The sequence below is a fragment of the Pseudomonas sp. WC2401 genome (assembly GCF_041200115.1).
Taxonomy (GTDB): Bacteria; Pseudomonadota; Gammaproteobacteria; order Pseudomonadales; family Pseudomonadaceae; genus Aquipseudomonas; species Aquipseudomonas fragi.
In genome coordinates this window covers 180372-641744 of record NZ_CP165623.1, presented here as the reverse complement: position 1 = coordinate 641744, position 461373 = coordinate 180372, and the positions used below count along the sequence as shown (strand labels likewise).

General features: G+C 59.8%; 388 protein-coding genes, 6 tRNA genes, 7 rRNA genes, 1 other RNA gene, 6 pseudogenes and 1 riboswitch (2 of these 409 running past the window's edge). Of the genes and pseudogenes, 223 read left to right on the top strand and 185 right to left on the bottom strand.

Annotated features, from left to right (window positions below; translation table 11 throughout):
* A protein-coding gene (gene cls / locus AB3G35_RS02795; RefSeq protein WP_016782903.1) for a cardiolipin synthase crosses the window boundary here: on the bottom strand, nt 1-336 show its beginning. The gene continues 1104 nt to the left of window position 1, outside the view; only the first 336 of its 1440 coding nucleotides appear in the window; it begins with the start codon at nt 334-336; its stop codon lies beyond the left edge, outside the window.
* 134 nt (nt 337-470) lie between these two features.
* Here cls and AB3G35_RS02790 point away from each other — a divergent pair, with 134 nt between their 5' ends.
* Nucleotides 471-989: a DUF3617 domain-containing protein gene (locus AB3G35_RS02790; protein ID WP_016782904.1), complete on the top strand. Its 519-nt coding sequence runs from the start codon at nt 471-473 to the stop codon at nt 987-989.
* On the opposite strand, the gene AB3G35_RS02785 is transcribed toward AB3G35_RS02790, so the two are convergent.
* From AB3G35_RS02785 to folE2, 5 genes are read right to left on the bottom strand one after another with little or no spacing between them, the layout of a single operon-like run.
* The gene (locus AB3G35_RS02785; RefSeq protein ID WP_016782905.1) at nt 990-1550 is read right to left on the bottom strand and encodes a DapH/DapD/GlmU-related protein; all 561 of its coding nucleotides are present in this window, start codon (nt 1548-1550) and stop codon (nt 990-992) included. It abuts the gene before it with no gap.
* Nucleotides 1547-2437: a metal ABC transporter substrate-binding protein gene (locus tag AB3G35_RS02780; RefSeq protein ID WP_106116849.1), complete on the bottom strand. Its 891-nt coding sequence runs from the start codon at nt 2435-2437 to the stop codon at nt 1547-1549. The genes AB3G35_RS02785 and AB3G35_RS02780 overlap by 4 nt, the downstream gene beginning before the upstream one ends.
* A gap of 11 nt (nt 2438-2448) precedes the next feature.
* Complete coding sequence (locus tag AB3G35_RS02775) at nt 2449-3315, bottom strand: metal ABC transporter permease (RefSeq protein ID WP_369782289.1); 867 nt, start codon at nt 3313-3315, stop codon at nt 2449-2451.
* Entirely contained in the window at nt 3315-3974 is a 660-nt protein-coding gene (locus AB3G35_RS02770) for a metal ABC transporter ATP-binding protein (RefSeq protein WP_086799478.1), read from the bottom strand. Before AB3G35_RS02770 ends, AB3G35_RS02775 begins: the two co-directional genes overlap by 1 nt.
* The gene (folE2, locus tag AB3G35_RS02765; RefSeq protein ID WP_106116850.1) at nt 3971-4867 is read right to left on the bottom strand and encodes a GTP cyclohydrolase FolE2; all 897 of its coding nucleotides are present in this window, start codon (nt 4865-4867) and stop codon (nt 3971-3973) included. The genes AB3G35_RS02770 and folE2 overlap by 4 nt, the downstream gene beginning before the upstream one ends.
* A gap of 127 nt (nt 4868-4994) precedes the next feature.
* Between folE2 and AB3G35_RS02760 the strand changes: the two genes are divergently transcribed.
* From AB3G35_RS02760 to AB3G35_RS02745, 4 genes are all read left to right on the top strand, one after another.
* Nucleotides 4995-6206, top strand: a complete 1212-nt coding sequence (locus tag AB3G35_RS02760; RefSeq protein WP_369782288.1) for an N-acetylmuramoyl-L-alanine amidase — start codon at nt 4995-4997, stop codon at nt 6204-6206.
* Nucleotides 6207-6299: 93 nt separating this feature from the next.
* The gene (gene zigA, locus AB3G35_RS02755; RefSeq protein ID WP_016782911.1) at nt 6300-7508 is read left to right on the top strand and encodes a zinc metallochaperone GTPase ZigA; all 1209 of its coding nucleotides are present in this window, start codon (nt 6300-6302) and stop codon (nt 7506-7508) included.
* Nucleotides 7505-8158: a DUF1826 domain-containing protein gene (locus AB3G35_RS02750; protein WP_369782287.1), complete on the top strand. Its 654-nt coding sequence runs from the start codon at nt 7505-7507 to the stop codon at nt 8156-8158. Before zigA ends, AB3G35_RS02750 begins: the two co-directional genes overlap by 4 nt.
* 39 nt (nt 8159-8197) lie before the next feature.
* The gene (locus AB3G35_RS02745) at nt 8198-9172 is read left to right on the top strand and encodes a GTP-binding protein (protein WP_169844907.1); all 975 of its coding nucleotides are present in this window, start codon (nt 8198-8200) and stop codon (nt 9170-9172) included.
* A gap of 375 nt (nt 9173-9547) precedes the next feature.
* Here the strand turns inward: AB3G35_RS02745 and AB3G35_RS02740 are convergent, their stop codons facing one another.
* Complete coding sequence (locus AB3G35_RS02740) at nt 9548-9949, bottom strand: DUF3301 domain-containing protein (protein ID WP_016782914.1); 402 nt, start codon at nt 9947-9949, stop codon at nt 9548-9550.
* Nucleotides 9950-10062: 113 nt separating this feature from the next.
* Here AB3G35_RS02740 and pdxY point away from each other — a divergent pair, with 113 nt between their 5' ends.
* The gene (pdxY, locus tag AB3G35_RS02735; RefSeq protein ID WP_016782915.1) at nt 10063-10935 is read left to right on the top strand and encodes a pyridoxal kinase PdxY; all 873 of its coding nucleotides are present in this window, start codon (nt 10063-10065) and stop codon (nt 10933-10935) included.
* A 110-nt stretch (nt 10936-11045) separates the two neighbouring features.
* Here pdxY and AB3G35_RS02730 read toward each other — a convergent pair whose 3' ends face one another.
* Nucleotides 11046-11531 carry an acyl-CoA thioesterase gene (locus tag AB3G35_RS02730; protein ID WP_029611658.1) on the bottom strand — a complete coding sequence of 162 codons (486 nt, stop codon included), beginning with the start codon at nt 11529-11531 and terminating at the stop codon, nt 11046-11048.
* 287 nt (nt 11532-11818) lie between these two features.
* Between AB3G35_RS02730 and AB3G35_RS02725 the strand changes: the two genes are divergently transcribed.
* Entirely contained in the window at nt 11819-13579 is a 1761-nt protein-coding gene (locus AB3G35_RS02725; protein WP_016782917.1) for a cation:proton antiporter, read from the top strand.
* Nucleotides 13580-13628: 49 nt separating this feature from the next.
* On the opposite strand, the gene AB3G35_RS02720 is transcribed toward AB3G35_RS02725, so the two are convergent.
* From AB3G35_RS02720 to uvrD, 3 genes are all read right to left on the bottom strand, one after another.
* Nucleotides 13629-14036, bottom strand: a complete 408-nt coding sequence (locus AB3G35_RS02720; protein ID WP_369782286.1) for an SMI1/KNR4 family protein — start codon at nt 14034-14036, stop codon at nt 13629-13631.
* Between the two features lie 133 nt (nt 14037-14169).
* The gene (locus AB3G35_RS02715; protein ID WP_369782285.1) at nt 14170-15015 is read right to left on the bottom strand and encodes a Tim44 domain-containing protein; all 846 of its coding nucleotides are present in this window, start codon (nt 15013-15015) and stop codon (nt 14170-14172) included.
* Nucleotides 15016-15281: 266 nt separating this feature from the next.
* Nucleotides 15282-17465: a DNA helicase II gene (uvrD, locus tag AB3G35_RS02710; protein ID WP_088378564.1), complete on the bottom strand. Its 2184-nt coding sequence runs from the start codon at nt 17463-17465 to the stop codon at nt 15282-15284.
* Between the two features lie 404 nt (nt 17466-17869).
* On the opposite strand from uvrD, the pseudogene AB3G35_RS02705 reads away from it, so the two are divergent.
* The 3 genes and pseudogenes from AB3G35_RS02705 to AB3G35_RS02695 all read left to right on the top strand — a co-directional run.
* Nucleotides 17870-19195: pseudogene (locus tag AB3G35_RS02705) on the top strand (putative bifunctional diguanylate cyclase/phosphodiesterase); the annotation flags it as partial.
* 157 nt (nt 19196-19352) lie between these two features.
* On the top strand, nt 19353-20219 hold the full coding sequence (gene hexR / locus AB3G35_RS02700; protein ID WP_016782922.1) for a transcriptional regulator HexR: 867 nt from the start codon (nt 19353-19355) through the stop codon (nt 20217-20219).
* 253 nt (nt 20220-20472) lie between these two features.
* Nucleotides 20473-20685 carry a PA3496 family putative envelope integrity protein gene (locus tag AB3G35_RS02695; RefSeq protein ID WP_029611660.1) on the top strand — a complete coding sequence of 71 codons (213 nt, stop codon included), beginning with the start codon at nt 20473-20475 and terminating at the stop codon, nt 20683-20685.
* On the opposite strand, the gene AB3G35_RS02690 is transcribed toward AB3G35_RS02695, so the two are convergent.
* Complete coding sequence (locus AB3G35_RS02690; protein ID WP_029611661.1) at nt 20627-21589, bottom strand: LysR family transcriptional regulator; 963 nt, start codon at nt 21587-21589, stop codon at nt 20627-20629. The genes AB3G35_RS02695 and AB3G35_RS02690 overlap by 59 nt on opposite strands.
* Nucleotides 21590-21779: 190 nt before the next feature.
* Here AB3G35_RS02690 and AB3G35_RS02685 point away from each other — a divergent pair, with 190 nt between their 5' ends.
* The 4 genes from AB3G35_RS02685 to AB3G35_RS02670 all read left to right on the top strand — a co-directional run bounded on the left by AB3G35_RS02685 (nt 21780) and on the right by AB3G35_RS02670 (nt 26822).
* Nucleotides 21780-23195, top strand: a complete 1416-nt coding sequence (locus AB3G35_RS02685) for an acetyl-CoA carboxylase biotin carboxylase subunit (RefSeq protein WP_016782925.1) — start codon at nt 21780-21782, stop codon at nt 23193-23195.
* Between the two features lie 11 nt (nt 23196-23206).
* Nucleotides 23207-25015: a sodium-extruding oxaloacetate decarboxylase subunit alpha gene (oadA, locus tag AB3G35_RS02680; protein ID WP_016782926.1), complete on the top strand. Its 1809-nt coding sequence runs from the start codon at nt 23207-23209 to the stop codon at nt 25013-25015.
* Between the two features lie 209 nt (nt 25016-25224).
* Nucleotides 25225-26550, top strand: coding sequence for a HipA domain-containing protein (locus tag AB3G35_RS02675; RefSeq protein WP_369782284.1), 1326 nt, complete (start codon nt 25225-25227; stop codon nt 26548-26550).
* A complete protein-coding gene (locus tag AB3G35_RS02670) occupies nt 26547-26822 on the top strand; it encodes a helix-turn-helix domain-containing protein (protein ID WP_095005390.1) in 276 nt (91 codons plus the stop codon). Before AB3G35_RS02675 ends, AB3G35_RS02670 begins: the two co-directional genes overlap by 4 nt.
* A gap of 56 nt (nt 26823-26878) precedes the next feature.
* Here AB3G35_RS02670 and AB3G35_RS02665 read toward each other — a convergent pair whose 3' ends face one another.
* The 3 genes from AB3G35_RS02665 to AB3G35_RS02655 are packed head-to-tail and all read right to left on the bottom strand — an operon-like array spanning nt 26879 to nt 28659.
* Complete coding sequence (locus AB3G35_RS02665) at nt 26879-27559, bottom strand: GNAT family N-acetyltransferase (protein ID WP_369782283.1); 681 nt, start codon at nt 27557-27559, stop codon at nt 26879-26881.
* A gap of 14 nt (nt 27560-27573) precedes the next feature.
* A complete protein-coding gene (locus AB3G35_RS02660; protein ID WP_369782282.1) occupies nt 27574-28023 on the bottom strand; it encodes an N-acetyltransferase family protein in 450 nt (149 codons plus the stop codon).
* Nucleotides 28024-28029: 6 nt separating this feature from the next.
* Nucleotides 28030-28659, bottom strand: a complete 630-nt coding sequence (locus tag AB3G35_RS02655) for an FMN-binding negative transcriptional regulator (RefSeq protein WP_369782281.1) — start codon at nt 28657-28659, stop codon at nt 28030-28032.
* 89 nt (nt 28660-28748) lie between these two features.
* On the opposite strand from AB3G35_RS02655, the gene AB3G35_RS02650 reads away from it, so the two are divergent.
* Nucleotides 28749-30305 (top strand): PLP-dependent aminotransferase family protein, encoded by a 1557-nt coding sequence (locus tag AB3G35_RS02650; protein WP_369782280.1) that lies wholly within the window; start codon nt 28749-28751, stop codon nt 30303-30305.
* A gap of 102 nt (nt 30306-30407) precedes the next feature.
* On the opposite strand, the gene AB3G35_RS02645 is transcribed toward AB3G35_RS02650, so the two are convergent.
* The 5 genes from AB3G35_RS02645 to aspA all read right to left on the bottom strand — a co-directional run bounded on the left by AB3G35_RS02645 (nt 30408) and on the right by aspA (nt 37059).
* Nucleotides 30408-31439 (bottom strand): histone deacetylase family protein, encoded by a 1032-nt coding sequence (locus AB3G35_RS02645; RefSeq protein WP_016782931.1) that lies wholly within the window; start codon nt 31437-31439, stop codon nt 30408-30410.
* A 128-nt stretch (nt 31440-31567) separates the two neighbouring features.
* A complete protein-coding gene (locus tag AB3G35_RS02640) occupies nt 31568-32560 on the bottom strand; it encodes an AraC family transcriptional regulator (protein ID WP_169870269.1) in 993 nt (330 codons plus the stop codon).
* A 180-nt stretch (nt 32561-32740) separates the two neighbouring features.
* The gene (locus AB3G35_RS02635) at nt 32741-33745 is read right to left on the bottom strand and encodes an asparaginase (protein WP_134050397.1); all 1005 of its coding nucleotides are present in this window, start codon (nt 33743-33745) and stop codon (nt 32741-32743) included.
* A 56-nt stretch (nt 33746-33801) separates the two neighbouring features.
* Nucleotides 33802-35223, bottom strand: coding sequence for a sodium:alanine symporter family protein (locus AB3G35_RS02630; protein ID WP_088378555.1), 1422 nt, complete (start codon nt 35221-35223; stop codon nt 33802-33804).
* A 411-nt stretch (nt 35224-35634) separates the two neighbouring features.
* A complete protein-coding gene (gene aspA / locus AB3G35_RS02625) occupies nt 35635-37059 on the bottom strand; it encodes an aspartate ammonia-lyase (RefSeq protein ID WP_016782935.1) in 1425 nt (474 codons plus the stop codon).
* 180 nt (nt 37060-37239) lie between these two features.
* Between aspA and AB3G35_RS02620 the strand changes: the two genes are divergently transcribed.
* From AB3G35_RS02620 to AB3G35_RS02600, 5 genes are all read left to right on the top strand, one after another.
* Nucleotides 37240-38157, top strand: coding sequence for a LysR substrate-binding domain-containing protein (locus AB3G35_RS02620; protein WP_016782936.1), 918 nt, complete (start codon nt 37240-37242; stop codon nt 38155-38157).
* A gap of 231 nt (nt 38158-38388) precedes the next feature.
* Nucleotides 38389-38880, top strand: a complete 492-nt coding sequence (purE, locus tag AB3G35_RS02615) for a 5-(carboxyamino)imidazole ribonucleotide mutase (RefSeq protein WP_016782937.1) — start codon at nt 38389-38391, stop codon at nt 38878-38880.
* A gap of 11 nt (nt 38881-38891) precedes the next feature.
* Nucleotides 38892-39977 (top strand): 5-(carboxyamino)imidazole ribonucleotide synthase, encoded by a 1086-nt coding sequence (locus AB3G35_RS02610; RefSeq protein ID WP_169845769.1) that lies wholly within the window; start codon nt 38892-38894, stop codon nt 39975-39977.
* Between the two features lie 104 nt (nt 39978-40081).
* A complete protein-coding gene (locus AB3G35_RS02605) occupies nt 40082-40330 on the top strand; it encodes a GlsB/YeaQ/YmgE family stress response membrane protein (RefSeq protein ID WP_016782939.1) in 249 nt (82 codons plus the stop codon).
* Nucleotides 40331-40410: 80 nt separating this feature from the next.
* Nucleotides 40411-40947: a DUF3299 domain-containing protein gene (locus AB3G35_RS02600; RefSeq protein ID WP_106116861.1), complete on the top strand. Its 537-nt coding sequence runs from the start codon at nt 40411-40413 to the stop codon at nt 40945-40947.
* 112 nt (nt 40948-41059) lie between these two features.
* Here AB3G35_RS02600 and AB3G35_RS02595 read toward each other — a convergent pair whose 3' ends face one another.
* Together AB3G35_RS02595 and AB3G35_RS02590 are read right to left on the bottom strand one after the other, a co-directional pair.
* Nucleotides 41060-41959 (bottom strand): D-hexose-6-phosphate mutarotase, encoded by a 900-nt coding sequence (locus AB3G35_RS02595; protein WP_134050399.1) that lies wholly within the window; start codon nt 41957-41959, stop codon nt 41060-41062.
* A 22-nt stretch (nt 41960-41981) separates the two neighbouring features.
* Nucleotides 41982-42383, bottom strand: a complete 402-nt coding sequence (locus AB3G35_RS02590) for an acyl-CoA thioesterase (protein ID WP_003438129.1) — start codon at nt 42381-42383, stop codon at nt 41982-41984.
* 373 nt (nt 42384-42756) lie between these two features.
* Between AB3G35_RS02590 and AB3G35_RS02585 the strand changes: the two genes are divergently transcribed.
* The 7 genes from AB3G35_RS02585 to AB3G35_RS02555 all read left to right on the top strand — a co-directional run bounded on the left by AB3G35_RS02585 (nt 42757) and on the right by AB3G35_RS02555 (nt 52193).
* A complete protein-coding gene (locus tag AB3G35_RS02585; RefSeq protein ID WP_016782942.1) occupies nt 42757-44046 on the top strand; it encodes an MFS transporter in 1290 nt (429 codons plus the stop codon).
* Between the two features lie 167 nt (nt 44047-44213).
* Nucleotides 44214-45200: a phosphate ABC transporter substrate-binding protein PstS gene (locus AB3G35_RS02580; RefSeq protein WP_016782943.1), complete on the top strand. Its 987-nt coding sequence runs from the start codon at nt 44214-44216 to the stop codon at nt 45198-45200.
* A 217-nt stretch (nt 45201-45417) separates the two neighbouring features.
* Nucleotides 45418-47703: an ABC transporter permease subunit gene (locus AB3G35_RS02575; protein ID WP_016782944.1), complete on the top strand. Its 2286-nt coding sequence runs from the start codon at nt 45418-45420 to the stop codon at nt 47701-47703.
* Nucleotides 47704-47718: 15 nt separating this feature from the next.
* Nucleotides 47719-49389 carry a phosphate ABC transporter permease PstA gene (gene pstA, locus AB3G35_RS02570; RefSeq protein WP_016782945.1) on the top strand — a complete coding sequence of 557 codons (1671 nt, stop codon included), beginning with the start codon at nt 47719-47721 and terminating at the stop codon, nt 49387-49389.
* A 155-nt stretch (nt 49390-49544) separates the two neighbouring features.
* Nucleotides 49545-50378, top strand: coding sequence for a phosphate ABC transporter ATP-binding protein PstB (gene pstB, locus AB3G35_RS02565; RefSeq protein ID WP_016782946.1), 834 nt, complete (start codon nt 49545-49547; stop codon nt 50376-50378).
* An 85-nt stretch (nt 50379-50463) separates the two neighbouring features.
* Entirely contained in the window at nt 50464-51225 is a 762-nt protein-coding gene (gene phoU, locus AB3G35_RS02560; RefSeq protein WP_016782947.1) for a phosphate signaling complex protein PhoU, read from the top strand.
* A 77-nt stretch (nt 51226-51302) separates the two neighbouring features.
* On the top strand, nt 51303-52193 hold the full coding sequence (locus AB3G35_RS02555; RefSeq protein WP_369782279.1) for a response regulator: 891 nt from the start codon (nt 51303-51305) through the stop codon (nt 52191-52193).
* A gap of 108 nt (nt 52194-52301) precedes the next feature.
* Here the strand turns inward: AB3G35_RS02555 and AB3G35_RS02550 are convergent, their stop codons facing one another.
* From AB3G35_RS02550 to AB3G35_RS02505, 10 genes are all read right to left on the bottom strand, one after another.
* Nucleotides 52302-54263 (bottom strand): DUF4105 domain-containing protein, encoded by a 1962-nt coding sequence (locus AB3G35_RS02550; protein ID WP_095040804.1) that lies wholly within the window; start codon nt 54261-54263, stop codon nt 52302-52304.
* The gene (locus tag AB3G35_RS02545) at nt 54260-54580 is read right to left on the bottom strand and encodes a DUF2388 domain-containing protein (RefSeq protein ID WP_016782951.1); all 321 of its coding nucleotides are present in this window, start codon (nt 54578-54580) and stop codon (nt 54260-54262) included. Before AB3G35_RS02545 ends, AB3G35_RS02550 begins: the two co-directional genes overlap by 4 nt.
* Before the next feature lie 26 nt (nt 54581-54606).
* Nucleotides 54607-54900: a DUF2388 domain-containing protein gene (locus AB3G35_RS02540; RefSeq protein WP_016782952.1), complete on the bottom strand. Its 294-nt coding sequence runs from the start codon at nt 54898-54900 to the stop codon at nt 54607-54609.
* A 200-nt stretch (nt 54901-55100) separates the two neighbouring features.
* Nucleotides 55101-55418 (bottom strand): DUF2388 domain-containing protein, encoded by a 318-nt coding sequence (locus AB3G35_RS02535; RefSeq protein WP_016782953.1) that lies wholly within the window; start codon nt 55416-55418, stop codon nt 55101-55103.
* A gap of 301 nt (nt 55419-55719) precedes the next feature.
* On the bottom strand, nt 55720-55935 hold the full coding sequence (locus AB3G35_RS02530) for a DUF1127 domain-containing protein (RefSeq protein WP_086799449.1): 216 nt from the start codon (nt 55933-55935) through the stop codon (nt 55720-55722).
* A 318-nt stretch (nt 55936-56253) separates the two neighbouring features.
* Nucleotides 56254-57744: an acetyl-CoA hydrolase/transferase family protein gene (locus AB3G35_RS02525; protein WP_016782955.1), complete on the bottom strand. Its 1491-nt coding sequence runs from the start codon at nt 57742-57744 to the stop codon at nt 56254-56256.
* A gap of 181 nt (nt 57745-57925) precedes the next feature.
* Nucleotides 57926-59362 (bottom strand): NAD(P)(+) transhydrogenase (Re/Si-specific) subunit beta, encoded by a 1437-nt coding sequence (locus AB3G35_RS02520; protein WP_095040802.1) that lies wholly within the window; start codon nt 59360-59362, stop codon nt 57926-57928.
* Nucleotides 59359-59682, bottom strand: a complete 324-nt coding sequence (locus AB3G35_RS02515; RefSeq protein ID WP_003438157.1) for an NAD(P) transhydrogenase subunit alpha — start codon at nt 59680-59682, stop codon at nt 59359-59361. Before AB3G35_RS02515 ends, AB3G35_RS02520 begins: the two co-directional genes overlap by 4 nt.
* A gap of 11 nt (nt 59683-59693) precedes the next feature.
* Nucleotides 59694-60815 carry a Re/Si-specific NAD(P)(+) transhydrogenase subunit alpha gene (locus AB3G35_RS02510; protein WP_016782957.1) on the bottom strand — a complete coding sequence of 374 codons (1122 nt, stop codon included), beginning with the start codon at nt 60813-60815 and terminating at the stop codon, nt 59694-59696.
* A 436-nt stretch (nt 60816-61251) separates the two neighbouring features.
* Nucleotides 61252-62148: a LysR family transcriptional regulator gene (locus tag AB3G35_RS02505; protein ID WP_095040801.1), complete on the bottom strand. Its 897-nt coding sequence runs from the start codon at nt 62146-62148 to the stop codon at nt 61252-61254.
* Nucleotides 62149-62306: 158 nt separating this feature from the next.
* Between AB3G35_RS02505 and AB3G35_RS02500 the strand changes: the two genes are divergently transcribed.
* The 13 genes and pseudogenes from AB3G35_RS02500 to AB3G35_RS02440 all read left to right on the top strand — a co-directional run bounded on the left by AB3G35_RS02500 (nt 62307) and on the right by AB3G35_RS02440 (nt 78316).
* A complete protein-coding gene (locus AB3G35_RS02500) occupies nt 62307-63488 on the top strand; it encodes an acyl-CoA dehydrogenase (RefSeq protein WP_086799446.1) in 1182 nt (393 codons plus the stop codon).
* A 14-nt stretch (nt 63489-63502) separates the two neighbouring features.
* Entirely contained in the window at nt 63503-64723 is a 1221-nt protein-coding gene (locus AB3G35_RS02495) for a CaiB/BaiF CoA-transferase family protein (RefSeq protein ID WP_016782960.1), read from the top strand.
* Nucleotides 64724-65273: 550 nt separating this feature from the next.
* Nucleotides 65274-66810, top strand: a 16S ribosomal RNA gene (locus AB3G35_RS02490).
* A 312-nt stretch (nt 66811-67122) separates the two neighbouring features.
* Nucleotides 67123-70016 (top strand): 23S ribosomal RNA (locus AB3G35_RS02485).
* 148 nt (nt 70017-70164) lie between these two features.
* A 5S ribosomal RNA gene (gene rrf, locus AB3G35_RS02480) occupies nt 70165-70280 on the top strand.
* Between the two features lie 470 nt (nt 70281-70750).
* Nucleotides 70751-72287, top strand: a 16S ribosomal RNA gene (locus AB3G35_RS02475).
* 81 nt (nt 72288-72368) lie between these two features.
* Nucleotides 72369-72445, top strand: a tRNA-Ile gene (locus AB3G35_RS02470).
* Between the two features lie 29 nt (nt 72446-72474).
* Nucleotides 72475-72550 (top strand) — tRNA-Ala (locus tag AB3G35_RS02465).
* A gap of 233 nt (nt 72551-72783) precedes the next feature.
* Nucleotides 72784-75677: ribosomal RNA gene (locus AB3G35_RS02460) — 23S ribosomal RNA — on the top strand.
* Between the two features lie 148 nt (nt 75678-75825).
* Nucleotides 75826-75941 (top strand): 5S ribosomal RNA (gene rrf, locus AB3G35_RS02455).
* A 105-nt stretch (nt 75942-76046) separates the two neighbouring features.
* A 5S ribosomal RNA gene (gene rrf / locus AB3G35_RS02450) occupies nt 76047-76162 on the top strand.
* The 16S, 23S and 5S rRNA genes sit together here with 2 tRNA genes alongside, the layout of an rRNA operon.
* A 273-nt stretch (nt 76163-76435) precedes the next feature.
* Nucleotides 76436-77461, top strand: a pseudogene (locus AB3G35_RS02445) (cache domain-containing protein); the annotation flags it as partial.
* Between the two features lie 69 nt (nt 77462-77530).
* Nucleotides 77531-78316 carry a methyl-accepting chemotaxis protein gene (locus AB3G35_RS02440; protein ID WP_369782720.1) on the top strand — a complete coding sequence of 262 codons (786 nt, stop codon included), beginning with the start codon at nt 77531-77533 and terminating at the stop codon, nt 78314-78316.
* A gap of 48 nt (nt 78317-78364) precedes the next feature.
* Here the strand turns inward: AB3G35_RS02440 and AB3G35_RS02435 are convergent, their stop codons facing one another.
* Complete coding sequence (locus AB3G35_RS02435) at nt 78365-79063, bottom strand: GntR family transcriptional regulator (RefSeq protein WP_086799442.1); 699 nt, start codon at nt 79061-79063, stop codon at nt 78365-78367.
* 247 nt (nt 79064-79310) lie between these two features.
* Here AB3G35_RS02435 and AB3G35_RS02430 point away from each other — a divergent pair, with 247 nt between their 5' ends.
* The 9 genes from AB3G35_RS02430 (at nt 79311) to AB3G35_RS02390 (ending at nt 88692) form a co-directional block, all read left to right on the top strand.
* Nucleotides 79311-80927, top strand: a complete 1617-nt coding sequence (locus AB3G35_RS02430; RefSeq protein ID WP_369782278.1) for a glycosyltransferase family 39 protein — start codon at nt 79311-79313, stop codon at nt 80925-80927.
* A complete protein-coding gene (locus tag AB3G35_RS02425; RefSeq protein WP_016782968.1) occupies nt 80908-81165 on the top strand; it encodes a DUF2789 domain-containing protein in 258 nt (85 codons plus the stop codon). Before AB3G35_RS02430 ends, AB3G35_RS02425 begins: the two co-directional genes overlap by 20 nt.
* 100 nt (nt 81166-81265) lie before the next feature.
* The gene (locus tag AB3G35_RS02420; RefSeq protein WP_016782970.1) at nt 81266-81697 is read left to right on the top strand and encodes a MarR family winged helix-turn-helix transcriptional regulator; all 432 of its coding nucleotides are present in this window, start codon (nt 81266-81268) and stop codon (nt 81695-81697) included.
* Nucleotides 81694-83784 carry an FUSC family protein gene (locus tag AB3G35_RS02415; RefSeq protein ID WP_016782971.1) on the top strand — a complete coding sequence of 697 codons (2091 nt, stop codon included), beginning with the start codon at nt 81694-81696 and terminating at the stop codon, nt 83782-83784. The genes AB3G35_RS02420 and AB3G35_RS02415 overlap by 4 nt, the downstream gene beginning before the upstream one ends.
* Nucleotides 83781-83990 (top strand): DUF1656 domain-containing protein, encoded by a 210-nt coding sequence (locus tag AB3G35_RS02410; RefSeq protein ID WP_016782973.1) that lies wholly within the window; start codon nt 83781-83783, stop codon nt 83988-83990. The genes AB3G35_RS02415 and AB3G35_RS02410 overlap by 4 nt, the downstream gene beginning before the upstream one ends.
* A complete protein-coding gene (locus AB3G35_RS02405; protein ID WP_016782974.1) occupies nt 83987-84889 on the top strand; it encodes an HlyD family secretion protein in 903 nt (300 codons plus the stop codon). The genes AB3G35_RS02410 and AB3G35_RS02405 overlap by 4 nt, the downstream gene beginning before the upstream one ends.
* On the top strand, nt 84886-86331 hold the full coding sequence (locus AB3G35_RS02400) for an efflux transporter outer membrane subunit (RefSeq protein ID WP_083369691.1): 1446 nt from the start codon (nt 84886-84888) through the stop codon (nt 86329-86331). Before AB3G35_RS02405 ends, AB3G35_RS02400 begins: the two co-directional genes overlap by 4 nt.
* Before the next feature lie 106 nt (nt 86332-86437).
* On the top strand, nt 86438-87082 hold the full coding sequence (locus AB3G35_RS02395; protein ID WP_029611664.1) for a hypothetical protein: 645 nt from the start codon (nt 86438-86440) through the stop codon (nt 87080-87082).
* Nucleotides 87083-87210: 128 nt separating this feature from the next.
* Nucleotides 87211-88692 (top strand): YdgA family protein, encoded by a 1482-nt coding sequence (locus AB3G35_RS02390; RefSeq protein WP_086799438.1) that lies wholly within the window; start codon nt 87211-87213, stop codon nt 88690-88692.
* A gap of 98 nt (nt 88693-88790) precedes the next feature.
* Here AB3G35_RS02390 and AB3G35_RS02385 read toward each other — a convergent pair whose 3' ends face one another.
* The 5 genes from AB3G35_RS02385 to AB3G35_RS02365 form a co-directional block, all read right to left on the bottom strand.
* Nucleotides 88791-91244, bottom strand: a complete 2454-nt coding sequence (locus tag AB3G35_RS02385; RefSeq protein WP_016782978.1) for a TonB-dependent receptor — start codon at nt 91242-91244, stop codon at nt 88791-88793.
* A gap of 114 nt (nt 91245-91358) precedes the next feature.
* Complete coding sequence (locus AB3G35_RS02380) at nt 91359-92303, bottom strand: FecR family protein (RefSeq protein ID WP_106115562.1); 945 nt, start codon at nt 92301-92303, stop codon at nt 91359-91361.
* Nucleotides 92296-92814 carry an RNA polymerase sigma factor gene (locus tag AB3G35_RS02375; protein ID WP_029611667.1) on the bottom strand — a complete coding sequence of 173 codons (519 nt, stop codon included), beginning with the start codon at nt 92812-92814 and terminating at the stop codon, nt 92296-92298. Before AB3G35_RS02375 ends, AB3G35_RS02380 begins: the two co-directional genes overlap by 8 nt.
* 295 nt (nt 92815-93109) lie before the next feature.
* Nucleotides 93110-93200: transfer RNA gene (locus AB3G35_RS02370), tRNA-Ser, on the bottom strand.
* Nucleotides 93201-93386: 186 nt separating this feature from the next.
* A tRNA-Arg gene (locus AB3G35_RS02365) sits at nt 93387-93463 on the bottom strand.
* Nucleotides 93464-93809: 346 nt separating this feature from the next.
* Between AB3G35_RS02365 and gabD the strand changes: the two genes are divergently transcribed.
* From gabD to AB3G35_RS02350, 3 genes are all read left to right on the top strand, one after another.
* Entirely contained in the window at nt 93810-95252 is a 1443-nt protein-coding gene (gabD, locus tag AB3G35_RS02360; protein ID WP_016782989.1) for an NADP-dependent succinate-semialdehyde dehydrogenase, read from the top strand.
* Nucleotides 95253-95429: 177 nt separating this feature from the next.
* Nucleotides 95430-96713, top strand: a complete 1284-nt coding sequence (gabT, locus tag AB3G35_RS02355; protein WP_016782991.1) for a 4-aminobutyrate--2-oxoglutarate transaminase — start codon at nt 95430-95432, stop codon at nt 96711-96713.
* Nucleotides 96714-96858: 145 nt separating this feature from the next.
* A complete protein-coding gene (locus AB3G35_RS02350) occupies nt 96859-98073 on the top strand; it encodes an HDOD domain-containing protein (protein ID WP_369782277.1) in 1215 nt (404 codons plus the stop codon).
* A gap of 113 nt (nt 98074-98186) precedes the next feature.
* Here the strand turns inward: AB3G35_RS02350 and desA are convergent, their stop codons facing one another.
* Nucleotides 98187-99371, bottom strand: a complete 1185-nt coding sequence (gene desA, locus AB3G35_RS02345) for a delta-9 fatty acid desaturase DesA (protein ID WP_167380483.1) — start codon at nt 99369-99371, stop codon at nt 98187-98189.
* Between the two features lie 149 nt (nt 99372-99520).
* Here desA and dibA point away from each other — a divergent pair, with 149 nt between their 5' ends.
* Nucleotides 99521-101443 carry a phosphodiesterase DibA gene (gene dibA, locus AB3G35_RS02340; RefSeq protein WP_134050766.1) on the top strand — a complete coding sequence of 641 codons (1923 nt, stop codon included), beginning with the start codon at nt 99521-99523 and terminating at the stop codon, nt 101441-101443.
* A gap of 7 nt (nt 101444-101450) precedes the next feature.
* Here the strand turns inward: dibA and AB3G35_RS02335 are convergent, their stop codons facing one another.
* Entirely contained in the window at nt 101451-101735 is a 285-nt protein-coding gene (locus tag AB3G35_RS02335; protein WP_016782995.1) for a hypothetical protein, read from the bottom strand.
* A 124-nt stretch (nt 101736-101859) separates the two neighbouring features.
* Here AB3G35_RS02335 and AB3G35_RS02330 point away from each other — a divergent pair, with 124 nt between their 5' ends.
* The gene (locus AB3G35_RS02330) at nt 101860-102519 is read left to right on the top strand and encodes a glutathione S-transferase family protein (protein ID WP_016782996.1); all 660 of its coding nucleotides are present in this window, start codon (nt 101860-101862) and stop codon (nt 102517-102519) included.
* Between the two features lie 67 nt (nt 102520-102586).
* Here the strand turns inward: AB3G35_RS02330 and argH are convergent, their stop codons facing one another.
* Nucleotides 102587-103981: an argininosuccinate lyase gene (argH, locus tag AB3G35_RS02325; protein WP_083369690.1), complete on the bottom strand. Its 1395-nt coding sequence runs from the start codon at nt 103979-103981 to the stop codon at nt 102587-102589.
* Nucleotides 103982-104238: 257 nt separating this feature from the next.
* On the opposite strand from argH, the pseudogene AB3G35_RS02320 reads away from it, so the two are divergent.
* The 8 genes and pseudogenes from AB3G35_RS02320 to AB3G35_RS02285 all read left to right on the top strand — a co-directional run.
* Nucleotides 104239-104370, top strand: a pseudogene (locus AB3G35_RS02320) (sensor histidine kinase); the annotation flags it as partial.
* A complete protein-coding gene (locus tag AB3G35_RS02315; protein ID WP_016782997.1) occupies nt 104367-105113 on the top strand; it encodes a LytTR family DNA-binding domain-containing protein in 747 nt (248 codons plus the stop codon). The pseudogene AB3G35_RS02320 and the gene AB3G35_RS02315, both read left to right, overlap by 4 nt.
* Nucleotides 105114-105240: 127 nt before the next feature.
* On the top strand, nt 105241-106182 hold the full coding sequence (gene hemC, locus AB3G35_RS02310) for a hydroxymethylbilane synthase (RefSeq protein ID WP_086799427.1): 942 nt from the start codon (nt 105241-105243) through the stop codon (nt 106180-106182).
* Entirely contained in the window at nt 106179-106946 is a 768-nt protein-coding gene (locus tag AB3G35_RS02305; protein WP_095040640.1) for a uroporphyrinogen-III synthase, read from the top strand. The genes hemC and AB3G35_RS02305 overlap by 4 nt, the downstream gene beginning before the upstream one ends.
* Before the next feature lie 16 nt (nt 106947-106962).
* Entirely contained in the window at nt 106963-108090 is a 1128-nt protein-coding gene (locus tag AB3G35_RS02300; RefSeq protein ID WP_095040639.1) for a uroporphyrinogen-III C-methyltransferase, read from the top strand.
* A complete protein-coding gene (locus AB3G35_RS02295; RefSeq protein WP_106115559.1) occupies nt 108087-109328 on the top strand; it encodes a heme biosynthesis protein HemY in 1242 nt (413 codons plus the stop codon). The genes AB3G35_RS02300 and AB3G35_RS02295 overlap by 4 nt, the downstream gene beginning before the upstream one ends.
* Before the next feature lie 220 nt (nt 109329-109548).
* Entirely contained in the window at nt 109549-110076 is a 528-nt protein-coding gene (locus AB3G35_RS02290; protein WP_106115558.1) for a disulfide bond formation protein B, read from the top strand.
* Nucleotides 110077-110266: 190 nt separating this feature from the next.
* Entirely contained in the window at nt 110267-110737 is a 471-nt protein-coding gene (locus AB3G35_RS02285; RefSeq protein WP_016783003.1) for an Rsd/AlgQ family anti-sigma factor, read from the top strand.
* A gap of 60 nt (nt 110738-110797) precedes the next feature.
* Here the strand turns inward: AB3G35_RS02285 and AB3G35_RS02280 are convergent, their stop codons facing one another.
* Nucleotides 110798-111463, bottom strand: coding sequence for an FKBP-type peptidyl-prolyl cis-trans isomerase (locus AB3G35_RS02280; protein ID WP_016783004.1), 666 nt, complete (start codon nt 111461-111463; stop codon nt 110798-110800).
* A gap of 247 nt (nt 111464-111710) precedes the next feature.
* On the opposite strand from AB3G35_RS02280, the gene AB3G35_RS02275 reads away from it, so the two are divergent.
* The gene (locus tag AB3G35_RS02275) at nt 111711-112640 is read left to right on the top strand and encodes an AlgP family protein (protein WP_340079486.1); all 930 of its coding nucleotides are present in this window, start codon (nt 111711-111713) and stop codon (nt 112638-112640) included.
* Here AB3G35_RS02275 and AB3G35_RS02270 read toward each other — a convergent pair.
* Nucleotides 112637-113095 (bottom strand): TIGR02444 family protein, encoded by a 459-nt coding sequence (locus tag AB3G35_RS02270; protein WP_016783006.1) that lies wholly within the window; start codon nt 113093-113095, stop codon nt 112637-112639. The genes AB3G35_RS02275 and AB3G35_RS02270 overlap by 4 nt on opposite strands.
* 50 nt (nt 113096-113145) lie before the next feature.
* Here AB3G35_RS02270 and AB3G35_RS02265 point away from each other — a divergent pair, with 50 nt between their 5' ends.
* The 5 genes from AB3G35_RS02265 to AB3G35_RS02245 all read left to right on the top strand — a co-directional run bounded on the left by AB3G35_RS02265 (nt 113146) and on the right by AB3G35_RS02245 (nt 119018).
* Nucleotides 113146-115056 (top strand): ATP-binding cassette domain-containing protein, encoded by a 1911-nt coding sequence (locus AB3G35_RS02265; protein ID WP_016783007.1) that lies wholly within the window; start codon nt 113146-113148, stop codon nt 115054-115056.
* Complete coding sequence (locus tag AB3G35_RS02260) at nt 115056-115613, top strand: mechanosensitive ion channel family protein (protein ID WP_016783008.1); 558 nt, start codon at nt 115056-115058, stop codon at nt 115611-115613. Before AB3G35_RS02265 ends, AB3G35_RS02260 begins: the two co-directional genes overlap by 1 nt.
* Nucleotides 115614-115831: 218 nt before the next feature.
* Nucleotides 115832-116464 carry a LysE family transporter gene (locus AB3G35_RS02255; protein ID WP_324708401.1) on the top strand — a complete coding sequence of 211 codons (633 nt, stop codon included), beginning with the start codon at nt 115832-115834 and terminating at the stop codon, nt 116462-116464.
* A 66-nt stretch (nt 116465-116530) separates the two neighbouring features.
* Nucleotides 116531-118429 (top strand): cytochrome c/FTR1 family iron permease, encoded by a 1899-nt coding sequence (locus tag AB3G35_RS02250; protein WP_169910574.1) that lies wholly within the window; start codon nt 116531-116533, stop codon nt 118427-118429.
* 136 nt (nt 118430-118565) lie between these two features.
* Nucleotides 118566-119018, top strand: a complete 453-nt coding sequence (locus tag AB3G35_RS02245) for a YaiI/YqxD family protein (protein WP_369782276.1) — start codon at nt 118566-118568, stop codon at nt 119016-119018.
* Here the strand turns inward: AB3G35_RS02245 and elbB are convergent, their stop codons facing one another.
* Nucleotides 119019-119684 (bottom strand): isoprenoid biosynthesis glyoxalase ElbB, encoded by a 666-nt coding sequence (elbB, locus tag AB3G35_RS02240; protein ID WP_016783012.1) that lies wholly within the window; start codon nt 119682-119684, stop codon nt 119019-119021.
* A gap of 108 nt (nt 119685-119792) precedes the next feature.
* On the opposite strand from elbB, the gene AB3G35_RS02235 reads away from it, so the two are divergent.
* The gene (locus AB3G35_RS02235; RefSeq protein ID WP_324708402.1) at nt 119793-121031 is read left to right on the top strand and encodes a sterol desaturase family protein; all 1239 of its coding nucleotides are present in this window, start codon (nt 119793-119795) and stop codon (nt 121029-121031) included.
* On the opposite strand, the gene AB3G35_RS02230 is transcribed toward AB3G35_RS02235, so the two are convergent.
* Nucleotides 121009-121629, bottom strand: a complete 621-nt coding sequence (locus tag AB3G35_RS02230; RefSeq protein WP_016783014.1) for a DedA family protein — start codon at nt 121627-121629, stop codon at nt 121009-121011. The genes AB3G35_RS02235 and AB3G35_RS02230 overlap by 23 nt on opposite strands.
* 446 nt (nt 121630-122075) lie before the next feature.
* Between AB3G35_RS02230 and ppk1 the strand changes: the two genes are divergently transcribed.
* Nucleotides 122076-124313 (top strand): polyphosphate kinase 1, encoded by a 2238-nt coding sequence (gene ppk1, locus AB3G35_RS02225; RefSeq protein ID WP_106115553.1) that lies wholly within the window; start codon nt 122076-122078, stop codon nt 124311-124313.
* A 120-nt stretch (nt 124314-124433) separates the two neighbouring features.
* Here ppk1 and ppx read toward each other — a convergent pair whose 3' ends face one another.
* On the bottom strand, nt 124434-125936 hold the full coding sequence (ppx, locus tag AB3G35_RS02220) for an exopolyphosphatase (protein WP_083369687.1): 1503 nt from the start codon (nt 125934-125936) through the stop codon (nt 124434-124436).
* Nucleotides 125937-126200: 264 nt separating this feature from the next.
* Here ppx and trxA point away from each other — a divergent pair, with 264 nt between their 5' ends.
* The 5 genes from trxA (at nt 126201) to AB3G35_RS02195 (ending at nt 132645) form a co-directional block, all read left to right on the top strand.
* Nucleotides 126201-126530, top strand: a complete 330-nt coding sequence (gene trxA, locus AB3G35_RS02215; RefSeq protein WP_016783018.1) for a thioredoxin TrxA — start codon at nt 126201-126203, stop codon at nt 126528-126530.
* A 233-nt stretch (nt 126531-126763) separates the two neighbouring features.
* Nucleotides 126764-128023 carry a transcription termination factor Rho gene (gene rho, locus AB3G35_RS02210; RefSeq protein ID WP_016783019.1) on the top strand — a complete coding sequence of 420 codons (1260 nt, stop codon included), beginning with the start codon at nt 126764-126766 and terminating at the stop codon, nt 128021-128023.
* 123 nt (nt 128024-128146) lie between these two features.
* A complete protein-coding gene (locus tag AB3G35_RS02205; RefSeq protein ID WP_369782275.1) occupies nt 128147-130141 on the top strand; it encodes an acyltransferase family protein in 1995 nt (664 codons plus the stop codon).
* Between the two features lie 69 nt (nt 130142-130210).
* Nucleotides 130211-131677 carry a 4-hydroxy-3-polyprenylbenzoate decarboxylase gene (ubiD, locus tag AB3G35_RS02200; RefSeq protein WP_029611671.1) on the top strand — a complete coding sequence of 489 codons (1467 nt, stop codon included), beginning with the start codon at nt 130211-130213 and terminating at the stop codon, nt 131675-131677.
* A complete protein-coding gene (locus tag AB3G35_RS02195) occupies nt 131677-132645 on the top strand; it encodes a CDP-6-deoxy-delta-3,4-glucoseen reductase (protein ID WP_016783022.1) in 969 nt (322 codons plus the stop codon). Before ubiD ends, AB3G35_RS02195 begins: the two co-directional genes overlap by 1 nt.
* Nucleotides 132646-132755: 110 nt before the next feature.
* Here the strand turns inward: AB3G35_RS02195 and AB3G35_RS02190 are convergent, their stop codons facing one another.
* Nucleotides 132756-133235, bottom strand: a complete 480-nt coding sequence (locus tag AB3G35_RS02190; protein ID WP_369782274.1) for a sn-glycerol-3-phosphate transporter — start codon at nt 133233-133235, stop codon at nt 132756-132758.
* Nucleotides 133236-133436: 201 nt separating this feature from the next.
* Here AB3G35_RS02190 and AB3G35_RS02185 point away from each other — a divergent pair, with 201 nt between their 5' ends.
* The 3 genes from AB3G35_RS02185 to AB3G35_RS02175 all read left to right on the top strand — a co-directional run bounded on the left by AB3G35_RS02185 (nt 133437) and on the right by AB3G35_RS02175 (nt 135081).
* Nucleotides 133437-134102 carry a gamma-glutamylcyclotransferase gene (locus AB3G35_RS02185; protein ID WP_369782273.1) on the top strand — a complete coding sequence of 222 codons (666 nt, stop codon included), beginning with the start codon at nt 133437-133439 and terminating at the stop codon, nt 134100-134102.
* Between the two features lie 156 nt (nt 134103-134258).
* On the top strand, nt 134259-134585 hold the full coding sequence (locus AB3G35_RS02180; RefSeq protein ID WP_369782272.1) for a hypothetical protein: 327 nt from the start codon (nt 134259-134261) through the stop codon (nt 134583-134585).
* Nucleotides 134586-134676: 91 nt separating this feature from the next.
* Nucleotides 134677-135081, top strand: coding sequence for a flagellar basal body-associated protein FliL (locus AB3G35_RS02175; protein ID WP_016783026.1), 405 nt, complete (start codon nt 134677-134679; stop codon nt 135079-135081).
* Between the two features lie 135 nt (nt 135082-135216).
* On the opposite strand, the gene AB3G35_RS02170 is transcribed toward AB3G35_RS02175, so the two are convergent.
* The 4 genes from AB3G35_RS02170 to AB3G35_RS02155 all read right to left on the bottom strand — a co-directional run bounded on the left by AB3G35_RS02170 (nt 135217) and on the right by AB3G35_RS02155 (nt 140724).
* A complete protein-coding gene (locus tag AB3G35_RS02170) occupies nt 135217-136335 on the bottom strand; it encodes an ABC transporter permease (RefSeq protein ID WP_203304430.1) in 1119 nt (372 codons plus the stop codon).
* Nucleotides 136335-139067 carry a ribosome-associated ATPase/putative transporter RbbA gene (gene rbbA / locus AB3G35_RS02165; protein ID WP_016783028.1) on the bottom strand — a complete coding sequence of 911 codons (2733 nt, stop codon included), beginning with the start codon at nt 139065-139067 and terminating at the stop codon, nt 136335-136337. The genes AB3G35_RS02170 and rbbA overlap by 1 nt, the downstream gene beginning before the upstream one ends.
* A complete protein-coding gene (locus tag AB3G35_RS02160) occupies nt 139064-140029 on the bottom strand; it encodes an HlyD family secretion protein (RefSeq protein WP_016783029.1) in 966 nt (321 codons plus the stop codon). Before AB3G35_RS02160 ends, rbbA begins: the two co-directional genes overlap by 4 nt.
* 245 nt (nt 140030-140274) lie before the next feature.
* Nucleotides 140275-140724: an EVE domain-containing protein gene (locus AB3G35_RS02155; protein WP_016783030.1), complete on the bottom strand. Its 450-nt coding sequence runs from the start codon at nt 140722-140724 to the stop codon at nt 140275-140277.
* A 194-nt stretch (nt 140725-140918) separates the two neighbouring features.
* On the opposite strand from AB3G35_RS02155, the gene AB3G35_RS02150 reads away from it, so the two are divergent.
* Complete coding sequence (locus AB3G35_RS02150; RefSeq protein WP_016783031.1) at nt 140919-141068, top strand: hypothetical protein; 150 nt, start codon at nt 140919-140921, stop codon at nt 141066-141068.
* A gap of 18 nt (nt 141069-141086) precedes the next feature.
* On the opposite strand, the gene AB3G35_RS02145 is transcribed toward AB3G35_RS02150, so the two are convergent.
* The 4 genes from AB3G35_RS02145 to AB3G35_RS02130 form a co-directional block, all read right to left on the bottom strand.
* Nucleotides 141087-141692 (bottom strand): 5-formyltetrahydrofolate cyclo-ligase, encoded by a 606-nt coding sequence (locus AB3G35_RS02145; protein WP_029611674.1) that lies wholly within the window; start codon nt 141690-141692, stop codon nt 141087-141089.
* Nucleotides 141693-141777: 85 nt separating this feature from the next.
* A non-coding RNA gene (gene ssrS, locus AB3G35_RS02140) (6S RNA) lies at nt 141778-141955 on the bottom strand.
* Between the two features lie 31 nt (nt 141956-141986).
* Entirely contained in the window at nt 141987-142304 is a 318-nt protein-coding gene (locus AB3G35_RS02135) for a cell division protein ZapA (protein WP_369782271.1), read from the bottom strand.
* On the bottom strand, nt 142301-142510 hold the full coding sequence (locus AB3G35_RS02130; protein ID WP_016783034.1) for a TIGR02449 family protein: 210 nt from the start codon (nt 142508-142510) through the stop codon (nt 142301-142303). Before AB3G35_RS02130 ends, AB3G35_RS02135 begins: the two co-directional genes overlap by 4 nt.
* A gap of 122 nt (nt 142511-142632) precedes the next feature.
* Here AB3G35_RS02130 and AB3G35_RS02125 point away from each other — a divergent pair, with 122 nt between their 5' ends.
* The 8 genes from AB3G35_RS02125 (at nt 142633) to gcvH (ending at nt 151733) form a co-directional block, all read left to right on the top strand.
* Nucleotides 142633-143190, top strand: coding sequence for a YecA family protein (locus AB3G35_RS02125; protein WP_016783035.1), 558 nt, complete (start codon nt 142633-142635; stop codon nt 143188-143190).
* A 29-nt stretch (nt 143191-143219) separates the two neighbouring features.
* Nucleotides 143220-144542 (top strand): Xaa-Pro aminopeptidase, encoded by a 1323-nt coding sequence (pepP, locus tag AB3G35_RS02120; RefSeq protein WP_106115549.1) that lies wholly within the window; start codon nt 143220-143222, stop codon nt 144540-144542.
* The gene (gene ubiH, locus AB3G35_RS02115) at nt 144539-145726 is read left to right on the top strand and encodes a 2-octaprenyl-6-methoxyphenyl hydroxylase (RefSeq protein WP_369782270.1); all 1188 of its coding nucleotides are present in this window, start codon (nt 144539-144541) and stop codon (nt 145724-145726) included. Before pepP ends, ubiH begins: the two co-directional genes overlap by 4 nt.
* An 86-nt stretch (nt 145727-145812) precedes the next feature.
* The gene (locus AB3G35_RS02110; protein WP_169873202.1) at nt 145813-147030 is read left to right on the top strand and encodes a 2-octaprenyl-3-methyl-6-methoxy-1,4-benzoquinol hydroxylase; all 1218 of its coding nucleotides are present in this window, start codon (nt 145813-145815) and stop codon (nt 147028-147030) included.
* A gap of 255 nt (nt 147031-147285) precedes the next feature.
* Nucleotides 147286-148287, top strand: coding sequence for an extracellular solute-binding protein (locus AB3G35_RS02105; RefSeq protein WP_016783039.1), 1002 nt, complete (start codon nt 147286-147288; stop codon nt 148285-148287).
* Between the two features lie 146 nt (nt 148288-148433).
* Entirely contained in the window at nt 148434-150050 is a 1617-nt protein-coding gene (locus AB3G35_RS02100) for an ABC transporter permease (protein WP_369782269.1), read from the top strand.
* A gap of 154 nt (nt 150051-150204) precedes the next feature.
* Nucleotides 150205-151287 (top strand): glycine cleavage system aminomethyltransferase GcvT, encoded by a 1083-nt coding sequence (gene gcvT / locus AB3G35_RS02095; protein ID WP_086799384.1) that lies wholly within the window; start codon nt 150205-150207, stop codon nt 151285-151287.
* A gap of 62 nt (nt 151288-151349) precedes the next feature.
* Nucleotides 151350-151733, top strand: a complete 384-nt coding sequence (gene gcvH / locus AB3G35_RS02090; protein ID WP_016783042.1) for a glycine cleavage system protein GcvH — start codon at nt 151350-151352, stop codon at nt 151731-151733.
* 109 nt (nt 151734-151842) lie between these two features.
* On the opposite strand, the gene AB3G35_RS02085 is transcribed toward gcvH, so the two are convergent.
* The 6 genes from AB3G35_RS02085 to AB3G35_RS02060 all read right to left on the bottom strand — a co-directional run bounded on the left by AB3G35_RS02085 (nt 151843) and on the right by AB3G35_RS02060 (nt 157338).
* Nucleotides 151843-152985, bottom strand: a complete 1143-nt coding sequence (locus AB3G35_RS02085; protein ID WP_095040622.1) for a DegT/DnrJ/EryC1/StrS aminotransferase family protein — start codon at nt 152983-152985, stop codon at nt 151843-151845.
* A 291-nt stretch (nt 152986-153276) separates the two neighbouring features.
* Complete coding sequence (locus tag AB3G35_RS02080) at nt 153277-153591, bottom strand: DUF2388 domain-containing protein (protein ID WP_016783044.1); 315 nt, start codon at nt 153589-153591, stop codon at nt 153277-153279.
* A 66-nt stretch (nt 153592-153657) separates the two neighbouring features.
* Complete coding sequence (locus AB3G35_RS02075; protein WP_016783045.1) at nt 153658-154107, bottom strand: NfeD family protein; 450 nt, start codon at nt 154105-154107, stop codon at nt 153658-153660.
* A 3-nt stretch (nt 154108-154110) separates the two neighbouring features.
* Nucleotides 154111-155031, bottom strand: coding sequence for an SPFH domain-containing protein (locus AB3G35_RS02070; RefSeq protein ID WP_095027895.1), 921 nt, complete (start codon nt 155029-155031; stop codon nt 154111-154113).
* Nucleotides 155032-155130: 99 nt separating this feature from the next.
* Nucleotides 155131-156897 (bottom strand): GspE/PulE family protein, encoded by a 1767-nt coding sequence (locus AB3G35_RS02065; protein WP_369782268.1) that lies wholly within the window; start codon nt 156895-156897, stop codon nt 155131-155133.
* 105 nt (nt 156898-157002) lie between these two features.
* Entirely contained in the window at nt 157003-157338 is a 336-nt protein-coding gene (locus AB3G35_RS02060; protein WP_324708408.1) for a hypothetical protein, read from the bottom strand.
* Between the two features lie 127 nt (nt 157339-157465).
* On the opposite strand from AB3G35_RS02060, the gene AB3G35_RS02055 reads away from it, so the two are divergent.
* The gene (locus AB3G35_RS02055; RefSeq protein ID WP_016783049.1) at nt 157466-157930 is read left to right on the top strand and encodes an Lrp/AsnC family transcriptional regulator; all 465 of its coding nucleotides are present in this window, start codon (nt 157466-157468) and stop codon (nt 157928-157930) included.
* A gap of 164 nt (nt 157931-158094) precedes the next feature.
* On the opposite strand, the gene AB3G35_RS02050 is transcribed toward AB3G35_RS02055, so the two are convergent.
* From AB3G35_RS02050 to AB3G35_RS02030, 5 genes are all read right to left on the bottom strand, one after another.
* Nucleotides 158095-159018, bottom strand: coding sequence for a hypothetical protein (locus AB3G35_RS02050; protein ID WP_134050798.1), 924 nt, complete (start codon nt 159016-159018; stop codon nt 158095-158097).
* 242 nt (nt 159019-159260) lie between these two features.
* The gene (locus AB3G35_RS02045) at nt 159261-159737 is read right to left on the bottom strand and encodes a glycine zipper domain-containing protein (protein WP_016783051.1); all 477 of its coding nucleotides are present in this window, start codon (nt 159735-159737) and stop codon (nt 159261-159263) included.
* A 326-nt stretch (nt 159738-160063) separates the two neighbouring features.
* Nucleotides 160064-162412: an FdhF/YdeP family oxidoreductase gene (locus AB3G35_RS02040; RefSeq protein ID WP_106115542.1), complete on the bottom strand. Its 2349-nt coding sequence runs from the start codon at nt 162410-162412 to the stop codon at nt 160064-160066.
* On the bottom strand, nt 162409-163248 hold the full coding sequence (gene fdhD / locus AB3G35_RS02035; RefSeq protein ID WP_369782267.1) for a formate dehydrogenase accessory sulfurtransferase FdhD: 840 nt from the start codon (nt 163246-163248) through the stop codon (nt 162409-162411). Before fdhD ends, AB3G35_RS02040 begins: the two co-directional genes overlap by 4 nt.
* Nucleotides 163249-163342: 94 nt before the next feature.
* Entirely contained in the window at nt 163343-164230 is an 888-nt protein-coding gene (locus AB3G35_RS02030) for a LysR family transcriptional regulator (RefSeq protein WP_016783054.1), read from the bottom strand.
* 104 nt (nt 164231-164334) lie between these two features.
* Here AB3G35_RS02030 and lysM point away from each other — a divergent pair, with 104 nt between their 5' ends.
* Entirely contained in the window at nt 164335-164775 is a 441-nt protein-coding gene (lysM, locus tag AB3G35_RS02025; protein ID WP_016783055.1) for a peptidoglycan-binding protein LysM, read from the top strand.
* A 110-nt stretch (nt 164776-164885) separates the two neighbouring features.
* On the opposite strand, the gene yrfG is transcribed toward lysM, so the two are convergent.
* Complete coding sequence (gene yrfG, locus AB3G35_RS02020) at nt 164886-165548, bottom strand: GMP/IMP nucleotidase (RefSeq protein WP_106115541.1); 663 nt, start codon at nt 165546-165548, stop codon at nt 164886-164888.
* Nucleotides 165549-165635: 87 nt separating this feature from the next.
* Here yrfG and nudE point away from each other — a divergent pair, with 87 nt between their 5' ends.
* Nucleotides 165636-166202 (top strand): ADP compounds hydrolase NudE, encoded by a 567-nt coding sequence (gene nudE, locus AB3G35_RS02015; protein ID WP_016783057.1) that lies wholly within the window; start codon nt 165636-165638, stop codon nt 166200-166202.
* Nucleotides 166199-167041 (top strand): 3'(2'),5'-bisphosphate nucleotidase CysQ, encoded by an 843-nt coding sequence (gene cysQ / locus AB3G35_RS02010; protein ID WP_086799366.1) that lies wholly within the window; start codon nt 166199-166201, stop codon nt 167039-167041. Before nudE ends, cysQ begins: the two co-directional genes overlap by 4 nt.
* Nucleotides 167042-167146: 105 nt before the next feature.
* Here the strand turns inward: cysQ and AB3G35_RS02005 are convergent, their stop codons facing one another.
* The 5 genes from AB3G35_RS02005 to rfbB all read right to left on the bottom strand — a co-directional run bounded on the left by AB3G35_RS02005 (nt 167147) and on the right by rfbB (nt 172936).
* Nucleotides 167147-167602, bottom strand: coding sequence for a YiiD C-terminal domain-containing protein (locus tag AB3G35_RS02005; protein ID WP_088378496.1), 456 nt, complete (start codon nt 167600-167602; stop codon nt 167147-167149).
* Between the two features lie 12 nt (nt 167603-167614).
* The gene (locus AB3G35_RS02000; protein WP_095040616.1) at nt 167615-169006 is read right to left on the bottom strand and encodes a sigma-54 dependent transcriptional regulator; all 1392 of its coding nucleotides are present in this window, start codon (nt 169004-169006) and stop codon (nt 167615-167617) included.
* Entirely contained in the window at nt 169003-170817 is a 1815-nt protein-coding gene (locus AB3G35_RS01995) for a cache domain-containing protein (RefSeq protein WP_016783061.1), read from the bottom strand. Before AB3G35_RS01995 ends, AB3G35_RS02000 begins: the two co-directional genes overlap by 4 nt.
* A gap of 146 nt (nt 170818-170963) precedes the next feature.
* Nucleotides 170964-171836 carry a dTDP-4-dehydrorhamnose reductase gene (rfbD, locus tag AB3G35_RS01990; RefSeq protein WP_369782717.1) on the bottom strand — a complete coding sequence of 291 codons (873 nt, stop codon included), beginning with the start codon at nt 171834-171836 and terminating at the stop codon, nt 170964-170966.
* 17 nt (nt 171837-171853) lie between these two features.
* Complete coding sequence (gene rfbB / locus AB3G35_RS01985; RefSeq protein ID WP_016783063.1) at nt 171854-172936, bottom strand: dTDP-glucose 4,6-dehydratase; 1083 nt, start codon at nt 172934-172936, stop codon at nt 171854-171856.
* Between the two features lie 281 nt (nt 172937-173217).
* Here rfbB and aguA point away from each other — a divergent pair, with 281 nt between their 5' ends.
* Entirely contained in the window at nt 173218-174324 is a 1107-nt protein-coding gene (gene aguA / locus AB3G35_RS01980) for an agmatine deiminase (RefSeq protein ID WP_016783064.1), read from the top strand.
* A gap of 105 nt (nt 174325-174429) precedes the next feature.
* Here aguA and AB3G35_RS01975 read toward each other — a convergent pair whose 3' ends face one another.
* On the bottom strand, nt 174430-176508 hold the full coding sequence (locus AB3G35_RS01975; protein WP_369782266.1) for a TonB-dependent receptor: 2079 nt from the start codon (nt 176506-176508) through the stop codon (nt 174430-174432).
* A 257-nt stretch (nt 176509-176765) separates the two neighbouring features.
* Between AB3G35_RS01975 and AB3G35_RS01970 the strand changes: the two genes are divergently transcribed.
* The 4 genes from AB3G35_RS01970 to AB3G35_RS01955 all read left to right on the top strand — a co-directional run bounded on the left by AB3G35_RS01970 (nt 176766) and on the right by AB3G35_RS01955 (nt 179873).
* The gene (locus AB3G35_RS01970) at nt 176766-177461 is read left to right on the top strand and encodes a DsbA family protein (protein ID WP_086799354.1); all 696 of its coding nucleotides are present in this window, start codon (nt 176766-176768) and stop codon (nt 177459-177461) included.
* A gap of 249 nt (nt 177462-177710) precedes the next feature.
* Nucleotides 177711-178994: an OprD family porin gene (locus AB3G35_RS01965; RefSeq protein WP_086799352.1), complete on the top strand. Its 1284-nt coding sequence runs from the start codon at nt 177711-177713 to the stop codon at nt 178992-178994.
* Nucleotides 178995-179209: 215 nt separating this feature from the next.
* Nucleotides 179210-179575 carry a type II toxin-antitoxin system RelE/ParE family toxin gene (locus tag AB3G35_RS01960; protein WP_016783068.1) on the top strand — a complete coding sequence of 122 codons (366 nt, stop codon included), beginning with the start codon at nt 179210-179212 and terminating at the stop codon, nt 179573-179575.
* Nucleotides 179568-179873, top strand: a complete 306-nt coding sequence (locus AB3G35_RS01955) for an XRE family transcriptional regulator (protein WP_016783069.1) — start codon at nt 179568-179570, stop codon at nt 179871-179873. The genes AB3G35_RS01960 and AB3G35_RS01955 overlap by 8 nt, the downstream gene beginning before the upstream one ends.
* Before the next feature lie 6 nt (nt 179874-179879).
* Here AB3G35_RS01955 and dsdC read toward each other — a convergent pair whose 3' ends face one another.
* The 6 genes from dsdC to AB3G35_RS01925 form a co-directional block, all read right to left on the bottom strand.
* Nucleotides 179880-180833: a DNA-binding transcriptional regulator DsdC gene (dsdC, locus tag AB3G35_RS01950; protein ID WP_369782265.1), complete on the bottom strand. Its 954-nt coding sequence runs from the start codon at nt 180831-180833 to the stop codon at nt 179880-179882.
* An 83-nt stretch (nt 180834-180916) separates the two neighbouring features.
* Entirely contained in the window at nt 180917-182263 is a 1347-nt protein-coding gene (dsdA, locus tag AB3G35_RS01945; protein ID WP_106115534.1) for a D-serine ammonia-lyase, read from the bottom strand.
* A gap of 43 nt (nt 182264-182306) precedes the next feature.
* Nucleotides 182307-183647 carry a gluconate:H+ symporter gene (locus tag AB3G35_RS01940; RefSeq protein WP_016783072.1) on the bottom strand — a complete coding sequence of 447 codons (1341 nt, stop codon included), beginning with the start codon at nt 183645-183647 and terminating at the stop codon, nt 182307-182309.
* A 186-nt stretch (nt 183648-183833) separates the two neighbouring features.
* Complete coding sequence (locus tag AB3G35_RS01935) at nt 183834-186272, bottom strand: TonB-dependent siderophore receptor (RefSeq protein ID WP_369782264.1); 2439 nt, start codon at nt 186270-186272, stop codon at nt 183834-183836.
* 112 nt (nt 186273-186384) lie between these two features.
* Nucleotides 186385-187332: a FecR domain-containing protein gene (locus AB3G35_RS01930; RefSeq protein WP_016783074.1), complete on the bottom strand. Its 948-nt coding sequence runs from the start codon at nt 187330-187332 to the stop codon at nt 186385-186387.
* The gene (locus tag AB3G35_RS01925) at nt 187332-187832 is read right to left on the bottom strand and encodes a sigma-70 family RNA polymerase sigma factor (RefSeq protein WP_088378485.1); all 501 of its coding nucleotides are present in this window, start codon (nt 187830-187832) and stop codon (nt 187332-187334) included. The genes AB3G35_RS01930 and AB3G35_RS01925 overlap by 1 nt, the downstream gene beginning before the upstream one ends.
* A gap of 238 nt (nt 187833-188070) precedes the next feature.
* Between AB3G35_RS01925 and AB3G35_RS01920 the strand changes: the two genes are divergently transcribed.
* Nucleotides 188071-188268 carry a type II toxin-antitoxin system HicA family toxin gene (locus tag AB3G35_RS01920; protein WP_169910537.1) on the top strand — a complete coding sequence of 66 codons (198 nt, stop codon included), beginning with the start codon at nt 188071-188073 and terminating at the stop codon, nt 188266-188268.
* Nucleotides 188265-188675, top strand: a complete 411-nt coding sequence (locus AB3G35_RS01915) for a type II toxin-antitoxin system HicB family antitoxin (RefSeq protein ID WP_016783077.1) — start codon at nt 188265-188267, stop codon at nt 188673-188675. Before AB3G35_RS01920 ends, AB3G35_RS01915 begins: the two co-directional genes overlap by 4 nt.
* Before the next feature lie 99 nt (nt 188676-188774).
* On the opposite strand, the gene AB3G35_RS01910 is transcribed toward AB3G35_RS01915, so the two are convergent.
* Together AB3G35_RS01910 and AB3G35_RS01905 are read right to left on the bottom strand one after the other, a co-directional pair.
* Nucleotides 188775-188850 (bottom strand) — tRNA-Thr (locus AB3G35_RS01910).
* A 61-nt stretch (nt 188851-188911) separates the two neighbouring features.
* A complete protein-coding gene (locus AB3G35_RS01905) occupies nt 188912-189838 on the bottom strand; it encodes a LysR substrate-binding domain-containing protein (protein ID WP_369782263.1) in 927 nt (308 codons plus the stop codon).
* A 75-nt stretch (nt 189839-189913) separates the two neighbouring features.
* Here AB3G35_RS01905 and AB3G35_RS01900 point away from each other — a divergent pair, with 75 nt between their 5' ends.
* The 6 genes from AB3G35_RS01900 to AB3G35_RS01875 all read left to right on the top strand — a co-directional run bounded on the left by AB3G35_RS01900 (nt 189914) and on the right by AB3G35_RS01875 (nt 197939).
* Nucleotides 189914-191011, top strand: coding sequence for a tartrate dehydrogenase (locus AB3G35_RS01900; protein ID WP_169910535.1), 1098 nt, complete (start codon nt 189914-189916; stop codon nt 191009-191011).
* Nucleotides 191012-191292: 281 nt separating this feature from the next.
* Nucleotides 191293-192930, top strand: coding sequence for a BCCT family transporter (locus AB3G35_RS01895; RefSeq protein ID WP_369782262.1), 1638 nt, complete (start codon nt 191293-191295; stop codon nt 192928-192930).
* Nucleotides 192931-193104: 174 nt separating this feature from the next.
* The gene (locus tag AB3G35_RS01890) at nt 193105-194226 is read left to right on the top strand and encodes an aromatic ring-hydroxylating dioxygenase subunit alpha (protein ID WP_169910531.1); all 1122 of its coding nucleotides are present in this window, start codon (nt 193105-193107) and stop codon (nt 194224-194226) included.
* A 58-nt stretch (nt 194227-194284) separates the two neighbouring features.
* Nucleotides 194285-195733, top strand: coding sequence for an NAD-dependent succinate-semialdehyde dehydrogenase (locus AB3G35_RS01885; protein WP_169910529.1), 1449 nt, complete (start codon nt 194285-194287; stop codon nt 195731-195733).
* Between the two features lie 69 nt (nt 195734-195802).
* Complete coding sequence (locus tag AB3G35_RS01880) at nt 195803-196771, top strand: PDR/VanB family oxidoreductase (protein ID WP_169910527.1); 969 nt, start codon at nt 195803-195805, stop codon at nt 196769-196771.
* An 85-nt stretch (nt 196772-196856) separates the two neighbouring features.
* Complete coding sequence (locus AB3G35_RS01875; protein WP_088378480.1) at nt 196857-197939, top strand: PAS domain-containing protein; 1083 nt, start codon at nt 196857-196859, stop codon at nt 197937-197939.
* 126 nt (nt 197940-198065) lie between these two features.
* Here AB3G35_RS01875 and AB3G35_RS01870 read toward each other — a convergent pair whose 3' ends face one another.
* On the bottom strand, nt 198066-199430 hold the full coding sequence (locus AB3G35_RS01870) for a heavy metal sensor histidine kinase (RefSeq protein ID WP_106115528.1): 1365 nt from the start codon (nt 199428-199430) through the stop codon (nt 198066-198068).
* Complete coding sequence (locus AB3G35_RS01865; protein WP_016783086.1) at nt 199423-200097, bottom strand: heavy metal response regulator transcription factor; 675 nt, start codon at nt 200095-200097, stop codon at nt 199423-199425. The genes AB3G35_RS01870 and AB3G35_RS01865 overlap by 8 nt, the downstream gene beginning before the upstream one ends.
* A 135-nt stretch (nt 200098-200232) precedes the next feature.
* On the opposite strand from AB3G35_RS01865, the gene AB3G35_RS01860 reads away from it, so the two are divergent.
* Nucleotides 200233-200712: a heme-binding protein gene (locus AB3G35_RS01860; protein WP_095039704.1), complete on the top strand. Its 480-nt coding sequence runs from the start codon at nt 200233-200235 to the stop codon at nt 200710-200712.
* A gap of 27 nt (nt 200713-200739) precedes the next feature.
* Nucleotides 200740-201150, top strand: coding sequence for a hydroxyisourate hydrolase (gene uraH, locus AB3G35_RS01855; protein ID WP_016783089.1), 411 nt, complete (start codon nt 200740-200742; stop codon nt 201148-201150).
* 122 nt (nt 201151-201272) lie between these two features.
* Here the strand turns inward: uraH and AB3G35_RS01850 are convergent, their stop codons facing one another.
* Genes AB3G35_RS01850 through AB3G35_RS01830 form a run of 5 tightly spaced genes read right to left on the bottom strand, consistent with a single transcriptional unit; the run spans nt 201273 to nt 205443 of the window.
* Nucleotides 201273-202481, bottom strand: coding sequence for a methyltransferase (locus tag AB3G35_RS01850; RefSeq protein ID WP_106115527.1), 1209 nt, complete (start codon nt 202479-202481; stop codon nt 201273-201275).
* Nucleotides 202462-203151: an ABC transporter permease gene (locus AB3G35_RS01845; protein WP_016783091.1), complete on the bottom strand. Its 690-nt coding sequence runs from the start codon at nt 203149-203151 to the stop codon at nt 202462-202464. Before AB3G35_RS01845 ends, AB3G35_RS01850 begins: the two co-directional genes overlap by 20 nt.
* Nucleotides 203151-203843, bottom strand: coding sequence for an ABC transporter permease (locus AB3G35_RS01840; protein ID WP_029611681.1), 693 nt, complete (start codon nt 203841-203843; stop codon nt 203151-203153). The genes AB3G35_RS01845 and AB3G35_RS01840 overlap by 1 nt, the downstream gene beginning before the upstream one ends.
* Nucleotides 203844-203900: 57 nt before the next feature.
* Nucleotides 203901-204656: an ABC transporter substrate-binding protein gene (locus tag AB3G35_RS01835; RefSeq protein ID WP_016783093.1), complete on the bottom strand. Its 756-nt coding sequence runs from the start codon at nt 204654-204656 to the stop codon at nt 203901-203903.
* A 13-nt stretch (nt 204657-204669) separates the two neighbouring features.
* Nucleotides 204670-205443, bottom strand: a complete 774-nt coding sequence (locus AB3G35_RS01830; protein WP_016783094.1) for an ABC transporter ATP-binding protein — start codon at nt 205441-205443, stop codon at nt 204670-204672.
* A gap of 543 nt (nt 205444-205986) precedes the next feature.
* Between AB3G35_RS01830 and gabP the strand changes: the two genes are divergently transcribed.
* The 4 genes from gabP (at nt 205987) to gltS (ending at nt 210522) form a co-directional block, all read left to right on the top strand.
* Nucleotides 205987-207378, top strand: coding sequence for a GABA permease (gabP, locus tag AB3G35_RS01825; RefSeq protein WP_016783095.1), 1392 nt, complete (start codon nt 205987-205989; stop codon nt 207376-207378).
* 193 nt (nt 207379-207571) lie between these two features.
* Nucleotides 207572-208297 carry an IclR family transcriptional regulator gene (locus tag AB3G35_RS01820; RefSeq protein WP_016783096.1) on the top strand — a complete coding sequence of 242 codons (726 nt, stop codon included), beginning with the start codon at nt 207572-207574 and terminating at the stop codon, nt 208295-208297.
* Between the two features lie 20 nt (nt 208298-208317).
* Complete coding sequence (gene hutG, locus AB3G35_RS01815) at nt 208318-209256, top strand: formimidoylglutamase (RefSeq protein WP_369782261.1); 939 nt, start codon at nt 208318-208320, stop codon at nt 209254-209256.
* Between the two features lie 57 nt (nt 209257-209313).
* On the top strand, nt 209314-210522 hold the full coding sequence (gene gltS / locus AB3G35_RS01810) for a sodium/glutamate symporter (protein ID WP_016783098.1): 1209 nt from the start codon (nt 209314-209316) through the stop codon (nt 210520-210522).
* A 97-nt stretch (nt 210523-210619) separates the two neighbouring features.
* Here gltS and AB3G35_RS01805 read toward each other — a convergent pair whose 3' ends face one another.
* The 3 genes and pseudogenes from AB3G35_RS01805 to AB3G35_RS01795 form a co-directional block, all read right to left on the bottom strand.
* On the bottom strand, nt 210620-212857 hold the full coding sequence (locus tag AB3G35_RS01805; protein ID WP_369782260.1) for an ATP-binding protein: 2238 nt from the start codon (nt 212855-212857) through the stop codon (nt 210620-210622).
* Complete coding sequence (locus AB3G35_RS01800) at nt 212854-213459, bottom strand: biliverdin-producing heme oxygenase (protein WP_369782259.1); 606 nt, start codon at nt 213457-213459, stop codon at nt 212854-212856. Before AB3G35_RS01800 ends, AB3G35_RS01805 begins: the two co-directional genes overlap by 4 nt.
* Before the next feature lie 124 nt (nt 213460-213583).
* Nucleotides 213584-213871, bottom strand: a pseudogene (locus AB3G35_RS01795) (DUF1016 N-terminal domain-containing protein); the annotation flags it as partial.
* A 128-nt stretch (nt 213872-213999) separates the two neighbouring features.
* On the opposite strand from AB3G35_RS01795, the gene AB3G35_RS01790 reads away from it, so the two are divergent.
* Entirely contained in the window at nt 214000-214245 is a 246-nt protein-coding gene (locus AB3G35_RS01790; RefSeq protein ID WP_081481089.1) for a DUF1272 domain-containing protein, read from the top strand.
* 148 nt (nt 214246-214393) lie between these two features.
* On the opposite strand, the gene AB3G35_RS01785 is transcribed toward AB3G35_RS01790, so the two are convergent.
* The 6 genes from AB3G35_RS01785 to AB3G35_RS01760 all read right to left on the bottom strand — a co-directional run bounded on the left by AB3G35_RS01785 (nt 214394) and on the right by AB3G35_RS01760 (nt 219672).
* Complete coding sequence (locus AB3G35_RS01785; protein WP_029611682.1) at nt 214394-215254, bottom strand: alpha/beta fold hydrolase; 861 nt, start codon at nt 215252-215254, stop codon at nt 214394-214396.
* Nucleotides 215255-215313: 59 nt separating this feature from the next.
* Nucleotides 215314-215784 carry a hypothetical protein gene (locus tag AB3G35_RS01780; protein WP_016783103.1) on the bottom strand — a complete coding sequence of 157 codons (471 nt, stop codon included), beginning with the start codon at nt 215782-215784 and terminating at the stop codon, nt 215314-215316.
* Nucleotides 215785-215948: 164 nt separating this feature from the next.
* Nucleotides 215949-216024 (bottom strand) — tRNA-Phe (locus AB3G35_RS01775).
* Nucleotides 216025-216128: 104 nt separating this feature from the next.
* On the bottom strand, nt 216129-216401 hold the full coding sequence (locus AB3G35_RS01770) for an oxidative damage protection protein (RefSeq protein WP_016783104.1): 273 nt from the start codon (nt 216399-216401) through the stop codon (nt 216129-216131).
* The gene (mutY, locus tag AB3G35_RS01765) at nt 216398-217465 is read right to left on the bottom strand and encodes an A/G-specific adenine glycosylase (protein WP_086799317.1); all 1068 of its coding nucleotides are present in this window, start codon (nt 217463-217465) and stop codon (nt 216398-216400) included. Before mutY ends, AB3G35_RS01770 begins: the two co-directional genes overlap by 4 nt.
* On the bottom strand, nt 217462-219672 hold the full coding sequence (locus tag AB3G35_RS01760) for an AsmA family protein (protein ID WP_369782258.1): 2211 nt from the start codon (nt 219670-219672) through the stop codon (nt 217462-217464). The genes mutY and AB3G35_RS01760 overlap by 4 nt, the downstream gene beginning before the upstream one ends.
* 291 nt (nt 219673-219963) lie before the next feature.
* Between AB3G35_RS01760 and AB3G35_RS01755 the strand changes: the two genes are divergently transcribed.
* From AB3G35_RS01755 to AB3G35_RS01725, 7 genes are all read left to right on the top strand, one after another.
* Nucleotides 219964-221625, top strand: a complete 1662-nt coding sequence (locus AB3G35_RS01755; protein WP_086799315.1) for an OFA family MFS transporter — start codon at nt 219964-219966, stop codon at nt 221623-221625.
* 214 nt (nt 221626-221839) lie between these two features.
* Nucleotides 221840-222433, top strand: coding sequence for an imidazoleglycerol-phosphate dehydratase HisB (gene hisB / locus AB3G35_RS01750; protein WP_016783108.1), 594 nt, complete (start codon nt 221840-221842; stop codon nt 222431-222433).
* A complete protein-coding gene (gene hisH / locus AB3G35_RS01745) occupies nt 222433-223071 on the top strand; it encodes an imidazole glycerol phosphate synthase subunit HisH (RefSeq protein ID WP_016783109.1) in 639 nt (212 codons plus the stop codon). Before hisB ends, hisH begins: the two co-directional genes overlap by 1 nt.
* Entirely contained in the window at nt 223071-223328 is a 258-nt protein-coding gene (locus tag AB3G35_RS01740) for a DUF2164 domain-containing protein (protein ID WP_016783110.1), read from the top strand. The genes hisH and AB3G35_RS01740 overlap by 1 nt, the downstream gene beginning before the upstream one ends.
* Before the next feature lie 39 nt (nt 223329-223367).
* Entirely contained in the window at nt 223368-224105 is a 738-nt protein-coding gene (gene hisA, locus AB3G35_RS01735; protein ID WP_088378464.1) for a 1-(5-phosphoribosyl)-5-[(5-phosphoribosylamino)methylideneamino]imidazole-4-carboxamide isomerase, read from the top strand.
* A 10-nt stretch (nt 224106-224115) separates the two neighbouring features.
* Nucleotides 224116-224886 carry an imidazole glycerol phosphate synthase subunit HisF gene (hisF, locus tag AB3G35_RS01730; protein ID WP_003438568.1) on the top strand — a complete coding sequence of 257 codons (771 nt, stop codon included), beginning with the start codon at nt 224116-224118 and terminating at the stop codon, nt 224884-224886.
* A gap of 72 nt (nt 224887-224958) precedes the next feature.
* Complete coding sequence (locus tag AB3G35_RS01725; RefSeq protein WP_083369680.1) at nt 224959-225714, top strand: ABC transporter substrate-binding protein; 756 nt, start codon at nt 224959-224961, stop codon at nt 225712-225714.
* Nucleotides 225715-225845: 131 nt separating this feature from the next.
* Here the strand turns inward: AB3G35_RS01725 and AB3G35_RS01720 are convergent, their stop codons facing one another.
* The 4 genes and pseudogenes from AB3G35_RS01720 to gpmI form a co-directional block, all read right to left on the bottom strand.
* Nucleotides 225846-226628: a divergent polysaccharide deacetylase family protein gene (locus AB3G35_RS01720; RefSeq protein WP_106115519.1), complete on the bottom strand. Its 783-nt coding sequence runs from the start codon at nt 226626-226628 to the stop codon at nt 225846-225848.
* A gap of 1 nt (nt 226629) precedes the next feature.
* Nucleotides 226630-227946 (bottom strand): S41 family peptidase, encoded by a 1317-nt coding sequence (locus AB3G35_RS01715; protein ID WP_016783114.1) that lies wholly within the window; start codon nt 227944-227946, stop codon nt 226630-226632.
* Nucleotides 227947-227981: 35 nt separating this feature from the next.
* Nucleotides 227982-229267, bottom strand: a pseudogene (locus tag AB3G35_RS01710) (murein hydrolase activator EnvC).
* 195 nt (nt 229268-229462) lie between these two features.
* The gene (gene gpmI, locus AB3G35_RS01705) at nt 229463-230998 is read right to left on the bottom strand and encodes a 2,3-bisphosphoglycerate-independent phosphoglycerate mutase (RefSeq protein ID WP_016783116.1); all 1536 of its coding nucleotides are present in this window, start codon (nt 230996-230998) and stop codon (nt 229463-229465) included.
* A gap of 148 nt (nt 230999-231146) precedes the next feature.
* Between gpmI and AB3G35_RS01700 the strand changes: the two genes are divergently transcribed.
* From AB3G35_RS01700 to secB, 3 genes are read left to right on the top strand one after another with little or no spacing between them, the layout of a single operon-like run.
* On the top strand, nt 231147-231560 hold the full coding sequence (locus AB3G35_RS01700; RefSeq protein ID WP_086799305.1) for a rhodanese-like domain-containing protein: 414 nt from the start codon (nt 231147-231149) through the stop codon (nt 231558-231560).
* A 2-nt stretch (nt 231561-231562) separates the two neighbouring features.
* Nucleotides 231563-231817: a glutaredoxin 3 gene (grxC, locus tag AB3G35_RS01695; protein WP_086799303.1), complete on the top strand. Its 255-nt coding sequence runs from the start codon at nt 231563-231565 to the stop codon at nt 231815-231817.
* Between the two features lie 41 nt (nt 231818-231858).
* Nucleotides 231859-232344, top strand: a complete 486-nt coding sequence (secB, locus tag AB3G35_RS01690; RefSeq protein WP_003438592.1) for a protein-export chaperone SecB — start codon at nt 231859-231861, stop codon at nt 232342-232344.
* Between the two features lie 145 nt (nt 232345-232489).
* On the opposite strand, the gene trmL is transcribed toward secB, so the two are convergent.
* A complete protein-coding gene (gene trmL, locus AB3G35_RS01685) occupies nt 232490-232945 on the bottom strand; it encodes a tRNA (uridine(34)/cytosine(34)/5-carboxymethylaminomethyluridine(34)-2'-O)-methyltransferase TrmL (protein WP_016783119.1) in 456 nt (151 codons plus the stop codon).
* On the opposite strand from trmL, the gene AB3G35_RS01680 reads away from it, so the two are divergent.
* A complete protein-coding gene (locus AB3G35_RS01680) occupies nt 232944-233381 on the top strand; it encodes a hypothetical protein (RefSeq protein ID WP_086799299.1) in 438 nt (145 codons plus the stop codon). The genes trmL and AB3G35_RS01680 overlap by 2 nt on opposite strands.
* Before the next feature lie 460 nt (nt 233382-233841).
* Here the strand turns inward: AB3G35_RS01680 and ntrC are convergent, their stop codons facing one another.
* The 4 genes from ntrC to glnA all read right to left on the bottom strand — a co-directional run bounded on the left by ntrC (nt 233842) and on the right by glnA (nt 238776).
* Nucleotides 233842-235275, bottom strand: coding sequence for a nitrogen regulation protein NR(I) (gene ntrC, locus AB3G35_RS01675; protein ID WP_016783121.1), 1434 nt, complete (start codon nt 235273-235275; stop codon nt 233842-233844).
* A complete protein-coding gene (gene glnL, locus AB3G35_RS01670; protein WP_369782257.1) occupies nt 235272-236357 on the bottom strand; it encodes a nitrogen regulation protein NR(II) in 1086 nt (361 codons plus the stop codon). Before glnL ends, ntrC begins: the two co-directional genes overlap by 4 nt.
* Before the next feature lie 422 nt (nt 236358-236779).
* Entirely contained in the window at nt 236780-237196 is a 417-nt protein-coding gene (locus AB3G35_RS01665; RefSeq protein ID WP_169906200.1) for a cupin domain-containing protein, read from the bottom strand.
* A 173-nt stretch (nt 237197-237369) separates the two neighbouring features.
* Nucleotides 237370-238776, bottom strand: a complete 1407-nt coding sequence (gene glnA, locus AB3G35_RS01660; protein ID WP_016783124.1) for a glutamate--ammonia ligase — start codon at nt 238774-238776, stop codon at nt 237370-237372.
* 332 nt (nt 238777-239108) lie between these two features.
* On the opposite strand from glnA, the gene thiI reads away from it, so the two are divergent.
* Nucleotides 239109-240563: a tRNA uracil 4-sulfurtransferase ThiI gene (gene thiI, locus AB3G35_RS01655; protein WP_029611684.1), complete on the top strand. Its 1455-nt coding sequence runs from the start codon at nt 239109-239111 to the stop codon at nt 240561-240563.
* A gap of 140 nt (nt 240564-240703) precedes the next feature.
* Nucleotides 240704-242524, top strand: coding sequence for a translational GTPase TypA (typA, locus tag AB3G35_RS01650; protein WP_016783126.1), 1821 nt, complete (start codon nt 240704-240706; stop codon nt 242522-242524).
* 228 nt (nt 242525-242752) lie between these two features.
* Here typA and AB3G35_RS01645 read toward each other — a convergent pair whose 3' ends face one another.
* Entirely contained in the window at nt 242753-243190 is a 438-nt protein-coding gene (locus tag AB3G35_RS01645; RefSeq protein ID WP_029611685.1) for a YkgJ family cysteine cluster protein, read from the bottom strand.
* 264 nt (nt 243191-243454) lie between these two features.
* Between AB3G35_RS01645 and AB3G35_RS01640 the strand changes: the two genes are divergently transcribed.
* From AB3G35_RS01640 to AB3G35_RS01625, 4 genes are all read left to right on the top strand, one after another.
* On the top strand, nt 243455-245902 hold the full coding sequence (locus AB3G35_RS01640; RefSeq protein WP_016783128.1) for a glycogen/starch/alpha-glucan phosphorylase: 2448 nt from the start codon (nt 243455-243457) through the stop codon (nt 245900-245902).
* A gap of 165 nt (nt 245903-246067) precedes the next feature.
* Nucleotides 246068-247078 (top strand): class 1 fructose-bisphosphatase, encoded by a 1011-nt coding sequence (locus tag AB3G35_RS01635; RefSeq protein WP_016783129.1) that lies wholly within the window; start codon nt 246068-246070, stop codon nt 247076-247078.
* A 204-nt stretch (nt 247079-247282) separates the two neighbouring features.
* Nucleotides 247283-247537 carry an outer membrane protein assembly factor BamE gene (gene bamE / locus AB3G35_RS01630; protein WP_016783130.1) on the top strand — a complete coding sequence of 85 codons (255 nt, stop codon included), beginning with the start codon at nt 247283-247285 and terminating at the stop codon, nt 247535-247537.
* Between the two features lie 21 nt (nt 247538-247558).
* Complete coding sequence (locus tag AB3G35_RS01625) at nt 247559-248128, top strand: lipocalin family protein (protein ID WP_016783131.1); 570 nt, start codon at nt 247559-247561, stop codon at nt 248126-248128.
* Between the two features lie 46 nt (nt 248129-248174).
* On the opposite strand, the gene AB3G35_RS01620 is transcribed toward AB3G35_RS01625, so the two are convergent.
* Nucleotides 248175-249563 (bottom strand): inorganic triphosphatase, encoded by a 1389-nt coding sequence (locus tag AB3G35_RS01620; RefSeq protein ID WP_016783132.1) that lies wholly within the window; start codon nt 249561-249563, stop codon nt 248175-248177.
* Between the two features lie 156 nt (nt 249564-249719).
* On the opposite strand from AB3G35_RS01620, the gene argE reads away from it, so the two are divergent.
* A complete protein-coding gene (gene argE / locus AB3G35_RS01615) occupies nt 249720-250862 on the top strand; it encodes an acetylornithine deacetylase (protein WP_083369679.1) in 1143 nt (380 codons plus the stop codon).
* A gap of 113 nt (nt 250863-250975) precedes the next feature.
* On the top strand, nt 250976-252274 hold the full coding sequence (gene argA, locus AB3G35_RS01610; RefSeq protein ID WP_016783133.1) for an amino-acid N-acetyltransferase: 1299 nt from the start codon (nt 250976-250978) through the stop codon (nt 252272-252274).
* 297 nt (nt 252275-252571) lie between these two features.
* On the opposite strand, the gene gshA is transcribed toward argA, so the two are convergent.
* The 3 genes from gshA to AB3G35_RS01595 form a co-directional block, all read right to left on the bottom strand.
* Nucleotides 252572-254155: a glutamate--cysteine ligase gene (gene gshA, locus AB3G35_RS01605; protein WP_369782256.1), complete on the bottom strand. Its 1584-nt coding sequence runs from the start codon at nt 254153-254155 to the stop codon at nt 252572-252574.
* Between the two features lie 198 nt (nt 254156-254353).
* Complete coding sequence (locus AB3G35_RS01600; RefSeq protein WP_016783136.1) at nt 254354-254737, bottom strand: PaaI family thioesterase; 384 nt, start codon at nt 254735-254737, stop codon at nt 254354-254356.
* On the bottom strand, nt 254737-257058 hold the full coding sequence (locus tag AB3G35_RS01595) for a Tex family protein (protein ID WP_369782255.1): 2322 nt from the start codon (nt 257056-257058) through the stop codon (nt 254737-254739). The genes AB3G35_RS01600 and AB3G35_RS01595 overlap by 1 nt, the downstream gene beginning before the upstream one ends.
* A gap of 359 nt (nt 257059-257417) precedes the next feature.
* On the opposite strand from AB3G35_RS01595, the gene ompR reads away from it, so the two are divergent.
* Together ompR and AB3G35_RS01585 are read left to right on the top strand one after the other, a co-directional pair.
* Nucleotides 257418-258158 (top strand): two-component system response regulator OmpR, encoded by a 741-nt coding sequence (gene ompR, locus AB3G35_RS01590; RefSeq protein WP_016783138.1) that lies wholly within the window; start codon nt 257418-257420, stop codon nt 258156-258158.
* Nucleotides 258159-258253: 95 nt separating this feature from the next.
* The gene (locus AB3G35_RS01585; RefSeq protein WP_016783139.1) at nt 258254-259567 is read left to right on the top strand and encodes an ATP-binding protein; all 1314 of its coding nucleotides are present in this window, start codon (nt 258254-258256) and stop codon (nt 259565-259567) included.
* Nucleotides 259568-259698: 131 nt separating this feature from the next.
* Here the strand turns inward: AB3G35_RS01585 and rimK are convergent, their stop codons facing one another.
* Nucleotides 259699-260604 (bottom strand): 30S ribosomal protein S6--L-glutamate ligase, encoded by a 906-nt coding sequence (gene rimK, locus AB3G35_RS01580; RefSeq protein WP_016783140.1) that lies wholly within the window; start codon nt 260602-260604, stop codon nt 259699-259701.
* Nucleotides 260601-261083 carry an ATP-dependent zinc protease gene (locus AB3G35_RS01575; protein ID WP_016783141.1) on the bottom strand — a complete coding sequence of 161 codons (483 nt, stop codon included), beginning with the start codon at nt 261081-261083 and terminating at the stop codon, nt 260601-260603. The genes rimK and AB3G35_RS01575 overlap by 4 nt, the downstream gene beginning before the upstream one ends.
* A 235-nt stretch (nt 261084-261318) precedes the next feature.
* On the opposite strand from AB3G35_RS01575, the gene AB3G35_RS01570 reads away from it, so the two are divergent.
* The 3 genes from AB3G35_RS01570 (at nt 261319) to AB3G35_RS01560 (ending at nt 264495) form a co-directional block, all read left to right on the top strand.
* Nucleotides 261319-261726 (top strand): RNA-binding S4 domain-containing protein, encoded by a 408-nt coding sequence (locus AB3G35_RS01570; protein ID WP_016783142.1) that lies wholly within the window; start codon nt 261319-261321, stop codon nt 261724-261726.
* 145 nt (nt 261727-261871) lie between these two features.
* Nucleotides 261872-262774 (top strand): Hsp33 family molecular chaperone HslO, encoded by a 903-nt coding sequence (gene hslO / locus AB3G35_RS01565; RefSeq protein WP_016783143.1) that lies wholly within the window; start codon nt 261872-261874, stop codon nt 262772-262774.
* A 179-nt stretch (nt 262775-262953) separates the two neighbouring features.
* A complete protein-coding gene (locus AB3G35_RS01560) occupies nt 262954-264495 on the top strand; it encodes a phosphoenolpyruvate carboxykinase (RefSeq protein ID WP_106115513.1) in 1542 nt (513 codons plus the stop codon).
* A 197-nt stretch (nt 264496-264692) separates the two neighbouring features.
* Here AB3G35_RS01560 and AB3G35_RS01555 read toward each other — a convergent pair whose 3' ends face one another.
* Genes AB3G35_RS01555 through AB3G35_RS01545 form a run of 3 tightly spaced genes read right to left on the bottom strand, consistent with a single transcriptional unit; the run spans nt 264693 to nt 265576 of the window.
* Nucleotides 264693-265043, bottom strand: a complete 351-nt coding sequence (locus tag AB3G35_RS01555) for a DUF1493 family protein (protein ID WP_106115512.1) — start codon at nt 265041-265043, stop codon at nt 264693-264695.
* A gap of 22 nt (nt 265044-265065) precedes the next feature.
* On the bottom strand, nt 265066-265344 hold the full coding sequence (locus AB3G35_RS01550; RefSeq protein ID WP_029611686.1) for a BrnA antitoxin family protein: 279 nt from the start codon (nt 265342-265344) through the stop codon (nt 265066-265068).
* Entirely contained in the window at nt 265304-265576 is a 273-nt protein-coding gene (locus AB3G35_RS01545) for a BrnT family toxin (protein ID WP_016783146.1), read from the bottom strand. Before AB3G35_RS01545 ends, AB3G35_RS01550 begins: the two co-directional genes overlap by 41 nt.
* Before the next feature lie 204 nt (nt 265577-265780).
* On the opposite strand from AB3G35_RS01545, the gene AB3G35_RS01540 reads away from it, so the two are divergent.
* Complete coding sequence (locus AB3G35_RS01540) at nt 265781-267718, top strand: ATP-dependent DNA helicase RecQ (RefSeq protein WP_106115509.1); 1938 nt, start codon at nt 265781-265783, stop codon at nt 267716-267718.
* 119 nt (nt 267719-267837) lie between these two features.
* On the opposite strand, the gene AB3G35_RS01535 is transcribed toward AB3G35_RS01540, so the two are convergent.
* Nucleotides 267838-269202 carry a formimidoylglutamate deiminase gene (locus AB3G35_RS01535; protein ID WP_106115508.1) on the bottom strand — a complete coding sequence of 455 codons (1365 nt, stop codon included), beginning with the start codon at nt 269200-269202 and terminating at the stop codon, nt 267838-267840.
* Between the two features lie 145 nt (nt 269203-269347).
* Here AB3G35_RS01535 and hutC point away from each other — a divergent pair, with 145 nt between their 5' ends.
* The 14 genes from hutC to AB3G35_RS01465 all read left to right on the top strand — a co-directional run bounded on the left by hutC (nt 269348) and on the right by AB3G35_RS01465 (nt 286916).
* Nucleotides 269348-270058 (top strand): histidine utilization repressor, encoded by a 711-nt coding sequence (gene hutC / locus AB3G35_RS01530; RefSeq protein WP_169845141.1) that lies wholly within the window; start codon nt 269348-269350, stop codon nt 270056-270058.
* Nucleotides 270055-270630, top strand: coding sequence for a HutD family protein (locus AB3G35_RS01525; RefSeq protein ID WP_086799277.1), 576 nt, complete (start codon nt 270055-270057; stop codon nt 270628-270630). Before hutC ends, AB3G35_RS01525 begins: the two co-directional genes overlap by 4 nt.
* Before the next feature lie 358 nt (nt 270631-270988).
* Entirely contained in the window at nt 270989-272686 is a 1698-nt protein-coding gene (hutU, locus tag AB3G35_RS01520) for a urocanate hydratase (protein ID WP_369782254.1), read from the top strand.
* A gap of 157 nt (nt 272687-272843) precedes the next feature.
* A complete protein-coding gene (hutH, locus tag AB3G35_RS01515; RefSeq protein WP_086799275.1) occupies nt 272844-274376 on the top strand; it encodes a histidine ammonia-lyase in 1533 nt (510 codons plus the stop codon).
* A gap of 73 nt (nt 274377-274449) precedes the next feature.
* Nucleotides 274450-275853, top strand: a complete 1404-nt coding sequence (locus tag AB3G35_RS01510) for an amino acid permease (RefSeq protein ID WP_016783153.1) — start codon at nt 274450-274452, stop codon at nt 275851-275853.
* Between the two features lie 27 nt (nt 275854-275880).
* Complete coding sequence (gene hutI, locus AB3G35_RS01505) at nt 275881-277086, top strand: imidazolonepropionase (protein WP_016783154.1); 1206 nt, start codon at nt 275881-275883, stop codon at nt 277084-277086.
* A 10-nt stretch (nt 277087-277096) separates the two neighbouring features.
* Nucleotides 277097-277897, top strand: coding sequence for an N-formylglutamate deformylase (gene hutG, locus AB3G35_RS01500; protein ID WP_369782253.1), 801 nt, complete (start codon nt 277097-277099; stop codon nt 277895-277897).
* Nucleotides 277898-278118: 221 nt separating this feature from the next.
* The gene (gene pip, locus AB3G35_RS01495) at nt 278119-279090 is read left to right on the top strand and encodes a prolyl aminopeptidase (protein WP_083369678.1); all 972 of its coding nucleotides are present in this window, start codon (nt 278119-278121) and stop codon (nt 279088-279090) included.
* Nucleotides 279087-279524 carry a D-aminoacyl-tRNA deacylase gene (dtd, locus tag AB3G35_RS01490; protein WP_134050851.1) on the top strand — a complete coding sequence of 146 codons (438 nt, stop codon included), beginning with the start codon at nt 279087-279089 and terminating at the stop codon, nt 279522-279524. Before pip ends, dtd begins: the two co-directional genes overlap by 4 nt.
* Before the next feature lie 231 nt (nt 279525-279755).
* Nucleotides 279756-281486, top strand: a complete 1731-nt coding sequence (locus AB3G35_RS01485; RefSeq protein ID WP_369782252.1) for a glucan biosynthesis protein G — start codon at nt 279756-279758, stop codon at nt 281484-281486.
* Nucleotides 281479-284031 carry a glucans biosynthesis glucosyltransferase MdoH gene (mdoH, locus tag AB3G35_RS01480; protein WP_016783159.1) on the top strand — a complete coding sequence of 851 codons (2553 nt, stop codon included), beginning with the start codon at nt 281479-281481 and terminating at the stop codon, nt 284029-284031. Before AB3G35_RS01485 ends, mdoH begins: the two co-directional genes overlap by 8 nt.
* Nucleotides 284032-284324: 293 nt before the next feature.
* Nucleotides 284325-285122, top strand: a complete 798-nt coding sequence (locus AB3G35_RS01475) for a transporter substrate-binding domain-containing protein (RefSeq protein ID WP_016783160.1) — start codon at nt 284325-284327, stop codon at nt 285120-285122.
* A gap of 107 nt (nt 285123-285229) precedes the next feature.
* Complete coding sequence (locus AB3G35_RS01470; protein WP_369782716.1) at nt 285230-286189, top strand: amino acid ABC transporter permease; 960 nt, start codon at nt 285230-285232, stop codon at nt 286187-286189.
* Nucleotides 286182-286916: an amino acid ABC transporter ATP-binding protein gene (locus AB3G35_RS01465; RefSeq protein WP_086799267.1), complete on the top strand. Its 735-nt coding sequence runs from the start codon at nt 286182-286184 to the stop codon at nt 286914-286916. The genes AB3G35_RS01470 and AB3G35_RS01465 overlap by 8 nt, the downstream gene beginning before the upstream one ends.
* A 120-nt stretch (nt 286917-287036) precedes the next feature.
* On the opposite strand, the gene AB3G35_RS01460 is transcribed toward AB3G35_RS01465, so the two are convergent.
* The 10 genes from AB3G35_RS01460 to ubiE form a co-directional block, all read right to left on the bottom strand.
* The gene (locus tag AB3G35_RS01460) at nt 287037-288605 is read right to left on the bottom strand and encodes a methyl-accepting chemotaxis protein (protein WP_369782251.1); all 1569 of its coding nucleotides are present in this window, start codon (nt 288603-288605) and stop codon (nt 287037-287039) included.
* Nucleotides 288606-288758: 153 nt separating this feature from the next.
* Nucleotides 288759-289469, bottom strand: a complete 711-nt coding sequence (locus AB3G35_RS01455) for a 16S rRNA (uracil(1498)-N(3))-methyltransferase (RefSeq protein ID WP_086799263.1) — start codon at nt 289467-289469, stop codon at nt 288759-288761.
* Nucleotides 289466-290263: a twin-arginine translocase subunit TatC gene (gene tatC, locus AB3G35_RS01450; protein ID WP_029611690.1), complete on the bottom strand. Its 798-nt coding sequence runs from the start codon at nt 290261-290263 to the stop codon at nt 289466-289468. The genes AB3G35_RS01455 and tatC overlap by 4 nt, the downstream gene beginning before the upstream one ends.
* Before the next feature lie 4 nt (nt 290264-290267).
* Nucleotides 290268-290666 (bottom strand): Sec-independent protein translocase protein TatB, encoded by a 399-nt coding sequence (tatB, locus tag AB3G35_RS01445; RefSeq protein ID WP_016783166.1) that lies wholly within the window; start codon nt 290664-290666, stop codon nt 290268-290270.
* Between the two features lie 10 nt (nt 290667-290676).
* Nucleotides 290677-290955 (bottom strand): twin-arginine translocase TatA/TatE family subunit, encoded by a 279-nt coding sequence (locus tag AB3G35_RS01440; RefSeq protein ID WP_019825245.1) that lies wholly within the window; start codon nt 290953-290955, stop codon nt 290677-290679.
* A gap of 24 nt (nt 290956-290979) precedes the next feature.
* Complete coding sequence (locus AB3G35_RS01435; RefSeq protein ID WP_016783168.1) at nt 290980-291312, bottom strand: phosphoribosyl-ATP diphosphatase; 333 nt, start codon at nt 291310-291312, stop codon at nt 290980-290982.
* Entirely contained in the window at nt 291305-291706 is a 402-nt protein-coding gene (gene hisI, locus AB3G35_RS01430; protein WP_016783169.1) for a phosphoribosyl-AMP cyclohydrolase, read from the bottom strand. Before hisI ends, AB3G35_RS01435 begins: the two co-directional genes overlap by 8 nt.
* Before the next feature lie 79 nt (nt 291707-291785).
* Nucleotides 291786-293390 carry a ubiquinone biosynthesis regulatory protein kinase UbiB gene (ubiB, locus tag AB3G35_RS01425; protein WP_016783170.1) on the bottom strand — a complete coding sequence of 535 codons (1605 nt, stop codon included), beginning with the start codon at nt 293388-293390 and terminating at the stop codon, nt 291786-291788.
* Nucleotides 293387-294010, bottom strand: a complete 624-nt coding sequence (locus AB3G35_RS01420; protein ID WP_016783171.1) for an SCP2 domain-containing protein — start codon at nt 294008-294010, stop codon at nt 293387-293389. Before AB3G35_RS01420 ends, ubiB begins: the two co-directional genes overlap by 4 nt.
* A complete protein-coding gene (gene ubiE, locus AB3G35_RS01415; protein WP_016783172.1) occupies nt 294010-294780 on the bottom strand; it encodes a bifunctional demethylmenaquinone methyltransferase/2-methoxy-6-polyprenyl-1,4-benzoquinol methylase UbiE in 771 nt (256 codons plus the stop codon). Before ubiE ends, AB3G35_RS01420 begins: the two co-directional genes overlap by 1 nt.
* Nucleotides 294781-294886: 106 nt before the next feature.
* Between ubiE and AB3G35_RS01410 the strand changes: the two genes are divergently transcribed.
* On the top strand, nt 294887-295162 hold the full coding sequence (locus AB3G35_RS01410; protein ID WP_016783173.1) for a polyhydroxyalkanoic acid system family protein: 276 nt from the start codon (nt 294887-294889) through the stop codon (nt 295160-295162).
* A gap of 144 nt (nt 295163-295306) precedes the next feature.
* On the top strand, nt 295307-296020 hold the full coding sequence (locus AB3G35_RS01405) for a phasin family protein (RefSeq protein WP_106115499.1): 714 nt from the start codon (nt 295307-295309) through the stop codon (nt 296018-296020).
* Nucleotides 296021-296205: 185 nt separating this feature from the next.
* On the opposite strand, the gene AB3G35_RS01400 is transcribed toward AB3G35_RS01405, so the two are convergent.
* The 6 genes from AB3G35_RS01400 to AB3G35_RS01375 all read right to left on the bottom strand — a co-directional run bounded on the left by AB3G35_RS01400 (nt 296206) and on the right by AB3G35_RS01375 (nt 303789).
* Nucleotides 296206-296577 carry a gamma-butyrobetaine hydroxylase-like domain-containing protein gene (locus AB3G35_RS01400; RefSeq protein WP_169845140.1) on the bottom strand — a complete coding sequence of 124 codons (372 nt, stop codon included), beginning with the start codon at nt 296575-296577 and terminating at the stop codon, nt 296206-296208.
* Nucleotides 296578-296717: 140 nt separating this feature from the next.
* A complete protein-coding gene (gene hslU, locus AB3G35_RS01395; RefSeq protein WP_083369675.1) occupies nt 296718-298052 on the bottom strand; it encodes an ATP-dependent protease ATPase subunit HslU in 1335 nt (444 codons plus the stop codon).
* Nucleotides 298053-298120: 68 nt separating this feature from the next.
* Nucleotides 298121-298651: an ATP-dependent protease subunit HslV gene (gene hslV / locus AB3G35_RS01390; RefSeq protein ID WP_016783176.1), complete on the bottom strand. Its 531-nt coding sequence runs from the start codon at nt 298649-298651 to the stop codon at nt 298121-298123.
* Nucleotides 298652-298896: 245 nt separating this feature from the next.
* Nucleotides 298897-299589, bottom strand: coding sequence for an SPOR domain-containing protein (locus tag AB3G35_RS01385; RefSeq protein ID WP_016783177.1), 693 nt, complete (start codon nt 299587-299589; stop codon nt 298897-298899).
* A gap of 1 nt (nt 299590) precedes the next feature.
* Nucleotides 299591-301327, bottom strand: coding sequence for an arginine--tRNA ligase (gene argS / locus AB3G35_RS01380; RefSeq protein ID WP_016783178.1), 1737 nt, complete (start codon nt 301325-301327; stop codon nt 299591-299593).
* 242 nt (nt 301328-301569) lie between these two features.
* Nucleotides 301570-303789 (bottom strand): primosomal protein N', encoded by a 2220-nt coding sequence (locus AB3G35_RS01375; RefSeq protein ID WP_016783179.1) that lies wholly within the window; start codon nt 303787-303789, stop codon nt 301570-301572.
* A 215-nt stretch (nt 303790-304004) separates the two neighbouring features.
* Here AB3G35_RS01375 and rpmE point away from each other — a divergent pair, with 215 nt between their 5' ends.
* From rpmE to AB3G35_RS01355, 4 genes are all read left to right on the top strand, one after another.
* Entirely contained in the window at nt 304005-304232 is a 228-nt protein-coding gene (gene rpmE, locus AB3G35_RS01370; protein WP_016783180.1) for a 50S ribosomal protein L31, read from the top strand.
* A gap of 5 nt (nt 304233-304237) precedes the next feature.
* Nucleotides 304238-305065: a thermonuclease family protein gene (locus AB3G35_RS01365; protein WP_086799254.1), complete on the top strand. Its 828-nt coding sequence runs from the start codon at nt 304238-304240 to the stop codon at nt 305063-305065.
* A 182-nt stretch (nt 305066-305247) separates the two neighbouring features.
* On the top strand, nt 305248-306516 hold the full coding sequence (locus AB3G35_RS01360) for a malic enzyme-like NAD(P)-binding protein (protein WP_016783182.1): 1269 nt from the start codon (nt 305248-305250) through the stop codon (nt 306514-306516).
* A gap of 208 nt (nt 306517-306724) precedes the next feature.
* Nucleotides 306725-308755, top strand: coding sequence for a lipase family protein (locus tag AB3G35_RS01355; RefSeq protein WP_369782250.1), 2031 nt, complete (start codon nt 306725-306727; stop codon nt 308753-308755).
* Between the two features lie 42 nt (nt 308756-308797).
* Here the strand turns inward: AB3G35_RS01355 and AB3G35_RS01350 are convergent, their stop codons facing one another.
* Nucleotides 308798-311221 carry a penicillin-binding protein 1A gene (locus tag AB3G35_RS01350; protein WP_369782715.1) on the bottom strand — a complete coding sequence of 808 codons (2424 nt, stop codon included), beginning with the start codon at nt 311219-311221 and terminating at the stop codon, nt 308798-308800.
* A 205-nt stretch (nt 311222-311426) separates the two neighbouring features.
* Here AB3G35_RS01350 and pilM point away from each other — a divergent pair, with 205 nt between their 5' ends.
* The 11 genes from pilM (at nt 311427) to hemE (ending at nt 326322) form a co-directional block, all read left to right on the top strand.
* Nucleotides 311427-312353, top strand: a complete 927-nt coding sequence (gene pilM / locus AB3G35_RS01345) for a type IV pilus assembly protein PilM (protein WP_369782249.1) — start codon at nt 311427-311429, stop codon at nt 312351-312353.
* Nucleotides 312353-312919 (top strand): PilN domain-containing protein, encoded by a 567-nt coding sequence (locus tag AB3G35_RS01340; RefSeq protein WP_016783186.1) that lies wholly within the window; start codon nt 312353-312355, stop codon nt 312917-312919. The genes pilM and AB3G35_RS01340 overlap by 1 nt, the downstream gene beginning before the upstream one ends.
* On the top strand, nt 312919-313539 hold the full coding sequence (locus tag AB3G35_RS01335) for a type 4a pilus biogenesis protein PilO (RefSeq protein WP_369782248.1): 621 nt from the start codon (nt 312919-312921) through the stop codon (nt 313537-313539). The genes AB3G35_RS01340 and AB3G35_RS01335 overlap by 1 nt, the downstream gene beginning before the upstream one ends.
* Nucleotides 313536-314063 carry a pilus assembly protein PilP gene (locus AB3G35_RS01330; protein WP_169845085.1) on the top strand — a complete coding sequence of 176 codons (528 nt, stop codon included), beginning with the start codon at nt 313536-313538 and terminating at the stop codon, nt 314061-314063. The genes AB3G35_RS01335 and AB3G35_RS01330 overlap by 4 nt, the downstream gene beginning before the upstream one ends.
* Nucleotides 314064-314074: 11 nt before the next feature.
* Nucleotides 314075-315406 carry a type IV pilus secretin PilQ gene (locus tag AB3G35_RS01325; protein WP_095039669.1) on the top strand — a complete coding sequence of 444 codons (1332 nt, stop codon included), beginning with the start codon at nt 314075-314077 and terminating at the stop codon, nt 315404-315406.
* Between the two features lie 4 nt (nt 315407-315410).
* Complete coding sequence (aroK, locus tag AB3G35_RS01320; RefSeq protein ID WP_029611693.1) at nt 315411-315929, top strand: shikimate kinase AroK; 519 nt, start codon at nt 315411-315413, stop codon at nt 315927-315929.
* A 156-nt stretch (nt 315930-316085) separates the two neighbouring features.
* Nucleotides 316086-317186 (top strand): 3-dehydroquinate synthase, encoded by a 1101-nt coding sequence (aroB, locus tag AB3G35_RS01315; protein WP_016783191.1) that lies wholly within the window; start codon nt 316086-316088, stop codon nt 317184-317186.
* A 10-nt stretch (nt 317187-317196) separates the two neighbouring features.
* The gene (locus tag AB3G35_RS01310) at nt 317197-318768 is read left to right on the top strand and encodes an AAA family ATPase (protein ID WP_016783192.1); all 1572 of its coding nucleotides are present in this window, start codon (nt 317197-317199) and stop codon (nt 318766-318768) included.
* A gap of 332 nt (nt 318769-319100) precedes the next feature.
* Nucleotides 319101-323549, top strand: a complete 4449-nt coding sequence (gltB, locus tag AB3G35_RS01305; RefSeq protein WP_134050860.1) for a glutamate synthase large subunit — start codon at nt 319101-319103, stop codon at nt 323547-323549.
* Nucleotides 323550-323582: 33 nt separating this feature from the next.
* Nucleotides 323583-325001 (top strand): FAD-dependent oxidoreductase, encoded by a 1419-nt coding sequence (locus tag AB3G35_RS01300; RefSeq protein ID WP_016783194.1) that lies wholly within the window; start codon nt 323583-323585, stop codon nt 324999-325001.
* A 253-nt stretch (nt 325002-325254) separates the two neighbouring features.
* The gene (gene hemE, locus AB3G35_RS01295) at nt 325255-326322 is read left to right on the top strand and encodes a uroporphyrinogen decarboxylase (protein WP_016783195.1); all 1068 of its coding nucleotides are present in this window, start codon (nt 325255-325257) and stop codon (nt 326320-326322) included.
* 66 nt (nt 326323-326388) lie between these two features.
* Here the strand turns inward: hemE and AB3G35_RS01290 are convergent, their stop codons facing one another.
* Nucleotides 326389-327567 (bottom strand): MFS transporter, encoded by a 1179-nt coding sequence (locus tag AB3G35_RS01290; RefSeq protein ID WP_369782714.1) that lies wholly within the window; start codon nt 327565-327567, stop codon nt 326389-326391.
* A 221-nt stretch (nt 327568-327788) separates the two neighbouring features.
* Between AB3G35_RS01290 and AB3G35_RS01285 the strand changes: the two genes are divergently transcribed.
* Together AB3G35_RS01285 and AB3G35_RS01280 are read left to right on the top strand one after the other, a co-directional pair.
* A complete protein-coding gene (locus tag AB3G35_RS01285) occupies nt 327789-328685 on the top strand; it encodes a LysR family transcriptional regulator (protein ID WP_106115491.1) in 897 nt (298 codons plus the stop codon).
* Nucleotides 328686-328796: 111 nt separating this feature from the next.
* Nucleotides 328797-329180 (top strand): type II toxin-antitoxin system PemK/MazF family toxin, encoded by a 384-nt coding sequence (locus tag AB3G35_RS01280; protein WP_086799203.1) that lies wholly within the window; start codon nt 328797-328799, stop codon nt 329178-329180.
* 226 nt (nt 329181-329406) lie between these two features.
* Here the strand turns inward: AB3G35_RS01280 and AB3G35_RS01275 are convergent, their stop codons facing one another.
* The 22 genes from AB3G35_RS01275 to AB3G35_RS01170 all read right to left on the bottom strand — a co-directional run bounded on the left by AB3G35_RS01275 (nt 329407) and on the right by AB3G35_RS01170 (nt 348621).
* Nucleotides 329407-329853, bottom strand: a complete 447-nt coding sequence (locus tag AB3G35_RS01275; RefSeq protein WP_134050863.1) for an excinuclease — start codon at nt 329851-329853, stop codon at nt 329407-329409.
* Nucleotides 329854-329887: 34 nt separating this feature from the next.
* Entirely contained in the window at nt 329888-330328 is a 441-nt protein-coding gene (locus AB3G35_RS01270; RefSeq protein ID WP_106115489.1) for a hypothetical protein, read from the bottom strand.
* A 19-nt stretch (nt 330329-330347) separates the two neighbouring features.
* Nucleotides 330348-331574, bottom strand: a complete 1227-nt coding sequence (locus AB3G35_RS01265; protein ID WP_106115488.1) for a beta-ketoacyl-ACP synthase — start codon at nt 331572-331574, stop codon at nt 330348-330350.
* Nucleotides 331574-332302 carry a 3-oxoacyl-ACP reductase FabG gene (gene fabG / locus AB3G35_RS01260; protein WP_369782247.1) on the bottom strand — a complete coding sequence of 243 codons (729 nt, stop codon included), beginning with the start codon at nt 332300-332302 and terminating at the stop codon, nt 331574-331576. Before fabG ends, AB3G35_RS01265 begins: the two co-directional genes overlap by 1 nt.
* Entirely contained in the window at nt 332295-332762 is a 468-nt protein-coding gene (locus tag AB3G35_RS01255) for a 3-hydroxylacyl-ACP dehydratase (protein ID WP_369782246.1), read from the bottom strand. Before AB3G35_RS01255 ends, fabG begins: the two co-directional genes overlap by 8 nt.
* Complete coding sequence (locus AB3G35_RS01250; RefSeq protein ID WP_369782245.1) at nt 332759-333946, bottom strand: beta-ketoacyl-[acyl-carrier-protein] synthase family protein; 1188 nt, start codon at nt 333944-333946, stop codon at nt 332759-332761. The genes AB3G35_RS01255 and AB3G35_RS01250 overlap by 4 nt, the downstream gene beginning before the upstream one ends.
* Nucleotides 333943-334395, bottom strand: coding sequence for a DUF3261 domain-containing protein (locus AB3G35_RS01245; protein ID WP_086799696.1), 453 nt, complete (start codon nt 334393-334395; stop codon nt 333943-333945). Before AB3G35_RS01245 ends, AB3G35_RS01250 begins: the two co-directional genes overlap by 4 nt.
* Before the next feature lie 128 nt (nt 334396-334523).
* Nucleotides 334524-335252 carry a class I SAM-dependent methyltransferase gene (locus AB3G35_RS01240; protein ID WP_106115486.1) on the bottom strand — a complete coding sequence of 243 codons (729 nt, stop codon included), beginning with the start codon at nt 335250-335252 and terminating at the stop codon, nt 334524-334526.
* Nucleotides 335249-336496 carry a tryptophan 7-halogenase gene (locus AB3G35_RS01235; protein WP_169846146.1) on the bottom strand — a complete coding sequence of 416 codons (1248 nt, stop codon included), beginning with the start codon at nt 336494-336496 and terminating at the stop codon, nt 335249-335251. Before AB3G35_RS01235 ends, AB3G35_RS01240 begins: the two co-directional genes overlap by 4 nt.
* Nucleotides 336487-337647 carry a sodium:proton antiporter gene (locus AB3G35_RS01230; RefSeq protein WP_095039659.1) on the bottom strand — a complete coding sequence of 387 codons (1161 nt, stop codon included), beginning with the start codon at nt 337645-337647 and terminating at the stop codon, nt 336487-336489. Before AB3G35_RS01230 ends, AB3G35_RS01235 begins: the two co-directional genes overlap by 10 nt.
* A complete protein-coding gene (locus AB3G35_RS01225) occupies nt 337644-339956 on the bottom strand; it encodes an MMPL family transporter (protein WP_369782244.1) in 2313 nt (770 codons plus the stop codon). Before AB3G35_RS01225 ends, AB3G35_RS01230 begins: the two co-directional genes overlap by 4 nt.
* Nucleotides 339946-340629 carry an outer membrane lipoprotein carrier protein LolA gene (locus tag AB3G35_RS01220; protein WP_106115482.1) on the bottom strand — a complete coding sequence of 228 codons (684 nt, stop codon included), beginning with the start codon at nt 340627-340629 and terminating at the stop codon, nt 339946-339948. Before AB3G35_RS01220 ends, AB3G35_RS01225 begins: the two co-directional genes overlap by 11 nt.
* Complete coding sequence (locus tag AB3G35_RS01215; protein WP_106115481.1) at nt 340626-341051, bottom strand: thioesterase family protein; 426 nt, start codon at nt 341049-341051, stop codon at nt 340626-340628. The genes AB3G35_RS01220 and AB3G35_RS01215 overlap by 4 nt, the downstream gene beginning before the upstream one ends.
* Nucleotides 341044-342588 carry a histidine ammonia-lyase gene (gene hutH, locus AB3G35_RS01210; protein WP_369782243.1) on the bottom strand — a complete coding sequence of 515 codons (1545 nt, stop codon included), beginning with the start codon at nt 342586-342588 and terminating at the stop codon, nt 341044-341046. Before hutH (AB3G35_RS01210) ends, AB3G35_RS01215 begins: the two co-directional genes overlap by 8 nt.
* Nucleotides 342569-343507 (bottom strand): glycosyl transferase, encoded by a 939-nt coding sequence (locus AB3G35_RS01205; protein ID WP_369782242.1) that lies wholly within the window; start codon nt 343505-343507, stop codon nt 342569-342571. The genes hutH (AB3G35_RS01210) and AB3G35_RS01205 overlap by 20 nt, the downstream gene beginning before the upstream one ends.
* On the bottom strand, nt 343504-344238 hold the full coding sequence (locus AB3G35_RS01200; RefSeq protein ID WP_369782241.1) for a glycosyltransferase family 2 protein: 735 nt from the start codon (nt 344236-344238) through the stop codon (nt 343504-343506). The genes AB3G35_RS01205 and AB3G35_RS01200 overlap by 4 nt, the downstream gene beginning before the upstream one ends.
* A 167-nt stretch (nt 344239-344405) precedes the next feature.
* Entirely contained in the window at nt 344406-346076 is a 1671-nt protein-coding gene (locus AB3G35_RS01195; RefSeq protein WP_369782240.1) for an AMP-binding protein, read from the bottom strand.
* Nucleotides 346073-346618, bottom strand: coding sequence for a hypothetical protein (locus tag AB3G35_RS01190; protein ID WP_083369668.1), 546 nt, complete (start codon nt 346616-346618; stop codon nt 346073-346075). Before AB3G35_RS01190 ends, AB3G35_RS01195 begins: the two co-directional genes overlap by 4 nt.
* Nucleotides 346615-346869 carry an acyl carrier protein gene (locus AB3G35_RS01185; protein WP_086799180.1) on the bottom strand — a complete coding sequence of 85 codons (255 nt, stop codon included), beginning with the start codon at nt 346867-346869 and terminating at the stop codon, nt 346615-346617. The genes AB3G35_RS01190 and AB3G35_RS01185 overlap by 4 nt, the downstream gene beginning before the upstream one ends.
* Nucleotides 346870-346878: 9 nt before the next feature.
* Nucleotides 346879-347139 carry a phosphopantetheine-binding protein gene (locus tag AB3G35_RS01180; protein ID WP_016783227.1) on the bottom strand — a complete coding sequence of 87 codons (261 nt, stop codon included), beginning with the start codon at nt 347137-347139 and terminating at the stop codon, nt 346879-346881.
* The gene (locus AB3G35_RS01175; RefSeq protein ID WP_016783228.1) at nt 347114-347926 is read right to left on the bottom strand and encodes a 1-acyl-sn-glycerol-3-phosphate acyltransferase; all 813 of its coding nucleotides are present in this window, start codon (nt 347924-347926) and stop codon (nt 347114-347116) included. Before AB3G35_RS01175 ends, AB3G35_RS01180 begins: the two co-directional genes overlap by 26 nt.
* Nucleotides 347902-348621 (bottom strand): beta-ketoacyl synthase chain length factor, encoded by a 720-nt coding sequence (locus AB3G35_RS01170; protein WP_086799177.1) that lies wholly within the window; start codon nt 348619-348621, stop codon nt 347902-347904. The genes AB3G35_RS01175 and AB3G35_RS01170 overlap by 25 nt, the downstream gene beginning before the upstream one ends.
* A 304-nt stretch (nt 348622-348925) precedes the next feature.
* Here AB3G35_RS01170 and AB3G35_RS01165 point away from each other — a divergent pair, with 304 nt between their 5' ends.
* Complete coding sequence (locus AB3G35_RS01165; protein WP_016783230.1) at nt 348926-349699, top strand: ParA family protein; 774 nt, start codon at nt 348926-348928, stop codon at nt 349697-349699.
* Here AB3G35_RS01165 and trxC read toward each other — a convergent pair.
* Nucleotides 349696-350136, bottom strand: a complete 441-nt coding sequence (gene trxC, locus AB3G35_RS01160) for a thioredoxin TrxC (protein WP_016783231.1) — start codon at nt 350134-350136, stop codon at nt 349696-349698. The genes AB3G35_RS01165 and trxC overlap by 4 nt on opposite strands.
* A gap of 262 nt (nt 350137-350398) precedes the next feature.
* On the opposite strand from trxC, the gene AB3G35_RS01155 reads away from it, so the two are divergent.
* On the top strand, nt 350399-350686 hold the full coding sequence (locus tag AB3G35_RS01155) for a type II toxin-antitoxin system HigB family toxin (RefSeq protein ID WP_134050879.1): 288 nt from the start codon (nt 350399-350401) through the stop codon (nt 350684-350686).
* A 5-nt stretch (nt 350687-350691) separates the two neighbouring features.
* On the top strand, nt 350692-351093 hold the full coding sequence (locus AB3G35_RS01150) for a type II toxin-antitoxin system HigA family antitoxin (protein WP_016783233.1): 402 nt from the start codon (nt 350692-350694) through the stop codon (nt 351091-351093).
* Nucleotides 351094-351280: 187 nt separating this feature from the next.
* Here AB3G35_RS01150 and selO read toward each other — a convergent pair whose 3' ends face one another.
* The 3 genes from selO to AB3G35_RS01135 all read right to left on the bottom strand — a co-directional run bounded on the left by selO (nt 351281) and on the right by AB3G35_RS01135 (nt 357981).
* Nucleotides 351281-352744, bottom strand: coding sequence for a protein adenylyltransferase SelO (selO, locus tag AB3G35_RS01145; RefSeq protein ID WP_203304415.1), 1464 nt, complete (start codon nt 352742-352744; stop codon nt 351281-351283).
* A gap of 111 nt (nt 352745-352855) precedes the next feature.
* Nucleotides 352856-356203, bottom strand: a complete 3348-nt coding sequence (mscK, locus tag AB3G35_RS01140) for a mechanosensitive channel MscK (protein ID WP_016783235.1) — start codon at nt 356201-356203, stop codon at nt 352856-352858.
* 35 nt (nt 356204-356238) lie between these two features.
* Nucleotides 356239-357981: a potassium/proton antiporter gene (locus AB3G35_RS01135; protein ID WP_315247114.1), complete on the bottom strand. Its 1743-nt coding sequence runs from the start codon at nt 357979-357981 to the stop codon at nt 356239-356241.
* Between the two features lie 245 nt (nt 357982-358226).
* On the opposite strand from AB3G35_RS01135, the gene AB3G35_RS01130 reads away from it, so the two are divergent.
* Nucleotides 358227-358808 (top strand): hypothetical protein, encoded by a 582-nt coding sequence (locus tag AB3G35_RS01130; protein WP_196883679.1) that lies wholly within the window; start codon nt 358227-358229, stop codon nt 358806-358808.
* A 66-nt stretch (nt 358809-358874) separates the two neighbouring features.
* On the opposite strand, the gene putA is transcribed toward AB3G35_RS01130, so the two are convergent.
* Nucleotides 358875-362828: a trifunctional transcriptional regulator/proline dehydrogenase/L-glutamate gamma-semialdehyde dehydrogenase gene (putA, locus tag AB3G35_RS01125; protein ID WP_086799168.1), complete on the bottom strand. Its 3954-nt coding sequence runs from the start codon at nt 362826-362828 to the stop codon at nt 358875-358877.
* A 460-nt stretch (nt 362829-363288) separates the two neighbouring features.
* Here putA and putP point away from each other — a divergent pair, with 460 nt between their 5' ends.
* Both putP and AB3G35_RS01115 read left to right on the top strand, forming a co-directional pair.
* Nucleotides 363289-364776 carry a sodium/proline symporter PutP gene (putP, locus tag AB3G35_RS01120; protein ID WP_016783238.1) on the top strand — a complete coding sequence of 496 codons (1488 nt, stop codon included), beginning with the start codon at nt 363289-363291 and terminating at the stop codon, nt 364774-364776.
* Between the two features lie 169 nt (nt 364777-364945).
* The gene (locus AB3G35_RS01115) at nt 364946-365782 is read left to right on the top strand and encodes a 23S rRNA (adenine(2030)-N(6))-methyltransferase RlmJ (protein ID WP_016783239.1); all 837 of its coding nucleotides are present in this window, start codon (nt 364946-364948) and stop codon (nt 365780-365782) included.
* 118 nt (nt 365783-365900) lie between these two features.
* Here the strand turns inward: AB3G35_RS01115 and msrA are convergent, their stop codons facing one another.
* From msrA to aceE, 5 genes are all read right to left on the bottom strand, one after another.
* Nucleotides 365901-366548: a peptide-methionine (S)-S-oxide reductase MsrA gene (gene msrA / locus AB3G35_RS01110; protein WP_016783240.1), complete on the bottom strand. Its 648-nt coding sequence runs from the start codon at nt 366546-366548 to the stop codon at nt 365901-365903.
* 67 nt (nt 366549-366615) lie between these two features.
* Entirely contained in the window at nt 366616-369309 is a 2694-nt protein-coding gene (locus AB3G35_RS01105) for an EAL domain-containing protein (RefSeq protein ID WP_086799167.1), read from the bottom strand.
* A 175-nt stretch (nt 369310-369484) separates the two neighbouring features.
* Nucleotides 369485-370870, bottom strand: a complete 1386-nt coding sequence (locus AB3G35_RS01100) for an alkaline phosphatase D family protein (RefSeq protein ID WP_369782239.1) — start codon at nt 370868-370870, stop codon at nt 369485-369487.
* 547 nt (nt 370871-371417) lie between these two features.
* Nucleotides 371418-373046 carry a dihydrolipoyllysine-residue acetyltransferase gene (gene aceF, locus AB3G35_RS01095; protein WP_169845069.1) on the bottom strand — a complete coding sequence of 543 codons (1629 nt, stop codon included), beginning with the start codon at nt 373044-373046 and terminating at the stop codon, nt 371418-371420.
* 11 nt (nt 373047-373057) lie between these two features.
* Entirely contained in the window at nt 373058-375700 is a 2643-nt protein-coding gene (gene aceE, locus AB3G35_RS01090; RefSeq protein ID WP_016783245.1) for a pyruvate dehydrogenase (acetyl-transferring), homodimeric type, read from the bottom strand.
* 383 nt (nt 375701-376083) lie between these two features.
* Between aceE and glnE the strand changes: the two genes are divergently transcribed.
* The 9 genes from glnE to AB3G35_RS01045 all read left to right on the top strand — a co-directional run bounded on the left by glnE (nt 376084) and on the right by AB3G35_RS01045 (nt 387076).
* Nucleotides 376084-379026, top strand: a complete 2943-nt coding sequence (gene glnE / locus AB3G35_RS01085) for a bifunctional [glutamate--ammonia ligase]-adenylyl-L-tyrosine phosphorylase/[glutamate--ammonia-ligase] adenylyltransferase (protein ID WP_369782238.1) — start codon at nt 376084-376086, stop codon at nt 379024-379026.
* A gap of 118 nt (nt 379027-379144) precedes the next feature.
* Complete coding sequence (locus AB3G35_RS01080) at nt 379145-380068, top strand: branched-chain amino acid transaminase (protein WP_086799156.1); 924 nt, start codon at nt 379145-379147, stop codon at nt 380066-380068.
* A 59-nt stretch (nt 380069-380127) separates the two neighbouring features.
* Entirely contained in the window at nt 380128-381162 is a 1035-nt protein-coding gene (gene waaF, locus AB3G35_RS01075) for a lipopolysaccharide heptosyltransferase II (protein WP_369782237.1), read from the top strand.
* Nucleotides 381163-382224 carry a lipopolysaccharide heptosyltransferase I gene (waaC, locus tag AB3G35_RS01070; RefSeq protein WP_106115465.1) on the top strand — a complete coding sequence of 354 codons (1062 nt, stop codon included), beginning with the start codon at nt 381163-381165 and terminating at the stop codon, nt 382222-382224. It begins immediately after the preceding gene.
* On the top strand, nt 382224-383345 hold the full coding sequence (locus AB3G35_RS01065; RefSeq protein ID WP_086799152.1) for a glycosyltransferase family 4 protein: 1122 nt from the start codon (nt 382224-382226) through the stop codon (nt 383343-383345). The genes waaC and AB3G35_RS01065 overlap by 1 nt, the downstream gene beginning before the upstream one ends.
* Nucleotides 383345-384151, top strand: coding sequence for a lipopolysaccharide core heptose(I) kinase RfaP (rfaP, locus tag AB3G35_RS01060; protein ID WP_016783251.1), 807 nt, complete (start codon nt 383345-383347; stop codon nt 384149-384151). Before AB3G35_RS01065 ends, rfaP begins: the two co-directional genes overlap by 1 nt.
* Nucleotides 384151-384885 carry a lipopolysaccharide kinase InaA family protein gene (locus tag AB3G35_RS01055; RefSeq protein ID WP_095039641.1) on the top strand — a complete coding sequence of 245 codons (735 nt, stop codon included), beginning with the start codon at nt 384151-384153 and terminating at the stop codon, nt 384883-384885. Before rfaP ends, AB3G35_RS01055 begins: the two co-directional genes overlap by 1 nt.
* Nucleotides 384882-385634: a lipopolysaccharide kinase InaA family protein gene (locus AB3G35_RS01050; RefSeq protein ID WP_016783253.1), complete on the top strand. Its 753-nt coding sequence runs from the start codon at nt 384882-384884 to the stop codon at nt 385632-385634. The genes AB3G35_RS01055 and AB3G35_RS01050 overlap by 4 nt, the downstream gene beginning before the upstream one ends.
* Nucleotides 385634-387076 (top strand): lipopolysaccharide kinase InaA family protein, encoded by a 1443-nt coding sequence (locus tag AB3G35_RS01045; protein ID WP_106115462.1) that lies wholly within the window; start codon nt 385634-385636, stop codon nt 387074-387076. The genes AB3G35_RS01050 and AB3G35_RS01045 overlap by 1 nt, the downstream gene beginning before the upstream one ends.
* Nucleotides 387077-387187: 111 nt before the next feature.
* Here the strand turns inward: AB3G35_RS01045 and AB3G35_RS01040 are convergent, their stop codons facing one another.
* Both AB3G35_RS01040 and AB3G35_RS01035 read right to left on the bottom strand, forming a co-directional pair.
* Nucleotides 387188-389302 (bottom strand): TonB-dependent receptor family protein, encoded by a 2115-nt coding sequence (locus AB3G35_RS01040; protein WP_369782236.1) that lies wholly within the window; start codon nt 389300-389302, stop codon nt 387188-387190.
* 151 nt (nt 389303-389453) lie between these two features.
* Entirely contained in the window at nt 389454-393740 is a 4287-nt protein-coding gene (locus tag AB3G35_RS01035; protein WP_369782235.1) for a dermonecrotic toxin domain-containing protein, read from the bottom strand.
* Between the two features lie 259 nt (nt 393741-393999).
* Between AB3G35_RS01035 and AB3G35_RS01030 the strand changes: the two genes are divergently transcribed.
* The 7 genes from AB3G35_RS01030 (at nt 394000) to AB3G35_RS01000 (ending at nt 402280) form a co-directional block, all read left to right on the top strand.
* Nucleotides 394000-395757, top strand: a complete 1758-nt coding sequence (locus AB3G35_RS01030) for a carbamoyltransferase (RefSeq protein WP_083369663.1) — start codon at nt 394000-394002, stop codon at nt 395755-395757.
* The gene (locus AB3G35_RS01025) at nt 395741-396871 is read left to right on the top strand and encodes a glycosyltransferase (RefSeq protein ID WP_106115460.1); all 1131 of its coding nucleotides are present in this window, start codon (nt 395741-395743) and stop codon (nt 396869-396871) included. The genes AB3G35_RS01030 and AB3G35_RS01025 overlap by 17 nt, the downstream gene beginning before the upstream one ends.
* Entirely contained in the window at nt 396871-397767 is an 897-nt protein-coding gene (locus AB3G35_RS01020; RefSeq protein WP_106115459.1) for an antimicrobial resistance protein Mig-14, read from the top strand. The genes AB3G35_RS01025 and AB3G35_RS01020 overlap by 1 nt, the downstream gene beginning before the upstream one ends.
* Before the next feature lie 117 nt (nt 397768-397884).
* Nucleotides 397885-399303: a PIG-L family deacetylase gene (locus AB3G35_RS01015; RefSeq protein ID WP_134050894.1), complete on the top strand. Its 1419-nt coding sequence runs from the start codon at nt 397885-397887 to the stop codon at nt 399301-399303.
* A 63-nt stretch (nt 399304-399366) separates the two neighbouring features.
* A complete protein-coding gene (locus AB3G35_RS01010) occupies nt 399367-400251 on the top strand; it encodes a DUF6625 family protein (protein ID WP_340079444.1) in 885 nt (294 codons plus the stop codon).
* Nucleotides 400248-401399 (top strand): glycosyltransferase, encoded by a 1152-nt coding sequence (locus AB3G35_RS01005; protein WP_016783263.1) that lies wholly within the window; start codon nt 400248-400250, stop codon nt 401397-401399. Before AB3G35_RS01010 ends, AB3G35_RS01005 begins: the two co-directional genes overlap by 4 nt.
* A complete protein-coding gene (locus AB3G35_RS01000; RefSeq protein WP_169869401.1) occupies nt 401396-402280 on the top strand; it encodes a glycosyltransferase in 885 nt (294 codons plus the stop codon). Before AB3G35_RS01005 ends, AB3G35_RS01000 begins: the two co-directional genes overlap by 4 nt.
* A 14-nt stretch (nt 402281-402294) precedes the next feature.
* On the opposite strand, the gene AB3G35_RS00995 is transcribed toward AB3G35_RS01000, so the two are convergent.
* Both AB3G35_RS00995 and AB3G35_RS00990 read right to left on the bottom strand, forming a co-directional pair.
* Complete coding sequence (locus AB3G35_RS00995) at nt 402295-403503, bottom strand: acyltransferase (protein WP_238930737.1); 1209 nt, start codon at nt 403501-403503, stop codon at nt 402295-402297.
* A gap of 2 nt (nt 403504-403505) precedes the next feature.
* Complete coding sequence (locus AB3G35_RS00990; protein WP_106115454.1) at nt 403506-405371, bottom strand: bifunctional O-antigen ligase/aminoglycoside phosphotransferase family protein; 1866 nt, start codon at nt 405369-405371, stop codon at nt 403506-403508.
* Between the two features lie 157 nt (nt 405372-405528).
* Here AB3G35_RS00990 and msbA point away from each other — a divergent pair, with 157 nt between their 5' ends.
* Both msbA and hldE read left to right on the top strand, forming a co-directional pair.
* On the top strand, nt 405529-407334 hold the full coding sequence (msbA, locus tag AB3G35_RS00985; RefSeq protein WP_016783267.1) for a lipid A export permease/ATP-binding protein MsbA: 1806 nt from the start codon (nt 405529-405531) through the stop codon (nt 407332-407334).
* A 237-nt stretch (nt 407335-407571) separates the two neighbouring features.
* Nucleotides 407572-408993 carry a bifunctional D-glycero-beta-D-manno-heptose-7-phosphate kinase/D-glycero-beta-D-manno-heptose 1-phosphate adenylyltransferase HldE gene (gene hldE / locus AB3G35_RS00980; protein ID WP_029611702.1) on the top strand — a complete coding sequence of 474 codons (1422 nt, stop codon included), beginning with the start codon at nt 407572-407574 and terminating at the stop codon, nt 408991-408993.
* Nucleotides 408994-409103: 110 nt separating this feature from the next.
* Here the strand turns inward: hldE and AB3G35_RS00975 are convergent, their stop codons facing one another.
* The 4 genes from AB3G35_RS00975 to AB3G35_RS00960 form a co-directional block, all read right to left on the bottom strand.
* Nucleotides 409104-410060, bottom strand: a complete 957-nt coding sequence (locus AB3G35_RS00975; RefSeq protein ID WP_106115453.1) for a metal ABC transporter ATPase — start codon at nt 410058-410060, stop codon at nt 409104-409106.
* A gap of 42 nt (nt 410061-410102) precedes the next feature.
* The gene (locus tag AB3G35_RS00970; protein WP_016783270.1) at nt 410103-410915 is read right to left on the bottom strand and encodes an aldo/keto reductase; all 813 of its coding nucleotides are present in this window, start codon (nt 410913-410915) and stop codon (nt 410103-410105) included.
* Nucleotides 410912-412087, bottom strand: a complete 1176-nt coding sequence (locus AB3G35_RS00965; RefSeq protein ID WP_106115452.1) for an FAD-binding oxidoreductase — start codon at nt 412085-412087, stop codon at nt 410912-410914. Before AB3G35_RS00965 ends, AB3G35_RS00970 begins: the two co-directional genes overlap by 4 nt.
* Before the next feature lie 187 nt (nt 412088-412274).
* Nucleotides 412275-412607, bottom strand: a complete 333-nt coding sequence (locus AB3G35_RS00960; protein WP_016783272.1) for a multidrug efflux SMR transporter — start codon at nt 412605-412607, stop codon at nt 412275-412277.
* A 145-nt stretch (nt 412608-412752) separates the two neighbouring features.
* Between AB3G35_RS00960 and waaA the strand changes: the two genes are divergently transcribed.
* A complete protein-coding gene (gene waaA / locus AB3G35_RS00955; protein WP_169910450.1) occupies nt 412753-414030 on the top strand; it encodes a lipid IV(A) 3-deoxy-D-manno-octulosonic acid transferase in 1278 nt (425 codons plus the stop codon).
* Here waaA and AB3G35_RS00950 read toward each other — a convergent pair.
* Both AB3G35_RS00950 and AB3G35_RS00945 read right to left on the bottom strand, forming a co-directional pair.
* Complete coding sequence (locus tag AB3G35_RS00950) at nt 414027-418715, bottom strand: dermonecrotic toxin domain-containing protein (RefSeq protein WP_369782234.1); 4689 nt, start codon at nt 418713-418715, stop codon at nt 414027-414029. The genes waaA and AB3G35_RS00950 overlap by 4 nt on opposite strands.
* A 158-nt stretch (nt 418716-418873) precedes the next feature.
* Nucleotides 418874-420310: a TolC family outer membrane protein gene (locus tag AB3G35_RS00945; RefSeq protein ID WP_016783275.1), complete on the bottom strand. Its 1437-nt coding sequence runs from the start codon at nt 420308-420310 to the stop codon at nt 418874-418876.
* Nucleotides 420311-420466: 156 nt separating this feature from the next.
* A riboswitch (TPP riboswitch) is annotated at nt 420467-420572 on the top strand.
* A gap of 154 nt (nt 420573-420726) precedes the next feature.
* Between AB3G35_RS00945 and thiC the strand changes: the two genes are divergently transcribed.
* The gene (gene thiC, locus AB3G35_RS00940) at nt 420727-422616 is read left to right on the top strand and encodes a phosphomethylpyrimidine synthase ThiC (RefSeq protein ID WP_095039629.1); all 1890 of its coding nucleotides are present in this window, start codon (nt 420727-420729) and stop codon (nt 422614-422616) included.
* Nucleotides 422617-422757: 141 nt separating this feature from the next.
* Nucleotides 422758-424077 (top strand): putative hydroxymethylpyrimidine transporter CytX, encoded by a 1320-nt coding sequence (gene cytX, locus AB3G35_RS00935; RefSeq protein ID WP_369782233.1) that lies wholly within the window; start codon nt 422758-422760, stop codon nt 424075-424077.
* 13 nt (nt 424078-424090) lie between these two features.
* On the opposite strand, the gene AB3G35_RS00930 is transcribed toward cytX, so the two are convergent.
* Complete coding sequence (locus tag AB3G35_RS00930) at nt 424091-424885, bottom strand: RsiV family protein (protein ID WP_369782232.1); 795 nt, start codon at nt 424883-424885, stop codon at nt 424091-424093.
* Between the two features lie 223 nt (nt 424886-425108).
* Here AB3G35_RS00930 and AB3G35_RS00925 point away from each other — a divergent pair, with 223 nt between their 5' ends.
* The 9 genes from AB3G35_RS00925 (at nt 425109) to AB3G35_RS00885 (ending at nt 434335) form a co-directional block, all read left to right on the top strand.
* Nucleotides 425109-425726 carry an NUDIX domain-containing protein gene (locus tag AB3G35_RS00925; protein WP_029611704.1) on the top strand — a complete coding sequence of 206 codons (618 nt, stop codon included), beginning with the start codon at nt 425109-425111 and terminating at the stop codon, nt 425724-425726.
* The gene (locus AB3G35_RS00920) at nt 425717-426169 is read left to right on the top strand and encodes a DUF1249 domain-containing protein (protein WP_086799110.1); all 453 of its coding nucleotides are present in this window, start codon (nt 425717-425719) and stop codon (nt 426167-426169) included. The genes AB3G35_RS00925 and AB3G35_RS00920 overlap by 10 nt, the downstream gene beginning before the upstream one ends.
* Before the next feature lie 32 nt (nt 426170-426201).
* Nucleotides 426202-427017 carry a 3',5'-cyclic-AMP phosphodiesterase gene (cpdA, locus tag AB3G35_RS00915; protein WP_134050914.1) on the top strand — a complete coding sequence of 272 codons (816 nt, stop codon included), beginning with the start codon at nt 426202-426204 and terminating at the stop codon, nt 427015-427017.
* A 95-nt stretch (nt 427018-427112) separates the two neighbouring features.
* Nucleotides 427113-427721 (top strand): YqiA/YcfP family alpha/beta fold hydrolase, encoded by a 609-nt coding sequence (locus AB3G35_RS00910; RefSeq protein ID WP_169846128.1) that lies wholly within the window; start codon nt 427113-427115, stop codon nt 427719-427721.
* 51 nt (nt 427722-427772) lie between these two features.
* On the top strand, nt 427773-429677 hold the full coding sequence (gene parE / locus AB3G35_RS00905; protein WP_016783283.1) for a DNA topoisomerase IV subunit B: 1905 nt from the start codon (nt 427773-427775) through the stop codon (nt 429675-429677).
* Nucleotides 429677-430657 carry an esterase-like activity of phytase family protein gene (locus tag AB3G35_RS00900; protein ID WP_203304404.1) on the top strand — a complete coding sequence of 327 codons (981 nt, stop codon included), beginning with the start codon at nt 429677-429679 and terminating at the stop codon, nt 430655-430657. Before parE ends, AB3G35_RS00900 begins: the two co-directional genes overlap by 1 nt.
* Nucleotides 430654-431175 carry a TIGR02281 family clan AA aspartic protease gene (locus AB3G35_RS00895; protein ID WP_016783285.1) on the top strand — a complete coding sequence of 174 codons (522 nt, stop codon included), beginning with the start codon at nt 430654-430656 and terminating at the stop codon, nt 431173-431175. Before AB3G35_RS00900 ends, AB3G35_RS00895 begins: the two co-directional genes overlap by 4 nt.
* 11 nt (nt 431176-431186) lie before the next feature.
* Nucleotides 431187-433451 (top strand): DNA topoisomerase IV subunit A, encoded by a 2265-nt coding sequence (gene parC, locus AB3G35_RS00890; RefSeq protein WP_083369659.1) that lies wholly within the window; start codon nt 431187-431189, stop codon nt 433449-433451.
* A 179-nt stretch (nt 433452-433630) separates the two neighbouring features.
* Nucleotides 433631-434335 carry a membrane integrity-associated transporter subunit PqiC gene (locus AB3G35_RS00885; protein ID WP_369782231.1) on the top strand — a complete coding sequence of 235 codons (705 nt, stop codon included), beginning with the start codon at nt 433631-433633 and terminating at the stop codon, nt 434333-434335.
* A gap of 177 nt (nt 434336-434512) precedes the next feature.
* Here AB3G35_RS00885 and AB3G35_RS00880 read toward each other — a convergent pair whose 3' ends face one another.
* Nucleotides 434513-436060, bottom strand: a complete 1548-nt coding sequence (locus tag AB3G35_RS00880; RefSeq protein WP_016783288.1) for an AhpA/YtjB family protein — start codon at nt 436058-436060, stop codon at nt 434513-434515.
* A 132-nt stretch (nt 436061-436192) separates the two neighbouring features.
* Here AB3G35_RS00880 and serB point away from each other — a divergent pair, with 132 nt between their 5' ends.
* The gene (gene serB / locus AB3G35_RS00875) at nt 436193-437407 is read left to right on the top strand and encodes a phosphoserine phosphatase SerB (RefSeq protein WP_086799102.1); all 1215 of its coding nucleotides are present in this window, start codon (nt 436193-436195) and stop codon (nt 437405-437407) included.
* 116 nt (nt 437408-437523) lie between these two features.
* Here serB and asd read toward each other — a convergent pair whose 3' ends face one another.
* The 3 genes from asd to AB3G35_RS00860 are packed head-to-tail and all read right to left on the bottom strand — an operon-like array spanning nt 437524 to nt 440804.
* A complete protein-coding gene (gene asd, locus AB3G35_RS00870) occupies nt 437524-438390 on the bottom strand; it encodes an archaetidylserine decarboxylase (RefSeq protein WP_016783290.1) in 867 nt (288 codons plus the stop codon).
* 9 nt (nt 438391-438399) lie between these two features.
* Nucleotides 438400-439227 carry a rhodanese-like domain-containing protein gene (locus AB3G35_RS00865; protein WP_086799097.1) on the bottom strand — a complete coding sequence of 276 codons (828 nt, stop codon included), beginning with the start codon at nt 439225-439227 and terminating at the stop codon, nt 438400-438402.
* 38 nt (nt 439228-439265) lie between these two features.
* Entirely contained in the window at nt 439266-440804 is a 1539-nt protein-coding gene (locus AB3G35_RS00860; protein ID WP_369782230.1) for an HDOD domain-containing protein, read from the bottom strand.
* Between the two features lie 152 nt (nt 440805-440956).
* Here AB3G35_RS00860 and motA point away from each other — a divergent pair, with 152 nt between their 5' ends.
* Together motA and motB are read left to right on the top strand one after the other, a co-directional pair.
* Nucleotides 440957-441808 carry a flagellar motor stator protein MotA gene (gene motA / locus AB3G35_RS00855; RefSeq protein ID WP_095039620.1) on the top strand — a complete coding sequence of 284 codons (852 nt, stop codon included), beginning with the start codon at nt 440957-440959 and terminating at the stop codon, nt 441806-441808.
* Nucleotides 441809-441811: 3 nt separating this feature from the next.
* On the top strand, nt 441812-442792 hold the full coding sequence (gene motB, locus AB3G35_RS00850; RefSeq protein ID WP_086799092.1) for a flagellar motor protein MotB: 981 nt from the start codon (nt 441812-441814) through the stop codon (nt 442790-442792).
* A 107-nt stretch (nt 442793-442899) separates the two neighbouring features.
* On the opposite strand, the gene rsgA is transcribed toward motB, so the two are convergent.
* Nucleotides 442900-443931, bottom strand: a complete 1032-nt coding sequence (rsgA, locus tag AB3G35_RS00845; protein WP_016783295.1) for a small ribosomal subunit biogenesis GTPase RsgA — start codon at nt 443929-443931, stop codon at nt 442900-442902.
* Nucleotides 443932-444037: 106 nt separating this feature from the next.
* Here rsgA and orn point away from each other — a divergent pair, with 106 nt between their 5' ends.
* Nucleotides 444038-444580 (top strand): oligoribonuclease, encoded by a 543-nt coding sequence (gene orn / locus AB3G35_RS00840; protein ID WP_086799078.1) that lies wholly within the window; start codon nt 444038-444040, stop codon nt 444578-444580.
* A 184-nt stretch (nt 444581-444764) separates the two neighbouring features.
* Nucleotides 444765-445376 (top strand): trimeric intracellular cation channel family protein, encoded by a 612-nt coding sequence (locus AB3G35_RS00835; RefSeq protein ID WP_016783297.1) that lies wholly within the window; start codon nt 444765-444767, stop codon nt 445374-445376.
* An 83-nt stretch (nt 445377-445459) separates the two neighbouring features.
* Here the strand turns inward: AB3G35_RS00835 and queG are convergent, their stop codons facing one another.
* On the bottom strand, nt 445460-446542 hold the full coding sequence (gene queG, locus AB3G35_RS00830; protein ID WP_369782229.1) for a tRNA epoxyqueuosine(34) reductase QueG: 1083 nt from the start codon (nt 446540-446542) through the stop codon (nt 445460-445462).
* A 62-nt stretch (nt 446543-446604) separates the two neighbouring features.
* On the opposite strand from queG, the gene AB3G35_RS00825 reads away from it, so the two are divergent.
* From AB3G35_RS00825 to AB3G35_RS00765, 13 genes and pseudogenes are all read left to right on the top strand, one after another.
* Nucleotides 446605-447465 carry an NAD(P)H-hydrate dehydratase gene (locus tag AB3G35_RS00825; protein ID WP_369782228.1) on the top strand — a complete coding sequence of 287 codons (861 nt, stop codon included), beginning with the start codon at nt 446605-446607 and terminating at the stop codon, nt 447463-447465.
* On the top strand, nt 447453-447923 hold the full coding sequence (tsaE, locus tag AB3G35_RS00820) for a tRNA (adenosine(37)-N6)-threonylcarbamoyltransferase complex ATPase subunit type 1 TsaE (RefSeq protein ID WP_016783300.1): 471 nt from the start codon (nt 447453-447455) through the stop codon (nt 447921-447923). The genes AB3G35_RS00825 and tsaE overlap by 13 nt, the downstream gene beginning before the upstream one ends.
* A 2-nt stretch (nt 447924-447925) precedes the next feature.
* Nucleotides 447926-449347, top strand: coding sequence for an N-acetylmuramoyl-L-alanine amidase (locus AB3G35_RS00815; protein WP_196884553.1), 1422 nt, complete (start codon nt 447926-447928; stop codon nt 449345-449347).
* A 14-nt stretch (nt 449348-449361) separates the two neighbouring features.
* Nucleotides 449362-451260 carry a DNA mismatch repair endonuclease MutL gene (gene mutL, locus AB3G35_RS00810; protein WP_369782712.1) on the top strand — a complete coding sequence of 633 codons (1899 nt, stop codon included), beginning with the start codon at nt 449362-449364 and terminating at the stop codon, nt 451258-451260.
* Complete coding sequence (miaA, locus tag AB3G35_RS00805) at nt 451260-452240, top strand: tRNA (adenosine(37)-N6)-dimethylallyltransferase MiaA (protein ID WP_095039616.1); 981 nt, start codon at nt 451260-451262, stop codon at nt 452238-452240. The genes mutL and miaA overlap by 1 nt, the downstream gene beginning before the upstream one ends.
* 91 nt (nt 452241-452331) lie before the next feature.
* Nucleotides 452332-452592, top strand: a complete 261-nt coding sequence (gene hfq / locus AB3G35_RS00800; RefSeq protein ID WP_016783304.1) for an RNA chaperone Hfq — start codon at nt 452332-452334, stop codon at nt 452590-452592.
* 14 nt (nt 452593-452606) lie between these two features.
* The gene (gene hflX / locus AB3G35_RS00795) at nt 452607-453908 is read left to right on the top strand and encodes a ribosome rescue GTPase HflX (protein ID WP_029611707.1); all 1302 of its coding nucleotides are present in this window, start codon (nt 452607-452609) and stop codon (nt 453906-453908) included.
* 96 nt (nt 453909-454004) lie between these two features.
* Nucleotides 454005-455186: an FtsH protease activity modulator HflK gene (gene hflK / locus AB3G35_RS00790; RefSeq protein ID WP_083369658.1), complete on the top strand. Its 1182-nt coding sequence runs from the start codon at nt 454005-454007 to the stop codon at nt 455184-455186.
* Nucleotides 455186-456064 carry a protease modulator HflC gene (gene hflC / locus AB3G35_RS00785; RefSeq protein ID WP_016783307.1) on the top strand — a complete coding sequence of 293 codons (879 nt, stop codon included), beginning with the start codon at nt 455186-455188 and terminating at the stop codon, nt 456062-456064. Before hflK ends, hflC begins: the two co-directional genes overlap by 1 nt.
* Before the next feature lie 407 nt (nt 456065-456471).
* Nucleotides 456472-457659 (top strand): ATP phosphoribosyltransferase regulatory subunit, encoded by a 1188-nt coding sequence (locus AB3G35_RS00780; protein ID WP_016783308.1) that lies wholly within the window; start codon nt 456472-456474, stop codon nt 457657-457659.
* Between the two features lie 54 nt (nt 457660-457713).
* A complete protein-coding gene (locus AB3G35_RS00775) occupies nt 457714-459003 on the top strand; it encodes an adenylosuccinate synthase (RefSeq protein WP_016783309.1) in 1290 nt (429 codons plus the stop codon).
* Nucleotides 459004-459473: 470 nt separating this feature from the next.
* Nucleotides 459474-460166: pseudogene (locus tag AB3G35_RS00770) on the top strand (methyl-accepting chemotaxis protein); the annotation flags it as partial.
* 21 nt (nt 460167-460187) lie between these two features.
* Nucleotides 460188-461072 (top strand): methyl-accepting chemotaxis protein, encoded by an 885-nt coding sequence (locus tag AB3G35_RS00765; RefSeq protein WP_369782711.1) that lies wholly within the window; start codon nt 460188-460190, stop codon nt 461070-461072.
* Between the two features lie 120 nt (nt 461073-461192).
* Here AB3G35_RS00765 and AB3G35_RS00760 read toward each other — a convergent pair whose 3' ends face one another.
* A protein-coding gene (locus AB3G35_RS00760) for an iron ABC transporter permease (RefSeq protein WP_169845051.1) crosses the window boundary here: on the bottom strand, nt 461193-461373 show its final stretch. 1373 nt of this gene lie beyond the right edge of the window; the window shows 181 of its 1554 coding nt (coding positions 1374-1554); its start codon lies beyond the right edge, outside the window; it ends in the stop codon at nt 461193-461195.

The following is a 461373-nucleotide window of genomic DNA, read 5'->3' as shown; positions in this document are numbered from 1 at the left end:
CCCCAGCCTGGGCATCGCGCGCAGTGAGGCGTATGCCTTGGAGCTGCGTGCCGCGAGAGCTTCTTCGACCCACGGGCGCCAGCTCAAATGGGTGATGGCTTCACGCATTTCCTGGTTGGCATCGCGTCGGGCGCGAATGTAATCGTCAAAAGTGCTACGGCCAAAAATCAGATACGGGATCAGCGTGAAGTAAGGAATAAAGAACAGCGACATGGCCCAGGCAATCGAGCCCTGCGCAGTCCTGACCGTCAGCACCGCATGCACGGCGGCAATCAGGCCTAAGCTGTGGATTAATAGAATCAGATAACCAAGTACGTGCGGGCCTAGATAATCCATGCGTCTCCTTACTCCAAAATGTCTAATGCCAGTACTAACAGACCAGGATCTGTTATGAATGTCCTATTTGTTTGTGGGCGCAACACTTGCCCTTTTTTGACGTCTAACGCTGACAATCGCGTAGGAGTTGCTTGATGAATGTTCGTCTGCTTGGGCTGTTCATGGCTTGTGGTTTGTCGATTCCTGTGGCTCAGGCCCAAATGCTGCAACCGGGGCTTTGGGAGCTCAGCTCCAGCAATATGCAGGTAGATGGCCAACAGTTGCCTGAACTGCAGGTAATGTTAGGCCAATTACAGAATATGCTGACCCCGGAACAAAAAGCCCAACTGGAAAGCCAAGGGCTGACCATGGCGGGTAAAGGGGTGCGAGTGTGCCTGACGCCCGAGCAAGTGAAGTCAGACAACATTCCGCTGACAGACCCCAAGTCAGGGTGCAATCAGCAGATCACTGAGCGTAGTGGAAATCAGTGGAAGTTTCGCTTTAGTTGTCCAAAAGCCCAGGGCGCAGGTGTGGCAACGTTTGCCAGTGATCGTGAATTCACCACCCAAGTAAATGGCACCTTTAATGCGACCGGGATTCAGCAGAAGGGCAGCATGGATACCCGTGCTGTGTGGTTGGGGCAAAACTGTGGAACAGTTAAACCGCGCACCTGATCAAAACTCGTTTTGCAGCGCTTTATAGCCGCGTACCAAATCCACATTGGTGCGCGCTACATCTTCTGAAAACTCCGATGCGCTGACACTGACCGGCGCAAACTGGCTCAGGTCAGTGTTGGGTCCGATGCGGGTCGTGGACGGCACATAGAAGTTGTCCGGCAGGTCGCGGCCATCGACCACCGAGTTATGCCGCACCACGCAGCCGTCACCCAGCTCGCAATTGAACAGCACACTGTTGAAACCGATAAACACTCGATCGCCCACACGGCATGGCCCGTGAACGATGGAGCGGTGCGCAATCGAAGTGCTTTCACCGATAGTGACCGCGGCGCCGGACTTTGAGTGAATCACTACGCCGTCCTGAATATTTGAATTGGCGCCGATGCTGATCGGTTGCATGCCGCCGTCCTGGTCGACTTCATCGGCACGGATCACGGCATAGGGCCCGACAAACACATTCTCGCCAATCACCACCTTGCCGCAGATGATTGCGGTGCGGTCTACATAGGCGGACTCGGCAATCACGGGTAAATCCCCGGAAGGGTTTTTTCTGATCATGGTTTGCTCAATGCAGCGTTCAGGGTGTCGAGGTTGTATTCGAAGAGTCCCAGGAAGGTGCTGGCCGGGCCTTTACTCGCCAGGGCATCGGAGTACAGGGTGCCGCCAATCTGTGCGCCACTTTCATCGGCAATTTGCTGCAACAGGCGCGAGTCCTTGATGTTTTCCATAAACACGGCTTTGACCTTGTCGTCGCGGATCTGGCGAATCAGCGCAGCGACTTCAGCGGCAGAGGGTTCCCGTTCAGTCGACAGACCTTGAGGCGCCATAAAGTCGATGCCATAAGCCTGGCCCAAATAACCGAAGGCATCGTGGGACGTCACGATACGGCGGTTGCCAGCGGGCAGGTTGCCGAGTTTGGTTTTGGCCTGGGCTTGCAGATGATCCAGCGCCTTGAGGTAGGCCTGGCTGTTACGGGTGTAGTCGGCCTGGTCGGCAGGGTCAGCCTCTATCAAGGCCCGGGTGATGTTGTTTACATACAACTTGGCATTCGCCAGATCGTGCCAGGCATGGGGGTCGGGGATGATCGCGCCATCCTCCTCCATTGAATGTGCAGTTACCCCTTCACTGGCGGTGACCAACGTTGCCCTGGTTTCGGTACTGGTTACCAGACGATCAAGCCAGGGCTCAAAGCCCAATCCATTTTTAATAATCAGCCTGGCATTGAGCAAAGCCTTGGCGTCGTCGGGTGAAGGCTCGTAGGTGTGAGCGTCTTCATCTGGACCGACCAGGGCCATGACTTGAATATGTTCACCGCCTATTTTACGGGTGATGTCCCCCAGAATACTGAAGCTGGTGACGACCGGGATTTTCGGGTTTTCGGCGGCGAACGACAGTGAAGAACCCATTACCAGAAACACACTGAACAACACGGGTAGAGCGCGCATCGTGTAGCACCTCATTGGGATGACAGCAAAGGCGGTCGGCGCAGCAAGCCGTGTACCGGACCGAAAATGACAGACAGCGCATAGCCACAACCCGCCATCAACACAATGGCCGGGCCGCTGGGCAGTGAGTAATAGAACGACAGCAGCAGGCCCAGCCAAACTGAAACGCAGCCAATCACCGCCGAGATCAGGATCAGCACAGGCAGCCGACGGCTCCAGAACCGTGAGGCAATGGCGGGCAGCATCATCAGGCCCACGACCATTAATGCGCCGATGGCCTGAAAGCCGATCACCAGGTTCAATACCACCAGGGTCAGGAACAGCCCGTGAGCCAATGGCCCCAGTCGGCTGACGCTGCGCAGGAACAGCGGGTCCAGGGTATCCAGCAACAATGGGCGGTAGATGGCTGCCATCAGCAGCATGCTGAAGGTGGTTACCCAGAACATGCCCGTCAGTGTCTGGCTGTCGACGGCCAAAGCCGAACCGAACAGCAGATGGAGAAGGTCCAGACGTTTACCGGCGATGCCCAGAATCAATATGCCGCTGGCCAGTGAGATCGGATAAAGCGCCGCGAGGCTGGCATCTTCACGCAAACCGGTGCGCCGGGTGATCCACGCTGACAGCCCGGCCATGCTCAAGCCCGCCCCCAATCCGCCCATGGTTAGAGCTGGCAAGCTCAAACCGGCGAACCAAAAACCCAGAGCCGCACCCGGCAAAATGCCGTGTGCGACGGCATCACCAATCAGGCTCATTCGCCGCAAGATCAAAAAAACACCCAGTGGTGCCGTGCTACACGCCAGAAGCAAACCGCCGAACAAGGCGCGGCGCATAAACACAAACTCTTGAAAGGGTAGCCATAACTGGCTGGCGATAACCATCAGGCGACCTGCGGCGGTTTTATCAGTTGGGTACTCGCCGCCAGAACGCTGCCGCTGCTTTTGATCAATAGCGTTTGGGGCATGTGTTTGCGCACTGCGGCCAGGTCATGGCACACCACCAGCAATGTTCGGCCCTCGGCCTGCCAAGTGTTGATGTGCTGCCAGAGCAGTTCCTGCCCCAGTTCATCTAATGCTGCATGAGGCTCATCGAGTAATAACAACGGGGCATCGGCCAGGCATAAGCGCGCCAATAAAGCGCGTTGCAATTCACCACCCGACAAGGCCATTAGTGGGCGATGTTCCAGGCCGCTCAAATGCCAGTTCGCCAATACCGTATTCAACCGAGCACTTCGTTGCTGCGCTGTTTGCTTCTTGCCCCAGAAACCTGCGGCCACCAACGCTTGCAAACTGATGGGGAATTGCCGATCCATAAACTGCTGTTGCGGCATATACGCCACGTTGCCACGCCGTGGAACATCCAGCAGGACTTTGCCGGTAAGTGGTTTTTGCAGCCCTGCAATGACTTTAAGCAAGCTGCTTTTGCCGCAACCGTTGGCTCCAATAACGGCAGTCAAACTGCCCTTGGCCATCGCGACATCAAGTGCCGGCGTGAGCGGCTGACCGGGCGCACCCCAGGTCAGGTTCTGGCAGCGGATCATGGGGCCTCCCAGTTCCAAAAACTTTCAGCGACGGCGTCATGACTATGCAAACTTTCCGCGTGGGTCACTTTCAGTTTGAAGGCGTTTACGCCCGTTGTTTTCTGCAGTGCCGTATTCAGCCGTCGCGCAGCATCTTCACAGAACATCAGGTTTTGACCGTTGGCCAAAGCGAAAGCCTGCTCGTCTGCGCGCTTGACTGCGGTTTGTACAGCAGTGCCAAGCGAGCTTTCAGCGTTGTCGATAATGTTTTTCAGGGGTAGGCAGGGGTACTGATGATCCAGAATGATCGACAAATCTGCCGAACTGCGCTGGCTGTGGGGTGTGGCGACAATGCCTTTAGGGTTGCCGAGCCATGCCAAAACATCGGCGTGTTGCAGGGCCTGGTTGGCAAAGTCATCGATAAATTGTTGCTGAATTAATTGCCGGGCCAGTGCTGCTGAGCAGGGGCAAGTGGACGAGTAACTCACGAGAATTTTTAGTTCCACGTGGAACATTCCGTTTTTCAAACTCGCTTCGAGGGTGACCGGATAGCTTTTCCAGCCCGCCAATGGGCTGACCAACGCCGGGCGTTTGAGCAGTAAATCACTGTGAATCCGCACATAGGCTTTATCAGATAGACCTTGGTGGCTATCGAGAAAACGCTGCAGAAGTCGTCTTAGCAGGGCGGGTGTGAGGTTTTCTGTTTCCAGCATATCCAGCGCTAGATACAGGCGAGACATATGAATCCCCCGAGCAGTGGCATCTTTCAGGTTCACCCCGGCGTCGATTTTTGCGCTGAGACGTTGGCCGTCAATCAGCACGGGAGAAGCAATGCCACACATGCCCACCCACTCAAGCGCAATCGCTTGTTGGGATGACTGCGCGGCAATATCCGGCAAGGTCAGCGCATTCATATGAGAGATCCGTTACAGAGTATTTCGACATGTTATATTATAACGATTAGGTCGACGATGCTTTTTTTGCTGGGGCAAACACACAGCAATGTTGAGTACGGATGCTCCCTTATCTGCGGTACAGGCCATGCACAGACGTCAATTGCTCCACTGGCTGCTTGCCAGTTCCGTCTTCACATTACCGCTGGGCGTTTCAGCCGCCCAAATCCAGCACGCCAGGCTATGGTGCACCGGCAAGACCTCGCGTCTGGTTCTGGACCTGAGTGGGCCGGTGCAGTACAAAACCTTCTCTTTGACGGCTCCCGAGCGACTGATTATTGATGTGAGCGGTGCCAGCTTGAGGGGTGATTTCAGCGAGTTGGTACTGGCCAATACAGGCCTGCGTGCCATTCGCTCCGGGCATTTTGGCCAGGGCATTACGCGCATCGTGCTGGATCTGGATGAGCCGGTGCAGCTCAGCAGTTTTCTGCTGCCGCCCAAGGACGGACAAGGTCACAGGCTGGTGCTTGATCTGACCAAAAGCGCGGTCCCACAACTGAACGCCGCAGTGGCAACGCCCAGCCAGGTACACCCTAAACGCGACATTATTGTGGTGATTGACCCCGGTCACGGGGGCAAGGATCCGGGCGCGACCAGTGCCAAAGGTCATCGCGAAAAAGATGTTGTGTTGTCTATCGCCCAGCTGCTGGCCAAGCGGCTCAAGCGTGAGAAAGGCTTTGATGCGCGACTGGTGCGCAATGATGATTTTTTTGTACCCCTGCGCAAGCGGGTAGAAGTGGCCCACAAGCACAATGCCGACCTGTTTATTTCGGTGCATGCTGACGCCGCGCCGCGTCTTACGGCGTCTGGAGCGTCGGTGTACGCGCTTTCGGAGGGTGGGGCTACATCGGCCACAGCGCGCTACATGGCACAGCGTGAAAACGGCGTGGATTTACTTGGTGCCACCAGCCTTTTGAACCTCAAAGACAAAGATCCGATGCTCGCTGGCGTGATCCTCGATATGTCCATGAATGCCACCATCGCGGCCAGTTTGCAGTTGGGCAATACCATTCTGGGCAGCCTTTCGGGCATCACCTCACTGCATCAAAAACGTGTGGAACAGGCCGGTTTTGCCGTGCTCAAGTCGCCGGATATTCCGTCGATTCTGGTAGAAACCGGCTTTATGTCCAACCCCCGCGACAGCGAGCGCTTGATCACGGCGCGTCATCAACAGGCGGTAGCCGACGGTTTATTTAACGGATTAATCGCTTATTTTCAGAAAAATCCGCCCACCAACAGCCATATGGCGTGGGTAAACGAACAGAAAAACAGCACGTTCGTCACTTCAGGGTTGTCTTGAATGCATTGTTATAATGTATCATTTGTCGATCCGGTATCGGATTGACTGCCAAGCGGGCGTTTTGACCTGCAGCCCTGATGAGGAAATATCCAGATGTCGAATCGTCTTCCTGTAACTGTTCTCTCAGGCTTTTTAGGTGCAGGTAAAAGCACGCTGCTTAATTATATTTTGCGCAACCGCGACAACTTGCGCGTGGCCGTGATCGTTAACGACATGAGCGAAATAAATATTGATGGCGGTGAAGTTCAGCGCGATGTGACCTTGAACCGGGCTGAAGAAAAACTGGTCGAAATGAGCAACGGCTGCATCTGTTGCACCCTGCGTGAAGACTTGCTTGAAGAGGTCAGCGCACTGGCCAGGGAGGGTCGATTTGATTATTTATTGATCGAATCGACCGGTATTTCAGAACCGCTGCCTGTGGCAGAAACTTTTACGTTTCGCGATGAATCAGGACAAAGCCTGGCCGATATTGCCCGCCTGGATACGATGGTTACGGTGGTCGACGGGTTGAATTTTCTGCAGGATTATCAAGCCGCAGAGAGCCTGGATTCACGGGGTGAAACCCTTGGAGAATCCGACGAACGGTCAATTACTGATTTATTGATCGAACAAGTCGAGTTCGCGGACGTCATTTTAATCAGCAAAATTGACCTGATAAGTTCCGACGAACGGCAAGAATTAATTGCCATTCTGCAACGCCTGAACGCTCAGGCCGAAATAATTCCGATGGTCATGGGGGCAGTTGCGCTCAATAAAATTCTCGATACCGGGCGTTTTGATTTTGAACGGGCAGCGCAAGCACCTGGCTGGTTGCAAGAATTGCGCGGCGAGCATGTGCCTGAGACCGAAGAATATGGCATCGCTTCCAGTGCCTATCGCGCGCGCCGACCTTTTCACCCGCAACGTTTTTTTGATTTTATCGAGCGCCCCTGGACCAACGGCAAGCTGCTGCGCTCCAAGGGTTTTTTCTGGCTGGCCAGTAAATTTCAGGAGGCGGGCAGCTGGTCCCAGGCGGGCGGGTTGATGCGCTATGGGTTTGCCGGGCGCTGGTGGCGCTTTGTGCCCCGCGACCAATGGCCGCAGGAGCCGCAAGCCACAGCTGAAATTCTGCACAAATGGCTGCCAGAGACTGCCGATTGCCGCCAGGAGCTGGTGTTCATCGGTCAGCACATCGATTTTTCTTTGCTGGCGGATGAACTCGATGCCTGTTTGCTGACCGATGCCGAAATGGCCTTGGGCGAAGCGGGATGGAAGCTGCTGAACGATCCCTTTGGCGATTGGCATGAAGAGGTGGCGGCATGACCAATGCGCTTGCCTGTACCGCTGAACCCCTGATCCAACAGGTGCGCGGGGAAACGCCAGAGGTCATGACCCGAATTCTGGATGAAGACGTCAACCTGGCCATCTGGCAGCGTCAATTGCCTGTGCATATCGCCGATTTCGGCGCCTTGTTGCTCTCGCTCGACGAGCCTCTGGCTGACGCCATTGTTATTGACATGAGCGATGAAACGACGCCACCCAACCTTCGGGGCCTGGCTTGCAGATTCAACGACCTGGAAGGCTACACAGGCTTTATTGCCGATGTTTCCTGGCTGGTGAGCGCCTATGCGTGTCTATTGGGCGCCAAACGCATTGGGCTGCGTCTCAGGGCCTTGGACAAGGCCATGTGCCCACGCTTTCATGTGGATCACGTTCCTGTACGACTTATTACCACTTATGCGGGAATGGGCAGTCAGTGGCTGGAGGAAGGCGTGATGGAGCGTCGTCAGCTCGGGCAACCACACGCAGAGCCCACCCGGGCGGCCTTGATTCAGCAAATCAGTGCCGGGCAAGTTGCCCTACTCAAAGGCGAGAAGTGGCAGGGTAACGAGGGGGCGGGCTTGATCCACCGTTCACCTGCACTGGCGGCGGGCGAACGACGGCTGATTTTGACCCTCGATTGGCTGGCCTGAGGCATATTGCTTGCTTTGACCCTACAGAAGCTGGCGATCATGTTGCAGAACATTCCCACCCATGTGATTGCCGGGCCGCTTGGCGCCGGCAAAACCAGTCTGATTCAGCACCTGATGGCGCACAAACCACCACACGAACGCTGGGCGGTGCTGGTCAATGAGTTCGGTCAAATCGGCCTGGATGCAGCCCTGATGAGCCAGGGAAGCGATGACATTGCTATCACCGAAGTGGCGGGTGGCTGTGTGTGCTGCGTCAATGGCGCGCCTTTTCAGATCGGTTTGAGTCGCCTTTTGCGCAAGTCCAGGCCCGACCGCCTGTTTATCGAGCCTTCTGGCTTGGGTCATCCCGCACAGATTTTAAAACAGCTCGGCGAAGCGCCCTGGCTGGGTGTTTTGGCGCTCCAGCCCTGTGTCATGGTGCTTGATGCGCAAGCGATGGCCCAGGGCAAACCGTTACCCAAAACCCAGCAAGAAGCCCTGAAAAGTGCCGGTTTACTGGTCATGAATAAATCTAATAGTGTCCCAAATGAGCAACGTGAGCAGATTGCATGCAGCCTGCCAAAGTGCCCTGTTTTATGGGTCGAGCATGGCCGCATCCCTTTAAATACGCTGCCTGTAGCCCATATGAATATCTCTCATGCTGTGGATAACTCATTGATTTATAAGGATTTTAATCATATCGGCAGTGTCTTTTTCGACCCGCGAACGCCGATGGTGATGACTCAACATCAGCCCGAAGGATGGAGCGCAGGTTGGCGCTGGCACCCCTCCCGGCAATTTGACCTGGACTTGCTGCAACAATGGCTCGAAAGCCTGGATTGGCAGCGTGCGAAGCTGGTTATTCATGGTTCGGCGGGCTGGTTTTCGAACAATTCTGTGGATAACTCGATCGCGCAGTGGAAATCGAGTGAGTGGCGCAAGGATTCACGTCTCGAATTGATTTTTGCTCAGCCCCAGGATCTGGATGCTCTTCAATCGGGACTGGAAAACTGTCTGCTCAAGGAGGTTTTTTAGGTGGCAGGCCTGTGCTGCGAGGCGTAAAACCCGGGGCTTTAGTGGGTTCTGTGCTGGTAAAATTGTCCTACAACTTGAAGTGTGCGCATGGGATTTTCACCGTCTAAATTCTGTAGAGGTGTCTATATCAAGGGTTTTGGCGAGGTTTTGCGAAAAGTTATCCACAGGCGCCCGGCTTGCAGGCGCTGAAAGGCGGGCTCAGTGGCGCAATGTTGTTTACTTAAGCGATTTCTGCCTCTGTGGGAGCGGGCTTGCTCGCGATGGTCTTCAGAGCACAGCATTTACTCAGTAAATACGCGTCATCGTTAACGACCATCGCGAGCAAGCCCGCTCCCACACTTGAACTGCGTTGCTTTTAAGTGAACAGCATTGGGCTCAGTGGCGGGTCTTGCTGTGTTCCTGGCGCCACTGGCTGAGTTCGATCACCTGAGCGCTGGGAATGACGCTTGGCTCGGCTTCGCTCTGGAACGGGTAGGGCGGCAGCTCGATTTTTACGCTGTGGGCGCCGAACTGGGTAATGGTTCCGGTATGACGCTGATCACCGGTCACCGTGAATTCAAAGTTATACACGCGGGCGAGGCGTTTATTACCGTTGGCGTCGGGGATCAGGCCGATTTTTTTTAGCGCCACGTTTTCATCGAGCAGCTCGATATCGAGGTTTTTGCAGTGTTGCTTGACCCGCTCCAGCGCCCGCTCGCGCAACCCGTGGTTGTGCCACAGCCAGGCAGCGCCTGCAGCCAGCAGCATGAGGACGAACATATTTCCCAGGGTCAGCATTACATGTGCTCCAACAGATTGTGCTCAGCTTAACTGCGTCTTCAACCTGTCGTACAGGCCGCGTTTGGTCGCATACTGCGTGGCTTGAATCCACCCGTAGTCTGGAATCCGGCATGAAACGTACACCTCATTTACTCGCCATCCAATCCCACGTGGTTTTCGGCCATGCCGGCAACAGCGCAGCGGTTTTTCCTATGCAGCGCGTCGGGGTGAATGTATGGCCTCTGAACACGGTGCAGTTCTCCAACCACACTCAGTATGGCCAGTGGACGGGGGAAGTGTTGGCTCCCGAGCAAATTCCTTCGCTGGTCGACGGAATCGCCGCCATCGGCGAGCTGGGCAACTGTGATGCGGTTTTATCCGGTTACCTGGGCAGTGCGGCGCAGGGCCGGGCCATTTTGAGTGGCGTGGCCCGTATCAAGGCCGTCAACCCCCATGCGCTGTACCTGTGTGACCCGGTCATGGGCCACCCGGAGAAAGGCTGCATCGTGCCCCAGGAGGTCAGTGACTTCCTGCTGGAAGAGGCGGCGGCGATGGCTGATTTCCTGTGCCCCAACCAGCTGGAGCTGGACAGTTTTTGCGGGCGTCACCCGCAATCGTTGCTCGACTGCCTGGCGATGGCCCGCAGCCTGCTGGCCCGCGGCCCGAAAGCGGTGTTGGTGAAGCATTTGTCGTATCCGGGCAAACCGGCTGAAAGCTTCGAGATGCTGCTGGTTACGGCAGAGGGTAACTGGCACTTGCGCCGGCCGCTGCTGGCCTTCCCGCGTCAGCCTGTGGGCGTGGGTGATCTGACCTCAGGGCTGTTTCTGGCGCGGGTACTGCTGGGGGACAGCCTGGTGGCTGCATTTGAATTTACTGCGGCGGCGGTTCATGAGGTGTTGCTGGAAACCCAGGCCTGCACCAGCTATGAATTGCAACTGGTGCGCGCCCAGGACCGCATTGCCCATCCGCGCGTGCGGTTTGAGGCCGTGCCGATCAGTTTGTAAGCAAACTGAACAAAACCTGTGGGAGCGGGCTTGCTCGCGATTCAGGCAGCTCGGTTTATGTGTAAGACCGAGTTGATTTCATCGCGGGCAAGCCCGCTCCCACAAGTCGCTTACAGTGTTTCGTCTTTCAGTTCGCGGTAACGCTGCTCCAGTTCCTGACGGATCTGGCGGCGTTGCTTGCCCTGGATAAAGCGGCGCTTGTCTTCGCTGTTCAATGGCTGCAACGGCGGAACAGCGGCCGGTTTACGGTCGTCGTCCACGGCTACCATGGTGAAGAAACAGCTGTTGGTGTGGCGCACCGAGCGCTCACGGATATTTTCGGTAACGACCTTGATGCCAACTTCCATCGAGGTGTTGCCGGTGTAGTTCACCGAGGCGAGGAAGGTCACCAGCTCACCGACATGAATCGGCTCGCGGAAAATAACCTGGTCCACCGACAAGGTGACCACATAACGCCCCGCATAGCGGCTGGCGCAGGCATAGGCGACTTCATCGAGGTACTTGAGCAGGGTTCCGCCGTGAACATTGCCAGAAAAATTGGCCATGTCCGGGGTCATCAAGACCGTCATCGACAGTTGGGCGTTTCCGGGTTCCATAGCAGCAGGCTCGCGGTTGTGTTGCAGCAGTGAAATGGGTATCTCTGTGGATACTTGTCGATTTTTGAAACAGTTATTAACGGGACGTTGCCGTTTTGACTGCCGTCACGCTTATCTCTATCTGTTTCCATATATTGCACCGCCTTTCTGTCGCAAGTCGCGGTGTTAACCTGCAAAAGTCCGTTAGTCGGATACTTCCTACATTTAAAACAGTCGATGCGTGCGGCCTGACAGGCTGTGTCTGTCGTCATGTTGCCTGGTGAATATCAAACAAGGAGTGCCACGCCATGCATGCCATCAGTTTTATTCAGGATCTGGCAGTCATCATGCTGGTTGCAGGTGTGGTGACGATTCTTTTCCACCGTTTCAAACAACCGGTGGTGCTGGGTTATATCGTTGCCGGTTTTATCATTGGCCCGCACACCCCGCCGTTTGGCTTGATCCACGATGAAGAAACGATCAAGACCCTGGCCGAGTTGGGGGTGATCTTCTTGATGTTTTGCCTGGGGCTGGAGTTCAGCCTGCGCAAATTGTTCAAGGTCGGGGCAACAGCCTTTATCGCAGCGTTTATGGAAATTACGCTGATGATCTGGATCGGCTATGAAATTGGCCGATGGTTCGACTGGAACACGATGGATTCGCTGTTTTTGGGCGCGATCCTGGCTATTTCCTCGACCACCATCATCGTCAAGGCGCTCAACGACCTGAAGATGAAAAACGAGCGCTTCGCTCAGCTGATTTTTGGCGTGTTGATCGTTGAAGATATTTTGGGCATCGGGATTATTGCGCTGTTGTCGAGCATCGCGGTCAGCGGCAGCGTCAGCCCCGAAGAAGTGTTTTCGACGGTCGGTAAATTATCGCTGTTCATGATTGTGGCCCTGGTGATCGGCATTCTGCTGGTGCCGCGGGTACTGGCGTATGTGGCCCGATTCGAAAGCAATGAAATGCTGCTGATTACCGTGTTGGGGCTGTGTTTTGGCTTCTGCCTGCTGGTGGTCAAGCTGGAATACAGCATGGTGCTCGGGGCGTTTTTGATCGGTGCGATCATGGCCGAGTCGCGCCAGTTGCTGAAAATCGAACGGCTGATCGAGCCGGTGCGTGACTTGTTCAGTGCGATTTTCTTTGTGGCCATCGGGCTGATGCTCGACCCGGCCATTCTGCTGGAATATGCGCTGCCCATCGTGGTGATTACCGTTGCCGTGGTACTGGGCAAGATGCTGTCCTGCGGGTTGGGGGCGTTTATCGCAGGCAATGACGGCCGCACCTCGCTGCGGGTCGGGATGGGGCTGTCCCAGATTGGGGAGTTTTCTTTCATTATCGCGGCGCTGGGTATGACACTGCAGGTCACCAGCAGCTTCCTGTACCCCGTAGCGGTGGCCGTATCCGTATTGACCACCCTGATGACCCCTTACCTGATACGCGCCGCAGACCCGCTTTCGCTCAAGCTGGCGCAGGTGGTGCCGGGGCGCCTGTCACGGGTGTTGGGGCTCTATGGCGAATGGCTGCGCAGTATTCAGCCGCAAGGTGAGGGGGCGCTGCTGGCGGCCATGATCCGCAAGATCCTGCTGCAGGTTGGCGTTAATCTGGCTTTGGTTATCGCTATTTTCTTTGCCGGCGGTTATTTCGCACCGCGCATCGGGCGTTATCTACAGGGCTGGATTCTGGAGCCGAGCTGGCAAAAGGGGATGATCTGGGGCGCAGCCTTGCTGCTGTCGCTGCCGTTCTTGATTGCGGCGTATCGCAAGCTCAAGGCGCTGTCGATGCTCCTGGCGGAGATGGGGGTCAAGCCGGAAATGGCCGGGCGCCATACGCAGCGTGTGCGTCGGGTGATCTCGGAAGTGATCCCGATTTTATCGTTGCTGGTGATTTTTTTGCTGCTGTCAGCCTTGTCGGCGAGCATCTTGCCTACCAACGAGTTGCTCATGGTGATTGCCGTCGTGGCAGCGGGCGTGGCGGCGCTGTTGTGGCGCTGGTTTATCCGGATTCATACGCGCATGCAGGTTGCACTGCTGGAGACGCTGGATAACCACAAGGAGGGGGGGCACTGACAGCCCGCTGACCAATGGCTGGAAAGCGGGCCGGGCTTACTGGCAGATATCAGCTTTCCAGCCAGACGTCGCGCGCCCAGTGCCAGACCGACTCCCAGGTTTCTTCGGTGACGAGTTCTTCTTCGCCGGACCACAGCACCACGGTGCCGTCTTCTTCCACGCAGTAGTAGTCGTAGCCGTCCTGGCAAATAGGGATCAGGCTGCGGTCTACGCCGGCATCCCAGGCGTTTGCCGCCACTTCCGGCAGGTAGGTGTGCGATTGCGGGTCGGTCACGGTGACCGGCTCCAGGCTGCCATACACCACGTCACTGACGGTCAGCAGAAATTCTCTGAAGACAAATGGAATATCGATGAACAGCTGTTCTTCGATTTCCACCAACTGGTCTTCTTCAGGCAGTTCCAGGGGAACCGGTACAGGCTCGTTTTTTTCGCGTAGCTCTTCAATAATTTCTTCCACGACCTCATCCTCATGCTCTATGGCGCGGTTTATATGACGCGCTTTATACAGTAGCTCGTTATAAGTGCAATCGTGAAATGCAAAGCCCCGGACAAGTCCGGGGCTTTGGTTAACGCATGTTTCGCTCGCGGGATCAGCCGTTCTGGCGGATACCTGCCACCAGCCAAGGCTGGTTGTCGCCTTGCTGGCGCTCCATGTTCCAGCTTTCGCTGAAGGCTTCGCCCTGGTCAAAGCGCGAGTTTTTCGACACGCCGCTGAAGGTCAGGGTGGCGATGGTCTTGTCTGCACGATCATCCAGGCCGTCCAGTTGCACGGTCAGGTTGTCGATGTAGGTGGACTGGAAGCCATCACCCAGCTCAGCGCGTTCACGCTTGAGGAAGTCGAGCATCTGCGGCGTCACGAACTCGGCGATTTTATCCATTTCGTTGGCATCCCAGTGCTGTTGCAGGGACTGGAAATGGTTACGCGCAGCTTCCAGGAAGTTCTGCTCGTTGAACCAGGCCGGCGCATTGATCACCGGGCGGGCTGCAGGGGCAGCCGAGCCGCCGAAGATCGAACCTGCTGGCTTGGCGTCGAACGCTTCGCGTTGCATGGGTGCGTGGCCAGCAGGGGCCATCATGTCAGCCTGCTTGCGACGACGGGCCGCGATAAAGCGGAAGATCAGGAAGGCGATAATCGCCATGATCAGGATGTCGAAGAACTGCATGCCCTGGAAGCCGCCGCCCATGAACATGGACGCCAACAGGCCACCGGCAGCGAGGCCGGCCAGAGGGCCAAGCCAGCGCGAAGCACCGCCGGCTTTTGCGGCGGCGCCTGCAGCACCGGCAGCCGCAGGGGCTGCAGCTGGAGCGGCTTGACGCGTTTGGTGGCTAGGCGCTGCACCCGCGCTTTTGCCGCCGCCGAAGCGCTTGGCGTTCGCGTCGATGCTCATCGTCAAGCCGATGCACAACGCCATGGCGATGCTAAGAAAACGTTTCATAAGGGGTTCCCATTTGTGGATATCACGCGCGCCATGTTGCACAGGTGAGCTGTGACTGGCTAGCGGTGAAGTGTTTCGGGCTTTTGCTTATTTATCTGTAAGAGACAGATTTTTTTACTGTAGGACGCATTGATGTGGGAGCGGGCTTGCTCGAGATTCCCTGCACTCGGTGCATTTGATACACCGAGGTGCCGCCATCGCGAGCAAGCCTGCTCCCACCGTTATCTATCAATCCAGATTATTCCCGCAAAGCTGTCGGATTGCTGTCAGACCGCTTCAAGTTTGGCGTAGCCCATCATCAGCCATTTGCTGCCTTCGCTGAAGTTGACCTGTACCCGTGCCTGGGCTCCGGCGCCCTCGAAGTTGAGAATGACGCCTTCGCCGAAGACCGCATGCTTGACCATCTGGCCGAGCTTGAATTCGGTTTCCGGGATTTCCGAGCCGCCAAACAGGGTGCTGGCACTCTGTTTTTGACCACCGCCGAAAGGGCGACTGACACTGTTGGACAGTCGAACTTCCTGGATCAGGCCTTTCGGTACTTCACGAACGAAGCGCGAAACCTTGTTGTAGGTTTCGCTGCCGTACAGGCGTCGGGTTTCGGCGTAGGTCATCACCAGGTTTTGCATGGCGCGGGTAATGCCCACATAGGCCAGGCGCCGTTCTTCTTCAAGGCGGCCGGGTTCTTCCAGGCTCATCTTGTGCGGGAACAAGCCTTCTTCCATGCCCACCAGGAACACATACGGGAACTCCAGGCCTTTGGCGCTGTGCAGCGTCATCAGCTGGATACCGTCTTCGTGCTCTTCGGCCTGGGTATCGCCGGCCTCCAGCGAGGCATGGCCGAGGAAGGCGGCCAATGGCGACAGCTCTTCGTCTTCGTCATTGTTTTCGAAGTTGCGTGCTGCGCTGACCAGTTCCTCAAGGTTTTCTACCCGGGCCTGGCCTTTTTCGCCTTTTTCCGCCTGATGGTAGGCAATCAGCCCACTCTGCTCGATCACAGTTTGGGTCATCAGATGCAAAGGCATCTCCATGACTTTTGCCGCGAGGTTATCGATCAGCTCCATAAAGCCGGCAATAGCGCCCGAAGCACGGCCGGGGAGGGCTTTATTGGCGATCAGCTGGCGCATCGCTTCCCACATCGACACATCGCTGTGGCGTGCGTGTTCACGGATGGCCTCGACGGTTTTTTCGCCAATGCCGCGGGCTGGTACGTTAATCACCCGCTCCAGCGCCGCATCATTGCCACGGCCTTCGAGCAGGCGCATATAAGCCATCGCATTCTTGATTTCCGCGCGTTCGAAGAAGCGCTGGCCACCATAGATGCGGTAGGGGATGCGTTCGCGCAGCAAGGCTTCTTCAAGCACCCGCGATTGGGCGTTGGAGCGATACAAAATGGCGATATCGCTGTGGGCAATGCCGGTTTTCAGTGCGCTCTCGATGGTCTCGACCACATAGCGCGCTTCGTCGTGTTCGTTGAACGCGGCGTACAGATTGATGGCTTCGCCTTCGCCGCCGTCAGTCCACAGCTCTTTGCCCATGCGCCCGGTGTTGTTGGCAATCAGGGCGTTGGCCGCTTTGAGGATGCCGGCCGTGGAGCGATAGTTCTGCTCCAGGCGGATGGTTTCGGCGTCCGGGAAGTCGGTTGAGTACTGGTAGATGTTTTCGATTTTCGCGCCGCGCCAGCCGTAGATCGACTGGTCGTCATCGCCCACCACCATCAGGCTGTCGCCGCCCTGGGCCAGCAATCGTAGCCAGGCATATTGAACGGCGTTGGTGTCCTGGAATTCGTCTACCAGGATGTGCCGGAAGCGTTTCTGGTAGTGCGCCAGCAAGCCCGGGTTGTCGCGCCACAGGTCCAGGGCACGCAGCAGCAGTTCGGAAAAATCGATCACACCGGCGCGCTGGCACGCGACCTCATAGGCCTCGTAAATATTGCGCATGGTGGCCAGGAACAAATCGCCGCTGGCCTGGATATGTTTGGGGCGCAGGCCTTCGTCTTTCTGGCCGTTGATAAACCACTGTGCCTGACGCACCGGCCAGCGCTGTTCATCCAGCCCCAGTTCACGGATCACACGCTTGACCAAGCGTTGCTGGTCGTCGCTGTCGAGGATCTGGAACGTCTGGCTCAGGCCGGCTTCTTGCCAGTGAGCCCGCAGCAGGCGGTGAGCCAGGCCGTGGAAGGTGCCCACCCACATACCGGCGGGGTTGATCCCCATCAGCTGCTCGATGCGATGGCGCATCTCGGCGGCAGCCTTGTTGGTGAAGGTCACCGACAGCACGGAGTGTGGGGACGCGTTTTCGACCTGGATCAACCAGGCGATACGGTGCACCAGCACACGGGTTTTGCCGGAACCTGCGCCGGCCAGAACCAACTGACGCCCGACACTGGCCGTGACGGCCTGACGTTGGGCATCGTTGAGAGAATTTAACAAGAGAGAGAGATCATCGCGCATCGGGGCATTTTAGGGGCTGTTGGCCTTTGATTGCTAGCCGCGTGGCGGTCTTGGGCCGAGCGGTCGAAAAGGCTGGCAGTAAAAGAGCCCGGCGTGTTTCATCCAATTTAATGGCACCCGTGCGTTTGGTCGTGGGTATTGCTTGTGTATGCTCGGATGACTTTTTGGCTCATCTACTGATAAGAATCTTGCCGATGGTTCAGAGTTTAAATTCGCCGGGTGTTTTTTTCGGCATGGGTATCGGCCTTTTTTTGCTGGCGGGTGGTTTGGGTTGGCAGTTCAACCGGATCAAACAACGGCGCAAGGCGAGGCGCTTGCAGCAACAAGGCCTGTTCGCCGACTTGCAGCAGGCCAATGACCGTAGCGAGCAACTGCACACCGAACTGGCCCGCGAAGTGGAGCAGCGGCGGGTGGTGGAGGCGCGGGTGCGCCACCTTAGCCAGTTTGATGAGTTGACCGGCCTGGCCAATCGTTCCCTGTTCAAGGAGCGCCTGGAGGAGGCCAGCCAGCGAGTGCGCCAGGGTTCGTGCAATCTGACCTTGCTGCACATCAACCTCGATCGTTTCAAGCTGCTCAATGACAACTTTGGTCATGAACTGGCCGATCATGTGTTGCAAAAAATGGCTGAGCGTATCACCAAGGCCTTGCCTGAGGCCGACACCCTTGCGCGCCTGTCGGGTGATGAATTTGCCGTGTTGTTTGATGCCTATAACAGCCTGACCAGCCTGGCGCGGGTAGCCACCCGGCTTCTGGAAAAACTCAGTCGGCCGCTGATGGTGGACGGCCATGAGTTAGTGATCAGTGTATCCATTGGCATCAGTTTGTTACCGGGTAGCGCACGGGACATTGCGAGCCTGGTCCATCAGGCCAACAAGGCCATGCATCAGGCCAAGCACCTGGGTGGTGGCACTTTTCAGTTCTACAGTCACAGCCTGCAACGCAGCACCCTGGAGCGCCTGCAGTTGGAGAACCAGTTGCGCAAGGCCATTGCCGAGCGCCAGCTCGATGTGTTCTATCAACCCAAGCTGTGCCTGGCTACCGGCCGCCTGCACGCCGCCGAAGCGCTGGTGCGCTGGGATCACCCGCAATTGGGCAGCGTGCCGCCGAGCGACTTTATCGCCCTGGCCGAGGAGACTGGCCTGATCAGCGCCATCGGTGAATTTGTGCTGCGTGAAGCCTGCCGCCAGGCCTGCGAATGGCAACATGAAGGGCTGGCGCCGATACGGGTGTCGGTGAACCTGTCGGGGCATCAACTGCGCCAGGGCAAGCTGGTCAGCCTGGTGCGCCAGGTGCTCGAAGACACAGGGCTGGCACCGCATTGCCTTGAGCTGGAACTGACAGAGAGTCAGTTGCTCGACAATGTTGAATACATCATCGCCACCTTTGAGCAATTGCATGCGCTGGGGGTGAAGCTGGCGATTGATGATTTTGGCACCGGTTATTCATCGCTCAGTTACCTCAAGCGGTTTGCGGTGGATTACGTCAAGATCGATAAAACCTTTATTCACGGCGTGGGGCGCTGTAGCGAAGACGAGGCCATCACCCTGGCGATTATCGACATGGCCCACAGCCTGGCCCTCAAGGTCGTGGCAGAGGGCGTTGAAAACGAGGCGCAACTGGCCTTTCTCAAGGCTCGCCAGTGCGATGAAGTGCAGGGTTACTTGATCAGCCGTCCAGTCAGTGCACAGCAATTGGGCGACTTGTTGCGCGCAGGTGCCGCTGGCTTGTAGTGCGAAAAAGGGCTACACACGCCTGATCCTGCTTGATTAAAGGGTGATAACAGCAACCGATAGGGCGTATTGGGTGGGCAGAAAACGAATTCTTGTAGTATAACTACAAGATTGCTACATCCCCGGCACCCGCCGCTTACAGACCGAGTCCTGCCCTTTGAACCTGCTGCAACATATTGCCCAGTCACGCCACCTGTTACGTAAATCGGAACTCAAGGTCGCCGATCACGTGCTGCTTGATCCTGCGGCTGTAATGCACAGTTCCATGGCCGACCTTGCCCACAGCGTCGGTATCAGCGAGCCCACCATTGTGCGTTTTTGTCGTGCGATAGGCTGCTCGGGGTTCCAGGACTTGAAGCTCAAGCTGGCGCAAAGCCTGGCGGCAGGGGCCAGTTTTGGTCAGTTCGCGATCCACGAAGACGATTCGGTTGCGGACTACAGCCTGAAGATTTTCGACACGACGCTGCACACCCTGATGGACGTGCGCGAGAAGCTCGACCCGGTCGCCTTGCAGCGTGCGGTAACGGCCATGTCGCAAGCACAGCGGGTCGAGTTCTACGGTTTTGGTGCGTCGGGTGCAGTAGCGGCAGATGCCCAGCACAAGTTTTTCCGTTTGTTGCTGACCGCTGCGGCGTATTCCGACCCGCATATGCAAGCGATGTCGGCGGTGACCTTGAAGCCCACCGACGTGGCAATCTGCATTTCCCAGTCGGGCCGCTCCAAAGACTTGCTGATCACCGCCAACCTGGTGCGTGAAAGCGGCGCGACCTTGATCACCTTGTGTCCGAGCCAGACGCCGCTGGCAGAACTGGCGACCGTCAACCTGGCGATCGATGTGCATGAAGACACCGAAATCTACACCCCGCTGACCTCGCGCATTGCCCACCTGGTGGTGATTGACGTGCTGGCGATGGGTGTTGCGATGGCCCGCGGCCCGAGCCTGGTCAACCACCTCAAGAGCGTCAAGCGCAGCCTGCGCAGCTTGCGCCTGTCGCCCAAGTCGCTGAAAAGCCACGAAGATTAAAAGCGCCCTCACCCTAACCCTCTCCCAGAGGGAGAGGGGACTGATTGGGGGGTGTTGCAGTTTTATGGCCGTCTGAAGTGGCTGCGTTGAATCCGAAATTTACCCGGTTAGCTCCCTCTCCCTCCGGGAGAGGGTTGGGGTGAGGGTGCTCTTGATCGCCAAGCAATTTCATCCCCCTGTCATCCAGGCTTCGCAAAGCCGTCACAAACATAGTCCATCGTGAAACTCCCGTACACGCCTTGGGAGACTCGAAATGGCTCAGCCTTACGAAGAACGCAATAGCGCCGTCAAAACCCGCCGTCAGCAAGAAGACCAGCGCCGCATGGCCTTCCGTCGTGCGATTGAAGACCATACGAGCCAGCGCCAACTGCGCCTGGAAACCTCTGACTACCCCGACCTGGGATCGATCAACTATTGGCAGGCTGCGTCGGCAAGTGGCCGTCGAAGCGCTCAACCAGCGCGCTGATCTGCAGGCGCTCACTGCGAATAAACCCCAGAAATGCATGCGCCACCGGCGACAGTCGCTTGGCCTTGGCCTGCACCACGCACCAGCTGCGGTACAACGGCAATTCTTCGACCGGCAGCTCGCGCAGCAGGCCGGTCGCCAGCTCCAGGCTGACGGCGTGGCGTGTTAACAGCGCCACGCCCAACCCGGCCACCGCACATTCGCGCTGAGACTCGTTGGACGAGACCTCCAGCGTCTGATTGAAGTGCACGCGCTTCTCCTTGAAATACTCCTCACACGCCATGCGCGTGCCCGAACCCTGTTCGCGCATCAGCAGGGTATACGGCTCAAGATCCTGCAACCGCAGCGGCCCTTGCATGCACAGCGGGTGTTCGGCAGGTGCAACGGCCACAATCGGGTTATTCAAAAACGGCAAAAACTCCAGGCCCATGTCCTGGGGCACCATCGACATGATCACCAGATCGTCGCGGTTATCGGATAGCCGACGAACGGCCTGCGCCCGGTTGACCACGGTCAGTTGCAAATTGACTTCCGGGTGCTGGCGCTTGAAGGCAGCAAACAGATGCGGCACAAAATATTTCGCACTCGACTCCACCGCCAGTTTTAGCTGCCCCTGCAATGACCCGAGCATGTCGGAAAGCTGCATGTCGAGGTTTTCCAGGCGGCCGAAAATATCCCGGCTGGCCAACTGAAGCGCTTCAGCGGCCTCGGTCATGTACAGCTTTTTGCCAACGTAGTCGAACAAAGGCTGGCCAATCAGCTCTTCAAGCTGACGAATTTGTAGACTTACGGCGGGTTGCGTCAGCGACATTTCTTCTGCGGCGCGGCTGTAAGAGCGCAAATCACAGACTTCGTTAAACACCTGCAATTGGCGAAAAGTGATACGCATCAATGACTTACGCATTTTTATAAAATTATCCGAAGCGGCAAGTGCTCTGACTATAAGTTGTTACTTATGAACGACCCAAGAATTATTGATTTTTGTTTATCGCTGCGCAGGTCTAGTGTGACAACACAACGGTTCAGACACATTTGGACACGTCCCGACCTGGTCTAGCAGGTCGTTTGTTCCATGGGCTTTAGGAAGATTCCAAGTGATAAAAAAGATCCTGATCGCCAACCGCGGAGAAATCGCCGTCCGCATCGTGCGTGCCTGCGCCGAGATGGGGATTCGCTCTGTAGCGGTCTATTCCGAAGCTGATCGGCATGCCTTGCACGTCAAGCGCGCTGACGAAGCACACAATATCGGCGAAGACCCGCTGGCCGGTTATTTGAACCCGCGCAAGCTGGTTAACCTGGCCGTTGAAACCGGTTGTGATGCCTTGCATCCCGGTTACGGTTTTCTGTCAGAAAATGCTGAATTGGCTGATATCTGCGCCGAGCGCGGGATCAAGTTCATCGGCCCTGCCGCTGAAGTCATTCGCCGCATGGGCGACAAGACTGAAGCGCGCCGCAGCATGATCAAGGCTGGTGTTCCGGTTACGCCGGGCACTGAAGGCAACGTTGCCGACATCCACGAAGCCTTGATTGAAGGCGAGCGCATTGGTTACCCGGTGATGCTCAAGGCCACCTCGGGTGGTGGCGGTCGCGGCATTCGTCGCTGCAACAGCCGTGAAGAGCTGGAGCAAGCCTTCCCGCGGGTGATCTCGGAAGCTACCAAGGCTTTTGGTTCGGCCGAAGTGTTTCTGGAAAAATGCATCGTAAACCCCAAGCACATCGAAGCGCAGATCCTCGGTGACAGCTTTGGCAATGTGGTGCACCTGTTTGAGCGCGACTGCTCGATCCAGCGTCGCAACCAGAAGCTGATCGAAATCGCCCCAAGCCCTCAGCTGACCCCTGAACAGCGCGCCTATATCGGCGACCTGTCGGTGCGTGCAGCCAAGGCCGTGGGTTACGAGAACGCCGGTACCGTGGAGTTCCTGCTCGCCGAAGGCGAGGTGTACTTCATGGAGATGAACACCCGGGTGCAGGTGGAACACACCATCACCGAAGAAATCACCGGCATCGACATTGTCCGTGAGCAAATCCGTATCGCCTCCGGCCTGCCGCTGTCGATCAAGCAGGAAGACGTGCAACACCGCGGCTTTGCCCTGCAGTTCCGGATCAATGCCGAAGACCCGAAAAACAACTTCCTGCCAAGTTTCGGCAAGATCACCCGTTACTACGCGCCCGGCGGCCCTGGTGTGCGTACCGACACGGCGATCTACACCGGCTATACCATCCCGCCGTATTACGACTCCATGTGTCTGAAACTGGTGGTGTGGGCCCTGACCTGGGAAGAAGCGATGGACCGTGGTTTGCGCGCCCTCGACGACATGCGTCTGCAAGGGGTCAAAACCACCGCCGCGTATTACCAGGAAATCCTGCGTAACCCGGAATTCCGTAGTGGCCAGTTCAACACCAGCTTCGTAGAAAGCCACCCTGAGCTGACCAACTACTCGATCAAGCGCAAACCCGAAGAGCTGGCCCTGGCCATCGCCGCCGCCATCGCCGCCCACGCAGGCCTGTGAGGAAAAGAATAATGAGCAAGAAGATTTTCGTAACTGACACCATCCTGCGTGACGCCCACCAGTCGCTGCTGGCCACCCGCATGCGCACCGAAGACATGCTGCCGATCTGCGACAAGCTCGACAAGGTCGGCTACTGGTCGCTGGAAGTCTGGGGCGGCGCCACCTTTGACGCCTGCGTGCGCTTCCTCAAGGAAGACCCGTGGGAGCGTCTGCGCCAACTGCGTGCCGCCTTGCCCAACACCCGCCTGCAAATGCTGCTGCGCGGTCAGAACCTGCTGGGCTATCGCCATTACAGCGACGACGTGGTCAAGGCGTTCGTGGCCAAGGCGGCGGTTAACGGTATCGACGTGTTCCGCATCTTTGACGCCATGAACGACGTGCGTAACCTGCGCGTGGCCATCGAGGCCGTCAAGGCCGCTGGCAAGCATGCCCAGGGCACCATCGCCTACACCACCAGCCCGGTACACACCACCGAGGCGTTTGTGGCCCAGGCCAAGCAAATGGAAGCGATGGGCTGCGACTCGGTCGCCATCAAGGACATGGCCGGCCTGCTGACCCCGTACGCCACTGGCGAACTGGTCAAGGCGCTGAAAGCCGAAATCACCCTGCCGATCTTTATTCACTCCCACGACACTGCGGGTCTGGCTGCCATGTGCCAGCTCAAGGCGATCGAAAACGGCGCCGATCATATCGACACCGCGATCTCCAGCTTCGCGTGGGGCACCAGCCACCCGGGCACCGAGTCGATGGTTGCCGCCCTCAAGGGCAGCGAATACGACACTGGCCTCGACCTGTCGCTGTTGCAGGAAATCGGCATGTACTTCTACGCCGTGCGTAAGAAGTATCACCAGTTTGAAAGCGAATTCACCGCCGTCGACACCCGCGTGCAAGTCAACCAGGTGCCGGGCGGGATGATTTCCAACCTTGCCAACCAGCTCAAAGAGCAGGGCGCGCTGAACCGCATGAGCGAAGTGCTGGCCGAAATCCCGCGTGTGCGCGAAGACCTCGGTTATCCGCCGCTGGTAACGCCGACCTCGCAAATTGTCGGTACCCAGGCGTTCTTTAACGTGCTGGCCGGCGAGCGTTACAAAACCATCACCAACGAAGTGAAGCTTTACCTGCAAGGCGGCTACGGCAAGGCGCCGGGGGTGGTCAACGAGCAACTGCGTCGTCAGGCCATTGGCAACGAAGAATTGATCGACGTACGTCCTGCAGACCTGCTCAAGCCAGAAATGGTCAAGTTGCGTGCTGAAATTGGTGCCCTGGCCAAGTCGGAAGAAGACGTGCTGACCTTCGCCATGTTCCCGGACATCGGTCGTAAATTCCTTGAGGAGCGTGCTGCCGGCACCCTGACTCCGGAAGTGTTGCTGCCTATCCCTGAGGCGGGCGGTGTGACCAAGGCGAGCGGTGAAGGCGTGCCGACCGAGTTCGTGATCGACGTGCACGGCGAGAGCTATCGCGTTGACATCACCGGTGTGGGCGTCAAGGCTGAGGGCAAGCGTCACTTCTACCTGTCCATCGATGGCATGCCGGAAGAAGTGGTGTTCGAACCGCTCAACGAATTTGTTGGCGGCACCTCAAGCAAGCGCAAGCAGGCCAGCGAGCCAGGCCATGTGAGCACGGCAATGCCGGGCAACATCGTTGATGTACTGGTCGCTGTAGGCGATGTGGTCAAGGCTGGCCAGTCGGTACTGATCACTGAAGCCATGAAAATGGAAACTGAAGTCCAGGCCGGCATCGCAGGCAAAATCGTCACCATCCACGTTATCAAGGGCGACCGTGTTAACCCGGGCGAAATTCTGATCGAAATCGAAGCCTGATAGTGCCTTTGATGTAAACGCTTTAAACCTCGGGGGAGCATGTGCTCCCCTTTTTTTTGCCTGCAATTTAATACAGCTGGTGAAGTTTCATTGATCCTGAATCTGCATTTAAATACATTTTATCGACTGGAAAAACTATTAAACTGCACTATATTGCACTTATATAATCATTTTATGTCTATGAAGTGCATTAAAATGCAGGTGCAAGCATGTTTCAGCTAACCCTTCAGCTCTACAGCGCCGGCCAATGGCAGGACGCAATGACGCTGGTTTTTCCTGCGCCGGATAAAGACCTGGATGGCCCCTGCCGCTTGGGGTACAAGCAGGATTACCTTGTGCAAAACCTGGAGGCCATCGAAAGCCCCTTTCTCTGCTCGGTGAGTGCTCGCTTGCCGCTTGGGTGGGATGCACAAGTCTTGAAAAAGGCCCCGGCTTTTCTGCACGATATCGCGCCAGCAGGCGCGGCAAAAAAAATCCTGATTAAGCAAATAGGGCGGGAAAAGCCTGAGGGCCTGAGCATTGATTTATTTTTGCTCGGCCACAGCACGCCTGCGCCAATAGGTCACCTGCGTATAAAAGAGTCGTTTCAGCGGCTGGATATGTTTGCCCCGCTGGGCTTCTCCCGTCAGGACGTGATTGAACGCGACAACAGCTTCCTTGAATACGCTCACGAGCAGGGCGCTGCAATTGGCGGTGCCACAGGGGCGGGTGGCGAGGCGCCCAAGTTGTTGATGGCTGAGGGCGCAGACGGTCTGTTGTACCCCGATGCCACTTTGGCAGACGCTGGTGTCAGGCAGCACTGGTTTATCAAGTTTGCGCGTAACCAGGCACTGGAGCTGGATGGCACCATCCTGCGCAGCGAATTCATGTACTACAAGGCCCTGCAAAAGTTGGGTATCGAGACTGTTCCTGTCCAGGGGCTGGCGCTGGAGGAAGGGCGCAAGCCAAGCCTGTGGATGCAGCGCTTTGATCGCAAGGTCACAGCGCAAGGCGTCGAGAGGCTTGCTGTGGAATCTGTATATTCCCTCGCGCAAGTCACTGAGCCTGGCAGCGACATGACGCACCTTGAGGTGCTTGAGCTGTTGGTTGCGCTCTGGAAGCAGGCCGGCCAGCAAGACCAGATTGCAGATCTGGTGGCCGAATACCTGCGCCGCGACCTGCTCAACAAAATCCTCGGCAATAGCGATAACCATGGTCGCAACACTGCGCTCATCCGTGGCGTTGATTCATTTCGCCTCGCGCCAATCTATGACTTGGCCCCAATGGTGATGGATAGCGAAGGCATTACGCGCACGACCAAGTGGTCGCGGGATGTAGAGCGTGCAGGGCAAGTTGATTGGCGTGCCGCCTGTGAGTCGATAGGCGGGCTTATTGAGCCGCAAGCGGCTTTTGAGCGCCTGCGTGCCGATGCCGAGCAGTTACGGGCACTGCCTGATTTGCTTCGCGCCGAGGGTTTGCCGGAGCTGACAATGAATCATCCGCAAATTGCCCTCAAAAACCTCGACCAACGCCTGCGCCAGTGGGGTTTGAAATGACGCTCAGCATTGATGCACGCCAGTTGATGATTGAAAGTATCGAGGCTGCGCTGGCCCAGGGCAGCATCACCCTGGGCGAGGCGGTAAAGCGATTTCGCGTAAACGTGACCGGATTGCAGCAAACGCAGTTTGCCCGCATGTGCAAAATCTCGGTGCGGACCCTGATTCAAATCGAGCACGACGAAGGCAACCCCACGCTTAAATCCATGAACGCAGTCTTCAAGCCCTTCGGCCTGCAAATGGGCGTGGTTCGCTTGCCGCGAAAATTTTAAACCCTCTTCTCACGCAAAAACGCCCAACAGTCCTTGTTGGGCGCACTGATCAAATTTTATACAGCTTTGCCCCGGCATTCTTCCAGGGTCTTTATTTGGCCGCTTTCTGGTTGGTTATCCAGTGCCAGCCATTTTTCGAACCCTACCGCTACTGCGGGCCATTCCGTACTAATGATACTGTACCATGTGGTATCACGATTCTTGCCTTTGACCAACATGTGCTGTCGGAATACGCCTTCGTATGTGTACCCCAATCGTACTGCTGTACGCTTTGAGCGAGTGTTGTCGTTGTTGCACTTCCACTCCAGACGACGGTTGCCCAGGGCGAAGGCTTCCCTGGCCAGCAGGTAGACGGCCTCGGTGCTTTTGGGCGAGCGCTGCATGGGGGCGCCAAAGGCAACGTGGCCGATCTCGATGCGCCCGTGTTCCGGGACGATGCACATCAGGCTGAGCAGGCCTTGTGCCTCACCGCTCGACTTGTCGATAACGGCATAAAAATGTGGGTCGCGGCTGGCAGCATGGTTTTGCAGCCAGGCATCAAATGCCGGCCGCTCATTGAAGGGGCCGTAGGGCAAGTAGTCCCAAAGCTTGGGATCGGCCTTTGGCCCTTGTAAGGCTAGCCATAGTTCATCGCCATGACGTGCGGGGTCGAGCTTTTCCAGACGAATGAATCGTCCTTCAAGGGTGCGGGTATCCGGTGTTCTGGCCGCCAGCCAGTGTTCTAGAGAGTCGGGCATTGCGCGTTCCTTATTTATGACAAGGTTTTGCGAAACTGAATAAAGCCGGGGCGCTCGCCAATGCGCTCATACAACTGAATGGCCGTGGTGTTGGTTTCCTGGGTAAGCCAATGAACTTTGCAGCAATCCTTGTCGTGGGCGGCGCCATATACGTGTTCGATCAGCTGGCGCCCAACGCCCTTGCCGCGCACCTCGGGGCTGACAAACAGGTCTTGAAGATAGCAGGCGTTTTTGATGCTCCAGTTGGTGCGGTGATAAACGCACTGCACCATGCCCACTGCTTTATCACCTTGCCAGGCCAGAGCCAGGGTGGTCGGTTCTGCCGGATCGAGGAACCGCGACCAGGTGGACTGGGTGATGTCATCGGACAGTTCGGTCTTGTAAAAGCGCAGGTAGGCCTGCCACAGCGGTAGCCACTGTTCGCGATCGGCGGCGGTGGCGGGTTTGATCTGGATTTGAGTCATTTTCAGTTATTCCTTAACCATTAAATGAGCGAGTGCGTGGTCTTGCGGGTTGCTGTTGGCCAGCAGGCCCTGGCGCACGCCGGCCTGGTCGGCGGCGTCGCGGTTCTGGCTGAGTTTGCGTTTGCCTTGCAGGCGAGTGATGGGCAGGCGAAAACCCACAATGGCCTTGAGCATGCTGTCGATATAGTCGTCTGGTGCATCGCTGACCGCCCAAGGGGCGGGGCGCCCGGCTTCGTGTTGGCTGCTCAGGCGGCTGACCAGCGCCAGCAAGCGCTCGGCATCCTCGAATACCTCGGCCGTGCCATAGGCATGTACGGCCAGGTAATTCCAGGTGGGCACGGCTTTGCCGTGGTCGGCCTTGCTCGGGTAAAAGGACGGGCTGATATAGGCCTGCTCGCCGGCGAAGATCACCAGGCTCTCGCTGCCTTGCGCCAGTGCCTTGCCGTGCGGGTTGGCGCGGGCAAGGTGCCCGTACAACGTGCCGTACGCGCCTTCGTCCGGCGCCAACAGCAAAGGCACATGGCTGGCGAGCAAGCCCTGGCTGGTGTGTGTGACCAGGACGGGCAGGGGGCAGGCCTGCATCTGCTGGTGCAGGCTTTCGATGTTGTCTACGGCGAAGGCACGGGGTACGTACATGGAAATTATCCTTGGCGAATGGCTTCATCCTAGGCAGGCTATTGGTTGGTTGTAAGAGCCATTAATGGTCATTTTCATAGGTCCAATCCATGAGTGATTCAGCGCTGTCCATTGCCTTCAACCCTGCCGGCATCGAGCTTGATCCGAAAAAGGGCCTGAGCCGCCAGCTGTATCAGGCATTGCGCCAGCGCGTGCTGGATGGCCGCTTGAGTGGCGGCTCGCGCTTGCCTGCCAGTCGTGACATGGCGAGCGCCCTGGGGATTTCCCGCAATAGCGTGGTGCGGGCCTATGACCAGTTGTATGCCGAAGGTTTTATTGAGGGGAGGGTTGGGGACGGCACCTATGTCGCAAAATTGCCAGCCAAAGCCCTGCCCCTGAAAAAGTTGTCCACCAACTTATCCACAGGGTTTTCAACAAGCTTATCCCCAGGGTTATCCACAAAATCAGCCGAAATACCTGTAATTACATCCAGTAAAGTTATCCACAGTACAGCGCTAAGCAGGGTTGCCGAGCACGCGCTTGACCTGCCTCCAAGCGGCGTTCCGCGTGCTTTTCGAGTGGGAGTTCCGGCGTTCGACTTATTCCCTTTCGAGGTATGGAGCAAGCTGCAGGCGGCTTTTTGGCGTAAGCCGGACTTGCAACAGCTGTGTTATGGCGACCCGGCTGGCGATGAGCGACTGCGTGGGTTGATCGCGGCCTATTTGCGTACTTCGCGGGGTTTATCGTGCTCGGCTGAACAAATTTTGATCACCAGTGGCGCGCAGCAAGGAATTAGCCTTTGTGCACAGCTGCTGGTGGAGCCCGGCGAGGGGGTGGCTGTGGAAAACCCCGGCTATCGCGCAGCGGCCTATGCCTTTGCGATTGCCGGGGCGAATGTGCAGGGCGTGGCGGTGGATCAGGACGGTATGGACTGTTCAGCGCTGGCGCACTTGAACAACTGTCGGCTGGCCTATGTAACGCCTTCTCATCAATACCCCATTGGAGTCACCCTGAGCCTGGCCCGGCGCCTGGAGCTGCTGGCCTGGGCCGAGCGCACGCAAGGCTGGATTGTCGAGGACGACTACGATGGCGAGTACCGCTACAGCGGCGCGCCGCTGGCCCCGTTGGCGGCTTTGGACCGCAGCGGGCGGGTGATTTATGTGGGTACCTTCGGCAAGGTGGCGTTTCCGGCGTTGCGCCTGGGGTACCTGGTACTGCCCAAGGGGCTGACAGAGCCTTTTGCCCGGCGCCGCTCGCTGGATATGCGTCATTCGGAGGTCAGCACCCAGGCGGTAATGGCCGAATTTATGGCGGCGGGGCATTTTCAACGGCATATCCGCCGGATGCGTCGTGCGGCGTTGAGCCGCCGCGATGTGTTGCTGGCCAACTGGCCACGGGATGTCGCGGGGGTTGGGGCGATGCCGGCGATTGCTGCCGGGTTGCATGTGGCTGTGCCGGTTGCGGGGTTGGCCCGTGAGCAGGAACTGCTGGCGCAGGCCCGGGCGGTGGACGTGGAAATCAACGGGCTGAGCAGTTATTGGCAGCAAGACTCGGTCGAGCCTGTGGATAACCGCGCCGGTTTGGTGCTGGGATTTGCAGCAGTGCCGGAGGTGGAAATCAAGGCGGCGCTGGAGCGGCTGGGCAAGGTGTGGAATGGCGGGCATTGAACTTGTGGGAGCGGGTTTGCCCGCGATGGCATCAGCGCATCAATCCGGGCAAACCCCGCCGCCTGAAGCGCGACCAAGCCCGTTCCCACAGGGCGGGCTTGCTCATTGCGCGCGTTCAAACCCCTCCAGCACATTCACCGCATTCACGCCGATTTCTTCAACCGCGTAACCGCCTTCCATCACAAATAAGGTCGGTTTACCCAGCCGCGCAATACGCTCGCCCATGCGCAGGTAGTCCGGGCTGTCGAGCTTGAACTGGGAGATCGGGTCGTTCTTGAATGTATCCACACCCAGGGAAACCACAATCACATCAGCGTCGTAACGCTCAATCTCGGCGCAGGCCAATTCCAGCGCTGCGCTCCAGCGGTCCCAGGCCGAGCCTGCGGGCAGTGGGTAATTAAAATTGAAGCCTTCACCCGGCCCTTCACCCAGCTCGTCTTCATAGCCCAAAAAGAACGGAAACTCGGCTTCAGGATGGCCGTGGATTGAGGTAAACAGGACGTCATTACGGTCATAGAAAATCGACTGCGTGCCATTGCCGTGATGGTAGTCCACGTCGAGGATCGCCACCTTGCTGCGGCCCTGATCGAGAAAGGCCTGGGCGGCAATGGCGGCGTTGTTCAGGTAGCAGTAACCACCCATCAGGTCGCTGGCGGCGTGATGACCCGGCGGGCGGCAAAGTGCGAAAGCGCTGTGGGCGCCGTTTTGAATTTCAGCTTGAGCCGTCAGGGCTACTTGCGCAGCACTGTAGGCCGCTTGCCAAGTGCCTGCGGTAATAGGTGCGCCGCCGTCGAAGCTGTAATAACCCAACTGGCCGTGCAGGCTGGTGGGCAGTACGGCGCGCAAGGTTCGGGCGGGCCAGGTGTAGGGCAGCAAGTCGCCATCGCGGCCATGTTCGGTCCAGCGATCCCACGCACCCTGGAAAAAATCCAGATAAGCACTGCTGTGAATTCGCTCGACAGGCCCACGGCCAAAATCTTGAGGCGCACGCACGGGGCCGAGTTCACGAGTCTGGACACGTTGCAGAATATGGTCGGCGCGAGAGGGCATTTCAAAGCAGGGCATCAGTTGCCCGTCCATCAACTCACAACGGCCATGATGCAGGTGATGATCGTCCGAATAGATCGTCAGCATGTTCTTGTTCTCCCAAGGCTTGAGCGCTGGCTTACAGTTTTGCGGCGCAGGGCGTTTGAGAGAACGGCAGGAGCGGCCAAAACGAGATGGATACGGCCAAAATAGCTGACCGCAATTGGCCCCCTGAATCAGGCTCGAAACTGGCTGGGTGCGACCCCGCTCCAGCGCACAAACGCATGGCGAAAGCTGGCGGTTTCACTGAAGCCCAGGGCTTCGGCAATCTGGTAGATGGGCCATTCGGTGTCGTTGAGCAGCAGCTTGGCTCGCTCAAAGCGCAGGTCGTCGAGCAGTGTCTGGTAGCTGCAGCCCACATCGTGCAAATGCCGGCGCAGTGTGCGTGGCGAGCAGTTCATTTGTTCGGCCAGGCCTTCAAGCCCGGGGGCGGCATGCAGTTGTGCAGCCAGTAACTGACGAATACGCTCCAGCCAGGTTTGCCGCCCGGTGAATTCCAGATTCTGTTTGCGACAGCGCTCGGCCATCGCCTGATGGGTGACGGTGTCGGCCAGTGGCAAAGGCTGGTCGAGCCAGCTTTTGGCAAAGGCAAAACCATTGCCGTGGGCCTCGAACTGGCGTGGGCAATCGAAACTTAGCCCGTAGCGGGCGTGGTAGTCCGGTGCGCTGTGGGCAAAGCGTGCCCCTGATAGTGGCAACCGTTGGCCCAGCAGGTCTTCACAAATGACCTTGAGCGAGGCCAGGCACAGCTCGGTATTGAACACCGCCATTTGCGGGTTCTCGGCATAACCATTGGCGCAGAACCAGACCTGTTCGCCTTCGACCTCCAGGCTCAGCTCAAAAAGTGTTCCCAGCAGCGCCGGGTAGCGTAAAGCCAGACGCAATGCGTCACCTAAGGTGGCACTGGTGAGTAAGGCGTAACCGAGCATGCCGTAGGACGACACATGCATACGTCGCCCCAGTTCCAGGCCGATTTCGCGGCGCAGGGCTACGGCATTGGCGCATACGCGCATTTCCTGGTTGGTGGTGATGCGCGTGTCTGCACGGCTCAAGTCCGCTGCGCGGATACCGCTACCGGCCAACAGCGCTTCGCTGGGCAGGCCTTCGGCGTTGAAGGTGCTAAGCACCAGCGAGACGGCGTTGAGCGTGGTGAGATGAGAGTGGAGCATGCCCGTTTCCTGCCTGAGAGGTGCAGGAAACGAGCAAGTTGTGTGCCGGGGGATGTACATCAAACCTGTAGCCGCTGCCGCAGGCTGCGATAAGGGCCGCAGGACCTTCAATCAAGGCGGGCCTGCTGCGCAGTCCATCGCAGCCTGCGGCAGCGGCTACACAGGGTGAGGTATGGGCCTTTACGCCAGCTCCCCGCACACATCCAGTTCGACCAGCCGGCGCACTTCAGCCAGGAGCAGGTCGGCGCCCAGCAACGCATGCAGCTTGCCGAACACGGCCTCGCGGGTCATGCCGCCGCCCGAGAGTACGCCCGCCCCACGCAAGCGGCTGCCTGCTTCGTACACGTCCAGTTCCACACCGCCTTCATGGCATTGGGTGATAGCCACAACCACGATGCCGTTTTCCTGCGCCCGTTGCAGGCTGGCGAGAAAGTCCGGGTTGTCACTGGGGCCGGTGCCGCTGCCGAAGCACTCCAGTACCAGGGCCTCGATTCCGCTGTTGAGCAGGGCGTCGAGCTGGGCCGCGCCAATGCCCGGCACCAGCGGCAACACGCCCACGTTGGCCTCATGTTTGGGGTGGCTGTAGGCCAGTTCGGCCGGGAGGGAAGTCGCCCTGGCTCCGCCGCCGTTGCGTGTCAGTGTCACAAATGGGTTTCGGCCAAAGCTGCGCACTTTGGCGCAGCGTGTGGGTGCCATCAGCTTGCCGTGAAAGTACAGCTGCACACCATGCGGCTGGCCCTGGCCCAGCGCCTGCAAGGCACCACTGACGTTTTCCCAAGCATCGCTGTCGGGTACGCCGGCTGGCAGCATGGAGCCGGTAAACAGCACCGGCGCCGGCAAGCCCAGCAGTTGAAAGCACATGGCCGCAGCGCTGTAGGCCAACGTGTCAGTGCCATGCAGGACCAGGACGCCATCGCAGCCATCCTTGTCCACGGCTTCGATGATCGCGGCCCGCAGGCGCAGCCAGTAGGCCGGGGTCATGTTGGCGCTGTCGATCAGCGGGCTCATTTCGCGAAAGGACCACTGTGGTACTTGTAACTGCGGTTGGCTGGCCAGGTGCTCGCTCATGCGCGCTTCAAAACCCGAGGCTGGCGCCAGGCCGCTGGCGCTGGCCTGCATGCCGATGGTGCCGCCGGTGTAGAGCACCCTGACGCGTTGGGCGGTGTGATGAGTGGCTGCGGTCATTGTTGAGTCCCCATAAGCAAAAACGCGGCGGTTCTGGAGAACCGCCGCGTCAAGTATCAGCGTTGTGTGTCTTCGGCCTTGGTGGCCGGCTTTGGCGGCCAGGCCTTCAGATCGAGATCCAGGTCCGGAAATTTACTGGAATCGAACACGGGTGTCTTGATCCCCGCGCGGCGCTGGTCATCGTAATCCTTGAGCACGCGCATGCAAATCTTGAACAGCATCGCCAGGGCAACCAGGTTGACGAAGGCCAGCATGGTCATGGCAATGTCGGCAAAGGCGAAGACCGTTTGCAGGTTCTCGATCGAGCCCCAAAAGATCAGCACCAGTACCAGGGCGCGATAACCCATCAGCGCCTTGCGGCTTTCGCCAACCAAAAAGCGCAGGTTGTTCTCGCCCAGATAGTAGTTGTAGAGCATCGAGGTGAACACGAACAGGGCCAGGGCCACGCTGATAAACACACGACCCCATTCACCCACTACGGCTGCCAGGGAGTTCTGGGTCAGGGCAATGCCGTCGCCTTCAAAGCCCGGGGTGTAGAAACCCGACAACAGAATCAGCAAGGCCGTACAGGTGCAGATCACGAAGGTGTCGAGGAATACGCTGAACGCCTGCACCACGCCTTGGGCGATCGGGTGTTCAACATCGGCCACGGCGGCCACGTTCGGGGCACTGCCCAGACCGGCTTCGTTGGCGAACACGCCACGTTTGACGCCCATCACGATTGCACTGCCGATCAGACCACCGAACACCGGGTCCAGGCCGAAGGCGCTTTTAACGATATGACCCAGCATGGCGGGCACATGGTCGAATTGCAGCACGATCACATACAGGGTGACCGCGATATAGGCTAGGGTCTTGACCGGTACCAGCAGGTCAGCCACCGAAGCGATACGTTTGATACCGCCGATGAACACCAGACCCAGCAGGATGGCGATGGCCAGGCCCGAGTAGTTGACCTTGAAGCCGAAGGCGTCTTGCAACGAGTGGGTCACGGCATGAGCTTGCAGGCCCATGAAGGCAAAACCGAAGGTGATCAGCAGCAAAACTGCCATCAGTTTACCCATCCAGGCTTTGCCCAGGCCGTACTTCATATAGAAGGAAGGGCCGCCGCGCAGTTGACCTTCCGAGTCCCGACGCTTGTACAGCTGGCCCAGGGAGCATTCGATCAGGCTGCTGGACATGCCGACCAGTGCGGTCACCCACATCCAGAACACGGCACCGGGGCCGCCCAGGGTCACGGCAATACCGACGCCGGCAATGTTGCCCGCGCCCACACGGCCGGCCAGGCTCAGCATCAATGCCTGAAACGAGCTCAACTCACCGGCGCTGCTGCGCAGGCTGTCCTTGAATACCGAAAACATGTGCAGGAAGTAACGAAACTGAACGAAACGCGAGCGGATCGTGAAGTAGCCACCGAGCCCGACCATGAGCACGATTAGCACTTTCCCTGAGAGGAAGTCATTGATGACTTCAAGCATGGATTATTCCTCGCTGTTTTTATCTGATGGCAACACGGGCGGGTCGAAATATCGCGTTACACCTGCTTGAGCAAGGCATAAACGTAGGCGATCAAGGCGACCCTGGCCATGTTGCTGCTTGGTTTACGATGCTGTTTCCGTGCTGACGATGGCCGCTGGTGCTGGGGCCGGGCACAGGAAGAGGGCCGGCACTATACCTAGGAGTGTGGGAAGCGTCTGCATAAGTGACTGAATTTTCATGTGTGAGTTGTCAGATATGACCTCTAAATATGCCTGATTTGGCTTCATTTCTTGTGGGAGCAGGCATCGAATAACAGGCAAAAAAAAGGGCCTGCAGACGTGTCTGCAAGCCCTCAAAAGGTGAGAGGTGTCTAGTCCCTCGACCTGGTGAGCGTTGAGCGTGTTACAGCATCAGGCCTTGAGAGGCACCAGACGCGGAGCAATCATGTTTTCCGGGCGCAGGATGTCGTCGAGCATGGCGTCGTCGAGCAAGCCTTCTTCGCGCACCAGTTCCAGCACGCCGCGGCCGCTTTCAAGAGCGATACGGGCGATGCGGGTGGCGTTTTCATAGCCGATGTACGGGTTAAGTGCAGTCACCAGACCAATCGAGTGCTCGACCAGTTCACGGCAGCGCGCTTCGTTGGCCGTGATGCCGGTGATGCAGTGCTCGCGCAGCATGTCCATGGCGCGTTGCAGCAGGCGGATCGAGTCGAAGATCTTGAATGCGATCAACGGCTCCATCACGTTCAGTTGCAGCTGGCCACCTTCGGCGGCGATGGTCAGGGCCAGGTCGTTACCGATGATCTGGAACGCCACCTGGTTGACGGCTTCCGGGATAACCGGGTTGACCTTGCCTGGCATGATCGAGCTGCCTGGCTGACGTGCTGGCAGGTTGATTTCGTTGATGCCAGTGCGTGGGCCGCTGGACAGCAGGCGCAAGTCGTTGCAGATCTTCGACAGCTTGACCGCGGTACGCTTGAGCATGCCGGAGAACAGTACGAAGGCGCCCATGTCGGAAGTGGCTTCGATCAGGTCGGCAGCCGGTACCAGCGGGTGACCGCTGATGGTCGCCAGGCGGTTCACGGCCAGCATCTGGTAGCGCGGGTCGGCGTTGATGCCGGTACCGATGGCGGTGCCACCCAGGTTCACTTCAGTCAGCAGCTCTGGCGCCAGGGTTTTCAGGCGGGCCAGGTCTTCACTCAATGTCGTGGCGAAGGCGCGGAACTCTTGACCCAGGGTCATCGGCACGGCGTCTTGCAGCTGGGTACGGCCCATTTTCAGGACGTGGCTGAACTCGACGCCTTTGGCCGCGAACGACTGGATCAGGCTGTCGAGGCTGGCCAGCAGTGCGTCGTGACCCAGCAACAGGCCCAGACGGATGGCCGTCGGGTAGGCGTCGTTGGTCGACTGCGCCATGTTGACGTCGTTGTTCGGGTGCAGGTATTGGTATTCGCCCTTCTGATGGCCCATGGCCTCCAGCGCGATGTTGGCGATGACTTCGTTGGCATTCATGTTGGTTGAAGTGCCAGCGCCGCCTTGAATCATGTCCACCACGAACTCTTCGTGGAAATCGCCGCGGATCAGACGTGCACAGGCTTCGCTGATGGCAGCGTGCTTGGCATCGCTGAGATGACCCAACTCACGGTTGGCGTCAGCAGCGGCCTGTTTCACCATGGCCAGGCCCACAACCAGCTTCGGGTAATGCGAAATCGGAACGCCCGAGAGACGGAAGTTGTTCACCGCTCGCAGGGTCTGGATGCCGTAATACGCTTGAGCGGGTACTTCGAGTACGCCAAGCAGGTCTTTTTCGGTACGGAAAGATGCAGCGGAGGACATGATAGAAATCATCTCGATATGAACCCGGTCTGGGCCGGAACGCTGCGAATCCTAGGCCTGCAGTCTATTTTGGGCCAATGCCTTTAAACACTATCCTATGCATAAACGGCATAATAGCGACGTGACGCGGCAGGCGCGTCGAGCGTGTGACCCATTTTGGTGCGCGTCCGGGAGGACTCGATGAATCTCGAAAGTAAATGGTTGGAGGACTTCAGTGCCTTGGCTGCGACCCGCAGTTTTTCCCAGGCAGCAGAGCGCCGCTTCGTCACTCAGCCGGCTTTCAGCCGGCGTATTCGCAGCCTGGAAGCGGCGCTGGGGCTGACCTTGGTGAATCGTTCCCGCACCCCGGTGGAGTTGACTGCGGCCGGTCAGCTGTTTTTGGTCACGGCGCGCACCGTGGTCGAGCAGTTGGGTGAGGTGTTGCGTCACCTGCATCACCTCGAAGGCGGGCAGGGCGAGGTCATGCAAGTGGCTGCGGCGCACTCCCTGGCACTGGGATTTTTCCCGCGCTGGATCGCCCAATTGCGCAATGAAGGGCTGAACATCGCCACACGGCTGGTTGCGACTAACGTCGGAGACGCCGTGCATGCTTTGCGCGAAGGCGGCTGCGATTTGATGCTGGCTTTTTACGATCCTGATGCGGCCTTGCAGATGGATCCGGAAATTTTCCCGTCCCTGCACCTGGGTAATACCGAAATGCTCCCGGTGTGCGCGGCCGATGCCGACGGCAAGCCGTTGTTCGACCTGGAAGGCGATGCCAGTGTGCCGTTGCTGGCCTATAGCGCCGGGGCGTTTTTGGGCCGCTCGGTGAATTTGCTGCTGCGCCAGCGTAGCCTGCGTTTTACCACTATCTATGAGACCGCGATGGCCGACAGCCTTAAAAGCATGGCGCTCGAAGGGTTGGGTATTGCCTGGGTGCCACATTTGAGCGTGCGTGCCGAGCTGGCGCGGGGCGAGCTGGTGGTGTGCGGTGGCCCGCAATGGCATGTGCCGCTGGAGATTCGCCTGTACCGCTGTGCCCTGGTGCGCAAGGCCAACGTGCGGTTGTTGTGGCGCAAGCTGGAGAACCCGACCGGCCAGGCACCAGTGCCCACCTGAACCGATTTTTTACCCTGACCTAAGAGTCAATAAAACCGGGCGTCCGGGCGGTTTTTGCCGGTCAAGACAGATGGTCGCCAAAGGTGCTTTCAAGGCACATGTTTGGGGTATACTGCGCGGCCTTCGGCTGGCTTGACCGGCCTTAATTCCTATAACAAGCCACGTCGGATCCTCCACGTGGCTTGTTGTTTTTTGACGCGCCTGCGGGCGCCCAAGAGAAGAGGCGCGACGATGAGTGCACTGGTAGGCGTGATCATGGGCTCCAAGTCCGATTGGTCCACCCTCAGCCACACCGCCGATATGCTGGAAAAACTCGGCATTCCCTACGAAGTGAAAGTGGTCTCTGCCCACCGCACTCCGGATCTGCTGTTCCAGTATGCCGAAGAGGCCGAAGGCCGCGGGATCGAGGTCATCATCGCCGGTGCCGGTGGCGCAGCCCACCTGCCAGGCATGTGTGCCGCCAAGACCCATTTGCCAGTACTGGGCGTGCCAGTGCAATCGGCCATGCTGTCGGGCGTCGACTCGCTGCTGTCGATCGTGCAGATGCCTGCGGGCATTCCGGTCGCCACCCTGGCCATCGGCAAGGCGGGCGCGATCAACGCGGCGCTGCTGTCGGCGAGCATCCTGGGCGCCAAGCACCCGCAGTTCCATACCGTTTTGAAAGCATTCCGTGCTGAACAGACAGACAGCGTGCTGGACAATCCAGACCCGCGCGTAGCCTGAGGTTTCTGACGATGAAAATCGGTGTAATCGGTGGCGGCCAACTGGGCCGCATGCTGGCCCTGGCGGGTACTCCGCTGGGCATGAACTTCGCTTTCCTGGACCCGGCACCCGATGCCTGCGCCGCCTCGTTGGGCGAGCACTTGCGTGCGGACTACAGCGACCCGGACCATTTGCGCCAGTTGGCTGACGAAGTCGACCTGGTAACATTCGAGTTCGAAAGCGTTCCGGCTGAAACCGTGGCTTTCCTGTCGCAATTCGTCCCGGTGTACCCGAGTGCCGAAGCGCTGCGCATTGCTCGCGACCGCTGGTTCGAAAAAAGCATGTTCAAGGACCTGGGCATTCCGACGCCGGCATTTGCCGACATCCAGTCCCAGGCAGACCTGGACGCAGCAGTGGCCAGCATCGGCCTGCCTGCCGTGCTCAAGACCCGCACCCTGGGCTATGACGGCAAGGGCCAGAAAGTGCTGCGCACCGCTGCTGATGTAGTGGATACGTTTGCCGAGCTGGGCAGTGTGGCGTGCCTGCTGGAAGGTTTTGTACCTTTCACTGGCGAAGTGTCGTTGATTGCCGTGCGCGGTCGCGATGGCGAAACGCAGTTCTACCCGTTGGTACACAACACCCACGACAGCGGCATTCTCAAGCTGTCGGTTGCCAGCACCAATCACCCGCTGCAGGCCCTGGCTGAAGATTACTCCAGCCGTGTGCTCAAGCAGCTGGATTATGTCGGCGTGATGGCGTTCGAGTTCTTTGAAGTCGACGGTGGCCTCAAGGCCAACGAAATCGCCCCGCGTGTGCATAACTCCGGGCACTGGACCACTGAAGGCGCCGAGTGCAGCCAGTTCGAAAACCACTTGCGCGCCATTGCTGGCCTGCCGCTGGGTTCGACGGCCAAGGTGGGCGAAAGCGCCATGCTCAACTTTATCGGCAGCGTGCCGCCGGTTGAGAAGGTGATTGCCATTGCCGACTGCCATCTGCATCACTACGGCAAGGCGTTCAAGGTCGGCCGCAAGGTCGGTCATGCCAACCTGCGCTGCGCCGACATGGCGACGCTGCAAGCGCAAATCCTCAAGGTTGAAGCCCTGATCGACGAAGCGTAAATCGCTTTGCACGGAACCATTGGGTTGCCGCTACCCTCTGATGGCGTGATGCCAAAGTGCTGACTAGGCTTTGGTAAAACGCCATCAATCAAGAGGACGCGTCCATGGGCATCATCGGAACCATTTTTATCGGCTTGATCGTTGGCCTGCTGGCTCGTTTCCTGAAACCGGGTGACGACAGCATGGGCTGGATCATGACCATCCTGCTGGGTATCGGCGGCTCGCTGGCGGCGACCTATGGTGGTCAGGCGATTGGTATCTACAAGGCAGGCGAGGGTGCCGGCTTTATCGGTGCTGTAGTTGGCGCCGTGATCTTGCTGGTGATCTACGGCCTGGTGTCGAAAAAGTCCTGATTAAACGCTTTGGTTCTCTCTGCGCCAGCCGCAGAGAGAGCTAAGATGTGCGCGTTGATTTCTCACCTGTCGAGTTTTGCATGCGCCGTCTTCTCCTGACTATTCTTTTGCTGGGCTCAGGCCTGGCACACGCGGCAGAATTGCCCGAAACCGACTGGCTGGAACTGATGCCCAAGTCGGATCAAGTGGCCCTTGAGCAAATGCCCGAAATTGACCATGACTCGCCCGAGGCAAACGGTACGTTTACCGACAAGGGCGGATTGAAGCAGAGCAAGGGCCTGCCCGCGGTGATGTATTCGAGCAAGACAGTGGCCAGCATGAACGGCAAGAATATCCGTTTGGGTGGCTACCCTGTGCCTCTGGAAACAGACGCCAAGGGGCGCAGCACGCTGTTTTTCCTGGTGCCGTACCCGGGCGCCTGCATTCATGTACCGCCTCCGCCGCCCAATCAGTTGGTGTTGGTGCGCTACCCCAAAGGCCTGAAGCTGGACGACATCTACACGCCGCTGTGGGTGATGGGCACGCTGAAGGTCGAGAAGGTTAGCAATGACCTGGCCGATGCGGCCTATGCGCTCGATGCCAGCAAGGTGCGGGTGGTGGTTGAGGAAGACCTGTAGCGCCCTGAACGATGTGGGAGCGGGCTTGCTCGCGATGGCAGCAGCGCGGTTCACCTGACAGACCGCAGCGCCAGCATCGCAGGCAAGCCTGCTTGCAGAGGTTTAGTGCGTATCAGGCGCTCAGGCGCTTGCTTGCAATACTCACACCCAACGTATGGCTGGCGCCCGGCGCCAGGGTGATGATGTCTTCCATCACATTGGCGGTTTCGATGCACAGCATGCGCTGCCAGCCATCTGCGGCCATATCGCCGAGCGTGGCGGTCTTGTCGATCCACGGATTCCAGATCACTGCCGAGCGCGACCCACGGCTGGTCAGCTCAAGGGTGCGCGACCAGTCTGGGTCGACAATGCTCAGCTGTTGCGGGGTATCGAGGTAGATACGGTCGGTTTCGCCACTGAAGGTCAACTCGCCCGCTTGCTCAACCCGTTTCCAGTCTTCGAGGGTGTCGATATAGGTCAGGCCCTCGACGCCTTTGACCTGGACCTTGCGCACATCACTGACCGCGAAATAGCTGTGCAGGGCCTGGCTGATACTGACCGGGATATCACTGCGGTTATGGCTGGTGAGGCTGATATGCAGCTGGGTGTCGAGGCGGATGCTCAGGGTCAGCGCCACGTCGTGGGGCCAGCCGGGAAGGCCGCCTTCGATGTGGGGCAAGCCCAGCTCAATATGCAGCGCTTCACCGGCGTCATCGATCTCCAGCATTTCCCATTCGCGTGTACGCACCAAGCCGTGGGCCGTGGCAGGCTCATCGCTGTGGCGCATGGCCTGCACGCTCTGCGGGTTCATCGCCAGGTTGCCGAACCAGGGCCAACACACCGGTACGCCGGTGCGGATGCCGTGGCCTTGCTTGAACTGGGCTTTTTCGTTGAGCCAGATGATTGGCGGCTCATCACCCACCTGATAACTGAGAACCTGCGCGCCTTGCTTGGCGACCAGCAGTTGTGCCTGGCCATGCTGGAAGTGCCAGCACTCCAGTTCATCCAGGGTGACTGACTCAATGTGGTGCATGGCAGGTTCTCTATTGATAGGTTTAACGGCGTGGCGGAACGGAGCGGGTGCGGCCGCTGCCATCGATGGCGACAAATACAAAGACCGCTTCGGTCACTTTGCGCCATTCGCTGGACAACGGATCGTCACTCCACACTTCAACCATCATCTGGATCGAGCTGCGGCCGATCTCCAGTGCCTGGGTATAGAACGACAATTGTGCGCCCACCGCCACCGGTACCAGAAACGCCATACGATCAATCGCGACAGTGGCTACGCGGCCACCGGCAACCTTGCTGGCCATTGCGGTACCGGCCAGGTCCATTTGGGAGACCAGCCAGCCGCCAAAAATATCGCCGAAACCATTGGTCTCGCGCGGCAGGGCGGTGATTTGCAAGGCCAGGTCGCCTTGCGGGATTGGATCTTCTTGTTCGAGCTCTAGCATGCCTAAGGGCCTCTGACCCGTGATTCATCATAAGTACTGCGGGTGAAAAAGCGTCTTTAGAAAAACGATTCAGCCCGAACATACTACGTTCGTCACGTTCTTCATAAGCCGCACCAAGGGAAAACTCTGCGAAATCGGCTGAAGTGTCCAGCGGGCGTTTTCGCACAGCAACCTCAGAAGTTACCAAGTGTTTCTTACAGCGTGAGTATATCGGGCGACAGCCTGGCCGACGACCTCCGGATTCTGCTTTTTGGGTGCGCTGCACGTCTAGCTCTGTGCTTTTGCAAACAATTTGTTATCTTTCAAAACCTGCCCAGCCCTTGCCGGCGAAGTTGCAGCTTTTTGCCGCGCCTAATAAGAGAAGCAATACCCCATGATCACAGAGCCTTCCAGTGCTGCACCGCCTTCGCGGCCGTTAACCCGTAATGACTATAAAACCTTGTCGCTGTCTGCCTTGGGTGGTGCGCTGGAGTTTTACGATTTCATTATTTTTGTGTTTTTCGCCACCGTGGTCGGGAAACTGTTCTTCCCGGCAGATATGCCCGAGTGGCTACGCCTGATGCAAACCTTCGGCATTTTTGCCGCGGGTTACCTGGCGCGTCCTTTGGGCGGCATTGTCATGGCGCACTTTGGCGATCTGCTGGGGCGCAAAAAGATGTTCACCCTGAGCATCTTCATGATGGCCGTACCGACCTTGATCATGGGCTTGCTGCCTACCTATGCGCAGATTGGTATGTGGGCACCGATTCTGTTGCTGCTGATGCGCGTGATCCAGGGCGCGGCCATTGGCGGTGAGGTGCCCGGGGCCTGGGTGTTCGTGGCCGAGCATGTACCGCCACGGCATGTGGGCTACGCCTGTGGCACCCTGACTTGCGGGCTGACGGCGGGCATCTTGCTGGGTTCGTTGATGGCCACGGCAATCAACACGATCTATACACCGGCTGAAGTGTCTGACTTTGCCTGGCGGATTCCATTCCTGATGGGCGGTGTGTTCGGCCTGTTCTCGGTGTACCTGCGTCGCTGGTTGCACGAGACACCGGTCTTTGCCGAGTTGCAGCTGCGCAAGGCGCTGGCGGCAGAAGTCCCGCTCAAGACCGTGCTGCGCGACCATCGCGGGGCGATTGTGGTCTCCATGCTGCTGACCTGGCTGCTGTCTGCCGGGATCATCGTGGTCATTCTGATGACGCCCACGGTGCTGCAAACCATTTATGGTTTTTCAGCGACCACCTCGTTGCAGGCCAACAGCCTGGCGATCGTCTTCCTGAGCCTGGGTTGCATCGCCTCGGGCGCACTGGCTGACCGCTTTGGGGCGGGCAAGGTGTTTGTGATCGGTTGTGCCGGGTTGCTGATTACATCGTGGACCTTCTACCACAGCCTGCTGCAACACCCGGACTGGCTGTTCCCGCTGTACGCCTTGAGCGGCCTGTTTGTCGGCACCATCGGCGCCGTGCCTTATGTAATGGTTAAAGCCTTCCCGCCCGTGGTGCGTTTCAGCGGTCTGTCGTTTTCCTACAACCTGGCCTACGCCATTTTTGGCGGCCTGACCCCGATGGCCGTGACCCTGTTGCTCAAGGAAAGCCCGATGGGCCCGGCGTATTACGTGGCAATCATTTGCACGATGGGCCTGGTGGTCGGCGCTTATCTGTGGAAAAAGGGCCGCTGATCCAGGCCTGATCCGCCGCAACACCTCGTCCGCCTCTCCCCCGAAGGCCATCATTTGTAACGAATGATGGCCTTTCATCTAATTGTCACAATCGGTTCATAGAGTAGTCACATGGCCTGCAGATACTGGCCCCCGATTCATCTAACCCCGTTTGCTAGGAGTAAGGCATGAAACTGAAGCGTGTGATGGCGGCCCTGACTTTTGTCGCCGCAGGCGTTGCAACTGCCAATGCGGTTGCCGCTGGTGTTGACCCGGCTATTCAGCCCTACGTGAAGACCACTGGTGTGTCGGGCAACCTGTCCAGCGTTGGTTCTGACACCCTGGCGAACCTGATGACCTTGTGGGCCGAGGCGTACAAAAAAGAATATCCAAACGTAAACATCCAGATTCAAGCTGCCGGTTCTTCGACTGCGCCGCCTGCGATTACTGAAGGCACCGCTAACCTGGGCCCGATGAGCCGCAAAATGAAAGACAACGAACTGGCTGCCTTCGAGCAGAAGTACGGCTACAAGCCTACCGCTATCCCGGTAGCCGTGGATGCCCTGGCCGTGTTCGTGCACAAGGACAACCCGATCAAGCACCTGACCATGGAACAGGTTGATGCGATCTTCTCTTCGACCCGTCTGTGCGGCGCCAAAGCCGACGTTAAAACCTGGGGCGACCTGGGTGTGACCGGCGACCTGGCCAACAAGCCGGTTCAACTGTTCGGTCGTAACTCGGTATCCGGCACTTACGGCTACTTCAAGGAAGAAGCCCTGTGCAAAGGCGACTACAAGCCTAACGTGAACGAACAGCCAGGTTCGGCTTCGGTTGTGCAGTCGATCAGCAGCTCGCTCAACGGCGTCGGTTACTCGGGCATCGGTTACAAAACCGCCAGCGTGAAGACCGTGCCTTTGGCTAAAAAAGGCAGCACCGAGTTCATCGAAGACACCGAAGAAAACGCACTGAACGGCAAATACCCGCTGTCGCGTTTCCTCTACGTGTACGTGAACAAGGCGCCGAACAAGCCGCTGAACCCGCTGGAAGCCGAGTTCATCAAGCTGGTGCTGTCCAAGCAAGGTCAGGAAGTGGTCGTGAAGGATGGCTACATCCCGCTGCCAGCCAAGGTCGCTGCCAAAGCATTGGCTGACCTGGGTCTGAAAGAAGGCGCATAAGTAGACGCCATGTGGGAGCGGGCTTGCTCGCGATTCAGGCAACGCGGTACATCAGGCCTGTTGAGTTGATGCCATCGCGAGCAAGCCCGCTCCCACAGGGTTGCCACGCAACCGCTTCACCAAATTTTCCATTCCGCTGCCAGCACCGTCGGGCGGCGGATTTTTTGCGTCACTGCTTTGTCATCTTTCTGTCATACAGGACCGCTAGGGTGTGCGCATGAATGATCTGGCCAATTCCCCAATGACTACGACATCCGCTCCCAAGCGCATTGATTTCAATACGCCTGAACTGCAGCGCAAGCGCCGTATCCGCGCGCTTAAAGACCACCTGACCCGCTGGTATGTATTTATCGGCGGGCTTGCCGTGCTCGGCGCAATTACCCTGATTTTCTTCTTCCTGGGCTATGTGGTTTACCCGCTGTTCCAGGGCGCCGACCTGAACGCCAAGCAGGCGATCACGCCCGTATGGATGCAGGACGCCGGCAAGCCGCTGATGATCTCCGTCGAGGAGCAAAACCAGGTCGGCATGCGGGTCTCCGACAAGGGCATGGTGTTGTTCTTCAACGCGAAGAACGGCGAAGAGTTGTCGCGGGTCAACCTGCCGTTGCCGGCCGGTACGCAAGTGACTTCGCTGGGCGAAGACCAGCCGGGTAACCCGGTGGTGGTACTGGGCCTGTCCAACGGTCAGGCGCTGGTGTTCCGTCACAGCTATAAAGTCAGCTACCCCGATGGCAAGAAGACCATCACCCCGGCGATTGAGTACCCGTATGGCGAAACGCCAATCGTGCTCGACCCGCAGGGTGGTGCACTGGATCACGTCAACCTCAGCGTCAACGATTCAACGCTGGTGCTGGCCGGCTCCACGGGCTCGAAACTGAATGTGCTGTCACTGGCCCGCGAAGAAAACATGATGACCGATGAGGTCACCAACACCGAGACTCGTATCGACCTGCCGCAGATGACCGCGAAGGTCAAAGCGCTGTATATCGACCCGCGTCAGCAGTGGTTGTATGTGATCAATGATCGCGCCCAGGCCGATGTGTTCAGCCTGCGCGACAAAAGCCTCAACGGTCGCTACAAGCTGGTGGATGACGCAACCACCGAGATCACCGCCAGCACCCAGCTGGTGGGCGGTATCTCGCTGATCTTTGGCGATTCCAAGGGTGGCCTGAGCCAGTGGTTCATGGCCCGCGACCCGGATGGCGAGCAGCGCTTCAAGCATATCCGCAGCTTCCAGATGGGCACTTCGCCGATTGTTGAAATCACCGCCGAGCAACGCCGCAAGGGCTTCCTGGCCCTGGATGCGGCCGGCGAAATCGGTGTGTTCCACAGCACTGCACACCGCACCCTGCTGGTCGAGAAGGTTGCCGAAGGCCCTGGCATCATGGCGTTGTCGCCGCGTGCCAACCGCATCATCGTGGAAGAGGGCGGCAAGCTGCTGCCACTGACCTTGAAAAACCCGCACCCGGAAGTGTCCTGGAGCGCGCTGTGGAGCAAGGTCTGGTACGAGAACTACGACGAGCCTAAATACGTCTGGCAATCGACCGCCGCCAACACTGACTTCGAACCGAAGATGAGCCTTGCGCCATTGACCTTCGGTACCTTGAAAGCTGCGTTCTACGCGATGTTGCTGGCGGCTCCGCTGGCCGTTGCTGCAGCGATCTACACCGCTTACTTCATGGCACCGACCCTGCGCCGCAAGGTCAAGCCGGTGATCGAACTGATGGAAGCGATGCCGACGGTGATCCTCGGTTTCTTCGCCGGCCTGTTTCTGGCGCCGTATGTGGAAGGCCACTTGCCGGGTATTTTCAGCCTGCTGGTGCTGATGCCGATCGGCATTCTGGTGGCGGGCTTCAGCTGGAGCCGCCTGCCCGAGTCGATCCGCCTGCGTGTGCCGGAGGGCTGGGAAAGCCTGATCCTGATCCCGGTGATCCTGTTTGTGTGTGGCCTGTCGCTGTACATGAGCCCGTTTATGGAAGCCTGGTTCTTCGGTGGCGACATGCGCCTGTGGATCTCCCACGACCTGGGCATCACCTACGATCAGCGCAACGCCCTGGTGGTCGGCCTGGCGATGGGTTTCGCGGTGATCCCCAACATCTACTCCATTGCTGAAGACGCCGTGTTCAGCGTGCCTCGCGGCCTGACCCTGGGTTCGCTGGCGCTGGGTGCCACGCCGTGGCAGACCATGACCCGCGTGGTCATCCTGACCGCCAGCCCGGGGATCTTCTCGGCACTGATGATCGGTATGGGCCGTGCGGTCGGCGAGACGATGATTGTGTTGATGGCCACCGGTAACACCCCGGTCATGGAAATGAACCTGTTCGAAGGCCTGCGTACCCTGGCGGCGAACGTGGCGGTGGAAATGCCGGAGTCGGAAGTGGGCGGCAGTCATTACCGTGTGCTGTTCCTCTCGGCGTTGGTGCTGCTGCTGTTCACCTTCATCATGAACACTCTTGCCGAGCTGATCCGTCAGCGTCTGCGCAAGAAATATTCGTCGCTTTAAGGAAGGTAGAAGTCTGTGAAACAGAATTCCCTCAAAGGCTGGTTCAAGAGCGGCGCGCCAGGCGTCTGGATCAGCGGTGGTGCAGTGTCCATCGCCGTCATCATGACCATCGGCCTGCTGTCGGTGATCGCCGTGCGTGGCCTGGGTCACTTCTGGCCGGCCGATCTGATCCACGCTGAATACAACGTGCCGGGTGATGCCAATCACCTGGTCATCGGCGAAGTGGTGCAAAAGGAAGAAGTGCCCCGCGAGCGTCTGAAAAGCGCGGGCCTGCCGGTACCGGAACAAGGCCCGGAGTTCATGACCCGTGAGCTGATCAAGGTCGGCAACCGTGACTTGAACGGCAATGACTTTACCTGGGTGGTCGGCGAGTGGCTGACCAACCAGAGCACGCCACCCGAGTTGATGGCCATTGAGCGCCGCGAGTGGGGCAACTTCTACGGCTACCTGGTCAACGTCAAGGAAAACGGCAAGGTGGTGGCAGAAGGCGCTGCGGCCTGGCCGGAGCTGCAAGCGCGGGTCAAGCGGGTCAATGACCTGGCCTCGCAACTGAGCCAGCTTGAGAAGAAAGATATCGGTGCGATCAACTACGGGCTGGAGCGCATCCGCCTGCACGGTCGCAAGCTGGAACTGGAAGGCAAGCTGACGCCGCAGGCACAGGCCGACATGGAAGCCGAGCGCGCCGAGCTGAACGCACGCTACAAGGCCATCGAAGACCGGCTGGGCGAGTTGCATGCACAGTTCAACCGCGACAGCCTCACGGCCCGCGATGCCAACGGTAAAGAGCTGGAAATCGGCATTGGCAAAGTGGTCAAGGTCTACCAGCCGAACGCCATGAACAGCTGGCAGAAACTGGCGATGTACTTCAGCAATATCTGGGAATTCCTGAGCCAGGACCCGCGTGAAGCCAACACCGAGGGCGGGATCTTCCCGGCTATTTTCGGTACCGTGATGATGACCCTGATCATGGCGGTGATCGTGACGCCGTTTGGCGTGCTGGCGGCGGTTTACCTGCGTGAATATGCCAAGCAAAACACCCTGACCCGGGTTATCCGGATCGCGGTGAACAACCTGGCGGGTGTACCGGCCATTGTGTACGGCGTATTTGGTCTGGGTTTCTTTGTGTATGTGCTGGGCGGCTCGGTTGACCGTCTGTTCTTCGCTGAAGCATTGCCGGCGCCGACCTTTGGTACGCCGGGCCTGATGTGGGCTTCGCTGACTCTGGCGTTGCTGGCTGTGCCGGTGGTGATTGTGGCCACCGAAGAAGGGCTGGCGCGGATCCCGCGTACAGTGCGCGAAGGCTCGCTGGCGCTGGGTGCAACCAAATCGGAAACCCTGTGGAAAATCGTGTTGCCGATGGCCAGCCCGGCCATGATGACCGGCATGATCCTCGCCGTGGCCCGTGCTGCGGGTGAAGTGGCACCGCTGATGCTGGTCGGTGTGGTCAAGCTGGCGCCGTCGCTGCCGCTGGACGGCAACTATCCGTACCTGCACCTTGACCAGAAGATCATGCACCTGGGCTTCCATATTTATGACGTCGGCTTCCAGAGCCCCAACGTCGAAGCGGCCCGACCGCTGGTATACGCCACGGCGCTGCTGCTGGTACTGGTGATCGCGACCCTGAACCTGTCGGCCGTATGGATTCGTAACCACCTGCGCGAGAAGTACAAGGCGCTGGATAGCTGATAGACACAAGACCTGTGGGAGCGGGCTTGCCCGCGATGGTATCGGTAAGGTTTCAACGTGAAACCGAGGTGCCTGAATCGCGAGCAAGCCCGCTCCCACAGAAGAAACCCGGTGACTGAAAAACCGAAACGAATTTTTAGCGTATGGAGCAACCCATGCAGCATGAATCCTCAGCCCACGGCATCAACATGTCCGCCTTGGGTCGCACCAAACAAAGCTTGAACCTGGCCAACGAAGAAGTGGCCATTGAAGTACCCGGCCTGAATCTTTTCTACGGTGAAAAACAGGCACTGTACGACGTCAGCCTGAATATCCCGAAGCAACGGGTAACGGCGTTTATCGGTCCGTCCGGCTGTGGCAAGTCCACGCTGCTGCGCACCTTCAACCGCATGAACGACCTGGTGGACGGCTGCCGCGTCGAAGGCGAGATCAACCTGTACGGCAACAACATCTACCGCAAGGGCGAGGATGTGGCCGAGCTGCGTCGTCGCGTCGGCATGGTGTTCCAGAAGCCCAACCCGTTTCCAAAGACCATCTACGAAAACGTGGTGTATGGCCTGCGCATTCAGGGCATCAACAAAAAACGCGTGCTCGACGAAGCGGTCGAATGGGCCCTCAAGGGCGCGGCGTTGTGGGACGAAGTCAAAGACCGCCTGCACGACTCGGCACTGGGCCTGTCCGGCGGCCAGCAACAGCGTCTGGTGATTGCGCGTACCATCGCGGTCGAGCCCGAAGTGTTGCTGCTCGATGAACCGTGCTCGGCACTCGACCCGATCTCGACGCTGAAAGTCGAAGAGCTGATCTACGAACTCAAGTCCAAGTTCACCATCGTCATCGTGACCCACAACATGCAACAGGCGGCCCGGGTTTCGGATTACACGGCGTTCATGTACATGGGCAAGATGGTCGAGTACGGCGACACTGACACGCTGTTCACCAACCCGGCCAAAAAGCAGACCGAAGACTACATCACCGGGCGCTATGGCTAGTCTGAGCGGCATTGCCCGTTCGATGTCACGATAATTCGGCTGGCCGCTTACAGCGCGCAGCTCACAGCTTTTGCGGAGCAGAACCATGATTTCAAAGGATGGCCTCACCCATCACATTTCCGCGCAGTTCAACGCGGAACTCGAAGACGTGCGCAGCCACCTGCTGGCGATGGGCGGCCTGGTCGAGAAGCAGGTCAACGATGCAGTCACCGCACTGATCGAGGCTGACTCGGGGCTGGCGCAACAGGTGCGCGAGATCGATGAACAGATCAACCAGATGGAGCGCAATATCGACGAGGAATGCCTGCGCATTCTGGCCCGTCGTCAGCCAGCGGCCTCTGACCTGCGCTTGATCATCAGCATCTCCAAGTCGGTGATCGACCTTGAACGCATCGGTGACGAAGCGACCAAGATCGCCCGCCGGGCCATCCAGTTGTGCGAAGAGGGTGAGGCGCCGCGCGGCTACGTTGAGGTGCGTCACATTGGCGACCAGGTACGCAACATGGTGCGTGATGCACTGGATGCGTTTGCCCGCTTCGACGCCGACCTGGCCCTGTCGGTGGCGCAATACGACAAAATCATCGACCGCGAGTACAAGACCGCGCTGCGCGAACTGGCCACTTACATGATGGAAGATCCGCGTTCTATCTCACGCGTGCTGAGCATTATCTGGGTACTGCGTTCGCTGGAACGAATCGGCGACCACGCCCGCAATATCTCGGAACTGGTGATTTATCTGGTGCGCGGCACGGACGTGCGGCACATGGGCCTCAAGCGCATGCGCGAAGAAGTTCAGGGTACGGGTGGCGATAACGCTAATGTTGCGCCGTCGCCTGACGATAAATAGGACAGCCCGATCTAAAAAACGCCCGGCTCAATGCCGGGCGTTTTGGTTTTCGGGCGTTCATATCCAAGGAGCAGTCGATGAGCAAGGTTAGTGTGCTGGTGGTAGATGACGCGTCGTTTATTCGTGATCTGGTTAAAAATTGCCTGCGGAACTACTTCCCGGGCATCAGGATCGAAGACGCGGTCAACGGCCGTAAAGCCCAGGCCTTGCTGTCGCGTGAAGCCTTCGATCTGGTGCTGTGCGACTGGGAAATGCCGGAGATGTCCGGTCTTGAGCTGTTGACCTGGTGCCGTGAGCAAGACCGGCTGAAAACGCTGCCGTTTATCATGGTCACCAGCCGCGGTGACAAAGAGAACGTGATCCAGGCCATCCAGGCCGGGGTTTCGGATTTCGTCAGCAAGCCCTTCACCAATGAGCAGTTGCTGTCGAAGGTGAAGAAGGCGTTCACCAAGGCGGGATTGTTGAGCGCCGTGATGGCCAGCACCCCGGCGCGGGCTAGCTCGGCGTTTGGCAATGATTCACTGAATGCGTTGACCGGCGGCAAGGCCCAGGTCGTGACGGCCACGGCGGCAGCCCCCGCGCCTGTTGCCCCGACTCCGCGCCCGGCCCCTGCGGCGGCGCCGGCACTGACCAGCCGTGGCCAGGGGCAACTGCGTTTGCCCAGCGGCACCCAGGCGTGCGTGATCAAGGCGCTGAGCCTCAAGGAAGCGCTGCTGGTGGTGCGTCGCAGTGAAGTGCTTCCTCAGGTACTGGACAGTGCCGTACTGGACCTTGAGCAGGGCGAGAACGCCGAGGTGGCGCGCTTGAACGGTTACCTGCATGCCATCGTGGCATTCGAGCCAAAACCGGACAGCGCCTGGTTGCAACTGACCTTCCGCTTTGTCGACCAGGATGCCGACAAAATGAATTACCTGTCGCGGCTGATCGCCCACGGCACGGCGCAAAAGCATTTTGTGCCGGGTGCGTGAGCTGCTCTTGTGGGAGCGGGCTTGCTCGCGATGGAATCGATGCGGTTTGACCGAGCGACCGCGCCGTCTGCATCGCGAGCAAGCCCGCTCCCACAGGTCATGTGTGCATCAAGGCAACTGCAACCCACCCGAGGCCTTGTGAATGGCCCGCAAACGTTCACCGATCTGTTTGACGTTGGCTTCGGTAGCGGCAATCTCGGCCGCTCGCGCCGGTTCCAGCAGGCTGCGCACTTCCTTGTCCAGGTCGGTGGTCAGGCGCAGTAGTTGCTGCTGGCGCTGGCTGCTTTCGGACTCGAGCATTTCCCATTCCTTGGTTTGCGGCAGGCCGTAGCCGCCGCTACCGAGCAATTCAGCCGGGCGGCTCAGGAAGCCGCTGCTGGCGAGAATCTCTTGCAGGGTCTTGTTGGCCTTGTCCATGCCGCCATCCTTGAGCGCGCGCGCGCCCAGGTACTTCTGTTTGACCTCATCCTGGGCCAGCAACAGTTGCCGGCGAAAGCTGGCCTGCTCCAGCAGCAACAAAGCAGCGCTGGCGCGCAGGTCGGCCTGCTCGATCCACGGCCGGCGTTGCACGGCATCAAGGGCCAGCCAGTCTTCGACTGTGGTTTGCTTGATCGGCAAGCGGGTTTTGAGAACATCAAACATCGCCTGGTAGCGATCACGGTAGGAGTCGAAGCGATAACCCAGGCGCAACGCTTCCTTGGGGTCGTCCAGCACGCTGGTATCGGCCAGCCCGCGAGCCTTGAGCACGTCCAGCAGGCCGTTGGGCATGATGCTGTCCAGGCCCTTGAGCCGGGCATTGTCGCTGCCGCTGCGCAGCAGCTTCAGGGTTTCGACCGCGCAGTTATTGGAGATGAAATAGTAGTTGCCGTCATAGCTCCAGTGCATTTCGGCGGCATGCTCGACCACTTCCTCGATTTCCGCTCGGCTGAGCTTGAGCGGCACCGACGCCAGGCTGCGCAGTTCGGTCTTGGTGTATTCGTCGATCACCTGGGCCAGCGGCAATACAAACAGTCGTGAAGGGTAGGCGCCAGTCAGGCCGTCCCAACTGGAGAGTTGTACGTCATTGACGAACGCCCGGTAGGACAACACCAGATGCTCCTGCAGGTCGAGCCGGCAGTCTGGCCCGCGTGGGCGACCGGGCGCACAGATCACCAGGCGCAGCATGCTGTGCCCCCAGCGGCTGGCCCATTCCTGGTTGGCCTCGGCCAGCAGGTAGTCGACGGCGTACACCCGCTCCGGGTCCACGGTCCCCAGCGGCTGCTTGGCGAAATCGTTGCCGGCATTGAGAAAGGCAAAGCCCTTGGGGCATTCATCCTTGGCGGCAGGCGCCCAGCCGAAATGTTGCTGGTAGTAGCGATACAGCGCCGGGCGGCGGCAGGCGTAGGCCGGATCGAGGAGGAAGTACTCCATATTGACCGCGACAAATTCCTTGGGGCTGCTGACTTCGTACAGATCCGGGCTGCGCACGATCTGGTGGTTGTCTTGCTCGCGTTCACCCCGGCGGCCCACATATTGCTGCCAGCCAGCGAGGTCGAGCAGGCGCGGGTCATCGCTAAGGGTAAAGCGGCGCTCGGTCTGCCCGCGGCACTGATCGGGCAGGCCAATCAGCCCTGCGTTGCTGCTTTGCCGGGCGCAGCGACGGATCAGTGTGCGTTCGGCGGCGGGCCAGAGGCGGGCGCGGTCGTAAATGTGCGTCAGCTCGTGCAGCACGGTGGCGAGCATTTCCCGGCGTACAGTGCCGTGGGGGCGGTGGGTCTGTTGGGTGGCCGCCGAGCCGTCGGTGAGTGCGGCCAGCAGCTTGCGGTTGAGGTCCAGCTCGGAGGTCAGCGACGCCTGGCCGTAGGCGTTGGCGGGCATGTCATCGGTCCAGCCCACCAGAATCTGCCGGTCCAGTTGTTCAATAAAACGCGGTGGCAGGCTCTGCATGGCTTCATCAAGCAGGGCTTGGCTGGCCTGTTGTTCAGCCGGGCTCAGGCCTTCGGTCTTGAGTTGCAGATGCAGCGCAGCCTGGGCGCTGCTGGCGAGTAGCAGCAGGCCACAGGTGGCAAGCCAGCGCGTGAGTGGCTTCACAGTGCGAGGATGGCTTCAGCGAGGTCATGATCGCTGGCGTTGCGCGCTTCAGGCACGCGATCGCGCAGGGTGCTGAAAGCGGCTTCCAGCTGCACACCGCGAATGTCGCCCTGGCTGGCGACGAAAGTGGCGGCGTCGTCGTGGGCTTCGCGCACGACTTTGGAGTCACGGATCGAGGTAGTGGTGTCGGACGTAAAGTCGATGGTGCGGCCAAAAGCACGCACGATGATGTTACTGGTTTGCACGACGGTTTGTGCCTGAGCCACATCGGCCAGCAGCAACAGGCCAAGGGTGGCGACAATCAGGGGGCTACGCATGAAACTTCTCCAGATAAAGCGGGTATTTATTGGACGAGAATTGACTGCGCCAGTTCAAGGTCGCTGGCATTCAATTTTGGCGAGTGTTGGCGCAAATAACCCAGGGCAGACTCCAGCTGTACGCCTCTCGTCTGGCCATCACTGGCAATAAAGACGGCGGCATCATCCCGGGCGGCACGTATGAGTTTGTGATCGAACGGCGCAGACGTCACTTTACTGGTGACGTAACCACTGAGCACCACATTTTGGGTGGTCAGGTCGAAGGCGTTGGCTGATTGAGTCCAGCAGAGTGCAAGCAGGGCTAATAAGGAAAAACGCATGGGTCTCGAGGCTGTTTGAATGAGCGCCAAGGCTAGCGTAATGGCCGGGGTAGGGCCAGCGTGGGGGCGTTGCTGAAAGATTTCTTCATGCAGGCACCGTACTTGTGGGAGCGGGCTTGCTCGCGATTGTATCGGCGCGGTTTACCTGAGAAACCAGGGCGCCTGAATCGCGAGCAAGCCCGCTCCCACAGAATCCCCGATCAGATCGTCAGGATGGCCTGAGCCAGTTGTGCATCAGTTGCCTGCAGCTGTGGCGCTTGCTGGCGGATGGCCTCGAAGGCACTTTCCAGTTTCACGCCACGGATGGCGCCTTCGCTGGCCACGAAGCTGGCTGCGTCGTCGCGGGCTGCACGCACGATCTTGTTATCGCGAAACGAACCGGTGGCATCCGATGTCAGGTCTGTGGTGGCCTTGAGGGTGCCCACGATGCCATCGGTGGTCGCGATGAAGCTTGTGGCGTTGGCGCTGGCAGCAACGGCCAGCAAAGCCGCTGCACTAAGTAGGCGAAGTGTGGACATGGTAATACTCCTGAACATGAACTTATGAAAGTAGACGGTTATGGGCCGAATAGTAGGCTCAGGGTGGCATCAGGCAAAGGATGTTTTACCTGTTGTCACCGCCAGGATGCTCTGGATCAGGTATTTGCTTAACTGTACTTATATGTTTTAGGTAAATTTAGAACTGTACCTGTCGCTTTGCAAGTGGGTAAAACCCGCTGCCATAAACGACAAAACCCGTCAGCGGTTACCCGCGACGGGTTCTGTTTTTACAATTCGGGTTGCTGGCGGTGGACCGGTGGTCAGGGCCAGCGAGCGCTAATCAGCGCCAGAACGGCTTGCTCAGCTCTTCGTAACGCTGTGCTTCGCTAATCCCGGCATCAGCCAGAAGACGCGAGTCCAGGCGAGCCAGTTGATGGCGGCTGGAGATGCGGCGCTGCCACAACATCAGGTTGGCCAGTACGCGCAAAGGCATGGAAGCCTGGGTGTTTACAGTGTTGCTTTCGCTGAACAGTTCGGAACTGAGTGTACGTTCCATGGTGACATCCTTCCGCTTGTGGCGGCATTGGCTAGTGGTTTAACTGATGCCAATGATCCTCCTCTTTGTCGAGGGTCTCTAGATACAGTTCATCTGTATTGCAATGGGCCAGTTAACTGTTTATGCCCGCTGTACGGGCATTAATGCGCACAACTGTACCTGTCCGCACTTAAATGGTGCGAAATTGGCCAAATCGGTAGGGAGAGTGGGTGTTGCAGGTGGGAAATGACCAGTACAGTAGTACAGTTTTTTAAAATACAGTCATAAAAAAGCCGCTGACGAAACAGTGTTTACGTCAGCGGCTGTCTAGCGTGCGGGTTACGGCAGCATTTTCCCGGTTTCTTCCAGGTTGATATGCCAGCTCAACGCTTCGCGCAGGATGTGCGGCGTGTGGCCGCCAATCGCACAGGCCCTGGCGTAATAGTCATTGAGGGCGTCACGGAAGTCCGGGTGTACACAGTTGTCGATGATCACGCGTGCACGCTCACGCGGGGCCAGGCCGCGCAGGTCGGCCAGGCCTTGCTCGGTCACGAGGATGTCGACGTCGTGCTCGGTGTGGTCAACGTGGCTGACCATTGGCACGACGCTGGAAATCGCGCCCGCCTTGGCAATCGACTTGGTCACGAAAATCGCCAGGTGTGCGTTGCGGGCGAAGTCGCCCGAACCGCCGATACCGTTCATCATCCGCGTGCCGCACACGTGGGTGGAGTTGACGTTGCCGTAGATGTCGAATTCCAGGGCGGTGTTGATCCCGATGATGCCCAGGCGACGAACCACTTCAGGGTGGTTGGAGATCTCTTGCGGGCGCAGCACCAGTTTGTCCTTGTAGCGCTCCAGGTTGCCGAACACGTCCGAATTGCGACGTTCCGACAACGTAATGGAGCTGCCCGACGCGAAGCTCATCTTGCCTGCGTCGATCAGGTCGAAGGTCGAATCCTGCAGTACTTCGGAGTACATGGTCAGGTCTTCGAACGGCGAGTCGATCAGGCCGCACATCACCGCGTTGGCGATGTTGCCGATACCGGCTTGCAGCGGGCCGAGCTTGTTGGTCATGCGGCCTGCTTCAACTTCGGCTTTCAGGAAGTTGATCAGGTGGAAGGCGATACCGTCGGTTTCGCTGTCCGGCTCGGACACGGTGGACGGCGAGTCCGGCTTGTTGGTGATCACGATGGCGACGATTTTTTCCGCCGGAATCGGGATCGCGGTGCTGCCGATACGGTCATCGACTTTCACCAGCGGGATCGGCGTACGCGTCGGACGGTAGGTCGGGATATAGATGTCGTGCAGGCCTTCCAGGTTCGGGTTGTGCGCCAGGTTGATCTCGACGATCACTTGCTTGGCGAAAATCGCGAAGCTGGCGGAGTTGCCCACGGAGGTCGTCGGAACGATATGACCTTGCTCGGTAATGGCCACTGCTTCAATAACTGCAATGTCCGGCAGCTTGAGCTGGTTGTTGCGCAGTTGCTCAACGGTTTCGGACAAATGCTGGTCGATAAACATCACTTCGCCGGCGTTGATCGCCTTGCGCAGGGTGCTGTCTACCTGAAACGGCATGCGACGAGCCAGTACGCCGGCTTCGGTCAATTGCTTGTCCAGATCGTTGCCCAGGCTTGCGCCGGTCATCAGGGTGATTTTCAGCGGCGACTTCTTGGCCCGCTCGGCCAGGGCCTGGGGCACGGCTTTGGCTTCACCGGCACGGGTAAAACCGCTCATGCCGACGGTCATGCCGTCTTGGATAAGGGCGGCGGCTTCTTCGGCGCTCATGACCTTATCGTGCAGGGAGTTCAGGCGAATACGTTCACGGTACATGGATTGTTATCTCGGGCAACGGAAGCAAGAGGCGCAGTCTATTCATTTTCAGAGCCTTTCGTCCCGCTACCATGGTCGAATGCCAGCGGCCGATTTAGAGCCTTTGGTCGGGTTCCTTGGAAAAAGAAAAACCCCGGCCAATACAGCGCCGGGGTTCTCGTTATTGCTGTGGGGCAGGATGTTACTCGACCGCTTTAACCATATCTTCAATAACTTTCTTGGCGTCGCCGAAGACCATCATGGTTTTATCCAGATAAAACAATTCGTTATCCAGGCCGGCATAGCCGCTGGCCATTGAGCGCTTGTTCACGATGACAGTCTTGGCTTTATAGGCTTCGAGGATCGGCATGCCGGCAATCGGCGATTTTGGATCGTTCTTGGCCGCCGGGTTGACCACGTCGTTGGCGCCCAGTACGAGCACCACGTCGGCCTGGCCGAACTCGGAGTTGATGTCTTCCATCTCGAACACCTGGTCGTAAGGCACTTCGGCCTCGGCGAGCAGTACGTTCATATGGCCTGGCATGCGGCCAGCCACCGGGTGGATCGCATACTTCACGGTCACGCCGCGGTGAGTCAGCTTTTCAGTCAGCTCTTTAAGTGCGTGCTGCGCCCGTGCCACCGCCAGGCCGTAACCCGGAACGATGATCACGGTATCGGCGTTCATCAACAGGAACGTGGCATCGTCGGCCGAACCGGATTTAACCGGGCGAGCTTCTTGCGCACCTGCCGGGCCACCCGCGTCTACCGCACCGCCAAAGCCGCCGAGGATCACGTTGAAGAACGAACGGTTCATCGCCTTGCACATGATGTACGACAGGATCGCACCCGAAGAACCTACCAGCGAACCGGCAATGATCAGCATCGAGTTGTTCAGCGAGAAACCGATACCGGCTGCCGCCCAGCCCGAATAGCTATTAAGCATCGACACCACCACCGGCATGTCGGCGCCGCCAATCGGGATGATGATCAGCACACCCAGCACGAATGCCAGAGCCAGCATCAGCGCGAAGGCATTGAGGTTGCCGGTGAGCATAAAGGTGATGCCCAGGCCCAGTGTGGCCAGGCCCAGCACCAGGTTCAGCTTGTGCTGGCCGCCGAACTGTACCGGCGCGCCCTGGAACAGACGGAACTTGTACTTGCCCGAGAGTTTGCCGAAGGCGATTACCGAACCGGAGAAGGTGATTGCACCAATGGCCGCGCCAAGGAACAGCTCCAGACGGTTGCCCGCAGGAATGGCGTCGCCCAGGTGTTTGACGATGCCCAGCGATTGCGGCTCAACGACGGCGGCAATGGCAATGAACACGGCTGCGAGGCCGATCATGCTGTGCATGAAGGCGACCAGCTCAGGCATTTTGGTCATTTCGACGCGCTTGGCCATGATCGAGCCAGCTGTGCCACCGACCAGCAGGCCGACAATGACATAGCCGATACCGGCGGTGGCAATTTCGGCGCCCAGTTTATAAATCAGGCCGACCGTAGTAATGATCGCCAGGCCCATGCCGAGCATGCCGAACAGGTTGCCGCGACGCGAAGTGGTGGGGTGCGACAGGCCCTTGAGGGCTTGAATGAAGCAGATTGACGCAACCAGATACAGAACAGTGACCAGGTTCATGCTCATGGCTTGCGCACCTCTTCTTTGGCTTTAGGTGCTTTCTTCTTGAACATTTCCAGCATGCGCCGGGTGACCAAAAAACCACCGAATACGTTTACGGCGGCCAGCGCGACTGCCAGGGTGCCCATGGTTTTACCCAGCGGGGTGACAGTCAGTGCGGCTGCGAGCATGGCGCCCACAATCACGATCGCGGAAATGGCGTTGGTGACGGCCATCAACGGAGTGTGCAGTGCCGGGGTTACGTTCCATACCACGTGATAGCCCACATAAATGGCCAGCACGAAGATGATCAGGTTGTAGATACCGGGGGAGATGAGTTCTTCCATTGTTTTTATCCTCAGCCGTTTTTGCGCACGACTTGACCGTCGCGGCACATCAGGCACGCGGCGACGATGTCGTCTTCAAGGTTGATCTGGAACTGCCCTTCGGGGGTGAAGACCAGCTTGAGGAAGTCCAGCAGGTTGCGGGCGTAGAGCGCCGAAGCGTCTGCGGCAACCATTGCAGGCAGATTGGTGTGGCCAACGATGGTGACACCATGCTCGACCACGACCTGGTCGGCAACGGTCAGCGGGCAGTTGCCGCCCTGGGCTGCAGCCAGGTCGATGACCACCGAGCCCGGTTTCATCTGCGCTACGGTTTCTGCGCTGAGCAGAACGGGCGCTTTACGGCCGGGAATCAGGGCTGTGGTGATCACGATATCCGCCTGCTTGGCGCGCTCATGAACGGCCAGGGCCTGGCGCTGCATCCAGCTGGCAGGCATCGGGCGTGCATAGCCGCCTACGCCAACGGCGCATTCGCGCTCTTCGTCGGTTTCGTAAGGCACGTCGACAAACTTGGCACCCAGCGATTCGATCTGCTCTTTAACCGCAGGGCGCACATCGGACGCCTCGATTACCGCACCCAGACGCTTGGCAGTGGCAATGGCCTGCAAACCGGCAACACCGGCACCCAGAATCAGTACCCGAGCGGCCTTAACGGTCCCGGCGGCGGTCATCAGCATCGGCATAAAGCGCGGATAGTGGTGAGCAGCAATCAGGACGGCTTTATAACCGGCAATGTTGGCCTGGGATGACAGCACATCAAGACTTTGCGCACGAGAAGTGCGGGGGGCGGCTTCAAGAGAGAAGGCGGTGATCCCACGCTCGGCCAGTTTGGCAATGGTTTCATTGCTGAACGGGTTGAGCATGCCAATGAGCACGGTGCCGGTTTTGATCAGGGCCAGTTCGCTGTCGCTGGGGGCGACAACCTTGAGAATCAGCTCTGCGCCGAAAGCATCTGTAGCGTTGCCAATAGTTGCGCCGGCGGCTTCATAAGCACTGTCGATAACGCTGGCATTAACGCCGGCGCCGCTTTGGACAGTCACTTTATGGCCTTGGCCGATCAGCTTCTTGATGGTTTCCGGGGTTGCAGCAACCCGCGTTTCACCCGTATGGGTCTCGAGAGGAACACCAATGTGCACGTCATATCTCCTGCGTGATCTTTTATAAGAAAGCCAGCGCACTACGGATGGTGCGACTGGGGCGGCCGATCAGCACGATCCCACCAAAGTATGGGTGGGGCGGGGCATTCTGCTGGCAATTTTTTTGCCCTTCAAGGACTTATGGAGGATGACGAGATACAAACTACAAGTCATGCAGTGACCGAATGTCGCAACGCTCGGCTGCATCCCTTTAAACACATGGCTTTCAGGGGGTTTGCAGGTTTTTTGAGTTTTTTTCAGATTTCTTTTGGTTATCGCTGCATAACTTTGAGAAATACCCTGTAGCCCGCGTGGTTACTGGCTTGCAGGTTTGTCCAGCTAGACCAAAGTACAGGGTATTTAAACGCGACATTTACTTATATATGTAGTGCTTTTTTGTAGTGCGCTACATAGTTTGTACGGACGATGCGGTCCTTTAAATCAGGCTGTAGCCCTCGGCCTGCTTGATCAGCCAGTCGCGGAAGGCCTGCAGTGAGGCAGACTCAATTTTGCGTTCGGGGATCATCAGGTAGTAAGCCTTGGTACTGGGCAGGCTGCGGTCATTGGCGATCACCAGGCGCTTTTCGGCCAATTCGCGCTGAATCAGGAACGGTGGGATCAGCGCAACGCCCATTTCATGCATGGCGGCCTGGGCCAGCATCGAAAACAGCTCGTAGCGTGGGCCGGTCATGTCGCGGGGCACATTCATGTCCTGGGCGTTGAACCATTGGCGCCAGGCGTAGGGGCGAGTGGTTTGCTGCAGCAGGGGCAGTTCGGCAAGGGTGTGCGGGGAGAGGCATTTGTGCGAACCCAGTAGTGCAGGGCTGCACACGGGGACCGGGTTTTCGCCCATCAGGCGGTAGGACGACGTGCCGGACCAGTCAGCATCCCCGAAGTAGATGGCTGCATCGAAGTCGGTATCTGCGAACAGGAAAGGGCGCGTGCGGTTGGTCAGGTTGACCGTGACGTCCGGGTGCAGTTGCTGGAAGTCCTTGAGGCGGGGCAGTAGCCATTGCGTGCCGAAGGTGGGCACTACGGCCAGCTCGATCACATTGGCGCCTTGTTGGCCCATGACGGACAACGTGTCCCGTTCTACAGCATCCAGTTGGGTCGCAATGCGCCGGCTGTAAGAGATGCCTGCTTCGGTCAGCTTTACCCCGCGCTTGGAGCGTCGGAACAGTTCTACACTCAAAAACTCTTCCAGGCTGGCGATCTGTCGGCAAATGGCCCCTTGAGTGAGGGAAAGCTCTTGTGCGGCCTTGGTGAAGCTTTCATGGCGCGCAGCCGCTTCAAAGCTGATCAGGGCGGTTGTGCTGGGGATCTTGCGGCGCATGTACGGCTTCCTCACTAAATACAGTCAGAAATGGCTTTCTTGCGGTTCACGGAGTGAGAAATTATCACAACATGGTGCCGAATCCTCGTTTGTCCTTCTATATAGAAGGGGCCTAGGATCGGCTCACGACATTTGATCTATTACGCGAGGGTTCTCTCATGGCGGGTAAGGCAAGCTTCAACTGGATTGATCCACTGTTGCTGGATCAACAGCTCACTGAAGAAGAGCGCATGGTGCGCGACAGTGCCGAGCAATTTGCTCAGGACAAGCTGGCGCCGCGTGTGCTTGAGGCTTTCCGCAATGAGAAGACCGACCCTGCGATTTTTCGTGAGATGGGTGAGACCGGTTTGCTGGGCGCGATGATCCCTGAGCAGTACGGTGGCAGTGGCCTCAATTACGTCAGCTACGGGCTGATTGCCCGCGAAGTGGAGCGGGTGGACTCGGGCTACCGCTCGATGATGAGTGTGCAGTCTTCCCTGGTCATGGTGCCGATCAATGAGTTCGGTACCGAAGCGCAGAAACAGAAGTACCTGCCCAAGCTGGCGTCGGGCGAATGGATTGGCTGCTTCGGTCTTACCGAGCCTAACCACGGCTCCGACCCTGGCGCGATGATTACCCGTGCGCGGACGGTGGATGGCGGCTACAGCCTGACGGGCAGCAAAATGTGGATCACCAACAGCCCCATCGCCGATGTGTTTGTGGTCTGGGCGAAGGACGATGAGGGTGACATTCGTGGCTTTGTTCTGGAAAAAGGCTGGAAGGGTCTGACTACGCCTGCGATTCACGGCAAGGTCGGCTTGCGTGCGTCCATTACCGGCGAAATCGTCATGGACAACGTATTTGTGCCGCAAGAGAACATCTTCCCGGATGTGCGCGGCTTGAAAGGCCCTTTTACCTGCCTTAACTCTGCGCGCTATGGCATCTCCTGGGGGGCATTGGGTGCGGCCGAGTTCTGCTGGCATACCGCGCGCCAGTACACCCTGGATCGTCACCAGTTTGGTCGGCCTTTGGCGGCGACTCAGTTGATCCAGAAAAAACTCGCAGATATGCAGACCGAAATTACATTGGCCCTGCAGGGTTGCTTGCGTCTGGGGCGGATGAAGGATGAAGGCACTGCGGCCGTTGAAATTACCTCGATCATGAAGCGCAACTCGTGTGGCAAGTCACTGGATATCGCACGCATGGCGCGCGACATGCTGGGTGGCAACGGGATCTCCGATGAATTCGGCGTGGCGCGTCATCTGGTCAACCTGGAAGTGGTGAACACCTATGAAGGCACGCATGACGTGCATGCCTTGATCCTTGGGCGTGCGCAAACCGGCCTGCAGGCATTCTATTAACAGGAGCTCGGCTCATGGGTGCTTTATCGCATTTGCGGGTGCTGGATTTGTCTCGTGTGCTGGCGGGGCCGTGGGCGGGGCAGATACTGGCTGACCTGGGTGCCGAGGTGATCAAGGTTGAGCGCCCGGGCAATGGTGATGATACCCGGGCCTGGGGGCCGCCCTTCCTTAAGGATGCTTATGGTGAGAGCACGGGGGAGGCGGCTTACTATTTGTCGGCCAACCGCAACAAACAATCGGTCACTATCGATTTCACCAAGCCGCAAGGCCAGCAACTGGTTCGAGCGCTGGCCGCCAAGTCCGACATCCTGATCGAGAACTTCAAGGTGGGTGGTCTGGAGGCGTATGGCCTGGACTATGCGTCGCTCAAGGCGTTGAACCCTGATCTGATCTATTGCTCGATCACGGGGTTCGGTCAAACCGGTCCCTATGCCAAGCGGGCGGGCTATGACTTTATGGTCCAGGGGCTGGGTGGGCTGATGAGCCTTACCGGGCGGCCTGAAGGTGAGGAGGGTGCGGGGCCGGTAAAGGTGGGCGTGGCGCTGACCGACATACTGACCGGGCTCTACTCGACGGTCGCGATTCTGGCAGCACTTGCTCATCGTCAGCATGATGGCGGTGGTCAGCATATTGATATGGCGTTGCTGGACGTGCAGGTTGCTTGTCTGGCAAATCAGGCGATGAACTACCTGACCACGGGTGTGGCTCCGCAACGCTTGGGTAATGCACATCCGAATATCGTGCCTTATCAGGATTTTCCGACGGCAGATGGTGACTTCATCCTGACTGTGGGAAATGACAGCCAGTTCCGCAAGTTTGCTGAAGTGGCTGGAAGGCCCGAGTGGGCGGACGATCCGCGCTTTGCTACCAACACGCTGCGTGTTGCAAACCGGTCAGTGTTGGTGCCGCTTCTGCGGCAGGCAACGGTGTTCAAGACGACAGCCGAGTGGGTGACCCAGCTGGAGGCGGTTGGTGTGCCCTGTGGGCCGATCAATGACTTGGCGCAGGTGTTTGCTGATCCGCAGGTTCAGGCTCGAGGCTTGGCGATGCAGTTGCCCCATGCCCTGGCGGGGTTGGTGCCGCAAGTGGCGAGCCCTATCCGGTTGTCCGAAACCCCGGTGGAGTACCGTAATGCCCCTCCTTTGCTGGGTGAGCATACCCGGCAGGTGTTGGAGCAGGTGCTGGGGTTGCACGCGGATGCGGTAGAGGCTTTGCGGCAGTCGGGTGTGCTGTAGCTATATAGAGGGGGCGTCAGCCCCCTCTATATAGCTGTGTTAAAGGCGTTTTCGGGTTAAGTGATAGAGCAGCTCAATTAGTCCTTGACTCAGGTTTGTAACTGTCTATAATTCGCCCCACTTCCGGCGCAGTCGAAACGGAAAACTCCTTGAGTTTCAATGAGTTGGATGAGTTTTCGACGGTGCCAGCTTCAAGTCATCGAAGCAGGAAATGAGGTGTTGACAGCAGCGTGTAACGCTGTAGAATTCGCCTCCCGCTAACGAGAGATCGAAAGCGCAAGTGGTTGATGTTACAGAGGAAACTTTGAAAACATCTTAAAATAACCGCTTGACAGCAACAGAGGCTGCTGTAGAATGCGCGCCTCGGTTCAGCGAAAGCTAAACCAACCGCTCTTTAACAATTGAATCAAGCAATTCGTGTGGGTGCTTGTGGAGTCAGACTGATAGTCAACAAGATTATCAGCATCACAAGTTACTCCGCGAGAAATCAAAGATGTAACCAACGATTGCTGAGCCAAGTTTAGGGTTTCTTAAAAACCCAAAGATGTTTGAACTGAAGAGTTTGATCATGGCTCAGATTGAACGCTGGCGGCAGGCCTAACACATGCAAGTCGAGCGGTAGAGAGAAGCTTGCTTCTCTTGAGAGCGGCGGACGGGTGAGTAATACCTAGGAATCTGCCTGATAGTGGGGGATAACGTTCGGAAACGGACGCTAATACCGCATACGTCCTACGGGAGAAAGCAGGGGACCTTCGGGCCTTGCGCTATCAGATGAGCCTAGGTCGGATTAGCTAGTTGGTGAGGTAATGGCTCACCAAGGCTACGATCCGTAACTGGTCTGAGAGGATGATCAGTCACACTGGAACTGAGACACGGTCCAGACTCCTACGGGAGGCAGCAGTGGGGAATATTGGACAATGGGCGAAAGCCTGATCCAGCCATGCCGCGTGTGTGAAGAAGGTCTTCGGATTGTAAAGCACTTTAAGTTGGGAGGAAGGGCATTAACCTAATACGTTAGTGTCTTGACGTTACCGACAGAATAAGCACCGGCTAACTCTGTGCCAGCAGCCGCGGTAATACAGAGGGTGCAAGCGTTAATCGGAATTACTGGGCGTAAAGCGCGCGTAGGTGGTTTGTTAAGTTGAATGTGAAATCCCCGGGCTCAACCTGGGAACTGCATCCAAAACTGGCAAGCTAGAGTATGGTAGAGGGTAGTGGAATTTCCTGTGTAGCGGTGAAATGCGTAGATATAGGAAGGAACACCAGTGGCGAAGGCGACTACCTGGACTGATACTGACACTGAGGTGCGAAAGCGTGGGGAGCAAACAGGATTAGATACCCTGGTAGTCCACGCCGTAAACGATGTCAACTAGCCGTTGGGAGTCTTGAACTCTTAGTGGCGCAGCTAACGCATTAAGTTGACCGCCTGGGGAGTACGGCCGCAAGGTTAAAACTCAAATGAATTGACGGGGGCCCGCACAAGCGGTGGAGCATGTGGTTTAATTCGAAGCAACGCGAAGAACCTTACCAGGCCTTGACATCCAATGAACTTTCTAGAGATAGATTGGTGCCTTCGGGAACATTGAGACAGGTGCTGCATGGCTGTCGTCAGCTCGTGTCGTGAGATGTTGGGTTAAGTCCCGTAACGAGCGCAACCCTTGTCCTTAGTTACCAGCACGTAATGGTGGGCACTCTAAGGAGACTGCCGGTGACAAACCGGAGGAAGGTGGGGATGACGTCAAGTCATCATGGCCCTTACGGCCTGGGCTACACACGTGCTACAATGGTCGGTACAAAGGGTTGCCAAGCCGCGAGGTGGAGCTAATCCCATAAAACCGATCGTAGTCCGGATCGCAGTCTGCAACTCGACTGCGTGAAGTCGGAATCGCTAGTAATCGTGAATCAGAATGTCACGGTGAATACGTTCCCGGGCCTTGTACACACCGCCCGTCACACCATGGGAGTGGGTTGCACCAGAAGTAGCTAGTCTAACCTTCGGGAGGACGGTTACCACGGTGTGATTCATGACTGGGGTGAAGTCGTAACAAGGTAGCCGTAGGGGAACCTGCGGCTGGATCACCTCCTTAATCGACGACATCAGCTGCTCCATAAGTTCCCACACGAATTGCTTGATTCATTGTAGAAGACGAGAACTGCAGAGTTGATCTGCGGTTTGTCTGTCGTAAAGCTTAGAAATGAGCATTCCATCAGATGGTGGTGAATGTTGATTTCTGATCTTTTGATTAGATCGTTCTTTAAAAATTTGGGTATGTAATAGAAAGTTAGACTGGATAGCACTTTCACTGGTGTTTATTCAGGCTAAGGTAAAATTTGTGATTGAAAGCAAATTTTCGGCGAATGTCGTCTTCATAGTATAACCAGATTGCTTGGGGTTATATGGTCAAGTGAAGAAGCGCATACGGTGGATGCCTTGGCAGTCAGAGGCGATGAAAGACGTGGTAGCCTGCGAAAAGCTTCGGGGAGTCGGCAAACAGACTTTGATCCGGAGATGTCTGAATGGGGGAACCCACCTAACATAAGTTAGGTATCTTAAGCTGAATACATAGGCTTAAGAAGCGAACCAGGGGAACTGAAACATCTAAGTACCCTGAGGAAAAGAAATCAACCGAGATTCCCTTAGTAGTGGCGAGCGAACGGGGACCAGCCCTTAAGCTGTATTGATGTTAGCGGAACGCTCTGGAAAGTGCGGCCATAGTGGGTGATAGCCCTGTACGCGAAAACATCTTTGCAGTGAAATCGAGTAGGACGGAGCACGAGAAACTTTGTCTGAATATGGGGGGACCATCCTCCAAGGCTAAATACTACTGACTGACCGATAGTGAACTAGTACCGTGAGGGAAAGGCGAAAAGAACCCCGGAGAGGGGAGTGAAATAGATCCTGAAACCGTATGCGTACAAGCAGTGGGAGCCCACTTTGTTGGGTGACTGCGTACCTTTTGTATAATGGGTCAGCGACTTATTTTCAGTGGCAAGCTTAACCGAATAGGGGAGGCGTAGCGAAAGCGAGTCTTAATAGGGCGTCTAGTCGCTGGGAATAGACCCGAAACCGGGCGATCTATCCATGGGCAGGTTGAAGGTTGGGTAACACTAACTGGAGGACCGAACCGACTACCGTTGAAAAGTTAGCGGATGACCTGTGGATCGGAGTGAAAGGCTAATCAAGCTCGGAGATAGCTGGTTCTCCTCGAAAGCTATTTAGGTAGCGCCTCATGTATCACTGTAGGGGGTAGAGCACTGTTTCGGCTAGGGGGCCATCCCGGCTTACCAAACCGATGCAAACTCCGAATACCTACAAGTGCCGAGCATGGGAGACACACGGCGGGTGCTAACGTCCGTCGTGAAAAGGGAAACAACCCAGACCGTCAGCTAAGGTCCCAAAGTTATGGTTAAGTGGGAAACGATGTGGGAAGGCTTAGACAGCTAGGAGGTTGGCTTAGAAGCAGCCACCCTTTAAAGAAAGCGTAATAGCTCACTAGTCGAGTCGGCCTGCGCGGAAGATTTAACGGGGCTCAAACCATACACCGAAGCTACGGGTATCATCTTAGGATGATGCGGTAGAGGAGCGTTCTGTAAGCCTGTGAAGGTGAGTTGAGAAGCTTGCTGGAGGTATCAGAAGTGCGAATGCTGACATGAGTAACGATAATGGGTGTGAAAAACACCCACGCCGAAAGACCAAGGTTTCCTGCGCAACGTTAATCGACGCAGGGTTAGTCGGTCCCTAAGGCGAGGCTGAAAAGCGTAGTCGATGGAAAACAGGTTAATATTCCTGTACTTCTGGTTATTGCGATGGAGGGACGGAGAAGGCTAGGCCAGCTTGGCGTTGGTTGTCCAAGTTTAAGGTGGTAGGCTGGAATCTTAGGTAAATCCGGGATTCTAAGGCCGAGAGCTGATGACGAGTGTTCTTTTAGAACACGAAGTGGTTGATGCCATGCTTCCAAGAAAAGCTTCTAAGCTTCAGGTAACCAGGAACCGTACCCCAAACCGACACAGGTGGTTGGGTAGAGAATACCAAGGCGCTTGAGAGAACTCGGGTGAAGGAACTAGGCAAAATGGCACCGTAACTTCGGGAGAAGGTGCGCCGATGGAGGTGAAGCATTTACTGCGTAAGCCCCTGTCGGTCGAAGATACCAGGCCGCTGCGACTGTTTATTAAAAACACAGCACTCTGCAAACACGAAAGTGGACGTATAGGGTGTGACGCCTGCCCGGTGCCGGAAGGTTAATTGATGGGGTTAGCTAACGCGAAGCTCTTGATCGAAGCCCCGGTAAACGGCGGCCGTAACTATAACGGTCCTAAGGTAGCGAAATTCCTTGTCGGGTAAGTTCCGACCTGCACGAATGGCGTAACGATGGCGGCGCTGTCTCCACCCGAGACTCAGTGAAATTGAAATCGCTGTGAAGATGCAGTGTATCCGCGGCTAGACGGAAAGACCCCGTGAACCTTTACTATAGCTTTGCACTGGACTTTGAATTTGCTTGTGTAGGATAGGTGGGAGGCTTTGAAGCGTGAACGCCAGTTTGCGTGGAGCCAACCTTGAAATACCACCCTGGCAACTTTGAGGTTCTAACTCAGGTCCGTTATCCGGATCGAGGACAGTGTATGGTGGGTAGTTTGACTGGGGCGGTCTCCTCCTAAAGAGTAACGGAGGAGTACGAAGGTGCGCTCAGACCGGTCGGAAATCGGTCGTAGAGTATAAAGGCAAAAGCGCGCTTGACTGCGAGACAGACACGTCGAGCAGGTACGAAAGTAGGTCTTAGTGATCCGGTGGTTCTGTATGGAAGGGCCATCGCTCAACGGATAAAAGGTACTCCGGGGATAACAGGCTGATACCGCCCAAGAGTTCATATCGACGGCGGTGTTTGGCACCTCGATGTCGGCTCATCACATCCTGGGGCTGAAGCCGGTCCCAAGGGTATGGCTGTTCGCCATTTAAAGTGGTACGCGAGCTGGGTTTAGAACGTCGTGAGACAGTTCGGTCCCTATCTGCCGTGGACGTTTGAGATTTGAGAGGGGCTGCTCCTAGTACGAGAGGACCGGAGTGGACGAACCTCTGGTGTTCCGGTTGTCACGCCAGTGGCATTGCCGGGTAGCTATGTTCGGGAAAGATAACCGCTGAAAGCATCTAAGCGGGAAACTTGCCTCAAGATGAGATCTCACTGGAACCTTGAGTTCCCTAAAGGGCCGTCGAAGACTACGACGTTGATAGGTTGGGTGTGTAAGCGCTGTGAGGCGTTGAGCTAACCAATACTAATTGCCCGTGAGGCTTGACCATATAACACCCAAGCAATTTGCTTAGAAGCGAATTGCGGTGTGTGAAGACGATACAAACCGAAAGTTTGCGGTTCACAAAACACCAAATCTATTACATACCCATTCGCTGGAGCGTGCGCCGCAAGGCAAACGACCTGGCTACCGAATTTCTTGACGACCATAGAGCATTGGAACCACCTGATCCCATCCCGAACTCAGTAGTGAAACGATGCATCGCCGATGGTAGTGTGGGGTTTCCCCATGTGAGAGTAGGTCATCGTCAAGATTAAATTCCAAAAACCCTGTCTGCTCACGCAGACAGGGTTTTTGTTTTTATATAAGTACAAGCTTTGTAAAAAGCTTGTACGGTTAATCAGGCCATTTGCCTGGCTAACCAATAGATTGAACGTAGCAGGAAATAAAGCGTTGACAGCAGTGTGTAACACTGTAGAATTCGCCTCCCGCTAACGAGATATCGAAAGCGCAAGTGGTTGATGTTGCAGAGGAAACTTTGAAAACATCTTAAAATAACCGCTTGACAGCAACAGAGGCTGCTGTAGAATGCGCGCCTCGGTACAGCGAAAGCTGACCAACCGCTCTTTAACAACTGAATCAAGCAATTCGTGTGGGTGCTTGTGGAGTCAGACTGATAGTCAACAAGATTATCAGCATCACAAGTTACTCCGCGAGAAATCAAAGATGTAACCAACGATTGCTGAGCCAAGTTTAGGGTTTCTTAAAAACCCAAAGATGTTTGAACTGAAGAGTTTGATCATGGCTCAGATTGAACGCTGGCGGCAGGCCTAACACATGCAAGTCGAGCGGTAGAGAGAAGCTTGCTTCTCTTGAGAGCGGCGGACGGGTGAGTAATACCTAGGAATCTGCCTGATAGTGGGGGATAACGTTCGGAAACGGACGCTAATACCGCATACGTCCTACGGGAGAAAGCAGGGGACCTTCGGGCCTTGCGCTATCAGATGAGCCTAGGTCGGATTAGCTAGTTGGTGAGGTAATGGCTCACCAAGGCTACGATCCGTAACTGGTCTGAGAGGATGATCAGTCACACTGGAACTGAGACACGGTCCAGACTCCTACGGGAGGCAGCAGTGGGGAATATTGGACAATGGGCGAAAGCCTGATCCAGCCATGCCGCGTGTGTGAAGAAGGTCTTCGGATTGTAAAGCACTTTAAGTTGGGAGGAAGGGCGTTAACCTAATACGTTAGTGTCTTGACGTTACCGACAGAATAAGCACCGGCTAACTCTGTGCCAGCAGCCGCGGTAATACAGAGGGTGCAAGCGTTAATCGGAATTACTGGGCGTAAAGCGCGCGTAGGTGGTTTGTTAAGTTGAATGTGAAATCCCCGGGCTCAACCTGGGAACTGCATCCAAAACTGGCAAGCTAGAGTATGGTAGAGGGTAGTGGAATTTCCTGTGTAGCGGTGAAATGCGTAGATATAGGAAGGAACACCAGTGGCGAAGGCGACTACCTGGACTGATACTGACACTGAGGTGCGAAAGCGTGGGGAGCAAACAGGATTAGATACCCTGGTAGTCCACGCCGTAAACGATGTCAACTAGCCGTTGGGAGTCTTGAACTCTTAGTGGCGCAGCTAACGCATTAAGTTGACCGCCTGGGGAGTACGGCCGCAAGGTTAAAACTCAAATGAATTGACGGGGGCCCGCACAAGCGGTGGAGCATGTGGTTTAATTCGAAGCAACGCGAAGAACCTTACCAGGCCTTGACATCCAATGAACTTTCTAGAGATAGATTGGTGCCTTCGGGAACATTGAGACAGGTGCTGCATGGCTGTCGTCAGCTCGTGTCGTGAGATGTTGGGTTAAGTCCCGTAACGAGCGCAACCCTTGTCCTTAGTTACCAGCACGTAATGGTGGGCACTCTAAGGAGACTGCCGGTGACAAACCGGAGGAAGGTGGGGATGACGTCAAGTCATCATGGCCCTTACGGCCTGGGCTACACACGTGCTACAATGGTCGGTACAAAGGGTTGCCAAGCCGCGAGGTGGAGCTAATCCCATAAAACCGATCGTAGTCCGGATCGCAGTCTGCAACTCGACTGCGTGAAGTCGGAATCGCTAGTAATCGTGAATCAGAATGTCACGGTGAATACGTTCCCGGGCCTTGTACACACCGCCCGTCACACCATGGGAGTGGGTTGCACCAGAAGTAGCTAGTCTAACCTTCGGGAGGACGGTTACCACGGTGTGATTCATGACTGGGGTGAAGTCGTAACAAGGTAGCCGTAGGGGAACCTGCGGCTGGATCACCTCCTTAATCGACGACATCAGCTGCTCCATAAGTTCCCACACGAATTGCTTGATTCATTGAAGAAGACGATAGAAGTAGACCAAAATTGGGTCTGTAGCTCAGTTGGTTAGAGCGCACCCCTGATAAGGGTGAGGTCGGCAGTTCGAATCTGCCCAGACCCACCAATTTTGTTTGGAAGCACCTGTAGAAATATGGGGCCATAGCTCAGCTGGGAGAGCGCCTGCCTTGCACGCAGGAGGTCAACGGTTCGATCCCGTTTGGCTCCACCATTACTGCTTCTTTATCGTAAAGCTTAGAAATGAGCATTCCATCAGATGATGGTGAATGTTGATTTCTGATCTTTTGATTAGATCGTTCTTTAAAAATTTGGGTATGTAATAGAAAGTTAGACTGGATAGCACTTTCACTGGTGTTTATTCAGGCTAAGGTAAAATTTGTGATTGAAAGCAAATTTTCGGCGAATGTCGTCTTCATAGTATAACCAGATTGCTTGGGGTTATATGGTCAAGTGAAGAAGCGCATACGGTGGATGCCTTGGCAGTCAGAGGCGATGAAAGACGTGGTAGCCTGCGAAAAGCTTCGGGGAGTCGGCAAACAGACTTTGATCCGGAGATGTCTGAATGGGGGAACCCACCTAACATAAGTTAGGTATCTTAAGCTGAATACATAGGCTTAAGAAGCGAACCAGGGGAACTGAAACATCTAAGTACCCTGAGGAAAAGAAATCAACCGAGATTCCCTTAGTAGTGGCGAGCGAACGGGGACCAGCCCTTAAGCTGTATTGATGTTAGCGGAACGCTCTGGAAAGTGCGGCCATAGTGGGTGATAGCCCTGTACGCGAAAACATCTTTGCAGTGAAATCGAGTAGGACGGAGCACGAGAAACTTTGTCTGAATATGGGGGGACCATCCTCCAAGGCTAAATACTACTGACTGACCGATAGTGAACTAGTACCGTGAGGGAAAGGCGAAAAGAACCCCGGAGAGGGGAGTGAAATAGATCCTGAAACCGTATGCGTACAAGCAGTGGGAGCCCACTTTGTTGGGTGACTGCGTACCTTTTGTATAATGGGTCAGCGACTTATTTTCAGTGGCAAGCTTAACCGAATAGGGGAGGCGTAGCGAAAGCGAGTCTTAATAGGGCGTCTAGTCGCTGGGAATAGACCCGAAACCGGGCGATCTATCCATGGGCAGGTTGAAGGTTGGGTAACACTAACTGGAGGACCGAACCGACTACCGTTGAAAAGTTAGCGGATGACCTGTGGATCGGAGTGAAAGGCTAATCAAGCTCGGAGATAGCTGGTTCTCCTCGAAAGCTATTTAGGTAGCGCCTCATGTATCACTGTAGGGGGTAGAGCACTGTTTCGGCTAGGGGGTCATCCCGACTTACCAAACCGATGCAAACTCCGAATACCTACAAGTGCCGAGCATGGGAGACACACGGCGGGTGCTAACGTCCGTCGTGAAAAGGGAAACAACCCAGACCGTCAGCTAAGGTCCCAAAGTTATGGTTAAGTGGGAAACGATGTGGGAAGGCTTAGACAGCTAGGAGGTTGGCTTAGAAGCAGCCACCCTTTAAAGAAAGCGTAATAGCTCACTAGTCGAGTCGGCCTGCGCGGAAGATTTAACGGGGCTCAAACCATACACCGAAGCTACGGGTATCACCTTAGGGTGATGCGGTAGAGGAGCGTTCTGTAAGCCTGTGAAGGTGAGTTGAGAAGCTTGCTGGAGGTATCAGAAGTGCGAATGCTGACATGAGTAACGATAATGGGTGTGAAAAACACCCACGCCGAAAGACCAAGGTTTCCTGCGCAACGTTAATCGACGCAGGGTTAGTCGGTCCCTAAGGCGAGGCTGAAAAGCGTAGTCGATGGAAAACAGGTTAATATTCCTGTACTTCTGGTTATTGCGATGGAGGGACGGAGAAGGCTAGGCCAGCTTGGCGTTGGTTGTCCAAGTTTAAGGTGGTAGGCTGGAATCTTAGGTAAATCCGGGATTCTAAGGCCGAGAGCTGATGACGAGTGTTCTTTTAGAACACGAAGTGGTTGATGCCATGCTTCCAAGAAAAGCTTCTAAGCTTCAGGTAACCAGGAACCGTACCCCAAACCGACACAGGTGGTTGGGTAGAGAATACCAAGGCGCTTGAGAGAACTCGGGTGAAGGAACTAGGCAAAATGGCACCGTAACTTCGGGAGAAGGTGCGCCGATGGAGGTGAAGCATTTACTGCGTAAGCCCCTGTCGGTCGAAGATACCAGGCCGCTGCGACTGTTTATTAAAAACACAGCACTCTGCAAACACGAAAGTGGACGTATAGGGTGTGACGCCTGCCCGGTGCCGGAAGGTTAATTGATGGGGTTAGCTAACGCGAAGCTCTTGATCGAAGCCCCGGTAAACGGCGGCCGTAACTATAACGGTCCTAAGGTAGCGAAATTCCTTGTCGGGTAAGTTCCGACCTGCACGAATGGCGTAACGATGGCGGCGCTGTCTCCACCCGAGACTCAGTGAAATTGAAATCGCTGTGAAGATGCAGTGTATCCGCGGCTAGACGGAAAGACCCCGTGAACCTTTACTATAGCTTTGCACTGGACTTTGAATTTGCTTGTGTAGGATAGGTGGGAGGCTTTGAAGCGTGAACGCCAGTTTGCGTGGAGCCAACCTTGAAATACCACCCTGGCAACTTTGAGGTTCTAACTCAGGTCCGTTATCCGGATCGAGGACAGTGTATGGTGGGTAGTTTGACTGGGGCGGTCTCCTCCTAAAGAGTAACGGAGGAGTACGAAGGTGCGCTCAGACCGGTCGGAAATCGGTCGTAGAGTATAAAGGCAAAAGCGCGCTTGACTGCGAGACAGACACGTCGAGCAGGTACGAAAGTAGGTCTTAGTGATCCGGTGGTTCTGTATGGAAGGGCCATCGCTCAACGGATAAAAGGTACTCCGGGGATAACAGGCTGATACCGCCCAAGAGTTCATATCGACGGCGGTGTTTGGCACCTCGATGTCGGCTCATCACATCCTGGGGCTGAAGCCGGTCCCAAGGGTATGGCTGTTCGCCATTTAAAGTGGTACGCGAGCTGGGTTTAGAACGTCGTGAGACAGTTCGGTCCCTATCTGCCGTGGACGTTTGAGATTTGAGAGGGGCTGCTCCTAGTACGAGAGGACCGGAGTGGACGAACCTCTGGTGTTCCGGTTGTCACGCCAGTGGCATTGCCGGGTAGCTATGTTCGGGAAAGATAACCGCTGAAAGCATCTAAGCGGGAAACTTGCCTCAAGATGAGATCTCACTGGAACCTTGAGTTCCCTAAAGGGCCGTCGAAGACTACGACGTTGATAGGTTGGGTGTGTAAGCGCTGTGAGGCGTTGAGCTAACCAATACTAATTGCCCGTGAGGCTTGACCATATAACACCCAAGCAATTTGCTTAGAAGCGAATTGCGGTGTGTGAAGACGATACAAACCGAAAGTTTGCGGTTCACAAAACACCAAATCTATTACATACCCATTCGCTGGAGCGTGCGCCGCAAGGCAAACGACCTGGCTACCGAATTTCTTGACGACCATAGAGCATTGGAACCACCTGATCCCATCCCGAACTCAGTAGTGAAACGATGCATCGCCGATGGTAGTGTGGGGTTTCCCCATGTGAGAGTAGGTCATCGTCAAGATTAAATTCCAAAATCCCTGTCTGCTCGCGCAGACGGGGATTTTGTTTTTATAGAAGTCCCAAGTTTTCGCAGGCACGTTTTGATAACGGTTCTGCCACAGAATTTCTTGACGACCATAGAGCATTGGAACCACCTGATCCCATCCCGAACTCAGTAGTGAAACGATGCATCGCCGATGGTAGTGTGGGGTTTCCCCATGTGAGAGTAGGTCATCGTCAAGATTGAATTCCGAAACCCCTGTCTGCTAACGCAGACAGGGGTTTTGTTTTTGCGGGTCGTAAATCCGCTGCGCCCCACCATTCTCCTGCCCCTCCCCAGCACGATGCCAAAAGCCATCCCTACGCTTTCGTCGGATTAAACACATTTCAACTAAACGCGGCTAAGTATTGCGCGACTGGTGCCGACAGACTGTTGAGCAATGCGTGTGAGCAGAGCCGTGAAAAGGCTGTACATCACATACGCATCCCACCTTTTGGCATAAGAAGTCCCATGCTATGAATCTCAAGTTCAGCCATAAAATCCTTCTGGCCGCTTCAGGCGTCGTGGTTCTGGCGTTTGCGTTATTCACCTTGTACAACGACTACCTGCAGCGCGACACGATCAAGCAAAACATCGAGTCCTCTGTGCAGCAGGCTGGCAATCTCACAGCCAGCAGCGTGCAGAACTGGCTCAGTGGCCGCATTCTGGTACTGGAGAGCCTCGCTCAAAGCGTTGCACACCAGGGTAACCAGGCCGATCTGCCAGGCCTGGTGGATCAACCGGCGTTCACCTCCAATTTCCAGTTCACCTACGTTGGGCAGGCCAATGGCGTGTTTACCCAGCGCCCTGACGCGACCATGCCAGCAGGCTACGACCCCCGCGAGCGGCCTTGGTACAAGCAAGCGGTGAACGCCGGCCAGACCATGCTGACACCGCCCTATAAGGCAGCGGTGGGTGGCCTGATTGTGACTATCGCCATGCCCGTCAAAAAAAACGGGGAGTTGTTGGGTGTGGTGGGTGGCGACCTAAGCCTGGACAGCCTGGTCAAGATCATTAACTCGGTGGATTCCGGTGGTCTGGGTTACGCCTTTCTGGTGAGCAGCGATGGTCAGGTCATCGTCAGCCCGGACAAGGATCAGGTGATGAAAAACCTCAAGGATATTTATCCGTCCAGCGCTGTGCATATTGAGAAGGGTATTCAGCAAGTGACGCTCAATGGCCAGGAGCGAATCATGTCTTTTACTCCGGTCACGGGCTTGCCTTCTGCAGACTGGTATATCGGTCAGTCGATCGACAAGGAAAAGGCTTATGCCCCTCTGTCGAAATTCCGTACCTCTGCGTTGATTGCGATGTTTATTGCGGTGGCCGCGATCGCCCTGCTGCTGAGCATGCTGATTCGTGTATTGATGCGCCCACTGACAACGATGGGCCGTGCAATGCAGGATATTGCTCAGGGTGAAGGCGATCTGACGCGCCGGCTGGTGATCGAGCACAAGGATGAATTTGGCGAGCTGGCCAGTTCATTCAACCAGTTTGTGGAACGTATTCATGCATCCATCAGCGAAGTGTCATCGGCTACTCGCCAGGTTCACGACTTGTCCCAGCGGGTGATGGCATCGTCCAACGCTTCCATTATTGGTTCGGATGAGCAGAGTGCGCGCACCAACAGCGTGGCGGCTGCTATTAACGAACTGGGTGCGGCTACTCAGGAAATCGCCCGCAATGCCGCCGACGCTTCGCAGCATGCCAGTGGTGCCAGTGAGCAGGCTGATGATGGGCGCAAGGTGGTTGAGCAGACGATTGAGGCCATGACCGAGCTTTCGCAGAAGATCAGCCTGTCGTGTGAGCAGATCGAAACCCTGAATGCCAGCACCGATAATATTGGCCACATCCTGGATGTGATCAAAGGCATCTCTCAGCAGACCAACCTGCTGGCCCTCAACGCAGCCATTGAGGCCGCGCGTGCGGGTGAAGCGGGTCGCGGCTTTGCCGTGGTGGCGGATGAGGTGCGCAACCTCGCCCATCGCACTCAGGAGTCGGCTGAGGAGATCCACAAAATGATTACCTCGCTGCAAGTAGGCTCTCGCGAAGCGGTCAGCACCATGAATGCGAGCCAGGTGTCCAGCGAGGAAAGTGTCGAGGTGGCGAATCAGGCGGGTGCCCGTTTGATCAGCGTGACCCAGCGTATCGAAGAAATCGACGGTATGAACCAGTCGGTTGCAGCTGCCACCGAGGAACAAACCGCCGTGGTTGAAACCCTCAATGTGGATATCAACCAGATCAACCTGCTCAACCAGCAAGGTGTGGTCAACCTCAACGAAACCCTTAAAGATTGCGATGCGCTGTCGCAGCAGGCCAGTCGCCTCAAGCAATTGGTCGACAGCTTCAAGATTTGAGGCTCGAACGGCTGTAACGAGTTATCCACAGGCCTGGCGTTTAAAACGTCAGGCCTGTTTTGCTTTCAGGGTATCCAGATAATAGGTAATAGCCTTTACCCCGCGCTGTAGATGCAATTGCAGCTCTGCAATACAGGCTTCGACATCGTTGGCCCGGGCATGGCGCAGTAATGCCCGGTGATCGTCCTGGCACAGCTTGCCCAGGTTCATCTGCTCAAGGTTAAAGCGCAGGAAGCGCTCTTCTTCAATAAGCCCGGCTTCAATGAGTGCCAGCAGCTTTTTATTCGGGGCCTTGCCGTAAAGTGCCTGGTGAAATTGCCGATTGAGTGTGCCGATCTTGCCGAAGTCTGTTTCTACTTCCAGCGCTTCGATATAGCCCTCGGCCTCTTCGAAATCTTCGTTGCTCAACAGCGGTACTGACAGGCGCAGTGCCTGGGCTTCGAGTAACTGGCGCAGTTCGTAGGTTTCCAGCGAGTCGTCTTCAATCAAAGGGGCAACAACGGCTCCCTTGTACTGCACAACCTGCAATAAACCTTGAGCTTCCAGCTGGCGTAGTGCCTCACGAACAGGCATGCGGCTGACGCCAAACAGCTGTGCCAATGCTTCCTGGCGAATGGCTGTACCGCAAGGCAAGCGGCCATCAAGGATGGCGTTACGCAACGTCTCTTCGATCACTGACCGTGCCAAATGGGCAGGTATGGGGTCAGATACAACTATGCTGTTTAGAGGGTTATTTTTGACGGCCACGTTGTAACTACCTACGCCGAAAGATCAGCACGCTTGTTTGGATCCAATTCAAGTTAGGTACTGACCCAATCCCTGTCAAACCTTGTTGCCTATAGTTTAGCGTGACTGTGAGATAAGAGATTGCACCGTGCCACTATCTTTCTTGATCAAGGCTCACCACCGCGCTCCCTTTTACTAGGAGCTGTGCCCTACAATCGCCGGACTCAGTGCTGCCCACGTCGCAGCGCCAATGCACAGCAGGTGAAGGATGGGCGTACTCAGCAATAACGATATGGGTGAACTGCGGCTGCAACTGCCTGAATCGTCCCATAACGCAGTGGCTCGCCTGGTCCGCCAGCCGTGGCTGTGGTGTATTTTGCTGTTGGCTGCGGGGGTACGGTTTTACGGCTTTACGGCCTCTGCGATCTGGTGCGACGAAGGTTCGAGCCTGATGCTGAGCGCCTACCCGCTGGCCGAAATCTGGTCGCATGCGTCCCATGATGTTCACCCACCGTTGTACTTCATGCTGTTGCACGGCTGGATGGCGATGTTCGGTGACAGCCTTGCCTCGATTCGCTCCCTGAGTGTGTTGCCCGGTATTGTGACGGTCATGTTGGGTATGTGGCTTGTGCGGTTGGTCGCCACGCAAAGGGCGGCGTTGCTGGCGGGCTTGCTGCTGGCGTTGTTGCCCACCGCCGTGCGCTACAGCCAGGAAGTGAGGATGTATGCGTTGCTGGGGGTGTGGCTGATCGCCGCCACGATTGCCTTGGTGTACTGGATCAAGGCACCGCATTCATACCGTTATCCGCTTATTTATACCCTGCTGATGGCCGCAGCCTTCTACACCCATTACTTCACCGCATTCTGTGTGATCGCCCATTGGCTCTACCTGTTGCTCTGTGGCCGCGCTACCCGGTGGCTGATCAAGCGTCCTGCCTGGTGGCTGGCCAACGTCGCTATTGTGCTGTTGTTCCTGCCCTGGCTGCCGGGGCTGGTGGATTTGCTGCAGCACATGGCTGAACTCAAGAGTGGCGGTGATGTGGGCTGGGAGCCCACGGTGGATGCCCGCTCCTTGCCGGCCATGCTGTGGCAGTTATTGACTCAGGATGAGGGTGATAGCCTGCCTTGGCCGTTGTTTTGGCTGCCACCGCTGGCACTGCTGGGCAGCATGGTATGGATGGCGCTGCGCGATGCGACCCCGCACAAGTTCACCAGCCTGATCGTGATCTACACCCTGCTGCCGATTCTGGCGATTTACGCGGTGTCTTTTGCTTCGCCGCTGTTTATCGAACGCTATGTGATGTTTGCCGCGCTGGGTTTGCCGCTGCTGGTTGCCATTGCGGTGGACCGTCTGCTTACGCACAAGCGGGCGCTGGCCATCGCAATCCTGGCCTTGTTTATCGGCACCGAGGCCGTGGGGCTGCGCAGTAATTTCAGTAGCGATGCCGATCATTTCGATCGTCTGGTCGAGCATGTGAACCAGCAGTTCAAGCCCGGTGACCGGATCGTGGTCAGTGACCTGTTCTGGTACTTCAGCTTCGTTTACTACAACAAGACCGGATTCGAGCCCATGCTCTACACGCCGCCTCTGGAGGATGGCACATCCGGGCGCCCGAATGATTATGGGTTTGGCACGTTAGTGAATGGCCACGGTCAAACAATCTATGTCGACCGCTTGAGCGACCTGCCGCCCGGCTCGGGCCGCGTCTGGCTGATTAGCAGCAAAGTGCAGCCGGATGATTTCAGTTCAATCCCCGTGGCCTGGCACAAAGCACGGGACCTGAGCGTCGATGACACGCAGGCTCGTCTATATTTGACCTGCCCCGGTGCCGAATGCGGCGCTGAACCTGAATGGAGTCAACTCGATGCAAAAGCCCACCCATAGCCTGCCATCCTTGTTCAAACAGCTGGGCCTGCCGTCCAGCCCGGAAGATATCGAAAAATTTGTCACTACCCACTCGCCACTCAAGCCGGACCTCAAGCTTGAAGATGCTTTTTTCTGGACGCCCGCCCAAGCGGCTTTTTTGCGCGAAGAGCATCTTGAAGACGCTGACTGGGCTGAAGTCGTCGACCAGTTGAACCTGATGCTGCGGCAAAAACCGATCGCAGGTAAGCAGAAATAAATAGCAACACTTGACTGTGATCCTCTGGCCGAGCAATATTAATAGTTAGCAAACTAACTTTATGTGACGCCCCTTGCCTGACACTCTCGATCCACTGCAAATGAGCATCAGCACCGGCATGGTGGTTGCGACTCGCCATTGGCGTCGTGTCTGCCAGGCCACGCTGGTCAACTACGGTATTTCCGAAGCCTGCGCCATGCCGCTGCTGATTATTGGCCGCCTGGGTGAAGGGGTGCGGCAAGTCACCGTGGCCCATGCTGCCGGGATGGAAAGCCCGTCGCTGGTGCGCTTGCTCGATCAACTGTGCAAGGCCGGTTATGTACGCCGCTGTGAAGATGCCAGCGACCGACGCGCCAAAACCCTGAGCCTGACTGACACCGGGCGTGCTCTGGTGCAATCGATTGAGGCCCAGCTGGTACAACTGAGAAGGGCCGCTCTGGCCGATATCCCGGTGGCTGACCAGGAAGCGGCATTGCGTGTGATCAAAGCCTTTGAAGCGGCCGGACAATTGCCTGACGGAGCTGCCTCTTGAACGGTTTTTTCAGCAGCATGCCGCCTGCGCGTGACTGGTTCTACGGGGTGCGTACCTTCGCCGCATCGATGATCGCGTTGTATATCGCCCTGCTAATGGAAATGCCCCGTCCTTACTGGGCAATGGCCACGGTCTATATCGTCTCCAGCCCCTTTGTCGGGCCTACCAGCTCCAAGGCCGTGTACCGTGCCCTGGGCACGCTGATAGGGGCTGCAGCGGCGGTGTTTTTTGTGCCGCTGTTTGTACAGACACCCTTTTTACTGGTGCTGGTGATCGCCCTGTGGACCGGCATTTTGCTGTTTCTGTCGCTGCACCTGCGCACCGCCAACAGTTATGTGTTCATGCTGGCCGGCTACACCATGCCCATGATCGCCTTGCCGATTGTGGATAACCCGCTGAATGTCTTTGATATCGCCGTGTCGCGTACCGAAGAAATCATGCTCGGCATCGTCTGCGCCGCCGTGGTCGGCAGCATGTTCTGGCCCCGGCGCCTGACCCCGGTGTTTATTGACGCAGCCGCCAAGTGGTTTGCCGATGCAAGCAATTACAGCAAGCACTACCTGGCCCGCGATATTGAGCCGAGCACAGTCAGCGGCCTGCGTTCGTCGATGGTCACCACGTTCAACAGCCTTGAAATGATGATTGGCCAGTTGCCCCATGAAGGCGCGCACCCGCAGACCGTGCGCAATACCAAGGAACTGCGCGGGCGCATGATCCACCTGCTGCCGGTGGTCGATGCTCTGGATGACGCGCTCTATGCCCTGGAGCGCCGCGCCCCGGAGCTGCTGGACAAGGTCACGCCGTTGCTTGATCACGCCAGGGCCTGGCTTGAAAACACCCGCGATGGCGCGCCGGTCCAGCAGTGGCAAGCCCTGCGCCATGAGCTCGAAGCATTGCAGCCCAGCGCCGCCGCCCTGGATGATCGCCGCCAACTGGTGCTTTCCAACGTGCTGTACCGGCTGGGTGAATGGATCGATCTGTGGCAAGACTGCCGCAGCCTGCAGGAAGCCATCTCCACCGGTAACCGTGAGGTCTGGCGTGCGGTCTACCGGCATTGGCGCCTGGGCCGGTTGACGCCGTTTCTCGATCGCGGGCTGATGCTTTATTCGGCGTTCTCAACCGTCACCGCAATTGTTGTCGCCTCGGTGCTGTGGATCCTGCTTGGCTGGACCGATGGCGCCAGTGCGGTGATTCTGGCCGCCGTGGCTTGTAGCTTCTTTGCCGCAATGGATGACCCGGCGCCGCAGATCTACCGGTTCTTTTTCTGGACTTCGCTGTCGGTGCTGTTCGCCAGTCTGTATCTGTTTGTGATCCTGCCCAACCTGCACGACTTCCCGATGCTGGTGCTGGCGTTTGCGGTGCCGTTTATCTGCGTGGGCACCCTGACCGTACAGCCGCGTTTTTATCTGGGCACCTTGCTGACCATCGTCAACACCGCCTCGTTTATCAGCATCCAGGGCGCTTACGACGCGGACTTCATGGTGTTTATGAACGCCAACCTGGCAGGGCCTGTCGGCCTGCTGTTTGCCTTCGTCTGGACCCTGATCGCACGCCCCTTCGGTGCCGAGCTGGCGGCCAAGCGCCTGACCCGTTTCAGCTGGCGTGACATTGTCAGCCTGACCCAGCCCGCCACCCTGGCCGAGCACCGGCAGATGGGCGCGCAAATGCTCGACCGCCTGATGCAGCACTTGCCGCGCCTGGCCTTGACCGGGCAGGACACAGGCAGCGCCCTGCGTGACTTGCGAGTGGCGCTCAACCTGCTCGACCTGCTGGCTTATGCGCCCCGGGTCACGGGCGGGCCGCAACTGTTACTGCGCCAGGTGGTCAGTGATGTGGGCGACTACTTTTGTGCCTGTCTCAAGGCGGGTGAGCGCCTGCCAATGCCAATGGGCCTGCAGATGACGATGGACCGCACCCGTCGCGCCCTCAACGCCAATGACCTGCAAGACGAAGGCGAGGCCCGGGTGCACCTGCTGCACGCCCTCAGCGGCCTGCGCCTGGCCCTGCTGCCCGGCGTTGAATTTATTGTCGATAACGACGACCTGCCACATCCCCGGGTCCAGGGCATTGATGGAGCGCCGCTATGATTGGTGACGTAGATATCAGCGGGGTCTTCCTGCCCACGCTTCTGGTATTGATGGGCATTACCTACTTGTTGTTTCTGGTGGTTCACGGGTTACTGACCCGTGTGCACTTTTACCGTCTGGTCTGGCACCGGGCTTTGTTCAACGTCGGTCTCTACGCTCTGTTACTCGGCGTTGTGGATTCGTTCAGTCGATATCTGATGACATGAAAAAACCTTTACTGACCCTGGGCCGTGTCGTTCTCACCTTGCTGGTGGTGACGTTTGCCTGCGTCGTGGTCTGGCGCATGACCATGTATTACATGTTTGCTCCCTGGACCCGTGATGCCCATATCCGCGCCGACATTGTGCAAATCGCCCCCGACGTGTCGGGCCTGATCAAGCAGGTGGATGTGCGTGACAACCAGCCCGTCAGCCGTGATCAGGTGCTGTTTGTGATTGACCAGGAACGCTTCAAACTGGCACTGCGTCAGGCCGAGGCCACTGTGGCCGACCGCAAGGAAACCCTGGCCCAGGCTCAGCGTGAAAGCCGCCGTAACAAGGGCCTGGGTAACCTGGTGGCCCGTGAACAGCTCGAAGAAAGCCAGTCCCGTGAGCTGCGTGCCCAGGCCGCACTGATTGAGGCCCAAGTGGCCGTGGACAGCGCCCAGCTCAATCTGGACCGCACCGTGGTGCGCAGCCCGGTCGATGGCTACGTCAACGACCGGGCTCCACGGGTCAATGAGTTCGTCACCGCAGGGCGGCCGGTGCTGTCGATTGTCGACAGCAGCTCGTTCCATATCGATGGCTATTTTGAAGAAACCAAGCTGGATGGCATCCATGTCGGCCAGAGTGTCGATATCCGCGTGATTGGCGACAATGCACGTTTGCGCGGGCATGTCGAAAGCATCGTGGCGGGTATCGAAGACCGTGACCGCACCAGCGGCCAGAACCTGCTGCCCAACGTCAACCCGGCGTTCAGCTGGGTGCGGCTGGCGCAACGGATTCCGGTGCGTATCGTGTTTGACGACGTGCCTGAAGACTTTCGCATGATCGCCGGGCGCACCGCGACCGTGTCCATTATCGAAGACTCGGCCAAAGCCCAGCCTGCCCCGGAGCGCGCGCAATGAAAGCCGTTCGCCTGGCAGCCGTAGGGCTGGGTCTGCTGTTGTCGGGCTGCCAGTTGCTGGGCCCCGATTACCAGTTGCCCAAGGACGCGGCCATGCAGCGCCCCGACTTGCAGGGCCAATTGGCGGGCGAGGGCGCCAATGTGGTGTCCGCGCCGGTCCCCGATGACTGGTGGAAGCTCTATCAGGACCCCAAGCTCAACGAGCTGGTACGCCAGGCGCTGGCCTCCAACACTGATTTGCGGGTCGCTGCGGCGAACCTGTCGCGGGCCCGGGCCCAGGTGGAGCAGGCGCAATCGGCCGGGGGCTGGAGTGGCTCGGTCAAGGCGGGCGCCCAGCGCTTGCAAGAGTCCGGCGAAGCCTTTCTGCTGGCCGATAAGGTACCGGTAGCCAATGTCGGTGATCTGGGTATCAGTACCTCGTACCAGTTCGACTTGTGGGGCACCTTGCAGCGCGGGATCGAAGCCGCGCAGGCCAACGCCGATGCGACCCAGGCCGCGGCGGATACTGCACGCATCACCCTGGTGGCGGATGTGGTGCGGGCCTACACCCAGGTCTGCGCCGCCAATGAAGAGCACCATATCGCTGAAGAGTCCCTCAAGCTGCAAGCGCAAAGCACCAGCCTGACCCAGCGCCTGCGTGACGCCGGGCGCGGTGATGAAACCCAGGTCACCCGTTCTGAAACCCAGTTCAAGTCGTTGCGCGCAGAATTGCCGCGCTACGAGGCCATGCGCCAGTCCGGCCTGTTCCGTTTGTCTATGTTGCTGGCCAGGCCGCTGGATCAACTCCCCGCCGGTGTTGCCACCTGCGCCGAGCTGCCGCATATCGCCCAGCTGTTGCCGGTGGGTGACGGCGCAGCGCTGCTCAAGCGCCGGCCCGACGTGCGTCAGGCCGAGCGCCATCTGGCCGCTGCCACCGCTGAAATCGGCGTAGCCACAGGCTCGCTGTACCCGGACATCAGCATCGGTGCCAGCATTGGCACGGTGGGGATTATCGACAATCTGGGTACGGCCCCTACCAACCGCTGGGGCTTTGGCCCGATGTTGAGCTGGACAATTCCGACCAACGGCTCGCGGGCGCGCATCCGTGAAGCCGAGGCTGTTACCCAGGGGGCATTGGCCAAATTCGACGGTGTGGTGCTCAACGCCATCCGCGAAACCCAGACCAGCCTGGTGCAATACACCGCCTTGTTGCAGCGCCGCGAAGCACTGGCTGAAGCCGAGGCGTCGGCCAAAACGGCGGCCGACCAGACCCATCAGTTCTTCCAGGCCGGGCGCGAGTCGTTTCTGGCCGACTTGCAGGCGACCCGCACCTACACCGACATGCGCGCGCAATTGTCGGCAGCCAATACTCAGGTCGCCATGAGCCAGATCGACCTGTTCCTGGCCCTGGGTGGTGGCTGGGAAAGTGGACGAACGCAAGCTGCGGCAAACGCCAAACCCTGAGAGCGTTGCTATGCTCTGAATTATCGGTATCAGAACGATGGTTCAGGGCGTTTGCGGTCTGTAGCCCTCCTCATCGTGCAGACCCTGCCTGATGGGGATACTAATAATGAAAAACCCTTACGCTCCCGGTTTCTGGTGTGCAGTGGCCGCATTGGTGCTGCTCTCGGCTACCTATTTCTACGGCATCATGCTGGCGCACCAGATCGACAAGGCGTTGATCTTCCTCGACAGCGCCAGCGCACTGATCGCCGTGATGGCCATAGCAGTGGTGGCCTGCGCCTCAGTGCAAACCCGGCAAATCAAGAAGCGCCAGATCAACCAGGGCCAGACCCGTGTGCTGATCTGGGATACCAAGGTCGCCCTGCGCCGGGTAGAGACGGTATTTGACCGCTATTTCTGGGGCAGTTACTGGCAGCCGGGCCGCACCTTTCAGGAGTTCATGGGCGAACTCACCGGTACCCCGCTGGAAAAAAGCCTCGAAGCCCTGAAAATCCAGTGCCTGAAACTCGACAAGGCGCTGCCCTCCGATGACCGCCAATGGCTCGAAACTGCGCGTGAACTTGCTGATGTGGCGGCAGCGATGGCGCGTGAGCGTTACCAGCTAGATTACTCAGACGTTTCTTTTAATTCTGTAGGAGAAACCTGCATAGACCATGATCTGGAAGTGCTGGTGTACACCTGGAGTGCCAGCCTCAAGAGTTTCGACCATCAACTCGACGAAATTGACCGGCGTTACGCCCAACCGGCATGAAGGCGGTGTGACGCAAGAGCAGCGTCAGTTCTGTTGCCGGTGTTAACCTGCTTGTACTTTTCGGCCCATGAAGGGCTTTGCAAAGACCGCTTTACTTTCAACACAACGGACATTGAACGGGTCAATTGATGAATAAACCATTAGCTGTGCTGGTAGGGATCGTTGTTGTCGCCGGGGCGCTGAACACCGCTGGCGCGTGGTACACCGGCAGCAAAATCGAGGGCGTGCTGCAGACGTCGATTGCACAGACCAACCAGGAGCTGGCCAAGCAACTGCAAGGCACGACCACACACGGCACTATTGAGCTGGTTTCCATTGAGCGCAACCTCTACAGCAGCACCGCGCACTATCGTCTCAAGCTCCAGGACGACAAGGCCGGCGCGGATGCACAGCCGGTGGAATTGCTGTTTGTCGATAATATCGAGCATGGCCCGTTGCCGTGGTCGCGTATCAAGACGTTCAAGTGGATGCCGGTGATGGCGGTCAGCAATTATTCGCTGGAAAAAACCCCATTTAGCGAAAAATGGTTTGCCGCCACCAAGGATCAGACCCCGCTCAAAGGCCAGGTCACCCTGGGTTACGACCGCTCGATTGACGGCCATATGGAACTGACGGCCCTGCAGACCCAGCTGGACGAGCACTCGACCTTGAGTTTCTCGGGCATGACCATGCAGGCCCAGACCGATGCCGACGGCCAGAACCTCAAGGCCAAAGGCTACATGGACCACCTCAAGCTCAATGCAATCACGATTGAGAACCCGCCGGTAACGGTCGAGCTCAATGGCCTGACCCTGGCCAGTGACCTGAAGAAAACCGACTTTGGCTTCTATCTCGGGCAGAACGTGATGGCGCTGAGTGAAGGCCAGTTGACCTATGGCGTGAAGCAATCGGTGATCAAGCTCAAGAGCTTCGAGTACGCGGATTCTGCTTCTGCTAATGGCAACCTGATGTCCGGGCGGCTGTCCTACAACGTGGGTGATGTCACCCTGGACGGTAAACCGGTGGGCAGTGCGCAAATGGTCCTGACCGCCAACAGCCTGGATATCCCGGCCATGCAGGCGCTGCTGCAGATTTATCAGAACAAGTTCCAGCCCCAGGCCGACGGCACTTTGCCGCAAACCCCGCTGACCCCGGCGGAGCAAGTGCAGATGCAGCTTCAGGTGGAAAAGATACTGGCCTCCAAACCGCAGCTGGCGCTGGAGAAATTCACCATCAAGACCGCCAATGGCGAAAGCCAGCTCAGCGTTGCGATGGGCTTGGCCAAACCGACTTCATTTGAGCAGCCGCCGGTTGAGGTCACCAAGCAGATGCTGACCGCGCTTGAGGCCAAGCTGCTGCTGTCCAAGCCGATGATTGCTGATTTGTCGGCAGTGCAGGCACAACTGGTGGGCCAGACCGACCCGCAAGCCATTGCCAAGATGGCCAGCATGAACAGCGAAATGGCGGGTGTGATGGCGGTGCAGACCGGGCTGGCCAAAGTGGAGGGCAGCAACATCCTGGCCTCGCTCAATTACGCGGATGGCCAGGTGGATCTCAATGGCCAGAAAATGAGCCTTGAAGACTTCATCACGGCAATGAGCACCCGCTTTGGTGGTGTGGCCAGCCAGTAATGGCCCATGTGGGAGCGGGCTTGCTCGCGATGCAGGCGCTACGGTTTTTCAGGTAAACCGCATTGCTCCAATCGCGAGCAAGCCCGCTCCCACAGTCCTCAGTACGCCAATGACCAGGTCATGGTGTAAGTGCGGCCACGGCCCTGATAGTCATACAGATACTCCGGGCCGTAGGTCGGCGAGTAGAACAGCGCCGCACGCTGGCCCCAGACGGTGCTGTACTCCTTGTCCAGCAGGTTCTGGATACCGGCGCTGAACGTGCCGAATTCAGTCTCCTGGCTGCCCATCAAGTCGAACGTGGTGTAACCGCTGATCTTGTGGTCGGAATCGTCTTTAAGTGTAAAGGCATGGTTACCCTGCAAGCGCACATTGCGCCCGTCACCGTGCCAGCCCACAAACGCGGTGGACTTGGACAATGACGCATAACGAGCGTCACGTTTCATCCAGTCGCCTTGCGCGTCCTCTTCCTCTGAACGCACCAGATGCAAGGTGCCGCCTGCGTCCCAACCGTTATTGAAGTGACGGGTCAGCGCGCCTTCAAAGCCAAAGTCGCGGCTTTTCTTGTCGGTTACATCAATGGTCAGCGTGGCAGCGTCCGTGGTGATGACCTTGTCCGACCAGATGTAATAAATCGCCGCCTGCGCGTCCCAATCCACATCTGCAAAACGCCAGCCGGTCTCGACCTGACGGCTCTTGATCCCGGCCAGCGGGTTGTCTTTGACGCTCAGGCCCGCCTTGCCGTAGTACTTGGCCGGGTCCGGCAAATCAAAGCCTTCGCTGTAGTTGACCCAGGTTTGATGGCCATTTTTAAAGTCGTAGATGGCACCGAGGTTGAACAGGTTGACCGCGTAATCATTGCTGCCACCGGCAATGCCCTTGAACACACCGACATCGACGTCCATTTGTTGGCGCCGCGCGCCGCCAGACAGGGTCAGGGCATCGGTAAGTTTCCAGTCAAGCTGGGCGTAGGCCGAATGCCCATCAACCCGGTAACTTGGGTAGCGCGGGGCTTTGCTTTGGGTGACCAGGTCCAGGCCACCGCTTTCGGACGAGATGGCCGAATCGAACACGCTTTGCTCGGCGTTGAAACGCTCGCGGTCAAGGTCCACGCCATAGGTCAGCTTCAGGCTGTCCCATTGCTTGGCAAACAGTGCCTTGAGGCTGGTGACCTCGAAGTTTTGCTGCGAAGCGGCGAAGTACACGCCCTTGGAACCCTGCGGTTTACCGGCGTTGTAGTACGGGAACGGATAGAAATTGTTGTCTTCCTTGCGGTACGAGCCCTGCAAGTAGAAGTCCTGGCCCAGCAAGTCGGCGTGGTGATAGTTGGCGTTGAACAGCAGGCGCTTGGAACGCGGCTCCAGGTCGGTGTCGTAGCCGCTGCGGATTTCGGCGTCTTCGAGGTTGGACGGCGCCTTGTCGTGCAGGTTGGGGAAGTAGATGCCGACGCTGCCGTTATTGCCCGAATCGTAGTACTGAGCCAGCAAGTCCAGGTCCTGCACGTCATCGAGCTTGATCGCCAGGCTGCCCATCAGGTCCAGGGTGCGGTTGTATTGCAGGTCGGTCTGGGTGTTGTCGATAAACACCTGGTCGCCCTTGCCATCGTAAAAGGCTTCGTTCTGTTCGCCGGAAATCCCCAGGCGACCATAGACCCGATCTGTGCCGCCGCTGACTGATTGCGAAATGCGGCTGGAGAGGTCGTCGCTATTGTTGAAACCGCTGGTGGCCGACAGCTCGGTCTCGAATTGCGCGGGGCCGGGCGTGCCCTTTTTGGTCACGATATTGATGATCCCGCCTGTGGCGCCGCCGCCGTATAGCGCGCTGGCGCCGGACAACACTTCGACCCGTTCGACGTTGAACGGCGAGATGCTGTCGAACTGGCGCGACAGCCCCCGCGAGCTGTTCTGGCTGACGCCGTCGATCATCACCAGCACGTTGCGCCCGCGCATGTTCTGGCCGTAGTTGCTGCGCCCTTCGGGTGCCAGGTCGAGCCCCGGCACCAGTTTGCCGATGGCTTCCTTGAGGGTGACACCAGTGTCCAGTTGCTCCTGCAACTGCACCTGGTCGACTACCCACACGGTGCCCGGGATTTCGCTGATGGCGGTGCTGGTACGCGCGCCGACGCTGACTTCCAGGGCCTTGAGTTGCAGGCTCTGCGCGGGGGCTTGAGGTTTGCGCAAGATGACGGTGCGCGCATCGCTGAATTGCCAGTCCAGGCCGCTGCCTTCCAGCAGGGTGTGCAGTGCCTGTTCAATGCTCATCTGCCCTTTGAGCCCCGGGCTGTGTAGCCCGGCCACTTCGGCGGAGGTGAACAGCAGATGCAGATCGGCCTGGTCGGCAAATTGGGTAAGGGCCTGGTCGAGTTCCTGGGCCGGGACGTCCAGGCTGACCTGGCGGGCGCTTACAGAGGCACCGGGGGCGGTCGCAGACGCTGCCTGGGCACTGGCGTGCAGCGTGCCGCCCAGGCTGGCCAGCAAGGTTGTGGCCACAAGTACCTGGCGCAGTCGCTGTTCGTTGAGGTGTGCGCCGCGTGGCTTTTTGACGTGCTCGACCATTGCGTGTTTGATCCTTGTCCGGGTTTTTATATCGCGAATGGGAACGGATTCGTTCCTGGTCTTACTACGACGATATGCCCGAGAGGATCTTGCAGTGGCTGTGTGAAATTATTTTCAGTGGACCCACGCCACAAACGGCAGATAGGTGATGTTGAGGCCGTAACGCTGCTCCAGCGTGTGCAGCAGGTTCTGCGGATCATTGAGGTCGAACACGCCGCTGATCTGCATCGCGCCGAGGGTGGCATCGGGCAGCACGATGCGCCCGTATTGATAGCGCTCCAGCTCGGCCAGGACCTCCTGCAGGGGCTTGCGGTTGAAGATCAGCTTGCCGCGCTGCCAGGCAGTGAGGGCATTGGCATCGACCTGCTGGCGCTCAGCGACAACCTGGCCTGCTTGGTACAGCGCCTGCTGGTTGGGTTGCAGCTCCAGGGTTTGCGCCTGGTGCTGCACTTGCGCCGCGCCGGAGGCGACCAGGATACGGGTCTGCCCCGCATCGCGGCGCACGCTGAAGACCCCGTTTTTAGCCGCCACGCGGTCTTGCCCGGCCAGGACAACAAAGGGGCGCGACGGATCATCGGCCAGCTCGAACAGGGCTTCGCCCTTGCGCAAGTTGACGCTGCGCTGAGTGCCGGTGAAATCCACCGATAGCGCCGTCGCGCTATTGAGCGTGACACGCGTGCCATCGCTCAACAGCCATTGCTGGCGCTGACCGACCCCGGTGTGATGAGTGTCGGACCAGCTGGGTACATAGTCCGCAGCGCCGTACCCGAGCACGGCCAGCACCAGCCCCGCCGCCAGCCCGCTGGCCCAGCGATAAACCCGACGGCGCGGCTTTGCGCGGTGTTGCTCGGCGCTGGCGGTGAGGCCGATATCCGCCCACAGCGCTTCGGCCTCCTGGGCGGCGTTTTTGTGCGCCGGGCTCAACTGTTGCCAGCGCTGGTAGTCCAGGCGCTGACGGGCCGTGGCTGTGCCCGAGTGCAGCAGCGTCTGCCAGTCGATGGCCTGATCGTCGAGATCTTCAGGGGTAGGCGTAGAAAGCATCACGGCAAGCTCAGGCATGGTTGTGTTTGAGCCAGTCACGGCAGTGGCGCAAGGCCTGGCCGATGTATTTTGCCACCATACTTGGCGACACGCCCAGTTCGACGGCGATCTGCGCCTGGGTCATGCCGTCGATACGACTCAGCAGCAACGCCTGGCGGGCATTGGGCGACAGTTGTTGCAGGGCGTCGTCGAGGATGCCGATGCGCTCGGTGGCCAGCAGCAGGCCTTCGGGCGGCAGCCCGGGGTCGGCGATTTCCAGCGATGGCGGCTCGGCACTCAGGTTGCGGGTCTGGCGTTGGTCCACGCGCAAGGCATCAATGGCCAGATTGCCCGCCACCTTGAAAATAAAGTGCCGGTCATTAAGCACCGTGACCGTCCTGGGGTCGATTTTCGCCAGCTTGATCCAGGTTTCCTGCGCCACATCCGCCGCCCGATGTCGGTCACGCAGGCGCCGGGTCAGGAACGACAACAGGTCGTCGTAATGCTCCTGAAAACTGGCCAGCAGGCTGGAGGGGGAAGGCGGGGTCATGGAGCATGGGCTCGGGTGTTAATGAGAAGCCGTATCATTAACGATTGCGTGCGCGGGTGCAACGGCTCTTGTGGGGGGGCGCATTGGGTTATAGCGGTGTGGGAGCGTGGCTTGCCCGCGATGGCATCAACGCGGTCTGACAGGACGACCGCGCCGCCTGAACCGCGGGCAAGCCCGCTCCCACAGCTTTCTGCAGACGCGACAAAGCCCTGCGCATATGCACATCGGGTTTGATTTTAAGGGGGGAAAACGCGGTTCCCTTGAACAAGGGAACGCATTCAGGTGCCACAAATAATGGCGGAGAACGGGGGATTCGAACCCCCGACACCCTTTTGAGGTGTACTCCCTTAGCAGGGGAGCGCCTTCGGCCACTCGGCCAGCTCTCCGCGAAACGCCGCGTATAGTAACCAGCCTTTCGTCAGTTGCCCATAGAAAATTTAACCTGATCTGCGTTTTACCCGCAAAAGCTCAAAATACAGGCGTGCGATCGCTCATCGGGTACTCGATGAGAGGCAAAAATGCTTTGGGATACAGGGATTTGACGCGATTCCCTTGGACAAGGGAAAGAAGAATGGTGCACCAGGCGGGATTCGAACCCACGACCCCTGCCTTCGGAGGGCAGTACTCTATCCAGCTGAGCTACTGGTGCAGCGCGGCGCCATCATACTCATCTGCGTGTCAGCCGTCCATGCCGCTGATTCGTCAGGTGTTTCCTGGCGCGTTATGGGCTATTAATGGGGGCCGGGTGATAAAACGGTGAAGTCTGATGCCTTGTTCTTTTTTTCGAACAGACTATTGTCCTTTACCCCCTTTGACCCTAGGATTCGTTTGAGATTTCAAACGCTCTTGTCTGAGTGCTGAATCGCACGTCCTGTTTTTTGTGCGTCATTTAGATACTTTGGCAGTGAATGACTTCCTGACGGCAGCCTTCTACGGCGCCTTTCTACTTAAATAATTCGCTCCGCGCCTGCGCGGTGCTGTTAAGGAAAGCCCACATGCAGCTCAAAGACGCACAGTTGTTCCGCCAGCAAGCCTATATCGATGGTGCCTGGGTTGATGCCGACGGTGGCCAGACCATCAAGGTCAACAACCCGGCGACCGGTGAAATCATCGGTACCGTGCCAAAAATGGGCGCGGTGGAAACCCGTCGTGCCATTGAAGCCGCAGACAAAGCGTTGCCGGCCTGGCGTGCCCTGACCGCCAAAGAGCGTGCAACCAAGCTGCGTCGCTGGTTTGAGCTGCTGATCGAAAACCAGGACGACCTCGGCCGCCTGATGACTCTGGAGCAGGGCAAGCCGCTGACCGAGGCCAAGGGCGAAATCGTCTACGCCGCTTCGTTTATCGAGTGGTTTGCCGAAGAAGCCAAGCGTATCTACGGCGACGTGATCCCGGGCCATCAGCCTGACAAACGTCTGATCGTGATCAAGCAGCCGATCGGCGTGACCGCTGCCATTACCCCGTGGAACTTCCCGGCGGCCATGATCACCCGTAAAGCTGGCCCGGCCCTGGCCGCCGGTTGCACCATGGTGATCAAGCCTGCTTCGCAAACCCCGTTCTCGGCCCTGGCCCTGGTTGAGCTGGCCCACCGTGCCGGCATCCCGAAAGGCGTGTTGAGCGTTGTAACCGGCAGTGCCGGCGATATCGGCGGCGAGCTGACCAGCAACCCGATCGTGCGCAAACTGTCCTTCACCGGCTCGACCGAAATCGGTCGCCAACTGATGGCCGAATGCGCCAAGGACATCAAGAAAGTGTCGCTGGAACTGGGCGGCAACGCGCCGTTCATCGTGTTCGACGACGCGGACCTGGATAAGGCCGTCGAAGGCGCAATCATCTCCAAATACCGTAACAACGGTCAGACCTGCGTATGTGCCAACCGCCTGTACATTCAGGACTCGGTCTACGATGCCTTCGCTGAGAAACTCAAAGTGGCGGTGGGCAAGCTCAAGATCGGCAACGGTCTGGATGAAGGCACCACCACTGGCCCGTTGATCGACGACAAGGCCGTGGCCAAGGTCAAGGAGCACATCGCTGACGCACTGAGCAAGGGCGCGACCCTGCTGACCGGTGGCAACAGCCTGGAAGGCAGCTTCTTCGAACCGACCATCCTGGTGAACGTACCGAAAAACGCCGCCGTGGCGAAGGAAGAAACCTTCGGCCCGCTGGCGCCATTGTTCCGCTTCAAGGACGAAGCCGAAGTGATCGCGATGGCCAACGACACCGAGTTCGGCCTGGCGTCGTACTTCTATGCCCGCGACCTGAGCCGTGTGTTCCGTGTGGCTGAAGCGCTGGAGTACGGCATGGTGGGCGTCAACACCGGCCTGATCTCCAACGAAGTTGCGCCGTTTGGCGGGATCAAGGCGTCGGGCCTGGGCCGTGAAGGCTCCAAGTACGGCATCGAAGATTACCTGGAAATCAAATATCTCTGCCTGGGTATCTAACCCGGCGGGTGGTTCAAGCAGAGGGGGCACGAGAGCGATGCTTCCCCTGCGTTTCAAACTGTTAATTTTTGTGGCCGGGAGCGCCATGCCAGTCGATCATCGCATGCTGGCATGGGTGTCTGCCTGGCGCGTCAGCCTTGAACCACGCCGCTTGATCAGCGGCGAATGAGGAACACCATGAGCAACAAGACCAACGCATCCCTGATGAAACGCCGTGAAGCCGCTGTTCCGCGCGGTGTTGGCCAGATCCACCCGATCTTTGCCGAGTCGGCGAAAAACGCCACCGTTACCGACGTTGAAGGTCGTGAGTTCATTGACTTCGCAGGCGGTATCGCGGTACTGAACACCGGTCACCTGCACCCGAAAATCATTGCCGCGGTGCAAGAGCAACTGACCAAGTTGACCCACACCTGCTTCCAGGTGCTGGCGTACGAGCCTTACGTTGAACTGTGCGAAAAGATCAACGCCAAGGTGCCGGGCAATTTCGACAAGAAAACCCTGCTGGTCACCACCGGTTCCGAAGCCGTTGAAAACGCCGTGAAAATCGCCCGTGCCGCGACTGGCCGTGCTGGCGTGATCGCCTTCACCGGCGCGTACCACGGTCGCACCATGATGACCCTGGGCCTGACCGGCAAAGTCGTGCCGTACTCGGCCGGCATGGGCCTGATGCCGGGCGGTATCTTCCGTGCCCTGTACCCGTGCGAACTGCACGGCGTGAGCGTTGACGATTCCATCGCCAGCATCGAGCGCATCTTCAAGAACGACGCCGAGCCTAAAGACATCGCCGCCATCATCATCGAGCCGGTACAGGGCGAAGGTGGCTTCTATGTGGCACCGAAAGCGTTTATGGCCCGCCTGCGCGAGCTGTGTGACAAGCACGGCATCCTGCTGATCGCGGACGAAGTGCAAACCGGCGCTGGCCGTACTGGCACCTTCTTCGCCATGGAACAGATGGGCGTGACTGCCGACCTGACCACCTTCGCCAAATCCATCGCTGGCGGCTTCCCGCTGGCCGGTGTGTGCGGCAAGGCCGAGTACATGGACGCCATCGCTCCAGGCGGCCTGGGCGGCACCTATGCCGGTAGCCCGATTGCTTGCGCAGCAGCGCTGGCGGTGCTGGATGTGTTCGAAGAAGAGCACCTGCTGGACCGTTGCAAGGAAGTCGGCGAGCGCCTGGTAACAGGCCTCAAGGCTATCCAGGCCAAGCACCCGGTGATTGGTGATGTGCGTGCGCTGGGCGCGATGATCGCGGTCGAGCTGTTCGAAGGCGGCGACTCGCACAAGCCGAACCCGACAGCCGTGGCCCAAGTGGTTGCCAAGGCGCGCGACAAGGGTTTGATCCTGCTGTCATGCGGCACTTACGGCAACGTCCTGCGCGTGCTGGTGCCGCTGACCTCGCCAAACGAGCAGCTGGACAAAGGCCTGGCCATCATCGAAGAGTGCTTCGCCGAACTGGTGTAAGCCCCGCGCTTGACGCTGTGACCTGATAGACAAAAAAACCGCTTCGGCGGTTTTTTTGCGTCTGATCCATCGAAATGGGTGTTTTTGCCTGTATCCGCGTGCGCCCTTTGACTAAGGTGCCTGTATCGCACGGGGAGCAAATTGGATGACGGTTGTAGATTTAAAAGCAGCACCCACTGTATTGATTGCCGAGGCCGACCCCTGGACCCGGGACTTGCTCAAGCAAGTGGTGCTGACTGTACGTTGCGACGCTCAACTGGATGTCTGTGGCGACGGCCAGCAGGCGCTTGCACAGTTGGGCAAGCACACCTACGGCCTGGTGATTGCTGACCGTGATCTGCCGGGCATCGGTGGCCTGGATCTGCTGCGCAGTGTTCGCCAGCGTCGCACGGTTGCCGCGCAGCCCTTTATTTTGCTGAGTGCACGCAATGACAGCGCCAGTGTGCGTGAAGCATTGCCCCTGGCGCCTACGGCCTACCTGACCATGCCATTGGACATTGCCGGGCTGACCAAGCGCCTCACGGGGTTATTGCTTGAGGCGGGGCAAGAGATCTTGTGTGACGTGCCGGCGCTGGCGCCCGGCATGACCCTCAAGCGTTATCTGGAACAGCACCGTGCGTCTTCAGATGGCGCGCCGCTCAGGGTTGATGCGCAGTCGGCGCTCAGGAACAGCCTGGGTCCTGACGGGCTTGATCTTGCGCAGCTTGAGCAGCAGGTGCGTACCGATCCACACATTACTGCGGTGCTGATTGCGGCCGCCAACAGCGCGGCGCAGCACCTTGCGAGCCCGGCCCAGACCCTCGCACAAGCCATGCAGCGGCTGGGGCCTGCACAAAGCCTGAACCTGATACAGGGGCTGACCCTAAAGCCCGGCGCGCAGTTAAGCGATGCGTGCCTGGCGGACTACGCCGAGGGTTATTGGGCCTTGTCACAGCGGGCAGCAGACTACGGCCGCACATTGGCAGGCATGCTCAATCTGGATCAGGAGCGTTGTTACTGCGCCGGGTTGTTGCACTGCCTGGGTGATCTGGCTGTGTTGCGTTGCTTGCAGGAATGGCGCCAGGCGGGTGGTGAGCTGGATACGCCGGCGATCGATGCCTCTCTGGCCGAGTTTGGCGCAGCCTATGGCTCTGCGTTACGCACGCGCTGGCGCTTGCCACTGGAGCTGCGCGAACTGATTGCGGCCATGTATCACTTGGGCGGCGGGGTGTATTCGCGTGAAGCGCTGGTGATGAACCTGGCGGCGCAAGTGGCCAATCTGGAAACAGAAGAGGGGATTGCCGAGGTGGCGGGCGGGAAGACTGCGCGCTTGTTGCGGGTGGGTATGTCGCAGCTCTTGCAACTGATCGATAAACCGTAAAGGTGGGAGCGGGCTTGCTCGCGATTCAGGCGCCGCGGGTGGTCAGGCAAACCGCGGTGGTTGCATCGCGAGCAAGCCCGCTCCCACCTGATCGGTGGAGGCGAGGCCCGTCTTTAAACCGCCGCAGGCCTCAGCGAATAGGTCTTGAGCTGGTGGGCAAAGTCGCGCAGCGACTGGATCCCGCTGGCCTCTGCCTCGTGTACCCATTCCTTGATCGCCGCCAGCATGTCGTGACCGTTGGTGCTGGTCTTGACCCAGATCTGTTGCAGGGCCAGGCGCTTCTCGTAAATCACTTTCAGCGACTGGCTGTGCTCCAGCATCTTCTCGATACGCTGGTGATGGCGATCTTCAAGCAGGCTGGTCTCGCGCGACAGCAGGCGCTTGGCGCGGCGGAACTGGTGGCGTACCGAATGATCGACCTTGGCCAGCTCTTGCTGCACCAGCGGCGCGATCACCAGCTTGCGGTACTGGGCCATGATCTGGAAGCGGTTGTTGAGGATCGCCATCGCGGTGTCCATGTCCAGGTTGCCCTTGCCTTCCACCCTATGGGCAATCGGCGCAACACGCTGAACCTTGGCTAGACGCAAAAAGCTGAAGACCTTGATCCAGGCCCAACCCAGGTCGAACTCCCACTTCTTGACCGACAGCTTGGCCGAGTTGGGATAAGTGTGATGGTTGTTGTGCAGCTCTTCACCGCCAATGATGATGCCCCACGGCACCAGATTGGTGGCCGCGTCGCGGCACTCGAAGTTGCGATAACCCACCGCGTGACCCAAACCGTTGACCACGCCTGCCGCCCACACCGGGATCCACATCATCTGGATGGCCCAGATGGTCAGGCCGATGGCACCGAACAGCAGCAGGTCGATGACCAGCATGATCGCCACACCAAGCATTTTGTAACGCGAATAAAGATTTCGCTCAATCCAGTCTTCAGGGCAGTTTTTGCCGTAAATGCGCAGTGTTTCAGGATTTTGCGCTTCTTCGCGATACAGCTCTGCACCTTTTCGCAAAACGGTCGATAACCCTTTGATCACCGGGCTGTGCGGGTCATCGACGGTTTCGCATTTGGCGTGGTGTTTGCGGTGGATGGCTGTCCACTCGCGGGTGTTCTGCGCGGTGGTGAGCCACAGCCAGAAGCGGAAAAAGTGTTTCAGGCCACCATTGAGCTCCAATGAGCGGTGGGCTGAGTAGCGGTGTAGATAAACCGTGACACCGATAATGGTCACGTGGGTCATCAACAGAGTGACTGCCACCAGTTGCCAGGCTGACAAGTCGAGAAAACCGTTGTACCACATAGGCTGTTTGGCCCTCGGGAAGATGAAAAAAACTGCAACACGCATTATCACCATGCAGCCAGATAAAACCAGTCGGCCTTTCAGATAAGAGTGCCGGGATGTTTCTTACACTATAATTCCCATTTTTTTGTAGGTGCATTAACTTTCTTATGTCTGTTTCTTCTCGCGATGCCTTGCGTACGGCCTTGTTATACGGGCTGCTAGCGGTTTTCTGGCTGCTGGTAACTGATCATTTATTGAACAGTTATTTCGATGATTCAGCACAATTGGTGAGGTGGCAGCAGGTAAATGGCTATGTTTTTGCCTTGTTCAGCGCCGTACTGATTTTTTTCGCCCGGGCCCGTTTATTCGATTTTCTGGGCATGAACCCCGGCCTGAAGCGCCAGCGTCAGGATCAGGAGCGCTTGCGCCAGGCGGCAGTGGTGTTTGACTGCACCCGTGAAGGGGTGCTGGTCAGCGACAGCCGCGGGGTGATCGTTCACGTTAATCGTGCCCTGGTGGAGATCACGGGCTACCCGGCCGAAGAGGTGCTTGGTCGCCGCCCGAACATGTTCAAGTCGGGCCGTCACGGGCCCGAGTTCTACCAGGCAATGTTCAAGACCATCGACGAGCACGGCGAGTGGCACGGCGAAATCTGGAACCGGCGCAAAAGTGGCGAGGTCTACCCGCAGTGGCAAACCGTGCGTGCGATTACCGATGACAAGGGCCTGGTTAGCCACTATGTCGCGGTTTTTTCGGATATCTCCGCGATCAAGAACTCCCAGACCGAGCTGGCGCGCCTGGTTCACCATGACCCCCTGACCGACCTGCCCAACCGCCTGCTGTTCACCGACCGTACCGAGCAGGCGCTGGCTTCTGCACAACGCCACCAGACCGGCTGCGCGCTGCTGATGATTGACCTCGACCACTTCAAGATCATCAATGACAGCCTGGGCCACAACGTCGGCGACCTGCTGCTCAAGGCGGTGGCCGAGCGTTTGCTCAGGGTGTTTGGCAAGGGCTTTACCGTGGCCCGGCTGGGCGGCGATGAGTTCGCCGTGCTGATCGACAGCTGTGCGCAAGCGAGCCAGGCCGCCGGGCTTGCGCAGCAGGTGCTGGAGATCATGAAAGGCCCGTTTGATGTCGACAAGCATCAGCTGTTTATCAGCGCCAGCGTTGGCATCAGCGTGTTCCCCGGCGATGCGTTGAACGCCGAGCAATTGCTGCGCAATGCCGACTCGGCGCTGTTCAAGGCCAAAAGCTCGGGGCGCGAGGGGTATGCCTTGTACACCGAAGAGCTGACGGCCCACGCCCAGTACCGGGTCGAGGTGGCCAGCGATTTGCGCCGTGCCCTGGAGCAGCAAGAGCTGCGCGTGTATTACCAGCCGGTGCATGAACTTAAAACCAGCCGCCTGATTGGCGTTGAGGCTCTGGTGCGCTGGGAGCATCCGCTGCGCGGGCTGTTGGCGCCGGGTGAATTTATCCCGATTGCCGAACGCACCGGGCTGATTGCCGAAATTGACGCCTGGGTGCTGGAGCAGGCCTGTTGGCAGATGGTGCAGTGGCAGGGGGCGGGCGTGGAGCTGGCGTTTGTGGCGGTGAACATTTCCAGCCGCCTGTTTGCCCGGCCCGAGCTGTTCGCGCTGGTGTCCACGGTACTGGCGGATACCGGCCTGGACCCGGCCCTGCTGGAACTGGAAGTGACCGAAAGTGCGGTGATGGACAACTCGCAAGTGGCCCTGGAGCAGATGCATCGCCTGCGGGCTCTGGGTTTGCGCCTGGCTATCGATGATTTCGGCACCGGCTTTTCATCGCTGCTGCGCCTCAAGCGCTTGCCCGTGCAGAAGCTGAAAATCGATCAGGGCTTTGTCGCCGGCTTGCCCGGGGACAATGATGATGTGGCAATCGTGCGTGCCGTTATCGCTTTGGGTCAAAGCATGGGCTTGCAGGTGCATGCCGAAGGCATAGAGCAGGTCGGGCAGGCGCAGTTCCTGCTCGACCTTGACTGCGACCTGGGCCAGGGCTACTGGTTCGGGCGCCCGATGCCTGCCCAGGATCTGGACTGGCAAAGGGCGCCGGCGATTCGCCCCTGAACCGGGTTCAGTCCTTTTCTGGCGGCAGGGTCGGCAGCGCGCGCAGGGCGGCTTCGTACCACTCGGTGTTAAAGGCGCGGTCTTCTTCGAGGATCGCGTCAATTTCCACGGCCAGCACATGGGCCATCATCTGCAGGATATCGTCGCGCTCGTAGCCAACCAGGGTCAGTTTGTTGAACGTGGCCTTGGCGGCAGGCGGGTTGTCGCTTTCAATCTGGTTTTCAATCGCCTGGATCAGGGTGGATTCGGCGAATTCTTCTTCTTCGTTGTCGATATCGGTTGGCTCGCTCATGGCAGGCTCCTCAAGTAAAGGCGGCCAGTCTAACTGCATTCAAGCCAGTGATGCTGCTAGCCAGCCTGACGGCGAAGCTCTATAACAGCTGCAGCCAACCCCAACACGGCCTGGAGGCTTTGTAATGCTCAAGCTTTATGGATTCGCAGTCAGCAACTACTACAACATGGTCAAGCTGGCGCTGCTGGAAAAGGGCGTGCCCTTTGAAGAGGTGCCGTTTTTCGCTGGCAAGACCCCGGAGGCCCTGGCCATCAGCCCCCGTGGCAAAGTCCCGGCCCTGGGCGTTGCGCAAGGTTTTATCAACGAAACCAGCGTGATCCTCGAATATATCGAGCAAACGCAAACAGGCCCGAAACTGCTGCCGGTTGACCCGTTCGAGCGCGCCCAGGTGCTGGCGCTGGCCAAGGAAATCGAGCTGTATATCGAACTGCCGGCCCGTGCTTGCTACCCCGAGGCGTTCTTCGGCATGCAAGTGCCCGACGTGATCAAGGAAAAGGCGCGCACCGAGCTGCTCGAGGGTATTGCTTCGCTGGGCCGTCACGGCAAGTTTGCGCCTTATGTGGCGGGCGACACCCTGAGCGTGGCGGATATCTACTTCGCCTTCAGCGTTGACCTGGCCTGTGCGGTGGCGCACAAGGTGTTTGGCCTCGACCTGCTGGCAGACATGCCGGGGGCCGCGGCCTTGCTGGAACGTCTGAAGCAAAACCCGCATGTGCAAAAAATCGCCGCGGACAAAGACGCCGCCATGCCACAGTTCCTGGCCTGGATCAGCAGCAAGAAATAACCCTCGGGTCGGCGCTGGATAAAAAAACGGGCACCCCAGGGTGCCCGTTTTTTGTATTGCCTGACGCTTAACGGCTGGCCAGCAACGCCTTGCCGCGCACAACTGCTGCTTTCACTTGCGCCGGCGCGGTGCCGCCGATGTGATTACGCGCATTGACCGAACCTTCAAGGGTCAGCACGGCAAACACATCGTCTTCGATCTGATCGCTGAACTGACGCAGTTCTTCAAGGCTCATTTCCGCCAGGTCCTTGCCGGTCTCAACGCCATACTTCACGGCGTGGCCAACGATTTCGTGGCAATCACGGAACGGCAGGCCACGGCGAACCAGGTAGTCGGCCAGGTCGGTCGCGGTGGAGAAACCGCGCAAGGCGGCTTCACGCATGATCGCGTGCTTGGGCTTGATCGCCGGGATCATGTCGGCAAAGGCGCGCAGCGAGTCACGCAGGGTGTCAGCGGCGTCGAACAGCGGCTCCTTGTCTTCCTGGTTGTCCTTGTTGTAGGCCAGAGGCTGGCCCTTCATCAAGGTCAGCAGGCCCATCAGCGCGCCGAATACACGGCCGCTTTTGCCGCGCACCAACTCCGGCACGTCGGGGTTTTTCTTTTGCGGCATGATCGAGCTGCCGGTGCAGAAGCGGTCGGGCAGGTCGATAAACTGGAATTGTGCGCTGGTCCACAGCACCAGCTCTTCGGAGAAGCGCGACAAGTGCATCATCGCGATGCTGGCGGCGGCGCAGAACTCGATGGCGAAGTCGCGATCGGACACGTTGTCCAGCGAGTTGCCGCCTACGGCGTCAAAGCCTAGCAGTTGCGCGGTGAATTCGCGGTCGATCGGGTAGGTGGTGCCCGCCAGTGCCGCGCTGCCCAGGGGCATGCGGTTGGTGCGCTTGCGGCAGTCGACCAGGCGCTCGTAATCGCGGCTGAGCATCTCGAACCAGGCCAGCATATGGTGACCGAACGTCACCGGCTGTGCGGTCTGCAGGTGGGTAAAGCCGGGCATGATGGTCTCGGCTTCACGCTCTGCCTGTTCCAGCAGGCCTTTTTGCAGGCGGGTGATTTCAGCCAGGATCAGGTCGATTTCGTCGCGCAGCCACAAACGAATATCGGTCGCGACCTGGTCATTACGGCTGCGCCCGGTGTGCAGTTTTTTACCGGTCACGCCGATGCGATCGGTCAGACGCGCTTCGATGTTCATGTGCACGTCTTCCAGGTCGATGCGCCAGTCGAATTGACCGGCTTCGATTTCGCTCTGGATGGTTTTGAGGCCGTCGATGATGCTGTCGCGCTCGGCATCGGTCAGCACGCCAACCTTGGCCAGCATCGTGGCGTGAGCCACGGAGCCCATGATGTCGTGGCGATAAAGGCGCTGGTCGAAAGTGACGGAGGCGGTGAAACGCGCAACGAAGGCGTCGACGGGTTCACTGAAGCGGCCGCCCCAGGACTGATTGGTCTTGTCGGTGCTCATGGATTCGCTCGTAATCGGCTGAGGGGAGTTACACAAATAGTTACCGCGGATCATAACAGGGTTGCCATTCATGGCGTTGACGCAGCTCGGCAGGTTTTTGTGTGAAGTGCGGTATAAATAAATTTCCGAAACGAAATGTATCGTTTGAATACTTTCGCCTTGGCAACCGTCTACAGTTGGTCGTATGGATCAGTCATAGCAGGTCTTTGTAGATTGCCAGACGTATCCGGTATTAAATCGAGCAATCGAGACGGGTGAATTTAGCTGCCAGGTTTGCGGCACTTTTTGGCCTTCGCGCTAGTCTTAGCGTGGATCGCCGTGACAGTCGTCACATCACCTGTCTACGCTATCCTTGTGCGAGACTCACGCAGGAATACAGCGCTATATGAATGTCCTGATCGTTGATGACGAAACCCTGGCCCGCGAGCATTTGAGCCATTTGCTCAGCACGCTCGGGGGTTATACGTTGCTGGAGCCTGGCGCCACCAATGGCGAAGAGGCACTTACCCTGATCGAAAACCTGAAGCCGGATGTCGTTTTGCTCGATATTCGCCTGCCAGGCCTCGACGGGTTGCAGGTTGCAGCCAAATTATGCGAGCGCGAGCTACCGCCTTCGGTGGTGTTTTGCGTGGCCCCTGATGAGTTTTCCGTGCAGGCCCTGCAAGACAGCGGAGTCAGCTATGTGCTCAAGCCGGTCACCGCGCAGGCCCTGAGTGCTGCCCTCAAGGAGGCGCACCGGCCCAATCGCGTGCAACTGGCCGCACTTACCCGGCCGGCTGCGCAAACCGGCAGTGGCCCGCGCAGTCATATCAGTGCCAGAACCCGAAAAGGCATTGAACTGATCCCCATCGACCAGGTGATCTACTTTATTGCCGACCACAAATACGTGACCTTGCGCCACGCGGGCGGTGAGGTGCTGCTGGATGAACCGCTAAAAGCCCTTGAAGACGAGTTTGGTGAGCGCTTTGTGCGTATCCACCGCAATGCGCTGGTGGCGCGTGATCGTATCGAGCGTTTGCAACGCACGCCGCTGGGGCATTTTCAGCTGTTCCTGCGCGGGCTCAACGGTGATGCGCTGATCGTCAGCCGCAGGCATGTGGCGGGTGTGCGCAAGATGATGCAGCAGCTGTAATTCGCGTTCTAAAAAGGCGCGGGCGCGCCGTTTTGGGCCAGGGAGGCCGAGGACTTTCTGATACAAGTCAAAGCTGTTTTGGCTGAGCTGTTATTATCAGCCGTATCTTTTCAGTACGGATTGATCCATGTCCTCTCGCGAAATCCGCATCGCTACCCGTAAAAGCGCCCTGGCTCTGTGGCAGGCCGAATACGTCAAAGCCCGTTTAGAGCAGGCTCACCCCGGTATTTTGGTGACGCTGGTGCCCATGGTCAGCCGTGGTGACAAGCTGCTGGACTCGCCGCTGTCAAAAATCGGCGGCAAGGGCCTGTTCGTCAAGGAGCTGGAAACCGCCCTGCTCGACAACGAAGCAGATATCGCCGTGCACTCCATGAAAGACGTACCGATGGACTTCCCTGAAGGCCTGGGTCTGTTTTGCATTTGCGAGCGCGAAGATCCGCGTGACGCCTTCGTTTCCAATACCTATGCCAGCCTCGACGATTTGCCCCGGGGCAGCATTGTCGGCACGTCGAGCCTGCGCCGTCAGGCCCAGTTGCTGACTCGTCGCCCGGACCTGCAAATCCGTTTTCTGCGTGGCAACGTCAACACCCGTCTGGCCAAGCTCGATGCCGGTGAATACGACGCCATTATCCTCGCGGCTGCCGGCCTGATCCGTCTCGGTTTTGAAGACCGCATCACGTCAGCGATCAGCATCGAAGACAGCTTGCCCGCCGGTGGCCAAGGCGCAGTGGGCATCGAATGCCGTAGCGCGGACAGCGAAATTCATGCCTTGTTGACGCCGTTGCATCACGCCGATACGGCCGTGCGCGTCACGGCCGAACGTGCGCTGAACAAGCACCTCAATGGCGGCTGCCAAGTACCGATTGCCTGTTATGCCGTGCTTGAAGGCGAGCAAATCTGGCTGCGTGGACTGGTCGGCGAGCCGAGCGGTGGTGTGTTGCTCAGTGCCGACGCCCGTGCGCCGCGTGCGGCTGCCAGCGAGCTGGGGGTGCAGGTGGCCGAGGCGCTGCTGGCACAAGGCGCTGGCGATATCCTCAAAGCCGTTTATGGTGAGGCAGGTCACGAGTGACCGGTTGGCGCCTGCTGCTGACCCGGCCTGCCGAGGAGTCTGCAGCCCTGGCCGATGAGCTGGCGGCTGCCGGTATCTTCAGCAGCAGCCTGCCATTGCTGGCGATTGCCCCGTTGGCCATGAGCGACGCCCAGCGTGCGCTGATGGCCGGCCTTGACCGTTATTGCGCGGTGATTGTGGTCAGCAAGCCGGCGGCGCGCCTGGGGCTTGAGCTGATGCGCCAGTACTGGCCGCAGGCGCCGCAGCAGAAGTGGTTCACTGTAGGCGCCGCGACGGCGCAGATTCTCGCCGCCCACGGCCTCGATGTTAGCTACCCTCAATGGGGCGATGACAGTGAGGCGCTGCTAGCAATGCCCGCGTTCACCTCGGCGGTGAGGGGCGTGCAGCCCAAGGTGCTGATTCTGCGCGGGGAGGGCGGTCGCGAGATGCTGGCTGACCGTCTACGCAGCCTCGGCGCGCAGGTCGACTACCTTGAACTCTATCGTCGCGAGCTGCCGTCATACCCGCCTGCGACCCTGCATAAGCGGGTTACAGGGGAACGCCTGAACGCGCTGGTGGTCAGCAGTGGGCAGGGTCTTGAACATTTACACCACTTGGCAGGGGATGACTGGCCGCAGCTTGCACGCCTGCCATTATTTGTTCCAAGCCCCCGGGTTGCTGAGCTGGCACGCAGCGCCGGGGCGCAACATGTTGTGGATTGTCGTGGCGCGAGCGCTGCGGCTTTGCTGGCGGCGCTGCGGGAACATCCCGCACCTGCTTTCTAATGCAAAGGATGGATTCGTGAGCGAAACAGTCTTGTCCAAAGAACCCGTACAGCCCGCGCCAGAAGCGCCGGTTAAACAAGCCGAACCTGCACCGCAAGGGCGGGGCAATGGTCTGGCCGTTGTCGCCCTGTTGCTGGGCGCTGCCGGTGTAGCCGTGGGTGGCTGGGGGGTGTGGCAGGTGCGTCAACTGCAAGCTGCCACCACTGAGCAACTGAGCGACGTACCCGCCCTGGCCGCGCAAACGCTGTCGATCAAGCAGGGCGAGCAACAACTGCTGACCCGGCTCAACCAGTTGCCTTCGGCCAGTGAGCTGGATAATCAGCGCCAATTGGTCGTGCAACTGCAAGGCGATCAGCAGCGCCTGAACCAGCGCCTTGAAACCGTGTTGGGCGAGAGCCGCAAGGACTGGCGTCTGGCCGAGGCCGAGCACTTGTTGCGCCTGGCCACCTTGCGCTTGTCGGCCCTGCAAGACATCACTAGCGCCCAGGCCCTGGTGCAGGGCGCAGACGCGATTTTGCGCGAGCAAAACGACCCGGGCTCTTATGCCGCCCGTGAACAACTGGCCAAAAGCCTGACGGCCCTGCGCAGCGTTGAGCAACCGGACCGTACCGGCCTGTTTTTGCAGCTGGCGGCCTTGCGTGATCAAGTGGCGCAGCTCAGTGCCCTGGCCCCGGCCTATCAGAACCAGGGTGATTCGCTGGCAAGCCTCACCGCTGATGGCGATGGCGCGAGCCGTTGGGCCCAGTGGTGGGAGGAGATCTCGCATTACATCCGCATTGATTTCAATGCCGATAAAAATGTGCGCCCGCTATTGGCCGGCCAGAGCCTGACCCAGGTTCGCCTGGCCTTGAGCCTGGCGCTGGAGCAAGCCCAGTGGGCCGCGCTCAATGGTCAGGAGCCGGTTTACACCCGGGCTTTGGAGCAGGCGCAAGACGTCCTCAAGGGCAACTTCAATGCGGATAACCCGCAGAGCAAAAAAATCCTTGAGCAAGTGATCGAGCTCAGCAAGCAGCCGGTCACGGTCAAGACCCCGGATCTCGCCGGGGCCTTGAGTGCGGTGCAGGCTTATCTCGAACGTCGGCATGTGAGTGCCGACGAGCCGGGCAAAGCGGCCGCCAGCCCTGCGCAGGAGGCCCATCCATGAAGCGTTTCTATGTGATTGTGTTTTTGTTGATTGCAGCTGCGGCCTGCATCGGCCTGGCAATCGCTGAAGACGCGGGCTATGTGCTGATCGCCTATAAAAACTTCCGCTACGAATCCAGTGTGTGGGCAACCCTCGCCCTGCTGGCCGTGCTGTGGTTGCTGGTATGGGGCATCAAGCTGCTGGTGGAGCTGGTTACGGCGTCTACCGGGCTGGTGAACCCGTGGTCGCGGCGCAACCGCAGCCGTCGGGTACAGATCGCCATCGAGCAAGGCCAGATGGACCTTGCCGAGGGCCGTTGGGCCAGCGCACAGAAGCACCTGGCCCGTGCCGCCGAAGCCGAACCACAGCCATTGCTCTACTACCTGGGTGCTGCGCGTGCGGCCAATGAGCAGGGGCACTACGAAGAAAGCGACAACCTGCTGGAGCGTGCATTGGAGCGTCAGCCCCAGGCCGAACTGGCAATTGCCCTGAGCCATGCCCAGTTGCAGGTGGACCGCGCCGACACCGATGGCGCGCTGGTGACCTTGCAAGCCATGCACGAGCGTCATCCGCATAACGTCCAGGTACTGCGTCAGTTGCAGCGCCTGCACCAGCAGCGTGGCGACTGGACGGCGTTGATCCGCCTGCTGCCGGAGCTGCGCAAGGACAAGGTATTGCCGGCCAAGGAACTGGCTGAGCTGGAGCGCCGCGCCTGGGGGCAGAACCTGAGCCTGGCGGCCCAGCGTGAAACGGAGGGCGAGGCGGGGCTGCAGTCGCTGCAGCGCGCCTGGCAACAGCTTACCTCGGCCCAGCGCCAGGAACCCGCACTGGTGCTGGCCTATGCTGAGCAATTGCGCCAGCTGGGCGCACAAGCCGAAGCCGAGGAAGTACTGCGTGGGGCGCTCAAGCGCAGTTACGACAGCCACCTGGTGCGCCTCTACGGCCTGCTGCGCGGCAGCGACCCGGTCAAGCAGCTGCAGACTGCCGAAGGCTGGCTCAAAAGCCATCAAGGCGACGCCAGCCTGCTCTTGACCCTGGGCCGCCTGTGCCTGCAAAACAGCTTGTGGGGCAAGGCGCGGGACTACCTTGAAAGCAGCCTGAAGGTTGAACGCAACCCGGAAACCTGTGCCGAGCTGGCGCGGTTGCTTGCCCAGTTGGGTGATACGGCGCGCAGCAACCAATTGTTCCAGGAGGGTCTGAATTTGCTCGATGAGCGTTTGCTGGCCTCGCCTTTGCCGGCCACTGCCACAAGCCTGTGACAGCGTCAGCCTGGCGTGTGTTTCGGCACGCGTCAGGCTGGGCTGAGTCGTCCGTGAATGTTGCATGAGTTGGTATTTCCTACTCTGCAAGTTCTGAATACTTCACGCTTCTGTAGGTTTTTCCCCGCTTCCTTCAGGACGTATCCTCTTAAGGCCACCTTGAAAGGGTCAATGGCTTTCATCTACCGTAACCAGCTGTCTATTTTGTTACGGAAAAGCCATGTTTTTGGCAGGCTCACGTTTCATTTTCTTTTTGGCCTTTGCAGTCGGTGCCTTGGTGCTGGGCGCTACTTTTTACCTGGAGTACGGGCCGGGGCTTAAACCTTGTTGGTTATGTCAGGTGCAGCGCTTTTTCTTGCTGGGTTTCTGCTTCGTCAACTTGATGGCTTATGCCCATGCCCCCAAAAGGGTTGGCTTGTGGTGTTACTCCCTTGCCTCCTCGTTGTTTGCGCTGGGCGGTGCGGCGAGTGCCTTGCGCCAGGTATGGCTGCAACAGCTTGGCCCCGATCAGTTGGTGGGTTGCCCGCCGGAAGTGGCGTGCAGTTGGCACGACATGTCGGCGTGGGAAATCATTTCGATGATTTATCGCGGCAGTGAAGACTGTGCGCATGTTCACTGGACTGTATTTGACTTGAGTATTCCCGAGTTGAGCCTGCTGGCCTTTCTCGTGCTCATTGCTCTTGGTCTCTTTCAGATAAGTCGCTCGCTTAATTGCTACAAATTACCGCGTGGCTGCGACGTGAAGTAGCACATGGGATTAAACACTTGTATGAATTTTCTCTCGTGCGTACCTTGAAGCAGTAGCCGAGCGGGCATAATCTGGCCCGCACGTATCACGGAGTTATGCCGCCCAATGCCCGTGCCATCGCGCAGGTTTTGGTTCACACAGGCCCGGCTGATGTCGGGTGGCATGGGCCCACAAGGGAAGAGAGATCATCATGCTCGAAAGATGCGAGAGTGCTCAGGAACGTTTCAACGGCGTCCATCAGTTGGTAGACCGCTGGTTGCATGAGCGTCGTAAACTTGTGAAGGCTTATGCCGCTCTGCTGGAGCAGCAAAACAACCCCAAGCGTGGGCCGCAAAAAGAGTTTTGCCAGTTGCTGGTCGACTACGTTTCCGCAGGTCATTTCGAGATTTACGAGCAGCTCAATCAGGAGGCCAAGGCCTTTAATGATGAGCGCGGGCTTGCCCTGGCCGAGACCATTTACCCGCGTATCAATGTGATTACCGAAGCCGCCCTGGCGTTCAACGATCATTGTGACGGCAAGGCCCATCGCCCTGACTGCGACAAGCTGGCAGAAGAGATCAAGGTGTTGGGCGCTCTGCTCGATGAGCGCTTTGAGCTTGAGGACTGCCTGATCGAAGTGCTGCACAGCGCGCACAAGCAGAAAGAGGCCGCCCAGGCGTAGGCCGCAACCCATTTAAAAAAAACGGTGCGCAATGGCGCGCCGTTTTTCGTTTTTGAGCGGTTATTTTCGCGTAGCGAACAGTTCGATCTCAAATACCAGTGGCGTATTGGGCGCAATCAAATCCCCGGCACCCTGGGCGCCGTAGGCTTGGCTGGAAGGTATCGCCAGGCGCCATTTGGCGCCTACTGGCATCTGCACCAAGGCACTGCGCCAGCCGGCGATCACGCTGTCCAGGCGAAACCATTGAGGTTGGCTGCTGTGGTCGAACACGCTGCCATCAGGCAGTAGCCCCACATAGCTCACATACACCGAATCTTTCGGGCCGGGCTTGGCCCCTTTGCCGGGCTTGAGTTCGGTGAGGATGATGCCGTCGGCCAATTCGCGAGCTTGCGGCTGCTGTTTTTCGACCATCAAGAAAACATCTTCAGCGCTAAGGGCTGCATTGATGCCTGGCTGCGCCTGCCCGGGGTCTGACTGAGCCTGATGCAGCGCCAGAATCTGCCCGATGCGTTCATTCGTCAGGGCCAGCGGTTTGCCTTGGTAGGCGGTATTCAGGCCATCGATCAAGGCCTGGATCTGCAGCTCGGGGACTTCCTGGCGCAAGCGTTCACCCAGGCTTGCGCCCATGCTGTAGGCCAGGTCGTGAGCGTCGCCGGGGGTCGAGGGCGGGGCGGCATGGGCCAAAGGCACAAGGCACAACAACGGCAAAAACAAGTAACGCGGCATGGGGGTTCTCCGGCGTGATGTGCGAGCGATTATGCCAGCGCCCGAGCGGCGCCGAGGGTTTAATTCGAGGGCCTGGAAGACGTTTGGGCACTCATTGAATTTAGCGGTATTGGCCGTTAAAGATTGATCCAGCACAAGTTTTTCGACGTCATGCAACGCGCAGCTATCCTTAGTGTCAACATGCTCTAGCGGCGGTAGTTGCAGAGGTCTAGTATGAGCCGCACTCACTTCAGCCAGGAGGTAAACCATGTCGGCCAATAAGAAGCCCGTTAATACGCCGTTGCACTTGCTCCAACAGCTCTCAGGCAGCCTGCTTGAGCATTTGGAAAACGCTTGCTCCCAAGCGTTGGCTGATGCTGAGAAACTGCTCGCCAAGCTTGAAAAACAGCGTGGCAAAGCACAGGAAAAACTGCACAAGTCCCGCGCCAAACTGCAGGACGCCGCCAATGCTGGCAAATCCAAGGCTCAGGCCAAGGCCAAGGCCGGGGTCAAAGAGCTTGAGCAATTGCTCGATTCGCTCAAGGATCGCCAGACCGAAACACGCACTTATATCCTGCAACTCAAGCGCGATGCGCAAGAAAGCCTGAAGCTGGCCCAGGGTATCGGTCGAGTGAAAGAAGCCGTTGGCAAGGCTTTGTCGAGCCGTGATGCCAAGCCCGCAGCAGCGGCAAAAAAACCGGCTGCCAAAGCGGCTGCCAAGGCTCCGGCAAAAGCCGCCGCCAAGCCCGCCACCAAAGCAGCTGCGGCTAAACCTGCAGCCAAACCCGTGGCAGCAAAACCTGCAGCAGCCCGGCCGGCAGCCAAGCCTGCAGCGGCCAGAACGGCTGCGGCCAAACCTGCCGCCAAGCCCGCAGCAGCCAAACCGGTAGCCGCCAAGGCACCGGTTAAGGCAGCGGTAAAAGCGCCCGTCAAAGCCCCGGTAAAAGTCGCGGCAAAACCTGCAGCTAAAACCGCAGCGGTCAAGCCTGCTGCTAAACCTGCCGCGGCCAAACCTGCCGCCAAGCCAGCAGCCAAGCCTGCCGTGAGAAGGCCCGCCGCCGCAAAACCTGCCGCCAAACCGGCTGCCACACCTGCCAAGCCCGCTGTGGCATCCGCAGCCGCCGCACCGGCTACAGCCCCTGCGCCAACCCCGGCCACCGCAACAAACTCGGCTACGACCCCAGCCAGCGCTTCCTAAGCGCCATTGATTGCGACGCGCAGCGTCTGCAGCGCGTCGCAATCAGGGTGACCGGCATCGCTGGCCATCCTCTGCAGCCAATCGCAAGCGCCTTGCGATTGCTCCCAGCTTTGAGTCACTGACTCCAGGCGTCGCAACAATGTCCGTTCAGCCTCCAGCTCCAATGCCTTGACCTGCACGCGCAGCGCTGCCAGTACATCGTCGTGGGCGGCCGCTTCTCGCCATTGGGTGCGCAGCTGTCGCAAGGGCTGCACCACCTCGCGCTGCCAGGGCCCGGCACAGGCGCTTAACTGCCCCAGGCGCGATTCATCGCAGGCCACGCCACGCGTTTCAAGCCAGGCGGCGCACAACAGCAGGCACACATCCATGCCCCGGCTCTGCAGGTCAAGGCAGGCCTGCTCCACCCCGGGCCGGGCGTAGAGGTTCAAACAGTAATTCCACAGGTCAGTCTGCATAGTGCAATTCGCGCCAGTTGAGAGGGAAGCTGGTAGACTCCGCCGCCATTATGATCCGACTTCAGAACCTGACTTTACAGCGTGGCCCGCAACGTCTGCTAGAAGACGCCGAGCTGACCCTGCACGCCGGCCATAAAGCCGGTCTGGTCGGCGCCAATGGCGCCGGTAAATCCACTTTGTTCGCCTTGCTGCTGGGTGAGTTGACGCCTGATTCCGGGGATTGTCTGCTCCCGGCCGACTGGCGGATTGCCCACATGCGCCAGGAAATCGACACCCTCGACCGCATTGCGATCGACTATGTGCTCGATGGCGACCAGCGCCTGCGCCAGGTGCAGGCCGATCTGGCCAGGGCCGAAGCCGACGAGGACGGTGCCGCACAGGCGCGCCTGCATTCCGAGCTGGATAGCGCCGACGGCTACACCGCCGATGCACGGGCACGCAAAATGCTCGCCGGGCTGGGCTTTACCAATGAGCAAATGGATCGCCCGGTTGCCGACTTCTCCGGTGGCTGGCGGATGCGCCTTAACCTCGCTCAGGCCCTGATGTGCCCGTCGGATCTGTTGTTGCTCGATGAGCCGACCAACCACTTGGACCTCGACGCCATCCTGTGGCTGGAAGACTTCCTCAAGAACTACCCCGGCACCCTGCTGTTGATCTCCCACGACCGGGACTTTCTCGATGCCGTGGTCGACAATATCGCCCACGTCGATCAGCGCAAGATCACCCTCTACCGGGGTGGTTACAGCGCATTCGAACGTGCCCGTGCCGAACGTCTGGCCCAGCAACAGCAGGCCTACGAGAAGCAGCAGGCGCAACGTGCGCACATGGAAAGCTACATCGCCCGCTTCAAGGCCCAGGCCACCAAGGCCCGTCAGGCACAAAGCCGGATCAAGGCCCTTGAGCGCATGGAAGAACTGAGTGCGGCCCATGTGGACTCGCCGTTCGACTTTGTGTTCCGCGAGGCGGTCAAGCTCTCCAGCCCGTTGCTGGACTTGTCCGATGCCCGTCTGGGCTATGGCGACAAAACCATCCTGGAGAAGGTCAAGCTGCAGCTGGTTCCTGGCGCCCGTATCGGCTTGCTCGGGCCAAACGGCGCGGGTAAATCGACCCTGATCAAAAACCTCGCAGGCGAGCTGGAGCCGCTGTCGGGCCGCCTGGCCCGTGGCGAGAACCTGGTGGTGGGCTACTTTGCCCAGCACCAGCTCGACTCGCTGGACTCCAAGGCCAGCCCGTTGCTGCATATGCAGCGCCTGGCGCCGACCGAGCGTGAACAGACCCTGCGCGACTTCCTCGGTGGTTTCGACTTCCGTGGTGCGCGTATTGACGAGCCGGTACTTAATTTCTCCGGCGGCGAAAAAGCTCGCCTGGCATTGGCGTTGATCGCCTGGGGCCGGCCGAACCTGCTGCTGCTCGACGAACCGACCAACCACCTTGACCTCGAAATGCGTCTGGCGCTGACCATGGCCTTGCAAGAGTTCAGCGGTGCGGTGCTGGTGGTATCTCACGATCGGCATTTGCTCAAAAGCACCACGGATGAGTTCATGCTGGTCGCTGACGGCAAGGTGCAGGAATTCGACGGCGACCTCGAAGACTACGCGCGCTGGCTGGCCGACTACCGCTTGCGCAACGCGCCGGTGAGCAACACGCCGGTCAACCCTGACAAGACCGATAAAAAGGCTCAGCGTCAGGCCGCGGCGGCGTTGCGTCAGCAACTGGCACCGCACAAGCGCGAAGCCGATAAGCTTGAGAGCGAACTGGGCAAGATCAACGAAAAGCTGGCGAAAATCGAAACCAGCCTGGGCGACAGCGCTGTTTACGAGGCGGCGCGCAAAGATGAGTTGCGTGATCTGCTGGCGGAACAGGCCAAGCTCAAAGTGCTCGAAAGCCAGCTGGAAGAGCGCTGGATGGAATCGCTGGAATTGCTTGAGTCCATGCAAGCAGAACTGGAAGCCCTGTCCTGATGGAAGCCCTGCACTTGCCTGTGCCCGCAGAACTGATCGCCCCCCTGTGGATTGGTGTGCAGATTCTGCTGATCCTGCTGGCGGGTTACTTTTCCCAGCGTGTGGTGGCGCGTTTTCTGACGCGCCTCAGCGAGCGCTACCCGTTTCCGCCGCAACTGATGATGCCGCTGCGCGGGGGCTTGCGCTGGTTCATCATGGGAAGCGCAGTGATCGTGGTGCTGGAGCGCCTGGGTGTTTCGGCCACGGTGTTGTGGACGGCACTGTCGGGCTTTGTGGCGGTGGCGGCGATTGCCTTCTTCGCCATGTGGAGCGTGCTTTCCAACCTGCTCTGCGCGGTGCTGATCTTCACCGTGGGGCCGTTTCGCATCGGCGATGTGGTGGAGCTGCTCGACACGCTGGACAAGCCCGGGGTCAAAGGCCGCGTCGTGGCCATCAACCTGCTGTACACCACCCTGATCGAGCCTGCGGAATCGGGCAGTGGCAGCAGCATGGTACAAGTGCCCAACAGCCTGTTCTTCCAGCGCTCGGTGCGCCGCTGGCGCGAAAGCGACCTGTAACGGTAACTGTGCAGAGAGTAGCTCCTGAGTGTTGCCAATCCTGTGGGAGCGGGCTTGCTCGCGATGGCATCACCGCAATGCTTCAGATGCACCGCGGCGCCTGTATCGCGAGCAAGCCGGTTCCCACAGAATCAGCCGTCACCTCAAAAAACGGTGGTCAATTTTCAACCAGCGCATTAGCTTAAGGGACTTGTTACAGATCTTGTCCGAGGTGTGCGATGTCGTTGGAAACGTGGTTGGCCTTTTTTGCTGCCTGTTGGGTTATCAGCCTGTCGCCCGGCGCTGGCGCGATTGCCTCGATGTCGTGCGGTCTGCAGTACGGTTTCTGGCGTGGTTACTGGAACGCCCTGGGCCTGCAACTGGGCCTGGCGTTGCAAATCGCCATTGTCGCTGCCGGGGTTGGCGCCATCCTCGCGGCGTCGTCCACCGCTTTCTACGCGATCAAATGGTTTGGCGTGGCCTATCTTGTGTACCTCGCCGTCAAACAATGGCGGGCCCTGCCAGCTGACCTGAGCGATGACGCTGCTGTGCGACCCATCGGCAAGCCGCTGGCGCTGGTATTTCGCGGCTTTCTGGTCAACGTCAGCAACCCCAAGGCGCTGGTGTTCATGCTCGCGGTGCTACCGCAATTCGTAAACCCGGCCGCGCCGCTGGTGTCCCAATACCTGACGCTGGGCGTGACCATGATCTGCGTCGACCTGATCGTCATGGCCGGTTATACCGGGCTGGCGTCCAAGGTCCTGCGCCTGCTGCGTACCCCCAAACAACAGCGGCGCATGAACCGCACCTTTGCTGGCCTGTTTGTCGGTGCAGCGGGTTTTCTGGCGACGTTGCATCGCGCCACCACCTAAAGGCCTTGAGTCGGGATGATGGGAAGTGAACAATATGTTACTTCTCATTTCCATCCGGATTGATCGATGACCTCCCGCTCGCGTTTTTTGGCATGGCTACTGCTGCCCGTGCTCGCGTTGTGCAGCCTTGTTGCTTCTGCCAACACACCGGAAGGCGCCTCACAAGCGCTGCACCTGATTGACTACATTGGCGCGGACTATCCGCCCACGGTTGAAAACGGCAAGGTCATCGACGAGACCGAATACCGCGAGCAACTCGAATTTCTGGCGGTGCTCAAGGGCCTGATCGCGGACTTGCCGCAACGCCCTGAGCGTGACGAGCTGGTGCAGGGCGTAAATGCCCTGCAAACCGCCATCGAACAGCGCGAAGACGGCACTGCCGTTGCGCGTGAAGCGCGCCAGCTGGGGGCCAAACTGGCCGTGGCCTATGAGGTCAGCCAGGCGCCTGCCATTACCCCCGATCCCACCCGCGGTGCACCCCTGTACGCCCAGCATTGCTCGGTGTGCCACGGTGAAACCGGCGCCGGTGATGGCCCGGCAAGCGTGGGCATGACGCCACCGCCAGCCAACCTGCGCGATGCCCAGCGCCTGGACCGCCTGAGCCTCTACGCGATCTACAACACCCTTGGCCTGGGCGTTGAAGGCACTGATATGCCGTCGTTTGCCGACCAGCTGGACGAACGCCAGCGTTGGGATCTGGCCACCTATATCGCCGGGCTGAGTGCCGATCCACAGGCCGCCAAGGCAGACAAAACCTACAATCTGGCGGACCTTGCCCGTCAAACCCCCAATGAAGTGCTGGCGGCTGAAGGCCCCGAGGCGACGGCCACGTTCCGTGCCCAGCGGGCACAACCGCCGCAAGTCAAACGCGGCCCGGCGCAGTTGCTCGACTACACCAGCGCCACCTTGGACAAAAGCCTCGCGGCGTACCGCGCCGGCGACCGTGAACAAGCCTACGACCTGTCGGTAGCAGCGTATCTGGAAGGTTTTGAACTGGTCGAAAGCTCGCTGGATAACGTCGACGCCAACGTGCGCAAAAGCACCGAAAAAGCCCTGATGGCCTATCGGCAATCGTTGCAGGACGGCTTGCCGATCGAGCAGGTCGAGCAGCGCCTGGAGGCTGCCAAAGCCTTGTTGAAAGAGTCGGCCGGGCTGCTGGGCAGCGATGGCCTGAGCTGGACCTTGAGTTACGTCTCGGGCCTGCTGATTTTGTTGCGTGAAGGTCTGGAAGCGATTCTGGTGCTGGCTGCGATCCTGGCTTTCTTGCGCAATACCGGCCAGCAATCGGCGGTGCGCAGCGTCAATATTGGCTGGGGCCTGGCATTGGTGGCGGGGCTCGCTACCTGGGCGCTGGCGGCCTATGTGATTGACGTCAGCGGTGCCCAGCGTGAATTGCTGGAAGGCTGCACGGCCTTGTTCGCCAGCGTCATGGTGCTGTGGCTGGGTGTGTGGATGCACGACCGGCGCCACGCGGCGGCCTGGCAGGACTACATCAAAAGCAGCCTGGTCAGCGGAGGCGGGCGTTTTGGTTTCGCGATCCTGGCGTTCTTCTCGGTGTACCGCGAACTGTTCGAAGTGATCCTGTTCTACGAAACCCTGTGGCTGCAAGCCGGCCCGGCCGGGCACAACGCAGTACTGGCGGGCGGTGCCACGGCGCTGGTGCTGCTGATGGGGCTGGCATGGATCATCCTGCGGGGCTCGGCCAAGTTGCCTTTGGCGCTGTTTTTCAGCATCAATGCCGCGTTGCTGTGCGCCTTGTCGGTGGTATTCGCCGGGCATGGTGTGAAAGCGCTGCAAGAGGCGGGTATCTTCGGCACAAGGCCTGTGGCGTTCTTTGACTTCGACTGGCTGGGCATTCACGCCGATGCGTACTCGCTGACAGCGCAGGCTGTAGCGATTATGGCGATCATCGTGTTGTACAGCCGTAGCAAGCTGGCGGAAAAACGTCGGGTGCAGGCTTCGTAAATCGTTATACACCTCCCCTTTGTGGGAGCGGGCTTGCTCGCGATGCAGGCGGCGCGGTGCATCTGAAGCATCGCGCTGATGCCATCGCGAGCAAGCCCGCTCCCACAGGATCGGCAACCCTCAGGAGCTATTCTTTATGCGTGTCTGGATCGACGCAGATGCATGCCCCAAGGCGGCGAAGGATCAGGTTATCAAGTTCGCCCTCAAGCGCCAGTTTGAAGTGGTGCTGGTGGCAGGGCAGAGCCAGATCAAGCCAACCTATGGGCTGGTCAAACTGATTGTGGTGCCCAGCGGCCCGGATGCGGCGGATGATTATCTGGTGGAACACGCCGTGCCCGGCGAGCTGGTGATTTGCAGCGATGTGCCGCTGGCCGACCGCTTGGTCAAGAAGGGCGTCGCGGCGCTGGACCCGCGGGGCAAGGAGTTTGACCCGCAGAACATGGGCGAGCGCCTGGCGGTGCGCAATCTGTTTACCGATCTGCGCGAACAGGGCCAGGTCAGCGGCGGGCAGGGCGCCTATGGCGAACGTGACAAGCAGGCGTTCGCCAATGCCCTGGACCGGATCCTGACCCGACTGGCGCGGGGCTGATCAACTTTTTTGAGTCAGCTCCAGTACCCGGTCCACCATCTTGTTGATCCCCGACGCCGCTTCGCTGATGGATTGGGCGAGCATGTAGGCCGGGGTGCTGACCAGTTTGCGCGCCTTGTCTTCGACAATTTCCGATACTTCGCACTCCTGGTGAGTGCCGCCCATTTTGCTGACGGCCGCGGCGGTATCTGCGTCGGTGCCGATGGTGCAGATCACGCCAGGGCCATAAATCTTGGCGGCGATAGCGGGTGAGATGCACATCAGGCCTATGGGCTTGCCCGCTTCGGCAAAGGCCTCGGCCAGGTTCAGCACATCCGCCTGGACCGAGCACGCAGCGCCTTCGGTGGCAAAGCTGGAAAGGTTTTTGGCGGCGCCAAACCCGCCCGGAATGATCAGGGCGTCAAAATCCTCGACCCTGGCTTCACGAATGTCCTTGATCTCGCCCCGGGCAATACGCGCTGATTCCACCAGCACGTTGCGGGTCTCGGGCATTGGCTCGCCGGTCAGGTGGTTGATGACGTGCAGTTGCGCAATGTCGGGGGCAAAGCACTGCACTTTGGCGCCGCGCTGGTCCAGGCGCAGCAGGGTGATCACGCTTTCGTGGATCTCGGCGCCGTCATAGACACCGCAACCGGAAAGAATCACGGCAACATTTTTTGTGGTCATATCGCTCTCCTTGTACATGGCGTTAATGTCGCCTGATTTGGCGCTTGATGCCATAGGGTTTCGCTGCAAGTGCGCCTACGCTTGATGGAATGCCGCTCGGGGTGTGCCATGAAGCTGATTCTGTATGCAGTGCCGTTTTTCTTTGTGCTGATTGCTGTCGAGCTGCTGGTCGACCGCTGGCGCGGGATGCGCACCTATCGCCTGGCTGACACCATCAGCAGCCTGAGCGCCGGTGTGCTGTCGACCACCACCGGCTTGCTGACCAAAGGCGTGGGGCTGATCACCTTCGCGCTGGCGCTGAAATACCTGGCGCTGCTGCAACTGCCCGATGACAGCCTGTGGGTGTGGCTGTTTGCGTTTGTCTTCTATGACTTTTGCTACTACTGGCACCATCGCCTGGGGCATGAGCGCAACGTGCTGTGGGCCGCGCATTCGGTGCATCACCAGAGCGAGGACTACAACCTGTCCACCGCCCTGCGCCAGACCAGCACCGGGTTTGTGTTCGGCTGGGTCTTTTACCTGCCGATGGCAGTGCTGGGGGTGCCGCTGCTGGTATTTGTCACGGTGGCCACCGTCAACCTGCTCTATCAGTTCTGGGTCCATACCCGCCATGTGCCCAAGCTCGGCTGGTTCGAGTGGTGCTTTGTGACACCTTCCAATCATCGCGCTCACCATGCACAGAATGCTCTGTATATGGATCGCAATTACGGTGGGGTGTTCATTATCTGGGACCGTTTGTTTGGCACCTTTCAGGAAGAAGACGATGCCGAGCCGGTGATTTTCGGAGTGACCACACCGCTGCACAGCTGGAACCCGCTGTGGGCCAACTGGCAGTTCTATGGGCAGTTGCTGGCCGATGCACAGCGCACCGAACGCTGGCGCGACAAACTGCGAATCTGGTTTATGCCCACAGGCTGGCGCCCGGCGGATGTGGCAGCGAAGTACCCGATGAGCAAGCCGGATTTGAGCCGGTTCGAGAAATTCGAAGTGCCTTTGCCGTTTCGCCAGCAGGTGTATCTCGCGTCGCAATTTGCAGTCTATGTGGCGCTGGGCAGTTATTTGCTGAATCTGGGCGAAAGCCTGTCGCCCCAGGCGCTGATGCTGGGCTGGGGGTATATGGCGTTGGGGTTGTTTGTGCTGGGGGCGGGCCTGGAGAACCGGCCCTGGGCGTTGAAACTAGAGTGGCTGCGCCTGGCGCTCAACGTGCCACTGGTTTGGCTGGCCCCTGTGGCGGGGCTGTGGCCGGCCAGCGCATTGGGCTGGGTCGGCCTGTTCAGCTACACGGTGTTGAGCGTGATGGGCCTGTACTTGAGCAGAGACCGCATCACTCGGCTGGCGGGTTGCTGACCTCGATGCTGCGCTTGTTCTTTTCTTCAAGTGCGGTCTGTCTGGCCAGGCGCGCATTCTTGAAGCGGCGTCTGGCCCAAAGGCACAGGCCGATCAACAGCAAGGCACCGAGTACCCACAGCTCATACTTCTTGACGTTGCCCAGCAGGCCTTCGAGCACGGCGCCGAAGTGGTAGGCGGCGGTGGCCAGGGCAATGGCCCAGATCGCAGCACCAATACCGTTGAGCAGCAAATAGCGGCCCGGAGGATAGCCCGACAGGCCGATGGCCACAGGCATGACGGTGCGCAGGCCGTAGACGAAGCGGAAGCTCAGGACCCAGATATCCGGGTGCCTGCGAATGTGCTCCAGTGCCTTGTCGCCCATAAGTTGCCAGCGCGGTTTGCGCGCCAACAGTTTGCGGCCGTGCTTGCGCCCCAGAAAATACCACAGCTGGTCACCGGCATAACTGCCGAGGAACGCCACGATCATGACCAGTTTGAGGTCCATGTATCCGCGGAACGCCAAGAAGCCTGCGAGAACCAGAATGGTCTCACCTTCAAAGAACGTCCCTAGAAACAGGGCGAAGTAGCCAAATTCTTGAAGAAATTGTTGGAGCATTGTCTGGATGCTGGCGAAATGAACGCGCAGCCTACGCCTTAAGGGACGTTCGGGAAAGTATCGAAATGTGTCTTGACGTTAACAATTCCTACAATTGACGTCTATTTGACCTACATCATTGGCGTTGTCATCTAGTGTTCATGACGAGGCGTTATAACCGTGCGCGTGGAGATTATTGCCTAAAACCTGTGGGAGCTGGCTTGCCTGCGATGGGGGCTACGCGACCTGGCAGGCAAGCACGGGTGATGCCATCGCGAGCAAGCCCGCTCCCACATGTCGGTGCCTTTGGAAACAATTTTAATAAATCGCCCTCTAACCAAGCTCTGGCCCACATAAAGCGCTTTTGAGCGGTTTAAACCCACAGGCGTTGATGGCATTCTGGCAACTTGACTGCTGGTGTCGCTTAACTGTTACGAGAGTCAAACCCGCTCTTACAGGAACAATCAATGAATACCGAAGGACTTGCAGAAATCGTTGCCACTGAAGCTCAGCCGATTGCCGAGCCAGTTCCAGAAACCCCGCCTGTATCGCAAGAGCCCGCGCCCGCCGTGGCCGAGGCGCACGCGGCGGCGCATCCGGCGATTGTTGTGCCTGGCCTTGATGACAGCAGCTTGTATATTCATCGCGAGCTGTCGCAGTTGCAGTTCAATATTCGCGTGCTGGAGCAGGCGCTGGACGAGTCCTACCCGCTGCTTGAACGCTTGAAATTTTTGCTGATCTTTTCCAGCAACCTGGATGAGTTTTTCGAAATTCGTGTCGCGGGCCTGAAGAAGCAAATCACCTTCGCCCGTGAACAGGCCGGTGCCGATGGCTTGCAGCCGCACCAGGCGCTGGCCCGCATCAGTGAGCTGGTGCACGGCCATGTCGATCGCCAGTACGCGATCCTCAACGACATTCTGCTGCCCGAGCTTGAAAAGCATCAGGTGCGCTTTATCCGTCGCCGGCACTGGAACACCAAGATCAAGGCGTGGGTGCGCAAGTTCTTCCGCGACGAAATCGCGCCGATCATCACCCCGATTGGCCTGGACCCGACGCACCCGTTCCCGTTGCTGGTGAACAAGAGCCTGAACTTTATCGTCGAGCTGGAAGGCATCGATGCCTTTGGTCGTGATTCGGGCCTGGCGATCATCCCGGCACCGCGCCTGTTACCGCGTGTGATCAAGCTGCCTGAAGACGTGGGCGGAGCAGGGGACAACTATGTGTTCCTGTCGTCGATGATTCACGCCCACGCCGATGACCTGTTTCAAGGCATGAAGGTGAAGGGCTGCTATCAGTTCCGCCTGACCCGTAACGCCGATCTGGCGGTCGATACCGAAGATGTAGAAGACCTGGCCCGCGCCCTGCGTGGCGAGTTGTTCTCGCGTCGTTACGGCGATGCTGTGCGCCTGGAAGTGGCCGACACCTGCCCTAAACACCTGTCCGACTACCTGCTCAAGCAGTTCAGCCTGCATGAAACCGAGCTGTACCAGGTCAATGGTCCGGTCAACCTGACGCGTCTGTTCAGCATCACCAGCCTCGACAGTCACCCGGAGCTGCAATACACGCCGTTCACCCCGGCGATCCCCAAGCTGTTGCAGAACAGCGAGAACATTTTTAGCGTGGTCAGCAAGCAGGACATCTTGCTGCTGCACCCGTTCGAGTCGTTTACCCCGGTGGTCGACCTGCTGCGCCAGGCGGCCAAGGATCCGCATGTACTGGCCGTGCGCCAGACCCTGTACCGCAGCGGTGCCAACTCCGAGATCGTTGATGCGCTGGTGGATGCCGCGCGCAATGGTAAGGAAGTGACTGCAGTGATCGAGCTGCGTGCGCGTTTTGACGAAGAGTCCAACCTGCAACTGGCCAGCCGCCTGCAAGCGGCCGGTGCGGTGGTGATCTATGGTGTGGTCGGTTTCAAGACCCACGCCAAGATGATGCTGATTCTGCGCCGTGAGGCGGGCGAGATCGTACGTTACGCCCACCTGGGCACCGGTAACTACCACGCCGGCAACGCCCGCCTGTACACCGACTACAGTCTGCTGACTTCTGATGATGCGCTGTGCGAAGACGTGGGCAAGCTGTTCAGCCAGTTGATCGGCATGGGTAAAACCCTGCGCATGAAAAAACTGCTGCATGCACCGTTCACGTTGAAGAAGGGCATGCTCGACATGATTGCCCGCGAGACCCAGTTTGCGCTTGAGGGCAAGCCGGCGCATATCATTGCCAAGTTCAACTCGCTGACTGACCCGAAAATCATTCGCGCGCTGTACAAGGCCAGCCAGTCCGGCGTGCGTATCGATCTGGTGGTGCGCGGAATGTGCTGCCTGCGTCCGGGTATTCCGGGGGTTTCGCACAATATTCATGTGCGCTCGATCATCGGCCGCTTCCTGGAGCACACGCGGGTCTTCTACTTCCTCAATGGCGGCGAAGAGCAGATGTTCCTGTCCAGTGCTGACTGGATGGAGCGCAACCTCGATAAGCGCGTTGAAACGTGCTTCCCGGTCGAGGGCAAAAAGCTGATTTTGCGGGTCAAGAAAGAGCTGGAGTGCTATCTGACCGACAACACCCACAGCTGGAGCCTGCAGTCGGACGGTCGTTACATTCGTAACACGCCAACCGGCAACCAGAACCCGCGCAGCGCCCAGGCAACCTTGCTGGAGCGTCTGAGCCTGCCTGTCCTGACGGTGAGCACCGGGCCTTCGGTATAACGCGGTAACGACTGTGGGAGCGGGCAAGTCCGCGATTGGTTCGATGCGGTGTTCCTGAAACACCGCACCGTTTGAATCGCGGGCAAGCCCGCTCCCACAAGTGGTTTGAGTGGTGTCCGGTCAGGACACCGTCAGCACGATACCTACCCGGGTCAGCCATTGCGCTTCTTGCTCGAAGTCGGCCTGGGTCAGCGGGTTTTGTTCCAGCCAGCCTTCGGGGAAGATCACGTCAAGGTGATCGCCCTCGGCGCGCAGCTTGACCTGCGAGGCTTCCTGGTTGCCACGGATGTGGTAGAACAGGATCGCAAAGCGCAACAGCACGCACAGGCGGATCAGCTTGATGCCGTCGGCGCCAAATTCGGCGAACTTGTCTTTGGGAATATTGCGTCGATGGCCGCGCACCAGCAGCGCGAGCATCAGCTGGTCTTCGCGTGAGAAGCCGGCAAGGTCGGAGTGCTCGATCAAATAGGCGCCGTGCTTGTGGTAATGATAGTGGGCAATGTCCAGCCCCACTTCATGCACCTTGGCCGCCCAGCTGAGCAGTTCACGCCAGATGCCGTCCTTGAGATCCCAGGACTTGGCCACTTGATCAAAGGCACGCAAGGCCTTGCGTTCAACCCGGGCTGCCTGCTCGCGGTCGACGTGGTAGCGGTCCATCAGCGAGCTCAAGGTGCGCTCACGCACGTCTTCATGGTGATGACGGCCCAGCAGGTCGTAGAGCACGCCTTCGCGCAGTGCGCCATCACAGTGGTCCATGCGCTGCAGTTCAAGGGCATCGAACACCGCTTCAAGAATCGCCAGCCCGGCCGGGAAGATGGTGCGACGGTCAGGCTTGATGCCTTCAAAGTCGATCTTGTCCACTTCACCCAGCTTGAACAGTTTGCGCTTGAGCCAGGACAGGCCTTCGGCGTTAACCTCGCCATTGCCATGCCCGCCGGCCTTGAGGGCCAGGCCAATGGCCCGGATGGTGCCCGAGGAGCCGATGGCTTCATCCCAGGTCAGGCGGTGCAGGGCGTGCTCGATGCTCATGATCTCAAGGCGCGCCGCCGTGTAGGCCTGGGCGTAGCGCGCCGGGGTGATCTTGCCGTCACGGAAGTAGCGCTGGGTGAAGCTGACGCAGCCCATCTGCAGGCTTTCGCGCAGCAGCGGTTCAAAGCGCTGGCCAATGATGAATTCGGTACTGCCGCCGCCGATATCAGCCACCAGGCGTTTGCCCGGCGTGTCGGCGAGGGTGTGGGACACACCCAGGTAGATCAGGCGCGCTTCTTCACGACCGGAAATCACTTCAACGGTGTGGCCCAGGATTTCCTCGGCCCGCACGATAAATTCGTTGCGGTTGCGTGCTTCACGCAAGGCGTTGGTACCCACGATGCGCACGGCACCCAGTGGCATACCGTTGATCAGCTGGGCGAAGCGCTTGAGGCAATCGAGCCCGCGCTGCATGGATTCTTCGGTGAGTTTGCGCTCTTCGTCGATGCCGGCAGCTAACTGCACCTTTTCACCAAGACGTTCGAGAATACGGATTTCGCCGTTCTGGGCCTTGGCCACCACCATGTGAAAGCTGTTAGAACCCAGATCAATGGCGGCGATCAGGGACGGATTCCTTGCTTGGGATTGGGGCATGGTTGAGGGGTCTCGGTCGATAACCTGATCATCGTGCCACGATCAAAGGCTCGCGCCAACGCGCGATGTCAGATGCATTGATATGGAGCATCAAAGCAATGACGTTAGCTGTTCTCCCTCAACCCGGCTTTTCAGGTGACCTGAAACGGGCGATATCCGCTCTCATGCACCACTATAGTGAGAGTCAATCGCCCCTCACCTTCCTGAACGCGGTGATGACGGCTATGATGTGCTACGTTTTTGCTTACAACCACGGAGACTTCCATGAGCAGCGATCTTATTAAACACGTCACCGACGCTAGCTTTGAGGCCGATGTTCTCAAGGCTGAAGGCGCTGTACTGGTCGACTACTGGGCTGAATGGTGTGGCCCTTGCAAAATGATCGCGCCGGTTCTGGACGAGATCGCAGAGACTTACAAAGGCAAGCTGACTGTTGCCAAGCTGAACATTGATGAAAACCAGGAAACCCCGGCCAAGCACGGCGTACGCGGTATTCCTACGCTGATGCTGTTCAAGAACGGCAACGTTGAAGCCACCAAGGTCGGTGCGCTGTCGAAGTCGCAGTTGGCTGCATTCCTCGACGCCAATATCTAAGCGTCGATAAAAGCCCCGCTAAATGCGGGGCTTTTTCATGGCTCAAGGACTAGACGCTATGAAACTCAAGTGGTACATTCGGCCCCGCACTGGTTTCTCCACTGCCCCCTGCAAGCCGTCGCCGACGCACTCCTTATCGAATTAGTACGCGATCCTGTCGCCTTCTCTGCGGCGCGGCCTCATTAAGCCCAAAGCTTAATTTCCCTCCCCATAAATGATTACGTCATTCCTATATGAACCTGACTGAACTCAAGCAAAAGCCGATTACCGAACTGCTCGAATTGGCCGAACAGATGGGCATAGAAAATATGGCCCGTTCGCGCAAGCAGGACGTGATTTTCTCCCTGCTCAAGAAGCACGCGAAAAGCGGCGAGGAAATCTCCGGTGATGGCGTGCTGGAGATTCTCCAGGACGGCTTCGGCTTCCTGCGCTCCGCTGACGCTTCTTACCTGGCCGGCCCGGACGATATCTACGTCTCCCCTAGCCAGATTCGACGCTTCAACTTGCGCACCGGCGATACCATCGTCGGTAAAATCCGCCCGCCAAAAGAAGGCGAGCGTTACTTCGCACTGCTGAAAGTCGACACGATCAACTACGATCGTCCCGAGAACGCGAAAAACAAGATTCTCTTCGAGAACTTGACCCCGCTGTTCCCGACTGTACGCATGAAGATGGAAATCGGTAACGGTTCCACCGAAGACCTGACCGGTCGTGTGATCGACCTCTGCGCTCCGATCGGTAAAGGTCAGCGCGGTCTGATCGTTGCTCCGCCAAAAGCGGGCAAGACCATCATGCTGCAGAACATCGCGTCGAACATTTCGCGTAACAACCCTGAAGTGCACCTGATCGTTCTGCTGATCGACGAGCGCCCGGAAGAAGTAACCGAAATGCAGCGCACCGTGCGCGGCGAAGTGGTTGCCTCCACGTTCGACGAGCCGCCAACCCGCCACGTGCAGGTTGCTGAAATGGTGATCGAGAAGGCCAAGCGCCTGGTCGAACACAAAAAGGACGTGGTGATCCTGCTCGACTCCATCACCCGTCTGGCTCGTGCCTACAACACCGTTATCCCGAGCTCCGGCAAGGTGCTGACCGGTGGTGTCGATGCTCACGCCCTTGAGAAGCCAAAGCGTTTCTTCGGTGCTGCGCGTAACATCGAAGAAGGCGGTTCGCTGACCATCATCGCTACCGCGCTGGTTGAAACCGGCTCGAAGATGGATGAAGTGATCTACGAAGAGTTCAAGGGCACCGGTAACATGGAACTGCCTCTGGACCGCAAGATCGCTGAAAAGCGCGTCTTCCCTGCGATCAACATCAACCGTTCCGGCACCCGCCGCGAAGAGTTGCTGACTGCAGACGACGAGCTGCAACGCATGTGGATCCTGCGCAAGCTGTTGCACCCGATGGACGAAGTGGCAGCCATCGAGTTCCTGGTCGACAAGTTGAAACAGACCAAGACCAACGATGAGTTCTTCCTGTCGATGAAACGCAAGTAACACGGTTTCTCGTACAAAAATAAGGCGCCCCGCGAGGGCGCCTTTTTTTTACCAAAAATAAAAGGAAGGTTTGTGCTTAACTCCGGTCAATAAAAATAATCTATCGATGAGTTGTAAGCGTATATGAGCTCTCTTGTTTATCGCAGGGACATTGATGGCCTGCGCGCTGTTGCTGTACTTGCCGTGGTGTTGTTCCATTTTGGAGTGCCGGGTTTTTCGGGCGGATTTGTTGGCGTTGATGTGTTCTTCGTCATTTCCGGTTATTTGATCACTTCAATCATCTGGCGCCAGCATCAGGCGGCGCGTTTCAGTTTTGTCGAGTTCTGGGCCCGTCGCGCACGGCGCATCCTGCCGGCCTTGTTCGTGATGATGGCTGCTGTGCTGGCCGTGGGCTGGTTCCTGATGGCGCCCAAGGACTACGAAGAGCTGGGGCGCTCGGTGCGTTACCAGGTGATGTTCGTGTCCAACCTGCTGTTTATGCGCCAGGAAGGCTATTTCGATGCTGCCAGTGACCTCAAGCCGCTGCTCCACACCTGGTCGCTGGCGGTTGAAGAGCAGTTCTATATTGTCTTTCCGTTACTGCTGACCCTGCTTTGCAGCCGGTTCAAGCACTGGCGGCTGGCGTTGTTCAGCCTGTTGCTGGTGTCGTTCGGGCTCAGCGTCTGGGCTGTGGCCTACCACCCCGAAAAAGCGTTTTTCCTGTTGCCGATGCGGGCATGGGAGCTGTTGGCAGGTGCCATGCTGGCGATTGCGCCTGCCAGCCAGAAACGCCTGACCCCGGCGGCGGCGCAAGGCATCAGCCTGTTGGGCATGGGCCTGATTCTTGTTGCCGTGTTCGGCTATGACAACAGCACACCCTTCCCGGGTGCCGCGGCGTTGCTGCCCGTGCTGGGCGTGGTGGCCCTGATCTGGGCCAATGAGCATCAGAGCACCTGGGTCGGGCGTGTGTTGAGCACGCGGTTAATGGTCGGGCTCGGGCTGATTTCCTATTCCTGGTATTTGTGGCACTGGCCGGTTTTCGTGTTTGGCAGTTATGCCGGCGCGGATGAGTTCGGCCCTGCATTGACCGGCGCGTTGATCGCGCTGACGCTGATCCTCGGCTATCTGTCCTGGCGCTTTGTCGAAACGCCGTTTCGTGAGCGTCGATTGTTGGCTGGGCGTCGTCAGGTTCTCGTCGCGGCGGGCTTGGGCATTCTGGTATTGGGGATCGCCGGCCAGGCGCTGCGCTGGACCGATGGCCTGCCGTCGCGCTTGTCCGAGCAGGCGTTGCAATACGCACGGGCCAGCGAATGGCGACCTGAGCTGATGGCCTGCATCACCGATGACAAGAGCCCGGCCGACACGCCATTCTGCCGTTACGGCCAATCGCCCGCCGCGCCGGCTCAACTGCTGGTATGGGGCGACAGCCACGCCACGGCCCTGATCCCGGCACTGGACGACAGCGCCCGCCAGCATGGCGTCAATGTGATGCTGGCCAGTTCAGCCGGTTGCCTGCCGCTTGAAGGGCTGGAGCACGGTACGCGGTGCGCCGAGTACAACCGTCGTGTCGAACGCACCCTGGCGACCGAGCCCGTGCGCGATATCCTGTTGGTGGCCCGCTGGAGCCTGTACTTGTATGGCGATGCCAAGGGCGATCACGGCCATGCGTTGCGCGATGGCAATAGTCACTATGACCGCGCGGTCGCCGAACAACGGTTGGCCGATGGCTTGCGGGCGAGGGTCGAGCAATTGCGCAAGGCCGGGTACCGCGTGTGGCTGATGAAGGAGGCACCGTTGCAACCGTTCAATCCACCCTATCGCCTGAGCCGCCTGGCGATGCTGCACCAGCCCACCGCCGATGTCGGCATGCCGGTCGAAGACCACCTCAGGCAAAAAGCGTTTATCAACCGCCTGTTTGCCGATATCGCGGCCGCTGATTCCCATGTGCAGGTACTGGACCCGACCCCGCAGCTGTGTGATGCCTCGGGGTTGTGCCGGGCCGAACAGGACGGTCATTCGTTGTACACCGATGACAATCACCTGTCCGAAATCGGCGCTCGCCTGGTTCTTCCGGCATTGGCCCCGCTGTTCGATGACCTGGCGTTGCGTGCCCCGGAGCAGGCCAATACCGCCCGCTGAGCAGCGATAAGCTGCCAGCGGCCGGCATAGCAGGTAGGATGTACGCCTATTTTAGGGGTGCCACCGTCAATGAAATTCAAGGATCTTCGGGATTTCGTGCAGCAGCTAGAGCAGCGCGGAGAATTGAAACGCATCCAGATTCCCGTTTCTCCAGTCCTGGAGATGACCGAAATCTGCGATCGCACGCTGCGAGCCAAAGGCCCTGCCTTGCTGTTCGAAAACCCGACTGGCCACACGATCCCGGTGCTCGGCAACTTGTTCGGCACGCCAGAGCGCGTGGCGATGGGCATGGGCGCCGAGTCTGTCAGCGAGCTGCGCGAAATCGGCAAGCTGCTGGCGTTCCTCAAGGAGCCCGAGCCGCCTAAAGGTCTGAAAGACGCGTGGTCCAAGCTGCCGATCTTTCGCAAGATCATTGCTATGGCGCCGAAAGTCGTCAAGGACGCGGTGTGCCAGGAAGTGGTCATTGAGGGTGATGACGTCGACCTCGCCATGCTGCCGGTGCAGCATTGCTGGCCGGGCGACGTGGCGCCCCTGATTACCTGGGGCCTGACCGTGACCAAGGGGCCGAACAAGGACCGTCAGAACCTCGGTATTTATCGTCAGCAGGTGATTGGCCGCAACAAGGTCATCATGCGCTGGTTGAGCCACCGTGGCGGTGCGCTGGACTACCGCGACTGGTGCGAAAAACACCCCGGCCAGCCATTCCCGGTGTCCGTGGCCCTGGGCGCAGACCCGGCGACTATTCTTGGCGCCGTTACCCCGGTGCCCGACAGCCTGTCCGAGTACGCCTTTGCCGGCTTGCTGCGGGGCAACCGCACCGAACTGGTGAAGTGCCGCGGCAATGACCTGCAAGTGCCGGCCACTGCCGAAATCATCCTCGAAGGCGTGATCCACCCCGGCGAGATGGCCCCTGAAGGCCCTTATGGCGACCACACCGGTTACTACAACGAAGTGGACAGCTTCCCGGTGTTTACCGTCGAGCGCATCACCCATCGGGTCAAACCGATCTATCACAGCACCTACACCGGCCGTCCACCGGATGAGCCAGCGATTCTGGGCGTGGCGCTCAACGAAGTGTTTGTACCGATCCTGCAAAAGCAGTTCCCGGAAATCACCGACTTTTACCTGCCGCCCGAAGGCTGCTCGTACCGCATGGCCATCGTGACCATGAAAAAGCAGTACCCAGGGCACGCCAAGCGCGTAATGCTGGGTGTGTGGTCGTTTTTGCGCCAGTTCATGTACACCAAGTTCGTTATCGTGACCGACGACGACATCAATGCCCGTGACTGGAACGATGTGATCTGGGCCATTACCACGCGCATGGACCCCAAGCGCGACACGGTGATGATCGACAACACGCCCATCGACTACCTCGACTTTGCCTCGCCGGTTTCCGGCCTGGGGTCGAAGATGGGCCTGGATGCGACCAACAAATGGCCGGGTGAAACCACCCGCGAATGGGGTCGGGTTATCGTCAAGGATGAGGCGGTCACTCGCCGGGTCGATGACATCTGGAATCAATTAGGAATAGATTGATGCGTGTAACCTTGCAGCCTTCAGGTGCGGTGCTGGAAACCTTGCCTGGCGAGCGGATTCTCGATGCGGCGCAGCGCCTGGGCTATGAATGCCCGCAGAGCTGTCGCAATGGTAATTGCCATGTGTGTGCGGCCTTGCTGGTTGAAGGCCAGGTGGAGCAGGCGGGTGACGTGCGTGATCATGGCGAGTTCTATACCTGCCTGGCGGCCCCCCTTGAAGACTGTGTGGTGTTGTGGGATGGCGTGCTTGCGTTGGGAGAATTACCGGTGCGTAGCCTGGCGTGTCAGTTGACCGAATGTGTCGATATGGGTGGCGATGTGTGGCGCGTGCGCTTGCGTGCGCCTGCAGGCAAGCCGCCGCGTTATCACGCCGGGCAATATGTGATGCTGGAACGTGAAAACGGCGACAAGTCGGCGTTTTCCCTGGCCAGCGCGCCTCACTCAGGGCGCGACCTTGAGTTGCATGTGCTGGTGCGCGAAGACAGCGCCCGCAACTTGATCGAGCAGTTGCAGCGCAACAAGATGGTTCGCCTTGAGCTGCCTTTCGGTGATACGCACTTGTCCGAGCTGCCGGACGGACCGCTGGTGTTGATCGCGGCGGGCACCGGTATGGCGCAAATGCACAGCCTGATCGAGCATTGCCGGGCCAAGGGCTTTAAGCACCCGGTGCATCTGTATTGGGGCGTGCGTCGGCCTGAAGACTTCTACACCCTGGACGAATGGGCCGAATGGGAGAAAACCCCCAACCTGTTTCTGCACAAGGTGGTGAGTGATTTATGTGGCTGGGAAGGGCGCTGCGGCATGCTGCATGAAGCCGTGTGCGAAGACATCAGCGATCTGGCCAGTGTGCATGTGTATGCCAGTGGCTCGCCGGCGATGATCTACGGCACGCTGGACGCGCTGGTGGCTGCTGGCATGGACGCGCACCAGATGCGCGCCGATGTGTTTGCCTATTGCCCACGGGGTTGAATGTGTGGGAGCGGGCTTGCTCGCGATGCAAGCGACGCGATGTAACTGTTACACCGCGTTGAAACTATCGCGGGCAGCCCGCTCCCACAGCGACCAGTTGAGCCCTGGCCTTAAAACCGCAGGCCTGTGGTGATCATTGCCGCATTGAAGCCGAGCAACACCAGCTCGGCGGCGACCGGGCCGTAATACGCGCCGATCGAGGGGATGATCACTGGGGCCACGCCGAAGCGGTTGAGCGGGATCTTGTCCTGGTAGTCGCCGTGGTAGCCCTCCAGCAGGCCGCCTGTCAGCTTCAGATACACCGGGTAAGTGTCGCTATCAAAGCGTTTGCCCGCGTAGGCGTAATACGACCGCTGGCGGAACGAGTTGCGAAAGGTCGCCGCGCCGAACAACCAGTTTGAAGCGTCATGGCGCTCAATACCGATCAGGTCCTGATTGTTGTTGTGCTCAGGGTCGGGGGAGAAGTGCCGGGTATAGACACTGGTTTGCACATACCAGAACCCGTTGTCTTTTTGCTGCGTGCCGTCTTGTGCCAATGCTGAACTGGTATAAGCCAGGATCAACAGGTAGCAAATCCCAATGTATTTCATTCAACAACCTCGTTGGGTGTGCGCCTGCGGCTGGCAACTATAAAGGGGGCGCTTGAACATTCCCTGAACGAAGCGGGTTTAAGCGCAATTGCATCATCTCGCCATCGAACCATACGTCTTGCGGTGCGGGCCATAGACTATTGGGTGCTATAAGATTCATGTCGTTATTTTGTTTACCACATGTAATGCCTGTAGGACCCAATGCCACCTGCACTGACTACGCGTGAATCTGTCTGCCTGAATCTGGATTATCCGCCGCGACTCGATCTCGGGGCGCCGTTGACCCCGGAACAACTGCTCACCTCCCTGCACAGCACTATGGCGCGCCATCAAGGTGGGCCGGTGTGGCTATTTGCCTATGGTTCATTGATCTGGCGCCCGGAATGCGCGGCGGTTGAGCGTGTGCGTGGACGGGTGCATGGCTACCATCGCGGGCTGTATCTGTGGTCCCACGAGCATCGTGGCACGCCGCAATGGCCAGGGCTGGTGTTTGGCCTGGATCGTGGCGGCTCGTGCAGTGGCTTTGCCTACCGCTTGCCGGAAGAAAACCTCGATGCTGCGCTGCACGCCCTGTGGCTGCGGGAGATGCCGGTGCCCTCGTATCGGCCGCACTGGCTCACCTGCCGACTGGAAGATGGCAGCCAGGTACAAGCCCTGGGTTTTGTGCTGGAGCGGCATTTGCCCAGCTATGCGGGCAACCTGCCAGATGGCGTGTTGAGCCAGGTACTGGCCAACGCCAGCGGGCGCTACGGCACCACTCGCGATTATGTTGAACAGACCGTGAGCGCTTTGCGCAGCCACGCCATGCCGGATCGCAACCTGGAGGCGCGGCTCAAGCGTTGCGGGCCCTGCAAACCGACGACTTAAAGAGTGCGCTGGCCGTTGAATCGGAGCCATCCCACGACAGGATCGGAGCCTGTGAACTGAGATATCGCGGGGCATACCCATAATATTTGCCCTTTGCGCCCTTGTCGGCGCGGGGGGAAGGCGATGAATTATCGGGTCTGTCTTGTAGTGATGTTGATGGCATCCGTTGCACAGGCGCAGGCACCTACGCCCGATATCAGCAGCGCAACCTGTCTCAAGTTGAACCGGGAAATCACCCGTTATATACGTCGCGGCGTCGACTTGCCCCTGGTTGAACTGACTTTGTTCAGGCAAACCCGCCATCGACTGATCGAGGAATATGAGGCAGGGCAGTATCCTCTCGAATTGTTGGCAACAGCCTTGTACGAACTGGCGCGGGACACCGTGAAGGTGGTTGAAGCCTGCCGGCGCAAGCCCAGTCGCAAGTTTATCGAGATGTTGCCCGAGAGTGTCCAGACGCTATTGGCACCCACGGATCGTTGAGTCAGCAGGCTACGGCTTTGCCGGGATTGGCCGATAAAGGTGGAAAGGCCCGGGTATGCTTGCCCGCCAAACTGTAATAAAGGAGCGAATTGTGAAAGCGTGGATCATGTTGATGCTGGCCTTGACCTTGCCGATGGCGGCGGTCGGGGAAGAGGCGCAGGAAGGCGGCGACAAGGTCAGCTACATCAGCCTGAGCCCGCCATTTGTAGGTAACTATGGCCTGGACGGCAGCGCCCGGCTCAAGGTGTACAAGGCTGATATTTCCTTGCGTGTGACGGGGGCCGATGCGGCCAAGGCGGTTAAAACCAATGACGCCTTGATCCGTAATCAACTGGTGGGGCTGTTTACCCAGCAGACCAGTGAAACCCTGGGCAGTGTTGAAGCCAAGGAGAAGCTGCGCCAGGAAGCCTTGAAACAAATCCAGCAGGTCATGACTGCCGAAACTGGCAAACCGATGGTGGACGATCTGCTGTTCAACAACTTGATTGTTCAGTAAAGACGCAGATACCGGCCTGGCTTTTGTGTGGGAGCGGGCTTGCTCGCGATAGTTTCACCTCGACCTGTCTGACGTATCGAGGCGCTTGCATCGCGAGCAAGCCCGCTCCCACATAACCCGTGCCCGTGCCCGGGCTTACGACGCCAGACTCTTGCGAAACCGCGCCAGGGCAATGGCGAAGAACACCAGGCCAATACCTACCAGGGCCAGCAAGTCCGGCCACACCACGCTCACCCCCGCACCGCGGAACAGGATCGCCGCGCTCAGGCTCACAAAATGGGTCGACGGCGAGCACTGCATCACCCATTGCAGCCACACGGGCATGCTGTCCAGCGGCGTGCTGCCGCCCGAGAGCAGGAGCATCGGAATGATCACCGGGATGGCCAGCAAACCGAACTGCGGTGTTGAACGCGCCAGGGTCGCAAGGAAGATCCCCAGCGCGGTACTGGCAAACAGGTACAGCGCGGTGACCAGCAAGAACAGGGTCAACGACCCCGCCAGTGGCACGCCCAGCGCCCATTTGACGATGACTTCCAGCGACACCCAGGTGCACAGCACGACCACCAGCATGTTGCTCCAGATTTTTGCCAGCATGATTTCCAGCGCCGTCAGTGGCAGCACCAGCAAATGGTCGAGCGTGCCGTGCTCGCGTTCGCGCAGCAACGCGGTGCCTGTCAGCACAATGGCCAGAATGGTGATGTTATTGACGATCTGGATTACGGCCAAAAACCAGCCGCCTTCCAGGTTGGCGTTGAACAACGCGCGGCTGGAAATCAGTGCCGGGCTTTTTGCCGCCGCGTCACCCTGGCCCGCATAGTTGAGCAGTTCACGCTGGAAAATCTGCCCGATATAGCCTGCCCCCATAAACGCCTGGCTCATAGCGGTGGCATCGACGTTGACCTGCAGGCCGGGTTGGCGACCTGCCAACAAGTCGGCCTGGAAGTTGGCTGGCACATTGATCACAAAGGTGTATTGGCCGTTATCCATCGCCTGATCGAGCTGGTCATAAGGCAAGGCTTGTGGCGCTTTGAACTCCGGGGGCAGCAGCGATTCGCCGAGTTTGCGTGACAGGGGGCTGTGGTCTTCATCAATGATGGCAACGCTGGCGTTGTGCACACCGATGATCGAGCTCGACGCCGGCATATAGATCGCCACCGTAAAGGCATAGAGCAAGAACAGCAGCAGCACGCTGTCATGACGCAGGCTGGTGAGTTCTTTAAGGCCAAGGCGCAGGATGTGCGAGAGCTTGTGCATCAAACCTCCTGCTTCTTGAGCATGATCAGGCTCAGCCCGGTAAACGCAACAAAAAAGCCGAACAGCGCCAGGCATTGCGGCCACAACTGGCGCAGGTCGAGCGCTTTGGTGAAGGTGCCCACTGCAATATCGAGGAAGTGCCCGGCCGGGAACAGCATGCCCATCACCGCCGACGCACCTTCCAGCGAGGAGCGCGGTACCAGCAGCCCGGAAAACTGGATGGTCGGCAGGCTAGTGATGATCATGGTGCCCAGGATCGCAGCGATCTGGGTGCGGGTGAAGGCGGAAATCAGCAGGCCCATGCTGGTGGTCGACAGCACATACAGCAGCCCGCCCAGCGCCAGGGTCAAGCCGCTGCCCTTGAACGGTACGCCAAACAGCCAGCGGTTCATGGCCACCAGCAACGCCAGGTTGACCAGGCTTACCGCCAGGTATGGCGCCTGTTTGCCCAGCAGAAATTCGAGACGTGTCAGCGGTGTGGCGTAAAAGTTGGTGATGGAGCCCAGTTCTTTTTCACGCACGATGCCCAGCGCGGTCAGCATGGCCGGGATAAACGCCAGGATCAGCGCCATGACGCCGGGACCGATGGCATTGACGCTGATGACATCCTGGTTGTAGCGAAAACGGGTTTCCAGCTTGACTGCGGCTTGCCGGTTTTGCGCCTGACTGCTCAAAGTGGCCAATTGTTCCAAGTTGGCCTGATGCACGGCCTGCACATAGCTGCGGCTGGTTTCGGCGCGAAACGGCATGCCACCATCGAGCCATGCGGCAACTGTCGGCTGGCGCCCGGCATACAAGTCGCGGCCAAACCCCGGAGGAATTTCCAAGGCAATTTTTATTTCCGAGCGTTGCAGACGTTTGTGCAACTCATCCGCACTGCGGATCGGCGTGTGCTCTTCGAAATAACGGGAACCGCGGAATGCCTCGAGATAGGCGCGGCTTTGCGGGCTCTGGTCCTGGTCGTAGACCGCGAAGGCGAGGTTTTCCACGTCCAGGGAAATGCCGTAGCCGAAAATCACCATCATGAACAACGCGCCCAGCAAGGCAAAGGCCATGCGTACCTTGTCGCGCAGTAACTCCTTGGATTCGCGACTGGCCACGGCAATCAGCCGGGTCAGGCTGAAACCCCTTTTGCTGACCGGTGGCGGCGTATTGACTGCAGGCGTGGCGACGGGCTCCGGCGCAGAGGCCGCGCTGGCGTCCTGATCGTTCTGGGCCTGCTCCAGGCAGGTGACAAACGCTGCTTCCAGGGTGTCACCGTGGAATTGCTGCTGCAGCGCATCGGGTGTGTCGCAGGCCAGCACCTTGCCAGCGTGCATCAACGAAATACGGTCGCAGCGCTGGGCTTCGTTCATAAAGTGGGTGGACAGGAAGATGGTCACCCCCTGCTCGCGGGACAGCTCGATCAGCAGGCGCCAGAAGTCATCGCGGGCGGCCGGGTCGACGCCCGAAGTGGGCTCGTCGAGGATCAGCACTTCGGGGCGATGCAGCACGGCCACCGCCAGCGACAGGCGCTGGCGCAGGCCCAGGGGCAATTCGCCGGACTGTTGTGTGGCCACGTCACCGAGATCGAAGCGCTCGATCAACTCTTCGATGCGCGGCTCGCTTTCGGCCTTGGGCAAATCGAACAGTTGCGCGTGCAGCACCAGGTTTTGCCGCACGCTCAACTCGCCGTACAACGAAAAGCTCTGCGACATGAAACCCACGCGCTTGCGCGTGGCCAGGTCCTTGGCATTTACCGGGTTGCCGAGCAGTTTGGCGCTGCCTTCGGTGGCGGGCATCAGCCCGGTGAGGACTTTCATGGTGGTGGTTTTGCCGCAGCCGTTGGAGCCCAGAAAACCGAAAATCTCGCCCCGGCCAATGGCAAAGCTGACTTTGTTCACCGCGGTAAAATCGCCGAACCTGAGCGTCAGGTCGTGGGCCTCAATGGCGATATCGCTGTTGTCGCTGGTGCGCGGCGGAATCACCAGTGGCTCGCTGCTGTGGCCGCTGTCGCCCTGATAGTGGGTGAAGGCCTCGTCGAGCTTGCCGGTGGTGGTGACCGCCGCCAGTTCCTGGCTCAGGCCGGTGGCAATCAATTTGCCGCGATCCAGCATCAGGCAGTGTTCGAACTGCTCGGCCTCTTCCATATAGGCCGTCGCCACCAGCAGCGTCAGTTGCGGGCGCTGGCTGCGCACATCCTCCACCAGTTCCCAGAAGCGTCGACGTGACAGCGGGTCAACACCTGTGGTCGGTTCGTCGAGGATCAGCAGGTCGGGCTCGTGAATCAACGCGCAGCACAGCCCGAGTTTTTGCTTCATGCCACCTGACAGCTTGCCCGCCGGGCGCTCGGCAAACCGCTCAAGGTCGGTGGCCTTGAGCAGTTCGGCCATGCGTTGTTCGCAGTCGTCTTTCGACAGGCCAAACAAGGTGCCGAAAAAGCGGATGTTTTCGCTGATCGACAGTTCCGGGTAAAGGTTGCCGCCCAGGCCTTGGGGCATAAACGCAATCAGCGGGTACAGGGTGTTGCGATGCCGGCGGTTATCAATCGGGCCGCCGAGCACCTCAAGAGTACCCTCCTGGAGCTTCTTGACCCCGGCAATCAGCCCCAGCAGGCTCGACTTGCCCGCGCCATCAGGCCCGATAAGCCCGCAGCGCGTGCCCTTGGGCAGGCTGAACGTGATGTCCAGCAGTGCCTGCTGGTTACCGTACCTGTGGCTGATGCCACTGGCGTTTAGCGCCAGATCGCTCATTGCAGATTAGCCGGCCACGGTACATCGGCGGTTCGTACATAACCGGCGCCCGGCATGCCCGGTTTGGCCTGTGGTACGGCGCCCGGGTCGGTGAGGCGCAGTTTTACCCGGAACACCAGCTTTTGCCGCTCGTCGCGGGTTTCAACTTCTTTGGGGGTGAACTGGGATTTGGCCGCGACAAAGGTGACTTTGGCCGGTAGTGCCCGGTCGGGCAGGGCGTCGAGCACGATGCGGGCTTCAGAGCCTACGGTCAATTTGCCGACCACCGAAGCGGGCATGTACAGGTTCATGTACTGATCGCTGGGGTCGATCATCATAAATACCCGCCCGCCCGAACCGAGGACTTCACCGGGCTCGGCCAGGCGCAACTGGATCACGCCGTTGATGGGCGCGCGCAGGCTGCTGTCGTCAATTTCGCTGGTCAGCTGTGCGACCTGGGCCTGGGATGAGCCGATCGCGGCCTTGGCGGCGGCGACCTGGGCCTGGGCGGCGACGACTGCGGCGTTACTGGTGTCGTATCGGGCTTGTTGCTGGTCCAGTTGCTGGCCGCTGGCAAAACCGCGCTTGGCCAGTTGGCGAAAACGCGTGAGTTCCTGGCTGGCCAGCAGCTTCTCGCTCTGGCGCAGTTGCACGTTAGCTTCGTTGGCAGCCAGGGTCTGGCGGGCGCGCAGCACTTCGGCTTCGGCTTGCGCGCGGCTGGCCTCCAGGGTGCGGGTGTCCATGCGGGCCAGCAATTGGCCCTGGGTGACGCGGTCACCTTCATCGACCAGTACTTCGGCCAGGCGTCCGGGTATTTTGGCTGCGATTTGTACTTCCGTGGCTTCGAGCCGACCGTTGCCCATGCTGATGCCTTCAGGGAGGCGGTCGTGCTGGGATTTCCAATAACCGAACCCGCCTGCTGCAATCAGCAAGACAGCCAAAGGGATAACGAAATAATGGGAAATACGGTGGTTGCTAGACATGCCGACATCCTGTGTCACAGAGCGCTCTAGTTTGACGGTTTCAAGGCGGTTGCGACTTGATGCCAGTCAAAGGAAGTCCAGAGCGTAGACGCTAAAAGCGGATGCTGCTTGTCAGGTGAGAGCGGGAGTGTTGTGGGAGCGGGCTTGCTCGCGATTCAGGCGGTGATGTCTGACATGTGAACCACAGCGATCCCATCGCGAGCAAGCCCGCTCCCACACCAAGCCCGCTCCCACAGCGATTCGCTCTACAGCAACCCCATCACCACGGCCCATTGCTCATCGGTCACGGGCATCACCGAGAGGCGGCTGCCTTTTTGCACCAGCGGCATTTCGGCCAGGGCAGTTTGCTGCTTGAGGTAGTCGAGCTTGATCACCCTGGAGAACGTCTGCTCATGGGCCACCTGCAGCGCACTCCACGGGTTTTTTTCCGCACTGGCCTTGGGGTCGAAGTAATGGCTTTCTGGGTCCAGTGCGGTCGGGTCGGGGTAAGCGGCTTCAACGATTCGGCCCACTCCGGCAATACCCGGTTCGGGGCAGCTGGAATGGTAAAAAAAGAACAGGTCACCCACCGCCATGGCGCGCATGAAATTGCGCGCCTGATAGTTACGCACGCCATCCCAGCGCGCTTCACCGAGCTTTTGCAAATCCTTGATCGAGAACTCGTCAGGCTCGGATTTCATCAACCAATAGGCCATTTTTTACTCCAGAAACATGCTGTGGTTAATTTGCCCGACTATATTTAACTAAACCGACAGTCGGTTGACGCCAGCGTTTGCGTGTGTCTTCGTGTTGCCGCAAAATGCCCGCCTTTTAAGCTTGACGCTGCTGCACGGCCTATAACAAAAACCGTCGCTGTCATCGTGTTGATTTGCCTTAAGGAGGGCAATCGATGAAACGCAAACCGGATTTACTGTGGATGCTGGTTATTTTGTTCGGTTTGGGTGTGGTTACAACGGGCTATGCGCAAAGTTTGTGGTCGAATTCGAGCGACGCGCCGATTGAACTGGCGCAACAGCAAGTACAACCTTTCAAACGCTAAACCTTGATGGATGGCCTGTCAGTGGGCGATGTACCACTGCCTGTCCGAGACCGTGCCCTGTAAAGGGACATCCCAACTGGCCTGGGCCAGGCTCTCGACCTTTTGACATTCGTGGGCCAGCCCTACCAGCGTCGGCTTGCGCCAGCATTGGCGTCTGGCCTGATACGCCAGGCTGCGGTCATAAAAGCCGCCGCCCATGCCCAGTCGCCCACCCGTAGCATCAAACCCCACCAGCGGCAGCAGCACCAGGTCCAGTGCCCAGACCTTGCGCTGGCGTGCGCGGTTGATGTGGGGTTCGAGAATGCGAAAACGGTTGGGGCGAAGCGTTTCGCCGGGGGCAATGCGTTGAAACACCATTTTGGTTTTCGGCCACGCACTGAGCACCGGCAGGTAGGTGATCTTGCCCCGGCGCTGGGCTTCACGCAGCAGCAGGCGCGGATCGATTTCACCGTCAGTGGGCAGGTACAGGGCGATGTGTTTGGCGCGGCGAAACAGCGGGTGTTGCGCCAGTTGCCGGTACAGGCCACGGGCGGCCTGGCGTTGCTCGCAGGGCGACAGGTCGCGGCGGGCTTTGCGCAGCATTCGGCGAAGTTGCGGGCGGGTAGGCGTCGCAGGTTCGTTCATATGGCGTGCTGTTCAGGATCGAGGCACCGGGTGGTGGCTCGTGCAAGCCAATGCCAGCGGGTTGCTGGCATTGCGCTCGGAAATCAGGCTCCCCGACGTACCGCTGTCGGCTTGGCCCTTGAACCCGAAAGTTCAAGGTGGAAGTTGCAGTAGACCTTAAGGCTTTCCGTCTAGCGGACATGCACACCGGCCCAACGTGCAAGCTCCAGGGTAGTGCGAATCGGCTCAGGGACATCGCTAACTGGCGAATACTCCAGGGAGTGGCGCGAGTATACCCCAAAGTAACGTCTTGAATCAGCTTTGGCGTTCGTTCGGATCAGTGGCCAACACCAGGTCAACGCGATCCAGCAGGTCGCGCACCTGTTCGCGGGTGGAACTGCTGGTTTGAACTTCGGCGACTTCCTGTTTGTGCAACAGATCGTGGGTGATATTCAGCGCGGCCATCACGGCGATACGGTCGGCGCCAATGACTTTGCCACTGCTGCGGATTTCACGCATTTTGCCGTCCAGGTAGCGGGCGGCGCTCACCAGGTTGCTGCGTTCTTCCTGGGGGCACATGATCGAATACTCTTTGTCGAGGATGTGCACGGTGACGCTATTGCTTGAACTCATGAGTCTTGCTCCAGGGCTTTGAGGCGCGAAATCATCGATTCCACCTTGTTCCGGGCGATTTCGTTTTTTTCAATGAGGTGCGCGCGTTCCTCGCGCCAAGTCTTTTCCTGAGCAATTAAGAGTGCGTTTTGCCGGTTAAGTTGCTCAACCCGGGCAATCAGCAGCTCGAGTCTGGCCATCAGTGCATGCAGGTCGGTGTCTTCCATTGTGTCCTACTGTGAATTTTCTGATGGATGGGGACTGACGCCTCGATGGTCTGGCACGTCTGCCGATGCTAGGATACAAGCCCTCCATTCTAGACATAGCGCCGCTTGGCGCCTAGCTGACCATGCCTATTCAGAATTCCCCGTATCAAGCCTTTGTAACCCTGCTGGCCGCCAACGGCCACTCCGTCTCGCCTGCCGAACTGCATGGCCACCTGCTGGGTCGCAGCTGTGCCGGTTCCGGTTTCGATGCTGACGCCTGGCTGGTCGAAGCCGCCGAACTGCTGGCAGGCGAGCCACAAGACAACGTACGCAATGCCTTGATCGGATTGCAAGAGATGGTCAAGGGTGAACTGACCAGCGACGACATGACCGTGGTGCTGTTGCTGCCCACCGATGACGCGCCATTGACTGAGCGTGCCGCTGCCCTGGGCCAGTGGTGCCAGGGGTTCCTGTCCGGTTTCGGCCTGACCCGCCGCGCCTATTCGTTGAGCGACGAAGCCAATGAAGTGCTGCGCGACCTGGCGGCCATCGCCCAGGTGCAAGATGCCCTGGAAGAATCCGAAGACGGCGAAAGCGACTACATGGAAGTGATGGAATACCTGCGCGTCGCGCCGCTGTTGCTGTTCACCGAAACCAAAAAAACCGCTGAAGCCGCGCCCGCCAAGCCTTCGCTGCACTGATTGAACGACAAGAGGGAAACCGTCTGCCCATGATCCATATCCCGAAATCGGAATACGCACGTCGCCGCAAGGCACTCATGGCGCAGATGGAGCCCAACAGCATTGCGATCCTCCCCGCAGCGGCGGTGGCCATTCGCAATCGCGATGTCGAACATGTTTACCGCCAGGACAGCAATTTCCAGTACCTGAGCGGCTTTCCCGAGCCTGCGGCCGTGATTGTCCTGATCCCGGGCCGGGTTCATGGCGAGTACGTGCTGTTTTGCCGCGAGCGCAATGCCGAGCGCGAATTGTGGGACGGCAAGCGGGCCGGGCAAGAGGGCGCGATCCGCGACTTTGGCGCCGACGACGCGTTCCCGATCACCGATATCGACGACATCCTGCCGGGGCTGATTGAAGGCCGCAGCCGGGTGTATTCGGCGATGGGCGGCAATCCCGAATTCGATCGCAATTTGATGGACTGGATCAACGCGATTCGCTCCAAGGCCAACCTCGGCGCCCAGCCACCCAACGAATTCGTTGCTCTGGATCATCTGCTGCACGACATGCGCCTGTATAAATCGGCGGCAGAACTCAAGGTCATGCGCCATGCGGCGCAAATCTCGGCTCGCGCCCATGTGCGTGCCATGCAGGCCAGCCGTGCCGGTTTGCATGAGTACAGCCTGGAGGCCGAGCTGGATTACGAATTTCGTAAAAGCGGGGCAAAAATGCCAGCCTATGGCTCGATCGTCGCCTCTGGCGATAACAGCTGCATCCTGCATTACCAGGAGAACGACGCGCAGCTCAAAAGCGGCGACCTGGTATTGATCGATGCCGGCTGCGAGATCGACTGCTACGCCAGCGATATCAGCCGCACGTTCCCGGTTAACGGCCGGTTCTCGCCGGAGCAGAAAGCCATCTACGAGCTGGTGCTGGCGGCGCAGGAAGCGGCATTTGCCGAGATCGGCCCCGACAAGCACTGGAACCAGGCCCACGAAGCCACGGTGCAGGTGATTACCGCCGGACTGGTGGCGCTGGGGCTGTTGCAGGGCGACGTTGACGAACTGATCGCCAGCGAAGCCTATAAACCGTTTTATATGCACCGCGCTGGCCACTGGCTGGGGCTCGATGTGCATGACGTGGGTGAATACAAGGTCGAGGGTGAGTGGCGCGTGCTGGAAGCGGGCATGACCCTGACCGTGGAGCCGGGCATCTATATCAGCCCGGGCAACCTCAACGTTGCGAAAAAATGGCGCGGCATTGGCGTGCGCATCGAGGACGACGTGGTGGTCACCAAACACGGCTGTGAAATCCTGACTGGCGATGTGCCTAAAACCGTCGCCGAGATCGAAGCGTTGATGGCGGGCGCGGCATGAGTCGCGTCAATCTGGCCATTATCGGTGGCGGCCTGGTAGGCGCGAGCCTGGCGCTGGCGTTGCAGGCCGGGGCCAAGGCCCGTGGCTGGAAGATCGTGCTGATCGAGCCGTTCGCACCCGGCAACAGCTACCAGCCCAGCTACGATGCCCGTTCCTCGGCGCTCAGCTATGGCGCGCGGATCATCTACGAGCGCCTGGGCCTGTGGCAGTCGATTGCCGAGCGCGGCGAGCCGATCAAGGACATTCATGTGTCAGACCGCGGGCGCTTCTCGACGGCGCGGCTGTCGGCCAGTGAAGAAGGCGTGCCAGCGCTGGGTTATGTGGTCGAAAACGCCTGGCTGGGCCAGTGCCTGTGGAAAAGCCTGGACCCGGACGTGATCAGCTGGCGTTGCCCGGCTGAAGTTATCCACATGCAACCGCTGGAAGACGGCTATCGCCTGACCCTTAACGACGAAACCACCCTGGACTGCGACCTTGCCGTCCTGGCCGATGGCGGGCGGTCGGGCTTGCGCGAGAAGCTGGGCATCCATGTGCGCCAGCAGCCGTACAACCAGAGCGCGCTGATTGCCAATATCACCCCGAGCCAGCCCCACGCCGGCATGGCATTTGAACGTTTCACCGACGAAGGCCCGATGGCCTTGCTGCCGTTGCCTGACAACCGCTGCGCGCTGGTGTGGACTCGTTTGGGGATGGACGCGCAGCGTCTGGCGGCCCTGGACGAACGCAGCTTTCTCAGCGAGTTGCAGGGCGTTTTCGGCTATCGTCTGGGCACTCTCAAACAAGTGGGTGCGCGGCATCTGTACCCCCTGACCCTGGTTGAAGCGCAAGAGCAGGTACGCCCGCATCTGGCGGTGCTGGGCAATGCCGCCCATAGCCTGCATCCGATTGCGGGGCAGGGCTTCAACCTTTCCCTGCGTGATGCCCAGGCACTGGCCGACGCTTTGTTGGCCAGTGACAAGAACCCGGGTGATTTCGCGACCCTGTTGAGTTATCAACAGGCGCAACAACTCGACCAGCAACTGACCATCGGGTTCTCGGACAAAGTGACGCGGGTGTTTGGCAGTGAGCAACCGCTGGTTTCGTTTGGTCGAAACCTGGGCTTGCTCGGCCTCGATCTGCTGCCCCCGGCCAAACGCTGGTTTGCCCGCCAGGCGATGGGCCTGGGCACCCGCGCAGACAGTTGATGACGAGCGGGGCGAACGCGCCCCGTGTCGATCCATTTTTTCAGGTGCGGCGTACGCCGCTAGCGAGACAGGCTTAAAGCATGGAAATGCGCGCAGATCTGCTGATTGTTGGGGCCGGAATGGTCGGAAGCGCACTGGCGCTGGCGCTCAAGGACAGCGGGCTGAAAATCCTGCTGCTCGACGGCGGCCCGCTGAGCGTCAAGCCCTTTGCCGCCGAAGCGCCCTTCGAACCCCGGGTCAGTGCCCTGTCGGCCGCCAGCCAGCGCATCTTGCAGCGCCTTGGCGCCTGGGACGGCATCACCCGCCGCCGCGCCAGCCCGTATTCGCACATGCACGTGTGGGATGGCAGCGGCACCGGGCAGATCCACTTTTCGGCGGCCAGCGTGCATGCCGAGGTGCTGGGCCATATCGTCGAAAACCGTGTGGTCCAGGACGCCCTGCTGGAGTGCCTGCAGGGCAGCTCTATCGAGATGCTGGCCAATGCGCGCATGGAGCAGATGCGCCGCTCTGGCGACGACTGGCTGCTGACCCTTGCCGATGGCCGCACCTTGAGGGCGCCGCTGGTGATTGCTGCCGATGGGGCGAACTCGGCTGTGCGCCGCCTGACCGGCTGTGAGACCCGCGAGTGGGATTACCAGCACCACGCCATCGTCACCAGCGTGCGGTGCGCCGAGCCGCACCAGCATACGGCCTGGCAGCGTTTTACCGATCACGGTCCGCTGGCGTTTTTGCCGCTGGAACGTGACGGTCAGCAGGACTGGTGCTCGATTGTCTGGTCGACCACCCCCGAACAAGCCCAATACCTGATGACGCTGGACGACGCAGCGTTCTGCCGCGAGCTGGAGCTGGCTTTTGAAGGCCGTCTGGGCAGCGTGTTGAGTGCCGATCCACGGGTATGCGTGCCACTGCGTCAGCGTCATGCCAAACGTTATGTGGCCGAAGGCCTGGCGTTGATCGGAGATGCGGCGCACACCATTCACCCGCTGGCCGGGCAGGGCGTGAACCTGGGCTTCCTGGATGCGGCGGTGCTGGCGCATGTGCTGCTGCACGCGGTTGACCGTGGCGAGCGTTTGGCTGATGTGCGTGTGCTGAGCCGGTTCGAACGTCGGCGCATGCCGCATAACCTGGCGTTGATGGCGGCGATGGAAGGCTTTGAGCGGTTGTTCCAGGCGGACTCACTGACTGCCCGGTTGCTGCGTAATACCGGTTTGAAATGGGTGAATAAAATGCCCGAGGCCAAGGCCTTGTTTGTGCGCCAGGCACTGGGCCTGAGTGGCGACCTGCCGCCGCTGGCCAAACCCTGATTGATGCCTTTGATCTTGTAGCAGCTGCCGGAGGCTGCGTTCGGCGGCGAAGCCGTCGTAGAGTCAGTGTTCACCGTGAGCCTGACACACCGCAGACTTCGCGCTTGCGACGGCTTCGCCGCCGAACGCAGCCTGCGGCAGCTGCTACGAGTACTTAGCAACATCTGGTAACGGCTCCGCTTCGAGTTAGGTTGAGATGGGAAATGTGATTCACTACCATTTACGCCCGATTCGCATCAAGAGAGACCGCCCTCCATGTTGGCACCCAAGCGTCTACTGACTGCCCTGGCCCTTACCGTATTTGCGAGCAGCGTTTCTGCCGCCGATGAAGTGGTGGTTTACTCTTCGCGTATCGACGAGCTGATCAAGCCGGTATTTGACGCATACACCGCCAAAACCGGGGTCAAGATCAAGTTCATCACCGACAAGGAAGCGCCGCTGATGCAGCGCATCAAGGCAGAAGGCCAGAACGCCACCGCCGACCTGTTGCTGACCGTGGACGCCGGTAACCTGTGGCAAGCCGAGCAAATGGGCATCCTGCAGCCGTTCACTTCCGAGGTGATCGACAAGAACATCCCGCCGCAATACCGCTCCTCCAGCCATGAATGGACGGGTCTGAGCCTGCGTGCACGAACCATCGCCTATTCGACCGACCGGGTTAAACCTGAAGAACTGTCGACCTACGAGGCGTTGGCCGACAAGAACTGGGAAGGCCGCCTGTGCCTGCGCACCGCCAAGAAGGTGTACAACCAGTCGCTGACCGCCACCATGATCGAAGTGAACGGCCCGGAAAAAACCGAAGAAATCCTCAAAGGCTGGGTCAACAACCTGTCCACCGACGTGTTCTCGGATGACATCGCCGTGCTTGAAGCAATCAACGCCGGGCAGTGCGACGTGGGCATCGTCAACACCTACTACTACGGCCGCCTGCACAAGCAGAAGCCGGATCTGGCAGTTAAACTGTTCTGGCCCAACCAGGCGGACCGTGGCGTTCACGTCAACCTGTCGGGCATTGGCCTGACCAAGTACGCGCCGCACCCTGAAGCGGCCAAGGCTCTGGTGGAGTGGATGACCACCCCTGAAGCCCAATCGATTTTTGCAGGCGTGAACCAGGAATTTCCGGCCAACCCGAGCGTTGCACCCTCGGCTGAAGTCGCCAGCTGGGGCAGCTTCAAGGCCGACGCAATGCCGGTCGAAGTGGCAGGCAAGCGCCAAGCCGAAGCCATTCGCATGATGGATCGTGCCGGCTGGAATTGATCGAACCATGAAGTAATACCTGTGGGAGCGGGCTTGCTCGCGATAGCATTGCCGGGGTTTTATTGGAAACCGCGGCGTTTGTATCGCGAGCAAGCCCGCTCCCACATTTGTTTTCGCATTGTCCCATCCACCTCCGAGAGTTTTTCGTGGCCCATCCTGCCCAACGTCGCTGGTACCCGCTGGTTTTTGTCATTGCTGCCCTGGTGCTGCTGCCGCTGAGCGTGCTGCTGCTGTCCTGGCAAAGCATTGATACCCAGATCTGGAGCCACTTGTGGGACACGCAGATGCCGCGCCTGCTGGGCAACACCCTGACCCTGATCGTGGGTGTGGGCATCGGCGTCACGCTGCTGGGCGTCAGCCTGGCCTGGTTGACCAGCCTGTGTGAGTTCCCCGGCAGGCGCTGGCTGGACTGGGCGCTGATGCTGCCGTTTGCGATCCCCGCCTATGTGCTGGCGTTCGTGTTTGTCGGCTTGCTGGATTTCGCCGGGCCTGTCCAGACCCTGCTGCGTGAATGGTTCGGCATGGGCCTGCGGCTGCCCCGGGTGCGCTCCACGGGGGGGGTGATCATCGTGCTGATCCTGGTGTTCTATCCCTACGTCTACCTGCTGGCGCGCACGGCGTTTCTGGCCCAGGGCAAAGGCCTGATGGAAGCGGCGCGGGTGCTGGGGCAAAGCCCGTGGCAGGCGTTCTGGCGTGTCGCGTTGCCGATGGCGCGCCCGGCGATTGGCGCAGGCGTGGCACTGGCATTGATGGAAACCCTGGCCGATTTTGGCGCCGTGTCGGTGTTCAATTTCGACACCTTCACCACCGCCATCTACAAAACCTGGTACGGCTTTTTCAGCCTGTCGACGGCGGCGCAACTGGCCAGCCTGCTGTTGCTGGTGGTCATGGTGGTGCTCTATGGCGAGCGCCGCGCTCGCGGGGCCAGCCGGGCCGGCAACGAACGGCCGCGGGTCAGCGCCCTGTATCATCTGCGCGGGCCAAAGGCGTGGCTGGCCAGCGGCTGGTGCCTGCTGGTATTTGCCTGTGCATTCGTGATCCCGATGCTGCAACTGGTGGTGTGGTTCTGGCAGCGCGGGCGCTTTGATCTGGATGAGCGTTACACCGGCTTGATCCTGCACACTTTGTATCTGGGCGCGATGGCAGCGCTGATTACCGTCAGCGTGGCGCTGGTGCTGGTCTTTGCCCGACGGCAGGCACCCACCCCGGCCATCCGTGCCGGGGTCAGCCTGGCGAACCTGGGTTATGCCTTGCCGGGCTCGGTGCTGGCGGTGTCGATCATGCTGGCGTTCAGTTATCTGGATCGCGAACTGGTTATCCCGGTATCAGGCTGGCTGGGTGGCGCGGGCAAGCCTTTGTTGCTGGGCAGCCTGTCGGCCCTGCTGCTGGCATATCTGGTGCGGTTTATTGCCGTTGCCTACGGCCCGCTGGAAAACAGCCTGGCGCGTATTCGTCCTTCCTTGCCGGAAGCTGCTCGCAGTTTGGGCGTCAGTGGTCCGCGACTGTTTTTCAAAGTGTATCTGCCGTTGCTGCTGCCAGGCACCTTGAGCGCTGCGCTGCTGGTGTTTGTCGATGTGCTCAAGGAGATGCCGGCGACCTTGCTGATGCGCCCGTTTGGCTGGGATACGCTGGCCGTGCGCATCTTCGAGATGACCAGCGAGGGCGAATGGGCGCGGGCTTCGCTGCCTGCCTTGACCCTGGTGCTGGTGGGTTTGTTACCGGTCATCGGTTTGATCCGACGCTCGGCCCATCGCATCGGTTAGGTGCCAGTCCTCCTGCATGCGGCTACAATGCGCGGCATTCGGTGCGGTCTGTCTGTCAGGCCAGGTTTCTGCGTGATGTAAGAAAGCCACTTTTTTTGGCTTGAAATGCTCCGCAGCCTGTCCGCACCTTCGCCAAGCCCGGAAGGAGAAACCCATGGGACAGCGTACGCCTCTGTATGACCTGCATCTCGCCCTGGGCGCGAAAATGGTCGATTTTGGCGGTTGGGATATGCCCTTGCATTACGGCTCGCAGGTTGAGGAACACCATGAGGTGCGTCGCGACTGTGGGGTTTTTGATGTCTCGCATATGACCGTGATCGACATCGCCGGGCTACAGGCCAAGCAATGGCTGCAGCATTTGCTGGCCAATGATGTCGAACGCCTGAACACCCCCGGCCGCGCCTTGTACAGCGCCATGCTCAACGAGCAGGGCGGCGTGGTCGACGACATGATTGTCTACCTGATGCCCGACGGTTACCGGCTAATCGTCAATGCCGCCACCCGCGATCAGGATCTGGCCTGGATGCAGGCGCAGTCCCGCGGTTATGACGTGCAATTGCAGGAGCGCCCGGAGTTGGCCCTGCTGGCCATTCAAGGGCCACAGGCGCGGCATAAAGTCGCCGAGCTGGTGAGCCAGGCCCGTGGCCAGTTGATCCAGCAGCTCAAGCCCTTTGAAGGGCAGAGCTGCGGTGACTGGTTTATTGCCCGCACCGGCTACACCGGCGAAGACGGCCTTGAAATCGTGCTCCCTGCCGATCAGGCCCCGGCTTTTTTCAACGATCTGGTGGGTGCCGGTATTTCACCTATCGGCCTGGGCGCCCGCGACACCCTGCGTCTGGAAGCCGGCATGAACCTCTACGGGCAGGATATTCACCTGTCTGTTTCCCCTCTTTGCGCCAATATGGCCTGGACCATTGCCTGGGAGCCTGCCTCGCGCAAGTTCGTGGGCCGCGAAGCGCTGGAAGCCGAAATGGCCGGTGGCGTGCAGCTCAAACTGGTGGGTTTGGTGCTTGAAGAACGTGGTGTTTTGCGCGCTCACCAGGTGGTTCGCATCGCCAATGTTGGCGAAGGGGAGATCACCAGTGGTAGTTTCTCTCCTACGCTAAGCAAATCGATCGCTCTGGCGCGAGTTCCGATGGCAACGGCTGACCGTGCCGAGGTCGAAATTCGTGGCAAGTGGTACCCGGTTCGCGTAGTCAAACCGACTTTTGTACGTCTTGGCAAAGCCTTGATCTAACGTTTACTGGCGGGCGTGCACTGAGTGTGCGCCGCTGACATTTCTTCTTGAGGACACTGAATATGAGCCTGATCCCTGCCGAGTTGCGCTTTGCTGAAAGTCACGAGTGGGCACGCCTGGAGGCGGATGGCACGGTTACCGTCGGCATCAGCGATCACGCTCAGGAAGCCTTGGGGGATGTGGTATTCGTTGAACTGGCCGAAGTCGGCAAAGTGTTTGCGGCAGGCGATACCGCAGGCGTTGTGGAGTCGGTAAAAGCCGCGTCTGACATTTACTCGCCGGTATCGGGGGAAGTGATTGCCGTCAACGAAGCCCTGGCTGACAGCCCGGAGTCGCTGAACAGCGAACCGTACGCCAGCTGGATCTTCAAGCTCAAGCCAAGCAACACCGCCGAACTGGAAAAACTGCTGGACGCTGCTGGCTACAAGGCTGCCATCGGCGAGTAATATCGGCTTGATAATTGTGGGAGCTGGCTTGCTCGCGAGGGTATCACTGCGGTTTGTCTGACAGACCGCGTGAGCCGTATCGCGAGCAAGCCCGCTCCCACATGCCGCCTTATGCGGCGCTCAAGACTGCTTTTACTGCCGCCACCGAACGCTCTACATCGGCCTTGGTCATCGCTGTAAACATCGGCAACGACACGATCAGGCGCCCGACACGTTCGGCCACCGGGAACATCCCTTCCTTAAAGCCCAACGCACGATACAGGCTCAGCAAGTGAATCGGCGGGTAGTGATAGCCGATGCCGACACCCAGTGCCTGCATTTCCTTCATAAAGGTTGCGCGTGCAGGCTGGCCGTCCTTGCGCTCAGGCAGCACAAGCTGGAACAGGTGCCAGTTGGTGTTGTTGAAGTCCGCCACCGGCAGTTGCGCGCCGTATTCAGCCTCGAAATCCGCCCCGAAGCATTCGAAGTAATGCTTGGCCAGCGCCCGACGATGGGCGGTGATGGTTTCGATATGGGCAAACTGGCCCAGACCAATCGCAGCGGCAATGTCGGTCATATTGAACTTGCCACCCAGCACATCGACATCTAGCCCGTCGAAACCGGTACGGGTCACGCCTTGCAGGCGATATTTCTCGGCCAGTCGTGCTTCTTCTTCGTTGTTCAGTACCAGGCAACCCCCTTCGGATGAGGTGATGTTCTTGTTGGCCTGAAAGCTGAAAGACACGAAATCGCCGCGTGCGCCAATGCGCTCACCTTGCCAGCTGGAACCCAGGGCTTGAGCCGCATCTTCAACCACGCGCAGGTTATGTTTTTTGGCAATCGCGTAGAGCGCGTCCATATCCACCGGCAAGCCCGACAGGTACACCGGAATAATGGCCTTGGTGCGTGGGGTAATGGCGGCCTCAAGTTTGGCCAGGTCGATGTTGCGGGTCACCGGGTCGATATCGGCAAAGACTGGCGTGGCACCGACTTCGATAATCACGTTGGCGGTAGCCACCCACGAAATCGGCGTGGTGATCACTTCATCGCCAGCACCGATACCGGCGATGCGCAGAGCGATTTCCATGGTGCAGGTGCCGGAGTTGAAGGTGCGCACCGGGCGCCCGCCAAAGTACTCGGACAATTGCGCTTCGAATGCCTGAACCTTGGGCCCGCTGGTGATCCAGCCCGAGCGCAACACGTCGCCCACGGCAGCAATGGTGGCTTCATCAATGGTGGGTTTGGAAAACGGCAGGAAAGGCAGCGAGCTCATAGAGGCAGGACGTCCGATGTGAGTGAAATGGGGTAATCGTAGAGCACTAGCATAGCGCTCAAGATCATACCCGCAGGATCGCTCACCTCTGGTGAAAATTCTGTATGGCAGCTGAACCGCAAGGGCCCCGGTGTGTATTGCGTAGCAGCTGCCGAGGGACGAAGGCTGCGTCCGGCTGCGAAGCAGTCGTAAAGTCTGCGATCGCACTGTGTCAGACACACCGTGGGAACAGCTTTTACGACTGCTTCGCAGCCGGACGCAGCCTTCGGCAGCTGCTACAGATGGAGATAATTACTCCGCTGAAGCGTTTTTAGCCAGGATCGCGTTGGCAAGATCCATGTCGCTGACTTTCAGGTTCGGGTTGTCAGCGCGCACTTGCTGCATGGCCGACTCCAGGTACGGGCCACGGATCGAACCGTTGCTGGCTACGAAGCTGCCCGCGTCATCTTGAGCGGCAATGACTTTGCGGTCTTTTTTGAACGTCAGGTAGGTGGACCCGGTAGTGGCACCGGATGACAACACATTGCGCCAGAAGCTGTCGGCCATCGCAGAGCCAACAGGAAGGGACAACAAGGCAATAGCGGCTACAGCATATTTGAGACGCATGGCGGTGACTCCGAATAGATTAGCTATCGGATTGGATTGTATTTAGCCCCCCGGAGTTCCGTAACCTCAAGGCACAATTTCTACGCTCAGCACCGTCCCGTTTTGCTCTGTCACGCGCACGGTGGTCCCCACGGCAGCGTCCGGCCCTACGGCCATCCACACGCTGTCACCGACCTTGATTTTGCCCCGACCTTCGACAATTGCCTGTTGCACAATAAACGTGCGGCCGATCAGTTCATGGCCGCGACGGTTGAGGTTTGGCTGGTCGCCACTGTCGACATTGCTGCGCTGACGCTTCCACCAGAACACCGCTGTAAGAATCGCCAGCACGCCAAACAGCGGTAGTTGCAGGGTCCAGGAGAGTGCGGGGAACAGGAAGGTCAATGCTGCAACGATGATGCCGGCAATACCTGTCCACAGCAGGTAGCCACCGGCACCGAGGACCTCAAGAATCAGCAGTACCGTGCCCAGCGCCAGCCAGTCCCAGTAGTTCAGGTGTTGCAGGAACTCCCACATGCGTCAGGCCTTTTTGCTGTCAAAAGTGGCTTTGACGATTTCGCTGATGCCACCCACTGCGCCGATGACCTGGCTGGCCTCCAGCGGCATGAGGATGACCTTGCTGTTATTGGCAGAAGCCAGCTTACCCAACGCATCGATGTATTTTTGCGCCACAAAATAATTGATCGCCTGCACGTTGCCTGAGGCAATGGCTTCTGACACCACTTGTGTGGCCCGGGCTTCGGCTTCGGCCTGGCGTTCGCGGGCTTCGGATTCGAGGAACGCCGCCTGGCGACCGCCTTCGGCTTCGAGGATCTGCGCCTGTTTTTTGCCTTCGGCGGTCAGGATGGCTGCGGCCCTCAGCCCTTCTGCCTCAAGAATTTGCGCACGCTTGATACGTTCGGCTTTCATTTGCCCGGACATGGCGGCCATCAGGTCGGCTGGCGGGCTGATGTCCTTGATCTCGATACGGGTGATCTTGATGCCCCACGGTGCCGTTGCTTCATCGACTGTGCGCAGCAGTTTTTCGTTGATGCCATCACGCTGGCTAAGCATGGCATCCAGCTCCATGGAGCCCAGCACGGTGCGGATATTGGTTTGCAGCAGGTTGCGAATGGCATGCTCGAGGTTGTTGACCTCATAGGCGGCTTGCGCCGTGTTGACCACCTGGAAGAAACACACGGCATCGATTTGTACCGTGGCGTTGTCGGCGGTAATTACCTCTTGCGGCGGGATATCGAGCACGCTTTCCATTACGTTGATCTTGCGCCCGATGCGGTCCATCACCGGGATGATGATGTTCAGGCCCGGTTTAAGGGTGTTGGTGTATCGCCCGAAGCGCTCCACCGTCCATTGATACCCTTGCGGCACCACCTTGAAGCCCATGAAGAGCACGGCGATAGCCAAGGCGACAAATAACAGGATCACTGTACCCGCTTGCATGATCATTCCTTGTTTTTGAGGTGTAAGAAACAAACGAACGCCGAGTGTAACGATCAAGAAAATTGCCAGGCTGATTAGATTTTAGTCAAAACAATTCAACTACGCGGGGGTAACTCGCAGTGCTTCTTCCAGGGAGGTCGCGGCAGAGGCGACTTTGTGAGCGGCTGCCAGCCTCAGGCTGAGCATGCCTTGAGCGCTTGCCAGCTGACGAATGGCGCTCAGATCAGTCTGCGGGCCAATCAGTGCCTTGAGCTGCTCGCTCAACACCATGATTTCGCACACGCCGATGCGCCCGCGGTAGCCGCTAGCCCGGCACTGGGTACAGCCCACGGGGCGGTACACCGTTATGGGGGTTGCATGGGCCCAGCCCGGGGCAAAGCCCGACCAGGCGTCCGGGCTTAGCGGCTGTGCGGCCTTGCAGTCAGGGCACAGGGTGCGCACCAGCCGCTGGGCCATCACCCCCAATAAGGTGGCTTTGATCAAATAGGGCGCGACCCCGAGTTCCAGCAGGCGGCTGATGGCGCTGGGGGCGTCGTTGGTGTGCAGGGTCGAGAGCACCAGGTGGCCGGTCAGTGCGGCCTGAATGGCCACTTCAGCAGTCTCCAGATCGCGTATTTCACCGAGCATGATGATGTCCGGGTCCTGGCGCAGCAGTGCCCGCACGCCATTGGCGAATGTCAGGTCGATGCCGGATTGCACCTGCATCTGGTTAAACGCCGGCTCTATCATTTCGATGGGGTCTTCGAGGGTACACAGGTTGACCTGGGGAGTGGCCAGTTGCTTGAGCGTTGCATACAGGGTGCTGGTCTTGCCTGAGCCGGTGGGGCCGGTGATCAGGACAATGCCATTGGCACGGGTGGTCATTTGCTGCCAGCGTTGCATGTCTTCGGGGCTGAGGCCCAGTTGGTCGAAGCTTTTGAGCAGCACCTGCGGGTCAAAAATGCGCATCACCATTTTTTCGCCAAAGGCGGTGGGCAGGGTGGCGAGTCGCAGCTCCACCTCAGCACCCTGCGGCAGACGGGTTTTTATCCGGCCGTCCTGGGGTTTGCGCTTTTCGGCGACATTCATCCGGCCCAGGCTCTTGAGGCGACTGACCACGGCCACGGCGACCTGTGGCGGGAACTGGTAAACATCATGCAGCACGCCGTCGATGCGAAAACGCACGCAACCCTTTTCACGGCGGGGCTCCAGGTGGATATCGCTGGCGCGCTGTTCAAAGGCGTACTGAAACAGCCAGTCGACGATATTGACGATGTGGGCATCGTTGGCGTCCGGCTCCCGGTCGCTTGTGCCCAAGGTCAGCAGCTGTTCGAAATTGGCCAGGGGGCTGGTTTTCTGGTCGTTGAGCGCAGCCCCTGTGACCGATTTGGCCAGCTGGAAAAACTCCACGCTCAGGCGCTGGATTTCCAGGGGGTTGGCAATGACCCGCCGGATCGGGCGCTTGAGCGACTGACGCAAGTCGGCCTCCCAACTGCTGACCCAGGGCTGGGCACTGGCAATTGTGATGGCTGAGGCATCGGCCGCCACCGCGATGATGCCATGCCGTTGGGCAAAGGCCAGGGACATTGCCCCGGTCACTGTGGCGGCATCCACCTTGAGCGGGTCAAGGCGCAGGTAGGGTTGCCCGGCATGGTTGGCAAGCCAGGCCGTGAGGGTTTCAAGGTCGAGCAACTTGCCGTCCCGGCCGCCATCGCAAAATTGTTGCTGTGCAAGAAATACCAAGGGGTGCAGGGCGGCGGCGGGTGCTTCATGACTGCGCAGCAAGGCCTGCTCGGCGCAACGTTGCGAGATACGGTTTTGCGCCCGCAGCGCGGATAACAGAGTGTCGAGGTCCAGCCAGCGGTCATGGGAGGGGGGGATGCGCATAACGGCTCCTTGAGGCATCGGCGCAGACAGATCCTTGTCCGGCCATGAACCTTTAAAGCCTAGTTGCGCTGCGGTGCCCTGCCGGCCGCCAATGGTTGCGAACTATTACCCGCAGGCTTGCATTGCCGGATCCTTGGCGGCCGTCACGGGTTGTACCTGCAGGTCGAAAACGCTGATCAGGTTGCGCAGTTTTTCGCCAATGATCTGGGCACGGTGCCAGCTCTGCTCGTGACTGCGGATTTCAATGTTCAGGGTGTCACCGTCGCGTAGCGCTTGCACTTGCTGGGGGATCAGTTGCTGCAAGGCAAACAGGTTGAGCACCCGGCACAGCACGTCGGCATCGGCTTCGGCCTGGATACGGAAAAGCACCTGGCAAGGCGCGGCATTGCTGGCCCAGACGTCGGGGCGCGGTGAGGGGGTGATGACTTCCAGATGCGGCATGCAAGGGCTCCAGTTCAGGCTGGGGAAATATTTACACGTCGCGCGGGAATTTTTTTATCTAAGATGCTTTGAATTGACAATAAATAGACTTGATCAAGTCTCGAATTATTCATTCAAAGGTATTTCTATGCAAAGCGAGCTGGATGCTTACGACCGCCGCATATTGGCCCTGCTGCAAGAGGACGCTTCGCTGTCCAGTGCGCAGATCGCGGAGAAGGTGGGGCTGTCGCAATCACCCTGCTGGCGGCGGATCCAGCGGATGAAGGACGAAGGCATCATTCGTGGCCAGGTGACGTTGCTCGATCGCAAGAAAATCGGCCTCAACACGCAAATTTTTGCCGAGATCAAACTTAATGCCCACGGTCGCTCAAACTTCACCGAATTTACTGACGCGATCCGCGGCTTTCCCGAAGTGCTGGAGTGTTATGTGCTGATGGGCGCGGTGGATTTTTTGCTGCGCATCGTGACAGCCGATATTGAGGCCTATGAGCGGTTTTTCTTTGAAAAGCTGTCGATGGTGCCAGGCATCCAAGAGGTGAACTCGATTGTGGCGTTGTCCGAAATCAAGTCCACCACCTGCCTGCCAGTCTGAGGCCTTAGAAGCAAAACGGCCTTCACAAGGAAGGCCGTCGGTTGGTTTTGCGCACTGTTATCAGTGAACAAACAACGCAATCAGGATAATGATCGGAATTGGAATACCGAGGAAAAACAGCAGAAGTGAGCGCATTTTATTCTCCAGTCAGTGGATAGCCCGAGTTAAACCAGCGGGGTTGTGGTGGTAGGCGTCAGATAGATCACGGCATCGCGGCGACGGCCGCCGAAGGTGGCGCACAGGCTGGCAAAAAAAGCGCCGATCAGCAGGGTGATAAACATCCACAGGGTGGACCAGGCGGCGACCTTGGCGGCCGTGTCAGCAGCTTCCTTAGCCTTGACCTTGGCCTCTTCAACGGCCTGATGGGCCTTGGCGTAAACCTGGTCGACCCGTTGTTCGGCTTCAGGCTGGCTGAGGTTGGTGCGCTGGGCGATGATCTGGGCCAGGTAGGTACGGTCTTCGCTGCTCAATTGGCCGTCATTGGCCAGGCTATGGGCAAAGATGCGCGCCACGGTGCCATGAGCGGCGTCTTCGCTGACAGCGGTACCGCGTTCATCGCGAAACAGGCTGTCGATAAAGTAGTCCGAACCTTTATCGCCCTGACTCGCGGCGGCGCTGCCGGCTGCACTGCTGATCGCCGATGCGGCACCTGACGCCACGCTGGCCCCGGCTTGCACGCCGCTGCCGATTACGCTGCTGACCGAGCCTGCAACCAGGGTAGCAGTGACCAGCGTGGCCACGGCCCAGGCGAGAAAACCATGGGCGGTGTCGCGAAAGTAGGCTTCATCGCCATGCAAGTTAGTCCACTTGACCCGCAAGCGACCGGCCAGATAACCACCCATGCCGGAAGCAATGATCTGGGTGACCGCCAGCCAGATAATGGCGGTAATGCCCAGGCCCTTGGCGCCCACGCCTTCATTGGCCCAAGGCGAGACGGCAGAAAATCCAAGCCCCGCGCCCAGCATCAGCAGCAGCAGGGAAAGGACGGCAGCAGTGGCAGCGCCGGCAAAGATCGCGGCCCAGGAAACACCTGATTGGCCAGAGGAATCTTGTAGGGCTGCGGGATAGTGCTCAGTGGTCCCGATCATTGTTGTTGTGCTCCTGAATGGTAGGAAGTGCAGCGTTCATTCAGGTCATTGCAGGGGATGTGCCAACCGTATGCCTGCAGGTAATTCCATACCTTTCAATGGCTTGCAAATGGCTGGTTTTTTCGGTGCATGCAGATTGCATGATCAGGGCCAAAACAGGCGGGCGTAATGCATTGAAACAATTTGCCTGGAGCTGGCGCAGGCCCAAAAAAACGGGAGCCTTGCGGCTCCCGTTTTACGCATCAGTCGTTGTGACGATGCTTGTTTTTGCGATGGCCATACGCGTGGCCACGGCCGCGATGGTCGTCGCGGTAGTAGCGACGGTTATCGCGGTCGCGATAGCGGCGATCGTCGCTGTCGCTTTTATTGCCCATGTAGTTACCCAGCGCGCCACCGGCACCACCGCCAGCGGCCGAGCCTACCAGGGCACCTGTGCTGCCGCCGACACTGCGGCCCAGCACGTTGCCGCCTGCAGCACCCAGCGCGCCGCCAATGGCTGCTTCGCCACGGCTGCGTTTGTCGGCACCTACGGCACTACCTGCCGCACCACCCACACCTGCACCAATCGCAGAACCGGTCGAGCCGCCGAGCTGTTGGCCAACAACGGCGCCAAGAACCCCGCCTAATGCGCCGCCTACACCGGCTTCGGTGGTGCCACCGGCCGAGGCTACGCCACTGACCAGGCCAAGGGACAACAAGAGAATCGAGGTGAGCTTCATAAATGAGCCTCAAAGAGATGACGGCGCGATCCTGAGGCTGCAAGCGGTTGGTGACAATCGAAATCCGACGAGTAACACGAGTTGTACACAATTCTATAAGTTGTTGTTTTTACTGGGGAACTTAATCGAATTTTGCCGGTCTGTTAGCTAGTTCGGTGAGGCCGTTTTCGTAGGAAAACGGCCTTTTTTGTGGCCGCAGTTCAGAGGCGGGCTGCTTGAATGTGGGAGCGGGCTTGCCCGCGATTCAGGCACCGCGGGATGACGGTCAAACCGCGGCGATGCCATCGCGGGCAAGCCCGCTCCCACCACAAACGAACAAAAAGTGCTCAGCTGGCCTTGGCCATGATCAACGTCGACGGGCTGGCCGGCTCAAGGCAAATCGCCACAAACTTCGACGTAGGCGTATGGCTGCCATCGCCCGTGCTTTCCAGCGGCACCAGCGGGTTGACCTCCGGGTAGTACGCCGCGGCTTGCCCGGCAGGAATGTCGAAGGCCAGCAAGGTGAAGTTCTTCACCCTGCGCTCATGCTTGTCATCCCAGATCGATACGATATCGACCTTCTGCCCCGGCTTGAAGCCCAGGCGGATGATGTCGGCTTCATTGACGAACAGTACGTCACGCTGGCCCTTGACCCCACGGTAGCGGTCATCGAGACCATAGATGGTGGTGTTGTATTGATCGTGCGAACGCATCGATTGCAGGATCAGGTCCGGCAGTTTTCCGGTGGCGCGGGTACGGGCGTCCACCAGGTCTTGCGGCAGGACGTTGGGGCGGAAGTTGGCACGCCCGGACGGCGTATTCCACACTCGCGCACCGGCCGAGTTGCCCAGATAGAAGCCGCCTGGGTGCTCGATGCGGGTGTTGAAGTCCTTGAAGCCCGGGATGGTGTCGGCAATCAGGTCGCGAATGCGCCGGTAGTCGGCGACCACCCAGTTCCAGTCAATCGGGTGTGCGCCCAATGTGGCCGCCGCAATGCCGGCAATGATCGCGGGCTCCGAGCGCATCTGGTTCGACAGTGGCTGCAACTGGCCATTGGAGGCGTGGACCATGCTGAACGAGTCTTCCACCGTGACCGCCTGCGGGCCTTCGGCCTGGATATCGATGTCGGTACGGCCCAGGCATGGCAGGATCAGGGCTTCTTTGCCGTGCATCAGGTGGCTGCGGTTGAGCTTGGTGCTGATCTGTACGGTCAGCTCGCAATTGCGCAGCGCTTGCGCAGTGCGCGGGCTGTCTGGTGTCGCCTGGGCGAAGTTGCCGCCCAGGCCGATAAATACCTTGGCGCGGCCTTCAAGCATGGCGTGGATGGCTTCAACCACGTTATGGCCGTTGTCACGGGGCACCTTGAACTGGAAACGGCGCTCAAGCGAATCGAGAAAGGCCACTGGCGGGCGTTCGTTGATGCCCATCGTGCGATCGCCCTGCACGTTGCTGTGGCCGCGTACCGGGCACAAGCCGGCGCCGGGGCGGCCGATATTGCCGCGCAACAGCATCAGGTTGGCGATTTCCTGAATGGTCTGCACCGAATGACGATGCTGGGTGATGCCCATCGCCCAGCACATGATCACGTTTTTACCCTTGAGGTACATGCGCGCGGCGCGTTCGATATCCACCAGGGTCAGGCCCGATTGCTCCACGATGTGATCCCACGAGGTGTCATCGAGGCTGGAGATGTAATCCAGAACGCCCGCCGTGTGTTCATTCAAAAAGGCGTGGTCGAACACCGCCGGCTCGCCTGCGGCCTGGGCATCGCGCTCCCATTGCAGCAAAAATTTGGCCATACCGCGCAACAGGGCCATGTCGCCGCCCAATGCCGGGCGCAAGTAGGCCGTGTTGGTCGGGCGGTCGCCGTTGGTGAGCATTTCCAGCGGGTGCTGCGGGTGCTGGAAGCGTTCCAGGCCGCGCTCCTTGAGCGGGTTGACGCACACCACCTGGGCGCCGCGTTTGACTGCTTCGCGCAGCGGTTCGAGCATGCGCGGGTGGTTGGTGCCGGGGTTTTGCCCCAATACGAAAATTGCATCCGCGTGCTCGAAATCATCGAACGTCACGGTGCCTTTACCCACCCCGATACTTTGTGCCAACGCTACGCCGCTGGCCTCGTGGCACATGTTCGAGCAGTCCGGAAAGTTGTTGGTGCCAAATGCGCGCACAAACAATTGATACAAATATGCCGCTTCGTTGCTGGCCCGGCCCGAGGTGTAGAACTCGGCTTCGTTGGGGCTGGCCAGGTTGAGCAAGTGCCTGGCGATCAAGGCGAACGCCGCATCCCAACTGATGGGGGTGTAGCGGTCGGTTTCCGGGTCGTAGCTCATGGGCTCGGTCAGGCGGCCCTGGTATTCGAGCCAGTAATCGCTTTGCTCCAGCAGCGCGCTGACGCTGTGCTTGGCAAAAAACGCGGCATCGACCCGACGCTTGGTCGCTTCCCAGTTCACCGCCTTGGCACCGTTTTCGCAGAACTTGACCAGGCCGCTTTCCGGCGAGTCGCCCCAGGCGCAGCCCGGGCAGTCGAAGCCGCCGTTCTGGTTGGTCTTGAGCATCATGCGCAGGTTTTTCAGCGCGTTGTCGCTGGTCAACCAGGCTTGCGCCACACTGATCAGCGCGCCCCAGCCACCGGCCGGGCCTTTGTAGGGCTTGTAGCGGGGAGTCGGGGTTTTATCGGCTTGATGGTGGATGCTCACGGTTGATTCTCCTGCGCGGGGCTGTAGACCCGTGGCGCGCTTTTTTGTGGCAGATGAATAAGGTTGAGGTTGTGCCGCCGCGCCCATTGCAGCGCCAGGCCGGTGGGCGAGGACAGGCTGATCAGGGTCTGGATGCCGGCGCGCAACACTTTTTGAATCAGTTCCAGGCTGCAACGGCTGGTGACGATTGCCGCGCCGCCGGCCAGGTCGATGTTTTGCCGCACCAGCGCGCCGATCAATTTATCCAGGGCGTTGTGCCGGCCGATGTCTTCGCGGCCCAGCAGCAACTGGCCCTGGCCATCCATATAAACGGCAGCGTGTACGGCACCGCAGTGCTGACCCAGGGGTTGAAAGTCGCTGATGCGCTGGCGCAGGCCTTCCAGCCACTGTGCCGGCGGCAAGGGCGCACCGGGCAAGACCTGCAGATCCGGCAAGGCCTGTTCCACCGCTTCCACGCCACACAGGCCGCAACCGCTGGTGCCGGCCAGTTGGCGGCGTTGCTGCTTGAGGTTCCAGAACGCCCGGCTGGCGATTTCTACCTGGGCATATTGCGCAGAGCCTGCACCGGTCAGTTTGAGGTCGTAGATTTCGCTGGGGTCTTGAATGATGCCGCTGCCCAGGCTGAAGCCGACGATAAAGTCTTCAAGGTCGGTCGGGGTGACCAGCATCACGGCCTGGCTGATGCCGTTATAGGCAATCGCCAGGGCGACCTCTTCAGCCAGTGCGGTTTGCGCACCACCGTTGTGGTCCAGGTTGACATAGTCATAGCTCTGGCTGGCAGCAGGCGCGGACGCAGCAATGGCAGGCGCCGCGCACAGGGGGCGCTTGGCGTTCATAAGGCGATACCGACAATCAATTGAGCCTTAAGCCTAGGCGCGACACCGTGTCGCGTCTAATCGTCAGTGCTGATCTATTGATAGAGGGCGTCGATCATGAAGGGTTTGGCGATTTCGCATAGAACGCAAAACAGGCTTCGGCCAGGGCCGAGCGCGGGGCCTCGCGGCGCATGATCAAGCCCAGGCGGGCCAGGGTGCGGGCATCTTCAATGGGGTGCAGGCGCAGGTGCTCGGTCAGGGCTTCCAGGCCTCCTTCAAGGGGCATGACGGCGCAGCACAAGCCGCCGTGGACAGCTTGTAACAGTTGATGAACGGCATCGGTTTGCAGCAGGGGTTGCGGTGTCAGGCCGCGGCTGTGGAAGTTGTGGTCGATGGACTGGCGAAAGTGCATGCCGCTGCTGAGCAGGGCCAGCGGCAGTGCGGTCAACGCCTCCCAGCTCAGGGGCGCTTCGCCAAAGCTGAAATACCGTTGGTCGTAAAGCAGGCCCATGCGGGTTTCTTCCAGGGCGAGGGCGTCGAAACGCTCATGGTCAAGGCGCTCCAGGTAGGAGACGCCCAGATCCAACTGGTTACTGGCCAGTTGTTCGAGGATTTGCCCGGAACTGAGTGCCGACAGTTCAAACCGCAGCTCGGGATGTTGCTGGTGCAGGTGCTGCAACAAAGGCAGGGGGTCAAAACTGGACAGCGGTACAACCCCCAGGCGCAGGGTACCGATGAGGTTGCCGCGACAGGCCGCGGCTTCGGCCTGCAAGCCGTCGTAGGCGGCCAGCACGGTTCGGGCCCAGGCCAGCACCCGCTCGCCGGGGGCGGTAAAGCTTTCGAAGCGCTGGCCGCGATTGACCAGTTGCAGGTCCAGTTCCTGCTCCAGGCTGCGCAAGCGCATGGACAGGGTGGGCTGGGTGATATGGCAACGGGCGGCGGCCTGGCCGAAATGCCGGGTTTCATCCAGGGCAATAAGGAATTTCAGCTGTTTGATGTCCATCGTCGCTCCGGGCGCATTTCAGTGCGCGATTCTAACGCGCTTGCTGGTGCCAATGATGGTCTACGCTCTGGGGTCTGGATCTTCCAACCCTAGGAGCGTGATGTATGAGTATTTTCAGCTTTGTGAAAGAAGCCGGCGAGAAACTGATCAACCTGCTGACACCGGGCAACGCCAATGCGGGTGAGGAACTCAAGAAGCATGTGCAGGAAGTGGGCCTGGGCAACCCCAACATCACCGCCACGGTGGACGGTGACAAAGTGACGGTCAGCGGTGAGGTGGCGACCCAGGAAGAGAAAGAAAAAATCATCCTGGCGGCGGGCAATATCGAAGGCGTGGCCAGTGTTGAAGACCAGATTACGGTCACAGGCCCGGCCGTTGTGGCATCGCGTTTTGTGGTGGTGAAAAAGGGCGACACCCTGAGTGCCATTTCTCTGCAGGTGTACGGCAACGCCAACCAGTACAACAAGATTTTCGAAGCCAACAAGCCGCTGCTCAAGGACCCGAACAAAATCTACCCGGGCCAGACGCTGCGTATTCCTGAGTAACCCGACAGCACCCGGTGGGAGCGGGCTTGCTCGCGATGCAGACGCCGCAGTCATTCAGTTAGACCGCGCCGCTGCCATCGCGAGCAAGCCCGCTCCCACGGTTCAGGGGGTCACAGCCCTTCCAGCAACTCGCGATAGTCGCCTAGCGCGGCAAATTCCGCGGTGTCTTTCGGGCCTTTCTGGCTGTCGGGCTGTTTGACTGCCAGCAAGTGGGCCACGCCGAAATCACGGGCACTGCGCAGTATCGGCAGGGTGTCGTCGATAAACAGGCTGCGGCCCGGGTCAAAGCCGATATCAGCTTGCAGGGCATCCCAGAAAGCCGGGCTTTCCTTGGGGTAGCCGTAGTCGTGGGAGCTGATCAGCCGCTCGAAATAGGGAGCCAGCTCGATACGCTCCATTTTCAATGACAGCGAATCACGGTGCGCATTGGTGATCATGATCACCCGCTTGCCGGCTTGTTTGATGGCCGCCAGAAAAGTATCGGCGTCGGGGCGCAGGGCAATCAGATGAGCGGTTTCGAGCTTGAGTTCGCGCACCGGGATTTTCAGCTCCTGGCTCCAGAAGTCCAGGCAGTACCAATTCAACTGGCCTGCGTTGCCCTCGAACAGCGGCGTCAGCTCCAGATCCGCCATCGCCCGGCTGATGCCATGCAACTCGGCATAGCGCTGGGGCAGGTGCTCCAGCCAGAAATGATTGTCGTAATGCAGGTCGAGCAGCGTGCCGTCCATGTCGAGCAGCACGGTATCGATGTCGCGCCAAGGTAAAACGGTCATGCAAAACTTCTCCCACAGGTAAAAATTTCCGACACAGACAATCGGAAAAGCCGGGGTATAGTACCCCGTTCATATTGAGGAGCCGCTATGCGCCAAAAACCCACCGTACTTGCCCGTGAAATTGTTGCCAGTAGCCGATTGTTTCGGGTCGAAGAAGTGCAGCTGCGCTTCTCCAATGGCGTTGAACGCACTTACGAACGGTTGGTGGGGCGCGGCAATGGCTATGGCGCTGTGATGATTGTGGCCATGATCGACGCGGAACACGCGATTCTGGTCGAAGAATATTGTGGCGGCACTGATGAATATGAAGTGTCGCTGCCCAAGGGCCTCATCGAGCCGGGCGAAGACGTGCTGGCCGCCGCCGAGCGCGAGCTGAAGGAAGAGGCCGGCTACGGTGCTCGCCAGCTTGAGCACTTGACCGAGCTGTCTCTGTCCCCCGGTTACATGAGCCAGAAGATCCAGGTGGTGCTGGCTACCGATCTTTACGAAGAGCATCTGGAGGGTGATGAACCTGAGCCGATGCGCGTTGATCGCGTGAATCTGCGTGAACTGTCGAGCTTGGTGCTTAACCCGCAGTTCAGCGAAGGCCGAGCCCTGGCCGCGCTGTATCTGGCCCGCGATCTGCTGACCCAGCGTGGAGTGTTCCAGCCGTGAGCGGTTTGCCCCATCCCCTGCTTGAAGGCGTGATCAAACTGGCCCATGCCGCTGGCGACGCGATCTTGCCGTTCTGGCGTGCCGGCGTTGAAGTCACCGCCAAGGCCGATGATTCGCCGGTAACCGCCGCTGACCTGGCCGCCCATCATATTTTGCTCGATGGCCTGACCGCACTGGACCCGAGCATCCCGGTGCTGTCGGAAGAAGACGCCAATATCGCGCAAAACGTGCGTGCCAGCTGGACGCGCTGGTGGCTGGTCGACCCGCTGGATGGCACCAAGGAATTTATTTCCGGCAGTGAAGAGTTCACCGTCAACATCGCGTTGATCGAGCAAGGTTGCGTGGTGTTTGGCGTGGTGTCGATGCCCACCAGTGGCCGTTGCTACTACGGTGGTGCAGGGTTGGGCGCGTGGCGTGCGGACGGTGATGCAGTGATGCCCATCAGCGTGCGCAACTCGCCGCCTGCGGGTGAGGCGTTGACCGTGGTCGCTAGCCGCCGGCACTCCAGCCCAGAGCAGGAGCGTTTGCTGGCCGGGTTGAGTGAGCATCTGGGTGAATTGAAGTTGGTCAGTGTGGGCAGTTCGTTGAAGTTCTGTTTGCTGGCTGAAGGGGCGGCGGATTGTTATCCGCGCCTGGCCCCGACTTCGCAGTGGGACACGGCGGCGGCTCAGGGTGTGCTGGAAGGTGCCGGTGGTGTGGTGCTGCAACTGGATGGTGAACCGTTCAGTTATCCGGCCCGGGCGTCGTTGCTCAATGAATCGTTTTTGGCGTTGCCTGCAAAGGCGCCGTGGCGTGAGCAGCTGTTGGCATTGGCCAAAGTCAAAAGCCCCTCACCCTAACCCTCTCCCGGAGGGAGAGGGGACTGGCCGCGCGCGCGCTCAAAATCTCCACCATTTAGCCCCCTCTCCCTCGGGGAGAGGGCTGGGGTGAGGGGCTCTTGGGGCTTAGCGATGCAACACATACTGCCCGCTGAATTTCACCGCATCTTCCCCGCCTTGTGCATTGATTACTCGCGTGTCCAGGGTCAGCCGCGCCCGACCGTGGCGTTTGTACATGGCTAAAAACTTGTTCCACGGCCCATCATCCGGCGCATCACATACCGCAATGGCGTCCTCGGTCACCGGTAGCGGGTAGCTGATGTGACCTTCCTGAATCACGATATGCCCGTCTTCGATCCCCGCTTCGCGCAGGCTCAAATGCAGCCAGCCCCAGCCCGCCAGCACCGCCCCGCAATACAGGCTGCCACCGAACATGGTGCTCTTGTGGTTGATGTTGGCTTCAAGCGGCAACTGCAGGCGCAACTGGCGGTCTTGCCAGCCCAGCACCTTGAGGCCCATTTCCCGGGTCAGCGGGATGTCGTGGTGAAGAACTGACTCCAGATAACGACTGTCGCGGTTCATGCTGCGGCCTCTTTAATCAAGTTCATCTGGGTGGGGATGGCTGGCGCTGTCGAAGTTCAGCCCGTGCTTGCGCAGTTTGTCGTGCAGGGTTTTGCGCGGCACACCCAGGGCCTCGGCCAGGCTGCGCATGGAACTGTGGGAGCGCTCAAGTTCGGCGGCAATCAGGCTTTTTTCAAAATGCTCGACCTGCTCGCTCAGGCCTCCCGAGACTTCATTACCTGCTGCGGGCAGGCCTTCAGCCGAGTTATCCAACGCCAGTTCAAGGCCAAGGGCAAAGCGCTCGGCGACGTTTTGCAGTTCGCGTACGTTGCCAGGCCAGGTGTGGCGCAGCAGCAGTGCCCGCTGTACCGGTTGCAGCACGTTGGGTGTCAGGTCGTGGCGCACGCTGGCTTCACCGGCGAAGTAATCGAACAGCATCAGCACGTCTTCACCCCGTTCACGCAGGGGGGCGATGCGCAGGGGCGCCACGTTGAGCCGGTAATACAGGTCAGCACGGAACCGGCCCTGATCGGCGGCCTGGCGCAGGTCTTCTTTGGTGGCGGCGATCACGCGGATGTCCAGCGGGATCAGTTGATTGCCACCCAGGCGCTCGACTACGCGCTCTTGCAGCAAACGCAGTAATTTGACCTGCACATCCAGGCTCATGCTTTCGATTTCGTCGAGGAACAGGGTGCCGCCATTGGCAAATTCAAACTTGCCGATGCGCCGCTTTTGCGCGCCGGTAAAGGCGCCGGGCTCATGCCCGAACAGCTCGCTTTCAACCACGGACTCTGCCAGGGCCCCGGCATTGATCGCCACAAACGGACCGTGACGCCGCGCCGATAAATCATGCAGCGCGCGTGCAACCACTTCTTTGCCTGAACCCGTCTCGCCGAGGATCAGCACATCGGCCTTGGTGGCTGCCAGCGCACCGATCTGTTCACGCAAGCGCAGCATGACCGGGGATACCCCCACCAGGCGCGTGCTCAGCAACTGGCGGTCACTCAACGCCAGGCGCAGGCTGCGGTTGTCCAGCACCAGGGCGCGCAAGGCCAGGGCGCGGCGCACGCTGTCGAGCAGGGCATCGCTGGCAAAGGGCTTTTCAAGGAAATCATAGGCGCCGGCGCGCATGGCCTGCACTGCCAGCGGTACATCACCGTGACCGGTGATCAGCAGCACCGGCAGTTCCGGGTCCTGGCCATGCAGTTGCGCCAGCAGCTCAAGGCCGTCCATGCCCGGCATGCGGATATCACTGACCACCACCCCCGGCCAGTCCCGGCCGATGCGCTCGGCCAGGCCGTTGGCTTCGGCCAGCGGCAGCACGTTGAGGCCGGCCAGGTCCAGAGTCTGGTACAGGGCCTGGCGCAGGTGTGGGTCATCATCGATCAGGATGACCTGAACCCGTGGATCGATAGGCTGGCTCATGACCTGGAGTCCTCCGAAGCTTGCAAGCTCACGCCCGGCGCACCGGCGCGCAGCCGCAAGGTAATTAAAGCACCGCCTTCCTTGTGGTTGGCAAATAGCAATTCGCCGCCAAAGGCGCGGATCAGCGTGTCACAAATGGCCAGGCCAAGCCCCAGCCCCTGAGTGCGCGTTTTGGTGGTGTAGAACGGCTCTCCGGCACGGCCCAGAGCTTCCATGCAAAACCCCGGGCCGTTGTCGCGAATGTACACAGTGACGCCCTCCGGGGTGGATTGGGCACTTAGCCACAAGCGTCGCGGCGGGCCTTTTTCCGTCAGGGCGTCGAGGGCGTTGGCCAGCAGGTTGCCCAGCACCTGGCGCAGGCGGGTTTCCCCGGCTTCGACCCATAGCGTGGCGGCGGGCAAGTCACGGATCAGCTCGACCTCCATGCTGCGTCGGCGCTTGGCCAGCAATGCCAGGGCATCGTCCAGTGCCGGCTGCAAGGCGACGCTCTCCGGGGCATGGCGGTCGCGGCGGGCGAAGGCGCGCAAGTGGGCAATGATCGAAGACATGCGCCCGGTCAGTTCGTTGATCAGCTTGAGATTGCCGCGTGCGTCGTCGATACGTTGGTGGTCGAGCAGCACTTCGGCGTTTTCGGCATAACTGCGGATGGCCGCCAGCGGCTGGTTGAGTTCGTGGCTGATGCTGGCCGACATGGTGCCCAGCGCCGAGAGTTTGCCGGCCTGCACCAGATCGTCCTGGGCGCGCACCAGCTCCTGTTGTGCATGCTCACGTTCCAGCACCTCTTCACGCAGGCGCCGGTTAAGCCCTTCAAGGTCGCTGGTGCGCTCTGCCACACGCATTTCCAGAGTGCGGCGAGCCTTGGCTTCAAACGCGATGCGGTCCAGGTAGTGGCGCCGGCGCTGCATCATCAAGCCGATTAGCAGCATGACCACCAGCAAGGTGGCGCCACCGATGGCCAGCACCGTGCGCACCGAGCGGTCGATCAATGTGCGAGGGGCAAGAATATTCGCCTGCCAGCCCGTTTCGTCGATGGTTTGTGTCTGTACCAGCCAGGCACTGGGGTCGAGCGCCAGGGGCTTGGGGTCGCGGGTCGGGTAGGGGAGGATGGCGAAAATGGCCTGACGTTCTTCCTCAGACAGATCACGGGTGGACCTGAAGCGCCATTCAGGGCGCGAGGTGAGAATGACCACGCCATTGCTGTCGGTCAGTAACAGTTGTTCCGGTGTTTTGCCCCAGAGTCGCTCGGTATGGTCCAGGTCGACCTTGACCACCAGTACGCCAAGCTTTTGGTTGTCTACCTCAACCGGTGCGGCAAAGTAGTAGCCGCGTTTTCCGGAGGTAGTGCCCTGGCCGAAAAAGCGCCCGAGCTTGCCTTGCATCGCTTCGCTGAAATAGGGGCGGAAGGCGAAGTTGCGCCCGATAAAGCTGTCGCTTTTGTTCCAGTTCGAAGTCGCAATAGTGTCGCCATGAGCGTCCACCAGGTACATGACTTCAGCGCCGGTCTGGCTGGTTATTTCGCTGAGTAACTGATTGGCTTTACTCAGGGCCTGCGGGCTTTCCGGGTCTGCCAGCAGCTCGCGCAGGTCAGGTAACTGGCCGAGAATCTGCGGCAGCACTTCATAGCGATGCAGCGTGCCCAGCAGATTGGCGACATACAGGTCGAGGGTCTGGCGGTTTTGCCCGGCCAGCTCACTGCGATAATAGCGCTCGGCCAGGTGTTGCAGCGGCCACAACAAAGGTGCGAGGCATATCGCCAACAAGGCCAGGCTGCGCCAGCGGGGTCTGCGAGGAACGGAGGAGGTGGTGATCATCGGAAAGCTGCGCCGCAAGAGTACGTTGCAGTATACCCAACGAACCCTGTGGGAGCGGGCTTGCTCGCGATGCAAACGGCGCGGTTTGTCAGGCAGACCGCAGTGATGTCATCGCGAGCAAGCCCGCTCCCACAAGGGGATTGGCGTTAGTCTGGTTGCTCGGCCAGGCACGCGCTCAATGCAGCTTCCCAGTCGGGCTGGGCAACGCCCCATTCTCGGGCCAGCTTGCTGCAATCCAGGCGCGAGTTCTGTGGCCGTGCCGCAGGCGTTGGGTAGGCGCTGGCGGGGATGGACTCCAGCGTTGCGCACGCCTTGCCTTGTGCCGTCAGGTGCCCGGCGATGGCCTGGGTAAAGCCAAACCAGGACGTTTCGCCACTGGCGGTCAGGTGATAGGTGCCCCATGCTGCGGCATCACCTGACTGCCAGCGCTCGATCAATGCCCGCGTGCTTTGGGCGATGGTGCCGGCCCAGGTCGGCGCGCCGATCTGATCTGCTACCACGCGTAGCTCTGAACGCTCCTGCAGCAAACGCTGCATGGTCAGCAGGAAGTTTTTACCGTGGGTCGAGTACACCCAACTGGTGCGCAGGATCAAGTGTTGGGCACCGCTCGCCGCGATGGCCAGCTCACCCGCCAGCTTGCTTTTGCCATACACGCCCAGCGGGTTGGTGGCGTCGTCTTCGGTATAGGGCGCAGGCTTGCGGCCATCGAACACGTAGTCGGTGGAGTAGTGAATCAAGGGGATGCCCAGGGCCGCCGCTTCTTCAGCAAACACGCCCGGTGCGCTGGCATTGATCGCGAAGGCCAGTTCCGGCTCGTTTTCGGCCTGGTCCACGGCGGTGTGGGCTGCGGCAATGATGAGCAGGTCCGGCTTGTGCGCCCGCACCTGGGCACGGATTTGGTCGGGCTGGCTAAGGTCCAGTACATCGCGGCCCAGGACGATCAACTCGCCCAGGCCGGCAAGGTGCTTTTGCAGCTCAACGGCCACTTGACCGGTCTTGCCGCTGATCAGGATTTTCAAGGGGGTTTTGGGATCAGTCACGCGATCAGGTCCTTTGGTTCGGTGAAGCCCAGGCGCTGGCCCTGGTAGCTGCCGTCTTGCACACGCTGGCACCACTCCAGGTTGTCCAGATACCACTGCACGGTTTTGCGCAGGCCGGTGTCGAAGGTTTCTTCAGGTACCCAGCCCAGCTCGCGCTCGATTTTGCTGGCGTCAATCGCGTAGCGCTGGTCGTGGCCCGGGCGGTCCTGGACGAAGGTGATCAGGTCGGCAAACTGCGCCACGCCTGCCGGGTGTGCGGGTGCCAGTTCTTCGAGCAGGGCACAGATGCTGCGCACCACGTCGATATTCTTCTGCTCGTTGTGGCCGCCGATGTTGTAGGTCTCGCCCACCACCCCTTCGGTCACCACTTTAAGCAGGGCGCGGGCGTGGTCCTCGACGAACAGCCAGTCACGCACTTGCAGGCCGTTGCCGTATACCGGCAGCGGTTTACCGGCCAGGGCGTTGAGGATCACCAGCGGGATCAGTTTTTCGGGGAAGTGGAACGGCCCGTAGTTGTTCGAGCAGTTGGTCAGCAGTACCGGCAAACCGTAGGTGCGGTTCCAGGCGCGGACCAGGTGGTCGGACGCTGCCTTGCTGGCCGAATACGGCGAGCTTGGCGCGTAGGGCGTGGTCTCGGTGAACAGGTCGTCGACGCCGTGCAGGTCGCCATACACTTCGTCGGTGGAAATATGGTGGAAGCGGAAGGCGCTTTTTTCCGGCTCGGGCAGGGTCAGCCAGTAGGCGCGGGCAGCTTCGAGCAGGCTGTAGGTACCGACGATATTGGTCTGGATAAAGTCCGACGGCCCGTCGATGGAACGGTCAACGTGGGACTCGGCCGCCAGGTGCATGATCGCCTGGGGCTGGAAACGCGCAATGATCGCGCTGACCGCCGCCTGATCGACGATATCGGCCTGCACGAACTCGTAGCGGGTATCGGTGGCAATGCCTTGCAGCGATTCCAGGTTACCGGCGTAGGTCAGCTTGTCGAGGTTGAGGACTTCGTGCCCGGTATTTTTGATCAGGTGACGGATCAACGCTGAACCAATAAAACCGGCGCCGCCGGTGACTAAAATGCGCATGTGGTGATTCCTTATTCCCTGAAGGCCTTTAAACATATGAGGCATAGCTTGTGGGGATGCGCCGGGGGGTGCAAGTGGGCGTTGTCGGGAACTTGTGTGCGAACCTGGAAATACAGATTTATATCGATATATTTTCGACTAAATATCATTTCTCATGAGTAAATGGATTTTATTGCCGATATTTATCGGCTATAAAGATGCTCGCCGTTGACGCAGTACTGAGCTGCGTCCACTGTCATGTTTTTTCGTACTCAACACCCAGACGCTTTCCAGGAGTCCAGATGACCACTTTGCACAGTTCGCCGCGCGCTGACGGCTTTCATATGCCTGCCGAATGGGCTGCGCAGACCCAAACCTGGATGATCTGGCCCGAGCGCCCGGATAACTGGCGCTTGGGCGGCAAGCCGGCCCAGGCGGCCCACGCCGCGGTGGCCAAAGCCATTGCGCGTTTTGAACCGGTCACTGTCGGTGTGTCCGCAGGCCAGTACGAAAACGCTCGCGCGCAACTCGATGTACCGAATATTCGGGTGGTCGAAATCTCCAGCGACGATGCCTGGGTACGTGACAGCGGCCCGACGTTCGTGATCAACCACAGCGGCGAAGTGCGCGGCGTAAACTGGGATTTCAACGCTTGGGGCGGTTTTGACGGCGGTTTGTACTTCCCGTGGAACCGTGACCAACAAGTGGGCAGCAAGGTGCTGGAAATCGAACGTTGCCCGCGTTACTACACCGAAGGCTTTGTGCTTGAAGGCGGCTCGATCCACGTCGATGGTGAAGGCACGCTGATCACCACGGCCGAGTGCCTGATGAACCGCAACCGCAACCCGCATCTGTCACGGGAAGAAATCGAAGACGTACTGCGTTCGCACCTGGCCGTGGACAAGATCATCTGGCTGCCGGACGGCCTGTTCAACGACGAAACCGACGGCCATGTGGATAACTTCTGCTGCTACGTTGCGCCGGGTGAGGTGTTGCTGGCTTGGACCGACGACGAGCGTGACCCCAACTACGCGCGCTGCCATGCAGCGATGAATGTGCTGGCAACCAGCACTGACGCCAAGGGGCGGCCGTTCGTGGTACACAAAATGCCGATCCCGGGGCCGATGTATGCGACCCAGGAAGAGTGTGACGGTGTTGATAAAGTGGCAGGCAGTCAGGACCGTAATCCGACCGAGCGTCTGGCGGGTTCTTATGTGAACTTCCTGATCGTCAACGGCGGCATCATCGCGCCGAGCTTTGACGACCCGATGGATGCGCAGGCCAAGACCATCCTGCAGAAGATCTTCCCGCAGCACGAAGTGGTCATGGTGCCGGGTCGTGAATTGTTGCTGGGTGGCGGCAATATCCATTGCCTGACCCAGCAACAGCCTGCGCCGTACAAAATCTGACTGGTGTGGGAGCGGGCTTGCCCGCGATAAATGCGCTGCGGTCTGTCTGACATACCGCGGTGATTCAATCGCGAGCAAGCCCGCTCCCACAGGGTCGCTATTTGTTCAGAACTTGTACGTCCCCGTCATCACCAGGCTGCGCGGCTCGCCCGGCATGATCTGCGCCGCACTGGTGGCCGACGCATAGTAGTAACGGTCAGTCAGGTTGGTCAGCGCCCCGCTCACATCCCAGTCTTTTTCGCGATAACCCGCCAGCGCATCCCAGCGTCCGTAGCCCGGCAATATCACGGTGTTCTGGTTGTCGGCGTAACGCTGGCCCACCAGGGTCAGGCCCGTTTCGGCGTACCAGCCCATCTCCGGCTTCCAGGTAATAAACAGACTGCCATTGTGCTTGGCCACGCCATTGATGCGTTTGCCCTCAAGCCCGTTGTTGTCCTTGACCACTGTTGCATCCTGCACACCCACGCCGCCGCGCATGTACCAGTTGCCGCCCAGCTTGCCGCTGGCGGTCAGTTCGATGCCGCGTGAGCGTTGCAGGCCGGAGAGCAGGGTGATGGTCGGGTCGTCCGGGTCCTTGGTGCGGCGGTTGTAGAGTTCCAGCTCATACACCGCCAGGGTGGTGCTCAGACGGTCATCCAGCCAGTCGCTCTTTACGCCTATTTCCTTTTGCTTGGTCAGCTCCGGACTCAGGTCGTTGGCGTTGCCTGCAGCACCCGGGGTGATGCCGATCAAGCCGCCGCCCACCGGGGAGAAGGTCTTGGTCCACGAGGCGTAGAACGAGTGGTTTTGCAGCGGCGTCCAGACCACACCAAGGCGCGGGCTGGTGCTGTGGCTTTTGCGTTCTTCGGTCGGGATCAAGGGCCTGAGATGGTTGGTGGTCTCGACGTTAAAGCGGTCGTAACGCAAGCCGGCCAGTACCTGCCATTGATCGTTGAGGCGAAGCTGATCCTGGATATACAGGCCCTGGCTCTCGACCTCGGTGTGGTTGTCGCTGGAAATTACCATCGGCCCGGTCGGGCGCAGGCTGCGATCGGGGTTGTACACATCTACGGGCGGTACGCCCCCGGCTTTGTAGAGCTTGGGGTCGCGGCGCTGGCTGCCGAGTTCCAGCCCGGTCAGCAGGCGGTGCTCCAGGCCGAACGTGTCAAAGCCACCTTCGATTTCGAGGTTGTTGAAAATATTGCGGGTGGTCATGTCCTGCTGCCAGCTCTGGCGGTTGACCTTGTTGATTTTCGGGTCGTAGCCGGTCAGGTAGGTGTTTTCGAACTGGCTGTCGAGTTTGAACACGCCCAGGGTATGGCGCAGTTGCCAGTTATCGCTCAGTTCATAGCTCAGGCGCGAGCGCAGGTTCTGGACTTTATCGTCGATAAAATCGTTTTGCCCGCCGTAGGAGGTGCCACGGCTGACATCCGCCGGGCGCCCGTCGATGCTCGGAATTCCGCGATCCGGGGTGCGGTTGTAGCGGTTGTATTCGTATTGCACCAGCCAGTTCAGGTCGGGGGTGATTTGCCAGCTCATCGAGGGTGCAAACAGTTGGCGGTTACCGCTGACGTGATCGCGAAAGCTGTTTTTGTCTTCGTTGCCCATGTTCAGGCGCAGGCTGATGGTGTCACTCGGGTCGGTGCTGAGGTCGGCATACAGGCTGCGTAAATCCTCGCTGCCGCCCTGGGCCTGAACGCTCGACTGGCGACCGAACTGCGGCATTTTGCTGACGCGGTTGATGATCCCGCCCTGGCTACCGCGACCGTATAACACTGCCGCAGGGCCTTTGAGCACTTCGATGCGCTCGATGTTGTGCAGGTCGCGCACGTATTGGCTGTCGTCGCGAATGCCATCCAGGTAAAAGTCGTTGCTGGCGTCAAAACCACGAATGCGCAGGCTGTCAAAGCGCGTGTCGGCCGTGCTGCTGACGTTGGGAATACCGCTCAGGGCTTCGCCAATGCTGTTGATCCCGTAATCGAGGACGTTAGCGGTTTTTACCGAGTCGATGGCTTGTGGCACATAGCGCGCCGGGGTTGAGGTGCGGGTGGCGGTGGTGACGTCCTTGACCCGTGGGTCATCTGCTTCGGCTTCGCTGGCGCTGATCGACAGTTCGGGAAGCACGGTGGCAGCGTTACTGAATCCGGCGTACAGCAAGGCACATAGCCCCAGATTCAAGGACGTTAAACGGCGAGGGGAGAGCATGGTTGAGGGGTGTCCGGCAGTTGTAATAGTTGGTTATATTTTTAGGGCGCGAATGGTAATGGTTCTTGTTGCTTTATGTTAAGAATTACCAATTGAGACACCTGCAAATATGTATCTATTTATTTCTCAGCCCTGCAGCCCTTGCCGCAGCTGATTCGCCCGGTTCACGCAACACACTAAAAGGCATACCGGCGTTTTTCCCCCGGCCGCGCAAGGCTAGGCTGGCATTCTGATTTTTTAATTTTCCGGAGCCAGTCATGACCCTTCCATCTGTCCTGCATTACATCTACGACCCCCTGTGCGGTTGGTGCTATGGCGCCAAGCCGCTTATCGAGGCAGCGCGGGGAGTTTTGCCGGTGGTGGCCCACGGCGGCGGAATGATGGCCGGCGCACAACGCCAGACGGTGTCGGCGCAATTGCGTGATTACGTGATGCCCCATGACCATCGCATTGCCCAATACACCGGGCAGCCCTTTGGCGAGGCGTACTTTGAGGGTTTGCTGCGCGACACCACGGCAGTATTCGATTCGGCGCCGCCGACCACCGCGGTGCTGGCCGCCGAGCAATTGGCCGGACGCGGCCTCGACATGCTGGGGCTGTTGCAAACGGCGCATTACGCAGAGGGCCGGCGGATTGCCGATAAAGAAGTGTTGCTGGCAGTGGCCGCCGAAATGGGCCTGGATGCCGATGACTTCCGTGCCGCTTACGCTGCGATAAGCGGCGAAGTGACGCAGGCGCACTTCAAGGCCAGCCGCCAATTGTTGTCACGGGTAGGTGGCCAGGGCTTTCCGACCGTAGTACTTGAGCAGTCCGGGCAATACCGGGTGATCGATCTGGGGCCGTATCTGGGCAAGCCCGAAGCCTTTGCAGCCTGGCTGCGCCAGCAGGAGGGCGTGCCCGCCGAAGGCGAAACCGTTTCAGCGCCAGCCTGCGGTCTGAGTGGTTGCCAGTAACAATTGCTGACATATCGGTCAGAACTTTCTCAAGTGACGGTAATTAACAAATTTTTCACGAAATTGACACCTCGCCTTCACGGCGGCTAGGATCCCTGCCAACGCCTGTGGCGATAAGCCATACACCAACTTTTCGAAAGACCTGCACAGTCTTCGTGCGGGTCTTTTTTGTTTATGTGAAGCAACCACCACTCAATGTTTCAGCTTGAATCCCACAGCGCGCTTCTATTCAGAAATAAGGAAAATAATATGTTGAACAAACGGATAGGTCTTCTCGCTCTGGGCGTACTGAGTGCTACCCAGGCAATGGCTAACGATCAAGCTGACGCAAAAGGTTTTGTAGAAGACAGCCACCTCAATGTACTGGCGCGCAACGCCTACATCAGCCGTGACTACAAAGACCACAAACAAGACAAAGCCGAATGGGGCCAGGGTTTCCTCGGTACCTTCACCTCGGGCTTCACCCAGGGCACCGTGGGCGTGGGTGTGGATGCTTTTGGCATCTACGCACTGCGTCTGGATGGCGGCCGTGGCAAAAGCGGCGCGGGCGGTATCGACTTCTTCAAGCAGGGCGCCAGCGGTAAAGCGGCTGACGACATCGCCAAGGCTGGCGCTGCGGTGAAAGTGCGTTTCTCCAACACGGTGCTCAAGTACGGCGACCAAATGCCGGCGCTGCCGGTGCTGATGTATGACAACTCGCGTCTGATGCCAGAAAGCTTCACCGGTACCCTGTTGACCTCCAAGGAAATAAACGGCCTGGAAATCAACGTCGGTCGCTTCACCGCAGAGTCGCGTAAAAGTGCTGAAGCACGCGACAGCGGCGACCTGAAGAGCATCAACGTGTTCGGCGGCAGCTACAAGTTCACCGACAACCTGTCGGCGTCCCTGTACGGCTCCGAGATGGAAGACGAGCTGAACAAGCAGTATGTGGGCGTGACCTACGCGATCCCGCTGCAAGACAAACAGTCCCTGACGTTTGACTTCAACGGCTACCGTACCCATGTCAAAGAAGACTACGCCCGTGACGTACTGAAGGTGGATGGCCAGGACAACAAGATCTGGAGCCTGGCAAGCACCTACGCCTTTGGCGCACACACCGTGACCCTGGCGTACCAGAGCAGCACCGGCGAAATCGGCTACCCGTACGGCGGCTACCGCAACGCAGGCGGCGTGGGCGATGGCGGCAACACCATCCTGCTGGCCAACTCCTACTGGTCCGACTTCAACGCCAAGGACGAACGTTCGTGGCAGTTGGGTTATGGCTTCGACTTCGGTGCCGTTGGCATTCCGGGCCTGACCTACAACATCGCCTACGTTCGCGGTACCAACATCGACGACGGTTCCGACCGTGGCCGTGGTACCGAGCGCGAAATCTTCAACCAGGCCAAGTACGTCGTACAAAGCGGCCCCGTCAAGGACCTGAGCGTGCGTCTGCGTGGCTCGTGGTTGCGCGTATCCAACAACGCCAGCGACTACAACGTGGGCGGCAACGAAGTTCGCGTATTTGTTGATTACCCGATCAGCATTTTCTGATGCTACCCGCCTGCTAAACAGGCTGGACATCTGAACAAAAACGCCCCGACTGGTTCGGGGCGTTTTTTTTGGCCGCGATTAACCGCGGCGCAAGGGACGTATCCGGATGAAACCATCACTCACACTTGAGCTGGGCCTAGAACTAGTTGGCCATTAGCTGAAGTGCTTAAGATTATTCCCTTGAGATTATATTCCTTGGGTGGCATATTTTGAGCATGACATGGAACGTTGAGTACACCGACGAATTTGGCCACTGGTGGGAAAGGCTCAGTGAAAAGGAACAGGTCAGCGTGGCGGCCAGTGTCAAATTGCTAGAGCTGCTCGGGCCGGCCCTGCGCTTCCCCCATTGCAGCGATATCAAGGGTTCGCGGCATGGCAACCTTCGAGAGCTGCGTGTACAGCATGCGGGCCGCCCTTATAGGGTGCTTTATGCCTTTGACCCGCGTCGCTGCGCCTTGCTGTTGATTGGCGGTGACAAGACCGGCCATGACCGGTGGTATGAAGAGAACGTCCCTGTTGCACAAAGGCTTTACGACGTTCATTTACAAACACTGATTGAAGAGGGCCAGAATAATGGCTAAAAAATTTTCCGGGCTTGAAGCGCGCATGAGCCCAGAGGCGCGGGCGCAAGCCCAGGCTTTGTACGTCCAGCATTTACAAGAAATGCCATTGCATGAGCTGCGCAAAGCCCAGGCGCTCAGTCAGGAAACGCTGGCCAAAGCACTGAATATCAACCAGGCAGCCGTTTCTAAAATGGAGCGGCGTACGGACATGTATATCAGTACGCTGCGCAATTACATCCAGGCGATGGGCGGGGAACTGGAAATTATCGCGACCTTTCCGGATGGTCAGATCAAAATCGAAAACTTTGCTGAGTAGAAGTGATTACGTAAACTCTGCAGATCCTTCCCCGGCACACTCGTGCAACCAGCTTATAAACACCTGCAAGCGCTTGGGTACTACGCTGAGCGGCGGGTGCACGAGATAGTAATCGTAGTGGCCACACTGGCTGAAACCGCCAAAAGGCAGCACCAGTTCGCCGCGATCAATCCGTTTTTGCACCAGTTGCTGACGGCCGATGGCGATGCCTGCGTGGCTCATCGCTGCCGTGACACAGAGGTCCGAACGGTCGAAGGTCAGGGTGCGCTTGGGCAGTGCCGCGAGCAGGTGGTGCTGTTCGGCCCACAAGGTCCACTCGGCGTCATAGGCGGCATGGTCCCAGGCCAGGGAGTCGTGCAGGGTGGTGCAGTGGCTCAGGTTTTGCGGGTTCTCATACAGACGGTGACGCTGCGCATATTCCGGGCTGCACACCGGCGCCATTTGTTCGCGCATCAATCGATGGCTGGTCAGGCCGGGGAATTCGCCGTTGGCGTAGTACAGGGCCAAATCTATTTTGCGTGTGCGAAAGTCGACATTGTCATTGCCCACCCGCAGGTCCAGTGATACCAGCGGGTAGCGCTCGATAAAGTCCGCCAGCCGCGGTACCAGCCAGCATTGGGCCACCGACGGCCTGGCGTAGAGGGCTATTGAACCGGCAATTTCCGCCTGTGACGAGCGTTCAAGCGCTTCGGACAACTCCCCCATCGCACTCTGCAAAATCTCGAAAATTCGCTCGCCTTCGTCAGTCAGGCTGACCTGGCGGGTAAGGCGCTGGAACAGTTTCATGTTCAACGCGGTTTCAAGCCGACTGATGCGATGGCTGACGGCGCTGGCGGTCAGGCACAGTTCCTGCGCCGCTCGGGCAAAACTCAGATGGCGGGCGGCCACCAGAAAGGTGTGAAGGTTGGCGAACTGGCTGCTGTTGAGCCTGGAGCTGATTCGCGGAGGAAGGTTGAGCACGACGGTTTTCCCTCAAGCCCAAGGCTGACGTCTGGCGGGATGTGGCAATGGCTGCATCTTGCCACATCCCGGTAGCGCCTGAATCAGTCCAGCAATTCACGGCCCTTGGCCAGGTAGGCATCCATCTCGTCGGCAGGCACCATATTGCCCCCCGTTGCCCAAACCAGATGGGTGGCATTTTGCATCGCTTGCGAGTCCAGCCCGGCGCGCGCCAGGTAGCCTTGCTGCTCGCCCTGCACCCGGGCAATCCCGGGTACACCTGCCAGTGCCGAAGGCTCAAGGCGCAGGCCTTCGCTGCGTTCCATCAGGGCCAGCAGGCTGTACATTTCTTCGTCGCTGACGGTGTAGAAACCGTCGAGCAGACGCTGCATGGCCTTGCCGACAAAACCCGATGCACGGCCGACCGCCAGACCGTCTGCTGCCGTGACATTATCGATGCCGAAATCCTGCACGCTGACCTCATCATGCAGCCCGGTGTACACACCCAGCATCATGCACGGTGAATGAGTGGGTTCGGCGAAGATGCAGTGCACCGCGTCACCGAAGGCCAGCTTGAGGCCGAAAGCCACGCCGCCGGGCGCGCCACCCACACCGCAGGGCAGGTATACAAACAGCGGATGTTGCGTATCCACGCTGATTTGCGCTGCGGCCAGTTGTTGCTTCAAACGCTCGCCGGCCACGGCGTAACCGAGGAACAGATTGACCGAGTTTTCATCGTCGACAAAATGACAGGCCGGGTCGGACTCTGCCTGCTGGCGACCCTGGGCCACGGCCACGCTGTAGTCACTTTCGTACTCGACCACGGTGACACCGTGGGAGCGCAGTTTGTCTTTCTTCCATTGCCGGGCGTCCGCCGACATATGCACGGTGACATCAAAGCCCAGCGCGGCGCCCATGATGCCGATCGACATGCCAAGGTTGCCGGTGGAGCCCACGGCGATCTTGTACTGGCCAAAAAAGGCCCGCGCCTTGTCGCTGTGCAGCAGCGCGTAGTCGTCATCGAGGGTCAGCAGGCCACCGGCCAGGGCCAGGTCTTCGGCATGCTTGAGCACTTCATAAATACCGCCACGCGCCTTGATCGAACCCGAAATCGGCAGATGGCTATCGCGCTTGAGCCACAGTGCGCCGGTCAACGGCTGGCTGTAGCGCTCGGCGAGCAAGGGCTGCAGGTGGGTGAGCGGGACAATGTCCGACTCGATAATGCCGCCACTGCCTGCGGTTTCCGGGAAGGCACGCTCAAGAAAAGAGGCAAAGCGCGCCAGGCGGGCGCTGGCATCGGCGACGTCGGCAGCGCTCAGCCCTACATCGCCCAGCGCCTGCGCGACCGGTGCCACGCCAGGGTTGAACCAGGTGGTCTCTTGCAGTGCGACCAGCTCGCGAATCAGCGGGTAACTGGCGCACCAGCTTTCAAGTGTTCTGCCCAAAATCATGACGGGGTCCCTTTAAACGTTAAGGCGGAAAATACCGGTTCAATCAAACAAAGCGCGACAGCAGCAGGGTCAGGCCCAGAGCGATCGTCGACGCCAGTACGGTGGCCGTGGTGAAGGTTTTCAAGGCGTCGGTCAGTGACACGCCCAGGTACTCCTTGACCACCCAGAAGGCCGAATCCGTAACGTGTGTCCAGCCCATTGCCCCGGCACCGATGGCAATGCAGATGATTTCTTTGCTCACCGTTGGGTGCGCGCCCAGCATGGGTAACACCATACCTGCGGCGCTGATCATTGCCACCGTTGCCGAGCCGACGGCGAAGTGCATCAAACCGGCCACCAGCCATGCCAGCACGATGGGGTTCATGTTCAGTTGGGTCAACGAGGCGGACAGCGCATTGCCCACGCCGCTGTCGATCAGGATGCCGTTGAATGCGCCACCGGCGCCGATAATCAACAGGATGCCGGCCAGTGGCGGAAAACTCTTTTGCGTGTAGGCGAGCAAGTCGGCCATCGACAGGCCGCGGCGCAAACCCAGCGCCCAGTAGGCAAACACCACGGCAATCGACAGGGCGATCAGGGGCGTGCCCAGAAACGAAATCACGCTGAATGCCGTGGAATCATGGGGCAGGCCAGCAGCGAAACTTTTACCGACCATCAACAGCAACGGCAGGGCGATGGTCAGCAGGGTGATGCCAAGGCCCGGCAAGTCACGGCTTTGGCTGTCTTCACAGTGCTCGTTCAAAAACGCTTCCTGAGTGGCCGGTGCCTCGGGCTTGCACACCAGCTTGACCCACAGCGGCCCGGCAATCATGGCGGTCGGCAGCGCGACAATCAGGCCATACATGATCACTTTGCCGACATCGGCGCCCAGCATCCCGGTGATCGCCATCGCGGCAGGGTGTGGCGGCAGCATGCAATGCACGGCCATCAGTGACACGGCCAGCGGTACGCCCAGGTACAGCAGATTGATTTTGGTTTCTTTGGCGACCACATAGATCAGCGGAATCAGCAGCACGAAGCCCACTTCGAAAAACACCGGGATGCCGGCAATAAAGCCGACCAGCATCATGGCCCACGAGGCCCGTTCCTTGCCCAGGGCGCGCAACAGCGCCTGTGCGATGCGCTCCGCGCCGCCGGACTCCTCCAGCATCTTGCCCAGAATCCCGCCCAGGCCAATGATCGTGGCCAGAAACCCGAGGGTTCCGCCAACACCGGCTTCATACGACGAAGCAATTTTTATCAGTGGCATGCCCGACCCGATCCCCACCACAAAGCTCGCTGCGGTCAGGGCCAGAAAGGCATGAACGCGGACTTTGACGATAAGAAAAACGATCAGGGCGATGGCGCAAAACAACACCAACAATAGAGTGGGACCGCTGTGCATGGAGAGTGCTCCGGGAGGCGCTTTTATTGTTGAAATAAGTGATCGACGTCACTTTGCTTCCGGTAATTAGAGGTCACATCTGCGAGGGCTGACAAAGGATGGTTTTTCACGGTACAGATGATGTGAGGTCATCTGTCGGGGGATTTGCGGGAACGAGCAGGCTCGCTCCCGCAATAGCGGCTGCGGTCAGAAATCCCAGCGGGTGGTCAGCATAAAGTTGCGCGGCTCGCCGTAAATCGCCGAGTTATAGAAGCCGATGTTGGTGTAGTAGTACTTGTCGAACACGTTGTTGACGTTGAGCGTGGTCGACAGGTTTTCCGTGAACTGGTAACGGGTCATCAAGTCCACCACCCAGTAGGGTTTTTGCGAGAAGTCTTCGTACCGGTCCTTGGGGCTGTTGTACATCTCCTGCCAGGACGTGCTCTGCCAGCGTGCGCCACCGCCCACCGAGACTTTGTTCAGATCGCCCTTGAGTTTGTAGATGGTGTAGAAGCTCAGTTGATCTTCGGGCTCGAAGGTCGAGATTTTCTTGCCGGTATCATCGCGCACCACCTTGTGCGTGTACCCCGCCTGCAGGCTCCAGCCCGGGCTCAGCTCACCGGAAATTTCCAGCTCGTAGCCCTTGGTTTTCGCGGCGGTGCCCTTGAAGGCATAGTTGGGCGGGGTGGGTTGCAGGTTGTTCCAGGCGTCGTCGGGGATGGGCCGGTTGCTTTCCTTGACCTCGAAGTACGCCAGGCTGGCGTTCAGGCGGCCATCGAAAAATTCGCTCTTGAGGCCGATTTCATAGTTTTCGCCCTCGTCCGGGTCAATCAGCTTGCTGTTGCGGTCGAGGTTGTAGAACTCCTGCGGCATAAACACGTCGGTGTAGCTGGCGTAGGCAGTGAGGTAGTCGGTCAGGTCATAGGTGATGCCGGCGTAGGGAATCAGGCGCCCCGATTCACGATAGGTATTGGTGGTGCCGGTCAGGGTGTAGTCGACCACCCGGCCACCCAGAAACACTTTCAAATCATCAGTGACATTCAGGCGGGTCGTGGCGTACATGCCGGTCTGGCGCACGGTGTCGTCGTTGATTTGTGATGCATTGCCCCAGTCGGGCTTGGCCAGATGCCCGTCCCAGTTGAAGTAATCGACCAGGTTGGGTTGGGCGAAGGTCACGTCCCAGTAGCCTTTGCCTTTCCAGTTGGCGGTGCTGATCGAGCCGCCCAGGACCAGGTCATGCTCACGGCCGAGGAATTCGTAAGGGCCGCTGACATACAGGTCGGCCGCGTCGCTGGTGGTATCGCCCTTGTAGCGCTGAGCGTTGATTTTGGCAGTGCCGTCGGCCGCCGGCTGGTTGAACTGGATGGCACCCAGCTGGGCATCGTAGCCATTGAGCTTGTGATCCAGTTGCAGCTTGGCCACCCAGCCGCTGCCCAGGTCCTGTTCAAGGGTGGCAAAGACGGTGCGGGTGTATTGCTGCCAGCTGCTCCAGTCGGTGGCGTTGCTGAACGAGCGTTTGGCGCTGTTGATCTCGCCCGCGTAGTTGTACAGCGGGAAGCTTCCCGACCAGGTCGAGCCCTGGGGTTTGTTGTCCTGATAATCGGCGCCCACGGTGAGCAGGGTGTCGGGCGTGAGGTCGACTTCGAGGATGCCGTAGAACACCGAGGTCTGGTTGGAATAGCGGTCGATATACGACTGCCTGTCCTGATAGGCCGCTACTGCACGGCCGCGCACATTGCCGCTTTCGGTCAGCGGGCCGCTGACGTCCACTTCAGTGCGATAGCTGTCCCACGAGCCCGCGCCTGTGGTGATATGGCCGTGAAAATCGCTGGTGGGCTTCTTGCGCACCAGGTTGATGGTGCCGCCCAGGGAGCCTGCGCCGCTGAGCAGGCCCGAGGCGCCCTTGAGTACCTCGATGCGGTCATAGATCGCCATGTCGCTCAGGGTGTTGCCCGCCGAATAGGCAACGTTACGCACGGCAGAAGGAATGCCGTCGTACTGGAAGTTGTTGATCGAGAAACCGCGCGAGTAGTAGTTGGTGCGGTCGGTGTCATAGGCCGAGACGGTGATGCCGGGCGTATGGCGCATCACGTCGTCGACATTGTCGAGGGCGAAGTCATCCATGTGCTGGCGGGTGACCACGCTGATCGATTGGGGTGTTTCGCGGGGTGTGAGCACCAGGCGGGTCGCGGTGGCAATGGCGCCCGGGGTGTAGGAACCGGTACCTTCGGTGACGGTGCCCAGCTGGTTGGTGTTCACTTGTGTGGCCCCCAGCTCCAGAGCATCTGCAGTGCCGCTGGCGACCAGTACATAACCGCCATTGCTCTGGCGCTCAGCTTGCAAGCCGCTGTTGGCGAGCAGGCGGTCCAGGCCTTCCTCGATGCTGTATGAACCTTCGAGCCCGGCGGTAGTTAGATTGCGGGCCTGTTCAGTGTCGAACGAAATGGTAACCCCCGCTTGCACGCCGAACTGGGTGAGGGCGCTGCCTAGAGGACCTGCGCCAATGCGATACACCGTCTGGCTTTGCGCCGACGCCTCGGTGGGCATCAGGGCAAAACCGTAGAGGCTGGCGAGGGACGCGCCCAATACCGCCAGGCGCACAGCGCGGGTTAATTGAGTGGTGGCAATGCGGCGAAGCGGGGGCATTGGGTGATCCTTGCGTTGTCATGGCAGAAATTCGCTGTGATCGCGACTTATGTCATTGACGGATGAGAATCGAAATCAGCAAGGTTAAAGGCCAAAGCATTTGCCCCTGCACTCAGGCCGGCTCGATGCTGGCCCAGTAGCGGGTCAGAAAACGCACCTTCACTGGTAGGGTTTTGCTCAGGTTTTCCAGGATTGTTTCAGTGTCATCGATACGAAAAGCCCCGGAGATGCGCAAGTCCGCCACCGCTGTCGCGCAGCGCAGAACCCCCGGGCGATAGCGGCCCAGTGCCTCGACAAAATCGCCCAGGCGCCAGTCGTCCACGCTCAACATGCCTTTTACCCAGGCCGTGGAGGCAAGGGGCAAACGCTCGACCACGCCAATGTCATCGCTGTCGAACGTCACTTGTTGCCCGGCCTCCAGGCGCAGGCACTGGTCGATGTGCCCGTATGGACGAATCTCGACGGCCGATTGCTCCACGCCGACCCGCGTTTGCCCGGGCAACTGCCGGACGCTGAAGCGGGTGCCGAGGGCGCGCACGCTGCCGTCTTCGGTGTGGACGATAAAGGGCCGCTGGCCTGGGTCCCTGGCGGTCTGCACCAGAATTTCGCCACGGTGCAGGCGGATCAGCCGCTGTTTTGCGTCGAAGTGGATATCCAGCGCCGTGTCGGTGTTCAGCTCCAGCTGCGAGCCATCGTCAAGGCGCAGCGAGCGCCGCTCACGGAAACCGGTGCGGTGTTCGGCAAGCATCGAGCGATAGGGCACCTGCCCGGCAGCCAGCCATGTCCCGCTGCCAACGGCCAGCAGCATGCCGAGTATTTTCAGCACGTCTCGGCGCTGGGCCCTGGCGGCATCCAGGCTGCTGAGGGCTGCTTTTGGCGCGATCATCGCCCATTGGCGTTGCAACTTTTCGACCCGGGCCCAGGCTGCGGCGTGTTGTGGGCTGGCTTTGAGCCACGTTTGCCAGGCGCGGGTGCGTGCCTCGTCGGCGCTGCCGTCGTTAAGCTGTACATACCAGGTGGCAGCGGCTTCAAGGGTCTTGAAGTCCAGGGCGGTGGGCATCAACTGTCGACCAGCAACAGGCAGCGGGTCATGGCGCGAATCAAATGATTCTTGACCGTGGTGACCGACACCTCAAAGCGCTCAGCGGCGGCCACATAGGTCAAGCCTTCAAGCTGCACGGCCAGGAAAATATCCCGTGTGCGGGGCCCCAGCTCATCGAGCAGGCTGTCGATGGAAACCAGGGTTTCGATAATCGACAGGCGGACTTCGGGGGAAATATCCACAGGCTCGGGCTTGAGGGCCAATGCCTGCAGATAAGCCTGCTCGATGGTGCGGCGGCGCACCTTGTCGATCAACAGCGAACGGGCGATGGCGCTCAGATACCCGCGTGGCTCGCGGATGGGGGCGTCATGGCGTGCGGTCATCACCCGCAGGAACGTGTCCTGGGCCAGGTCGCATGCATCCGCCGTATTGCCCAGGCGCACGCGCAACCAGCCCTTTAGCCAACCGTTGTGCTCACTGTAGAGCCGCTGAAGAACTGAATGATCGAGCGCCGACATAAGGATGCGACCAAAATGTAATTGGTAATTGTTCGCATTATTGTGATGGCAGAGTGTTTATGCAAGGGGGTTTTATTGGGAGGGGGCGGGGCAGCATTGCTGGAGATAGATTCTTTCGAAAGCACAGCGTGTAACACAACTTCAAGTCGATCGCGTTTTTTCGTGTGTAGTGTGTGTATTTGATGGTTGCACCACTCTTTAGTGGTGTGTAACGTACACAACAATACGTGGTGATCAAATGCGAAGTCGTGAACTTATCGAGTTGCTGATGGCGGATGGGTGGTTTGAGATCGCGGTTAAAGGAAGTCACCATCAGTTCAAGCACCCAGCCAAAGCGGGTCGGGTAACGGTTCCGCATCCCAGGACAGAAATTGCCAAAGGGACGCTGCACAACATTCTCAAATCCGCAGGTCTCAAAGGAGAGTTACGGTCATGAAATTTCCAGTGGTAATACATAAAGACGCAGATTCTGAATTCAGCGTAACGGTGCCTGATGTGCCGGGCTGTTTTTCTGCAGGGGCCACCTTTTCGCAAGCGCTGGATAACGTGCAGGAAGCATTGGCTTTGCATCTGGAAGGTATTGTTGCGGACGGCGGTGAGCTACCGCAGGGCAAGGACGTGGATGCCCACTTGGAGAACCCGGATTATGTCGGCGGGATATGGGCAATCGTTGACTTCGATTTGACGCCTTATCTCGGCAAGTCGGTTCGGTTCAACGCGTCTTTGCCAGAGAATCTGTTGCAGCGCATCGATGAACGAGTCAGCAGGGACCACCGCTATGCGTCCCGTTCAGGGTTTCTGGCAACAGCGGCATTGCGCGAGCTGAGCGTTCAGAACTTTTGATCGGTTCAAGAGCGTCACCATGTGGTGCTCTTCAGTCTTCTCCAAACCCCGAAAACAAAAAAGGCCCACCTTGCGGTGAGCCTCTTTCGGTATTGCGTATGGTGCCGGCACCAAGAGTCGAACTCGGGACCTACTGATTACAAGTCAGTTGCTCTACCAACTGAGCTATACCGGCGTTATGGGCGACGAGTATACCCGGATGTTTGAGCTTGTAAACCCCTGATAACAGACTATTTTCACGTTTCTGACCGGCGCTCGTCGAAGTACTGGCGCAAGTGCTCGACCGTGACCCGGACTTTGGCCGAATTGGCCAGTGGCGCTGCGTAGACCGCCCAGATATTGGCCTGCTGGCGATAGTCCTGAAGGATATGTACCAACTTGCCGTTTTCCAGGCTTTCGCGCACGTCCCACTGCGAGCGCAGCAGGATGCCACGTCCGTCGATCCCCCATTGGTGCACCACTTCGCCGCGGTTGGCCGACAGCGCGCCGGTAACTTTCACGCTTTCTTCGCCCTGCGGCCCTTGCAGGCGCCACAGCCCGAACGGGTGGTCGCGCTCCTTGATCACCAGGCATTCGTGGCCCGCCAGTTCCGCCAGGGTGCGCGGCTCGCCGTGGCGTTGCAGGTACTCCGGGCTGGCGCAGAGCACGCGGGCGTTGTTGGCCAGCAGTTTGGCAATCAGGTTGGGCGCAATGTGGTCGCCGATGCGGATATCCAGGTCGTAGCCTTCTTCGATCAAGTCCACCAGGCGGTCGAACATGTCGAAGCGGATGTCCAGCGCTGGGTAGCGGTGCGACAGTTCTGATAGCGCGGGGCCAACATGGCGACGGCCTAATCCGAAACTGCTGACGACATGCAACTGCCCCCGGGGCTCCTGATGCAGCGCCGACACTTCGTCGCTCATTTGCTCCACGGCATCAAAGATATGCAAGGCCCAGTGGTAGACACGTTCGCCATCATCGGTGACGGCCACGCGACGGGTGGTGCGGTGCAGCAGGCGCACGCCAATGCTTTGCTCCAGCAGTTGGATGCGTTTGCTGACATACGCCGGGGACACCCCCAGCTCGCTGGCCGCTGCGGCAAAACTGGAGCGCCGGGCCACGACCACGAACACGCGCAGGTCGTCGAGATTCGGCAGATTGTTCACGAATCGTGTCTTATCCATCATCAGTTCGCCTGATTATCTTTGTATTGGCGCTTTATATCATGGGCCCACTTCTCCTCATCAAGAGTTCGCCCCATGAGCAAGACATTCAGAATTGCCGCCATCGCCGGTGACGGTATTGGTAACGAAGTACTGCCGGAAGGCCTGCGCGTTGTGGAAGCGGCGGCCAAAAAGTGGAACCTGGACCTGTCGATCGAGATCATCGAGTGGGCCAGTTGCGATTACTACGAGCGTCACGGGCAGATGATGCCGGACAACTGGTTCGAGCAGCTCAAGGGCTTCGACGCCATCTACTTCGGTGCCGTGGGCTGGCCCGACAAGGTGCCGGATCACATCTCGCTGTGGGGTTCGTTGCTCAAGTTCCGTCGCGACTTCGATCAATATGTGAACATTCGCCCGGTGCGCCTGTTCCCTGGCGTGCCATGCCCGCTGGCGGGGCGTGAGCCCGGCGATATCGACTTTGTGGTGATCCGTGAAAACACCGAAGGTGAATATTCCTCGGTAGGCGGGCGGATGTTTGAAGGCACCGAAAACGAATTGGTCCTGCAAGAATCCGTATTTACCCGACGCGGCGTAGACCGGATTCTCAAGTACGCCTTTGAAGTGGCCAAGGAGCGACCACGCAAGCACGTCACTTCGGCCACCAAGTCCAACGGCATTTCCATCAGCATGCCGTATTGGGACGAGCGCACTGAAGCGATGGCGGCCAACTATCCACAGGTCAGTTGGGACAAGCAGCACATCGACATTCTGTGCGCCCGTTTCGTCCTGCAGCCCAACCGTTTTGATGTGGTAGTGGCCTCCAACCTGTTCGGCGACATTCTCTCCGACCTCGGCCCGGCCTGTGCGGGCACCATCGGCATTGCGCCATCGGCCAACCTCAACCCGGAACGCAACTTCCCGTCACTGTTTGAACCGGTACACGGTTCGGCACCGGATATTTACGGGCAAAACATCGCCAACCCGATCGCGATGGTGTGGTCGGGTGCGCTGATGCTGGAATTTTTGGGCAAGGGTGATGAGCGTTATCAGGCCGCCCATGACGGGATCTTGCGTGCCATCGAAAATGTGATTGCCAGTGGTCCGAAAACACCGGATCTGGGTGGCACGGCATCGACTCAGGACGTCGGAAAAGCGATCGCCGCTGCACTGCGTAACGTTCCGGCCGCGTAAGGCAAAAGCCGCGGAACAGACACTTGCAAGCCCGCCAAACCTCCCGAAAACCGGGGGTTTGGCGGGCTTTTTGGCGTGTTCAAAGATGAGTGGGGTATGGCGAAAATTCCTGCGGATCCAGTTGCAAAAGGCCAAATCTCAGGGCATATTGTTAACCGAAAGGTATGCGTTAACTAGCAGTTAACGGTCGGATTCAACGGCGTGAAAGGAGTCCTTAACAGCGGTAAGTGCTGACGTAGAACCGTGCAGTAAGAGAAAAAACTCTCTCTCTGGAGACTTAAATGTCCAATAACAATAAAAAAGATGTCTTTTTGATATCAACTAGCCTGATTGCTGTACTGGCCACCGTTGCAGGCCTTGCCTTCTTTCCGCAACAAGCCGAGACCACCGCCAACATGCTGTTCGAGTTGGCCTCCCGTACCTTTGGCACTTCGGTGCAGGTGTTCGTGTTTTGCTGCGCCCTGGTGGTGCTGTATATCGCGTTCAGCAAGTACGGCAACATCCGCCTGGGTAACGGCAAAGCCGAATACCCGACGGTTACCTGGGTGTTCATGTTTATCTGCGCGGGCATGGGCTCGTCGACCCTGTACTGGGGTGTGATGGAGTGGGCGTATTACTACCAGACGCCCGGGCTGAACATTGCCGCAGGCTCGCGAGAAGCGCTGGATTACAGCGTCAGTTATTCGTTCTTCCATTGGGGGATCAGTGCCTGGTCGTTGTACGCCTTGTCGTCTCTGGCGATGGCGTATCACTTCCATGTGCGCAAAAAGAGCGGCCTGAGCCTGTCTTCGGTCATCGAAGCCGTCACCGGTTTCAAGGCCCAGGGGCCAGTAGGGCGGATCGTCGACCTGGTGTTTTTGCTGACCATGTTTGGCGCCCTGACCGTATCCCTGGTGCTCACCGCTTCCACCCTGACCCGCGGCCTGTCGGCGCTGACCGGCATGCCGGATACCTTTACCACCCAATTGATGGTGATCGGTGTGGTGGCGGTGGTGTTCTCGCTCAGTTCCTATATCGGTATTGCCAGTGGCATGCAGCGTCTGTCGAAGATGGTGTGTATCGGTGCGCTGGTGTTTGCCGGCGTGGTGCTGCTGGTTGGCCCCACGCAATTCATCATCAACAACACCGCCAACTCCATTGGCCTGATGATGCAGAACTACGTACACATGAGCCTGTTTACCGACCCGCAAGGTGATGGTGCCTTCACCCGCAACTGGACGGTTTTCTACTGGCTGTGGTGGGTTTCCTACGCACCGGGCGTGGCCATGTTTGTGACCCGTGTGTCCAAGGGCCGCAAGATGAAAGAAGTGGTCGCCGCGATGTTGATGGGCGGCAGTTTTGGCTGCTGGTTCTTCTTCGGCACGCTGGAAAGCTACAGCATGCACCAGTTCATGAGCGGGGCCATTGATGTGCCGCGCATCCTGACGGAGCAGGGCGGTGAAACGGCGGTGGAGATGCTGCTCAGTGCGCTGCCGTTCGGCCAGATTTTCCTGGGCGTTTACCTGTTCATCATGGCGGTGTTCTGTGCCTCGCACATGGACGCAGCGGCCTACGCCGTGGCCGCCACCAGTACCCGCAACATGCAGGAAGGCCAGGACCCGTCGCCGACTCACCGGTTGTTCTGGTGCATCGCCCTGACCCTGGTGCCGCTGGCCATGCTGTTTGCCAAGGTCTCGCTGTCGACCATGAAAACCGCCGTGGTGCTGACTGCCATTCCGTTCATGGTGATCCTGCTGACCAAGATCTACGGCTTCCTCAAATGGATGTTCGAGGACTACAGCGCCATGCCGGCTTACCTGATCGAGGAGGAAGCCGTATCCCGCGGTAACGACCTCGATTATGTGGCGGCGTTTGAAGTCGCAGCCCAAAGCCCCTCGCTCAAGGTCGAGGCAAAAGCGGTACCCGCAGCCCTGAGCTAATTGTTGTTGTGAACCACGCGCAGGCCCCGACACTCCGGTGCCGGGACCTGAGCGGTTTTTTTTGCGTGCCTTGTTAACCAGTAGTTGCCTGTAATTTACTGGTTACATAAAAACAGCCTGAAACAGGGCGGCGTGCGGCCTGCCCCGCCCTCTGAATTGCCTGAGAGAGACCAGATGAACACTATCGTGAAATTGCCTGCCGACTTCTGCACCAATGCTGACGAAGCGCACACCATTCCCGCGTCCTACTACACCAATCAGAGCGTGTTCGAGCTGGAGAAGGAAAAGATCTTCGCCAACACCTGGATTTGTGTTGGTCACCGCAGCGAAGTTGCCAATAGCAACGACTACATCACCCGCGAAGTGATCGGCGAAAGCATCATCGTCGTGCGCGGTCGCGACAGTGTGCTGCGCGCGTTCTACAACGTATGCCCGCACCGTGGCCATCAGTTGCTGAGCGGCAGCGGCAAGGCCAAAAACGTGATCACCTGTCCGTACCACGCCTGGACCTTCAAGCTCGATGGCGAACTGGCCCACGCGCGCAACTGCGACAACGTGGTCAATTTCGACAAGGAAAACTCCAGCCTCGTGGCCCTGCGGGTCGAGGAATACGCCGGTTTCATCTACATCAACATGAACAACGAAGCCGGCACCGTGGAAGAGCAACTGCCGGGCCTGCAAGCCCGCCTGCGCGAAGCCTGCCCGGTGGTGGATGACCTGCACCTGGCGGCCCGTTTCGTCAGCGATACGCCGGCCAACTGGAAGTCCATCGTCGACAACTACCTGGAGTGTTACCACTGCGCCCCGGCCCACCCCGGCTTTGCCGATTCGGTGAGCGTCGACGAGTACTGGCACACCCTGCACGGCAACTGGTCGCTGCAATTCGGGCACGCCAAGTCGTCGGAAAAATCCTTCAAGTTCGATGAATCGATCAAGGATCCTTCCTTTAGCGGTTTCTGGGCCTGGCCGTGCACCATGTTCAACGCGCCACCGGGCGGCAACTTCATGACCGTGATCTACGAGTTCCCGGTTAGCGCTGGCGTGACCATGCAGCACTACGACATCTACTTCCTCAACAAGGACATCACCCCCGAGCAGCAGGCGCTGATCGAGTGGTACCGCGACGTGTTCCGCCCCGAAGACCTGCGTCTGGTCGAGAGCGTGCAGCGCGGCCTGCAATCGCGCGGTTATCGCGGCCAGGGCCGGATCATGGCCGACCGCAGCCGCAGCGGCATGAGCGAGCACGGCATTGCGCACTTCCACAACCTGATCGCCGTCGCCCATCTGGACGATTGATCCCGATCACGCCGCAGCGTGCCTGCGGCGTTTTACCCCATTAAGAGGAGTGTCCTGCGTGCAGCTCAACGACCCCCAATTGTTTCGCCAACAGGCTTTTATCGATGGAGCCTGGGTGAATGCCGACAGTCGGCAAACCGTAGATGTCACCAACCCGGCCCAAGGCCAGTTGCTCGGCAATGTGCCGCTTATGGGTGGCAGCGAAGCGATTCGCGCCATCGCAGCCGCCGACGCCGCGTTGCCCGCCTGGCGCGAGCGCACGGCCAAGGACCGCGCACAGATCTTGCGCCGCTGGTTCGAGCTGATCCTGCAACACGAAGACGATCTGGCGCAGCTTATGACCCTGGAGCAGGGCAAGCCGCTGCATGAAGCCGTGGGTGAGATTCGCTACGCCGCATCGTTTATCGAATGGTTTGCCGAAGAGGGCAAGCGCATTTATGGCGACGTGATTCCATCGCCGTCCACCGACAAGCGCCTGCTGGTGATCAAGCAGGGCATCGGTGTCTGCGCGGCTATTACGCCGTGGAATTTCCCGGCGGCGATGATCACCCGCAAGGTCGCGCCGGCGCTGGCAGCCGGTTGCACCATCGTGGTCAAGCCAGCCAATGAAACGCCGTTTTCGGCCTTGGCCCTGGCGGAACTGGCCCAGCGTGCGGGCATCCCGGCCGGTGTGCTGAATATCGTGACGGGCGATGCCCAGGCCATTGGCGCGCAGCTGACCGGCCACCCGCTGGTGCGCAAACTGAGCTTTACCGGCTCGACCCCGGTGGGTCGCCTGCTGATGAGCCAGTGCGCCGAGAGCATCAAGAAAGTCTCGCTGGAGCTAGGCGGCAACGCGCCGTTTATCGTGTTCGCCGACGCGGATATCGAGGCCGCCGTTGAGGGGGCCATCGCCGCCAAATATCGCAACGCCGGGCAAACCTGCGTGTGCGTCAACCGCTTCTATGTGCATGACGCGGTCTATGACCAGTTTGCCAGTAAATTCGCCGCCAAAGTCGCGCAGCTGAAGGTCGGCCATGGCAATGAAACCGGTGCGCAAATCGGCCCGCTGATCAGCCTCAAGGCCGTGGAAAAAGTGCGCCTGCTGATCGACGACGCCGTGAGCAAGGGCGCGACCCTGTTGCTGGGCGGCGGCGTGCACGCGCTGGGCGAGCAGTTCTTCGAACCCACCGTTCTGGGTGATATCCGCAAAGGCATGTTGCTGCTGGACGAAGAAATCTTCGGCCCGGTTGCGCCCCTGGTGCGCTTCCACAGCGACGCTGAAGTCGTGGCCCTGGCCAACGACACGTTGTACGGCCTGGCGGCCTACTTCTACAGCCGTGATATCGGCCACGTGTGGCACATCGCCGAGCAACTGGAATACGGCATGGTCGGCGTCAATACCGGGCTGATTTCCAACGAAGTCGCGCCGTTTGGCGGGGTCAAGCAATCCGGTCTGGGCCGCGAAGGTTCCAAATACGGGATCGAAGATTACCTGCAACTGAAATACCTGTGCCTGGCGGTCTGAGCCGACCGCACCGGGTCATGAATCAGGCGGTACGCGAGTGCCGCCCTTTAGCGCAGTAGAGGTTTTGCGATGGCCAACACATATCAAATGCTTGCCGCCCGTGTGATCGGGGTGGAGCAGGTGACGCCACACATCAAACGTTTCACCCTGGTACGTCAGGACGGCAAATTGCTGCCGGACTTCACCGGTGGCAGCCACATCATCGTGCAGATGAAAGACGCCGACGGCCGTCAGCACAGCAATGCCTATTCATTGATGAGCGACCCGCGCCAGACTGCCAGTTACCAGATTGGCGTGCGCCTTGAGGAGGCATCCAAAGGCGGCTCGGCCTTCATGCACCAGCAGGTCGAAGTCGGCACCGAGCTGATGATTTCCACGCCCAACAACCTGTTTGCCATCGACCCCAAGGCCGGCCGGCATGTGTTGATTGCTGGTGGCATCGGCATTACCCCGTTCCTGTCGCAGGTTTATGAACTGCGCGACAGCGGCGCCGACTACCAGCTGCACTATGCCTTCCGCAGCCCCGAGCACGGTGCGTTCCAGGATGAACTCAGCGCCGGACCTCATGCCGACCGTACTCGGCTGTATGCCGACAGCCTGGGGCAGTCGCTGAACCTGGTCGAACTGATGGGCGCGCTGGCCAGCGATGCGCACGTCTATGTCTGTGGCCCCAAACCGTTGATCGATGCGGTGATCGCCACCGGCAAGCAGTTGGGCCTGGCCGATGATCGCGTGCATTGGGAACAGTTCGCCGCCGCGCCCGTGACCGGCGGCGCTTTTACGCTGGTATTGGCCAAGTCCGGCCAGGAGCTGCGCGTCGAAGCAGGCATGAGCATTCTCAAGGCCATCGAAAAAGCCAATGTCGACGTTGAATGCCTGTGCCGCGAAGGCGTATGTGGCACCTGCGAGACGCGCATCCTTGAAGGCGAGGCGGCGCACAATGATCAATATTTGAGCGATGACGAAAAGGCCGCCCAGCAAACCATGATGATCTGCGTGTCCCGTGCCCGGGGCGAGCGGCTGGTGCTGGACTTGTAATACGCTTGGCGTGATCGCGCCGGGGGGCGACAGGGGTGTGTGTATAATCGCGACGCCCTGCGCCTTGCGTGATCACGGACTTGTCATGACTGAAGATAGCTTTGCCTTTCGCCTGAAGGAGCTGCTCGAACACCACAAAATGACCTTGCAAGCGGTCGGCACTGCCTTGGGCATTTCCCGTACGGCGGTGCATAAATGGACCCGTGGTGGCGAAATCGACTACAGCAATCTGCGCAAACTGGCTGACCTGTTCAAGGTCAACTGGGTGTGGCTGCGCTATGGCGAACAGGCGGTGCAGGACCTGCAGGGGGCGGCCTCGGTGGAGCTGCCGATGACCGATGTGCGCCGCAAGTACATCGCCGACATCATGGAAAGCGAAGCACGCATGACCCTGGCGCAAGAGAACGCCGGGATCGTGACGTGGGAGTGGAACCTGATCACCGACGAGGTGTTCTACTCGGCCAACGTCGAGCGGGTGTACGGCTGGCAGGTCAACAGCAACGACGATTTCTGGCCCCATGTACTGCCTGAAGACAAGGTGGTCATGAATGCGCTCTACGACGAGTGCTTCGCCAACAACACGCCCTATGAATACGACTTCCGGATATTTCGCCCCGATGGCGAGATGCGCTGGATTTCGTCGCGGGCCATGCCGCTGAACGACAGCGCCGGGCGCCCGGTGAAAATGATCGGCATCAGCATGGACAACACCGCCCGCAAGACCGCTGAACAAGCCTTGCGCAAAAGCGAAGAGGCCTTCCGCGCGCTGTTCGAACTGGCCTGCGGCGCCATCGCCTATGTGGACCTGGACGGCAGCTGGCGTCGGGTCAACGACAGCCTGTGCCAGTTGCTCGGTTACAGCGAGCAGGAGCTGCGCCAGCTGACCTTCCAGGACCTCACCCACCCCGATGACCTGCAGGCCAACCTTGAGCAGTTGCAACTATTGCTCGAGGGCAAGATCAGCAACTACGACCTGGAGAAACGCCTGCGCTGCAAGGACGGGCACTTTATCTGGACCCATGTGCGCACCTCGTTGCAGCGCAACTCCCAGGACGACAGCCCCGAGCACCTGATCAGCGTGATCGACGACATCACTCGCGAACGCGCCGAACGCCAGGCCTTGCTGGCGCGCATCGAAGAGCTGGAACGCCTGCTTCAGGGGATATGACTTTGCTCATGTGGGAGCGGGCTTGCTCGCGATGGGATCGCTGTGGTTTACCTGACAGACCGCAGCGCCTGAATCGCGAGCAAGCCCGCTCCCACAACAAGCCCGCTCCCACAGGGGCGTGGGGATTTAGAGGGCAAACCCCAGCTCAAACAGGGTGCCGCTGTCATTGCTGATCACCCGCACCTGCCCGCCATGCAATTGCATGATCGACTGCACGATCGCCAGCCCCAGACCGCCCGAATCCCCCGGCTGGGCCCGCGACGGGTCGACCCGGTAAAAGCGGTCGAACAGCCTGTCGATATGCTGCGGGTCAATCGGCTGGCCGAGGTTGTGCACGCCGATCCAGCACATTCCCGCCTCATCGCGCCGCTGCAGGCTCACGGTTGAACCCGCCCGGGCATGGCGCACGGCATTGGCCAGCAGGTTGCCCAGTGCTCGTTGCAGCAGTTGCTGATCCACCGTCAACGGCCCGCGCAGCTGATTTTCCAGCAGCAAGCCGCGATCCTCGGCCAGCGCCTCGAAGTAATCACACAGCCCGTCACCCACTTCGCCAAGGTCCAGGGTTTGCAGCTGCAACGGGCGCTGCCCGTGCTCGGCACGGGCGAGGAACATCAGGTTTTCGGCCATGCGGTTGAGCCGTTCATATTCCTCGATATTCGATGCCAGAACCTCCTGGTACTCAGCCGCGCTGCGTGGCTGGTTCAGGGCCAGGCTGTTGCTGCCCAGCAGGTTGTGCAGCGGCGTGCGGATTTCATGGGCCAGGTCGGCGGAAAACTGCGACAGCCGGGCAAAGCTGTCTTCCAGCCGCGCGAGCATGGCGTTGAGGGCCAGCACCGGCTCCTTGAGCTCGCTGGGCATGGTTTCGGTGGGCATACGCCGGTCAAGGCTGCGCGGGTCGATATGGCGCATGGCCTGGGCCAGTTCGCGCAGCGGCGTGAGGCCACGGCGCAACAGCAGCAAGCCCAGCCCGAAGGCCAGCAAGGTGCCCAGCCCGGCGGCCATGTACAAGCGCATGCGGTAACTGGCGAGCATTTGCTCACGCTCATCCAGGCGCTTGCCTACGGTCACGCTGAGGATTTCATTGGCCGGGCCACGGGCCATGCCGGCGAGCAATACGGTCGCGTCCACGGTCTTGATATCGGCGCGCTGCGGTGCCCGGTCCTGGGCGATGGGTGGCAAGTCCGGCAAGGCTTGTTGGTGGGGGTTGATGGCGATGAGCGGGCTGCCATCGGCACGCTTGACCAGCAGCACGCTGTCCAGGTTGCCGAGCATGTTCTGGTACAGGCGTGGGCGCTCTTGCAGGGCTTCGAGGCTGTCACTGTCATGCAGCAGGGCGCGCACTTGTTCAAGGCGCCCGAGCAGGGCCTGATCGTCGCGAAAGGTCAATTCTGCAGCCAGTGAGCGGTACAGGAACACCCCCACCGCACTCAGCACCAGCGCACAGGTCAGGGCAATCGCCAGCGCCAGACGCCAGGCGATGGATTTACTCATCGGGCGCTTCCAGTTGATAGCCGACGCCGCGCACGGTGTGGATCAGCTTGGGCATGTAGGGGTCGTCGATCTTGGCCCGCAGGCGGCGCACGGCGACTTCGACCATATTTGTGTCGCTGTCGAAATTGAGGTTCCACACTTGCGAGGCGATCAGGGTGCGGGACAGTACCTCGCCCTGGCGGCTGGCCAGCAGTTGCAGCAGGGCGAATTCCTTGTTGGTCAGGCTGATGCGCTGGCCACCCCGACTGACGCGACGACGCAGCACGTCGATTTCAAGATCGGCGATGGCATACGACTCGGCCTCGCGCAGGGGGCCTCGGCGCAGCAGGGTGCGGACCCGGGCGAGCAACTCGGCAAAGGCGAAGGGCTTGAGCAGGTAGTCGTCGGCGCCCAGCTCCAGGCCGCGCACGCGGTCTTCGATGGCGTCCCTGGCGGTCAGGAACAGTACTGGCGTGGCGCCGCGCTGGCGAATCAGTTGCAGCAATTGCCAGCCATTGAGCCCCGGCAGCATGACGTCGAGGATGATCAGGTCGTATTCCTGCTGCTCGATAAAGTAACGCCCGTCCAGGCCGTTCAGCGCCACATCCACGGCAAACCCGGACTCCCTGAGGCCCTTGGCCAGGAAGTCGGCCGTCTTGGCTTCGTCTTCAACCACTAACAAACGCATCGCACACCTCGATCAATCGTCTGCACAGGCTAGGCGCCTTCGGCGGTGTTGCCTATTACAAACTTGTAATGCAACTGACGGGGTTCTGACGAAGGTCGCAGGTTACGGTGGCCCCATTCGTACAGGAGCTTGCCCATGATGCTGAAAACCTTGTTGCTGTGGACTGCCGTTGGCGTTGCCGGCGCGGCCCAGGCGGCGCCGAATCTGGCGCGCCATGCCGATCTGGACCTGGCCACCGCCCGCCAGTTGGCCGACGCGACCCTCAAGCACTGCACCGGGGCGCTGAGCGTGCTCGACCGCGGTGGCAACGTGCTGATGGCGCAGCGCCCGGAAGGCGTTGGCCCGCACAACCTGCTGGCGAGCCAGCGCAAGGCCTATACCGCGCTGTCGACCAAAACCCCGACCCGCCTGTTTGCCGAGCGTGCGCGTAACAACCCCGAGGCCGCCAATCTCAACTCCATTGCCGAGCTGTTGCTGTTGGGCGGCGGTGTGCCGTTATTCGCCGAAGGGGAACTGGTGGGCGCGCTGGGCGTGGCCGGGGCGGGCGGTGCTGAGCAGGACGAAGCCTGCGCGATCAAGGCTGCCGGGCAAGTTGGCCTGACCATTCAACGTTGATTACTTTTTAACCACTGAGGAATAACCATGAAATCGTTGCGAATCACCCTGGCGGCGTTGAGTCTGAGTGCGGTGTCGAGCCTGGCAATGGCGGCGGGCAACCCGTTGAGCGTGCATGTGCTCAACCTGGAAAATGGTCTGCCGTCCCCGGGCGTCAACGTGACCCTGGAAAAACACGTAGGCAAAGACTGGCAGCCGCTGGCCCAGGGCGTGACCAATGAACAGGGACGTATCGGCGAACTGTTCCCGGGCAAGCAGGCGTTTGAAGCGGGGGAGTACCGGGTGGTGTTCAAGACCGGCGAGTACTTCAAAAAGGTGGGCCGCGATACGTTTTTCCCGGAAATTCCGGTGATTTTTGAAGTGAAGAATGTGGATCAGCATTACCACATTCCGTTGTTGCTCAGCCCTTATGGGTTCTCGACGTATCGCGGTTCGTAGGCCTGCAAAAAACTGTGTGGGAGCGGGCTTGCTCGCGATTCAGGCGCTGCGGTTTTTCAGGTAAACCACGGCGATCCCATCGCGGGCAAGCCCGCTCCCACAACAAGCCTGCTCACACAGAGTTATCCACAGCGCTGCGCAAGCACCATCAAGTTGCGCGGCGTCAGTTGGCTGTCGCAAAACTCGCCAATCTGCACTTGATAGCCGTTTTCCTCCAGGTACAAGGCGCGATCCAGCACCAACCACAGCTCCAGCGGGCGGCGAAACAGCCCGCGCACCAACTCCAGGTTGCGCACCTGCGCCAAGCGCTCCCGGCCTGCCGCTTCCAGTGCTGGCCAGTCTTCGTCGCCGCTTGTGGATAAGTTCTTCAGCGTCGCCAACCCCTCGCAATACTCGGCAAACGGTTTGCCCAGCCAGGCACTCGGCAGCGAGGGTGTGGATAAGTATTCGTCGCACTGACGATGCTGGCGTTGCCACAAATCAAAACCCAAACGCCGTGCCATCGATTCGTCGCGCTGGCGCCGCACGCGGCTGCCGGCGGTCACGGTTTCGCTCATGGGCAGGCTCAGGTCTTCCAGTGACAACTGCAGGTGCGAAGCCTTGGCCACTGTGGATAACGCTTGATAGTGCGTCGCGCTGATGCGGTTGTAGCAACAAGGGGACACGGCAAGTTGTCCACAGCCTGCCGCCGTGGCCAACTGCAGCAGGCGCACATGCAGATCGCCGCAGGCGTGCAGCGCCACGGGGGTCATGTGGGCGGTGAGCTGCATGGCCGTGTCGGGGGCGAGCACGTCCTGTTGCACATGCCGGGCGGGCAAGTGATGGCGCTGGCTCAGTTGCTCCCCGGCCTCGATCAGGGCCGGGTCGTATTCCAGGCACGTCAGCTGCTGGTCGGTGCTTAACAACCGTCGCCCCAGATGGCCTTTGCCCGAGCACCAGTCCAGCCAGTGGGCGGGCTTTTGCGCAAAGCTCAGGCTTTGGGCGAAGGCTTCGATCTGTTGCCATTTACGCCCTGGCACGTCCACCTGCAAGCGCGGGTTGGCGGGTGCAAGGGCGTGGGTGGGCAAGCGCTCGACCCGGCTCAGGGCGAGTGAGGTCGCCGCCAGTTCAGGGAATGGCGCAGGGGCGGGCAAGAGTTGGGGATGGTTGTGGCTGGCTTCGGCGTCTTGCAGCGAACGCTGGCGCAACCACTGCGCCAGTTCGGGGTGTTGCGCTTCCCACGGCAGGTTCAGGTGAGTGAAGGGCCGTGGGCGCCAGAGGTGCTGGTGGTCGTGCAGAAACCTGTCCAGCGCCTCGAAGCGGGCCAGCAGGTCAGCGGCCCTGGCAGGCATCGACGCGCAACCAGCGCTCCAGCAGTTTGAAGCCCTGGATCAGCACAAACGACATGATCAGGTAAATGGCCCCGGCAGCCAGGAACATATCCACTGTCTGGTAGTTGCGCGCAATGATGGTGCGGGTCATGCCGGTCAGTTCCAGCAGGGTCACGGTACTCGCCAGCGAGCTGGCCTTGAGCATCAGGATCACTTCGTTGCTGTAGGCCGGCAGGCCGATGCGCGCCGCGCGAGGCAGGACGATATGCACCAGGGTCTTGAAGCGCGACATGCCCAGCGCCCGTGCCGCCTCGATCTCACCCGGCGGGATGGCCTGGATCGCACCGCGCAGGATCTCGGCGATATAGGCGGCGGTGTGCAGGGTCATGGTGATGATCGCGCACCAGAACGGGCTGCGCAGGTACGGCCACAACGCGCTTTCACGCACAACATCGAACTGCGCCAGGCCGTAATAGACCAAAAACAGCTGGATCAGCAGTGGCGTGCCACGGAAGAAAAAGATGTAGGCGTAAGGCAGCGAACGCACATACCAGAGCTTGGACGAGCGGGCGATGCCCAGCGGGATGGCCACGATCAGACCGGCGATCACCGAGATGGCGGTCAGCTCCAGGGTCAGGGTTGCGCCCTGCATCAGCTTGGGCAGCCACTTGAGGATTACTTCCCACTCCATTACGTCCTCCTCACGAAGCCGCGCGCTGCGCGTTTTTCAAGCACGTGCATGGTGCCCATGGCCAGTACGGTCAGGCCCAGGTACATCACGGCTGCCACCATGTAGAAGGTGAACGGGTGTTTGGCGAAGGTCACGGCGTTTTGCGCCTGACGCATGATTTCTTCAAGGCCGATAACCGACACCAGTGCGGTGTCTTTCATCAGGATCATGAACAGGTTGCCCAGGCCGGGCAGGGCGATGCGCCACATTTGCGGCAGCACCAGCTTGGTGAAGATCCGTGGTTTGGACAGGCCCAGTGCCATGCCCGCTTCGCGGTGGCCCTTGGGGATGGCCAGGATGGCACCACGGAATACTTCGGTGGCATAGGCACCAAAGCACAGGCCCAAGGCGAGCACACCCGCGGCAAAGGCGCTGAGGGTGAGGTCGGGCATGCCGATGTATTCGCCGATGGCGCGCACCAGATTCACGCTGCCGAAGTAGATCAGCAACACCCAGAGCAGTTCGGGCACGCCGCGAACCAGGGTCGAATAGGCGCCGCCCAACCATCTAAGCGGTTTGAAGGGGGACGTCTTGGCCAAGGCACCGAGCAATCCGAGCACCAGGCCCAGACACAGCGCAGTGAGTGCCAGTTTGACGGTCATCAGCGCGCCAGCGGCAAGCGCCGGGCCGAATCCGTATAAATCGATAGTCATGGGGTAGGCAGGCTTTGCTAGGGACCGGCGCGCCCGCAGGCGCACCGGTCAGGCAGGTCAGTAGATGCTGAACGGGAAGTACTTGTCGTTGATCTTCTTGTACGTGCCGTCTTCAACGATTTGCTTGAGGGCCAGGTTCAGCTTGGCGCGCAGTTCGTTGTCGCCCTTGCGCAGGGCAATACCGACCTTGTCGTCTTCGTTGACCGGCTCACCCTTGAACTCGTATGCCTGGCCAGCCGGGCTTTTCAGCCAGTCGTAGTTAGCATACTTGTCAGCCAGCAGCGCATCTACGCGGCCCGAAGTCAGGTCGAGGTAGGCGTTTTCCTGGGTGTCGTACAGGGAGATGGTAGCGTCAGTGCCCAGGTTGTCATCCAGCCAGGTTGCGGCCTGGGTCGAACGCTGGGTGCCCAGGGCCTTGCCCTTGAGGGACGCGAGGTCGGTTTTGAAGTCGACTTTTTTCGGCGCAATGAACTGCTGTTTGTTGGAGTAGTACGGGTCGGTGAAGTCCACCGCCTGCTTGCGCTCGTCAGTGATCGACAGCGACGACACGATGAAGTCGTACTTTTTGGCGTTCAGGGCCGGGATGATGCCGTCCCAGTCCGAGGTGACGATTTCACACTCGGCTTTCATCTTGGCGCACAGGGCCATGGCGATATCCGGGTCGAAGCCGACGACTTCACCACTGGCGTTCTTGTTGTTGAACGGTGGGTAAGCCCCTTCAATACCGACTTTGTACTTGTCTACAGCCAGGGCGTTGGCGCTGAAAACCAGTGTGGCGGCAGCGGCCATGAGAAGCTTTTTATAGGTCTGCATTCGTGTTGCTCCGTTAGCGGTTGCTGGACATGAATTGTTTACAGCGCGCCGAAACCGGGTTGTCGAACACCTGTTCTGGCGACCCTTGCTCTTCGATCAGGCCCTGGTGCAAAAACACTACTTCGGTGGACACCTGGCGGGCAAAGCCCATCTCGTGGGTGACCAGCAGCATAGTGCGACCTTCTTCGGCGAGCGCGCGGATCACACTAAGTACTTCTTGAACCATTTCCGGGTCAAGTGCCGATGTCGGTTCATCGAACAGAATGACTTTGGGCTGCATGGCCAGGGTGCGGGCAATCGCTGCGCGTTGCTGCTGGCCGCCGGACAATTCAGAGGGGTAGGCATGGCGTTTTTCGCCAATGCCGACCTTGGCCAGCAACGCTTCAGCCACTTCGATGGCCTCGGCCTTGCTTTGCCCCAGCACGCGACGTGGCGCCTCGATAATGTTGTCGAGGATGGTCATGTGCGGCCACAGGTTAAAGTTTTGAAACACAAAACCCAGTTCGCTGCGCATGCGGTTGATCTGCTTGCCGTCGGCCGCGATCAGTTCGCCATTTTTGGCTTTCTTGAGTTTGAGCTCTTCACCGGCGACCACGATCTGCCCTTCGTGGGGGTTCTCGAGCAGGTTGATGCAGCGCAGCAGAGTGGACTTGCCGGAACCGGAAGAACCCAGGATCGAGATCACGTCGCCGTCGCGTGCGGTCAGCGAGATACCCTTGAGTACCTCAAGCTCGCCGTAGCGTTTGTGCAAGTTGCGGATTTCAAGCGCGGGCGTGGCCAAAGCCATGTGCGTTCCTCATTGTGTTCGGGTGCGATCCTGCTGTTGGGCGGCCTTCCTGGCGCAGGCCAAGCTAGCATAGGGTTGCAGAGGCAACCAGCCGCCCTGAAGACACAAAAGGCGTGGGGGTGGCAGTTTGTCGCATCGCTACAGCAGAGTGTCGCGCCGACAACAACCGACCCTGTATTTCGCCGTTCGGCCAGACAGGTGTCGCTTAAAAAAGGTCGCGATGTTGCCAGCTTTGGCCCGGTGTTGGAAGCGCGAACCTACTAAAGGTTAAAGATGTGCACTGCTTTTGGGCCATATGGGCAGTTTTGGGTATTTTTGGTGCGCCGAGACCTCTGTAACTGAGTGTTTCGGTAACGAATGGGCGAAAAGCCATTAGCCTCAATGGCTTGCAACGTCTGTTGCAAATCGTTGCAGCCCGCGCAAACCGTGCATTTGTCACATTCTGGCTCACTTATTGCGTCAAGGATTCTAAACGCCCCGTTGGTTACTTTTTACGAAGGTCAACGCGGGTGCTCGGAATGGCTTCAATGAAAGGTAGTCCCAATGAGCAATACGCAATCCTCTAGCGGCCTGGAACAAGGGCTCAAACCACGGCATGTGACCATGCTGTCGATTGCCGGTGTTATCGGCGCCGGTTTGTTTGTCGGTTCCGGACACGCGATTGCCCAGGCGGGCCCCGCTGTGCTGCTGGCCTATGCCGCAGCAGGCACGCTGGTTGTACTGGTGATGCGCATGCTGGCCGAAATGGCCGTTGCCTCGCCGGACACCGGTTCGTTCTCCACTTACGCCGACCGTGCCATCGGGCACTGGGCCGGTTTTACCATTGGCTGGCTGTACTGGTGGTTCTGGGTCCTGGTGATCCCGCTGGAAGCTGTCGCCGCAGGTACCATCCTGCATGCGTGGTTCCCGGGCACGGCGATCTGGGTGTTTACCCTGGTCATCACCCTGTTGCTGACCGCCACCAACCTGTTTAGCGTCAAGAACTACGGCGAGTTCGAGTTCTGGTTTGCGCTGGTCAAGGTGCTGGCGATTATCGGTTTTATCATTTTGGGTCTGCTGGCCATTTTCGGCTATCTGCCTACCAGCCAGGTCAGCGGTGTGGCGCATCTGTCCGATACCATCGGCTTTATGCCCAATGGCATGGGCGCCGTTCTGGCTGCCATGCTGACCACCATGTTCTCGTTCATGGGCACTGAAATCGTCACCATCGCGGCGGCAGAATCCAAAGACCCGAGCAAGCAGATCACCAAGGCCACCAACTCGGTGATCTGGCGTATTGGCCTGTTCTACCTGGTGTCGATTTTCATCGTTGTGGCCCTGGTGCCGTGGAACGACCCGAGCCTGGCGCAGTTGGGTTCCTACCAGACCGTGCTTGATCGCATGGGCATCCCGAATGCCAAGCTGATCGTGGATATCGTGGTACTGATTGCCGTCACCAGCTGCCTGAACTCGGCGCTTTACACCTCTTCGCGCATGCTCTACTCCCTGAGCAAACGTGGTGATGCACCGGCCGCGGCCAAGCGCACCAACGCTGCGGGCACGCCTTACTGGGCGGTGATGATGTCCACGGGCGCAGCCTTTGTAGCGGTATTCGCCAACTACGTGGCTCCGGCAGCCGTGTTCGAGTTCCTGCTGGCCAGCTCTGGTGCCATTGCATTGCTGGTGTATCTGGTGATTGCCGTGTCGCAACTGCGCATGCGCCAGAAGCGCACGGCTCTGGGCGAGAATATTTCGTTCAAGATGTGGCTGTTCCCGGGCCTGACCTATGCAGTAATCGTCTTTATCGTGGCTATTCTGACGGTCATGCTGTTCCAGGAAGCGCATCGCGTTGAAATCATGGCTACCGGTTTGCTAAGCATTCTGGTGGTGGTGGCAGGCCTGCTGGTGGCACGCCGTCGTCGCATTGAGAAGTTGGGGGCACCGGTACTCAACTGAGGCCAGGACGGTTCTCGCGGTTGAATACCCAGAAAAACCGTCATCCTTCGGGATGGCGGTTTTTTTGTGCCTGTAAGGTGGTCATTTTGCGACCGCTGATCACTATCTGGCGGTTTTTTCCCATTCAGTGGGAATCGAATTTCAGCTAATGGGAAACACCGTGCACCATGCAGGCAAGAGCATGGGGCCGACAATGAACTACAACACGCCAACTGATCGCTTGCTGCAAATCCTCGTCAGTCTGGGGCAATCCGCTGAGGCGATCTCCGCCAAGGCGCTTTCCGAGCAACTGGGGCAGCCGCTGAGCAGCACCTATCGCCACCTCAACACGCTGTTGCGCTGGGGCCTGGCCGAAGAGAACGGCCAGGGCCGCTATCTGCCAGGGCCTGCCTGTTTGCAGCTGGCGAAAAAATTCGACCGCGAAGCGGTGCTGGTGACGCTGGCCAAACCTGAACTCAAGCGTCTGGCCGAGCAAAGCCAGGAGAGCGTGGCCTTGATGGTGCCGAGCAACGGTCAGGCGATTTGCATTGAGCTGGTCGACAGCCCGCAACCCCTGCGCTGCTGTTACCAGAAAGGGCTGGCCCAGCCGCTGTTGGTCGGCGCTTCTGCGCGGGTGCTGCTGGCGTATATGGATGAGGCGCAAAGCGTGTCGGCGCTTCTGGCGCAAGGCGTCGAGCCTGAAGAAGTTGCCACCTACCAGCGCAGCTTTGCCCAGATCCGCGCTGCCGGTTATGCCGTGAGTGTGAGTGAGATCGACGACGGTATTTGGGGTATCAGCGCGCCGTTGCTCGACAGCCGCAATCGCCTGCAAGGCGCCATCAGCCTCATGGCCCCGGCCACCCGGGCACACACCCGCAGTGAACGCCTGATCCGCTGGACCCAGGACGTAGCCCTGCGCCTGAGCGCCCGGCTCGACTGAATTTGACTGGAGTTTCAAACATGACGGTTGTACCCGACATGTCCTTGTGGACAGGCCGTATTGATGTCGCTGAAGGGCAGGGCGCGTTGCGCTGGCATCAATGGGTCAAGCCTGTGGCCGATGGCCTGCCAGCGGGGGCTGCATTGATTGGTTTGGCCTGCGATGAAGGGGTCAGGCGCAATCAGGGCCGTACCGGCGCACGCAAGGGGCCGCAGGCTTTGCGCAAGGCCTTGGCCAACCTGGCATGGCACGGTCACGCGCCGCTGTACGATGCCGGTGATGTGAACTGTGCAGGCGATGATCTGGAGGGCGCGCAGCAAGGCTATGGCGAACAGGTCAGCCATTTGCTCGACCAGGGGCATTTACCGCTGGGCCTGGGTGGCGGGCACGAAATCGCCTTTGCCAGCTTCAGTGGTCTGCTCGATCACTTGCGCCGCAAACACCCGCAGCCACGGATCGGTATTCTCAATTTCGATGCGCATTTCGATTTGCGCCACGCCGAACAAAGCAGCTCAGGCACACCCTTCCGGCAGATTGCCGAGGCTTGCCAGCGTTTCGACATGCCGTTCACTTATTGCTGCCTGGGTGTCAGCCAGTTGAACAATACCCAGGCCCTGTTTGCACAGGCCGAACGCCTGAATGTGCGTTACCGCCTCGACCGGCAAATGAACAGCTGGGACATCCGCGCCTGCGAAGCGTTGATCGATGATTTCCTGCAAGACGTCGATCACCTCTACATGACCCTTTGCCTCGATGTCCTGCCCGCCAGCCAGGCTCCCGGCGTCAGTGCGCCGTCTGCCCACGGGGTGGACATGCAGATCGTCGAGCATCTGGTGCGCCACGCCAAAGCCAGCGGCAAATTGCGCATGGCCGACATCGCCGAGCTCAACCCGAGCCTGGACATCGACAACCGAACCGCCCGCATTGGCGCGCGTCTGCTCGCCAGCCTGATTGATTAAGTTTTACGCAAATCCCTGAAACCGCTTGTTGAATCATAAGAAAAAGAGAAATTCGCCATGCTGACATTCGAACTGGATGCGCTGAGCACCCTTGCTCTCGCGTTGCTCCTGCTGGGCCTGGGTGCCCAACTGAAAAAGCGCAGCTACTGGCTGCGTCAATTGTGTGTCCCTGCACCGGTCATCGGTGGTTTCGGGTTTGCCTTGGTGATTTGGTTATTACGTGATCAGCAACTGCTCAACCTGACCCTCGACACCAGCCTGCAAACCCCGCTGATGGTGGCGTTCTTCACCACCGTAGGCTTGGGCGGCAGCCTGGGGTTGTTGCGCAAGGGCGGCAAGCTGCTGTTTATCTACCTGGGCGCGTGCTGGGGCCTGGCGCTGGTGCAAAACGTGGTAGGGGTGAGTGTGGCCAAGCTGCTGGGCATCGACCCGTTGCTGGGGATCATGGCCGGGGCGGTGTCACTGGAGGGCGGTTTTGGTGCGGCGGCAGCCTTTGGACCGATTGCTGAAAACCTGGGGGCGGTCGGGGCTACGACTGCCGCGCTGGCCGCTGCAACCTTTGGCATGGTGGCTGGTGGTTTGCTGGGCAGCCCGCTGGCGCGCTGGCTGATCGAGCGCAACAAGCTGGTGGTCAAGGCCGAAGCCGCGGGCAGCCTCAAGGCGTTCGAAGAGGTGGTCCACACCCCTGTGGCCGCGCTGGATGCCGCAACCCTGCTGCGTTTGTTGACCTGCATTGTGGTGATCATGGTGCTGGGGTTCTGGCTGGGTTCCAGCTTGCAGCAGCATCTGGGTATCGTGTTGCCGAGCTATGTGGGGGCCATGTTCGTCGCGATCATCCTGCGCAACCTCAATGACCGGGCCCAGGTGATCGAGGTGCCTGACCATGCCGTCAGCACGATCGGCGATGTGTGCCTGGGCATGTTCCTGACCATGGCCATGATGAGCTTGAAGTTCTGGGAGCTGGAGAAGCTCGGCTTGCCGTTGCTGGTGATTCTGGTGGTGCAGGTGGTGATCATGATCCTGCTGTGCGTGTTCGTCCTGTTCCGCCTGTTTGGCCGCAACTACGACGCCGCGGTCTTGTGCGCGGGCTTCATGGGGCACGGGCTGGGCGCGACGCCCAATGCCGTGGCCAATATGGGGGCCATCTGCGATCACTATAAAGTCTTCTCGTACAAGGCCTTTATCATCGTGCCGCTGTGTGGGGCGGTGCTGATCGATATCGTGGCGATCCCGATGATCACCTGGTTTATCAACGCCTTCAGCTGACGGGCTCGATGCAAAACGGCCGCTCTCCCGTCAAGGAGGCGGCCGTTTTTATGCAGCATTCAAATGTGATAGCTGCGGGGCATTGCGCTGTTAACCATCAGACCATTCTTGGGACCGTGAAGCGAAACTCGCTGCCTTCTCCCGGTGTGCTTTCGGCCAGTAACTGGCCGCCGTGGGCCTTGATAATGCCCTGGGAGATATACAGCCCCAGGCCCGTGCCCAGTGCGTTGCCTTCCTTTGCCGTCCAGTAGCGGTCGAAGATATGTGGCAACTGCTCGGGGGCAATGCCCTTGCCCGAATCCCGCACGCTGAACACGATATCGTCCCCGTTGGACATGGCCGCCACGCCGATTTTGCCCTGTGCGGGGGTGAATTTGATCGCGTTGCCGATCAGGTTGGACAGCACCTGGAACAGCCGCTCGGGGTCGGCGTTGATTTTCAGATCGGGCTCGGCGTGAAAGGTCAGCTCCACGGCCTTGTCCAGCGCCAGCGGCGCAAGCAACGACAAGGCCTCTTCAAAAATCTGGCTCACATCCAGCGGCTGCGGGGTGATGGTGTAGCGCCCGGCTTCGATTTTCGAGGTGTCGAGCAAGTCGTCGAGCAGCACGCTCATGCGACTGCTGGCCTGTTGCATGGTGTCGATGGCCGAGGTGATGCGCCGCGAGGTGTGCGGGCCGTCGCTACTGAAGGCCTTTTGCATCATGCCGCAGAGCATCGAAATAATGGTCATGGGGTTGCGCAGGTCGTGGGAGACCACTGCCACCAGTTCATCCCGTGCGCGCACGGCCTGTTGCTCGCGCAGCACCTGGCGCGACAGGTCGTTTTCCAGGGCCGAGCGGCGCAGGTCATTGGCAGCAAACAGATCGCCGTGGCTCCACTTGGTCGAGATGCCGTCCATCTCGACTTTCCAGATTTCGAACGAGGTGCGCGGGCTCAGGCGCAGGCCGTTGCTGCCGGCTTCCAGGTTCAGCGGCTTGTTGGGGTCGCCGCTCCACTGGATGCTTTCCTTGACCTCACTGCGAAACCACAGCACGGCGTTGTCCACAGGTTTGGGCAGGGTCATGGCCAACAAGCCGCTGGCGATGTCCTTGTACTGCGCTGCCGGGGCATGCAGGGCGCTGAGGTTATGGCTGGAGAACACCGGCTGGGCGCTGTCCTTGAACCATTGGTACAGCTCACGGGTGGCTTCGGGGGACGGGCACTGGCCATAACGGTGCAGCACCTTGTCCTCCATAATCGCCACACCGCTGGCGCCGGTCAGTGCCATCAAGGCTTCGGGCATTTGTGCCAGGCCATCAAATACGGCTTCGGTGCTGTGCACCATGGCCGCGTTGAGGCGTACCAGGGCATCCATCTTGGCTTCGCGCTGACGGCTGATTTCCAGGGTTTGCAGGGCGCTGATCTGCAGGGACAACACCTGGCCGATGGTCTGGCAGGCCATGCGCAGTTCATGGGGTACATGCAGCGTTTGGCGATGCCCGCAACTGATCAGGCCCCACAGGCGCTCGCCGTCCATCAACGAAATGCTCATGGACGACAGCACGCCCATGTTCTTCATGTACTGGCAGTGAATCGGCGAAACACTGCGCAACACGGCCCCGCTCAGGTCCAGCGCCTCGCCGGTGTCCGGGCGCAATGTGGGAATCAGCGGCACGGGCTGGTAATCGGCGTTCGGAATAATGCGCAACCAGTGGGTGCGGTACAGCTCGCGGGCTTGCTCCGGGATGTCGGAGGCAGGGAAAAACATGCCGTTGAACAACTCCATCGCGGGCGAAGAGGCTTCCGCGATGACCTGGCCGTGGCCTTCATCCTGAAAGCGGTAGATCAGAACGCGGTCGTAGCCTGTCAGCGCCTGGATCTCGCGTACGCAAATTTCATACAGTGCGGTGAGGGTCTTGGCCCCTTGCAGGCGTTGCAGCATGCGGCTCAGGTTGCGCACCTTGTTCATGGTGCTGTGGATTTGCGAAGCGTCGGGCTTGAGTTCCAGCTCCAGAACCAGAATGCCCTTGTCGCGGTGCAGCAGGCCTTCGTATTCACGCCCCAGCAGCGTCAGGGCCAAAGGCGGTGCATCGGCCAGGGTGGCGTAGACCGCGGCCTGCTGCACTGCGTTGGCGGCCTCGGAGCCGCTCAGCGCGGCCAGCGGCAGGCCCAGTAGCGATTCGGCACTGATGCCGAACATGGCCTGCACATTGGCGCTGACCTGCTGGATCTGCAGATCGGGCTCCGACAGTGTGACCAGCAGACCGTGGGGCTGGATTGCTCCGGGAAAGCGAATGGGTTCATCAGCACAATTGGCCAGCAAGCGTTCAAAAGCTTGAGGGTCCTGTGGATTCATAACAAAACCTCCTGACGTTCGAGCCAGTGCTCGAAACAGCTAAACGTAGAGCGGGCAGCCTGTACGGTTTCGCCTCGCGCTTGTGCATCGAGGGGCACGCTGCCCAGAAAATCCATAAACACCTTCCACTGCCGGCCGGTCGCTTCGCCGTAGACGTAAAGAAAAGCGCAGCCGTTGTGCGCTTCCAGGCCCAGGCGTTCCGACATCTGCTTGCGCAGAATGTTACCGCCCAGGGTGGCGCCTTCCAGCACATACAGCACCCCCAGCATGGCGGCTTGACTGTGTATTGCGGGCAGGGTTTCGCACAGCGCAAGGGGTTGAACGCTTACACCCAGAGCCTGCAAGTCCTTACCCAGTGCGGGGGTCTTGAGCCGCTGCTGCAGGTCAAATCCGTCCACATGCCAGGGGCTGTGCAGCAGCCGGTTCTCCAGTTCGTGGTAGAACCCGTAATAGGCGCTTAGCAGCCGCGTATAGCGTTCAAGGTCGAGTGTGTCGCTGAAAAACGGCAGGCGTTTCTCAAGGGCTACATGACGTGTATGTGTGCCGGCGCGCAGCTCATGCAGAACGGCCGATACCGCTGATAAAGGTTGGTCTTGTGACATGCCTTGTAAGACGGCTCTCTGTGTGCGCGTGAAATCGGCGCTCATGACTGTAGGAGGTCATGGCAATAAAAAAGTGCAATTAATTTGCCACAAAACCGGGCAGAACGGCGGTTGGCATGGGTGTGCGTGTAGACCAGTTCAGCGTGGCGGCTTCGTTCATGTACCACTGGCGAGCATGCTCGCTTTCGACCCGTAGCAGGGTGCGGTAATGAGTCCAGCTCAATTCGGTACGCACTGCGTTCCAAATTGGAAATGCCTGATAAAACCCCCGCATGTTCCAGCAGGTTTGCACTTGCAGCGTATCCACCACGCGCAGGGCTTTTTGCCGGGCCTGGCGGATCATTTCGCTCAAGGAGTTGAGCAGGGTGCTCAGAGCGGTGTTGGGTGTGTTCACGGGAAGCGGTAGGTTCATGGCAAGTGCCGCGCATTGACCAAAGGGGACATTGAGAATGTCACTGCCATTTTGTATTGGCAGTTGGTTTTTTGCGGGAAGCGTCTTAAATGTAAAGATGAAAATTACCGATTCAATGTGAGGTGCTCATGCTCGAATTACGCCCCAATTGCGAATGCTGTGATTGCGATTTGCCGCCAGATTCAGCACAAGCGCGGATTTGTTCATTCGAGTGCACCTTTTGCGCGACGTGTTCCGAGCAGCATTTGGGCGGGCTTTGCCCCAATTGTGGGGGCGAGCTGTTGGTGCGCCCGCGCAGGCCGGTGAGCAAGCTGGCGAATAATCCGCCGTCCAGTGAGCGAGTGTTCAAGCCTGAAGGCTGTACGGCGCGTTGATGGTTTGAGGTGGCGTCAGCCAGACCCATTTGTGGTGCCTGCATCGCGAGCAAGCCCGCTCCCACAATGGCCCTGCCGGCATCCCGTGTTATGAGCTTGGCAAAACCTGTGGGAGCGGGCTTGCTCGCGATAGGGGCGACGCGGTCTTTCAGGGGGTGCGGCTGAGTACCTGGCCTGGCACATCTGCGCTCAATTCCCCCTGCTGCAACCACTGCAAGGCAATCGGCCATAAGCTGCTCTGAAAGCGGCTATGGAAAAACGCGAAATGGCCGATGGCTGTTTCGCCAATATCCTGCGGCTTGATACGCAGATGTGTACGCGGGCTGGCGCTGAAGTAGCTCAGCAATCGGTCGATGGCCGCCACGGTGCCAAAAGGGTCGTCGCTGAAGCTGATGGCCAGGGTTCTGGCGCTAACGTCGGCAAAGGGCAGGGCAGCCAGGCTGCGTGCGCTGGGGAGTTGTTCGAAGCGCGTGCTGAAGGCACCCCAGTCCTTGACCACGCCGGCCGGGGTATCTTCAAGCCAGCCCAGGCGCTTGCCGGGGAAGTAGCCGCACACACGGGTCAGCAACGGCATGACTCCGTGCCATTTGGCGAGCATCTGCCAGCGTTGTGCGGGCGCGTAGTCGCGCCAGTGGGCAAATTGCGCGCCCACTGTCACCAGATGGCGAATAGCTTGCCCGGACGCCGCCAGGCCCGCCGCGCAGCCGCCAAAGCTGTGGCCAACCACGTCGACCGGCTGGCCGGGGTATTCGCGCAGGGCGCGCTTGAGCATGGCGTCTGTGTCCAGTGCGCCCCAGTCTGACCAGGAGGCCGCAAAGCCGCGTAACGATCCGCGGCGTGAGGCACCGATGCCGCGGTAATCGAACAGCATCACATCCATGCCGTGGCTGAACAGGTATTCGGCAAACCGCGAGTAATACTGGCAACGCACCGAGGTGGCGGCGTTGATGATGACTACTGCCCGCGTGCTGTCCGGTGTGCGCTGGCGCCATTCGAAACCGCCCAGCAGGTAACCGTCAGCAGCAGGCTCGGTAAACGCCCGGCTGACAGGTTCGAGCAGGGCTGCGGTCAGTGCACGCTCCGGGCGTTGCGCTCTGTCAGCAGGCGCGAAGCTTCGACGTAGGCTTTCTGGAATGCCGGGGTTTCGATCCAGGCCACGGCGCTGTCTTCATCGTCGCCATGCACGGCAATGCGGTATTCGATCAACAGGCCCATGAGGAAATCGGTGGCCGGTTCTTCTTCCTCTTCCGAGATCACTAGCTCCAGTACCGGGTATTGCAGGAACACCAGGCACAGGGTCTGCAGGTTGATGGCTTCGGCGGCCTTCATGGCCTGGAACAGGTCGTCGAAATCGGCCGGGTCGAAACCGTTGTCGAGGATGTCCTGGAAGTTGAAGGTGCTGAGGTCGATCTTCACATCATCGAACGGATTGTCGATCAGTGCCCCGGCCGATGCCTTGGCCGGTTTGCCCACGCGGTTCTGCTTGGCTTTGGTTTTGGCCCGCTGCGCGTTTTTTTGCTGCTTTTTTGGCGATGACATAAAGGTGTGTCCTTTGCAGGCTGATCAGAGGATTGAACCCCATCTCTTTGCAATCGCCAAGAGAGGTGGCGCCGCCGGGTATAAATTGCGGCCAAAAAAAAACCCGCACTAGGCGGGTTTTTCTGTGTTTTGGCGTGGTGTGAACACCACATCAAAACTGAATGTGGTGCCCAGAGACGGAATCGAACCGCCGACACGGGGATTTTCAATCCCCTGCTCTACCGACTGAGCTATCTGGGCAACGGGGCGCATTAGAAGCCTTTTTCGATAACCCGTCAAACACTTTTTTGAAAAATATTTAATTATTACCGTCGCTTACGGACCAAAGCCTTTAAAACCGGGGTTTATTCCGTTGGCGGAACGTAGCCTTCGGCCTGGGCGTATTCTTCGCCGCTGAAGAACTTGTCCATTTCGCCCTGCAAATATTTGCGGTCTTCGGCGTTCATCATGTTCAAGCGCTTTTCGTTGATGAGCAGGGTCTGGTGTTTTTGCCAGTCAGCCCAGGCCTTGGCCGAAACGTGTTCAAAAATGTCCTGGCCTTTGGCACCCGGAAACGGAGCGCGCTCAAGGGCAGGCAGTTCTTCTTTGTACTTGCGGCAAATGATGGTGCGGGTCATGACGTCTCTCCAGCGTTCAATAGGTCGGCTGCGCGTTTGAGCAGCTTCTTGACCGGGGCGGCAAGGCCCAGGCGCGGCGGGGTGGCGAGGTTATACCAGAGCCAGTCGGCCTCGGCCACGTGATGGCCAGACTCGTTGACGTGGATCAGCCAGGGTTCGATGGCCAGTTGGAAATGGCTAAAGGTATGGGTCAGGCCGGGCAGTTCGTGTTGCGCGCCCAGGGCCAGGGAGTGTTGCAGCGCCAGATGCTCGATGTCCTGCAGGTCATCCAGCTCGGGCAGGCTCCACAGGCCGCCCCACAAACCGGTCGACGGACGGCGGTAAAGCAGGATCTCGCCCCGGGCATTGGCCAGCATCGGCATCAGCGTGCGCTTTTGCGGGATGGTCTTGCGCGGCTTGGGGATCGGGTAGCGGGTTTCCAGGCCCAGCAAATGCGCTTCACAGCCGCTTTCCAGCGGGCAGAGCAGGCAACTGGGCTTGCTGCGGGTGCAGAGTGTGGCGCCCATGTCCATCATCGCCTGGGTGTAGGCGTTGACACGGTCGTGGGGGGTGAAGCGCTCGGCAGTGGCCCACAGCTGTTTGGCCACCTTGGGTTCGCCCGGGTAGCCCTCCTGCGCCGTGTAGCGGGCCAGCACCCGCTTGACGTTGCCGTCCAGGATCGGCGCCCGCAGGCCCATGCTCAGGCTGGCAATTGCACCGGCTGTGGACAGGCCGATACCGGGCAGCTCGACCAGTTTTTCCACATCCCGCGGAAAATGGCCGTCATATTCGGCGACGACGATCTTGGCAGTCTTTTGCAAATTGCGCGCACGTGTGTAGTAGCCAAGGCCGGTCCACAGGTGCAGCACTTCGTCTTCCGGGGCGGCGGCCAGGGCCTCGACCGTCGGCAGCGAGGCCATGAACCGGTCGAAGTAGTTCAGCACGGTGCTGACCTGGGTTTGCTGCAACATGATTTCCGAGACCCACACCCGGTACGGGGTGATGCCCTGTTGCCAGGGCAGGTCGTGGCGGCCATGGTGGTCATACCAGTCCAGTACCGCCGTTGAAAATTGCTCATCTCTCATCGGTTGAACAGCCCTTTGAGCGCGTTCTTGAGCTCGGGGCTGACCTTGTCTCCGAGCTTTTCTTCGAGTTTGTCAGTGAGCTTGTTGCCCGCCACTTTGGCGGCGACCTTGCCCAACCCTTCCTTGTCCAGACGGCAGGCCTTGGCCCCCAGTTCCAGCGGGCCGCGGCAGCGCAATGGTATCTCGATGCCGACAAAGTTCTTGCCCACCTGGCACGCCGGGTCCGGCATGGCACGGGTGTCGCCTTCAATCACGATGCCCAGGCGGTAGTCCATGCCCAGCACGCGCAGGTCGATGTCGCCATCGCCTTTAACGCTCAGGCCGGGGATGCGCACGATCATGTCCGGGTTACTGGCTACGCCGTTACGGAACACCAGGCTGCCCTTGAGCTCCTTGAACGGGGTGTCTTTGCCCAAAGGGGCGCCGCTCAAGGTCTTGCGGTTAAGCACGGAGATGCCCTTGCACAGCTGTTGCTCAAGGTTGGCATTGAGCAGCACGCCGTCATTGAGCACAAAACTGGCGGTGCCGTTGAGGCTGGAAATCAGCTCACTTTGGCTGTTGCCGCTGCCCGTGACGTTGCTGTTGAGGGTCAGCAGGCCGGTCACCGGTGGTTTTTGCCCCTGGCTTTGCAGGATTTTTTCTACCGGCACATTGGTGATGCGGGTCTGCAGTTTGACCACCGGCAGCATGGGTTGTACGTCCAGGCTGCCGTTGGCGGCAAAGCTGCCTTTGTAGAGGCTGCCGCTGAGGTTTTCGAGGGTCAGCACGCCTGCCTTGCTGCTGGCCTTGAGCGCGGCATTCTGGATCGGCAGTTTGCTCAGGGTCAGTTGACCAAAACTGATATCGGCATTCAGGTCGAGCGCCTTGAGGCGGGTGACCGGAATGATTTTGGCGGTGCTCCAGCCGCTTTTGGTCGGTGCGTCGGGCAGTGGCGTATCGCCCGATGCGGCCAGGGCGCCGGCTTCGCTGCCCTGAACTTCGGCCTTGCGCGCAACGCTGGCGCTGTTGGCTTCGGCCGATTTTGGCGGCATGTAGCGATCGGCATCGAAAGTGTCGCCCTTGAGCTGGATGCGCACGGCTTGTTTGGCGAAGTCGTCAATGGCGACCAGGCCGGTGAAGGTGCTGTCATCGACTTTCAGGTTCAGCTCGTCAAGGGTCACGCTGGTGGGCGTGCCCGACAGGCGGCTGACCAGCTCGACCTTGCTCAGGCTGCCCGGTGCCATCGCAGGCAGCGGGTGGCCAATGCTGTCGAGGAACCGCGCCAGGTCGAGTTGGGCAATCGACAGGCCGCCGCTGATTTGCGGTGTGGTGTCGAGACTGTTGGCCTTGAGTTCACCGAGGGCGCGCAGCTGGTTGGCGGAGACCTTCAGGCCGCTCCATTCGGCGACGTTCGCCGCCAGATCAACCAGGATTTGCCCCTGCGCGGCGAACGTCATGGTTTTACCCTGCAGCGGTTCACCCGAGGCTTCGCCCGTGACCTTCATGTCTTCAAACTGATAGCGCTTGAGCACGCGGTCAAAACGCAGCTTGCCGTCGACTTCAGTCTTGACTCGCATCACTGGCTGGTTGGTGCCCAGGAAGGCCGTCAGCTTGACCGGGATGCTGGTGGCTTCGTGAACCGGGCCGGTGCTCAACTGGATGCTCTCGGCGCTGAACTGCTTGCCGCTTTGCTCGTCGTTGTATTCAACCCGCGCGTTGTTCACGGTCAGGCTGTCGATATCGAGCTTGAGCGGCTGGCTGGCGCTGTCAGGCTTGTTGGCCGCAGCGGGTTCGGTGCCGGCGGTTGGCGCGGTGGCGGCGGTGGCCGGTTTGCCGATGTCCTGCCAGTTACCGTGGCCGTCCTTGTCGCGGGTCAGGCGCAGGTTCAGGCCTTCGACGCGCACGTCGCTCATCTGCACTTCTTTGCGCAGCAGTGGCAGCACGCGCACGGACAGGCCGAGCATCTGCAGATCGGCAAAAGGCTGGGTTGGCGCCGCGAGGGTGGCGACGCTGGCGTCGTGCAGCTCCAGGCCAAGCCAGGGGAAGAGGCTCCAGCCGATGTCGCCATTGAGGGTCAGCTCAATGTGGGCTTTGTCACGGGCTATCTGGCGGATCTCGTCTTTATAGTCGTTGGGATCGAACAGATGGCTGAGGGCAAAACCCAGGGCCACGACGATCAGCAACAATCCGAGAAGCACCAGACCCAGGATTTTGCCGAACGCTTTCATGGGCGAGTCCTTGTAGGTCTGTGTGAAGGTTAGTTTTAAATTCAGCCGCAGAGTATAGCGCCACGCGCACGCTGACTGGGGGGTGGATAGTTGCGGATCAGTTGCTCGGCCAAAGACCACATCAGGTTAGGACCAGGCCTGCGCTCAAATGGTAATCTTCGTCTGTTTTTCGGGCCTTCTGCGGCGAAATGCCGCGTCTTTACCCAACAAAAACGGCTGTGTGCCCAAGGGCGCCAAAGTCAGGGGTCGAGTGTGTCCGGGGAATCACTTCATTACCTGGGGGAAATAACCATGACTAGCAGCAACGCTGCAGGCAGTCCTGCTCTACAGCCTGCGTTCCTGTCCAAGGAACGCATCATCGCCAAACCCGGCTTCAACCGCTGGCTGGTGCCGCCCGCTGCACTGGCCATCCATCTGTGCATCGGCATGGCGTATGGTTTTTCGGTGTTCTGGTTGCCGCTGTCCAAAGCCCTGGGCGTGACTGCGCCTGTGGCTTGTGCGCCGGACATGGGCTTTATCGCGCAAGTGTTCTCGTCGCAATGCGACTGGCCGATTTCGATGCTCGGCTGGATCTACACCCTGTTTTTTATCTTCCTGGGTTGCTCTGCAGCCGTGTGGGGTGGCTGGCTTGAGCACGCCGGGCCGCGCAAGGCTGGTGTGGTGTCGGCGTTATGCTGGTGCGGCGGCTTGCTGATTTCTGCATTGGGTATTTATACCCACCAGATCTGGTTGATGTGGCTGGGCTCGGGGGTTATCGGCGGTATTGGCCTGGGGCTGGGCTATATCTCGCCGGTGTCGACACTGATCAAGTGGTTCCCGGACAAGCGCGGCATGGCAACGGGCATGGCGATCATGGGCTTTGGTGGCGGGGCAATGGTGGGTGCGCCGCTGGCTGCAGCACTGATGAACCATTTTGCCGGGCCTGACGGTGTGGGCGTGTGGCAGAGCTTTGTGGCAATGGCGGCGATTTACTTCGTGTTCATGATCGGCGGCGCCTTGTCTTATCGCGTGCCACCGACCGGCTGGAAGCCTGAGGGCTGGAAGGCACCGGCAAAAAAAGCGTCTAACGCGATGATCACCCAGCGCCATGTACACGTCAGTGTGGCCTGGAAAACCCCCCAGTTTGCGCTGGTGTGGCTGGTGTTGTGCCTTAACGTTTCGGCCGGTATCGGCATCCTGGGCATGGCTTCGCCATTGTTGCAGGAAGTGTTCGCGGGCAAGTTGCTGGGCAATGACCTCACCTTCAGCCAGCTGGATGCCGCGCAATTGGCGCAGATCGCCGCGATTGCCGCGGGGTTCACCGGTTTGCTGAGCCTGTTCAACATTGGCGGGCGATTCTTCTGGGCGTCGTTCTCGGATTACCTGGGGCGCAAAAACACCTACTTTGTGTTCTTCGCACTGGGTTTTGCGCTGTACGCGATGATTCCGAACCTGGGCCATCTGGGCAACGTATCGCTGTTCGTGGCGGCGTTCTGCATCATCCTGTCGATGTACGGCGGCGGGTTTGCCACGGTGCCGGCGTATCTGGCCGATCTGTTCGGTACGCAAATGGTCGGCGCGATCCACGGTCGCCTGTTGACGGCCTGGGCCGCTGCGGGCGTGCTGGGGCCGGTGCTGGTCAACTACCTGCGCGAGTATCAGCTGAGCATCGGGGTTGAGCGTGCGGCGGCGTATGACATCACCTTGTACATCCTCGCCGGGCTGCTGGTGCTGGGCTTTATCTGCAACCTGCTGGTGCGCCCGGTGGCCGACAAATACTTTATGACCGACGCCGAACTGGCAGCCGAACAAGCGCTGGGGCACGACAAGGGCGCAGACGCCAGCACATCGCTGGAGTGGAAAGCCGCGCCGGGCAGCCGGCCATTGGTGATCGCCGCCTGGCTGGCCGTGGGCATTCCCTTGCTGTGGGGCGTGTGGGTAACGGTGCAGAAGACGGCGGTGTTGTTTCACTGATTGACGTGTTGAGTCTGCGCTGACGCCATCGCGAGCAAGCCCGCTCCCACAGACGGATTGCGTCTCTGTGGGAGCGGGCTTGCTCGCGATTCAGGCGGCGCGGCCTGTGCGTCAATGCGCATTACGTCAGCCACCGCACCCTTAATGTTTCTGTTTGCCTGACCCGTGCCTATAATGGCCACCTTTTTCGCCCAATGATTTTGCGGAGCTGGTGATGGCCGAACGTAAGGCGTCAGTCGAGCGCGATACTCTGGAAACCCAGATTAAAGCCTCGATCAACTTGGATGGTACCGGTAAGGCCCGATTCGATATCGGTGTTCCTTTTCTTGAGCACATGCTCGACCAGATCGCCCGACATGGGCTGATCGACCTGGACATCGAGTGCAAAGGCGACCTGCATATCGACGATCACCATACCGTCGAAGATGTCGGCATTACCCTGGGTAAAGCCTTCAGCGAAGCCGTCGGCGATAAAAAGGGCATGACCCGCTACGGTCACGCCTACGTCCCGCTGGACGAAGCGCTGTCCCGTGTAGTCATCGACTTTTCCGGTCGTCCTGGTCTGCAAATGCATGTTCCCTATACCCGCGCAACCGTAGGCGGTTTCGACGTTGACCTGTTCCAGGAGTTCTTCCAGGGCTTCGTCAACCACGCCAATGTCAGCCTGCACATCGACAACCTGCGCGGCACCAACACCCACCACCAGATCGAAACCGTGTTCAAGGCTTTCGGCCGCGCGCTGCGCATGGCCGTTGCACTGGATGAGCGCATGGCTGGGCAAATGCCTTCTACCAAGGGCGTGCTCTGATGCAGACAGTTGCGGTAATCGATTACGGCATGGGTAACCTGCACTCGGTGGCCAAGGCGCTGGAGCACGTTGGCGCCGGCCGGGTGCTGATTACCAGCGATGCCAGCGTGATTCGCGAAGCCGACCGCGTGGTGTTTCCGGGTGTGGGCGCGATTCGCGACTGCATGGCGGAAATCCGTCGTCTGGGTTTTGACTCGCTGGTACGCGAAGTCAGTCAGGATCGTCCGTTTCTCGGTATTTGTGTCGGCATGCAAGCCTTGCTCGACAGCAGCGAAGAGAACGGTGGCGTTGATTGCATCGGCCTGTTTCCGGGCGCCGTGAAGTTCTTCGGCAAGGACCTGCACGAAGACGGCGAGCACCTCAAGGTGCCGCACATGGGCTGGAACGAAGTGCAGCAAAAAGTCGATCACCCGCTGTGGCACGGTATCCCCGACCTGGCGCGGTTCTACTTTGTACACAGCTACTACATTGCGGCGGGCAATCCCCGCCAGGTAGTCGGTGGCGGGCATTACGGTGTTGATTTCGCCGCAGCGCTGGCCGAGGGCTCGCGCTTCGCGGTGCAGTTCCACCCGGAAAAAAGCCATACCCACGGCTTGCAGCTGCTGGAAAACTTTGCGGCCTGGGATGGCCGCTGGTAATGGCGCCGCGCAAGAAGCCGCCGATTCTCACGCTCACCCCCGAGCAAGAGAGCGAAGCCAACAGCAAGATCAAACGCTTTATGGAAGACCGCTTCGAACTGGACCTGGGTTCGTTCGAGGCGGCTGAAATCCTTGAGCTGTTCACCCGCGAAATCGCGCCGCATTACTACAATCGGGCGATTTTCGATGTGCAAGCGCACCTCAAAGAGAGGTTCGAGAGCATCGAAAGCGACCTGTGGGCGCTCGAGAAGAACTGATTTCCGAGTCTCAGACTCCCGAATTTGAAGGTTTGCCACATGCTGATTATTCCCGCTATCGATCTTAAAGACGGTGCCTGTGTACGTCTGCGTCAGGGCCGTATGGAAGACTCCACGGTGTTTTCCGATGACCCGGTGAGCATGGCTGCCAAATGGGTAGAGGGCGGTTGCCGCCGTCTGCACCTGGTCGACCTGAACGGTGCCTTTGAAGGCCAGCCGGTCAACGGCGAAGTGGTCACCGCCATTGCCAAGCTGTACCCGCACCTGCCGATCCAGATCGGCGGCGGGATTCGCTCCCTGGAAACCATCGAGCATTACGTCAAGGCGGGCGTGAGCTATGTGATCCTGGGCACCAAAGCAGTGAAAAACCCTGAGTTCGTGGCCGAAGCCTGCCGCGCATTCCCGGGCAAGATCATTGTCGGTATGGATGCCAAAGACGGCTTCGTGGCCACCGACGGCTGGGCTGAAGTCAGCACCGTGCAGGTCATCGACCTGGCCAAGCGTTTTGAAGCTGACGGCGTGTCGGCCATCGTTTATACCGACATCGCCAAAGACGGCATGATGCAGGGCTGTAACGTGAGCTATACCGCTGCGTTGGCTGCTGCTACCAGCATCCCGGTGATCGCTTCGGGTGGCATCCACAACCTGGGTGATATCAAGGCCCTGATGGATGCCAAGGCTCCGGGCATCGTCGGCGCCATCACCGGTCGTGCCATCTATGAAGGCACGCTGGATGTAGCCGAGGCTCAAGCCTTCTGCGACAGCTACAAGGCCTGAGGAGAGACCCATGGCGCTGGCCAAACGCATCATCCCTTGCCTGGACGTGGATAACGGCCGGGTCGTCAAGGGCGTCAAGTTCGAGAACATTCGCGATGCCGGCGACCCGGTGGAAATCGCCCGTCGCTACGACGAGCAGGGTGCTGACGAGATTACCTTTCTCGATATCACTGCCAGCGTCGATGGTCGCGACACCACGCTGCATACCGTCGAGCGCATGGCCAGCCAGGTGTTTATCCCGCTGACCGTTGGCGGCGGCGTGCGCTGCATCCAGGACATCCGCAACCTGCTCAATGCCGGGGCCGACAAGGTTTCGATCAACACTGCAGCGGTGTTCAACCCCGAGTTTGTGGGCGAAGCGGCGCAGCATTTCGGTTCGCAATGCATTGTGGTTGCCATTGATGCCAAGAAAGTCTCCTTGCCGGGCGAAACCCCGCGCTGGGAAATCTTCACCCACGGCGGGCGCAAGCCAACCGGGCTAGATGCGGTCGAGTGGGCCATGAAGATGGAAGGCCTGGGCGCTGGCGAGATCTTGCTGACCAGCATGGATCAGGACGGCATGAAAAGTGGTTTCGACCTGGGCGTGACCCGTGCCATCAGCGATGCGCTGGGCATTCCGGTGATTGCCTCGGGTGGCGTGGGCAACTTGCAGCACCTGGCCGACGGCATCCTTGAAGGTCACGCCAGTGCAGTACTGGCAGCGAGCATTTTCCACTTCGGCGAATACACTGTGCCAGAGGCCAAGGCGTACATGGCCGAGCGCGGAATCGTCGTCCGTTAAGGCCAAAGGCTACTGGACAGCATGGCGTGCCCACGGCACTCTTGAGCACGCCATGGATTCAGGTCGCCTGTCATGTTCAAACGCTTTTTGCCTGTTCTCGTCAGTTCCACGATGTGGCTGGCGAGCACCGCTTTTGCGGCTGATACGTCGAACCCGTCGATCGTATTGCTGACTGAAAACTTCCCGCCCTACAACATGGCCAAAAACGGCAAGAATTTTGCGCAAAACGATAATATTGAAGGCATCGCCGTCGATATCCTGCGTGAAACCTTTAAACGTGCCGATATCTCCTACAGCATGACCCTGCGTTTCCCTTGGGAGCGTATCTATCACCTGGCCCTTGAAAACCCCGGCTACGGCGTGTTCGTCACAGCCCGCGTGCCCGAGCGTGAAAAACTGTTCAAGTGGGTAGGCCCCATCGGCCCGGACGACTGGGTGTTGCTGGCCCGAGGGGATAGCCCGATTACCCTGACGTCTCTTGAACAGGCCCGCCAGTACCGGGTGGGGGCTTACAAGGGCGACGCCATTGCCCTGTCCCTTGAGAAGCAGGGGCTGGCGCCGGTGATCGTGTTGCGTGATCAGGACAACGCCCGCAAGTTGCAGGCCGGGCAAATCGACCTGTGGGCCACGGGGGCACCGGCCGGGCAGTTTTTGGCGCGGCAAGTGGGGATTTCCGGGTTCAAGACGGTGTTGCGCTTTCATCAGGCCGAGTTGTATCTGGCGCTGAACAAGGATGTGCCTGACGAGTTGGTGAGCAAGTTGCAGAAGGCGCTGGATCAGCTAAGGGCTGAGGGCGTGCTGCAGAAGATCAGCGCGAAGTACCTGTAACCCCAGGTACTGCCTAACCTGTGGGAGCGGGCTTGCCCGCGATGGCATCCTCCCGGTTTGCCTGACAGACCGCATGCCTGCATCGCAGGCAAGCCAGCGCCCACAAGAGCCAGCTGGTGCGTATCCCGTTTTCAGCGGTAAACCCCATCCTTCCCATGCCCGGCCATCGCCTTGTTGCTGCGCACACCGATCATCTGCCTGATATCGATCCAGTCAATGCCCTGGGCCTTGAGCCTGGGCAGTTCGCGTTCGAGCACAGCGAGGGTCTGTGGATAAGGATGGCCGATCATCACTGCCGAACCCTGCTTGTGCGCCAACTTGATCGCGGTTTGCAGTTGCGTGGTGATCGCCTGTTCTGTGCGCACATCATCGAGAAACACATCCCGCGAAACACTGGCCAGGCCGATCTTTTGTGCTTCGGCTGCGGCTACCGTTTGCGCGCTCGTGCGGCTGTCGACAAAGAACTTATGGCGCTGCTGCAAATTGCCCATCAGCCAGGCCATTGCTTGCGGCTGGGAGGTCATGCGGCTGCCCATATGGTTGTTGATGCCGCTGGTGTAGGGCACGGCCTTGAATGCGGCGTTGAGGCGTTTTGCCAGTTCGTCGACTGGCAAGTCCGGGTGCCAGGCAAAAGGCCCGGTGGCCGGGTCCATCGGCATATGCAAGATCACGATCTTGCCGGCCTTGTGGGCTTCACGGGCAAATTCGGCGGCATGGGGGGTATCGGGCATCACGGCGGTGGTAACCGGGCCGGGCAAGGCCAGCACGCGGCGGTCCCGGGGCAGGTTTTGCCCCAGGTCATCGATGATCAGGCTCAAGTAAGCCTTGTGCGGTGTGGCGGGCGCGCTGGCCGGTGCCGCGTGGGCGGCACCGGTCAGGCAGCAGAGCAGGGCAAGGGCCGGGAAAAGACGCACCTCAGTTGCCGCGAGTGATGCTCAAGCCTTTAAGCAGGCTCAGGGCCTGGCTCAGCTGGAAGTCATCGTCCTGGGGCATTGGCTTGGCTTTGGGGCCGGAGCCGGTCGGCTTGTCGGCTCCGCCGTTGCCATTGCCGAGGTGACCTTGCAGGTCGGCCTCCTTGTAGTACTCGGTGTCTTGCTCGCGGGTGATCTTGGCGCGGCTGACTTCGATGTCCGGCACGATGCCCTGGGCCTGGATCGAGCGCCCGTTCGGAGTGAAGTACAGCGCCGTGGTGATCTTCAGCGCGCGGTCATTGTTCAGTGGCAGTACGGTTTGCACCGAGCCTTTGCCGAAGCTGGTGGTGCCCATCACCACGCCGCGTTTCTGATCCTGCAAGGCACCGGCGACGATCTCGGACGCCGAGGCGCTGCCGCCGTTGATCAGCACCACCAATGGCACGCCTTCGCTCAAGTCCTTGCCGGTGGCCGAGAAACGCAGCTCCGAGTTGGCAATGCGGCCCTTGGTGTAGACGATCAGACCCTTGGTGATGAAATGGTCTACCACTTCAACTGCCGACTGCAGCACGCCGCCCGGGTTGTTGCGCAGGTCGAGGATGATGCCCTTGAGGCGTTTGTTGCCGTTTTCGCGGCGCAGTTTGGACAGTGCTGCGGCCACTTCTTCGCCGGTCTTGACCTGGAACTGGGTAATGCGGATATAGCCGTAGCCATCTTCAAGCAGCTGGGCCTTGACGCTCTTGACCTGGATATTGGCGCGGGTCAGGGTCACGTCGAAAGGCGTGCCGCCGTTGCGCACCAGGGTCAGGGTGATTTTTTGACCGATCTTGCCGCGCATTTTGTCCACGGCTTCGGTCATGCTCAGGCCGCGAGTGGGCTGGCCATTGATCTTGACGATAAAGTCACCGGCCTGGATCCCGGCCTTGCTGGCAGGGGTGTCGTCGATTGGCGAGACGATTTTGATGTTGCCGTCTTCAGTGCCGACCTCAATACCCAACCCGCCGAACTCGCCGCTGGTGCTTTCCTGCAGCTCGGCGAAATCTTCCGGCCCCAGGTAGGCAGAATGCGGGTCGAGGTTGCTGAGCATGCCCTTGATGGCATTCTCCAGGAGGGTTTTGTCGTCTACCGGCTCAACATAGGCGGCCTTGATCCGATCCATGACCTCGGCAAATGTGCGCAGCTCTTCCAGAGGCAGCGGGGCCTTGGCGCTGGTAGCAGCCCCGGCTGGCGGAATGCTCGGCTCGGCAGCAAATGCCAGTGGCGAGCCGATCAGCAGAGCGATCGTCAGGGCCAGCGAGTTGAGGCGGGACAAATGCGGCATGTTGAGCGAACTCCTACGTATTAAAGGTGATGGACTCATCCCTGAGTGCGACACCATTGTGCAGGGTCGCTTGGGCGTCCCTGCTGACGAATAGCAAAATACAGTGCTGGCGTGGCCTGCCCACCGCTGTTGCCCACGGTGGAAATCACCTCGCCGGCTTTTACAACGTCGCCGGCAGACTTGAGCAACGTCTGATTGTGGCCATACAAGCTTAAGAAACCATTACCGTGGTCCAGAATCACCAACTGGCCTGCACCGCGCAGCCAGTCGGCAAACACCACGCGACCACCGTGTACGGCGTGTACCTGGGTGCCGGCACCGGCGCTGATCATCACGCCGTCCCACTTGGTGCGCGAGTCGTCGCCACGGGTTTCACCGAAGCGTGCAAGCAGTCGACCATCAACCGGCCACGGAAGTTTGCCCCGGGCTTGAGAAAAAGCGCCGCCGTAGGACGCACCTGCGCTGGAGACCAATGGTCCCGGCGTAGATTGCACCGGTTTGCGCGGGGCGTCGGTGACCACCGAGGCAGCCTCGCGCTGGCGTTTTTTCTCGGCTTCCTGCTGCGCAATCAGGGCTTTTTGCCGTGCCTGTTCGGCTTCGCGGGCCTGGCGGGCGAGAGTTTCTTCGATGGTCTTGAGGACTTTAGCCAGATCGGCCTGATCTTGCTCGCGAGCCTGCAGCTTCTGGTCGCGGTCCTTGACGTCGGTATTGAGCTTGGCCAGGACTTGCTGGCGTTCTGCACGCACCTTGTCGAGTTCAGCGCGCTGGGTGTCCAGGCTGCTTTTCTGGGTCAGCAGTTGCGCTTGCTGCAAGTTGATATCGGCTTCGACATTGGCCAACTGGCGCAGGGTTTCGTTAAAACCCTTGAGCTGGGCCAGGCGGGCTTCGCTCAGGTAATCGTAATAGGTGAGCGTTCGGGCGAACTTCTCGGGGTTTTGCTGGTTGAGCAGCATCTTCAGGTATTCCTGACGCCCGCCCTGATAGGCGGCACGGGCCTGAATGGCGATCAGGCGTTGCTGTTCAAGTTTTGCGCTGTGGAGTTTTTTTTCTCGCTATCTAGGCGCAGCAGCTCGCCTTCACTCTTTTTTAGTTCTTGTTGCAGGGCTTCTACCTGCTTCTCCAGCTTGCCGATTTCGGTTTCGGTGCCGCGCAGGTCTTTCTGCACGCCGGATTTTTCTTCCTGGAGCTTGCCCAGGAGCTTTTTCAGCTCGCTGATATCCTGGCGCGTGGCATCCAGCTGCTGTTGGGTTTGCGCGCGCTCGTCGGCAAACGCCGGTTGGAGCAGGCATGCGAGGGTCAGGGCTATAAGGGCGCGAAGCATGGGGCGGGCGACACCTGGGGAACGGGACGGCCTAGTATGCCCGCCCTCGTCACCTATAAGAAATGGATGAAGGTGAAATTGTAGCCGTTGATCCTGTGGGAGCGGGCTTGCTCGCGATAGCATCACCACACAATGCCTGATGCACCGCGTCGCCGGTATCGCGAGCAAGCCCGCTCCCACAGGCATTGCATTGTTTTATGCGTCAACCAGAATCGATTTGCCGGTCATCTCTTGCGGCTGAGGCAGGCCCAGCAGCTTGAGCATGGTCGGCGCCACGTCGGCCAGTACGCCGCCTTCGCGAACCTTGAGCGCACGCTTGCCCACATAGATGAACGGTACGGGTTCGCAGGTGTGGGCGGTGTGCGCCTGGCCTGTGGACTCGTCTTCCATTTGCTCGACGTTACCGTGGTCAGCGGTGATCAGAGCTTCGCCGCCGACCTTGTCCAGCGCTTCAACGATACGGCCCACGCAGGCATCCAGGCACTCGACCGCTTTGACGGCTGCGTCGAATACACCACTGTGGCCGACCATGTCGCCGTTGGCGTAGTTGACCACAATCACGTCATAACGTTGGTTTTCGATGGCATCGACGATATGGTCGGTGACTTCGGGGGCGCTCATTTCCGGCTGCAGGTCGTAGGTGGCGACTTTTGGCGACGGCACCAGAATGCGCTCTTCCCCCGGGAACGGTTCTTCACGCCCGCCCGAGAAGAAGAAGGTCACATGGGCGTATTTTTCGGTTTCGGCAATACGCAGCTGGGTTTTGCCGTTTTTGGCCAGGTAATCACCCAGTACGTTTTCCAGGCTGCCGGGAGCAAATGCGCTGGGTGCCGGGATGCTGGCGGCGTATTGGGTCAGCATCACGAAACCGGCCAGCTTTGGCTGACGGGCGCGGGCGAAGGCATCGAAATCATCTTCAACGAACACCCGGGTCAGTTCGCGGGCGCGGTCGGCACGGAAGTTCATGAAGACTACGGCGTCGCCGTCTTCAACCTTCACAGGCTCGCCGATGGTGGTGGCCTTGACGAACTCGTCGCTTTCGCCACGCTCGTAGGCCGCTTCCAGGCCTTGTTGGGCGGTGGCGGCGTTGAACTCGCCCTTGCCGTCGACGATCAGGTTGTAGGCCTGCTCGACGCGGTCCCAGCGATTATCGCGGTCCATTGCGAAATAACGGCCGATCAGGCTGGCGATACGGCCCTTGCCCAGGTCCTTGAACGCCTCGTCCAGCAGCTCAATGGACGAAGCCGCGCTTTTTGGCGGGGTATCGCGGCCATCGAGGAAGGCGTGCAGGTAGATTTTTTCTGCACCGCGTTTAAAGGCCAGCTCAGCCATTGCGATCAGGTGGTCCTGATGGCTGTGTACGCCACCATCGGACAGCAAGCCCAGGATGTGCACTGCCTTGCCTGCACCCACGGCTTTGTCGACCGCGGCGCAGATGGTCGGGTTTTCAAAGAACTCGCCATCGCGGATGGATTTGGTGACACGGGTGAAATCCTGATACACCACGCGGCCGGCGCCCAGGTTCATGTGGCCGACCTCGGAGTTGCCCATCTGGCCGTCAGGCAGACCGACATCCATGCCCGAACCCGAGATCAGGCCGTTCGGCATGCTCGCGCAAAGACGATCCAGCACCGGTTTCTTGGCCGAATAAACGGCGTTGTATTCGTGACTTTCACTGTGACCGAAGCCATCCAGGATGATCAGGACCAAAGGTTTAGGCGTGGTAGTCATAGATCCCACTCGTGGCTGGTTTATAAGAAGGTATGCAGAGGACGCGCAGTTTAAAGCGAAGTTCATGTGGCGTCACCGCCGGGCGGGGTTTGGCCGACCAAGGTGGCTGTGTATACTGGCCCACATTTTACGACTCTGGAACCTTCTGATGGTTGAGCACCTGATTGCATTTGCGACTTCTCACTACCTGCTTGTAGGCGCGTTTGTCATCCTGCTGGCGCTGTTGATCGCCCACGAGATGAGCCGTGGCGGGCGCAGCATCAGCACGGGCGAACTGACCGGTCTGGTCAATCGCGACGAAGGTGTGGTGATTGATATTCGCCCGGCCAAGGATTTTGCCGCTGGCCACATCGTGGGTGCTATTAACATCCCGCAAGACAAACTGATGGCGCGCATTGCCGAGCTGGACAAGCACAAGGGCAAGACCATCATTCTGGTCGACGCTGCCGGCCAGCACTCGGGCGGCCATGCCCGTGAGCTGCTCAAGGCTGGCTACAATGCGGCCAAGCTGTCTGGCGGCATCTCCAGCTGGCGCGCCGACAACCTGCCAGTGGTGAAGTAAGCATGTCCAAGGTCATCGTTTACTCCAGCGACTACTGCCCTTACTGCATGCGGGCCAAGGCCCTGCTTGAGAAAAAGGGTGTTGCCTTCGAAGAAATCAAGGTCGACGGCAAGCCACAGGTACGCGCCGAGATGGCGCAGAAGGCCGGTCGCACGTCGGTCCCGCAAATCTGGATCGGTGACAAGCATGTTGGCGGATGCGATGACCTGTTTGCTCTTGAGCGCGCAGGTAAATTGGATGCGCTGCTGAACGTCTGACTCTCATTCTCTATAAGCCCCAAGATCAACAAGGATCTGTGATGACTGACCAACAGAACACCGCTGCTGTTAGCGATGAAGACACCGCACCGCAATTCTCCCTGCAGCGCATCTATGTGCGTGACCTGTCGTTCGAAGCGCCAAAAAGCCCGGCGATCTTCCGTCAGCAGTGGGAACCGAGCGTTGGCCTGGACCTGAACACCCGTCAAAAGCCGCTGGAAGGCGACTTCCACGAAGTGGTTCTGACCCTGTCGGTTACCGTCAAGAACGGCGACGAAGTGGCGTTTATTGCTGAAGTGCAACAGGCTGGCATCTTCCTGATCAAAAACCTTGATCCAGCGTCGATGAACCACACCCTGGGCGCGTTCTGCCCGAACATCCTGTTCCCGTATGCCCGTGAAACCCTGGACAGCCTGGTAACTCGCGGCTCGTTCCCGGCGTTGATGCTGGCTCCGGTGAACTTCGATGCCCTGTACGCGCAAGAATTGCAGCGCATGCAGGAAGAAGGCAGCCCGACTGTTCAATAAACAGCCGATGCCACAAAAAAAGCGCATTAAGGGCGCTTTTTTTGTGTGTTGGAGCGGGCTTGCTCGCGATGGAATCGCTGCAGTGCAACAGGTACACCGCGTAGCCTGCATCGCGGGCAAGCCCGCTCCCACAGGGGTGGTGTGGTTACTTGAACCCTTGCTGGCGCCAGGCTTCGTACACCGCCACGGCCACGGTGTTGGACAGGTTCAGGCTGCGGCATCCTTCGCGCATGGGCAGGCGCAGGCGGTGATCGCCGTCCAGGGCGTCGAGCACCTCAGGCGGCAAGCCACGGCTTTCAGGGCCGAAAAGAAAGGCATCGCCCTCGGCAAACTGCACGTCGTGAAACGGCTTCGAGCCTTTGGTGGTGAAGGCGAACAGGCGCGGATGGCCCAGGCTCTCAAGGCAACTGGCCAGGTCGGCATGCCGCTTGAGTGGCGCATACTCGTGGTAATCGAGCCCGGCCCGGCGCAAGCGCTTGTCGTCCAGCTCAAAACCGATAGGCTCGATCAAATGCAGGTGGCAGCCGCTGTTGGCGCACAGCCTGATAATGTTGCCGGTATTCGGCGGAATTTCTGGTTGAAAAAGGATGACGTGAAACATGCACGGCTCCGAACTTAAAGATGGGCAGCATTCTACGCCTGAAGAAGACCCGCGACCGAAACTATGGCCACGGGTTTTGGGTTCTTTGGTGATAGTGGGCGTGATGGTGGGGATGATGATCGGTCGTTTGACCGCGCCAACCCCGGTTGAGCTGCAACAGGTGGACGTGCTGCCCGGTGGCCTGGTGGTGTGGTTCAGCGCCGAGCCCAAGCTGCATGGCGAGTTGGTCGACGGCACGCTGGGGTTGCTGTTCGATGCCAAGGGCAAGGCTCAGAACGGCCAGTTGGTGTTTAACGGCAAGAGCGTGAATTGGCGGCTGCGTGATACAGATGGCGGGTTGCTGCTGACCCTGGTGGCGGCCCGTGCCTTGCGAGGCGACTGGGCCGGGGCGCCGCAGGATGGGCGCTGGCGGTTGCAGGTGAACCTGCGAGAGTAATAAAAGAGGGAATTCCAGCCTGCCTGTACCGGGTTCCCCAAAAGCGTTGTGCGCGTTGATGCAAAAGGCATCAAGGCTGCGGGTGTAAAAGTGGGGAGTCTTGACCTGCCTGTATCAAGGTCCCCTAAACCGGTGTTGCGTGTAATAGGTATTGCAGGGGGCGTGCCAGTTTTTGATTCTTTGTAAAAATTGCCTCTTGAGTACGCAAAAGCCCCGGATTCCGGGGCTTTTGTTTGGGGGCTGATTTTGTTCCAGGGTTTGGCGCAAACCCTTGGGCTAGAGCTGTGCACGATATTGGGGCAGATTGCTTGAGGGTGGTGCGGTCAGATCAAGAGCCCCTCACCCTAACCCTCTCCCGGAGGGAGAGGGGACTAAAAGCAAAAGCAGATTTATGCAACACCGCCAATCAGCTCCCTCTCCCTCCGGGAGAGGGTCGGGGTGAGGGCGCTTTTGAACGGCTTCAGGCCTCGTCGCCCTCATCCTCGTCGCCATCGATCTTCATGCCCAGTTCCTTGATCTTGCGGGTCAAGGTGTTGCGGCCCCAGCCCAGCAGCACGGCAGCGTCGCGGCGACGGCCTGCGGTGTGCTTGAGCGCGGTTTCGATCATGATCCGCTCAAAGGTCGGCACGGCACTGTCGAGCAGGTTCGACTGGCCACGCCCCAGCGCCTGGTCAGCCCACTGGCGCAGCGCCTGCTCCCAGTTGGTGACAGGGGAGGCGTCTTGTTGCAGGTTCAGCAGCTCAGGGGGCAGGTCACCGATATGCACTTCGCGACCCGATGCCATCACCGTGATCCAGCGGCAAGTGTTCTCCAGCTGGCGCACATTGCCCGGCCACGGCAGGTTTTTCAGGTATTGCTCGGTCTCGGCCTTGAGCAGTTTGGGCTCCACGGACAGCTCTTGCGCAGCGCTGCTGAGGAAATGCCGGGCCAGGGTCGGGATATCTTCGCGACGGTCCGACAGGCGCGGGATATGGATGCGGATCACGTTCAGGCGGTGAAACAGGTCTTCACGAAACTTGCCGGCCTGCACCAGGGTTTCCAGGTTCTGGTGCGTAGCGGCGATGATGCGAACATCGACCTTGACCGGCATGTGCCCGCCAACCCGGTAGAACTCGCCATCGGCCAGCACCCGCAGCAGGCGGGTCTGGGTGTCGGCCGGCATGTCGCCGATTTCATCGAGGAACAAAGTGCCGCCATCGGCCTGTTCAAAACGGCCGCGGCGCAGGTTCGCAGCGCCGGTGAAAGCGCCTTTTTCATGGCCGAACAGCTCGGACTCCATCAGGTCCTTGGGGATCGCAGCCATGTTCAACGCGATAAACGGTGATGCGGCGCGCGGGCTGTGGCGGTGCAGGGCGTGGGCCACCAGCTCTTTGCCCGTGCCTGACTCGCCGTTGATCAGCACCGTGATGTTGGAGTGGCTCAGGCGGCCAATGGCCCGAAACACCTCTTGCATGGCCGGCGCTTCGCCGATGATTTCCGGGGTGGGGGCCAGCGTCGGCGCCACGGCCAGGCCTTGTTGCTCCTGGGCGTGCTGGTTGGCGCGCTTGACCAGGGACACGGCGTCGTCGACGTCGAACGGCTTGGGCAGGTATTCGAATGCCCCGCCCTGGTAGGACGCCACTGCGCTGTCCAGGTCGGAATGAGCCGTCATGATGATCACCGGCAGGCGCGGGTGTTGCTCGCGGATTTTGGCGAGCAGGTCCAGGCCGCTGGAACCGGGCATGCGGATATCGGAAATGATCACGTCAGGCTGCTGGCGAGCCAGTCGGCTCATGACCCCATCGGCACTGTCGAAACTTTGTGTGGTCATGCCTTCCTGTTGCAAGGCTTTTTCCAGGACCCAGCGGATTGAACGGTCGTCGTCGACGATCCACACGGTTTCACTTCGGCTCATGTCGATGCGGCTCCTTGTTCCAGTGGTAGAAAGATCGAGAAGAGTGTGTGGCCGGGGTGGCTTTCACACTCGATCAACCCCTGGTGCTGACTGATGATGTTTTGCGTGATGGCCAGGCCCAGCCCGGTACCGTCCGGGCGGCCGCTGACCATCGGAAAAAACAGGGTGTCCTGCAGTTCGGCCGGTATGCCCGGGCCGTTGTCGATAATTTCGATTTTGGTGACCAGTCGGTGGCGTATATGGCCAATGGTGAACTGGCGCATGGCGCGGGTGCGCAGGCTGATGCGCCCCAGGCGCAGCTCGTTCTGGCTGCCGATGGCCTGCATCGCGTTGCGCACGATATTGAGTACTGCCTGGATCATTTGTTCGCGGTCGATCAGCAGGTCGGGCAGGCTTGGGTCGTAGTCACGCACCAACGTGATGCTGCCCTGGGTCTCGGCCTCGACCAGATTGCACACGCGTTCAAGCACTTCGTGGACGTTGGTCATGGCCAGCGACGGCAGTTTGTTGGAGCCCAGCATGCGGTCGACCAGGTTACGCAGGCGGTCAGCTTCTTCAATGATGACGTTGGTGTAGTCGCGCAGGTTTTCGTCGGGCAGTTGGCGGGCCAGCAACTGGGCCGCGCCGCGAATGCCGCCCAGCGGGTTCTTGATTTCGTGGGCCATGCCGCGCACCAGCATCTTGCTGGTTTCCTGCTTGGACAGCTGGGCTTCTTCTTTGGTGATGCGCAGCAGGCGGTCGCGGGGGTGCACCTCAAGCAGCAGCAGGGTGCCGGCGTTGCTCAAGATGGGCGTTACTGCATAGTCCACCGTCAGGTTCTGGCCCGTCAGCGAGGTCAGCATGGCTTCGCGCTTGGTAAACGGGTGTGCTTGCTCAACCGCCTGGCGCAGCGAGTGCAGTGCCTCGGTGGACTCAGTGAACAGCTCGCTGATGAATTGCCCGTGACTGCGTTGACCGCTGATCGCCAGCAGCATCTCTGCCGCCGGGTTCATGTACTCAAGGCGCAGGTCGGCATTGAGTAGAAGCGTTGCGGTGGTCAGGTTGTCGAGTAACAGTCGGTGCAGGGCGTCACTGATGGTCATGGGCCGATCCCGGATTGCGTGCGCGGGTGAAGCGCTGGTGCAAGGAAAATGCAAAAACCAAACCAAGGCTCCGAAAAGAAGCGTCGCCCCCCTGAAATAGGCGTTTACAACTTGAACGCATATCGCCGCAATCCGGCTTGCGAGTGTTTTTGAACCAAATTGGGCTGGTTAATGCACTATCAAACTATAGTTGCACCAATATAGTGCAATTTAGATGAATGGATTCAGTTGCTTGAAAAAGGGCATGGGATTGTTGTTATTGCCGCAGCCGGGCGTGTGTAGCAGCTGCCGAAGGCTGCGTTCGAGCGCGCAGCGGTCGCAAACCCTGAGTGCGCGATTGAACTGAGACACCGCGATCTCTGATGTGGCGACCGCTTCGCGCTCGGACGCAGCCTCCGGCAGCTGCTACGGGCCTTGCGTGGTTAATGGGACAGGGGCATGCCAGGTGTGCCGGCATAGAACACGATCAGTTCAACCGGGACCTTGCCGCTGGTGCCGCGATGGGCGGTGTTGACCATCTCGGGCAGTGCCTGGCCAGGCCCAAGTGTGGTTTTGTGCAGGCCGTCTTCGGTTTCAACCGTCAGTTCGCCAGCCACCACATAGGCGATATTAGGCATGGGGTGCGTGTGCCATTTCAGTGCGGTGCTGGCCGGAAGGGTGATTTTGACCACGGTGAATTCCGGCTTGCCGTCCGGCCAGGTGTAAGGGGTGCCAATCCACGATTGCCCGGTCTTGAGCAGTTGCTCGACCTTCACAGCAGTGGGTGGGCTGGCGCAGCCCAGCAGAAGCAGGCAGGCGCACGACAACAGCAGGGCTTTGAGGGTGAGTAGGGGGTGCATGTCAGTCTCCAGTGGTTGAGGGCCATAAACTACCCATCACCCAATCAGGTGGCTGTCAGGGACTGACACGAATCCAGAGGCTCTGATCCGATGCTTGCGTAAGACGACGCCCACAAAAAAGCCTCCCGAAGGAGGCTTTTTCGAATCACGCCGCTTGCGCGGGCGTCACCGGATTAGCAGCTGTAGTACAGCTCGTATTCCAGTGGGTGTACGAAGGTACGAACCTGGATTTCTTCTTCGCTTTTCAGGGCGATGTACGCGTCGATGAAGTCGTCGCTGAAAACGCCGCCTTTGGTCAGGAACGCACGGCCCTTGTCCAGCTCTTCCAGGGCTTCTTTCAGGCTGCCGCAAACTTGTGGGATCTCTTTGGCCTCTTCAGGCGGCAGGTCATACAGGTTTTTGTCAGCTGCGTCGCCAGGGTGGATCTTGTTCTGGATACCGTCCAGGCCAGCCATCATCAGTGCGGCGAAGCACAGGTACGGGTTGGCTGCCGGGTCCGGGAAACGAGCTTCGATACGGCGAGCTTTAGGGCTGGACACGTAAGGAATACGGATCGAAGCCGAACGGTTACGAGCCGAGTAGGCCAGCATGACCGGCGCTTCGAAACCTGGTACCAGACGCTTGTAGGAGTTGGTAGCCGGGTTGGTGAAGCCGTTCAGGGCCTTACCGTGCTTGATGATACCGCCGATGAAGTACAGGGCAGTGTCGGACAGGCCGGCATAGCCTTCGCCTGCGAAGGTGTTCTTGCCATCTTTGGAGATGGACATGTGAACGTGCATACCCGAGCCGTTGTCGCCGTACAGAGGCTTTGGCATGAAGGTAGCGGTACGGCCGTAGGCGTCTGCCACGTTGTGTACGCAGTACTTCAGGGTCTGAACTTCGTCAGCCTTTTTCACCAGGGTGTTGAACTGCACGCCGATTTCGTTCTGGCCAGCAGTTGCCACTTCGTGGTGGTGAACTTCGATAACCAGGCCCATTTCTTCCATGGCGTTGCACATGGAGGTACGGATTTCGTGGTCATGGTCGAATGGCGGAACCGGGAAATAGCCGCCCTTGACGCCAGGACGGTGGCCTTTGTTGCCGCCTTCCACGTCCTGGTCGGACATCCACGAACCTTGTTCGGAGTAGATCTTGAACATCGAACCGGAGATGTCGGACTTGAATTTCACCTGGTCGAAGATGAAGAACTCTGGCTCCGGGCCAACGAAAACGGTGTCGCCGATACCGGTGGACTTCAGGTATTCCTCGGCACGGGTAGCGATGGCGCGTGGGTCGCGGTCATAGCCCTGCATGGTCGAAGGTTCGATGATGTCGCACACCAGGATCAGCGTAGGCTGTTCGGTGAACGGGTCCAGAACGGCCGTGCTGTCGTCTGGCAGCAGGATCATGTCGGACGCTTCGATGCCTTTCCAGCCAGCGATGGAGGAGCCGTCGAACATTTTGCCGTCGGTGAAGAAGTTTTCATCCAGCGCATCACGGGCCGGCATGGTCACGTGGTGCTGAGTGCCTTTGGTATCAGTGAAGCGCAGATCAATCCACTTGACGTCATGATCTTTGATGAGTTGAACCGACTTCGACATAGTGTCCTCCGGGGTGGCTTAGGGCGGGTAGTGGAATGCCCTTAATAAGTGGTTGATGCCGGCGCGAATACTCTGCCAAGGCAACCTGCCTCACAAGGGAGCAAATTGCATGCCAGTGCCCCGACTTGGGCGTAATGCGCCAATCTCAAGCAGGTAAGCGGGGCAGACTACCGATTAGCGGCGTTTATCGCACCCAAATGAAGCGAAATCGGGCGTTTATGTTCCATTTTGGTGCGACGAAAACCGTTTGTACGATAACTGGTTAAACCTTGAGCAATTTCCGCTATAATCCGCGCCCCCCTTTTTTGGCAGGCTGCTCGCGCGCTGTTTTCATGAAACTAATCGTTAAAGTCTTCCCCGAAATCACTATCAAGAGCCGTCCGGTTCGGATGCGTTTCGTCCGTCAATTGGCCAAAAACATCCGCACTGTGCTCCGCGATCTGGACCCGGCTGTGGTGGTGACGGGCGTGTGGGACAACATCGAGCTGCAAACGCGCGTAACCGACCCTAAAGCCTTGAAAGAAATGACCGAACGCCTGAGCTGCATGCCGGGCATCGCGCATTTCCTGCAGGTCGACGAGTACCCTCTGGGCGACTTCGACGACATCGTTGAGAAGTGCAAGCTGCACTTCGGCGATGCACTGGCGGGCAAGCTCTTTTCGGTACGTTGCAAGCGCGCTGGCAAGCACCCGTTTACCTCGATGGAAGTCGAGAAATACGTCGGCAGCAAGCTGCGGCGTGAGTGCGGTGCGGCTGGAATCGAGCTGAAAAAGCCCGAAATTGAAGTTCGAATTGAAATTCGCGACCAACGGTTGTTTGTGATTCACAATCAGCACGACAGTATTGGTGGCTACCCGCTGGGTTCGCTTGAGCAGACCCTGGTGCTGATGTCGGGTGGGTTCGATTCCACCGTGGCGGCCTACCAGATCATGCGTCGCGGCCTGATGAGCCACTTCTGCTTCTTCAACCTGGGCGGACGTGCCCATGAACTGGGCGTGATGGAAGTCGCGCACTATATATGGAAGAAGTACGGCAGCTCCCAGCGCGTGCTGTTTGTCAGCGTTCCGTTCGAAGAAGTTTTGGGCGAAATTCTCGGCAAAGTCGATAACAGTCATATGGGCGTCATTTTGAAGCGTATGATGTTGCGCGCTGCAACACGTATTGCCGAACGCCTGGATATCGAAGTGCTGGTGACCGGTGAAGCGATTTCCCAGGTATCCAGCCAGACACTGCCCAATTTGTCGCTGATCGATTCGGCTACGGACAAACTGGTGCTGCGCCCGCTGATCGCGAGCCACAAGCAGGACATCATTGATTTGGCGGAAGAAATCGGTACGGCCGATTTTGCCAAGCATATGCCTGAGTATTGCGGGGTGATTTCGGTCAACCCCAAGACCCACGCCAAGCGCAACCGCGTGGAGTATGAAGAACAACAGTTTGATATGGCCGTGCTCGAGCGTGCGCTTGAGCGGGCCAAACTGGTGCCGATTGATCGGGTGATCGATGAATTGGGCCAGGACTTGCAAGTCGAAGAAGTCAGCGAAGTGCTGGCGGGCCAGATCGTGATCGACATCCGTCACCCGGATGCTCAGGAAGATCAACCGCTGGAACTGGCTGGCATCGAAGTACAAGCGTTGCCGTTCTATGCTTTGAACAGCCGCTTCAAGGAACTGGATGACACCCGTCAGTACCTGTTGTATTGCGACAAAGGCGTGATGAGTCGCCTGCATGCTCACCATTTGCTCAGTGAGGGACATGCCAATGTGCGCGTTTATCGACCGAGCTAAGAGCCCGGGGCTGTATGCCTGTGGCCTGCGTCACCGGCCCCCCGACGCCGCCGTCAAGCTGTAACGGCTTGCACGGACTCTACTGTTAATCGCTGCCTGGACTCAGTCAGCACACCGAATCCTCTGATCGAGATACACAAGTGATCGAAAATCTACGTAACATCGCCATCATTGCTCACGTTGACCACGGTAAAACCACCCTGGTAGACAAACTCTTGCGTCAATCCGGCACCCTGGAGCGCAACGAGCTTAACGACGAACGCGTAATGGACTCCAACGACCAGGAGAAAGAGCGCGGTATTACCATTCTGGCGAAAAACACCGCCATCAACTGGAACGGCTACCACATCAACATCGTGGATACCCCGGGCCACGCCGACTTCGGCGGCGAAGTTGAACGCGTAATGTCGATGGTTGACTCCGTTCTGCTGCTGGTTGACGCTCAAGACGGCCCTATGCCGCAAACCCGTTTCGTGACCAAGAAGGCTTTCGAAGCCGGCCTGCGTCCAATCGTGGTAATCAACAAGGTTGACCGTCCAGGCGCGCGTCCGGACTGGGTTCTGGACCAGATCTTCGACCTGTTCGACAACCTGGGTGCTACCGAAGAACAGCTGGACTTCAAAGTGGTTTACGCCTCTGCCCTGAACGGTATTGCTGGTCTTGACCACACCGACATGGCTGAAGACATGACCCCGCTGTACCAGTCGATCGTCGACAACGTACCAGCACCAGCTGTAGACCGTGACGGTCCGTTCCAGATGCAAATCTCGGCACTGGACTACAACAGCTTCCTGGGCATTATCGGCGTTGGCCGTATCGCTCGTGGTCGCGTCAAGCCGAACACCCCGGTTGTTGCCATCGACGCTGACGGCAAGCGCCGCAACGGTCGTATCCTGAAGCTGATGGGTCACCACGGTCTGCACCGTGTAGACGTTGAAGAAGCTTCGGCAGGCGACATCGTTTGCATCAGCGGTATGGATTCGCTGTTCATCTCCGACACCCTGTGTGATCCGATGAACGTTGAAGCGATGAAGCCGTTGACCGTTGACGAGCCAACCGTTTCCATGACCTTCCAGGTAAACGACTCGCCATTCTGCGGTAAAGAAGGCAAGTTCGTGACTTCCCGTAACATCAAGGAACGTCTGGACAAAGAGCTGCTGTACAACGTTGCACTGCGCGTTGAAGAAGGCGACTCGGCTGACAAGTTCAAGGTATCGGGCCGTGGCGAGCTGCACTTGTCCGTACTGATCGAAACCATGCGTCGTGAAGGCTTCGAAATGGGCGTTGGTCGTCCAGAAGTAATCATCCGCCTGGTTGACGGCGTCAAGCACGAACCGTTCGAAAACGTCACCATCGACCTGCCAGAAGAATCCCAGGGCAAGGTGATGGAAGAGATGGGTCTGCGTAAAGGCGACCTGACTAACATGGTGCCGGATGGCAAAGGCCGTGTGCGTCTGGAATACAACATCCCTGCTCGTGGTCTGATCGGTTTCCGTAACCAGTTCCTGACCCTGACCAACGGTGCTGGCATCCTGACCTCGATCTTCGACCGTTACGACGTGATGAAGTCGGGCCACATGTCCGGCCGTCAGAACGGCGTTCTGGTATCGGTTGAGACTGGCAAGGCACTGACCTACTCCCTGGAAACCCTGCAGGCGCGTGGCAAGCTGTTCGTTGAGCACGGTCAAGAGATCTACAACGGTCAGATCGTTGGTCTGAACAGCCGTGACACCGACATGGGCGTTAACCCTACCAAGGGCAAGAAGCTCGACAACATGCGTGCTTCGGGTAAAGACGAAACCATCGCTCTGGTTCCACCTGTTCGTTTCACTCTGGAACAGGCTCTGGAATTCATCCAGGACGACGAGCTGTGCGAAGTAACTCCTAAGTCCATCCGTCTTCGCAAGAAGATCCTGGACGAAGGCGAGCGTACCCGCGCTGCTAAAAAGGCCAAAAACTAAGTTACTTAGTTAGCGGTTACAAAAACGCCCCCGACCTTGCGGTCGGGGGCGTTTTTTTATGGCCGGGATTTGACGCATTTATCGTTGCCCGCGCTGCGACGAGCGCGGTCTGTCAGGGCATTTGCGTAAAGGCCATCGCGGGCAAGCCCGGCTCCCACAGGGGGCTGTGGTAATTGTGGGAGCGGGCTTGCCCGCGAAGCGATCTGTCAGTCGATTCTGCGCTGCAGGTTAAAAATCCATCAGCTTGACGCTGCTGTTCTTGCGCTCAACGGCCTTGGGCACATAGGCGCAATAACCAGGGCGCGGACCGATCCGCGGGTGGTTGCGGCAGGTGTCCGGGCGGATGTCGTAGATGGTGCACATGCGCGACTTGCGATCCAGGTACAGGCAGTCGTTATTACTCATGCGCTGCAGGGTGAAAATCCCCGACTTCTGGTTAAAGCGCTCCACGATCCCTTCTTTTTGCAGGCGCTTGGCGATGTTCTTCGGCGGGTCGCCCATCTCGAACTCATCGACGATGCCGATGCGGATCAGGTCTTTGATCTTGACCTCGACCGGCAGCGTGCAACAGCTGGAAACACAGGAGCCGCACATGGGCGCGGAGTATTTGGCCCAGGTATCGAGACGGTCGATTTCCGCGGCGGCGATCAGGTTGGACTTCATCAGGCTTGTATTCCAGCGTGCATCAGGGCGCGCGATCATACCGGGGTTGGTGAATGTGTGAACAACCATTTGCCGGTTTTTCGATCAGGGCCATGTTTTAAAGCGTTCGACTGCGAATGTGCCTCGTTTTGGGGCAGGACTTGGTTGATCAGTTTTTTCAGGCAAACCGCCAAAAAAGCCGTAAACAAAGCGCTTTATTTCTGGCCAAGGGTCTAGGCTGAATCCACTCGTTCTTCAAATCGCCCCATCTCGATTGAGGTTGTATCGATGTCCCAGGAACCGCTTGTTCGTGACGCACAGGTGGCGGCTTTCCGTGCCGCTGTAGTAGCCAAACTGACTTACGCGGTGGGTAAGGACCCGGAACACGCGTTTGACCATGACTGGTTTGAAGCCATAGCCCTGGCCGCCCGCGACCATATGGTCGAGCACTGGATGGACAGCACCCGGCAGATTTACCGCAAAGACCAGAAGCGGGTGTACTACCTGTCGCTGGAGTTCCTGATCGGTCGCCTGCTGTATGACAGCCTGAGCAACCTGGGGCTGCTGGAGGTGGCGCGGGAAGCGTTGGGCGAGCTGGGCGTGGATCTGGAGCGCATTCGTGTGCTGGAGCCGGATGCGGCCCTTGGCAATGGCGGCCTCGGCCGCCTGGCGGCGTGCTTTATGGAAAGCATGTCGACCCTGGGCATCGCCGCCCACGGTTATGGCATCCGCTACGAACACGGGCTGTTTCGCCAGAGCATTGTCGACGGCTGGCAGCAGGAGCAAACCGAGAACTGGCTGGACTTCGGCAACCCCTGGGAGTTCGAGCGCGCCGAAGTGCTGTACTCGGTGGGCTTTGGCGGCTCGGTCGAAACCAAGCAGGATGAGCAGGGCCAGTTGCGGCAAATCTGGTGGCCGGGCGAGACGGTGCGGGCGATTGCCTATGACACGCCGGTAGTAGGCTGGCGCGGTGCCAGTGTGAACACCCTGCGCCTGTGGCGGGCGAGGGCACTGCACGACCTGAACCTTGGCCGTTTCAACGCCGGTGACCACCTGGGCGCGGTGGCCGAAGTGGTGCGCGCTGAAAGCATCTCCCGCGTGCTGTACCCGGCGGACAGCAATGAGGCCGGGCAAGAGCTGCGTCTGCGCCAGGAGTTCTTCTTTGTTTCGGCCTCGCTGCAGGATCTGCTGCGCCGCCACTTGCACGTTCACGACACGTTGATGAACCTGGCCGAGCACGTCTCGATCCAGCTCAATGACACCCACCCCTCGATTGCCGTTGCCGAGCTGATGCGTATCCTGGTCGACGAGCACGGCGTCGAGTGGCATGCCGCGTGGCAAGTCACCGTTGATACCCTGTCGTATACCAACCACACGCTATTGCCCGAAGCGCTGGAAACCTGGCCCGTCGGTTTGATGGAGCGGCTGTTGCCGCGGCATATGCAGATTATTTATCTGATCAATGCGCACCACATCGACGCCCTGCGGGCCAAGGGTATTCACGACTTTGACGTGTTGCGCGCGGTGTCGCTGATCGAGGAGGACCATGGCCGCCGGGTGCGTATGGGCAACCTGGCATTTTTGGGCTCCCACAGCGTCAACGGGGTTTCCGGGCTGCATACACAATTGATGCGCAGCACCGTGTTCGCCGAGCTGCACAAGCTCTACCCCGACCGCATCAACAACAAGACCAACGGCGTAACCTTCCGCCGCTGGCTGTTCCAGGCCAACCCGCCGCTGACTGCGATGCTGGTGGATGCACTGGGGCCTGATGTGCTCGATGAAACCGAACACAAACTGATCAAGCTGGAGCCTTTTGCCGGGCGGGCAGACTTTCGCAAACGCTTCGCCGAACAGCGCCTGCAAAACAAATGCACCCTGGCGGCGCTGATTTATGAGCGTTTGGGGGTCGTGGTCAACCCTGAGGCCCTGTTCGATGTACAGGTCAAACGGATACACGAATACAAGCGCCAACTGCTCAACCTGATGCACACCGTGGCGCTGTATCAGGCCATCCGGGCCGAGCCGGGCAACCCGTGGGTGCCACGGGTGAAGATTTTTGCCGGCAAGTCGGCGGCCAGTTATGAGCAGGCCAAACTCATCATCAAGCTGGCCAATGACATCGCCCGCACCGTCAACAACGACCCCACCGTGCGCGGCCTGCTCAAGGTGGTGTTTATCCCCAACTACAACGTCAGCCTGGCCGAAAGCATCATCCCGGCGGCGGACCTGTCCGAGCAGATATCCACTGCCGGCTACGAAGCATCGGGCACCAGCAACATGAAGTTCGGCCTCAACGGTGCGCTGACCATTGGCACGATGGATGGCGCCAACGTTGAAATGAGCGAGCGGGTGGGGACCGAAAACATGTTTATCTTCGGCCTCAGTTCGCAGCAGGTTGAAGCGCGCAAGCGCAATGGCGAGTTCCATGCCGCGCCGGACGTGGCCGCTTCACACCGGCTTAATGACGTGTTGCAGGCGATTCGTGGCGGGGTGTTCTCCCACGATGATCCGGCTCGCTACACCGGCCTGGTGGATTCGCTGATCGAATATGACCGCTTCCTGGTATGTGCCGACTTCGATGCGTACTGGGATGCCCAGATGCGCGTGGAGCAACTGTGGCACGACAAGGAAGAATGGTGGCGCAAATCCGTGTTGAATACGGCGCGCATGGGCTGGTTCTCATCAGACCGGACCATTCGTGAATACGCGACCGATATCTGGAAAGCGTTGTAGGAAGTTTCACACACTGTGGGAGCGAGCAAGCCCGCTCCCACGGGGTCTTTGGTGGCTGTTTTGGAACCCGTTCGGCCAGTTCTCAGTCTGATTAGAAGATTTGCACGGCAACACGCGCTAAACTGCGCGGGTTTTTCGCCCCCTCCCCCTTGTTCGGAGCCTTACATGTCCCGCGTTACCCTGAGTCGCTATTTGATCGAGCAGACCCGCAGCAACAACACGCCTGCTGATTTGCGTTTCCTCATCGAAGTGGTGGCGCGTGCTTGCAAAGAGATCAGCCACGCCGTGTCCAAAGGCGCCCTGGGTGGTGTGCTGGGCAGCATGGGCACCGAAAACGTGCAAGGTGAAGTGCAGAAGAAGCTCGACGTGATCTCCAACGAGATCCTGCTCGAAGCCAACGAATGGGGCGGTCACCTGGCCGGCATGGCGTCCGAAGAAATGGACAATGCCTACCAGATCCCGGGTAAATACCCGAAAGGCGCGTACCTGCTGGTATTCGACCCGCTGGACGGTTCGTCGAACATCGACATCAACGCGCCAGTTGGCACCATTTTCTCGGTACTGCGTTGCCCGAACGAATACCTGACCCAGAACGAGCCTTTGAATGAAAAGGCCTTCCTGCAGCCAGGCACCCAACAGGTCGCTGCCGGTTACGCCATCTACGGCCCGCAGACCATGCTGGTACTGACCCTGGGCGACGGCGTCAAAGGCTTTACCCTGGACCGCGAAATGGGCAGCTTCGTCCTGACCCACGAAGACATCACCATTCCTGACGCTACCCAGGAATTTGCCATCAACATGTCCAACCAGCGTCACTGGGAAGCCCCGGTACAGCGCTACGTTGACGAACTGCTGGCCGGTGAAGAAGGCCCGTTGAAGAAAAACTTCAACATGCGCTGGATTGCCGCCATGGTTGCCGACGTGCACCGAATCCTCACCCGTGGTGGTTTGTTCATGTACCCGCGCGACAGCCGTGAGCCGTCCAAGCCGGGCAAGCTGCGTTTGATGTACGAAGCCAACCCGATGTCGTTTCTGGTGGAACAGGCTGGCGGCGCATCCACTGATGGCCATCAGCGCATTCTCGACATCCAGCCGGAAGGCTTGCACCAGCGTGTAGCCGTGTACCTGGGCTCGAAAGAAGAAGTCGCGCGCATCACCGCTTACCACAAAGCGTAAGCCCCTGTGGGAGCGGGCTTGCTCGCGATAGCATCGACACGGTATGTCAGACATACCGGGTTGCATGCATCGCGAGCAAGCCCGCTCCCACAGTTGTTCTCCCTCCTGAAATAAATCCCTGCGTCCTGCGGGAACCAGCCTGCGCTTTTCTCTTCTAAGCTTGGATCAAGCGGCGCTGCCGACTTTCTTTTTCAGGAGCTTTCCATGAAGTTGCGTTCTCTGGCGTTGTTGTCGTTCTGTGTCTTGCTGGCCGCGTGCAGCAAAATCAATCAGCAAAACTACTCGAAACTGTCGACCGGCATGACCAAGGCCGAAGTTGAGCAGTTGCTGGGCACCCCAACCGATTGCTCGGGCGCGCTGGGCATGTCGAGCTGCACATGGGGCGATCAGAAGAGCTTTATCAGCGTGCAGTACGCAGGCGACAAAGTGCTGATTTTCTCGGGCCAGGGTTTGAAGTAAGACCGATCAGGAGCGTTTGCGATGAAACGTCTTTTAGTCAGTCTCGGGGCCGCGCTGTTGTTGGGCGGGTGTGCAAGTTCCAGCAGCGATTCGCTGGCGCCCAACACCGTCTCCAGTGTCGACCTCAAGCGCTATCAGGGCACCTGGTATGAGTTGGCGCGTTTGCCGATGTTCTTCCAGCGCAATTGCGCGCAGTCCGAAGCCCATTACAGCCTCAAGCCGGACGGCAATGTGGCGGTGTTGAACCGTTGCCGCACCGCAGAGGGCAAGTGGGAAGAAGCCAAGGGAACGGCAACGCCGCAAGTGGAGGGCAAGACCGACAAGTTGTGGGTCGAGTTCGACAATTGGGTATCGACCCTGTTGCCGGGTGTGACCAAGGGCGATTATTGGGTGTTGTACCTGGGGGATAACTACAGCACGGCGCTGGTAGGCAACCCCGACCGTAAATACCTGTGGTTGCTGTCGCGTAAACCGCAGGTTGATCAGCAAACCCGTGACGAGCTGCTCAGCAAGGCGCAACAGCAAGGCTATGACACCACACGCTTGATCTGGCGCACGCCGGATGCGGACATGCCCAAGGGCGCGAAGTAAGGCAACAATGCCCCTCAGCGGGCGCTGAGGGGCACAGACCGGGCGCTTAAGCGCGCAGCAGGGTCTTCCAGGCGCGGTTCTGGTAAACGGCGATGGCTTGCTGCTTGCGGGCGTTGAGCAGTTCGTCGTTGCTCTCGGCATCTTCAGAAATTGGCATGTTGGCCAGTTCCTGCAGCTTGTTCATCTCGCCGTACAGACGGTCCAGTTCCGGGATTTCCAGCACGTTACGCGCCAGACGCAACCAGGCCTGAATGCGCTCGATGCGCGGCAGTTGCTCGGCCAGGTCTTCGGGTTGCTGCTGGTAACGGTTCAGACGCAAGGCAATTGCTTCATCCGATAGCAAACGCGGCAACCAGCTTTGCAGTTGCGCAGCACCCTGGCGGTTGCCACGGGTGGTGCCGCGATCCACGGTCCAGCTGCGCTCCATCAACCAGCGCGAGGTGTTCAGGGAGAACTGGCCCCAGCGCGGGTCTTCCAGCTCTTCCAGGAACTGCTCGGGTGCGGCTTTGCGCACGTCTTCGTCGTCCTGGCCGATCTGTACCAGCGGGCGCCAGTCTTCGAGCAGGGCGTCCAGCGCAGCACGCAGGGCATTGGTGGATTGGCGTGGTGCAGCCTGGCCCAGGCTGCTGACCAGCGCGCGCAGGTCGATCAACTGCTGAACCCAGTCCTGCAGCAAACGCCAATGGCCATTGAAGCGATATTGCTCGGCCAGACGCTGGCTGTTGCCCAGCAAGTGCCAGGCCAGGGCGGCGAAGGCGTCGTCCAGCGGCGTTTCGGGTGTCAGCACAGGGGCTGGCAGGGTGACGGCGTAGCTGTTGGCGTCGAACAGGCGATAGCCGCGCTCGGCCTTGCTGATGTCACACGGCATCAGGGCCAGCTTCTCGGCCAGTTCGGCGGCCAGTTCCAGCAGGGCTGCCGGCTCGCCTTCGCGCAGTTCAAGTTCCAGCTCGCAGATTTCTTCTTTCTGCTTGCCGGCAATGACATGGCCCAGGTCCAGAGCGGCTTCGATCACCACCTTGGCCTTGCCGCGACCCCAGGAAATTTCGGCGCGTTCGCGTACGAAATCCGTGGTGAAGATCGGCTTGAGGGTTTTCTTGTCCAGCTCGGCCAGCTCTTGTGGCCAGCATTCGCCGTCGAGCTTCTTGATGTCGAGCTTGGCTTTGGGCAGGTTCCAGTCGTACTCGTTGCGTACCGACAGGCCGGCAATGCTTTCGCCACGGGTCTTGAGGGTCTGGATTACGTCTTCGCCATCGCGGCGCAGGCGCAGGGCTACCTTGGCCTTGGCCAGGTCGCGCTCAGGCGTGTCGAAGTACTGGTTGAGCAACTCACGGCTTTCCCAGCCACTTTTGTTGCGCTTTTTCAGCAAGGGGTGCTCGCGCAGGGCGGCGAGGGTTTCGCGGCTGACACGGAGTTTAATTTCGGTTTCTTTCTGCATGGCCGGAAAATCCAGGATCGGTGCGCAGCCGGGAAAAGTGTGGCTGCCAAGGCCGTGCAGTGTACAGGACAAGCCGCCCCGGCGCGCCGAACGGGTTTATTCTGCGGCGCAGATGGCTCTATGATGGGCCTCGCCCCGCCAACAGGAAGTCAGCGCATGCCCCTACCTTCCATGAAAGAGCAGTTCGCTGCCTTGATCGCCGTACCGTCGGTCAGTTGCACCCAGCCTTCACTGGATCAGTCCAACCGTGGGGTGATCGATTTACTGGCCACCTGGCTGGGCGACCTGGGTTTCAACTGCGATATCCAGCAGGTCAGCCCCGGCAAATTCAACCTGCTCGCCAGCTTTGGCACAGGCCCCGGCGGGCTGGTGCTGGCCGGGCACAGCGATACCGTGCCTTACGATGAAGCGCTGTGGCAGACCGATCCGCTCAAGCTGACAGAAGTGGATAACCGCTGGGTCGGCCTGGGCAGTTGCGACATGAAGGGTTTTTTCGCGTTGGTGATCGAAGCGGTGCGTCCGTTGCTCGACCAACCGTTCAAGCAGCCGCTGCTGATCCTCGCCACCTGTGACGAAGAAACTTCGATGGCCGGCGCCAGGGCCCTGGTTGAAGCAGGCCGGCCGCTGGGGCGTGCGGCGGTGATCGGCGAGCCGACCGGGCTCAAGCCGATCCGCATGCACAAGGGCGTGATGATGGAGCGCATCGAGATTCTGGGGCAAAGCGGTCATTCATCAGACCCAAGCCTTGGCCACAGCGCACTGGAGGCCATGCATGACGCGATCAGCGAACTTAAAGGCCTGCGCCAGCAGTGGCTCAATGAATACCGCAACCCGCAGTTCAGCGTACCGCAGCCGACCCTGAACTTTGGTTGCATCCATGGCGGCGACAACCCCAACCGGATTTGTGGCCAATGCTCGCTGGAATTCGACCTGCGGCCGCTGCCGGGCATGGACCCCAACGCGCTGCGGGCCATCATCCGTGGCAAATTGCAGCCTTTGGCCGAGCGCCATCAGGTAAAAATTGATTTCGCCCCCATTGCCGCCGGTGTACCGCCTTTTGAGCAGGCGGCCGATGCCGAGCTGGTGCGGGTGGCCGAGCGGCTGACCGGGCATGTTGCGCAGGCAGTAGCGTTTGGCACCGAAGCACCTTATCTTCAGCAGCTTGGCTGCGAAACGCTGGTATTGGGCCCGGGCGACATCGCCTGTGCGCATCAGCCGGGGGAATACCTGGAAATGTCACGTTTGCAGCCGACGGTGCGTCTACTGACACAACTGATAGAACACTATTGTCTTAAATAACGGAAAAGGAGAGTACGCGTGTTGCCAACAATGTTTCGACGATAACCATCAGCCCGTTGTGCGTTTGCTGTTCTAGCCCTTTTTAGGCGACTTATTTTCTACAGGCTCTGGTTATGCACGATTACGTTAACTGGTTGCGTCACGCGTCTCCCTACATCAATGCCCACCGCGATTGCACTTTTGTCGTCATGCTCCCTGGCGACGGTGTGGCCCATCCTAACTTTGGCAATATCGTCCACGACCTGGTGCTGCTGCACAGCCTGGGTGTGCGGCTGGTGCTGGTTCACGGCTCGCGCCCGCAGATCGACAGCCGTCTTGAGGCACGCGGCCTGGTGCCGCATTACCACAACGGCATGCGTGTTACCGATGCGACGACCCTGGAGTGCGTGATTGACGCCGTAGGGCAGTTGCGCATTGCGATTGAAGCGCGTTTGTCGATGGACATGGCGTCCTCGCCGATGCAGGGCTCGCGCCTGCGAGTGGCCAGCGGCAATCTGGTGACGGCGCGGCCGATCGGCGTGCTTGATGGCGTGGACTTCCACCATACCGGCGAAGTGCGTCGGGTCGACCGCAAGGGCATCAACCGCCTGCTCGATGAGCGTTCGATAGTGCTGCTGTCGCCCCTGGGTTACTCGCCCACCGGTGAGATTTTCAACCTGGCCTGTGAAGACGTGGCCACCCGTGCTGCCATCGACCTGGCGGCGGACAAACTGCTGCTGTTCGGTGCTGAATCGGGGTTGCTCGATGCCGAAGGGCGTTTGGTGCGCGAGTTGCGCCCACAGCAGGTGCCGGCGCATATGAAACGCCTGGGCAGCGACTACCAGGCCGAATTGCTGGAAGCCGCCGCCGAAGCCTGCAGCGGTGGTGTGGCGCGTAGCCATATCGTCAGTTATGCCGAAGACGGTGCGCTGCTGACCGAGCTGTTCACCCGTAACGGTGGCGGTACGCTGGTGGCGCAGGAGCAATTTGAAGTTACGCGGGAGGCGGCGATTGAAGACGTCGGCGGCCTGCTTGAATTGATCAGCCCGCTGGAAGAGCAGGGCATTCTGGTGCGTCGTTCGCGTGAAGTGCTGGAGCGTGAGATCGAGCAGTTCAGCGTGGTTGAGCGCGAAGGCATGATCATCGCCTGTGCGGCGCTGTATCAGATTGCCGATTCGGATGCGGGGGAGCTGGCGTGTTTGGCGGTGAACCCGGAGTACCGTCATGGGCGCCGTGGCGATGAGTTGCTGGAGCGCATCGAAAACCGCGCTCGGGCTCAGGGGCTGAAAACCTTGTTCGTGTTAACCACGCGTACTGCGCACTGGTTCCGTGAGCGCGGGTTTGAGCCGAGTGGTGTAGAGCGTTTACCGGCGGCGCGGGCGTCGCTGTACAACTACCAGCGTAATTCGAAGATCTTCGAAAAGACGTTGTAAGGCGCCTACTGTTCAGGCGCTGGGCTGGAGGAGATTCGTATCAGCTGACGAGTGGAACGAGGCTGCGTTCGGTTTGGTGCGCCACTGCGACGCAGCGACCGTAAAACCAGAGTTCCAAGTTTAACTGGCACACCACGGTTTTTTGACTTTACGACGGCTTCGCCGCCGAACGCAGCCTCGTTCCACTCGTCAGCTGCTACGAACAACTGCAACTGCGGGGAGAGCATGATCGTGCTCGCAAGCACACCACCGATCAGTCCCCTCTCCCTACGGGAGAGGGCTAGGGTGAGGGGCTTTTTAGTTACTGATTGCCAAAATGCTCGCCTGGTACGAGGCCACAAACAGGTCGAAGTCGCCTTCTTCCGTTTGTTCGGTCTCGGCCTGCTCTAGCAGTGACTTGCGCGCTTTTTCTTCAAACGCCGCCTGGTCTTCAGCACTCAGCGGTTCACTACGGAAGAATTCGGCATGGGCCAGGCTCTGGCGCATCGAGAACTGAGCGAAGCTCTCCTTGTGCTCGGCCATGCTGGCCAGCACTTTGGCCGACGGCGTCAGCGACACGTCCTTGATCTTCGCCAGTTGTTCGTCGACCGCCTTGCTGTGGTTGTCGCCTCCGTGGCTCTGGTCGAGCAGGGCGGCCAGCGGGGCGATGTTTTCCAGCAGCTCGGTTGCCCATTCCTTCATGTCTACCGTTGCACCATCACGCTGCAATTGCAGGCCCGGACGGCGACCTTCCTTGACCACGCTCAGGAAGTTGGATGAACAGCTGCCGCATTCCGTATTGTCGAACTGCGGGCTGTCCTGCAGTGCGCAATACAGCAGGAAGGCGTCGAGAAAACGCGCTTCAGGCAGGTCGATGCCCACCGGCAGGAACGGGTTGATATCCAGCAGGCGCACTTCAACGTACTGCACGCCACGGGACACCAGGGCCTGAATCGGCCGTTCGCCGGTGTAGGTCACGCGCTTGGGGCGAATGTTGGAGTAGTACTCGTTTTCGATCTGCAGGATGTTGGTGTTCAGCTGTACCCACTCGCCATCCTTGTGCGTGCCGATTTCGACATACGGCGGGTAGGGCGTGGCCACGGCCTTGCGCAGGCTGTCGGTGTAGCTGTCGAGGTTGTTGTAGCACGGCGTCAGGCCTGCCTGGGCGTTGCTCTGGTAACCCAGGTCGCTCATGCGCAGGCTGGTGGCATACGGCAGGTAGAGCGTGTCTGCATCCAGTTGTTCCAACTGGTGCGAACGGCCGCGCAAAAAGCCTGCATCCAGCGCCGGCGAGGCACCGAACAGGTACATCAGCAGCCAGCTATAGCGACGGAAGTTGCGAATCAGGGCGATGTAGGCATTGGACTGATAGTCGCGCTCGGTGCCGACAAAGCCTTCAGCCTGCATCAGCACAGGCCACAGGGCCTCTGGCAGGGAGAAGTTGTAGTGGATACCGGCAATGCACTGCATGGTCTTGCCGTAGCGCAGGGCAAGGCCTTTGCGATAAACGTACTTGAGCTGTCCGATATTGGACGTGCCGTAGTAGGCAATAGGGATGTCTTCTTCGGCCGGCAACGGGCACGGCATCGAAGGGCTCCACAGGAACTCGTTGCCGAGCTTGCTGTAGGCAAAACGGTGAATCTTGTCGAGGCTGGCCAGCGTCTGCGCAGGGTCAGGCAGGGCCGGGGTAATAAACTCCAGCAGCGACTCGGAATAGTCGGTGGTGATTTGATCGTTGGTCAGGGCCGAGCCCAGTTCTTCCGGGTGCGGGGTCTGCGCCAGGCGAGCATCGGCCGTGACGCGCAGGCATTCGCGCTCGATGCCGTGCAGGCACTGCTCCAGCAGAGAGAGGTTGGCGCGCTCGCTGAGCAGAGCCAGGCGGCGGTTGAGAAGTTGGCTCAAGTTGGATTCCTTCACGCGTCAGTCGCCCCAATATGGGGGTGGTCAGGACGGTCTACAAGGGTGAAGTTGAAACTGGCGTGGTCGCCTGGTTTTGTTGGCATCGCTCAGTCCCGTCCCTGATTTGGCGCCGCGGCGCTCCAAGCGCATTTCGGCACTGCATTGGCAGTGCCGAAATTAACTCAAATCAGCGGTTGGCCGCTACAGGACCGCGAACGTGCCTTGTGCTTTTGCGACAAGCTTGTCGCCCTGCAACACATCCGCTTCGACGACCAGCGTGCGTCGCCCGGGGTGGATGACCTTGGCGATACATAACACTTCGCCTTCGGCCACCGCGCGAATGTAGTTGATTTTGCACTCGATGGTCGCGCTCTGCTGATCGAAGCCATGGGAGCTGGAACAGGCCAGGCCCATGCTGATATCCACCAGGCTGAACAACACGCCACCGTGCAGCTTGCCGGCGCGGTTGCGCAGTTGCGGCTCCAGGCTCAGGGCAACGTGCGCCACGCCGTCTTCCAGCGCTTGCACGCGGCAGCCGAGCAACTGGCTGAAGGCGCTCTGGGTCAGACCGTCCGGGAGGGCCATCAGCGTTTCTTCAACTGTTTGGCGTTGGCGAACAACGAAGCCATGGCGTTATTGCTCGGCGCTGCGGCCACGCTTTCCTTGCGCGGTGCGGTATTTTGCTGACGCGGTGCCGAGCCCGGGCGTGCGCCGCGGGCACCGTCGATCTTCTCACCCGGGGTATCGCTCATGCGCATCGACAGGCCTACGCGTTTGCGCGGGATGTCGACTTCCATGACCTTGACCTTGACCACGTCGCCGGCTTTCACGGCTTCACGCGGGTCCTTGATGAATTTTTCGGACAGCGCCGAAATATGCACCAGACCATCCTGATGCACGCCGATATCGACGAAAGCACCGAAGTTGGTCACGTTGGTCACCACACCTTCCAGGATCATCCCCAGTTGCAGGTCCTTGAGGTCTTCGACGCCTTCCTGGAACTCGGCAGTCTTGAACTCCGGGCGCGGGTCACGGCCCGGTTTCTCCAGCTCCTGGAGAATGTCGGTCACGGTCGGCAGGCCGAAGGTCTCGTCGGTGAATTTCTTCGGATCAAGACGTTTCAGGAAGCTGGCGTCGCCGATCAGCGAGCGGATGTCACGCTCGGTGTCCGAAGCGATGCGCTTGACCAGCGGGTAGGCTTCGGGGTGAACCGCCGAGCTGTCCAGCGGGTTGTCACCATTCATCACGCGCAAGAAACCTGCCGCCTGCTCGAAGGTTTTTTCGCCCAAGCGGCTGACTTTTTTCAGCGCCGCACGGGTTTTGAAGGCGCCGTGTTCGTCGCGGTGCGCGACGATGTTTTGCGCCAGTGTGGCATTGAGGCCCGAAATTCGCGCCAGCAGCGCTACCGATGCGGTGTTCACGTCCACGCCCACGGCGTTCACGCAATCTTCAACCACCGCGTCCAGGCCGCGTGCCAGCTTGAGCTGGGACACGTCGTGCTGGTACTGGCCGACACCGATGGATTTAGGGTCGATTTTTACCAGTTCGGCCAGCGGGTCTTGCAGGCGGCGGGCGATCGATACGGCGCCACGGATAGAAACGTCCAGATCCGGGAATTCCTTGGCTGCCAGTTCCGATGCCGAGTACACCGAAGCACCAGCTTCGGAGACCATTACTTTGGTGACTTTCAGGGCCGGGTATTTTTTCATCAGATCGATCACCAGCTTGTCGCTTTCACGGCTGGCGGTGCCGTTGCCGATGGCAATCAGGTCGACCGAATGCTTGGCGCACAGGGCGGCCATGACCGAAATGGTCTGGTCCCACTTGTTGTGCGGCACATGCGGGTACACGGTGGCGTACTCCAGCAGCTTGCCGGTGGCATCGACCACGGCAATCTTGCAACCGGTGCGCAGGCCCGGGTCCAGGCCCAGGGTGGCGCGCGGGCCGGCTGGTGCGGCCAGCAGCAGGTCATGCAGGTTGTGGGCAAAAACGTTGATCGCTTCCGTTTCGGCAGCGTCGCGCAACTCGCCCAGCAAGTCGGTTTCAAGGTGGGTGTAGAGCTTGACCTTCCAGGTCCAGCGCACCACTTCACCCAGCCATTTGTCAGCCGGGCGATTTTGATTTTCCAGGCCGAAGCGCTGGGCAATCATCATTTCGCCGGGGTGCATCGTGCCGGGCAATTCTTCACCGACCTTGAGCGAAGAGCTGAGAATGCCTTCGTTGCGCCCGCGGAAAATCGCCAGGGCACGGTGCGACGGCATGCTTTTAAGCGGTTCGTCGTGCTCGAAGTAGTCGCGGAACTTGGCGCCTTCCTCTTCCTTGCCGGCAATCACGCGGGCGCTGAGGATGGCTTCCTGCTTGAGGAAGCTGCGCAGCTTGTCCAGCAGGCTGGCGTCTTCGGCAAAGCGCTCCATGAGGATGTACTTGGCGCCATCAAGGGCCGCCTTGACGTCTGCCACGCCTTTTTCGGCGTCGACGAAACGGGCGGCTTCGGTATCGGGCGTGAGTGTCGGGTCGTTGAACAGGCCGTTTGCCAGCTCGCCGAGGCCGGCTTCCAGGGCGATCTGACCCTTGGTGCGGCGCTTTTGCTTGTACGGCAGGTACAAGTCTTCGAGGCGGGTCTTGGTGTCGGCGAGCTTGATGTCGCGGGCCAGTTCTGGGGTCAACTTGCCTTGTTCTTCGATGCTGGCGAGGATGCTCGCACGCCGTTCGTCGAGTTCGCGCAGGTAGCGCAGGCGCTCTTCGAGGTGGCGCAACTGGGTGTCATCCAGGCTGCCGGTCACTTCCTTACGGTAGCGGGAGATGAAGGGTACGGTGGAGCCCTCATCGAGAAGAGCGACGGCCGCTTCGACCTGCTGCGGGCGCACGCCAAGTTCTTCGGCGATGCGGCTGTTGATGCTGTCCATAAAACCACCTGACAAATTGTGATGCAGGCTCGCAGGCCCGGGCTTGAAGGCTTGCGAGGCTGGTTGAGCAGCCCGAAAGGGGCCGCTACCTGGGCCAAAAGGGCAGCCTGTTGACCCGTGAAGTCAGCGGATTACGCCTGGCGCCGGAAAAAATAAAGCCTGGCGCAACCCTTGAAAATTCGCGTTTGCCTGACACAAAAGGCGCAGCATTATAACCAGCGTTCCCGGTTTCAGGGCACTGCACGCTGTTGCCTCATGGGTTGGGCTACTGTTTAAGGAGGAAAAATCTGCTAACAATGCACACCATACGTATTACAGCGGCTAAGCCATAATGCGCGCCGAGATCACAGGAGCATCTAATGAGCAGCATTGCACAAACGGCTGAAGGCGAAAAAATTCTTATCGTGGATGACGATCCGGGGCTGAGCAGCCTGCTGGAGCGCTTCTTCGTCAGCAAGGGCTATCGCGCCCGGGCTGTGCCGAACGTCGAGCAAATGGATCGTTTGCTGGCTCGCGAGGTTTTCAACCTGGTGGTACTGGACCTGATGCTGCCCGGCGAAGACGGCCTGTCTGCCTGCCGCCGTTTGCGTGCGGCGGGCAACCGGGTGCCGATCATCATGCTGACCGCCAAGGGCGACGAGCTGAGTCGTATCAAGGGCCTGGAGCTGGGCGCCGACGATTATCTGGCCAAGCCGTTCAACCCCGACGAACTGATGGCACGGGTGCGCGCGGTACTGCGTCGCCAGGCACCGCCAGTGCCGGGCGCACCGGGCAGTGAAGACGAAAGCGTGACATTCGGCGATTACGAGCTGTCCCTGGCAACCCGCGAACTCAAGCGTGGCGACGAAGTTCACATGCTGACCACCGGCGAATTTGCGGTGCTCAAGGCCCTGGTCATGCATGCCCGCGAGCCGTTGACCCGCGACAAGCTGATGAACCTGGCGCGTGGTCGCGAATGGGATGCGCTGGAGCGTTCGATCGATGTGCAGATTTCCCGTCTGCGCCGCATGATCGAGCCGGACCCGTCCAAGCCTCGCTATATCCAGACTGTCTGGGGCGTGGGTTATGTGTTCGTGCCGGATGGCAATGCAACCAAGTGACAGATCATTTGTAGGAGCGAGTCGCCCGGCGGCTCGCGATTCATTTTTTTGCGGGCCTGCGGGCTCGCTCCTGCAAAGTCTAAAAGCGGCTGTCTATGAAAACCCCTGTCTGGTTCCCCCAAAGTTTCTTCTCGCGCACGCTCTGGCTTGTCCTGATTGTCGTGCTGTTTTCCAAGGCGTTGACGCTGGTTTACCTGCTCATGAACGAGGACGTGCTGGTCGATCGCCAGTACAGCCACGGCGTGGCACTGACCCTGCGCGCTTATTGGGCCGCCGATGAGGAAAACCGCAACAAGATCATCGATGCCGTTGATCTGGTGCGCGTTGTGGGCGGCGGTGTGCCCGAGGGTGAGCAGCACTGGCCCTACAGCGAAATTTATCAGCGCCAGATGCAGGCCGAACTTGGCCCGGATACTGAAGTGCGTTTGCGCATGCACACCTCCCCGGCGTTGTGGGTGCGTGCCCCTAGCCTGGGCGACGGCTGGCTGAAAGTACCGCTGTATCCACACCCGCTGCGTGGGCAGAAAATCTGGAACGTACTGGGCTGGTTCCTGGCCATTGGCCTGTTATCCACCGCATCGGCCTGGATTTTCGTCAGTCAGCTCAACCAGCCGCTCAAGCGTCTGGTGTATGCGGCCCGCCAGCTGGGGCAGGGGCGCAGTGTGCGCTTGCCGGTTGGTGATACGCCCAGCGAAATGACCGAGGTGTACAGCGCCTTCAACCAGATGGCTGAAGACGTCGAGCAGGCGGGCCGCGAGCGCGAGCTGATGCTGGCCGGCGTGTCCCATGACCTGCGCACCCCGCTGACCCGCTTGCGCCTGTCCCTGGAGCTGATGGGCAACCACAATGATCTGACCGACGATATGGTGCGTGATATCGAGGACATGGACGCGATCCTCGATCAGTTCCTGGCCTTTATTCGCGATGGTCGTGACGAGCCGGTCGAAGAAGTTGACCTGTGTGAATTGATCCGCGAAGTCGTGGCGCCCTATAACCAGAACGGCGAGCAAGTACGCCTGCGCCTGCAGCCGATTCAGCCGTTTGCGCTGCGGCGGGTATCGATGAAGCGTCTGCTCAATAACTTGATTGGTAATGCCTTGCACCATGCTGGCGAAGACGTCGAGGTTGCGGCTTATGTGTCGGGGGATGTCAGCGCGCCGTATGTGGTGCTGAGCGTGATGGACCGGGGGGCGGGGATTGATCCGGCGGAGCTGGAAGACATCTTCAACCCGTTTATCCGCGGCGACCGTGCCCGTGGCGGTAAAGGTACGGGCCTGGGCCTGGCGATCGTCAAGCGAATTGCCTCCATGCATGGCGGCAATGTCGAGCTGCGCAACCGCAGCGGCGGTGGGCTGGAAGCCCGTGTACGTTTGCCGCTGGGGCTAATGCTGCCAAGAGGAGCGGTATAGCTTTTTTGACCCTGTGGGAGCGGGCTTGCCCGCGATGGCATCGCTGCAGTGTGTCAGACACACCGCGGCGCCAGCATCGCGAGCAAGCCCGCTCCCACAACAAGTCTGCTCGCTAAAGGGTTGGTGTGCTGTCAGCCTTTGCCCTTGGTCCGCGTCATATGCGGGCTACTGTTTTTTTCCAGATGCTGGATGATGATCCCGGCCACATCCTTGCCGGTGGTGGTCTCAATGCCTTCCAGGCCTGGCGACGAGTTGACCTCCAGCACCAGCGGGCCGTGGTTGGAACGCAGGATATCAACCCCCGCCACACTCAAGCCCATGACCTTGGCTGCACGAATGGCGGTCATGCGCTCTTCGGGGGTGATCTTGATCAGGCTGGCGCTACCGCCACGGTGAAGGTTGGAACGGAACTCGCCCGGCTTGGCCTGACGCTTCATGGCCGCGATCACCTTGTCGCCGACCACGAAACAGCGAATATCCGCGCCGCCCGCTTCCTTGATGTACTCCTGCACCATGATGTTTTGCTTGAGCCCCATAAAGGCCTCAATCACCGACTCGGCGGCAGTGGCGGTTTCACACAGCACCACGCCGATACCCTGGGTGCCTTCCAGCACCTTGATCACCAGTGGCGCGCCGTTGACCATTTCGATCAGGTCGGGGATATCATCCGGCGAGTGGGCAAAACCGGTCACCGGCAACCCCAGGCCGCGGCGCGACAGCAGTTGCAGCGAACGTAATTTGTCCCGCGAGCGGGCAATGGCCACCGATTCGTTGAGCGGGAAAACCCCCATCATTTCGAATTGACGCAGCACCGCGCAGCCGTAGAACGTGACCGAGGCACCGATGCGCGGGATCACGGCATCGAAGCCTTCCAGCGGCTTGCCACGATAGTGGATCTGCGGCTTATGACTGGCGATGTTCATATAGGCGCGCAGGGTATCGATCACTACCATTTCATGGCCTCGTTCGGTACCGGCTTCAACCAGACGACGAGTGGAATACAGACGCGGGTTACGCGACAGCACAGCGATCTTCATGCAACACCTGTGGCAGAGGTAGTAGTGACCGGAAACACCGGCTTGTCTTGAACGTATTTGTGTTCTGGATTGACGACCAGCTGGCCCTCAATCAGGGCTTTTGAGCCCAGCAGCAAGCGATAACGCATCGATTTGCGACAGGCGAGCGTGAACTCCACCTCCCAGACCCGATCACCCAGCGCCAGGCCGGTGCGGATCACATAGCGAACCTGGGTGTGGCCATTGGAGCTTTTAATGGTTTTAATCGCCACCAAAGGGGCTTCACAGTGACGGTGACGCAGTTGTACCAGGGTGCCCAGATGGGCATTGAAACGTACCCACTCGACACCATCGCGCACAAAAGGCTCGATTTCGGTGGCGTGCAGGCTGGAGGTACTGGCACCGGTGTCGATTTTCGCGCGCAGGCCGGCGACTCCCAAATCGGGAAGCGCCACCCACTCGCGCAGACCGACAACGGTCAAGTGATCAAAAGTCTTCAATATAAGTAACCAGCGATTAACGTATTCAGGCCGCAGGAGGAACCCTGCAGGTAAAACAATCGGCGATGCCGATTTGGCAGCGTACAAAGCGCATTCACGCAGAATATCCGGCAAATGGCGACAGTTATCTGAGTGTAGGCTGCTCGGCAAGCAGGCATTCTATCGGGCCGAATGCTTCAGTTGTTCATTGCAAGCAGTAGTACAGTTCTGACTATTTAAGTGAAGAGGAATTCCAGTGGCGCAAAAGCAGGAAGAGGACGACAAGGTTCGCCTGGACAAGTGGCTCTGGGCTGCGCGTTTTTACAAGACCCGTGCATTGGCCAAGGCTGCGATTGAAAGCGGCAAGGTGCATTGCCGGGGTGAGCGCTGCAAGCCCAGCAAAGAGCCTCGCCTGGGCGATGAACTGCAAATTCGTGTGGGCCTTGAAGAACGCACTGTCGAAGTCAAGGCACTGTCCGTGGTTCGCCGTGGCGCCCCTGAAGCCCAATTGCTCTACGCCGAAACCGAACACAGCATCGCCAAGCGTGAAAACGCCGCCGCCCTACGCAAATCCGGGGCTATGGGGATCAGTACCGATGGCAAGCCGACCAAGAAGCAGCGGCGCCAACTGCATCAGTTTCATGACGCCAGTGGGGCCGAGTGAGCCGGCCCAAGCCTGTAAACCGTACGTCGAGTCTGTGGCTGCATAACTTGTAATCACGCAGGTATGGCGCCATATAGGGTCATCAGACCTGCACGACATTCAATGACTCGTACACATTTTGTCACCAATTCAGAACTCTATTCTTATGTCCGATTTACTCAAAACCGATGCCACACAACGCTTTATGTTCGACACCAGCGACGCCCGTGGCGAGCTGGCCTCGCTGGAGCACAGCTACGCTGACGTGTTGGCCAAGCACGCTTATCCACAGCCGGTTCAGCAATTGCTGGGCGAGCTGATGGCTGCGGCCGCGCTGTTGGTGGGCAACCAGAAGATCGATGGTTTGCTGAGCCTGCAGGCCCGTTCCGAAGGCCCGGTGCCGCTGCTGATGATCGAATGCACCAGCGATCGAGAAATCCGTGGCCTGGCCCGTTTTGATGCGGCCAGCATTGCCCCGGATGCCACGCTGGCCGACCTGCTGCCCAACGGCGTACTGGCCATTACCATCGATCCTACCGTTGGCAAGCGCTACCAGGGCATCGTGGACCTGAACGGCGAGACCCTGGCGGACTGCTTCACCAACTATTTCGTCATGTCCGAGCAAGTGCCGACCCGTTTCTGGCTGGTTGCCGATGGCCAGCGCGCCCGTGGCATGTTCCTGCAGCAGTTGCCTGCCGACGTGGTCAAGGATGAAGACGAGCGCGTCGACAGCTGGGACCGCCTGCTGATGCTGGGCGATACGCTCAAGTCTGAAGAGCTGCTGGGGCTGGACAACGAGACCATCCTGCACCGTTTGTATCACGAAGAAACCGTGCGCCTGTTTGATCATCAGGCCATTGAATTCAAGTGCAGCTGCTCCCGTGAGCGTTCGGGTAACGCCCTGACCAGCCTGGGCCACGCCGATGCGCTCAATCTGGTGACCGAGCATGGCGGTCATATCGAAATCGACTGCCAGTTCTGCAACGAGCGCTATCTGTTTGATGCCGCTGACGTCGATCAATTGTTCGCTGGCGCAGGTGTTGAATCCCCGTCGGGCACTCATCACTAAAACGTTTCAGCCTAGGTAAAACACCTGTCAAAGCCCGTTCTTGCGCGGTTCTGACAGGTGGGGCCTACTCTTTTTGGGGTTTTCTGGCATAATCCGGCCCACTTTTTTCGCGGTAGTAGTGCAAATTTTTCTACTACAAAACGTTTGGCGCACTCGGCCAATGGCCGACGGGGAACCTCATGACGCAAGCTAATAACGCCGTGTACACCGATCTGAGCATCGACGATCTGGTCAAAGAAGCCCTGAGCCGTGGTGAAGGCGTGCTTGCCGACAATGGCGCACTGGTTGTCGAAACTGGCCACCGTACAGGCCGTTCGCCGGCTGACCGCTTCATTGTTGAAGAACCGTCCACTCAGGCTGCCATTGCCTGGGGCCCGATCAACCGCAAGTTCCCGGCCGACAAGTTTGATGCCCTGTGGGACCGCGTCGAGGCGTTCAACAACGCGCAAGAGCATTTCGTTTCCCATGTGCATGTAGGTGCTTCCGAAGACCACTACCTGGCCGTGAAAATGACCACTCAGACTGCCTGGCAGAACCTGTTCGGTCGTTGCCTGTTCATCAACCCGGCCAAGTACAACCCGGCTGGTCGTGATGAGTGGCAAGTGCTTAACGTGGCCAACTTCGAGTGCGTTCCTGAGCGTGATGGCACCAACTCTGACGGTTGCGTGATCATCAACTTCGCCCAGAAAAAAGTGCTGATCGCCGGCATGCGTTACGCCGGTGAAATGAAAAAAGCCATGTTCTCGGTACAGAACTTCCTGCTGCCTGCTGCTGACGTGCTGCCGATGCACTGCGCTGCCAACATCGGCGAAGAGGGCGACGTGACCCTGTTCTTCGGTCTGTCCGGCACCGGTAAAACCACCCTGTCCGCCGACGAAAGCCGTTACCTGATCGGTGACGACGAACACGGCTGGGGCGAGGGTGTGGTGTTCAACATCGAAGGCGGTTGCTATGCCAAGTGCATCGACCTGTCCGAGAAGAACGAGCCGGTTATCTGGAAAGCCATCAAGCACGGTGCGGTGCTGGAAAACGTTGTGCTCGACGCTGCCGGTCACCCTGACTATGCCGATGTCAGCCTGACCCAGAACAGCCGTGCTGCCTACCCGCTGGAACACGTTGCCAAGCGTTCCGAGAAAAACCTGGGCGGCGAGCCAAACGCCGTGATCTTCCTGACCTGCGACCTGACTGGCGTACTGCCACCGGTGTCAATCCTCAGCGAAGAGCAGGCGGCCTACCACTTCCTGTCTGGCTACACCGCACTGGTGGGCTCGACTGAAATGGGTTCGGGCAGCGGCATCAAGTCGACCTTCTCCACCTGCTTCGGCGCACCGTTCTTCCCGCGTCCGGCTGGCGAATACGCAGAGCTGCTGATCAAGCGCATCCGCGGCTTCGGCTCCAAGGTGTACCTGGTCAACACCGGCTGGACCGGCGGTGGCTACGGCGTTGGCAAGCGTTTCAACATCCCGACTACCCGTGCGGTGATTGCTGCGATCCAGAGCGGTGCTCTGATCGGCGCTGAAACCGAGCACCTGGACATCATCAACCTGGACGTGCCTAAAGCCGTACCTGGCGTTGAAACTGTCCTGCTCAACCCGCGTAACACCTGGGCTGACAAAGCGGCCTACGACGAAGCTGCCAAGGCATTGGCCGGCCTGTTCGTCGAGAACTTCAAGAAGTTCGACGTCAGCGACGCGATCAAGGCTGCTGGCCCGAAGGCGTAAGCCATCGATCAGTGTTTTGATTCACAAAAAAGCCGCCTGAAAGGGCGGCTTTTTTGTGCCTGGAATTTTCTGTGGGTAGGCATCCTGTGGGGGGCTTGTTGTGGGAGCGGGCTTGCTCGCGATGCAGACGCTGCGGTTTGTCTGATTCACCACAGCGATGCCATCGCGAGCAAGCCCGCTCCCACAGACAGCCTCGCTTAGGCTTCCAGTTTTTGCGTATCCCAATGACCGCTGCTGATCGCCGCGTAGAGCATGCCGATGGTCAACGGTACTTTGCTCTCCCGACCCTTGGCCTTGCGCTTGAGGTGCGGGTCATTGCCGGCGGGCTGGAAATAGCGATAAGCATCGTAGTCGGCCAACTCCAGGCCAAAACGCTCTTCCAGCGCCTCCATCAAGTGCTGGGCATCTGCGCCATTGCAGCCCAGGTCAGCATTGATCGCGGTCTTGAGGCTGATGGTTTTGTGTTCCGGCAAGCCGATCTCTTCGTGCAGCAACTGCAGCAGTTCACGCAGGGTGGGGGTGTCGGGGAGGTTGGCGGCGAGTTTCATCGGCAGAGGTCCGAAAAGTACTTCATGGTAGTTCTCCAGGCGAATGCGTCTTCAGCCAATCGGCTAATGCTGAATTCATCCGTGTTTGCCAGCCTGGCCCGGACGCCTTGAATTGCTCCACAACCTCTGGCGCAAGCCGGATAGTGATACGTGTCAGTACTTTTTCAGCCTTGGGCCTGCCACGTTTAATCAACTGCGGGCCTTTGAATTCATCGGCAGCTTCAAAAAATGCTTCCGTCAGCTCCGGCGCGTCATCGGGGTCAGCCCAGTCGATGTGCGTAGAGTGCTTGTTCGCGCTCATTGGCTTTCCTCATGGAAATAATACGGCGATCCGCGCCGCGCGGAGTCCAGACCAAAACCACCATGCGTTCCTTTAACAGACCGATGCTGATTAGTCGGACTTCTCCGTAATCTTGGCGAGAGTCTTCAGCGGTGAGGTGATGACCCGAAAATACGGTTTTTGCGTCAGCGAAATCGAGGCCTCGCTCGAGTAGCGTCTTGTTGCGCTTGATGATGTCGTAGGTTATTCGCATCTATTTATCGTATGCACAATAAATACTACTGGCTAAGCCAGTTTGTTGCCAGATTTTGCGTTTTCTTCAGACAAAGGGTTGTTCAAGGCTTTGCGGCATGACCCTGTATCATCCCCTCTCAATTTGCCCCCCGGCCTTTTCTCGATCGTCTGCAAACCTCGCGTTAAAGTTCTGCGCTTTGCAGCGGTCAATGGAGTGACAGTGATGCACAACACCCTGGAACAGGTTTTCGGTTATCCACAGTTTCGTGCCGGGCAAGAGGCGGTGGTCAGTGCCGTTTTGGCCGGGCGTTCGGCGGCAGCGATTTTCCCCACGGGCTCGGGCAAGTCGTTGTGTTATCAACTCCCGGCTTTGTTGCTGCCTCACCTGACGCTGGTGGTTTCGCCGCTATTGGCCCTTATGCAGGACCAACTGACGTTTTTGCAGCGCCACGGCATTGCCGCGGCCAGCATCGATTCGGCGCAAAGCCGTGAGGACGCCAGCGACGTCATGGCCCGGGCCAAAGCGGGCGAATTGAAGATCCTGATGATCTCGGTCGAGCGCCTGAAAAACGAGCGCTTCCGTAACTTTTTGCAGCAAGTACCGATTTCCCTGCTGGTGGTGGACGAAGCGCACTGTATTTCCGAGTGGGGGCATAACTTCCGCCCGGACTATCTGAAGCTCCCCGACTACCAGCGTCAGTTCAATATCCCGCAGGCCTTGCTGTTGACGGCGACTGCCACGCCCAATGTCATTGCGGATATGCAGGCCAAATTCGCCATTGCCGAGGCGGATGTCATCACTACCGGTTTCTATCGCGCCAATCTTAACCTGTGGGTCGAGCCGGTCAGCGGTACAGCCAAGCGCCAGCGCCTGGTGCAGTGGATGGGCGCGCGCATCGGCCAGCCGAGCATCGTCTATGTCACGCTGCAACGGACCGCCGAGCAGATTGCCGAACACCTCAACCAGCACGGCATCAGCGCCAACGCTTACCACGCCGGTTTGCCCCATGAGCAGCGCGAGGGCATCCAGCGCCAGTTCATGGGCGGGCAGTTGAACTGCATCGTTGCCACCATCGCCTTCGGGATGGGCATTGATAAAAGCGATATCCGCAATGTGGTGCATTTCGACTTGCCCAAGTCGATTGAAAACTACAGCCAGGAAATCGGCCGCGCCGGGCGTGATGGCCAGCCTTCGGATTGTTTGGTGCTGGCCAATCGCGACAGCCTCAATGTGCTGGAAAACTTTGTGTACGGCGATACGCCGGAGCTGCAAGGTATTCGCTATGTACTCGATGAATTGCGTGAGGCTATTCCTGAAGGGCAGTGGGAATTCATGCTGTTGCCATTATCCGATCAGAGCAATATCCGTCAGCTGCCGCTTAAAACCTTGCTGGTGCAGCTGGAGTTGCGCGGTTTGATAGCGCCGCGCTATGCCTACTTTGCCGAATACCGTTTCAAGTTTCTGATCGAGCCCGAGGTGCTGCTGGCCAAGTTCGAGGGTGAGCGCCAACAGTTTGTCTCGGCCATCATCCAGACTTCCAGCCGCGCTAGAACCTGGGCCACGGTGAATTTCGATACCCTGTACAGCCAGCATCAGGCCGACCGCAATCGGGTGGTCAAGGCACTGGATTATTTTCAGGAGAAGGGCTGGATCGAGCTTGAAAGCAAGCAGATGACCGAGGTTTACAGCCTGTTGGTGGCGGATTTTGATGCAGCGGCGTTAAGTCAGGAACTGCACGCTTACTTCACGGCCCACGAGCGTGGCGAAATCGAACGGATTCACGCCATGCTGGCGCTGTTTGCCAGCGAAACCTGTTTGAGCTACCGGCTGGCGCAGTATTTTGGTGATGAGCAGGCACCCCGGCAGTGTGGCCATTGTTCGGTGTGTGCAGGGCAGGTCGCTTATTTGCCGGAACCGCCCGCATTGTCACCGCTTGTGGATAAAAACTTTGAAACCCTTTGTGGCGCTTTTATCCACAAGCATCAGGACTACACGGGTAGTTATCCCCCGGCAGAACGCCTGACCCGGTTTTTGTGCGGGATCAGCGTACCGATGTTCACCAAAATGAAAGCGCGGGCCATTCCGGGGTTTGCGGCATTGGAGAATTATCCCTATGCCGAAGTCCGGGATTGGGCTGCGAAGCATCTGAACGAGCTGTAATCCAACTACCTGTGGGGGGTGTGGGAGCGGGCTTGCTCGCGATTGGATCGCCGTGGTTTGACAGAGAAACCGCGTCGTTGCCATCGCGAGCAAGCCCGCTCCCACAAGGTGTTATGCACCTACCCCAGCAACTCGCGCAGCACGCGGGTAAAGTCGCGGCTACTGACCTGCTCATCGGCATGGCGGCCGTCGCGCACCACCCATTGGCCATTGGCCATTACGTCGCGCACCTGGCGGTCGCCGCCGGCAAACAGCCAGCGGTTGAGAATGGCGTCGTCCTGCGCGGTGGCCAGGTACGGATCGTTGCCGTCGAGCACCAGCCAGTCGGCGCGCTGGCCCACGGCCAGCCCGGCAACCGCTTGCCCCATTGCCTGGGCGCCGCCCGCCAGTGCTGCGTCGTACAGCGTGCGGCCGACCATCGGCTGGTCGCTGCGGTACATCCGGTTGCGGCGTTGGTCTCGCAAACGTTGGCCGTACTCCAGCCAGCGCAGTTCCTCGACCACGCTCAGTGATACATGGCTGTCCGAGCCAATGCCCATGCGCCCGCCTTGAGCGAGGTAATCCACTGCCGGGAAAATACCGTCGCCCAGGTTGGCTTCGGTGGTCAGGCACAACCCGGCAACGGCCTTGCTCTGCGCCATCCGTTGAACTTCGTGCGCATTGGCGTGGGTTGCATGCACCAGGCACCAGCGCTGATCGACCTCGACGTTGTCATACAGCCACTGGATCGGGCGCTTGCCGCTCCAACTCAGGCAGTCGTCGACTTCCTTTTGCTGCTCGGCGATATGGATATGCACCGGGCAAGCCGTGTCGCTGGCCTGCAGCACTTCGTGGATCTGTTCGGGCGTGACGGCGCGCAACGAGTGGAAGCACAGCCCCAGGGCCTGCGCCGGCTGTTGCGAGAGCAATGGCTTGAGCTGTTGCTGTAATTTCAGATACTGCTCGGTGCTGTTGATAAAACGCCGCTGGCCCTCATTGGGCGCCTGGCCGCCAAAGCCCGAGTGGCTGTACAGCACTGGCAGCAGGGTCAGGCCGATACCGGCCGAACGCGCCGCTTCACTAATGCGCAGCGCCAGCTCTGCCGAGTTGGCATAGGGCTGGCCCGACAGGTCGTGATGGACATAATGGAATTCGGCCACCGAGGTGTAACCGGCCTTGAGCATTTCGATGTATAACTGGCGGGCAATAACGCCGAGCTGTTCGGGGCTGATTTTTCCGACGAGCCGGTACATCAGATCGCGCCACGTCCAGAAACTATCGTTGGGGTTGCCTGCCACTTCGGCCAAGCCTGCCATCGCCCGCTGGAAGGCATGGGAGTGCAGGTTCGGCATGCCCGGCAGCACAGGGCCTGACAGATATTCGGCGCCTTGAGCATCGGAATTGGCTGTAATTTGTGTCAGGCAACCATCGGCACCCACCTCGATTCGGACATTGGCAGACCAGCCAGTCGGTAGCAGGGCGCGCTCGGCAAAGAAGACGGACATCGGTTCGGTACCCCAAAGCTTGTTATTTGTATATACATATACAGACGTTTGCCTGCTCGGTAAACTCCGGCAAGCTACGCCCTTTACTCATGAACAAGGATTGCCTGTGTCGACTCCGCCTGTCGTGTCCCCGCTGGCCGCCCACATGGGCGACAGCCCGGCCCCGCTTTACGCCCGCGTGAAGCAAATGATCACTCAACAAATCCAGAGTGGAAACTGGCCGCCGCATTACCGCGTGCCATCCGAAAGCGAACTGGTGACCCAGCTGGGTTTCAGCCGCATGACCATCAACCGTGCGCTGCGTGAAATGACCGCCGACGGCTTGCTGGTGCGCATGCAGGGTGTCGGCACGTTTGTGGCCGAGCCCAAGACGCAATCCGCGCTGTTTGAAGTCAACAACATCGCCGATGAAATCGCCGCCCGTGGGCATACGCACACGTGCAAGGTGATCAGCCTGGGTGAAGAAATGGCCGGCTCGGAACGCGCCGCCGTGCTCGATATGCGTGAAGGGCAAAAGGTCTTTCATTCATTGATCGTGCATTACGAAAACGGAATTGCCGTGCAAATCGAGGACCGTTTCGTCAATGCACAGGTGGCGCCGGACTACCTCAAGCAGGATTTCACCGTGCAAACGCCTTACGCTTATTTGTCTCAGGTCGCACCGCTGACCGAAGGCGAGCATGTGGTGGAAGCGATCCTGGCGGACCCCCAAGAGTGCAAATTACTGCAAATCGAGCCCGGCGAACCGTGCCTGCTGATTCGCCGCCGCACCTGGTCGGGCCGTCAACCGGTTACCGCTGCCCGTCTGATCCATCCCGGTTCCCGTCATCGCCTCGAAGGACGCTTCAATAAATGAGCCAGCCCGTTGTTTTGCGCGCCGCCGATTACCCACGCATGCCCTGGAAAAATGGCGGCGGCAGCACTGAAGAAATCACCCGTGACGCAGGCGAGGGCCTCGAAGGCTTTGGCTGGCGCCTGTCGATTGCCGATATTGGCGAGTCCGGCGGCTTTTCCCGTTTTGAGGGTTATCAGCGGATCATCAGCGTGCTGCAGGGCGCGGGCATGCACCTGCAGGTTGATGGGCTGAGCACGCGGGCATTGCGACCGTTCGATGCCTTTGCATTCAAGGGCGAAAGTGCCGTCAGTTGCAGCCTGATTGACGGGCCGATCCGCGACTTCAACCTGATCTACGCCCCGCAGCGTTACACGGCCCGCCTGCAATGGCTGGATGCAACCACCCCGCAACGCCTGTTCAGTTCGGCGCATACCGTGCTGGTGTTCAGTGCGGGCGAAGTTCATGTGGGCTTGGGTAACACCTGCCACGAACACCTGGGCCTCTATGACTGCCTGCAACTGAGCGGCAATCGCCAGTTGCTGGAAATAACCCTGACAGGCCTGTGCTGCGTGATTGAGTTAAGCGCGGTCTGAGCTACTGAATGTGGGAGCGGGCTTGCTCGCGATGGTATCACTGCGGCTTATCTGTAAGACCGCATCGTCTGCATCGCGAGCAATCCCGCTCCCACAGGTCTAAAAGCCACAACGTGTTACCAAACGCCCCAAAATGTTGCATTGGTCATCCTCCGTAACATCCTCGCGCTTCACACAGCTCCCGCCCTGAAAATTTTCTACGCTCCGAGGCCCTTTGTTTACGGGCATTTCAGCGTTTTTACAGGTTGAATTCAAAAGCTGGCCGCTAACTTGCATATGCTTGTATGTACAAGTACATAAGTGTGCGTCGATCCTCTTCTCACACCCGACGCATCCGACCATCGCTGAGGAGTTACCCGTGACTTCAACTACCCCAAAATCGCCTGCCGAGTTCACCCGCCACCGTGATGGTGAGATCCGCGCCGCCCGCGGCACCCAGCTCACAGCCAAAAGCTGGATGACCGAAGCGTCCCTGCGGATGCTGATGAACAACCTCGACCCGCAAGTGGCCGAGAACCCGACCGAGCTGGTGGTGTATGGCGGTATTGGCCGGGCTGCGCGCAACTGGGAATGCTACGACAAGATCGTCGAAAGCCTGACCAACCTCAACGATGACGAAACCCTGCTGGTGCAATCGGGCAAGCCGGTTGGCGTATTCAAAACCCACAGCAACGCACCGCGGGTACTGATCGCCAACTCCAACCTGGTACCGCACTGGGCCACTTGGGAGCATTTCAACGAACTGGATGCCAAGGGCCTGGCCATGTACGGCCAGATGACCGCCGGCAGCTGGATCTATATCGGCAGCCAGGGCATCGTCCAGGGCACCTACGAAACCTTCGTCGAGGCCGGTCGCCAGCACTACAACGGCAGCCTGGTCGGCAAGTGGGTACTGACCGCTGGCCTGGGCGGTATGGGCGGCGCACAACCGTTGGCGGCAACCCTGGCCGGTGCCTGCTCGCTGAACATCGAATGCCAGCAAAGCCGTATCGATTTCCGCCTGGCCACTCGTTATGTCGACGAGCAAGCTGCGGACCTGGATGACGCGCTGGCCCGTATCGCCAAATACACCGCTGAAGGCAAGGCAATTTCCATTGCCCTGTGCGGCAACGCTGCTGAACTGCTGCCAGAAATGGTCCGCCGTGGCGTGCGCCCGGACATGGTCACCGACCAGACCAGCGCCCACGACCCATTGAACGGCTACCTGCCAAAAGGCTGGACCTGGGAACAGTACCGCGACCGCGCCGTGACCGATCCGGCTGCTGTGGTCAAAGCCGCCAAGGCCTCGATGGGCGAGCACGTTGAAGCGATGCTGGCCTTCCAGAAGGCTGGCATTCCAACCTTCGACTACGGCAACAACATCCGTCAGATGGCTAAAGAAGTTGGCGTAGAAAACGCCTTCGACTTCCCGGGTTTTGTCCCTGCTTATATCCGTCCGTTGTTCTGCCGTGGTGTAGGGCCGTTCCGCTGGGTCGCGCTGTCGGGCGATGCCGAAGACATCTACAAAACCGACGCCAAGGTCAAGGAACTGATCGCCGACGACGCCCACCTGCACAACTGGCTGGACATGGCCCGCGAGCGCATCAGCTTCCAGGGTCTGCCGGCACGTATCTGCTGGGTCGGTCTGGGCCAGCGCGCCAAGCTGGGCCTGGCATTCAACGAAATGGTGCGCAGCGGTGAGCTCAAAGCACCGATCGTGATCGGCCGCGACCACCTGGACTCCGGCTCGGTGTCCAGCCCGAACCGCGAAACCGAAGCCATGCAGGACGGTTCGGATGCTGTGTCCGACTGGCCACTGCTCAATGCCCTGCTCAACACCGCCAGCGGCGCGACCTGGGTGTCGCTGCACCACGGCGGCGGCGTGGGCATGGGCTTCTCCCAGCATTCGGGGATGGTGATCGTGTGTGACGGTACCGACGAAGCGGCCGAGCGCATCGCCCGCGTTCTGCACAACGACCCGGCCACCGGCGTGATGCGCCATGCCGATGCCGGTTACGACATCGCCATCGACTGCGCCAACGAGCAGGGCTTGAACCTGCCGATGATCAACGGCTGACCTGCGGGCACGAATCCTGTGGGAGCGGGCTTGCTCGCGATGCAGACGCCTCGGTGCTTCAGGCAGTCCGAGATGATGCCATCGCGGGCCAGCCCGGCTCCCACAAGGTTACGAACAATTTCTATAATTTCGGTAACACGCGTGAAGGAGTATTAACGTGCTTGAGTTAAACCTGATCCCCGGCCAACTGAGCCTTGCCCAGCTGCGTGACATTTATCAGCAGCCGGTTACCCTCAGCCTGGACGAGAGCGCTTCTGCGCAGATCGATGCCAGTGTGGCGTGCGTTGAGCAGATCCTCGCCGAAAACCGCACCACCTATGGCATCAACACAGGTTTTGGCTTGTTGGCTTCGACCAAAATCGCCAGCGAAGACCTGGAAAACCTCCAGCGTTCCCTGGTGCTTTCCCACGCAGCTGGTATCGGCGAGCCAATCAGCGATGATCTGGTGCGCCTGATCATGGTGCTCAAGGTCAACAGCCTGAGCCGTGGTTTCTCCGGGATCCGTCGCGTGGTTATCGATGCATTGATCGCCCTGATCAATGCCGAGGTTTACCCGCATATCCCGCTCAAAGGCTCGGTGGGTGCATCGGGCGACTTGGCGCCGTTGGCGCATATGTCGCTGGTGCTGCTGGGCGAAGGCAAGGCCCGTTACAAAGGTGAGTGGCTGGATGCCGTCACTGCCTTGAAGCAAGCCGGTCTTGAGCCGCTGACCCTGGCTGCCAAGGAAGGCCTGGCCCTGCTTAACGGTACGCAAGTATCGACGGCCTACGCCCTGCGCGGCCTGTTTGAAGGCGAAGACCTGTTTGCCGCCGCGATGGCCTGTGGCGGCCTGACCGTTGAAGCTGTACTGGGTTCGCGCTCGCCGTTCGACCCGCGCATTCATGCGGCCCGCGGCCAACGCGGCCAGATCGACGCCGCCGCGATTTATCGCGACCTGCTGGGCACCAGCAGCGCAGTGTCCGAGTCGCACAAAAACTGCGACAAGGTACAAGACCCGTACTCCCTGCGCTGCCAGCCACAAGTGATGGGCGCCTGCCTGACCCAGTTCCGCCAGGCCGCCGAGGTGCTGGGCATTGAAGCCAACGCAGTATCGGATAACCCGCTGGTGTTCGCCGAGCAGGGCGACGTGATCTCCGGCGGCAACTTCCATGCCGAACCGGTGGCGATGGCAGCTGACAACATGGCCCTGGCGATTGCTGAAATCGGTTCGCTGAGCGAGCGTCGCATCTCGTTGATGATGGACAAGCACATGTCGCAACTGCCGCCGTTTCTGGTGGCCAATGGCGGTGTGAACTCCGGCTTTATGATCGCTCAGGTGACGGCTGCGGCCCTGGCCAGCGAGAACAAGGCATTGGCGCACCCGCACAGCGTCGACAGCATTCCGACTTCGGCCAACCAGGAAGACCACGTTTCGATGGCACCTTCTGCTGGCAAGCGTCTGTGGGAAATGGCTGAAAACGTTCGCGGTGTTCTGGCCATCGAATGGCTGGCCGCGTGCCAAGGCCTGGACCTGCGCGATGGCCTGAAAACCTCCGCCAAGCTGGAAATTGCCCGTACCACCCTGCGCAGCAAGGTCGCGCACTATGAGAAAGACCGCTTCTTCGCCCCGGACATCGAAATCGCCATGCAACTGCTGGCGTCCCGTTGCCTGAACGCTCTGCTGCCTGCACACGCTCTGCCAAGCCTGTAATCCAAAAAACGCAGAGGGCCTACGGGCTCTCTGCGTCTCTGTTTTCGCTGACAAAAATAATCAAGGACGCGAAATGCAAAACCACACTCAAGGTTTGAAGCGCGGGCTATCCGCTCGCCACATCCGTTTCATGGCGCTGGGTTCAGCGATCGGGACGGGTCTATTTTATGGTTCAGCCGCTGCCATTCAGATGGCTGGGCCTGCTGTCTTGCTGGCTTACCTGATTGGTGGCGCGGCGGTTTTCATGGTCATGCGTGCATTGGGCGAAATGGCCGTGCACAACCCGGTGTCCGGCTCGTTCGGGCACTACGCCAGCACCTATCTGGGGCCCATGTCGGGCTTTATCCTCGGCTGGACCTATGCCTTCGAAATGATCATCGTGTGTCTGGCCGATGTCACCGCGTTCGGCATCTACATGGGCTTCTGGTTCCCGGAAGTGGCGCGCTGGATCTGGGTGCTGGGCATCGTGCTGCTGATTGGCGGCCTGAACCTGTGCAGCGTCAAGGTCTTCGGTGAAATGGAATTCTGGCTGTCACTGCTCAAGGTCGCCGCCATCGTCGCGATGATCCTGGCTGGTTTCGGCATCATGCTGTTTGGCATCGGCACCTCGGGCAGCTCCGATGCGGTGGCGACCGGCATCAGCAACCTGTGGTCCTTCGGCGGCTTTATGCCCAATGGTGTGGGCGGTCTGATCGCCTCGTTCGCCGTGGTGATGTTTGCCTTTGGCGGTATTGAGATCATCGGTATTACCGCCGGTGAGGCCAAAGACCCGCAGCGTGTGATCCCCAAGGCGATCAACGCGGTGCCGCTGCGCATTCTGCTGTTTTACGTGCTGACCCTGTTTGTGTTGATGGCCATTTACCCGTGGACCCAGATCGGCAGCCAGGGCAGTCCCTTTGTGCAGATTTTTGACAGCCTGGGCATCAGCTCGGCGGCCACCATCCTCAATATCGTGGTGATCTCGGCGGCAGTGTCGGCGATCAACAGCGACATTTTCGGCGCGGGCCGCATGATGTACGGCCTGGCCCAGCAAGGGCAGGCGCCCAAGGGCTTTGCCAAGATCTCCAGGCACGGTGTGCCGTGGATGACCGTGCTGGTCATGGGCGCCACCTTGCTGGTGGGTGTGGTGCTTAACTACCTGATCCCGGAAAACATCTTCCTGGTGATCGCCTCGATTGCCACCTTTGCCACAGTATGGGTGTGGCTGATGATTCTGGTCACCCAGGTGGCCATGCGTCGTTCCATGACCCGCGAGCAAGTGGCCGAACTCAAGTTCCCGGTACCGTTCTGGCCCTATGCGCCGATTGCCGCCATTGTGTTCATGGTGTTTATCTTCGGTGTACTGGGTTACTTCCCTGAGACACAGGCAGCGCTGATGGTAGGCGTGGTCTGGATTCTCATGCTGGTTGTGGCTTACCTGTTGTGGGTAAAGCCGGCAGCAGGGCGGGCGATTGAAGTGGCGCCCGAGCTTTCCTGAGTGATTGATTTTTGACGGAGTGACCCGATGAAAACCCTTTGGCAACACTGCAATGTCGCAACAATGGCCAATGGCATGTACTCGATCATCGAGGATGCCGCCATCGTCACCCGTGACGGCTACATTGAGTGGCTTGGTTCGCGTCAGCAGTTGCCGGCGGGTGAATATGGGCAAACCCACGGCCTTGAAGGCGCGTGGGTCACGCCGGGGCTGATCGATTGCCATACGCACACGGTATTTGGCGGCAACCGCAGCGGTGAATTCGAGCAACGCTTGCAAGGTGTGAGCTATGCCGAAATCGCCGCCGCCGGTGGCGGTATTGCCAGCACCGTGCGTGCGACCCGTGCGGCCAGCGAGGACGAGTTGTTCGACAGCGCCCGTCAGCGCTTGCTGTGTTTGCTGCGCGATGGCGTGACCAGTGTCGAGATCAAATCCGGTTACGGTTTGAGCCTTGAGAGTGAGCGCAAGATTTTGCGGGTGATCCGCCGCCTGGGTGAAGAGTTGCCGGTGACGGTGCGCAGCACCTGCCTGGCCGCCCATGCCTTGCCGCCGGAGTACAAGGATCGCGCCGACGACTATATCGAGCATATCTGTAACGAGATGCTGCCCGCGCTGGCGGCCGAAGGGCTGGTGGACGCCGTGGATGCCTTCTGCGAATACCTGGCATTTTCGCCTGAGCAGGTGGAGCGGGTGTTCAAGGTGGCGCAGCAACTGGGCCTGCCGGTCAAATTGCACGCCGAGCAGCTGTCTTCATTGCATGGCTCCAGCTTGGCGGCGCGTTATCAGGCGCTGTCGGCCGATCATCTGGAATTCATGACTGAAGAAGACGCCATTGCTATGGCCGAATCCGGCACCGTGGCCGTACTCTTGCCGGGCGCGTTCTACTTTTTGCGTGAAACGCAATTGCCGCCGATGGAAGCCCTGCGCAAGCACGGGGTAAAAATCGCCATCGCCAGCGACCTCAACCCGGGCACCTCGCCGGGCTTGTCGCTGCGCCTGATGCTGAACATGGCCTGCACTCTGTTTCGCATGACCCCCGAAGAAGCCCTGGCCGGGGTCACCCTGCACGCGGCAATGGCATTGGGCATGGGCGAGACCCACGGCTCGCTTGAGCCTGGCAAGGTGGCCGACTTTGTCGCCTGGAACATTGATCGCCCTGCAGACCTGGCCTACTGGCTGGGCGGTGATCTGGACAAACGCGTTGTGCGCAGCGGCGTTGACGTAACGCTTTAGGAGAAAGCTTGTGGACAAGGTTCTGACATTCAAACAAGGCCGCGTGCCATTGCTGATCAGCATGCCCCATGCCGGTCTGAAACTGACGCCAGCGGTCAAGGCCGGGCTGATCCCCGAGGCGCAAAGCCTGCCGGACACCGACTGGCATATCCCGCAGCTTTACGACTTTGCCAGTGAGCTGGGGGCCAGCACCCTGGCGGCCGAGTATTCGCGCTTTGTAATTGACCTCAATCGCCCGCAGGACGATGCGCCGATGTATGTGGGCGCGACCACAGGCTTGTTCCCGGCCACGCTATTTGAGGGCGTGCCATTGTTTCGTGAGGGGCAGGTGCCTACGAAAGAGGAGCGTGCGACGTACCTGGAACAGATCTGGAAGCCTTATCACCAGACCCTGCAACAGGAACTCCAGCGCATGAAAGACGAGTTTGGCTATGCGCTGCTGTTCGATGCGCACTCCATTCGCTCGCAAATCCCTCATCTGTTTGACGGCCGCCTGCCGGACTTCAACCTGGGCACCTTCAATGGCGCCAGTTGCGACCCTGCGCTGGCCCGTGACCTGGAAGCCATTTGTTCCGGGCATCCGGCCTACAGCCATGTACTGAACGGGCGCTTCAAGGGTGGCCATATCACTCGTCATTACGGCAGCCCTGTGGGTAACATCCACGCTGTGCAGCTGGAACTGGCGCAATGTACTTATATGGAAGAGGTCGAGCCGTTCAACTACCGCGAAGACCTCGCCGCACCGACCCGGGTGGTGCTCAGGCAATTGCTGGCGCGGGTGATCGAGTGGGGGCGTGAACGCTACGCCTGATGGCCCGGGAGAAGAAGGCCCAGTACTTGTGGGAGCGGGCTTGCTCGCGATTGGATCGCTGCGGGGCTACAGATACACCGTGTCGCGACTATCGCGGGCAAGCCCGCTCCCACAGGTTCAGTGGTCTTGCCCCCAGGACTTATAAGGGCATGCTCAACACCTCCAATCGGGTTTATGATGCCTGACGGCAATCTCTTTCGACCCCCTCCCTGGAGTGCGTAATGCAGACCTTGTTCCCGCAGATCAAACCCTACGCCCGGCATGAGCTGGCGGTCGATGGCCCGCATGTGCTTTACGTTGACGAGAGCGGTTCGCCAGACGGCTTGCCGGTGGTGTTTGTCCACGGCGGGCCGGGCTCGGGCTGTGATGCCAACAGCCGCTGCTACTTCGACCCGGGCCTGTATCGCATCATCACTTTCGATCAGCGCGGTTGCGGGCGCTCTACCCCCCACGCCAGCCTGGACAGCAATACAACCTGGGACCTGGTCGCCGACATGGAGCGGATCCGTCTGTTTCTGGGCATCGAAAAATGGGTGCTGTTTGGCGGCTCGTGGGGCTCGACCCTGTCTCTGGCGTACGCGCAAAGCCATCCAGAGCAAGTGCATGGCCTGATTCTGCGTGGGATCTTTCTGGCACGGCCGCAGGAAATCGAATGGTTCTATCAGGCAGGGGCCAGCCGGATTTTCCCCGACTACTGGCAGGAATATATCGCGCCGATCCCTGAGGAAGAGCGTGACGACCTGATGAGTGCCTTTCACAAGCGCCTTACGGGCAACGACCAGATTGCCCAGATGCATGTGGCCAAGGCATGGTCGACCTGGGAAGGTCGCGCCGCCACCCTGCGGCCCAACCCGCAGGTGGTCGAGCGCTTCTGCGACCCGCACCGGGCATTGTCCATTGCCCGTATTGAATGCCACTACTTTATGAACAACGCGTTCCTTGAACCCAATCAGCTGCTGCGGGACATGCACAAGATTGCCCACCTGCCGGCCGTGATCGTGCATGGCCGCTACGACATGATCTGCCCGCTGGATAACGCCTGGGAGCTGCACCAGGCCTGGCCGGGCAGTGAGCTGCAAATCATCCGCGAAGCCGGTCATGTGGCCACCGAGCCCGGGATTACCGACGCCCTGGTGCGCGCCACCGAGCAAATGGCCCGGCGCCTGCTCAACTTGCAGCCCGACGAAGCATGAGGGGCCTGTTGCAGCGCGTCAGTGGCGCACGGGTAGAGGTAGCGGGGGAGATTGTCGGTTCGATCGATCAGGGCTTGCTGGTGCTGGTCGCCGTCGAACCCGGCGATACCGAGGCCAGCGCGGCCAAGATGCTGCACAAGCTGCTCAACTACCGGGTATTCAGTGATTGCGAAGGCAAAATGAACCTGTCACTGGCCGATATCGGCGGTGGCTTGCTGCTGGTTTCGCAATTTACCCTGGCGGCAGACACCAAAAACGGCCTGCGTCCCAGCTTCTCCACAGCAGCGCCCCCGGCGTTGGCCCAGGCGTTGTTCGATGACTTGCTGGGCGAGGCAAAACGGTTGCACCCAACCGTGGCATCGGGGCGTTTTGGCGCCGATATGCAGGTGCATTTGACCAATGATGGCCCTGTGACATTTCTGTTACAAACCTAAAACCCTGAAAAACCGTGTTTTCGTCTGAAAACAGGGGTTTTTAACGAGAAATACTTGCTGACAGTAGATGCGTTGTAACGCGGGCTACTAGATAATCCTGCGCTACACAGAGACTAATCCGACACGTCTGGGGAATCATTCTATCCTTTGACGGTCGGAACAGTGCTCGCCAACCTGGCATTTAGATCGCTGGCCGTTGGTTTCATCATCTGTTTTCGGCGAGGTTTGCTCGTGATTGTTAGTCCATTAAATGCACCAAAAATGTCTGCCAAGCGGTTGCGTAACGCACTGGTGACGGGCTCTGCGCTCTTTTGCTTGTTCGGTGCGGGTCAACTGTGGGCATTCAGTCTGGATGACGTGGCGGCTGAGGCTAAAACCCTCGCCGAGCAGAAGTACCAAGCGCCGCGCAGCAATTTGCCAAAAGAGTTCCGCGACATGAAGTTCGCGGACTACCAGAAAATCCAGTTCAACCGCGACAAGGCCCAGTGGGCGGGCGATAAAACCCCGTTCAAACTGTCCTTCTATCACCAGGGCATGCATTTCGACACCCCGGTGAAAATCAACGAAGTGACCGCCACCACGGTTGAAGAGATCAAGTACGACCCGAGCCGTTTCGATTTCGGCGACGTCAAATTTGACCCTAAAGCCACCGAAAACCTCGGTTGGGCGGGTTTCCGCGTGCTGTATCCGATCAACAAGGCGGATAAGCAGGACGAAATCATGACCATGCTCGGCGCGAGTTACTTCCGCGTTGTGGGCAAGGGCCAGATCTATGGCCTGTCGGCCCGTGGTATGGCGATCGACACCGCATTGCCGTCGGGCGAAGAGTTCCCGCGCTTCACCGAATTCTGGATCGAAAAACCCAAGCCAAACGACAAGCACCTGGTGATCTTCGCCCTGCTGGATTCGCCACGGGCGACCGGTGCTTACCGCTTTACCCTGCGCCCGGGCGTGGACACGGTGGTGGACGTCAAGGCGCAGATGTTCCTGCGTGACAAAGTGGGCAAGCTGGGCATCGCTCCGCTGACCAGCATGTACCTGTTCGGCGCCAACCAGCCGTCCAAAGTCCTCAACTACCGTCGCGAGCTGCACGATAGCTCGGGCCTGGCGATCCATGCCGGCAACGGCGAGTGGATCTGGCGCCCGCTGAACAACCCGAAACACCTGTCGGTGAGCAACTTCTCGGTTGAAAACCCGCGTGGCTTTGGCTTGCTGCAACGTGGTCGCGACTTCAGCCACTACGAAGACCTGGACGACAACTACCATAAGCGCCCAAGCGCCTGGATCGAACCGCAGGGCGACTGGGGCAAAGGCTCTGTTGACCTGGTAGAAATTCCGACCGCTGACGAAACCAACGACAACATCGTTGCGTTCTGGAGCCCGGACACCCTGCCAGAGCCGCTCAAGCCATTCGATTTCGCCTATCGCCTGCACTGGACCATGGACGAAGCGGCCCTGCACCCGGCCGATAGCGCCTGGGCCCAGCAGACCCTGCGCTCGACCGGCGACGTCAAGCAATCCAACCTGATCCGCCAGCCCGACGGTAGCGTTGCCTACCTGGTGGACTTCGAGGGCCCGTCCCTCAAGGCCTTGCCGGAAAACGCCGCCGTGCGCAGCCAGGTCAGCGTGGGTGACAACGCCGAGCTGGTAGAAAACAACGTGCGCTACAACCCTGAAACCAAGGGCTGGCGCTTGACCCTGCGCCTGAAGGTCAAAGACCCGAGCAAGTCCACCGAACTGCGCGCGGCGCTGGTTCAGGATGTCGAGCAGGCTGCCGCCGCCAAAGCTGATAAGGCACCTGAGACCAAAGCCGAGAAAGCTGCGGCCAAGGCGCTGGAAAAGAAAGACCATGCAGCCAAGGACGCCAAGGCGCCTGAAGCGACACCAGCCACTCCGGAGCCGGTCAAGACTGAAAAAGTGCTGACCGAGACCTGGAGCTACCAGTTGCCAGCCGATGAGTAATGCTCAGCCCCATGAGGTCTCGCTTGGCGAGTACCTGGCGCATTTGCCACTGAGCGATGAGCAGCGCGCTGAACTGGCGAGCTGCACCTCGTTCGCCGAGTTGCATGCGCGCTTGTCGGCGCAGAGCGACGTGGATGCTGCCGAGGCCGCTCAGGCCTCGGTGGGCACGCGTCTGAACCTGACCTCGGCGGCTGAACTTGAGGAAGCAGAAATGCTCGCCCTCGACGCCAGCGGCCGGGTGATGCTCAAGGCCACGCCACCGATTCGCCGCACCAAGGTGGTGCCCGAGCCGTGGCGCACCAATATCCTGGTGCGTGGCTGGCGGCGCCTGACCGGGCGCAGCAACCCGCCCAAGCCGGAAATCGACGAGCGCGTACTGCCCAAGGCCCGCTGGCGTACGGTGGGCTCGATCCGCCGTTACATCCTGCTGGTCTTGATGCTCGGCCAGACCATCGTCGCCGGCTGGTACATGAAAGGCATCATGCCGTACCAGGGCTGGGCCTTCGTTGATCTTGAAGAAGTGCTGCACCAGCCGTTGATGCAAACGGCCCAGCAAGTGCTGCCCTATGCCCTGCAAACCAGCATCCTGATCCTGTTCGGGATTTTGTTCTGCTGGGTATCGGCAGGTTTCTGGACAGCCCTGATGGGCTTTCTGGAGTTGTTGACCGGGCATGACAAATACCGCATTTCCGGCGCCAGCGCCGGTGATGAGCCAATCCCGGAGCAGGCGCGTACTGCGCTGGTGATGCCGATCTGCAACGAAGACGTCACCCGTGTGTTCGCGGGTTTGCGCGCGACCTACGAGTCGGTGGCCGCCACCGGCGACCTGGATCGTTTCGACTTCTTCGTTCTCAGTGACAGTAACGACCCCGATATCTGCGTGGCCGAGCAACAGGCCTGGCTGGATGTGTGCCGCGAAACCGAAGGCTTCGGGCGCATTTTCTACCGCCGTCGCCGTCGCCGTGTGAAGCGTAAAAGCGGCAACCTCGACGACTTCTGCCGTCGCTGGGGCGGTGACTACAAGTACATGGTGGTGCTCGACGCAGACAGCGTGATGAGCGGTGAATGCCTGACCAGCCTGGTGCGCTTGATGGAAGCCACGCCAGACGCCGGCATCATCCAGACTGCACCGCGTGCCTCGGGCATGGACACGCTGTATGCACGCATGCAGCAGTTCGCCACCCGTGTGTACGGCCCGCTGTTTACCGCCGGTCTGCACTTCTGGCAGTTGGGTGAATCCCACTACTGGGGGCACAACGCAATCATCCGCATGAAGCCCTTTATCGAGCACTGCGCCCTGGCGCCGCTGCCGGGTAAAGGTGCGTTTGCGGGCGCGATCCTGTCCCACGACTTCGTTGAAGCCGCGTTGATGCGTCGTGCCGGTTGGGGCGTGTGGATTGCCTACGATTTGCCGGGCAGCTACGAAGAACTGCCGCCTAACCTGCTGGATGAGCTCAAGCGTGACCGTCGCTGGTGCCACGGTAACCTGATGAACTTCCGTCTGTTCCTGGTCAAGGGCATGCACCCGGTACACCGTGCGGTGTTCCTCACGGGGGTGATGTCATACCTGTCGGCGCCGCTGTGGTTCTTCTTCCTGCTGCTGTCGACGGCCTTGCTGGCGGTCAACACGCTGATGGAGCCGCAATACTTCATGGAACCGCGTCAGCTGTATCCGCTGTGGCCACAATGGCACCCGGACAAAGCCGTCGCGCTGTTCTCGACCACGATCGTGCTGTTGTTCCTGCCTAAACTGCTGAGCATCATCCTGATCTGGGCCAAGGGTGCCAAAGAGTTCGGTGGCAAGTTCAAGGTGACGTTGTCGATGCTGCTGGAGATGTTGTTCTCCATGCTGCTGGCACCGGTGCGCATGATCTTCCACACCCGCTTTGTACTGGCTGCGTTTCTGGGCTGGGCGGCAACCTGGAACTCGCCACAGCGTGACGACGACTCCACGCCGTGGAGCGAAGCGGTGCGCCGTCATGGTCCGCAAACTCTGCTGGGTGCTGCCTGGGCGGCATTGGTGTTGTGGTTGAACCCGAGCTTCTTGTGGTGGTTGGTGCCGATTGTCGGCTCGCTGATGCTGTCGATCCCGGTATCGGTGATTTCCAGCCGGGTGAAACTGGGCCTCAAGACCCGCGACGAAAGCCTGTTCCTGATTCCTGAGGAATACGCACCGCCGCGTGAATTGTCGGCCACCGCCGAATACACCCATGAGAACCGCTACCACGCGCTGCATGACGGTTTTGTCCGGGCCGTGGTCGATCCGCAGCAGAACGCATTGGCCTGTGCCCTGGCGACGTCCCGTCACCGTGAAGCCGAGCCGATAGAATGGCTGCGTACCGAGCGTGTGCGTCATGCGCTCAAAGTCGGCCCGCAGGGTGTCACCAACAACGAGCGCATGCAGTTGCTCAGCGACCCGGTTGCTCTGGCGCGCCTGCATGCGCTGGTGTGGAGCGAAGGTCATGAAGGCTGGCTGAACGCCTGGCGTGAGTCGGTTGCCGCTGACCCTCACGCACCGTTGTTGCCGTTGCAGCCTGCTGCCTGATTGATCGCGGGCAGCCCGTTTCCTCTTTTGTGGGAGCGGGCTTGCTCGCGATTGCATCACCGCGTACTACATGTTGCACCGCGTTGCCTGCATCGCGAGCAAGCCCGCTCCTACAGGATCTCCTAAGTCCTGCATCCCACACCCATCGCGCTTTTCTCTCGCAAAACTCGTGTCCCAACCCTCAGTGAGTTAGCATCCGTTTTCGAATGGGTGAGTGCCCGGCTTTATTGGCTTTATGCATCAAGCCAGCCGCAGGCCAACACCTTAATTGAGTAGGTGAGGGGGAGTTGATGATGAAGAAGTTTGTCTCGAAACTGCTGTGTGGCGTCACGGCACTGCTGGCGATCAGCGCTGCCCATGCAGGCGCTATTGATGATGCGGTCAAGCGCGGCACGTTGAAGGTGGGCATGGACCCGACCTACATGCCCTTCGAAATGACCAACAAGCGCGGCCAGATCATTGGCTTCGAAGTTGACCTGCTCAAGGCGATGGCCAAATCCATGGGCGTCAAGCTGGAACTGGTGTCTACCGGTTATGACGGCATCATCCCGGCCCTGATGACCAACAAGTTCGACATGATCGGCAGCGGCATGACCCTGACCCAGGAGCGCAACCTGCGCCTGAACTTCAGCGAACCCTTCATTGTTGTGGGCCAAACCCTGCTGGTACGCAAGGAACTGGCTGACAAGATCAAGTCCTACAAAGACCTCAATGACCCGCAATACCGCCTGACCTCGAAAATCGGCACCACCGGCGAAATGATCGCCCGCAAGCTGATGTCCAAAGCCCAGTACCACGGTTACGACAACGAGCCTGAAGGTGTACTGGACGTGGTCAACGGCAAGGCTGATGCCTTTGTATACGACGCGCCTTACAACGTGGTTGCAGTCAACAAGTTCGGCAACGGCAAACTGGTGTTCCTTGACCAGCCGTTCACCTACGAGCCACTGGCCTTCGGTCTGAAGAAAGGTGATTACGACAGCATCAACTTCATCAACAATTTCCTGCACCAGATCCACGAAGACGGCACTTACGATCGCATCCATGACAAGTGGTTCAAAGACACCGCCTGGCTCAAAGACATGGAATAAGGCTGATTAATCAATCGCGAGCAAGCCCGCTCCCACCCCGGTTGTGGGAGCGGGCTTGCTCGCGATGATGGCCTCCCTAGCGACACAAAACGTGGAACCTGAAAGTGATCAAACAAAAAAAAGTCCAGTGGCCCTGGCACGTATTGACCGTGCTGGTGCTCATCGGCCTGGCGGGTGCGTTGTATTACGCCACCTCGCTGATGTCTTACGAATGGCGCTGGAACCGCGTTCCGCAGTACTTCGCCTATCAGGCCGAAGAAGCCCAGCGGGCGGCTGAACACTCGACCATCATCGAACTGGTACGCAAGGGCGACAGCGCCGAAGTGGTGCTGCGTGGCGAAGATGGCAATGAACAACGGGTAACCGTTGCCGGCAACAGCCTGCAACTGGCTGAAGGCGACGAAGTCGACGAAGGTGATGTAATTGGCGTCAACCGCCACTGGGCTGCCGGGCCGCTGCTGTGGGGCTTGTGGACCACGGTCTGGCTGTCGCTGGTGTCTGGCGTGCTGGGTTTGATCATCGGCCTGGCCACCGGCCTGTGCCGGCTGTCGAACAACCCGACCCTGCGTGACCTCTCGACGCTGTATGTAGAACTGGTACGCGGCACGCCGCTGCTGGTGCAGATCTTTATCTTCTACTTCTTTATCGGCACTGTACTCAACCTGTCCCGCGAATTTGCCGGTATTGCCGCGCTGTCGCTGTTCACCGGTGCGTACGTGGCTGAAATCATCCGCTCGGGCGTGCAGTCCATCGCTCGCGGGCAAAACGAAGCAGCCCGCTCGCTGGGCCTCAACGGCAGCCAGTCGATGCGCTATGTGGTGTTGCCGCAAGCGTTCAAGCGCGTACTGCCGCCATTGGCCGGGCAATTTATCAGCCTGGTCAAGGACACCTCGCTGGTGTCGGTGATCGCCATTACCGAGCTGCTCAAGAGTGGCCGTGAAGTCATCACCACCTCGTTTTCGCCGTTCGAAATCCTGTTCTGCGTAGCGGGCCTGTACCTGTTGATCAACCTGCCGCTGTCGCACTTCGCCAGCCGGCTTGAGCGGAGGCTCGCGCAAAGTGATTGAAGTTCGCGAACTGGTAAAAGTCTTCGACACCCGCGGCCATATCGTGCGCGCCGTGGACAACGTCAGCACCACCGTCGCCCAGGGCGAAGTGCTGGTGGTGATTGGCCCGTCGGGCTCTGGCAAGTCGACCTTCCTGCGCTGCCTCAATGGCCTGGAAGACTTCGACTCGGGCTCCGTCAGCATCGACGGCCTGGACCTGGCCAACCCCAAGACCGACGTCAACGCTTACCGGCGTGAAGTCGGCATGGTGTTCCAGCATTTCAACCTGTTCCCGCACATGACCGTGCTGGAAAACCTGTGCCTGGCGCAGAAGGTGGTGCGCAAGCGCGGCAAGGCCGAGCGCGAGGCCAAGGCCCGGGCGTTGCTGGACAAGGTCGGGATCGGGCAAAAGGCCAATGAGTACCCGTCGCGCCTTTCGGGGGGCCAGCAACAGCGTGTGGCGATTGCCCGGGCGTTGGCGATGGAACCCAAGGTGATGCTGTTTGACGAGCCTACCTCGGCGCTTGACCCGGAAATGGTCGGTGAAGTGCTGGACGTGATGAAGACCCTGGCCCGCGAAGGCATGACCATGGTCTGCGTGACTCACGAAATGGGCTTTGCGCGTGAAGTGGCAAACCGCGTGCTGTTCTTTGACCACGGCAAGCTGCTGGAAGACTCCGCCCCGGAAGACTTCTTTACCTCGCCCAAAGACCTGCGCGCCCAGGCGTTTTTGCGTCAGGTGCTTTAAAGCAGGGCCTGCGTGCTTTTGTGGGAGCGGGCTTGCTCGCGATGCAGGCGCCGCGGTTTGTCTGGATAACCGCGTCGATCCAATCGCGAGCAAGCCCGCTCCCACAGGGGCGGGGGGGTTCTAGACCTTGAACCTCGCCACCAGTGTCTGCAAATGCGTGCCCAGCCGCGCCAGCTCCGTGCTCGACGCCGCCGTCTCTTCGCTGGCGGCGGCGGTCTGGTCCGATATATCCCTCACGTTCAACACGCTGCGGTTGATCTCTTCAGCCACCGCACTCTGTTGCTCGGCGGCGGCTGCAATCTGCTGGTTCATGCCCTGAATCGTCGACACGGTACGGGCGATGGTGCCCAGAGACTCGCCTGCACGACGGGTCAGCTCAACGCTGTTGTCGGTCAGCGCGCGGCTGCTGTCCATGCTGCTGGATACCTGCTGGGTACCGCTCTGCAGACCGGCAATCAGCTCTTCGATTTCTTCAGTGGATTTTTGCGTGCGCTGCGCCAGGCTGCGTACCTCATCGGCCACCACGGCAAAGCCACGCCCGGCTTCACCGGCCCGTGCTGCTTCAATTGCCGCGTTCAGGGCCAGCAGGTTGGTTTGCTGGGCCACAGACTTGATCACGTCCAGCACGCTGCCGATCTTGTCACTTTCACGCTTGAGATGGCTCATGGCCTCGGTGGAGTGGCCCACCTCAACCGCCAGCTTCTCGATCTGGGCAATGGCCTGCGCCACTACGGCATCCCCTTCGCGGGTCTGCTGGTCTGCGGCCACTGCGGCTTCAGAGGCTTCTTCGGCGTTGCGCGCGACTTCCTGCACGGTGGCGGCCATTTCGTTCATGGCGGTGGCCACTTGATCAGTCTCGACCTTCTGGTTGTTGACCCCGGCACTGGTTTGCTCGGTCACGGCAGATAGCTCTTCAGCCGCGCTGGCGATTTGCGTCACCCCATCGCTGATTCCGCCAATCAGTTCGCGCAGGCCCTGGGTCATCCGCTGAATGGCTTGTTGTAGCTGCCCCAGTTCGTCGCGTCGATCGGTGTGGTGGTCGTGGGTCAGGTCACCGGCTGCAATGCGCTCAACGGTCTTGAGGGTGCGTTGCAGCGGGATCACGATCTGGCGGGTGATGACCCAGGCAGCAATGATGCCCAGTACCAGTGCCAGTAGCGTACAGCCGATCAACAGATTTGTGGCCTGGCGGCTTTCGTTGTTGCGTTTGGTTGCCTGCAGGGCCGAGAGTTTCTGGCTTTGCTCGATCAACACATTGCCCTGCTGGTGCATGCGCTCAACGGCTTGATCGCTGGCTTGGGAGCCCTGGATAAGATCGGCGAAGGCGCGTTTGTACTCGGCCACGGCGTTGAGTTGCTGCTCAACCAGGGCCAGATCGTCGGACGCGGTCAGTTGCGAGCGCGTTTGCTCCAGTGCGTTGTCCAGTTCGGTCAGTTGAGTGGTCACGCCGGCAAGTGCGCTTTCGCCGGGCTGGCGTTCATATTCGAGGCGGGCAATGCGCAGGTCTTTGGTCAGGCTGATGATTTTCGAAATATTGGCCAGTTTGTCGCCACGGTCGATCACTGCGACCAGCCCCTTCCAGCCCGTGCCGGCAATCAGCAGGGTCAGCACCAGTACCAGGCCGAAACCCAGGCTGAGTTTGCGATTGACGCTTATATTGCCGAGCAGTGTGGCCAGCCAACGGTACATGGTGATACTCCTTTACTAACCGAGACTCGTGACGGTCTTTGATGGGTTATCAGGGCATCGGCGCGCAGGAGTAGAACTGAAGGGGGGGTGGTCGAATGTGTGATGCAGATCAACAACCCGTAGCCGCTGCTGCAGCGACCACGGGTTTTGGCGTCAGAACAACCGGGCGAGCAGGGCGGTAACGGCGGTTTCAACCCGCAGGATGCGTGCGCCCAGTTGCACCGGCTGCAAGCCGGCCTTGGCCAGCAGGTCGATCTCGTAAGGGATCCAGCCACCTTCCGGGCCGATGGCCAGGGTCACGGCCTCGTCCAGCCCGCGCGGGCAGGCCGGGTAATCCCCCGGGTGGCCGACCAGGCCCAGGGTGCCTTCGACCAGCGCCGGCAGGCGGTCTTCGACGAACGGCTTGAAGCGTTTTTCGATGATGACCTCGGGCAATACGCTGTCCCGGGACTGCTCCAGCCCCAGGATCAACTGCTCGCGGATGGCTTCGGGATCCAGGAACGGGGTCTGCCAGAAGCTTTTTTCAACCCGGTAGCTGTTGACCAGAATCACCTTGGGCACACCCATCGAGGCCACGGTTTGCAGCACCCGGCGCAGCATTTTCGGGCGTGGCAGGGCCAGCAGCAGAGTCAACGGCAGCTTGGCGGGTGGCGCCTGGTCGAGGCTGTGGATCACCAGCTCGGCTTCTTTGGCCTCCAGGCGTACCAGCTCGGCGTTGCCCATCAACCCGCCGATACGGCCCACGCGCAGGCTGTCGCCGACAGCAGCACGGTGGACTTCCTGCATATGCGTCAGACGCCGGTCACGCAGGATCACGCGATCGGCTGCAATGAAATCAGCCTCTTCGAGGAGCAGCAGGTTCACGGTTGTGCTGCTGGCGGTTGGGCGTCGTTGTCAGCCGATGGCTCGTCTGCGTCATCACCGCGCTTGTTCTTGCTGACCAGGCTGCCAAACAGGATGCCGATTTCAAACAGCATCCACATCGGGATCGCCAGCAGGGTTTGCGAGAAGATATCCGGCGGGGTCAGGATCATGCCGACCACGAAGCAGCCGATGATCACATAGGGGCGGATCTTGCGCAGGTACTGCACATCGACAATGCCGATCCATACCAGCAGCACCACGGCCACGGGGATTTCAAAGGCCACGCCGAAGGCAAAGAACAGGGTCATGACGAAGTCGAGGTAGCTGCTGATATCGGTCATCATCGCCACGCCTTCCGGGGTGGCGGCGGCGAAAAACTTGAACACCAGCGGGAACACCAGGAAGTAGGCGAAGGCCATGCCGGCGTAGAACAGGAAAATGCTCGACACCAGCAGCGGCACGGCGATGCGTTTTTCATGCTTGTACAGGCCGGGTGCGATAAAGCCCCAGATCTGATGCAGGATCACCGGGATGGCGATAAACAGCGAGACCATCATGGTCAGCTTGAGCGGCGTCAGGAACGGCGAGGCCACGTCGGTGGCAATCATCGTTGCGCCCACCGGCAGGTATTCGCGCAGCGGCGTGGAGACCAGGGTGTAGATCTGCTGGGTAAAGGCAAACAGCCCGGCAAAAATGATGAAAATCGCCGCGATGCAGCGCAACAGGCGGGTACGCAGCTCGGTCAGGTGCGAAACCAGCGGCATTGGCTGGTCGTGTTCAGGCTTATCGCTCATGCGCTTAAGGGGCTCGCGGTGGCAGGGTGGGGTCGTGTGGCGCTGCCGGTTGAGGCGCAGGGTCGGATGCGGGCTTGCTCAGGCTCACGGGCGCAGGGCTCGCAGGCTCTGTTGGCGCTGCTGGCTCGGCGGGTGTTAACGGCTTCACGGCGTCCTGCAGCGGAGCCAGAATTTTCTTGGCTTCCTCTTCCATCGACAGGATATGTTCGTTGTGCAGCTGCCGCCGAATTTCGTCTGCGCCGATTTCCCGTTCAACTTCCTGTTTGATCGCATTGAAGCTGCGTTTCAGGCGCCCGATCCACAGGCCCGCCGTGCGCGCGGCACCCGGCAGGCGCTCGGGGCCAAGCACCAGCAGGGCCACCAGGCCGACGAGCAGCAGTTCACTGAAGCTGATACCGAACATTAGTTTTGGCTCACACGTCTTTGCGGGTCGGCTCTTCGACTTTTTGCGCCTGCACGTCGATGGTGTGCGGCTCGTTCAGGGTCGAAGTGGTGTGTGGCTGCGGCGCGGCAGTTGGCTGCGCAGGCGGAACCACAGGCTCGGCGGGTTTCTCGTCGTCGTTCATGGCCTTGCGAAAGCCCTTGATCGATTCGCCGACATCCGTGCCCAGGTTTTTCAGTTTTTTGGTGCCGAACACGAGGACGACGACTACCAGAATGACGATCCAGTGTTTCCAGTCAAAAATGCCCATGATCTGTTCCTTTGCAAATAGGGGTTAGGCGGACGGCCGCGAGGCTTTTTCCACATGGCCGGAGGTGCCGATACGACGTTCCAGTTCATCCAGGACGGCCTGAGGATGCTGCCCCAGTTGGGCCAGCATGATCATGCTGTGGAACCACAGGTCGGCTGTTTCGTAGATCACATCGCTGCAATCACCGCTGATGGCGGCGTCTTTGGCGGCAATGATGGTTTCGATCGACTCTTCGCCGACCTTTTCCAGAATCTTGTTCAGGCCCTTGTGGTACAGGCTGGCCACATAGGAGCTGTCGGGTGTCGCGCCTTTGCGCGCTTCGAGCACTTGGGCTACGCGGCTCAGGGTGTCAGTCATGGGAGTGTCCTGCTTGATAAATGGCGTGCGGATCTTTAAGTACCGGGTCGACGGTCTTCCACTCGGCGTTTTCGTACACGCGGTAGAAGCAGCTCTGACGACCGGTATGGCAGGCGATATCACCGATTTGTTCGACCATCAGGATGATCACATCGGCGTCACAGTCCAGGCGCATTTCATGCAGCTTTTGCACATGGCCGGACTCTTCGCCCTTGCGCCACAGTTTGCCACGGGAACGTGACCAGTAGATGGCACGGTTCTCGGCCGCGGTCAGGCTCAGCGCCTCGCGGTTCATCCAGGCCATCATCAGTACGCGCCCGGTTTTGTGGTCCTGGGCAATCGCCGGCACCAGGCCGTCGTTGTCCCATTTGATCTCGTCCAGCCAGTCTTTCATGTTCGACTCCGACAACCTGCCTCAGCCCTGTGGCTGAGGCCTGGTGAATTCACAGTTTGCCAGCCTGGCCCCGAGCTGGCTATCGGCGCACGATCAGATACAAGCCCACGGCCAGCATTATGCCGGCAGGCCAGTAACCGGCAGTGTGCAACGGCCCGAGGCTGGCCAGCAAGGCACCGGCAGCCAGATGCCCGGCGCCGATCAGGCGCAGGAACCAGCTGTCACGGGGTTCACGCACGATCAACTGCTTGTTGTGGGCGTGGGGCTGCGACATGCGTTCGAGCAAGTCGCGGGTCATGCCGGCCAGGTGCGGGATCTGCTCGACCTGGCTGTGCAGGTTGCGCAGCAGGGTCTTGGGGCTGACGCGCTCACGCATCCAGCGCTCCAGGAACGGCTGGGCGGTGCTCCACAGGTCCAGGTCGGGGTACAGCTGGCGGCCCAGGCCTTCGATATTGAGCAGGGTTTTTTGCAGCAGTACCAACTGCGGCTGGACTTCCATATTGAAGCGTCGAGCGGTCTGGAACAGGCGCATCAGCACCTGGCCAAAGGAAATTTCCTTCAATGGCTTTTCAAAGATTGGCTCGCACACGGTACGGATCGCCGCTTCAAATTCGTTGAGCTTGGTGTGCGCCGGTACCCAGCCAGAGTCAATGTGCAACTGCGCCACACGGCGGTAGTCGCGCTTGAAAAAGGCAAACAGGTTGCGCGCCAGATAGTCCTGGTCCTCGGGAGTCAGGCTGCCGACGATGCCGCAGTCGATGGCGATGTATTGCGGGGCCCACGGGTTCACGGTGCTGACAAAAATATTGCCGGGGTGCATGTCGGCGTGGAAGAAGCTGTCGCGGAACACCTGGGTGAAGAAAATCTCCACGCCACGTTCGGCCAGCATCTTCATGTCGGTACGCTGGTCGGCCAGGGCCTCAAGGTCGGTGACCTGGATCCCGTAGATACGCTCCATCACCAGCACTTTGGGGCGGCACCAGTCCCAGTAGACCTGAGGCACATACATCAGCGGCGAGCCTTCGAAGTTGCGGCGCAACTGGCTGGCGTTGGCCGCTTCGCGCAACAGGTCGAGTTCGTCGTAAATGGTTTTTTCGTAGTCGCTGACCACATCCACCGGGTGCAGCAGGCGGGCGTCGGCGCTCAGGCGCTCGGCGGTACGGGCGAGGATAAAGAGCCAGGCCAGATCAGAGCCGATGATCGGCTTGAGGCCCGGGCGCACCACCTTGACCACCACTTCTTCGCCGGTCTTGAGCTTGGCCGAGTGAACCTGGGCCACCGAGGCCGAGGCCAGCGGTTCGATGTCGAAACGGCTGAACACCTCGCTGATTTTGGCGCCGAGCTGTTCTTCGATCAGCTTGACCGCCAACTGCGGGTCAAACGGTGGCACGCGGTCTTGCAGCAGCATCAGCTCGTCGGCGATATCGGCGGGCAGCAGGTCGCGGCGGGTCGAGAGGATCTGCCCGAACTTGATAAAGATCGGCCCGAGGTCCTGCAGGGCCAGGCGCAGGGCCGCGCCACGGCTCAGCTCCAGCTTTTTGCGCGGGAACCAGCGCCACGGCAGGGCATAGCGCAGGGACAGCATCCACCACGGCAAGGGCAGGGCAAACAGCAGGTCATCGAGCCGGTAGCGAATGACGACGCGCTGGATGCGAAACAAACGGCGTATGGCAAGCAGCTTCATGCGTTATCGCTGGAATTGAGGGATCGGGCCAGGCGCTCGAAGCGCGCCTCAAGGCGATCCAGGTCGAGTTTGAGTTGGTCCAGCTCGTCAAAGCGCGCTTGCGCTTCACGTTCGCCGACCAGCGTGCGGGCTTCTTCGCTCAGGTATTCGGCCAGGTTCTGATTGAGGCTGGCGAACCCTTGCTGATACCAGTTGGCGCGGCTGCGGACATGGCCACCAATCAAGGCGCTAGCCACCGGCCCGATCCAGTTCGAGAGTTCGTACTCCCAATCCAGCTCCAGGTCTTGCAGCACCGCTGCCAGTTCCATGAGCACCGCGCTGTCGCCTTCGAGTTCGACTTCAGGGCTGTGCAGGATGGCGCTCTTGTCCTTGCTCAGGGCAAGACGCAACAGGCTGCTGGCGGGGGCGCGCAGAGTGCAGTCAGGCTCGGCCGCCCACTGGCTGGCCAGCATCAGGCCTTCATCGCTGGGCAGAATAAACAGCTGCAGCGAGGGGCTCGCGCAATCGACGGCAATCAATTTGCCGGTCAAGGGGCGCAAGCGCGCCAGGGCCGTGCTGTCGAGCCGCAATACGCGGTTGACGCCGTGTTCGACGCTGGCGAGAAGGCCGCGCAGCAACATCAGGGCTTGATGCCGCGGTGCAGGGCGACGATACCGGAAGTCATGTTGTGGTAAGTCACGCGGTCAAAACCTGCCTCGACCATCATCGACTTCAGGGTTTCCTGGTCAGGGTGCATGCGGATCGATTCGGCCAGGTAGCGATAGCTGTCCGGGTCGTTAAGGATCAGCTTGCCCACCATCGGCATGAAGGCGAACGAGTAAGTGTCGTAGACCTTGGACATCAGCGCGTTGGTCGGCTTGGAGAACTCCAGCACCAACAGGCGGCCGCCGGGCTTGAGCACGCGCAGCATGGAGCGCAGGGCGTCTTCCTTGTGGGTGACGTTGCGCAGGCCAAAGGCGATGGTCACGCAATCGAAGTAGTTGTCCGGGAACGGCAGCTTTTCAGCGTCGGCCTGAACGAACTCGATATTGCCGGCCACGCCCTTGTCGAGCAGGCGGTCACGGCCAACCTTGAGCATGGAGGCGTTGATATCGGCCAGCACGACCTGGCCGGTAGGGCCTACCAGGTGGGAAAACTTGCGGGCCAGGTCGCCGGTACCGCCAGCGATGTCCAGCACCTTGTTGCCGGGGCGAACACCGGACAGTTCGATGGTAAAACGCTTCCACAGACGGTGCATGCCACCCGACAGAACGTCGTTCATCAGGTCATATTTGCCGGCTACAGAGTGGAAAACCTCGGCGACTTTCTCGGCCTTCTGGCTTTCCGGTACGTTTTTGAAACCGAAGTGAGTGGTGGGTTCGGCATCGCTGCCTTTGCGCTGATCAGTCATATCGCTGTCACCAAAAGAGAATGCTGGCCATTCTAATCCCGGTGGCCGGCTTTGTCTTGGCGAGGGTGAATGTATAGTGGCGGCTTTATTTAACAGGAGTGACGCCATGGCGCGTATCAGCGTTGAACGTACCCACAAACTGGGCCTTGAGGCCGCACGTGAAAAAGCCCGGCCTCTGGTCGAGAAACTGGCCGGCCAGTACGGTCTGACCCCGACCTGGGCGGGCGACACAGTAAAACTCAAGCGCTCCGGGGTGAATGGCACCCTGCAAATCAGCGAGAACAACGTCAAGGTCGATGTTGAGCTGGGCCTGCTGATGTCGGCGATGAGCGGCATGATCCAGTCGGAAATCGAACGCTCGCTGGATAAGGCGCTGTCGTAGTCGTCCTGCCGGTCTAATAGCGGCCGCGCCCTTGATACAAGGCGGTTTAACGTCTAAACCTGATGCAGGTGAGCACCTTTGTTCATCTTGATGATTCGACGATCCTGCTCACCGGCGTCGCGACATGACATTGAGGGGAACACGATGGCTGCGAAGAAACCGACTGCTAAAGACAGCAACACCTGGGTAGGCAAGGTTGAAGAGTACTCCCGCAAAATCTGGCTCGCAGGTTTGGGTGTGTACTCGAAGATTGATACTGACGGCAGCAAGCTGTTCGATACGCTGGTCAAGGACGGTGAAAAGGCGGAAAAGCTGGCCAAGGAGGCCGGGCATAAAGTGGCCGAGGGGGTTAAATCGTCGACCTCGTCCGCCCGTTCCCGGGTTGAGGATGTCAAGGATCTGGCCCTGGAAAAGTGGGGCGAGCTCGAAGAGGCTTTCGACAAGCGCCTAAACAGCGCCATTACCCGTTTGGGTGTACCCAGCCGTGAAGAGGTCAAGGCGCTGCATGCCAAGGTCGAGACCCTGACCAGGCATATCGAGAAGCTGACAGCGGCGGCTGCCAAGGTTGCGGCCAGCAAGGCGCCTGTTGCGAGCAAGGCGGCACCGGCCAAGGCTGCGGCAAAACCTGCGGTTGCCAAGCCGGCAGTTAAAGCGGCTACCAAGCCCGTCGCCAAGCCTGCGGTGAAAGCAGCGGCTAAACCTGCGGCTAAGCCTCTAGCCAAACCTGCGGCTGCCAAAGCGCCTGCAGCGAGCAAGCCCGCACCGGCCGCCAAAAAACCTGCGGCGAAGAAGTCAGCCGCCGCGCCTAAGGCTCCAGTGGTCGAGGCAACTGCGCCAGCACCTACTGCATCCGTTTAATCGAAGGTACGCATGCTTCTGTAGCAGCTGCCGCAGGAACGAGGCTGCGTTCGGCTGCGAAGCAGTCGTAAAGCCAGGATGTCCCGGTGCTTCAGACACACCGCGATGACTGGATTTGCGAGCGCTTCGCACTCGGACGCAGCCTCGTTCCTGCGGCAGCTGCTACAGGGATGTATGAATCCGGCTCAGAGCATCAATTTGACCACTGAAACCGAAGGGTCGCGGGACTTGCCGGCTTTTTTCAGTTCCTGCAGGTAGTCCGCCCAGAGTTCTTCCTGGCGTACGCCCAGCTGGTAAAGGTAGTCCCAGGTAAACAGCCCGCTGTCGTGACCGTCATCAAAGGTCAGTTTCAGCGCGTATTGCCCTGCGGGCTCGATCTTGCTCAAGCCGACATTGATCTTGCCAAATTGCAGAATCGGATTGCCGTGGCCCTGGACCTCGGCAGAGGGGGAGTGCACGCGCAAAAACTCGGCCGGCAGGTGGTGCTCTTCGCCGGACGGGTATTTGAGGGTGAGGGTTTTTGAGGCTTTATGCAGGTTGATGGCGCTGGGAATCATGGTCATAACCTTCGGTCATTGCACAAACAGTGTAGCCGCTGCCGCAGGCTGCGATCGCCAACACAGTTGGCGCAAGATCCGGAGATCGTTGAAGGCTTTCGCCTTATCGCAGCCTGCGGCAGCGGCTACAGGGGTTCGGCTTACAAGATGTAACGCGAGAGGTCTTCGTTCTCGGCCAGCTCGCCCAGGTGGCTGTTGACGTATTCGGCATCGATGCGAATCGGCTCTTCATTCTGCGCGCTGGCGATATCACCGGCACTGAAGGACACCTCTTCCAGCAAACGCTCAAGCAGCGTGTGCAGGCGACGGGCACCGATGTTCTCGGTTTTCTCGTTCACTTGCCAGGCGATTTCCGCCAGGCGCTTGATGCCTTCAGGCATGAACTCGATGTTCAGGCCTTCGGTTTTCAGCAGCTCGCGGTACTGCTCGGTCAACGATGCGTGCGGCTCGCTGAGGATGCGCTCGAAATCCTGTGGCGACAGTGCCTTGAGCTCGACGCGGATCGGCAGACGGCCTTGCAGCTCAGGCACCAGATCGCTCGGCTTGCTCAGGTGGAATGCACCGGACGCAATAAACAGGATGTGGTCGGTCTTGACCATGCCCAGCTTGGTATTGACTGTGCAACCTTCGATCAGCGGCAGCAGGTCGCGCTGCACGCCTTCGCGGGACACATCGGCACCGCCGACATTACCGCGCTTGGCCACCTTGTCGATTTCGTCGATAAACACGATGCCGTGCTGCTCGACGGCTTCCAGGGCCTTGGCCTTGAGTTCTTCGTCGTTGACCAGGCGGCCGGCTTCTTCGTCACGCACCATTTTCAGGGCTTCTTTGACTTTCAGCTTGCGGCTCTTGCGCTTGCCTTTGCCCATGTTGGCAAACAGGCTTTGCAGCTGGTTGGTCATTTCTTCCATGCCTGGCGGCGCGGAGATGTCGACGCCCACGGCATCGGCCACTTCGATTTCAATTTCCTTGTCGTCCAGCTGGCCTTCGCGCAGACGCTTGCGGAACAGCTGGCGAGTGTTGGAGTCCTGCGGTACGGCCGCTTCTTCGCCGAACGTGCGGGCAGGTGGCAGCAGGGCGTCGAGGATGCGCTCTTCAGCGGCGTCTTCGGCGCGGTGGCGAACCTTGACGATTTCCTGCTCACGCAACAGCTTGATGGCGGCGTCAGCCAGATCACGGATGATCGATTCAACGTCGCGGCCTACATAGCCAACTTCGGTGAACTTGGTCGCTTCAACCTTGATAAACGGCGCGTTGGCCAGCTTAGCCAGGCGACGGGCGATTTCGGTTTTACCGACACCGGTCGGGCCGATCATCAGGATGTTTTTTGGCGTGACTTCAACGCGCAGTTCTTCGGGCAGTTGCATCCGGCGCCAGCGGTTGCGCAGCGCGATGGCTACGGCGCGCTTGGCGTCGTCCTGGCCGATGATGTGGCGATTGAGTTCGTGGACAATTTCGCGGGGAGTCATGGACATGATAATTGGCGTTCCTCTAGCTAAAGTAAGGTTCACATACGGGCTGGCTGGCCAGCCCGGCAGACGTCTTATTCAGCGAGGTCCTGCTCCTCAATAGTGATGTTGTGGTTGGTGAACACGCAGATGTCGCCAGCGATACCGAGGGCGGTTTCGGCGATTTCGCGGGCCGACAGCTCGGTTTTCATCAGCAGGGCGCGGGCCGCTGCCTGGGCGAATGCACCGCCCGAACCCATTGCGATCAAGCCGTCTTCTGGCTCAACCACGTCACCGTTACCGGTGATGATCAAGGACGCGTCCTTGTTGGCTACGGCCAGCATGGCTTCCAGGCGGCTCAGCGAGCGGTCGGTACGCCATTCTTTGGCCAACTCGACAGCGGCGCGAACCAGATGGCCCTGGTGCTTTTCAAGCTGGCCTTCAAAACGTTCGAACAGGGTGAATGCATCAGCGGTGGCACCGGCGAAACCGGCGATGACCTGGCCGTGGTAGAGGCGACGGACTTTTTTCGCGTTGCCTTTCATTACGGTATTGCCCAGGGAAACCTGGCCGTCGCCAGCCATGACGACTTTGCCGTGGCGGCGTACTGAAACGATGGTGGTCAAGGGAGAGTCTCCACGCAGCGGGGCGAAAATGCCTGATGGGAATACATATGGGGGTTGTCGCGGATTTTTCAACAGCGGGGAGGGAATGGGGATGAACGGAGAAGCAGGATTTGGCGAGGGTATTGTGGGAGCGGGCTTGCATCGCGATGCAGGCGCCCCGGAGTGTCAGGCTGATCGCGGTGATGCCATCGCGAGCCAGCCCGCTCCCACAGGGGGGTAGTGGAGCCCCGTGGGAGCGGCTGGTATCAGCGGCGCTGTTGCAATAACAAGTTGTTGAAGCCGCCGCCCGCCAATTGCTTTTGGGCCACGGTCAACTGGTCGCGATTGCTGAACGGGCCGACCAGCACCCGGTACCAGGTTTCGTCCTTCACTGTGCCAGCTTCAACCGTAGCGGTCTGGCCCAGCAGGATGATTTGTGCCCGTACTTTTTCCGCATCCGCCTGTTTGCGGAACGAGCCCGCCTGCAGGAAGAACTTGGTCACTGGCGCTGCTTTGACAACCGGCGGCGCAGGTGGAGGGGTCAGGCCGTTCAACGCAGCCTGGGCGCGCACGGTATCGATTTTCGCTGCTTCGGCCGGCGTTACCGGAGTCAGCGGCGCAGTTTGCGGCGTAGGCGGGGTCTTCTCAGGCACGGCTTCCGGCGGCACGATCACTTCAGACTCGGGCAACAAGGTGTAGAAGTCGTACTTGGGCTTGGCCGGCTGGGTCGGGCTGGGCGCGGTCTTGTTGGCTTCGGCCACTTTCGTGGCTTTCTGCTGCTCCTGCTTGACCCGTTTGACGTCATCGCCCTGGCCGGGTTCGAGCTTCATCAGAAACACGATAAAGGCGCCCACGGTCAGGCCGATGGCCATCCATAGCCAGCCCGGGATCGGCTTTTTGGCGGGCGCCTGATACCGGCTGGCGCCGCGCTTGGGGGCTGGTTTTTTCTTGGCGGCCAACTTACATGCGCTCCAGGGTTTCCAGGCCCAGCAGTTCCAGGCCTTGCTTGAGGGTACGGCCTGCCAGTGCCGCCAGACGCAAGCGGCTTTGTTTCTGTGCTTCGTCCTCGGCGCTGAGGATCGGGCAGTTCTCGTAGAAGCTGGAGAACAGACCGGCCACTTCGTACAGGTAGGTGCAGAGGGTGTGCGGCGTGCCTTTTTCGGCCACGTTGTTCAGCACTTCGCTGAACTGCGCCAGTTTGGCGGCCAGTTCCTGCTCTTGCGGGGCTTCAAGCACGATCTGGCCCTGAACTTCTTCAAAACCCTTGCCCAGTTTGCGAAACACGCCTGCAACGCGAGTGTAGGCGTACAGCAGGTAAGGCGCGGTATTGCCTTCGAAGTTGAGCATCAGGTCGAAGTTGAAGCTGTAGTCGCTGGTACGGTGCTTGGACAGGTCGGCGTATTTCACCGCGCCGATCCCGACAACTTTGGCAATCGCGCGCAGTTCGTCTTCAGGCAGTTCCGGGTTTTTCTCTTTAACCAGCGTGTAGGCACGCTCTTTGGCTTCGTTGAGCAGGTCGATCAGTTTGACCGTACCGCCATCACGGGTCTTGAATGGACGGCCATCGGCGCCGTTCATGGTGCCGAAGCCCATGTGTTCCATTTCCATCGGATGGGTGATGAAGCCGGCTTTGCGCGCAACTGCGAATACTTGCTGGAAGTGCAGAGCCTGACGCTGGTCGACAAAGTACAGGGCGCGATCGGCTTTCAATACACCGCTGCGGTAGCGGATGGCCGCCAGGTCAGTGGTGGCGTACAGATAGCCGCCGTCAGCCTTGACGATAATGACCGGCAGCGGCTCGCCTTCGGCATTCTTGAACTCGTCGAGGAACACGCACTGGGCGCCGTTGCTCTCGACCAGCATGCCTTTGGCCTTGAGATCGTTGACCACGTTGATCAGATCGTCGTTGTAGGCGCTTTCGCCCATCACGTCGGCCATAGTCAGTTTTACGTTCAACTGCTCGTAGATTTTCTGGCAGTGCGACAGCGAGATGTCCTTGAACTTGGTCCACAGCGCCAGGCAGTCCGGGTCGCCAGCTTGCAGCTTGACCACCAGGCTACGGGCGCGGTCGGCAAATTCCGGCGACTCGTCGAAGCGCTTTTTGGCCGCGCGGTAGAAGTTTTCGAGGTCACTCAGCTCGTCGCTGGTGATCGGGTTCTCTTCCAGGTAGGCCATCAGCATGCCGAACTGGGTGCCCCAGTCGCCAACGTGGTTTTGGCGAATTACTTCGTCGCCCAAAAATTCCAGGACGCGAGCCACGCCGTCACCAATGATGGTGGAGCGCAAATGGCCCACATGCATCTCTTTGGCCAGGTTGGGCGCGGACATGTCGATCACGGTACGCATGGCCGGGGTGGCTTTGCGCACGCCGATTTTCGGGTCGGCCAGTGCGGCATCAAGGCGCGAGGCCAGGGCCTGGGTGTTCTGGAAAAAGTTCAGAAAGCCCGGGCCGGCGATTTCGGTCTTGCTGATCTGCTCATCGGCCGGCAGGGCGGCGATGATTTTTTCAGCCAGGTCACGGGGCTTCATGCCTGCAGGCTTGGCCAGCATCATGGCGATGTTGCTGGCGAAGTCGCCGTGGGTTTTGTCACGGGCGTTTTCCACCTGAATCGCTGGCGTCAGGCCTTCAGGCAACACACCTTCTGTGACGAGTTGAGCTAGGGCTTGTTGAATAAGCTGGCGAATGGTGTCTTTCATGGTCTTCTCTTTCGACCGCAAGCGCGGTAGCGCTTCAGTGCGCAGGTGGAAAAACTGGGCATTATCCGTTGCCGGGTCGGCCTTGCCAACCTTAGCAGGCGGGTTATGGATCTGCGGTGTTCGGTTATTACTTCAAAACGCTGGGAGCGGGCTTGCTCGCGAGGGTATCGCTGCGGTTTTTCAGTTGCTTCGCGTCGTCTGTATCGCGAGCAAGCCCGCTCCCACGGGTGTCACGAGGTGACTCAATAAAGGTCTACCGGGTCCACGTCCAGCGACCAGCGCACCTGGCGCCCGCTGGGCATTTGCTCAAGGGCCAGCAGCCATTGGCTGAGCAAGCGGTGCAGCGGTGCGCGGGCGTTGGCTTGTAATAGTAGTTGAGCACGATAGCGTCCGGCCCTGCGCTCCATTGGCGCAGGCACGGGGCCGAGCAGTTCGATGCCGCCCAGGTTCAGCTCGCCCAGCAGGCGTTCGGCCTCGCTGCAGGCTTCATCCAGAAAACCCTCGGCTTGCCCGGGTTTGTGGGCTTCGGCGCGCAGCAGCGCCAGGTGGGCGAAAGGCGGCAGCCCCGCCGCCCGGCGCTCGCTCAGGGCTTGTTCGGCGAAGGCAAAGTAACCCTGCTCGGTCAGTTGGATCAGCAACGGGTGGTCGGCCAGATGGGTCTGGATAATCACCTTGCCCGGCTCTTCGGCGCGTCCGGCACGGCCCGCGACCTGCACGATCAATTGGGCCATGCGCTCGCTGGCGCGAAAGTCACCGGAGAACAGGCCGCCATCGGCATCCAGAATCGACACCAGGGTCACCCGGGGGAAGTGATGGCCCTTGGCGAGCATTTGCGTGCCGATAAGAATGCACGGCTGGCCCTTCTGGATAGTGGCAAACAGCTGGTTCATCGCGTCCTTGCGCGAGGTGCTGTCGCGGTCGACACGCAGCACCGGGTAGTCGGGGAATAGAATCCCCAGCCGCTCTTCGGCGCGCTCAGTCCCGGCCCCTACTGGCCGCAGGTCGACTTTACCGCACTGCGGGCAGTTGCGCGGCACGCGCTCGACATAGCCGCAGTGATGGCAGCGCAGCTCGCCGGAGCGCTGATGAACGGTCATGCGCGCATCGCAGCGCTGGCATTCCGACATCCAGCCGCAGTCATGGCACAGCAGAGTGGGCGCGAAGCCGCGACGATTGAGGAACACCAGCACTTGCTGGCCTGCTGCGAGGGTCTGGCCGATGGCTTGCTGCATCGGCCCGGAAATCCCGCTGTCCAGTGGCCGGCTTTTTACATCCAGGCGCAGGAAACGTGGCTGTTTGGCCCCGCCCGCGCGCTCATTCAGGCGCAGCAAGCCATAACGGCCGGTGTAGGCGTTATGCAGGCTTTCCAGTGATGGAGTTGCGGAGCCAAGCACGATCGGGATGTTTTCCTGCCGTGCGCGCACCAGCGCAAGGTCGCGAGCGTGGTAGCGCAAACCTTCCTGCTGTTTATAGGAACCGTCGTGCTCTTCGTCGATAATGATCAGCCCCGGGTTTTTCATCGGGGTGAACAGCGCCGAGCGGGTACCAATAATAATGTCGGCTTCGCCATCCCGAGCCGCCAGCCAGCTTTCGAGGCGCTCGCGGTCGTTGACCGCCGAATGCACCAGGGCGATACGGGCATTGAAGCGCTGTTCGAAGCGGGCCAGGGTTTGCGGGCCAAGGTTGATCTCGGGGATCAGCACCAGCGCTTGCTTGCCGGCCTGCAGGGTTTCGCGGATCAACTGCAAATACACTTCGGTCTTGCCGCTGCCAGTGACCCCGGCCAGCAGGAAGGCATGGAAGTGGTCGAAGCCTGCGCGAATGGCTTCATAGGCTGCCTGCTGCTCAGTGTTGAGCGGCAATTCGGGCTGGGCCAGCCAATGTTCATGGCGCTCGCTGGGCGCATGGCGGCGAATCTCGACCGTGACCAGCTCTTTGGCCAGCAGCAGGTCGAGGCTGTCCTTGCTCAGCATCAACTTGCTTAACAGTTGATGCGCCACGCCGTGGGGGTGCTGGGCCAGGGTGGCCAGGGCTTCACGTTGGCGCGGGGCTCGGGCCACGCGGGGGTCGTCCAGGCGGGCGCCGGGAGCAATCTGCCAGAACCGTTCCTGGCGGGTTTCGGCCAGTTCGCCCTGGCGCAGCAACACCGGCAGTGCCCAGCTCAAGGTATCGCCCAGGCTGTGCTGGTAATACTGCGAGGTCCACAGGCACAGCTTGAACAAGGACGCGGGCAGCGGAGGCACGGCGTCGAGCAGGGCAATGGCAGGTTTGAGCTTGTCAGCCGGCACTTCGCTGTGATCGACCACTTCGACCAGAATGCCGATCATCTCCCTTCGCCCGAACGGCACCCGCAGGCGCATGCCGGGCTGTAATTGACTGCGCAGCACGCCGGCAGGCGCCCGGTAATCAAACAGGCGGCGCAGGGGGGAAGGCAGGGCAAGGCGCAAAATGGCGTCGGGCACGCGGGGCTCTCAAGTGATGAACGGCAAAGATGGCCCGGAGCCTAGCAGACAAAGCCCTTAGGGACTAAAAGGTCGGATGCTGAAAGATGAATGATTTGAGGTGGAGCATGCTTGGCCGCTTGCGTCAATGCAAAGGTCTGGTATTATCGGCGCCCTAATTTTACGTGCGGTATTCAACAATGGTGTTGAGTGGCGGCACGCTAGAGGAATACCCCATGAAAGCCGATATCCATCCAGCGTACGAAACAATCCTGGTAACTTGCAGCTGCGGCAACAAGTTCGAAACTCGTTCGAACCTGTGCAAGCCACTGGGCACCGACGTATGCAACGAGTGCCACCCGTTCTACACCGGTAAGCAGAAAACTCTGGACGTTGGCGGTCGTGTTGATCGCTTCAAAACTCGTTTCGGTGCTTTCGGCGCTACGAAAAAAGCCGCCGAGTAAGGCGCATGACCATGGGCAGGCTTTTGGGTCTGGCCAGGTTATTGAAAAAGGCGTCCCTTGCGGGCGCCTTTTTTGTGCCTGCGATTTGGCTGGGCAGTGCTTGGGCCGCGCCGCTGTGCCCGGCACCGGGCGCAGTGACCTACGCCACGGTGGAGCGGGTGACCGATGGCGACACCCTGCGCCTTAAAGATGGCCGCAGCGTGCGCATGATCGGCCTCAATGCCCCGGAAACCGGTAAGCAGGGCCAGTCTGCCGAACCCTTTGCCGACGCGGCGCGCAAGCGCCTGCAAACGCTGGTGGCGCAGAGCAATGGTCGTGTCGGGTTGCTGGCGGGCAAACAGTCCAGGGACCGTTATGGCCGCACGCTGGCCCATGTGTTTGGTGCCGATGGCAGCAACCTTGAGGCCCGCTTGCTGGCTGAAGGCCTGGGGTATCAGGTGGCAATCGCGCCGAATGTGGCGCTGCTTGGCTGTCAGCAGGCTGCTGAGCGCAGTGCGCGCAAGGCTCGCCTGGGGCTTTGGCGACAATCGCCGGTGCTGGCGCCACAACAGATACGCCGCTCGGGTTTCGCCCTGGTGGGGGGCAAGGTCAGTCAGGTCGGGCGCAACCAGGGTGGGCTTTGGATCGATCTGCAGGGCGGCCTGGTTCTGCATATTGGTCCCAGGCAATTGGCCAGCTTCAACCAAAAGCAACTTGCCAGTCTGCAAGGTGCCAAAGTCGAGGCCAGAGGCTGGGTGCTGGACCGTTCCCGGCGCGCAGGCGCGAAGGCAGGGCAAGCGCGCTGGATGTTGCCTTTGACTCATCCGGGGATGCTGAAAGTCATTGCGCGCTAAAAATTGTAGACAATTTTAAATGTGGATTGTGAACACTCTAGCCCTTGTGGGGCGCGGCTCTTGGGCCAAAGTCGTAAGGTAAAGGCCTTGACACTGCTGACTGGTCAGTCTTGTCGGGACTTTGCGACACGCGTATGCTCGGCGATTCGTCTGTCCAACAGCAAAAAAAGCGGAATGCCCACATGTCTGATTTGAAAACTGCCGCTCTCGAATACCATGCCCAGCCACGTCCAGGCAAACTGAGTGTCGAGCTTACCAAACCTACCGCTACTGCCCGCGATCTAGCGCTGGCATACAGCCCGGGTGTAGCCGAACCAGTGCGCGAAATCGCCCGCGACCCTGAACTGGCCTACAAGTACACCGGCAAGGGCAACCTGGTAGCCGTGATCTCTGATGGCACCGCTATTCTGGGTCTGGGTAACCTCGGCCCATTGGCCTCCAAACCTGTTATGGAAGGCAAGGGCGTGTTGTTCAAGCGCTTTGCCGGTATCGATGTATTCGACATCGAAGTTGATTCCGAGAGCCCACAGGCTTTCATCGACACCGTAAAACGCATCTCCATCACCTTCGGCGGCATCAACCTCGAAGACATCAAGGCACCCGAGTGCTTTGAGATCGAACGTGCTCTGATCGAGCAGTGCGATATCCCTGTATTCCACGATGACCAGCACGGCACCGCTATCGTGACCGCGGCTGGCATGATCAACGCCCTGGAAATCGCTGGCAAAACCCTGTCTGATGCCAAGATCGTTTGCCTGGGCGCCGGTGCTGCCGCCATCTCCTGCATGAAACTGCTGGTGAGCATGGGCGCAACCATCGAAAACATCTACATGATCGACCGTACCGGTGTGATCCACTCCGGCCGTGACGACCTGAACCAGTACAAGTCGGCATTCGCCCACGCCACCGAGAAGCGCACCCTGGCTGACGCCATGGACGGCGCAGACGTGTTTGTCGGCCTGTCGGGTCCAAACCTGCTGAGCGCTGAAGACCTGCTGCGCATGGCGCCTAACCCGATCGTGTTCGCGTGCTCGAACCCGGATCCGGAAATCTCCCCGGAACTGGCTCACGCCACCCGTAACGACGTGATCATGGCCACTGGCCGTTCGGACTACCCGAACCAGGTCAACAACGTACTGGGCTTCCCGTTCATCTTCCGTGGTGCCCTGGACGTTCGCGCCAAGCGCATCAACGAAGAAATGAAGATCGCTGCAGCCAACGCACTGCGTGAACTGGCCAAACTGCCAGTGCCACAGGAAGTGTGTGACGCTTACGGCGGCATCAAGCTGGAATTCGGTCGTGAATACATCATCCCGAAACCAATGGATGCGCGCCTGATCACCCTGATCTCCGATGCAGTGGCCAAGGCTGCCATCGAGACCGGTGTTGCAACCCTGCCGTACCCGAAAAACTACCCGCTCAAGAGCGTGGATGACGTCTTCAACGGCTAAGTCCGTATAGCGTCACACTAAAAACCCCGATGCTGTTGAGGCATCGGGGTTTTTTGCTTTTCTGGCAGTGAACCTGAAATCAAGATAAGTCCATTAGCGTAATAGGAATCGTCCTACATTTATTCTGTCAGGCATCCGTTAGCTTCAGTCCTTTGTCCTGGGGGGAGACTTTGTTCAGAAGTGAGCCCTCTTTATTTAGGAAGCATGGATGTTCAAACCCTGGCGCCCACACCCTTGTCGCGACACCCGCTTTCAACTGATTGATGAGCATGGCGCAGGAGTGCCCTATGCAGGGTTGGCCTATGAGCTTGTCGACCGGCACGGGCAAGTACACCACGGCTATCTGGATGCCAGCGGGGCAGGCAAGGCAGGCAAGCAGATTGCCGGGCCTGTTGCCATTAGGTTTACGCAGGCCCACGACCGCAGTCGTGCAGTGTATTCGCGGTTGATGGATCGCCCGCATTACCCGCTTTATATCACCGAACTTCAGGTCAGGGCCGAACAGACCCGCTGGCTCAACACGGCCGGCGAACGTTCGCAGACCAGGCCGGCACCTGTCGACACTGATGCCGACTACTTTCAGGTTGAAGTCCGACATCTGGTCGAGCATGTTTCGCACTTACCCCCCGTGGTCGATTGCGCATACCCGCCGCGCTGCAGGGCGCCGGGCGTCACCCTGGCCTGTGGCCGTTTTACCGTGCTGGAGGTTCGCCCTTTGCGAGCCTTGTGCCCGTTGCTGTCAACCGACCCGCAGTTCTGTGCGCTTAACCTCTACCAATTGGCGTTGATGGCCACGTTGAGTGATTGCCCTTTTGGTGATTCAAAAGGCAGGCCGCGTGACCGGGGCTTCGATGAGGAGCGGAGCATGGGGGACTGGCAGGTCAGCCCCGAGCAGGCAAAATCGTATTACCCCTTGTATGACAATGTGGCGTATTCAAGGCGTCTGGAAATTGTGCCCTTCGATCCTGTGCTTTACCCGGCCAATGACCCGCATTCGCAAGCGGCTCAGGAGACTGCAGCCACGGTCCATTTCCGGGATGACATACGCCTGGGGCCAGCAGGCCCTGATGTCCAGACCTTCGTCACCCATAACCATGACCTTATGCTGGTTGTTGTGCGCGGCACCTGTGCATGGTCGGACTTCGTACGCGATGTTGATGCGCTGCAAGTGCCGTTTGCAGAAGGCGAGGGCAAGGTGCATCGCGGCTTTTACGACGCGGCCAGGCAGGCGTGTACGCTGGTTGAGGCCTATATGGATAAATTCCATGCCGGGCAGCCCGTGCTGATCTGTGGCCATAGCCTGGGCGGTGCCGTTGCCTTGATCCTGGCGCAAATGCTGCGCCTGCGGCGCTCTTGTGAAGTGCAGCTGTATTCCTACGGCGCACCGCGGGCAGCTGACGCGACGTTTGTCAGCGCCGCCCGGGGGTTGGTGCATCAGCGCATGGTCAACCATAACGACCCGGTCCCCAGTGTGCCGGGGAGCTGGCTGAGCACGCGACTGTCTGCTTGCGATGCCGGGGCGCTGATGACGTTTACTGGCGTGCCTGCAGGGTTTGGCGTGTTTGTGCCCGGCCTGAGTCGTTTGCTCGGCGAGCCGTATCAGCATCACGGCACCTTGCGTCACTTCATGCCTGTGGAGTTTGCTCAAGGCCAGGTGTCCCATGTGCTGTGGGAGCCGTTAAGCGATACCGTCACCCAGCATGCCTTGAGCCGAGCGGTGCTTGAACAAAAAAGCGCGCTGTCAGAGGTTGACGGGCTTCTTGGGCAGCGGGTCGAGATTGGCCAGCAGTTTATGCTCGACAGTTATATCCCCAGCAGTTGGGCGGTCTTGCGCCGCAGCCAGCAAGCACAGCAGGCCCGGCGCTCGCTGGTGACAGAGCGCGAAGTGCTGTTTGTAGATCAGGCCCTTGAACATCTGGCGCAACAGCTACGGGTTGAATACCGTGAGGAAATGGCGCGCAAGCGCAGCAGCTTTGAAGCGCAGGTGCACACCATGAACCTGCTGATGCGCGAGATGGGCAATGTCCACCAGACCCGCAAGCAGTTGTACACGCTCAGATTTAAAGTGCCCAGCCAGGCAGATGTGTTTGGCCGCTTTGCGCTGCATCCCGAGGCGTTGGCGCAAAGCCTGGCGCGCTGGGAGGCGCACAGCGAAAGCACGCGTATTGACCAGTTGGCCTTGGCGCCTGTTGATGAGTTGCTCGAAGACAGGATGCCCCAGGGGCATATGCTTGCTTGAGGTGGCAAGCGGCAAGCTTTTAAGGGCTTGCCGCTCTGTTTATCAGAACAGATCTATTGGAGCCCCGTCATCCGCTGGCAGCGGGCTGCCCGGTGCTACGTTGTTGCCCAGTTCACTGTTGGTAGGCGGTGTGTCTTCGCTTTTGAACAGCTCAAAGTAGGCGCCCGGAGTGCCTGGCGAGGCAATACGCCCGCTCGACGGATCGATCCGCAAGCTGAGGATGCCTTCGGGCTCAGGCTGCGTATGGGCAGGCTTGCCCTTGAGCGCGCCACCCATGTAAGTCATCCAGATCGGCAAGGCGACGGTGCCCCCGTATTCGCGACGGCCCAGGCTTTCGGGTTGATCGAAACCGGTCCACACGGTGGTGACGTAATCGGCGTTGTAACCGGAGAACCAGGCATCCTTGGATTCGTTGGTAGTACCGGTTTTACCCGCCAGGTCGGTGCGGCCCAGCGCCAGGGCGCGGCGGCCGGTGCCGAGCTTGATCACGTCCTGCAGCATGCTGGTGAGGATGTAAGTGGTGCGCCCGTCGACAATCCGTTCGGCTACCGCTTGTGTTTCCACTGTTGGCAGGCCGGGTGCGGCATTGATGGTGTCGATGGTCAGCGCGGCGGCTTCTGGCGGCACGTCTTTGGTGTCGTTTTTAGGCACGCTTGGCGGGTTGGCCACGAACAGGGTCTCGCCGTTGCGGCTTTCGATCTTGTCGATCAGATACGGCGTGATCTTGTAGCCACCGTTGGCGAACGTGCTCCAGCCAGTGGCGATCTCCATTGGCGTCAGGGTTGCAGTCCCCAGGGCCAGCGACAGGTTGCGCGGCAAATCCTGCTTGTTGAAGCCGAACTTGCTGATGTAGTCGACAGTGCGGTCCACGCCCAGGCTTTGCAGCAAACGAATAGAGACCAGGTTGCGCGACTTGTACAGCGCTTCACGCACGCGGATCGGGCCGAGGAAGGTGTTGGTGTCGTTCTTCGGGCGCCAGACCTTGTCCAGGTATTCATCGACAAACACGATCGGTGCGTCGTTGACCAGGGTGGCGGCGGTGTAGCCGTTATCCAGTGCGGCGCTGTAGATGAACGGCTTGAAGCTTGAGCCGGGTTGGCGCTTGGCCTGCATCGCCCGGTTGTAGTTGCTTTGCTCGAAGGCGAAGCCGCCCACCAGTGCGCGAATGGCGCCGTTATCCGGGTCCAGCGATACCAGCGCGCCTTGTACGGTAGGCACCTGGCTGAATTTGTAGCTGCCGTCGGCCTGGGGTTGAACGCGAATCAGGTCACCGACCTGAGCTACATCCGAAGGCTGCTTGGGCATCGGCCCCATGCTGTTGGTATTGAGGAACTTGCGCGCCCATTTCATGGTGTTCCATGAGACGTGGGCTTCACCGGTGCGGGTCAGCACTTGAATGCCGTCCTTGTCGACCTGGGTCACGATGGCCGGCTCAAGGCCGCTGATCGGGCGCTGCTTGGCCAGTTCCTGGGTCCATGCGGCCAGGGTCTTGCCCGGCAGGCGCGATTCGGGGCCGCGATAACCGTGACGCTGGTCATAGGCAATCAGGCCTTCATGCACGGCTGTGTTGGCCAGCTCCTGAAGGTCGCTGGGCACCGTGGTGGTTACGCGGAAACCTTCGGTGTAGGCGTCGCTGCCGTAACGGCCGACCATTTCGGCGCGGGCCATTTCAGCGATATAGGGCGCGCTCACTTCCGGGGTTGGCACATGGTAGCTCGCGTTTACCGGCTCGGCGATGGCCGCTTCATAGCTGGCCTGGTCGATTTTACCCAGCTTGTACATGCGCCCCAGGATCCAGTCGCGGCGCTCTTTGCTGCGCACCGGGTTGGCCAGCGGGTTAAACCGTGAAGGGGCCTTGGGCAGGCCGGCGATCATCGCCATCTGCGCCAGGCTCAGGTCGCGGATCGACTTGCCGTAGTAAACCTGGGCCGCGGATTCAATACCGTAGGCGCGGTTGCCCAGGTAAATCTTGTTCACGTACAGCTCAAGGATCTCGTCCTTGGTCAGCTCGCGTTCGATTTCCAGGGCCAGCAGGATTTCGTTGGTCTTGCGCGAAAAACTACGCTCGCTGGAGAGGAAATAGTTCTTCGCCACCTGCATGGTGATGGTGCTGCCGCCCGATTGTATGTGTCCGCTTTTTACCAACTGGGTGGCGGCACGCATCAGGCTGCTGGGGTCTACCCCGTAGTGATTGGCGAAATTGTCATCTTCTGCAGAAAGCAGGGCATTGATGAAATCGGGCGGAATGTCGGCGAACTTGATCGGTGAGCGGCGCATTTCGCCAAACTCTGCGATCAACTTTCCGTCGCTGGTGTAGACCCGCAAAGGAATCTGCAACTGGATGCTTCTCAACGACTCTACGGACGGCAAGCCAGGACTAAGATAGAGAAACGCGCCGCTCAACACGAGCAACAGCCCGCAGAACACGGCAACGAAAGACCACCCGAAAAACTTCAGCAGACGAATCAAGGCTTTTGGATTTCCAGATCAAGAAATGGGTTTGCACGTCAGGGTAGTGCGCAGTTGCGCCGGGTCGACGATACGGAAAAAACGCCCGGCATTATAAGCATTTTTCGCTCATGAACGTCATGAGCCGCATGTCAGAACAGGTTTTGCACGGATCTCATTTTTTACCCTCCGTAAGTGACGGATTGCATTAGGGAAAACAAAGGTGCCCGGATTATTTGCTCAAACACGCCAGCGCTGCATCGGCATAGATATCAGCCAGCACGCGATCAAAATCGTCGAACTGAGCCGTTCACAGGGCCGGTTCAAGCTCCAGGGCTATGCAATGGAGCCCTTGCCAGCCGGGCTTATGGATGATCAGACCGGCGCCGAAGCCAAAAGTGTCGTGCCAGTGCTTGTCAGGGCGCTGGAGCAGGCTGCAGTGATGGCCCGTGATGCCATTATCGCGGTGCCAGACGGGCAGGTTATCTGCAAAACCCTGGAGGTGGAGGCAGGCTTGAGCGAGGTCGAGCTTGAGCTGCATGTGCGCCTTGAGGCAGAGCAGCATATCCCTTGTGCGCTGGATGACATGGCGCTGGATTTCGAGGTGCTGGAGCACTTGTCGAGCCAGCCCGGGCGGGTCAACGTGCTGATGGCGGCATGCCGTCAGGAGGCGCTGGAGTGGCAGCGTTCGGTCTTGACCGGCGCCGGACTGATCCCGCGCGTGGTCGCTGTGGAGAGCCATGCCCTGGGGCGGGGCGTTGGCGCCATGACCGCAGGCTTGGCCCGGGACGTAGCCGTGGCGGTGGTCGACGGTGCAGCCTGTGCGGGCGTATTGAGCATTGTGCAGCAGGGCCGGGTCATCTACTCCCGGGAGCTGGCAGGGGCGCATGCCTCCAAGGCCACGCTGGTTGAGCATCTGAAGCACGAGCTTGAGCTGTTTGGGCCAGTGGGCCTGATCGTATTGGCCGGCGAGGCGGCCGTGGTTCCTGGGCTGGCGCAACGGGTCGAGTCCCGCCTGGGTACGCCAACCCGCATTGCCAACCCGTTTGTACAAATGGACCAAGCCCCCGCGCTCACCCCTGAAGCCTTGCTTTGCGATGCACCACTGTTGTTGACTGCCTGCGGCCTGGCCTTGAGGGGGTTCGATTAATGGCGAGAATCAATTTGTTGCCCTGGCGCGCGTTGTTGCGTGAACAGCGGCGCAGGCGTTTTTTGGCGGTGCTGGCGGTTTTGTCTGTATTGGCCGTGGCGGGGCTGTTTGCTGCCGATCACTTTATTGACACCTTGGTAGAACGCCAGCTGGAGCGCAATGATCTGATCCGCAGTGCCACGTTCCAGCTCGATGGCCGTGCGCAGCAGATCGACCAGTTGAAGGTGCGCCGTGAGCAATTGCTTGAGCGCATGCAAACAATAGGCACGCTGCAGGCCAGCCGCTCGAGCAGCGGGATCATTCTGGAACAGTTGGCGCGCAGCTTGCCGGAGGGGGTGTATTTCACCGATGTAAAAATGACCGAGGGCACCATTGTCATCACGGGGGTTGCCCAGACCAACAACCTTGTCGCCCAGTTGATGCGCAATCTCGATGCTTCGCACTGGCTGGAAACACCGCAACTCAATGACGTCAAGGCAGACCCTGCCCAGGCGGGGGGGCAGGAACGACTGTTCCAGATGACCGTGCGTGAAGCCCGGCATGCCCCTGCCGGGGGCGCGCTGTGATGCCTGCGCACTGGCTCGACAGCCTGCGCAGTGTCGACCTGCGGGAACTGGACTTCGCCAACGCGGGAACCTGGTCGCCAACGCGCAAGGCAAGCGTGGCCTTGGCGTGGCTGGGCCTGCTGCTGATATCAGGCTATGCACTGCTGCTTCAAGTGTCTGTGGCACGCTTGCACCAGCTGCACGAGGCGCAAGCCACGCTGAAGGCGACGTTTGAGTCCAGGGCCACACAGGTGACCGGCCTGGAGGCCTATCAGTTGCAAGTACACAGGCTGCAATCCGGATTCGACGGGTTGCACGCTCAGTTGCCCGCTCAGGCACAAGTGCCCGAATTGCTGGATGAGGTTTCGCGGTTGGGCCAGGGCAATGGCCTGCTGCTCGAGCACATTCAATGGCTCCCCGAAGTCCTGCAAACGTTCTATGCCGAGCTGCCACTGCACATGACCCTTGTGGGCGGCTATCACGAGCTTGGGCTTTTCGTCAGTGCCTTGGCCAGCCTGCCGCGCATTGTCACCGTGCATGACCTCAGCCTTGCGCCGAGCAACGGTACAGGCGACGGTCAGTTGCGCATGACGCTGCTGGCAAGGGCCTACCGCAGCCATGACCAGGGGCTGGCCCCGTGAATGCGGGTTGGCGGGTGTTTGGCGCCGGATTGCTGGCAGGCCTGGCGGGGTGCGACAGCTCCCAGAGTGCCGCCGAGCTGCACCGCTATTTGCAGGACACACCGGGGCATGCAAGCACAACCATTGAGCCGCTCCCCGTGATCACGGCTGCGCCTGCGGTTACCTACGATGCAATGGCTTTGCGCAATCCGTTCCAGGCCATCGCGGGGCAAGGGGGCGGCAGTTGGCAGGTCAGCCTGGCTGGCGATGAGCTTGATGCGGACCGGCCCCGGCAGTTTCTGGAAGGCTTTGATCTGGAACAGTTCGAAATGGTTGGCGCGCTGTCCAGTGAGTCGCAGGCCAGCGCCTTGCTGCGGGTCAATGGGGTTATTCACCGCGTGAAAGTGGGCGATTACCTGGGGCGCAACAATGGCCAGGTTGCCTGGATCCAGGCGCAGCAGATTGAAGTATTTGAATTGATTCCCGATGGTCGGGGCGGTTGGCTGGAAAGGTCCCTGACGATCCCTTTAAAACAACAGTCTTAACGGATAAACACATGAAAAGGATTTCACCGGTCTGCGTACTGGCGCTATGGAGTGCGCTGAATTCGCAGGCAACACTGGCGGCCGGACAGGCCGCGCCCTCATCCATCGCGAGTGCGCAGTATGTGGGCGAACCCATGTCCCTGAACGTGCAGAACCTTGAAGTACGCACGGTGCTGCAATCGCTGGCGGATTTTAACGGGTTCAACCTGATGGTCAGCGATACCGTCAAAGGCAGTATCACCCTCAGTTTGCAGGACGTGCCTTGGGATCAGGCGCTGGCTCTGGTGCTTGGCAGCAAGGGCCTGGGAAAGCGCCTTGAGGGTAATGTGCTGTGGGTCGCGCCCCTGGACGAGATCGCCGCCCGCGAGCGGCCAGAGCCTGCGCCTTTGCGTCGGGAGCTGGTGCAGGTCAATTACGCCAGGGCCGCAGATATCGTCATGCTGTTCCAGTCAGTGACCGGCGGTCAGGCCGGTCTCGAGGGGCAGGGCACGATCACGGTAGATGAGCGCACCAATAACATCATTGCCTTTGAATCCAGTGAACGGCTGGATGAGCTGCGGCGCATCGTGGCCCAACTGGACGTGCCGGTGCGCCAGGTGATGATTGAGGCCTGGATTGTCGAGGCGGGAGTGGACTTCGAAAAAAGCCTGGGTGTTCGCTGGGGTGGGGCATCAAGCAACAGCGGCCTGTGGAGTGCCAGCGGCATCACCCAGCCATTGCAGTCAGGGGCTGCGCCCGGCAACGCCAGCGCGCCTTTTGTCGACCTGGGGGTTTCGCGCAACTCATCGGGGTTGGGCATCGCCTTTGTGACCAACAATGTGCTGCTGGACCTGGAGCTGACGGCCATGGAAAAAACCGGTAATGGCGAAATCATCTCGCAGCCCAAGGTGGTTACCGCAGACAAGGAAACCGCAAAAATCCTCAAAGGCACGCAAATTCCCTATCAACAGGCCAGCAAAACCGGTGCTACATCGGTCTCGTTCAAGGAGGCCTCGCTGTCGCTGGAAGTCACGCCGCAAATCACCCCGGACAACAGTGTCATCATGGCCGTCGTAGTGACCAAGGATGAGCCTGATTACATGAGCCGGTTGCAGGATGTGCCGCCCATCAAGAAGAACGAGGTCAGGGCCAAGGTGTTGGTCAAGGATGGCGAAACCATCGTGATTGGGGGGGTGTTCTCAAAAACTCAAAGCAAAGTGGTAGATAAAGTGCCATTTTTGGGCGATCTGCCGTATGTTGGCCGACTTTTCCATAGAGACGTTGTCCTGGAAAAAAAATCCGAACTGCTGGTGTTCCTGACTCCGCGTATCATGAACAACCAGGCGATTGCTGTGAGTCATTGATTCTGTGCGAAATTTGATTCTTGTTGGGCCAATGGGGGCTGGAAAAAGCACCATCGGACGTTTGCTGGCCAAAGAGCTGCACCTGCCGTTCAAAGATTCCGATAAGGAAATTGAAGTGCGCACGGGTGCCAATATCCCGTGGATCTTCGATAAAGAAGGCGAGCCGGGCTTTCGCGATCGTGAAACAGCCATGATTGTCGAGCTATGCCATGAAAACGGCATTGTTCTGGCCACCGGTGGTGGCGCGGTCATGCGCCCGGAAAATCGGCAGGCGCTGCGCAATGGCGGGCGTGTGGTGTATTTGCACGCCTCCATCGAACAGCAGGTGGCGCGTACCTCCCGTGATCGCAACCGGCCATTGCTGCGCAATGCCAACCCGGAAAAAATCCTGCGCGACCTGTTGGCCGTGCGCGACCCGCTTTATCGGGAAATCGCCGACCTGGTGGTTGAAACCGATGAACGGCCACCGCGCATGGTGGTGCTCGACATTCTTGAGCGTCTGGCCCAGCTGCCTCCCCGCTAGCACCTGGCGAGGCGCGGGGCGGCGAAGCGCTCGCAAGACCATTAAAGTGCGATACGAAATGCGCTATTCTCGGCGCCGAGCATGCCTTTTCACGGCGTGCCATCACTTGATAATTGCGAAGCAGGGCGCTGGCGCCGTGCTTCAACGCGGGGATTCATGCAGACAGTGAAGGTTGATCTAGGCGAGCGTAGCTACCCGATTCATATTGGCGAAGGTTTGTTGGATCAGCCGCAGTTGCTGGCTCCGCACATCGCCGGTCGCCAGGTGGCAATTGTGACTAACACCACGGTCGCGCCACTCTATCTTGAACGCTTGACCCGTAGCCTTGCGCAGTTCTCGGTATTGCCGATCATCCTGCCCGATGGCGAGTCGTTCAAAAACTGGGAAACCCTGCAGCTGATTTTCGATGGCCTGCTCACTGCCCGTCATGACCGACGCACTACCGTGATTGCCTTGGGCGGCGGCGTTGTCGGCGATATGGCCGGTTTTGCAGCGGCTTGTTACCAGCGTGGTGTCGACTTTATCCAGGTGCCGACCACTTTGCTGTCCCAGGTCGATTCGTCGGTGGGCGGCAAAACCGGCATCAACCATCCGCTGGGCAAGAACATGATCGGTGCGTTCTACCAGCCCAACCTGGTGCTGATCGACACCCAGACCCTCAACACCCTGCCGGCCCGCGAACTGTCCGCAGGGCTGGCCGAAGTCATCAAGTACGGCCTGATTTGCGACGAGCCGTTCCTGACCTGGCTTGAAGACAACATGGATGCCTTGCGCTCCCTGGACCAGACTGCCCTGACGGCAGCGATCCAGCGTTCGTGTGCGGCCAAGGCCGAAGTGGTCGGCGCCGATGAGCGCGAGTCGGGCGTGCGTGCCACGCTCAACCTGGGGCACACCTTTGGCCATGCCATCGAGACCCATATGGGCTATGGCGTGTGGCTGCATGGCGAGGCCGTCGCTGCAGGCACCGTGATGGCGCTGGAAATGTCCGCTCGTCTGGGCTGGATCAGCCATGCGGAGCGTGATCGCGGTATTCGCATTTTTCAGCGCGCCGGCTTGCCAGTAGTGCCGCCCAGCGAAATGACCCCGGCCGACTTCATGCAACACATGGCAGTAGATAAAAAAGTGATCGACGGTCGTATGCGCCTGGTGCTGTTGCGCCGCATGGGCGAAGCCACAGTGACTGACGATTATCCACAAGAGGTTCTACAAGCCACGCTGGGTGCGGATTACCGCGCGCTGGCTCAGCTTAAAGGTTAATAAGATCCCGATGACTAGTTTGCATGCCGACGAGGCGTTCCTCGGTCACTTCCAGCTCAACCACGACCCCTTTGCCCCACGGGTTCCGGGCTTCAAGTTTTTTCCGGCGCAGCGCAAGCCGGTGCTGGGGCAGTTGCATCACCTTGCCCGCTACAGCCAGCTGCTGCTGGTGGTCACCGGGCCTGAGGGCAGCGGTAAAACCTTGCTGCGCCAGGCATTGGTGGCGAGCACCAACAAGCAGTCGGTGCAAAGTGTCGTGGTTTCGGCGCGCGGGGCCGGCAATGCTGCCGGCATCCTGCAGCAAGTGGCGCAAACCCTGAACGTTGCCCGTGCAGACGTAGGCTCCATCCTGGCGCAAGTGGTGCAACTGGCACTGACCGGGCAGGAAGTCTACCTGCTGGTCGATGATGCCGAGCAGCTCGATGAGTCTGCGCTGCAAGCCCTGCTGGCGCTGGCTGCGGGCACGCCGGAAGGCCGTCCGCATGTGTTCCTGTTCGGTGAGCCGTCGATGATTGCCGGTCTTGAGGAACTGAGCGCTGATGAAGAGCGCTTCCATGTCATCGACCTGCAGCCCTATGACCTCGAAGAAACCCGCGAGTACCTGGCCCAGCGTCTTGAAGGTGCCGGGCGCGGGATCGAACTCTTTAGCGCGCAGCAGATCTCAGATATACACGAGAGCTCCGAAGGCTGGCCCGGGATTATCAACCAGGTCGCCCGCGATGCAATGATCGAAGCCATGATTGCCAGCCGCTCAGCGGTCAAGCGTCCAAGTATGGGGTTCAAGATGCCGAAGAAACACGTATTGGCCATTGGTGCAGTAGTGGTAGTGGCCGTCGCTGCTGCCGTTCTGATTCCGGGTCGCAGCAAGGCGCCAACGGCGCCGGGTACTGAACAGACACAATTGGGTCAGGCCGCGCCGAACAGCGGTGCCCAGCCTTCGGTTGATTTCGCCGGCTCTTCGCAGCCGATGCCGTTGCCGCTGGTTGGGCAATCGCAGCCGGTCATGCGTGGCCCGCTGGCTGAAGCCGCCGGTGGTATCGCTGAGGGCGACGATGGCGGCGTGCCTGCGGTCGACGGCGGTGTCGCTTCGCCACCGACCGTCACCACTACTGCGCCACCGGTCGGCGTACCTGCCGGCCCGGCGCCTGTAGCCACGCCGCGCCCGACACCGGCGCCGACCGTAGCCACGGCCAAACCAGCCCCAGCACCGGTTGCCAAGCCTGCTCCGGCCCCGGCAGCCAAGCCTGTGGCCAAGCCGGCCGAGAAACCGGTCACCCTGGCCAAGGCCGCACCGGGCGGTAGCTGGTACAGCAGCCAGCCTGCCAACAACTATGTCGTGCAGATCGTCGGCACCAGCTCTGAAGCGTCTGCGCAAAATGTCGCCAAAGAACTGGGCGGCGACGCTCGTTACTTCAAGAAAACCTTGAATGGCAAGCCACTGTACGTCGTCACCTATGGCAACTTCCCAAGCCATGCTGCGGCCACTGCAGCAATCAAGAACTTGCCAGCGAAGACGCAGGCTGGTAAACCTTGGCCTCGCACTGTCGCCAGCGTTCAAAAAGAGCTGGCTACAGCTCGCTGATGATCCGGCGACCTTACCCAGGTCGCCGTTCTAGCACATCAAATCCCTGCTTGTGCATACCTGCTTTCCAAGACGTGTGCCTTGTGGTGTCTGCGCCGCGCTGCAGTCGACATCAAAAATGTTTTGACTAGCACGAGCAATCGCTTTAAACCTTTCATAAATGCGACACGAACTTACGGTTAATCGCCGCTAAATTTGTGGGTCTTTGTGACGGTGTGTAGAATGACCACCCTTTTGCCCCTGCCAAGCTGGCGTACGTTCAGCGCGGGAAGCAAGTGGTTGAATTAAAAGAAATTTGCCCCTTTTTGGGGCAGCCTGGTGAGAAAGTGTCTATGAAAGCAGGTCTGTACCACCCCGATGAATTCAAGGATAACTGTGGTTTCGGCCTGATTGCCCATATGCAGGGCGAGCCCAGTCATACTCTTCTGCAAACCGCCATTGAAGCCCTGACCTGCATGACCCACCGCGGTGGGATCAACGCAGACGGCAAGACCGGTGACGGTTGTGGCCTGCTGATTCAAAAGCCTGACCTGTTCCTGCGTGCAACCGCCAAGGAACAGTTCGGTACCGATTTGCCCAAGCAATACGCGGTCGGCATGGTGTTTTTCAACCAGGACCCGATCAAGGCCGAAGCGGCCCGCAGCAACATGAATCGCGAAATCCTCGCCGCCGGCCTACAACTGGTGGGCTGGCGCAAGGTGCCGATCGATACCAGCGTGCTGGGTCGCCTGGCGCTGGAGCGTTTGCCGCAGATCGAGCAAGTGTTTATCGCCGGTGACGGCCTGAGCGATCAGGACATGGCGATCAAGTTGTTCAGCGCCCGCCGCCGCTCGTCGGTGAGCAACGCCGCTGACAGCGATCACTACATCTGCAGCTTTTCCCACAAGACCATCATTTATAAAGGCCTGATGATGCCGGCGGACCTCACCGCCTTCTATCCGGACCTGAGTGATGAGCGCCTGCAAACCGCGATCTGCGTGTTCCACCAGCGCTTCTCGACCAATACCCTGCCGAAATGGCCGCTGGCCCAGCCATTCCGCTTTCTCGCCCACAACGGCGAGATCAATACCATTACCGGCAACCGCAACTGGGCCCAGGCCCGTCGCACCAAGTTTGCCAACGATCTGATCGGCGACCTCGACGAACTCGGCCCGCTGGTCAACCGCGTAGGCTCCGACTCCTCCAGCATGGACAACATGCTCGAGCTGATGGTTACCGGCGGCATCGACCTGTTCCGTGGCGTGCGCATGCTGATTCCACCGGCATGGCAGAACGTTGAAACCATGGACCCCGACCTGCGGGCGTTCTATGAGTACAACTCCATGCACATGGAGCCGTGGGACGGTCCGGCGGGCGTGGTCATGACCGATGGTCGCTACGCGGTCTGCCTGCTCGACCGCAACGGTCTGCGCCCTGCGCGCTGGGTGACCACCACCAACGGCTATATCACTATTGCCTCGGAAATCGGCGTATGGGACTACAAGCCTGAAGACGTGATCGCCAAAGGCCGTGTCGGCCCGGGTCAGATCCTGGCCGTGGACACCGAAACCGGCCAGGTGCTGGACACCGACTCCATCGACAACCGCCTCAAGTCGCGCCACCCGTACAAACAGTGGCTGCGCAAGAATGCCCTGCGTATTCAGGCGACGATGGAAGACAACGACCACGGCTCCGCGTTTTACGACGTCGATCAGCTCAAGCAATACATGAAGATGTACCAGGTCACGTTCGAAGAGCGCGACCAGGTGCTGCGCCCGCTGGGCGAGCAAGGCTACGAAGCCGTAGGTTCGATGGGTGATGACACGCCAATGGCCGTGCTGTCGCAACGTGTTCGCACGCCATACGACTACTTCCGCCAGCAGTTCGCGCAGGTCACCAACCCGCCGATCGACCCGCTGCGTGAAGCTATCGTCATGTCCCTGGAAATCTGCCTCGGTGCCGAGCGCAACATCTTCCAGGAATCCCCTGAGCACGCTTCCCGTGTGATCCTCAGTTCGCCGGTGATTTCGCCTGCCAAGTGGCGTTCGCTGATGAACCTCGACCTGCCGGGCTTTGAGCGTCAGATCATCGACCTCAACTACGACGAGAGCGTCGGCCTGGAAGCGGCCGTGCGCAATATCGCCGATCAGGCCGAAGAAGCCGCACGCGCCGGTCGCACCCAGATCGTGCTGAGCGACCGTCATATCGCGCCGGGCAAGTTGCCGGTTCACGCCTCTTTGGCTGTGGGCGCCGTGCATCATCGCCTGACCGAAAAAGGCCTGCGTTGCGACAGCAACATCCTGGTCGAAACCGCGACTGCCCGTGACCCGCATCACTTTGCGGTGTTGATCGGCTTCGGTGCCTCGGCGGTCTATCCGTTCCTGGCTTACGAAGTGCTGGGTGACTTGATCCGTACCGGTGAAGTGCTGGGCGACCTCTATGAGGTGTTCAAGAACTACCGCAAAGGCATCACCAAGGGTCTGCTCAAGATCCTGTCGAAAATGGGTATCTCGACCATTGCCTCGTACCGTGGTGCGCAGCTGTTCGAAGCCATCGGCCTGTCCGAAGAAATTTGTGAACTGAGCTTCCGTGGCGTGCCAAGCCGCATCAAGGGCGCGCGTTTCGTCGACCTTGAAGCCGAGCAAAAGCTGCTGGCGGCCGAAGCCTGGAGTGCGCGCAAGCCGATCCAGCAAGGCGGCCTGCTCAAGTATGTACACGGTGGCGAGTACCACGCCTACAACCCGGATGTAGTGGCCACCCTGCAAGCTGCCGTGCAACAGGGCGACTACAGCAAGTTCAAGGAATACACAGCACTGGTGGACAAGCGCCCGGTGTCGATGATCCGCGACCTGTTCAAGGTCAAGACCCTCGATACCCCGCTGTCGATCGACGATATCGAACCGCTGGACTCGATCCTCAAGCGTTTCGACTCGGCCGGTATTTCCCTTGGCGCCTTGTCGCCCGAGGCTCACGAAGCCCTGGCCGAAGCCATGAACCGCTTGGGCGCACGCTCCAACTCCGGTGAAGGCGGCGAAGACCCGGCGCGTTACGGCACTATCCGCAGCTCGAAGATCAAGCAAGTGGCCACTGGCCGTTTTGGTGTGACACCGGAATACCTGGTCAACGCCGAAGTGCTGCAAATCAAGGTTGCGCAAGGCGCCAAGCCGGGCGAGGGCGGGCAACTGCCGGGCGGCAAGGTCAACGGCCTGATCGCCAAACTGCGCTACGCCGTGCCGGGTGTGACCCTGATTTCGCCACCGCCGCACCACGACATCTATTCCATCGAAGACTTGTCGCAGCTGATCTTTGACCTGAAACAAGTCAACCCGAAAGCGTTGGTATCGGTGAAGCTGGTAGCAGAAGCGGGCGTAGGCACCATCGCCGCAGGCGTGGCCAAGGCCTATGCCGACCTGATCACCATCTCCGGCTATGACGGCGGCACCGGCGCATCGCCGCTGACCTCCATCAAGTACGCAGGTGCACCGTGGGAGCTGGGCCTGGCTGAAACCCATCAGACCCTGCGCGGCAATGACCTGCGCGGCAAAGTGCGGGTGCAAACCGACGGTGGCCTGAAAACCGGCCTCGACGTGATCAAGGCGGCGATCCTGGGCGCTGAAAGCTTCGGCTTCGGCACCGCGCCAATGATCGCACTGGGCTGCAAATACCTGCGTATTTGCCACCTCAACAACTGCGCCACCGGCGTTGCGACGCAAAACGAATCGCTGCGTAAAAACCATTACATCGGCACTGTCGACATGGTGGTCAACTTCTTCACCTATGTGGCCGAAGAAACCCGTGAATGGCTGGCCAAGCTGGGCGTGCGCACCCTGGAAGAGCTGATCGGGCGTACCGACCTGCTGGAAATCCTCCAGGGCGAAACCGCCAAGCAGCACAACCTGGACCTCACGCCACTGTTGGGCAGCGACCATATCCCGGCCGACAAGCCGCAATTCTGCCAGGTCGACCGCAACCCGCCGTTCGACAAGGGCCTGCTGGCCGAGCAGATGCTCGACATGGCGCGCCCGGCGATCAACGACATGAGCGGTGCCGAGTTCGACCTCGATATCTGCAACTGCGACCGTTCGATCGGTGCTCGTATATCGGGTGAGATCGCCCGTACCCACGGCAACCAGGGCATGGCCAAGGCACCGATCACCTTCCGCTTCAAAGGCACTGCCGGTCAGAGCTTTGGTGTGTGGAACGCCGGTGGTTTGCACATGTACCTGCAAGGCGATGCCAACGATTACGTAGGCAAAGGCATGACCGGCGGCAAGCTGGTCATTGTCCCGCCTGCAGGCAGCGTCTACAAAACCCAGGACAGCGCGATTGTCGGCAACACCTGCCTGTATGGCGCCACCGGCGGCAAGCTGTTCGCAGCGGGCACGGCGGGCGAGCGTTTCGCCGTGCGTAACTCCGGTGCCCACACCGTGGTGGAAGGCACAGGCGATCACTGCTGCGAATATATGACCGGCGGTTTTGTCTGCGTGCTGGGTAAAACCGGTTACAACTTCGGCTCGGGCATGACCGGCGGTTTCGCCTACGTGCTGGATCAGGACAACACCTTCGTCGACAAGGTTAACCACGAGCTGGTGGAAATCCAGCGGATCAGTGGCGAAGCGATGGAGGCTTACCGTAATCACCTGCAACACGTGCTGGACGAATACGTTGAGGAAACCAACAGCGAGTGGGGTCGCAACCTCTCGGAAAACCTCGATGATTACCTGCGTCGTTTCTGGATGGTCAAGCCCAAGGCTGCCAGCTTGAAATCGTTGCTTTCCAGCATCCGTGCCAACCCGCAGTGATATGCGCCTGAAAAGTTTGATGAGGTTTTAACCATGGCTGAACGTCTGAGTAACGACTTCCAGTTCATCGATGTCGGGCGCAAAGATCCGAAGAAGAAACTGTTACGTCAACGCAAAAAAGAGTTCGTGGAAATCTACGAACCCTTCAAACCCCAGCAGTCGGCCGAGCAGGCCCACCGCTGCCTGGGTTGCGGCAACCCGTACTGTGAATGGAAATGCCCTGTGCATAACTTCATTCCCAACTGGCTCAAGCTGGTGGCCGAGGGCAACATCCTCGCGGCCGCCGAGCTGTCGCACCAGACCAACACCCTGCCTGAGGTATGCGGGCGGGTGTGCCCGCAGGACCGCCTGTGCGAGGGTGCCTGCACCCTCAACGACGGTTTTGGCGCAGTGACCATCGGTTCGGTGGAGAAGTACATCACCGACACGGCGTTCGCGATGGGCTGGCGCCCGGACATGTCCAAGGTCGTGCCCACCGGCAAGCGTGTGGCCATTATCGGTGCCGGGCCTGCGGGCCTGGGTTGTGCCGATGTGCTGGTGCGTGGCGGTGTGACCCCGGTGGTGTTCGACAAGAACCCGGAAATCGGCGGTCTGCTGACCTTCGGCATCCCGGAGTTCAAGCTGGAAAAAACCGTACTGAGCCACCGTCGCGAAGTGTTTACCGGCATGGGTATCGAGTTTCGTCTCAATACCGAAATCGGCAAGGACATCAGCATGGAACAGCTGCTGGCCGAATACGACGCCGTGTTCATGGGCATGGGCACCTACACCTACATGAAAGGTGGTTTTGCCGGTGAAGACCTGCCGGGCGTGCATGACGCCCTGGATTTCCTGATCGCCAACGTCAACCGCAACCTGGGCTTTGAGAAGTCGCCGGAAGATTTCGTCGACATGAAAGGCAAAAAGATTGTGGTGCTTGGCGGTGGTGACACGGCGATGGACTGCAACCGTACCTCGATTCGCCAGGGCGCCAAGTCGGTGACCTGTGCCTATCGTCGTGACGAGGCCAACATGCCGGGTTCGCGCAAAGAGGTGAAGAACGCCAAGGAAGAAGGCGTGAAATTCCTCTACAACCGTCAGCCGATTGCCATTGTCGGTGAAGGCAAGGTTGAAGGCGTGAAGGTGGTCGAAACCCGTCTTGGCGAGCCGGATGCCCGTGGCCGTCGTAGCCCCGAGCCGATTCCGGGTTCAGAAGAGATCATCCCGGCAGACGCCGTGATTATCGCGTTTGGTTTCCGTCCAAGCCCGGCGTCGTGGTTCGAGCAGTTTGAGATCCAGACTGACAGCCAGGGCCGTGTGATTGCCCCCGAGCAATCGCAGTACAAGCACCAGACCAGCCATCCGAAGATTTTTGCCGGTGGTGACATGGTGCGCGGTTCTGACCTGGTGGTGACCGCGATCTTCGAAGGCCGCACCGCGGCGGAAGGGATCATGGATTACCTGGGTGTCTGATCACTTTCCCGAATGGGAATGAGATCAAAATGTGGGAGCGGGCTTGCTCGCGATAGCGACAGACCATTCAGTGCAGATGCTGAATGTGAAGCCCTTATCGCGAGCAAGCCCGCTCCCACAGTTGTTTCGCGGTGTTGCCAAATAAGCCGTTAAACCGCTGCAAATCGACCCGATAGATAAAAGGCACGGCACTTGCCGTGCCTTTTGCGTCCGTCTCTGAGAAAATGCCCCCACTTTTTTTCCGGATGCTGACATGACTGTTCTCAAGAATGACCGTTTCCTTCGCGCTTTGCTCAAGCAACCTGTAGACGTAACGCCTGTCTGGATGATGCGTCAGGCCGGTCGCTACCTGCCGGAATACCGCGCCAGCCGTGCCAAGGCCGGCGATTTCATGAGCCTGTGCAAGAACGCCGAATTCGCATGTGAAGTCACCATGCAGCCTCTGGACCGCTTCCCGCAGCTGGATGCGGCGATCCTGTTTTCCGATATCCTGACCATCCCCGATGCGATGGGCCAGGGCCTGTATTTCGAGACCGGTGAAGGCCCGCGCTTTAAAAAGGTTGTCAGCACCCTGGCCGACATCGAAGCGTTGCCGATTCCCGATCCGCAAAAAGACCTCGGCTACGTGATGAATGCTGTCAGCACCATCCGCAAGGAGCTAAATGGCCGTGTGCCATTGATCGGCTTCTCCGGCAGCCCGTGGACGCTGGCCACTTATATGGTTGAAGGCGGCTCGTCCAAGGACTTCCGCAAAACCAAGGCCATGCTCTACGACACCCCGCAGGCCATGCACCTGCTGCTAGACAAGCTGGCGCAGTCGGTGACCTCCTACCTCAATGGCCAGATCCTGGCGGGCGCACAAGCTGTGCAGATCTTCGACACCTGGGGTGGCAACCTGTCGGCTGCGGCGTATCAGGAGTTTTCCCTGGCCTATATGCGCAAAATCGTTAGCGGCCTGATCCGCGAACACGAAGGCCGCAAGGTACCGGTCATCCTGTTCACCAAAAATGGTGGCCTGTGGCTGGAAAGCATCGCCGATGCTGGCGCAGACGCGCTGGGCCTGGACTGGACCTGCGACCTGGGCGAAGCCCGCAAGCGTGTGGGCAACAAGGTTGCGCTGCAAGGCAACATGGACCCGACGGTGCTGTACGCCAACCCGGAGGCGATCCGCACTGAGGTCAAGCGCATCCTGGCCAGCTACGGCAACGGTTCGGGCCATGTGTTCAACCTGGGTCACGGCATTACCCCGGAAGTGAAACCGGAGCACGCCGGCGCCTTTATCAGCGCGGTTCATGAGTTCTCGGGGCAGTATCACCAGTAAGCTTTCCGCATTAAAAAAGCCCGGTTCTCTCACAAGAACCGGGCTTTTTTGTGCCTGTTACAGGGCTCAGGCGTTTTTCGCATTCCCCGGCAGCACCGGCAAGCGGGCCAGGTGCAACGCCACCAACAGGGCAATCACCAGCATGCCGGTGATAAAACCGCCGATGCCGTTCCAGCCCGCCAGATGCCAGAACACGCCACCCAGGGTGCCGGCCACGCTCGACCCGGCGTAGTAACTGAACAGGTACAGCGATGACGCCTGCCCCTTGGCCCTGGTGGCCCGGCGGCCGATCCAGCTACTGGCCACCGAGTGGGCGCCGAAGAAGCCGAACGTAAACATCAGCATGCCGATAATCACAAACGCGATGGGCGTGAGCAGGGTCAGCGCGATACCGGCCAACATCAGCACAATGACGGCCCACAACACGCGACGACGGCCCAGCTTGTCGGCCAGCGCGCCAATCTGCGCCGAGCTGTAGATACCCGACAGATAAACAATCGACAGCAAGCCCACCACGGCCTGATTCATGTTGTACGGGTCAGCCAGCAGGCGATAACCGATGTAGTTGAAGAGGGTGACAAAGCTGCCCATCAGCAGGAAGGCTTCCAGGAACAACCACGGCAACCCGGCATCGCGAAAGTGCATGGTGAACCCGTCGAGCAGGCTGCGCGGGTTCATGGCGCGCGGGCGGAAGTTGCGCGATTCGGGCAGGATTTTCACAAACACCACTGCGGCCACCAGCGCCAGCACGCCAATTACCAGCATGGCGGTGTGCCAACTGACAAAGTCGATCAATACACCGCTGATCAAGCGCCCGCTCATGCCGCCAATGGCGTTGCCGCCGATATACAGGCCCATCGCCAGGCCAATGTGCTGCGGATGGATTTCTTCACTCAAATAGGTCATGGCTACCGCAGCCAGACCGCTCAGGGACAAGCCCACCAGCGCGCGGGTTACCAGCACCCCTTCCCAGGTTGGCATCATGGCGCTGAGCACGGTAAACAGCGCCGCGGAAAACAACGCAAACACCATCACCGGCTTGCGGCCGAAGGCGTCAGAAATGGGCCCGGTAATCAGTAGACCAATGGCCAGCATTGCCGTGGCCACGGATAAAATCAGACTGCTTTGCGCGGCATTGATCCCGTACTCATGGCTCAACACCGGCATCATCGGCTGCACGCAATACAACAGGGCGAAGGTCGCGAACCCACCCGAGAACAGGGCCAGCACCGTGCGCATAAACATCGGCGTGCCTTTCTCGATAAACACATCATTGAGTTGGGAAACAACATCATCCAGCGCGGACGGCGGGATTTCGTGGGCCAGGGGTGCAGCGGCAGTTTTCACGGGGACCTCAAAGTGCGGTAAAGCCGAACGGCAATGGCAAAAGAATATAGGCGGCTAACGATTCTTTCCAATATATTATTCGACCTGTTTAAGAGGTTTTACGACTTAATGGAGGTTGTATGGAACTGCGCCATTTGCGCTACTTCATTGCCGTGGCCGAAGAGCTGCATTTTGGCCGGGCGGCGCAGGTGCTGGGCATATCCCAGCCACCGCTGAGCCAGCAGATCCAGGCACTGGAGCAGGAACTGGGGGCGCGTTTGTTCGATCGCACCAACCGTCGGGTAGCGCTTAGCGAGGCCGGACGATTGTTCCTGGAAGAGGCGCGGCGGGTGCTGGCCCAGGTCGACAAGGCCGCCGACGTGGCCCGGCGTGCGCAGTTGGGCGAGCTGGGCGAACTGAAGATTGGCTTTACCTCGTCGGCGCCTTTCAACTCCAGCATCCCCCAGGCCATTTTTGCCTTTCGCCAGACATTCCCGGCGGTGCATCTGGACCTCAAGGAAATGAGCAGTCGCGAGGTGGCCGAGGGGTTGGTGGACGAGTCCATCGAAGTCGGCATCATGCGCCCGCTGGCGTTGCCTGATTCCTTGAGCGCCGTGGAGCTGTTTCGCGAGCCGCTGGTGGCGGTCATCCGTGCTGACCATCCTCTGGCAGAAGGCAGCGAAGATGGCTTGCAACTGGCGGCATTGGCCGATGAACCCTTTGTGTTTTTCCCGCGCAGTTATGGCAGCGGCTTATATGCGCAATTGCTCAGCCTGGCGCGACAGGCGGGGTTCAGTCCGCACTTTTCCCAGGAAGCGGGTGAGGCCATGACCATTATCGGGCTGGTGTCGGCGGGGTTGGGGGTGTCGGTGCTGCCGGCGTCATTCCAGCATATGCGCATCAAGGGTGTGGTCTATCGGCCGCTGCTGGACCCGGACGCCAATACCGCCGTGTGGCTGGTGCAGCGCAAGGGCAACAACTCGCCGATGGCGAATGCGTTTGCGCAGTTGCTGACGCGCAAGACCGTGCACCCTTGATCCTCTCCCTGAGGGGGGGCAAAAAAGCAGGACATTCGCAGTCATACAACAGGCTTGGAATCTTCCAAATAAAGCTGCGCAAAATTGCTTTTTTTGTTCCGGGCCCGACGAATGTCTCTCCTTTATCAACCGAAAGAAGGCAGCGTGCTTATTTGTGATTTCAGGGGCTATGAAGTACCTGAAATGATCAAGGTGCGCCCCGTTGTGGTTGTGCGCAAACACCGAACCAATAAACAGTTGGTGACGGTCATTCCTTTGAGCACGACAGAGCCGCAGTCCTTGCTGGGTCATCATCTTGAACTGCAGAGCCATCTACAGGGAGCACGCCCGCTGTGTTGGGCCAAATGTGACATGTTGGCGACGGTCAGTCTTGCCAGGCTCGATCGAATAAAGACCCGGGACAGGCAAGGCCGGCGTATTTATGTGGTTTCACAACTTGAAACAGAAGAGTTTATCGCCATCAAAGCTGCAGTGCGCTGCGCTTTGGGGCTGTAAGGCACTTGCATGAGGTGACGGACGGGCAAGGGCGGGGTTGCCTTAATTTGGAGTGAGCGTAATACTCACTCCGTTCCCGAAAGGGGCTTGCGAGACTCTGAGGATCCTGGGCAACCAGCCATCGCAGAGCCGGACAGACACAGTGCGATGACAAGCCCGTCTGTTTGTGAACAAGGCGCCGAAAGGCGCCTTTGTCATGTCTGGGGTCAAGCCATTACAGCGGCTTTCAATTCACCTTCGACAAATCACCCTTCAAGGCGACACCTGCGATCACGGCACCGGCGTGGCACTCGTAAGTTTTCGGATCTTTGCGTTCGTTGCGTTTGTAGAAGCTGGTGATGTCAGTCACCGCATTGGCGCCGACTTTTTTTGCCGCTTCATGCAAGGTAATCAACGCCGATTGCAGCGCCCAGGAACAGGCCTGGTAATCGGTCTTGTTAAACGCATTGGTTTTCTTGTTGGTCACGGCACCGGGGCTGAGCACTGTGACTTTACCGCCCGGGGTGTTGCCCGCCAGGTAGAACTTGACGCTGCCATCGATCTTGCCGGAACTGATGGCTTCGTTCACGACCTGTTCAAACGGCAGGTACAACGCGCTGTCGCGGGCCTGACTCACGGCTGGCAGGGCGCAGAGCAGTATCGCGGTGGCAGCAGCCAGGGTTTTGAAGTGCATCGGGGTAGTCTCCTTGACGATTAAAAATGCAGGGTTACAACGGTTTTACCAGCGCTGACTCAGACAATTGCCTGGCCGTGCGCTCGTTCTGATTGTCCTTGAGGTCGCGCACGATGTCGCGATCGAGCAGGCGTACCCAGCGGATATAGTTTTTGTGGATCTTGCCGTCCTTGTAGTCCAGGCCGCTGCTGTTGCGGTACTGAATGCGGTAGTGGTCGGCGCTGTAGGGGATGTCGATTTCGGCGTGGTATTGCTCGCGCACGGTGATCTGCGCCTGCACCCGCTGCGGGGTGATTTCTTGCACAGTCCAGCCGCGCCCGACCAGCGCCTTTACGATGGCTTGTTGCATCTGCGCCCGGTCACTGTGGATCGAGGCATGCAACGTGCGGTCCGGGGTCAGCATGCGTTTGCTGGTGCAGGACACGGTGGTCAGCAGGGCCAGGGCAATCAGGGTGATGCGCAGCAGGTCAGTCATTGCGTGGGTTCCAGAAATCTCAGGACCAACGACGGAAGATCAACGATGTGTTGACCCCGCCAAAGGCAAAGTTGTTGTTCATGACGAAATCGTTATGCATGACGCGAAACCCGCCGCGCAGGTAGTCCAGTTCGCCGCAGCGGGGGTCGACTTCATCGAGGTTGAGCGTAGGGACATAGCGGTCGCGGTTCATCATCTCGATGCTGAACCAGGACTCCAGCGCCCCGCAGGCACCCAGGGTGTGGCCCAGGAAACTCTTCTGCGAGCTGATCGGCATGTGCTTGCCGAACAACTCGCTGGTGGCCAGGGTCTCGGCAATGTCGCCCTGTTCGGTGGCGGTGCCGTGGCCGTTTACATAGCCGATGGCATCTGCGCCAATGCCTGCATCTTCCAGTGCCAGCTCCATCGCCCGGCGCATGGTGCCGACTTCCGGGCGGGTGGTGTGCTGGCCGTCTGCATTGCTGCCAAAACCGACGATCTCCGCATGGATATGGGCGCCCCGAGCCAGGGCGTGCTCCAGCTCTTCAAGCACCAGCATGCCGCCGCCTTCACCTATCACCAGACCGTCACGACCGCTGTCGTAGGGGCGGGGGCTGGTGTGCGGTGCGTCGTTTTTCAGGCTGGTGGCGTATAGCGCGTCGAACACCATCGCTTCGGTGGGGCACAGTTCTTCGGCGCCACCGGCCAGCATCAACGGCAGGCGGCCGAACTTGATTGACTCATAGGCATAGCCGATGCCCTGGCTGCCGCTGGTGCAGGCGCTGGAGGTGGGGATCAGGCGCCCGGTCAGGCCAAAGAAGATGCTGATATTGGCCGCCGTGGTATGGGGCATCATGCGCACATAACTGTTGGCGTTGAGGCCGTCTGCCACGGAGTTGAGCAGCATGTTGCCGAATGCCTTGATCTCGTCGGTGCTGCCGGTGGACGAGCCGCAGGCCACGCCCATGCGGCCATCGCGGATGATCGGGTTGCCGAGCAGGCCGGCGTCCTGCAAGGCCTGTTCTGCAGCGCCGACGGCCAGGCGCGAGACGCGCCCCATGCTGCGCAGTTGTTTGCGGGTCCAGTGGGCGGGCACTGCAAAATCATCGATCGGGCCAGCCAGGCGGGTGTTGAGCTCGGTAAACCGGTCCCACTCGTCCATGCGCCGGATACCGCTGCGTCCGGCCACAAAATTGGCCTCGATGCTGGCCCAGTCACTGCCCAGTGAAGTAATGCCGGCCATGCCGGTGACGACGACGCGCTTCATCAGCACAACCCTCCGTTGACGGCCAGCACCTGGCGGGTGATATAGCCCGCTTCGGCCGACATCAAGAAGTTGACAGCCCCCGCGACTTCTTCCGGGGTGCCCATGCGTTGGGCGGGGATCATTTTCATCAGTTCTTCTACCGGTACGTTTTCGTCGAGCATGGCGGTGTCGATCAGCCCCGGCGCGACGCAGTTGACGGTGATCTTGCGTTTGCCCAGCTCGATGGCCAGGGCTTTGGCCGCGCCGATCAGGCCGGCCTTGGAGGCGCTGTAGTTGACCTGCCCGCGATTGCCGATCAGGCCCGAAACCGAGGTAATACAGACGATGCGCCCGGCCGCGCGGCGGCGGATCATCGGCATCATCAACGGGTGCAGCACGTTGTAAAAACCATCGAGGTTGGTGCGCATGACCACATCCCAGTCGTCTTCGCTCAGCGCCGGGAAGGCTCCGTCACGAGTTAGCCCGGCGTTGAGCACTACGCCGTAATAGGCCCCGTGCGTCTCAACATCGGCTTCGAGAATGGCCTTGCATTGGGCGCGCTCCGATACGTCGAATTGCAACACCCGGGCATTGCGGCCCAAGGCGTGTACTTCGGCCATTACGGCATCGGCTTCGCTGCGGCCGCTACGGCAATGCAGCACCAGATCAAAACCGGCCTGGGCCAGGCGCAAGGCGATGGCGCGGCCAATGCCACGGCTGGAACCTGTGACCAAAATGGACTCAGTCATGGCGGGTCTCCTGGGGTGTCTGGGCAAGGTAGTTTTCGGCCCGGGGCGGGCGGAACACGTTCAGGCGGGCGCTGGCATGGATGCCGGGGCCGGTGAGGTGGCACTCGAACACGCCCATGCCGTTGTCGTCTTCCAGCGAGCGCAGAGCGTGGATATGCAGCTCGGTGCCCGCAGGGAACTGTTCGACGTTGCATTCAAATTTACGCGTGCCGAGCAAAAAACCCAGGGCCACGGGGTTGCCCTGCACGCGGGCGCGGCAACCGGCGTAGGCGGCGACGCTTTGCGCCATCAACTCAACGCCCACCCAGGCGGGCAGGCTGCCGTCTTCACGGTTGAACAAACCGCCGGCGCGCACGGTGAGGCGGGTTTGAATCTGTTCTTCGTCGAACGCCAGTACCTGATCGATGAGGATCATGTCGCCAGCGTGGGGCAGCAGTTCGGCGAGCGGCCAATCGATCATGGGGCCTCTCCGATAATCAGGCTGACGTTATTGCCGCCGAAGGCAAACGAGTTGCTCATCAGGCAGCGTTGTAGGGTCGGGGCCAGGGTCTGGCCGGGGGTTACCCAGTTCAGGGCAGGCAGCGCCGGGTCGCCGTGGCCGTCCCAGACGTGGGGTGCCAAGGCACCGTCGTGGTTCAGGCTCAGCCAGCAGAAGGCGGCTTCCAGCGCGCCAGCCGCACCCAGGGTGTGGCCGGTCATGGGTTTGGTCGATGAACACGGTACCCCTTCGGGGAATACCTGGGCCACGGCGTGGCTTTCCATGGCATCGTTGTGCTGGGTGGCGGTGCCGTGCAGGTTCAGATAGCCGATTTGGTCCGCCTGCAGGCCCGCGCGCTTCAAGGCTTGTTGCATGGCTTGAACGGCGCCGCGCCCGCCAGGTTCAGGGGCGGAAATATGGTGGGCATCACTGCTGGCCCCCGCGCCGAGCAAGGCGATGGCGTGATCGGCGGCAGGTTGCCGGCTCATTACAAAGAGCACCGCTGCTTCGCCGATATTGATGCCGTGGCGGTTTACCGAAAACGGATTGCAGCGCTCATCCGACACGGCTTCCAGTGCCGAAAAGCCGTTGAGCGTCAATTTGCAGAGGGTGTCGACGCCGCCGCACAGCACCGCGTCGCACAGGTTCATGTCCAGCAGCCGCTGCGCGCTCATCAGGGCGCGGGCGCTGGAGGTGCAAGCGGTGGAAATCACATAGGCCGGGCCGCTGATGCCCAGCCAGTCGGCCAGGAAGGTGGCCGGCGCGCTTAGCTCCTGTTGCTGATAGGTGTAGTCAGCGGGGAACTGCTGGTTCTGCAGGTAGTGGGCAATGCCCTGGCTGGCCTCATCAATGCCCGAGGTGCTGGTGCCCAGCACGATGGCGATGCGCTCGCGGCCGAAGGTTGCGATGGCCTGCTCGATAGCGTCGCGGATCTGCAGGGCGGCTTCGAGCAACAACTGGTTGTTGCGGCTGTTTTGCGCCTGGAGTTCGGCCGGGATTGCCGCCAGCTCACCGTTCACCGCACCGATGGTCAGCGCGCGCTCGGGCACCCAGCCGCTGGCGCGCTGCATGCCCGAGCAGTCACCGGCAAACAGCTTGCCTGCCACTTCATCGGCGCCACGGCCAAGGGCGCAGACCACGCCCAGAGCATTGAGGTAAGCCGTCATGGGGCGGTCTCCAGGGGGCTTACGGTGTAATGCAGATCGCCCTTCATGTCGATGCGAAACACCTCGGGTTGCGGGTAGTGCACTTGCCAGCGTTGTTTGATGAAGCGCAGGTCAGGCGCCGTTTTGGCCTGTGGATAATTATCCGCAAGCTGCGTTGCTGGTGTGAGTGCAAACAGCAGCGCGGCAAACAGCTCGCGGGCTTCGGGGTTGGGCGGCAGCAACCCGTCGGCGTGCCAGCTGCCGTCTTGCAGCAGTTGGCGCGCCAGTGGAATGCCCAGCGGGTCCATCAGTGACCAGCGCAGCGCGGTGTCTTGTTGCTGGATGACTAGCAACCAGTCCTGACGCTGATCGGCCTGCTGGCGCTGGATATGCAATTGCATGGGCAAGGCCAGGGTTGGCGTGTGCCGTGGCAGTGGCAGGCTGGTGCAGGCGCTGAGCAGCAAGAGCATCCACAGTGCTGCGCTTAGCCTGTAGCCGCTGCCGACAGGCTGCGAAAAGACCCGCAGGGCCTTCAAGAAAACGGGCCTGCTTCGCATGCCATCGCAGCCTTCGGCAGCGGCTACAGGGTTTGAATTGATCATTGGGCCTGGCCTGGCAGGGGCTTGCGTGCCACCACGTTGACCAGGGTTTCTTCGCGCTGGCCCACCGGTTTTGGCTTGAACAGGCCAACCCGCTCCAGCAGGCCGAAGTCTTTGGAGCGGCTCCACCACAGGTACGGGTAAGAGACGTTCTGCGCCTCGAATTCAAAGCCCTGGTCGCGGATCATTTCCAGGTATTGCGCCGCGCTTTTCTGCACATGCATGGGGTGACGGAACAACCAGCGGATCACCCAGGTATCGATATAGGCTTCGGTGGACTCGGCAAACAGCAAGTAACCGCCGGGCTTGAGCACCCGGTAAAACTCGGCCAGCGCACGGTCCTGTTGCACCAGATGATGAAAGGTCTGGTGGCAGAACAGGATGTCGACGCTGGCGTCGGGCACGTCCAGTTCGGCGCAGTCGCTGCCGATCAGTTCCACATCAAAGCCCTGGCGCTGTGCTTCTTCGCCGCTCAGCTGCAGGCTCAGCGGGTCGGCATCCAGGCCGATCAGGCGCTGGGGGGTGAAGGTCTTGTACAGGTACTGGAACGATTTGCCCTGGCCGCAACCGGCATCGAGGATCACCGGCGCGGCGGGCAGCGGCTCGCTGAACAGGCTGCGCAGGTCGTTGATGGCCACCCGCAGCACATGGTGCTGCCAGGTATGGCTGCGCAAGAACCAGAACCCGATACGGGTTTCTTCGACGTAGGTATCGCTCAGAGGTTTCATGCGGGCTCCGTGGCGCAGATATCCGACAGCATGCGCAATCGGCGCTTGGGTTCGCTGACAAACGGGTTGGTTTCGTCCCAGGCATAGCCGGCCAGGATCGAGCTGATCATGCGCCGGATGTGCGGCGAGCTGCCGGGGTGGAAGATCACGTCCTGGAAGGTCCCGGCGTACCAGCCTTCGACATAGCAACGGAAGGTGTCGACCCCGCGCTTGAGCGGCTCGGCAAATTCGCTTTGCCAGTCCACCGCTTCGCCTTGCAACTGGCGGTGCAGTACACCGGCGGCCATGCTCGCCGAACGCATGGCAATGGTGACGCCCGAGGAGAACACCGGGTCAAGGAACTCGGCGGCGTTGCCCAGCAGGGCAAAGCCCGGGCCGTGCAGGGTTTTGACGTTGGCCGAGTAACCGCCCAGGGTGCGCGCCGGGGTGTCCCATATGGCATTGACCAGCACATGTTGCAGGCTTGGGGTTTCATCGATAAAGCTGCGCAGGCATTCGTCGAGGTTTTCACTGCGCCCTTTGAAATGTTCTGCTGCGGCCACCACGCCCACCGAACAACGGCCATTGCTGAACGGGATGCTCCAGAACCAGATATCCCGTTGGGTAGGGTGGGTCGTGATGAGGATTTTGTTGCGATCGAAACCCGGGTGGTCGATGCGGTCTTCAACGTGGGTGAACACCGCCTGACGCAGCGGAAAGTTCGACGGTGCTTCAAGGTCGAGCAAGCGTGGCAGGACGCGGCCGTAGCCACTGGCGTCGAGAATGAAATCGGCTTCGAGCTGATAGCAGCTGCCATCTTCGCGTTCAACCTGCAGCAGCGGTTTTTCCCGTTCAACGTCAACCGCCATCACGGTTTCGCCGTAGCGGATTTCAACGCCCTGCAAGGCGGCCTGATCGGCCAGCAGCTTGTCGAAATCGGCGCGCTGCACCTGAAAGGTAGTGGGTTTGCCGTTGCTGAAGGTGTCGCCAAAATCGAAGGCGCTGTACTGCTCGCCCCAGGCGAAGGCCGCGCCGTTTTTCAGCTGGAAGCCGGCGGCCTGCAGGGCCTCCAGCATGCCCGCTTCCTCGATAAAGTCGATGCAATGGGACAGCAGGCTCTCGCCAATGGAAAAGCGCGGGAAGTGCTGGCGCTCGATGATCAGCACATCGTGGCCCTTGCGTTTGAGCAACGCCGAGGCGATGGCCCCGGAAGGCCCGGCACCAATGACCACAACCTGACGACATTCCATTTCTACTACTGACACAGAGGCTCCTTGCCGGGGACTACAGCCGACTTCAAAGGGGGTTTGTTCATGCCCGCCAGCGCCGGTAACAGCGTGGCGATCAGGCCCATCAGCATCAGCGCAAAGTACAGCGCCGGGCTGATAAGCTGTTGTTGCAGCAGCAGGTTGAGAAACACGATCTCACTCAACCCGCGAATATTGAGTAACAGGCTTTCACGCCATTTGCTGGCGCCGGCAAACGACGGCGTGGCCCAGCTCAAACCGAGCCAGTTGCCCAGCACTTTGCTGAGCATGGGCAACAGCAACAGCGCCGCCAATTGCAGCATGTTGATGTCGCTCAGGGCACTGTGCACATCGATCTGCACAATCCCGAAAGCCAGGATCAACGGCACCGCGAGGTGGCTTTGCAAGCGCCCAAGCCACAGGGTCTTTAGCGGCATCACCCACGCGACCTTGAGCCACGCCATGCACAGCAGGTAGCCGACACCGAAAATCAGCGCATTGAGGCGGTAATGCTCGGCCACCACCAGCAGGGCGAAAAAACTCAGGCTGTAGCACAGCGGCTGACGAATCCGCAGGGCGCGCAACAGCAATGGCAGCAAGGCTGCGGCGATAGGCAACAGCAGGCTGTTGAAATCGAGGCTGCCCTGGGCCAGGCCAAACAGGCTCCAGCAGGTCAGGTCGATAAGGATCGCGCTTTGCACCAGACGCCGGGTGGCCGCAGGCGGGTAATGGATATGGCGCAAGTACAGGTACAACACCGGGATCGCGGTGATGGCAAACACCAGCCCGATGGCCAGTGAACTGAGCCAGGGTTGTTCCGGCAGCAGCCAGACTGCGCAGGCCAGCCCGCAGGCAAACGGCACGGCGAAACTGGGCAGGGCGATTTTCAGGCTCTGGCGATCAAGGCGCAGGTCGATCACATCACTCAAAATGGTCCCCAGCAACAGGGCAAAACCCAGGCTGTACAGGCTTTTTAGCCAGACCGGCGCGACCAGTTGTGCGCCACTGAGCTGCCAGTGCGGTTCGATCCACAGCAGCATCAGCAACGGCAGGCCGATGGACGCCAGCAGCAACTGGCTGACAATCGGGATCACGCCAAAGTGGCGGCCCACCCGGGTAGCCACGGCAAACAGGGCCAGGACCAGCAGCCAGAATGCGGCGATCATCATTGGCGGTGCTCCTGCTTGCCGGCCCAGGGCGCGAGGATAAAGCTGAACGCCAGGCCCAGGCTGACCGCCAGGCCGAAGTTGCTGACTGCCGGGGTGCTGGAAACCGCCAGCAGGCCGAACGACAGCCAGGTGGTCAGTGCCGCCAGCAGGGTGCCCAGCAGGCTGACGGCGGCGCCGCCGATTTGCTCGCGCATCAGGATCGCGTAATCGACGCTGATGGCCGTCACCAGCAGCAAGCCGAACAGGCTGAACAGGGTCAGGGGCTGGCCCAGCCAGCCGAGGCTGGCAAGGCTGCACAAGGCCGCCAGCAATGGCAGCGCAACGATACGCAGGGCGCCGCCGAAGCCGAACGGAGCGATCAGCAGCAGCACGATCAGCACGCAGGACAGCAGCTTCAGTTCGGCGGCGCTGATTTGTGTGGCGGCAAATACGTTGTTCAAATCGCCCAGGCGATCCACCAGCTTCACACCGGGCAAGTCCAGTGCTTGTATGCGCAACAGGCTGGCGCTGTTCAAACCTTGCAGGCTGACCATTGCCGCTACGCCTTCGGCGTTTTTACCCAGCCACAGTGCCCGCCACGGCTCGGCCAGCGGGCCGCTCAGCGCATCGTCAATCGACTGCCCGGGCAAGGCTTGCAGTTGCGCCAGTTCGGCTTGCAGGGCGCTTTCGGGCACGCCCAGCTCCAGCAGCGGCTGCCAGTGCTGTGGCAAGACGTTGAGGGCGGCGCGTACCTGCTGTTGCTCGACGGGCAGGCTGACCAGTTGGTTGAGGGCCATATAACCCTGCAGCTTGCCCAGGCCGACCAACTGGTCAAGTCGCTCGCTGAGGGCGCGTTGACGCTCGAGCAACTGCTGCTCGTTATCGGCGCGCACCAGGAAAAACTGGCTGGTGGGTTGATAACCCGTGATGCGGGCAATCGCCTGGGCTTCAGTCAGCAGCTGGGGCGGCGCGCTGACCCATTGGCGGATGTCGTTCTTGCTGGTCAGTTGCCACACGCCGGCGGCACAGAACGCCAGCAGCAACACCAGCAGCGCCGGGGTGGGGATTTTGTCCAGGAGTGCTTCGCGCATATTGAGCAGGGTTTGCGCGATACGCAGCGGCCATTGCGCAGGGCGCAAATCCACGCCTTTGAGCCATGCGGGCAGCAGGCAGACGGCGCTCAGGTAGGCACCGACAAGGCCAGCGGCGGAGAAAATGGCGATCTGGGTCAGCGCCGGGAACGGCGTAAAGGCCAGGGCCAGATAACCGATGCAACTGGTGGCCAGGCTCAGGCTCAGCCCCGGCAGGGTAAGGCGCAGGGCGGGCCAGCTGCGCCAGGGTTTCAGGCTCCAGCTTTTGGACAGGTAATGCAGCGGGTAATCCACCGCCACGCCGATCAGGCTTGAGCCCAACACCAGCGTCATCACATGCATGCTGCCAAAGAACGCGACGCAGGCCACAGCGCCAAAAAGCATGCCCACCAGCACTGGCACAAAGGCCAGCAGCACCCGCCAGCGCCGGAACGCCAGCAGCAACAGCAGCAGAATACCCACGGTGGCGCCGCCACCGACCCAGGTGATTTCACGGCTTGCTTGCTGTTGGCCGCTGGCGGCGTAAAGCAGGCCGCTGGCGGCCAGCAGTTGCACATCGTTGTTGGCCGCTTGGGTGCGGCTGTCTTCGAGCAGTTGGGCGATCCGCACGGGCAGCTTCATGTCGAAGGCATTGCCCCGGGTGCGGGCGCGCAGCAGTACCCAGTGTTTGCCGTCGGCCTCGGCGATCAGCGCGCCGCTGCCGATATCCAGTTGTACCGTGCCACGTTGCGGCTGACTGTTCTGGATACGCCCGGTGAGGCCCAGCCAGTCGTCCTGGCTGGGTACCAGGCTGAACCCGCTAAAAGGGTCGAACAACGCTTGCACACGTTGCTGGATAAAAGCTTCGGGGTGTTCGATCAACTGGGTGCGGTCGGCGGCCGAGAGCATGGCCACACGCCCGCGCAGCAGTTGTTCGCGCAGGGCCGGGAGGTCGGCCTGCAGGTCCCACTGGACCTTTTCAAACAGGCCGCTGGCCTGCCATTGCGTGCCCAGTTGCCGGGCCGTGGCGATGGCTTGCTGACGGTCGCTGCTGCCCACCAGCACCAGCATTTCGCGGTTGAGTGGCTCCTGCATGCGTTGTTCGGCGCTCAGCTCCAGCGCGTCCGGCGCGTCGCCGGGCACCAGGTCCATCAAATTGGCCGACAGCGGTGCACCGTGACGCCACTGCCAGCCGGCGAGTGCGAGCACGGCCAGCAGCAGGATCAGAAAGCCACGGGGCAACCAGCGTTCACTGCGCAAAATCGTGCTGCTCCGCTTCGCTCAACGGTTGGTTGCTGACGCTGTTGTGCATCTTCAGCTGCGTGCTGTCGCCCTGGGCTTCTTGCAGTTCGATGCGTTGCACCAACTCGCCGCCTTCAATATTGATCTGCTTGAACACTTGCTTGAGCAGCAGGGAGCGTGGAGTCAGCGTTAGCGTCCAGTGATCGGGTGTGCCTTGCAGTTGCAGGTCGAAATCCCGTTGCAGGCCGCTGCTGTCACCTTGCAGCACGGCGAGGAACAAACGGTTCTGCTCGGCGCCGGCGCTTTTGCCGGGCAGCATCTGCCAGCTTGTACCGTCGCGGCGGGCGATGCCCTGGGCGGTGATACGGTAGTCCTGCTGTAACGGGGTCTTGAGTCGCCAGAGCAGGCCGTGGTCCCTGGCCAGGACAAAGGTGCCGGTGCTGGTCAGGGGCTTGGGCAGGGCGCGCAGGTGTTTTTCCTGGATGAAATCACCGTGGATCACCTGGGGTTTGGCCAGCTGGTCGCTCAGTTGTTGCAGGTCGAAGGCGTGGGCCAGGGGCGTGAACCCGAGCAACAGCACACACACCAATGTGGGAGCGGGCTTGCTCGCGATACAGGCGCTGCGCAGCTTCCGCCACACTGCGGTAATGCAATCGCGAGCAAGCCCGCTCCCACAGATGATCGCGTTCATGCCAGCACCCTCGCCACCGCCTCGCTAAAGCACCTGGGCGACACCAGTTGCATCTCCTTGCTGGCGATTTCGACCGCCACTTGCACGGTCACGGCCCGGGTCAGCCGTTCGCCGGTGGCCAGGTCGGTAATCAGGTAATTGACCTTCAAGCGGTTCTCCCACTCCACCAGGCTGGCGCGCACGTTGATCCGCTGGCCAAACGTGGCCCCGCGTACATAGCGCAACTGCATGTCGATCACCGGCCACGCATAGCCCGCATCGAGCATCTGCGTGTAGTTGTGGCCGATATGGTCGAGCAGCGCGCAGCGGGCCACTTCGAGGTATTTGACGTAGTGGCCGTGCCATACGACATGCATGGTGTCGATGTCGAAAAACGGCACCAGCACCTCGGTATCAACGTGCAAAACCCCTTTGCTACGCATGCAGCCTCCAGTGTTGTTGGGCGATTCGGCTCAGGCACAGGCGCAGCTCGGCTTCCAGGGCGCGGTCTTCAACCACCGGGGGGAAGTCCCTGGCCAGTTCGGCATGCATCTGCGCCAGCGCTGGCGGCAGCGGGCGGGCGTCATCGGCACGGCTGCGCAGCCATACGCCCTGATTGGCCGCCAGCAGGGTGGCGGCGGCGACTTGCTCGGTCAGTTCCAGCACGCGGATCGCATCGCGGGCAGCGATGGTGCCCATGCTGACCTTGTCCTGGTTATGGCATTCGGTGGAGCGGGAGAACACGCTGGCCGGCATGGTGTTTTTCAACGCCTCGGCAGTCCAGGCGCTAGTGCCAATTTGCACCGCCTTAAAACCGTGGTTGAGCATCGCCCGTTCTGCGCTGGCGCCCGACAGGTTGCTCGGCAAACCGTGGTTGTAGCGCACGTCCACCAGCAATGCGAGCTGGCGGTCGAGCAGGTCGGCGACGTTGGCTACCAGGGTCTTGAGGCTGTCCATCGCAAAGGCGATATGGCCGCCGTAGAAATGCCCGCCGTGCAGCACACGCTCTTCTTCAGCGTCGATGATCGGGTTGTCGTTGGCGCTGTTGAGTTCGATCTCGATAAACCCGCGCAGCCAGTTCAGGCTGTCGGCCAGCACGCCCAGCACATGGGGTGCGCAACGCAGTGAGTAGCGGTCTTGCAGGCGATGCAGCGGCGCGGTCGGGGCGTCGATGGCCAGGTCCTGGCGGATCCACGCAGCAACCTGCATCTGCCCCGGGTGCGGCTTGGCGGCAAACAGGCGCTCGTCAAAGTGCTCGGGGTTGCCTTGCAGCGCCACCACGTTGAGGGCAGTGATGCGCGTGGCGAGCTTGAGCAGGTAGTCGGCGCGGGCATAGGCCAGGCAGGCGAGGCCGGTCATCACCGCAGTGCCGTTCATCAATGCCAGCGCTTCCTTGGGCCGCAGTACCAGCGGCGTCCAGCCCAGTTCGCGGTGTACATCTGCTGCCAGACGGCGCTCGCCCTTGAACAGCACTTCACGCTCGCCTGACAGGGTTGCAGCCACATAGGACAGTGGGGTCAGGTCGCCGCTGGCGCCCACCGAGCCCTCTTCGGGGATCAGGGGCAGGATGTCGTGGGCGATAAAGGCCTGCAACCGCTCCAGCAGTTCGATGCGCACACCCGACACGCCGTGGCACAGCGACTGCAAGCGTGCCGCCAGTACGGCGCGGGTGGCCTGGGCGTCGAGCAGTTTGCCCAGCCCGCAACCGTGGAAGGTGTAGAGGTGGCGCGGCAAGGCCTCGACGTGCTCCAGCGGCACGGCCACCACGCAGGAATCGCCGTAGCCGGTGGTCACACCATAGATCACGCCTTCCTTGTCCAGCAGCGAGTCGAGAAAGCGCGCGCCCTTGGCGATGCGCTCGCGGTAGTCGGCGTCGTCCTGCAAACGGGTCGGCGCCTGACGATTGGCCAGGGCCAGCACGTCTTCAATGCGCAACGGGGTTTGGCCGAAGGTTACTGGCTCATGCGGATGCGTCGTCATCGGTCTTCCAGAATGGGTAGAAATTGAACCATTGTTGCGGCGCTTCAAGGCAGTAGTGCCCCAGGCGTTCGGCGTAGCGAGTGGCCCAATGGGCGATCACCTGCTCGCGGTCGCTGCGCCGCCAGAGTACGGCGTCGGTAAAGGGTTCGAGAATCACCCGGTAACGCCCTTCATGTTTGAGGCAAAACATCAGGTTGACCGGGCACTTGAGCAACCCGGCCAATAGCCACGGGCCTTGTGGAAAGAGCGCCGGATGGCCAAGGAAGTCGACCTCGACACTGCGCCCGCCATGCAGCGGCACACGGTCACCGGCAATCGCCAGCCATTCGCCATTTTCCAGGCGCTGATTGAGTTGCAGCATGACCGCCGGGTTGAGTTCGCTGACCTGGATCAGGCGCAAGTGGCTGGCCCCGGCTTCGCCCAGCAGGCGGTTGAATTGCTCGGCGTGGCGGGTGTGCACCAGTACGTTCATGGTCACCTGCTCGCCCAGCTCGGCGAGGGCGCGGCACACTTCGAGGTTGCCCAGGTGCGCGCCCACCAGCATCTGCCCGCGTTCGCCGCGCAACTGATTGCGCAGCAGGGTGGGGTCGACGATTTCGATGTCTTCGATCTTGAGGCGGCCGTTCCATACATCGAGTTTGTCGAGCAGGGCATCAGCGAACGCCATGTACTGCCCGAACACCCGCCAGCGGGTAGGGCGCAGTTCGTTGCGCCCGCTCCAGTCGGCCAGCCGCTGCTGGTAGAGCCAGCTGCTGCGCCGGGCGCGTTTGCCGAACAAAAAGAAGTACAGCACGATGGCGTACAGCACCGGGCTTAGTACGCGCCGGCCCAGCAGCTTGATGCCGAAGGCGGTGAGCTGCATCAGCCGGAAACTGCCGCGCTCCTTGTGGTCGGCCCAATGCTCACGGGATTCGCTCATGCTTTGCAGCGCCTCCAGAGGATGCTCGGCAAGCGCAGCAGCATGCCGAAAAACAGCTTGGTGTGCATGCCGGAAATCAGCGCATTGTCATGGAACAGGCGAAAGTGCGAGAGGCCGTCCAGGGGGTAATGCACCTTGGTCGGCAGCCAGCGCATTGGCTGGTTACGCCACGCCAGGCGCACGAGTATCTCGGGGTCGAAGTCCATGCGCTTGCCCAGTTTGACCGAGTTGATCAGTGCCAGGCTCGGCGCCAGCGGGTAAACACGAAAGCCGCACATCGAGTCGGGAATCTGCAGCGACAGGCTGTTGATCCACACCCATACATGGGTCAGGTAGCGCGCATACAGACGGCCCTTGGGCACACTGGCGTCGTACTGTGGATAACCGCAGATCAGCGCTTCGGGGTTTTGCTGCGACACTTGCATGAATGTGGCGACGTCACGCAGGTCGTGCTGGCCATCGGCGTCCACTTGCAGGGCGTGGGTGAAGCCCAGGCGCGAGGCTTCGCGCAGCCCTGCCATCACCGCCCCGCCCTTGCCCTGGTTCACGGCCAGGCGGATCAGGAAGATGTTATCGCCCAGGGCCAGGTGTTCGAGCACGGCAGCGCAGGCGGGGCTGCTGGCGTCGTCGACCAGCACGCAGGGCAGGCCGGCGGCGAGCAGGGCGTCGACCACGGCGGGCACGGCGGTTTCGTGGTTGTACACCGGGATCACGGCGCAGGGATTATGCATGGGCAGATATCTCCAGGCCGATGCAGGCGCTTCGTAGCAGCTGCCGAAGGCTGCGTCCGGTGGCGTAGCCGCCGTAAAGTCTGGCACCTAGGTTTTTCAGGATCGACGTGCAAGCCGGTTTACGATTGCTGCGCAACCGGACGCAGCCTTCGGCAGCTGCTACGGGATTATCCACAGACGGCCTCCAGGACGATGCGGCCACTGGAGCAGGGCGCCGTGGCGTTGCGGTAGGCGAAGTGCAACTTGCTGCGTTCAGGGTCAAAGCGCAGGGTCAGTTCAAGGGTGTCGCCGGGGCGCACCAGTTGCTGGAACTTGAGCACTTCCATACCGACAAAACGCGGCGGCAGGGCGAGCAGTTGCTGGCCCAGGCTGATCGCCCAATCCACTTGCACCACGCCCGGCAGCACCGGGGTCGTGGGGAAGTGGCCGCTGAAGTACGCCAGATCCGGCGGAATCGACAGGTTCACGGTCCATTGCCCGTCACATTCGACCTGGCTCAGTATTTCGGGGGATTTCGGGCGCGGTGCCAGCAGTAATGCATCGACCTGCGCCTGGGGCAGTTTGCCCTGACTGGTAAGCGGCAGCTGACGCAACAAACGCCAGCGGCGCGGCAAGGCCAACGCTTCGCAGTGCTGGCTCAGGTGCTGGCGCAGAGTCTGGGTCAGGGCGCGACGGCCCTGTTCGCGCAGGGCAAACAGGCCGCTGGCACTGAGCACCAGCAGGGCGCCCAGTGAGGCGCGGTTGTCATGGACCACGCCCAGGCGAGCTTCGGCGACCCAGTCATGCTTGACCAGGGCCTGTTCCAGCATGGGCAGGGAGATGCGTTTTTCTTCGAGTTTGACGATGCGATCCAGCCGCCCAAGCAGCTCAAAGCGCCCATCTGCTTCAATGCGGGCCGCATCAGCCGTGTGTTCCACATGGCCTGTGGGCAAGTAGGCAGAGGCGATGATCAGGGCGCCGTCTTCGCTTTGGCTCAATTGCACATCGGCAAAGGGCTGCCACAAGTTCTGCCCCTGGCGCCAGGCGATGCCGCCGGTTTCCGAGCTGCCGAGGATCTCGGTCGGCCACTGGCCCAGGCGTTCGTACAGGGCTTGTGCCGCCTCTTGCGGCAGGGCGCCACCTGAGGAGAACACCCGGCGGACCGGGCTTAGCGCTGGCCAGTCGAGGTTGTCGGCCATGCGCTTGAGCAAGGCCGGGCTGGCGACCCAGGCAAAAGCAGGGTGCTCGCGGCTGGCGCGTTGCATGTCTTCAGGGAAGGCCAGTTGTGTACGCACAAAGCTGCGACCTGCGCACAATGGCCACAGCACACGGAACAACAGCCCGTAGATATGCTGCGCCGCCACACTGGCGATAATGCACGCATCACCCAGGTCCGCGCCCCACAGTTGCTCCAGTGCCTGAACTTCGTTGGCCATCTGGCGCAGGCTTTTGTCGATGCGCTTGGGCTCGCCGCTGGAGCCCGAGGTACACAGGCTCAGCCGGCACAGGTCCAGATCCAGTTCGGCCGCAGGCAGGGCCTCGGCGTACAAGGCTTGCAGTGCGTCGCCTTGAGTTATCCACAGGTCGACCTGGCTGTCCCAGCGCAGCCGGGTTTGCGCCTGCAGGTCGGCGGGCAGCAGCACGCTGACCCCGGCCCGCCACGCACCCAGCAAGGCCACGGCCAGTTCGGCAGCGTCTTCCAGGTGTACGGCAATGTGCTGCACGCCGCGTTGGCGCAGGCCACCCGCCAGGCGCAGGGCCTGTTCACGCAGCGTGGCGTGGTTCAACTCGGGGTCAACCGTGACCCGGCGATCCGTGTACCCCTTGAGCAACAGCTGCTCAAGTTTTATCCAATTCATGCCCGGCCTCTTACCTTTTGTCGTATCAGCCATTCAATGGCAAACAGCAGCCCCATCAGCGCGTAGGCGATCAGGCCGTTGTACAACGTCCACCAGCTCAGCGGCGCCCACAGCGTAAGGCCCGCTGCGACTAACCCGTTAAGCATGAAAAACAGGCACCAGACCTTGGTGACCTGCCGTGTGTAAACAATTGCAATGTCGGGCAGCACCGGCTCGTGCAAACGCGCCAGGCGCTCGATCATCGGTGGTCCGAATTTCAGGCTCAGGCCAAACAGGCCGAGCATGAAGGTGCTGATAAGCACCGGGTACCAGCGCAACAATGCCGGGCTGTTGAACAACGCCAGCAGGGCGCAAAACACCAGTGCAACCACCGCCATCCACACCCCGCCGGGGCGTCGCTCGCCGGTCAGGGCGCGGGCCAGCCACAGGCTGCCCAGCAGCAGGGCGAACTGCCACGGCGCGAAATGGGCCATGCCGAAATGCACCGCAAAGGGGTACAGCAGGCCAGCCAGCAGCAGGCCAAGGCCAATCAGCCGACTCATGCGTCAGCGTGAACCAGACGGTAAACCGCCTCGACCACGTCATTGACGGTGCGCACCGATTTGAACTCTTCTGCGGCGATACGCTTGCCGGTCTTGCGCTTGATATGGTCGATCAGGTCGACGGCGTCGATGCTGTCGATTTCCAGGTCCTGGTACAGGTTGGCGTCCAGGGTGACGCGCTCGGGTTCCAGTTCAAAGAGTTCGACCAGTGCGTCGCGCAGGGTGTTGAAAATGTCGTCACGGTTTTGCATGGTTCGGTCTCAGGCTGCCTGTTTGGCGGTGACAAAAGCCGCAAGGCTGGCCACGTTGGAAAAGTGATTGCGTGTGTCTTTGGCGTCGGCATCTATCTTGATGCCGTAGGTTTTTTGAATCGCCAGGCCCAGCTCAAGCGCATCGACCGAATCCAGCCCCAGGCCGTCGCCAAACAGGGTCTGCTCGTCGCCAATGTCGCTGACGCTGATGTCTTCCAGGCCCAGGGCATCGATGATCAGCTGTTTAATGTCGTTTTTCAGATCGCTCATCTGTGGCGAGCTCCTTAATAAAATAGTCATGCACGAAGTCATTGAGCAGGCGCGAAGCTTTGGGCGGCGGGCCTAGCGCGCTAAAGGTCTGTGGATCTATATCGGCACCTACCCGAAAACTGAAGTGCACGCGCCGATCGGGTATGCGGTACCAGGGTTCGGCTTTGGTCAGCGTGGTGGGGCTGACCTTGATCACCACCGGGGTGAGGATCTTCGCACCCCGCAGGGCAATCGCGGCGGCCCCGCGATGAAAGGCGGGTGCCTGGCCCGGCTGGGTACGCGTGCCTTCCGGGAAAATGACCAGGGTCTGGCCTTGCTGCAATGCGCCTGCGGCGTTGTCGAGCATGTCTACGCTGCCATCATTGCTGATGTATTGCGCGGCACGCACGGGGCTGCGGGTAAACGGGTTTTGCCAAAGGCTTTGTTTGACCACGCAATTGGCATTTCTCACCAGGCCAATCAGGAAAACCACGTCGATAAGCGACGGGTGGTTGGCGATGATCATCTGGCCGGGCCGCCCGAGCCGTTCGGCACCTTGTACGTCGTAGGTCAGCACACCCATGCGCGTCATGGTCTGGATAAACAGCCAGAACAGGCGGCTGATGGTAAAACGGGCGCGCTCGCGCTGACGCATGGCGTCGCCCGGCAGGCAACTGAGCAGCGGGAAAATCACCAGGCGCAAGCACAGGCAACCGATGCCGAACAGGGCAAAGCTGATGGCTGTGGCGATCAAACGCCAGGCGTAAGCATCCCGACGGGCGCTCACAGGCTGCGTTGCCAGTTCCACACGCGGTTTTTCCAGGTGTGTTGGAATGACGTCTGCTCATCGAACAGATGGCACAACAGGTTCAGGGCATGGGGCCACCGGGCCTTGTCGGTGCTTGCGCCGCCGCTGGCCAGTGAAACCTGCCATTGCTCGCCCGGCGTCAGCAGCAGGCCTACGGCATAAGCGAAGGGCACGTCATCGATCCAGTGGGCATAGGCGTCGGGCGGCTGTTCTTCGGTGACGATCAGCAATACGGCAGGCGCACCTTCATTGAGCAAGGCACAGGCCTCGATCAGGCCATGCTCCAGGCCGTCCCCGGCGGCGGCAATTGCGGTCATTTCGCTGGTTTCGCCGCGCATGATCGACCACAGGCCGATCACGGCGTTATGCACCGAGAGGCTGAACTGCGTGGGAGACAAGGGCTGGTCGGCCGCCAGGTCGCTAAGGATGTCAAACGTGCGCGGGGTTTCACCGTGACGCGAGGCAAAGACCAGTGGCAGCGCTTCATGGCCTTCGGCCAGTGGCCAGCCGACGCTGAATGCCATGCGCGCCAGGCGGCTGAGGCGGCGGCGTTGCATGGCGGGCAAAAACGAGACGTCGGGGGCTGCGTTGCTGGGCGCGAGTACGCCGGGTCGCTGGCTCCAGGCCTGCCAATCGGCCACGCTGTCGAGGCCCGGTGCCCAGGCACGCCACGCGGCGATATTGAAATTGATCACTGGAGTTTCATCCCGCCCTTGCGGGCTTCCTTGATGCGACAGTGGGCACCGATCGGCGCCACACTTGATACAGAATGGCGACATTATCCCGGTGCAGTTGGTTCGTAGCAAATTTTGCTTACACTTGGAGTATGTTTTGTTTGTAATTTGGAAAAAATAAGACCAGCGCCCTTTGTGTGTGAGGGGCGTTTATTTGTTTTCTCGGATAAGGGCTCAATGGCTGTAGTTCATTTCGTTGCAAGGTAGCTAAGCCGCGTAAAGGCCATCTACACTCGGGTACTCATTGGTACACGGAGGTTTTGAAATGCGTCGCGTGGTGTTTAACCAGAAAGGCGGTGTGGGCAAGTCCAGCATCGCGTGTAACCTGGCTGCGGTCAGTGCCAGCGAAGGGTATCGCACGTTGTTGGTGGATCTGGATGCCCAGGCCAACTCCACTCAATACCTGACCGGCCTGACGGGCGACGATATCCCGATGGGGATTGCCGATTTCTTCAAGCACAGCTTGTCTGCCGGCGTTGGTTCGAAGAAGAACCGGGTCGATATTTACGAAACACCCTTCGAAAACTTGCACGTCATTACCGCAACCGGCGAACTGGCCGATCTGCAGCCCAAACTTGAGGCAAAACACAAGATCAACAAGCTGCGCAAGTTGCTTGATGAGCTGTCTGAAGACTACGACCGGATTTACGTCGATACCCCGCCTGCCTTGAACTTTTACGCCGTTTCGGCGTTGATCGCCTGTGATCGTGTGCTGATCCCGTTTGATTGCGACAGTTTCTCCCGTCAGGCGCTGTATGGCCTGTTGTCCGAGATCGCTGACCTGAAAGAAGACCACAACGAAGACCTGCTGGTTGAAGGCATTGTGGTCAATCAGTTCCAGGCCCGGGCCAGTTTGCCCCAGCAAATGCTCGATGAGCTGGTGGCGGAGGGGCTGCCGGTGCTGCCGATGTACCTGAGCAGCTCGGTGCGTATGCGCGAATCGCACCAGGCTTCACAGCCCCTGATCCACTTCGACCCGCGGCACAAGCTGACCCGGCAGTTCGTGGACTTGCACGATTACCTGGACCAGAACGCTTAAGCGCTGATCCCTTGGCTGCGCAGCCAGGCGGTCAGTTGCTGCAAAGGCAGCGCACCGCTCTGGCGGGCCACTTCGCGGCCATTTTTAAACAGGATCAGGCTGGGGATCGAACGGATACCCAGTTGCCCGGCCAGTTGCTGATTGGCCTCACTGTCGAGCTTGGCCAGCCGGCACTTGCCCAGCAGTTGGCTGGCAGCTTGTTCGAACACCGGCGCAAAGGCTTTGCACGGCCCGCACCATTCGGCCCACACATCCACCAATAGCGGCAGATCGCCTTTGATCTGGCTGGCGTAGTCGGTTTGCTGCAACTCAAAGGGCCTGGCTTGCAGCACTTCATTCTTGCAACGCCCGCACTTGGGGTGCTCGCCCAGGCGATCGCCGGGGATGCGGTTAAGGCCGTTGCAGTGGGGGCAGGGAATCAGCAGCGGTTCGGTCATGGAAAACTCCTCGAAAAGGGTCGTGGGTGCCGCCTGTCGCAGCGACTCCAGATTGATGGCGTGCAGTTCAGCAGATGAACACCCGGGCCGCCACCCTCCATGACGTATCTGCTCACAATGTGCCGAAACCGGTTCACAGGTCTCTATCTAGTCTGTAAATACCCCCCGGGTTTTGTGCCACTGGTCAGGTGGTCAGTATCGCAAGTTGCGATAGAGAACGCCCGGGTTTAGCCTTCATAGCAAGATGCGATAGGGACATTGCATGCGAGTGATTACAGCAAAACGAATTTGGCAAGCGAAAGCACAATGGCCGCAATCGGCGAGCGCCCTGGATGAGTGGTATCGCAAGATCAAGGTTCTCAGGCCTGAAGACTTCGCCGCATTAAGGTCGTTTTTCCCTGCCACCGACAAGGTGGGTTCGTTTCACGTTTTCAACATAGGCGGTAACAAACTGCGGCTGATCGCTGTGATGCGTTATCGGGTACAGCGCCTCTACATCCGTCATGTGCTGGATCACCGTGACTATGACAAGGGCAAATGGAAGGAATAAGCATCATGAACCCATTGATCGAACAGGCAGCACAGCACTGGCAATTCGTGGCGCCGCTGCTGCGAAAACCGAAGAACGAAGCCGATTACGACGAGTTGGTCGCCGCCCTTGATGAGCTGACCGACTTGATTGGCGATGATGAGAGTAACCCCCTGATGAGCCTGGTGGACATCCTCGGTGACTGGGTTGAGGCCTACGACCTTGAGCATCGGCCGATGCCCAAGGTCAGTGGCGTCGATGTGCTGCGCTCGGTAATGCAGGAGCACGGGCTGACGCAAAGCGATTTGCCGGGTGTGGGCACCCAGTCTGTGGTGTCTGAAATCCTCAGCGGCAAACGCCAGCTCAACGTTCGGCAGATTCGTTGGCTGGCCGATTACTTCAAAGTGCCTGTGGATATGTTTATCTGAGGCTGACGGCTGCGCCACGCCGTGGCTGGTGTGTGGCCAGATGATCTGGTCAGGAGCCGGAGGCTGGCCTCGGTTCTGTGGGAGCGGGCTTGCCCGCGATTGAATCGACGCGATTCAACTGAAACACCGCGGCGCTTGCATCGCGAGCAAGCCCGCTCCCACAGGAGGCATATTTGCCGGTTGTGAATCACGACGAGCAGCTGATTTCCAGGTGCTTGCCCCACTCCGGCGGGCGCTCGGCGTAGCCTTCCATGCCCGGCTGTTCGGTAAACGGTTGGGTCAATACCGTGTGCAAGCGCTGCACTTCGCTGTAATCCCCGGCCTCGGCCGCATCGATGGCTTTTTGTGCCAGGTAGTTGCGCAAGATATACAGCGGGTTGACCGCGTGCATGCGCTCACGCCGTGCCTGTTCATCACTTGCGCCGTCCCGGGCGACGCGGGCCACATACTGCGCGGCCCAGTCATCAAAACCCTTGAGGTCGACAAATTCTTCCCTCAATCGGGCCACTGCCTGCTCGGCGGGTTCGTCGCCCAAACGACGGAAAAACAGGGTGTAGTCGATGTTGCTGCCTTGCATCTTTTGCAGCAGGGTTTCGACCAGTTGCTGATCAGCGTCTTCGGCGCTGGTCAGGCCCAGCCTGCGGCGCATCAGGTCCAGGTAGTGGGCCTGATACAACGGCAAAAACAGCCCAAGGGTTTCGCGCAAGGCTTCAACGCTGATAAACGGCGTCAATGCCTGGGCCAGCGCGCTGAGGTTCCATTGACCGATCGGTACCTGGTTGCTGAAGGAGTAGCGGCCTTCGTGATCGGAATGGTTACAGATGAACTGGGCGTCAAAGTCATCGAGGAAGGCGAACGGGCCAAAGTCGAAGGTAATGCCCAGAATCGACATGTTGTCGGTGTTCATCACCCCGTGGCAAAAGCCGTAGGCCTGCCACTTGGCGATCAGTGCGGCGTTGCGCTCGACAATTTCGCGGAACATGGCCAGGTACGGCTCGGGTTGCTCCAGGCACTCGGGGAAGTGCAGCGCCAGCACATGCTCGCCCAGCAGCTTTTGTTGCTCGGGGCGCTTGGTGTAGTAGAAGTATTCGAAATGGCCGAAACGCACATGGCTGGGCGCCAGGCGTAGCACCATGGCGGCGCGCTCCCGGGTTTCGCGCCACACCGGGGTATCGGAGCCGATCACGCACAGGGCGCGGCTGCTGGGAATGCCCAAGGCATGCAGGGCCTCGCTGGCGAGAAACTCGCGGATCGAGGAGCGCAGTACTGCGCGGCCATCGCCCATGCGCGAGTAAGGGGTCATGCCGGCGCCCTTGAGGTGCAAGTCCCAATGCTCGCCCGCGTCGTTATACACCTCGCCCAGCAGTAGCCCGCGGCCATCGCCCAGTTGCGGGTTGTAGGAGCCGAACTGATGACCGGAGTAGACCATCGCCCGGGGTTCGGCATCGGCCCACAGGGTATGGCCGCCAAACAGTTGGGCAAAGACCGGGTCCTGGGCGACAGCCGGGTCGAGATCGAGTAGCGTCATAGCGGCGTCGCTGCTCACCACCACGCGGGGTGCGTCGATGGGCTCGGGCAGCACGTGAGTTGAAAACGCGTCACCCAGCCGAGCGAAGCGGTTATCAAAAGTCAGTTCGTCGAGGGCTTTCAATGACCGTCTCCAGTAAATGCATGTCTAAGGTGGGAACGGGCTTGGCCAGTTAAACCGATTCGTCTGCATCGCAGGCAAGCCAGTTCCCACAGAGGTTGCATCAGCCTTGAGTCAGTCGAGCTTGCCCAACTGCGGCTTTTGCGGTGGTGGTGTCGGCTCGGGCGGGACTTCCGGCCCTACGGGCACCAGCTTGTATTCTTGCCCCTGCAGGTTCTTGAGGTACACCTCCATCTGCTGGAACGAGATGTTGATGTTGTGGTTCTTGAACTCGCGGTTGATAAAGCGGTTGACCTCGTCGATCACCGGGTTGCGATCGCCCAGGTCGCGCACATGCATGCGCAGTTCGTGGTCGAGGGTGCTTTGCCCGAAGTTGAGAAAGTACACGTGCGGCTCCGGGTCTTTGAGCACGCGCGGGTTCTCTTGTGCGGCCTTGAGCAGCAAGTGCTTGACCAGGTCCAGGTCAGAGCCGTAATCGACCCCCAGCTTGAGCGTCACGCGGGTGATGGTGTCGGTCAGCGACCAGTTGATCAGTTGCCCGGTGATAAACGTCTTGTTCGGGACGATGATGTCCTTGCGGTCGAAGTCGGTGATGGTGGTGGCCCGAATGCGGATCTTGCTCACGGTGCCCGACAGGTTGCCAATGGTGATGGTGTCGCCGATACGCACCGGGCGTTCGAACAGGATCATGATCCCGGAAATAAAGTTGGCGAAGATTTCCTGCATGCCGAAACCCAGGCCCACCGACAGCGCCGCCACCAGCCATTGCAGCTTGTCCCAGCTCACGCCCAGGGTGGACAGGGTGGAGACAAAGCCGATGCCGATAATCACATAGGTCAGCAGCGTGGTGGTGGCGTAGGCACTGCCCTGGCCCAGATCGAGGCGCGACAGCACCAGCACCTCGAGCAGGCCGGGGAGGTTGCGCGCCAGCGCGATGCTGATGCCGATAATGACCAGCGCACCGATCACGTCGCCAATACTGATGGGCACCATGCTCATGTTGGCGCCGGTGCCGCTGGTGTATTCGTACAGGGTGATGTTGTCGAGGTAGGCAAATACCGAGATCAGGTCGGCCCACACCCAATACAGCACACCGATAAAGCCCGCCAGCAGGGCCAGACGGATCAGGCGCAGGGATTGCTGGTTGACCTGTTCGATATCCAGGGTCGGTTCTTCGATGATGGCATCGTTGCCTTCGCCGGCTTCCTTGGCGGCCTGGCGCTTGGCCAGTGCGCGCTGGTAGGCCAGGCGCCGTGCCGCCACGGCCAGGCCGCGCACAAAGGCTGCCTCGACCACCAGCCAGAACATCAGCAGGTAGAGGGTGTTGATCAGGCGGTCGCTGAGCTTGAGCGCGGTGTAGTAATAGCCAAAACACACTGCCACGAACAGCGCCAGCGGTAGCAGGGCAAAAGCAAAGCCGAGCAACTTGCGCAGGCGATAGGCTTTTGTCGCGGTCTCGAAGTCATTGAGCAGCAGGCGGCAGAGCAGCCAGGCCATCGCGGCATAGCAGCTCAACACGACGAGGATGCCCAGCACGTCGTCGGCCAGCGCCGCCGGTTGTTGTTCGGCAAAGGCGACCACGGCTACCAGGGCCAGCACGACGAAGCCGAGCTTGCGAATCCAGTTCTGCAGGAACGCGACCAGGGGTTTTTCCCAGCGGAAATGCAGTTCGGCCACGCCACCCGGGGCCAGAATCCGGTAGGCGGTGTAGAACACCAGCCAGGCCTCGGCCATCTGGATCAAGGCCGCGCCGGTATTGGCGTTCATGCCCCGGGCATCGGTTTGCAGGGCGTAGCCGCACAGGGCCAGGGCCAGTGAAATGGGCATCGCCAGCAGGATATTGATCAGAATCGCCAGCGGCGTGTGCCATTGGCTGTCGCGCTTGAAGTGACCGATGTCCTGGTGGATCTTGTTCAATTTGCTGTAGAGATAGCGGCGTTTCCACAGCAGGGCTACCACCACCAGCAAAAACGGCAGAAACAGCAGCGGCCGCTGCACCAGGCCTTCTGCCAGCTCGCTAACGCTGGAGCCCCACGGCAGGGTGGTGACTTGCTGTTCAAGCTGGCGCGGTGCGGTTTCCAGCCATTCCAGATCCAGCGGCTTGTTGCTGGGGATCCAGAACATCTGCTCGTCCAGCGTTGCGCGCAGACTCTGGGCGGTGCTGAGCAGTTGCTTCTGGTTCAGTTGCAGGGTGATGGATTCGTTAAGCAGCGAGCTGAGTTCGCGGTTCAGGCGGTCCAGCAGGTCGCTGCGGGTGTTGACCAGGTCGATCAGGGTTTTGCGCAGTTGCGGGGTGACCTGGTCGGCGGGCTGGGTCGACAGCAGGTTATCGACGTAGGTCGTCGGGTTGCTGATCAACTCGCGCTGCTGGTTGATTTCAAACTGATACAGGCGGATATCGGCAATTTCGTCTGCCAGGTTCTTGTCCATCTTTTGCAGGCGCGGCAGGGCCTGCTTTTGCTTGTACAGGATTTTCGACAGCAGCAGGCTGCCCTTGAGCACGTTGATCTGCTCATCCAGGGCCTGATCGCTTTGGGTGACGTTATCCAGTTGCTGCTTGGTTTCGAGGTTCTGCTGGGTGACTTCGTTGAGGCGGTCGGTGCTGCGCAGCAGGTAGTCGGAAAGCTTGAGGTTGATGGCACTTTCGGTCGCCAGCAGGCTGCTGCTGCCCGATTTTTGCGCCTCTATGGATTGTTCGGTCACGGTCTGCTGCGACTGGGCCAGGCGCTTCTGGTTGATCAGGGTTTGCAGGTCCTGGATTTCCTGGTCCTGGCGCGTGGTCTTTTCCAGCAGCAGGTCGTGCTGGCTGCCGCTCAGGTCTTGCAGCAGGCTGTTGCCGGCCAGCTCCTGGCGGCGCAGGGCGATCAGCGCGGTAAGCGAGGCGGCCTCGGCATTGAGCTGGTTGCGCTGGTCAGGGGTTAGCAACTTGCCATTGTCGCGACCGGTTTTCAGGATGTTGCCGATCTGCTGGATGCGCGTCTGGCTGTTGCTGATTTCGGCCTGGGCCCGTTCCGGGCGGGTCTGTGCGGCAATGCTTTGACTGTTGGCAATGGCCAGGGCTTTTTGCAACTCACCTTGTTGCGTGGTGCGCTCGGCCAGCATCTGCTCCAGCTGCGGCACTGACAGGTCCTTATAGCGCTGTGCCACCGGAATCGGCGTGCTGGCCTTGAGCCGGGCCAGTTCGCGCTGGTTTTCGCCGGTCTGGCGCGGCGCATCATTGAGCTGCTGCTTGACGTCGTTCAGGCGCTGTTCGTAATCAGCTTTGCTTTCCAGCAGGGTCAGGGTCTGCTGGAGCACCGCCTGCAGTGCTTTTTGATCGGCATCCGGCAGCTTGCGGTCGGCAATTTTGTCCAGGCTTTGCTGCACCGCCTCGGCGGTAGGCGGCTCGGCCGCATGAAGCGGGCCGACACAAAGGCTCAGACCGAGCAGGACGGTTGCGATGAACGTGCGCAGAGTTGGCATAGATACCGGTCAGACAAGGGGCAGAAAGTTGCAGTTTAGAGGAACAGCCCGGGGCCCGGTGCACTTCCTTCGGGGAATCTGACGCCCACTTTGGCGATCTTGTTCCCTTCCATCATCGCAACCGTCCAGATGGTGTTGTTCCATTCCACCTGGTCACCGACCACTGGCGCGCCGCCGACCTTGTGGGCAATGAAGCTGCTCAGCGAGGTGTCCGGGTTGATGCCGTCGAGCTTGAGGCCGTACAAGGCGGCTACAGCGCCCAGCTGGGCGTCGCCTTCGAGCACGAAGTCGCCAAAAAAGCGCAGGTCCAGGCCACGGCTCGGAGGCTGGCTGAACAGTTTGCCCAGGGCTGGCAAGTCATGTTCATGGCCGATGACACAGAGCAGATCACCCACTTCAAGGGTGGTGCTGCCCGACGGGTGGAGCAGTTTCTTGTCGCGAAACAGGGCCGCGATGCGGGTGCCGTCAGGCATTTTCAGCTCGCGCAGGGCAGCACCGATGCACCAGTTTTGTGCGTCGAGGCGATAAACAAAGAGTTCCCACTCGCTGGTGACATGCACTTCAAGGGCTGAGCGGGACACGGGGGCGAGGTCTGGCGGCACGGTCACCTTGAGCAGCTTGGCAACCCACGGCAGGCTGGTGCCTTGCACCAACAGGGACACCAGCACGATAAAGAACGCAAGGTTGAAATACAGCTGCGCATTGGGCAGCCCGGCCATCAGCGGGAACACTGCGAGAATGATCGGCACCGCACCGCGCAGGCCTACCCAGGAGATAAAAGCTTTTTCGCGGCCGTGGAAGGCCTTGAAGGGCAGCAGCCCGACCATCACCGACAAGGGGCGGGCGAACAGAATCATCCACAGGGCCAGGGCCAGCGCGGGAATGGCGATGGGCAGCAGGTCGTGTGGCGTGACCAGCAAGCCCAGCACCAGGAACATGCCGATCTGGGCCAGCCAGGCCATGCCGTCGAGCATATGCAAAATGCCATGACGGCTGCGGATCGGGCTGTTGCCGATCACCAGGCCGCACAGGTAGACCGCGAGGAAGCCGCTGCCGTGCAGGGCGTTGGTCAGGGAGAACACTACCAGGCCGCCGGCGATCACCAGGATCGGGTACAGGCCGTTGGCCAGGTTGATCCGGTTGACCATCTGCAGCATCAGCCAGCCGCCTGCCAGGCCGACTGCGCCGCCGATGGCAAATTCGCGCACCAGATTGAACAACAGGCTCCAGTGCAGGCCGGTTTCGCCGCTGGCGAGCATGTCGATCAGAGTGACGGTGAGGAACACCGCCATCGGGTCGTTGCTGCCTGATTCGATCTCAAGGCTGGCGGAAACCCGCTCGTTCAGGCCCTTGCCGCCCAGCAGCGAGAACACCGCCGCGGCATCGGTGGAGCCGACAATGGCGCCGATCAGCAGGCCCTGGATCAAGTTGAGATTGAACAGCCAGGCGGCCATCAGCCCGGTCAGCCCGGTGGTGATCATCACCCCCACCGTGGCCAGCGATAACGCGGGCCATAACGCCACGCGAAAACTGGAAACCCGGGTGCGCAAGCCGCCATCGAGCAGAATCACCGCCAGGGCGAGGTTACCCACCAGGTAGGCCGTGGGGTAGTTGTCAAAAATAATGCCGCCGCCATCGACACCCGCCGTCATACCCACCGCAAGGATGATGACCAGGATCGGGATGCCCAGGCGCGAAGACAGGGAACTCACCAGGATGCTTGCACCTACCAGCAACGCGCCGATCAAGAACAGGCTGTTGATGGTCGTCGCATTCAAAGGCAGTACTCCAGAAAGCTCAAAAGACAGGGCGCAGACTCAACATGCAGCCTGCGTGCCATCGATTCTAACCTGCGCGATTGGCGGGCTGTCAAAAAGGTTTTGAATGAATTTCGCCCTGAGCGTATTTGGGCCTGTTTAGTAGGGTTGAAAGGTCTTTCTTACATAAAAAACAGATTTTCACTGCATTTTTATATTGGGCAATTTGTGTCTACTGCAGCCTCCCATTTATGCATGGACAGGCTATGAACCCCGCAACCGAGGCTGGCAACAGGCTATCGAACACCCCATCGCAGTGCGACGACCAGCGGATCAACCTCTATGTCGTGTCTGTCAGCAAGTTTCTGTTGCTGTATGGGTTTACGGCTGGCGGGTACATGGTCTATTGGTCATATCGCAACTGGGCGTCCTACAAAGCAGTGAGCGGGGCGTCGATCACGCCGGGGGTGCGCGGGGTACTTTGGCCATTTTTTATCCTGCCGTTGTTTGAAGTGGTGCAAAACGGTCTGGACAGGTCTGGGCGCTACTATTTCTGGCAGCCCGAGACCAGGGGGCTGGTCATCATGGGGCTGGTCATGTTCTCGGTGCTGGTGAACACGTTCTTTACCCGGCCCTCGGATGAGGCCTACGTGTTGTTTGCCAATGTGGCGTTGATTGCCGTTTGCTGCGCCATGCTGGTGGCTGCCCAGCGCGCAATCAACACCCTGGCGGGTGACCCGCAGGGCAGCCATAACAAGGCCTTGAACGGCATCAATATTGCCTGGATGGTGGTCGGTGCGCTGTTGATGGCCGCCGTTGCCTATGTGGCGTTCACGGGCCAGCGCTGAAATCGTGTCGTAAAAAAACCGGGCTACCCTTTCGGGAGCCCGGTTTTTCAGTGCCCGATCACCCCATCAACCGATGGTCATCAGGCTCGCGTTGCCACCCGCAGCAGCGGTGTTGACGCTCAAGGCGCGTTCGATCACCAGGCGTTCCAGGGCGATATTGGTTTCACCCTGAGACAGGCCCTGTACGCCAACGATGGCGCCAGCCCGTTGTGCCACTTGCTGGCACACGTCACGCAGCTGGTCGCAATCACCGTGGTGCAGGACGGCGTCGAAGATCACGTCGTCCTTGGTCCAGTCGGCCACCAGCGTGATGCGCGCCTGCACCTCTTTTGGCAGGCGGGCCAACAGGGCCTTGGCCAGTTCGCTTTGCGGCAGGACGGCCGAGCTGCCCACGGCCAGAACGGCAGCCAGTTGGGTTAGCAGGTCGCTTTCAACCTCGGCCAGGCACAGCACGTGTTCACGCGGCAGGATGGCGTAGCTGTTGCGCTCGCCGGTCGGGCCGTTGAGCAGGCGCGTGATGCCGCTTTGCGAGTGAGCGGCGTATTCGCTGCACAGTTCGGCCAGCGCTGGCTGCTGGTTACTGCTGGCCCAGGCTTGCAGGGCGCTGAGCGGTTTGCTCATGGCTTCGCGGGCCTGGGTATCAGGAGCTGTTACGGCATCGACCTTGGCGAACGATTGCTCGATCGCATTGCCCGGGCGGGTCGACAGCAGGCGGTACAGGTACAGCGGACCACCGGCTTTCGGGCCGGTGCCCGACAGGCCTTCACCGCCGAACGGTTGCACGCCGACCACGGCACCCACGATGTTGCGGTTGACGTAGACGTTACCGGCGTTGACGTTGTTGACCACCTTGGCAATGGTTTCGTCGATGCGGGTATGCACGCCCAGCGTCAGGCCGTAACCCGAAGCGTTGATCTGTGCGATCAGCTGGTCGATGTCCTTGCGCTTGTAGCGCACCACGTGCAGCACCGGCCCGAAGATCTCACGTTCCAGCTCGTCGAAGCTTTCCAGTTCAATCAGGGTCGGCATGACGAAGGTGCCGCGTTTGCATTCTTCGATATCGGCAATGGCCATCTGGTAAACAGTACGGCCCTTGTCGCGCATGCCCTGGATATGTTGCTCGATCCCGGCCTTGGCTTCGGCGTCGATCACCGGGCCAATGTCCACGTTCAGACGCTCAGGGTTGCCCATGCGCGATTCGGCCATTGCACCCTTGAGCATTTCGATGACGCGGTCTGCCGAATCTTCCTGCAGGCACAGTACACGCAGCGCCGAGCAGCGTTGACCGGCACTGTCGAACGCCGAGGACACCACGTCGATAACCACTTGTTCGGTCAGGGCCGAAGAGTCGACGATCATGGCGTTCTGGCCGCCGGTTTCGGCGATCAGCGGGATTGGACGGCCCTGGGCATCGAGGCGGCCGGCGATGTTGCGTTGCAACAGGCGGGCAACTTCGGTGGAGCCGGTGAACATCACGCCTTTCACGCGATCATCGCCCACCAAACGTGCGCCGACGGTTTCGCCACGGCCCGGCAGCAATTGCAGCACGCCTTGCGGGATGCCGGCTTCGAGCAGGATGCGTACGGCTTGTGCAGCGACCAGCGGCGTTTGTTCCGCAGGCTTGGCCAGTACCGGGTTGCCGGCTGCCAGTGCTGCAGCCACCTGGCCGCTGAAGATGGCCAGCGGGAAGTTCCACGGGCTGATGCAGACCACCGGGCCCAATGGGCGGTGGGCATCGTTGGTGAAGTCGTTGCGCGCCTGTACCGCGTAGTAACGCAGGAAGTCCACGGCTTCGCGCACTTCGGCGATGGCGTTGGCGAAGGTCTTGCCGGCTTCACGGGCCAGCAGGCCCATCAGTGGCTGGATCTCGCCTTCCATCAGGTCGGCGGCGCGTTCCAGGATCGCAGCACGCTCGGCGGGCGGGGTGGCCTGCCAGATCGGTGCAGCGCTCAGGGCGCACTGGATGGCGTTGTCAGCGTCCTCAACGGTGGCTTCTTGTACATGCCCGACCACATCACGCAGGTCGGCCGGGTTGAGCACCGCTGCCGGGGTTTCGCTGCTGGAATCGCAACCGAGCATCGGCGCGGCTTTCCAGTCGTTGTGGGCCGTGGCCAGCAAGGCGCAGGACAGCGATGCCAGACGGTGTTCGTTGGACATGTCGATGCCGCTGGAATTGGCGCGTTCGCTGCCATACAGGTCACGCGGCAGCGGGATGCGCGGGTGCGGCAAGCCAAAGCCGCCTTCGGCCGTGGCCATTTGTTCGATCTGGCTCACCGGATCGGCCACCAACTCGTGGATCGCGATGGTGTGGTCAGCGATGCGGTTGACGAACGAGGTGTTCGCGCCGTTTTCCAGCAGGCGACGTACCAGATAAGCCAGCAGTGTTTCGTGGGTACCGACCGGAGCGTACACGCGGCACGGACGGTTCAACTTGCCTTCAGAAACTTTGCCTACAACCTGCTCGTAGAGGGGTTCGCCCATGCCGTGCAGGCACTGGAACTCGTACTGGCCCGGGTAGTAGTTCTGACCGGCAATGTGGTAAATCGCCGACAACGTTTGGGCGTTGTGGGTGGCGAATTGCGGGTAGATGGCTTCCGGCACGGCCAGCAGCTTTTTCGCACAAGCGAGGTAGGACACATCGGTGTACACCTTGCGGGTGTAGACCGGGTAGCCTTCCAGACCTTCGACCTGGGCGCGCTTGATTTCGCTGTCCCAGTACGCGCCTTTCACCAGGCGGATCATCAGGCGATGACGGCTGCGGCGCGCCAGATCGATCACATAGTCGATCACATAAGGGCAACGCTTCTGGTAGGCCTGGATCACGAAACCGATGCCGTTCCAGCCCGCCAGCTGTGGTTCGAAGCACAGACGCTCAAGCAGATCGAGGGAGATTTCCAGGCGGTCGGCTTCTTCGGCGTCAATGTTGAGGCCGATGTCGTACTTTTTGGCCAGCAAGGTCAGCGACAGCAGGCGCGGGTACAGCTCGTCCATCACGCGTTCATACTGGGCGCGGCTGTAACGCGGGTGCAGGGCCGACAGCTTGATGGAGATGCCCGGGCCTTCGTAGATGCCACGGCCGTGGGAAGCCTTGCCGATCGAGTGGATGGCTTGCTCGTAGGACGCGAGGTACTTCTGTGCGTCATGCTCGGTCAGTGCGGCTTCACCGAGCATGTCGTAGGAGTAACGGAAGCCCTTGGCTTCAAAGCGCGTGGCGTTGGCCAGGGCTTCGGCGATGGTCTCGCCGGTGACAAATTGCTCGCCCATCAGGCGCATGGCCATGTCGACGCCCTTGCGGATCATCGGCTCGCCACTTTTGCCGATGATGCGGCTCAGGGATGAGGTCAGGCCGGCTTCGTTGTGCGTTGACACCAGCTTGCCGGTCAGCAACAGGCCCCAGGTGGCGGCGTTGACGAACAGCGACGGGCTGTTGCCCAGGTGCGGGTGCCAGTTGCCGGTGCTGATCTTGTCGCGGATCAGGGCGTCACGGGTGCCTTTGTCCGGGATACGCAGCAGCGCTTCGGCCAGGCACATCAGGGCTACGCCTTCCTGGGACGACAGGGAAAATTCCTGCAGCAAGCCTTGCACGATGCCGGCACGGCCACCGGCGCTCTTTTGATTGCGCAGTTTTTCGGCAATCGAGGCGGCCAGGGTTTGCGTGGCTTCGGCCATCGGGGCCGGCAGGCGAGCCTGCTCCAGCAGCATGGGCACCACTTCGGGTTCCGGGCGACGGTACGCCGAAGTGATGGCAGCGCGCAGTACGGACTGCGGCAGGATGCTTTCGGCGAATTCCAGGAAGCACTGATGCGCATGGTCGGCTTGTACGTCGTCGGCGTCATCGCTGGCAGTGCCAGGGATACCGCTCAACTCGGTCAGGGTTGCACCACCCTCGAGTTTTTCCAGGTAATTGAAGATTGCCTGCTTGATCAGCCAGTGTGGCGTGCGATCAATCGAGGTCGCGGCGGCCTTGAGGCGCTCGCGGGTTGGGTCATCAAGTTTGACCCCAAGGGTGGTGGTAGCCATTTTTTTATCCTCATGGGTGCCACATTTGCGTGGCAGCAGCTGGCGGCAAGATTAGCGCTGCGCTGAAACGGGTGCAACTAGGTGCAACCCGTTTTTGTGTCGATTGGTCGACGCTTCGTCAGGAATTTTTTGCGCGGGTTGGATGGCTGCTCCTCCTTGGTGCTTTTTCTTCGGTTTGGCGGGGTCTTTGCTCCGAAAAGGCGCAAAAACCCTGAATTGAGACGAAAAGGCGACAAGGTGCAACTTGCCCGGCAGAAACTGGTTGCACCCGATTTGCTTTGTTGCATAGCATTCGCGCCCAAGGTGCAACCTCCTACAGAAGATTGGTTCATCGGCTGATGGATTTCCTGGGGAAACATCAGTCATAAATGCGCGGCAAGGTTAATCGTCTCAAACAGGACGTTTGTGAGCGTACGGCCAGACCGCCGCTAAACATAAAAACAATGCCAGGGCTTTATCAATGAGTGTTAGTAACCCAACCCTGATCACGTTCGTGATCTATATCGCAGCAATGGTGCTGATCGGCCTGATGGCTTATCGCTCCACCAACAACCTTTCTGACTACATTCTCGGTGGCCGTAGCCTGGGCAGCGTTGTAACCGCTTTGTCCGCTGGCGCCTCCGACATGAGCGGCTGGTTGCTGATGGGCTTGCCGGGCGCGATCTACATGTCCGGTCTGTCGGAAAGCTGGATTGCCATCGGTCTGGTGACCGGTGCCTACCTCAACTGGCTGTTCGTTGCCGGTCGCCTGCGGGTACAGACCGAGCACAATGGTGATGCGCTGACCCTGCCGGATTACTTCTCCAGCCGTTTCGAAGACAACAGCGGCCTGCTGCGGATTATCTCGGCCATCGTGATTCTGGTGTTCTTCACCATCTACTGCGCTTCCGGCATCGTGGCGGGTGCCCGTCTGTTTGAAAGCACCTTCGGCATGTCCTACGAGTCCGCCCTGTGGGCCGGTGCTGCGGCTACCATCGCCTACACCTTTATCGGTGGTTTCCTGGCCGTGAGCTGGACCGACACCGTACAGGCCACCCTGATGATCTTCGCGCTGATCCTTACGCCGATCATCGTGCTGCTGGCCACCGGCGGCGTGGACACCACGTTCCTGGCCATCGAAGCCAACGACCCGAGCAACTTCGACATGCTCAAGGGCACGTCCTTTATCGGCATCATCTCGCTGATGGGCTGGGGCCTGGGCTACTTCGGCCAGCCGCACATCCTGGCGCGTTTCATGGCCGCTGATTCGGTCAAGTCGATCGCCAAGGCGCGTCGCATCTCCATGACCTGGATGATCCTGTGCCTGGCGGGTACGGTCGCTGTGGGCTTCTTCGGTATCGCTTACTTCTCGGCGCACCCGGAAGTAGCCGGGCCTGTGACCGAAAACCCTGAGCGCGTGTTTATCGAGCTGGCCAAGCTGCTGTTCAATCCGTGGATTGCGGGCGTCCTGCTGTCGGCCATCCTGGCTGCCGTGATGAGCACCCTGAGCTGCCAGTTGCTGGTGTGCTCCAGCGCCCTGACCGAAGACTTCTACAAGTCCTTCCTGCGCAAAAATGCTTCCCAGCTGGAACTGGTGTGGGTTGGCCGGATCATGGTGCTGGTGGTTGCGCTGATCGCCATCGCGCTGGCTTCCAACCCGGAAAACCGTGTACTGGGCCTGGTGAGCTATGCATGGGCAGGCTTCGGTGCCGCTTTCGGCCCGGTTGTCCTGATCTCGGTACTGTGGAAGGGCATGACCCGTAATGGCGCATTGGCCGGTATTCTGGTGGGTGCCATTACCGTGATCGTGTGGAAGCATTTCGCACTGTTCGGTCTGTACGAAATCATCCCGGGCTTTATCCTGGGCAGCCTGGCCATTGTGCTGGCGAGCCTGGCTGGCAAGGGCCCGACCCAGGGAATGGTTGAGCGCTTCAACGCTGCTGAGAAAGACTTCCAGCAAAACCACTGATCGGGCAAGCGCATGCGCTGAGTCTGAAGTGTTCAGAAACGGCCCGTCTCCAGGTGAGACGGGCCGTTTTTTTTGCCTGGGTGTTGCTCACCGTATCTCGGAAAAACCGCCCGCCACCTGACGTCAGGTTGCGTACAAGGTAAACTTCGCCTCCTGCGCAGGAGCAACCATGAACTATCGTCACGCCTTCCACGCCGGCAACCATGCCGACGTCTTCAAACATATCGTCTTGACCCGCCTCATCGCCCTGATGTCGCGCAAAGAGCAGCCTTTCGCCTACCTCGATACCCATGCGGGTATTGGTTTGTACGACCTCAAGGGCGATCAGGCCAACCGCACGGGCGAGTACCTGGAAGGCATTGCGCGGTTGTGGGGGCAGAAAGACCTGCCTGCAGTGACTGATGACTACATGCAAGTGCTGCACAAGATGAATCCGGATGGCGAGTTGCGCTATTACCCGGGCTCGCCGGAGTGGGCGCGACGCCTGACCCGTTCCCAGGACCGTGTGCTGTTGAACGAAAAACACCCCGAAGACGGTGTGTTGCTCAAAGACAACATGAAAGGTGATCGCCGCGTAGCGGTGCATCTGGGCGAAGGCTGGCATGTGCCGCGGGCATTGCTGCCAGTGGCTGAAAAGCGTGGCTTGATGCTGATCGACCCGCCGTTCGAGAAACTCGACGAAATGAAGCGCTGCGCTGAATCGTTGAAAGACGCGATCAGCCGCATGCGCCAGACCGTGGTAGCGATCTGGTATCCGATCAAGGACAAGCGCCAGTTGCGCCGTTTTTACCAGGACCTTGCGGGGTCGGGTGCTCCGAAGTTGCTGCAGGTGGAGTTGTTCGTACACCCGCTGGACACGCCCAACAGCCTCAATGGTTCAGGCTTGGCGATTGCCAACCCGCCTTGGGGGCTGGAAGAAGAGCTGCGCGAACTGCTGCCGTGGCTGGCCAAGAAACTGGGGCAAACCCAGGGCGGCTGGCAGATGGAATGGTTGATCGCTGAGTAATAGCTGAAAACTGTAATGTGGGAGCGGGCTTGCTCGCGATCGAGGCGATGCGGTGTAACAGAAACACCGAGTCGCTTGCATCGCGAGCAAGCCCGCTCCCACAGTTTTTTGTGCTACATCAAATCGGGCAGGTCACGCCTGTACCGCCAATGCCACAGTAGCCCTGCGGGTTTTTCGCCAGGTACTGCTGGTGGTACGCCTCGGCGAAGTACACCGTTGGCGCCTGGTCGATTTCGGTGGTGATGGTGCCCAGCCCGGCCTTGTCCAGCTCGGCCTGGAACACTTTCTTGCTTTCCAGTGCCTGTTCAAGCTGCTCAGGGGTGGTGCAGTAGATCACCGAGCGGTATTGGGTGCCGATGTCGTTACCCTGGCGCATGCCCTGGGTCGGGTTGTGCAGTTCCCAGAACATGGCCAGCAGTTGCTTGTAGCTGACCACTTCCGGTTCGTAGACCACCAGCACCACTTCGGTGTGGCCGGTCAGGCCCGAGCAGACTTCTTCATAGGTCGGGTTCGGGGTGTAGCCGCCCGCATAACCCACCACGGTGCTGACCACGCCTTCGCGTTCCCAGAACTTGCGTTCCGCACCCCAGAAGCAGCCCAGACCAAAAATCGCAAAGTCGACATTCTTCGGGAATGGGCCCAGCAGCGGCTGACCGGTAACGTAGTGGGTTTCCGGCAGCTGTACATGGGTGTCGCGGCCCGGCAGGGCTTGTTCTTTAGTGGGTAGCACGTTTTTATTCACCAGAATTTCCGAGCGCAAGACCATGATTCAAGTCCTCTCAATCAGAGTGTAGGAAGTCAGGCCAATAGTGTGCCCGAGTGTTGCGGCGCTGTCAGGCCAAGGGGCCGCGCGGATAACGTTTGAGCTTTTCGATCAGTTCGCTGCCGGGGATCGGGCGGTCGAACAGATAGCCCTGGCCCACATCACAGCGATGGCGGCGCAAGAAGGCCAACTGTGCAGCGGTTTCAATACCCTCGGCAACCACTTTGAGCTTGAGGTTGTGCGCCATCGCGATCACCGCGGAGGTGATCTCCATGTCGTTCTGGTTGTCGGGGATGTCTTTGATAAAGCTGCGGTCGATCTTGATGATGTCGATCGGGAATTTTTTCAAGTAGCTGAGCGACGAGTAGCCGGTGCCAAAATCGTCCATGGCCAGGGTCAGGCCCAGTTTTTTCAGCTGGTCGAGTTGCAGGCGGGTGTCGTCGGTGGCCTCCAGCAGCAGGCCCTCGGTCAGTTCCAGCTCCAGCAGCGCCGCCGGCAGCTGTTCTTCCTTGAGGATGCTGGCAATCGAGGCAACCAGATCCGGGTCGGAGAACTGCTTGGGCGATACGTTGATCGCCACTTGCAAGTTGCCCAGCCCGGCGATGCTCAGTTGCCGGCTCATGCGGCAGGCCTGGCGGGCAACCCACTTGCCGATGGGGATAATCAGCCCGGTCTCTTCGGCCACGCTGATGAACTGGTCGGGGCGGATCATGCCGTTTTTCGGGTGGTTCCAGCGCAACAGCGCTTCCATGCCCAGCAGGCGCCCGGTTCGCAGGCACAGCTTGGGCTGGTAGAACACCTCCAGTTCGTTCTGGGTCAGGGCGCGACGCAGGTTGTTTTCGACAAACAGCTTGTAGCTGGCCTCGGCGTTCAAGGCTTCGGTAAACACCTGCACCTGATGCTTGCCGCAGGCCTTGGCCTTGTGCAGCGCCAGGCCCGCGTTGCGCATGAGGGTTTGCGGGTCGCGGCCATGCAAGGGCGCACAGGCCACGCCGACCGAGCCGGTGACGCTGATCAACTGGTTGTCGACGAACATCGGCTTGTCGAGGGTCATCAACAACTGGCTGGCAATTTGTTGCCCGGTGGCCAGGTCAGTGTCGTCGAGCAAGACCGCGAATTCGTTGCTGGCAAAACGCGCCAGGCCATCGCTGACGCTCAGGCTGTTGCGCAGGCGCCGGGCCAGGCTGATCAGCAGCTTGTCGCCGGTCTGGTGGCCGAGGCTGTCATTGATGCGCTTGAAGTTGTCGATATCCACCAGCAGCAGGCACACCGGGGTGTTGCTGTTGCGGGCGAAACGCTCGTCGAGATTGCGGATAAACGCCGGGCGATTGCCCAGATTGGTCAGGTTGTCAGTGTAGGCCAGGCGTTCGATGCGCTGCTGCGCCAGCTTGGTTTCGGTGATGTCTTCGTAGATGCCGATGTAATGGGTCAGCTCGCGGTTATCGCCATACACCTTGGAAATCGACATCTGGCCCCAGTAGGGTTCCAGGTTTTTGCGCCGGCTCTTGAATTCACCTTGCCAGCTGTTGCCTTTGCTCAGGCTTGAGTGGGCGTCGAACAGCAGATCACTGAGGTTTTCCAGTGCCGGCAGTTCCGACAGCTTGTGGCCCCGGACTTCTTCGGTGGTGTACTGGGTGATGGCAGTAAAGCTGGGGTTGGCGTACTCGACTACGCCGTCGCAGTTGACCAGCAAAAAGGCGTTGGCACTTTGCTCGACAGCGCGCTGGAACAGGTGCAGGGCATTGGTGGCAGCACGGCGGTTGTGGTTGTTGATGACCTGGGCAAACTGGTCGGCCAGTTCCCCGGCAAAGGCGATTTCATCCGCCTGCCAGGCGCGGGTCCTGCCCACTTGCTCAAGGCACAGGACGCCGACCACCTGGCCGTCGATGCGGATGCCGGCGTCGAGCATGGCATTGGCATCGTGTCGCCCCAGGCTGGCCACCAGCTCGCGGGTGCGTGGATCGCGGCTGGCGTTCGTCGCATCGATCGAGCGGCTGGTGTGCAGGGCTTCGAGGTAGTCGGGGAACAGGCTGGCGTCGAAGGTATCCTGGGCAATATGCGCCTGGGCCTCGCGCTGGAAGGCTGAAACCGGCAGCAACTGGCTGCCTTCAAGGTTCCACAGGCTGGCACCATCGATTTGATAGATATCGCAGGCGCTGCGGGTGATCAGCTCGGCGGCTTCTTGCAGCGAGTTGTGCTGGCTGTAGCGGTGGCGGGCCAGGCGCAGGATCAGATCCTGCTGGGCGCGCACGCGTTCCAGATGCTGGAGTTGATCGGCCTGGGTGCGCTGGTTGAGTGCAAGGGCGATCTGCAGGCGGCTGTTCTGTGTTTCCAGTTCAGCCACCGGGGCCGGTAGAGGGCTGGCAGCGCTGTCTTCAATGGCCAGCAGGTAGCCGCGCAAAAAATGCCGGTTGTGTTGCTTGTAGGCCTCGCCCAGTTCCATCAGGTTCAGTGGGCCCAGGGCGGTGTGCAGGGTGTAGTGCACGACGTAGTGATGGCGAGTCCTGAGTTGCTGCTCGATGGCATCGTGCAGGCGATAGCGTGCCTGGGGCTCCATCAGGCTGGCGTAGGGCGAGCCGACCAGCGCACACAGATCCGCGGCGGGCATGCCAAATTGGCGCTCGCAATGGGGGTCGAGGTAGAGCATGGCCCAGCTGGCTTCATTAAGCCGTTCGAAACGCAGCATGCCGAGCCGGGAGGGCACGGGGAGCTGGGTGACGACCTCGGCTGCCAAACGCGGGGCAGCATCAGGTTGGCTCTTCATTGGGGCACTCGCTTCACAAATGCGGTTTGCGCACGGGCTGTCACCCTGTTTCTGTGGATGGCGGCAAGGTTGCATCATGCTCAACGTGCTGACAAGTGAACATAAAGGCTAAGTGCTATAAGGGCTTATCGGCCGGCCGGCGATTTTCTACAGGCCGATCGATAAGCTTTGGAGCTTATTTGAGTGCAATAGTTGCTGTCTCGATGATGCGGCCCTTTTTATTGTGAAAATCGACCTTCAACTGCTGGCCGGTGATGGTCAGGCAGGCGAAGTTGTCCTCGCTGACAACGCGGCTGTTGAGCGTGAGCGAGTAGGTGCCGGTGCCGACGGTCGTCAGGGGGGTGTTGACGAGCAGATCGCCAACATTGGCATACGGCAGCAGCCGGGTGTTGCACAGGGGCGAAGAGACCACGCTGTGAACGATAAAGTCGGGGCTCTTGTCGTGGGTCAGCTGGCAGCAGAGCGAGCCGTGAATATCGCCGGACACAAACACCACGTTCTTGACGGCGTTGGAACGAATGGTCTCCAGGATCCGGTTGCGCTGTGTCGTGAATGCTTTCCAGCCGTCGCTGTCACGCCGTTGGTCAGGCATGAACATGACGCTGCTGACGATAAATTTGACGCTGGCCGTGCTGTTGACCAGCCATTTGAGCAATGCCTGTTCCTGCGCGACGCCAATCATGCGTTTGTCGCGCCCGGCCAGGATTCGCTCAGTGCGACAGTCCATGACAAACCAGTCGATATCGGCGTTGGCAAACATGTACCAGTAGCGGCTCAAGTTGCGATTGATGCGCCCGTCTGGCTGTAGCGCGTGAGCCGGGCCGTGGCTGCACTGGTAAGCCTCATAAGCGCGCATGGCGTTGTTGTAGAGCGCCGTGTCGCCGTTGCTGCGATTGGCTGGCCAGTTATCTTCGATCTCATGGTCGTCGAGGATCATGTACGTCGGCGTGCGGGCCATGAGTGAGCGGATATTGGGCTGGCTGAAGGCTGCACGGTATTTGCGGGTGATGGCCGGGTAGTCGCTGTCCGGGGCGATGATATTCAGGTCGTCGACATACACCTGGTCACCGGTCATGACCACGGCATCAAGACCTTGCTGGCGGGCCAGGGCGTGGATGCTGGCGAAGATCTCATCACCCAGGTGCGCAGCCGAAGGGATGCCAGCCGTGAGCCTGAGGTAGCGGCAGGATCCTGTAACGTACCGGCGGGTGCGGTTGCGCGCGGTTGAGTCGGTCTTGAAGGTGTAAACCGTGGCTGGCCATTGCAGTGCAATTTGTTTGACTGTTTCAGGCGTATGCCCCGGGCTTGAGGTGGCGAACCAGCCTGCCTGGTATTCGTAGAGGGTATCGCTGCGCAGATTGTGCAGGACCAGCGTGTCGGACATGTCGAATTCAGGGCTCAGCCTGGTAAACACACCGGCTGACCATTGGCTGTCTCCAGCCTTGCGGTGCCGGATACCGGCGAATACGGCGTTGTTTTTATCGGAGTCGCCGCGCACGAAAATACGGGCGTGCTGTGCGGTGGTAAAACCTACTATCGGGCCAACTGTAGGTGAGATCACATCGAAATCCTTTCTGATGTTTGGGCGATGGCAATCGCGTGGTTCCAGTCCTTTGGTTAACGGTAGAAGTGGTTGGGTGGTTGGCCCATTCATGGATTCAGCGCTGGGTGTAGTGCTTGAAGGGCAGTGAGTGTCAGAAAAGCCCCTCACCCTAGCCCTCTCCCAAAGGGAGAGGGGACTGACCGCGCGCGACTTCAAGAGCACCGCCAATCAGGCCCTCTCCGAAAGGGAGAAGGGACTGAGCGCCTGCGATTTCAAAAACACCGCCAATCAGAGCTTCTGCCAAAGGGAGAGGGGACTGAGTGCGTGCGATTTCAAAAACACCGCCAATCAGCCCCTCTCCCAAAGGGAGAGGGGGCTGACCGCACGCGATTTCAAGAGCACCGCCAATCAGCTCCCTCTCCCTTCGGGAGAGGGTTGGGGTGAGGGGCTCTTCAAATCGCAGGCAAAAAAAGCCCCGCCAAATGGCGGGGTTGAGGTACGAGCGTGGCGCTCGGAAAACAGTGCGCTACCCCCGGCCTTCGGTGAAGAAGGCCGGGGGTGTGGCTTACAACAGGATAGTGCGGATGTCGCCCAGCAACTGGCTCAGACGCTGGGTGAAGCGTGCAGCAGCCGCGCCGTTGATCACACGGTGATCGTAGGACAGCGACAAAGGCAGCATCAGTTTCGGCTGGAAGGCTTTGCCGTCCCAGACTGGCTGGATGGTGGCCTTGGAAACGCCGAGGATCGCCACTTCCGGTGCGTTGACGATCGGCGTGAAGCCGGTGCCGCCAATGTGCCCGAGGCTGGAAATCGTGAAGCACGCGCCTTGCATGTCGTCTGCGGTGAGCTTCTTGTCACGGGCCTTGGCAGCCAGTGCCGCGGCTTCAGCAGCCAGTTGCAGCAGGCTCTTCTGATCAACGTTCTTGATCACAGGCACCAGCAGGCCATCCGGGGTGTCAACGGCGAAGCCGATGTTGACGTATTTCTTGCGGATGATCGCTTTGCCGCTTGGCGCCAGCGAGCTGTTGAAGTCCGGCATTTCCTTGAGCAGGTGGGCGCAGGACTTGAGCAGCAGCGGCAGTACAGTCAGCTTCACGCCGGCTTTTTCTGCGACGGCTTTTTGCGCGACGCGGAAGGCTTCCAGCTCGGTGATGTCAGCCTGGTCGAACTGAGTCACGTGCGGGATGTTCAGCCAGCTGCGGTGCAGGCTCGACGCGCCGATTTGCATCAGGCGGGTCATGGCCACTTCTTCCACTTCACCGAAACGGCTGAAGTCGACAGCAGGAATTGGCGGAATGCCAGCACCACCGGTTGCGCCGGCGGCCGGTGCTTCCTTGGCTTTCTGCATCATGGCTTTGACGTGCGCCTGCACGTCTTCCTTGATGATACGGCCGTGCGGGCCGCTCGGGCTCACCGCGCTCAGCTCGACGCCGAACTCGCGGGCCAGTTGACGCACGGCAGGGCCGGCGTGAACCTTGCCACCCTTTGGTGCAGGCGCGGCGGCCGGGGCAGGTGCCTCGGCTTTGGCGGCTGGCGCAGGGGCAGCAGCAGGTGCTTCAGCTTTTGCCGGTGCAGGAGCGGTCTGAGCCGGAGCAGCAGGGGCAGCAGCGCCTTGAACCTTGAGCTTGAGGATAAAGTCGCCAGTGCCGACTTCGTCATCCAGCTTGACCGCAATGCTCTCAACCACACCGGCGGCTGGCGATGGAATTTCCATGCTGGCCTTGTCGGATTCCAGGGTGATCAAGGATTGATCAGCCTCAACGGTATCGCCGGCCTTGACCAGGATCTCGATGATTTTGGCTTTGCCCGACGAGCCGATATCCGGGACGTGAATGTCCTGGATGGTAGCGGCGGCAGGTGCAGCCGGGGCCGCTGGGGCCTCGGCAGCAGGGGCGGCAGCTGGCTTTTCAGCCGCGGCCGGGGCAGCCGCAGGGGCTGGCGCTTCAGGCGCCGCAGCGGCGCCCTCGGCTTCCAGTTCCAGCAGTTCGTCGCCTTCTTTCAGGCGGTCGCCCAGCTTGATCTTCAGGCTCTTGACGATACCGGCCTTGGGAGCAGGGATTTCCATGCTCGCCTTGTCCGATTCCAGGGTCAGGATGCTCTGGTCGGCTTCGATACGGTCGCCGACTTTTACAAACAGCTCGATGACTTCACCGTCGCCGCTGCCGATGTCAGGTACTCGAATGAGTTCGCTCACAAATATTCTCCTCAGCAGTCCAGTGGGTTGCGTTTTTCCGGGTTGATGCCGAACTTGACGATGGCTTCTGCCACCACCTTAGGTTCGATATCGCCACGGTCAGCCAGTGCTTCCAGGGCTGCCAACACCACGAAGTGACGGTCTACTTCAAAGAAGTGACGCAGTTTTTTGCGGCTGTCGCTGCGGCCGAAACCGTCAGTGCCCAGCACTTTGAATTCCTTGACCGGTACCCACTGGCGAATCTGCTCGGCGAACAGCTTCATGTAGTCGGTAGAGGCAATAACCGGACCTTTACGGCCAGTCAGGCACTCTTCAACGTAGCTCAGCTGAGGCTTCTGGCCTGGGTGCAGACGGTTGTGACGCTCAACGGCCAGGCCGTCGCGACGCAGCTCGTTGAAGCTGGTAACGCTCCAGACGTCAGCACCGATGTTGAACTGTTCACGCAGGATGATCGCCGCTTCACGGACTTCACGCAGGATGGTGCCGGAGCCCATCAGCTGAACGTGGTGCGCCGCTTCCTTGGTGTCTTCCTCGAGCAGGTACATGCCCTTGACGATGCCTTCCTCGACACCGGCCGGCATGGCTGGCTGCTGGTAGGACTCGTTCATCACGGTGATGTAGTAGAAGACGTCCTGTTGCTCTTCGGTCATCTTCTTCATGCCGTCCTGAATGATCACCGCCAGCTCATAGCCGTAGGTTGGATCAAAGGTGCGGCAGTTCGGGATGGTGCCAGCCAGGATGTGGCTGTGACCGTCTTCGTGTTGCAGGCCTTCGCCGTTGAGCGTGGTACGCCCGGCGGTGCCGCCGATCAGGAAGCCACGGGTGCGGCTGTCGCCAGCGGCCCAGGCCAGGTCGCCAATACGCTGGAAGCCGAACATCGAGTAGAAGATGTAGAACGGCAGCATCGGCTGGTTGTGGTTGGAGTACGAAGTACCGGCGGCGATGAAGGAGCTCATGGCGCCTGCTTCGTTGATGCCTTCTTCGAGGATCTGACCTTTTTTGTCTTCGCGGTAGAACATCACCTGGTCTTTATCGACTGGCTCGTAGAGCTGGCCGACGGACGAGTAGATGCCCAGTTGGCGGAACATGCCTTCCATACCGAAGGTACGGGCTTCGTCCGGGATGATCGGAACGATGCGCGGGCCGATTTCCTTGTCCTTGACCAGCTGCGCCAGGATGCGCACGAAAGCCATGGTGGTGGAAATTTCACGGTCGCCGGAGCCGTCAAGGATGGCCTTGAGGGTTTCCAGTGGCGGGGTCGGGATGCTGATGCTCTGCGCGCGGCGCTGAGGCACGAAACCGCCCAGTGCAGCACGGCGCTCGCTCAGGTAGCGGGCTTCGGCGCTGCCTTCTTCAGGTTTGAAGAACGGCAGGTTTTCGATTTCGTCGTCCTTGACCGGGATGTCGAAACGATCGCGGAACAGCTTCAGGCTTTCAACATCAACCTTCTTGGTGTTGTGCGCGGTGTTTTTCGCTTCGCCGGCGCCGGTGCCATAACCCTTGATGGTCTTGGCCAGGATCACGGTTGGCTGGTCTTTGTGGTTGACCGCTTCGTGGTACGCCGCGTAGACCTTGTACGGGTCGTGGCCGCCACGGTTGAGCTTCCAGATCTCGTCGTCGGACAGGTCTGCAACCATCGCCTTGAGTTCCGGCGAGTTGAAGAAGTGTTCACGCACGAACGCGCCGTCTTTGGCTTTGTAGTTCTGGTACTCGCCGTCGATGACTTCGTCCATGCGACGTTGCAGGATACCGTCGACGTCCTTGGCCAGCAGCGGGTCCCAGAAGCGGCCCCAGATGACTTTGGTCACGTTCCACTGAGCACCGCGGAATACGCCTTCGAGTTCCTGGATGATCTTGCCGTTGCCGCGAACCGGGCCGTCGAGGCGCTGCAGGTTGCAGTTGATGACAAAGATCAGGTTGTCGAGGTTTTCACGACCGGCCAGGGAGATTGCGCCCAGGGATTCCGGTTCGTCGCACTCGCCGTCGCCCAGGAAGCACCAGACTTTCTGGCCAGCAGGGATATAGCCGCGGGCTTCCAGGTACTTCATGAAGCGCGCCTGGTAGATCGCCTGGATCGGGCCAAGGCCCATCGATACGGTCGGGAACTGCCAGAAATCAGGCATCAGCCAAGGGTGCGGGTAGGACGACAGGCCCTGACCGTCCACTTCCTGGCGGAAGTTGTTCATTTGTTCTTCGCTGATGCGGCCTTCCATGAACGCACGGGCGTAAACGCCTGGCGAGGTGTGACCCTGGAAGTAGATCAGGTCGCCGCCGTGTGCGTCGGTCGGGGCCTGGAAGAAGTAGTTGAAGCCGATGTCATACAGGGTTGCGCTGGAAGCGAAGCTGGAAATGTGACCGCCCAGGTCCGAATCTTTCAAGTTGGTGCGCATCACCATGGCCATCGCGTTCCAGCGAACCAGCGAGCGAATGCGGCGTTCCATGAACAGGTCGCCAGGCATGCGTGCTTCGTGGGTTACGGGAATCGTGTTGCGGTAAGGCGTGGTAATGGCATACGGCAGCTGCGAACCGGTGCGGGTAGCGAGCTCACCCATACGGGTCATCAGGTAGTGAGCGCGGTCTTCGCCTTCTTTGTCGAGAACCGATTCCAGGGCGTCCAGCCATTCCTGGGTTTCGACGGGATCGAGGTCTTGCATGGCTTGCTCCAGGGCGGATAGGCTTCCAGAATCGGTTGCCTGAGTTTGCGACTGGCCTTGTGGGCAGACGACATAAATTCTTGGATGGCCGGAGGTTGATTCCAGCGGCGTGTAGTTTTACTACAAATCGTCGGCCATTTCAGCCTTTCGAGTGCATGAGCCAGTAGTAAAACTACAGGATTGGTCCTGATGGCCACCTGTTTCGTTGTGCGAAAAATCGATATTGTTGGTGCGTTTATCAGTTTTCAGCCCTGAATATGCGGGCTGGATGCTAAACAAAGTGATCTTCGAGCTATTTATAACCTTTGTTCGACAGTCGGATTAAACCGCTGTTTCTTCCTGTCACCGTACTCGGCAACACCATCGCCGATCAAGGATAGACCATGAGCCTTCCGTCGCTTGCTCCAATTCCTGCCCTTTTACAGCCCCTGGCCAGCCGTGCCGAGCACTCGTGGCGCGCAGCAGTCGCCGGGCTTGAGGGCGGGCAGGGGCTCGACGCCTGGTCACCCGAGCGCTGGTCGGCATTCAACCGGGTCAGTGCGGCGAGCGACTTCTTTATAGAACAATCTTTGCGTGACCCTTTGATGTTGCTCGAACTGGCGCACTCCGGCGAGCTGGACCGCAGCTTCGGCCCCGGTGAACTGTGTGGGCAGATTGCTGCTGCCGCCCAGGCAGCCAGCAGCGATGATGAGTTGGGCCGGGCGCTGCGCCGCCAGCGTACTCGCCAGCAAATCCGGATTATCTGGCGTGACCTCAACCGCCAGGCAGACTTGATCGAAACCTGCCGCGACCTGTCGGACATGGCCGATGCCAGCATCGACCAGGCCTATCGCTGGTTGTATCAACGGCATTGCCAGCAGTTTGGCACCCCTGTCGGCAACCGCAGTGGCGAGCCACAGGAGATGGTGATCCTGGGCATGGGCAAGCTCGGTGCCGTGGAGTTGAACCTGTCTTCGGACATCGACCTGATCTTTGCCTACCCCGAGGGCGGCGAAACCGTGGGGGCCAAGCGCCCGCTGGACAATCAGGAGTTTTTTATCCGCCTGGGCCAGCGCTTGATCAAGGCACTGGACCCGATGACCGTCGACGGGTTTGTGTTCCGCGTCGACATGCGCCTGCGCCCTTATGGCTCGTCCGGTGCGCTGGTGTTGAGCTTCAACGCGCTGGAGCAGTACTACCAGGATCAGGGGCGCGACTGGGAACGCTACGCGATGATCAAGGCCCGGGTCGTGGCCGGTGATCAGGTCATGGGCGCACAGCTGCTCAGCCTGTTGCGTCCGTTCGTGTATCGCCGCTACCTCGATTTCTCGGCGATTGAGGCGCTGCGCACCATGAAGCAGCTGATCCAGCAGGAAGTACGGCGCAAAGGCATGGCCGACAACATCAAGCTGGGGGCGGGCGGCATCCGTGAAGTGGAGTTTATCGCCCAGGCTTTCCAGCTGATCCACGGCGGCCGAGACCTCAGCCTGCAACAACGACCGCTGCTTAAAGTCCTGACCATTCTGGAAGGCCAGGGTTATTTGCCTGCAGAGGTGGTCAGCGAGCTGCGCGAAGGTTATGAGTTCCTGCGGTACACCGAGCATGCGATTCAGGCCATTGCCGACCGCCAGACTCAAATGCTGCCCGACAATCAGCAGGATCAGGCTCGCATCGCCTTTATGATGGGTTTTGACAGCTGGGCGGCATTCCATGAGCAATTGATGGCGTGGCGTGGGCGTATCGACTGGCACTTCCGTCAGGTCATTGCCGACCCGGATGAGGAAGAGGTCATCGACGAAGGCGAGCTGATTGTCGGTGGGGAGTGGTTGCCGCTGTGGGAAGAAGTTCAGGACGATGCCGCCGCTTGTGTCCAGCTTGAAGAAGCCGGGTTTGTCGATGCGCCCAAAGCCCTCAAGCAACTGGCTGCCCTGCGTTCCAGTCCGCAGCTGCGCTCCATGCAGCGCTTGGGCCGCGAGCGTCTGGATGCTTTCATCCCGAGATTGCTGGCCCAGGCCGTTGAGCACGCCAACCCCGATCTGGTGCTGGAGCGGGTGTTGCCGCTGGTCGAGGCGGTAGCCCGGCGTTCTGCTTATTTAGTGTTGCTGACCGAAAACCCCGACGCCTTGCGCCGTTTGCTGACGCTGTGCGCGGCCAGCCCGTGGATCGCCGAGCAGATCACCCGCTTCCCGTTGCTGCTCGATGAGCTGCTCAATGAGCGCCGCCTGTTCAAGCCGCCGCTGGCCCCTGAGCTGGCCGCCGAGTTGCGCGAACGCCTGACGCGCATTCCCGAGGACGACCTTGAGCAACAAATGGAAGCCCTGCGCAACTTCAAGCTGGCCCACCGTTTGCGGGTCGCGGCATCGGAAATCTCCGGCAGCCTGCCTTTAATGAAGGTCAGCGATTACCTGACGTGGTTGGCCGAAGCCATTCTGGAACAAGTATTGGCCCTGGCCTGGCGCCAGACCGTGGCCAAGTACGGCACCCCGCAGCGTACCGACGGCAGCCTGTGCGACCCCGGCTTTATTATTGTCGGCTACGGCAAGGTGGGCGGTATCGAGCTGGGGCATGGCTCGGATCTGGACCTGGTGTTTATCCACGATGGCGACCCGAATGCCGAAACCGACGGCGCCAAGCCCATCGACGGCGCGCAGTTTTTCACCCGCCTGGGCCAGCGGATCATCCATTTACTGACGGCGCAAACCAACTCCGGGCAGCTGTATGACGTTGATATGCGCCTGCGCCCGTCAGGCGCTTCGGGGTTGCTGGTCAGTTCGCTCGGTGCCTTTGAGCGCTATCAGGAAAACGAAGCCTGGACCTGGGAGCATCAGGCACTGGTGCGTGCTCGCGTGCTGGTGGGCTGCAAGCAGGTGGGGGCGGCGTTTGAGCAGGTGCGTGCCAGTGTGTTGGGCCGCGAGCGGGATTTGCCGACCTTGCGCCAGGAGGTCAGCGAGATGCGCGCCAAGATGCGCGACAACCTGGGCACGCGGATAACCGCCGCAGGTACTGCCGAAAATGCCTATGAGGCCACTGTGCCATTCGACCTTAAGCAGGACGCCGGAGGTATCGTCGATATTGAATTTATGGTGCAATACGCGGCCCTGGCGTGGTCCAGGGAACACCCGGCGTTACTGCGCTACACCGACAATATCCGCATTCTGGAAGGGCTGGAACAGGTCGGGCTGATGCCCGCCACCGATGCCAGCCTGTTGCGCGAGGCGTACAAGGCCTTTCGCGCCGTCGCCCACCGCCAAGCCTTGCAAAAGGAGGCCGGGGTGGTCACGGGGGATCAATTTGTCGTCGAGCGTCAACACGTGCGACGCATCTGGTCCGAGCTAGGATTGAGCTAGGTTGCTGGCTCACACACAGAGTTAAAGCTGTAAGAACGTATCCGGCGGGTCCATAAGCCCCGTCCAATTTGCCTGACGCCTTGTGGTGCGGGTGCTGGATTCTTTGAGGAGCGTAATGATGTCGATGGCTGATCGTGATGGTGTGATCTGGTATGACGGCAAGCTGGTGCCGTGGCGCGATGCCACGACCCATGTGCTGACCCATACATTGCACTACGGCATGGGCGTGTTTGAAGGTGTGCGCGCTTACGAAACCCCGCAGGGCGCGGCGATTTTCCGCTTGCAGGCGCACACTGACCGCCTGTTCGATTCGGCCCACATCATGGGCATGAAGATCCCGTTCAGCAAAGACGAAATCAACGAAGCGACCCGCATTGCGGTGCGTGAAAACAACCTCGACAGCGCTTACATCCGCCCGATGGTGTTCTACGGCTCCGAAGCGATGGGGCTGCGTGCTACCGGCCTGAAAGTCCATGTGATCATCGCGCCGTGGAGCTGGGGTGCCTATATGGGCGCCGAAGCCCTGGAAGTCGGGATCAAGGTGCGTACCAGCTCCTTTACCCGCCATCATGTGAACATCTCCATGACCCGGGCCAAGGCCAACGGTCATTACATCAACTCGATGCTGGCCCTGCAGGAAGCGATTTCCGGCGGTGCCGACGAAGCGCTGTTGCTCGATCCCGAAGGTTTTGTGGCTGAAGGCTCGGGCGAAAACGTATTCCTGGTCAAGGATGGCGTGATTTATACCCCGGACGTCACTGCCTGCCTGAACGGCATTACCCGCAGCACGATCCTGACCCTGGCCACTGAGCTGGGGTACAAGTTTGTTGAAAAACGCATCACCCGCGACGAGGTGTATATCGCTGATGAGGCGTTCTTCACCGGCACTGCCGCTGAAGTGACGCCGATTCGCGAAGTCGACGGGCGTCAAATCGGGATCGGCCGCCGTGGCCCGATCACCGAAAAACTGCAAAAGGCTTACTTTGACCTGGTGACCGGCAAGACTACGGACCATCCAGAGTGGCGTACACTGGTCAAGTAATGTCGGCATAGCATCACAGCAGGGAGGCGAATGCCTCCCTTGCTTGTTTATGGAAACTTATGAATATTTTGATCGTTGGGCCCAGCTGGGTCGGTGACATGGTGATGGCGCAGACACTGTTCCAGTGCCTCAAACAGCGCCACCCGCAGTGCGAAATCGATGTGCTGGCCCCCGAGTGGAGCCGGCCCATCCTTGAGCGCATGCCTGAAGTTCGCAAGGCCTTGAGCTTCCCGCTCGGTCATGGCGCGCTCGAACTGGCCACGCGACGCAAGATCGGCAAGTCCCTCAAGGGCCAGTACGATCAGGCAATTTTGTTGCCCAACTCGCTGAAATCGGCACTGGTGCCGTTTTTTGCGGGCATTACCACCCGTACCGGCTGGCGCGGCGAGTTCCGCTACGGCCTGCTTAACGATGTGCGCAAGCTCGACAAACAACGTTACCCGTTGATGATCGAGCGTTTTATGGCCCTGGCCTATGAGCCGGGCGCTGACCTGCCCAAGCCATACCCGCGCCCCGATTTGCAGATTGACCCGCAAAGCCGAGCCGGCGCCCTGGCCAAGTTCGGCCTGGAGCTGGACCGTCCGGTGCTGGCGCTGTGCCCGGGTGCCGAATTCGGCGAGTCCAAGCGCTGGCCGTCCGAGCACTACGCCAAAGTCGCCGAGCAAAAGATCCGTGAAGGCTGGCAAGTGTGGTTGTTTGGCTCGAAAAACGATCACGGTGTGGGCGAAGAGATCCGCTCGCGCCTGATCCCGGGGCTGCGCGAAGAGTCGGTCAACCTCAGCGGCGAAACCTCGCTGGCCGAGGCCATCGACCTGTTGTCCTGTGCCGACGCCGTGGTGTCCAACGACTCGGGGCTGATGCACGTCGCGGCTGCGCTGAACCGCCCGCTGGTGGCCGTTTACGGCTCCACGTCACCCGGTTTTACCCCGCCCCTGGCGGACAAGGTTGAAATCGTGCGCCTGGGTCTCGATTGCAGCCCGTGTTTTGACCGCACCTGCCGTTTTGGCCACTACAACTGCCTGCGCGAGCTGATGCCGCACTTGGTGGTGGAAGCCTTGCAGCGCTTGCAGGGTTCACCGGTCGAGGTCAACTAGGTGCGAGTTCTGTTGGTCAAAACCTCATCCCTGGGCGATGTGATCCATGCCTTGCCGGCGCTGACCGATGCGGCGCGGGCGATTCCGGGTATCACCTTTGACTGGGTTGTGGAGGAGGGCTTTGCCGAAATCCCGACCTGGCACCCGGCGGTGGGTAAAGTCATTCCTGTGGCGATCCGCCGCTGGCGCAAAAATATCTGGCAAACCCTCAAAAGTGGCGAGTGGAGCCGTTTCAAGCAAAGCCTGCGCGCGGAAAAATACGATCTGGTGATCGACGCCCAGGGCCTGGTCAAAAGTGCCTGGCTGACCCGTTATGTAAAAGCCCCGGTAGCCGGCCTGGATAAAGACTCTGCCCGTGAACCCCTGGCCAGCCGCTTTTATCAGCGGCGCCTGGCGGTGGCCCGTGGGCAGCATGCGGTCGAGCGTCTGCGCCAGCTGTTTGCCGTTGCGCTGGGCTACGACCTGCCCAAAGGGCTGGGCGATTACGGCCTGGATGTTGAAAGGCTGGTGGAACTGCCGCGCACAAAGCCCTTCGTGCTGTTTTTGCACGGCACCACCTGGGACACCAAGCACTGGCCTGAAGTCTACTGGCGCGATCTGGCCCAGCGCATGGGCCATCTGGGTGTCGAAGTGCGCCTGCCGTGGGGCAACCCGGCCGAAAAGGCCCGGGCCGAACGCATTGCCAATGGCTTGAATAATGCCGTGGTACTGCCCAAATTGAATCTGGCGGGTGTCGCCAAGGTGCTGGCCAGTGCCAGTGCCTGCGTGGCAGTCGATACCGGATTGGGGCATTTGGCCGCCGCACTGGATGTGCCGACCATCTCCCTGTTTGGCCCGACCAACCCGGGCCTGACCGGCGCCTATGGCAAGGGGCAGATCCACCTGGCCAGTGATTTTCCGTGCGCGCCGTGCCTGCAGAAAAAATGCACCTACACTCCGACTGCCCAGGACCAGCAGCGGTTTGACCTGAAAAACGAGTGGCCCCTGTGCTTCACCCGTTTGAACCCTGAGCGTGTCGCGAGTCGATTAAGCACGTTGTTACTGGCTGAGGAACTGCGCTGATGCAACTGGCTTTTGTGCTGTACAAATACTTTCCGTTTGGCGGGCTGCAACGGGATTTCATGCGCATTGCGCTGGAATGCCAAAAGCGCGGCCATCAAATCCGCGTCTACACCATGATCTGGGAAGGCGACATCCCGCCTGGCTTTGAAGTGCTGGTGGCGCCGGTCAAGGCGTTCCATAACCACACCCGCAACGAAAAAATGCTCGCATGGATGCAGGCCGACCTGGCCAAGCGCCCCGTGGACCGCCTGATCGGCTTCAACAAAATGCCTGGCCTGGACGTGTACTACGCGGCCGACGGTTGCTTTGAAGACAAGGCGCAAAACCTGCGTCACTCGTTTTATCGCTTCTTCAAACGCTACAAGCACTTTGCCGAGTACGAGCGCGCGGTGTTCGCCAAGGATGCCAAGACTGAAATCCTGATGATTTCCGAAGTCCAGCAGCCGTTGTTTATCAAGCATTACGACACCCCGCTGGAGCGCTTCCACCTGCTGCCGCCGGGCATTGCCCTGGACCGCCGCGCGCCGGCCAATGCGGCCGAGATTCGTGCCGAGTTCCGCCGTGAATTCAATCTGGCAGACGACGACTTGCTGCTGGTGCAGATCGGCTCGGGCTTCAAGACCAAGGGCGTGGATCGCAGCCTCAAAGCGCTGGCGGCCTTGCCGGGTGAGCTTAAAAAACGCACCAAACTGTTTGTAATCGGCCAGGACGACCCCAAAGTCTTTCAATTGCAGAGTGCCACTTTGGGCTTGGGTGACCATGTGCAGTTCCTCAAGGGGCGCAGTGATATCCCGCGCTTCCTGCTGGGCGCCGACTTGCTGATTCATCCGGCCTACAACGAAAACACCGGCACCGTACTGCTTGAAGCACTGGTCGCAGGTTTGCCGGTGCTGGTCAGCGCTGTTTGCGGCTACGCCCACTACATCAGCGACGCCGATTGCGGCCGCGTACTGGACGAACCGTTCGAGCAGGCGCAACTCAATGAATACCTGACACACATGTTGTCCGACGACACTGCGCGCGCGGCCTGGAGCCGAAACGGCCTGGCCTACGCGCAGACGGCCGACCTCTACAGCATGCCGCAGCACGCTGCGGATGTGATTCTGGCGGAGCAACACTGATGAAACTGATTCTTGCCGAACCGTTCAAGAGCTTGTGGGCCGGGCGCGATGCGTTCGCCGAAGTCGAGCGCCTGGAAGGCGAGGTTTACCGCGAACTGGAAGGCCGGCGTACCTTGCGTACCGAAGTCGACGGGCGTGGTTTCTTTGTGAAAATCCACCGTGGTATCGGCTGGGGTGAAGTGTTCAAGAACCTGCTGACGGCCAAGCTGCCAGTACTCGGTGCGGGCCAGGAGTGGCGGGCGATCAAGCGTCTGCACGAAGTCGGGGTGCCGACCATGACCGCTGTGGCCTACGGAGAAAAGGGCAGCAACCCGGCGGCGCAGCACTCGTTCATCATCACTGAAGAGCTGGCGCCTACGGTCAGCCTTGAAGACTTCAGCCTCAACTGGGTCAAACAGCCGCCGCAGCCCAGGCTCAAGCATGCACTGATCGCCGAAGTGGCGCGCATGACCGGCATGATGCACCGCGCCGGGGTCAACCATCGCGACTGCTATATCTGCCATTTCTTGCTGCACACCGACAAGCCGGTGACGGCGGACAACTTCCGGCTGTCGGTGATCGACCTGCACCGCGCCCAGACCCGGGCCGTGATCAGCAAACGCTGGCGCAACAAGGACCTGGCGGCGCTGTACTTTTCGGCACTGGATATTGGCCTGACCCAGCGGGACAAACTGCGCTTTTTGCGCGGTTACTTCCAGATGCCCCTGCGCCAGATCCTGCGTGAAGAAGCCCGCCTGCTGGCGTGGCTCGAAGGCAAGGCGAGCAAACTCTACGAACGCAAACAGCGTTATGGGGATGCATTGTAATGGCGGGTTGGAATCTGGATCCTGCTTACAGTGCATTGGCGTCTGATTTTGGCAGTTTGGAAGCGGTGTTTGCCCTGCAGGGCGAACACCTGACCCGTGACCCGCTGTCGGAAGTGATCCGCGTGCAGCGCGATGGTGTGAATTATTACGTCAAGCGTTACACCGGCGCGGGCAAGGGCTTGCGTCGTTACCTGGGCCGCCCGCGGGTCAAGTCCGAATGGCAGAACCTCAAGCGCTTCGCCAAGTGGGGCATCCCCACGGCCGAAGTGGTGGCCTGGGGCCTTGAGCGCAGTGGCTTTGCCTATTCCCGTGGCGCCATGATCACCCGCGAACTGCCCAACACCCGCGACCTGTCGGAGCTGGCAGACAATCATGATCCGTTGCTCAAGGACCGTGCCTGGGTCGATTGCGTGAGCCGCCAACTGGCGCGCTACACCAAGACCATGCATGACCACCGCTTTACCCATAACGACCTGAAGTGGCGCAATTTGCTGATCGACGACCAGCCCAGGCTGTTTTTGATCGACTGCCCCAACGGCGACTTCTGGCGCGGCTTCTGGCTTAAATACCGCATCACCAAAGACCTGGCGTGCCTCGACAAAGTGGCCAAGTACCATTTGTCCTGGACCCAGCGTTTGCGTTTCTATTTCCAATACACCGGGCGCACGACGCTCAATGCGGCGGACAAGGAACGTGTCCGTCATATCGTGCGTTTTTTTGAGGGCCGGGAATGACTGATTTTATCGCCGAAGCTGACCGGGCATTGCTTGAGCGCAATGGCCTGGCTGACTTCGATGCGCTGTGGGCCGTGCAGCTGGAAGCGGTGGACGAGCCCAACACCAGTGGTGGTGGCTGGAGCAGCGTGTTTCGCATGGACCTCGAAGGCCGGGGGTTTTACCTCAAGCGCCAGAGCAACTACCTGACCCGCACGTTGCACAGCCCGCTGGGCGAGCCGACCTTTGCCCGCGAGTTTCGTAATATTCAGCGCTATCAGCAGATGGGTATTCCGGCGTTGGAAGCGGTGTTTTTTGGCGAGCGAAAAGTGCCGGGCGAGCGTCGTGCAGTGCTGCTGACCCGGGCGCTCGACGGTTGGCATGACCTTGACTCATTGTTGGAGCAATGGCCGCAACTGACCCCTGCGCAACAGCAGGCGATTGTGCACGAGTGCGGGCTGTTGGCCCGGCGTGTTCACGCTGCGCGCCAGGTGCATGGCTGTTTTTACCCCAAGCACATCTTCTTGCAGGCCGATGGCGCGGGTTATCGCGCGCAACTGATCGACCTGGAGAAAACCCGGCCCTTGCTGCTGGGCCAGCGTGACCGGGTCAAGGATATCGAGCCGTTGCTGCGTCGGGCCCATGCCTGGGGCGAGGCTGAGGTGCGGGCCTTGCTCGCGGCTTATCTGGACCAGCCGATGGACAGTGGTCTGGTCGACGCGTGGCTGGCGCGCCTGAATCTGCGGCGCAATCACAAGGGAGCCCGCTGATGCGTTTGTCCGAACTGCAAAAGTCTGGCCGTGCGCCGGGCTTGCCACTGAGCATTGAACTGGCCGACGCGGCCGGGCCTGCGCAATTGCAACTGCTGAGCTTGTTGCGAGTCTTGCCGGGCCAGCGCTATGTCGGCGCCGGGGTGTGGCGCGGGCGTACCGTGCTGGCCAAGCTGATGGTGGGTGCCAAGGCGGCGCGCAACTTTCAGCGCGAGTTGAACGGGGTGCGCCTGCTGGCTGAGCAGGGCCTGACCACGCCGCAGTTGCTGGCCGATGGCTTGCAAGAAGGTGAGGGTGGCTGGCTGCTGTTCGAGTTTCTTGAGGGCGCGCACAGCCTGGGTGATGCCTGGGATGCCGTTGCGTCGTTGCCGGTACTGGCTGACGAACAAGTTGCCGTGCTCGCCGAGGCTCTAACGGCCATCGGCCAGATGCACCTCAAGGGCCTGTGGCAGGAAGACCTGCACCTGGACAACCTGCTGCGCCAGGGCGGCAAGCTGTACTTGATCGACGGCGCGGGCATTTGTGTCGAAGACGCGGGTAAACCGCTGTCGCGACAAAAGGTGCTGGAAAACCTCGGGGTGTTTTTCGCCCAGTTGCCCATCAGCCTTGAGCCATTTATTGAAGAGTTGCTGGTGCACTACTTGCTGAGCAATGGCGAACACGCCTTGCCGCTGGAAGCGTTGCTCAAGCAGGTCGAAAAAGTCCGGGCCTGGCGCCTGCATGACTTCTTGAACAAGACCGGCCGCGATTGTTCGTTGTTCAGCGTGCAGCAGGGGGCCTTTGCCCTGCGTGCCGTTCGGCGCGAAGAAGAGCCGGCCATGCTGCCGGTGCTGGCCCGGGCCGATGCCTTGCTCGATCAGGGGCATCTGTACAAAACCGGCGGCGCGGCCAGTGTCGGCAAGGTTGAGGTGGATGGCCGCACGCTGGTTATCAAGCGCTACAACATCAAGGGCTTTGCTCACTGGCTCAAGCGCTTCTGGCGTCCGAGCCGGGCCTGGCATTCCTGGCGTGAAGGCAATCGACTGGCGTTTCTGGGCATTGCCACGCCCAAGCCGCTGGCGCTGCTGGAGACCCGGTTCTTGTGGTTGCGGGGCAAGGCGTATCTGGTCACCGAGCATTTGCCGGGGCCAGATATCATCGAGCGCTTTGCGCCATATGTTGATCAGGGGGATGCGCCTGAGGCCGAGCTGGCGGCGCTGGACCGGCTGTTTGCCGACCTGTTGCGTGAACGCATCAGCCACGGTGACCTCAAGGGCCATAACGTATTCTGGGCGGATGGCCGCTGGGCGTTGATTGATCTGGATTCTATGTGCCAGCATCGCTCGGCAAGCAGCTTTGCTGCGGCCTATGCCCGCGACCGGGCGCGCTTTATGCGCAACTGGCCGGTGGGCAGTGCGTTGTATCAGGTGATTGACGGGCGGTTGCCCAAAGCTTCGGGCTAGGCCTTTGTGGGAGCGGGCTTGCTCGCGATGCCAAGCGCTGCGGTCGGCCAGGTCAACCGCATTGATGCCATCGCGAGCAAGCCCGCTCCCACAGGGAGGGTGCTGGGGCTTTTAGAAACTGTACTGCGCCCCGGCGCCGGCATACCACGAGCGGCCCGGTGCCGCTTCGTAGTAGCGGCTGTTGGAGTCGCCGACAATCACCGAGCCCACATACTGACGGTCCAGCAGGTTGTCCAGACGCAAGGTCTGGTGGAAGGTCCAGTGTTCGATCTTCTGTTCAAATTTCGCCCGCCAGTTGAACACGGTATAAGCCGGTGCCGCCTTGGCGGTGTTGGTATCTTCCACATACACCTTGCTGCGGTACATGCCTTCAATGGCCGTGCTGACCCAGTCGGTCGGCTTCCAGTTTACTTCCGCAAACAGTGTGGTCTGCGGCACGCCTGGCAGGTAGTTGCCTTTGTCCACTTCCTTTCTGCTGGTGCCACTACCACTTACGAAATCGCTGTCGTAGGTCGCTTGCAGACGGGTATAGGCCAGGGTGGTAGTCCAGTGTTCGCTCAGTTGGCTTTCGATACCTAGTTCAAAACCGCGTCGCAGGGTACGTCCGGCGTTTTGGTAACTGGTTCTTCCGTCTTTTGAACCTGCAACGACTAATTCATCTTCTGTGGTTATCTGGAAAACAGCGGCATTAATGCGAGTGTCATTCAGTTGAGCTTTTAGGCCAATTTCGTACTGAGTGCTTTCAGACGGTTTCAGGCCGAAATTAAAGCCTTCCTGTCCGCCCGGCGCATAGGCAAGCTCCGCCTGTGTTGGCGTTTCAAATCCCTTGCCCGCACTGACATAGCCATGTAGTTCGGGTGTGAAGGCGTACATCACGCTCAAAGACGGTGTGGCCTTTTCGTAGCGTTTAGTGCCACTGGCATCGCCATTGCTCAAAAAATGATCATCTACATCCATTTCCATCGTGCTGTAACGCAAGCCCGTTTGCACGGTCCAGTTGTTGATGGCCCAATTGGCTTGTACGAACGGATCTAGGCTACGAGCTGTATCTACTTCGTCGCGGCGCATTTCGCCTTTTACGCCCAGTTGGTCGCCGTTGTAGTTCTGATAGCCGTGTCGATTATCACGGCTTTGATCAAAGTCCAGGCCACTGACAATTGTTAGATCGCCCGGTGCACTTGTTATAGGTTGAATCCAGTGAACATTCGCCCCGTAAAATTTACGGTCGAACTGCACAACACCGCCTCCACGTTCGTTAGCCGGGTTCAATTCAGTGGTATTGCCGATGTACTTAGGTATCGCCAAATACTGAATCACACTGCGCGTGCCGGTATAGGCATTGACCTGCAGGGTCGCGTCACCGATATAGCGCTCGTAGTTCAGGCCCAGTTGCTGGTGGTCGATGCTTTTACGGGTGTTGTAGGTAATGGCGTTTGGCGTTACCGAGCGCGGGTCGGCTTTATAGGCTTCCCAGCTTTGGCCCAGCGGGTCCTGGGTGCCGTTCTGTTCAAGGCTGCTGTAGATCAGCGCCAGTTTGCTGTCTTCATCCGGCTTGAGGTTGAGCTTGGCAAAGGTCTGGTCGCGGCGCGCAGCGCTGTGTTCGCGGTAGCCGTCGGTGTCCATGCGCGAGGCATCCAGCACAAAGCCGACGTCGTCGGTCGCGCCCTCGGCAGTAAGGTGGTTCTTGCTCATGCCGTCGCTGCCCACCAGGGTCTCGGCGCCAATGCGCGGCGGGCCTTCGCCGTCGCGGGAGAACATCTGGATCACGCCGCCGGCATTGCTGCCGTACAGGGTGGCTGCCGGGCCGCGCAACACTTCGATACGCTCGGCGGTGTCGAGGTTGAACGTCGCCGCCTGCCCTTGGCCGTCCGGGGTGCTCGCCGGGATGCCATCGGCAATCAGTTTGATACCACGCACGCCAAATGCCGAGCGGGCGCCAAAGCCGCGGGACGAGATTTGCAGGTCCTGGGCGTAGTTCTGACGGTTTTGCACCACCAGTCCGGGTACGCGGGACAGCACTTCTGAAGCATTGATGCCCAACTGGCCATCCTGGATCTGCTCCTGGTTGATGCTGTCGACCGAATACGGCAGGTCAAAACTCGGGCTGGTACTGCGTGAGCCGGTGATGACACTGGGGTCGAGTTCCAGGGGGGCTGCGCTGACGACGGGGGGCAGGCACAGGCCGGGCAATAGCAGGGCAAGGTGAGCAGGGGTGAAATATTTCATGGGCAAATCGGGCTTCCGTGTGACACGACCCGTGCAGGGCAACGGGGGATGAGGCTAGCAGAGGGCGCGCAGTTTAGCGGCTGATGTGCAGATATCCAGCAAAACAGCCGACAAGGGCGGCCCGAAGCTGCCCCTGCCGGCCAGTTGGCAGTTATTGCACCTGTGTCATGTTGATGTCTTGCAGGTCGGCAATCAGGTCCCTGAGCTGGTCGTAGCGTTTCTGGTGGATCGTCGGCCAGCTCTCGCGCTCGATAAAGAACTGGCCGCCGGGGTCGGTCTGCAAGGGGGTATGCACAATCTCGTGGTTACTGGAGCGGTGGATCAGCTCCGCACCCTGCGCCCCTGCGCTTTCAAGGCGAAAGAACCCCGGAGTGCTCAGCCGTTGGTTGTTTTGCGCCGGCGAGAGCGCCGGTGGCTTGGGTTTGGTGCCCGGGATGTCGACCTGCAGCCAGTAGTCGTTTTTCAGAAAGCGGTAGTGCGGATGTTTGTGGTCTGAAGCGACGACCGCTCCGATATCCTGACGCAGGCCCCGGCTGGTACCTGGTGCAGAGTCCGCTATGCGCACGCCGATGGCGCCTTCGAGTTCGGCCAGCCCCGGGATGCCTTCAAAGGTATTGGCATGTGAGTTGCCCATCAGGGCCATCCATTTGCCCCCTCCAGTCCGGGCCTGGTGGGCGCGGATGGTCCGCGAGGCGAAGTAGCTGAACATTTCATAGCGGGTCATCCCGGGGGTTTCGCTGGGGGTGCCCTTGGGGTGATAACTGGCCGAGCAGTCGATGGCAACCACCTTGATGCCGTGCTTGCGGGCTTCGCGTACCAGGTGGCTGAAGGTCCAGTCATTGGCGAGGCTGACTTGATGGCCTTCGTCCTGGATTTCGAGGAACTTGTTCAAGCGCAGGGGCATCTTGCCGGTTTGATGATAATCATCCAGCAGGCCCTGATGCAGGTCGGACTGCAGGTGCTCCATATAAAGTGTTTTTACGTTGTGCCGGGACAGTTCGCGCATGTTGTCGATCAGGATCCGCTTGCCCGACTGGTGAGCGTGGGTTTCACCCCAGATAATGCCGTCCGTGTGTTCGAACAGGCGCTTTATCAGGTCTTGCTGCGCGATGTTCGCCGGCAGTTGCGGGCGGGTGACGCGGGGCCGTGCAGGCCGGGTCAGGAACCAGGCCTGGGCGTGTGTCAGCAGTGTGATCCTCAGCTCCTTGAATGCCTGGCTTGCCTTGCTGTGGCGAGAGATTGTGCCCGGAAAATCAGTGTGGCCGTGCAGCGTCGAGGGGGCATAGGTGATGATGTTCTGCAGGGTTTCCTTGTGTTCGGCGGGGATGTCGTAGTCACTGTATCTGCCCGCCGGGATATCCACAGGCAGGGCCGAGCTGTCGGCGGTCAGGGGCTCCCAGCGCTTGTTGCCGTCCGCCAGGCGATGCTTGACTTCCCAGTAGCCTGAAGTGCGCCGCACCTTGTAGCTGGCGCCGGCGCCGCTGCTGGAGCCTGCTGGCAACTGCAGGTACAGGTTGCGCCCCAGCCAGCCGCTGTACACCTCGAACACCACGCCGTCCTGCTGGATGTATTGCAGGTTATCTATGCGGTAGATGCCCTGTTCGTCCGGGGTGCGGTTGCTCAGGTCAACGCCGCGCACCCGGGCACTGTCAATCACCCGTTCAATCCCTGACCTCTGTTTGAGCAGAGGGGTGGTCGGGTCGACATCCCATAGCCCGGCCGACAGTTCACGCAGGATGATGCTGTAGGCTGCGTCCGGTTTGCGCTGATCCAGCGCCCGCCAGGCCTCATCGAGGTTGTCATAGCGGCTGCGGTAGAGTTTGCCGTTGGCGATTTTGCTGTAATGGATGGTCTGGCCATTGTGGCCGGGCAGTTCATAGACCCCCGAGGCGTATTTGTCCCCGGTGCGCAGCCGAAGCTGGGCGCCAGGCAGGCTGCTGGCTGCTGCAGGGCTCAAGGTCGGTGTGGGCTGCGGGATGCGCTGGCGTATGGACGTGCGGAATATGGCCGAGCCGGTGAAATCAGAGGCTCCGTCGGTGAGGTGGGTGATGGATTCCATGAAGTGCAGCAGTGCCTCGTGTTTTTCATCCCGCTGCAGGGCGTCGAGGCCCCTGAGGATCTGGGCGATAAACCGCGCCAGCACGATGGGCAACAGTATGCGGGTGGGAAGGGCGAACGACAGGATATCGATCGCCGTCAGCACTGCCTCCTTGGCCGTGTTGACATTGCTTTCCCAGGTGGACGTCGATTGCTCGTCGGCATCGCGAATCGCATGCAAGGCTTCGGTGTCGTAGGACGCTTCGAACAGGTTGTGGCTGATGCCCTGCAGTTGCAGGTTGGTGTCGCTCAGCCCCTGCTCCAGCAGTGGCCTGATATAGGGTTGCTGGGCTGGCGTGACACGGCGCAGTACATAGGCGTGCCACTGGGGGCGCGACAGCAGTCGGCCCAGTTCGCTGCGGGAATGGGCAATCAGGAACCAGCGATTTTCCGGGGCGTCGGGGGTGTAGCACAGCAACTGCTGTGAGCCGGTGGTACTTAGCACCAGCAGGCCCGGCAGGGGTTTGTAACGCAGCATCAGCAGATGAATCTTGATCTGTTCGCCGTTGACCCGTGGCCGGGTGCTTTCAAGAGGGAAATCCAGTGCAGTCTGGACCCAGGTCGCCTGCTCGGCGGTCAGCGCGCCGGACAATCTGGCTTCAAGCAGGTCCAGACGCATCTGTGCCTGCTTGAAGGCGGCGTAGCGCTCCTTGCGCCACTGGGCTCGGGGGGAGTTGACCAGCAGGTCGTTGAGCCTTTTTTTGTAGGTTTCGCCCACGTCCAACTGGCGTACCAGGCTTTTCAGGTAGCTGCTGGTCAGCACGGTATGTTTATTGCCGGCGCCATCTTTGACCTGTGCAGTGAGGGCGAAGGTGACGTCCCAGATGCCGACATTGGCCAGCGCCAGTTCGCTGAGGCTGTGACGGGTGGTGCGATAACTGATCGCCGGACCGGTTCTGCCGGTACTGGCCCCAGCCGGGTATGCAGATCCGCCGATGGGGTATATCAAGGGGCCTGTTTGTACGGCCTCGGTGGTTGAGATGAAAATGCCATCGGGATCGACGTCTATGCCGTGATCCTTTTTGATCTGTTGCTGCAACTGGCGGCGGGCGTAACCCAGCAGTGTGTGTCTGCGCCCGATCTCGCTGAGGCTGTGGGTATCGTCGCTCTCGGCTGCCAGACGCTCATGGTTCAAGCGCTCAACGGCCAGCCGCCACTGGCTTTTGTTGTCATCGGAAGCGTTTTTCAGCCAGCCGGGCAATTGGCTCTCCACCAGCCGGGTATAGCGGTTGCGTAAAATATTGGCCGGCTTGAGGGGCAGGCTTGAGGCCAGTGACAGATTCACGCATTCGGACAGTTCGTCGAGTGAGGAGTCCTGTTTCTGGGCCCGTGCCTGCGACCAGGCATGGCGCATGTCGAGTGCCTGCTTGTGGATCAACTGTTCGCTATAAAACGTTGATACGTTTTCTCGGGTGACCGGGCTGTAATCCACCTGTTCACGGGCCAAGGCCCGCACGCGCTCTTCGGCCAGGGTGCAGTCGAGCAGGGTGTCACGCTGGTAAGGGTCCTTGAGGCGTTCGCCCAGCTCGAGGGTCAGCGCGGCGATTGAGTCAAATGCCTCCAGGCCGCTGCCGGGCAGATAAAGCACTACAGGGCGCGGGGTTGCGTCTTGCACCACGGTTTTGCGCTGCGTATCGCCGTAGATCAGGGGCAGGTTGGTGGTGGTGATCACGAAAGCGCCGTACAGGGCCACAGCGGGCTGTGAAACATGGCCGTTGAGGGCCAGCGTATAAAAGCTGTAAGGGCTGGGTAGGGGTGAGGTCACCACAGTGTCGGGATCAGGCATGGCCTGATCGATGACCTCCATCGCGGCGGGGCTCAAGGTGGTGTCGGCATGACGCACGCTGGCTTCATTGCGGATCAGGCTGCGCGCAAACTGCGACAGCCAGGTTTTGGGAGGCTGCCCGTTGAGGCCCTGGTGCGGCGTTTGCCAGAAGTCGCTCAGGGCATCACGCACGCACATCTCAGGGAAACGCACGACAAACTCCAGGTACTTTTCCAGCGCCGGCGCCGAAATACCGGCGGCCAGGTGCCGGTTGTCGAGGGTGTAGGCGTAGTTGTAAATACGTGCAGCACCCTGCACGAAGGTCGGTATTTGGCCGGTCAGGTAGCACTGGTCGATCAGTGCCGTGACTGACTGGCTGCTGATGGTGGGGGCCTGGCCGGCCTCGGCGGCAACTTCTTCATTGAGGAAGAGAGAGTCCGTGCAGGCGTCGGCGGGCAATTGCGGGAAAAACACCCGCAAGCGATGGTCCAGTGAGAGGTCGAGGCCGGGCAGGGCATTGATCAGCACTAGCAGGTCGCGCTCTGCGTTCTTGAGGTTTTCGAGGGCGGTGGGCATGTTGGATGTCCTGTCGGTTGGCATATGCGCCGGTATGCCCACAGCAAATCCCAAAGCGCTACGGCATTGGCATTACATATATATGGCCTGCGATGTTTTTCGCGGATCGAGGGCCCGCTCGGGGCGTGGCAAATCGCACTGGGTCATTGCGGGTGTCTTTACGCTATAATCCCGCTCTTTAGCTGTTTCTCGAACTGCGAGGAACGCATCATTTTTTCAGGCGCCCGCCGCCTGCCTGCATTCAAAAGAGGCTAATCCAGTGGCATTGACGATTCTTGGCCTGTCCGGCGCCCTTAGCCATGATCCCTCCGCAGCCCTCTATATCGACGGCAAGCTGGTAGCGGCGGCTGAGGAAGAGCGCTTCGTACGCGATAAGCATGCAAAGAACCGCATGCCCTACGAATCCGCAAAATTCTGCCTAGAGCAGGCGGGTATCAAACCTTCGGACGTTGATGTGGTGGCGATCCCGTTCGCCCCGATCAGCCTGTTCGGCAAGGCCCGCTGGCACTACGCCAAGCGCTACTGGTATGCCCCGGACCGCGCCCTTGACGCGATCCTGATGGGCAACCGGCGCTACAAGCGCTATCGCAACAAGATCGTGTTCTGCCTTGAGCAACTGGGCTTCGACCCGAAGAAAATCAAGATTGAGCCGGTCGAGCATCACCTGGCCCACGCTTCCAGCGCCTACCACTGCTCGGGTTTCAAAGAGAAAACCGCGATCCTGGGCATCGACGGCAAGGGCGAGTACGCCACCACGTTCTTCGGCTACGGCGAAAACGGCAAGATCACCAAGATCAAGGAATTCTTTGACCCGGATTCCCTGGGCGGCCTGTATGGCGCGATTACCGAGTTCCTCGGATTCGAGATGCTCGATGGCGAGTTCAAGGTCATGGGCATGGCGCCCTATGGCGACGCCAGCAAATACGACTTCTCGCGTCTGGCCTCGTTTGAAAACGGCGAACTGGTGATCAACACCGAATACGCCAACGTGATCGGCCTGCGCCGTTACAAGGAAAAGGGCAAGGGGTTCTACTTCTCGCCAAAACTGATCGAGTGGCTGGGGCCAAAGCGCGAAGGCGATATCGCCGACGAGCCGTACATCCACTACGCGGCCAGCATGCAGGCGCTGTTTGAAAAACTGTCGCTGCAGATGATCGACTACTACCTGGGCGACATCCTCAAAGAGACGGGCAAGATTGCCTTTGCGGGCGGCTGCGCGTTGAACGTGAAGCTGAACCAGAAAATCATCGCCCGCCCGGAAGTCAAGGAACTGTTCGTACAGCCTGCGTCCGGTGATGCCGGTACCGCAGTCGGTGCAGCGGCCTATGTGTCCCACGCCCGCGGCGTGCCGGTCGAGAAGATGGAACACGTCTACCTCGGCCCTGCGTACAGCAACGAAGATGTGATCGCAGCCTGTGCCCGTCACCCGGGCAAGCCTGCGTACCGCAAAATCGAAAACACCCCGGAGCGCATCGCCAAGATCATGGTGGATGGCAACCCGGTGGCCTGGTTCCAGGGGCGCATGGAGTTCGGCCCGCGTGCATTGGGTGGCCGTTCGATCATCGGTTGCCCGAGCAGCGAAGGCGTGGCTGACCGCATCAACGAACAGATCAAGTTCCGTGAGCGCTGGAGGCCTTTCTGCCCGTCGATGCTCGACACTGTGGGCCCGCAGATGATCAAGGTCGATCACCCGGCACCGTTCATGACCTTCACCTTTGAAGTGGCTGAAGAGTGGAAGACCCGTGTGCCAGAGGTTGTCCATGAAGATGGCACCTCCCGTGCCCAGGTGCTCAAGCGCGAATACAACCCGCGCTACTACGACATGATGAAGGCGCTGGAAGTACTGACCGGTAACGGTGTATCGCTGAACACCTCGCTCAACCGCCGCGGCGAACCGATGGTTTGCTCGCCGACGGACGCGTTGAACATGTTCTTCGGTTCCGATCTGCAGTACCTGATCATGGAAGACATTCTGGTAGTTAAAGACGGCGCCGAGACTTATGAATCGCTCGACTGAGCGTCATGTGCTGCAGTTCTGCCACGGCTATGACGGGCCGTTTCTGGACTGTGCGCGCCAGTACGCCAGCCTGTTTGCCGGCACCGGGTACAAGGTCACCACGGTCTTTTTGACCGGGGCGGCAGACCCCGACGTGGCCGCAGGTTGTGTGTCCGATGAAGTGATTTTCATGGAGTTCAGCTCAAAGGCCATCCGTGGCCTGAAGCTGGGCGCCATCGCCAGGCTGCGCAAGATTGCCGCCTCGCGCAATTTCAGTTTTTGCATCGCCCATCGCTTCAAGCCGATTTATGTCGCCTTGTTGGCCACCGGTTTGCCGGTGATCGGCGTGCATCATGCTTTTGGCGACTATGAGCGACGCAGCCGCAAGCTGTTCGCCCATCTGTTCCGCAAGCGCCTGAGCCTGCTCGGGGTCTCTGATGCGGTGCGTGATGACATGCGCAAGTGCCTGCCCAAGTGGCCCACTGGCCGTATCAACACGCTGTACAACCGCATCGATATCGACGCCGTGCAGGCGGGGCAGTTGTCCGGCACTCCGGCGCGTGAAGCGCTGGGGCTGTCAGTGGATGGCTTTATTGTCGGCAACGTCGGCCGCCTTCATCCGGACAAGGACCAGGCCACGCTGATCCGTGGTTTCGCCAAGGCTTTGCCCGGTCTGCCCGCTGACAGCCAGTTGGTCATCATGGGCAAGGGGCGTCTGGAGCAGTCGCTCAAGGCGCTGGCCGCCGAGTTGGGTATTGAAGGGCAGGTGCTGTTTTTGGGCCAGGTGCCCGATGCACGCCGCTATTTCCGTGCCTTTGACGTCTTTGCGCTGAGCTCCGACCACGAGCCGTTCGGTATGGTGCTGCTTGAGGCCATGGCCGCAGGCGTGCCGCTGCTGGCGACGGCCTGTGGGGGGGCCAAGGAAGTGGTCGAAGGCGTGGGCATCCTGTTCCCGCTGGGTGATGCCGAGCATCTGGCCCAAGGCCTGCAGCACCTGGCTCAACTCGATGATGAACAGCGTATGGCCTGCGCCGAACTGATGCTTGAACGCTTGCACGAGCGTTTCAGTGATCAGGCGGTGCGCAATACGTTCTGGCACCTGGCGCAAGTCACCGACCTGACTGCGGAGTCCTGATGCTCAATCGATTTCAAGGCTGGCGCGAGCGCGGCTGGAGCGTTGTTGATTCGGCCACTTATGCCGATGCCTGGCAGCGGTTTGGCGGCAGCGTCGCCACCCATCCAATGGTGGTTGAGCGTTTGGCGCAGCTGGCGGGTATCCCGGTGCGCTACCTGGCCTGGGAGCAGGGCGGCGAGTTGCAAGCGGCGATTCCGACCTGGGGCCGCGACCTGGCCCTGTCCAAGGATGTGCTCAAGCGTCATGGCAAGAAAGGCCTCTTCGACCTGGGTAATGCCGAGCTGATTCTGCCGGCTGCTGCCAATGCGGCGGCGCCTTTGCGCCATCGTGGGCGGTATCTGTCGCAGCTCAATGAAGGCCGTTTCAGCAATCTGCTGCCGCAAACCGAGCAGCTGGCGATGGCCCGCACGCCCGAAGAGCTGTCGAAAAAATTCCGCTACAACCAGCGCCGCGAACTGCGTCTGCTGGAGGAGGCGGGCGGCGTTGTGCGTCCGGTTGCGCAGTTTTCCAGCGTTGAGCTGGCAAGCATTTATTGCGATCTGTTTTTACGCCGCTGGGGCTTTGTGGCCACCGGGGCCGAACGCATGGCTGAAGTGATCGAATTGTTGCGCGATTTGCTGATTGGCTCGGTGATTTTCCTCAACGATGCGCCGATTGCGATTCAATTGGTGTACCGCGCCGAATCCCCCGAGTGGATCAGCGTCGAGTACGTCAATGGCGGTGTCGATCCCGAAACCCGTGAATTCAGCCCCGGCAGCGTGTTGAGCTTTATCAACACCCAGGCCGCATGGGAGCAGGCGCGCAGTATGAACAAGGCGCTGCGCTTCTCGTTTGGCCGCGCCGACCGTGAGTACAAAGAGCGCTGGTGCAACCCGGTGCCCGTGTTCAAAGTCTGAAACACAAATCTTGTGGGAGCGGGCTTGCTCGCGATGTTATCACTGCGACTTTTCTGACATGCCGCAGCGCTTGCATCGCGAGCAAGCCCGCTCCTACAGAATCACAAGAGCCAAATCATGAGTCAACCCGCCTCGCGCAAGCAGCAACTTCTCAAGCGTCATCGGCGCAACAAGCGTATGGGTCTGCTGATCGGCCTGCTGGTGCTGCTGGCCAGTGGCGTGCTGCTGGCCTGGTGGTTGCCGCCGGTGTTGGCAGTGCTGGGCTGGGTGGCCCATGAGGCATGGTTTGCCGACCATCTGTTCTATTCGCCCAAGGACGATTACCAGTACCGCTTCCCGGCCGACAGCGAGCAACTGGCGGTGCGCCTTGAAGGCGACAGGCTGGTAGCGCAACAACCGCTGCAGTTGGCGGGCGATGAAACCCTGATCCTGGCGATCAAGGTCAAAAGTGGCTGGCTGGGGCGTTTTCTCGACCCGTATGTGCAACTGTCGGGTGGCGAGTCGGCGGATCGGCAAACCTTCGAGCGTGGGGTCAATGGCCAGCGCTACCTTAACTTGAGTGGTTGTGCGCAGGCGCTGGTCGCGGGGCAGCTGCGTGTACGCGGGCAATTTTGCCGCGTCATGGGTCAACCTGTACTGCAGGTTTTCCGCCAACCTGATTACCGCCAGCAGCGGGTCATGGTGGTTGCGCCCCACGCCGATGACGCCGAACTGGCCGCGTTTGGTCTGTACAGCCAGGCCAGGGAAGCCTGGATCGTGACCCTGACTGCTGGCGAAATCGAAGCCGAGCATTATCAGAAGATGGGCCTGCCACGGGCAGAAGCTGCGCGCCTCAAAGGCCGTTTGCGCGCCTGGGACAGCATGGCCGTGCCGCGTTGGGCCGGTGTGCCTGAGGCCCATTGCGCGCAGTTGGGCTACTTCTGTCTGCAATTGCCCGCCATGCAGGCCGCGCCCGATCAGCCGATGGCCTCGCGCGAGGCGGACTTGAGCGATATCCGCGTATTCCGCCAGTTCAACCCGTTCCCGTTGCCCGCCGATCAGGATGGTGCGCCAACCTGGCATAACCTGCTGGCCGACCTGCGCGCGTTGATCCTGCGCGCGCGCCCCGAAGTCATTGTGCTTCCGCATCCTTCAATCGACCCGCACCCGGACCATATCAGTGCCCATGACGCAGTCATCGAGGCTCTGGAGGGCCTGGAGTGGCAGCCGACCACCGTGCTCGGTTACGCCAACCACCTGCATGACAACGACCGCTGGCCGATGGGCAACAGCGGTGACGGCATTGCCTTGCCGCCAGTGTTCGACCCCGCGCTCAGCCTGCGCCCCTGCAGCCTGCCATTGACCCTGGCACAGCAGCGTGACAAGGCGATGGCGCTGGGCATGATGCACGACCTGCAGCCGCGGGCTGCGCTCAAGCGCAGGCTTAGACGATCGATACAGCAACTCCTGGCTGGCAGAAAGTCATCTCCTTATGGAGAGAACGAGTTTTTCCGCAAAGCGGTCCGGCGTCATGAGCTGTTCTGGCAACTAAAATAATAAGTACATATAAAAAGTGGTCATAGCATTGACCCTAATCTCGACCTTTACATTGAGTTCCCAGTGATAAAACCATCACCGCGTATTTTATTTGTGATCCCGTACTTCGGCCGATGGCCGTTCTGGATGCCGTTTTTCCTCGAAAGCTGTCGGCACAATCCTGATATTGACTGGCTTTTTTTCAGCGACTGTGGGGTACCTGAAAATCTGCCGGCCAATGTGACCGTTGAACCGATCAGCTTTACCGACTATTGCCGCAAGGTTTCTGAACGTCTGAAGATCGATTTCGCACCTAAAGAGGCTTATAAGCTGTGCGATATCAAGCCGGCGCTGGGCTATATCCACGAAGACCGTCTGCAGGGCTATGATTTCTGGGCCTTCGGCGATATCGATCTGGTGTATGGGGACCTGCGCAGTTATTTCACCGCAGAGCGGCTGGCCCGTTATGACCTGTTTTCAACCCACGAACGCCGGGTCGCGGGGCATTTGTGCCTGATGCGCAATACGCCTTGCAAGCGCGAGCTGTTCATGCGGATAAAGGACTGGCAGCAGCGCTTTACTGACAACCAGCACCATGCGCTGGATGAGGGGGCCTTCAGCCGGATCTTCCTGTGGCGCAAGAACTTGCCCAAGCCGCTGTTCGAGCTGGTGGGCAAGTTCAACCCGCTGCGCCGTACCAGTGAATTCACCGAGGCCTTCAGTACGCCCGGCGGCTGCATCAAGTGGCATGACGGCACGGAAAACTTCCCGGGCAAGTGGTTCTGGAATAACGGCATATTGAAGAATGATCGTGACGGCGACCACACCTTTCCCTACTTTCACTTCGTGTGCTGGAAGCGTAACGAGTGGTCGAAACTGCCCGCTCCCGATCCAGTTGCAATCCAGCGTCTGGCGGCAGAGCCGGCCTGGACTATTGATGCCACCGGCTTTCACCGGGGAGAGTTATGAAACGTACCAAGGTTTTGCAATTGCAGCCCGACTACAATGTCAAATCCCATGACTTTGCCGACCTTGCCGAGCAGATCGTGCGCGCGCTGCCCCGTGAGCGTTACGAAATCACGGCGGCCTTTTTGCGTGGGCGTCCGGGGCCGGGCGAGCCAGTGAGCAAAGCTGATCATTCGGTGTACTTCGAGTTCAGCGACAAGTCGCTCAAGGGCATGCGTTTGCGCGCCATGTGGGCGTTGTACAAGTTCTGCCGCAAAGAACAGTTTGATGTGGTGATCTGCAACCGCTTTAAACCGGTGAACATGCTGCTGCAGCTTAACCGCTGGCTGAAAATCCCGCTGTGCGTGGGCATTTCCCACGGGTTTGGCGAGTACGACCGCTTTTACCGGCGCAGCCAGGCCAAGCGCCTGATCGACAAGCACTGGCGCTTTGTCGGTGTGTCGCCTGCGGTCAAGCAATACCTGCTGGACTGCCAGTGCGGTTTCACTGACGCCAATACCTATGCCATCACCAATGCCATCGATATCGAGCAGGCCGAAGCCCTGCAGCTGCCACGCCAGCAGGCGCGTGAAAAGCTTGGCCTGGATCAGGATGCGCGGATGATCGGCGCGCTGGGGCGTCTGGTGCCGATCAAGGGCCATCGCTTTTTGCTGCAAGCGTTCGCCGCTTTGAAAGACAAATACCCGAACGCACAACTGGCCATTATTGGTGCCGGTCGCGAAGAGTCGCGCCTGCGCGAGCAGATCGGGCAACTGGGGCTCGAAGGTCGTGCGCACCTGCTGGGCTTCCAGGAGAACGCCCTGCAGTATGTGCGTGCGTTCGATATCTGGACCATGCCTTCGCTGGCCGAAGGTCTGGGGCTGGCGCTGCTTGAGGGCATGAGCGGGCACTTGCCGGTGATCGCGACCAATGTGCCAGCCATGTTGCCGCTGATTGAAGGGGCGGGCGGTCTGGCCGTGAAACCAAGCGATGTGGCAACCCTGACCGCCGCGCTGGACGAGTACCTGGCCCTGCCGGACGACGCTTTGCGAGCCAAGGGCGAGCAGGCGTTCCGCTACTTGCAGCAAAACCACGACATTGAGGTATTCCGTCAGGAGTACCTGGATCTGATCGACTCGGGCCTGCGCCAGGCTCGCAAGGAACACCCATGACTGACTTGCAACCTCTGGTAACGGTGATCATCGCCTCCTACAACCACGGGCCCTATATCGAGCAAAGCATCCAGAGCGTTCTGGATCAGACTTATCCCAATATCGAGTTGCTGGTGATCGATGACGGCTCGCCTGATGACAGCGTTGAGCGCATCCAGCGTTTACAGGCGGTGCATGGTTTCGACTTTCGGGTGCAACAGAACCAGGGGCTGACCAACACCCTGAACGGCGCGATTGCCCGGGCCAAGGGCAGCCTGATAGTGCCTTTCGGCTCCGATGACATCATGATGCCGGACCGTATTGCGGTGCAGGTCGCCTATATGGACGGCAAGCCTGAAGTGGGTATTTGCGCGGGCAATATCGAGCTGATCGATGCTGACGGCAACCTGTTCCCGGAGAAGCGCCAGCGCCGCGATGTGCCGTTCCGGCGCCTGGACTTCGATGACATGTTCCTCGAGCGCAAGCCGTATCCGCCTGCGCCCACCCTGATGATCCGCCGTGAAGCGCTGGACAAGGTAGGGGGCTTTGACCCGAGCATTCGCCTGGAAGACTTGTATATCGAGCTGAAGATCACCCATGCCGGGTACTTTATCGACGGCCTGAATGTGGTGATGGCGCGCTATCGCAAGCACGCGACCAACTCGTACAAGAACCATCGGTTCATGATCGACAGCATCCTGCGCATTTATGCCCAGTTCAGTGATCACCCGCTGTACGACGAGGTGCGCTACAAATTTCTCAATTCCATGTTCCTGAAAACGGCCAACCGCAATCGTGCCCTGGCCCGTGAGCTCTTGGCGCAGATTCCGTTCAAGCACTGGACGGGCAAGACCTGGCGTGGCCTGGGGCGGCTGTATTTCTCACCGCTGGAAAAAGACTGATAGTTTGTGAGGGGTTATTCCGGCTCGACCTGTGAGGTCGTCCGGGTGCGCTGGCGCAGTCGGCGCACAAGCCTTTTGCCTGCGGCCATGCCGGGTTTTTCGATGTAGAGAAAGCTCAGGCTGCTGATGGCAATCAACAGGCCGCTGCTCAGGGCCGCCAACAGCAGGAATACCAGGGGCTCCTTGGTGTCCAGTGGCAGCGCCAAAGGCAGGCGCTGCAACATCAGCCAGATCAGGAACCCGTGCAGCAGGTAAGTGCTGTAGCTGATTTCCCCCATCCAGCGAATGCTGCGCAGTGCCAATGCGCCAAACAGCGTATGCCCCGAGGCGATGATCGAGAACACCAGGGTCAGCAGCAGTAGCGGCAAGAACGCAAAGCTTTTGCGAAACAAAGTCAGTACGGCTATCAGCACAACCAGGGCAATGACCCCCGCAACGGGTGTCCGGCTCCAGGCCAGGAGCCTGGGCGTGCGCACCCAGTATGCCGCCGCCACGCCACCGAGAAAGCTCATCAGGATGTGCTTTTTCAGTGAGTGCTCCCAACCCACCACCTGATACAGCGCGTAGATGGCAACCAGGCACAGTGCAGTCTGGCGCCAGTCGCTACGGTACAGAAACACCATCCCGAACAGTGGCAGCGCCATGTAGAAGAACACTTCGTAGCTCAGGGTCCAGGTGACGTTGGCAATCAGCCCGCCGGTTTGCGGGTATTGATTGATATCCGGGCGGTCGAAGATCAACCAGGCCAGTATCTGGCCCGCGATTTCAAGGGGGCTGTCCTTGAGTGTCCAGCCCTGGATGTAGAACACGCTGACAATCACCAGCAGCATCAGTGGCAAATACAGCGGATACAGGCGGAAAACCCGGGACACAGCGAAGGCCAGCCAATCGTACTGACGGCCTTTTTCAAGCAGGCGGCCCCAGAACAGAAAGGCCGTGATCATGAAGAACAAGGCCACGCTGGCCAGACCGATCTGGGCGTAGAACCGGGTCGAGGGCATTTCAAATGCCCCGGTATGCAGAAACACCCAGGTAATGGCGGTGTGGTGAATAAATACACCAAAGGCCAAATAGCCGCGCAAACCATCAACACTGCTGTAGCGGCCTTGAGCTGAATGCTCCAGGTTGCGCTGGATGGTCGGCGAGCAGCGCAGCAGCAAGGCTGACGTCATGATCGCCAGGCCATAGGCCAGCACCGCCCACAAGGGGTTACTGCTGTCCAGGCTCAAGGCGCGTTGGTTTGCGCAAGTGCCATAACCTGGGTGCGCAGGCTGGTAACGGCAGGGGCGGGCGCCAGGGTGGCGTAACCTTGCAGCAGTTCTGGCAGTTGCTCTTCGAACAACCAGCGACGGTCCTCGGGGTAGCGTTGCATATGCCGCAAGTTACGCTGGCGCAAGGCTATGCGCAGTGCTGATGGATAGAGATGCAGGTCGGCAATATCGATCAGGGCGAACTCGCCATCGTCCATCAACAACACATTACCCAGGTGCAGGGAGCGGAAGTAAACGCCCTTGTCATGCAGCACTGCCAGGAACTTGCCGAAGCGCTCGACCAGGGCCTGGCGCATGGCCGGCGAACCCATCGACTGCATCACCTGGCGCAGGGTCTGGCCGGGCAGTGGTTGGTACAGCACGGCAGTGCTGCCATTGCGTAACTGAAACAGGTCGAGGATTTTCGGCGCGGGAATACCCATCGCCTGCAAGCGCTCGCTGTTGACGGCAAAACGTTCCGAATAGGGATTGAAGCTGCCCGAGGTGTAGCAGCGGCGTGCGCGGAACAACTTGAGGAAGTTGCCATTTTGCAGGCGCAACACCTTGGGCCCCAGGCCATCTTCTTCAATCACCTGGGCATGGCTGGCAAGGGCGTTGAAGGCCGCATCGGACAGGCGGTGAACCGGCCTGTCACGCAGGGTCTTGAGGCGCAGGCCGATGTTCAGCGCGGCGATCAGCGCCAGAGGGATCCACAGCAGATACCAGTGTTCCTTGGGGCGCGAGATGATCCCGCCGCCTTCGGTCAGGCCGGCGCCAATGCCGTACATCAGCCAGGCGGAGGCGAGAATGAACAATGGCTGCACGCGGTGACGCCAGCTGCTGTACAGGCCCCAGGCCTGCATGAACAACCAGGGCAGCAGGCCGAGCAAACCGACGTAGAACAGTACCCCGAGGAAAAAATTATGGGGCTCGCTCAGGGGGGCGTCGGGATATTGTGGCAACGTCAGAGACAAGTGCGCGTCATAGCCATGACCGACCCACGGGCTTTGCGCGATCAGGTCCAGCGCCATCTGCCACAGATCAAAACGGAACGAGCTGCCGCGGCCGACGAGCATGTCCCAGAACAGGGCCGCCACCACCACGCCGCCCACGGCCAGCATACTGATCAGGGCCAGCGAGCGTCGGTTCCAGCAGATAAAGCTGAGCCAGACCATGGCCATGACGATGGCCACCAGCGGGGTTCGGGAGCCGGTGGCGATCACCGCCGCAAACATGATGACAAAGCCGGGAATGGCGACCAGCAGGACCGGCGGGCGTTTGCAGGTCATGCCCAAAGTCAGCCAATAGATACAGAAAAACCCGAATGCATGGGAGCTGAGCAGCGGATTGTCGAAAGCACCGGCACCGATCATCCGCAATTGCGGGTCCTGGATGGGGAAGAACATGTACAGGTTGTACAGGGTGGCGACCAGGGCAATGACGGCGGCACCAAAGATGAGCGGTTGCAGGCTGTCGCTACGGTACTTGACCAGCAGGGTACAGCCCGCGAACAGCATGAACAGGTGCAGCGGGGGTTTGAGCAGGCCGAGAAAGTGATCCTCGGTGTTGCTCCAGATCAGGCTGATCATGGCCCAGGCGGCAAACAGCAGAAAACCTGCGATCAACGGTTCGCGCAAGATGTCCCTGAACTCCCTGGGCCGCAAGACAAGGGCAATCAGGGTCGGAATGCTGAACAGTGCGTAATACAGTTTGTGATGCAGGCTTCGTCCAGGCAGAAAATAAAGGTCGGATAACAGTAATAAAAGGCCGACAGGCAGCAGCCATAGGCAAATGAAATCAAACACCCGTTGTTTTGAATAATTTAAGTAGCTCAATTGCATGCTGAAAGGTTCGTTCCAGATTTTGGACGGCCATACTAGCGCACTGGCCCTGTAGTGTCGTTTTTACTGGCCCGTGCGGCCGGGCTACAAGCGGCAGTCAGTACACCAGAGAAGCTGTGATAAAGTCAGCATCCTTTTTGACTAACCGCCGCGTGATATGACCGAATCCAGCCCCAGCACAAGCGAATCGAGCTTGAAGATATATCTGCGCCTGCTCAGCTATGTCCGGCCCTATGTCGGCCTGTTCCTGCTGAGTATCGTCGGGTTTCTTATTTTCGCTTCGACCCAGCCAATGCTTGGTTACATCCTCAAGTATTTCGTCGATGGCCTGTCCAACCCGGACGCAGTGCTGTTTCCTTCCGTTCCCTATTTGCGTGATCTGCGCCTGTTGCAGGTCGTGCCGATCCTGATTGTATTGATTGCTGCATGGCAGGGCCTGGGCTCCTTCCTGGGCAACTACTTCCTGGCCAAGGTGTCCCTTGGCCTGGTGCACGACCTGCGGGTGCAGTTGTTCAACAACCTGCTGGTACTGCCCAACCGTTACTTCGACAAGCACAACTCGGGGCATCTGATCTCCCGTATTACCTTCAACGTGACCATGGTGACCGGTGCTGCTACCGATGCGATCAAGGTGGTTATCCGTGAAGGCATGACGGTAGTGTTCCTGTTCGGCTCGTTGCTGTGGATGAACTGGCGCCTGACGCTGGTGATGGTCGCGATCCTGCCGCTGATTGCGGTCATGGTGAGTACGGCCAGCAAGAAATTCCGCAAGCAAAGCAAGAAGATTCAAGTGGCGATGGGCGACGTTACCCACGTTGCCTCGGAAACCATCCAGGGCTACCGCGTTGTGCGCAGCTTTGGCGGTGAGGCTTATGAGCGCAAGCGCTTCCTGCAAGCCAGCCAGAGCAACACCGACAAGCAACTGCGCATGACCCGCACGGGGGCTATCTATACCCCGATGCTGCAACTGGTCATCTATGTGGCGATGGGCATCCTGATGTTCCTGGTGCTTTACCTGCGTGGCGACTCGTCGCCGGGCGACATGATCGCCTACATCACCTTGGCCGGCCTGCTGCCCAAGCCGATTCGCCAGTTGTCTGAAGTCAGCTCGACGATCCAGAAGGGTGTGGCGGGTGCCGAAAGCATCTTTGAACAGCTGGATGAGAAACCGGAAGTCGACACCGGCACTGTTGAGCGCGACCACGTCACTGGCCGCCTGGATGTGCGCAACCTGAGCTTCACCTACCCGGACACCGACCGGCAGGTGCTCAAGGATGTAACCTTCTCGGCCGAACCGGGACAAATGGTGGCATTGGTGGGGCGTTCCGGGAGTGGCAAGTCGACACTGGCGAACCTGATCCCGCGTTTCTATCACCACACGGCGGGCGAGATCCTGCTCGATGGCGTCGAGATAGAAGATTACCGCCTGCTTAACCTGCGCAAGCATATCGCCCAGGTAACCCAGCATGTGACCCTGTTCAGCGACACCGTGGCCAATAACATTGCCTACGGCGATCTTGCCGGAGCACCGCGTGCCGACATCGAGAAAGCCGCGCGTGATGCCTACGCGATGGATTTTATCGAGCAGTTGCCACAAGGCCTGGACACTCAGGTCGGTGAAAACGGCGTGTTGCTTTCCGGTGGCCAGCGCCAGCGCCTGGCAATTGCCCGGGCATTGCTCAAGAACGCTCCGCTGCTGATTCTGGATGAGGCGACCTCGGCGCTGGATACCGAGTCCGAGCGTCATATCCAGGCGGCACTTGACCACGTCATGAAAGGTCGTACCACGCTGGTGATCGCTCACCGCCTGACCACCATTGAAAAAGCCGATCTGATCCTGGTGATGGACCAGGGCCAGATCGTCGAGCGCGGCACCCATGCCGAGCTGATGGCGCAAAATGGTTACTACGCGCGTCTGCATTCGATGGGGCTTGATGCCCCGGAAACGGGCGATATCGCCTAGTAAATGCCGCTGTCGCAATCCATTTGTAGCCGCTGCCGAAGGCTGCGATGGATTGCGCGGCGATCCGGATCAGTATTTGCCATGAAGGGCCTGCGGCCCTTGTCGCAGCCTGCGGCAGCGGCTACACAAAACTTTCGCTTTGCCTGATTCTCATTCGCTGCGATTAATACCGTGAACTGACCTGCGTTCACCCTGTGTTAATATCGCGCCCCTGTTCATTTTGTATGTGGGTTCTCCATGAAGTTGTCCATGCCGCGATTCGATCAAGCCCCTGTCTTGGTGGTAGGCGATGTCATGCTCGACCGTTATTGGCATGGCGGGACCTCACGGATTTCCCCTGAGGCGCCGGTGCCGGTGGTCAAGGTCGAGCAAATCGAAGACCGCCCGGGCGGCGCTGCCAACGTTGCGCTCAACATTGCAGCACTGGGCGCGCCTGCCTCGCTGGTGGGCGTGACCGGCGACGATGAAGCCGCCGACAGCCTGGCCAACCGGCTTGAGGGTGCGGGCGTTCGTGCACTGTTCCAGCGCATTGCGCACCAGCCGACCATCGTCAAGCTGCGGGTCATGAGCCGTCACCAGCAACTGCTGCGTATCGATTTTGAAGAACCGTTCGCCACCGACGCGCTGGCGTTGGGTGCCGAAGTTGAAAACCTGCTCGAAGGCATCAAGGTGCTGGTGCTGTCCGACTACGGCAAGGGTGCCCTGAAAAACCATCAGGTGCTGATCCAGGCTGCGCGTGCCAGGGGCATTCCGGTGCTGGCCGACCCCAAGGGCAAGGATTTCTCGATCTACCGTGGCGCCAGCCTGATTACGCCCAATCTGAGCGAGTTCGAAACCATTGTCGGTGGTTGCACTGACGAGGCCGATCTGGTGGCCAAAGGCGCCAAACTGATGGCCGACCTGGACCTGGGCGCCTTGCTGGTGACCCGTGGCGAGCACGGCATGACTCTGTTGCGCCCGGGCTTTGCCGCCATGCACCTGCCAGCGCGTGCGCGTGAAGTGTTTGACGTGACAGGGGCGGGCGATACCGTTATCTCGACCCTGGCCGCCGCCATTGCTGCCGGTGAAGAGCTGCCCCACGCCGTGGCCCTGGCCAATCTGGCGGCGGGTATTGTGGTCGGCAAGCTGGGTACGGCGGCCATCAGCGCGCCGGAACTGCGCCGTGCGATCCAGCGCTCCGAAGGGTCGGAGCGCGGCGTGCTGAGCCTCGATCAGTTGCTGCTGGCCATCGAAGATGCGCGGGCGCATAACGAGAAGATCGTTTTCACCAATGGTTGTTTCGACATTCTGCATGCCGGGCATGTGACCTATCTGGAGCAAGCGCGGGCTCAGGGTGATCGCTTGATCGTCGCGGTCAACGATGATGCTTCGGTAAGTCGCCTGAAAGGCCCGGGCCGGCCGATCAACAGCGTGGACCGGCGCATGGCGGTACTGGCTGGTCTGGGGGCGGTGGACTGGGTAATCAGCTTTCCTGAAGCTACCCCGGAAAACCTGCTGGCCCAGGTCAAGCCTGATGTGCTGGTCAAGGGCGGTGACTACGGGATCGATCAGGTGGTGGGCGCCGATATCGTCACCGCCTATGGCGGTACGGTGAAGGTGTTGGGGCTGGTTGAAAACAGCTCTACCACGGCCATTGTCGAGAAGATTCGCGGTCAGTGATGGATCGCATACTCACTGTGGGAGCGGGCTTGCCCGCGATAAGCTCGACTCGGTCCAGCTAAAAAACCGAGTTGTCTGAATCGCGGGCAAGCCCGCTCCCACATGAGTAACTAAGACTTTTTCACCACCTTCCTGAATATCTGCCGCGCCTTGCCCGTCAGGCGCTTGAGCCGTGACTCGGGTTTGGGCGGCGTCAAGCCCTGTTGCCTGAGCCAATCCTTCCAGCGAATCCGCTCATCACGCACCACCCAGCCCTCCTGTGGCGCAAAACTCTCGGCCAACCGCACGCCGCGAGTGCTGGCAGGCTGCAGGCGATCTTTGCTCAGGGTGTACAGCTCGGCGCACGGCTGGCCCTCCGTCAGCGGGATCAGGTACAGGTCAGGACGCTTGCGATCCAGGCGCGCCACCAGTTGATCCCCTTCCAGCCGCTCTTCAACATGGAACAGGCTCAGGGACTTGGCTTCCCTGGGCACTTCCAGGCGCAGATCGTAAATCAGCTGCAGTGAGGCGGTCGGCAGGTGCACATAGGTTCGTGGCCGCTCCAGCAGGGGCTGGCTGCCACAACTTACAGGCCGGGTCGCACCGGACAGGGGTGTGAGACGAAAGGGCAGGGCTTCGCGGTAATGCAGCGCGGCAGCGTAGGGAGCCGGTAGCCAGGTTTCATTGAAACGGCCGCCAAGCCAGCCTTCGGGGGTTTCCAGCAGGCACTCTTCGGCAATTTCCTGAATGGCTGTATGCAGGGGCAGATTGACCTCGTGGGCGGGTACATAACCAGAGATCAGCTTGAGCACCACATCACCACGATCCTGGCGGCGCTGGCGCACCAGCACCCAGTAGTCGCGACCTTGCCAATGCAGGGTCAGGCGCACGGATACCCCGAGGTTGGCCAGCTCCAGCGAAAAACGCTCATTGTCGGCAACCGTCACCGGGCGGCGTTTTTGCAGGGTTTGCGCGAAGTTCAGCGGCATACCGATGCTTTGATAGCTCAAGCCCTCGGGCGTGGCCTCGACATACAACGGCAGGGTCTTGAAGTCGCTGGGGTTCTTGCGGATCAGCATGCGCGGCATGGTCGGCTCCTCCTTGCGTCGGGGTCGGCCGCGTCGGCGGCTTCAGGTTTTGCGCAGAACCTGCGCAACAGTCGCCACGTTATGGGCCAGGTGCAGCGGATTGATGGTGCCGACAATAGCACTGGCAACCCCGTGATGGCCAAACACCAGTTCGAAACTGGCACGCACCGGATCAACCCCGGGGCTCAGGCAAACATGGCCGCTGGCCAGGGCTTTTTTAACCAGAATGGCCTTGCCGTGGGCCGCGGCGTAATCGATCACGGGTAGCTCGGCCTGCTCATTGAGGTTATAGGTCACCATCGCGCAATCACCGGTTTCCAGGGCCTTGAGCCCACCTTCAACGGTTTTGCCCGACAGGCCGAAACCGCGAATCTTGCCCTCGCGCTTAAGCTCGGCCAGGGTTTCGTAGACTTCGCAGCCATTGAGAATGGCAAGGTCATTGCCGTCGGAGTGAACCAGTACCAGATCGATAAAATCCGTTTCCAGACGTTTCAGGCTGCGTTCCACCGAGCGCCGGGTATGTGCGGCGCTGAAATCGTGACTCGACTGGCCGTCGACAAACTCTTCGCCGACTTTGCTGACAATCACCCAGTCCTGGCGCTGACCACGCAATAGCGGGCCAAGGCGCTCTTCACTGCGGCCATAGGCGGGGGCGGTGTCGATCAGGTTGATGCCCAGGTCGCGACTGAGCTTGAGCAGCATGCGTGCTTCGTCATCATCGGGGATCTGAAAGCCGCTGGGGTATTTGACCCCTTGGTCGCGGCCCAGCTTGACGGTGCCTAGACCCAGTGGCGAAACCCGCAGGCCGGTGCTGCCCAGCGGGCGATGGAAGTCGTGCAGGGTTGGCTGGCTCATGGCAACAGTTGCTCCCAGGCGGTTTTGCCCAGAGGTGGACGGGGTAGCGGTGGCAGCGCGGGGGTATCACCTGGTTTGATACCGTCTTGTTCCAGCGCTTGCAGCACGCGGTCGGAGAAGTCCGGCGCCAGTGCCAGCTTGGTCGGCCAGCCGACCAGCAGGCGGCCTTGATCCGCAAGGAAGGCGTTGTCCGGGCGCACCAGCCCCGACTGCGCAGGCTCGGCACGGTTGACCCGCAACGTGGCCCATTGCGCCTGGCTCAGGTCGACCCACGGCAGCAGGTTGCCCAGCTCTTTTTTGGCCACGGCGATCTGCTCGGCAGGTTCGCGGGCCACACCATCGGCTTCGGCGATATCACCGCCCAGATACCACACCCACTCGCCATTGGCTGCGGGGTGCGTGGTGACGGTGATGCGTGGCTTGGGGCCACCGCCCAGGCAGTGGGCGTACAACGGCTTGAGGGTAGGCCCCTTGACCAGCACCATATGCAGCGGGCGCAGTTGCTGGGCCGGAACGCTGATGCCGACACTGGCCAGCAGGTCGGCATTGCCGGAACCGGCACTGAACACGATGCGCTGGGCGTGAATATCGAGACCGTCGACCCGCAGGCCGATCAGCTCGTCGTTCTCGAACAGCGGTTCAATGACTTGACCGGCCAGCAGGCCGTCGCCAGCGAGGTCGGCCAGGCGCTCGATCAGGCTCGGGACGTCGACCACCAGCTCCGCCAGGCGATAGACCTTGCCCTTGAAGCGCGGGTCTTGCAGGGCCGGGGGCAACTGGTCGCCCTTGACCTGGTCGACCCGGCCGCGCACGGCCTTGCTGGCAAAAAAGCTGGTGAGGTTGCCTGCCAGGGTGCCTGGCGACCACAGGTAGTGGGCTTCGGAGAGCAGGCGTACGCCGCGCAGATCCAGCTCGCCGTCACCGGCCAGGGCTTCGCGCCAGCGCCGTGGCATATCGGCAATGGCTTCGGACGCGCCGGTCAGGGCGCCGTGCAGCGCGTATTTGGCGCCGCCGTGAATGATGCCTTGGGATTTCACACTTTGCCCGCCACCCAGGCTTTCGCGCTCGACCACAACCGTGGAGAAGCCCTGGCGACGCAGGCGGGCATTGAGCCAGAGGCCGGCAACACCAGCGCCGACAATCAGCACGTCGGTGGAAATAACAGATGGCATGGGCGACCTCAGTGTTTAAAGACAAAGACCGCAAGTATACAGCCTGATCTTCAACCTGGCCTTGTAGAGGCCACTAACTTGGGTGTGCACTGTGGGAGCGGGCTTGCTCGCGATGCGGGCGACGCGGTTTACCTGATAGGCCGTGTTGATTTTATCGCGAGCAAGCCCGCTCCCACAGGTGGAAGGTTTAGTGCCCTGCAGTTTTGGAAAACAGCTGGATCACTACCACCCCCAGCACAATCAGGCCCATGCCGAGCATGGCTGGCACATCGAGCTTTTGCCCGTAGATAAACAGTGCCGCGATGCTCACCATCACGATACCCATGCCCGCCCATACAGCGTAAGCCACGCCCACGGGGATGGTGCGTACCACCAGGGTCAGCATCCAGAACGCCGTGGCGTAGCCGGCAATCACCAGGACCAGCGGCAGCGGTGTGCTGAAACCCTTGATCGCTTTCATGGAGACGGTGGCAATCACTTCGGCACAAATGGCAATGGCCAGGTAGTAGTAGGCGTTCATCGTGGAGTCCTGAGTTTGGTGCGGGGCAATTTAACAGCAAGGCATTCTAGTAGTTGTGAAAGTGTGTAGTGCGTTCTGGTTGCGACAGGGTAAGGCGGATTCGGTGCCATCATCGTGAATAGTTTTTCAAGTAAACTCCGCACCCATGAATAGAACTCTCTACACCTTGCTGTTTCATCTGGGGCTGCCGCTGGTGGCGATTCGCTTGTGGCTGCGGGCGCGCAAGGCGCCCGCTTATGCCCAGCGCATTGGTGAGCGTTTCGCCATAAATCTGCCTGCCATGCAACCGGGCGGGATCTGGGTGCACGCAGTTTCGGTGGGCGAGAGCATCGCTGCCGCGCCGATGATTCGAGCGCTGCTGGAGCGTTATCCACAGCTGCCAATCACCGTGACCTGCATGACGCCCACCGGGTCCGAGCGGATCCAGGCGCTGTTCGCGGGTGAGCCGCGTATCCAGCATTGTTACTTGCCCTACGATTTGCCGTGGGCGGCAGCGCGGTTTTTGAATCGTGTGCAACCCAAGCTCGCGGTGATCATGGAAACCGAGTTGTGGCCCAACCATATCCACCAGTGCGCCAAGCGTGGCATCCCGGTGGCGTTGGCCAATGCCCGGTTGTCGGCCCGCTCGGCCAAGGGCTATGGCCGCTTTGCCCGCCTGACCCGGCCCATGCTGGCAGAAATGAGTCTGATCGCAGTGCAGACCGAAACCGAGGCCGAGCGCTTTCGCCAGTTGGGTGCACGACCTGAATGCGTTGAAGTGACCGGCTCGATCAAGTTTGACCTGAGCATCAACCCGCAACTGCTGGTCGATGCCCGGGAGTTGCGTGAGCAGTGGCAGGCCCAGGCACGCCCAGTGTGGATTGCCGCCAGCACCCACGAGGGGGAAGACGAGATTGTGCTCGCCGCCCATCGCCGCTTACTCAACCAGTACCCCAATGCGTTACTGATACTGGTGCCGCGCCACCCGGAGCGGTTCAACGCGGTGTTCGAACTGTGCCGCCGTGAAGGTTTTGCCACCGTGCGCCGCTCCAGTGGCGAGGCGGTCAATGCCGCAACCCAGGTCATGCTGGGCGACACAATGGGCGAGCTGCTGTTTTTGTACGCACTGGCCGACACCGCTTTTGTCGGCGGCAGCCTGGTGCCCAACGGCGGGCATAACCTGCTGGAGCCAGCGGCGCTGGCCAAGCCGGTGTTGAGCGGGCCGCATCTGTTCAACTTTCTGGAAATCAGCGCGCTGCTGCGCGACGCCGGTGCGCTGGAAGAGGTGGATGACGCCCAGGGCCTGGCGCTGGCGGTACAGCGCCTGTTCGAGTTGCCGCAAGACGCCCGGCGCATGGGCCAGGCGGGCCTGAAAGTCATGCAGCTCAATCAGGGTGCCTTGCAGCGGTTGCTCGACGGGCTCGGGCGATTGTTGTCACGCTAGTTGGCCAGTGGCAGAAACCAGCGTTCTGCCAGAACCCTGCCGATCTGGCCGCGGTGCACGATGACCACAGCCTGGCCGCTTTTTGCATCGGCCAGTTGTGACCAGTAACTGAGCTTGCGTTGAGCCTTGGTCTTCAAGTGGGCAACGCTGTAATCCTGTTTCGGCGTCGTGGCCTCGGGGTAATGGAAGTGGGCATACCACAGTGGCCGGCCCTGACGGTCGTTGACGGCATACTCCTGGATAAAGTCGCGCCGCTCGCCCGCGAGCTGGATGCGGTTGCCCAGCCCGGCCATCTGCACCAGCTCCTGGTCAATCAGGTATTGCAGGTTGCCGTGGGTCGGCGGCAGTTCGAGGCTTAGCTGAATGCGCATTTCCCGGCCCTCCCTGAGCATCTGCTGTGCTGCGCTGCGCATGTTGTCGACCAGGGCCTGATCGTCCGGCAGGCGGGCGGCTTCAGCCTGGGCCTGAAGGGCTGTGTGCAGCTCGGTGGCCAGCCGGTCGAGCTTTTGCGCTTCGTGGGCGAGTAGCTCTTCGACTTCCTGGGGATGGCGCGACAGGTTCTTGTACTGACGGGCCTTGTGCAGGTGCTCTGCGAACATGGCGAACAACTTGCGCGCATCGCCCTTGATGATATTCAGGGCCCGCACCCGCAGGGGAGATGGCGGGCGCACGGTCTTGATTTCGACCCATTCGTCGCCGTGTTGCAAATAGGTCGAGAGCAGTTGCTCGTCATAGTCTGAACGCACTTCGATAACGTCCTTTTGCCATTCGCTGTCGGCGGGCCTCAGTTCGCCGATCAGCTTGCCCTTGCCGCGCACGTTGATGACTTTTTTCGGGCGGCTGCCCGCGCCTGATGGGGTGCGCTTGCGCGGCCTTTTCACCGTTGGTTGTGGCGTTGGCCGGATCTCGCTGGCCAGTTGCCTGGTTACATCCTGGTAGAGATCGGTGAGCAGCAGGCGCAGTTTGTTGAAGTACTCGGGCTCCAGCTCATCGGCATAGATCACCCCGATACCCTGCAATGCATCCAGGGCCTGGCCGTAGTTGTCCACAAGGCTGTCCAGGATCTCCAGGCGCTTGCTGGCGTCGAATTCCAGGGTGTTGAGCTGGTTGTGGGTGTGGGCATGTTCCTTGAGTGGGTCGATAGCGCTATCAAGGCTCTCTTCGATGATGGTGCCTGCCGATAGCCTGGAGCTGGCCAGCTTCAGGCAGTCGAGCTGGAAGCCCTTGAGGGTCAGGCCGGTATGGCCTGCGGCGGGCAGCATCTGGAGCAGCTCGGTGGCCGTGGCCGCCCCGGTTTCGCCGAGGTTGAACAGTTGCTCCAGGTAACCGTCCCTTTGCTCGATGCGCTCGATGGTGCTGTCGTTGAGTGCCACCTGCTCGCGGATCGACTGCATAAACCCTTGCGGGTCTTGTAGCGCGGCGGCTTCCAGCGCCGGGCCGGGGGTGGTGAATTGTGGCCATTTGGCGATCTGGCTTTTCTGTTCGCTGGCCGAGATGGACAGGGAGATGGTCCGGTTGTCGAAGGACTTCTCCAGCAAGGAGATCAGGATCGTTTCATGAAACGGGATTTTCAGCTCGGTACGCTCCCGGACTGTGGCCAGCAGTGCCTGATAGGCGCTGAGTTCGGCGTGCAGGGCGACGCTGAGGCGGTTGCGGAACGTGGCGATTTGCTGCTCGTTGAAGCGCGGGTCCTGCATCGCTCTTTTCAGCGCGGTGTGGTTGATTTCAACGGCCTTTTGCAGTGGCACTTCATGAGGGAAAAAATCCGTCATCTGCGTTTGCAGTTCGCGGATGCGCTGGGCCTTGTGCTGCTGCAGGGCAGCGATGCGTTTGGGCGGCATGCCACCGAGCAGGCGCAGGCGCAGATCCAGCGACCAGTTGCCGTGGCTGTCGGCCTTTAATGCCGGGCCGCGCTGGCCGGGATCAGTAGCCGACACGATCATCGCCACCCCCTCGGAGTCGATATCAACGGGGTACAGGTCCTGGCCGACCCGGGCATGCCAGGCCTGGCCAATGCGGTACAGGCCTTTGTGCGGGCCGTCGGGGTGGGGCGCGGGCAGTGGTTGCGGGGGCGCCACTTTAAAGCCTGCAAGCCGTTCGCGCTGCGTAGGGGTGAGGCGGTTGTGGGCGCTGGCGAAGCTGAAATCGAGCACCGTGCTGTCGGCCGCCGGCATTTCCCCGGGCAGTGCCACCAGCCCGGTGACCACTATGGGCGGTTCGGGTTCGGGCCATATTTCCCCGATGCGCACTGGGGCCCGGGGGCGCAAGGCCTGGGCCAGCAGGTCGGCGGGCAGGGGGCCAGGTCGCTGTGCCGCGGCCAGGGACTGGTGGAGCAGGAGCATGCCAAGGTTGAGCAGTACATCAGCCGCTGCCAGCTCGCGGGTGATGGCGTCGCTGCTGGTGAGCGCGGGGATGTCCTGGCTGGCCACGCTGGCCAGGCTCAGCAAACCACCGGTCAGCATCAGGGGCGGGGGCAAGCCGGGCAGCAGCAACAGGCTGTTGAAGATCAGGCCGGCCCCTTCCATCAGCACCCCCCAGCGGCTTTCGGCGTTGGATACCGAATCGCTGTCGGCCTGCGCCACCAATGCCCTGGCATTGCAACCAAACAGATACTCCATCAGCCGGCCGTTGTGCAGGTATTGCAGCAATTCGTCGCTGCTGCCATTGGTTGCCAGTTGCGCCGGGGTGGGCCGTTCGAGGGGGGCAAACTCGCTGCCCAGGCCAAAGCGCACGTAATGGGGCTCCCTGAAACCGCCGTTGTCGTAGATCGGCCGGGCGATATCGCTCAGCCAGGTCAGCACGCTGGTCTGCAGGGGGGAGGGCTCGGCGATGGCCTCCAGCAGGGCCGTGCGGGTGCTGAACTCCAGCAGCGAAGGGGTATAGAAAGGACGGTACAGCACATGCGGGCCTTGCCCGGTATTGGCCGGTTCGATGATAAACATGTTGCTCGCGATGTCCGGCGAGGCTTGCGGGTGGCGCATCAGGGCCAGATGGCGCATGACCACCGCCGTGCCTTCGACCTGCTGCTCATCGGTGCTGGTCTGCACCACGGCGGCCACATAGCGGGCACCGAGCGGCGTAAGGCCCTGTTCGTGTTTCAGGCTCAGTTCCAGCGCTTCGAGCGGTAACTGTACGCTGAGGTGGGCGGCGAACAGTTGTTCCCGGGGGCGGGCGTCTGCAGTGGCGCCCAGCAGCAGGTCTTCAAGGCGTTCGGGGTACATCTTGCCGATATTGACCGTTTCAATCAGCCCGCCGCGTTGGGTGATGTAGTCCGCAGTCAACCACGGGGGCAGTGCCAGGTCCCGGCGATGGCGCAGGCTGAGCGTGCCTTTGGGGCGCCCGAGCAGATTCTTCAGGGCCAGATCGGTCAGGCTCATGGTGGTGGTTTCGACAGCGCCGACGGTATCCGGCAAGCCGGTGGCCGTGAGGAAGGTCAGTTCAATGTCTTCGGGGTCAAAGTGGTCCTGGCGCTCGGCAATCGGGGTGGTCTGCTCAAAGTGGCCCTGGTCGCTGCGCATTTGCTGGTGCAGCACATCGGCGGCATAGGTGCGGATGTCGCTGATGCCGTACAGGTAGGTCTTGCCCTTGGCGACTTTTTTGGCCGAGGCCAGGGCCAGGCTGTATTGGCGGTAGAGGGCCTTGTCGGCGGCACTGGCGTTGCGCAGCCAGTGGGGCAAGTGCCTGTTGATGGTTTCAAGGTTGTACAGGCTGGCCTGCGGCCCACCGACCAGGAACTGCGCGGTGCTGGTGATGGAGTTGTAGACCTTTTGCAATGCCGGCCAGCCGATGCTGGCCGGCAGCTTGAGCGCACCGATGTGTTCCAGCTGGCGGTTGAGGATGGCCGCTGCGCAGGCGTCGAATACGTTGCCCTCAAGCTCGTAGTGGGTGATGCGGATTTCCCGGACGGTATAGGTTCGGCTGATCTGCCTGGTCCAGGCCCGGCTCAGGGAGTCGAGCGTCTTGTAAGTGAGGATGCTGCCGTCGGGTTTGCACAGCAGTACCTGCTCCCGGGTGGCCAGCACGATCCTTGAGCTCAGAGATGAGTGCAGCGTGTGCGGGCCGAGTAATGATGCCTTGAGCCAGTAGGCGCGCACGGCAGTGTCGCCGTACAGGCGGATCCGCTGCGCAGAGTCCGGGGTCGTGATCACCTGATTGATGGCGAGCAATGCGTTCGGGTGCAGGTCGGTCTGCTGGAGGGCGCCAATTCGCAGGGTGTCCTTGAGCACATCGCTGAGCCATTGCCAGCGGCTGGCGCCGGTGTCGGCGTTGCCCGCCCAGAATTCGTTGAGTGCACCTTGCAGGCCGATGGGCAGGCGCCAGGAGAGTTCCTTGGCCAGGGCCTCGACAATCGCCATGTCCAGCTCGCCCTCTGCGGGGCCGAGCCAGTCAGGCGGGTTATCGGTCAGGTAGCAGGGTTGTGTATTGACCGGGCGCAAGTCCAGCCCGGCGCCTCTGCCCAGGTAATCCAGAACCCGTGGCATGAAGGGCTCCAGCGCCCAGCCGCCTTCGGGCCTGGGGACAGCCAGGCGGGTGCGCTGCAGATCGATGCGCAGTGACGGGTAGTGTTGCACCAGCGCTGCGGTGAGCATTTGCCGGGCGACCGTATCAAGCACGGGGCCATTGGCAAACTGGGCTCGCACGGCATTTTCGGGTGGGTTCAGGGCGGTTGCGGGGGCTGTAGGCATAAGCGTTCCTGTAGAGACTGGCAGAGGGTCATACGACTGATGCCGTATTAACGTCTGTAGCTCTCAGGGAACGGTGGTATCCGGGTATATCAGTCAAGCCAATCGCTGTGGGAGCGGCGGCGCTTTATTCGCGAGCAGGCTCGCTCCCACAGGAGGCGTCAGTTGCCCGGCGAGCGCAAATTGGCTTCGGCAGCCTTGGCCAGGTCCGGCGGCAGGAAGTCCTTGTCCGGGTTGTAGTCGGCCTTGAGGTAGTGCGACAGGGCTTCCAGGTCCCCGGGGTTCAGGGTGCCCGCCGCCTGCTTGAGGCGCAGGTTGTCGAGGATGTAGTCATAGCGGCTGTTGTTGTAGTCGCGCACCGAGTTATACAGCTGGCGCTGGGCGTCGAGCACGTCGACGATATTGCGGGTACCCACCTGGTAGCCGATTTCCGTGGCTTCCAGCGCGCTCTGGTTGGAGATGATCGACTGTTTGCGTGCCGATACCTGTTCAACGTCGGTGTTCACGGCACGGTGCAGGTTGCGGGTGTTTTCCACCACCTGGCGGCGCAGGGCCTCGCGCTGTTGCTCGGTCTGGTCCAGGCGCGAGTAGGATTCACGCACTTGCGAGCTGGTCAGGCCACCGCTGTAGATCGGGATATTCAACTGCACGCCAATGCTGCGCTGCGATACGTCGCCGCCATAACGCTGGTTGAGGGCGTTGGGGTTGCTCAGGCCGAAGGCGTCGTTGTCGCCGGTCTTGTACTGCGCCACGGCATCGAGGGTTGGCGCGTGGCCAGCCTTGCGCTGCTTGAGGGTTTCTTCGGCGGCGCTGACCGCGTAGTTGCTGGCCAGCAGGTTGAGGTTCTGCTGGGCGGCGGTATCGACCCATGACTTGGCGTCATTGGGCATCGGCGGCAGGATCGGCAGGGTGTGGCGCATACCTTCAATCGCGTTGTACTGACGGTTGGTCAGGGTCACCAGCGATTCAAATGCATCTTCGACCTGACGCTGCGCCAGCATCCGGTTGGCCCGCGCGGTGTCGTAGCTGGCTTGGGATTGCAGCACGTCGGTCTTGTCCGACAGGCCTACGTCAAAGCGCTCGCGGGACTGGTCCAGCTGGCGCTTGAACGCGGCTTCTTCGGCTTTGGTCGCCGCCAGGGTGTCCTGGGCACGCAGTACCGAGAAGTAGGCATTGGCGCTTTGCAGAATCAGATTTTGCTCGGTGGCCGAGAGTTGCAGCGCAGCCTGCTCGTTGATCGACTCGGCGGCTTTAAGCTGGAACCAGCGGTCGATGCGGAAAATCGGCTGTGCCAGCGTGGCCTGGTACACCATCGCGCTGCGGGTGGTGGTCAGCGACGGCTGGTCGATGGCGGTACGCACATTGCTCGACTCGGCGCCGCCGGACAGGTTGGGCAGCAAACCGGCACGGGCCTGGGGTACCACTTCCTTTTGCGCTTCGTAACCGGCGCGGGCTGCGGCCAGGTCGGCGTTGTTGTCGACCGCTTCGTGGTAAACGCTGACCAGACCGTTTTGGCTGGACAATGGAGCGGGGGTGTCCAGCGCCATTGCGCTGGTCGCCCAAGACACGGCAATAGCCAGTGATAGTTTGCGCAGCATGAGCGATCCCTAGTTCAAGAATGCGAAAAATGAAAGCCCGAGTCCGACTCGCGGTTTCAGGAAGTAGCGAGTGTAGTAGTTTTGGGCGCGATAGAGCATCTGCAAGTTGCGGCTTGGCACTTGTAGCTAAAAATTTGCCGCTGTCCTAGACTGTGCCCGTTCTTGTCGGGGTGCCTTGCTATGAGGCTGAGATCGAATAATTTCGGATCCCGTTGAACCTGATCAGGTTAACGCCTGCGTAGGGAACAAGATTTCTCGTCTCCCGGCGAGTCCTCTTGAGTGCCGTCCGGGATCGATTGGTTAAAAAACAACCAGTCGTTCGAGGTCGTCACTCAGCACCCAGTCCTTGGGTGCATCCGTACATTTTTCAGGTTCTCCCTCCGACAATCCGCCTGGATGCAGTCTGGAGAGCCGTGATGAGTACAAAACCAAAAAACGCGATCAATCTCAGTGATTCGGCCAAGGTCGATGAGCAGTCGGTCAAGCCGTTTACCCGCTCGCAAAAAGTCTATGTACAGGGTTCGCGCCCGGACATTCTGGTGCCGATGCGTGAAGTCAGCCTGGATGTCACACCTACCGATTTTGGCGGCGAAGTGAACGCCCCGGTATTGATCTACGACACCTCCGGCCCGTATACCGACCCGTCCGTGCAGATTGACGTGCGCAAAGGCCTGGGCGATGTGCGTTCGGCCTGGATCGACGACCGTGATGATACTGAGCGCCTGCCAGGCCTGAGCTCCAATTTCGGGCAAATGCGCCTCGAAGACGCTGAACTGACCAAACTGCGCTTCGCCCACGTCAAAAACCCGCGTCGGGCCAAGGCCGGCGCCAACGTTACCCAGATGCACTATGCACGTCAGGGCATCATCACCGCCGAGATGGAATACGTCGCCATCCGCGAAAACATGAAGCTGCAGGAAGCCCGCGCCGCCGGCCTGCTGGACCAGCAGCACCCGGGTCACAGCTTCGGCGCCAGCATCCCGAAAGAAATCACCGCCGAGTTCGTGCGCGAAGAAATCGCCCGTGGCCGCGCCATTATCCCGGCCAACATTAACCACGTTGAGCTGGAGCCGATGATCATCGGCCGTAACTTCCTGGTGAAGATCAACGGCAATATCGGCAACAGTGCGCTGGGTTCTTCGATCGAAGAAGAAGTGGCCAAGCTGACCTGGGGCATCCGCTGGGGTTCGGACACGGTCATGGACCTGTCCACCGGCAAGCACATCCACGAAACCCGCGAGTGGATCATCCGCAACTCGCCGGTGCCGATTGGTACCGTGCCGATTTACCAGGCGCTGGAGAAGGTCAACGGTGTGGCCGAAGACCTGACCTGGGAGCTGTTCCGCGACACCCTGATCGAACAGGCCGAGCAGGGCGTGGACTACTTCACCATCCACGCCGGCGTGTTGCTGCGCTATGTACCGCTGACCGCCAAGCGGGTGACCGGCATTGTGTCGCGCGGTGGTTCGATCATGGCCAAGTGGTGCCTGGCGCACCACAAAGAGAACTTCCTCTACACCCATTTCGACGAAATCTGCGAAATCATGAAGGCCTACGACGTCAGCTTCTCGCTGGGCGATGGCTTGCGTCCGGGGTCGATTGCCGACGCCAACGACGCCGCGCAGTTCGGCGAGCTGGAAACCCTCGGCGAGCTGACCAAGATCGCCTGGAAGCACGATGTGCAGTGCATGATCGAAGGCCCGGGCCATGTGCCGATGCAGTTGATCAAGGAGAACATGGACAAGCAGCTGGAATGCTGCGACGAGGCGCCGTTCTACACCCTCGGCCCGCTGACCACCGATATTGCGCCGGGTTACGACCACATCACCTCGGGCATTGGTGCCGCGATGATCGGCTGGTTTGGCTGCGCCATGCTTTGTTATGTCACGCCCAAGGAACACCTGGGCCTGCCGAACAAGGATGACGTGAAGACCGGGATCATTACCTACAAGATCGCAGCCCATGCTGCGGACCTGGCCAAGGGCCACCCTGGTGCACAGATTCGTGACAATGCATTGAGCAAGGCGCGTTTTGAATTCCGCTGGGAAGACCAGTTCAACCTGGGCCTGGACCCTGATACCGCACGTTCGTACCACGACGAAACCCTGCCCAAGGATTCGGCCAAGGTCGCGCATTTCTGCTCCATGTGCGGGCCGAAATTCTGCTCGATGAAAATCACCCAGGAAGTGCGCATCTACGCCGCCAACCAGCGCATTGATGCCATTGATGTGGATGTAGCCAAGGGCCTTGCTGAGCAGGCCGAGCGCTTCAAGCAGGAAGGCAGCCAGTTGTATAAAAAAGTGTGATGTAAGCAGTCCCCTTGTGGGAGCGGGCTTGCTCGCGATGCAATCAACTCGGTATGTCTGAGTCACCGAGGTGCTGCAATCGCGAGCAAGCCCGCTCCCACAGGGTTTTTTAGGCGGTTTTCTCTTTGTGGGATTCATTCCTTGAACACACCCGGCACCTATTCCCCCGACCTTGCTGTCCCTCTGGACCGGCGTGCATTCGGCGGTCGCGATCTGTTTTCCCTGTGGTTCTCCCTCGGCATTGGCCTGATGGTGTTGCAGACCGGTGCGTTGCTTGCGCCGGGGCTGGGGCTGTCGGGTGCTTTGCTGGCAATTTTTTTCGGCACGCTGGTGGGCGTGTCGCTACTGGCTTCGGTCGGCGTGATTGGCAGCGACACTGGCCTGTCGTCGATGGCTGCGCTCAAGCTCAGCCTGGGCAGTCGCGGTGCCATGCTCCCGGCCATGCTCAACGTGCTGCAACTGATCGGCTGGGGCTCGTTTGAAATCATCGTGATGCGCGATGCTGCCAGCCTGCTGGGCGCCCGGGCATTTGGCGAAGGCAGCGCGCTGAGCAACCCGCTGTTGCTGACGCTGCTGTTTGGCGCCCTGGCCACCTTGCTCGCGGTCAGCGGGCCATTGACCTTTGTGCGCAAGATCTTGCGCACGTGGGGTATCTGGCTGCTGCTGGGGGCCTGCCTCTGGCTGACCTGGAACTTGTTTGCCAAGGCTGATCTGCCAGCGCTGTGGGCGCAAAAAGGCGATGGCTCGCTGCCGTTTGCCGTCGGTTTTGACATTGCCATCGCCATGCCGCTGTCCTGGTTGCCGCTGATCGCGGATTACTCGCGCTTCGGCAAGCGGGTCAAAAGCGTATTTGGCGGCACGGCTGTGGGCTTCTTTATTGGTAACTTCTGGCTGATGAGCCTGGGCGTGGCCTACACCCTGGCATTCGCTCCGAGTGGTGAAGTCAATGCGCTGCTGTTGGCGCTGGCGGGTGCGGGGCTGGGGATTCCGTTGCTGCTGATTCTGCTCGATGAGTCGGAAAACGCCTTTGCCGATATTCACTCGGCGGCGGTGTCTGGCGGGATTTTGTTGCGTTTGAAGGTCGAGCACCTGGCCTTGGCCATTGGCGTGGTCTGCACCTTGATCGCCTGCTTTGCGCCGCTGGCGCAATACCAGAACTTCCTGCTACTGATTGGCTCAGTGTTCGCGCCCTTGTTCGGCGTGGTGCTGGTGGATCACTTTATCCTGCGCAAGCGCAGTGCCCGGGTCACGCCGACGCTGCTGCGCTGGCCGAGTTTGCTGGCCTGGCTGGGTGGGGTGGTGACTTATCACCTGCTGGCGAACTTGCTGCCGGATGTGGGGGCGACTTTGCCAGCGTTGTTGCTGGCGGGCGGGTTGCAGTGGGTGTTAGGGCAAACGTTAATATCCCCTCACCCTGGCCCTCTCCCGGAGGGAGAGGGGACTGACCGCACGCGGGCTTGAATTCAGCATCAAATCAACTCCCTCTCCCTCCGGGAGAGGGTGGGGTGCGGACGGCTCTGGCTAAGCCTTTACCCGGAAACCACTCCGGCTTCAAAATCCCGTTCAGGCGTGAGTACGGGATCTTCAACTCAACATGCCCTTCAGAGTACGGCGCAATGCTGTACACGTCGTACTTGAGCACCACGTTGTCCTTGAGCAACGCCACATGCGGGGTTTTCTGGAATGGCCAGTTTTTCACGAACTCCGGATCGCTGCCGTAATGACTGCTGATCAGCCAGTTGTTGTGGGCCACTTTGGCGGCGCCCCAAAAAGCCTGCTCCTGACCCGGCAGCAACATGTCCTGCAAGGTCACGTCCTTTTGCTGTGAGCGCGAGTAGTTGATAAACCCGCGGCCCGGCATGCCATGGGCGCCACCTGTATCCAGATAGCTGGACAGCTCGACAATCACCAGACCGTCATGCTGCTCGCGTACCTTGGCCTGCAAATAAGTGCTGTTACGGCTGTCGGCCGTGCGCAGGAAGTGCTCGCGGTAGGCGTTGAGCGAGGGCGCCAGTTTGTCGTCAGGCGAGTTGACGGTCATTCGCAGCAGGCGATTTTCGATCATCGCATCGAGCTTGGGGGCGTCGGGGAAATGCAACGTGTCGATATTCACCAGCGGGCAATCCTGGCCGGTGCAGCCTGCCTTGACTTGCTCGGATGCGTCATTGGCAAACGCCAGCGGCTTTTGCACCGCAGGCTGGAACACGCTTTGGCACGCACCCAGGGTCAGGGCGATGCAAGTCATGGAAGCAAACTTTAAAAGCGACATGGTCGTCCTTCATCGTCGAAAGAGTAAGGGAATGATGGTGGTTCGACTGCCAGCATGGGCATCGGTTCGCCACTAAGCTTATGTAGAGCCAATTAGAGTTGTTTTGCAGGCGATCCGTCTATCCCCGCGTTATAAAAGAGGCTGCATCGCGAGTCTCAGGCGCGTTAGGATGCGCGATGCCGAGGGCCCGCCCACGGTGAAATTCGCCAGCAAGGGGTTTGCAATGACTGACATCACCAAGGCCACGCCACGCGCCGTTGAGATCGTAAAGCGTGAGAACGGCTATCAGGGTTTTTACAAACTTGATCGCGTGCACCTGCGTCACGAACTCTTTGCCGGTGGCATGAGCCGCGAGATCAGTCGTGAAGTGTTTGTGCGCCATGACGCCGTGTGTGTGCTGCCCTACGACCCGCAGCGTGATGAAGTGGTGCTGATCGAGCAGTTCCGCGTCGGCGCGCTGGGCAAGACCGAAACACCGTGGCTGATCGAACTGGTTGCCGGGCTGATCGACAAGGCTGAAGTGCCGGAAGAGGTCGCCCACCGTGAAGGTGAAGAAGAAGCCGGGCTGACGTTTTCGTCCCTGTGGCCCATCACCCGCTATTTTCCGTCACCCGGTGGCAGCACCGAGTTTGTCCATCTCTATCTGGGCCGTTGCAGCTCTGAAGGTGTGGGGGGCTTGCATGGTCTGGAGGAAGAGGCAGAAGATATTCGTGTAACGGTATGGGCGTACGAAGATGCGCTGCAAGCAGTACGTGATGGGCGTATTTCCAATGCAGCGAGCATTATTGCCCTGCAATGGTTGGCGCTTAATCGCGCTGAAGTGAGGGGGTTATGGTCGTAAATGGGGTTCGCGATCGTTATCGGGTCGATCTGATCGGGCTGCAGGCCGCTTGCGAGGCCAACTATGCGCGCCTGATGCGTTTGCTGCCCGAAATGCGCGAGCAACCTGGCCCGCGTCAGATTGCCGTGACCCAGGGCGACCAGATGCTGGGCGTGCTGACGCTGGAGGTGATCCTCGATTGCCCGTACACCAGCACCCTGCGTGTCAGCCAGCAGCACAGCCTGCCGTGGTTGCCGGTGCCGCAGTTGCAGGTGCAGGTGTACCACGATGCACGCATGGCCGAAGTGGTCGCGGCCGAGCATGCACGGCGTTTTCGCAGTATCTACCCGTACCCCAACCTGGCCATGCACCAGCCTGACGAAAAAGCCCAGCTCAATGTGTTTTTGGGTGAGTGGCTCAGCCATTGCCTGGCCTGTGGCCATGAATACGCAGAAGTGCGCTAGCCTTGAAGAAAAACCTCCCCGGGAGAGCCGCCTTGCCGAATGTATCCACGCTGACCACCGAAGATCCGGTGCTGCTGGTGCAGCTCTCTGACAGCCACCTGTTTGCCGATGCCGATGGCTCGCTGCTGGGCCTCAAGACCGCACAAAGCCTGCAACAGGTGATCGACCTGGTGCGTGCCGAGCAGCCGCAGATTGACGGCCTGCTGGCCACGGGCGATTTGACCCAGGACGGCAGTGTCGAGGCCTACCAGCGCTTTCGCACACTGACCGCGCCACTGGCGCCCTTTGGTCGCTGGATCCCCGGCAATCACGACCAGTTGGCGCCAATGCGCGAAGCGGCCGTGCAAAGCCGTCTGCTGGAGCCCGTGGTCGATATTGGCAACTGGCGCATCACGATGCTCAATTCGGCGGTGCCCCATTCCACCCCCGGTTACCTGGAGGACGACCAGTTGCAACTGCTGGCTCAGTCCTTGAGCGAAGCCCCAGATCGTCATCACCTGGTGTGCCTGCATCACCACCCCGTGTCGGTGGGCTGCCAGTGGCTGGAGCCAATCGGCCTGCGCAATGCCAAGGAGTTCTGGTCGGTCATGGACCGTTATCCACAGGCCCGTGCGGTGCTGTGGGGGCATGTCCATCAGCCGTTTGACCAGCAGCGCAACAATGTGCGGTTGCTGGCGTCGCCTTCAACTTGCATCCAGTTCGCTGTCGGCAGCCCGGACTTCAAGGTCAGTGGTGAGGCGCCGGGCTATCGCTGGTTGCGCCTGCAACCGGATGGCACCTTGCAAACCGGTGTGTCGCGCCTGGCGGATTTCACCTTCGAGCCGGATTACAGCGCCAACAATTACTGAAATATCTTGAAGCGAGTCATTGCCCCTGAGTCAGGCTAAACTGCGCGTCTTTCTTGATGCTGTGTTCAGCTTAACGGGTCTTCGGGGGTCATCGCATGTCGGGTTCCATCTTGTATATCCACGGTTTCAACAGCGCCCCCGAGTCGAAGAAGGCCTCGCAACTGATTACGGTGATGCAACGCATGGGCCTTGGCGAGCAACTGCGCGTGCCCGCCCTGCATCATCACCCGCGTCAGGCCATCGGCCAGTTGCAGGCCGCAATCCGTGAGCTGGGCAGCCCATTGCTGGTAGGCAGCTCGCTCGGCGGCTACTATGCGACATGGTTGGCCCGCCAACATGGGCTCAAGGCCTTGCTGGTCAACCCGGCCGTCAGCCCGCACCGGATGTTCGACGGTTATCTGGGTACGCAAACCAATCATTACAGCGGCGAAACCTGGGAATTGACCCACGATCACGTTCAGGCGCTGGCCGAACTCGAAGTGCCAGCCCCCCAGGACGCGCAGCGCTGTCAGGTGTGGTTGCAGACCGGCGATGAAACCCTGGACTACCGCTACGCTGAACAGTATTACGCGGCGTGTACGTTGCGTATCGAGGCCGGTGGTGATCACAGTTATCAGGGCTTTGCCCGGCAATTGCCCGATCTGCTGAACTTTGCAGGGATCGGCGCCGAACAGTTTAAAACCATCGACTTCGCGGCCCTTTAAGGCGCCCGTCGAATGGCCCTTTTTTTCACTTACGACTAACGACGAGACCCTATGGCCACTCCCAGCGCTAGCTCTTATAACGCCGACGCCATCGAAGTCCTCTCGGGCCTCGACCCGGTGCGCAAACGCCCCGGCATGTACACCGACACCAGTCGGCCCAACCACCTGGCCCAGGAAGTCATCGACAACAGTGTCGACGAAGCCCTGGCAGGCCACGCCAAGGCGGTGCACGTCATTCTGCACGCCGATCACTCGCTGGAAGTCAGCGATGACGGGCGCGGCATGCCGGTGGATATCCACCCGGAAGAGGGTGTGCCGGGCGTCGAGCTGATCCTCACCAAGCTCCACGCTGGCGGCAAGTTCTCCAACAAGAACTACCAGTTCTCCGGCGGCCTGCACGGCGTGGGCATCTCGGTGGTCAACGCGCTGTCGACGCTGGTACGGGTCAAGGTCAAGCGTGACGGCAACGAGTACCAGATGACCTTTGCCGATGGCTATAAAGCCACCGATCTGGAAATCATCGGCACCGTGGGCAAACGCAACACCGGCACCAGCGTGTACTTCGCGCCGGATCCGAAATACTTCGATTCACCCAAGTTTTCCGTCAGCCGCCTCAAGCACGTGCTCAAGGCCAAGGCTGTGCTGTGCCCGGGGCTGCTGGTCACGTTCGAAGATAAAAACACCAACGAAAAGGTCGAGTGGCATTACGAAGACGGTCTGCGTTCGTATCTGGTCGATGCCGTCAGTGAATTTGAACGCCTGCCCGATGAGCCATTCTGCGGCAGCCTGGCCGGTAACAAGGAAGCTATCGACTGGGCCTTGCTGTGGCTGCCCGAGGGCGGCGACAGCGTTCAGGAAAGCTACGTCAACCTGATCCCCACTGCCCAGGGCGGCACTCACGTCAACGGTCTGCGCCAGGGTTTGCTCGATGCCATGCGCGAGTTCTGCGAGTTCCGCAGCCTGCTGCCGCGCGGCGTGAAGCTGGCGCCTGAAGACGTGTGGGAGCGCATTGCGTTCGTGCTGTCGATGAAAATGCAGGAACCCCAGTTCTCCGGCCAGACCAAGGAGCGTTTGTCATCCCGTGAGGCGGCGGCATTTGTCTCGGGCGTGATCAAGGACTCCTTCAGCCTGTGGCTCAATGCCAACCCCGAGTTGGGCATGCAACTGGCGGAGTTGGCGATCAACAACGCCGGGCGCAGGCTCAAGGCCAGTAAAAAGGTCGAGCGCAAGCGCATCACCCAGGGCCCGGCCTTGCCGGGCAAGCTGGCCGACTGCGCCGGGCAGGACCCGATGCGTTCCGAGCTGTTCCTGGTGGAAGGTGATTCTGCAGGCGGCTCGGCCAAGCAGGCGCGGGACAAGGAATTCCAGGCGATCCTGCCGTTGCGCGGCAAGATCCTCAATACCTGGGAAGTCGACGGCAGCGAAGTGCTGGCCAGCCAGGAAGTGCACAACATCGCTGTGGCCATCGGTGTCGATCCGGGCGCGGCCGACATGAGCCAATTGCGCTACGGCAAGATCTGCATCCTGGCCGACGCCGACTCCGACGGCCTGCACATCGCAACCTTGCTCTGCGCCTTGTTTGTGCAGCACTTCCGCCCGCTGGTGGATGCCGGCCACGTTTATGTAGCAATGCCGCCGCTGTACCGCATCGACCTGGGCAAGGAGATTTTCTACGCCCTGGACGAAGCCGAGCGCGACGGCATCCTCGACCGGCTGGTAGCCGAGAAAAAACGCGGCAAGCCGCAGGTCACGCGATTCAAGGGCCTGGGTGAGATGAACCCGCCGCAGTTGCGCGAAACCACGATGGATCCCAACACCCGGCGTCTGGTGCAGCTGACCCTGGAAGACTTCGCCGCCACTTCGGAAATGATGGATATGCTGCTGGCCAAAAAGCGCGCCGGTGACCGCAAGTCCTGGCTCGAATCCAAAGGCAACCTGGCGCAGGTGCTGGCCTGATGCGCAGTGCCTTGCTGGGCTTGCTCTGCCTGGGTGCTGCGCCAGTAATGGCCGATACCTGGCCAGAGCTGGCGTTGCAGTCAGAGCATCCGGTTGAAGGCATGCGCGGTGGCAATCTGTCCGGGCTGGCAGTGTGTGCAGGTGAGCTGTGGGCGGTGTCTGATCGCGATGACGATCAGATTTATCGCCTCGATACCCGCGAGCCACTGTGGCACGCCGAAGCCTTGGCCATCGACGTGCCACCGCCGCCGGAAAGCGGCTTGCCGTGGGGCGTGCGCATGATGGGCAAGGCCATCAGCCCGCTGCGTGGCGGCGAGCTGGATTTTGAAGGGATCAGTTGCGATGAGGCGGGCAACCGTTTCGTGGTCAGTGAGGCCCATGCTGCGGTGCTGCAAATCCCCCAGGCGGGCGCGCCTTCATGGCTCAAAATCGACCCGGCGCTGGTGCGTCAGGCCCGTGCCAGCGGCATGTTGCTGCATTTCAATGCGCTGTTCGAAGGTATTGCCGTCAACCCGCAGGGCAATCAGATATGGCTGGCGGCCGAGCGTGAGCGCCGTGGCTTGCTGACTATTCGCAAAAAACAGAGTGTGTGGGACTGCGAAAACGGCTGCGTGCTGATGAGCGAAGGCGGCCTTGAGCAGCCACCGACGCAACTCAAGGCCAAGGCTCAGCAAAAGGACTTTGCCGACCTGGCGCTGTTCGAGGGCAAGCTGTTTACCCTTGAGCGCATGGCCTATCGCATTTGCCGGCGCACCCCGGACACGGGCGCCATCGAACGTTGCTGGTCATTTGCCAATGACGCCCTGACCGATGCTCGACGCTACAACACCGGCTACGGCAACAGCGAGGCCCTGAGCCTGGATGCCAAGGGCGCCTGGGTTGGCGTCGACAATGGTAACCATGCCCGCGCCGATGGCGAAAAACGTCCCGTCGTCTGGCGTTTTGCTGCCCCGCAAGGTGGCTGGAGTGCCAAACCATGAGCCAGCAAGCACCGGGTAAAGGCGTGGGGCGGGTCTTCATGATCGTGGCCTGGTGCGCGGGCCTGTACCTGGCCACGCAATTTTTCGGGCGTTGGGAGCAGCGCCAGGAAAACCCCAATACTGAAGTCACCTCGCAGCAAGGCGAGGGTTATATCGAAGTCAAACTGCTCGGCAACGCCCAGGGCCATTTTGTCGCCAGTGGCCGGATCAACAACGTGCCGGTGGAATTTTTACTCGATACCGGTGCCACCGATGTTGCGGTGCCGATGGACCTGGCCAGGCAACTGGCCCTGCCCAAAGGCGTCCCGGTGACGCTGAACACCGCCAATGGCCGCGCCCAGGGTTACCAGACCCGCATCGACCGCCTGCAACTGGGGGCCATTGTATTGCGCGACGTGCGTGCAGTGGCGGCCCCGGGGCTTGAAGGCGAGCAAGTGCTGCTGGGCATGAGTGCACTGAACAAACTTGAATTTACCCAGCGCGGCGGCACCATGCTGCTGCGCCAGACAACGAACTGAATGAGGTCCGCATGAGCGACTCCCTTGATCTCAGCCTGGACGGCGTAGAACGCCGGTCACTGGCCGACTTCACCGAACAGGCCTACCTCAACTACTCCATGTACGTCATCATGGACCGGGCCTTGCCGCATATCGGCGACGGCCTCAAGCCGGTACAGCGGCGTATTGTCTACGCCATGAGCGAGTTGGGCCTGGACGCAGACTCCAAGCACAAGAAGTCGGCGCGTACCGTCGGTGACGTACTCGGCAAGTTCCACCCCCACGGCGACTCGGCCTGCTATGAAGCGATGGTGCTGATGGCGCAGCCGTTCAGCTATCGCTACACCCTGGTCGACGGCCAGGGCAACTGGGGTGCGCCGGACGATCCCAAGTCGTTCGCGGCCATGCGTTACACCGAGGCGCGTTTGTCGCGTTACTCCGAAGTGCTGCTCAGCGAACTGGGCCAGGGCACGGCGGACTGGGTGCCAAACTTCGACGGCACCCTCGACGAACCTGCGGTGTTGCCGGCACGTTTGCCCAATATCCTGCTCAATGGCACCACCGGTATCGCCGTGGGCATGGCCACCGACGTGCCGCCGCACAACCTGCGTGAAGTGGCGGCGGCCTGCGTGCGTTTGCTCGACGAGCCCAAGGCCACGGTTGAGCAACTGTGTGAGCATATTCAAGGCCCGGACTACCCGACCGAAGCCGAGATCATCACCCCGCGCGCCGACCTGCTGAAGATCTACCAGACCGGCCGTGGTTCGGTGCGCATGCGCGCCGTGTACCACGTCGAAGACGGTGACATCGTGGTTACCGCGCTGCCGCATCAGGTGTCCGGTGCCAAGGTGCTGGAGCAGATTGCCGCACTGATGCAGGCCAAGCCGACCAAACTGGCGATGGTCACCGACCTGCGCGACGAATCGGACCACGAAAACCCGTGCCGTATCGTCATCATCCCGCGCAACAACAAGGTCGATCTCGACGAACTGATGCAGCACCTGTTCGCCGTCACCGAGCTGGAGTCCACGTTCCGGGTCAACATCAATATCATCGGCCTGGACGGCAAGCCGCAGCTGAAAAACCTGCGTGCGCTGCTGGTGGAATGGCTGGAGTTCCGCGTCAACACCGTGCGCCGCCGCCTGCAGTTCCGCCTCGATAAAGTCGAGCGGCGCCTGCACCTGTTGGACGGTTTGCTCACCGCCTACCTGAACCTCGATGAAGTTATCCACATCATCCGCACCGAGGAACACCCCAAGGCCGAGCTGATTGCGCGTTTTGCCCTGAGTGAAACCCAGGCCGACTACATCCTTGATACGCGCCTGCGTCAATTGGCCCGTCTGGAAGAGATGAAGCTGCGCGACGAGCAGGATGCGTTGCGTAAAGAGCAAGCCAAGCTGCAAACCTTGCTGGGCAGCGAAGCCAAGCTGAAAAAGCTGGTGCGTACTGAACTGCTGGAAGACGCCAAGACCTACGGCGATGACCGTCGTTCGCCAATCGTGGCCCGCGCAGAAGCCAAGGCCCTGTCGGAAAACGAGCTGGTGCCGACTGAAGCGGTTACGGTTGTTCTGTCTGAAAAGGGCTGGGTGCGTTGCGGTAAAGGTCACGACCTTGACGCGACCGGTCTGTCCTATAAAGCGGGGGACGGGTACAAGACCGCTGCGGCGGGGCGTTCCAATCAGTTTGCGGTGTTTATCGATTCCACGGGGCGCAGCTATTCGGTGGCCGCGCATACCTTGCCGTCGGCCCGTGGCCAGGGGGAACCGCTGACCGGTCGTCTGACACCGCCGCCGGGCGCGACGTTCGAGTGCGTGCTGTTGCCGGAAGACGACGCGTTGTATGTGATCGCCTCCGATGCCGGTTATGGTTTTGTGGTCAAGGGTGAAGACCTGCAGGCCAAGAACAAGGCGGGTAAAGCGTTGCTCAGCCTGCCTAAAGGTGCGCAGGTGATGCAGCCACGGCCGGTGGCCGATCGCGAGCACAACTGGCTGGCAGCGGTGACGACCGAAGGCCGCCTGCTGATTTTCAAGGTCAGCGACTTGCCGCAGCTGGGCAAGGGCAAGGGCAACAAGATCATCGGCATTCCCGGCGATCGGGTGGCCAGTCGCGAGGAATACGTCACCGATATCGCGGTGCTTCCAGACAATGCCGCATTGGTATTGCAGGCGGGCAAGCGTACCTTGACGCTTAAGGCAGACGACCTGGAGCACTACAAGGGTGAGCGTGGCCGGCGTGGCAACAAACTGCCGCGTGGTTTCCAGCGTGTAGACGCTTTGCTGGTAGAAACGCTCAATTAAGCCTGTTTAGCGTGCCCGATCTGCGTTTTTACGCGCAGATCGGCGCGACAGCGCTGGAGTCAGGCCCGATATTCGCGGATGATATGCCGCGTTTGCGGCACGGCTTAGAGCAATGTGCGTTGCGAGCCTTTCGAGAATTACACTGCGGTTCGCCACATGGCGACCACCTGGATGGAATGATGAACGTTCTACGCCTTCCTTTAATTGCGTTGCTGACCGGTGTACTGGGCTTGGCGGGGTGCAGCACGCACCAGCCGACGGCCCTTTACCAGCTGGACAGCGGCACCCCCGGCCAGCCCGCGCAAAGCGCCGGCATGGCTGTGGTACTTGGCCCGATCAGCGTGGCCGACTACCTGCAACGTGAAACCCTGCTGCAGCGCCAGCCCGATGGCAGCTTGAGCGCCGCGACTGATGGGCGATGGGCTGGCAGCCTGTCGGCCGACATCGATCAGTTGCTGGTGCGCCAACTGGCGTGGCGCCTCGATAGCCAACGTGTGGTCCAGGCCCCCGCGCCTGCGGGCTTCAGCCCGGATGTGCAGGTGCTGTTGTCGATCACTCGCCTGGACTCGGGCAAGGACCTGCCAGCTGTGCTGGACGCACAATGGCGCTTGATTGACCGTCGCGGGCAAGTGCGTGACAACCGCATCGTCCACCTGGAGCAGCCGCACGCGGGCAGCACGGCGGATCAGGTCAAGGCCCAGGGCAAGCTGTTGCAGCAACTGAGTGAACAATTGGCGGTGGCACTCAAGCCGCTGGCCAATCAGCCACCGTTGGTGGAAGCGCCCAAGGCGCCGACCAAGGCGGCGCCCAAGCAGGGTGCGGATAAGCCTCGTATCCCGATGGCTTCGCCGATACGCACGGACATGGAAGTGTTTCGCTTCTGAGGCTGTGGCCAGAAACAAAAAAATCCCGCACTTGTGCGGGATTTTTTATGGAGGGTCAAAAAGCCCCTCACCCCAACCCTCTCCCGGAGGGAGAGGGAGCTGATATGTGGAGATACTAAGGCCGTGTGCGGTCAGTCCCCTCTCCCTCCGGGAGAGGCGTGGTGAGGGGGCTCTTGGCTACCCACGACTCTCATGCATCCGCGCCAACTGGCGCTCCAGCATCGAAGGGTAGGGCTCCATCAGGCGCTCGACACAGCAGGCGCCTTCAGGGCTGGCAATCGGGCGGATGCGCGCACGCTGACGGATCAACGGATCGTCGCTGATCTTGCGTTCCACCAGCAGCAGATTGCGGCTGTGTTGCGACAGTGCCAGCGCATCTTGTGCCGTTTCAGTCAGCAGCAGGTCGATCTGGCTGATGCCGCTCAAACCCTCGCCCAGCACCAGGCCCAGCTGCAATTGCAGGGTGATGCCGCTGTCTGCCACTTCGATCTGCAAGGCATGGCCCAGGGCCCGCAGCAGCTCGCCGCAGCAAATGGCGTTGGTCAGGTAGTCGTCGCCGCTGTCTTCACTGTGGAACAGCATCAGCGTACTGCCATCGTTAAGTGTGTGCAGTTCGCTCTGGTACAGCGAGGCCGCCTGGTTCAGGCAGTCGCGGTAGCGCTCCAGCAGTTCCATCAGGCGGGCGCGGGGCAGGCGGCGCAGTTGTTCTTGCGCGCCAAGTTGCACGGCCAGTACGGCGCAGGGCTGTGGCGTTGCCGGGCTAACCGGTTTCGGCTTGACCAGTGCGGCCGGGGCGGCACTCGTGCCGGTATCGCGCAGGTCGGCAAACGGGTCTTCGTCGTCGTTATCGTCTTCAGCGGTGCTGATCACCTGGCGCGGCACCGCTTTGGGTGCAGGTACAGCCGGGGTCTGGTCGAACGACGGATCGCTCAGGTTGCGTACTTCGAAGGTCGGCTCGTTGTCTTCGGCTTCTTCGTAGTCGCTGTCGTCGTAGTCTTCTTCCGGTTCTGGCTCGGGTTCTGGCTCTGGTGCCGGTGGGGCAAGGCGCGAGTGAAGCTGACGGGCCAGATCACCGATCTCGTCCTGGCGCTGAATGGCCGGGGTATAAGGATCGGGTTCGCGCAACCAGACCCGCAGTTGCAGCAGGGGCGTGGTGATATGACGGCCCAGGCGCAAGCTCAGGGCCAATGCCAGGGCCAGCAGGATGGCCGCCAAAATGCCCATGCTCTGCAGGCTGATGGTCATCGGCTGTTCGAACTGGTTCATGTCCAGGCTGATGCGCAGGTGCCCGGCGGTCACATCCTGAAAGGTGATCTTGGTCTGGTACAACCCCTGGGTTTCGCCCAACAGGCCGTTTTTGGGGCGCTGCCCGGCTTCGGCGAGGATGCGGTTATCCACGCTATAGATAGCTGCGTGGGCTACCAGCGGGTTTTTGGTCAGGTTGTTGAGCAGCACGTTGAGGCTGAGGATGTCGTTGGACACCAGCAGCTCGGTCGCCGAAGTGGCGGTTTGCGTGGTCAGGCTCTGGCCCAGGGCGTCGGCCTGCTCGTGCATGGCCTGCTTGAATTGCAGGCCCATGACCACGGCATAGATGACCAGCGCCAGGGCGACCAGAATCACGTTATGGCTGGCGATACGCAGAGCAAGCGGAACGCGGCGATCACGCAGGGCCCGGAAGATCAGCAGGAAGAAATTATCGGTTTTGACAGGCGATGGCCGGTTCACTGAGCGCGGCTCTTAGTCCGTTAAGTTGGTGCGCAGTATAGCGAGCAGCCTAGAGGCGGCAAAGCCTTGGCGGTGCCCGATGGTCACTGAAAGTGGGTAGAATGCGTTTTTTTTAGCGAATGGGGGTGTGCCTTGCGCGAAATCGTCCTGATAAACATCACCGGTGAGGACCGTCCGGGTCTCACTGCGGCCATTACCGGTGTGCTGGCCAGCAATGGTGTGAATATTCTCGACATCGGTCAGGCCGCCATCCATGGCGTTTTGTCGTTGGGTTTTCTGGTGGAGATTCCACACGCCGAGCAAGTCTCGGCAGTGCTCAAGGACCTGCAACCCCTGATCGCCCAAGAGGGCCTGCAACTGCGTTTTGACCCGATCAGCGAAGAGCATTACCAGCGCTGGGTCAACGAGCAAAGCCAGACCCGTCATGTGGTGACCCTGATGAGCCGCCAGGTCACGGCCCATGAGCTGCAGCGTGTGACATCGGTGATCAGCCAGCACGGTTTGAACATCGAGCAGACCGATCGCCTGTCCGGCCGTGTACCGCTGGATGCACCGACTGAAGCGAGCAAAAGCTGCATCGAGCTGCGTGTATGCGGCGAGCCTGCGGACATTGACGCCCTGCGCGCCGAGTTCTTCAACCTGGCCCAGGAGCTGGGTGTGGATATCGCCCTGCAGGAAGACACCCTGTTCCGTCGCAACCGCCGCCTGGCGGTGTTCGACATGGACTCGACACTGATTGAAGCCGAAGTGATCGACGAGTTGGCCAAGGCCGCCGGCGTGGGGGATCAAGTGGCGGCCATCACCGAGCGTGCGATGGCCGGTGAGCTGGATTTCAAGGCCAGTTTCAAGGAGCGCATGGCGCTGCTCAAAGGGCTGGACGTGGGCGTGCTGGATGCCATCGGTGCTTCACTGCGCCTGACCGAGGGCGCCGAGGTGTTGTTCGCCGAGCTCAAACGTCTGGGTTACAAAACCGCGATCCTGTCCGGCGGTTTCACCTACTTCGCCAAGCAGGTGCAGGCCAAGCTGGGCATCGACTATGTGTTTGCCAACGAGCTGGAAGTGGTGGACGGCAAGGTGACCGGCGTTGCGGTCGAGCCGATTGTGGATGCACAGCGCAAGGCTGACTTGCTGCGCGAACTGACGCAAAAGGAAGGCTTGAGCCTGGAGCAGACCATTGCGGTCGGTGATGGCGCCAACGACTTGCCGATGCTGGCGATTGCCGGGCTGGGTGTGGCATTCCGTGCCAAGCCGCTGGTGAAGAAGTCGGCCAAACACGCGATTTCGACATTGGGTCTGGATGGCGTGCTGTACCTGCTGGGCCAGCGTGACCGTAACAGCCAGGGCTAAAATAGCCCTGTAAATGACCTGTGGGAGCGGGCTTGCTCGCGATGCTGACACCTCGGTGCATCTGATTCACCGAGGTGATGCAATCGCGGGCAAGCCCGCTCCCACAGGGGGTTGGGTTATTCGGCGTGCGCCGGTGCGCCCATTTTCTGACCCATCATCACCGGCGTTCCTGCCGCCAGGCCTTCGGCCCATTTCACCTGATCCGCGCCAAACAGCACGATTGCCGTCGAACCCAGTTTGAAGCGACCCAGCTCGGCACCTTTCTCCAGGTGGATCGGCGCACGGGCAGCTTCGTCGTAACGGAAGGTTTTCAGCTCGCGTTTCGGGGGGGTGACCAGGCCGGCAAACACGGTTTCAATCGATGCCACAATCATGGCACCGACCAATACCACGGCCATCGGGCCGCGCTCGGTGTCAAAAATGCACACGGCGCGTTCGTTGCGGGCAAACAGTTCCGGCACGTTTTCGGCGGTAGTCTGGTTGACCGAGAACAGGCGGCCCGGCACGTAGATCATCTCGCGCAGGGTGCCGGCCAGTGGCATGTGCACGCGGTGGTAGTCCTTGGGCGACAGGTAAATGGTGGCGAACTCGCCGCCCATGAACTGCGCCGCAACGGCCGGGTCGCCGCCGACCAGTTCCAGCACGCTGTAGCTGTGGCCTTTGGCCTGGAATACACGGCCGTGTTCGATCGGGCCCAATTGGCTGACGGCGCCATCGGCAGGGCTCAACACCGCACCCGGGGTTTGATCCAGCGGGCGCGCGCCGTCTTTCAGGGCGCGGGTGAAGAAGGCGTTGAAGTGCTCGTAGGCGGTTACGTCTTCAACCAGGGCCTGGGACATGTCCACTTGATAACGCTTGGCGAACCAGCTGGTGAACGCATTTTTGAACCAGCGCACGCGGCATTCGGCAATACAGCCGGCCAGGCGTGACAGCAGGTGATGCGGCAGCAGGTACTGGCTGAGGAGGAACAAACGCTTTTTCATTCAAGATCCTTAATTTTTTACAGGTAGCTCGACGGGGGTGTCGGGGTGGTTGCCCCATTCGCCCCAGGAGCCGGCGTAGCCTTTGACGCGCGGATAGCCGAGCGCTTTGGCGACGAGATAAGTAAAGCCAGAACGGTGGTGGGTCTGGCAGTGGGTAATCACTTCTTTGTCTGGCGTGATGCCCAGGTCCTTGAGGATCTGGGCCATGTCTGTGCGGATACGCAGGCTGCGGGTTTTATCCATGCCGGCGGTCCATTCCAGATGCTTCGCCCCGGGGATGTGCCCGCCCTTGGCTGCCAGCACTTTTTCACCGGTGTATTCGGCTTCGCTGCGCGCATCCCAGATCGCCAGGTCAGCAGCGCCCAGGCGGCTTTGCAGGTACTCGCGGGTTGCGGTGGGTTCGTCATGCAGGGTCAGCGAAACCTGAGCCGTGGCTGCGTCCGGGAGGTAATGGCTCAGGGCCAGACCTTCAGCAATCCAGCTGTGAATGCCGCCATCCAGATAGTGATAAGCCTTGTGGCCGATGACATCCAGCAACCAGATAAACCGCCCGGCCCAACCACCGCCTTCGTCGTCATACACCACATAGACCGCGTCTGGCCTGTGGCCCAGCTCACTGAACAGCGCTTCCAGCGCCGCCTGCGTCGGCAGCAGGCCGGGCGCCGGTGGCAAGCCCAGTTGCGTGCGTTTCGGGTCGACGAAGCGAGCCCCCGGAATATGCCCGGCTTCGTAACGCGCAACGCTGGTCAGGTCAACCAGGATCAGTTCGGGAGCGTCGAGCCGGGCAAGCAGATCGCGCGGTTCAATCACTAACGGCAAGCCAGAGAAGCCAGGCATGTGAAGCCTCCAGAGCAAAAAAGGGGGGGATTGTAGCGCTAGCGCCCGCGACTACTAAAGCTATTCAGGGCTTTCTCGATGCATTGGGCGGTTTTGCCAAATGCCTGCACGCTGGTTTCGGAAAACGGTCCGCCGCCCTGGTCCGCGAGGATCAGCATGACCACGCGGCCGTTGTTGCTCAGCGAGCGTAGCAGCAGATGCTCGCCGGAGAACAGGCTGCGCAGGGCGTAGGGCAAGACGGCGGAGATTACCGCGTTGTTTTCGGGCGTCAGGCGCACTTGCGCAGGTTGTGTCATCAAGCGTTGCAGTGCGGTGCTGTCGCTGATGTTCACATTCAGGTCGAAGGCCGTTTTTGCCAGCCCGGCAATCTGGTTAACACTCAGGCTGGTCGAGGTTTTGTCAGCCATCAGCAGCATGACCCGGCGCATGCCGCAGGCCACCAAGGCGTCGCGGGCACAGGTGGTCAGGTGCATGGGGTTGGTGAATGCGCTGGGTTGTGCCAGCAGTTGCCCGCAATGTCTGCGCCAGGCAACCAGTGATTCGGCCGAGGGCGGCGGGGCAGCCAGCGAACTGTGCCCGCTGCGGCGCGCATCCCACGGCCAGAGCAATGCCTGGGCCGGGTGCCAAAGGTCGGGGGTGGAGTGATAGCGCGCGCTGCTGGCGGCCTGTTGATGCGCTTGCTGCTGGACTTCGTCCAGTGGCATTTGCAGGTACAGGCTGGTGACGTACTGCCAGCGCAGGTTGTGCGGGCTGTCCCAGGCCTGTTGGGCCGACAGTGCAAGGCAGTTGGCCAGCAATACGCTGTTGGCGGGCTGATTGAGCCAGCGCCGCAGCGCGGGGTCGGCGTCCAGGTGTTGTTGCTGGCGCAGCGGGTGATGGCTGTCGCGGGCAATATGCAGCACGTTGACCAGGGTGCGGCGCTCTTCGGTGATCACGGTGTAGCCGTGCATCACCCAGGCGGGCAGGCGCCACAGCTCGGCCAGGGTACGGCAGATATCAAACAGCGGTACGCCAAACAGCTGCAGCTCGACTTTTTTGGCGCATTCATTGTGCTCGACCACCCGCCGTTCCCAGGCTTCGAGCAGCTGTGGGTGGGTGAGCGCCAGGGCCCACAGCGGCGACAGAAACAGCAAACTGCCCCAGTAGATTTCCTGCCAGAGCCGCGCCAGGCGGTTGCCGAACAAGCCTATGGCCTGTTGCGCCGCGTGTTGGCTGATCAGCTGGATTTGCCGGTAGGCCAGCGGGATATCTTCGAGCGCCAGGGCGGGCACGCGTTCGAGCAACGCCTGGGTGCGCTTGAGGCCCAGGCGGTTGATGGCCACTTCAAGACTTTCGGCAGGCTCGCTCAAGCTGCTTTGCGCTTGCTGGTTGGCCTCGCGGATCAGCCTCAGGGCCAGCGCCGGGCTGTCCTGCATGACTTCGGCAATTTCGCGCAACGAGCGGCGACTGTCATTGATTGTCTTGAATACCCGCGCATGGCTGGCTTGCGGGATCGGCAGGTCGACTGCGTCCAGGTGGGCCGCCCAGGCATTCAGGGTGGTGGGTGTTGATGTCGGTGCGCTGGTTTCGTTGGCCATAATGGGGACGCGATGATCATCCAATGTGGGGGTCGAATGGCTTTTCGGCTCTACCGGCTATAGTCTGGCGCAGATTCGCCGATAAGGAGAAGAAGAGTTTTAGCTACGCTGGAATATGACCTTGAACCGACCCAAGAAGTACTTTTATATCTATGGCTAAAATTATCGGCATCATCGTCGTGTTCGCGAGCGTGCTCGGCGGATACGTGCTTTCCCACGGCAAGATCGGCGCACTGATCCAGCCGTTCGAGGTCTTGATCATCGGCGGCGCGGCCTTTGGCGCATTCCTGCAGGCCAACCCCGGTTACATGACCATGCATGTGATCAAAAAATCACTGAGCATGTTCGGTTCGCGTTTTTCCCACGCTTTTTATCTGGAAGTGCTGGGCCTGGTTTACGAGATTCTTAACAAGAGTCGTCGCGAAGGCATGATGGCCATCGAGAGCGACATTGAAGACGCGGCCGCCAGCCCGATCTTCGCCAAATACCCCACCGTGCTTAAAGATGAGCGCATGACCGCGTTTATCTGCGATTACCTGCGCATCATGTCATCGGGCAACATGGCCCCCCACGAGCTTGAGGGGCTGTTCGACATGGAGCTGTATAACCTCAAGGAAGAGCTGGAGCATCCTTCCCACGCCGTTACCGGGATTGCCGACGGCATGCCGGGCTTCGGTATCGTGGCCGCGGTACTGGGTATTGTGGTGACCATGGCCTCGCTGGGCGAAGGCGACCAGGCGGCCATCGGCATGCACGTTGGTGCCGCGCTGGTAGGTACCTTCTTCGGTATTCTGGCTGCTTATGGTTTCTTCGGGCCTTTGGCAACGTCTTTGGCTCACGATGCCAAGGAAGAACTCAACGTGTACGAAGCGATCAAGGCCTCACTGGTGGCTTCGGCCTCGGGCATGCCGCCGTCGCTGGCAGTCGAGTTTGGTCGCAAGGTGCTGTACCCCAAGCACAGGCCCAGTTTTTCCGAGCTGGAACAAGTGGTTCGCGGTCGCTGATTTATGGAAAACAACCAGCCCATCATCATCAAGCGCGTAAAGCGCTACGCCGCAGGCCATCACGGTGGCGCCTGGAAAATCGCCTTTGCCGACTTCGCCACGGCGATGATGGCGTTCTTTCTGGTGATGTGGCTGATGACAGCTGCCACGCCTGAGCAAAAGATCGCTATTGGCGGTTATTTCAAGGACCCGATCGGTTTCAGCGAAAGCGGCACGCCCTACGTTATCGACCTGGGCGGCACCCCTGCGCTGGCGCCGGAAAAAACCCTCAACCCCGAAGAAAAACTGCAGCCCCAGCCCGACAAAATCAAGGTCGATGCCGAGCAGGCTGAAAGCATGGCCGAGCAGGTCGAGAAAGAGCGTCTCGAACTGTTGCTGCAAGAGTTGCAGAACAAGGTTGAAGAAAACCCGCAGTTGCGCAAGTTCAAGGACCAGCTGCTGTTTGAAATTACCCCGGACGGCCTTCGTATCCAGATTATGGATGCCGAAAACCGGCCGATGTTCGATGTGGGCAGTGCGCGGCTCAAGCCGTACTTCGAAGATATTTTGCTGGCAATGGCGGACACCATCAAGGCGGTACCGAACAAGGTCAGCATCAGCGGCCACACCGATGCCATGCCTTACGCGGGCGGCGGTGATTACGGCAACTGGGAATTGTCGGCCAACCGTGCCAATGCGGCGCGGCGTGCGCTGGTGGCAGGCAGCTACCCGGATGGGCAGATTGCGCGGGTGGTGGGGTATGCGTCTTCAGTGCTGTTCGACAAGGCCAACCCTTACAACCCGGTCAACCGTCGTATCGACATTGTGGTGCTGACCAAAAAGGCCCAGCAGGCGATTGAAGGTGAGCAGGGGGCGGAGGTGGTCAAGCCGCAGGAGCTGCCCAAGGCAGCGGTCGACCCGATCAAGTTGCCCGCCGACAAACAGCCGCTGCCGATGCATGAAGAGCGCCAGAAGCTGAATCTGTTTGACGACAAGGCACCATAAACACTGTGGGAGCGGGCTTGCTCGCGATAGCTTCGGCGCGGTTCTACTGAACAACCGCGTCGTTTGCATCGCGGGCAAGCCCGCTCCCACAGAAGCCGATCCGGGCTTTAGTAGCTGCTTTCAGGCAAGCTGGCAATGATCGAGCGATAGCTGTTCATGCGCTGCTGCTGCACGCGGCCATCTTCCAGGGCCATCAGCAATGCACAGCCCGGCTCGCGGTCGTGTTTGCAGTCGCGGAAGCGGCAACGGCCAATCAAGTCGTTGAACTCGATAAAGCCCGCCTCGACATCGGCGCGGCTGACGTGGCCCAGGCCGAACTCACGAATACCCGGGGAGTCGATCAGATCGCCGCCGCCCGGGAAGTGGAACAGGCGCGCCGTGGTCGTGGTGTGCGTGCCCTGGCCGGAAATCTCGGACAGCGGCCCGACCCGCAGGTTGACCTCAGGCAGCAGGCTGTTGACCAGGGACGACTTGCCCACGCCCGACTGGCCCACAAACACACTGATATGGCTGTCCAGTTGCGCCTGCAACTGCTGCATGCCATCGCCGTGATGCGCCGACACTTCCAGCACCGGATAACCCAGTTGACGATAAACCCCCAGCAACGCATTCAGCGCCGGTGCGTTTTGCTCGTCGATCAGGTCAGCCTTGTTGAGCAGCAGCAGCGGGCGAATCCCGGCGTGCTCGGCGGCCACCAGATAACGGTCGATCAGGTTGGCGTGCGGCTCGGGCATGGGCGCGAACACAATCACGATCATGTCGACGTTGGCGGCAACCGGCTTGAGCTGGCCACGGCTGTCAGGGCGGCACAACTCGGTCTTGCGTGGCAACTGGGCGACGATCACGCCGATGCCTTGGTTGCCGGCGCGCCACACCACGGTGTCGCCGGTTACCAGCGCGGGCAGGTTGGCGCGCAGGTGGCAACGGAACATCTGGCCTTTGAGCTCACCTTCCTGGGCTTCGACTTCGACCTGCACACCAAAGTGCGCGATCACCAGGCCGAGTTGCTCGGGGCCTAAATCGCCGCCTTCAAGCGCTTCGACGGCACTGGATTCGCGTTTGGCGGCGCGGGCAGCGCGCTCGCCCTGGATCTTTTCGATGCGCCAATTCTGACGACGGTTGAGCTGGCGTTTGGCCATGGGTGTTCCGTGTTGATAAAACGATAAGAAGGGTAAAACGCCGGGGAGTTTAGCACGAGGGCTGCGTGCCTAAGCTAAACTGCGCACCTAAGCACTGGAGGCCATTATGCAAAACGCGCAGAACCTGATCTGGATCGACCTGGAAATGACCGGTCTGGACCCTGACAACGACGTCATTATCGAAATGGCCACCATCGTCACCGACAGCAACCTCAACACCCTGGCTGAAGGCCCGGTCATCGCCATCCACCACAGCGATGCTGTGCTGGCGCGCATGGACGAATGGAACACCCGCACCCACGGCGGCAGCGGCCTGACCCAGCGGGTCAAGGACAGCACCACCACGATGGCCGAAGCCGAAGCGCAGACCATCGCGTTTCTGGAGCAGTGGGTGCCTAAAGGCAAATCGCCGATCTGCGGCAACAGCATCTGCCAGGATCGTCGCTTCCTGTATACCCACATGAAGGCCCTGGAAAGCTACTTCCATTACCGCAACCTGGATGTGTCGACACTCAAGGAGCTGGTAGCACGCTGGGCCCCTGAAGTACGCGACAGCCTGGTGAAAAAGGGCACGCACCTGGCACTGGACGACATTCGCGAGTCGATTGCCGAGCTGCAGCACTATCGCAAGCATTTCATCAAATTCTAAGCTGCCCTTGATTCCCCTGTGGGAGCGGGCTTGCTCGCGATGCAAACGACTCGGTACATCTGCCCAACCGCAGCGAAGCCATCGCGAGCAAGCCCGCTCCCACAAAGAGCTGTATTTGCCGCCCCCTTTTGGTGCCAATGCCAACTGAGAGTAGACTGCGCGCCTTCTTGCAAGGATCGCTGCCATGTTGCTGATGCTTTACTTAGTTGCCATTACTGCCGAAGCCATGACCGGCGCGCTGTCTGCCGGGCGCCGGGGCATGGACTGGTTCGGGGTGGTGCTGATCGCCTGCGTCACTGCCCTGGGCGGTGGTTCAGTGCGCGACGTGCTGCTGGGGCATTACCCGCTGACCTGGGTCAAACACCCGGAATACCTGGTGCTGACCACGTTTGCCGCGCTGGTGACGATCTTTATCGCGCCCTTGATGCGCCATCTGCGTTCGCTGTTTCTGGTGCTCGATGCCCTGGGGCTGGTGGCATTTACCCTGATCGGTTGCATGACCGCGCTGGAAATGGGCCAGGGCATGCTGGTGGCTTCGGTGAGCGGGGTGATTACCGGGGTGTTTGGCGGCATTCTGCGCGACATCTTCTGCAACGACATCCCGCTGATCTTCCGTCGCGAGCTGTATGCCAGCGTGTCGTTTGCTGCGGCGTGGTGTTTCTTGCTGTGTACTTATATGGAGATGCCCAACGAACAGGCGATTTTTGTCACCTTGTTCGGCGGGTTGCTGCTGCGCTTGCTGGCGATCCGCTTCAATTGGGAAATGCCCAAGTTCGTTTATAACGACGAACACTGACAGCCCCAAAAGCCCCTCACCCTAACCCTCTCCCGGAGGGAGAGGGGACTAAAGGCGAAAGCAGATATGTGTAACGCCACAAATCAGCTCTGGGATGAGGGCAAGCGGTTTGCATGCTGCCTGAGCGCCCACTCCACATGCTCGCGTACCAGTTCAGACGGGTAATCGCGCCGCGCATTCAGGGCTTCGAGCACCGGGATCGTCGACGGCGCATTGCCCAGGCCCACGGCCAAATTGCGCAACCAGCGCTCAAACCCCGCCCGGCGCAGCGGCGAACCTTCGGTGCTGCTCAAAAACTTGTCTTCATCCCACATAAACAGCTCGGCCAGACCCGCGTTGTCCAGGTTATGCCGTGGCTTGAAGTCTCCTTCGGCGGTGGTGCGGGCAAAGCGGTTCCACGGGCAGACGATCTGGCAGTCATCGCAGCCGAACACCCGGTTGCCGATCATCGAGCGCAGTTCTTCGGGAATCGCGGTTTTCAGCTCGATGGTCAGGTACGAGATGCATTTGCGCGCATCCAGCACATAAGGCCCGACAAAGGCATTGGTGGGGCAGATATCCAGGCAGGCAGTGCAGCGCCCGCAGTGTTCGGTCTCGTGGGGGGCGTCGACCGGTAGCGGCAAGTCGACAAACAGCTCGCTCAGGAAAAAGTAGCTGCCCGCCTTGCGATTGAGCACCAGGGTGTTTTTGCCGATCCAGCCCAGGCCGGCCTGCTGGGCAATGGCCTTTTCCAGTACCGGGGCGCTGTCGACAAAGGCGCGAAAGCCAAACGGGCCGATATCCGCCTGAATGCGGTCGGCCAGCTGCTGCACGCGCTTGCGGATCAGCTTGTGGTAATCACGGCCCAGGGCATAGCGCGACACATAGGCTTTTTCCGGTTGGGCCAGCAATTGCGCCATGTGGGTGTCGCCGGGCAGGTAGTCCATGCGCAGCGAAACCACGCGCAAGGTGCCCGGTACCAGTTCGTCAGGGTGCGAGCGTTTGCTGCCGTGGGCGGCCATGTAGTCCATGTCGCCGTGATAGCCAGCATCGAGCCAGCGTTGCAGATGGTGTTCGTGTTCTCCCAGGTCAAGGCCGGCGATGGCGACTTGTTGAAAGCCCAGCTCGCGGCCCCATTCCTTGATGGACTGGGCGAGAGCGGGGAGGTCGGCAGTAATAGCAGGCATGGGACAAGAGAAACCGGAGCTGAGATGCGTATAATTCTGCCAGACATCGGAGCCCAAGACGCATGCCGCAGACCAAACACCTGTTAACCGAACCCCAGGTCCTTCGCGCAGACCACCTGGCGCGACTGCCCGCGCGTGACCCGGCTGCCCATAAAGGCCAGTTCGGCCATGTGCTGCTGGTGGGTGGCGACCGCGGTTTTGGCGGCTCGATTACCCTGAGCGCTCAGGCGGCACTGCGCTGCGGCGCTGGCCTGGTTTCACTGGCCACGCGCCCCGAGCATGTGCCCGCCGCCCTGGTACGTGTGCCCGAGGTGATGACCCTGGGCGTGTCGTCGGCCAATCAGTTGATGGGCGTGCTGGCGCAGGCTTCGGTGGTGGTGGTCGGGCCGGGTTTGGGGCAGGCGCCCTGGGGGCGCAGCCTGTTGTCGGTGGCGGCCCAGGCAAAAATCCCGCAGGTGTGGGACGCCGATGCGCTTAATCTGTTGTCCAACGCAGTCATCGCGCTGGCGACAGGCTCGGTGATCACCCCGCATCCGGGGGAAGCTGCGCGGTTATTGGGTATTACGACTGCGCAAGTGCAGGCCGATCGCCCGGCTGCGGCCAGGGCGTTGGTTAAAAAATACTCAGTGGTGTGCGTCCTTAAAGGGGCGGGTACGCTGATCGCAGGGCTGGATGGCAAGTTGGCCATCTGCAATCACGGTCACCCGGCAATGGCCACGGCCGGTCTGGGGGATGTGCTGGCAGGCGTGATTGGCGCGCTGCTGGCTCAGGGCATGAGCGCCTTTGATGCGGCGTGCCTGGCGGTGTGGCTGCATGCCCGCGCCGGCGAACAACAAGGACAATTGGGCCGTGGGCTGGCGGCCAGTGATTTGATTCCAGCCATTCGTCAGTTGTTGGAGGAACACGCACCGTGCACGAAATAACACTGCAACTGGCCGACGAAGAGGCCATGACCGCATTTGGCGCACGTCTGGCCACTGTCACCCAAGGCCACGGCCTGATCTTTCTGGACGGCGACCTGGGCATGGGTAAAACCACCCTGTCACGCGGCCTGATTCGCGGCCTTGGCCATACAGGCTCGGTTAAAAGCCCGACCTTCACATTGGTTGAACCCTACGAGATTGGCGATATTCGGGCCTTTCACTTTGACCTGTACCGGCTGGTTGACCCCGAAGAGCTGGAATATATGGGGATTCGCGATTATTTCGACGAAGACGCCCTATGCTTGATCGAGTGGCCCGATAAAGGTGCAGGCTTTTTGCCAAAGCCTGACCTGACCATTACCATTAGGCCGCATAACACCGGGCGTTTGCTGACGCTGACGCCCCAAGGTTCCCGTGGCGAGTCTTGGTGTGCCGCATTGGCGCCGGAATACAAATAATGATGGGGTTTGGTATGCGCTTTCGCGCGTTAGTAAGTGTGGTGGGTGTGTTGCTCAGTGTCATGGCTATCAATGCTGTGGCCGCAACCCAGGTCAAGAGCGTGCGTCTGTGGCGAGCGCCGGACAACACACGGCTGGTGTTTGACCTCACCGGCCCGGTGCAGCACAGCGTGTTTACGCTGACCGCACCTGACCGGCTGGTGATTGATATCAATGGCGCGACCCTTGGCGGGCCGCTGAATGTGCAAACAGCCAATACGCCAATCACCAGCATGCGCTCGGCGCAGCGTACCCCCACAGACTTGCGCGTGGTGATCGACCTGAAAAAGGCCGTTACCCCGAAAAGCTTCGTGCTGGCGCCCAATGCCCAGTACGGCAACCGCCTGGTGGTCGACCTCTATGACCAGGGCGCCGATCTGGCGCCAAGCCTGCCGGCCACCAATGTGGCAACGGTGCCAGTGGTGCCGGTGACACCTGCCCAGCCTGACGTGAAACTGCCACCGATCCCGAGTGGCAAGCGCAGCGTGGTGGTGGTGATCGATGCCGGCCACGGCGGTGAAGACCCGGGTGCTTCAGGCTCTGCAGGCCAGCGTGAAAAAGACGTGGTATTGGCCATTGCCAAGGAACTGCAACGCCAGATCAACGGCATGAAAGGCTTCAGGGCCGAGCTGACGCGTACCGGCGACTACTTTATCCCGCTGCGTGGCCGTACCGAAATCGCCCGCAAGAAGGGCGCCGACCTGTTTGTATCGATCCACGCTGACGCGGCACCGTCCAAGGCTGCCTTTGGTGCGTCGGTGTTTGCCCTGTCCGAGCGCGGCGCGACGTCCGAGACGGCGCGCTGGCTGGCCGACAGCGAAAACCGTTCCGACCTGATCGGTGGTGCCGGCAACGTCAGCCTCGATGACAAGGACCGCATGCTGGCGGGGGTGTTGCTCGACCTGTCGATGACCGCGTCGCTGACTTCCAGCCTCAATGTCGGGCAAAAAGTACTGAGCAACATCGGCCGGGTCACCCCGCTGCACAAGCAACGTGTGGAGCAGGCCGGGTTTATGGTGCTCAAGTCGCCAGATATTCCGTCGATCCTCGTCGAAACCGGGTTTATCTCGAACTCCAACGAAGCGTCCAAACTGGCCTCGAGCAGCCACCAGCAAGCGCTGGCCCGCTCGATCAGCAGCGGCGTGCGTCAGTTCTTCCAGCAAAATCCACCGCCGGGCACTTATATCGCCTGGTTGCGTGACACCGGCAAGATTGCCCAGGGCGCCCGTGAACACACGGTTCGCCCCGGCGAAACCCTGGCGATGATTGCCGTGCGCTATCAAGTGGGCGTGGCGGCGCTGCGGGCGAACAACAGCCTGAAAAGCGATGAGCTGAAAATCGGGCAAAACCTGAATATCCCGGCTACTGCCCTGGCGGCTCAATAATGAGTGACGATGTATTGAGCAGCAGTGCGCGGATCGAACTGCTCAGCCCGCGCCTGGCCAACCAGATTGCAGCAGGTGAGGTGGTTGAGCGCCCGGCGTCGGTGATCAAGGAACTGCTGGAAAACAGCCTCGACTCGGGGGCCAAACGTATCGATGTGGACGTTGAACAGGCCGGGATCAAGCTGCTGCGGGTGCGCGACGACGGCAGCGGGATTTCCAGCGACGACTTGCCGCTGGCCCTGGCGCGTCACGCCACCAGCAAGATTCGTGACCTTGAAGACCTTGAACGGGTGATGAGCCTGGGCTTTCGCGGTGAGGCACTGGCTTCCATCAGCTCCGTGGCCCGCCTGACCCTGACGTCGCGCACCCGTGGCGCCGATCAGGCCTGGCAGGTTGAAACCGAAGGCCGCGACATGGCCCCCCGGGTGCAACCGGCGGCACACCCGGTGGGTACCTCGGTTGAAGTGCGCGACCTGTTTTTCAACACCCCTGCGCGGCGCAAGTTTCTCAAGACCGAAAAGACCGAGTTCGATCACCTGCAGGAAGTGATCAAGCGCCTGGCGCTGGCTCGCTTTGATGTAGCGTTCAATCTGCGCCACAACGGCAAATCCATTCTCAATCTGCACGAAGCCCGCGACGACACTGCCCGGGCCCGGCGTGTGGCGGCGGTGTGCGGCTCGGCGTTCCTGGAACAGGCAATGCCCATCGAGGTCGAGCGCAATGGCTTGCACCTGTGGGGCTGGGTCGGGTTGCCGACCTTCTCGCGCAGCCAGGCTGACCTGCAGTACTTCTATGTAAATGGCCGCGCAGTACGCGACAAACTGGTGGCCCATGCGGTGCGCCAAGCCTATCGCGATGTGCTGTTCAATGGCCGGCATCCGACCTTTGTGCTGTTTTTTGAAGTGGACCCCTCGGTGGTCGACGTCAACGTGCACCCGACCAAACACGAAGTGCGCTTCCGTGACGGGCGCATGGTGCATGACTTCCTCTATGGCACCTTGCACCGTGCCCTGGGTGACGTTCGCCCGGAAGATCAACTGGCCGCCCCTGCGCCGGTACCCGGGGCCGAGCGCCCGACGGGGCTGGATGCCGGTGAATTCGGCCCGCAGGGTGAAATGCGTCTGGCGGCCAATGTGCTGGAGCAACCGCAATCTGCGCCGACGCCTCATGTGGCCGGTTCGGGCGTTGGTGCAGGCTATCAGTATCAATACCGCCCGCAGTCTTCCGCACCGGCAGTGCCCGCCGAAGAAGCGCGCAACGCCTATCGTGAATTTTTTGCTCCGTTGCCCGAAGCCAACGCTGCACCGTTGCCGGACGGGCAGGGTGATATCCCGCCGTTGGGCTTTGCTCTGGCGCAACTCAAGGGCATTTATATCCTCGCGGAAAACGCCCAGGGGCTGGTGCTGGTGGACATGCACGCGGCCCATGAGCGGATCATGTACGAGCGCCTGAAAATCGCCATGGCCAGTGAAGGCCTGAGCGGCCAGCCGCTGCTGGTGCCGGAGTCGATTGCGGTCAGCCAGCGCGAGGCCGATTGCGCCGAAGAACACGCCGAATGGTTCCAGCGCCTGGGCTTTGAGCTGCAACGCCTTGGTCCGGAAACCCTGGCCATCCGCCAGATCCCGGCCTTGCTCAAGCAGGCTGAAGCGCAGCGCCTGGTGCATGACGTGCTGGCTGATTTGATGGAATACGGCACCAGTGACCGGATTCAGGCGCACCTCAACGAGCTGCTCGGCACCATGGCCTGCCACGGGGCGATCCGGGCCAATCGCCGCTTGGCGATCCCGGAAATGAACGGCCTGTTGCGTGACATGGAAAACACCGAGCGCAGTGGTCAGTGCAATCATGGTCGTCCCACCTGGACCCAAATGGGCCTGGACGACTTGGACAAACTCTTTTTGCGCGGTCGCTGATGACAGGTTCCAACGCTCTACCCCCGGCCATTTTCCTGATGGGGCCGACTGCTGCCGGCAAGACCGACCTGGCCATCGAGCTGAGCAAGGTGCTGCCGTGCGAGCTGATCAGTGTCGATTCGGCGCTGGTCTATCGCGGCATGGACATCGGTACTGCCAAGCCGTCGAAAGACATCCTGGCGGCTCACCCGCACCAGTTGATCGATATTCTCGACCCCGCCGAGAGCTATTCGGCGGCGGATTTTCGCCGTGATGCCCTCAAGGCGATGGCCGAGATCACCGCGCGGGGCAATATCCCGCTGCTGGTAGGTGGCACCATGCTTTATTACAAGGCGCTCATCGACGGCCTTGCCGACATGCCGCCTGCCGATCCCCAGGTGCGTGCCGAGCTTGAAGAAGAGGCGCAACGCCTTGGCTGGCAAGCCTTGCATGACCAGTTGGCGGCCATCGACCCGGAGTCTGCGGCACGCATTCACCCCAATGATCCGCAGCGTCTTACCCGGGCGCTGGAGGTTTATCGGGTCAGCGGCATGAGCGTGACGGCCCATCGGCAAAAACAATCTGAACAAACGACTAAAGCAGCGGCTTCTGGCCACAGCCAATTGCCCTATACTGTCGCGCATCTGGCCATCGCTCCGGCGAACCGTCAGGTGCTGCATGAGCGAATTGCATTAAGATTCGGGCAGATGCTGGAACAGGGGTTCATCGACGAGGTCATAAGCCTGCGCAATAGAAGTGACCTGCATGCAGGGCTGCCGTCTATACGTGCTGTGGGTTACCGCCAAGTCTGGGACTACCTCGACGGCAAGCTGACAGCGGCCGAAATGCAGGAGCGCGGCATCATCGCCACGCGCCAGTTGGCCAAGCGTCAGTTCACCTGGTTGCGCAGCTGGAATGATTTACATTGGCTTGACAGTCTGGACTGCGACAATCTGCCACGAGCCTTGAAATACCTGGAATCGGTCTCCATATTGAGCTGAGTCTTGGCAAATGCCGTCTATCCTATGGATGTGGCGACAGCGGTCATCTAATTTTTGATTCTATTTTTTTATCCTTACAGGAGTGCGGCATATGTCAAAAGGGCATTCGCTACAAGACCCTTACTTGAATACTTTGCGTAAAGAGAAGGTTGGCGTTTCCATCTACCTGGTTAACGGGATCAAGCTGCAGGGGACTATCGAGTCTTTCGACCAGTTCGTGATTCTGTTGAAAAACACCGTCAGCCAAATGGTTTACAAGCACGCAATTTCGACAGTCGTACCAGTACGTCCAATTCGTCTGCCTAGCGCAACTGAATCGGATCTGGCAGACGCTGAACCAGGTAACGCCTAAAATAGGAGCATCCTTTGTTCTTTGAGCGCCACGGTGGTGGTGAGCGAGCGATCCTCGTTCATTTGGAAGGACAGGACCCTGAGGCGCGCGAAGATCCGCAGGAGTTCCAGGAGTTAGCTGTGTCGGCTGGCGCCGATACCGTCGCGTTTTTTAACGTGCCGCGTCATCGGCCATCGGCCAAATACCTGATTGGCAGTGGCAAGGTCGAGGAGTTACGCGACCTGGTCAAGGCCGAGAAGGTCGACATCGTGATTTTCAATCACGTACTCACGCCCAGTCAGGAACGTAACCTCGAACGTGTTTTCGAGTGCCGCGTGCTTGACCGTACCGGGCTGATTCTCGATATCTTCGCTCAACGCGCCCGTACCCATGAGGGCAAGCTGCAGGTCGAACTGGCCCAGCTTGACCATATGAGCACGCGTCTTGTACGCGGCTGGACTCACCTTGAGCGTCAAGGTGGCGGCATTGGCATGCGCGGGCCGGGTGAAACCCAGCTCGAAACCGACCGCCGTCTGTTGCGTGTGCGCATCAGCCAGATCAAATCCCGCCTGAAAAAAGTCCGCAGTCAACGCGAGCAGTCCCGTAGAGGGCGCCAACGCGCCGATATTCCTACAGTGTCGCTGGTGGGCTATACCAACGCCGGTAAATCCACGTTGTTCAACAAGGTCACCGGCTCAGACGTGTTTGCCGCCGACCAGTTGTTCGCCACGCTCGACCCGACCTTGCGCCGCCTCGATCTGGGCGACCTGGGGCCGATCGTGCTGGCCGATACCGTGGGCTTTATTCGTCATCTTCCGCACAAGCTAGTTGAAGCATTCCGGTCTACGCTCGAAGAGTCGAGCAATTCCGATTTGCTGCTGCATGTAATCGATGCACACGAACCCGAGCGCATGGCGCAGATCGAGCAGGTGATGGTGGTGCTGGGCGAAATTGGTGCCCAGGACTTGCCGATCCTCGAGGTCTACAACAAAATCGATTTGCTTGAAGGTGTCGAGCCGCAGATCCAGCGTGATGCCGATGGCAAGCCGCAGCGGGTCTGGTTGTCGGCCCGTGATGGTCAAGGGTTGGAGTTGCTTGAGCAGGCCATCGCCGAGTTGCTGGGCAATGATTTGTTCGTGGGCACCTTGCGCTTGCCGCAACGTTTTGCTCGACTGCGTGCACAGTTCTTCGAACTGGGGGTTGTGCAAAAAGAAGAGCATGACGATGAGGGCTCCAGTCTGCTGGACGTACGCCTGCCGCGATCCGAGCTCAATCGCTTGGTCAGCCGCGAAGGGATGCAGCCGCTGGAATTCATCGAAGAACACACTTTGCAATAAAAGCCTCGCAAAGCGGCCGTGCCGCTGTGATAGGCATTCTGTAGCATTGGTCGGCGCGCCGTGGGCGCGTCTTTGCTTTATCAGATGGAGAGCGCTATGGCTTGGAATGAGCCGGGTGGCAACTCGAACAATCAAGATCCTTGGGGTGGCAAACGCCCTAAAAATGGCGACCGCAAGGGACCACCAGATCTCGACGAGGCCTTCCGAAAGCTGCAGGAAAGCCTGAATGGGTTGTTCGGTGGTGGGAAAAAACGTACTGGCGGCAGCGGCAGTGATGGTGGTTCGAATGGCAAGGGCGCCGGCTACGGCCTGCTCGGCATCGGCCTCGTCGTGCTGGCGGCTGCCTGGCTGTACAGCGCCGTGTATGTAGTCGATGAGCAGGAGCAAGCCGTGGTGCTGCGCCTGGGCAAGTACTACGACACCGTTGGGCCGGGCCTGAATATCTACTTCCCGCCGTTCGACAAAAAGTACATGGAGAACGTGACGCGTGAGCGTGCGTACACCAAGCAGGGTCAAATGCTGACTGAAGACGAAAACATCGTCGAAGTGCCGCTGACCGTGCAGTACAAGATCAGCAACCTGCGCGACTTCGTGTTGAACGTTGATCAACCGGAAGTCAGCTTGCAGCAGGCGACCGACAGTGCCTTGCGCCACGTCGTGGGTTCCACGTCGATGGATCAGGTGCTGACCGAAGGCCGTGAGCAGATGGCCGTGGAAATCAAGGAGCGCCTGCAGCGTTTCCTCGATACCTACAAGACCGGTATCACCGTCACCCAGGTCAACGTACAGAACGCCGCTGCGCCGCGTGAAGTACAGGAAGCCTTCGATGACGTGATCCGTGCCCGTGAAGACGAGCAGCGTGCCCGCAACCAGGCCGAAAGCTATGCCAACGGCGTTGTACCGGAAGCACGTGGTCAGGCCCAGCGCATCATCGAAGATGCCAACGGCTACCGTGATGAAGTGGTTTCACGCGCCAAGGGTGAGGCTGACCGCTTTACCAAACTGGTTGCCGAGTACCGCAAGAATCCTGAAGTGACCCGCGACCGTCTGTACCTGGACACCATGCAGGAAGTCTTCAGCAACACCAGCAAGGTACTCGTGACCGGTAACAAGAACGGCCAGAGCAACCTGCTTTACTTGCCGCTGGACAAAATGATCGAAGGCCGTAATGGCAGCACCCCGGCAACGGGTTCGGCAGCCGCAGCGAGCAACAATGATTCCGGCTCGCACGTCAGCACTGACCTGCCGCCACAACCGCGCACCAGGGAGAGCCGCTGATGAGCAATAAATCGCTGGTCGCCCTTATTGTTGCCGTTGTCGTGGGGATCGTTGCCTGGAACAGCTTCTATATCGTCTCGCAAACAGAGCGTGCGGTACTGTTGCGCTTCGGCCGTGTGGTTCAGGCTGACGTTCAGCCGGGCCTGCATGTGAAGATTCCTTACGTCAACCAGGTGCGCAAGTTCGACGCCCGCCTGATGACGCTGGACGCACCGACTCAGCGTTTCCTGACGCTGGAAAAGAAAGCGGTCATGGTTGATGCCTTCGCCAAGTGGCGCGTGAAAGATGCCGAGCGCTTCTACACCGCAACGTCGGGCATGAAACAGATTGCTGACGAACGTCTGTCGCGTCGTCTGGAATCCGGTCTGCGTGACCAGTTCGGCAAGCGCACCCTGCACGAAGTGGTGTCGGGTGAGCGTGATGCGTTGATGGCTGATATCACTGCATCGCTGAACAAAATGGCTGAAAAAGAGCTGGGCATTGAAGTGGTCGACGTTCGCGTCAAGGCCATCGACCTGCCAAAAGAAGTAAACCGCAGCGTTTTCGAACGTATGAGCACCGAGCGTGAGCGTGAAGCACGCGAGCATCGGGCCAAGGGTAACGAACTGGCAGAAGGCATTCGTGCCGACGCCGACCGTCAACGTCGTGTTCTGCTGGCTGAAGCATATCGTCAGTCTGAAGAAGCACGCGGTGATGGCGATGCCCAGGCAGCTTCGATTTACTCCAAGGCTTACGGCCAGGACCAGGAGTTCTACAAGTTCTATCGCAGCCTGCGCGCTTACCGCGAAAGCTTTGCGAACAAGAGCGACGTACTGGTGCTGGATCCAAGCAGCGATTTCTTCCGCTACCTGGAAAAATCCAAGCCTTCGCAGCAGTAAAACCGCTTGAAACCTGTGGGAGCTGGCTTGCCAGCGATGCAGCCAACTCGGTCTGTTTGACCAGCCGAGTCGATGCTATCGCGAGCAAGCCCGCTCCCACACTGTTTTCAGAAGGGTTGGCATGTTCATCACAGACCCTGCTTTCACTCCGCCGGGCGGGCAAATTGCCTCGCGGGGTGATCCTTTTAGAAAACGGGTGTATGATGCGGCAGCCGGGAAATTCCCGGCTTTTTTGCGTCTGCATGTTTGATTGGCTGAATGCTGTTACAGCATCGGCAGAATTTTCGAGGAATGTGCGAGCCTGTCGTTCAGGCTTTTTTGCTGTGCGCGTTCAAGACGCAGCCACGTTCTGCTTTACTCAAGGCTCGCCTGCTGGCTGGCCGCCCGGATCACAGGGGAATGGCGTAATGGCAACGGTAGACCGCTGGCTTTTGCCAGATGGCATCGAAGAAGTACTTCCACCTGAAGCTGCCCGCATTGAAGTGGCGCGCCGTCAGGTGTTGGATCTGTTCCAGAGCTGGGGCTATGAGTTCGTCGTCACCCCGCATATCGAATACCTGGAGTCCCTGCTGACAGGGGCTGGCCAGGATCTCGACTTGCGTACCTTCAAGGTGATTGACCCGCAAACGGGTCGCCAGATGGGTTTTCGTGCCGACATCACGCCGCAAGTGGCGCGCATCGATGCGCATACCCTGCGTCGTGAAGGCCCGAGCCGTCTGTGCTACGCCGGCAGCGTGCTGCATGCTCAGCCGCGTGCACTGTCATCCTCGCGCAGCCCGATCCAGCTGGGTGCCGAGTTGTATGGCGACGCAAGCCCGAGCAGCGATGTTGAAGTGATCAGCCTGATGCTGGCCATGCTGCAACTGGCCGATGTGCCGGATGTGCACATGGACCTGGGGCATGTTGGTATTTACCGTGGTCTGGCCCGTGCGGCCAACCTGTCGGTTGAAGTGGAACAACAATTGTTCGACGCCCTGCAACGCAAGGCGATCGACGAAGTAACGGCCTTGACCCAAGGCTTGTCGGCCGATTTGGCGGACATGCTGCAGGCATTGGTTGGTTTGTGTGGCGGTCACGAGGTTCTGGCTGCTGCGCGCGAGCGTCTGGCCAAGGCTCCGGCTCAAGTGCTGGCGGCTCTGGACGACCTGGTGGCGATTGCCGAAGGGTTGTCTGTGCGTTTCCCGCAGTTGCCGTTGTACTTTGACCTGGGCGAGTTGCGTGGGTATCACTACCACACAGGTGTAGTGTTTGCGGTATTTGTACCGGGCGTTGGGGACTCCATCGCCCAAGGCGGTCGTTATGACGACATTGGTGCTGTTTTCGGGCGTGCCCGGCCGGCAACCGGCTTTTCGACCGATTTGAAAACCCTGGTGACCCTGGGGCGTGCGGAAGTCGAGTTGCCGTCGGGTGGTATCTGGATGCCAGACAGTACTGATGCGGCACTCTGGCAGCAGGTTTGCCAGCTTCGCAGTGAAGGTCAGCGTGTGGTTCAGGCGTTGCCTGGGCAACAGCAGGCTGGTGCCCTGGAGGCAGACTGCGACCGCCAATTGATTCAGCAGAACGGCTTGTGGCAAGTAGTGCCACTGGTTTCTTGAGTTTTCCTGCCGGCGGCTGCCGGCACCAAGTTTGCGCGAATGAGGACAAGTGTTATGGGTAAGAATGTCGTAGTCCTGGGCACCCAATGGGGTGATGAGGGCAAAGGCAAGATCGTTGATCTGCTGACCGAACATGCTGCCGCTGTAGTGCGTTACCAAGGTGGCCACAACGCTGGCCACACGCTGGTAATCGACGGCGAAAAAACCGTATTGCACCTGATTCCGTCGGGCGTGTTGCGCGAAGGCGTGCAATGCCTGATCGGCAACGGTGTCGTGGTTGCTCCCGACGCCCTGCTGCGTGAAATCATCAAGCTGGAAGAGAAAGGCGTACCGGTGCGCGAGCGCCTGCGTATCAGCCCGTCCTGCCCGCTGATCCTGTCGTTCCACGTTGCCCTTGATCAGGCGCGTGAAAAAGCCCGTGGCGAGCTGAAGATCGGTACGACCGGTCGCGGCATCGGCCCGGCTTACGAAGACAAGGTTGCCCGTCGTGGCCTGCGTGTTGGCGACCTGCTGAACATGCCGCGCTTTGAAGCCAAACTGCGTGAATTGGTGGATTACCACAACTTCATGCTGGTCGGTTACTACAAAGAGCCAGCCATCGACTTCGACAAGACCCTGGCCGAGTGCAAGGAATACGCCGAGCTGCTCAAGCCGCTGATGCTGGACGTGACTGCCGAGCTGCACGACCTGCGTCGCGCTGGCAAGGACATCATGTTCGAAGGCGCCCAGGGCTCGTTGCTGGACATCGACCACGGTACCTACCCGTACGTGACCAGCTCCAACACTACGGCTGGCGGCGTTGCTACCGGTTCGGGCGTTGGTCCTATGTTCCTGGACTACATCCTGGGCATCACCAAGGCCTACACCACTCGCGTAGGTTCGGGTCCGTTCCCGACTGAGCTGTTCGACGACGTCGGCGCTCACCTGGCCAAGCAAGGTCACGAGTTCGGTGCTACCACCGGCCGTGCCCGTCGTTGCGGCTGGTTCGACGCCGTTATCCTGCGTCGCGCTATCGATGTGAACAGCATCTCGGGCATCTGCCTGACCAAGCTGGACGTACTCGACGGCCTGGAAACCATCAACATCTGCGTAGGCTACAAAGACGCAAACGGTGTTGACGTTGCTCCGACCGACGCTGACAGCTATGTAGGCCTGCAGCCTGTGTACGAAGAAGTGCCGGGCTGGACTGAATCGACCGTGGGTGCCAAAACCCTGGAAGAGCTGCCAGCCAACGCTCGCGCTTACATTACGCGCGTAGAAGAGCTGATCGGTGCACCGATCGACATCATTTCGACTGGCCCGGACCGCAACGAGACCATCGTTCTGCGTCACCCGTTCGCTTAAGTCGCTGTTGATGTAAAGCAAAAGGCCCTTCGGGGCCTTTTGTCGTTTCTGGCTGCGCAGCGGCACGACCCTTGCTGTGAAAACCGTCAATAAGCGTGCTATCAAAATAATGGCACCTAAGTGGAGGGTTTTCCGTGTCTGCCGTTCTCTCACTGTTACAAAGCCGTCTGCTGCGGCCTGTATTCGTTACTCTAGGTATCGCTCTTTTGGTGCAGGTGCTGGTGGCGGTTGCACTGACACGGAGCACGGTGACGGCGTTGGAGTCTGATCTGGATGCGCGTCTGGGGGCCGACAGCCAAAAGCTCACGGCGCAGTTAGAACAGGCTGGGCGTGACGTTAAAAGCAGCCTTGAATCGTTGTCTGCCAGTACGCGCCAGCGTCTCACTGCGGGCCTGGAACCGCGGTTGAAAGACGAGCAAGTGCAGCTCAAGCACGCGCTGGAGAAAAACCTGCAGGATTCGGCCAATGATATGGCGCAACTGCTGGCCGCTGTGGCTCCGCGGGCTATCTGGGACAATGATGTGCCCACGCTGTCCGATTTCGCCCGTCGCGCTCAGCGTAATCCCAATGTGTTGTTTGTGGTGTATGACGATGCCACGGGGCAACATCTGACCCGCTATCTCAATCGTGACAACCCGATCAACCAGGCCCTTTTGGCCAAGGGCAATGGCGAGCGGGCGCTGGATAAAGTCCTTGATGCGGCCCGTCATGATCCGTCGGTGTACTACCTCGAAGCCTCTATCAACCCCAATGGGGTCGAGATCGGCAAAGTGTTGATGGGGGTTTCCACGGCTTCGGTTGAACAGGACCTGGCGGCCCTCGATCAGCGTTTCTCGGCCTTGATAGCCAACAGCGGGCAGCTGGTCGGTGAAAGCCTGCAGGGCGCTGCGAGCGACAGCTCGGCGGCATTGGGCGCGCGGCTGGAGTCGGCACAGGCAGCCGCTGCACAGATGCAGGCCAATACCGCGCAGACCGTGCGCGAGGCGGCGGACACCTTGCGCTGGCGGATAGGCTTGGGGCTGGCGATTGTCGGGCTTGGTGTGTTGCTGTTGCTGGCTGTGGTGCTTGGGCGACGGGTGGTGAACAAGTTGCTGTTGCTGATTGCTGCGCTGGATGATCTGGCCGCCGGCGAGGGCGATTTGACCAAGCGCGTGGGCCTTAACAGCAAGGATGAGATCGGTGACATGGCGGCGGCGGTCAATCGTTTTGTCGACAAGTTGCAGCCCATCGTGCGTGAGGCGGGGGATGTGGCCCAGCGTACTGGCGTGGAGATCGGCGTGATGACCCTGCGCAATGCCGGGGCTGATGCTGCCGCGCAATTGCAGCGTGATGAAGTTGCCCAGAGCCTGCATGCACTGTCGACGATGGCGGATGATGCCCAGTCGGAAAGCCAGGCGATGCAGGCGGCGCTCAGGCAGGTGGTCGATATCCGCCAGGCCACCGATGAGAACACCCGTACCTCGGCCAAGGTCGGGGGGCTGATCGAGGCGCTGGCCGGGCAGGTGGGCGAGGGGGCCAAGGTGATTGAGCGCCTGGCGCAGCAAAGCGAACAGATCGAAGTGGTCCTGACGGTGATTCACGGCATCGCCGAGCAAACCAATCTGCTGGCACTGAACGCGGCCATTGAAGCCGCGCGCGCGGGCGAGACGGGGCGCGGTTTTGCCGTTGTGGCTGATGAGGTGCGGGCACTGGCCAGCAAAACCCAAAGCTCCACCGGCGATATTCAGGCGCATATCGTGGCGTTGCAGCAGGGGGCCAAGGAGGCCGTGGCGGCGATTGGCCTGGCAGGGCGTCAGGCCGATGAGGGGCTGGCAGTGCTGCGTGGCAGTGTGCAATTGCAAAAGAGTGTGCAGGCATCGGTCGAGCAGGTGCACAGCGCGATTGGTGATGCGACCAGGGCCGCCGAGCATCAGGCCCAAGGGGCGTATGCGGTGCGTGGGCGGGTGGAAGTGATCCATGCCCAGGCCGAGCGTGCGGCCGAAGCGGTGACCCAGACCACGGCCAGCGGCAAGGTGCTGGACGGGTTGGCGGCGCAACTCAAGGCGAGCCTGGGGCAGTTCCGGGCGTAAAGAAGCAGGGCTACCCCTGTGGGAGCGGGCTTGCTCGCGATGCGGGCAACGCGGTTCATCTGCATGACCGCGTCGATGCCATCGCAGGCAAGCCAGCTCCCACAAGGGAAGGCCTGGGGCTCAACGGCTCAGATACATCCTGGTGGTGAGCAAGTACACCGGCAGCCCCGACACCAGAATCAGCAACGCCGCATAAGGCGCCGCTGCTGCAAACTCGATATTCGAAGTGTGCGACCAAACCTGCGTCGCCAAGGTGTTAAGCCCGGTGGGGCTGAGCAGCAAGGTGGCGGTCAGTTCTTTC

Bases quoted from the DNA above. Each gene is read 5' to 3' on its own strand.
- argH (WP_083369690.1), bottom strand. From the start codon at position 103,981: ATGAGCACCGACAAGACCAATCAGTCCTGGGGCGGCCGCTTCAGTGAA.
- hisH (WP_016783109.1), top strand. From the start codon at position 222,433: ATGCAGACAGTTGCGGTAATCGATTACGGCATGGGTAACCTGCACTCG.
- AB3G35_RS02420 (WP_016782970.1), top strand. From the start codon at position 81,266: ATGAGCATCAGCACCGGCATGGTGGTTGCGACTCGCCATTGGCGTCGT.
- trmL (WP_016783119.1), bottom strand. From the start codon at position 232,945: ATGTTTCACGTCATCCTTTTTCAACCAGAAATTCCGCCGAATACCGGC.
- AB3G35_RS01820 (WP_016783096.1), top strand. From the start codon at position 207,572: ATGAACTACAACACGCCAACTGATCGCTTGCTGCAAATCCTCGTCAGT.
- AB3G35_RS01865 (WP_016783086.1), bottom strand. From the start codon at position 200,097: ATGCGTTTGTTAGTGGTTGAAGACGAAGCCAAGACGGCCGACTTCCTG.
- AB3G35_RS01525 (WP_086799277.1), top strand. From the start codon at position 270,055: ATGAGCCAGCCCGTTGTTTTGCGCGCCGCCGATTACCCACGCATGCCC.
- AB3G35_RS01190 (WP_083369668.1), bottom strand. From the start codon at position 346,618: ATGAGTCGGCTGATTGGCCTTGGCCTGCTGCTGGCTGGCCTGCTGTAC.
- AB3G35_RS01725 (WP_083369680.1), top strand. From the start codon at position 224,959: ATGTTCAAACGCTTTTTGCCTGTTCTCGTCAGTTCCACGATGTGGCTG.
- AB3G35_RS02670 (WP_095005390.1), top strand. From the start codon at position 26,547: ATGACGCTCAGCATTGATGCACGCCAGTTGATGATTGAAAGTATCGAG.
- AB3G35_RS00925 (WP_029611704.1), top strand. From the start codon at position 425,109: ATGACTGACATCACCAAGGCCACGCCACGCGCCGTTGAGATCGTAAAG.
- AB3G35_RS01255 (WP_369782246.1), bottom strand. From the start codon at position 332,762: ATGATCGATTGGCCGCTCGCCGAACTGCTGCCCCACGCTGGCGACATG.
- AB3G35_RS02335 (WP_016782995.1), bottom strand. From the start codon at position 101,735: ATGAGCGAGCCAACCGATATCGACAACGAAGAAGAAGAATTCGCCGAA.
- rfbB (WP_016783063.1), bottom strand. From the start codon at position 172,936: ATGCGCATTTTAGTCACCGGCGGCGCCGGTTTTATTGGTTCAGCGTTG.
- AB3G35_RS02245 (WP_369782276.1), top strand. From the start codon at position 118,566: ATGCGTGTCTGGATCGACGCAGATGCATGCCCCAAGGCGGCGAAGGAT.
- AB3G35_RS02380 (WP_106115562.1), bottom strand. From the start codon at position 92,303: ATGCCTGAGCTTGCCGTGATGCTTTCTACGCCTACCCCTGAAGATCTC.
- AB3G35_RS01340 (WP_016783186.1), top strand. From the start codon at position 312,353: ATGGCGAGAATCAATTTGTTGCCCTGGCGCGCGTTGTTGCGTGAACAG.
- AB3G35_RS02295 (WP_106115559.1), top strand. From the start codon at position 108,087: ATGAAGCGTTTCTATGTGATTGTGTTTTTGTTGATTGCAGCTGCGGCC.
- AB3G35_RS02110 (WP_169873202.1), top strand. From the start codon at position 145,813: ATGCGCGCAGATCTGCTGATTGTTGGGGCCGGAATGGTCGGAAGCGCA.
- waaA (WP_169910450.1), top strand. From the start codon at position 412,753: ATGAATAGAACTCTCTACACCTTGCTGTTTCATCTGGGGCTGCCGCTG.
- AB3G35_RS01975 (WP_369782266.1), bottom strand. From the start codon at position 176,508: ATGCTCTCCCCTCGCCGTTTAACGTCCTTGAATCTGGGGCTATGTGCC.
- pip (WP_083369678.1), top strand. From the start codon at position 278,119: ATGCAGACCTTGTTCCCGCAGATCAAACCCTACGCCCGGCATGAGCTG.
- hflK (WP_083369658.1), top strand. From the start codon at position 454,005: ATGGCTTGGAATGAGCCGGGTGGCAACTCGAACAATCAAGATCCTTGG.
- AB3G35_RS01620 (WP_016783132.1), bottom strand. From the start codon at position 249,563: ATGCAGAAAGAAACCGAAATTAAACTCCGTGTCAGCCGCGAAACCCTC.
- AB3G35_RS01435 (WP_016783168.1), bottom strand. From the start codon at position 291,312: ATGACTGACACCCTGAGCCGCGTAGCCCAAGTGCTCGAAGCGCGCAAA.
- AB3G35_RS01915 (WP_016783077.1), top strand. From the start codon at position 188,265: ATGAAATTTCCAGTGGTAATACATAAAGACGCAGATTCTGAATTCAGC.
- AB3G35_RS02405 (WP_016782974.1), top strand. From the start codon at position 83,987: ATGAAAAAACCTTTACTGACCCTGGGCCGTGTCGTTCTCACCTTGCTG.
- argA (WP_016783133.1), top strand. From the start codon at position 250,976: ATGCACGATTACGTTAACTGGTTGCGTCACGCGTCTCCCTACATCAAT.
- AB3G35_RS01965 (WP_086799352.1), top strand. From the start codon at position 177,711: ATGTTGAACAAACGGATAGGTCTTCTCGCTCTGGGCGTACTGAGTGCT.
- AB3G35_RS02375 (WP_029611667.1), bottom strand. From the start codon at position 92,814: ATGACCCCGCCTTCCCCCTCCAGCCTGCTGGCCAGTTTTCAGGAGCAT.
- AB3G35_RS01405 (WP_106115499.1), top strand. From the start codon at position 295,307: ATGGCTGCGAAGAAACCGACTGCTAAAGACAGCAACACCTGGGTAGGC.
- AB3G35_RS01955 (WP_016783069.1), top strand. From the start codon at position 179,568: ATGGCTAAAAAATTTTCCGGGCTTGAAGCGCGCATGAGCCCAGAGGCG.
- AB3G35_RS02790 (WP_016782904.1), top strand. From the start codon at position 471: ATGAATGTTCGTCTGCTTGGGCTGTTCATGGCTTGTGGTTTGTCGATT.
- AB3G35_RS02665 (WP_369782283.1), bottom strand. From the start codon at position 27,559: ATGCCCGACTCTCTAGAACACTGGCTGGCGGCCAGAACACCGGATACC.
- hisF (WP_003438568.1), top strand. From the start codon at position 224,116: ATGGCGCTGGCCAAACGCATCATCCCTTGCCTGGACGTGGATAACGGC.
- AB3G35_RS01080 (WP_086799156.1), top strand. From the start codon at position 379,145: ATGTCGATGGCTGATCGTGATGGTGTGATCTGGTATGACGGCAAGCTG.
- queG (WP_369782229.1), bottom strand. From the start codon at position 446,542: ATGCCTGCTATTACTGCCGACCTCCCCGCTCTCGCCCAGTCCATCAAG.
- yrfG (WP_106115541.1), bottom strand. From the start codon at position 165,548: ATGACCGTTTTACCTTGGCGCGACATCGATACCGTGCTGCTCGACATG.
- glnE (WP_369782238.1), top strand. From the start codon at position 376,084: ATGAGCCTTCCGTCGCTTGCTCCAATTCCTGCCCTTTTACAGCCCCTG.
- AB3G35_RS01155 (WP_134050879.1), top strand. From the start codon at position 350,399: ATGCGAGTGATTACAGCAAAACGAATTTGGCAAGCGAAAGCACAATGG.
- hutH (WP_369782243.1), bottom strand. From the start codon at position 342,588: ATGACGACGCATCCGCATGAGCCAGTAACCTTCGGCCAAACCCCGTTG.
- AB3G35_RS01130 (WP_196883679.1), top strand. From the start codon at position 358,227: ATGAACCCCGCAACCGAGGCTGGCAACAGGCTATCGAACACCCCATCG.
- AB3G35_RS02585 (WP_016782942.1), top strand. From the start codon at position 42,757: ATGATCACAGAGCCTTCCAGTGCTGCACCGCCTTCGCGGCCGTTAACC.
- AB3G35_RS01020 (WP_106115459.1), top strand. From the start codon at position 396,871: ATGCTCAATCGATTTCAAGGCTGGCGCGAGCGCGGCTGGAGCGTTGTT.
- rho (WP_016783019.1), top strand. From the start codon at position 126,764: ATGAACCTGACTGAACTCAAGCAAAAGCCGATTACCGAACTGCTCGAA.
- AB3G35_RS02640 (WP_169870269.1), bottom strand. From the start codon at position 32,560: ATGCTCCACTCTCATCTCACCACGCTCAACGCCGTCTCGCTGGTGCTT.
- motB (WP_086799092.1), top strand. From the start codon at position 441,812: ATGGAAAACAACCAGCCCATCATCATCAAGCGCGTAAAGCGCTACGCC.
- AB3G35_RS01365 (WP_086799254.1), top strand. From the start codon at position 304,238: ATGACCATGGGCAGGCTTTTGGGTCTGGCCAGGTTATTGAAAAAGGCG.
- AB3G35_RS02130 (WP_016783034.1), bottom strand. From the start codon at position 142,510: ATGGAAGACACCGACCTGCATGCACTGATGGCCAGACTCGAGCTGCTG.
- hslO (WP_016783143.1), top strand. From the start codon at position 261,872: ATGTCCGATTTACTCAAAACCGATGCCACACAACGCTTTATGTTCGAC.
- orn (WP_086799078.1), top strand. From the start codon at position 444,038: ATGCAAAACGCGCAGAACCTGATCTGGATCGACCTGGAAATGACCGGT.
- AB3G35_RS02525 (WP_016782955.1), bottom strand. From the start codon at position 57,744: ATGTACCGTGAACGTATTCGCCTGAACTCCCTGCACGATAAGGTCATG.
- AB3G35_RS01905 (WP_369782263.1), bottom strand. From the start codon at position 189,838: ATGGATAAGACACGATTCGTGAACAATCTGCCGAATCTCGACGACCTG.
- AB3G35_RS02315 (WP_016782997.1), top strand. From the start codon at position 104,367: ATGAATGTCCTGATCGTTGATGACGAAACCCTGGCCCGCGAGCATTTG.
- AB3G35_RS02590 (WP_003438129.1), bottom strand. From the start codon at position 42,383: ATGCTAGAGCTCGAACAAGAAGATCCAATCCCGCAAGGCGACCTGGCC.
- AB3G35_RS02195 (WP_016783022.1), top strand. From the start codon at position 131,677: ATGCGTGTAACCTTGCAGCCTTCAGGTGCGGTGCTGGAAACCTTGCCT.
- hisB (WP_016783108.1), top strand. From the start codon at position 221,840: ATGGCCGAACGTAAGGCGTCAGTCGAGCGCGATACTCTGGAAACCCAG.
- AB3G35_RS02170 (WP_203304430.1), bottom strand. From the start codon at position 136,335: ATGCACAAGCTCTCGCACATCCTGCGCCTTGGCCTTAAAGAACTCACC.
- dtd (WP_134050851.1), top strand. From the start codon at position 279,087: ATGAGGGGCCTGTTGCAGCGCGTCAGTGGCGCACGGGTAGAGGTAGCG.
- AB3G35_RS02660 (WP_369782282.1), bottom strand. From the start codon at position 28,023: ATGACTCAAATCCAGATCAAACCCGCCACCGCCGCCGATCGCGAACAG.
- AB3G35_RS02605 (WP_016782939.1), top strand. From the start codon at position 40,082: ATGGGCATCATCGGAACCATTTTTATCGGCTTGATCGTTGGCCTGCTG.
- AB3G35_RS02745 (WP_169844907.1), top strand. From the start codon at position 8,198: ATGTTGCAGAACATTCCCACCCATGTGATTGCCGGGCCGCTTGGCGCC.
- hemC (WP_086799427.1), top strand. From the start codon at position 105,241: ATGTCCTCTCGCGAAATCCGCATCGCTACCCGTAAAAGCGCCCTGGCT.
- AB3G35_RS01890 (WP_169910531.1), top strand. From the start codon at position 193,105: ATGAACACTATCGTGAAATTGCCTGCCGACTTCTGCACCAATGCTGAC.
- gcvT (WP_086799384.1), top strand. From the start codon at position 150,205: ATGGGACAGCGTACGCCTCTGTATGACCTGCATCTCGCCCTGGGCGCG.
- AB3G35_RS01250 (WP_369782245.1), bottom strand. From the start codon at position 333,946: ATGACGGCTTACCTCAATGCTCTGGGCGTGGTCTGCGCCCTTGGCCGT.
- AB3G35_RS01875 (WP_088378480.1), top strand. From the start codon at position 196,857: ATGACTGAAGATAGCTTTGCCTTTCGCCTGAAGGAGCTGCTCGAACAC.
- AB3G35_RS01995 (WP_016783061.1), bottom strand. From the start codon at position 170,817: ATGATCACCACCTCCTCCGTTCCTCGCAGACCCCGCTGGCGCAGCCTG.
- msrA (WP_016783240.1), bottom strand. From the start codon at position 366,548: ATGGTCTTGCGCTCGGAAATTCTGGTGAATAAAAACGTGCTACCCACT.
- AB3G35_RS00815 (WP_196884553.1), top strand. From the start codon at position 447,926: ATGGGGTTTGGTATGCGCTTTCGCGCGTTAGTAAGTGTGGTGGGTGTG.
- AB3G35_RS01625 (WP_016783131.1), top strand. From the start codon at position 247,559: ATGAAACGTCTTTTAGTCAGTCTCGGGGCCGCGCTGTTGTTGGGCGGG.
- AB3G35_RS01410 (WP_016783173.1), top strand. From the start codon at position 294,887: ATGGCGCGTATCAGCGTTGAACGTACCCACAAACTGGGCCTTGAGGCC.
- AB3G35_RS01930 (WP_016783074.1), bottom strand. From the start codon at position 187,332: ATGCCCACCGCCCTGGACTTCAAGACCCTTGAAGCCGCTGCCACCTGG.
- AB3G35_RS01045 (WP_106115462.1), top strand. From the start codon at position 385,634: ATGCGTTTGTCCGAACTGCAAAAGTCTGGCCGTGCGCCGGGCTTGCCA.
- AB3G35_RS00920 (WP_086799110.1), top strand. From the start codon at position 425,717: ATGGTCGTAAATGGGGTTCGCGATCGTTATCGGGTCGATCTGATCGGG.
- AB3G35_RS02505 (WP_095040801.1), bottom strand. From the start codon at position 62,148: ATGCGCCGCAAGATCCCCAGCACAACCGCCCTGATCAGCTTTGAAGCG.
- fabG (WP_369782247.1), bottom strand. From the start codon at position 332,302: ATGACTGAGTCCATTTTGGTCACAGGTTCCAGCCGTGGCATTGGCCGC.
- AB3G35_RS01740 (WP_016783110.1), top strand. From the start codon at position 223,071: ATGGCGCCGCGCAAGAAGCCGCCGATTCTCACGCTCACCCCCGAGCAA.
- hisI (WP_016783169.1), bottom strand. From the start codon at position 291,706: ATGAAAGACTGGCTGGACGAGATCAAATGGGACAACGACGGCCTGGTG.
- waaF (WP_369782237.1), top strand. From the start codon at position 380,128: ATGAATATTTTGATCGTTGGGCCCAGCTGGGTCGGTGACATGGTGATG.
- thiI (WP_029611684.1), top strand. From the start codon at position 239,109: ATGAAACTAATCGTTAAAGTCTTCCCCGAAATCACTATCAAGAGCCGT.
- secB (WP_003438592.1), top strand. From the start codon at position 231,859: ATGACTGACCAACAGAACACCGCTGCTGTTAGCGATGAAGACACCGCA.
- AB3G35_RS01355 (WP_369782250.1), top strand. From the start codon at position 306,725: ATGTTCAAACCCTGGCGCCCACACCCTTGTCGCGACACCCGCTTTCAA.
- AB3G35_RS02160 (WP_016783029.1), bottom strand. From the start codon at position 140,029: ATGTCTAGCAACCACCGTATTTCCCATTATTTCGTTATCCCTTTGGCT.
- motA (WP_095039620.1), top strand. From the start codon at position 440,957: ATGGCTAAAATTATCGGCATCATCGTCGTGTTCGCGAGCGTGCTCGGC.
- AB3G35_RS01560 (WP_106115513.1), top strand. From the start codon at position 262,954: ATGACGCAAGCTAATAACGCCGTGTACACCGATCTGAGCATCGACGAT.
- ubiD (WP_029611671.1), top strand. From the start codon at position 130,211: ATGAAATTCAAGGATCTTCGGGATTTCGTGCAGCAGCTAGAGCAGCGC.
- AB3G35_RS01555 (WP_106115512.1), bottom strand. From the start codon at position 265,043: ATGAAACTCGCCGCCAACCTCCCCGACACCCCCACCCTGCGTGAACTG.
- AB3G35_RS01275 (WP_134050863.1), bottom strand. From the start codon at position 329,853: ATGCACTTCAAAACCCTGGCTGCTGCCACCGCGATACTGCTCTGCGCC.
- AB3G35_RS01595 (WP_369782255.1), bottom strand. From the start codon at position 257,058: ATGGACAGCATCAACAGCCGCATCGCCGAAGAACTTGGCGTGCGCCCG.
- AB3G35_RS00975 (WP_106115453.1), bottom strand. From the start codon at position 410,060: ATGCCGCGCATGCTGATCCGCAAGAACCCCAGCGACTTCAAGACCCTG.
- AB3G35_RS02270 (WP_016783006.1), bottom strand. From the start codon at position 113,095: ATGCAGACTGACCTGTGGAATTACTGTTTGAACCTCTACGCCCGGCCC.
- AB3G35_RS01845 (WP_016783091.1), bottom strand. From the start codon at position 203,151: ATGGAGTGGGAAGTAATCCTCAAGTGGCTGCCCAAGCTGATGCAGGGC.
- AB3G35_RS01310 (WP_016783192.1), top strand. From the start codon at position 317,197: ATGACTAGTTTGCATGCCGACGAGGCGTTCCTCGGTCACTTCCAGCTC.
- AB3G35_RS01780 (WP_016783103.1), bottom strand. From the start codon at position 215,784: ATGTCATCGCCAAAAAAGCAGCAAAAAAACGCGCAGCGGGCCAAAACC.
- AB3G35_RS02235 (WP_324708402.1), top strand. From the start codon at position 119,793: ATGAAGCTGATTCTGTATGCAGTGCCGTTTTTCTTTGTGCTGATTGCT.
- AB3G35_RS02075 (WP_016783045.1), bottom strand. From the start codon at position 154,107: ATGTGGGAGTTCCTGCAACACCTGAACTACTGGGACTGGCTGGCGCTG.
- AB3G35_RS01335 (WP_369782248.1), top strand. From the start codon at position 312,919: ATGCCTGCGCACTGGCTCGACAGCCTGCGCAGTGTCGACCTGCGGGAA.
- rsgA (WP_016783295.1), bottom strand. From the start codon at position 443,931: ATGGCCAAACGCCAGCTCAACCGTCGTCAGAATTGGCGCATCGAAAAG.
- AB3G35_RS01755 (WP_086799315.1), top strand. From the start codon at position 219,964: ATGACTAGCAGCAACGCTGCAGGCAGTCCTGCTCTACAGCCTGCGTTC.
- hutC (WP_169845141.1), top strand. From the start codon at position 269,348: ATGGGCGACAGCCCGGCCCCGCTTTACGCCCGCGTGAAGCAAATGATC.
- AB3G35_RS02555 (WP_369782279.1), top strand. From the start codon at position 51,303: ATGAGCAAGGTTAGTGTGCTGGTGGTAGATGACGCGTCGTTTATTCGT.
- AB3G35_RS02185 (WP_369782273.1), top strand. From the start codon at position 133,437: ATGCCACCTGCACTGACTACGCGTGAATCTGTCTGCCTGAATCTGGAT.
- mdoH (WP_016783159.1), top strand. From the start codon at position 281,479: ATGAGTAATGCTCAGCCCCATGAGGTCTCGCTTGGCGAGTACCTGGCG.
- AB3G35_RS01460 (WP_369782251.1), bottom strand. From the start codon at position 288,605: ATGTACCGTTGGCTGGCCACACTGCTCGGCAATATAAGCGTCAATCGC.
- AB3G35_RS02695 (WP_029611660.1), top strand. From the start codon at position 20,473: ATGGCTCAGCCTTACGAAGAACGCAATAGCGCCGTCAAAACCCGCCGT.
- AB3G35_RS01050 (WP_016783253.1), top strand. From the start codon at position 384,882: ATGACTGATTTTATCGCCGAAGCTGACCGGGCATTGCTTGAGCGCAAT.
- mscK (WP_016783235.1), bottom strand. From the start codon at position 356,203: ATGCCAACTCTGCGCACGTTCATCGCAACCGTCCTGCTCGGTCTGAGC.
- AB3G35_RS02535 (WP_016782953.1), bottom strand. From the start codon at position 55,418: ATGTCCACACTTCGCCTACTTAGTGCAGCGGCTTTGCTGGCCGTTGCT.
- AB3G35_RS01600 (WP_016783136.1), bottom strand. From the start codon at position 254,737: ATGGCCCTCCCGGACGGTCTGACCCAGAGCGCCTTCAGCCAGTTGCTC.
- ppk1 (WP_106115553.1), top strand. From the start codon at position 122,076: ATGAATACCGAAGGACTTGCAGAAATCGTTGCCACTGAAGCTCAGCCG.
- AB3G35_RS01805 (WP_369782260.1), bottom strand. From the start codon at position 212,857: ATGAATCCACAGGACCCTCAAGCTTTTGAACGCTTGCTGGCCAATTGT.
- AB3G35_RS00900 (WP_203304404.1), top strand. From the start codon at position 429,677: ATGCGCAGTGCCTTGCTGGGCTTGCTCTGCCTGGGTGCTGCGCCAGTA.
- AB3G35_RS01230 (WP_095039659.1), bottom strand. From the start codon at position 337,647: ATGATGATCGCCGCATTCTGGCTGCTGGTCCTGGCCCTGTTTGCCGTG.
- AB3G35_RS01935 (WP_369782264.1), bottom strand. From the start codon at position 186,272: ATGCCCCCGCTTCGCCGCATTGCCACCACTCAATTAACCCGCGCTGTG.
- AB3G35_RS00960 (WP_016783272.1), bottom strand. From the start codon at position 412,607: ATGAACGCCTACTACTACCTGGCCATTGCCATTTGTGCCGAAGTGATT.
- glnL (WP_369782257.1), bottom strand. From the start codon at position 236,357: ATGACCATCAGTGACGCCCTGCACCGACTGTTACTCGACAACCTGACC.
- desA (WP_167380483.1), bottom strand. From the start codon at position 99,371: ATGTGGTACAACGGTTTTCTCGACTTGTCAGCCTGGCAACTGGTGGCA.
- gabT (WP_016782991.1), top strand. From the start codon at position 95,430: ATGAGCAACAAGACCAACGCATCCCTGATGAAACGCCGTGAAGCCGCT.
- bamE (WP_016783130.1), top strand. From the start codon at position 247,283: ATGAAGTTGCGTTCTCTGGCGTTGTTGTCGTTCTGTGTCTTGCTGGCC.
- AB3G35_RS01280 (WP_086799203.1), top strand. From the start codon at position 328,797: ATGTCTCTCCTTTATCAACCGAAAGAAGGCAGCGTGCTTATTTGTGAT.
- AB3G35_RS02620 (WP_016782936.1), top strand. From the start codon at position 37,240: ATGAATCTCGAAAGTAAATGGTTGGAGGACTTCAGTGCCTTGGCTGCG.
- AB3G35_RS01535 (WP_106115508.1), bottom strand. From the start codon at position 269,202: ATGTCCGTCTTCTTTGCCGAGCGCGCCCTGCTACCGACTGGCTGGTCT.
- AB3G35_RS01025 (WP_106115460.1), top strand. From the start codon at position 395,741: ATGAATCGCTCGACTGAGCGTCATGTGCTGCAGTTCTGCCACGGCTAT.
- hldE (WP_029611702.1), top strand. From the start codon at position 407,572: ATGAAGTTGTCCATGCCGCGATTCGATCAAGCCCCTGTCTTGGTGGTA.
- lysM (WP_016783055.1), top strand. From the start codon at position 164,335: ATGAGTATTTTCAGCTTTGTGAAAGAAGCCGGCGAGAAACTGATCAAC.
- tatC (WP_029611690.1), bottom strand. From the start codon at position 290,263: ATGAGCGATAAGCCTGAACACGACCAGCCAATGCCGCTGGTTTCGCAC.
- AB3G35_RS01265 (WP_106115488.1), bottom strand. From the start codon at position 331,574: ATGAAGCGCGTCGTCGTCACCGGCATGGCCGGCATTACTTCACTGGGC.
- hemE (WP_016783195.1), top strand. From the start codon at position 325,255: ATGACTGTTCTCAAGAATGACCGTTTCCTTCGCGCTTTGCTCAAGCAA.
- AB3G35_RS02650 (WP_369782280.1), top strand. From the start codon at position 28,749: ATGAGTGATTCAGCGCTGTCCATTGCCTTCAACCCTGCCGGCATCGAG.
- AB3G35_RS02055 (WP_016783049.1), top strand. From the start codon at position 157,466: ATGCAAAGCGAGCTGGATGCTTACGACCGCCGCATATTGGCCCTGCTG.
- AB3G35_RS01015 (WP_134050894.1), top strand. From the start codon at position 397,885: ATGAGTCAACCCGCCTCGCGCAAGCAGCAACTTCTCAAGCGTCATCGG.
- AB3G35_RS02600 (WP_106116861.1), top strand. From the start codon at position 40,411: ATGCGCCGTCTTCTCCTGACTATTCTTTTGCTGGGCTCAGGCCTGGCA.
- rimK (WP_016783140.1), bottom strand. From the start codon at position 260,604: ATGAAGATCGCTGTGCTGTCGCGTAACCCGCGTCTGTATTCCACTCGT.
- AB3G35_RS02125 (WP_016783035.1), top strand. From the start codon at position 142,633: ATGCCTATTCAGAATTCCCCGTATCAAGCCTTTGTAACCCTGCTGGCC.
- AB3G35_RS01860 (WP_095039704.1), top strand. From the start codon at position 200,233: ATGATGCTGAAAACCTTGTTGCTGTGGACTGCCGTTGGCGTTGCCGGC.
- AB3G35_RS01510 (WP_016783153.1), top strand. From the start codon at position 274,450: ATGCAAAACCACACTCAAGGTTTGAAGCGCGGGCTATCCGCTCGCCAC.
- AB3G35_RS01585 (WP_016783139.1), top strand. From the start codon at position 258,254: ATGAAAACCCCTGTCTGGTTCCCCCAAAGTTTCTTCTCGCGCACGCTC.
- AB3G35_RS01000 (WP_169869401.1), top strand. From the start codon at position 401,396: ATGACTGACTTGCAACCTCTGGTAACGGTGATCATCGCCTCCTACAAC.
- trxC (WP_016783231.1), bottom strand. From the start codon at position 350,136: ATGACCGAACCGCTGCTGATTCCCTGCCCCCACTGCAACGGCCTTAAC.
- AB3G35_RS02595 (WP_134050399.1), bottom strand. From the start codon at position 41,959: ATGCACCACATTGAGTCAGTCACCCTGGATGAACTGGAGTGCTGGCAC.
- gcvH (WP_016783042.1), top strand. From the start codon at position 151,350: ATGAGCCTGATCCCTGCCGAGTTGCGCTTTGCTGAAAGTCACGAGTGG.
- AB3G35_RS01440 (WP_019825245.1), bottom strand. From the start codon at position 290,955: ATGGGCATTTTTGACTGGAAACACTGGATCGTCATTCTGGTAGTCGTC.
- AB3G35_RS02530 (WP_086799449.1), bottom strand. From the start codon at position 55,935: ATGGAACGTACACTCAGTTCCGAACTGTTCAGCGAAAGCAACACTGTA.
- parC (WP_083369659.1), top strand. From the start codon at position 431,187: ATGAGCGACTCCCTTGATCTCAGCCTGGACGGCGTAGAACGCCGGTCA.
- AB3G35_RS02770 (WP_086799478.1), bottom strand. From the start codon at position 3,974: ATGATCCGCTGCCAGAACCTGACCTGGGGTGCGCCCGGTCAGCCGCTC.
- tatB (WP_016783166.1), bottom strand. From the start codon at position 290,666: ATGTTCGGTATCAGCTTCAGTGAACTGCTGCTCGTCGGCCTGGTGGCC.
- AB3G35_RS02105 (WP_016783039.1), top strand. From the start codon at position 147,286: ATGTTGGCACCCAAGCGTCTACTGACTGCCCTGGCCCTTACCGTATTT.
- AB3G35_RS01550 (WP_029611686.1), bottom strand. From the start codon at position 265,344: ATGAGCGCGAACAAGCACTCTACGCACATCGACTGGGCTGACCCCGAT.
- AB3G35_RS01900 (WP_169910535.1), top strand. From the start codon at position 189,914: ATGAGCAAGACATTCAGAATTGCCGCCATCGCCGGTGACGGTATTGGT.
- AB3G35_RS02065 (WP_369782268.1), bottom strand. From the start codon at position 156,897: ATGCGCATCCCCCCCTCCCATGACCGCTGGCTGGACCTCGACACTCTG.
- AB3G35_RS02260 (WP_016783008.1), top strand. From the start codon at position 115,056: ATGGAAGCCCTGCACTTGCCTGTGCCCGCAGAACTGATCGCCCCCCTG.
- AB3G35_RS02785 (WP_016782905.1), bottom strand. From the start codon at position 1,550: ATGATCAGAAAAAACCCTTCCGGGGATTTACCCGTGATTGCCGAGTCC.
- nudE (WP_016783057.1), top strand. From the start codon at position 165,636: ATGCGCCAAAAACCCACCGTACTTGCCCGTGAAATTGTTGCCAGTAGC.
- AB3G35_RS01475 (WP_016783160.1), top strand. From the start codon at position 284,325: ATGAAGAAGTTTGTCTCGAAACTGCTGTGTGGCGTCACGGCACTGCTG.
- AB3G35_RS02000 (WP_095040616.1), bottom strand. From the start codon at position 169,006: ATGAGCCAGCCTATCGATCCACGGGTTCAGGTCATCCTGATCGATGAT.
- hflC (WP_016783307.1), top strand. From the start codon at position 455,186: ATGAGCAATAAATCGCTGGTCGCCCTTATTGTTGCCGTTGTCGTGGGG.
- AB3G35_RS00835 (WP_016783297.1), top strand. From the start codon at position 444,765: ATGTTGCTGATGCTTTACTTAGTTGCCATTACTGCCGAAGCCATGACC.
- AB3G35_RS02180 (WP_369782272.1), top strand. From the start codon at position 134,259: ATGGCATCCGTTGCACAGGCGCAGGCACCTACGCCCGATATCAGCAGC.
- AB3G35_RS01240 (WP_106115486.1), bottom strand. From the start codon at position 335,252: ATGAAACCTCTGAGCGATACCTACGTCGAAGAAACCCGTATCGGGTTC.
- AB3G35_RS00825 (WP_369782228.1), top strand. From the start codon at position 446,605: ATGCCGCAGACCAAACACCTGTTAACCGAACCCCAGGTCCTTCGCGCA.
- AB3G35_RS02630 (WP_088378555.1), bottom strand. From the start codon at position 35,223: ATGCTTGAAGTCATCAATGACTTCCTCTCAGGGAAAGTGCTAATCGTG.
- grxC (WP_086799303.1), top strand. From the start codon at position 231,563: ATGTCCAAGGTCATCGTTTACTCCAGCGACTACTGCCCTTACTGCATG.
- AB3G35_RS01800 (WP_369782259.1), bottom strand. From the start codon at position 213,459: ATGTCACAAGACCAACCTTTATCAGCGGTATCGGCCGTTCTGCATGAG.
- ntrC (WP_016783121.1), bottom strand. From the start codon at position 235,275: ATGAGCCGAAGTGAAACCGTGTGGATCGTCGACGACGACCGTTCAATC.
- AB3G35_RS00910 (WP_169846128.1), top strand. From the start codon at position 427,113: ATGTCGGGTTCCATCTTGTATATCCACGGTTTCAACAGCGCCCCCGAG.
- AB3G35_RS02045 (WP_016783051.1), bottom strand. From the start codon at position 159,737: ATGAAGCTCACCTCGATTCTCTTGTTGTCCCTTGGCCTGGTCAGTGGC.
- ubiE (WP_016783172.1), bottom strand. From the start codon at position 294,780: ATGACTGATCAGCGCAAAGGCAGCGATGCCGAACCCACCACTCACTTC.
- aspA (WP_016782935.1), bottom strand. From the start codon at position 37,059: ATGTCCTCCGCTGCATCTTTCCGTACCGAAAAAGACCTGCTTGGCGTA.
- AB3G35_RS02385 (WP_016782978.1), bottom strand. From the start codon at position 91,244: ATGGTCGAGCACGTCAAAAAGCCACGCGGCGCACACCTCAACGAACAG.
- AB3G35_RS01420 (WP_016783171.1), bottom strand. From the start codon at position 294,010: ATGTTGCTGCGCGGCCTTCTCGCCAGCGTCGAACACGGCGTCAACCGC.
- AB3G35_RS01940 (WP_016783072.1), bottom strand. From the start codon at position 183,647: ATGCACAGCGGTCCCACTCTATTGTTGGTGTTGTTTTGCGCCATCGCC.
- AB3G35_RS00885 (WP_369782231.1), top strand. From the start codon at position 433,631: ATGAACGTTCTACGCCTTCCTTTAATTGCGTTGCTGACCGGTGTACTG.
- AB3G35_RS02575 (WP_016782944.1), top strand. From the start codon at position 45,418: ATGAATGATCTGGCCAATTCCCCAATGACTACGACATCCGCTCCCAAG.
- AB3G35_RS02675 (WP_369782284.1), top strand. From the start codon at position 25,225: ATGTTTCAGCTAACCCTTCAGCTCTACAGCGCCGGCCAATGGCAGGAC.
- AB3G35_RS01300 (WP_016783194.1), top strand. From the start codon at position 323,583: ATGGCTGAACGTCTGAGTAACGACTTCCAGTTCATCGATGTCGGGCGC.
- AB3G35_RS01115 (WP_016783239.1), top strand. From the start codon at position 364,946: ATGAACTATCGTCACGCCTTCCACGCCGGCAACCATGCCGACGTCTTC.
- AB3G35_RS02645 (WP_016782931.1), bottom strand. From the start codon at position 31,439: ATGCTGACGATCTATTCGGACGATCATCACCTGCATCATGGCCGTTGT.
- uvrD (WP_088378564.1), bottom strand. From the start codon at position 17,465: ATGCGCGATGATCTCTCTCTCTTGTTAAATTCTCTCAACGATGCCCAA.
- AB3G35_RS00860 (WP_369782230.1), bottom strand. From the start codon at position 440,804: ATGGCCAACGAAACCAGCGCACCGACATCAACACCCACCACCCTGAAT.
- ompR (WP_016783138.1), top strand. From the start codon at position 257,418: ATGAGCAGCATTGCACAAACGGCTGAAGGCGAAAAAATTCTTATCGTG.
- gabD (WP_016782989.1), top strand. From the start codon at position 93,810: ATGCAGCTCAAAGACGCACAGTTGTTCCGCCAGCAAGCCTATATCGAT.
- aceE (WP_016783245.1), bottom strand. From the start codon at position 375,700: ATGCAAGACCTCGATCCCGTCGAAACCCAGGAATGGCTGGACGCCCTG.
- pstB (WP_016782946.1), top strand. From the start codon at position 49,545: ATGCAGCATGAATCCTCAGCCCACGGCATCAACATGTCCGCCTTGGGT.
- AB3G35_RS01840 (WP_029611681.1), bottom strand. From the start codon at position 203,843: ATGACTATCGATTTATACGGATTCGGCCCGGCGCTTGCCGCTGGCGCG.
- AB3G35_RS02580 (WP_016782943.1), top strand. From the start codon at position 44,214: ATGAAACTGAAGCGTGTGATGGCGGCCCTGACTTTTGTCGCCGCAGGC.
- AB3G35_RS01105 (WP_086799167.1), bottom strand. From the start codon at position 369,309: ATGAAGAGCCAACCTGATGCTGCCCCGCGTTTGGCAGCCGAGGTCGTC.
- hisA (WP_088378464.1), top strand. From the start codon at position 223,368: ATGCTGATTATTCCCGCTATCGATCTTAAAGACGGTGCCTGTGTACGT.
- rbbA (WP_016783028.1), bottom strand. From the start codon at position 139,067: ATGAGCGATCTGGCGCTAAACGCCAGTGGCATCAGCCACAGGTACGGT.
- msbA (WP_016783267.1), top strand. From the start codon at position 405,529: ATGACCGAATCCAGCCCCAGCACAAGCGAATCGAGCTTGAAGATATAT.
- AB3G35_RS01880 (WP_169910527.1), top strand. From the start codon at position 195,803: ATGGCCAACACATATCAAATGCTTGCCGCCCGTGTGATCGGGGTGGAG.
- AB3G35_RS02005 (WP_088378496.1), bottom strand. From the start codon at position 167,602: ATGAACCGCGACAGTCGTTATCTGGAGTCAGTTCTTCACCACGACATC.
- folE2 (WP_106116850.1), bottom strand. From the start codon at position 4,867: ATGAATGCGCTGACCTTGCCGGATATTGCCGCGCAGTCATCCCAACAA.
- AB3G35_RS01665 (WP_169906200.1), bottom strand. From the start codon at position 237,196: ATGCACCCCCTACTCACCCTCAAAGCCCTGCTGTTGTCGTGCGCCTGC.
- AB3G35_RS00970 (WP_016783270.1), bottom strand. From the start codon at position 410,915: ATGAGCCAGCCAACCCTGCACGACTTCCATCGCCCGCTGGGCAGCACC.
- AB3G35_RS02495 (WP_016782960.1), top strand. From the start codon at position 63,503: ATGGGTGCTTTATCGCATTTGCGGGTGCTGGATTTGTCTCGTGTGCTG.
- AB3G35_RS02060 (WP_324708408.1), bottom strand. From the start codon at position 157,338: ATGCCGCATCTGGAAGTCATCACCCCCTCACCGCGCCCCGACGTCTGG.
- AB3G35_RS02155 (WP_016783030.1), bottom strand. From the start codon at position 140,724: ATGGCCTATTGGTTGATGAAATCCGAGCCTGACGAGTTCTCGATCAAG.
- AB3G35_RS02775 (WP_369782289.1), bottom strand. From the start codon at position 3,315: ATGGTTATCGCCAGCCAGTTATGGCTACCCTTTCAAGAGTTTGTGTTT.
- rfaP (WP_016783251.1), top strand. From the start codon at position 383,345: ATGAAACTGATTCTTGCCGAACCGTTCAAGAGCTTGTGGGCCGGGCGC.
- AB3G35_RS01760 (WP_369782258.1), bottom strand. From the start codon at position 219,672: ATGAAAGCGTTCGGCAAAATCCTGGGTCTGGTGCTTCTCGGATTGTTG.
- AB3G35_RS02205 (WP_369782275.1), top strand. From the start codon at position 128,147: ATGAGCTCTCTTGTTTATCGCAGGGACATTGATGGCCTGCGCGCTGTT.
- AB3G35_RS01215 (WP_106115481.1), bottom strand. From the start codon at position 341,051: ATGCGTAGCAAAGGGGTTTTGCACGTTGATACCGAGGTGCTGGTGCCG.
- AB3G35_RS01400 (WP_169845140.1), bottom strand. From the start codon at position 296,577: ATGATTCCCAGCGCCATCAACCTGCATAAAGCCTCAAAAACCCTCACC.
- AB3G35_RS01960 (WP_016783068.1), top strand. From the start codon at position 179,210: ATGACATGGAACGTTGAGTACACCGACGAATTTGGCCACTGGTGGGAA.
- AB3G35_RS02150 (WP_016783031.1), top strand. From the start codon at position 140,919: ATGAAACGCAAACCGGATTTACTGTGGATGCTGGTTATTTTGTTCGGT.
- AB3G35_RS02725 (WP_016782917.1), top strand. From the start codon at position 11,819: ATGCATGCCATCAGTTTTATTCAGGATCTGGCAGTCATCATGCTGGTT.
- oadA (WP_016782926.1), top strand. From the start codon at position 23,207: ATGAGCAAGAAGATTTTCGTAACTGACACCATCCTGCGTGACGCCCAC.
- AB3G35_RS01285 (WP_106115491.1), top strand. From the start codon at position 327,789: ATGGAACTGCGCCATTTGCGCTACTTCATTGCCGTGGCCGAAGAGCTG.
- AB3G35_RS01035 (WP_369782235.1), bottom strand. From the start codon at position 393,740: ATGCCCACCGCCCTCGAAAACCTCAAGAACGCAGAGCGCGACCTGCTA.
- AB3G35_RS01150 (WP_016783233.1), top strand. From the start codon at position 350,692: ATGAACCCATTGATCGAACAGGCAGCACAGCACTGGCAATTCGTGGCG.
- AB3G35_RS01180 (WP_016783227.1), bottom strand. From the start codon at position 347,139: ATGAGCGATCTGAAAAACGACATTAAACAGCTGATCATCGATGCCCTG.
- pepP (WP_106115549.1), top strand. From the start codon at position 143,220: ATGATCCATATCCCGAAATCGGAATACGCACGTCGCCGCAAGGCACTC.
- AB3G35_RS02395 (WP_029611664.1), top strand. From the start codon at position 86,438: ATGAAAAACCCTTACGCTCCCGGTTTCTGGTGTGCAGTGGCCGCATTG.
- AB3G35_RS01895 (WP_369782262.1), top strand. From the start codon at position 191,293: ATGTCCAATAACAATAAAAAAGATGTCTTTTTGATATCAACTAGCCTG.
- AB3G35_RS01830 (WP_016783094.1), bottom strand. From the start codon at position 205,443: ATGGCTTTGGCCACGCCCGCGCTTGAAATCCGCAACTTGCACAAACGC.
- AB3G35_RS00775 (WP_016783309.1), top strand. From the start codon at position 457,714: ATGGGTAAGAATGTCGTAGTCCTGGGCACCCAATGGGGTGATGAGGGC.
- zigA (WP_016782911.1), top strand. From the start codon at position 6,300: ATGTCGAATCGTCTTCCTGTAACTGTTCTCTCAGGCTTTTTAGGTGCA.
- AB3G35_RS02545 (WP_016782951.1), bottom strand. From the start codon at position 54,580: ATGCGTAGCCCCCTGATTGTCGCCACCCTTGGCCTGTTGCTGCTGGCC.
- AB3G35_RS00945 (WP_016783275.1), bottom strand. From the start codon at position 420,310: ATGCTGCGCAAACTATCACTGGCTATTGCCGTGTCTTGGGCGACCAGC.
- argS (WP_016783178.1), bottom strand. From the start codon at position 301,327: ATGAAAGACACCATTCGCCAGCTTATTCAACAAGCCCTAGCTCAACTC.
- ubiB (WP_016783170.1), bottom strand. From the start codon at position 293,390: ATGAAGCTGCTTGCCATACGCCGTTTGTTTCGCATCCAGCGCGTCGTC.
- elbB (WP_016783012.1), bottom strand. From the start codon at position 119,684: ATGACCACAAAAAATGTTGCCGTGATTCTTTCCGGTTGCGGTGTCTAT.
- AB3G35_RS02330 (WP_016782996.1), top strand. From the start codon at position 101,860: ATGCTCAAGCTTTATGGATTCGCAGTCAGCAACTACTACAACATGGTC.
- aguA (WP_016783064.1), top strand. From the start codon at position 173,218: ATGACCACTTTGCACAGTTCGCCGCGCGCTGACGGCTTTCATATGCCT.
- hslU (WP_083369675.1), bottom strand. From the start codon at position 298,052: ATGTCCATGACTCCCCGCGAAATTGTCCACGAACTCAATCGCCACATC.
- AB3G35_RS02070 (WP_095027895.1), bottom strand. From the start codon at position 155,031: ATGCAAGCGGGTACAGTGATCCTGTTATTTGTCGCCTTGGCTATCGCC.
- AB3G35_RS01545 (WP_016783146.1), bottom strand. From the start codon at position 265,576: ATGCGAATAACCTACGACATCATCAAGCGCAACAAGACGCTACTCGAG.
- AB3G35_RS01680 (WP_086799299.1), top strand. From the start codon at position 232,944: ATGCACGGCTCCGAACTTAAAGATGGGCAGCATTCTACGCCTGAAGAA.
- AB3G35_RS02290 (WP_106115558.1), top strand. From the start codon at position 109,549: ATGTTTTTGGCAGGCTCACGTTTCATTTTCTTTTTGGCCTTTGCAGTC.
- AB3G35_RS01040 (WP_369782236.1), bottom strand. From the start codon at position 389,302: ATGAAATATTTCACCCCTGCTCACCTTGCCCTGCTATTGCCCGGCCTG.
- AB3G35_RS02540 (WP_016782952.1), bottom strand. From the start codon at position 54,900: ATGCGTTTTTCCTTATTAGCCCTGCTTGCACTCTGCTGGACTCAATCA.
- AB3G35_RS02520 (WP_095040802.1), bottom strand. From the start codon at position 59,362: ATGAGCATGAACCTGGTCACTGTTCTGTATCTGGTTGCGTCAATCTGC.
- AB3G35_RS00765 (WP_369782711.1), top strand. From the start codon at position 460,188: ATGGCGGCGGCGGTCAATCGTTTTGTCGACAAGTTGCAGCCCATCGTG.
- AB3G35_RS01065 (WP_086799152.1), top strand. From the start codon at position 382,224: ATGCAACTGGCTTTTGTGCTGTACAAATACTTTCCGTTTGGCGGGCTG.
- AB3G35_RS02080 (WP_016783044.1), bottom strand. From the start codon at position 153,591: ATGCGTCTCAAATATGCTGTAGCCGCTATTGCCTTGTTGTCCCTTCCT.
- AB3G35_RS01770 (WP_016783104.1), bottom strand. From the start codon at position 216,401: ATGACCCGCACCATCATTTGCCGCAAGTACAAAGAAGAACTGCCTGCC.
- AB3G35_RS01790 (WP_081481089.1), top strand. From the start codon at position 214,000: ATGCTCGAATTACGCCCCAATTGCGAATGCTGTGATTGCGATTTGCCG.
- AB3G35_RS01220 (WP_106115482.1), bottom strand. From the start codon at position 340,629: ATGAACGCGATCATCTGTGGGAGCGGGCTTGCTCGCGATTGCATTACC.
- AB3G35_RS01195 (WP_369782240.1), bottom strand. From the start codon at position 346,076: ATGAATTGGATAAAACTTGAGCAGCTGTTGCTCAAGGGGTACACGGAT.
- AB3G35_RS02780 (WP_106116849.1), bottom strand. From the start codon at position 2,437: ATGCGCGCTCTACCCGTGTTGTTCAGTGTGTTTCTGGTAATGGGTTCT.
- AB3G35_RS02440 (WP_369782720.1), top strand. From the start codon at position 77,531: ATGGCATCGTCCAACGCTTCCATTATTGGTTCGGATGAGCAGAGTGCG.
- AB3G35_RS02135 (WP_369782271.1), bottom strand. From the start codon at position 142,304: ATGAGTTCAAGCAATAGCGTCACCGTGCACATCCTCGACAAAGAGTAT.
- AB3G35_RS01920 (WP_169910537.1), top strand. From the start codon at position 188,071: ATGCGAAGTCGTGAACTTATCGAGTTGCTGATGGCGGATGGGTGGTTT.
- AB3G35_RS02265 (WP_016783007.1), top strand. From the start codon at position 113,146: ATGATCCGACTTCAGAACCTGACTTTACAGCGTGGCCCGCAACGTCTG.
- gpmI (WP_016783116.1), bottom strand. From the start codon at position 230,998: ATGACTACCACGCCTAAACCTTTGGTCCTGATCATCCTGGATGGCTTC.
- AB3G35_RS01925 (WP_088378485.1), bottom strand. From the start codon at position 187,832: ATGTCGGCGCTCGATCATTCAGTTCTTCAGCGGCTCTACAGTGAGCAC.
- AB3G35_RS01165 (WP_016783230.1), top strand. From the start codon at position 348,926: ATGCGTCGCGTGGTGTTTAACCAGAAAGGCGGTGTGGGCAAGTCCAGC.
- AB3G35_RS00990 (WP_106115454.1), bottom strand. From the start codon at position 405,371: ATGCAATTGAGCTACTTAAATTATTCAAAACAACGGGTGTTTGATTTC.
- AB3G35_RS02715 (WP_369782285.1), bottom strand. From the start codon at position 15,015: ATGAAACGTTTTCTTAGCATCGCCATGGCGTTGTGCATCGGCTTGACG.
- AB3G35_RS01835 (WP_016783093.1), bottom strand. From the start codon at position 204,656: ATGCAGACCTATAAAAAGCTTCTCATGGCCGCTGCCGCCACACTGGTT.
- AB3G35_RS02085 (WP_095040622.1), bottom strand. From the start codon at position 152,985: ATGAGCTCGCTGCCTTTCCTGCCGTTTTCCAAACCCACCATTGATGAA.
- AB3G35_RS01245 (WP_086799696.1), bottom strand. From the start codon at position 334,395: ATGCTCTTGCTGCTCAGCGCCTGCACCAGCCTGCCACTGCCACGGCAC.
- AB3G35_RS00965 (WP_106115452.1), bottom strand. From the start codon at position 412,087: ATGCCATCTGTTATTTCCACCGACGTGCTGATTGTCGGCGCTGGTGTT.
- AB3G35_RS01850 (WP_106115527.1), bottom strand. From the start codon at position 202,481: ATGCCTGCCAGGGCCGCTGACCTGCTGGCCCGCTTCGAGGCGCTGGAC.
- AB3G35_RS02690 (WP_029611661.1), bottom strand. From the start codon at position 21,589: ATGCGTAAGTCATTGATGCGTATCACTTTTCGCCAATTGCAGGTGTTT.
- AB3G35_RS01205 (WP_369782242.1), bottom strand. From the start codon at position 343,507: ATGAGCGAATCCCGTGAGCATTGGGCCGACCACAAGGAGCGCGGCAGT.
- AB3G35_RS01360 (WP_016783182.1), top strand. From the start codon at position 305,248: ATGTCTGATTTGAAAACTGCCGCTCTCGAATACCATGCCCAGCCACGT.
- AB3G35_RS02515 (WP_003438157.1), bottom strand. From the start codon at position 59,682: ATGGAAGAACTCATCTCCCCCGGTATCTACAACCTGATCATCTTCGTG.
- AB3G35_RS02145 (WP_029611674.1), bottom strand. From the start codon at position 141,692: ATGAACGAACCTGCGACGCCTACCCGCCCGCAACTTCGCCGAATGCTG.
- phoU (WP_016782947.1), top strand. From the start codon at position 50,464: ATGATTTCAAAGGATGGCCTCACCCATCACATTTCCGCGCAGTTCAAC.
- AB3G35_RS01640 (WP_016783128.1), top strand. From the start codon at position 243,455: ATGTCCCAGGAACCGCTTGTTCGTGACGCACAGGTGGCGGCTTTCCGT.
- AB3G35_RS01270 (WP_106115489.1), bottom strand. From the start codon at position 330,328: ATGACTGACCTGCTGCGCATCACCCTGATTGCCCTGGCCCTGCTGACC.
- mutY (WP_086799317.1), bottom strand. From the start codon at position 217,465: ATGAGAGATGAGCAATTTTCAACGGCGGTACTGGACTGGTATGACCAC.
- asd (WP_016783290.1), bottom strand. From the start codon at position 438,390: ATGAAAAAGCGTTTGTTCCTCCTCAGCCAGTACCTGCTGCCGCATCAC.
- AB3G35_RS02275 (WP_340079486.1), top strand. From the start codon at position 111,711: ATGTCGGCCAATAAGAAGCCCGTTAATACGCCGTTGCACTTGCTCCAA.
- AB3G35_RS01200 (WP_369782241.1), bottom strand. From the start codon at position 344,238: ATGCATAATCCCTGCGCCGTGATCCCGGTGTACAACCACGAAACCGCC.
- AB3G35_RS02730 (WP_029611658.1), bottom strand. From the start codon at position 11,531: ATGGAACCCGGAAACGCCCAACTGTCGATGACGGTCTTGATGACCCCG.
- hutI (WP_016783154.1), top strand. From the start codon at position 275,881: ATGAAAACCCTTTGGCAACACTGCAATGTCGCAACAATGGCCAATGGC.
- gltS (WP_016783098.1), top strand. From the start codon at position 209,314: ATGCTGACATTCGAACTGGATGCGCTGAGCACCCTTGCTCTCGCGTTG.
- AB3G35_RS02230 (WP_016783014.1), bottom strand. From the start codon at position 121,629: ATGCTCCAACAATTTCTTCAAGAATTTGGCTACTTCGCCCTGTTTCTA.
- AB3G35_RS01290 (WP_369782714.1), bottom strand. From the start codon at position 327,567: ATGTTTATGCGCACGGTGCTGGCCCTGTTCTCGGGTGGGTTCGCGACC.
- AB3G35_RS02350 (WP_369782277.1), top strand. From the start codon at position 96,859: ATGACGGTTGTAGATTTAAAAGCAGCACCCACTGTATTGATTGCCGAG.
- AB3G35_RS02050 (WP_134050798.1), bottom strand. From the start codon at position 159,018: ATGATCGGGACCACTGAGCACTATCCCGCAGCCCTACAAGATTCCTCT.
- AB3G35_RS00895 (WP_016783285.1), top strand. From the start codon at position 430,654: ATGAGCCAGCAAGCACCGGGTAAAGGCGTGGGGCGGGTCTTCATGATC.
- ppx (WP_083369687.1), bottom strand. From the start codon at position 125,936: ATGCCCCAATCCCAAGCAAGGAATCCGTCCCTGATCGCCGCCATTGAT.
- AB3G35_RS01540 (WP_106115509.1), top strand. From the start codon at position 265,781: ATGCACAACACCCTGGAACAGGTTTTCGGTTATCCACAGTTTCGTGCC.
- AB3G35_RS02400 (WP_083369691.1), top strand. From the start codon at position 84,886: ATGAAAGCCGTTCGCCTGGCAGCCGTAGGGCTGGGTCTGCTGTTGTCG.
- argE (WP_083369679.1), top strand. From the start codon at position 249,720: ATGCCCCTACCTTCCATGAAAGAGCAGTTCGCTGCCTTGATCGCCGTA.
- AB3G35_RS01715 (WP_016783114.1), bottom strand. From the start codon at position 227,946: ATGCCGCATTTGTCCCGCCTCAACTCGCTGGCCCTGACGATCGCTCTG.
- AB3G35_RS02250 (WP_169910574.1), top strand. From the start codon at position 116,531: ATGACCTCCCGCTCGCGTTTTTTGGCATGGCTACTGCTGCCCGTGCTC.
- AB3G35_RS01635 (WP_016783129.1), top strand. From the start codon at position 246,068: ATGTCCCGCGTTACCCTGAGTCGCTATTTGATCGAGCAGACCCGCAGC.
- miaA (WP_095039616.1), top strand. From the start codon at position 451,260: ATGACAGGTTCCAACGCTCTACCCCCGGCCATTTTCCTGATGGGGCCG.
- putA (WP_086799168.1), bottom strand. From the start codon at position 362,828: ATGGCTACCACCACCCTTGGGGTCAAACTTGATGACCCAACCCGCGAG.
- AB3G35_RS02760 (WP_369782288.1), top strand. From the start codon at position 4,995: ATGCACAGACGTCAATTGCTCCACTGGCTGCTTGCCAGTTCCGTCTTC.
- AB3G35_RS02030 (WP_016783054.1), bottom strand. From the start codon at position 164,230: ATGGACATCAAACAGCTGAAATTCCTTATTGCCCTGGATGAAACCCGG.
- AB3G35_RS02740 (WP_016782914.1), bottom strand. From the start codon at position 9,949: ATGCTGACCCTGGGAAATATGTTCGTCCTCATGCTGCTGGCTGCAGGC.
- AB3G35_RS02285 (WP_016783003.1), top strand. From the start codon at position 110,267: ATGCTCGAAAGATGCGAGAGTGCTCAGGAACGTTTCAACGGCGTCCAT.
- AB3G35_RS00950 (WP_369782234.1), bottom strand. From the start codon at position 418,715: ATGCCTACAGCCCCCGCAACCGCCCTGAACCCACCCGAAAATGCCGTG.
- AB3G35_RS02255 (WP_324708401.1), top strand. From the start codon at position 115,832: ATGTCGTTGGAAACGTGGTTGGCCTTTTTTGCTGCCTGTTGGGTTATC.
- parE (WP_016783283.1), top strand. From the start codon at position 427,773: ATGGCCACTCCCAGCGCTAGCTCTTATAACGCCGACGCCATCGAAGTC.
- thiC (WP_095039629.1), top strand. From the start codon at position 420,727: ATGAGTACAAAACCAAAAAACGCGATCAATCTCAGTGATTCGGCCAAG.
- AB3G35_RS02430 (WP_369782278.1), top strand. From the start codon at position 79,311: ATGGGCGTACTCAGCAATAACGATATGGGTGAACTGCGGCTGCAACTG.
- dsdA (WP_106115534.1), bottom strand. From the start codon at position 182,263: ATGATTTTGGGCAGAACACTTGAAAGCTGGTGCGCCAGTTACCCGCTG.
- glnA (WP_016783124.1), bottom strand. From the start codon at position 238,776: ATGTCGAAGTCGGTTCAACTCATCAAAGATCATGACGTCAAGTGGATT.
- AB3G35_RS01055 (WP_095039641.1), top strand. From the start codon at position 384,151: ATGGCGGGTTGGAATCTGGATCCTGCTTACAGTGCATTGGCGTCTGAT.
- AB3G35_RS01700 (WP_086799305.1), top strand. From the start codon at position 231,147: ATGGTTGAGCACCTGATTGCATTTGCGACTTCTCACTACCTGCTTGTA.
- AB3G35_RS02425 (WP_016782968.1), top strand. From the start codon at position 80,908: ATGCAAAAGCCCACCCATAGCCTGCCATCCTTGTTCAAACAGCTGGGC.
- AB3G35_RS00780 (WP_016783308.1), top strand. From the start codon at position 456,472: ATGGCAACGGTAGACCGCTGGCTTTTGCCAGATGGCATCGAAGAAGTA.
- AB3G35_RS00865 (WP_086799097.1), bottom strand. From the start codon at position 439,227: ATGCCTGGCTTCTCTGGCTTGCCGTTAGTGATTGAACCGCGCGATCTG.
- AB3G35_RS00930 (WP_369782232.1), bottom strand. From the start codon at position 424,885: ATGTCGCTTTTAAAGTTTGCTTCCATGACTTGCATCGCCCTGACCCTG.
- purE (WP_016782937.1), top strand. From the start codon at position 38,389: ATGAGTGCACTGGTAGGCGTGATCATGGGCTCCAAGTCCGATTGGTCC.
- AB3G35_RS02190 (WP_369782274.1), bottom strand. From the start codon at position 133,235: ATGAAATACATTGGGATTTGCTACCTGTTGATCCTGGCTTATACCAGT.
- AB3G35_RS01185 (WP_086799180.1), bottom strand. From the start codon at position 346,869: ATGCAAAACCGTGACGACATTTTCAACACCCTGCGCGACGCACTGGTC.
- gltB (WP_134050860.1), top strand. From the start codon at position 319,101: ATGAAAGCAGGTCTGTACCACCCCGATGAATTCAAGGATAACTGTGGT.
- AB3G35_RS02280 (WP_016783004.1), bottom strand. From the start codon at position 111,463: ATGCCGCGTTACTTGTTTTTGCCGTTGTTGTGCCTTGTGCCTTTGGCC.
- gabP (WP_016783095.1), top strand. From the start codon at position 205,987: ATGAGCAATACGCAATCCTCTAGCGGCCTGGAACAAGGGCTCAAACCA.
- hutG (WP_369782261.1), top strand. From the start codon at position 208,318: ATGACGGTTGTACCCGACATGTCCTTGTGGACAGGCCGTATTGATGTC.
- AB3G35_RS02410 (WP_016782973.1), top strand. From the start codon at position 83,781: ATGATTGGTGACGTAGATATCAGCGGGGTCTTCCTGCCCACGCTTCTG.
- AB3G35_RS02655 (WP_369782281.1), bottom strand. From the start codon at position 28,659: ATGTACGTACCCCGTGCCTTCGCCGTAGACAACATCGAAAGCCTGCAC.
- AB3G35_RS01325 (WP_095039669.1), top strand. From the start codon at position 314,075: ATGAAAAGGATTTCACCGGTCTGCGTACTGGCGCTATGGAGTGCGCTG.
- trxA (WP_016783018.1), top strand. From the start codon at position 126,201: ATGAGCAGCGATCTTATTAAACACGTCACCGACGCTAGCTTTGAGGCC.
- AB3G35_RS01005 (WP_016783263.1), top strand. From the start codon at position 400,248: ATGAAACGTACCAAGGTTTTGCAATTGCAGCCCGACTACAATGTCAAA.
- putP (WP_016783238.1), top strand. From the start codon at position 363,289: ATGAGTGTTAGTAACCCAACCCTGATCACGTTCGTGATCTATATCGCA.
- uraH (WP_016783089.1), top strand. From the start codon at position 200,740: ATGAAATCGTTGCGAATCACCCTGGCGGCGTTGAGTCTGAGTGCGGTG.
- AB3G35_RS02500 (WP_086799446.1), top strand. From the start codon at position 62,307: ATGGCGGGTAAGGCAAGCTTCAACTGGATTGATCCACTGTTGCTGGAT.
- hfq (WP_016783304.1), top strand. From the start codon at position 452,332: ATGTCAAAAGGGCATTCGCTACAAGACCCTTACTTGAATACTTTGCGT.
- AB3G35_RS02635 (WP_134050397.1), bottom strand. From the start codon at position 33,745: ATGACCGCAGCCACTCATCACACCGCCCAACGCGTCAGGGTGCTCTAC.
- dibA (WP_134050766.1), top strand. From the start codon at position 99,521: ATGTCTGTTTCTTCTCGCGATGCCTTGCGTACGGCCTTGTTATACGGG.
- ubiH (WP_369782270.1), top strand. From the start codon at position 144,539: ATGAGTCGCGTCAATCTGGCCATTATCGGTGGCGGCCTGGTAGGCGCG.
- fdhD (WP_369782267.1), bottom strand. From the start codon at position 163,248: ATGAACGCCAAGCGCCCCCTGTGCGCGGCGCCTGCCATTGCTGCGTCC.
- aroB (WP_016783191.1), top strand. From the start codon at position 316,086: ATGCAGACAGTGAAGGTTGATCTAGGCGAGCGTAGCTACCCGATTCAT.
- AB3G35_RS02610 (WP_169845769.1), top strand. From the start codon at position 38,892: ATGAAAATCGGTGTAATCGGTGGCGGCCAACTGGGCCGCATGCTGGCC.
- AB3G35_RS02750 (WP_369782287.1), top strand. From the start codon at position 7,505: ATGACCAATGCGCTTGCCTGTACCGCTGAACCCCTGATCCAACAGGTG.
- AB3G35_RS01970 (WP_086799354.1), top strand. From the start codon at position 176,766: ATGACCCTTCCATCTGTCCTGCATTACATCTACGACCCCCTGTGCGGT.
- AB3G35_RS02390 (WP_086799438.1), top strand. From the start codon at position 87,211: ATGAATAAACCATTAGCTGTGCTGGTAGGGATCGTTGTTGTCGCCGGG.
- rpmE (WP_016783180.1), top strand. From the start codon at position 304,005: ATGAAAGCCGATATCCATCCAGCGTACGAAACAATCCTGGTAACTTGC.
- pdxY (WP_016782915.1), top strand. From the start codon at position 10,063: ATGAAACGTACACCTCATTTACTCGCCATCCAATCCCACGTGGTTTTC.
- AB3G35_RS01870 (WP_106115528.1), bottom strand. From the start codon at position 199,430: ATGAGTAAATCCATCGCCTGGCGTCTGGCGCTGGCGATTGCCCTGACC.